Source organism: Bradyrhizobium brasilense (assembly GCF_029714345.1).
In the GTDB taxonomy this organism is placed as follows: domain Bacteria; phylum Pseudomonadota; class Alphaproteobacteria; order Rhizobiales; family Xanthobacteraceae; genus Bradyrhizobium; species Bradyrhizobium australafricanum.
On record NZ_CP121669.1, the window covers coordinates 5,872,192 to 6,333,564 of the forward strand.

The following is a 461,373-nucleotide window of genomic DNA, read 5'->3' on the forward strand; positions in this document are numbered from 1 at the left end:
AAGAACGTTTCCGGGCGAAGGCGCGCGCGACCAAAATATCGAAAACAACCCCATGCAAAGGAGCCGGCGGTCGCCGTCCCCAAAATGACGACTTGACACGTCGGGCAAATCAGCGCCACACTTCCATTATTCCGAAATTGCGCAAATGCTGATCGTCCCGCTTTTCGGGCTCACCGGTTCGCTGTCGAACATGCTCACAAATGACAGTGACCGTGCTGTCACTGCAATTCCTCGGGCGTGTACTCATGATGCGGCTGGCCGACCGGTGTCCGGCTAACCCCCAACAGCGGCTCAAGAGCGGACATTCTCCGAGGCCGCAGATGGGCCAGAGCCGAACCTTTAGCCTTCTCAAAACAACACGCTTCCGCAATGAAAGAGGGCGGCGACTCCATCGCCACCCCCGTCGACAGATTACATCAAGGCGCCAGACCAGCCTTGATCTCAGCCGACATCTGACGGATCGCTGCCTGGGGCTCGGGGTCGGTCAGGATGCCGTTCAGCAGCACGAAGTCGTGGATCATCCCATTGTAGCGGGTAGCGATCACCGAAACCCCGGCTTCTTTGAGCTTACGGGCGTAAGCTTCACCTTCGTCGCGCAGCGGATCGTTCTCCGAAGTGATAACCAGGGCTGGGGGTAGCCCGCGCAGCTCTTGTAGGCTGGCGCGCAGCGGCGAGACATAGGAGTTATCGCGCAACACGGGGTCAGGTGCGTACAAATCCCAGCCATACTTCATGAAGGCGCGAGCCAAGAACCTACCTGTGCCGTATTCATGATAGGATGCGGTATCTACGCTGGCGTCCGTCGCCGGAATCATCAGCACCTGATAGCTGATCTTGGGGCCGCCGCGGTCTTTGGCCATCAGCGTCAGCGCTGCGGTCATGTTGCCGCCGACCGAATTGCCGGCCACCGCGATCCGGCTGCCATCCGCGCCAAACTCTTCGGCATGGCTCGCCACCCACTTCAACACAGCATAGGATTGATTGAGCTGGGTGGGAAACCGCGCCTCTGGCAGGGAGGTGTATTCAACGAACACGCCGATCTGGCCCGAGCCGACGACCAAGTCCCGCAAAAGGCGCTGGTGGTTCTGGAAATTTCCGACAATCCAGACGCCACCATGAATAAACAGCAGCACACCGGGTTTACCGGAGATCTGCTCGGGCTTCATGATGTAGATTTTCACGGTTTGACCATCCTGGGTGATGGTCTGCTCGGTCGTCCTCACCCCCGACATGTCGACCGGGGTCTCATTCTGCAGGCCGGTCAGGATGTCCTGCGGCTTCGGTTGAGGAAGCTCCCAGAAAGGACTTGAGTCCTTGTTGATTTCTTTCAGAAACGTACGAACCTGTGGGGCGATGCGAGGATCGGTTGCGGGATCTGGTGTTGCGGCTTGTGTCGTTTGCGTCATAACCGTCACTCCAAGAAGGATTGCTGAAGAAAGAAGTGTGCGTCGCATGTGTTACCTCTGCCGTTCCGACGGTCGAGCGCGTATCCAGAGCACTTCGAGCGAGCTCCGCGCTGTGTTGACGACTTGTTCGACCGTCCGATGCTCACCGCCACGCGCAACGTTTAAGCTCGTTTCGCGCGTGAATTCCCTGAGCGTGTGCTGAGAAATTCTGAGGATTACTCGATCTACCGGGGTCGCCGACTTGACAGAGCAAAGCCCAAAGGCCGTTCACGCGTCGAATGGATGGGAAGTCGATCTGGCCCGGCGCGAGTTGCGGTCCCGAGGCGCCTCCGTGCCGATTGGGAGCCGTGCATTCGAAATCCTCGAAATTCTGGCTCGATCGGGCGGCATGCTCGTCAGCAAGTACCACCTGATGGAGCGCGTATGGCCCGGCGCGGTCGTGGAGGAAAACACCCTCCAATTTCATATTTCGGCCATCCGAAAGGCGTTTGGCGCCGACCGCGGCCTGCTGAAGACGGTCGCCGGCCGTGGCTATCGCCTGCTGGGACGCTGGAACGTGCTGGAGGCGCCCGAGCCGGGACATCGGTTCGATAACGCCGAACGCGACCCGAAACCGCCATTTCGATCCAATGTGCCGATTGCAGCATCGGCTCTGATCGGCCGGAGCGAACCGCGCCAGCATCTGCTGGATGTCCTGTCGGCTTATCGTATCGTCACGCTGACCGGGCCAGGCGGGATCGGAAAAAGCGTACTGGCTCTCGAGGTTGCGCGCAGCATCTTTCCGACGCTTGGGGGCGATTGCTGGATCGTCGAGCTGGCCTCGCTGTCGGACCCGGCACTCGTGCCGGCCGCGGTTTCCGTCGCGCTGGGACTGAGGCTCGCGGGCAGCGTGATTTCCGCCGAATCCGTAGCCCGGGCTCTCGACAGAGAGAAGCTGCTGCTCGTGCTCGACAATTGCGAGCACCTCGTCGATGCCGCAGCCAAGCTTGCGGAAACGATCGTCCGTCTATGCCCGAATGTGTCCGTGCTTGCGACGAGCCGGGAAATCCTGAGAATCGAGGGCGAGTACGCCTATCGCGTTCCACCGCTCGACGTGCCACCTTCGCGCCAGGACGACGAGGATGTCATTCGCGGGTACAGCGCCGTTCAGCTGTTCAATGCCAGACTGATCGCCCTCGATGCCGGCTCGTCGGCAGGCCCTGGAAACCTGCCACTCATTGCCGCGGTCTGCCGGCACCTCGACGGCATTCCGCTCGCCATTGAGTTTGCGGCGGCGCGAGTCGCGACGCTGGGACTTCAGCAGACGACTGACCTTCTAGATGATCGCTTCAGTCTACTGACAGCAGGCCGCCGAACGGCTCTGCCGAGGCACCAGACCCTGCGTGCGGCGCTGGATTGGAGCTACGAATTGCTGCCGGAGGCCGAACGGTCCCTGTTGCGTCGGCTGGCAATTTGCGCCGGCGGGTTCACGCTCGAAGCGGCGTCCGCGGTCATGGGCGATCTCGGCGTGACGGCCACCATGGTTGCCGAGGGGATCGCAAGCCTGGCGGCCAAGTCGCTCGTATCGCTGGATGCATCGGCATCGTTCGGCCGCTGGCGACTGCTCGAGACAATTCGGGCCTATGCGCTCGACAAGCTGGCCGAGAGTGGTGAGGGCGAACTGGTTGCTCGTCGGCACGCGGAGTTCTATCGCGATCTGTTTGCGCTGGCCGCCGAGGGCCCATCCGTAGACTTCAATGATCTGCCCCGTTACGTTCGAGACATCGACAATATGCGAACGGCGCTGGAGTGGGCATTCTCTCGCGACTCGCAAGAAATCGACATCGGAATCGGACTTGCCGTCGCCGCCGGGCCCGTCCTGCTGGCAACGTCCATGCTGCCCGAATGCTATCGCTGGTCGGAGCAGGCGCTGCTGGTCCTCGACGACACCAGGCGCGGAACGTCTGATGAAATGCGTTTGCAGGCCGCCCTGGGCTATTCGCTGATGTTCACGCGCGGCGGCGGCAACGAGGCGCGCGCGGCTCTGGATAGAAGCCTTTCCATCGCCGAAGTTCGCGGCGAACTAACTTATCAAATGTGGTTGCTCAGCGCGCTGAACCTCTTCCACTTTCGAGGCGGCAATCGTGAGCTGACACTGCAATGCGCAAAGCGCAGTCTGGCAGTAGCCGAAGCCCTCGGCGACCCGGCCGCCTTCGCGTTGGCGCATTTCGTGCTGGGGAACTCACTTTATCTGACTGGCGATCTCAAGGGCGCCCAAGCGGAATTTGAGGCAGCGATAGAAAACCGGTCACGCGCACAGCGCGCCAGCAAGGTCTACTTCGGCTTTGACGTCGCCGCCCCGGCCGCCATGGGTTTGGCGAGCACACTATGCCTGCAGGGCTATCCGCGTCAGGCCACCAAACAAGCGGACCTCATCCTTGATGATGCCCGTCACATCAAGCACTCGATCACGTTGAGCTTGACTCTCATTCACGCCGTCTTGCTGTTCCTCTGGACGGGCGATCTGGAGACTGCCGAGAAGGTCACGGATTGGTATATCTCCAATGGCCGGGCCCATTCCCTGGCGCTACAGGTGTTGGTCGGGCGTGGTATCAAAGCGCTGCTGGCGATCAGCCGCGGCGATTCTCAAATCGGAGTCGATACCTTGCAGAATTGCGTGCAGGAGCTTCGCGCTGCACGGTACGGGATGATGGCTTCGCCATTCAATCTTTCGCTCACGGAAGGGCTCGCCGCGACCGGCCGATTTGACGAAGCCATGAGCGTGATCAATGACGGCATCCAATTGGTCGAGATGAACGGCGACCTCATCTATATGACCGAGTTGTTGCGGGTGAAAGGCGTTCTTCTTCTCTCAATGCCGCAGCCTGACGTCGAGGAAGCGGAAAGGCTCTTCGACCGTTCGCTCGAACTCAGTCGTCAACAAGGCGCGCGGGCGAGCGAACTGCGGACCACGGCCGACCTGGCAAAGCTCATGAGCGCTCAGGGACGACGCCAGGATGCCCGAGCTCTCCTGGAGCCAATGGTCGCAGGGTTCAAAGGTCAGGATACGGTAGATCTGGCCGCGGCGGAGCTCCTGCTGATGACTTTGCAGTAGGACGATCTCGGCCGTCGTGTTGTCCGCACTCTCGCTACCCCGCGCGCGACGACTTCCGCTCGCCGGTGACGGCGTTTTCGGCGGCCCGGTTCATCAGCGAGGCGTAGTCGTGGCCGAACAGCACCTCGCAGAAGCGGATCGCGGCCTTGACCTGCTGCTGGCGGAAGGCCCGGACCCGCGCGTCGCCGCCGCGCAGCGACTGCACCAGTCCTTCGGTCGACTGCTCGACATAATGTTGCAGGTCGGAGAAGGTCCGCAGCGTCACCTCGTTGATGGCGAGCTCGCTGGCGTAGGTCCGGCACACCGCGACGAAATCGATCAGGGCGGCGGCGTCCTCGACCTCGGACATATCGATCTTGGCGCCTGCCGTAATGTCCTTGTCGGCGCGCTGGCGCAGGATGCGGCGGACCCGGCCCGGCACGCTGTCGATCTCCGATTGCAGCGCATTGGAGGTATCGGCGCGCACCGAGGTGAGCTGGCGGCCCCAGGTGGAATCGTTGCGCAGATCAAGCTCGGTGCGCAGGCCGCGGACGCCGTCATGCAGGGTCTTGAGCTGCTCGCCGACATAATCGAAATGCCCGCGCCTGATGTCGGTGCGCAGGCAGGCCGCGACGAACGACAAATCATGCAGCGCGATGGTGACCGCGATGCCATACGGCGTTGCCGCGACGCGGAGCTCATCGTCCGAGGCCGCCATCTTGATGGCAAGACGGACGATCTGCCATGGCGCGGCGAGCCGCTGCGCGATCAGTGACAGCGCGAAGGGCAATAGCTGCGGCGTCTGCAGCGACGGCAGCTTGAGCGCCTCCGTCGCGGAGGCGATCTGGGAGTCGGCAAATACCCGGATCTGGCTCGGCAGCCGGCTTCCCAGGGTTTCCAGCGCTTCGCGGGCCTGCAGAACGAGGCCGATCGGCAGCAGGTCCTCGACAACGTTTGGCGGGCCGACGCGCGACAGCGCGCGCTGGCGGTCGTCCTGACTCGGCGCCGCGATCTTGAGGATGGCGTCCGCGGCCGCAAGCTGGAACTTGCGCGCGGCAGTCTCCATCGGACCGCTCTCCGTGGCCGCGGCCAACGCCGCCTCGAACGCGCGAGCCGCCTCGGGCGCGCCCTCGCGCGCCAGCCACTGCCAGATCGGCAGCAGCGAGGCGCGCCGGATCTGGCCCGCTCGCGTCGGGAAATTGGTCTCGGCGAGGAACGGCTCGAGCGGCCGGAACAGGAGCCGTGCCGGGTCGTCGCTGCGCGGCTGGATCTGCTCGTCCTCCTCGGCCCCGCGCACGACCTTGCGCAGCTGCTCCAGCACCAGATTGGCGACGGCGACGTCATCGCCGCGTTCGACGGCGCGCTCCAGCTCCCGCATCAGCAGCGCCTGCGATTGCGGCGGAAGCTGCGCGAGATAATCCCTCAGCCGCTCGGTCGATTTCTGGCTCATGCCCGGTCGTGAAAGCTTGGTGCCCGGCAAGCGCCGCAGCCCGTCCGCCCGCAATGATAGCGGCGGGCCCGTTAAGAAGGCGTTATCTGAATAATTTGACGGATCAATAGCTTAGAGTTCCTAACGCACACAAGGCACGATTGAAATGATTGAGGAAATCGCCAAGCGCCTAATTCCATCCCCTGTCCGATCTCAGCAGGGATCGCCGACCTTGTGCTGGGTGGCGAAAGCGGTTGCGCCGCTGATCCGCTCGCAACTTATGCGCACAGCTAAACGGACAGAGACGCCATGGGCCGATCGCCGATGGACAGGATGATCGATGGCGGGAGGTCGTGCAGCAGCCGTGGCTTCCCAGCGCTATCGCGACGCAGGCGTCAATCCGGACATGGTTGTCCGGCGGCGCCCCAGATAGCCACGTCCTTAACGTGATCCTCAAATGTCCCCGGCGGGGTCGTACGGCCCGCCCCGGGTGCCCACCCGCGCGGGATGAAGCCGTCGAGCGATGCATCGTGCCTGAGATGCTCGAGCAGACCAACGGCGTCGCGGCCACCGTTGCGTTTGGGGTCCCTAAGCTGCGCGCAGATCTCCGCGCCACTCTTGCCGAACCAAATGAATTCGACGGGGGCGAGTTGCCAGTCGATGCCGGCGCGAGGCGGCGACGGTGCCGGCTCGTTAGCCTGGGTCGAAGTCATGTGACAGGTCGCGCAGGCGATCTTCTCGGCGCCAATGCGACTGTCGCCGCCGTGGACGTTCATGCCGTGGACGCGAGGCCTGGATTCACCTGCCGGCGTCCAGATCGGAATGGCCTTGGCATCGACGTGACAATTCGCACATCGCGGATGTGTCACGACAGCCTCAATGCGTTTCCAGGCCTCCAACCCGTCGGTGCGGCTTACACTGCCGGCCGGCAAGGCATCCTTGTTGGCTTCGTCCTTGGCTGCAACAATTCCGGTCAGGACAGCCGTTGCCGAAGCGGCAAGAGCGAGCATCATCAGAGATCTCTTCATGGCCCGCCTCACACGAAATCGATGAACTTGTTGAACGGCATTTCGCGGATGCGCTGTCCGGTCGCCGCGAAGATCGCGTTTGCGAGCGCGGGTGCGGCCGGCGGGACCGGCGGCTCTCCGACGCCCCTCACTTTAGGATCGTTCTCAAGCCCGCGGACTTCGATCACGGGACACTGGTAGATTCGCATCGCTTCGTGATGATTGTAATTGGTCTGCTGCACCGCGCCCTTTGCGTAAGTGAGTTCGCAGTTGATGGCATGGCCAAGCCCCCAGATGACGCCGCCCTGCACCTGGTTCTCGAAATTGACGGGATCGACGACCTTGCCGACATCGACGGCGACCCACACCTTATCGATCCTGATGCCTCTGTCCGTCTTCGTCACTTCGACTACTTCCGCAGTCGGCGTGCCGAAAGCCTCGACAAAGGCGACGCCGCGGCCTCGGCCGTTTCCGAGCGGTCCTTTCCAATCCGACATCTCCGCGACCGTCTCCAGCACCTTCCGGTACGTCGGCACATTGCACATCGCGATGCGCGCCTTCATGGGATCGAGGCCCGCGGCGTGGATCAGCTCGTCGATGAAGCTCTCGGTGAAGAAGCCCGCGGTTGAAGCGCCGACCGATCGCCATGTGGTGCTCGGCGACAATCCTTGCGCCTCGTAGCTCGTGCCCCGGAAATTGGGGATGTCGTAATAAACGTTCCACAGACCCGCGGCCAACTGCCCGTCGGGATCCTTCGACGGGATGCCCGAGCGCTCGAGCAGTCCCTTGAGCGGAGTCGTCGAGGCCAGTTGCAGATCGACGGCAACGATCTTGCCGTTGTCAACGCTGCCTTTGTGCCTGGCGATTGCAATCTGCCGCGGAATGTCCTGGAGAAAATCCTCTTCGCGCGAGAAGACGAGCTTGATCGGCGTGCCGCGCATCTGGTTTGCGATCTCTGCCAAGACGCGAACGTTCTCATACTCGAGACGGTGCCCGAAGCTTCCGCCCGTCCATTGATTGTGGAAGGTGACCTGTTCCGGCTTCAGGCCGATCGCACCCGCCGCGATATTCTGCACGAATTGCGGGCTCTGATGACCGACCCAGATTTCCATCCCCTTGTCGGAGACAAGCCCGATTCCGTTGAGAGGCTCGAGCGGCTGATGCGCCAGATAGGGTGCGCGATATTCGGCCTCGACGCGCGTGCCGGTCTTCAGCCCGGCCTCGATATCGCCGATCTTGCGCCACTCCTTGCCGAGGAATTCGGGCTTGAACGAAGTTTCCAGTACCTTCCAATGGTCGGCCTGCTCGGCAGGATACACTGAGGGCGCCCACTCGCAATCGATCGCGGCGACTGCCTTCATCGCATACCAGCTATTCGTGGCAATCACCGCAACGCCATTTTTGATTTCGAGGATCTTCTTGACCCCCGGCATCGCGCGCGCCTTGCTAGCGTCATACGATTTCAGCGGCTGCCCCTTGTTGGGGTTCAGCTTGACGGAGGCATAGAGCATGCCGTCCATCCTCATATCGATGCCGAATTTCAGCTCGCCCATAACCTTCGAGCGAACATCGAGACGTGTCATGGGCTTGCCCAGGAACCGCCATTGTGACGGATCGCGCGGCTTTGCATCGATCACGGGCGCTATCTTCGCGGCATCTGCCGCGAGTTCGAGATAGGCAATCTTCTTCCCGTCCGGCAAGATCACATGGCCGGACTGTGTGCGGAGGTCGGCGACGGCAACACCCGCACGTTTGGCTGCGGCGGCCTTCAGCGTCTCGCGCGCGACCGCGCCGGCGACCCGTAGCTTTTGATAGGTGTCCGGAATCGTACTTGAGCCGCCAGTCATTTGCAGACCGGCTTTTCTAAGATATTCGAGCGTGGCAGCGCGCGCTTCTTCGGCGGCCGGGCTTTGGTCGGCGGCCACGAACGGCGCGAACTCGTCTGCAAAACCGGTGTTGAAGTATGCAGGACTGGGGCCGGCGAACCGGATCTCGAACTGGCCAGGATCCAGATCCATCTCTTCGGCGATCATGATCGGTTGCACCGAGCCGACGCCCTGGCCGATGTCGGCATGTTGCGCAATGAGTGTGATTTTCGTTGGGCTGATTTCGACCCAAGGGTTGAAGGTGACGGAATTCGGTTCGAGGCCGGCGGTCAACGGATTGTCACTCGCCGTCGCGGCTTGCACAGCATCGCTGTACAGGCCGAAGGCGATGCCGCCGGCTACCGCGGCGGAGCCAAAAACGAATGCGCGGCGCGAATAATGCTGAGGTGCCATCTCACTTCTCCGCCATCTTCTTCGCGGCCGCCGCGTGGATTGCAGCCCGAATACGCGGATAGGTCCCGCAACGGCAGAGATTGCCGGACATCACCTCGTTGATATCTTCGTCGGTCGGCTGCGCGATCAGATCAAGCAGCGAGATAGCCTGCATGATTTGGCCGGTCTGACAGTAACCGCACTGCGGAACTTGATGTTCGATCCAGGCCTGCAGAACGGGATGTTGGTCCCGCTTTTCCAACCCTTCGAGTGTGACGACCGACTTGCCTGCAATCTCGCCGATATGCGCCTGGCAAGATCGGACCGCCATGCCATCGATCTGGACGGTGCAGGCGCCACATTGCGCAACTCCGCAGCCGTATTTGGGGCTTGTGATCCCGAGTTCGTCGCGCAGCACCCACAGCAAAGGCATCTCGGGGACAACGTCGACCTGGTGCTTGGTCCCATTGACCGTGAGCTCAATCATGGTGTCCTCGCAGGCTTCAGCCCTGACAAAGATGAAACGGTAACCGACGCTCGTTACACTGCCAAGCACACTGATTGGGCAGCCATGTGCCATCACGTCGCGCCCGACAATGTGTGAGGCAGCACAAGGCGTACGCTTAGACGAGACCGGTCACGGACCGTTCAGCGGGCGAGCAACTTCCTCGCCATGAGCTCACGGTGACTAGCAATTGCACACCCATCCATCGGCTCGCTGCTGCGCGGCGGTCCGTATGACTACACCGCCGGCAGCGTGAGCTCGGCGCGCAGGCCGCCGATCGGCGCGTTGTTCAGGGCGAGATTGCCGCCGTAGAGGCCGGCGAGATCGGTTACGATCGACAGGCCGAGACCGGAGCCGGGTTTTGACTCGTCGAGCCGCTGGCCGCGCCGCGACACCTGGGCACGCTCGGCTTCCGACAGGCCGCGCCCGTCGTCGTCGACCACAATGCGCAGCCTCGGCCCGGCGCCCGAGGCCTCGGGCGGGACCACGGTCACCTCGACGAACACCTGCGAAGCCGCCCATTTGCAGGCGTTGTCGACGAGATTGCCGACCATCTCCTCCAGATCCTGCCGCTCGCCGCGAAACCGTGCCGCCGGATCGGCCTTTGCCTCGATCGAAAGATCGCGATCGCGATGGATCTTCTCCATGGTCCGGCGCAGCGCCTCGATCACGGGTGCGACGTCGGTGATGGTGCTGACGATGGTGGCACGGGCGGCGATCCGCGCGCGCTCAAGATGGTGCGCGACCTGGTCCCGCATCAGATCGGCCTGCTCCAGCACCTTGCTGGCGAAAGGATCGGCGGTATGCGCGGCCGCCTCGTTCACGATCACCGACAGCGGCGTCTTGATCGCATGGGCGAGATTGCCGACATGGGTGCGCGAGCGCTCGACGATCTCCCGGTTGGCATCGATCAGCGCATTGGTCTCGCGCGCCAGCGGTGCGATCTCGACTGGAAACCGGCCCTCCAGCCGCTCGGCGCGGCCGGAGCGGATGTCGGCAATCGCATCCGAAATGCGCTTGAGCGGCGCAAGGCCGTAGCGCACCTGGAAGATCGTGGTCAGCAGCAGCACAATGCCGAGCGCGGCGAAGGTGCCGCCGAGATAATAGTCGAAGCTGCGCGTCTCATCGAAGATCTCGGTGGCATCGCCGGCGACGCTGACCAGGAACTTGCCGTCGGCGCCGAGATCGACCGGCCGCTCCACCACACGCAGGCTCTGGCCTTCGGGCCCGTCGACATAGCCGAGCCGGACCCCGGCGGCGGTCAGCTCGGCGCCGTGCTCCTCGAGCTTGGGCAATTTCTTGTCCCACAGCGAGCGCGAGGCGCGGGTCTCGCCCTTCTCGGTATCAGTCCGGGTGATCTGCCAGTACCAGCCCGACAATGGCAGGTCGAACAGCGGCTCGCCGAGCGACTGAAACTGGCGGTCCGCCGGCTCGTCCGGCGTCGCCACCTCGGCGATCAGGGTGCGCAGATAGAGATTGAGCCGCCGGTCGAAGGCGCGCTCGGTCGCGTCGCGATAGACCGACGACAGGATGACGCCCGTGATCGCCAGGATCACCACCACCCAGGCGGTCGCCGAGACGAACAGGCGTGTCGCGAGTGAGGTGCCGCCCATCAGGGCACGAGCTCGAACATCACGTCAGCGGGCCGCGACAAGGCGAGTTCAGACATGGCGAATCCAGTCCTCCTGGCGCGGATCATGCCAATGCCCGCATCGCGATCAAGCACCTTAAGAGCATGATCCGATTGAATAGGACATGCTCTTATCCCGTTGTTTGGTCCGCGCTTTCTTCACGCGAACGAACCGGCATCCATTTCGCTCGAAAATGGTTTAGGTCGGCGGCGACAGCATGTAGCCGAGGCCGCGAACGGTCTGGATGATATCGACTTCCAGCTTCTTGCGAATGCGCCCGACGAACACCTCGATCGTGTTGGAGTCGCGGTCGAAGTCCTGGTCGTAGAGATGCTCGACCAGTTCGGTGCGCGAGACCACCCGCCCGGTGTGGTGCATCAGATAGTCGAGCAGATTGTACTCGTGCGAGGTCAGCTTGATCGGATTGCCGTTGACGGTGACCCGCTTGGTGCGGGTGTTCAACGCCACCGGCCCGCAGTTCAGTTCGACCTGGGCATGCCCGGTCGCGCGGCGCAGCAGCGCGCGGATCCGCGCCAGCACCTCCTCGAGGTGGAAGGGCTTGGCGACATAGTCGTCGGCGCCGGCGTCGAAGCCCTGAACCTTGTCGCTCCAGCGATCACGTGCGGTGAGGATCAGCACCGGCATCACCCGCTTGTTCCGCCGCCAGGCCTCGAGCACCGAGATACCGTCCATTTTCGGCAGGCCGATGTCCAGCACCACCGCGTCGTACGGCTCGCTATCACCAAGGAAATGCCCCTCCTCGCCGTCGAACGCGCGATCGACCACATAGCCGGCGTCCGTCAGCGCGGTGGTGAGCTGGCGGTTCAGATCCGGATCATCCTCAACGACGAGCAGACGCACTTTGGCCTCCGAGAGTGAGCATTACGACATTCCGGCACCAAATGAGGCTTCCGGCCGTGAACGGCTTATGAATGGACCCGCAAGGCGCCGCTAATTTTTTCGTCAGGTGCACCATCCCGGGAACCCGCGCAAGCACCCCTGGTTCCCTACATGAGATGCGCGCGAAGTGAGATTGGGTTTCAGTCTAAGGTATTTTAATACCTAAACTTGAAAGCGATTGTTGCTGGCAACCTTCCGGCGGACCGGAGCGCGGACAACATGTCGGGTCATTTGCAGTCGACCGGCAAGTTAACCTTCGACGACCATTTTCATGTCGCTGACACCGGCGATGCGCTAATTCAACCGCGGCGCGCCCAGCGCATATGGACCGGGAAGAACGCGTTGCTTGTTTCAAAGATACGGAGGTTCGGCGTGATTGCAGGCTGGCTTGCGCTTGCGTTCATCGCCTTCGTGACACTGTCCCCGATCCAGGACCGTCCCTCGCTATTCCATCCACAGATCGAGCATTTCGCTGCTTTCGCCGTGATGGCGCTGGCCTTCGTGCTGGGCTACCCGCGGCGCACCGCGCTGATCGTGCTCCTTGTCATCTTCAGCGCGTTCACGCTCGAAGCGATGCAATTCCTGACACCGGACCGTCACGGCCGCCTGATCGACGCGATCGTCAAGGTGGCGGGAGGTCTCGTCGGCATCGGCGTCGGTCGCTTCATGCTGCTCGTGCTGCGCAACCAGCTCGGCCGGCTGAGGTCGGGCGTGGAGCAGTCCGCGAACTGAGCGGCCGGCGCATTGCGCTCAATCGCGCTTCGTCGCTTCCGCCGATTTCGTGTCGTCTCGCGCCATGCATTGCTGAAAGAAATGCAGCCGATCGCCATTCATCGGCACGGCCCCCGGTCGCTTGTAGGGGTAGACCATGTAGGCCGCGCGCAGGCAGCGCTTTGCGGTCTCGGCAGCGGGTGCGGCGACGGCGGCACGCGATGCCAGCAGGAGCGCCAGCACGACGCTGAACCGGACGGATATCCCGCTCACGGTTTCTCGCATTCCGAGTAGAACACGCCATTCGCAGCCGCCAGCCGCTGCAGGCAATGCCGCTTGTCGGTCACCGCGCCCTCGACGGTGAAATCGTAGGCCTGCGCCTTCAGGATCAGCGCGTAGCGTCCCGGCGCCAGCGGCGCGTCGTCGCGCGGCAGGATCTCGAACATCTGCGGATCGTCCTTGAGCGGCGCCGCGCGGAACGGGATCGAGATGTTGCGGATCACCCAGCTGTCGTCGCCCGGCGAGACCACCGGCTTGCCGGTCGCGTCGAACGTGGTCTGCTGGCTCACATGCGCGATCAGACGTACATCGATCGGATCGGAGGCGCCGCCGGCACCCTCGCGCCGGAACACAATGAAGCGGAGATGTCCGTCCGGCAGCGTGGTCTCGCTCGGCCTGGTGATCGCCGCCGAGATCGCCACCCGCGGATCCGGCGCACGCCCCTGGATCAGCTGCAACTCGTAGAGCTTGCCGTCGCTCTCGGCGTAGACGCCGTAGGCGGTCGGCAATGGCCGTCTCGGCGCCGGCGGCTCGGCCGCAGCGGCCGGCGCCGGCACGGCCGCGACCACCGCCGGCCTTTGGGCTTCGGGCGGCGCCGATGCCAGCGTGCCGGCAATCATCGCGCGGGCCGCGGCCAATGACACGCCGCGTTGCTGCAGCAGGACAACGGCCGCGATCAGCCCGAAGAACGCCAGCATGACAACGTAACGCAGCGGCGCCGACGACGACCATCGCGGTCCGCGCGCCACCGCGGCAGGCTCGACGCGATCGAGCGTCGTGACAAAGGCCGCCTCGGCATCGATCCGGGGCGATGCCTCGATCCGCCGTGCCGCACCCGCCGCTTCCAGGAATGCGGGCAGCGCCCTGGCCGGCGGCACCTCGAATTTCTCGATCACGTTGCTCTTGGTGTGCGCTTCGACGCCTTCGATCGCCACTTCCAGCGCCTGCATCAGACGCTGCTTTTCCGCCGGATCCTCGTGCGCGAGCTGCTGCAGCTTCTGCCGTGCGAGCTCGTAGACCGCGCTGCGCAGCTGCTGCGGGTCGGCGCTCACGGAATCGATGGTTCGCGCCAGCACCAGCGCGAACTCCACCTCGGGGTGCGCAGGACCGATGTCCCTGACCGTTCTCTGGGCCGGCGTCGGCGTCATAAATGTTAGTCTGGTTTGCCCATAATGTTACAACATTCTATGTGGATTTTACTGTTAACACAAACCACCGTGCCGGCCGATGACGCCACGGTTTGACCGTCCCGATCCGAGCAGCAGCAGGATTCATTGACCCGTTCTCTGCCCATCCCGGACCAGTGGTTGTTCGCGCCCAAGCGGGACCGCCGATCCTGGCCGGACATCCTGCTCCTCGCGGGATGGATCGCGCTGGTCGGCTTCCAGATCGGCCGTCACGTGATGTGGCGCGACGAAGTCCGGGCGCTCACCATTGCCCTGAACGGCGACGATCCGGTCGCCATGCTGAGAGGGTTGCATGGCGAGGGCCACCCTGCCCTCTGGTACCTTCTGCTGCGCGGCGCGCATGCCGTATTCGATCGGGTCGAGGTGCTGCCCGCCGTCGCCTTCGTGGTCGGGCTCATCACGGTCGCACTGCTGATCTTCCGGTCGCCATTCCCGCGGCCGTTGGTCCTGCTGCTGATCACGGGCCATGCGCTGTTGTTTGAATATGTCGTGATGGCCAGGAACTACGGCATCTCGGCCCTGTTCCTGTTCGCGATCGCGGCCTGCTATCGGGCCCACCGCGATCGCGGTCTGCTGCTCGGCGCGCTGCTGTTCCTGCTCGCCAACACCAACGTCGTCGGCGCGATCATGGCCGGCGCATTCCTGCTGTTCTGGCTGCTCGACCTGCTCGAGACCGATGGCTGGCGCTGGTCGCCGCAACTCACCAATTTCGCGATCAATGCAACGATCGCGACGATTGGCGTCGTGATCTGCGCGGTGACGATGCTGCCGACCTATAATGACGCCGCGGCCCGGGACTGGTCGCACGAGTCACCGCTGGCGGCCGCGATCCTTGCGCTGGTGAACCCCGGCGCGACGTCGCTGGGCGCGCTGTTTGCCAATCTGCTGCCGGGGATCGCGGGATCGGCGCTGCTGTTCGGCGCGACGCTCGGGCTTTTGCCGCGGCGACCGGCCTTTCTCGCCGCCATCGCCGCCCTGCTGCTGACGTCGTTGTTCTTCGCCGTCGCCGCCAACGGCGCCTACCGACATGCCGCGGTCTGGCTGAGCTTCCTGATCGCGCTTTACTGGATCGGCTGGAGCCGGGTCACCGCGCCATCCGGCTCTCGCGCATGGCTCGACCGGCGCTTGCCGGCGATCGGACGCGGGGCGCTGCTGCTGGTGCTGGCGATCCAGACCGCCGCCGGCATCAACGATTTGCGCAACGCGGTGACCGGCGTGGTCGCGAGCCGCAGCGCCGATCTCGGCCGCCTGATCGCCTCGCGCGCCGATCTCACCAATGCAGTGATCCTCGGCGAGCCGGAATGGCTGGTCGAGGCGCTGCCCTACTACGTCAAGAACCGAACCTATCTGGCGCGCGACCACAAATTCGGCAGCGTCGTGATCTTCTCGCGCAAGGGCAAGATGGACAGCGATCTCGGCGAGACCCTGCGCCTCGCCCGCGAGCTTCGCGACACGAGCCGCACGCCCATCATCATCCTGCTGGCCTACCGGCTCGACGAGATCACGCCCGACCGGAACTACGACGAAGGCAAGGACTGGCGGACGTTCCGTGCCTCAGCGGCGCAGATCCGCGATTTCCGCGAAGCGACCACGATGCTCCGCCGCTTCGGCCCCGCCAAGACCGACGAGAGTTTCGACGTCTACCTTCTCAACTAGGCGATCGATCAACGACGACAGAAAAAGGACCGCGCGATGGCGCTGATGGACAGCAAGGTCGAAGCCGGCAAGCCACCGGCCGCAAGCATCCGGCAGTATCTCGCTATCCTGCGGCTCGATCACAGCACCAAGCACATCTTCATCGTTCCCGGGATTGTCCTTGCCTGGCTGTTGCGCGGCCCGAGAGGCGAGCATATTGCAAGCGCGATCGTCCTCGGCCTCGTGGCCGCGATCTGCATCGCGTCGGCCAATTATGTCATCAATGAATGGTTCGACCGCGACTTCGATCGGCATCATCCGACCAAATCGCAGCGCTCCGCGGTCCAGAGCGCGATGGACGGCAAGATCATCGGAATCGAGTGGCTGCTGCTGGTCGCGCTCGGCCTCGTCTGCGCATCCGCGAGCAGCCGCCTGATGCTGTTCGCGACCGGCATCTTCGCCTTGCAGGGCATCGTCTACAATGTCCCGCCGCTCCGCAGCAAGGACAAGGCCTATTTCGACGTCATCTCGGAGTCCGTCAACAATCCGCTGCGGCTGTTGATCGGCTGGGCGATGATCGACCCGACCTCGCTGCCGCCGGGCTCGGTGATCCTGTGCTACTGGTTTGGCGGCGCGTTCCTGATGGCGGCCAAGCGGCTGTCCGAATATCGCGAGATTGCCGCGTCCCATGGCAGGGAGTTGCTGGCGCGCTACCGCGCGAGCTTCGCGCACTATACCGAGGTGTCGCTGACGGCCTCGTGCCTCAGCTATTCGCTGTTCTCGGTGTTCTTCCTCTCGGTGTTCCTGGTGAAGTACCGGATCGAGTATGTCCTGGCGATGCCGCTGGTGGTGATGCTGTTCACCACCTACTTCTCGATGTCGACGTCGCCGGGGTCGTCGGCGCAGAAGCCCGAGAAGCTCTATGGCGAGCGCGGCCTGATGCTGCTCGTGCTGGCGCTGGTCGCCGTCTTCCTGGTGGCAAGCCTTGTCGACATGCCGTTCCTCTCGCGGCTGGCCGAACAGCACTACATCACATTGAACTGAGGCCCCCGCGGCGGGGCTACCGCCGGCGCGGATGCGCCTTCTGATGCCAGGCCCAGGCCGAGCGAATGATGTAGCCGAGATCGGACCGGTTGGCCTTGAAGCCGAGGCCGCGCTCCGACCTGGAGGGATCGGCCACCAGGATCGGCGGATCGCCGGCCCGGCGCTCGCGCACCACGCTCGGCACCGCTTCACCGGTCTCGGCGCGGATCGCGTCGAGCACCTGGCGCACCGAATAGCCGGTGCCGGTGCCGAGATTGAACACGCCGCCGGCGTCGCCCTTCAGCAGCAGCTCGAGCGCCGCGATATGGGCGCTCGCGAGATCATCGACATGGATGTAGTCGCGCACCGCGGTGCCGTCAGGCGTGTCATAATCTTCGCCGAAGATCGCAAAGTCCGGCACGTGCCCCAGCAACGCCATCAGCGCGCGCGGAATCAAATGCGTCTCGGGATCGCGAAGTTCGCCGATGGTGACGGACGCGTCGGCGCCGCAGGCATTGAAATAGCGCAGGCAGACCGAGTTGAACCGATAGGCCGCGCGGTAGTCGGCCAGGATCTGCTCGATCATGAACTTGGAACGGCCGTAGGGATTGACGGTCGGACCTGCGGCACTCTCGGGAATTGGATCGCGTCCGGCGTTGCCGTAGACCGCGCCGGTGCTGGAAAACACCAGGCGGTCGCAGGCCGCCTCCCGCATGCCGCGCAGCAGGCCGAGCGTGCCGGCAACGTTATTGGTGAAATACTTCTGCGGATCCGCCACGGACTCGCCGACCGCACTGAACGCCGCGAAATGCATCACGGCGAGCGCATTGTGCTCGCGGATGGTAGCGGCGATCTTGTCGTGGTCGGCGACGTCGCCGATCACGAGCGGCCCCCATCGCACGAAATCACGGTGACCGGTGGACAAATTGTCGTAGACGACCGGCAGAAACCCGGCCTCGGCAACCGCCTTGGCGCAATGGGACCCGATGTATCCCGCGCCACCCGTGATGAGGATCGAACCCCTGCTCGCCATTTGAAAATGTCGCCCTGCGCGAACCAATCCCGCGCCTCAACCGGCGCAGTGATCGCATCGGTACGACATTCCATCCGAGGCGGCAAAATGACGATGGGAATAGCGTTAAGACCGAACGGATTTGCAGCCCAAGGGACGGTTAGCGCGACCCGAGCGGCACGTTGGTCCGTTGCCCGACCGGCGGCGCGTGCCGCGACGCTCTGCCATACGGGTAAGCCGGTGTTGCCGGCGGGACCGGCCGGGTCGCCTGCGGCCGCGATGTCGGAACACCGCCGCCCGGTCCATCGATCGAATAGCGCGTTGTGCCCTGCGTGGTCTGCCCGGTGCCCTGTGCAAGCACCGGCGTGGCTAGGGCGACGACCAGCGCCGCTGTTGTGACAAGGCCGGCCAGCTTCATGTCGATGCCTCGATGGGGTTGGATCAGGGTCAACCGTTGATGCCTCCAATCGTTCCGGCAATGTCGCCGCAGCGCGCTAGCGATCGTCGCCGATGCAAAAGATGGCGCGGCGAAATGTCTCGCCGCGCCATTTTCGATCGATGGGGCTCGTTCAGGAATTCAGGCGCCGGCCTGCGCGACGGCGGCCCAGTGATCGGGGTTCGCGGGGGTCTGCATCCTGACCCAACGATAACGCGCCTGCGACCAGCTGCGGATCTGCGCATTCAGATTGTCAAGCACGATGTCTCCACCCTTGGCGCGGACCACCAGCACGAGATGGTGCTCGCCGGAGGAAGTCACAACCTCGCTCAGCAGAAGGTCGCGCATCGGCCAGCCGCGAGCCAGGAACTCGTGGCGCTTGCTGACCGCATAATCGTTGCAATCGCCGCGCGCCGGATTGATCAACCATTCCTCGCCGGCAAGGCCGCGTTCGTTGCGCTGCGGCGCGATGCTGCGATTGACCGAAGCGTTGACCTCGATCAGGTCGGCGATGCGCTGCTTGGTCAGGCGCGTGGCGCCGCCGCGGAACACCATCCGGGCGCGGGCTTTCGGCTTGCACTCGTCGGCATAGCGCATGCAGAACATGGTGTAGGCCATCGGCGCCAGCGTCGGCTCGCTGAAGCGGATCTTCTCGATTACGCCGCGCAGCGGCAGCGGGAAGCCGACCATTCCAGCCTGGGTGTTCTGTGCGCTTGTCCCGAGCGCAAGGACGGCCAGAGCCAGGGCCATCACTCTCTTGACGTTGTACATTCTTCACTCCCCACAGTGACGGGAAGCATGTACGGGAAATGTCTTGAGCTTGGGCTCAAGCGCGCGGCGGCATTTGTTTCAAATGCGAGGGTGCGCGCGAGCAATCCGTTAACCAAGCCTGCGGGGCGCCGCCGTCAGGTCAAGGGCCGGTTGCGGCCCGAACTCTTTCGTTCCCATGCCGGCATGGTTGGCCTGTCGTGAAGCCGCCGGCGCGCTCTGTTAAATCGCCACCCGCTGCCTGGGCGCGATCCCGCACCAGCTCATCACGAGATCGGCGAGCATCTTGATCTCGAGATCCGCGGGTGTGCCGCCGGCGAAATCGGCGACCGATTGCCCCAAGGCGACGGCGCGCACATAGGCCGAGCGGCTGCCGATCATCGGCCCGATCTCCTCGTCGAGCGTATCCAGCTCCTCGATCAGCTGCTGGCCTTCGAGCGTGCGCTGGTCGACGCGGTTCGGCACGATCATGGCACGGAGCGCCGTTCGCCGCGTGGCACGCACTTCCCGCACGATGTCGAGCGTCCGCGCGGTGGCCTCGATGTCAAGGCCGGACGGCGTGCACGGCATCAGCACGATATTGGCGACCGCGAGCACGGCTCCCAGCACCCGATCGTTCGGCGCGGAGTCCACCACGATGATCTGATGCGGGATCTGGCGCATCAGCTTGGCCCATTCGGCGACCGGCCGGGTCTCCGGATCAAGCTGGTAGACGGGGAACGACAGATTGCCGGGCTCGGCCCAGTGACACGCGGACGCCTGCGAGTCGGCGTCGACCAGTCCGACCACGCCCGTGCGCCGATCCAGTTCTGCGGCGAGCAAGACCGCAAGGGTCGTCTTTCCGACCCCGCCCTTGCGCTGGGCAACCGAGATGACAAGCGGCATCGCAAACTCCTGGCGTTATCCCCCATACGTGCGCGGGAGGACACCTTCATCAACGAGCGTCAGCATCCGGGGCAGACAGACCCGCTTTGCGTCGTAATTGTCCCGCACGAAGCTGCGCGCCTTCATCCGCATCTTCTTGAAGGCCTTGGGCCGTGACAGCACCGAGAGTACCTGATCCGACAGCGCATCAATATCAAAAAACGGCACCAGCAGGCCGTTCCCGTCCGAGATGATATCGCGAAGCGGGGCGGTGTCGGATGCCACCACCGCACATCCCGCGCTCATCGCCTCCAGCAGCGACCAGGACAGCACGAAGGGATAGGTCAGATAGACGTGCACCGAGGAAATCTGCAGCAGCTCGAGATACGGTTCCCGAGGAATCCGGCCGAGGAAATGCACCCGGCGCAGGTCGATGTCCGACTTGATCTCGTCGAGGAACATCGACTTCCAGCTCGAGCCCTTGGGTGGGTTCGCGCCGTAGGATGTCCCGCTGCCGCCGACGATCACAACCTGCGCATTCGGCCGCGCGGCGAGGATCCTCGGCAGCGACCGCATGAAGATATGGAATCCGCGCACCGGCTCGAGGTTGCGCGAGACGTAGGTGATCACTTCGTCGTCCGCCGACAGTGTCGCGCCGTTCGGAAGCTGAAACCGCGCGACGGGATTGGGCTTCACCTCGTCGGTGTCGACGCCCTCGTGGATCACCTCGATCTTGCTCTGAAACTCGGCGGGAAAGGTCGACCTCTGCCATGGCGTCGGCGAGACGCCCGTATCGCATTCCGTTAGCGCCAGCAGCGTGGTTGCATTCTTCAGATGGAGTGCGACATTGCCATCGAGGCCCGTCATGGGAAACTCGGGATCGAAGCCGACGTCCCTGCCCTCGGCACCGTAGTAGAATTCGCAATAGAGGATGATCCGCGCGCGCGGAAACATCGTGCGCAGCGGCAGCGTCTCGCCCCAACCGGGATGCGCGAAGATCAGGTCGGGCACGAAGCCCTGCCCCGACAGCGATGACAGCGCGTACAGAACCTCTTCGGCACGCCGCGATTCGACATCGAAGCGCCGGGCAAACGGATGGACGACCGCGGAATCCGTCTTGGTCGTCGAATATTTGAGCAGCCGGATATCCGGCGTCGTGCTGGCGGTCGACGAACCGACGGCAACGACCCTGTTGCCGGGCTGCTCTGCGAGCGCGCGCGCAATGTGGCGGTACTGGGCCGGAAAGTTATTGTGGACGAACAGGACGTTCATTGGCGGGCGAGCGCGCCCCCCGGCCGCGCGGTCTTCGATTGGGGTCAGGGTCTGCATCATCACCGGCGGTATGTCATCGATTGGCGAGCGAAACTATCTTACCGGATTAACATTAAGACCCCTTCTATCACACAGATTTTTGGGGCACACTGCGGGAGACTTACCAATCCATTCCGTTAGGCTCGCAGGCGACAATGAACGAACAGATTCAGCAGAAAACCATTGATCTGGCACGGGGTCTCTTCCTTGTTCGATACAATGGCGCAGATGATAAGGTGTCACCTCCGGTGGTGCGCGTATACGCGGATCGCGCCAGTCTTAACAATTGTAATATCATTACCGGGCCGGACGTGGTCAATGGAACCCTGTTTGCGCCCGAGACCGCGCTGGTCGTGTCGGTCGCCCGGCCGAGCCGCTTGATCGTCGAGGTCACGGCGGGGCGCGCCGGCGGGTCGACCGCCGCCAATATCAAGATCGAGCCGCTGACCCAGGGACAGCCGGCCGAGCAGCCGGCCAGCCAGCCGTTCGACATGTTCGAGCCGGAGGATGGCCCCGGCGAGTTGAGCGACCTCAAGCTGCTCGCCCATGTCGCGGGTCTGGGCGACGTGACGGTCGGCTCGAATGTCTGGATTGCCGGACCGTCCGCTCCGGCGCGGATCGAGGGAATTTCGCTCGAATGGCCCAACAAGCCGCGCGATCTCCAGCTGCAATATGCCGTCAAATTCGCCAGGCCGCAGCGGGGCGACAACCAGTTCGTTCCTCTCGGAACCTTTGCCGGAACCCGGGGACGCGCATTGGCCATCACCGGGTTCTCGCTGGAGGCCACGGGTCCCGGCGCGGATCGTTACGCCATCGCGGCTGAAACCATCTTCCTGGGGGCTCCGGCCCTGCGGGTCACCGGGAACCGGATCGTGGTGTCGGGTCCTTCGGGACGGGAACCGCTGGTGGGCCTCAAGCTCAATCTTGAGGAGCGCCGGGTGCAGGCAGCCCCTCTCGCGCCCCAGCAGCCGAGGCGGGTCGAGCCCGCCACTCCGATGCCGCGCCACGAGGAACCACGCCTCGAGGGACGGGTGCGCGTGTTCCGGAGCCGGCAGGGCGCCGTCAAGACGGCAGGCTGACCATGCGGGCAGATAAGGGCGCCACTTGACCGCCGACGCGCGCAGGATCGCCTTTACGTCCAAAACGCTCCACCACGTCGATCTTGAGCGGGCCGCTGTCGGGGCGCTCGAGGCGCGTGATTTCCGCCTGGCGTTCGCGCTCGCCGACCGCCGCTGCCGGATCCTGCCGCATCCGGGCGCCCGCGCCCATCTGCTGCGCGCAGAAGCGCTGTTTCATCTCGATCTCAGGGATGCGGCCATCGCCAGCGTTGCGAGGGCGCTCGAGCTCGAGCCGGACGATCTGGTCGCAGCCCGGCGAATGATGGCTTGGGGCGACGACCTTCAGCAGATCGAGGCGGCGCGAAGCGTCACGCGGCGTGATGACGATCCGGATTCGGTCAGGAGCGCCCTCCTTCTGCTCGAACAGAGCGGCCAGGACAGCTGCGCCCGCATCGACTTTCTCGATGAAGAGGTGAAGGGATGGGTGACGTGGCGCGGGCCGGACGACCCGCACCTTTCGCTGGCGCAGGCGGATCAATCCAGCACGATCCAGCTTCCCCCCGATCCACGCCACAGATTCGCGCGTGACGGGCGACAGGCTGCGAGCTTCCGTCTGATCCGGCCCGCATCCGCGACCTCGCAGCGCCTGCAGATCACGCAGGCGGACCGGGTGATCGCAAGTGTTCAACTCCCGGCCAACCGCGTTCCGGATCATCGGACCGCACCACGCCGGCCGGCTCGCCTTCGAAACGGCGAACCTCCTCCGCTCACCATCATCATCCCGGTATACCGGGATCTGGCCGCAACGCGAGCCTGCATCGACAGCGCGTTGAATGCGCTCGCCTGCACGCCGGGCTCGACCATCGTCGTCGTGGATGATGCGTCGCCCGAGCCCGACATCAAGCGCCTGCTCAACGAGTTCGCCGCCGAATTCCGCATCAGGCTCCTGACCAACGAGCACAATCTCGGCTTTGTCGGCGCGGTCAACCGGGCGCTCGGCGAGACCGGCGCCGGCGACGTCGTGCTGCTGAACTCGGACACGATCGTGCCGAAATACGCGCTGCAACGCCTGCGCAGCGCCGTGCAAGCGACGCCGCGGGTAGGCACGGCGACCCCGCTGTCGAACAACGGCGAATACACCAGCTTTCCAATCCCGAACCGGTCAAATCCCCTGCCCCCGCCCGGGGAAATCGAATTGCTGGACGAACTTGCAGGCAGGGCAAATTCCGGGATTGCGATCGACATCCCCAACGGCATCGGGTTCTGCCTCTACATTACCCGCGAATGCCTCGACGCCGTGTGCGAGCTCTCCGACGACTTCTATCGCGGCTATCTCGAAGACGTCGACTTCTGCCTGCGCGCAGCGGAGGCCGGCTTCCGCAACGTGTGCATTCCTTCGGTTTTCGTCGGGCACGAGGGCTCGCGCTCGTTTCTGGGCGAGAAGCGTTCGCTCGTGATGCGAAATCTTCGCGTTCTCGAACACCGTTACCGGCGCTATGCGACGGACTGCGCCGCATTCCTGATTGCCGATCCACTCCGCGATTGCCGGGCCGCGCTTGAGCTCAAGCTGCTCACGAACCAGCAGGTCGCCGCCGGCCCATCCGTCGTCCTCTGCGGCTCGTTCGCCGGTCGCGCAATTGCCATCAGGCGCTGCCGGCAGTTGGCGGCAGAGGATCAGCACGGTGTGGTCGTGCAGATCCGCTCCGAGGGACAACGCCAGCTGGCTGCGATGTTCGATCCGGATGGCGGAGCGCCGCAGTCGATCGCACTCGACGTTGCGACGCCTGAGGGCCGCGAAGCTCTTCTGAAGTCTCTCGCCGATCTCGGAATCCGATCGCTCGAGATCGCAGAGCCAAACCGCATTCCCGGCGCATGTCTGGCGCAGCTCACGCAACACTTTGCCTACGACCTCCTGATCACCGACACCGCGCTTGCAACGCGCGCGGCGGTTGGATCAGGCGTTCATCCGGATTGGACAAGCCTTGTCGCCGGGGCGCGGCGCGTGACTGCGATCGGTGGCGACGGCGCAGCCTTTTCGGAAGCCGTTCTCGGCCTGCAAGCCGTGAGGCTGAGCGACCCGCCCGCGCCGCCGGCGCTGTATCCCGCCGTGAGCGGCCCCGCGCGTCTCGGCCTGCCGGTCCTGCACGCCAGCGCCACGGAATTTCGCTTCATACGAGCGTTGAGCGATCAACTGGCCGACGCCGACGAAGACGTCGAGATCATCGTGCTGGGGAGTACCCTCGACGATCTCAAGCTGATGCAGCGCACCAATGTCGTCGTCACCGGCGATATTGTCGTCGACGACGTCGCCACGCTCATCGAAGGTCACGGCATCACCAAATTGGTTCTCGACATCGGCGAACCATCGTTTGGCCATCCGCTGGTGGACGCGCTGCTGGCAACCGGCCTGCCGATCGCCGCGACGGAATGGAGCCCGACGCCTCCGGGGCGCGGCCGAAGCACGGACCTGCAGCTGCAGCCAGGCTTTGATGCCGATGCAACGATTGCTGCCGTACGCGACTGGGCGGTCGATGACGTCCTGCTACAACCCGATCGGAGGAGCGGTCGACACCGGCGGCAGGTTGGCGCGCGGCTTCCATGATCGCGGCGGCCATGCAAGCGAGGAGAACGGCGTCGAATCCAGCCCCAGCAGCGGGCTGTAATAAGGATCGTCGAGCAGCACCTCTCCCCATTTCGCGCGCAGGATCGACAGCTCGCGCCTGAAGCGTGCCCTGCGATCCGGCGCGGAATCGCGGCCGCGGCTTGCCGACTCCAGATGAACGAGTTTCGCATCCGGCGTGAACACGATCCGCTTTCCGAGCTGGCGCAGCTTCAGGCACAAATCGATATCGTTGAAGCTGATCGGAAAGCGGATCTCGTCCATGCCGCCGACGGCCACGAAATCGCGCTTGCGCATCAGGAGGCACGCCCCCGTCACCGCCGAACATTCGTGCGCCACCTGAAGCAAATCGCCATAGCCGGGATCACCATCCATCCGGTCGTTGAAGGCGTGCGCGGCCGAGAAATTGGCCCCCAGCACCACTCCGCCGTGCTGCACGACGCTGCTCGGCCAGAGCAGCTTTGCACCGACGGCTCCGACATCGGGAGCCGCGAGCCGCCACAGCATCTCCGCCAACCAACTGTCGTCGAGCGCCTCGACGTCATTGTTGAGAAAACAGATGTTCTCCGTATCGACGCAAGCGACGGCGGCGTTGTTGATGAATGCGAAGTTGAAGGGCCCCTCGACCGAGATGACGTCGATTTCCTGCGCGGACAGGCTGTCCAGATAGTCCAGCGTTTCCGGCTCGGCCGAGCTGTTGTCGACGACAAGGATCCGGGCGTTCGTCTCATTTGCCGCCGGCATGACCGTCTCGATGCATCGCTTGAGCAGCTCGGCGCGATTTCTGGTCGGGATGATGATGGTGGTGCGCTCGCTCCAATCGACGGCGCGCTTGACCTGAACGGCCGGAAGAAGACCCGCTTTCCGCGGCTCGACATTGGCCTCGATGCCGGCCCTGGCAAAATAGGCCTTGCTCGCGGCGACCAGTTCGGCGGTGGCGGCGGATGCATCGATCCGCGGCAACGCCGCAACCGATCCCGGAAGATGATAGGTTCGATCCGGCTCCGCGCAGCAAAGGAAGATGTCGTAGAGCGACGTCGCCGATCGCAGCGCTTCCACGGCACGCTCCCGGCGCACTGCAAAACAATACGCCCCATAGCCCTGCTCGAGCGCGCGTTCGAGATCGAATGCGGAGAACGCCAGCGGCCAGACTGCGCCGGCGCCTGCAGCGACCTCGACGTCGCCATAGACGAGATCGCAGCCGGGTTCGGACGCGAAGAGGTCGGCGAAGCGCTGCAAGGCGTCTTCCGCGAGGATCGTTCCGCTCAGACAAAACACAAAGAACGCACTGCCGGCGGCATCGCCGTCGACAAACTCGCGCGCTGCCTTCGGGTCGAATTGACTGAACGCTCGCGCCGGCAGGGACACCGCCGACCAGGCGGAGTGCCGTTGGGCTTCGAGGCTTTCGATGCTCTCGTCCACCCTGACATCGCCGATCAGGACGACTGCCGCCTCGGATGCGATGTCAGACTGTTCAGATTGTGTCGTCGGCGAGAAGCGCTCTTTCCAGCCGCGGTAGGCGTGAAACGGCATCGAGGCCGGCAGCACCCGGTCGAACAGCTCTCCACGAAGCCGCTCGCTATCCCAGCGCCCGAGATCCGCGAGCGTTTGCTCCAATCCGCGATCGAAAGCGACGAAGGAAATCGGCTCCGAGATCAGGCTCCGTCCCGAAATCGTCCGCGCGGATAGTCCACGCATGCGACCGTCCGCAAAATGCTCGGGCAGATGAAAATCGATCCGGCGGCCGACGCCGAACTCGCCGCCCCGCGCAACGTTGGTCCACCCGGTCGGCTTCACGGTCATCACCGGGCGTTGCGCGATCAGGATTTCGATGTCCTCGTCGATGTCCTGAGCAAGCCAGCCTTCGAAGCGCAGACCTCCGACCCACTCGATATCGCCGATCCGGTGCCATCGCGCTTCCGGCGCAGCGACATCGCAGCGAATCGGAGCACCGACGGGAGTGCCGATATTCGCCAGCCTTGCCTCAATGATCCCGGCGTTCGCGCTGACCTGATCCTGCACGTTGAAGGTAAAGCCAAATCGAGCGTCGCCGATCCCGGCGTCGGCAAGCTCCGTTACAAACTCGTCACACAATGATGACATGTATGGCTCGCCGTCGACGAGCAGGTCGACGGTGTAACGTCGGCCGAGATCGGCGCGATCATAGACGAACCCGGAAAACGCCGTGCGATCGGATCTGGAGAACCGCGTTTGCAACGACGCGTATTCGGCTCCTGAGGGCTTCTGCTTGCCAATCGTCTTCATGCTCATGTCCACCCTCAAACGGCAGCTCGAATGTCGGTCGATTTCAAGTTGAGAATGTGTCCATGGTGCGCCCGAGGTGACTAGCGGGCGCTCAGCTGCACTGGGGCGATCACCGTTTGCACAAAAAGCCGCCGACCTCCAACACAAACTATGCGTTATAAAACTTGGCGTTGTCGGCGCCAATTGTGCTAGTGCTAACTCCTCCTCTCCACACTGATCGACGAGCGGATTCATGAAGATTGCAATGGTTGGAACGGGATACGTAGGTCTCGTGTCCGGAGCGTGTTTTGCCGATTTCGGCCATCAGGTCGTTTGCGTCGACAAGGACGCCGGCAAGATCGAAGCCCTGAAGCGCGGCAAGATCCCGATCTACGAAACTGACCTCGATAAGCTCGTCGAGACCAACGCCGCGGCCGGACGGCTGACCTTCACGACGGAGCTCGCGGGCGCCGTCGCGGACGCCGATGCCGTGTTCATCGCGGTCGGAACGCCCTCGCGGCGCGGCGACGGCCATGCGGACCTGAGCTACGTCTATGCTGCTGCCAAGGAGATCGGCGCGGCGCTCAAGAAGTTCACCGTGGTGGTGACGAAATCGACCGTGCCCGTGGGCACCGGCGACGAGGTTGAACGCCTGATCCGCGAAACCAATCCCGACGCCGATTTCGCCGTTGCGTCGAACCCCGAATTCCTCCGCGAAGGCGCCGCAATCCAGGATTTCCGCCATCCCGACCGCATCGTCGTCGGCACCGAGGACGATCGCGCCAAGAGGGTGATGGGCGAAGTCTATCGTCCGCTCTATCTGAACCAGGCGCCGATCCTCTATACCGCGCGACGCACGGCGGAATTGATCAAATACGCCGCGAATGCCTTCCTTGCCACCAAGATCACCTTCATCAACGAGATCGCCGATCTCTCCGAGAGGGTCGGGGCGAACGTGCAGGAGGTCGCGCGCGGCATCGGGCTCGACAACCGGATTGGAACCAAGTTCCTGCATGCCGGCGCCGGCTATGGCGGCTCCTGCTTCCCGAAGGACACCCGTGCGCTGTTCAAGACCGCGCTCGACCACGACGTCCAGCTGAAAATCGTCGAGGCCACGCTGACCGCGAACGACAACCGCAAGCGCGCGATGGCGCGCAAGGTCGCCAACGTGCTCGGCGGCGAACTGCGCGGCAAGACCATCGGCGTGCTCGGCCTGACCTTCAAGCCCGATACGGACGACATGCGCGAGGCCCCTTCGATCCCGCTGATCAACGGCCTGATCGACTTCGGCGCCAAGGTTCGTGCCTACGATCCCATCGGCATGGAGCAGGCACGCAAGGAATTGCCGGAGATCGAGTACTGCAAGGATGCCTATGAATGCGCACGCCAGGCCGATGCGCTGGTGATCGTGACCGAGTGGCGCCAGTTCCGCGCGCTCGATCTCAAGCGCGTCAAGCAGGAGATGAAGCATCCGGTCGTCGTCGACCTGCGCAACATCTACCGTCCGGACGAGATGGCCGCGCACGGCTTCACCTACGACAGCATCGGTCGGCCGCGCTGAGCGCTCGCGCCTGGCGACGATAGCCGCCGGCCGGTTCAATCCTGGAGCCTTGGTCCTGATCAAATCAGAACCAAGGCTCTTTTCTTGTCTGACGCGTTTTCTTCACGCGCACCGGCATCCGCTTCCGAAGCCGTCCTAAGCGTGGGCGGGCGCGCCGAGCTGGACAAACGCATCCAGTTCGCGCGCCAGCGCTTCCTGCCAGGTCGGCATCGCCACGCCGAACTGCGCCTTCAGCCGCGACAGATCCAGCCGCGAATTGCCCGGACGCACCGCCTTGGTCGGAAAATCGGCCGCTGGGATCGGAGCGATGTTCTCGACCGCCAGCGTGACGCCGCGAGACCTCAGCCCGCCGACAATGGCGGTTGCGAAGCCGTGCCAGCTGGTTTCGCCGGCGCAGACGAGATTGACGACACCTCCCCGGCGCACGAGCTGATCGTGCAACGTGGTGAGGTTCGGCAGGACGATGCCGGCGACCGCACCGGCGATCGCTGATGCCGTGGTCGGCGCACCGATCTGATCGGCCACGATCCGCAGCTCCTTACGCTCACCGGCGAGCCGCGCAATGGTGCGCAGGAAATTCGTGCCCTTTGCGGCATAAACCCATGAGGTGCGCGCGATCAGATGCGCCCCGCCCGCCGCCTGGATCGCGACATCGCCGGCAAGCTTGCTGGCGCCGTAGACCGACAGCGGTTCGGTCGGGCTGTCCTCGCGCCACGGCCTGTCGCCCGAGCCGTTGAAGACGTAGTCCGTGGAGAAATGCACCAGCGGCACGCGGTTCGCCGCAGCCCATTTGGCGATCGCTTCAGGTGCCTTCGCGTTGACCAGGAACGCCAACTCACGCTCGTCCTCGGCGCGATCGACGGCGGTATAGGCCGCCGGATTGATAATGAGATCGGGCTTCAGACTCTCAAGCTGGCTCGTCAACATCTCCGGCTTCGACAGATCGAACTCCGCGGTGGGCGGCGCGATGATCGTGCCGTGGCTTTCCAGCAAGGGCTTGAGCGCACTGCCAACCTGGCCGCGTGTTCCCGTCAACAAGATCCGCATCAGATTTTTCCATAGGTCGGAAGGTTGCTGGCGTCGGCGAGGAGCGGCGCGTCCGCATCCTTGGCCGACAGCTGTGGCTTGTCGACGCCCCACTTGATCCCGATCGCGGGATCATTCCACCGGATCGAGAGCTCGTCCTTGGGGCTGTAGAAATCGTCGCATTTGTAGAAGAAGTCGGCGGTCTCCGAGAGCACCACGAAGCCGTGGGCGAAGCCGCGCGGCACCCATAATTGCCGGCGGTTCTCCTCGCTCAATTCGACCGCGACATGTTTGCCGAAATTCGGACTGCCGACGCGCACGTCGACGGCAACGTCCAGCACCTTGCCGCGCAGCACGGAGACGAGCTTGCCCTGGGTGACCGGGTTTTGCAGATGCAGCCCGCGCAGCACGCCATAGGCCGAGCGGGACATGTTGTCCTGCACGAACGGACGCGTGATGCCGTGCTCGACATAACGCGGAGCCTGGTAGGTCTCGAGGAAGAAGCCGCGCTGGTCGCCGAACAGCTTCGGCTCGACGATCAGGACTTCAGGAAGCTCGGTCTTGATGACGTTCATCTAACATTTGTTCCAGTTTGACGCGCTTGAAATGTTAATTTCCTTCTCATAACAAACTTGTGCAGCGCACGCTATATGTTATGTTCTGATAGTCAAATTGTGAGGGACCATGAAAGGCATTATCCTTGCCGGTGGCACCGGCTCGCGCCTCTACCCGGTGACGACAGTCGTCTCCAAGCAACTGCTGCCCGTGTTCGACAAGCCGATGATCTATTATCCGCTGTCGACGCTGATGTTGGGCGGAATCCGCGATATCCTGATCATTTCCACGCCGCAGGACAAGCCGCTGTTCCAGCGCTTGCTCGGCGATGGCAGCGAGATGGGTGTCCGGTTCGCCTACGCGACGCAGGAGACCCCGCGGGGTCTTGCCGACGCCTTCATCGTCGGACGCGACTTCATCGGCGATGACTCTGTTGCCCTTGTGTTAGGAGATAACATTTTCTACGGCCACGGCCTGCCGAGCATGCTGTCGTCCGCCTCGATCCGCAAGAAAGGCGCCACCGTGTTCGGCTACGTCGTGAACGCGCCCGAACAGTACGGCGTGATCGAGCTGGACGGCACCGGCCGGGCACTCTCGATCGAAGAGAAGCCGAAGCGGCCGAAGTCCAACGTCGCGGTCACCGGCCTCTACTTCTACGACAATGATGTGGTCGACATCGCGGCCGGCATCAGGCCATCCCCGCGCGGCGAGATCGAGATCACCGACGTCAACAAGGCCTATCTCGAACGCGGCGATCTCTACGTCGAGGTGCTCGGCCGCGGCTTTGCCTGGCTCGACACCGGCACCCATTCCTCGCTGGTCGAAGCCAGCCATTTCGTCCAGATCCTGGAGCAGCGCCAGGGCCTGCGCATCGCCTGCCCCGAGGAGATCGCGCTGCGCCAGGGCTATATCTCGCTCGAGGCCTTCGCGAGGGTCGCACAGAAGACCGCCAAGAGCAGCTACGGCGAGTACCTGCTGTCGGTCTACCGCTCATTCCACGGCGAGCCGCGCGCGGCGGAGGTATTCAAACATGCGGTTTAAGGGATCGACGATTTTCGTCACCGGCGGCGCCGGCTTCATCGGCTCCGCCGTGGTCCGTCACCTGCTGCGCGACACCCACGCCCGCGTCGTCAACATCGACAAGCTGACCTATGCGGCAAACCTGGCCTCGCTGCCCCGCGCCGCCGAAAGCCTGAACTACACCTTCGAGAAGGCCTGCATCTGCGAGGCGCAGAACCTGCGCCGGCTGTTCGAGAAATATCAGCCCGACGCGGTGATGAACCTTGCCGCGGAAAGCCACGTCGACCGCTCGATCGACGGCCCCGGCGAATTCATCCAGACCAACATCGTCGGCACCTTCACGATCCTGCAGGAGACGCTGCGTCACTGGCGTACGCTCTCGCCCGAGAAGCGCGACCGCTTCCGCTTCCTGCATATCTCGACCGACGAGGTGTTCGGTTCGCTCGGCGACGAAGGGCTGTTCACCGAGACCACGGCGTACGCGCCGAATTCGCCCTATTCGGCCAGCAAGGCGTCGTCCGATCATTTGGTGCGGGCCTGGCGCGAGACCTACGAGCTGCCGACCCTGGTGACCAACTGCTCCAACAATTACGGCCCCTATCACTTCCCCGAAAAGCTGATCCCGCACATGATCATCAAGGGGCTCGCCGGCGAGCCCCTGCCGGTCTATGGCGACGGCAAGAACATCCGCGACTGGCTGTTCGTCGAGGATCACGCCAAGGCGCTGACGCTGGTGCTGGAGCGCGGCGAGGTCGGCGAGACCTACAATGTCGGCGGCCGCAACGAGCGCACCAACCTGCACGTGGTCGAGAGCATCTGCGACCTGCTCGACGAGGTCGTGCCGGCCGCGGCAGGCCCGCGCCGCCAGCTGATCAATTTCGTCGCCGACCGGCCCGGCCACGACCGCCGCTATGCCATCGACGCCACCAAGCTCGAAACCGAGCTCGGCTGGCGCGCCGAGGAGAATTTCGAGACCGGCATCGCCAAGACCGTGCGCTGGTATGTCGACGAGCAACCCTGGTGGCGCGCCATCCTGGACGGCGGCTACAAGGTAGAGCGCGTCGGCCTGAGCCAGTAGTCGCCGATCTTTCCAATCACCGGCGTGGATGGCCAACAGGACGTCGAGAAGCGCGATGACGACTCAACCAGATCTCATCGCTGCTTGACGAGCCGCGACCGCCTTCCGACGGTGGATTGGCAGCCACCCGCCAGACAACAACTCGAGAAACACGGAATCCCGTCATGAACATCGCAATGGACGGTCAGGAACTGACACTGTTCAAAAGTTTCGTGGACCTCTCGACGCGGTATCTGGAATTTGGCTCGGGAGGAAGCACTTGGCTGGCCTGTCAAACCAAGAAGGAGTGGGTCATTTCCATTGATTCCTCCGCGGAATGGCTCGCCAACGTTGCCGACGCCACGGGCGACGCGAGCACCAAGCCTTTGCTGCTGCACGTCGATATCGGCAAGCTGCGCGAGTGGGGTTATCCCGTGGAAAAGGACAAGGAGCGCTCGTGGCCCGAGTATCACGAACGTGTCTGGGAGCGCCCGGAAAGCAAGACCGCCGACCTGTATTTCGTTGACGGCCGGTTTCGCGTGGCTTGCTTCGTACAGTGCGTGCTTCACGCCGCACCGGGAGCCTTCATCGCAATTCACGACTTCGAGAATCGTCCCCACTACCATTCGGTGCGGACGGTCGCTCGCGAAATCGCGCGCGCCAACAACATGTCGATCTTCCAAAGGCCGGCAGAGATTGATCTCGTCGCCGCACAGCAGTTGCTTGCGAAATACCGGCTGGAACCGCTGTAGCCGATCGCTGCGGCCAGAGTAGCCGATCGCGGCGATCAAGAATCACTTCAAGCACACGATCGGGCGCGCAGCCTGGCGCGCCCTCCTCCAGCGAGGACATCGCTGTTCCCTTGAATTCAGCCCTGAATCAGTTTCTTCAGCTCCGGAAGAAACCTCTGGATCGTGGCGTCTTCGACATCGTTGCGATCGCGCAACGTGAAGAATTCCATTGCGCGGATCTTTTCAGGATCTCCATCGCCGAGCGGCCTGCCCCGCTCACGCTTCTTCAGCAATTGCTGCCGCGACTTCGTGTAGTAGTGATTGATCACGAGCTTGTTCCGCTTCGGAGCAGTGCAGCGCCCGCCGATCGGGAAGACAGGCGTGCCGTCCTCGTGAACGTAGCAACCCAAGACAAGCGATTGATGGGGATGCAGATAGGACACGATGGTGTCAGGCCGCACGATTGACTTCATGATGAAATGATCCGGGAAATCGTCCGGAGCACGACGCGTGAAGGATTCGATGCACAGACCGGCCGGCCTCGCGTCGTGACCGTTCGACCCGAAGTTCAACCAATGCACCGCCACCGCCGGCGCCGGCCCGAGCTCGGTCAAGACGTCCTTGATGTTGCCGGCCTGCGTCGGAAACAGATACTCATCGGCATCGATGAAGGCGCACCATTCGGCACAATTGCGGTAGCTGTCGATCGCATGCGAGAACGCGCGCATCTGGCCGAATTCCCCTTCCACGAAATGATAGGTGATCATTTCGGGCCACGGGAAGGACTCGATCACGGCACGAGTATCATCAGTGCTGCCGTTGTCGTAGAGGTAGAAGTGATCAACGCCGACCAGTTTGTGGAAGTGTAGCCATTCCAGCAGATCGTCGCCTTCGTTCTTGATGGCGCACACCACCGCCAAGCCGTGCTTCTTGCGATCGACCCCGGCGTAGAGCTTCTTGGCCTCCATCACGCGCAGGAGGCCGGCAAACTCTCGCCGCAGATTTTCACTTTTCGGGGCCGCAATGAGCGCGGCAAGATAGACATCCTGCGCTTCATGGGCGGACCCCATATTGAGGGCCGCGATTGCCAGGCGATGCAACACCCGCGAGTCGGATGGCATCTGCTTGACGAGGTCGAGAAGGATTCCACGCGCTCCGGCGAAATCGCATGCCTGCACAAGCGCCGCCGCCTTTGCAAACTGGAATTCCTTGTAATCACCGAATTGCTGCTCCAACTGCTTGACCGATTGGATCAGCTCGTCGGGTTTCGGATTTGCGATCCGCCCGGAAAAGAAATCTCTAAGCCTTGCCTCGATCTCACTTGCTGGAAGCGTATCGAGATTCACGCCTGAGCTGAAACTAGACAATGCTGGAATTTCCATGTCCAACCTGAGCCGCTCCCACGAGATCAACAAGCTATTAACATTGGTTCGCACCACGAATTCCCTATTAGCGCACATATCCTACAAGAATAAGGCTATAACACGCAGTGCTCACAATTAACTCTTGTAAGGTTATTTCGAGGAAAATCAATACAATAGAGCAAGGGGGCTCGACGTCATTTGCACGAAAACCGCGTCACAGGACCGGAACGATCGGAGATCGCCGATGGACGACGGGAATGAAGCAGTCCGCTAGTCGTTCGGGCTTACAAGAACGATGCTTTTGACATCGTTATCCGCAAGCCTCCCGCCCGGCGCGTTCAGCTTTTTGAGTTCCAGCACCCTGCTGCGGCTGCGGCACGCTCCAGACCTCTCGTCGGCGCAATTCGATCGGACGCCAGGCTCCCAGCCGACGAAGCGACGAAGCAATCGCTCGGTCTCCATCCCAATCAAGGCCCCGTTCCGATTGTGTCGGAACGGACAAGGCTGGCCTTGCATTGCTCGATCAGCGCCAGCGAACCGGCCGGGTCCGATCGTTCGACTCCACCGTCCGGTGTTCTACATGATAGGGCGCGTAGATCTGCTTCACCCAATAGTTGAAGTTCGGGTGCAGCTTCACGAGGTCATAGAATGAATCGCCGAAATTCGACGGACTGAGGCAGGTCTTGTTCTGAGGCCGTGACGCGATTGCATTCAGGCAATACGACATCATGCAAGCCTTTGTCTCGCTCTCTGCCACCTTGCTCAGACTTCGGAAACTGTTGGTTGAATGAAGTCGGTACAGATAGCGGTCGGTCTCGAGATAGGTCGGCTCGACCTTGGTTACCGCGCGCAACGCAAAGTCCCAGTCATGGCAGTATTTGAGATCGGCAAGCCAACCCACCTGCCGCAGCAGTTCACGGCTGAAGACAAAGTTTCCAGTCGATGCCGCAATCTGAGAATCCAGAAATGTCCATGACAACGGCGCACCTGCGATCTGGGCCCGATCGATCGCATAGCGCAGGCGCGTTGGAAACTGGAAGTTGCTGATCGACTTTCCATGTTCGTCGATTGGCTCAACCGCCGAGAAGCCGAAGAACAGCCGATCATTGGCATGCTTATCCGCGAACAGCCGAACCCGATCCTTGGAAAAGGCATCGTCCGAATTCAAAAGGAAAATCATGTCGCCGTTCGTCAGCGATAATGCCCTGTTCCAGGTGTAGTGGGCGCCAAGATTTTGAGGGTTCTTGAGCAGCTTGCAGGAAACAAAGCGCTTTCCGAACGACCTCTTCTTGAGGACCCTCTGCGCGACTTCAAAACTCTTGTCCGGCGAATTGTCGTCTACGATGACGAGCTCGACGTCGGCAAACGTCTGTTGATAGACAGTCTCAAGGCATTCCTCAAGATACTGCTCATGCTTGTAGCACGCGATGACAACACTTGCGAGCATCGGTGGCGACCTCAACGTCTCACGATGATCGAGTGGCGAGACCGCACGAGTGCACTAGTCCCGTCGCCGACCTCCAGAACCGCGAGTTGATATTCACCATCCGGCAAATCTCGAATCGAGAAGGACAGCTGGAAACCGAAATAGCAGTCCTTGCTCTCGGCCTTCATATACTCCTTCACGTCCACGCGCTCGTGCCAATCTACGATCAGGCAATAGCCGCCGTTTGCTGCGCCATCCGGAGTAAGCCCCGACAGGACCAGGAATCCCGTTCTCTGTCGGCTGGCCTCGAAGGCGTTGCCCGCGCAAATCCATCCCCGCACCAATATCTCATAGCGCGGATCGACAATCACCCGTTCGCCGGTTTGAGAATTGATGTTCTCGATCACCAGCAACGAACCTGCCGGATTACCGGACGCGCCTTCTGCCTCCACTGGCGTGCCGCTTCTTACGCGCTGCACCCCCGAATGGGTGAGGCCCGACCGGTGCAGGCTTGCGAGCACTTCGACATGCGTCGAGGCTTCTTTTACCGCCCACTCAAGCTCCTGCCTACTCAGGCAATCCAGCAAATCCGGGCTATTTCGAATCTGGGCCGAAATGGGCTCAGCCGAAGCGACCCTTCGCACGACCTCGAGAAACGCCCGTCCATGGCGCGAATCCGGCTCGAGATGCGCACCTTCCGCCCACTCGTTCCAGGAATTGATAAACACCAATGATTCGGAAAAGCTGTTGCCCTTGGCACGCAGGGTTGCATCGCGAAGCCAAACCTCAAACGCTTCCGGACTGGACCTGGTAAAGACGTGACCGCGCGGCCCCTTGCGAGGCGTATTGTCCCAACGCGGCATCACCGCAGGAAAGAACGGGAAGTCGTAGATCTTGCCGATCGACGATCGCATGGCGTCGACATAGTCGTACACCTTTCCAGCGAAGGTCGGCGGTGCATCGACTTCGGTCGGCGGCACCTCCCTTGTCGAGACCGTGTGCGGAGGAAACTCGATTGCCGCGTCGCAATTGACGTCGCGCGGATCGAACTCTCCGAACGTCATCGCATTGCAAATGAGAAGCTCGCCGATTCCGAGTTCTCTGGCTCGCTCGCGCCAAATCTCGAACAAGCGCTGCTTGTCCGGCAACAATGACGGCCTGTAGATGACGATGACCTTTCGACCGTCGACAGTTATGTAGCGCTCATCGAGCAGCAGGTCGGCCATGTCGTCGATAAAGCGGACATCGTCGTCCAGGGAGTGGTTTTGTCCCAACAGAAGCTCAGCGTCCGAGCCGTCCCACCGACGAGACCAATTTTCGTTTGCCCAGCAAATGCAGAAAGGCAGGTTCGGCTCGCCGTCCTCGAGCAGCAGCTGAAGCGGCTTTTCCAATAACCTTCGGCCCTGGAACCAATAGACGTAGTAGCAAAATCCATCGATGCCGTACTGGCGCGCCAGCTCGCCCTGCTGACGACGCGTTTCCGGCAGCCGGACGTCATAGAATCCAAGATCGGCCGGCAACCATGGGGACTCGTGTGCCGGAAACTGGGCACGCATGCGCGCGACGTTGGTCCACTCGGTAAACCCTGGCCCCCACCACCTGTCATTTTCATCAAATGAATGGAATTGCGGGAGGTAGAAGCAAATGTAGCGCACCTCCTTGGGAGGCGCGTCCGCCAGTCCAGCAACGATCCTGTTGTTGCTCGGAAACAAGAGGTCGTCGTAGTCCGCGGTCGAGAACCCCAGCGCGACGATCAATTCGCCTGGCGTATAGTTCTCGAACAGGGGTATTTCGTAGTACTCGCCATCATTCAGGCTGATACGCAGATAGATCTGCGCACGCTTAGGCTCCACAAGCGCGTTTCTCAGGGCGCGCGCCAAGCGACGGCGCACTCCCGGCGCGGATAGATCGATACGAAATCCGGGACGTCCGATCACGCTCCGCGGACCTACGCGGGCCGGCATAGATCGGCCTGTCCGTCCCTCCTCGACACAGTGGGAACCGACAAAAAGCGCGATCGAAACGGTTGAAGCGGGCGACTGGGCATCGACAATCCAACCCGAAATCCCACGCCCCGAATACTCCAGTATCGCGCCGCGCAGACGCGATCCTGACTGGAGATCGCCTACGTCGGGATCCAGGAACAGGCTCTGCGGATGGTCGTCCTGCTGAACCGGACTGGCAACGGGCAACATATCCTTTGTATCCCTGACGCTCCGTTCGACCATCTTGTTCATTGCCACTCAATCTCCTGCCAACGCTCAGCGCCGGGTCCAGTTTCTCTTTCCCGGTCGCGCGGAAGTTCGATCCCGAGATCACGCCGCCTGACATGCCCGGATCGTGACCTCTTGATCCTTATCGATCATCTCCACACAACCAGAGGTACAATGAACATTTCTTCCGCGAACGCAACATTAGCGCAATCTCTCTGTCGTCGATGTGAAAACCATTGTTAGTTCTGCCTAGATTGTCACGCGGACTTGCCCGCTTCCGTGCCTTCGCGCTCAAAAACAAAGCTGTCCATCATCTCTGCCGTTGCCTGCGCGCGACGCGATGCCGTCTCCAACAAGTTCAGCCGACGCTCTCGCCCATTGCCTGCAGACGACGTCGCGCCCCTTCGTTGTTCTGCTGCGCCGCTTGTCGATACCAGTACAGCGCCTGATCGCGATCCTGTGCGACGCCGTTGCCGGCGCGCAGCGCATCGCCAATTGCGAGTTGGGCTTCGATCATGCCCTGCTTCGCAGCGGCCTCGAACCATTCGGCCGCCTTCGCCGGATCGGCATCGCGGCCCTGTCCCCGGCCCAGCATCACGGCAAGGTTGTATTGCGCCGTCGTATGGCCCTGGCGCGCCGCCGCCTCGTACCACGTGACGCCGTTGGCGAGGTCCTGCTCGACGCCTTGTCCGGTGCAATACATCACCGCAAGCTTGAACTGCGCCGCAGCGTTGCCGCCGTCCGCGGCCTTGACGATCCAGCTGGCGGCGGCCTGCGGATCCTTGAGGCCGCTCTTGGGATCGGAATACAGTAGCGCCAATGTGTGCTGGGCCTCGACGTGGCCGGCGCTCGCCGCGCGTTTGAACCATTGGGCTGCGGCCGGAACGTCGACGGCGCCGCCGGATCTTCCCATGTGAAGGCCGCCCAGCTGAAATGCCGCGGCCGGATGGCCGGCCTCGGCAGCGTCGGTCAGCAGCGCACGTGCCTGCGCAAGACGCTCCGCGGACGGTTCATCCTGGATAAGAAACATCGCATAGGCCGTCTTCGCATCGGCATCGCCGCCGTCGGCCGCCTTGCTGAGCCACTCCGCCGCGCGCACTTGATCGCGCGGCACGCCGTTGCCCGCCGAGTAGAGCCGGCCGAGCTGCACGCCTGCGGCGCTAATGCCTCCCTCGGACGCGCGCTCGAACCACTTGATCGCAGTGGCGACGTCGCGCGCCACGCCCCTGCCATTGAGATAGAACACCGCAATGTTGTGGGCCGCCGTGGCATGGCCGCCCTCCGCCGCACGCTCGAACCATTTCGCAGCCTGGCGGATGCTGGGCGGAACGCCGGTGCCGGTGGCATAGAAGCGTCCGGTCAGGAACTGCGCCTGCGTATCGCCGCGCTCGGCCGCCTTCTCGTACCAATATGCCGCCTCGCGCAGATCCGGCTCGGCGGCAGTTCCGAGCGCATAGAACTCAGCCAGCGCCTGGATCGCCGGCAGGTAGTCCTTCCGCGCCGCCTTGCGCAATGCGGTCTCGGCCCTGTCGAGATCCTTGACAGCCCCCTTGCCGCTCAACCGCAGCAGTGCAATGTTGTAGAGCGCGATCGTATCGTCATGGGCAGCGGCGCTCTGGAACAGTCGCGCGGCTTCCTCGACATTTTGGGGAAGCCCGGTGCCCTTGAGGCACATGAAAGCGAGCGCAACCTGTGCGCGCACATGTCCCTGTTCCGCGGCCTTGTGATACCAGATTGCGGCCTGCGCGAAATCGACGGGAACGCCCCGCCCCTGATAATACACATCGCCAAGCGCGAACTCACCGGCCGCCGCCTTCTGCTCGGCCGCGGCCTCGTACCAGCGCAGGGCGGCAGCGTGATCTTTCGTGCAGCCTTGCCCGTTGGCGTACATATCGCCAAGGATCGCTTGCGCCTCCGCTTTGCCGGCCTCCGCCGCCACCGATAACCAGAGGAACGCGGCGTCGATATCCCTGGGCACGCCGATTCCGTTCGGGAAAACCAGATCGTGGAGGTTGACCGCCTTGTCGCCCAGACGTGCCGCAGTGGATTGCCGCCACATCTCTGGCCGGTTCGGTCCAACCGTGGCGTTGACGCCGTTGAAGTAGATCAAGCCAAGCTGGAATTGGGCTTCGGTATGTCCCTTCAGGGCGGCGCGTTCGTACCACGCGACCGCATCCGGAAGGCTGCCGATAACGCCCTCGTTCCGCGCATAGAGCAGCCCGATCCGGTAATCCGCCTCCGGATCGCCGGCTTGCGAGGCGAGCCGCCAAAACCGCAACGCCTCGAGATATTGCTGGTTCTCGTACGCCTCCAGCCCCCGTTCAAACGGCTTCGAGTCTGAACGGGACGAGCCGGGGCGCAGCAAGTCGAGAAGGGAACGCGTCGATACCGTCATGGCTCGCGCATTGCTTCTTTTGCGCTGCGCAGCATGCCGCCGAGCAGATACATCGCCACCGAGCGGGTGCCGACATTGACATCACCCTGCAGCGTCATGCCGGGGATGAGGCGGAAGGTCTTCGGAACATCCTTGAAGTTGGTCTGGTCGACCGAACACCGCGCCTTATAGAAGGCGTCGACAGGCTTTCCATCATCGTCGTTCGTGAAGGCGCCTTCGCTGATCCAGCGAATCTTGCCTTCGGCCGTACCGTGCTCCGCCGCGTTGAAGGCATCGATCTTCATCGTGCAGGGGTCGTTGGGCCGGACGAAGCCGACGTCGCGCGACAGGATCTGGATCTCGGCCTCGAGCCGCGTCTTGAGCGGCATCAGCGTGATGAAGGGATCACCCGGCTTCAGCACGGACCCGACCGAGAGCTTGGCGAGGGTCAAGACGACCGATGGCTCGGCAGCCGTCCACCGCACAAGGTCCTGATGCTTGATCGCCTTGTCATACTGTGAGCGGGCCGTATCAAGGTTGTTGCGCGTCGTGACCAGATCCTGGCTCAGCTGCGCGTTCCACTGCTCGGTGAAGGCGTTGCGATCCGCCTTCAAGGAATCCAGCTGGTGCTGCGCTTCCAGCAAAGTGTTGTGCGTGTTGTCGATCTGACGCAACAGCTCCAGGCGCGTGTCCTGCGACAGATACAGGTTCAGCTTGGACCCGCTGCCGCTTTCGGCGAGCGTCGAGCGCATGTCCTCGATCTTGCCGGCGATCTCGGCACGCTGACTGTACCGCTCGTCGTCCTTCTTCGACTTCTGGATCGTCGCTTCGGTTTGGCTGATCTTGGAATCGTAGCTGTTCACCTGCGCGTGGTACTGCGCGACGCGCTGGTCGTAGAGCGCCTTTTGCAAGGAGTTGTACCTGGTGACATCAGGATCGTTGGATTGGCCGTACGACAACGGCTTTCCGGACAATTCGGCCTCGTCCCGGGCGACCTGCGCCTCAAGGCTCGCAACCTGCAGCTTGTACTGCGTGACATCGGCAGCCGTGAACGTCGAGTCCAGGGTCGCGAGCAATTGTCCCGTCTCAACCTGCTGACCTTCCCGAACATCGATCGTCTTGATGATGGACGCGTCCAAAGCCTGCAGGACGTTGATCTGATCGACGGGAACGATCTTGCCGCCCACGCTCGTGATCACGCGATCGACGCGCGTGAAGCACATGATCGCCACGACGGCGGCGAGGAACCCCACCAGGACGAACAGCGTTGCGCGGGCCAGCAACGGCTCGGCGGCCTCGCGGATCGCATCGGTCTCGGACTGGAACTGGCGAACGGTCGCGAGCGAAGCTTGATTAGGAGACAAGGGTCGGACTCCTGAAATTCTTTTCATTGCGGCCCGCCGGCGCAAGGTGAGTGTTCTGCTGGTACCAGAGCGAGCTGTAGATGTCGTTCCGTTCAAGAAGTTCCTCATGACGACCGATATCGTCGACGACGCCGCGGTTGAGAACGAGGATCGCGTCGGCCTTCGTCAGCGACGACAGACGGTGCGAGATGATGATCAGCGTGCGGCCATGGGCAATCCGCGAAATATTCGCGTTCACGATCGTCTCGCTCTCCGCATCGAGCGCGCTGGTCGCTTCGTCCAGGATCAGAATCGGCGGATTGACGATCAGCGCTCGCGCGATCGCGAGGCGCTGGCGCTGGCCGCCGGAAAGATTCGTGGATCCCTCGTAGATATAGGTCTCGTAGCCTCGCGGCAGCTTGTCGATGAATTCCTCGGCACCGGCCAATCGCGCCGCCCTGACGATGTCGTCGAAGGTCGCATCGGGCTTTGCGGCCGCAATATTCTCGCGGATCGTGCCACTGAACAGAAAGTTCTCCTGCAGCACGACGCCGACGTTGCGCCGGAGGTGGTCGACATCGTATTCGCGGACATCGATCCCGTCGACCTTGATCAGCCCACCATAGTCGGAGTGCAGGCGCTGCAATAGCCGCGTGATCGTGGTCTTGCCCGAGCCGCTCTTGCCCATCACGCCCAGCGTCGTGCCGAGCGGAATCTCGAAGGAGATATTGTTGAGCGCCGGCGACACCGCGCCCTTGTACTTGAACGTGACGCCGGAGAATTCGACCAGCCCCTTCAGCGGGACCCTCACACCATGGCCGGAACGTCCCTCCTCAGCCGGCTGATTCACCAGCCTGCCGACGATCGTGACCGCAGTGCGCGCCTCGTCATATTGGTTGATGAGCTGGGCCATCTGCATCAGCGGCCCGGCAACGCGCTGCGACAGCATCAGAAAGGCAAACAGCGCTCCAACGTAGACCGGATCGCCACTCGACACGGCCATGTAGACACCGAACGCATAGGGAGCGCTCACCGCCAACCGTTCCAGCGGGCGCACCAGCGTCTGGATGGCGGTTCCGGTCATGCCTTCCGCAAGCCGCGCCTTGGCGACGCGCGCCACCAGCACGTCCCACATGTGGCGCTGGCGCGCATCGAGCGCCAGCGATTTGATGGTCCGCATGCCGTTCAGGCTCTGGATCAGAAACGCTCCCTGTGCCCCTTCGGCCGCCAGGGTTGCCGAGGACTTCTTCCGATAGGCGGGCAGCATCACGATCAGCCAGGTCACGATCATCCCAGCAAAGGCAAGAACCATCAGCGTCATGAGCGGGCTGAAGAAGAACATGACGGGCAGGAAGAAGAACAGCGTCGTCGAATCGAGAATGGTCCCGAACAACTGCCCGGTCAAAAAGCCGCGAATTCGAAATACTTCGCGGATATCCCGGGAAATCAGGCCGACGGGATTCTGCTCGAAGTAGTCGATCGGCAGATTGAGCACCTTCTCGAACACGTAGGTCGACAGTTTGACGTCGAGGCGTGCCGTCAAACGCTGAACCAGATACTGCCGCAGGAACGAGAATGCCGCCTCGAACACGATGACCACGAGCATCGCAGTACACAGCACATAGAACGTGTTGTAGGCCTTGTAGAAGATGACCTTGTCCGAGAGCAGCCGCCAGAACATGATCGGTGCCAGGCCCATGAAGCCCAGGATCAGCGCCGCAATCGCGACGTCGCGCAGGATGCGCCGTTCGCGGAACAACAATGCGGTGACAAAGCCGAAGCTGAACGGCTGCGTCTCGTCGGAAATCTCATAGTCGCGCTTGGCCATGACGACGTCGCCCGACCAGATATCCTCAAAGCGCGGTTGATCGATGACGAGCAGCGCGTCCTCGCTCGCGTTCGGATCCTGCAGGACCACCCGGGAGCTGTTCTCGTCGCCTTCGAGGCGCAGCAGCACCATGTGGCTGCCGTCGCGCAGCCGAACGATGGCCGGGAGCGCCCTCTTGAGATGGCTCAGACCCTTCCAGTCCAGCGTGACGGCCTTTGCCGTCATGCCCGAGGAATTCGCACACTTCAAAAGCTCGGCAAGCGTGACTTCCTGATCGCCCAGGAGGTTGTCGTGGATCAGCTGGGACGGGGTCAGATGCAAGCCATGCTGCCTTGCCACGATGACGAGACAAGCGAGGCCCGAAGGTGGCAGCGCCTCCACCGAAGGTGCGCCGACGAGCGAGAGGTGTTTGGTCATGGATGCCTCGAAGTTTCGACTGCGCAAGGTCCGGTCCCCAGCGAGATTAACTTATCACTGTTAGTTCGCTAACGCAGCATTTTCAGCGCGTCACCCGAAAAAGATATGTTTCACGGCAGGCCGCGAAGCCAATTTCGAGCACGTTCTCGCGCGATTTAACCAGGGAACCTTATAACATTGTTTAACATCGACAAATCACGAGTCGGCAGTCACCGTCTCCTGGAAGTCGAATCCGCAGGCCTCCAGCTGCGGCCTGATCCGCTCATCCCTGGCCTCCGGCATCAGCGCCAATGCGCAGATCTCAAAATTCCCGCTGCGAACGGAAACCGTCGGGAAACCGGCGCTGAGCAGCAGGTTTCCCATCCGCTCGGTCGAAAAGCCGGTCTTGTGCGCCATGTGATAGCGCCCCTGCTCGATCGCGCCGGAATGCCCGTAGATCATGTCCAATGGCCGGATCGGACCAGCCGGCGAGACGTAAGCGATCGCGCCGAGGCCGCGCGTCAACATGTGCTGCGCGACCGCCTCGAGGTCGGGAGACATGATCAACGCGAATCCGTCCGGCTTGAGGACTTGGCGGAACTGGACGAATGTGGGGTGAACCTCATGGGCGTAGAGATGCTCCATGACATGAGAACACCAGATCGCGTCGAACGAGGCCGCCGGGAACAATCGGGCAAGATCGGTAATCGACCCGACGACGTCGGGGCTCACGCCGCCGTCGACGTCTAATCGAATCTCGTCCCATTCATGCGATGTCAGGAGCGGCTGGATGCGCTTGGTAACCGTCGATCCAGCGCCGGCATTCAGCATTTTTTTCTTGGCCAATTCGAAAGCTCCGCGGGTTCATTAAGCGGCTGAGTTCTGCAGTGATTGTTCGTCTCGACTTAAGGTGCCGGGTTCTCGGATAGCCGTCGGCCACAACTCCGTCGTGTCAAGCGAGCGGCACGGCTTTACAAAAGCTACGTGGTCCGAATGTGACGAACTAACTTCTAACGTCGATTGGCGAAAATGCCCGGGGCGGAACTTGTGATTGATTTGATACATCCGACTCGGATCGGTCGACAAGGTTCCAATCGGAATGCGCGCATGCACTTCCCCTGACGCGAGCCGTCGAACTCATCGCAGGCGCGTCATGATCATCAACCGCAGCCCATTCGATCATTCAATCACCCACTTTTGACGGCCATGCCGGCGATCAAAGAAAAAAGCGCCGCCTCAACCTCGGTTGGGGCGGCGCCTTCGCTTAGTGAAGACCTAGGATCTTACAGCTTGGTCGAGTGACCATCGTTGAAGATCAGGAATTCGATGTTGCTGGTCTGGGTCACCTGACCATTGCTGAAGGTGATGTCCATAGAACCGTTCGATCCAGCGCTGATGTCGCTCACGTCGGTCGAAGCGTGATCCAGGAAGGTCAGGGAGTCCTTGTTGCCGCCACCGCCATCGATGGTATCGCTGCTGGTGGCGTTGTTCAGGTAGAAGTAGTCCTGACCGGAGCCGCCAACCATCGAGGCCGTACCGGTGTCGGAGCCGACGAACGAGTCCTTGCCGTCGCCGCCGATCAGAGTCTGCGTGCCGGAGCCGGCGACCAGCGTATCGTTGCCGGAACCGCCATGCAGCGTGTCGTTGCCGGCACCGCCATAGAGCGAGTCATTGCCGGCACCGCCATCGAGCGAGGTCGCGTGCGACGCATCGCTGCCCGAGTAGAGCACGTCCTTGCCGTTTCCGCCGAACTCAGCAGCAGTCTGGGCACCGCCGACAAGGAGATCGTTGCCGTTGCCGCCATGCAGCGTGTCGACACCGGAACCGCCATACAGCGAGTCGTTGCCGGCGCCGCCGTCCAGGCTGTCGTTGCCCGCACCAGCGTACAGCGCATCGTTGCCCTTGCCGCCATCCAGCGTGCTGGAATTGCCGGCGGTGCTGCCGGACGCCAGCACGTCGTTGCCGTTGCCGCCGCTCAGCTGCGACGAGCTGCCGCCGTAGAGCGTGTCGTTGCCGGAGCCACCGTTCAGCGTGTCGGCACCGGAGCCGAACAGCAGATCGTTGCCCTTGCCGCCATCCAGCGTGCTGTGGCCGGAGACGTTGTCGACCAGTACGTCGTTGCCGGAGCCGGCATCGATCGAGTCGTGACCGGCACCGCCGAAGATGGTGTCGTTGCCGGAGCCGGTGAGAACCGTCGTGTCGCCGGTGTTGTTGATGAACACCTGATCGTTGCCGTGACCGGTCGCGGCCAGCACCGGGGTGCTGCCGTTCACCGTCAGCGTGACGTCCTGGTTGGTGTCCTCAATGATCGCCTTCAGGTTGGCGTCGGTGTTAACGGTGTTAACGGGGTTGGTTTCGATCAGAACGTTGGCGTTCGGATCCGGGTTGGTGATCCCAGACCCCTCTTGCACCGGAATCGTCGCACCGTTATCCGGGCTGGTGTATCCGATCCCCGCGTTGATCAGATAGTCAAGAATCTGTTGCTGGGTCGAATGATCGATCGTGGAGTTGATCGCTGCTTTGAGGTCCGTCTGGTCTAGATTGTAAGTCGCCATCGATGTAGCCCCTGCTTGGGATACGAGGATTCAAGCCGCTCGCCCACACTTAAGCTGTTGATTCACAACTGGTTTGTTGCGATGCAACCCAAATGTGGACCCAGGTTACGAACTTGTTAAGTCCATTGTTAAGTCCGCTAGGCCGGAGTGTCAATCAGCAATGCGCTGTTAACACCCGGTTCCCTGAGATTTATGTGAGACTTAGCACGACTTCGAATGCACTATAACATTCAGCGCATACCAATCGCCAATGTTAGCCGCGGCGCAAAAAAGGGTAGTGATTATACGGGGTTTCACGGGGCCCCCGGATACCGCGGGAGCGCAGAATTTCGCTGATGCCGTGAGCGCTTCGACGCGGTTTTCTGATCTAAAAAAAATATTTCTGCACCGCATGAGACGTTTTGCAAAAAAGCGTCAAACTTCGCAGCCGGCGCCCCACCGGCCAGTGTTATAGCGCCCCTTGGCAGCAGTTTGCGGGCTCGATCAAGCGAGATCCATGGAATCACCCGCAGAATCAGCGCCGTTCGACCGCAAGATCAAAACCTGGCGCGATACGGATCAGACACCCCGCTGTAACAAATTAACACCAGATTTGCCGCAATATGTTAGCGACGCCGGCATGGAACCGGCGGGGACGGTACCCGATCGCGGGTAAAGCTCCGACCTGCGGCGATCATCCCCCGGCGGCGCGCGCGTAGATGGCCTCGAGCAGCCGGCGGTTCTCGTCCGGCGCGTAGCGCTCGAGATAGGCGGCCCGTGCGGCCCGCCCCCATGCAGCGGTCAGTTCGGCGGCGCCGAAAACCTCACCGATCCGATTTCGAAGCGCCGCCGCGTCGCCCGGCGGCACCAGCGCGCCGGTCTTGCCGGCGCTCACCACCTCGGCAAGTCCGCCGATCTCGGAGGCGATGACCGGCGTGCCGCGCGCGAAGGCCTCGACCACAACCATCGGAAATCCTTCGTACCACAGCGACGGCACCACCAATGCCCTCGCGTTCGCCATTTCCCGCAGCACGTCATCGCGCGAGAGCACGCCAAGGAACGTGACATTGCCGGACGCCCGAGCCTCGAGCGCGACGCGCTCAGGCCCCTCGCCCACGATCCGCAAGGGCATGCCGGTCCCCGCAACGGCCTCGAGCAGCACGCCGACGCCCTTCTCGCGGCTCAGCCGTCCAACATAGAGTAGCCCGCTGCGCGGCGTGGCTGGATCGGGCGCCCCCGGATCGACCATGAAATTCGGTTTCACGTCGATCCGGTCGGCATCGAAGCCGGCCTGCGTGAACAGGGTTTTGGCGAACTGCGTCAGCGCGATCAGGCGCAGGCCGGGACGCGTCCAGGTGCCGCGGCGCTGATGCTGCGCGATCATGTAGGCCGAGGCGATCGAACCCGGAAGCGATCCGCGGTAGCAGCGGTGCACGACGCCCCAGAGGTGTCCGCGGTCCAGACACTTGTGGCAGATGCGGCCGTCGCGCAGCAGCATGCCGCCGGTGCAGATGCTGCGATAATTGTGCAGGGTCGCCACCGCGGCCACGCGCTTTTGCCGGCAGAGATCGAACACGGCGGGCGACAGCAGCGGGAAAAAATTGTGGACGTGCACGACGTCGGGGCGAAAGCGATCGATCGCCTCCGCCACGACCCGCTTTCCCTCCGCATTATCGGAGATCGACAGCGTGGTCGTAACGCGTGCGGCGAGCGAATTGATTGCCGCGTTGCTGACCGTGAGCGTTTCAACGCTGTGTCCACCGGCGCGCAGCAGGTCGACTTCCGCTTCGAACACGACGTCCTCGCCGCCGCGTCCCTGATACCTGTTGTGAGCGACAAGGATCTTCATGATCCGGCCAGGTCTGAAAACCAGCGCAGCTCGGTCACCAGGCTTTGGCCACCCGCGAGCGTACCGCAGCCGATCAAGGTCGTCGCCGGCAGTTTGAGATCGAAGGACGGCGAATACCAGCCGGCCAGCATGGCCTCGTCACCCCGATACGGCATCCAGCTGAGGGCCGCCGGCAGATCGAGCTCGCCGCGCCCGCCGGGCCATGCGAGCTGCGCCCTGTGCCCTTCGAGCCTGCATTCGACCTCGGGACCAAGATGCCAGCTGAGGCTCGCCGGCACCGCAAGCCCTTCATCAGCAAGCACGGTATCGGTGACGACGAGCCGCGCCATCTGACGCCGCAATTGCGCCGAGCGGCGATGCACGACACCTGCTTCGTCGCGATATCCCGAATGCTCCGCGACCCAGCTCGCATCCGCATCGCGATCGTCCAGACCGCTGGCGGCGACAAGCCGGCTCTGCGCATGCCGTGTCCAGAGAAACGGCCCGCCCGACACCGACTGGTCGCGCGCGAACAGGCACAGCGTGTTGTGCGCCAGCGTGGAGCGGAAGTAGGCCCGCCATCGCGGATCGCCATGGTAGCAATAGGTGCCGGGGTCGGCGAGGATCTCCACACCGCCGATCCTGCATTCGAGCGACAGCGCGTCCGCATGGGCGTGGGCGGCAATGCGGCCGAAGCCATGCGGGCCATGGTCGCAACGGCACCACACCGCGCGCTCGGAATCGATCAGAAAGGTCTGTCCCGCCCCTTCAAGCAGATGCGGGCGGAGCTTGGGCCGCCCGGCGATCGCACGGGCCTCGATGCCGTCGGTGAGCACAAAGCTGCGCAGATCGGGCTCCGGCGATGTGGGCCACCATGGCAGAGCGCCGAACAGGTGCGCGCCGCTGGCGAGCAAGCCGAGCCAGCGATTGCCGGCGTGATCGTCGAGCAGCAGGCCGATGCCGTCGTCGCCGTCGCCCTGCCGCGGTGGATGACCGCGATCGTCCAGCATTGCGGCAATGACGTCGCTCATGCGGCACATCGTGGTCCACACCGCATCGCCAAGCGGATGTCCCGATGCTTCACCCTGCACTGCCGCCGCCAGCAGCAGTTCGAGAACAAAGCCATGATAGTCGGTCGCGAGCTCGCTGTTGGTGCCGCAGGCAAGCGTCTGCGCAACGGCTTCGTGTGCCAGCGTGGCGGCCGATTGCTCGCGCCATCGCGCACTGTCCTGGAAGAACGGAAACACACACGCCGCCACGAATTGCCCGGCAGCCTCCGCGATGAGGTGGTTGTTGGCCGAGGAGCCACGGCTTGGGAACTGCGACAGCCAGTATTGATGCGCATAGAGCTGCGTCAGGAACAGATCGTTGTCCTCGAACAGCGCGGCAGCGCCGGGCCAGTTCTGCAGCAGCTGGCGCACCCAGGCCCACGAGATCAGCCGCACGCCAAGCTCGATGCCGCTGATCCAGTGCGGACCGCGCGGGAACGGATTTTCCCGCCACCAGCTCACCAGATGCTCGGCCGCGCGCCCGGCGTAGCGCTCGTCGGAGGTCAGGTAGTACGCGGTCGCGAGCACCGTGAGATGGTGGTGACGCGACGGCTCCCAGATGTATTTGATGTTTCCGACCGCGGTTTCGTCACGATAGGGAACCGCGAATGCGTGCACGCCGGCCGGCGCCCGCTTGCCGCTTCTGATATCGACGAACCAGTCCGGCCGTTCGCCCATGGCGCCATGGTCCCTGGCGAAAATCCGCCAGTGCCCGGCGAGAATCCGGTCGGCGCTCTGGATCAGCCGTTCGGCGGCCTGTCCCGGGGCGTGGGCGGGCAAAGGCAGCGGCTTCAGGCGCGGCTGCCGCCGGCCGGGAGCGAGCCTGGCGCCGGCACGCCGCGCGATATCCGGCGGAGTGATCCGCCAGAGCAGATGCAGCACCTGGTCGTTCACCCGTCCCGCAAGCTCGGACGGCTCCATGCGCCGCAGCCTGCGCAGATACCAGGCCGGATTCATCTCACGCCGTCGAGGCGCGCGCGACGCCCTGCTCTGCTGCGCCGGCCGTCAGATCGATCGGCATCCCGGCGGCCGCGCTTTCCTGCACGGCAAGCGTTGCGCGCGTGGTCGCCAGCAGCGAATCGAGCGCGATCGGCATCGCAGCCCCCGATGCGACCGCCGCGATGAAGGCATCCAGCATCGGCCGCTGGCCCTTGTCGAGCCGCGCCGTCTTCGCCGTGCGCTGTCCGGCGTGCCAGACCTCGAAGCCCGAGAAATTGTCGAAGGCGGCAAAACCCGTGCTTGCCGATATCTCGAGCGCTTCCTTCGGCACCCGCGGATCGCCGCCGGTGAGATAGCTGAGACTCGCGACCGAACCGTCGGCAAAATCGAAGGTGGCGACGAGATTGTCGACGTCCTTGCCCGCCGTGCTCGCGGAGACACGCACCGGTTCGGCGCCGAGCCACCAGCACAATACGTCGATGAAATGGCCGCCCTCGCCGACGAAGCGGCTGCCTTCGCTCTCGGCCTGCAGATACCAGGATGATTTCTCCAGCGGCCCGGCGATGACGCGATATTGCAGGGTCTGCGGTCCTGCCGGCGCGAACGCCGCGCGCATGCCCTGCAGCAGCGGCGAAAAGCGCCGGTTGAAGCCGACCATCAGCCGGCTGTTGCCGGTTTCCCGGATTACCTGCTCCAATCGATCGAGCGAGTTTGTATCGATCGCCAAGGGCTTTTCGACAAACACCGCCTTGCCGGCGCGCAGCGCCTGCGTCGCGAGGTCGGCATGGGAGGCATGGCGCGTTGCGATCAGCACGGCGTCGATGTCGTCGGCGCCGAGCACTGAGGCCGCATCCGTCGAGGCACGCGCGAAGCCGAATTTGCGGACCGCCGTGGCGCCGCTCAGGCCGGTATTGGTGGCAACCTCGACAAGGTCGACGCGCTGGTTGCTCGCAAGCTGCGGCAACAGCATGCTGGAGGCATAATTGCCGGCGCCGATGACGCCGAGCCGCACCCGGCCGCTGCGCAGGGCAACCGCCGGACGATAGGTCATCTGCATCGCGCGGGGAGCGGCGTCCGGATAGGCGAACACCATGCCGAGACCGACCTCGCCGCGGTTCATGCGCTCGAACGCCGACGTCGCCTGCTCCAGCGGCACCGCTTCGGAAATCAGCGAGGAAAAATCGAGCCGCCCGTCGACCAGCAGCGCGACGATCGCCTCCATATTGCGCTTCTCGGTCCAGCGCACATGACCGATCGGATAGTCGATGCCGCCCTCCTCATAGAGCGGATCGTAGCGGCCGGGCCCATACGAGCGCGAAAAGCGCACGTCGAGCTCCTTGTCGTAGAATTCGTTCCACGGCAGGTTCAGAGTGCATTTGCCGATATCGACAATGCGCCCGCGGTCGCGCAGCAGCGCCGCCGAACGCGAGGCGAGATCGGGATCGTCGCTGCCTGCGGTGATGAACACGCAATCGACGCCGTTGCCTGCGGTCAGCTGGTCGATCCGGGCGCGGAATTCGGCTGCGGCATCATCCGATGCGACGGCACAGACCGCGGCGCCCGCAGCCTCCGCCTGCCGGCACCGCGCCTCCAGCCGGTCGAGCCCGACGACCACGACACCGGCGCTGCGCAGCAGCCGCACCATGATCTGGCCGATCAGGCCAAGCCCGATCACGCAGGCGGTCTCGCCGAAACGGATTTCCGACTGGCGCATCGCCTGCAGCGCGATCGAGGCGATCGTGGTGAATGCGGCCTGGTCGAGCGCAGCGCTGTCCGGCAGCGGCACGCAGAGGTTCACCGGCACCCAATTATATTCGGCGTGGGTTGCATATTGATTGCCGCCGCAGCAGACACGCTGTCCGACCGAGAAGCCACCGACGCCCTCGCCCACTTCCACGACGGTGCCCGACAGCGAGTAGCCGAGCGGCGTGTAGGAATCGAGGCGGTTCATCACCTTCTGATAGGTCGCAAGCAACCCCTGCTGACGGACCGAGCTCACCACCTTGGCAACTTGGTCGGGTCGCGCGCGCGCCTTGCCGAGCAGCGACAGGCGGCCTTCGGTGAACTTCATCATCTCGGTGCCGGTCGACACCGCGGAAAACGCCGTGCGCACCAAAACCCCGCCGGGGCGGCAGCGCGGCGCCGGCACATCGATCAGCTTGAGCTCGCCGCTCTTATAGTTCTGCGCGATCTGCTTCACAGTCGGTCAATCGCCTCAAGTTAACAGTGCTCCTTGTATCGCGCCCAACGCCCGCAATGAAGCCAAGAACATCGTCATAATTATCTTATTGCCGGAGACGTAACATTGTTATCATTCCAGCAACAGGACCGGTTTTGGCGAGATCTCGACCTCGCCGTTGGCGACAGGCCCTTCGCCGCCGTCGAGGCCCTGGTAAAAGCTGAAACGCGAGTCGACCCGGTAAACGGACCGGCCCTTAGTGGTCCAGAGGATCAAGCCGTTACGGCCATCCGGCATGCGAAGCTCGACGCGCCAGGTCGTCGGCGACGTCCTGCCTGCGGCCACGACACTTGCACCGACCAGCCAGGACTGGATCGTGCGGTAGGCAATTCCGCTCGGAAGCAGCCCGCGCGCCGGGTCCCATAATTTTCCAAAGTCGCTGCCGCCTCCGGCAAACTCGTACCAATAGAACCGGTCGACGCCGCTGATCCATTTCAGGATGTAGGCGCGTGCCAGACACCCGTCTGGATTGTCCTCATAGGACGACCAGCCGGCCTCGGTGTCCCAGATCGGCCTCGCGGACAGTTCGTGCGCGGCAAGGATTTTCCTGAAGCGCGCAATGATTCCAATCACTGCCTCGGGTTCGCTCGTATAGCCGTGAAAGGCGAACACATCGGCATATTGTCCGCCGCCTTGCGCCATGAAGGCCTGTTGCCAGCGATATCCGTCCGGCGTGCCGTTGGACGGCGGCGTCAGCACGGTCAGCGTGGGATCGCTGGTCTTGATGATCTCGTAGGCCCGCTTCTGCAGCTGGACCATGGTCGCGATATCGCCCGAGTAATATTTGGGATCCTCGGGCTCGTTCCAGATTTCCCAGTATTTGATGCGGCCGGCGGCGCGCGCCACGGCCGCGCGCACCCAGTCGTCCCATGACGCGAGATCGGCAGGCGGCGAGCTGGCGCCGGGCGTGAACGCCGGCGGCGCATCCTTCACCGACGCGGCCCAGCGCGGCGTATAGGCGAGATTGAGAACGATCTCGACGTGTTCTCGCTCGGCCGCCGCCAGGATGGCGTCGAAGCGCGTCCAATTGTAGATGCCGGGCGCCGGATTGATCTGTGCCCAGTAGATCGCGCCCCATAGCCGAACGCCGTCGAATTTGAGCTCCGGCCAGGGCTGCGACTTTGGCTGCGACTGTCCGATCGCATTGATGGTCATGCCGAAAAGCGTCGGCGGGATCACCGCGTTCACGCGGCTCGCACTCAGCGCATCGCTTGACGTCGAACCATTCCACTGCAGCGGCCATTTGTAGGCCAGCGGCAGCACCGCGCTCAAAACCAGCGCAATCAATGCCCGTTGGCCCCAATCCCTCACTCTGCCTGCCATGTCCCTGTCTCGTCGCCGTCACATCGGTGCCGGGATTGCATAGTGGAAGCCGCGTATGTTAATGCCGATGTTAGTCGGATTGTGATGTTGTTAGGTCAATGGTATAGATCATCTCAGATGTCGAGAGCTGAACCATCACCGCGGCGGATCCTGTTCATCGTCGAGAACCTTCCGGTTCCTTTCGATCGCAGGGTGTGGTGCGAAGCAACGTCGCTGCGCAAGGCGGGCTATGAAGTTTCTGTGATCTGCCCGAAGGGCCGCGGCCATGACGAATCCTACGAATGCCTCGAAGGCATTCACATCTATCGCCATCCGATGCCGGTGGAAGCGCGCGGGATCGCCGCCTACCTGATCGAATATCCGGTCGCGCTGTTCTGGGAAACGCTGCTCGCGATCAAGGTGGCGTGGAAGCACGGCTTCGACGTGATCCAGGGCTGCAATCCGCCCGACCTCATCTTCCTGATCGGCCTGGTGTTCAAACTCGGCGGCAAGCGCTTCGTGTTCGATCATCACGACGTCAATCCCGAGCTCTACGAGGCGAAATTCGGCCGCAGGGACATGTTCTGGCAGCTGCTGCGGCTGGTCGAATATCTCACCTTCAAGACGGCAAGCATCTCGATCGCGACCAACGAATCCTATCGCGAGATCGCGATCGCGCGCGGCGGCATGCCCGCCAATCGCGTTTTCGTGGTGCGATCCGGCCCCAATCTCGACCGGGTGCGCTCGCGGCCGGCCGATCCGGCCTGGCGCCGTGGCCGGCGCCACAGCGTCGGCTATGTCGGCGTGATCGGCCAGTCGGAAGGCATCGATCTTCTGCTGCAGTCGATCGGCCACATCGTGCACGATCTCGGCCGCACCGACATCCAGTTCAACATCGCCGGCACCGGGCCGGAGTGGAATGCCGTGGTCAAGCTCTGCGAGGAGATGCAGCTTTCCGACTACGTGAACTTCACCGGCGCCATCGCGGATGACGCGCTGTTCACGATGCTCTCGACCGCCGACGTCTGCGTCAATCCGGACCGCGTCACGCCGATGAACGACATCTCCACCATGAACAAGATCATGGAGTACATGGCGCTCGGACGGCCGATCGTTCAGTTCGACGTTCGCGAAGGCCGCCGCTCGGCGCTCGATGCCTCGCTCTATGCCGCGAAGAACGATCCGAAGGATTTTGCCAGCAAGATCATTACGTTGATCGACGATCCGGAATTGCGGCAGACGATGGGGGCGTTTGGCCGCAACCGCGTCGAGCGCGCGCTGTCGTGGACGCATGAGGAGCCGAAGCTGCTCGCGGCCTATGAGGCGTTGTTCGCCGGGAAGGCCCCCGCGCAAAGCCGTGCACCGCGCGCGCATGCACCCGCCGAGCGGCCGACCTCGCAACCTTCCAGCGCAAACGCAGCTGCCGGGCGGGCATCGTCTTGAACGCGCAGCCGCCTCACTCACGTCAAACGCGACGCGGCTGCGGCCACGCGCACGTCCTGGATTGTTGAAGGTCGAAGCATGAACGTCAGCATTTTCGGCCTCGGCTATGTCGGAACGGTGTGCGCCGCCTGCTTCACCGAGCTCGGCCACCAGATCATCGGCGTCGACAAGAGCGTTGCGAAGGTCGACCTGATCCGCGGAGGCAGATCGCCGGTCGTCGAGCCGGGCATCTCGGACAAGGTGGCGCGCGCGGTGGCAACCGGTCAGCTGACCGCGACCACCGACGCCACCGAAGCGATCGTCAACAGCGACATATCGATGGTCTGCGTCGGCACGCCCTCGTCCGGCAACGGCAACCTCGACCTGACCGCGATCCGACAGGTCGCGATCGAGATCGGCCGCGGACTGCGCGCCAAGAACGCGCCGCACACCGTGACGATCCGCTCCACCGTGCTGCCTGGCACCACCCGCGGCACCGTCGGGCCGCTGATCGAGGAAGCCTCCGGCAACAGGATCGGACGCGATTTCGACCTTGCGTTCAATCCGGAGTTCCTGCGCGAGGGCAGCGCGATTGCGGATTTCAACGCGCCGTCCAAGACCGTGGTCGGCGCTTTCAATCAGGAAACCGCCGTCCGCGTCATGGCGCTCTACAAGGACCTGCCGGGCGCCAAGATCACGCCGCCGGTCGAGACCGCGGAGCTGGTCAAGTATGTCGACAACAGCTGGCATGCGCTCAAGGTCAGCTTTGCCAACGAGATCGGCACGATCGCGAAGACGCTCGGCATCGACGGGCGCGACGTCATGAACATCTTCATGCAGGACACAAGGCTCAACATCTCGCCGGCTTATTTACGGCCGGGCTTTGCCTTCGGCGGCTCCTGCCTGCCCAAGGACGTCAAGGCGCTGAAACACCTTGCGCACAGCCGCGGACTGTCGACGCCGGTGCTCGAGAGCATCCTGCCGAGCAATGACATGATCATGTCGCGCGGCGCCGACTGGATCCTGTCGCATGAGGGCCGCCGCATCGCGTTCCTCGGCATCAGCTTCAAGGCCGGCACCGACGACGTCCGCGACAGTCCCTTCGTGAGGCTGGTGAAGAGCCTGCGCGGCGAGCGGCGCGACATCCGGATCTACGACCCCAATGTGCAGCTCTCGCAACTGATCGGCGCCAACCGGGATTTCCTGATGCGCAATCCGGAGCTGGTCGGCTTGTTGAACGACGACGTGACGGCAACCATCGAGTGGGCCGACATTATTGTGCTGACGACGGCGGATCCGCGCTTCGTTGCGGCGCTGACGGCGACCCGCCCCGGCCAGGTCGTGCTCGAACTGTCGGAGATCGGATTGCCCGAGCAGGTGCGCGCCAAAGTGAGCGGCTTTCACTGGTAGGGAACATCATGGCCACCATGGGCCAGACCCGCGAACGACCCGAAATCCGCTTTCACGACGAGATTTCGTCGGGATGGGAGACGCTGCATCAGAGCCGCACCTTCAAGGCGCGGACGGCCGCGATGTTCGGCCTGCTCGGGAACGCGGACCTCAATGGGCAGCACTGGCTCGACGCCGGTTGCGGCACCGGAACGCTGTCCCGCCTGCTCGCCGCACGCGGTTGCGACGTCACCGGCGTCGACGCATCATCGGAGATGATTGCGGCGGCACACGGCCGCCGCGCCGGCGGCGCGCTCGCCGCGCGGCTGACATTTCAGCAGATCCCGACCATCGCAAGCCTGCCGTTTCCCGATCGATCCTTCGACGGCGCGCTGTGCGCGAGCGTGTTGGAATATGTTCCCGACGCGGCGCAGTGCCTCGCCGAGATGCATCGCCTGCTCAGGCCTCGCGGGCTTTTGCTGCTCTCCATCCCCAACCGCGGATCGCTGCTGCGCCGAAGCTACAAGCTCGCGCATGCGGCCTCTTCGCGCGTATCGGCGCGGCCGCTGTTCCGCTATCTCGCGTTCTCCAAATTCGACACCTCGCCGGCGGCCATGCAGGATCTGCTGCGACAACACGGCCTCACGATGCTGGGGAGCAGCTTTGCCGGCTCCCCGCTCCCGCCGGTGCTCGATCGCCAGGCGACGGTCGGCACGCTAATCAACGTCCTGGCTCGGCGCGACGACTGACGTGGCAGGCGGATAGCTACCTCAGGCCTTGATCGCCATCAGCGATTTTGTCATGCCGAGATAGCGTTCGCGATAGATCTTGGCGTCGGGAAAGGTTTCCGTCATCTCGCGCCAGTCGAACAGATGCCAATCGGGCGCGGTGCGCTTGAACCAGAAGCGATTGAATATACTGATCAGCGCGATCTGCAGCCGCCTCGGCAGCAGGACGATGATGCCCGGCAGCCAGGTATGGCTTTCGATCGGAAAGTGCCGGTACGGCGTCTGCACGTAGAAGGACTTCGCGACTCGCGAGATCTCGCCCGCAAAACGGTTCTGATGCTCGCGCGCGATGCTCTGAAACGCCGCTCCGTCCTCGATCGTGACGACATCCTGCTTCGGCCCGGTGACATGCTCGATTACCGACGAGCAGAAGCAGAAGTCGAAGGCCCGATCGTCGAACGGCAGGCGCTCGGTCTCCCGCAGCAGCACCGTCTTGAAGCCGAAGCGCTCGCGCGCGGCCTTGAGATCGTCGGCCGAGATGTCGCAGACCGTGATGTCGGTATGGCGCGGCAGGATTGCGCGAATGTGGCGGCCGGTGCCGCCGCCGAGATCGAGGATTTTCGCATCGAGCGGCAGGTTCACGGTGCGAACGAGGAATTCGCCGCGCCGCTGGCGCGCTGCATTGGAAAATCGGGCTTGAATCGCACCCAGCAAGGTCAGTCTCCTGCTACCGGTCGGTCCGGTCTAGCACGGCATGCGCGATCCTTCACGCAACGGTCCGCGGATTTGCCTATCGCGCTCACTTGATGGCCTCGAAGAAGATCGACTCGTCCGGCCGGTTGTCGAGCCGGTCGATATCGGGACAGACGCCCTCGCGATAGGCACGGATGTAGGTTTCCGAACAGCCGGCGTTGCGGAACAGCGCAGCGAGCGAGGCGCGGGTAAAGCCCCAGTGATGCGCGAAGGCGGCCTCCTTGCGGCCATCGATCTCGAACACGCCCTTGAGGAAAGCCTGCGGCGCCGCCGGATCATAGAGCGCGACGATCCGCTCCATGTCGGGGACGACGATCCGGCACACCCCGCCCGGCGCCAGCACCCGCGCGATCTCGCGCGCCAGCCGCTCGACCTCGTCGGGAAACAGGTGCTCGAAGACATGCGCGCTGAATACCGCCGAGAGGCTGCGATCCGCGAACGGCAGCGGCCTGGTCAGGTTCATGTGGCGGAGCCCGGCAAACCTGCCCTGGCGATGCTCGGCATAGCGGGCATCGCTCAGCATGCCGGCGAGATGCAGCGCTTTCGCCGCGAACGGCACCCGCGCGATCCACAGGTGCATCGTGATGTCGGTATTGATCCAGCCGTCGATGCCGCAATTGAAGGCGCCGATATGCAGCTTTTCGAGCGAGCCGCCGCGCGCGTTGTCGGTCATGTCCGCTCCCGCGCCGAATTGGTCAGCACAACCGTGATCACCGACGCCGCGCTGGAGGCCACCATCGCCGCAACCGCGCCCATCACCTGCCAGGCCTCGGCTGCGAACGGCAGGACGCAGCACAGCGCGACGAGGCCGGCAATCCGGCTCAGCATGAATCGCTGCGGCTTGCCGGTCGCAAACAGCGGCAGCGCGAGGCCGAGCCACACCGCGTCGAGCGCCATCGCAGCTCCCATCAAGGCGAGGCTGCCGGTGCCGATCTCGTAGCTTCGTCCGTGGATGACAAGCGCCAGAATGCGCTGGCCGAGCAGCACGACCGTCGCGCCATAGGCGGCGGCGATCGAACCGAGCAACAGGGCATTTTCGCGCGCGGCAGCGGCGACCGCGCTGCGCCGGCCGGCGCGCAGTTCGGCCGCGATTTCCGGCAGCCGAACCGAGAACATCGTCGCGCAGAACTGGCTGAGCGGTGCGAACACCAAGAGCAGGATCCGCAGCGACGCGCTCGCGTCCAGCCCGATCAGGAAGCCGCAGACCGGGATCAGCCCGATGCTGCCGATCCAGTAGGTGAGCGAGGTCGCGACGAACCAGCGACCGTTCCGAAACAACCGCCGCAGCGAGCCGCGAAAGATTCTGGCTTGCGGCCAGGCCAGCTCGCTGGTGTGAGCCAGCAGCAGGCTGCCGGCGAGCGCGGCCGAGATCGCGATGCACGCCATCGCCGCGGCAGCGCCGGTGAGCTTGAGGGCGATCATCAAGCCGGCCGAGACGACCAGCGCCACGCAATAGGTCAGCGAGGACGCCAGCGCGCGCGGCAGTCTACCGTCGAGATAGCAAATCCGGCGGAACATGCTCTGCAGGCGAACCGCCGGGATCGCGAGCCCCGTTGCGATCACGAGCCCGCCGGCGTCCCCGCCGACAGCTGCGATCACAAGGCCCGCACCCACCAGCAGCAGGCCGAGCGCACCCGAGACGAGCAACGACGACAGATAGAGGCCGAGCCGCAGCTGCGGCCATATCGATTTCGGGATGCGGTGCGCAGTCGCCGGCAGCCCGTCGTCGAACAGGCCGCGCAAAAACACCGCCTCGATCAGGATCGAGAGCGACCAGGCGACGCTGAACCTGCCGAACGAATTGATATCGAGCACATTGGCGAGCACGATCGTCAGCACGAAGGCCGAGCCGCTCAGCAGCGCCTGATCGATCAGGCCGAGCGCGACATTGCCCCCGGCACGCCGCAGCCGGCGGAGCAATCCGCTCACGGCGCCGGCGACCCCGGTCTGGGCCGCCACCCGGTCCAGCCTGTCGGTCAACGCACTCACGCCTCACTCACCCGCAATCTGTTGAATGTCCGCCGCGGCACCATTTGCAGCCTGGCCTCCGGGCCGAAATAGCACCAGAACACCAGCACGCAGCCGAAATAGTTGTGCAGCAGCTGGCTGGAGTCATTGGCCGACGCGATCACGACGAACAGCAGCATCGCGAACGGCGCCATACAGTACATCCCTTTCCGCTCGAACGCGAAGACGATGCTGTTCCACAACGCGCGCGCCAGCAGCAGCATATAGAGCGCACCGCCGAGCAGGCCGAACTGGAGAAAGGCGTCGAGATAGGAGTTCTCGAACGAGCCGAACTCTGTATTCCACGGCGCCATGCTCGTCAGCTCGTTCACCGGCGAATTCGGCAGTTCGTTGAAGAATCCCGAAAACCCGTAGCCGAGCCAGGGGTGCTGCCAGAAGAAGTGTGGCCAGACCGACCAGAGGAACGAGCGGCCGGTCAGGTTTCCGCTGCGGCCGACCAGCCCGTACAACTCGTCGCTCGGCAGCACGAACACGACAAGCGCAACAAGAGCGAGGCCAAGCCAGTAGATCGAGGCAGCCCCCCTGTGCCCGAGCACCACGAGCACAAGCCCGAAGGTCACGGCAAGCGCCGTCAACATGCTGATCAGCGGACCTGCGGCGCCGGCCGCGGCGAGCGCAAAAAGATGACATCCCATCAGCAGCAGCGTCCAGCCGAACTGGCGTCGCGGTCCTGCCAGCATGCGCACGAAGCAGATCAGCACCATGAGACCGAAGAAAGCGCCCGCGAGGTTCTTGTGACCGAACACGCCGGCATAGGCCTGGGTTCCGAGCACCGTCGGCCGGTGCAGCGGGTCGTAATCCCATTGCGAGCCGATCACCGGAAAGAGCAGGACGTGAACGATCAGCACCACGATCCCGATCCGGAACAGCGTATCGACGAGACGATCGACCGGGCAGCTGATCACGACCCATGCCGAGAACATCGTGGTCAACAGATACATCGCGAACTTGATCGACGAGCCGGCGGGGTCCGTGCTCAGCGCCAGTGATACCAGGGCGAAGGCGATGAACATCAGATAGAGATGCGACTGCAGCATCAGCAGGCCGAAGCGATTCCGATCGATCGCAATGTGCAGCATCAAGAGGATGTAGAGCAGCAGCCATGCGCCGCGGAACAGCGTGGATTCCCCGGCCCTTTCCGCGAACGAGATGCCCTCAATGAAATTGAACAGGAAATAGATGCAGCCGAGCACCATCACCAGATAGGCGTGCAGGAAGACATCGGTTCGCAGCCACCATCTGCCGATCATTGCACGGCCTCCTGCCGGGCCGGCGCCCTCAAGAGATGATCGACCGCGGCGATGAAACGCGCAGCGGCGTCGGCAAGCGCGTCGCGTCGCACGCTCTGCCGGGCCTGCCGCGACATCGCCTCCCAGCGCGCGGGATGTTCGAGCAAGCTGCGCGCCGCGTCGACCCAAACCTGTTCATCGAGCGCGCAAACATAGCCGTTACCCTGATCACGGACCAACTCGCCGCCTGCCCCGACATGGGGCGACACCAGGCAGGGAACCCCGCACTGCAGGGCCTCGTTGCACACCAGGCCCCATGGTTCCAGCAATGAGGGCAGCAGCAGCAACCGCGACTGCAGAAAGACGTCCGATATCGCCTGCCATGGCAGGTAGCGGTCGTGGCTGACATCGATGCCGGCACCGCCGAGCCGCGCCAGCATGCGCCGTTCGGCGGCGCCCGACCCGACCACGCGCACCTTCAGCCCGGGCACGATCCGGCCAAGCGCGATCGCGACGTTCTCGAAGAAGATCGCGTTCTTGGCGTCGTCATTGAGGCGCGCGCACCAGAGCAGATGAAATGGACGGTCGTGGAATGCCGGCACAACCGCCGGCGGATCCCATGCCGGCACCAACGGCACCACGAACAGGTCGTCGGCGCGAACACCCTCGCCGCGGAAATACGCCCTACCCTTGTCGCTGCAACACACCACTGCGCCGCACTGGCGCAGCAGCCAGGGTCGCGCCAGACGGTGATAGGCGGTGTCGGGCATCGTCTCGCGCCAGCCGTCGATCGTCAGCGCGAGCGCCTTGCCGTTGGCGCGCGCCCATGCCGCGCCCGCCAACATCGAGGGATAAAGACCGTTCACGAACAGCAGGTCGGGCGCGAGCGCATTCAAGGCGCGCCCGACCCCGATATTGACATGGGTGTGACGCGACCGCGACAGCGGGATCGATACACCCGGCACCGTGCGCGTGATGTAGCGCGGCGTAAACGAGCCGGCCCAGGAGCGATCGGCCTCCTGCGGTGTACAGGACAGCACGGCGAGATCCAACCCGCGGCTGGCCAGCTCGTTGTAGAGACGGTTGGTGTACGGTGTGATCATGTTGTTGAAGACGACCACGCGCGGCGCCATGGCTTACCGATCCCGCGGCAGCGCCAGCGCCTCGTCACGCCGGCAGAGCGCCCCGCAATGGTAGGTCGCAAGCCGGGTCGCGAACGCCGGACCGACCGACAACAGCGACTTCCGCACAATGCTTTTGGCAAGCCCCCTCACCCGCGACGAGTGGAAGGCGTGAACCGGCAGGCTGTGGTCATAGGTGCCGAAGCCAGTGACGTGGAGCCCTGCGGTCTCCAGCACCAGGCGGAACGTGTCGGGCGTGTAGAAATTGATATGGCCGATGTCGAGCGTCGATTGCAACGCCCGGCGATTGGTCCGCGCGTGCAGCTCGCACGGCACCTCGACATAGACGAAGGTCCGAGCGACCCGGGCGAGCTCGTGCAGGAATGCGCGCGGTTCGGGCACGTGCTCCAGGACGTGGCTGGCATAGACGAGGTCGAACGATCCATCGGCGAACGGGATCGTCGCGCCGTCATAGCTGGACCAGCGAAATGGGGCTGAAGCGGCGCCGTCGATCTCCAGATTGGTCGCGGGATCGATCACGTCGATGCCGGTGAAGTCGCGGCCGACGCCGATCGCCGACAACCGCGCCAGCACGGCGCCGGTCCCGCAGCCGACCTCGAGCACATTGCCGACCTTCGCGGCGGCTGCGCCGAGCAAGCCGGCGATATGATCGGCCTTGTCGACCGCGCAGACGCGGCGCCAGTCGCGCTCCTCCGCCGAATAGACGCCCTCATAATGCGCGTTGTGCTGTCCGATGCAAAATTCCATCGTCATGGCCTGGCGCTCGCCTCCGGCGGCATTCGGGCAGGCTCGTCGAGGCGGTCGTTCGATTTGCGCTCCCAATTGGGCCGCTCCGCCGGCGAGCGGCGGTCGAGATCGTATCCAATGTCAGCCATGGTGCGGGTCAGGATATCGACGTTCCGTTGCGGAACAGCTGCAAGGCCGGCCAGCAGCGTGTCGCGGTGCGCCCAGCCCGGTCCCTTCAGGAGATCGATTGCCTCGGTGTACAGTTCGGTCTTCACGAGACGCGCGAACTCGGCAACCACGTCGGACGAAAGGTCAGGCGGCAGCGCGTCGAACATTGCGAGCGCCATCGCGCTGCGCTTGACCACGATCCAGCCCTCATTGGGTCCGAGCCGGTACGACATCCGCAGCAGGTCAAAGTTGGCGTCGCTCAAGCCCTGCCGTATATTGCGAAGCCAGAACAGCACGAGCCAGAGATAGGGATCGGCCGGCGCGCAGCCGAGCGATTTGCGGACGGCTTCGTCAAGCTCGCCCATCCGTGCGTCGACCTGCGCGCCGGATGCGAGCGCGTTCTCGGCGCGCCGCAGCCGGATCACCGCCGCGCTGCGATCGATGGCCGGCATGCAATCCTTCTCCGCCACGGCGCGCGACAGCAGCGGACCGAGGTTGTCGAGCTCGGCGTCGCTGACCGGTACGTTGCGAAGGATCAGGTCCTTTGCGCCGTCGAGTCGGGTCTGGTCGATAAAGTCCGGCAAAGTGGTCGCGCCCCAGGCGACGGACGAGCACGCGACCGCGGCAAGGAAGCCGCGCGCAAGCCAGGCGGCTGCGCGCCCGGGCATCCCGCCGTGCGTCTCACTCGGTGTAGCCATATCGCCCGTAGTGCGAGTTGTAATAGTAGTTCTTGCCGCCATAGCCGCTATAGCGGCTCATCGCGGCAATATCGGCCTTATTGAGCACGACGCCGAGCAGGTTCTCGTTGACCGCTCGCGCACTGCGCAGCGCGCGCTCGACCACCTGCACCTGGGTCTTGCCCCATTCCACGATGAAGACGAAGGAATCGACGAAGTGGGCGGTGATGCGGACATCGACCACCGGCGTGAGCGGCGGGAAATCGACGATCACGTAGTCATAATGGCTGCGGGCCCCGTCGATGAAATCCCTCATCTGGTCGGAGGCCAGCACGTCGTGCGAATGGGCGATGCGCGATCGCGTGGCGCCAGGCAGGAAGGCGAGGCCGGTCTCGGGATCGCGCCATAGCGTGTCCTGCAATGTCGCATTGTTCGACAGCACGTCGAGGATGCCGCGCTCGGCAGTCGCGGCGACCTTGCGGCTGAGCGAGGGATTGCGCAGATCGCAATCGATCAGGAGCACGCGGGCCCCGCTCTGGGCAACAAGTTGCGCAAATACGAAGGCCAGCGTCGACTTGCCCTCGTTGGGCAGCGCCGAGGTCAGCCCGAGGATCTTCGACGGCTTGGTGACGTTGAGGTCGGCATTGACCTTGATCGAGCGGATCGCTTCCGAAAATCGCGAGAATGGCGAATCGATCGCCGCCCACAGCATCGGCTCGTCGCCGCGCCGGATCGTGCGCGGACCGATCGGCAGATTGGGACGACCGGCGACCGGCGCCTTGATCTGGCCCGGCGAGACGCGGGGAACGATGGCGACGCAGTCGGCTTCGAGGATCGTCTCGACCATTTCAGCGGTGCGGAACACCCGGTCATAGAGGTCGCGCAACACGCCGAGCCCGAGCCCGGCGATCAGGCCGCCGAGCGCCGAGAGCGCGAGCACAACCAAGGTCTGCGGATGGCTCTTGCTGAGCGGACGCGAGGCACGGGTGATCACCCGCGCCTCGCTGACCGGGAACGACTGCTGCTGCACGTTTTCCATGTAGCGCTGCAGGAAATTGTCGTAGAGCGAGCGATAGGTCTGCGCCGAGCTCTCGAGCTCGCGCAGCGTGACCTGCGCCTGGTTGGTCGACTGCGACTGCGACACCGAGTCGTTCACGGCGCGCTCGATCTCGTTCTGGCGCTGCAGGGCGATCGCATAGTCGCTCTTGTAGCTTTCGGCGAGCCGCTTCAGTTCATCGATGATCGACGACTGGATCTCGCGCATCTGGTTGCGCAGGTTGACGGCGGCCAAATGATTGTAGCCGTAGCGCGACGACCAGTCGGCCTCGCGGTTGGCAAGCTCGAGATATTGCGAGCGCAGCTTGGTGATGACCTGGTTGTTCAGGGTATCGGCCACCGTCGCATCGGGGACGCCTCCCTTCACCACCGCCTCGATGCGGTCGAGCTTGGCCTTGGCGTCGGTGACCTGCGACTTCACCTGGAGCAGCTGGGTGTTGAGCTCGCCGAGCTGCTGCTCGTTGAGCAGCTTGCCGCTGGAGGTGACGATGTTGTTGGTCTTCTTGTAGTCGAGCACCGCGCGCTCGGCGTTGGATGCCTGCGTGCGCAGCTCCTGGATGCGGTCCTGCAGCCAGACACTGGCGCGGCGCGTCGCCTGATATTTGGAATCGAGCTGATCGACGATATAGGCGTCGGCGACGGCGTTGGCGATCTGCGCCGCGCGCTCGGGATCGAGCGAGCGGAAGCTGACCTCGATCACATAGGTCATGCCGCGGCGGCGGACGTCGAGCTGCTTCTGGAACGTGCGGACCGCGCGCCGGGTCCGGTCGAATTCGGTGGGCGGCGCCCCGCCGGCGAGCAGGCCGGACACGAAATCGAGCACGGCTCCTACCGCGCCGGCCCTGGAGCCGACGAATTCCGGATCCTCGTTGAGCTTGAGGTCGCGGATCACCGCGAGCGCCACATTCTCCGATTTCAGGATTTCGACCTGGCTCTCGACCGCGGCGGAATCGACCGGGGCCTCGCTCACCGGCGATTGCTGCTGGAAGGCCTGGAATTTGCGCGTGTCGATGATCATCGTGGCAAGCGCCGTATAGCTCGGCGCCGCCGTCGCTAGGTAGCAGATGCCGCCGAACAGGCAGAGCGCGGCGGTCCCGAGGATGACCCAGTATTGCCGGAGCAGATAGGTGACGAAGGCGTCGAAGGTTTCCGCCAGCGACGGCAATTCAGCCGGACGATTTCTCAGATCGACAGACGGCGAAATCTGGTTGCGCTGAAGCATCTCGTCCTATCGCCGCGCCGGCAGGATAGATCCTGCCCTCGCGCCCTCCAATGATCCTGGGAAGCGTCCCGCCGCCGACACCGAAGCGCGTTGCTGCAGAAAGTTCTCCATTGGCGATCGGACGTCCGCTCAGGGGGTAACTGTTGAAATGAGTGTGGTGCCGGTGCCCGTGGCCGTACCGGTCGTCGTGCTGCCCGAACTGCTGACCGACGAGGTGAAGCTGAAGATGCCGGTGTTCACGCTGTTGCCGTCGATGGCTTCGAGCGTGCCGCCGCCGGCGCCGCTGGCGCCCAGCGCGCTGGTCTGGCCGCCGGATGCGCCGGCGCTGCCCGCGCCGCCGGCGCCGGTCGCCGCGGTGCCGCTGTCACCCGATGCAGCAGCAAACGCCATCACGGTGTCGAGATCCTTGGTGTCGGCAATCGCCTGCTGGATGCGCGTCGCGTAGGGCTGGTTGCTGCGCACCACGATGCGCGCGGCCTGGGCGAGGCCGGCGGCGATCGCCGTCTTCTGGTCCTTGCTTGCCTTGGCGAGCAACGCAATCAGCGGATCGAGCGATGTCGGATCGTTGAGGGCGAAATCGCGCGCCCGCGAGGTCAACTCCACGCCTGCATTCGGATACTGGGTCAGCAGCTGCTCGGGATTGGCCTTGAAATTGGTGACCGCCTGGGACAGCTGGATCAGCCCGCCAGGTGTCTCCGCCAGCGCCGCGCCACCGGGTGTCGCGAGCACCAACATCACCACCAACGTCGCCAGGCGCGGGGCGGAAAAGCCGCCGGATCTCTCAAATGTGAACACAGCTATCTCCCTAACGAATACTAACAGTTCGTTAGCATAGTCAGAGTTATCGCGCCAATTAAATAGCCTCGCCGGCCGCGGCCGGGCCGTGGCGCGCGAAATCAGCGTTAACCGGCAGCCCGACCGTAACACTGGCGTCACGGTCGGAGCCGCCACCGCCGGCGCCCCGGCCGGAGCGGAAGGATTGCGACAGGCCTGCCCCGAGCAAGGCCGCGATAACAACGGCATAGCCGGTGATCTGGAGCGAGAAATCGATCATCGAATGGAGTGCGCCGGCGACCGACGCGCAGAGCGCCGCGAGCGGCACGATCACGTCGCGGCGACGGGTCCGCACGCCATGCGCGAGCACGACGAACGCCGCGAGCAGCGCGATCATGGCGGCGCCGGCCATTAACATTCCGCCGTCGGACGCCAGTTCGAGCCAGCTGTTGTGCGCCCGGTTCCAGGTCCCGCGCAGCGAGATGTCGTCGGTGCGATAGGCCGGATAGACCCATTCGAAGGTCCCGAAACCATCGCCGAGCCACGGGTGATCCCAGATCATCCGCAACGTTGCGCGATAGGTCGAGAACCGTCCCTCATCGGACAGGCCCATCGTGCTGAAGCGTGCGCCGACGCCGCCGCCGAGAAGCTGCAGCAGTGCCAGCGCGACCAGGCAGCCGACGCCGAGCGCCACGATCATGCCGTAGCGGCGCGGCACCCGGTTGCGAAAAAAGATCGCGACAGCCGCGACCGCCGCGAGCAACGAGACCCCGACGCCGCCGCGCGAGCCGGTCAGAAACATCGCCAGCAGGCAAGTGAGCCAGCCGAACGCATGGCCGGCGAGCCGGCGCCGCGCCGGCATATCGAGGCGCACGAGCAGCTGTGACAGGCCGCCACGGCGCGGCGGCCAATGCCGCTCGATCAGCTCGCAGCCGAACAACAGCCAGATCAACGCACAGCAACCGTAGTAGATGCCGGCCGTGTTGCGATTGACGAAGGGAGATGTCAGCCACGCCAGTTGCGCCTGCTTCTCGTGCACCAGGTAAATCCGGGTGGGATCGATCGCGAAAGTGATGATGCCGCAGATCGCATAGACCAGGCCCGCCGCGGCCACCACCCGCAACAACCCGCGCGCCAGTCTGCGGTTGGCACCGAGCACGACGCCGATGGCGAAGCTGAGCAGGCAAACGATTCCGACGCCGATCGAATAGAACGGCTGACCGCGCGCGATCGACACCGCCGGCGGCAGCCCGGCAGGCAGCAATCTGCCGGCCTCCGCCCACAACGCGTTCGGCGCCACACCCGACCAGGGGTGGAGCGCCGACTGTTCGTGCAGCACCAGCATGGCAAGCGCCGTCAGCAGCACTGTCACGGCGAGGATCGCGAGCTGACTGCCGCGCAGGCGCATCGGCAATACTCCGAGCAGTGCAATCCCGAGCAGGATCGACCAGATCGCGGGAGCAACTGCACCGACCGAGCCGAGCGGCAGCGGCGCCAAAGCGACGACGGCGCAGAACAGCCACGATGACCAGCGCACCGGCCACGGCAACGCCGTCGCCTCGCTTGAGCCGGAAGGTAATCTTAAGCGTGCCATGAAGCCGGCCGTGCCGGCTCACGCCCCAGTATCAGGGCGCAAGCTTGATCGAATTACGAAGTAAGGTTGCGTTGTAGGCGGCCACGATCGGATCGTTCGCCGTTGCGGTCACGAGGCGGATCTGCTGCATCACCTTGGCGTCCTCGACGGAGGCCGCGTTCGACGCATAGAGCACGTCCTTGTTGCGCAACTGGAAACGCGTAGCCAGGAAATAGCCGGCCGGATCGCGGAAATTGATGTTGTAGACGACCGGGATGATCGGCCCTGAATATTTGCTGACGTCGACACCAAGCTTGGCGGCCACCTCCGGCAGTTCGCCGCGATAGACGAACACCGAGGCCGGATCGGCCAAGGAGTCGTTCAGGCCGCCCGCCTTGGCGACGGCTTCGGCGAGCGAGATGCGCCAGGCCTCGAAATTGAACTGGCCCTGCGCGCCCGAGGCGCCGAAGGCGACGAAGGTCTGCGGCTCGCGGTAGACATAAATGGTGTCGCCGGGATGGGCGTAGATATTGCTCTTGGGCTCGTAGACCAGCTGGCCGAACGGCACCGTGGTACGTTTGCCGTCGCGCTCGAGCATGACCCATGTGTCAAAGCCCTGCCCTTTCGGGCCGCCGGCGCGCGTGATGGCGTCGAGCACGTGCTCACCCGCGGCATTGGCGGGGAAGCGGTTCGGCGAATTGACCTCGCCGAGCACGGAGATCAGCGAGGTGCGCTGCTCGATCAGGGCGACCACGGCCTGCGGCTCGATCGCGCGGTTCTTCAGCGCATCGACGATCGAGCGCTGCACTTCGGTCGGTGTGCGGTTCTTGGCGCGGATCGCGCCGGCATAAGGCACCGAGATGTTGCCGTCGGTATCGACATTCTGGTTCGGCAGCGTGATGTAGTTGCCGGGACGCACGCCGGCCTCGACCGGAATGAACAGACCGCCGGCGGCGGCCTCGAAGATCGTGACGCTGACGACGTCGCCGATGCCGAAGCGGATGTCCTTCGGCGGCGGGCCCTGAATGCCGCCGGCGAGTTGCGGCGCGAATGACGCCAGCACGTTCTCGATCTGCGGTGTGATCTTGACCATCGCATAGGGCAGGCTTTCGGGATCGCGCTGCCCGGCCACGACATCGGAGCTCGTCGGGCCGTTGGTCGGCATGTAATGGCAACCGCTGACCCAACAGGCGGCCGCAAGCAATAACATCACCCGAATGAAATTCGCACGCGACATTCAAATACTCCGGCCGTGCCGTAACACGTCAACCATCACAATCACAAGTTTCCGCGATATATTGCGATGCAATTGATAAATAATGTTAGCGAGGTGAGGCAATTCGGCGACACCGGCGCACCGCCGTGAGACAAAGCCCCGCGTGCCGTCACTCGGGCTTTGCTTTCGTCCAATCTCCCCGTTATCTGTGAACGAGATGGTTTGAGTTAACCAATTGAGGGTTCGATGGCCCGCAGGAAGCTACCCGCGATCGCGTTGGGAATGGTCGCCTTGCCGCTGATAGGCGCCCTCGGCGGCTCCGGGGTTTTCGCCGCAGAACTAAGCGTTTCCCCTACCCCGCGCGCCGTGCAACGGGTCAGCGGCAATTGTCAGCGGCTGCAATATTGTCGTGGCGACGTCTGCCAGTGGAAACGGGTTTGCTGGCACGGCTGTCCCGATCGCTACTCCTGCGCGCCGCTCTATGGCGCCTATGGACCGTATGGCGGCCGCGATTATTGGGCGGCCTATAGTTACGGCGATCTGCGCCCGTTCTGAATATTAATCGACTAACAAAACCACAGGCCATCGAGGTCGGCCGGCACCGCGCCGGCGGCTTTTGCGACGTGCGGGTTAACTCCGGCTTAGGCCCGGCCCGATACCATGCGGGCGCAGGGTTTGGTTATGTTATTTGTTTTCCTTGGCAATTTGATCGGCGGCACCGTTCTCGGGCTGCGCCAGCACTGTCTGGTGCTGGCACCGGCGGCGCTCGTGGAACTCGCGCTGCTGGCCGCCATCGGAGTCGCGCGCTTGTCGTGGCCGGAAACCGCGCTGCTCATGATCGCTGCGATGGTAGCGCTGCAAGTCGGATATCTGGCGAGCACCTTCGCGCCGCTGTTCTGGTCTCGCACCTCGACGCCACGTCTCGCCCTGCGCCGTTCGCAATAGCAGGGCATAACACTGCCCCCTTTGGCGTAGCCGATTTCCGTTGACCTCGCGGCAAGCCCGGGGCATCCCGCTGCCTTGCGTCTCATCCTCTGCAGGACCTCCCCCTCTCGTGTGGAACGTCACGGCCTTTATCTGCATCTTGATCGGGGCGTCGATTCCGCTCGGTCTCATCGACGCATCGCTCGCGACGGGTCTCGTCGGCGCGGCGACGTCGCTCGGACTAGTCGCAAGCCTGCTGGCGATCCGTCCAGGTGAGCTGTCGTTCCTGAAGTCGGTCGCCGGTCCCGCTGTTGCGGCGGCGCTTCTGCCGATGCTCTGGATCGTCCTGCAGATGCTTCCACTGGCAGCCCTGGCGCATCCGGTGTGGAAGTTCGCCGGCGAAACGCTGGGAGCACAGCTCAGCGGCAGCATCACGATCGACACCGGTGCAAGCCTCGGCGCGCTGCTGATCTGGCTGTCACTCATGTCGGTCATCATCACCGCCGCCGCGATCGCGATCGACGCCCGCCGTGCCGATATGGTGGCCCGCACCATTGCAGCAACGGCGGCCGTCACAGCCCTGATCCTGCTGCTGTCAAGCGATCCGGTCAAAGTCTGGCCTGGCGCTGCGCGCGATGAGACGGCAAACGGATTCCTGGTCGTCGTTCTCGTTGGCGTTCCGCTCGGTGTTGCGCGCGCGCTCGACGTCGGTGGACACGCCGATGGCCGCACCGCAGCCCAATTGACACGGCTGCGCTGGCTGCTCGCCGCCGGCGCGCTGTTCTGCGCCGTCAGCGCCTGCTGGGTTGGGCGGCGCGGCGCCGCGATCGCGATCGCCGCGGGCATCGCCCTCGTCCTGATGACCTTCGCCGCGCGGAAGCTTCATCTGCACCGCTGGAGCAGCGCTGCCGCCGCGGCAGCGATCGCGCTGATCGCCCTGGCGACGGCGATCGGCAACCGTCATCCCGACGTGCCGCTCGCGGTCGCCTTTGTTCATGCACCGTCCGAGTTCGTGCAATCAACCCACAATCTGCTCGCCGACCTGCCCGCGCTCGGCAGCGGCGCCGGCACCACGGCAACGCTGGCGTCGACCTATATGGACTGGCAGGGCGCCACCACGCGGCCCGTGGTTGCGACCAGCGCGGCGGCCTTGATCGCCCAGTTCGGTTCCGCCATGTTCTGGACTCTAGTCGCGGCTATCATCGTCGGCATCGCAGCGTTCACGGCCGGTGCGCGCAATCGCGGCCGCGACTGGTCCTACCCTGCATCGGCGGCAGCCGTCCTGCTGACGCTGCTGCTTGCTGGCTTCACCTTGCCGGAATTGCCGGCGCTGCCCGGAGTGATCGTGTTGGGAGCCGTGATCGGAACAGGACTGGCACAGCGGATCAGCCGTTCACGGTTGCAGGCGGGCTAGACGCCAGATGCGCAGCTTCCTCCAGCGTCTTGTCGGCCAGACCGGCGATCTCGAACATGAGGGCGACGAGACCTGCATCTACGCCGTCGGTGATATCCACGGTCATGCCGACCTGCTGCACGAGATCTGCGCCCGCATCGATGCCGACATCCGTCGGTTCCGGCCGGCGCGACCGATCCAGGTGTTCCTCGGCGACTATATCGATCGCGGACCGGATTCGCGCGATGTCATCGCCATGCTCGAACAACGCCGCCGCACCCGCAGCATGGTCTGCCTGCTCGGCAATCACGAGGCCTGCCTGCTGGAATTTCTCGTCAATCCCGACATGCTCGCGCAATGGCGGCAGTTTGGCGGCTTGCAAACGCTGATGTCCTACGGCCTGACGCCCTCGCCCAATCCCGACGCTTCCGAACGCAGGGCGCTCGCCCGGCAATTGATCCGCCAGATGCCGCCGGCCCATCTCGCCTTCCTGCGCTCGCTGCCGCTCTGTTATGTGCACAAACGCTACTTCTTCGTCCATGCCGGCGTCAGGCCCGGCGTCGCGCTCAACCAGCAGCGCAAGGAAGATCTGCTCTGGATCCGCGACGACTTCCTGATCTCGGAAGATGATTTCGGCAAGGTCGTGGTCCACGGCCATACGCCGGTGCATGAGGCCGAGCTGCTGCGCAACCGCATCAATGTCGACACCGGCGCCTATGCGACCGGCCGCCTGACCTGCGTCAAGCTCGAGGGAGCAAGGCGAACCCTGCTGATGACCGGCAACCGGGCCGCGCGCCATGGCTAATACGATGGCTAACACGATGGCTGACTCGATCGGCCGGAATGCGAGGCGTCTCTCGCCGGCCTTCGTGCCGGCCGCCGCTGCGATCGGCGCGGCGACGCTGGCCTTGTCGACCTGGTGGCTTGCCGCCGATGCATTGCGCGCCAAACCGGCGATCGCCGCAGAGGTCGGCATGGTCAGAGGCGAGCTGTGGCTGCGCGACGGCTGGAGCCAATTGCAGACGTCACCGGAGGCGGCCGAAGCCGCGTTCACGCGCGCGCTTCGCCTCGCGCCGATGGACGCCGGCGCCTGGTTCGGCCTCGCCTCGGCAACCGGACGGTTCGACTGGCTGAACCCGACCGCGTCGAAGGCGCTCAAGATGTCCTACTATACCGGCTTCAACCGCAGCGATCTGATCGCGCCGCGCCTGATCCTCCTGGCGCAAGTCGACACCACGCGCGATGTCGAATTGGTCGACCTGTTGCAGCGGCAGATCCGCCTGATCCTCACGCGGGCGCCGGAACTGAAGGGCGCGATCGGGCAGGCCTATCGCGTGGCTGGCGACGCCAACCGGCGCATCATCGAGGCGGAGTTCAAGGACGCCAACCAGAGCATTCCGCAGTAACGCGCGCCTGGCGCCCAGATGCCCAGCCGTCAGATACCCTTGTGACGCAACACCGCGCCGACCGTGCGCAGCAGGATGCGCAGGTCGAGCACGAAGCTCCAGCTCTTGATGTAGATAAGGTCATGCGCCACCCGCAGCTGCATGTCCTCGATCGCCGGCGTCGCGCCGCGCAGCCCTTGCACCTGCGCGAGACCGGTGATGCCGGGCTTGACGTGCTGGCGCTCTGCATAGCTCGCGATCAGCTTCGAATATTTGTCGTCATGCGCCAGCGCGTGCGGCCGCGGCCCAACCAGCGACATGTCGCCGCGCAATACGTTCACCAGCTGCGGCAGTTCGTCGATGCTGCGGCGGCGCAGGGTCGCGCCGATCCCGGTCAGCCGCGGATCGTTCGGGCGGGCCTGCGTGATGATATCGCCATCCTCGAGCACGTGCATCGAGCGGAATTTGAGAATGGTGAATTGCTTGCCGTCGAAGCCGTTGCGGCGCTGCCGGAACAGGACCGGCCCCCTGGAGTCGAGCTTGATCGCAATCGCCGTTCCGATCAGCAGCGGCGCGAACAGCACCAGGAGGCCGCTGGACGCCACGATGTCGAACAGCCGCTTGCCGGCGCGCTCGAGCGAAGTAAGCGGCGAGCGCTGCATTTCCAGCGTCGGGATCGGACCGGTCGCCACCATCCGCAGCGCCAGGAACCGCTCCGCGGTCCGGTCCGGCAGCAGCCGCACCGGCAGCGGCGATGCCCGCAGCTGATCGCACACGAACTGGATGCGCGGCTCCTGCTGCCAGGGCATGGCCAGGATGATCTCGTCGGCGCCGCACTCGCGGGCTGCAAGAATGGCCGACGCGACGGCGGCCCGGTCGCCGGTGTCGTCGGACGATCCGGAGAGCTGGACCCGTCGCACCTCGCTGAGGCCGAAATCGCGCAGCAGGCTCGCTTGCCGCACCCGGGACAATTCGTCCGCCATCCCGACCACGACCGCGCGGCGCGTGGCCAGCATGCCGCGGTCGATCGCGCGTTGCAGCGGCGCCTGCAGCAGCATCCGTCCGCCGACCAGCCCGAGGCCGCCGATCAGGCCAAATGACAGCACCGACCCGCGCGAGACGCCGGAACCCACCTTCAAAAGGAAGATGATCAGGGTCATCAGCAGAACGACCAGCAGCCATCCGCCGAGCAGGCTGCTCCAGCGCCGGTCGAGACCGGCCAGCACCTGCGCATTGTAAAGGCCCTGCGACTTCGCCACGAACATGTGAAGGATGGCGGCGAGGACCCCGATCCCTAGAAAACCCTCGAAGCTGTTGCTATAAACCGTGTGGTAGTAAAAGAGGTGATACGCCGCGCCGCCGACGATGCTGGACAGCACGACGATTATCATCTCGAACGCGACGGCAAACGCCTCGAGGGAAGCGAACGAGAAGGCGCCGAAGTTAACCGGTACCTTCGCCAATCGAGCGTCCGAAAGGTCGGTCATCGGGAATTAACATTCGTGTTAACAATTCATATGTGTATTATCAGGCGGGTCGTGAGCTCGCAAGACCTGCTGCGGATATCGGATAGAGAGCGCGCATGAGTTCATCGGCTGGCGAAACCGAGGCCGCGCTGGTGGCCCTCCTCCATCTCATCCGCCTGATGGGCGCCGAGCTCGTCGCGGGCCAGCACCGCGACGACGTCGAGGTGCTGGTCAAGGCGATCGAGACAAAGCTGCGCGCGGCCCGCTTCCCGGCCGACATGCCGAATCAGGACATCGTCAGGGGTCTGGACCTTGCACAGGCCAGACTGCGTCCGATCTTCGAAGAGCTGCGCGCAAGGTCGGAGAAGGCACATCTGAGCGACCAGCTGCTGCTGGCTCCCAGGCCTTCACGCATCCACTAACGGATAGCTTACGTCAGCTTTGGGCTTCACCACGGCGGGGCAAGCCGCTCCCGCCACCGGACCTGAGCGCAAGCTTTTCCTCGATCTTCATTTTCTCGAGCAGCAAGTCGGTCACGATCCGGCGCAGCCGTTCATTTTCCAGCCGTAATTCATCAATACGGTTATGGACAGGGGGGATCCCATCTCTATCATCGGTGCGAGCGGCGAATTCGGTAACAGTACCATTCGCCTGGTGGCCACGTGCGGCCTCCTGCTTGCGCCAGCGATGAAATGTCATCACGCTAACGCCCAGCACCTTGCACGCTTGGGCCTGGGACTGCCCCCGCGCCATGAGTTCCTCGGCCTGTTTGACCTTGGAACTGATCTCCTCAGTAGAATGACGCCTCATTGGTCATCTCATTGCCCCCTAGATTAGCAATCATCGCATGGCCTATAAGCTATGTAAATGCAACAGGAAATTCAAATTGAGGGTTTCCCGGGGGCCTTTCGGGAGCCTCGAACTTGCCGGTCGGCAGCAACACATAGTGCGAAGAAACGCCGAAGCTGCAAGGTATTGAGCGGAATATACGGGGAATATTCCCCCGCTGAAAGGGCCCGATAAAAAAAGTTATACGACTTTCTGTGTATGAGAGTTTGATCGGGATAACTGGCGCACTGTTTGCATTCTCTAACGGGAAGCAAGTGAGAATATTCAATCGGTCTCTCGACAGATTGTGAGTGCGCCATGCCTCGCCGCGATAATCGCCCCACCGGTCAAGCGCAACTTTCACAAATTTCTAACAAATTAATCCCGCGACTTTCGCGTCCGGCCGCTTGCGGGCGTACACGCCCAGCAGTAGTTACTAGGACGTTAGGTGTCATGAGGATTTCAACATATTTGAGGATTATTTTCACGAAACCTAACGCTCATATCTCGATCCACGAATTATCAATTAAGCGCTTTCCCACCCGAGGCCATCAGGCGGAGCCACGTCCGCCCGATAATCCGCGAACCATTCCGTGCTGACGCTTGTCAGAGCCAGTCTCTGATCAACATTTTTGCGAGGATCGACACCATGGCGCGTCTCAAGGTCTTCGAGGGGAACCAACCCGCGTCAAGCGAGGCGGCCGACATCCTGGAACGCCTCGTCGCGGAGAATTGCGAGCTCCGGCATACCGCGGTCGAACTGGTCTTGCAGAATTGGATCCTGCGCGAGCGTCTGTCCGATGTCGGGGCGCACAAGTCCGTGCCGCTGGAGCACTGACCACCCCAACCCTCACGACCGCGATTGTCCGCAGCAACGTCCGCCAGCTCGCCTAAACGAGCATCGGGCCAGCGCATCATTCAATTTAGAATTGAAATGTCCGCAACTGCAGGCGCGCCAGCATGCTCGCCGGATTGGCGAGGATGTGGCCGCATATTCTGCCGATGAGAAAGAGGCTGACGGACTTCAGCTGTGAACCCGGCGCAGCGCGACGCGCGGGGTGTTCTGCTCTCGAGACATGCCGAACGAACGCGACGAGCCCGGGCGTTCCTGGATTTCACGTAACTCAGCGATATCAAGCATCAGCGCAACGACTTCGTTGCGCAGCGATTGATTGGTCGCGAGCAACGCCTCTTCGATCGGCTGATGCAAATGTTGAACTTTGTGCTGCTTCATGGCGCGCCCTCGCTCTGCGGTTAAGGGTATGAGCGATGTGATTGAAGTTTCGATGACAGGGTTATTCCGCCCACATGGAAGGCGGTTAATGGGGCAGGTTTGCGACCAACATGGCTCCGAGTTAAATTTTCTCAATCAGGTTCCACAACCTGATCGCGAAGCGCTCGATCGGCGGCCTTTGATGTGTCGTACAGATGAGTTGGCAGCGGCAGCTATGAGGCGCGCGGCTGGACAACGCGGCTCAATGTGGGTCGGAAGCTCTACCAAGCGCATGATATTGCTTGGTGATCATTGATGGCTGCCGTGTCGTTCAACCGAACGTGCATTGTCCGGCTATCACAATGTCGCCGTGTTACAGCGATCGCGCTTCAAGGGACGCGCTCAGCTGCACACAAGATATTCCACCAAAGCTGCTCCGCAGACGCAAAATCTGCTGCTGCCACGTCCATCAAGGATCGCAGAGTGTTTCGACCGGTTGCGAATATTGAAGCGGCTGACGGTGTCCTGAAGCGCTCGAGCAATCCAGCGAAATGAATTCAACGCTGAACATCGGACCAAACGCGATTTCGCCTCCGCCGGACCCAACCGCGCTAACGCTATTCTAATTAAAATGAGCGGGACCGAAGCGTCCGGCTTGAACAGCGGGAGTGAACGCCTTTCGCGCGCCTGTCGCTGCATTCGCACGCGCTTGCACAGTCCCCACGAACAGCAGCGACAGCGAAGATTCGCCATAAGCATCGCTAATTCGCCACGCGTCGCGATCGCGCGCTATTTCGATTTGGGGGGCGTATCGTCGTCCATCTTGCCGCCATTGGCGACGCACTTGTTGAAATAGTCCCGCTGGGCTTTGGCACCGCCCCGCGCGCTCCCGGAAGCGGGATTGCCGGGCTGTAGCGGCGGAAATGCCTTCGCGACCAAGGCATCGCAGGCGCGCGCCACCTGCACGTCGATCGCATGCGCCGGAACCATTGCGCTGGAGATCATGATCACGGCTGAGGCGATCGCAAAACCCGAGATAACTCGCATTGCCACACTCCGTTCCAAACTGAATCAGTTTTTTTCTCGAGCCCGGACTCGCAATGAGCGCACTAAAGCATGATCCGGAAACGTGCGAAGCGGTTTTCCGTCGCGACAAACGCCGATCGCGTTTGCGCGAAGATCAAGCTCTGACTGCGAGCTGGAACGCGACGACGATTCTCGCGGCGCCTAGGTCCGATCGACGTCGTGATAGGCCCGATACCAAGCGACAAACCTGGCAATGCCATCCTCGATCCGCGTCTGCGGGCGGAAGCCGATTTCACGCTCCAGGCCGGAGACGTCGGCCGACGTCTCCAGTACATCTCCCGGTTGCATCGGCAGCAACTGCTTTTCGGCCTGTCGCCCCAAGCCCTGCTCGAGCAGCGCCACCACATGCATCAGTTCTTCCGGCCTGCTGTTGCCGATATTGTAGACCCGCCACGGCGCCCGGCTCGAACCCGGATCGGGATGCGCTCCCGACCAGTTGACGTCGCCTTCCGGCGCGCGGCCGATCAACCGCACCATCGCCTCGACCACGTCGTCGACATAGGTGAAGTCGCGCCGCATGTTGCCATTGTTGAACAGCTGGATCGGCTTGCCCTTGGTGATCGCGTCGGCGAACGCATAGAGCGCCATGTCCGGCCGATACCACGTCCCATACACGGTGAAAAACCGCAGCCCGGTCGCCGGTACGCGATAGAGATGGCTATAGGAATGCGCGATCAGCTCGTTGGCCTTCTTGGTCGCGGCGTACAGGCTGACGGGATGGTCGACATTGTCGTGGACCGAAAACGGCAACTTGGTGTTGGCGCCATAGACCGACGATGAGGACGCAAACAACAGGTGCTTGCACGCGGTGTGCCGGCAGCCCTCGAGGACGTTGAGGAAGCCCTCCAGATTGGAATCCGCATAGGCGTGCGGGTTCTGCAGGGAATAGCGCACGCCGGCCTGCGCGGCGAGATGCACCACGACCTCGAAGCGATAACGCTCGAACAGCGCCTTCATGCCGGCGCGGTCGGCGAGGTCGAGCTCCACGAAGGTGAAGCCACGGTGCTGCTTGAGCAGATCGAGGCGCGCGCGCTTGAGCACCGGGTCGTAATAGTCGTTCAGATTGTCGAGGCCGATGACCGGCTGCCCTGCCCGCAGCAGATGCTCCGCCAGATGGAAGCCGATGAAGCCGGCGCAGCCCGTGACGAGTAGATTGCCTGCGATCACCACGTCTTGCCTGTGCCTTTCGCCTTGCGCCGGACCATTCGAATACCGCCGTTACACGCGGCAGCCGCAGCTAGCTTCGCGTTGCGCGCCGCCAGGCGTCAGTTGCTGGCGGCCGGAGGCTTGTAGTCCGGAAAGCGGCTCAGGACGGCGGCTTTCATGAACTTGAAGTGCGCAATCTCGGTCGCCAATTCCTTCAGCCGGCGCTGGCCGTTGGAGATCTCGGCGTCAAACAGGTCTTGATGATAGTTGTCAAGCGCCTCGCGTTCCAGATATTCGTCGGTGCCGTTGCCGAGAGTCACCGCGGCGCGGGCCAGAACATCATCGACGCGGCGGCCAAGACCGGATTGCTCGCTTTCGGCCGCTTGCAACGCGGCCTCGATCGCGGCCATGATCGATCCGATCCGGGCGCGATCGGTCTCGGCATCGCGCTCGGCCGAGCGTGCCTTGAACCCTTCCTCGCCGCGCCGCGATTTGATCAGGTCCTGCGCGCGAGACCGCAAAAACAGCTGAAACATCTGTCAGTATCCGGTTCGGGCCCATTGAGGCAGCACAGGTCAAAATCGCCCGGTCTTAGTTAAAAAAGGGTGAATTGCCCTCGTGCCCGGCCCTCAGGTCGGCTTTCCACTTTATCCAGGCCTTGTCGTGCTTGTCATAGAGTTCGAGCCACCGTCCCTCACCGGCTGACGGCACCAAGCCCGTCCCGTTATCGTGCCCGTCCGCCAGTCCCGGGAGCGAGGAGTCCAGGTCCTCGAACTCCGACGTCTCCTCAAGCGTCAGCCCGACCAGCACGCGCTTGCCACTGACATCGACGACATACCGCCTTGGCGAATGCCCCCTGAGATCACTCATGACGTGAAAGTTCCCTTGCGATCCGCGGGGCTGGCGACGAGATCAGGCGCACGCTGGCATGCAACCAACCCGCCTGCCGCTACGGATGCAGACATGATGACCGATTGCATGTTGCCAGCCAACCCCAACTCACCGCACACCGTCGCGCTACCTCGATCGAACTACTCCCTAGAACGCACGACGCATGTGGCCGAACGCACTGACCGGCTGTTCCCGCCTCGACGATTTCGCGGCTGATGGCGCCACATACGGTGCATAGATCCGATACTGCGCGCGGCGCTTGTGCGACCGCCACGAGCGCGCAGCGAAACCGGAGAAGAAGCCTGCGACGAACACCGCCGCGAGAATGAGAGCAGGAGAAACCATCACAACCGTCCACGTTCGCCCCGATGTTATTAACATTCGAAGTTGTGACGACATCATGATTGGACGCGCCGAAAGATTGTTCAGCCGCTGGAATTTTTGTGCAATCGAACGACGCAACAATGATCAGGCGTCGACAATAATTGTTCTCGCGAGAGAACGTCTCAGGAGAACCACCAGAGCATGAATTTCAGGAACATCGAGCTGAGAAGATAAATCCACCCCGCCATCGCCAGCACCGTCAGTCCGACGAAGACACCTGAAACGCTTTTCTCCTTGAAGCGCTCCAGCAACGAGTTTTTTTCTTCTTGCGAGTAGAACATCTCAGGCTCAAGGCGTAACTGATTCAAATCAGCTAGCAGTCAATTTCGATGATCTCGTGACGCGTCGCAGCAGCCATTCGCATCGCGCATCACAGATCACCGCTGCAAACCGCCGCCAGGCCGCACGCCATCGCGCAGTAGAAATTCCGTTCGACACGATCAGGAATTTTACGTCGGCGATCGCGGCGGCCCGCGCGCCGGAGGCCGGCGCGACCGAACGGATTCTTCCCGGGAGCAATCTGCCCGCTTCGTCCTGCCTCTCAGTTTAACAATCAAGTCCTCGCACGCGGTCAACCAATGATAATCGCCTCACACGCGGAAAAAGGCGAACCAGACAATGCCGAGGATCAGGACGGCCAGCCCTGTCGAGGCCGTGAGCAGCGCGAGAACCGAAGGTCCAGGCTCGGCCTGCCGTGCCTCGGTCGGGGTTTCGACGATTTGACCGTGTCGTTCCGTTGCCATGGCAACCTCTTTGCTTAAGTGCCTGTAATTCCGGCGTTTGCCGCGCCCCTTCGACAGCCAACGCGTGATCGGGAGCGATGTTCCGAGGGCTTTGACGGCTGGGCCGAAGGCAGTCCCGCCCGCCGCGTCAAACGGGCGCAGTTCGAGGACACGGTTAACGCCGTTGCGAGATTCACCGGGCCGTGTTGTTTCAAACTGGGGTTCCCGGTGTTATCCTTGACCGTTCCGTCGGTTGCGTAATCGGAGTTTCCCTGGAGTTTCCCCCATGGCCCCTCGCGCCAATTGGAAGGGCTTTTTGCGCCTTTCGCTCGTGACTTGCCCGGTTGCCCTGTACCCGGCGACATCGGATACCGAAAAGGTCTCCTTCAACCAGATCAACCGCAAGACCGGCCACCGGATCAAATACGCCAAGGTCGACGCCGAGACCGGCGAGGAAGTCTCCACCGAAGACATCATGAAGGGCTACAAGGTCGACACCGACACCTATATCGAGGTCACCAAGGAAGAACTCGACGACATCGCTCTGGATTCGACCCGCACCATCGAGATCGACGAATTCGTGCCGCGCAGCGAGATCGACAGCCGCTATCTGATCCGTCCCTACTACCTCGTTCCCGACGGCAAGGTCGGCCACGACGCCTTTGCGGTGATCCGCGAGACCATCCGCAGCCTGAACAAGGTCGCGATCGGCCGCGTGGTGTTGACCAATCGCGAGCACATCATCGCGCTCGAGCCGCTCGACAACGGGCTGATGGGCACGCTGTTGCGCTACCCGTATGAGGTGCGCAGCGAGAAGGAGTATTTCGACGACATCCAGGATGTGAAGATCACCAAGGACATGCTCGATCTCGCCAAGCACATCGTCGAGCAGAAGTCCGCCGACTTTGATCCGGAGGAGTTCGAGGACCGCTACGAGCAGGCGCTGATCGACCTGATCGACCAGAAGCGCAACGGCATCAAGGTCGCCAAGCCCGCGGCGAAGACCAGCGGCAACGTCATCAACCTGATGGACGCGCTGAAGAAGAGCCTCGCAAACGAGAAGCAGGCCGCGCCCGCCAAGACTGAAGCAAAGGCCGCGAAGGGCAAGAAGCCGAAGAAGCGCATCGAGGGTCAGCGCGAAATGCTGCTGCCGATCTCGGGCAGCGGCAAGCGCGAGCCCAAGGAGGCCGCCAAGCCCGAGCCGAAGAAGGCCGAGAAGACAACGCGCGCCCAGGGCACCGCGGCGCGCAAGAAGGCAGGCTAGCGCAGCGACCGCAAGATGAGCCCGGTCCACAGCGCCTGAGATGTCCCGGTCGAGATGCCCTGGTCGACGCCGTTTGACGAACCGATCGCGCTGCATCGCGGCGGCACGCTGGTGACGCTGCAGCACGCTGCCGACTACATCATGAAGCTATCGGAAGACACCCAGCAGGAGACACGCTGGCAGATCGCGGTCGAGCATCTGATCAATGCGGCGGAACAAGGCGCCGGCTGGTTGATGTTCGCGCGCATCGCGATGCTGCGCGCGTTGAATGGGGACGACTGAATCCGGAAAATGGCGAACTGCCGGCAGCGCTTACTTGAATGCCGAACTGACGGCATTGAATTGGCCGCTTACACTGGTGCCGATACCCCTGACGCCCGCGACGATCACGATGCTGATGCCACCGGCGATGATGGCGTATTCAATGGCCGTCGCCCCGACCTCATCACGCAGAAACCTTGCCATCAACGCGCGCATGAAAAGCTCCTGTCCGACGCTCGCGGCTTTTTCTCCCGCGCCGTAGTAATATGCTTGCGAAACTAGGCCACATTGGTTGACGGCCCATTGAGGGAAAGGATGAACGATCGCTTAAAGGTTGCAGGGAATTTCCCTGCTAGTTCTGCCTGCATCAGGTTGCCGCCGGGCGAGGCACCGGGCCGCGGCCGGAGCGCTTTCCAGCGAAGTGGACACCGGCTCGCGCAAAGAAAACGCGTCAAAACAAGTATCTAGAGCTCCGTTCTGATCCTGTCTGACCGGAAACAGCTCCAGTCGTAAACGCATATCAGAACTACCTGATCCGGCCCCGGCCGCGCTTTACCGGTGCCGCGGAATCCTGTTCCTTTATCGGACAGGCGACAACGAGGCCGGAACGAACCGGCCGCATGCAAAGGGAGTGACCGTCATGAAGCTCGGCACCGCGATCGCGGAAATCATGAAGCGCGAGGGGATCGAGATCCTCACGGGCTACCCGGTCAACCACCTGATCGAATACGCCGCCAATGCCGATATCCGCCCCGTGATGGTGCGCCAGGAGCGCATCGGCGTGCACATGGCAGACGCGATCTCCCGCGTCACCTCGGGCGAGAAGATCGGCGCCTTCTGCATGCAGCACGGCCCCGGCGCGGAGAACGCGATGGGCGGCGTCGCGCAATGCTACGGCGAATCCGTGCCCGTCCTTGTGCTGCCGATGGGCTATGCGCGTCGACTGGCGAATATCGACCCAAACTTCAATTCCAGCCAGGCGATGAAGGCGTTCTCAAAATCGTCGGAGCCGATCAACATCGCAGCCGAGGTCTGCAACATCTTTCGGCGGGCATTTACAAAATTGAAGAACGGCCGCGGCGGGCCGGTCATCGTCGAAATCCCCGCCGACATGTGGAACGAGGAGGTGCCGGAGCCCTTGAACTACACGCCGGTGCTGCGCACCCGCTACGGCGCCGACCCCGTCCATGTGAAGGAAGCGGCCGCCCTGCTCGTTGGCGCCAAGCGTCCGGTGATCTATGCCGGCCAGGGCGTGCACTATGCAAAGGCCTGGCCGCAGCTGAAGCGCCTCGCCGAACGGCTCGCGATCCCGGTCACCACCAGCCTCGGCGGCAAGTCGTCCTTCCCCGAGACGCACCCGCTCTCGCTCGGCTCCGGCGGCCTCGCGGTGCCGCGCGCGGTGCCGAAATTTCTTTCCGAAGCCGACGTGATCTTCGGCATCGGCTGCTCCTTCACCGAGACGTCATTCGGCATCGCGATGCCGAAGGGCAAGACCATCATCCATTCGACGCTCGATCCGAACCACATCAACAAGGATGTCGAGGCCAAGGTCGGCCTGGTCGGCGACGCCGGCCTGGTGCTCGACGCGCTGCTGGAGGAGATCGGCAAGACCGTGACCTCGGACCGCAACGCAAGCGCCGTCGCCGAGGAGATCGCCGCCTCCCACAAGGAGTGGCTCGCCAAGTGGATGCCGAAGCTGACGCACAACGACGCGCCGCTCAATCCCTACCGCGTGCTGTGGGACCTGCAGCACACCGTCGACATCCACAACACCGTCATCACCCACGACGCCGGCAGCCCGCGCGACCAGCTCTCGCCGTTCTGGAAGTCCGTCGAGCCGCTGTCCTATATCGGCTGGGGCAAGACCACGCAGCTCGGCTACGGCCTCGGCCTTGCGATGGGCGCCAAGCTCGCCAAGCCGGACAAGCTCTGCATCAATGTCTGGGGCGACGCCGCGATAGGCTTCACGGGGATGGACTTCGAGACCGCGGTGCGCGAGCGGATTCCGATCATGTCGATCCTGCTCAACAATTTCTCGATGGCGATCGAATTGAAGGTAATGCCGATCTCGACCGAGAAATACCGCTCGACCGACATCTCCGGCGATTACGCCGCGATGGCCCGGGCCTTCGGCGGCTACGGCGAACGGGTGACCAAGCCCGAGGACATCATCCCCGCGATCAAGCGCGGCATCCAGAAGACCAAGGAAGGCGTGCCTGTGCTGCTGGAATTCATCACCAGCAAGGAGACCGAGGTGTCGCGGCCCGGGACGTGAGGGCACCTCACACGCCGCTCTGCCACTTGATTTGACCGCGCCAGCGCAGGCAAGCTCCCTCCGGTGCAACTTCGGAGGGAGAGATGGCGCGCATCCTGGTGCTGGGGGCCGGCTTTGCCGGGCTATGGGCCGCGCTCGGCGCAGCCCGCAAGCGCGACGAGATCGGTGCACGGGCAGCGGACACCGAGATCCTGGTCGTCGATCGCAACGCCTATCACAACATCCGGGTGCGCAATTACGAGGTCGATCTCGGCGATGTCGCGCTGCCCCTCAAGGACCTGCTCGATCCGGTTGGCGTCGGCCATAGGGTGGCCGAGGTCGCGGCGATCGATCCGGCGACGCGCGCCGTCACGGTCAGGACGAGCGCAGGCGCGGAGGTTGTGAGCTACGACCGGCTGGTGCTGACCACCGGCAGCGAGCTGGTCCGCCCCACCATCTCGGGCCTTGCCGCCCACGGCTTCGATGTCGACACGTATGAAGCAGCGATGCGGCTCGACGCCCATCTGGCGGCGCTCGGCAACGAGCCGCCGTCAGAGGCACGCGCGAGCATCGCGGTCGTCGGTGCAGGGTTCACCGGGATCGAGGTCGCGGCCGAGATGCCGGCCAAGCTGGCGCACGCCGGCATCACCGGCGATCATCGGGTCATCCTGATCGATCCCAATCCCGTCGTCGGCGCGACCTTCGGCGCGCATGGCCGGCCGGTCATCAACGAGGCGCTGGCCGCGCTCGGCGTCGAGACGCGGCTGAATGTCCGGGTCAGCGCCGTCGGCGCCGACAGCATCACGCTCAACTCCGGCGAGATCATTCCGACCAAGACCGTGGTGTGGTGCGCCGGCATGCGCGCCAGCCCCCTCGCCGCCTCGCTGCCGGCCAGGCGCGACGCGCTCGGCCGGATCAAAGTCGACCACACCATGCGCGTCGAAGGCCTTGCGGACGTCTTCGCCGCCGGCGACGTCGCCGCCTGCCTGATCGACGGCGAGCACCCGACCGTGATGTCGTGTCAGTTCGCGCGGCCGATGGGCCGCTTCGCCGGCCACAATGTGGTCGCGGACCTGTTTGGCGAGAAGCTGCTGCAGCTCAATATCGACTGGTATGTGACGGTGCTCGATCTCGGCGCCTGGGGCGCGCTCTACACCACCGGCTGGGACCGCGAGGTGCACACCACAGGCGCCGCCGCCAAGCTCACCAAGCAGACCATCAACCAGCAGCGCATCTATCCGCCACGCAACGGCGACCGCGCCGCGCTGCTCGCGGCGGCCGCGCCGACGATCCAGACGGCGCCGCCGACGCGCAAGTAGTTTGGGACTCACATTCGCCGATCGTCATTGCGAGCCACCCGGTCGGCGCGAAGCGCCGCCGGATGACAGGCTCCGCGAAGCAATCCACCCCTCCACGCCGGGATAGATGGATTGCTTCGTCGCTACGCTCCTCGCAATGACGGCGAGTACGTCTGCTACTGCGACAGCTTCACGAAGTTCGGAAACTTCATCTGCCCCTCGGCGATCGCCTTCGGCCAGACCGTGATCTGCTTGCCGCCCTGCCACTGGAACACGAGGCCGGTCACGGCGCCCGGGCCGGACTTGATGCCGTGGGTGAACTCGTCGTTCTTGCCGTAGAACTGGATCTTGCCGATCGTGCCCTCGAAGTCGGTCTTCTCGAGCTCGGTCACCATCTTGTCCGGATCGGTCGAGCCGGCGCGCTGGATCGCCTCGGCGATGATGTAGACCTCGTCATAGGCGGTGTAGCCGGTATAGGCCGGCGGCGTGCCGAACTTGGCCTTGAACGCCGCCGCAAACGGCTTGGTCTTCGGCGTTACCGCAACATCGGGCGTTGCCACCGCGAGCGAGGGCACGCCTTCGGCGGCGCCGTTGGTGTCGCCCCAGAAGGTCGGGCTCAGCGCCTGCGCGCTGATGCCGAACATCGGGATCGGTACCTGCTGGTTCTTCCACTGCACGGTCGGCTGCACCCCGACATGGGAGATGCCGGTGACGATCACGTCGGGCTTGGCGGCTTCCATCTTGTTGAAGATCGGCGTGAAGTCGGTGGTGTCGGGCGAGAAGCGGATGTGCTCGACCACCTTCAGGCCTGCTTTCGGCAGGCAGGCCTCGTAGCCGACGTCGAGCGGCTTGGTCCAGGCCGCGTCCTCGCTCATGATCGCGACCGACTTGAACTTGAGCTGGTCGACCAACAGCTCCTTGGCCGCGTCGCAGACCAACTGCGCCTGCGCGGCCGAGGTCAGGTAGCCGTGGAAGGTGTACTTGTTCTTCTCATAGTCGTTGTGGATCGCCTTGGTGATCTCGTTCGAGGCGGCGCCGGGCGTGATCAGCGGCATCTTCAGCCGCGCAGCCCACGGCTCGAGCGCCAGCACGACCTCGCTGATGTAGCTCGCGATCACGGCCGAAACCTTGTCCTCGCTCACCGCGCGCTGGAAGGCACGCACTGAATCGGCCGACGAACTCTTGTTGTCGTAGGTGACGATCTCGATCTTGCGGCCCATCACGCCGCCCTTGGCGTTGATCTCGTCGGCTGCGATCTGCGCGCCGCCCGGCGTCGCCGCACCCGCGATCGACTGCACTTCGGCAATGATGCCGATCTTGATCGGGTCCTTGGACTGCGCATAGGCCGGCGCCGCGAGGCAGAGCGCGAGCGCCGAGGCCAACAGGCTCATGCGGGTCGCGGTTGAATATGCTGTCATCATGATCTCCCTTGTTTTGCTTTCTTCTTTTCAAACTGCGAACGTCAGAGAAAGTCCTTGCCGGCCTCCGCGGCGAACCGGCCCGGATCGCCCTCCCAGACGATCCGCGCGTGCTCCAGCACATAGACGCGGTCGGCATGCGGAAGCGCGAACGTCACGTTCTGCTCGCCCAGCAGAACCGTGATCTTGGTGGTCTGGCGCAGCTTCTCCAGCGCCTTCGACAGCAGCTCCAGGATAACAGGCGCAAGCCCTAGCGTCGGCTCGTCCAGGATCAGGATCTGCGGCTGCATCATCAGCGCGCGGCCGATCGCCAGCATCTGCTGCTCGCCGCCGGACAACGTCTGCGCCATCTGGCCCTGGCGTTCCTTCAGGATCGGGAACAGTTCGAACAGCCAGGCGAGTTGCTTGGCCCGCGCCGCGTCGTCGAGATGCTGGCCGCCGAGGTCGAGATTTTCCCGCACCGTCATCTCGCCGAACAATTCGCGCGATTCCGGACATTGCACGAGGCCGGAGCGGGCGATCTTCGCAGGTCCCGTGCCGCGCAGTGACTGTCCGCCGCGCAGGATCTCGCCGGTATAGGGCAGGAAACCCGAGATGGTGTTGAACAGCGTGGTCTTGCCGGCGCCGTTGAGGCCGACGACGGAGACGAACTCGCCCTCATGGACGTGGATCGAGACGTTTTCCAGTGCCTGCGCCTTGCCGTAATGCACGCTGACATTCTCGACCTGCAGCAGCGGCACCTTGTCCTTGAACGAGGTCTCGGGCCGCGCATGGGTCTGGATCGCGCCACCGAGATAGACCCGCCGCACGGTCTCGTTCTTCATCACGTCCTCGGCGCGACCGGTCGTGATCTCCTCGCCGAGATACATCGCGAGCACGCGGTCGACCAGCGCCGCGACGCTCTTGACGTTGTGATCGACCAGCATCACCGCGCGGCCCTCATCGCGGAAGCTGCGGATCAATGCGGAGAAGGTGCCGACCTCGGCGCTGGTGAGACCGGCGAAGGGCTCGTCGACCAGCACAACCTTGGGATCGCGCGCGATCGCCTTGGCCAATTCCAGCCGGCGCAGGTCGGCGAACGGCAGCGTCGGCGGGCGGCGGTCCATCACCGCCCCCAGTCCGACGCGCTCGGCGATCCACTTGGCGCGCTCGGTCAGCGCCTTGTCGGGAAACAGCATGAACAGGCTGTCGGGCAACAGCGCGACCATGATGTTCTCCAGCACGGTCTGCCGGTTCAGCGGCCGCGAGTGCTGGAACACCATGCCAAAACCCTTGCGCGCGATCTTGTGCGCGGGCAGCCCGGCGACATTCTCGCCTTCGAACAGCACCTCGCCCGCGGTCGGGCGCTCGATGCCCATCACGCTCTTCATCGCGGTCGACTTGCCCGAGCCGTTCGGCCCGATCAGGCCGAGGATCTCGCCGGGATGCAGATCGAACGAGAGGTTCTTCACGGCGGTCAGGCCGCCGAATCGCTTGGTCAATCCGCGGACGGTGAGCGTTGCTGTGGTCACAGTCTGATCCATTACGAGCGCGCCTCGCGTGACAGGGCCGCTCCGAGGAAACCGCCGGGGAAGAACAGGACGACGAGCAGCGCCACCGCCGAGACGATGAAGGTCGCTAGCTCGCCGGTCGGACGCAGGAACTCGCCGGCCACGATCAGAAAGATCGCGCCCAGCGCGGCTCCCAGCACGGTGCGCCGGCCGCCGAGCACGGCGGAAACGATCACGTTCACGCCGACCGCGACGTCGACCACGGTGCCGACCGAGGCGGTGCCGAAGTAGAACACGAGCAGCGCGCCCGACAGTCCCGAGAAGAAGGCGCTGACGATGAAGGCCGCGAGCTTGTGCTTGACGATGTTGAAGCCGAGCGCGCCGGCCTGCACCGGATCCTGCCCGCTCGCCTGCAGCACGAGGCCGACCGGCGATTGCGACAGGCCGTACAGGATGGCCGCGCTCACGGTCATGAAGCCGAGCGCGATCCAGTAATTGGCGCCGGCATTGATGGTGATGACGTCAGGGATGGTGAGCCCGATCTCGCCGCCGGTGAGATCGGCGAACACCACGACGAAGTTCTGCAGCATCAAGACCGCCACCAGCGTGGTCAGGCCGAAATACGGTCCTCTCACCCGCAGCGCCGGCAGCGCCAGCACGAAGCCCGCGACGACCGACGCCAGCGCGCCGAGCAGGATGCAGACATAGACCGACCAGCCGAACTGGTTGTTGAGAATTCCTGCGGTGTAGGCGCCGGTGCCGATCAGGAAGGTCGGCCCGAAATTCACCTCGCCGGCGAAGCCGAACAAGAGGTCCCAGGCCATCGCGAACACGCCGAAATAGAACGCGACGGTCAGCAGCCCGAGGATGTAGCCCGAGACGTAGAACGGCAGCGTCGCGGCGATCACCACGCATACCAGCGAAATGAAGAACAGGCGCGAGGAAAAGAAGCTGGCCATCTCAGCGCCTCCCGAGCAGGCCTTGAGGCCGGATATACATCACGAACACCAGAAGCAGCAGCGCCGGAATGGTGCGATAGGCCGGCGAGATCATGTAGGCCGTGATGGTCTCGAGATAGCCGACGACGAAGGCTGCGATCAGCGAGCCCGACACGCTGCCGAGGCCGCCGAGCACGACGATCGAGAACGCGCTCGCGGTCAGCGGCCCGACGCTGTAGGAGCTGACGCCGAGGAACATGCCGAGCAGCACGCCGGCGATGCCGGCGAGAATCCCGTAGATGCCCCACACCACGATGTAGATCTGGGTGAGCTCGAGGCCGAGCAGCGTGACGCCGCGCGGGTTCATCGAGGCCGCCAGCACCGCCTTGCCGGTCCTGGTGCGGTTCACCAGCAGCCACAGCAGGCCGATCACGAGGCAGCAGACCAGCGCGGTGAAGATATTGTTGCGCGGCGTGCGGTTGCCGAAGATATCGACCACGCCCTCGACGATCGGCAGCACCGTCTTGGCGTTGTTGGTGAAGAAATAGGCGATCAGTTCCTGGATCATGATGCCCCACAGCAACGTGCCGGTGAGGACGAAGATTTCCTTCTCCTCGTTGGGGATCCGCCTCGAATTCTGGATCGGCTTGACGACCGCGAAATAGGTTGCGAACGACACGATCAGCGCGACGCCGACACCGAACAGCGCGCCGGTGTAGATGTCGAGGTGCAGCACGCTGGCCGCGGCCCAGGCCGCGACCGCCGCGGCCACCATGATGGCACCGTGGGAGAGGTTGAGGACGCCGGAGACACCGAAGATCAGGGTGAAACCGGTGGCGCCGAGCGCATAGAGCGCGCTGATGGCAAAGCCATCGATCAGGATTTGTAAGGCAAGCATCTCAGATTGGCCGCGGCAGCAGGGCTGCCTGTTGTGGAGGACACAGAACCGAACAGGGATGCTCCCGGGTGGGGCCCGGGAGCATGATCATCAGTCAGTTCGTGGTGACCTTGATGAAGCTCGGGAACTTGAGATCGCTCTTGGCGACCTCCTTCGGCCAGACCGCGACCTGCTTGCCGCCCTGCCACTGCAGCATCAGTCCGGTGATCAGGCCCTTGCCGTACTTGATCGAATGGGTGAACGGATCGTCCTTGCCGTAGAACTGGACGCGTCCGATGGTGCCTTCCCAGTCGGTCTTCTCCAGCGCATCGACCATCTTGTCGGCCTCGACCGAGCCGGCGCGCTTCACCGCATCGGCGATGTAGTAGACCTCGTCATAGGCGGTATAGCCCGCGTAGGACGGATAGTTGCCGTAGCGCTTCTTGAAGCCTTCCGCGAACGGCACCGACTTCGGCGTCACCGCGACGTTCGGGCCGGACACGCCCTGATACAGCACGCCTTCCGCCGCGTCGTTGGTGTCCTTGCCGAAGGTCTCGTTGGTCGCCTGCGAGGAAATGCCGAACATCGGGATCGGCACCTGCTGGTTCTTCCACTGCACCGTCGGCTGCACGCCGACATGCGAGATGCCGGTGATGATCACGTCGGGCTTGGAGCCTTCGACCTTGTTGAAGATCGGCGTGAAGTCGGTGGTGTCGGGCGAGAAACGGATATGGTCGACGACCTTGAGCCCGATCTTCGGCAGGCATTCCTCGTAGCCGACATCGAGCGGCTTGGTCCACGCGGCGTCCTCGCTCATGATGACCGCGGTCTTCATGTGCTTCTGATCGACCAGCAGCTCCTTGGCGGCGTCGCAGACCGACAGCGCCAGCGCGGCCGAGGTCAGGTAGCCGTGGAAGGTGTACTTGTTCTTCTCGTAATCGGCGTGGACGCTCTTGCTGATCTCGTTGGAGGCGGCGCCGGGCGTGACGAACGGCGTCTTCAGGCGCGAAGCCCAAGGCTCGAGCGCCAGCACCACTTCGCTGATATAGCTCGAAATGACGACGTTGACCTTGTCCTCGTTGACCGCGCGCTGGAACGCGCGCACCGAATCCGCCGAGGACGAGTGGTTGTCGTAGCTGACGATCTCGATCTTGCGGCCGTCGATGCCGCCCTTGGCGTTGATCTCGTCGGCGGCCAGCTGCGCCGCCTGCGGGATCGATGCACCGGCAATCGCCTGCGCTTCGGCGATCACGCCGATCTTGAGGGTGTCGGCAGCCAGCGCTCCGCTGGGCGCCGCAGCCAACAGGCCCAACACGGCCGCTCCTGCAAGTTTCTGCATCGCATGCACGGGGAGTCGCGATGTTCTTGTCACCCTGTTTCTCTCCTCTTTTTCTTCGGCTGCTTCGAGCTCTTGGGGCGCGACTATAGCCGCGACAAAATGCGCAGCAAGTGAAACTGCGCGCAGATCGCCATGCATGGACGGCGACTAAAGTAGTGGGTCGGCGCTCACCAAATGAACAAACATGAGGCAGCGGGGGAATAAAGTGGTGGGGCACCGATCTCTCAGATCGTCATTCCCCGCTGCGCAAATTACGCAGAGCAAGCGAAGCGGAGAGAGCTGAACGAAAAGCAAGGCTCGGGCAATTCATGTCGCGAGAACGCGGATTGTTGCCCGCTGGCCGTGCGACAAGCTCAGTGTCGTCCCTGCGAAAGCAGGGACCCATAACCACGGATGCTGATTGTTACGCGATTTGGAACGACGAGTCCCATTCACAACATCCGCCGCGGCGTATGGGTCCCGGCTTTCGCCGGGACGACATTGGTGTATGGGGCGACCGCCCCTACTCCGCCATCTCCGCCGGCGGGTGGGCGGCGGGACCGGCGAGCGGGCGCTCTTCCATCGTGATCATGCAGATCGAGGCGGTGGTCAGCAGCACGGCGGCGGCACCGAACACGTAGCGGAACGCATGGATCATGTCGGCCATCGGGATCGCGCTGACGGTGCTGGCCGCGGCATGATGCTCGCCTGCGAGCGAGATGTCGGTCCCGAGCGTCATCAGCAGGATGGTGGTGAAGGCGGCGACCGTGAAGGAGGCCATCATCGCGCGGAAGAAGTTCATCGCACCGGTGACGGTGCCGACCTGCGGCCGCGCCACCGCGTTCTGCAGCGACACCACGCTGATCGGGAATGTGGTGCCGAGGCCGAGCGCGAACACGCTCATCAACAGCAACAATCCCCACAGCGGCAGCGTCGTCACCGCCATGCCGACGGCACAGATCGCGGCCACCGAGGTGCCGACGATGGCGACGCGCTTGTAGTGCTTGGCCTTTGCCATGGTCCGGCCAGCGATCGCCGCACCGAAGGTCGAGATCGCCGCGAGCGGGATCAGCGCGAGGCCGGCCTCGCTGGCGGTGAGGTGATAGACCACCTCGTAATAGAGCGGCAGGTGCACGGTGAGGCCGACCATGGCGCCGAGCGCACAGCCGCCCGCCCCCATCGCGAACGGCACCACCGAGCCGCCGAGCAGCGACAGCGGCAGGAACGGCTCGTCGGCGCGGCGCGCGTGCCAGACGAAGGCACCGGCAAGCGCGATCGAGGCGCCGATCATCGCCATAATTGTCGGCGACAGCCAGGACAGACGGGTGCCGCCCCAGGTCAGCACCAGCATCAACACCACGGCCGAGGCCATCAGCAGGATGCCGCCGAGCCAGTCGACCTTGCGCTTGCGGTGGAACACCGGGATCTTGCTCATCTTCGGCAGCAGCAGCGCCAGCGCCGCTGCCGCGAGCGGCAGGTTGATCCAGAAGATCATCGACCAGTGCAGATGCTCGGCGAACACGCCGCCGACCACCGGGCCGAGGATGCCACCGGCCATCCAGACGCTGGAGAAATAGGCCTGATAGCGGCCACGCTCGCGCGGGCTCACCACGTCGGAGATCACGGTCTGGACCACCGGCATGATGCCGCCGCCGCCGAGCCCCTGCAGGCCGCGGGCAACGATCAGCATGGTCATGCTGGGCGCGATCGCGCACAGCACGGAGCCGACCACGAACAGGCTGAGCGAGGTGATGATCATGACGCGGCGGCCATAGATGTCGCTCAGCGTGCCGAACACCGGCGCCACCGCGGTCGAGGCCAAGAGATAGGCCGTGATCACCCAGGACAGATTGGTGACGTCGTGAAACTGGCGCCCGATCGTCGGCAGCGCAGTCGCGACGATGGTCTGGTCGAGCGCGGCCAGGAACATCGTCAGCATCAGGCTGATGACGATGGTGCGGACTTCGTCCGGATTGAGCGGTGCCGGCGGCGCCAGGGGCGGCGCTTCGCTGAGTTCGATCACCTCGCTCGGAAGGCGGGACAGCTCTTCGGCAATGTCGTCGGGCAATGTCGCTTGGTCGGCAGGAATCCGGCTCTGCCGTTCATACTTGTTCATTTGAGGCGTAATGCTGCTGCGCGGGCGCATCCCGCGATGGAATCATTCTCTGCTTTGCTATTTATGCAGCAATTGAATGCTGAGGCAGGCACCCCAGCGCATGGGTGCATCCCGCCGCGATGTTCTCGCGGTGACGTGATCGCGGACGCGGCGACGACGTCACGCTTTGGTCGTCTTGCCCAGCGTTTTCGGCCGCTTCTTCAATTGTGCCCGTTTCGGCAGCAGCGCCGGCCATCGCACGATATGATCCTCGAGATCGGCGTCGTTGACGTCGAGCTCGGTGCCCTCCACCCGCCCGCGCACCGAGACCCCGGCTTCATGGACGGTGTCGGGATCGCCCGAGATCAGCGGATGCCACCAATAGAGGTCCCGCCCCTCGGCCACCAGCCGGTAGCCGCAGCTCGGCGGCAGCCAGTTCAGCGTCCGGACGTTTTCGGGCGTCAGGCGGACGCAATCCAGAACCTGGTCGGAACGGTTCGGGTAGTCCTTGCAGGTGCAGAGGCCGGAATCGAGCAGCTTGCAGGAGATATGGGTGAAATAGATCTTGCCGGTGTCCTCGTCCTCGAGCTTCTCCAGGCAGCACCGTGCGCAGCCGTCACACAGGCTCTCCCATTCGGCGTTGGACATCTCTTCCAACGTCTTGGTTTTCCAGAAGAATCCCTCCTGGTCCGACGGGCGCTTGGGCGATGCGGTCATGATATCCCTGAAATGGCGGTGCCACTCTTCTTGGGATGCCGGCAACGCTTGCGCAAGGGGGTGGTATTGCGGGGTCGAAAAAGCCGGTGGGCAGCGTTAGCGCTCCCATTAAATTCACAAGCCGCGCCATTGGTTTATGGCAGCCGCTCGGATAGAACAACGAACGAGTCCCCATCGACGCAAAAGCGCCTTGGGATTGCCGCAACATCGAAGCAAGACGCTGCCCTGTGCCCGGTTTGGGCGCCCGCAGCGCAGTCGAACTGATCAAGGGTCCGGTCCTTTCAGATCATGCCGTCCCATTGGAAACAGAAGGTCCGGAACTTCTTCCTGGACCTCGATGCGCGTATCGACTCGACGCTGTTCTCGTCGGGCAAGGGCCTGCGCGAGCTCTACGAGCGCTATTCCACCTTCATGGACCGCTTCTATGTCGGCCGCTGGAAGCGCTGGGTGTTCATCGAGCCGCTGTCGGAAGCCGCAACGCTCGGGCTCGGCGGCATGATCTTGATGCTGACGCTCGCGATTCCTGCCTTCCGCGAGACCGCCGACGAGGACTGGCTGAAGAAGTCCGACCTCGCGGTGACCTTCCTCGACCGTTACGGCAACCCGATCGGCAGCCGCGGCATCAAGCATAATGACTCGATCCCGCTGGAAGATTTTCCGGACAATCTGATCAAGGCGACGCTCGCGACCGAGGACCGCCGCTTCTACGACCATTTCGGCATCGACGTGCCGGGCCTTGCCCGCGCGCTGGTCACCAACGCGCAGGCCGGCGGCGTCCGCCAGGGCGGTTCGTCGATCACCCAGCAGCTCGCCAAGAACCTGTTCCTGAACAACGAGCGCACCATCGAGCGCAAGGTGAAGGAAGCCTTCCTCGCGATCTGGCTGGAGACGCGGCTCACCAAGAACGAGATCCTGAAGCTCTATCTCGACCGCGCCTATATGGGCGGCGGCACCTTCGGCGTCGACGGCGCGGCGCATTTCTATTTCAACAAGTCGGTACGCGACGTGAACCTCGCGGAGGCCGCGATGCTCGCCGGCCTGTTCAAGGCGCCGACCAAATACGCCCCGCACATCAACCTGCCCGCGGCCCGCGCCCGCGCCAATGTCGTGCTCGACAACCTCGTCGATGCCGGCTTCATGACCGAGGGCCAGGTGTTCGGCGCCCGCCGCAATCCGGCGGTCGCGGTCGACCGGCGCGACGAGAACTCGCCGAACTACTATCTCGACTACGCCTTCGACGAGATGCGCAAGCTGGTCGACACCTTCCCGAAATCCTACACCGAGCGCGTCTTCGTGGTCCGCACCGCGATCGACATGAACGTGCAGAAGGCGGCCGAGGAAGCGATCGAGAACCAGCTGCGACAGTTCGGGCGCGACTATCACGCGACGCAGGCCGCGACCGTGGTGTCCGATCTCGACGGCGGCATCCGCGCCATGGTCGGCGGTCGCGACTACGGTGCGAGCCAGTTCAACCGCGCCACCGACGCCTATCGGCAGCCGGGCTCGTCGTTCAAGCCGTACGTCTACACCACGGCATTGCTGAACGGCTTCACGCCGAACTCGAAGATCGTCGACGGCCCGGTCTGCATCGGCAACTGGTGCCCGCAGAACTACGGCCATTCCTATTCGGGTCAGGTCACGCTGACGCAGGCGATCACCCGCTCGATCAACGTGGTGCCGGTCAAGCTCTCGATCATGATGGGCGGCAAGGAAGGGCCGAAGGCGGGCCGCGCCAAGATCGTCGAGGTCGCGCGCCGCTTCGGCCTCAAGGCGCCGCTGCCCGATACGCCGTCGCTGCCGATCGGCTCCGACGAAGTCACGGTGCTGGAGCACGCGGTCGCCTATGCGACCTTCCCGAACCGCGGCAAGGCGGTGACGCCGCATTCCGTGCTCGAGGTGCGCACCGGCGCCGGCGACCTGGTCTGGCGCTGGGATCGCGACGGCCCGAAACCGCGGCAGGCGATTCCGCCGAACATCGCCGCCGACATGGCCGGCATGATGAGTCACGTGGTCAGCGAAGGCACCGCGCGCCGCGCCGCGCTCGACGGGATTCCGACCGCCGGCAAGACCGGCACCACCAACGCCTATCGCGACGCCTGGTTCGTCGGCTACACCGGCAACTTCACCTGCGCGGTCTGGTACGGCAATGACGACTATTCGCCGACCAACCGCATGACCGGCGGCTCGCTGCCGGCGCAGACCTGGCACGACATCATGGTCGCGGCGCATCAGGGCGTGGAGGTCAAGGAGCTCGTCGGCGTCGGCATGGGCCAGAAGCTGCCGCCGCAGCCGGCGCAGGCCAATGCCCAGGCCAACGCGGCTCCGCGCGTATTGGAAACCAAGCCGGGCCCGCCGCCGGTCTTGACCAAGCGCGGCGCGGATATCCTGGTGCGGGTCGAGAAGCTGCTCGATGACGCCGCCAGGACCGCCGGCAAGACCACGCTGAACGAGTCCTCGAAGACCGGCAAGGCCGAGTCCTCGAGCGCGCTGGCGTTCCCCGAAAACTACGTTGCCGCGGCCGGGCCGGATGGCGCGACACCGGCACCGCCACGCAAGAACTAACGTGCGGCTCCTCCTCACCACTTTGCTGGCACTCGTCATCGCCACCGCCGTCGGCCTCGGCCTGACCTACGCGACGGCGACCCGCGGCACCGATCTCGGCACGCTGAAGATCGGCGCCTGGACCGCACGGCCGAAGAGCGGCACCTCCGACGTCGATCCCTATTCGCGCGCCACCATCGCGCGCAGCGGCGAGCTGCCGATCGGCACCGGCGATGGCATCGCGTTCTCGGCGATATCAGACGACAAGAACAAGCCACTCGACGGCCGCTGCGACATCGTGGTCAGCGGCGTGACACCGGCGGCGCGGTTCTGGACGCTGACACTGTTCGACCGCAAGGGGCACCTGGTCGCCAACTCGCTGCAGCGCTACGGCTTCACCAGCCAGGAGATCATGCGCGCCTCCGACGGCACGTTCGAGATCCACATCGCCTCGCGCTCGCGCGCCGGCAACTGGCTGCCGACCGGCGGCATCGAGCGCTACGCGCTGATGCTGCGGCTCTACGACACGCCGGTCGGGGTCGCGACCCGTACCCAGCGCGACGCGCCGATGCCGTCGATCGCAACGACGGGCTGCCCATGATCCGCGTGCTGCTCACCATCCTCGCAGGCGTGCTACTCGGCGGCGTGGTGCATCTCGTCAGCGTGCTGGCGCTGCCGCGCATCGCCTCGCAGGATGCCTATTCGCGGCTGACGCCGATGACCAAGCTCAACGAGGTGACGCAGCTGCCGCTGGCCGACCCGAGCCACTCGCCGATGCCGCTGATGGATCCGGCCTTCGCGGTGGCGATCTGCCGCTACGATCTCTCCACCGGGCCGCTCAAGCTCACCGTGCCGGTCAGCCAAGCCTATACGTCGGTGTCGTTCTACACCCGCAACGAGGTCGCCTATTACGCGATCAACGACCGCTCCGCCGGCAAGAAGGTGATCGAGCTCGACCTGATGACGGAAGCGCAGCACAACGAGCTGCCGGAAGACGAGGAAATCACCGCCGCCGACCGGCTGATCATCGACTCGCCGACGTCAACCGGCCTGATCCTGCTGAAGGCGCTGGCGCCGGAGCCCGGCCTGATGCCGCAGGCGCAGGCCTCGCTCGCCGCCTCCTCCTGCAAGGTGCAGACCGAGCCGGTCGCGGCCAAGCAGGAGGCGCCGCCGCCTTTGCCCGCACCGGCTCCGCCGCCTGCCGCTCGCAAGCGTTAGCTCACATCCAGTGCATGCCGGCCACAGCGGCAGGTCTCGTAGTCGACGGGATCGTGGCTGTTGACGATCGTCACATCGGCGCCATGCGCCGCCTTCAATTGCCGCAGCCGCTCCTGGTTCTGGATGCGCGTCGCGCGATCCATGTCCGCCCGGCGCTGGAACATGCCGAGCACCAGCGGGATCCGCGGCCTGGCATCGAGCTGCGCGTGGTGGAAATAGGCGTCGCCGGCGTGCAGCAGCCAGCTGTCCTTGTCGCGCACCGCGATCCCGCAATGGCCGAGCGTGTGGCCCGGCAACGGGATCATCAGAATGTCCGGCTCGCGGTCGCCGAGCGCGCGCACGCCCTTGAAGCCGAACCAGTCCTCGCCGCCGGCACCATAGAACGTCCAGTCCGGCCCGTGCTGCCACTGCGCCGTGATGTAGCGCCCCTGCGGCGGCGCGACCTGATGCGTCACCGCCATGTCGTACTCCTTGCGATGGACGTGCACCCTGGCCTTCGGAAAGTCCGGCACGCCGCCGGCGTGATCGCGATCGAGATGCGTCAGCAGCACATGGCGCACATCGCCCGGCGAGAAGCCGAGCGCCTTGACCTGCCGCACCGCCGTCTCGGCCGGATCGAGCCGCGGCGTCGTCTGCCGCACCCATTTGCGTCCGAGCCGCGGCGGGTCGCCGATGTCGTCGAGCCCGATGCCGGTGTCGACCAGCACGAGGCCATCATTGCTCTCGACCAGCAGGCAGTGACAGACCATCCGCGCCCGCTGGAAGATGCTGCCGCTGCCGTTCACGAGCCGCTTTCCGATCGGGCACATCGTGCCGGTGTTGAGATGGTGGATGCGCATGACAGGTCCTCCGCTGTAACGGGCGCAGACTTGCCACTCGCGTTTCCATAGGTAAAATATTGTCTTTCTATCCATGTGATAGGTTGGGCCTATGGATATCCGCGAACTCCGCTACTTCGCCGCGGTCTACCGCGAGCGCAATCTGACCGCCGCGGCGAAGCGCTGCTTCATCTCGCAGCCGTCGATCTCGGCGGCGATCACCAATCTCGAGGCCGAGCTAGGCACCACGCTGTTCATCCGGCACAAGAAGGGCATGGCCCCGACCGCCTCTGCTGCGCAGTTTCACGGTATCGCCCGCAGGATCATCGACGAGGCGGACGCGGCGCGAAATCTCTTCCGCAAGCCCGCGACGCGGCAGGCGCTGACGCTCGGCCTGCTACGGACGCTCGATCAGGCCCGGACCATCGCGCTGCTGAAGCCGCTGACCGGCAATACCGATCTTGCGCTCCGGCTGGTCGGCGCCAGCGAGAAGGCCGACGCGCGGATCGTCGCCAAGACCATGGTCGGCACCGGCGAGCACTTCATCCCGCTGTGGAGCGAGCGCTATGTCGCGGCACTGCCGCCCTCGCATCCCCTGACGCTGAAGGAGACGCTCCGGACCACCGACTTCGCCGGCGTTCCGATGATCGATCGTTGCCATTGCGAACAGCAGGAATTCTTCAAGCGCGCCTCGCCGCCGCGCAAGCCGGTGGCGATCGCGGAATCCGAGGAATGGGCGATGGCGCTGGTGGCGGCCGGGGTCGGCGTCGCCATCGTCCCCGAGGGCGTGGCGCGCGGCAATCCGGACATCGCGATGCGCGCGATCGATATCGACGTGACGCGCCAGGTCGGCCTCGCCTACCCCTCGGCCCACCCGCCCTCCGATGCGCTGAAGGAATTCATTGCGAGCTTGCCACGGCAAGCCAACAGTCGCCGGGTCAAATCGACGGCGAAGAAGAACACGAAGCGTGCCTAGACTAGCCCTTCGTCACCACGGCCTGGCCCGTCACCGGCGCGGAGATGAGCGGCGCATTGGCGGTGAGCCGGGCGAGTTCGTTGATCTGGCGTTCGGCGTCGGCGGCCATGCCGTCGGGCGCCTGGATCACCAGTCGCTCCAGCGCCCAGCGATAGGACGAGATCCGCCGCTCAAGGGCCTGCTGGACCCATTGCACGATCAGCGTGTTCTCTTCCATCCGCGCCACCGCATCAGCCCGCTCGCGCGGCGACACGTCGGCGATCATGTGGAGGCTGGCATTGCGCTTGCGATCGAGCTCGATCACCTGGATCGCGGTGGCGAAGAACGGCTCGAAGCGGGTGATGTCGTCGCGCACCTCGTCGATCAGCAGCGAATAGCGCGAGGCGAACGAGCGATGCGGCTCGTCGATCAAATTGCGGCCATAAGCGGTGCGATCGAACACGACCCTCTGCCGCCACGGCGAAGGCAGCGGCTGGTAGTCGCCGAACACGCTCTTCCACGCCGGACGCGACAGCGGCGGCTCGATGAACTGATAGGCAAGGTCGCGCAGCTGTCGTTCGTGTTCGGTGAGCTGGAATTGCGAGGCGTTCTTGCCGATGCTGCCGGTCGCCTCGGCACCGATCCAGCGATGCATGTCGTCGTTGCGGAAATCGGCGCGGGTGCGGCCGAAATCCCCGCCGCTGCAGCCGGCGAGCGCCGAGCCCGCCAGCAGCAGGATCAGCGCCGGGAGTGACCGCCGCGCGACGGTCCGCTGCACAAGCTCCGGCATTGCCCGATGTCCGCGATCAGGAGCGGCGTCGGCGACGGCGGCCCTGCGCAGTGCCCCGCTCCGGTCCGCGACCACCGCCGGTCTCCTCCGTCGTTCGCTCGATCCGGACGACGGGAAGGATCAGTACGGTCCCCATGCCTTCGCCGGCAGCACCGGCCATGCTCGGCCGCCGTGCAGCCGCATCCGCCGGAAACTCAACGATGGTGCCCATGTTCCGTTCTCTCTGGCCCCGCACGGACATGATTTGCCCCGCGCACGCCGAGTTAAGAACGCGCATGGTTAATGACATCTTAAGCCGCCGGTACGGACGGTTACGGATATGGCGCTGTGCCTTAATAGACACGCGCAAATTCGAGCGTTCACCTTCACGGCTTGTTTTCCTTAACTGCCTCTTAAAACAGCCTGCGTAGGCTCGCTGCCACAAGGTTTTCAAACCGAAGTTCACTGGCAAGTCGCGTACGCCCGAGATGAGCGCAGCTCCGCTATTTCCTGGTTTCGATGGGCTGATGACGCTCTCCCGTCGCGAGGGCGTCGACATCCGCCCGACGCTGCTGCGCGTCCTGACCGACCTCTATGTGCAGGCGAGCGCCCACTCCGCCGATGAAGAACGCCAGTTCGTCGAGTTGACGACGCGCCTGATCGACGAGGTCGACGACGCGACCCGTGCCGCGGTCCGCGCGCGGCTTGCGATCTATCCGGCGACGCCCGCACGGATCGTGGACAAGCTCGGGCTGCGCCGCGTCGGTCCCGATCAGCCGATGCCGGCGGCCGCGCCAATTCCTGCGCCCGCCCCCTCCGCGATGCCGGCCAAGATCCCGACCGAAGCCGAGCTGCGGATGGCCGCGAGCCTTGCCATGCGGCCGAACGATGCCGCCGAAATCTCCGACATGTTCTTTGCCGCCAGCACGAAGGAGCGCGCGCAGATCCTGCACAACCTGCAGGAGACGCCGCTGAAGGCCGCGGCGCGGATCCCGGCCGCGCGCGCAGCGCGCGCGATCCATATCCTGGAGATGGCAGCGTTTGCCGAGGACCTCGATAACTTCACGCTCGAACTCGGCGAGGCGCTGATCCTGCCGTCGCGGATCGCCGCGGACGTCGTCAACGATCCCGGCGGCGAGCCACTCGCCTGCGCGATGCGAGCGCTCGACGTGTCGAGCGCCGCGTTCCAGCGGATCCTGATGTTCCTCAATCCGGAAGCCGGCTCCTCGGTCAACTACGTCTATCGGCTGTCGCGGCTCTACGATCGCTTGAGCGAGCGCTCGGCGCTGGTGATGCTGGCGGCGTGGCGCGGCTCGACCATGGCAGTCGCGCGCGCCAGGTATCGCTCGTCGCTCTATGACGATGAGCGCCATCGCGTGCGCGCGACGGCGTCGCAGACGCGCCCGGCGTTGCAGCCCGGCAGCGCGCCCGCCATTCGCAACCAGAAGTCCGGAAGCTAGTTTTTCGCCAGATCAAGAAAGTGCCGCCCGGCACGGTCCTCGGTCTCGACGATCCAGGCGTCGGGATCGAAGCGGAGCTCCTTGGTCAAGCGCTCCTCGACAGATGGCTCGGATACCGGCTGTGGTGCCGTCGGCACGAACAGCCGCTCGACCGGACGGCTGTCATCATAGACCGTCTGCGGCGCGGGCGCATACAACATCGCGTTGCCGTCCATCAGCGCCACCTTGACGAACACGGCGCCGGCTTCCTCGGCGCCCTTCTTGCGGACTGCGCCAAACACGCCTTCGGTCTGGCAGCGGCGCAGGTACGCCGCGACCCATATGCTGGTTTTCAATCGCATGCGCCGAGCTATAGGCCAGCGGCGCGGCCACGTCCAATTGTCACAGATGTCGTCACGCAGCGGCGGGTTGACCGAACCAATCGTCACCCATATCCTTGCATCCGCGGTGCAAGCCGCGCCCGGGTCCACGGGAAGGGTTGAACCCACTTGCAGCAATTGAGCGGCCAACCAAGCCTTTGTGCAGCCGGTTTTGTGGACCATCGGCGATGATGCACGGAGGTTTCCATGGACCGATCGCCCGCGCGATTGAATCTCGAACATCTGAAGAAGCAGGCCAAGGAGCTCATTCGCCTTTATCGGCGGCAGGCGCCAAAGGCCTACGCGCGTTTCCGGCATGCGCTTCCGGCTGCGGCCGGGCGCAGCGACGCTCAAATCGCCGCGCTCGATCTGCGGCTGCACGACGCGCAGTCCTGCGTGGCGCGCGATCTCGGCTTCGCCTCCTGGCCGGACCTGCGGCGCTATGTCGACGCACAATTGCCGCCCGGTAAAAGCAAGGCCGATCGCGTGCGGCGATGGCTGCAGCTGGTCTATGCCGCAGACGTCGCCGGCACCACCGACCGCGCCAACCCGCGCGTTGCGGCGCGGATGCTCACCGAGGATCCCGGCCTTGTCGCCGACGATCCCTATCTCGCCTGCGCCGTCGGCGACGCGGAAATCGTTCGGAGTACCGCAATGAGTGATCCCACATGGGTCAACCGTCCCGGCGGTCCGTTCAAACTGCCGCCGCTGGTCGCGATCACGCATTCCGGCCTGTTGCAGATTCCGGAATTTCAGACGCGGCTGCATCGCTGCGCACGCCTGCTGCTGCAGGCCGGCGCCGATCCCGACCAGCACATCAGCAGCCGCTGGCCGCCGGGATCGCTGGAGGCGCCCGATGACAGCAATCCGCTGTCAGCACTCTATGGCGCCGCCGGCCGCAACCACGATCTCGAACTGACCAGACTGTTGCTCGAAGCGGGCGCCAATCCGAACGACAATGAATCGCTCTACCACTCGCTCGAAGGCTCGGTGACGACAGGCCTGCTGCTCGAGCATGGTGCGCGGATCACCGGCACCAACGCGATGTACAAGGTGCTCGATGACGAGAACGTGGCGGCGCTCGACTTGCTGCTGCGGCACGGCGGCAATCCAAACGAACCCGCCGGCAACGCGCCGCTGACCGAATGCGGCTCGCCGCTGCTGTGGGCGATCCGCCGGCGGCGGTCGCGGACCTGCGTCGCGACACTGCTCGACGCCGGCGCGGACCCGCGCATCACGACACCAGGCGGGCTCAGCGCCTACAGGTACGCGCTGCAATTCGGACTGACCGAGGTCGCCGAGTTGCTCCGCGAGCGTACCGGCGACGAGACGCTTGCCGATGATGAGCGGTTCGTCGCGGCGTGCAGCAGCGGTGACGAGAACGAGGCGCGGCGAATCCAGGCCGGTCGGCCCGATCTTCCAGGTTCACTTTCACGGCAGCAATTGCGGTTGCTTCCGGAGCTCGCCGCGGCTGGCGGCGACGATGCGGTGCGGCTGATGGTCGAGCTCGGCTGGCCGATCACGGTGCGCGGCGGCGACTGGGATGCGTCGGCACTCAATCACGCGGTGTTCCGCGGCAATGCCGGCCTGACGCGATTCCTGCTCGAGCACGGCGCGGAGTGGACCGAGCAGCACGGCTTCGGCGACAACGCTTCCGGCTCCTTGTCGTGGGCCTCCTGCAACGAGCCGGTCAGCGGCGGCGACTGGGTGGGCTGCGCGCAGGCCCTGCTCGATCACGGCATGCCGCGCGCCATTCCGGATCGCGACGATCCGGAATGGGTGCTGTTGGCCGGACGCAGGAAGCTGTTCTCCGACGAGGTCAGGGACGTTCTGCTGGGCGATGCGCCTTAACTCGTCATGGCCGGGCTTGTCCCGGCCATCCACGTCTTAGCTGCAACCAGTCTCAAAGACGTCAATGCCTTCGCAGAGAGACGACTACTCGATCGAATGGCCGATCATCGCGCCGAGCTCGCGCACCAGGCGATCGGACATCTGTCCGGTCACCGGCAGCTTGCGGGCACGCTCGAACTTCGCGATCGCGTGCTGGGTGTCGGCGCCGATCGTGCCGGTCGGCTTGAGTTGGCCGTAGCCATACTCGGTCAGTGTACGCTGGACCGCGGCGATGCGTTTTCCGGCCGGGCTCAGATGCGCGGTCGGGATCGGTGCCGGCGGACGAACGACGTTTGACGGTGCAGCGGCCGGGGACTGTGCGGCGGCCGACGGCGCGGTGGTCGATTTCAGCACCAGATTGGCCATCGGATCGACCGGCTTGGCCTCGACCTTGGGTTCTGCTGGCTTGGCTTCGACGGACCTGGTCTCGGCCGGCTTGGTCTCCACCGGCTTCACGTCGACGGGCTCGGCCGATCGGGCAGCCGCCTCGGCCGGACGCGGGCGCGGTATCGGGCTGGTGGCCGCGGCAACCGGGGCCGGCGGCGGCAGCGTGACCACCGAACCGCCGAACATCGGCGACGGATGACGGCCGGCCTGCAGGAACAGCGCATTGATCAGGATCGCAACGATGGCAGACGTCGCCAGCACGCCGGCAACCAGATCCTTCGGACTGTGCAGCAGCAGGCGCAGGACGAGGCCACGTTCCTCCTCGGCCGCGATGGCTACTGCCTTGGCGCCGCGGCGACGGCGCGGCGTTTCATCGTCATCCAAAGTCTGTCTAGGCACTCTTCTTCACCTGATGGGTTTGCTCTTGTAGTCCGGAACGCAGCGCGGGCTTCAGGGTCGAGACGTTGCTGGACGGCTCGACGGCGGCGGGCGGGGTGAACGCCAGTGGCAGCGCGACCGACACAATGGTGCCCTCGCCCACCTTGCTCTCCACATTGATTTCGCCGTGGTGCAGGCCGACCAGCCCCTTCACGATGGAAAGACCAAGACCGGTGCCCTCGTGGCGGCGCTGATAAGTCTTGCCGGCCTGGAAGAACGGATCGCCGATCCGCTTGAGATCATCGGCGGCGATGCCGACGCCAGTGTCCGAGACACGCAGCACCAGCCGCGATCCCTCGACGCCGGCCGACACGGTGACCTTGCCGCCACGCTCGGTGAACTTGATGGCGTTGGAAACCAGATTGAGCACGATCTGCTTGAACGCGCGCGGATCGCCGTTCACGATCGGCAGATCGTCGGGCACGCGGGTGACGAGGTCGACGCCGCTCTCGCGCGCCTTCAACGCCACCAGATTGCAGCAATTGAGCAGCGCCGGCCGCGGCGCAAACGGCTCCGGCGAAATCTCGAAATTCCCCGACTCCATCTTCGACATGTCGAGGATGCCGTTGACGACCGACAGCAGATGCTGGCCGGAATCGTTGATCAGCTGTGCGTATTCCTTACGGCGGGCCACGTCGAGGCCGAGCACGTCTTCCTGCGCGATCATCTCGGAGAAGCCGATGATGGCGTTAAGCGGGGTGCGCAGTTCGTGGCTCATGGTGGCCAGGAAGCGCGTCTTCGACGCATCGGCCTGCTCGGCCACATTGCGCGCCTGTTCGAGCGCCTGCTCCTGCACCTTGCGATCGGTCACGTCGCGGATCACCGCGACGACCTCGGCATCGGCGGCGGCCTGATCGAGCGGGCGGCAGCGCATCTCGGCCCAGATAAATTCGGCGACGGCTTCGCCCCGCGCACCGTCACGGCGCACGCGGAACTCGACGCTGCGGGAGTCACCGCGGGCGGCGTCCGACAGCGCCGTGAGATAGGCCGGGCGATCAGCGACATGAACGCGGTCGAACAGGCCGTGGCCTAGCAGCCGCGATGCCGGCACGCCGAGCATATTCTCGGCCGCGGGCGAAATGAAGCGCACCGCGCCGTTGCGGCTGTGCCGCGACAGCACGTCGCTCATGTTATGCGCGAGCAGGCGGTAGCGCTCTTCCTCGACATAGAGCAGCGCCACGCTGGTGCGCGCCAGCGACTCCGCACCGAACGCGAGCCCGGCGGCGTAGAAGATCGCCGACACGACGCCGAAACCGACCAGCGTGCTGTTCGAAGCAACCGCGGGATCGACGACCGGCAGCACATGATAATGGCCGAGCACGCTCAACAGCGCCGCGCAGATCATCGCCAGCGCGAACGCAAACGCCACCACGCGCCGCGAGGCCGACAGCGCCGCCTCGATCGGAATGACGACGAGCCACACGGCGGCGAACGAGGCGATGCCGCCGGTCGTCGCCGCGATCATCATCACGAGACCGGCGAGCGCCAGCGACGACAGCACATGCGCGCCTTCATAGCGGCCGGTGCGCGACAGGAACCACGACAGCAGAATCGGCGCGATCAGCCAGGCGAATGCCGCGACCTCGATCGCCGTCGGCGCACCGCGCATCGCAAGAAAGGCAGGGAACGAGGCAAGCGCCGCCAGGCTGCCGAGCAGCCGCGGCGCCATGAAGGCACGATGGCGCGCACGCGTCAGCGCATCATATTGCGCCGACGGATGCAGCAGCGCATCTAGGCAATCGCGGATCAGACTCAAACTACTCACAGCACTCGCGCTTCGGCTCAATCGTCAACTCAGACGCGCCGGAACGCCTCCTTCGTGATTGCAGGTCAACGTGTCAGAGCGAACTTAAGCGAACGCTAAGGCTGGGCGGCCTGCCGCCAAACACCGTGCATTGGAGAGGGTTTGACCCGCTATTCACCGGCCATTTGTCGGGGATGGTGAACGGCTGGTTTCCGGATGCGACATTCTATGGTTTCGAAATGGTGGACGCGGCGAATCCTGCGCATCCGGCACGCGTCGGCCGCCATCAATCGAAAATTTACGGCGAATCAATTCAGGCGAATTTTCCGCGATTTTTCGGCGGATTTACTTCAAGGCAGATACTTCCGATTTATCGACCGATGCTAACCCTCAAGGCCAATAGCGGCATCGACCGCGCAAGAAGCAAGACAAGACAGACGACCGGGATCGCGCCATGTTCTTCCTGCTGCGTTTGGCATTCTGGCTCGGGCTTGTGCTCGTGCTGCTGCCGAGAGACAAAACACCCGAAGCGGACAAGTCGCCGCAGATCAGCGCGTCGGATGCGGTGTCGGCCGCGACCGCGACGATCAACGACATGGGTCAGTTCTGCAAGCGCCAGCCGTCCGCCTGCGAGGTCGGCGGCCAGGCCGCGACCGCAATCGGCCAGCGCGCAACCGACGGCGCGCGCAAGCTCTACCAGATCATCACCGACAAGAAGCCACCCGATCACACCGGCTCGATCGGCCAGGACGATACCGATTCAGCCACCGCGTTCCGCGACACGCTGACCGCAGAGGATCAGTCGATCGAATTCCGCCTGCCGCCGACGCCGTGAGCGGAAACCAAGGCGCTGTCGAGCGAGGCAGGCACCGGTTCGCGCGAAGAAAACGCGTCAAAACAGCCGGGAACCGGTTCCATTTTCATCGCTTTCGCGGCCCGCCTTCCTATATAAGCCGTCAAGGACAGGACGCGGGCCACGATGACGACGATCGACGAAATCAGGGACAATTTTGCGCTGCTGGACGAGTGGGACGACCGTTACCGCTATGTCATCGAGCTCGGCCGCACGCTCGAACCGTTGTCGGAGGCGGAGCATTCGGCCGAGAACAAGGTGCAGGGCTGCGTCAGCCAGGTCTGGCTGTCGAAGCGGATCGAGCGCGATGCCAACGGCGAACCGCGCCTGATCTATATCGGCGACAGCGACGCCCACATCGTGCGCGGCCTGGTCGCGATCGTGCTGACGCTGTTTTCCGGGCAAACGCCCAAGGAAATCCTCGGCACCGACGCGCTCGCGCTGTTCGACGAATTCGGCTTCCGCGACCATCTGACGCCGCAACGCTCCAACGGCCTGCGCTCGATGGTCGACCGCATCCGGAACGATGCGCGCGAGGCGCTGGCGTCCGCCGCGTAATCTCCTATTTCCGCTTCCGCGCCTGCTGGCCGAGGCCCATCTTCTTGGCGAGTTGCGAGCGCGCCACCGCATAGTTCGGCGCCACCATCGGATAGTCGGCCGGCAGGCCCCATTTGTCGCGATACTGTTCCGGGGTCATGTTGTACTGGGTGCGCAGATGGCGCTTCAGCGACTTGAAGCGCTTGCCATCCTCGAGGCACACCAGATATTCGGGCGTGATCGACTTCTTCATCGACACCGCAGGCTTGGCCGGCTCGCTCGGCGTGTCGTTGCGTCCGCTCGACACCCGCAGCAAGGCGGAGTGGACCTGGCTGATCAGGTTCGGAATGTCCGAGGCCGGCGTCGGATTGTTGCTGAGATAGGCCGAAACGATGTTGGCGGTCAGCTCGACCGGCGTTTTGCCTGACGTATCGGACATGGCTCAATCTTCCCCGTGCTATCGACAGCCCGGCGCCCACCGGACAGTATCCATGCGCAGCAATACATTAATGGAATCGCGTACTACTTTGCGAATATGCACGAATTGCAGCAAATCTGACAACAACGGCCGCGTTTCCGGCTTCGGGCCGGCTGCGCGCAAGTATTGGCGCGGATCTAAGGCCGCTGCTCCAGATGCGACCTGAGCTCGTCGATCGAGGCAAATCGCATCATGCCCTCGGGCATCTGCGCCTCGATCGATCCGTCCGAATAGAGCGAATAGGCCATGCCGTCGACGACGCCGGATTTGAGCACGGTCACCGGCGGCTGCTCCTGGGGCGGCGGCGGATGGCCCGATGACGGCGAGGCGGCGGCGGCCGACTGGGCCTCGCCGAAGGTCGATGGCGTCCGGGGGCCGCGCCGCGTGGCGACGTCGACCGACCGCGGCCGGTCGGCCCTCGGCCAGGCATCGTCGAAGGTTGCCGGCGCCGGTTCGGCCGAACCGCCCGGATTCGGACGCAGTTCCGGCGACAACATGTCCGGCGTGAGCGGCTCGGCGGCACGCCCCTGGCTCCGCTCGCGCTCCTTGCGCGAGGAGGAGAACAGCAGATTGCGCCGCTTGGGCGGCGCAGCGCCATCCGCGGGCGCGGCGGCCGGTGCGGGCGGCGGCACCTCGCCTGATGCGCCGCGCGAGGCGATTTCGTCGTGCCAGGGCGGCGGTGCCGCGGGAGCGGATGGCGGGAACGCTGGAGCCAGCGGCGGAGGCGCTGAGACTTTCGGCTCAGGCGGTGGGAACACCGGATCGTCGGGAGTGCCGCGCGGGGAAGTTGCAGACGGCGACCCGGACCGCAGACCCACGGCAACGACGGCATCGAGCCGGTCGCCCATGGCCTGGAGTTCGCGAAGGATGGCGGCAAGGGCCACAACAATCACGCCCGTACATGCGCCGGTCACGCCTGTTGCGATCAACGTGCCGCCGACGCTGAATTCCTTGTTTGGAATTCCGAGGCCGACCGCCGCCAAGCCCGCCACGACCAGGCCCGCGCCGACGACCAACAGACCAACCTTCATCGAACTAACCCCCGGGAGACCCGACCGAAAATCGGCGCGGGCCACCAACGCCACGATACCGTCATATTGCCCACACCGCCAACCGCCAATTGTAGACAGAGTTCCCTAAAATCCCGCTTAACCAAGCCGCGATGCGCTGCTTCACCGCGGCCGCAGTGGCTGTCGGGCAGCCAGCTCCCGTAGATTTACTGGCTACGAATTGCTGCCAATTTATTGCAACGCATCTGGGAAATTACGCCACAATTACCAATTACTCGGAAACGGAACTGCGCTATGGATGCCGGGGAATGAGGCCCTAAAGCGCCAATCTGGGCCACAGGCACGCCGGTATCACTAGCTATGTCATCGATTACGACGTCTGCCCTCGAGGCGCCTGCGCGGCGCTCGGTGGAGAAGACCTGCGACGATCTCGCTGTCCTCGTCCTCGGCGTGGTCGCCGTGGTCGCCGGCTTGACGTTCCGCGATTACGGTCTGGGCTGGGACGATTACACCCACGCTGAATATGCCGACCTCCTGCTGCGCATGTACGAGTCCGGGTTCAAGGACACCGGCGCGCTGTCGTTTGCCAATCTGTATATGTACGGCGGCGGCTTCGACATGGCCGCGGCCCTGCTGCACAAGATCATTCCGCTCGAACTGTTCGAGACGCGCCGCCTGCTCGGCGCGATCGTCGGCGTCATCGGCCTTGCCGTAACCTGGCGCCTGGCACGCCGCGTCGGCGGCCCGCTGGCGGGACTGGCGGCGCTGCTGCTGCTGGCGCTGTGCCCGACCTTCTACGGCCACATGTTCATGAATCCGAAGGATGCGCCGTTCGCCGTGGCGATGGTGGTCCTGATCATGGGCCTGGTCCGCCTGATCGAGGAATATCCGGCGCCCTCGCCGCGCACCATCCTGATCGTCGGCCTGGGGGCAGGCCTGTCGATCGGCTGCCGCGTGCTTGGCGGGCTCGCATTGATCTACGCCGTGGTCGGCTTCGTCCCGCTCCTGATCGAGGAATTCCGCAAGCAGGGCCCGCGCGAGGCGACCCACCGCTTTGCCCATGTCGTCTATGTGCTGCTGCCGGGACTTGTGCTGGGCTATCTCGTGATGGGCCTGATCTGGCCGTGGTCGATCATGGAGCCCGGACACCCGCTCGAAGCGGTGACCTATTTCTCGCACTTCTTCGAGAAACCGTGGAAGGAGATGTTCGACGGCGCGCTGGTGTCGGTGCCGGACATGCCGTGGTCCTATCTGCCTACCTTGTTCGCGCTGCAGCTTCCCGAAGTGCTACTGGTGCTGCTGGCCGCCGCCGTCGTCATCACCTTGATGTCGCTGTCGCGCTACGACGTCACCGCAAAGCGCAAGTCGATCATGCTGATGCTGACGCTGGCGGCGACGCTGCCGCTGGTGATCGCGATGGTGAAGCGGCCGGCGCTCTATAACGGCATCCGTCACTTCATCTTCGTGATTCCGCCGATGACAGTGCTGGCCGGCGTCGCATTCGCGCGCGGCATGGACTGGCTCGGCGAGAACCGCCGGGCCTGGCAGCCCGCGGCGCTCGCCATGTTCGCGTTCGGCCTCTTGCTGCCGCTCAGCGAAATGATCCGCCTGCATCCGTATCAGTACACGCACTTCAACCACATCGCCGGCACGGTGCGCACCGCGGACAACTTCTTCATGCTGGACTATTGGGGCCTGGCGCTGAAGCAGGCATCCGATGGGCTGCGCGAGCAGCTGGCGGAGCGGCAGGAAGTGCCGCCGCAGAACCGCAAGTGGAAGGTCGCGGTGTGCGGACCGCAGCGCCCCGCGCAGGTCGCGCTCGGCCCTGATTTCACGATCGGATGGGACAGCAATGCCGCCGACTTCGCGATGACGCTCGGCGAATTCTACTGCAAGGGCCTGGCCGCGCCGGTCATGGTTGAGATCAAGCGCGACGACGTCGTGTTTGCCCGCGTCTATGACATCCGCGGCCGCAGCATCTCGAGCCTGCTGGCGATCCCGGCGCCGTAACGCATCAGACTGGCCCACTGACGATCGCCGTTCGGATCGTGGGCCGCATGCCGACATAACTGTCACGCCGTTACCCTGCCTTGCTGCGGTCCGGCGGCGGCGCTACGCTTGGACCAAGCAATAACGCCATCAATGGAGCAATCGGCCATGTCGCCAGCGGAAGCGCGCCTGAAGGAAGTGCCGTCGGATATGAGTGCGGCGGAATGGGAGCAGCGGATCAATCTTGCTGCCTGCTACCGGCTGGTCGCGCTCTATGGCTGGGACGATCTGGTCGATACCCACATCTCCGCCCGCGTGCCGGGGCCCGAGCATCACTTCCTGATCAACCCCTACGGGCTGATGTTCGACGAGATCACCGCGTCGAGCCTCGTCAAGGTCGACCTCGACGGCAACCAGCTTTCGAAGAGCGACTACAGCATCAACCCGGCCGGCTTCACCATCCATTCGGCGATCCACGAGGTGCGCGAGGACGCCGGCTGCGTGCTCCATCTGCACACCGTCGACGGCACCGCGGTGTCGAGCGGCCCCGACGGGCTGCTGCCGCTGAACCAGACCGCGCAGCTCGTCACCCACGACCTCGCCTATCACGACTATGAAGGCATCGCGCTCGATCATGACGAGCGCCCGCGCCTGCAGCGCGATCTCGGCAGCAAGAACCACATGCTGCTGCGCAATCACGGCACCCTGACGGTCGGCCGCTCCGTCGCCTCCGCGTTCGAGCGGATGTACCATCTGGAGCGCGCCTGCTCGATGCAGGTGGCGACCCGCGCGCTCGGACCGATCGCCTATCCGGTCGACCAGCATGCGATCGACAAGAACACCGAGCTGCTTTCCAACCCGGACCGCGCCGAGCTGCGCTCGACCCAGCTGGTCTGGCCGCCGCTGCTGCGCAAGCTCGACCGGGTCAATCCCGGCTACCGTGATTGAAATTTCACAATCTCCGGGTAGGCTATCGGCCAACATCCTCTGCACTACCGAATCAAAACGCCGCCCAATTCCGGGCGGCGTTTTTACGTTCGGGGGCCTGGCCGAGACCCGTAGGATGGGTAGAGCGCAGCGAAACCCATCACGCCTCAGCATCAAGACCGCTCACCGAACGTTCCATCCGTTCTCTCCCCGTCGCCAGCCCAGTCCTCTGGGTAGACTCCGAGCCTGACCATGCGATGAAACGACGAATACGGCCAGTCCCTCACCCGCTTCACGAGGCCGTGCTTGAGTGGATTGATGTGCACGTAGTCGATGTGACGAGTGAGGTCACTTTCATCCCGGATCGTGTGCTCCCAGTAGCGTCGCTGCCAGATGCCGCGTTCCGACCTGGCCGCTCGGCTACCCGAAATGAGTTCGCCGACCGGAAGGCTTCGTGAAAATGTCGATTTGATCTGCCTCCAGCGCGTCGCAAAGTCAGCATCACCTTCCGGCAAGCTCCAAACTGCATGGAGGTGATCGGGCAGAATGACAATCGCCTCGGTCGTGAAAGGATGCCGTTCGCGCGTTTCACGGAAGGCGGCGCGCAGTTGATCGATGTGGTCCGTCAGCAATCGCAGACGCCGGTCCTCTAGATTGACCGTGAAGAAGAAACTGCCTCCAGCAATGAAATTACGACGATAGGTGACCATGACTGATCGCAATGAAGAAGCGATGGGTTTCGCTTCGCTCTACCCATCCTACATCCGAATCAAAACGCCGCCCAATTCCGGGCGGCGTTTTTACGTGCAGTGCGCATGCGCGCTATTTGGCGTCGCCGAACGCCGCCAGGATCCGCGCCCAGGAGCGGATGCCCTTGTGGTAGCTCTTGAGGTCGTACTTCTCGTTCGGCGAATGGATGTTGTCGTCGTCGAGTCCGAAGCCGATCAGCACGCTGTCGAGACCGAGCGTGTGCTTGAAATCGGCAACGATCGGGATCGAGGCGCCGGAGCCGATCAAGAGCGCCTCCTTGCCCCATTCGTCGGTCAGCGCGCGGCGCGCGGCTGCCAGCGGCTTCATGTTCCAGTCGAGCGCGATCGCCGGCGCGCTGGAATGGTCGGTGAACTCGGCCTTGCAGTCGGCCGGCAGGCGCGCCTTCACATAATCGCGGAACGCCTTGCGGACCTTCTCGGGATCCTGTCCCTCGACCAGGCGGAACGAGACCTTCGCTGACGCCTCGGCCGCGATCACCGTCTTGGAGCCCTCGCCGGTATAACCGCCGACGATGCCGTTGATGTCGCAGGTCGGGCGCGAGGAGACCTGCTCGATCAGGAGCCGGTCCTTTTCACCGGCGGGCACCGAGAGGCCGATCGGCTTGAGGAAGCTCTCCGGCGTCAGATTGAGCTGCTTCCACTGGGCCAGAATATCCGGCGGCAAATCCCTCACGCCGTCATAGAAACCCGGGATGGTGATGTGGCCATTCTCGTCATGCAGGCCGCCGAGGATCCGCGTCAGCACGCGGATCGGGTTCTGCGCGCCGCCGCCGAACACGCCGGAATGCAGGTCGCGATTGGCGGCCTTGATCTTGACCTCGTCATAGACCAGGCCGCGCAAGGAGGTGGTGATCGCCGGCGTATTCGGGTCCCACATGCCGGTGTCGCAGACCAGCGCGAAGTCGGCCTTGAGGTCGTCCTTGTTCGCCTCGAGGAACGGCACGAAATTCTTCGAACCGATCTCCTCTTCACCCTCGATGACGATCGTGATGTCGACCGGCAGCGATCCCGTCACCGTCTTCCAGGCACGGCACGCCTCGACGAAGGTCATCAACTGTCCCTTGTCGTCCTCTGCGCCGCGCGCGACGATAATCTTGCGCCCGTCGGCATGGTCGGTCACGACAGGCTCGAACGGCGGACGGTGCCAGAGATTCAACGGATCGACCGGCTGCACGTCGTAGTGGCCGTAGAACAGCACATGCGGGCGTCCGTCGCTCGAGCCGTTCAGCTTGCCGACCACGGCCGGATGGCCGGCGGTTGGCCGCACTTCGGTCTTGAAGCCGAGGGTTGCGATATCCTTGGCGAGATGATCGGCAGCCGCCTTGCAGTCATCAGCGAAGGCCGGATCGGCCGAGATCGATTTGATCCGCAGCAGCGTGAACAGCCGCTCGAGACTGTTGTCGAAATCGGCGTCGATGCGGTCGAGGACGGGCTGCAGCTTGGCGTTGGACATCGCGGATATCCTTTTTGTTGGACGTTGCGCCAGGTTGTAGCGCGCCGGCCGCGGGAGGCAAAGCCGGTCTCCCGCTTCGGCCGACCGGCGCGATGCTATCTGCGCAGCAATCCACCGAGAGCGCCGCGCACCAGCGCCCGGCCGATCGAGCCGCCAACCGAACCGCCGAGCGATTTGCCGAGATCGGCGGCCACGCCGCCGATCACCTTGTCGGTCACCGAGCGCGTGACGCTGCGCGCGATCACCTGTCCGGTCGACATGCGGCCGCGCTTGACGTTGGTGCCGAAGATCGTGGACGCGATCGAACCGAGCTGGCCGAGGATGCCGCCCCCCTCGCCGCCACCGCTGCCGTCCGCCGGCGCCGCCGTCCCGGCGAGCCGCTTCTGGATGATCTCGTAGGCGGATTCGGCGTCAACCGCGGTGTCGTATTTGCCCTTGACCGGGCTCGCATCCATGATCGCCTTGCGCTCCTCCGGCGTGATCGGCCCGATCCGCGCCGACGGCGGGCGCACCATGACGCGCTCGACCATCGACGGCGTGCCGCCGCCCTCGAGGAACGACACCAGCGCCTCGCCCTTGCCGAGCTCCATGATCACCCTCGCGGTGTCGAGCTTCGGATTGGGCCGGAAGGTCTGTGCGGCCGCGGCAACCGCCTTCTGGTCGCGCGGCGTGAAGGCGCGCAGCGCGTGCTGCACGCGGTTGCCGAGCTGCGCCAGCACCTTGTCCGGCACGTCGATCGGATTCTGCGTGACGAAATAGACGCCGACGCCCTTGGAGCGGATCAGCCGCACCACCTGCTCGATCTTGTCCATCAGCGCCTTCGGCGCGTCGGTGAACAAGAGATGCGCCTCGTCGAAGAAGAACACCAGCTTCGGCTTCGGCAGGTCGCCGGCCTCCGGCAATTCCTCGAACAATTCCGAAAGCATCCAGAGCAGGAAGGTGGCGTAAAGCCGCGGGCTCTGCATCAGCTTGTCGGCGACCAGGATATTGACCATGCCGCGGCCGTCGCGGTCGGTCCGCATGAAATCCTTCAGCGTCAGCGCCGGCTCGCCGAAGAACTTGGCGCCACCCTGGTTCTCGAGCACCAGGAGCTGACGCTGGATCGTTCCGACGGTCGCCTTGGACACATTGCCGTAGCTCTGTGCCGCTTTGCGGATCGGCGCCAGCGGATCCTCCTCGTCGTCGGCAGCCTTCCTGCTGCCGTCCGGGGCGATCGCATCCAGCAGCGCCCGCAGGTCCTTCATGTCGATCAGTGTGAGGCCGTTCTCGTCGGCGACACGGAAGGCAACATTGAGCACGCCCTCCTGCACGTCGTTCAGATCGAGCATCCGCGAGAGCAACAGCGGTCCCATCTCGGTGACGGTGGCGCGCACCGGATGGCCCTGCTCGCCGAACACGTCCCAGAATACGGTCGAGAACTGATCCGGCTGGAAGGTCAGGCCCATCTCCTTGGCGCGCTTCAGGATAAAGTCCTTGGCCTCGCCGACTTCGGAGATACCGGAAAGATCGCCCTTGATGTCGGCTGCGAAAACCGGAACGCCGGCGCGCGCAAATCCTTCAGCCATGACCTGTAGCGTGACGGTCTTGCCGGTTCCGGTAGCACCGGTCACAAGGCCGTGGCGGTTGGCCAGCGCAAGCGTCAGCCAGGCTGTTTCCTCGCCCTTTCCGATAAAGATCTTCTCATCGGTGTCGGCCAACTTGGTGTCGGACGTCGCCATCGCTTCGCCTCTTAACGCGATTTTAAATCGGCTCGATCCATTCGAACCGATGACATCATATTGCATCTTGCAGGTCGATTGAAACCATCGGCGCGCACTGATGTATATTGTCGCTCCACCAGTTCCTCATACTTTATTCCCGGCCAAGTGACGAAAGGCATTGCGCATTGCGACAAGATGGTGTGAATCCGCCGCTCAATCTTGCAGAGGTGCAACACTCCCGACGCGATCGAAAAAGAAAACGAACTGAAATGCGCGGATCGCTTGTATTTCGTGACACAGGCGCTCAAGATAAATCTTCAAGAATGATCCGGCAAAAACCGGTTGAGGCGGGGCAATATGGACGAATTGGTTGGGCAGCTGGCCGCGAAGGCCGGCATCGACGGTGCTGTCGCTGAAAAAACCATCGGCATCGTTCTGGGTTTCCTCCGTAACGAGGGACCTTCCGACAAAGTTCAGGCTCTGATCGACCAAATCCCCGGCGCCGAAGCGGCAATCGCCGCCTCCAACAACAGCGGTGGTCTATCGCGGTTGATGGGTGGCGGTCTGATGGCTGTCGGCACCCGGCTGATGGCGCTTGGATTGAGCATGAGTGAGATTCAGAACGTCGCGCGTGAACTTTTCAGGTTCGGCCGCGACAAAATCGGAGCGGATCAAATGGGCGAGATCATCTCGGGGACACCGGGCCTCAGCCAGTTTGCCTGAAGCATTTTCCCAAACGCCATTGCACGTGCGCTCCCTTCTACCTGCATACGAGTATCATGACATACCCCCTCTCCGAGATCGAAGGCCTGTCCGCCTATTGCGCCACCAAACTGAAATCGCAGGGTATCCGCACGACCGACGCACTGCTTGAAGCCGCCCGCACCGTCAAGGGACGCAAGGCGCTCGCCGCCAAGACCGGGATCAGCGAACAACAATTGCTCGAATGGGCCAACATCTCCGACTACATGCGGATTCCCGGCATGGGCAAGGCGAAGGTCGGCCTGGTCCGCGCCGCCGGCGTCACCACCGTGCGCGAGCTCGCGCACCGCAACCCGTCGCGGCTCGCGCAGAGCATGAAGGACGCCAATGTGCGGCGTAAGCTCGTCCGCGTGATGCCGTCGGAGAAGTCGGTCGAGCTGCTGATCGAAGAGGCACGCAAGCTGCCTCCCAAGATCACCTATTAGCCTGTCTTAACGGCATTCAGCCGCGGGCCGCGTCACCCGTCAGCGCCACACCTTGACTTGCCGCTGCGGTCAGCGCAAAGCCACCGCATGATGGCGAGCAAGCCCATGGCATCGACGGTGACCGGCCCGGCCGTATCGGCGGTTCTGCCGGCGCTGTTGTCGCGGCCCTATCCGGCCGTGATGGGCATCCTGAACGTGACGCCGGACTCGTTCTCCGACGGCGGCCAGTTCGCCGCACCCGAAGAGGCGCTGGCACAGGCCCGCAAGCTGGTCACCGAGGGCGCCGATATCATCGACATCGGCGCGGAATCCACCCGTCCCTACGGCTCGCAGCCGGTCACCGCCGAGGCCGAGATGGCGCGGCTGAAGCCCGTGCTTGCCGACGTGATCGCCCTTGGAGTGCCGGTCTCGATCGACAGTATGAAATCGGAGGTCGTGGCCTGGGCGCTCGACCAGGGCGCTGTCATCGCCAATGACGTCTGGGGCCTGCAGCGCGATGCCGGCATGGCGCCGCTCGTCGCCGCGCGCGGCGTGCCCGTGATCATCATGCACAATCGCGAGCAGGCCGATCCGGCGATCGACATCATGCAAGACATCGCCGCCTTCTTCGAGCGCTCGCTCGCGATCGCCGCGAGCGCCGGCATTTCGCCCGACCGGATCGTGCTCGATCCCGGCATCGGCTTCGGCAAGACCCCTGAGCAGAGCATGATCGCGTTGGCGCGGCTCTCCGAGTTCGACGCGTTCCGACTGCCGCTGCTGGTCGGCGCCTCGCGCAAGCGCTTCATCAGCACGGTCGTGCCGTCGGAGCCGCAACAGCGGATCGGCGGCTCGATCGCGGCGCATCTGATCGCCGCGCAGAATGGCGCCCGCATCATCCGCGCGCATGACGTCGTCGAAACCGTTCAGGCGCTGCGCGTGGCCGCAGCAATCGAGGGACAGCAATGACCGATACGATCTTCATCACCGGGATCGTCATCCATGCCCGTCATGGCGTGATGGAACATGAGACCGAAGTCGGGCAGCGCTTCGTCATCGATCTCGAGCTCTATACCGACCTCTCGGAATCCTCGCGCACCGATCGCCTCTCCGACACCGTCTCCTATTCCAACGTGGTGGCGACCGCGACGTCGGCATTCAAGAACACCAACTACAAGCTGCTGGAGCGCGCCGCCGGCGCGGTGGCCGAGGACATCCTGGCGAGTTTTCCGCGCATCCGGGCGGTCAAGGTCACGGTGCACAAGCCGCACGCGCCGATCGCCGCGATCTTCGACGATGTCGGCGTGGTGCTGACCCGCTCGCGCCATCAACCGCCCCAGGGGTGAACGCCGATGGCTGACGTCCTGATCGCCCTCGGCGGCAATGTCGGCGACGTCCGCACCACGTTTCGCAAGGCGATCGCCAATATCTGCGGCATGACCCAGGCCGCGCTTATCGCACGCTCGTCGGATTATTCGACGCCGCCCTGGGGCGAGCAGCAGCAGGACAGCTTCATCAATGCCTGCATCGAGATCGAGACCAGTCTCGATCCGCACGCGCTGCTGTTCACGCTGCACAAGATCGAAGCCAAATTCGGCCGCGACCGCAAGAACGAGCAGCGCTGGGGGCCGCGCCCCCTCGACCTCGACCTGATCGCCTATGACGACGTCACACTGAACAAGCCGGAACTGACGCTGCCGCACCCGCGTTTGTTCGAACGCGCCTTCGTCTTGGTGCCGCTCGCCGAGATCGTTCCCGACCGCGTCATCGCCGGGCGCCGCGTCGCCGATGCGCTGGCGAAGGTCTCCGCCGACGGTATTTTCCGTCTAGCGGACCTCGATTAAAGCCAAACCACGGCAAACAACCGTTTGGCTTGGCCGCCCGCCCGTGGCAATTTCCGGCCAAATCAAGGGGCCCCTCGCGGGGCCGGTGAAGGACGATTTGGGCGGATGACGACCTCGACTGACGATTTGGCTCTGGCTTCGGATTTTCGACCTGCGACCTATGACGACTGGCGCAAGCTGGTCGACGGCGTGCTGAAGGGCGCCCCGTTCGAGAAGCTGGTCGGCAAGACCTATGACGGCCTGAAGATCGATCCGATCTACCGCCGCGCCACCAATTCAAGCCCGCTTGCCGGCCGCGCCGCCGCTGCACCCTGGCAGATCCTGCAGCGGGTCGATCATCCCGATGCCGCACAGGCCAATGCGCAGGCGCTGCAGGATCTCGAGAACGGCGCGACCGGCCTCGAATTCGAGTTCGCCGGCGGTCCTGGCGCACGCGGCTTCGGTCTTGCCGATGCCAGCAAGAAGACGCTGGCGCGCGCCTGCGGCGGCGTCCATCTCGATGCCGGCATCATGATCGCGCTCAACCCGGTGATCGGCCGCGAGAACGCCGGCGAGACCTTTGCCGACATGGTCGAGGCCCGCAAGCTCGACCCGGCCAAGCTCGACCTGCATTTCAATTACCAGGCGCTCAGCACCATGGCCGTGCGCGGTGCTGCGGCCATCGCCTGGCCCAACTACGAAAAGTCGTTCGGCCAGGTCGTCAATGGCCTGATCAAGCGCGGCTTCAAGGGACCGTTCGTGCTGGCCGACGGCCGGCCAGTCCATGATGCCGGCGGCTCCGAGGTGCAGGAACTCGCGTTCACGCTCGCGCTGGGCCTCGCCTATCTGCGCATGCTGGAAGGCGCCGGCATCGATCTCGATGCGGCGCGCGCGGGCATCTCGTTCCGCCTCAGCGCCGATGCCGACCAGTTCCTGACCATGGCGAAATTCCGCGCGCTGCGGCTGCTCTGGGCACGGGTCGAGCAGGCCTGCGGGCTTGCGCCGAGGCCGATCTTCGTGAACGCGCAAACCGCCTGGCGGATGCTGACCCAGCGCGATCCCAATGTGAACATGCTGCGCGCGACGATCGCGACCTTTGCGGCCGGGCTCGGCGGCGCCAATGCGATCACGGTGCTGCCGCACACGCTGGCGCTCGGCCTGCCCGACGACTTCGCCCGGCGCGTGGCGCGTAACACGCAACTCGTGCTGCTCGATGAATCCAACCTGGCAAAGGTCTCCGATCCCGCGGCCGGCGCCGGCGGCATCGAGACGCTGACCGCGCAACTCTGCGAGGCGGCGTGGACGCTGGTCCGGGAGATCGAGAAGGCCGGCGGCATCTTCGCCGCGCTCGAGCAGGGGCTGCTGCAAAACAAGGTCGCCGCGACGCGATTGCTGCGCGAGACCAATGTGGCGAAGCGCCGCGACGTGCTGACCGGCGCCAGCGAATTTCCGGATCTGCGCGAGGCCGCCCCCGCGGTGCTGGATGTGAAACCATCAGCGCCGGCGTCCCTCGCCGGCGCCAAGGTGAAGTTCGACGCCCTCGCGCCGATGCGGCTCGCCGAGCCGTTCGAGGCGCTGCGCGACAAGTCGGATGCCGCGCTCAGGGCGCATGGCGCACGGCCGACGATATTCCTGGCCAATCTCGGCACCGCCGCGGACTTCACAGCCCGCGCGACCTTTGCCAAGAGTTTCTTCGAAACCGGCGGAATCGAAGCCATCGACAGCGAGGGCTTTGCCGACGCGGCGGCGCTGGCCGCGGCCTACAAGGCCTCGGGCGCGGCGATGGCGTGCATTTGTTCCTCGGATAAGGTCTATGCCGCCAGCGCCAGTGAGGCCGCCAGGGCCCTTCAAGGCGCCGGTGCGAGGCATATCTATCTGGCAGGGCGGCCCGCCGACCAGGAAGCGGCGCTGCGGGCGGCCGGCATCGGCGAGTTCGTCTTCGCCGGCGGTGATGCGCTGGCGACATTGCGCGACGCCTATCGGCAGATGGAGCAGACATGAGCGCAGAGGCACCATCGACACCCGTTCTGACCGGCGGCTGCCAGTGCGGCGCCGTCCGATTTGCCGTCTCGGCGGCACCGACCCGGATCAGCATCTGCCACTGCCGAATGTGCCAGAAGGCGTCCGGCGCGCCATTTGCCTCTTTCGCCGACATCGATCGCAACGACTTCAGATGGACCCGCGGCAAGCCCGCCGCGTTCAGGTCCTCCTCGATCGCCGAGCGCGACTTCTGCGCGGCCTGCGGAACGCCCCTGAGCTTCCGCCGCATCGACGGGCCCCGCATCGAGATCATGACCGGCGCCTTCGATCGGCCCGACCGGGTGATACCGACGCAACAATTCGGAACCGAGTCCCGCCACGGCTGGGTGGTCGGCATCGCCAACCTGCCGAGCCAGACCACGATGCAGAATTACGGACCGGACAAGATGGCGACGATCGTCAGCCATCAGCATCCGGACCATGATTGAGTTAGAAGCTACAGCGATTGATCGAACGCAATCGCCAGTTTGAGGAAGCCCAGGAATGACCCGCATTCCCAATTTCGCCGATGTCGCCTTCCAGCCCGTGGCCACCACGGCCCCGGCTGCGAGCGCGGAGCCGTGGCTGACGCCCGAGGGCATCCCGGTGAAGTCCGTCTACGGCGAGGCCGATCTCGAAGGCATCGACTTCCTCGAGACCTGGCCCGGCATCGCGCCCTATCTGCGCGGCCCCTACCCGACCATGTATGTCAACCAGCCCTGGACCATCCGGCAATATGCCGGCTTCTCCACGGCCGAGGATTCCAACGCGTTCTATCGCCGTAACCTCGCCGCCGGACAGAAGGGCCTGTCGGTCGCCTTCGACCTCGCCACCCACCGCGGCTATGACAGCGATCATCCCCGCGTCTCCGGCGACGTCGGCATGGCCGGCGTCGCGATCGATTCCATCTACGACATGCGCACGCTGTTCGCCGGCATCCCGCTCGACCAGATGAGCGTGTCGATGACCATGAACGGCGCGGTGCTGCCGATCCTCGCGCTGTTCGTCGCGGCCGCCGAGGAACAGGGCGTGCCGCCGGAGAAACTGTCGGGCACCATTCAGAACGACATTCTGAAAGAGTTCATGGTGCGCAACACCTACATCTATCCGCCGGCGCCCTCGATGCGGATCATCTCGGACATCTTCGCCTACACCTCGCAGCGGATGCCGAAATACAATTCCATTTCCATTTCCGGCTACCACATGCAGGAGGCCGGCGCGACGCAGGACCTCGAGCTCGCCTATACGCTGGCCGACGGCGTCGAATATCTGCGCGCCGGGCTTGCCGCGGGCCTCGACGTCGATCGTTTTGCCCCTCGCCTCTCGTTCTTCTGGGCGATCGGCATGAACTTCTTCATGGAAGTCGCCAAGATGCGCGCCGCGCGGCTGTTATGGGCCAAGCTGCTCAAGCAGTTCAATCCGAAGGATCCGCGCTCGCTGTCGCTGCGCACCCATTGCCAGACCTCGGGCTGGTCGCTGACCGCGCAGGACGTGTTCAACAACGTGATGCGCACCACGATCGAGGCGATGGCGGCAACCCAAGGCCACACCCAGTCGCTGCACACCAACGCGCTCGACGAGGCCCTGGCGCTGCCGACCGATTTCTCGGCGCGCATCGCCCGCAACACCCAATTGTTCCTGCAGCAGGAGAGCGGCACCAACCGCATCATCGATCCCTGGGGCGGCTCCTACTATGTCGAGCGGCTGACCCGCGATCTCGCGCAGAAGGCCTGGGGGCACATCCAGGAGGTCGAGGCGCTCGGCGGCATGGCCAAGGCGATCGAGGCCGGCGTGCCGAAGCTCAGGATCGAGGAAGCCTCCGCCAAGACGCAGGCGCGGATCGATGCCGGCCGGCAGGCGGTGATCGGCGTCAACAAGTTCAAGCCCGAGAACGAGAAGCCGATCGACGTCTTGAAGGTGGAGAACTCCACCGTGCGTCGGCTGCAGATCGACAAGCTGGCGCGGCTCAAGAAGGAGCGCAACCAGAAGGACGTCGATGCGGCGCTCGCCGCCCTCACGCGCTCGGCGGGCGAAGGCAACGGCAATTTGCTGGCGCTGGCGATCGACGCCGCTCGCGCCAAGGCCACCGTCGGCGAAATTTCGGACGCCATGGAAAAGGTGTTCGGCCGCCACCGCGCCGAGATCAAGTCCATCACCGGCGTCTACAAGCGAGAGGCAGCGGCGATGTCCAACAAGGTCGAAAAAGTGCAGGCCCTGATCGATGCGTTCGAGGAGGCCGAGGGCCGCCGCCCGCGCATCTTGGTCGCCAAGATCGGCCAGGACGGCCATGACCGCGGCCAGAAGGTGATCGCATCCGCCTTTGCCGACGTCGGCTTCGACGTCGATATCGGACCGCTGTTCGCAACCGCCGACGAAGCTGCGCGGCAAGCGGTCGAGAACGACGTCCACATCCTCGGCGTCTCCTCGCTCGCCGCGGCGCATCTCACCGCGGTGCCTGAATTGAAGGCCGCGCTGAAGAAACATGGCCGCGACGACATCATGATCATCATCGGCGGCGTGGTGCCGCCGCAGGATTACGACGCGCTGTATGCCGCCGGCGCCGAGGCGATCTTCCCGCCGGGCACGGTGATCTCGGATGCCGCCGAGGAGCTGATCCACAAGCTCAACGCCCGGCTCGGCCATAGCGCGGCGGCGGAGTAGCGCTGCCGTATACGCTCTCCTTTCAGGAGCTTTCCATGCGCGCCGCTCGCTCGATGACGCCTGTCCGCATCATGGGTCTTGCCAGCGTGCTCGCGTGCCTTTGCCTTCCCGCGCGCGCCGCCGACCCCAAACCCGACGCCACGACCAAGAACGCGAACATCGAGGCGAGCGTCTATCTCGACGACAAGATCAAGGCAGACAGCGCGCTGGCGGCCGATTGCCTCGGCGAGGGCAGGAAATGGATCGACAAGAACGCGGCCGAGGCGGCGTCCGCCCGGAAGGATGAGCCTGAGCTCTTCAGAGACCGCGGCGGCTACTCGTTCGAACGCAAATACTCGGAGCGGTCTGTCGTCGACGGCCGCTATGTGAGCGTGCTGCGCGACGACTACATGGACACCCACGGCGCGCATCCGAACTCCGACGTCAACACCATCCTGTGGGACACCACGGCGAAGAAGCGCATCAGCATCCGTCCCTTCTTCACCGAGACGACGGACAACGGCCCGACTCTGACGGCGATGCGCAAGGCCATCGTCAGCGCGCTCAACGCCGAGAAGAAGCGGCGCGGCGCCGGCGAGACCGCAACTGCCGAATGGTACAAGGAGTTGAAGCCAACCCTGCTCAAGATCGGCGCCGTGACGCTGGCGCCGTCGACCGTGTCAGGCAAGAGTTCTGGCCTCACCTTCCACTACCCGCCCTACGCCGTCGGCCCCTACGCCGAAGGCCAGTATGTCATCTTCGTTCCGTGGGAGACGCTGAAGCCGTATCTGACGGCGGAAGGTGCGAAAGTCTTCGCCGGCGCGCGGCCGAAGGGCGATACGGACGATCGAGACTAGAGCATGATGAAGTCAGGTTGAACCGGTCTCCAGGCAAGGCGCTGCACCTCTCCCGCTTGCGGGGGAGGTCAGATCGCATCGAAGATGCGATCTGGGTGGGGGCTCTCTCCGCGCTGTGGCTCGTGGAGAGAGCCCCCACCCCAGCCCTCCCCGCAAGCGGGAGAGGGAGTGCACCGCCGCCTTCGCAGCCATTCAACCTCATCACCTCATGTCCGAGGCGTCATCAACAGGCCGCGCCGGTGCCGATCCGCGTTCCCCTCGCCTGCCATGGCCAGCCGTTGTAAACCAACCCCATGATCGCATCGAAGCCTGCCGCTCCCGACATCAGCGCCCTCGCCAAGGGCCTCCGTGCCGGCCACCGCGCCGCGCTGGCGCGGGCGATCACGCTGGTCGAGAGCCGGCGCGGCGATCATCAGGCGGCGGCGCGCGAGCTGGTGCAGGCGCTATTGCCCGACACCGGCAAGGCGGTGCGGGTCGGCATCACCGGCTCGCCCGGCGTCGGCAAGTCGACCACCATCGATGCGCTCGGCATGTTCCTGATCGAGCGCGGCCACAAGGTCGCGGTGCTGGCGGTCGATCCCTCCTCGGCGCGCACCGGCGGCTCGATCCTCGGCGATAAGACCCGGATGGCGCGGCTCGCCGTCTCCGACCAGGCCTTCATCCGTCCCTCGCCCTCCTCGGGTACGCTCGGCGGCGTCGCGGCGAAGACCCGCGAGGCGATGCTGCTGTGCGAGGCGGCCGGCTTCGACGTGGTGCTGGTCGAGACCGTCGGCATCGGCCAGTCCGAGACCGCGGTCTGCGACATGACCGACTTCTTCCTGGCGCTGATGCTGCCGGGCGCCGGCGACGAGCTGCAGGGCATCAAGAAGGGCCTTGTCGAGCTCGCCGACATGATCGCGATCAACAAGGCCGACGGCGACAACCTCAAGCGCGCCAACCTCGCCGCCGCCGACTATCGCAGCGCGTTGCACATCCTGGCGCCGCGCTCCGAGCATTGGCATCCGCCGGTGGAGACCTATTCCGCGCTGACCGGCGCCGGGCTCGACCGGCTCTGGCAGAAGATCCTCGATCACCGTACCGCGATGAACGCCTCGGGCGAGTTCGCCGGCCGCCGCCGGGAGCAGCAGGTGAAGTGGATGTGGTCGATGCTGGAGAGCCGGATGATGGCGCGGCTGCGCTCGGATGCCGCGATCCGCGCCAAGGTGAAGAAGATGGAGGCCGAGGTCGCCGGCGGCCGCATCTCGCCCGCGGTCGCCGCCGAACAGATCGCGGAGATGCTGCATTGAGCGGCAGGCTGCGCATCCTCGTCACCGGCTTCGGGCCGTTTCCGGGTGCGCCGTTCAACCCGACCATGCCGTTGGTGAAGCGGCTGACCGCCCTGCGCCGCCCGGCCTTCGACGACGTCGCGCTGTCGAGCCACATCTTCGACGTCACCTACGCGGCCGTCGATCGCGAATTGCCGGAGCTGTTCGCAGAACACCGCCCGCAGGCGCTCTTGATGTTCGGCCTCGCCGGCCGCACCGGCTATCTGCGGATCGAAAGCCGTGCCCGCAACGCGGTGACCACGCGCTTCCCCGATGCCGGCCGCCAGCATGCGCGCAAGGGATCGATCGAGGGCGGCGCCGATGCGCGCATGTTCGGGCCTCATACTGAAAAATTACTGCGCGCCGCGCTTGCGACCGGGATCGACGCGCGAGCCTCGCGCGACGCCGGCAGCTATCTCTGCAACTATCTGAGCTGGCGCGCGATCGAGGCCGTCAACCGCGACAATGACTTGCGCCTCGCGCAATTCGTCCACGTCCCGCCGCTCGCCCATGACGGCACGGCTGCATCCGGCCAATCATCGATCACGCTGGAAGCGCTGGTCGATGCCGGCGAGGCCATGCTGATGGAGCTGGTGAAACTGACCCGGCAGGCCTCGCGCGCGTGAGCGTTGCAAATGCCCGTTTCAGAGCGGCGAAGCGAAGAGCAAGTGCTCGGGCAAATCATGTCGCGAGAACGTGGATGTGTGAATCGCAAGTGGCGCAAACACAATCACTGTCGTCCCGGCGAAGGCCGGGACCCATAACCACCGATGCTGCTTGTTGCGCAACGCTGGTGCGACGAGTTCCGTTCACAACACCCGCCGCGGCGTATGGGTCCCGGCCTTCGCCGGGACGACGCCTGGGAAGGAGCCACGGCCCTCATCCCCCGACGTGAATCGGTTGCACCCGCGATTAACCCTACCGCCAACAATCGCCCCGCTGCGTCGGCGTGTTCACCATGCCGCGCCGCGTTTCGCGCTACCACTCGACCCGCGAACGTCACCGCTCGCGAATGTTGCGAGGGCCATGCCCATGGACGTCAACCGCCGCCATCTGATCGGAGCAACCGCCGCCGGCGCAGCCGGCGCGCTCACAATGTCGCCTGACGCTGTGCGTGCAGCAGCGCCGTCGACCGGCTCGCTCGGCCGCGACGTCACGCAATATGGCGTGCATCCCGGCAGCCCCGACGACCAGACCCGCAATCTGCAGCGCGCGATCGATGACGCCGCGCGGGCGCAGGTGCCGCTCGCGTTCCCGCCCGGCGTCTACCGGACCGGCCCGTTGCGGCTTGCCCCCGGCAGCCAGCTGATCGGCGTGCGCGGCGCCAGCCGGCTGGTGTTCAACGGCGGCGCCTCGCTGCTGGAAGGCGAAGGCGCCTGCGGCGTCGTTCTGATGGGCCTCACCTTCGACGGCGGCAACGTCCCGCTGCCGAACCGGCGCGGCCTCGTGCACTGCCTATCCGGCCGCGACATCCGCATCACCGATTGCCGGTTCACCGGCAGCGGCGGCAACGGCATCTGGTTCGAGCAGATGTCGGGTGATGTCAGCAACAACATCTTCACCGACATTGCGACCACGGCGCTGGTATCGTTCGACGCGATGGGCCTGATGGTGTCGCGCAACACCATCAAGGGCACCAACGACAACGGCATCGAGATCCTGCGCACCGCGATCGGCGACGACGGCTCGATCGTCGCAGACAACCGCATCGAGGACATCAAGGCCGGCCCCGGCGGCTCCGGGCAGTACGGCAACGCCATCAACGCCTTCCGCGCCGGCAACGTGATCGTGCGCGGCAACCGCATCAAGAACTGCGACTTCTCGGCGGTGCGCGGCAATTCGGCCTCCAACATCCACATCACCGACAACAGCGTCAGCAATGTTCGCGAGGTCGCGCTCTATTCGGAGTTTTCGTTCGAGGCCGCGGTCATCGCCAACAACACCGTCGACGGCGCCGCGATCGGCGTCTCCGTGTGCAATTTCAACGAGGGCGGCCGCATCGCTGTGGTCCAGGGCAACATCATCCGCAACCTGCTGCCGAAGCGCCCTGCAGGCACCGACCCGAACGACGGCGCTGGCATCGGCATCTATGTCGAGGCCGACAGCACCGTGACCGGCAATGTGATCGAGAACGCGCCGACCTTCGGCATCGTCGCCGGCTGGGGCAAGTACCTGCGTGACGTCGCGATATCAGGCAACGTGGTCCGCAACGCCTTCGTCGGCATCGGCGTCTCGGTAGTGCCGGGCGCCGGCACCGCGCTGATCAACAACAACATGATCTCGGAAACCCCGCGCGGCGCGGTGGTCGGGCTCGACCATGCCCGCCCGATCACGCCGGATCTGTCGGCAGGCGGCGCCCAGCAATATGCGCAGCTCGTGGTCGGCGCGAACGCGGTGCGGCGCTAGAGCGTTTTCGAGCGAAGTGGATACCGGTTCGCGTGAAGAAAACGCGTCAAAACAAGAATCTAGAGCCCCGTTCCGATTCAATCGGAACGGAAAAAGCGCTAGATCCGGAAAAGGGCGAAGCGGCTTTTCCTCGCGACAAACGCGGAACGCGCTTGCGCGGAGATCATGCTCAAAAAATAAGCGAGAGCGGTCGCCTACAGCGCGTTGCGCAGCAGCGGATAGCGCCGCTGGATGGTGTCGAGATCGAGCACCGGCGGCGGCGCAGCCGGAGCGGGCATTTCCAGCGGCGGCGCGTCGGCCACCGTGGGCGGCTGCTCCAGCACCTCGGCCGCCGTTTCCAGCGCGGCCGCGACCGCTTTCATCGCCGCCTCGGCCAGGACCGCAGCCTCCGGCCGGCGCGCGGGCGGCGGCGAGATGGCGGCCGGCGGCAGTTTCGACCTGCCGCGACCGAGCCAGGACAGATCGATCGGCGAATTGTCGAGCGAGGCTTCGCGGGACAGCAATTCGCGCCAGATGTCGACCGCGGCACGGGCTTCCCTGATGTTCTCGAGAAAGGCCTGCTCGCTGTGATAGCGCCGCCAGCGCCCGGTATCGAACAGTTCGGTAAGGTGCTCCAGCCTTTGCTCGGCGAGGTTGCACCAGCGTGCAACGATCTCCTGGCCTCTGGCCACGTCGGTCCGATGTGTCATTCAACTTGCCCGCAGGAAAAGAAACGGACGCAGACGCAACCGAACGAACCGAATCAACTGGACGTGACGCCGATATTCTGTGGAAAAGGTAAATAAAGTCTAACTAAATTCTTAATCGCGAACGGGCGATCGAAGAAGTCCGCTCTACTACGGAGTTTCTCGCTCGAACTGCCTCAAGTCATCGACTTGCCGTGGTGGCGATGCGCACCGCTCCTGGGGCGGAATGATCCACAGCAACCGCCGCAGCCGTCGCGCGTTTGCCCATCCCGCTCCGATCGGTCGGCGCCATCGTGCCGCGCATCGTCGAGTCCGTCATGCAAGGGTGCCCCCAAAATGAAAGACCCGTCCGGGGGGACAACCGGACGGGTCAAAGCCATATGGGCGCTTGGGGTGGATGGGCGCTCGCGCCTGATATAGCCGGGGAGGGTAAACCGCTCCCACACACATAAGTCGTGAGAGGAAGGCGGACGTTCAAATCGCCGGCGATTTTTTTAACCTTCTCGCGCCGCGGTTCCATCGCACCGTTGCCGGCGTTCGGCGTCGAAAATCACTGCGCAGCACGGCGATTTGCAGCGGAATCCTCCGATGCGATCGACGGCGCGGGTTCATTCGGCGTGCGGCTCACGGAAGTGTTATTGCCGTCGGCCTGCTGTGCAGGCTGCGACGGTTTGTCCGCGGCAGAGGCAACGGGTGCACTGGTCGCCGCCATCACCGCGGCAAGCGCATCCGCTTCCCCCGCACCGAACAGATCGTCACGTCCAGGTGTCCCGAGATCGCGCGCCGTGCTGGTCAGGACCTGTCGCACCTCGGCAGGCTTCAATGCCGGATTGCGTTCCAACACCAAGGCCGCGATGCCGCTGACGAACGCGGCCGAAAACGATGTGCCCGACATCAGCTGGTATTTGCCGTCAGGCACCGGCACGAGGAGGTCGGCGCCCGGAGCCGCCAGCGCGATATGGCTGCCGCGGTTCGAGGCGGCCATCAGCCGGTCGCCGGCATCGGTGCCACTCACTGCGATCACGTCGGGATGAGCGGCCGGATACAGCGGCGGCGATGTCGGACCGGCATTGCCGGCCGCGGCGACCAGCACGACGTCCCGTGCCGCGGCGGCTGCCACCGCACGCTCGACCAGGGCGTCCTTCGGTCCGGCAAAGCTCATGTTCACGATCTGCGCGCCATGCGCCACCGCGTAGTCGAGGCTCCTGAGGATCACATAGGAGGTGCTCCCGGCGCCGCCCGCGACCGCACCGAAGGCGCGGATCGCCAGGATTCGCACTTCCGGCGCGCTCCCCGTCAGCCTGACGCGCGCCGCAATCGCGCCGGCAATGGCGGTGCCGTGGGCTTGCGGGCCATCCTTGCTGCCGAGCGCATCGAACGTATCCGCGACCGTATTCGCCAGCTCCGGATGGGCGGCATCGACACCGGAGTCGATGACGGCAATGGTGACATTCATTCCGCGCGCCAGCTTGTGGGCGGCGGGCAGATGCAACTGTGTCTGGGCATATTGCGCCGGATCGCTGCCGCCCGACGCCTTCTGGTCCTGCAGCGCGTAACGGTAGTTGGGCTGTACGGAGCGGACGCCGGCATCGCTTGCGAGCTCGCGGCTCGCCGTTTCGGCCGAACGATTGCCCTGGATGCGGAACAGGCCGATCGTCGCACCCAGCAGCGCGACATTCTGCGAGGCGATCCGCCTCAACCCATGACGGCGCGCGAGTGCATCTGCTTCCGCCTCCGTCAATGCACCGTCGATTTCGGCCACGAGCTCATTCGGCACGGTTCGCACGCTCGACGCATCCTGCGCACGCAAACTGCCGCCACCGCCGGCCCTGCCCTTCCGCGTTGCGCCCTTGCCGCCGCCGTTGCCGGCAACCGGCCGGTCGGAACATTGGCCGCGATCGCCGTCATCGCAGCTGGCAGAGAGACGGGGCGCGGGGCGCACGGGGGACGGCACGCGCAATCGCGGCCCATCGTAGGTCCACGACGTGGCCGGGCCGCGGTCCACCGTCGGCGGCATGCGGCCAACCGGGCCGCCGAACCCGCCGGCGGGATTGCCACCAACCCTTCCCATACCGGGATTGGCCCGCAACCCGGGCGAGACCTGTGGCGCGCCACCGGTCGGCGATCGCATGAAATTCTGGGCGGAGGCGGAGCCGGCAACACAGACCAGCAACAATGCTGCGGCTGCGGCGATCGCGTGGTTCGTCAATCTGGTCCGGCCGTTGGCGGCCATGGTGACCTCAACTCGGCGCAGAACCGTCAGCCGCCGATTATGGCGTTTCGACCGCGAGGCTGACGATCTTCTCCTTCTGCAAACGCGCAATCAGCGCAGCGACGCTACTCTTGTCCATTGCGCGGAACTGCAGCCGGAACATCCCGCCCTTCCCGTCGAGGATCGAGGCCTGGTAATTGTCGAGTAGCGACGTGATGTCGGCGACCCTGGCATCGGGTGTGAAGCGCACCAGCAGTCGGGTCGGCGTCGCCGCCACGCTGGCGCCGAGGTCGCGGGTGATCGGCGCACTGGGCGCGACCGGCGCACTGCGCTCGGCGACATCGAGCGACGCCGTCTGGAACAAAGCCGGCTGGCTGCGCATCAGCACCGCGCCGATCACGCCCGCCTGCAACAACACCACGACCGCACCGAGGCCGGACGACCACGCCAGCGTCCGCGGCGACAATTTCGAAAAGAACTCCGAGACAGAGGCCGACATGCGCGCGCCCATCGACGGCTTGTGCTCCGGCTCGGCATCGATCGCGGCGAACAGCTTCTGCATCGCGCGCGCCGAGGGCGCACCGAGGCTCTCGTTGAGGCCGATGGTCTCGGCATATTCCTCGCGAATGACGGCATATTGCCGGGCGAGCTCCGGATCGCTCGCAAGCGCGTCCTCGACGCGGCGCGTGTCACGCGCGTTCAGCGTGCCGGCCGCGTGCCAGGGCAGCAGCATCTCGATATCGTCAGGCTCTTGCACCTTTGTTCTCGCAGCCATCATGGCCAACCTCGCTCGACACCGGCTGCCTTCAGCAACTCGGCAAGTTTCTTGCGCGCATAGAACAGGCGCGTCTTCACGGTATTCTCCGGAATCCCCACGATCTCAGCGACATCTTCCACGGATTTCTCGTGATAGTAGACAAGATCGACAATTTCCCGATGTTCCGCCGATAGTCCCGTCAGGCACCTACGCAGCGTGTCACCGGTGTCCTTCTTCTGCACTACCGTTTCCGGATCGTCGGACGTGTCCTCGATCGCGTTCGCGGCCTCATCGTCCAGTTCGGCGTCCTTCCTTCGCCGCAGCGAAGACAACGCCTTGAACCGGGTAATCGCCAGAAGCCAGGTCGAAACGGCGGATCGTCCCTCAAACTTGCCCGCCTGACGCCACACGTCCAGAAAGACCTCGCTGATGAGATCTTCCGCCACCTGTTCGTCCCGCACGAGCCGAAGCCCGAAGCGGTACACCCTGACATGGTGCCGCCCGTACAGCACCTGCATGGCAAGCCGGTCGCCTTGAGCGATCCGAGCGATCAGAACGTCGTCTGAAGCCGCCTGTGTCGCGCTCAATGCCCGTCTCGCAAAGTTGGTCTGAAGGGGGCGGTGCGTGGTTCGACGCGAGAGCCAAGATTCTTCACATTACGGCAATGTCCGCACTGCATGTGTGATCTATGCCACAGTCGGCGCTTCCAATGAGGAAAAATCAGCCGAGACTCGATAAACGGTATCATAATAGTGAAAACTCTCGCGGACAGGCACCATCCGGCGCGATGATACCAAGGCTTTATCGGCACGCCAGCACCGTCACGAAGTCCGCCACAGCGCAGGCTTGCCGCACATCGCTCCCGCCTCGCCTCTGCGAACGGATTCCCCTTACGAAACAAGGGCGATGACCGGGTTACACCGGGGTAGATTCGGTTCCAAAAGATACCAAACCTAAAGGCTTTCCCACGTAGATTTTCGCCGGATTTCACCAATGGCGAGACCATGGGCAGCGCTGCGTCGTCACTTCCCAGCCCGATCGCGGGCGCATCGGAAAGCGGCCGTCCCAGGCTGACGGCCGAGCGCCTGGCGCGCCGGGCCAAGCAGCGCCGCCAGATCCAGTCGATGATCGCGGCCTGCTTCGTGCTCGACGCCGTCGTGCTGCTGATCTACGCCCATGGCGGCACCACGTCGGTTTGGGTGGCGGCCGCCTACGCGCTGACCGGCCTGTCTTTGGTCGCCGTCTACGTGGTGCTCTCCGAGCGCGGCCTTCACGAGCGCTTCCGCGACCACTATCTGGTCGCGCCGCAATCGGCGATCAACATGGTGAACCTGCTGGTGTTCACCTACATCGCGCCGGAAGTCGGCGTGCTGTTTCTCTGCAACCTGTTCGTGGTGTTCGGCTTCGGTGCGCTGCGCACCTCGGCGCGGCAGACTGCGATCGTCTGGACCGTCATGGTGCTGGGCCTCGCCGCGCTGTTCCTCGGCACCGACAAGGCGATCGGGATGCCGACCGCGACCCGGATCGATCGCCTCGCCACCATGCTGGTGTTCGCGCTGACGATCGGGCGCTGCATGTGCCTCGGCATCTTCTCCAGCTCGATGCAGCAATCGCTGTATCAGAGCGGACTGAAGCTGAAGGAGGCCTATCGGCGCATCGAGGAGCTCGCGGAGCTCGATGAACTGACCGGCGCCTCCAATCGCCGCAGCATCATGCGCACGCTCGAGGAGGAGATCGCGCGCTGCGCGCGCAACGGCAGCTCCTGCGCGGTTGCGCTGATCGACCTCGACCATTTCAAGCGCATCAACGATGTCTACGGCCATCCGATCGGCGACGAGGCGCTGCGCACCTTCGCCATCGGCATGTTCGCCAACCTCCGCAGCGTCGATCGCTTCGGCCGTTACGGCGGCGAGGAATTCTTGCTGGTGCTGCCCGACCTGTCGCAGGATCAGGCGATGCGCGCGCTCGAACGGCTGCGCGCGATCATCGCCGATCTCGACTGGAGCGCATTCTCGCCCGGCATGCGGGTGACGATCTCCGCAGGCGTCACGACGCTCAAGCCGCGCGAAAACTCCGATACGTTGCTCGCCCGCGCCGATGGCGCGCTATACGCAGCCAAGGCCAGGGGACGCAACCGCATCGCCAGCGCCTGAAATCCATTTCCCTCTTCGGCGCCGGAGAAGCCGTCGCCACCGCTCCAGGACAGAGTCATGAGTTTGAAGCCCGAGACCGCCCCCGAAAGTCTGCTCGACGAGCTGCAGACGACCCTCGCGCACGGCACCGTCGCACGCCGCGTCGAGACGCTGCGCCGCGTGACCGACCTCTTCATCAACGGCTCGGTGAACTATTCCAACGAGCAGATCGTGCTGTTCGACGATGTTTTCCAATGCCTGCTCGAGCACATCGAAAACTCGGCCAAGGCGCTGCTCGCCGACCGCCTCGCCCCGATCGACACCGCGCCGCCGCAGACCATCCGCACCCTTGCCTTCGACGACCTGATCGAGGTCGCGGGCCCCGTGCTGACGCTGTCGCCGCGGCTCGACGACGACACCCTGATCGAAACGGCGCGCAGCAAGAGCCAGGCGCATCTGCTCGCGATCTCGAACCGCAAGACGCTGAGTGGCGCCGTCACCGACGTGCTGGTGCTGCGCGGCAATGACGAGGTGATCCAGAGCGCGGTCAACAATCCCGGCGCGGAATTCACCGAGCGCGGCTTCACCCGCCTGGTCAGCCGCGCCGAGGGCGACGACAACCTGTCGACCTGCGTCGGCCTGCGCCCGAACATCCCGCGGCATCTCTATCTCAAGCTGGTCGCCAAGGCCTCGGACGCGGTCAGGCAGCGGCTTGAGGCTGCCAATCCGCAGCAGGCCAAGGAGATTCCGATCGCGGTGAAGGAAGCGACGCGACGCGCGCGCTCGGCGCCGGCCGCCGTGACGCCGGACACCACGATCGCGCATGCCTTGGTCAAGTCGCTCTACCAGGATGGCCGGCTCGACGAATTCCAGCTCGCAGCCTTCGCCGAGGCCGGCAAGTTCGACGAGACCAACGCCTCGCTCGCCGCACTCGCCAACGTCTCGGTCAGCGTCGCCGAGAACATGATGATCGAAACCCGCGCCGAGGGCGTCATGATCCTGGCCAAGGTCTCGGGCCTGTCATGGTCGACGGTGCGGGCGATCATCAACCTGCGCGACGACATCTCGGGCGGCGAGCCGACCGATCTGCAGGCTTGCAAGGACACCTATGAGCGGCTGCGGCCGTCGACCGCACAGCAGGTGTTGCGCTTCCATCGCATGCAGCAGTCCGCGCCCGCAGCCTGAACTCTCAGCTTGATCTCCGTAGCCCGGATGGAGCGGAGCGCAATCCGGGACGTCCATCCGCGGCGAGAATCCCGGATTTCGCTTCGCTCCATCCGGGCTACGATTGCTTAATATCGCAACGCCCGGTTTCCCATCAGCGCGCCGACGCTCGCGACGATCGCGGTCGCCAGCGTGTACCAGGTGGCGACGAACAGCGGCGAGTCATCCGTGCAGTGCGACGCGTAGACGGTTGCCGCGAGCCCTGCCGAGAGCAGGCCGGCTATCGCACCGGCAACCGCCGGCCGCGCCGGCGCGCCCTGCCGCAGCCCGTACAGCGCGCCGACCAGCAGCGGCAGCGACATCGCGGGGATCGCGGTCATGCAGGCCATCGAATTCTTGCCGATCAGCCGCGTCATCATCGGCGTCCGCTGCGGCATCATCATCTCGCCGCTGATGGCGGCGACGAGGATGCCAGCGGGAATCAGCAGCCACCAGCCGAAGCCGCGCAGCGAAGCCTCCGGGCGCGACAGATGCAGGCTGACCGCGATCGCCGAGGCGGCAAGCGCCAGCGTCACGGCGAATTTCAGGTCGAAGAACGGATTGTGCATCGCGCTCATCACGTCGGGCCGCACGCCGAGTTCGGCAAAAAAGATCAAGAGCGAGACCGGCGCCGCCGCCAGCAGTGCCAGCATCAGCGCAAGACCGATCGGACGCGCGCGATAGGCATTGTCGGCGGCCAGGGTTCGAATGAGTTGATCGGTGTCCATGCTCATCGATCCCGTAATTTCGCAGTGAGGCTCGCAAGCCCACGATGCAGCGCGACCCGCACCGCGCCCTCGGTCATCGAGAATTTCGCCGCGGTGTCCTTGATCGAGGCGCTGTCGACCGCGATCGATTGCAGCACCTCGCGCTGCCGCGCGGGCAAAGCCTGCAGCTGGGCGCTCACCTCGCCCGGCGAGGCCGTCGGTTCCGGCGTTTCCCCGGGCAGCGTCTCGGCGAAATCATCGATATTGACGAAGATCCGCTTGCCGCGGCGGCGCAGCGCGTCGATCAGCTTGTTGCGCGCGATCGCGAACAGCCACGGCGCGAACGCCGCGCTCGTGTCCCAGGTCTGCCGCTTCAAATGTACCGCCAACAAGATGTCCTGCACGATGTCCTCGGACTGATCGACCGGTTGTCCCGCGCGCGCCAGGCCGCGGCGCGCCGCAGCACGGAGTACCGGCGTGATGGCCTTGAGCAGGCGATGGTACGCCGCATCATCGCCTGAAATGGCCGACCGCATCAGGCCGGTCCATTCATCCTCACGTTCGCGCACGCAGGCTCCTGAATTGCAATTCGGCCGATCTTTCAGTTCGTTACGCGGCATGCCAGACGATCACGAATTCGTGATCTTTATCCTCCGGCAAGACCGCGCCGAGGGTCGGCCTCAAAGAATCGCTCCGGCGGGTTTCCAGACGTCACGGCTCATAACACCGATCGGTCCGACAAGCATCGGTGCTGCTGCCGTCGATGGGCCACTGGGAAGAAATTGCCCAGCTTTTGCCCCCGGATGCCCGAAGATTCCCTTTTTCTGCCCCGGTGTGGACACGCAGCGGGGTCTCTTTTCGCCCTTGGGCGGGCGACATGGGGAGATCATCAAAATGAAGATCAAAGCCAGCGGGCGCTTGGCATTGATGGTTGCGACAGGACTGACAGGGCTTCTCGTGTGTCTTGCGGCTCCGTTGCCGGCGCATGCGGCCGGTTCGGACGCATCGGCATCGAAATCCGACAGCGCAACGACCGACAAGTCTGCCGAGCAGAGTTCGCGGCATGGCCGGCGCTCGGCACGCCACCGGTCCTCCAGGACCGCTGACAAGACCGCCGACAAATCCGAGAGCAAGAAGGCCGCCAATAACGACGCCGGCAGGGTCACCTCGGCAGGCATTCCCGCCACCGTCGCCAACGCCAATGCGGAGCTGACCTCCGGCGACGACAATGCAGCGGCGACGCCGGTGAAAGCCAATGTGTTGATTGCCGCGGCCGAAAAGCCCGCAGACCAGTCCGACGGTAATGTGGTCGCATCCGACCAGCTCAACGAGGTCGACCGCGCCCTGCAGCAGGAGCAGCCGGCGGAACAGCCGCAGCCGGCCCAGCCGCAGACCGCTCAACAGGAGGCACCGCCCGCGCCGCCGACGACGGTTGCCGTGGCTGCACCCAAGCCGGCCCCGGTTCTGGCGAGCAGCGACAGCGCGAGCTGGGACCAGACCTCGCTGATCGGGAAGATCTTCATCGGGTTCGGCGCTTTGCTCACGGTGGCCTCCGCCGCGCGCATGTTCATGGCCTAGCGGAGGCACCTGCGGTGCGGCGCGGGGGCGCCGCACCGCAGCCCAAAGCCTCGTTTCAGCCACTTGAAGCGCATCCCGTCAGCGGGCACATTGCCCGGCAAATCAGGCACGGGGTTTGCGTCCATGGCTACGTTCGAATTCATCATTGTCGAAAGCAAGGGACCGGTCGGCGTCATCACGCTGAACCGGCCGAAAATGCTGAATGCGCTCTCGTTCGGCGTGTTCCGCGAGATCGCCGCGGCGGTCGACGATCTCGAGGCCGACGACAAGATCGGCTGTATCCTGATCACCGGCAGCGAGAAGGCCTTCGCGGCCGGCGCCGACATCAAGGAGATGCAGCCGAAAGGCTTCATCGACATGTTCAACAGCGATTTCACCGCCATCGGCGGCGACCGCGTCGCCCGTTGCCGCAAGCCGACTATTGCCGCGGTCGCGGGCTATGCGCTCGGCGGCGGCTGCGAGCTCGCGATGATGTGCGACATCATCATCGCCGCCGACACCGCCAAGTTCGGCCAGCCGGAAATCACCCTCGGCACCATTCCCGGCATCGGCGGCACGCAGCGCCTGACCCGTGCGATCGGCAAGTCGAAGGCGATGGACCTCTGCCTGACCGGGCGGATGATGGACGCGGCGGAAGCCGAACGCTCGGGCCTCGTGTCGCGGATCGTGCCCGCCGACAAGCTGCTCGAGGAGGCGCTCGCGGCGGCCGAGAAGATCGCCTCGATGTCGCGCCCGGCGGTCGCGATGGCCAAGGAAGCCGTCAACCGCGCGTTCGAGACGCCACTCGCAGAGGGCATGAATGTCGAGCGCAATCTGTTCCACTCGACCTTCGCGCTCGAGGATCGCTCCGAGGGCATGGCGGCGTTCATCGAGAAGCGCAAGCCGGTCAACAAGAACCGCTAAAGCATGATCCGGAAAAGTGCGAAGCGGTTTTCCGGACAAGATCATGCTGAGACAACAGGCTAAAGCGCGATGGTCTCTTCGCGCTTTAGCCCATCCGGCTCCGTTGCAAGGCCGCTGTGACGAGCGCGCGATAGGCGCGCTCAGCGAAATGCGTCGGCTTGTCGAGACCGAGCCGCGCCAGGCATTCGCGGTCGGCGGCATCGGGCGGATGCCGCATGCCCTGCCACAGCAGGCCGGCGAGTTGCAGCGGCGTGTGCTGCGCCTGCTGCAATAGCTGCAACGCCGGAATCAGCCGCTGCTCGACATCGGTGAAATCGCTGCCGAACGGGAATGACGGCAGCAGCCCGGCATTGCGCGCGGGCTTCAGCGCATCGCCGATGCGCTCGGGATAATTCTCGCGATGCGCCGCAGGAATCTCGTAGCTGCGCGGCAGCTTGCCGGCGTCCTTGGCCTGCCGCATCAATTCGCCCTGGAAGCGGGAGTCCGAGACCTGCAGCATCGCGGCGATCACGTCGGCATCGGATTTCCCCCTGACGTCGGCGACGCCATATTCCGTGACAAAGACATCGCGCAGATGCCGCGGGATGGTCTCATGTCCATAGGACCAGCGGATGTTCGACTGCGCTTGCTTGCCGGACTGACGGGTCGCCTCCAGCGCCAGCACAGAACGTGCGCCCTCGAGCGCGAATGCCTGCGCCACAAAATTATACTGGCCGCCGACCCCGCTTACGACCTGGCCGTCCTCGAGGCCGTCCGAGATCGCAGCGCCGAGCAGCGTCGCCATCATCGCATTGTTGACGAAGCGCGCATCGACCCGGGCGCGACGCTTGCCGTCCTCGTCGCCGAAGATCTCGTTGGTGAAGGAAACCGGCATCATCTGGATTCGCGCCAGCCGCTCCGGTGCCATCTCGCGCAGCGCCCGGTAGAATGATGGCGGGCCCAGGAAGAATGCGCCGTGCAGGATCACGCCGCCGACGTCGCGCTTGAGGATGCCGGCGTCGATCAGCCCGAGGAACGCCTCGAACAGCATCTCGCTGACGCCGTAGAGCCCCTTTTCGAACGACCCGGTCTCGGCCGCGGCGAGTTGCCCGGTACCGGGCGCAAGGCGCTGCATGATGCCGTGGAATTCGGCGTTGTCGCGATGGCGGACCACGAGCCCCTGCGCCAGCGCGTCGCCGACCTGCCCGATGCCGATCTGCAACGTGCCGCCGTCGCGGACCAGACCGGCGGCATGCAAGCCGATCGCATATTTGGTGTCGCTGATCGGCTCGGACGGCGGCGCGAACAGCGGGAAATCGGTCTCTGGACTGTCGAGCACCGCGGCGAATTCATCCGCCGGCAGGTCGCCGGCGCCGGGCATGAACGGCAGCTCGGAATTGACCTGGCCGATCAGCTTGAACGACGCCCGCCCTTGCGCACGGGCGCGCAGCACGTCGAGCGTGGTGTCGGTGTTGCAGCTCAGGCTGTAGCGCGGCGCGCCGTCGACCACGCGCTTGGCAACAAGCTGAGGCACGACATTCAGTCCGCGCGACAACAAATATGACGTCGCATGGGTGTAGTTGGCGGAAATGTAGTGCTGTTGCGCGAATGGCTGGTGCAGCCACTGCCCAGCGAGGAAGAAGAACTCGATCACCTTGATGTTGGGCGGAAGTGCGCCATGATGCAGCGCATCCGCGTAGGCAAGATCCGGATAGCCGCCGAACAGGCGGTCGATCACCGGTCCGATGAAGCGCCGTTCGAGCAGGCTCTTCGGCTTCGGCTTTTCCAGCGTCAGCGCGGAGAACAGCGTCAGGTTGATGGAGCGGTCGGCCACTGCTCGCGCATACAGCGCGTTGACGATGTGGTTGGCCTTGCCGAGGCCGAGCGGCAGCCCGACCACCAGTTCGGTTCCGACGTCACGAATGATGTGCTCCGCGATCGCCTCGGGGTCGGAGAAGAATATCGGCATCAGCAACGGACCCGGACGAGACGGTGGATAACCGGCATCGTTGAATCGACGGCCGGCGGTTCAAACTTATACTTCATATGACCGATACGTGCGCCTGTGACGAACCGGCAACAGACAAGAACTGAAATGATGTGCAGATGTCGCGCGGCGGTTTGTCTGTGGCGGCACCGCCCCGTAAACAGGTAGATGTGTCGGCGGCGTCGGCGGGGGCGCACTGCCGGAGTTTTGGTTTGCGGGATCACATGGTTGAGCGTGCCGCGAGGGTCGGCGACGTAGCGAGGCGCGTGCTTTTGTCGGGCATCGGCCTTGGCGTGCTGGCATGTGCGCTTCTGACGGAGACCGCGGCCCGCGCCGAGAGCCTGCCGGAAGCCTTGGTCAAGGCGTATCAGACCAATCCGCAACTCAACGCCGAGCGGGCGCGCCAGCGTGCGACCGACGAGAACGTGCCGCAGGCGCTGGCCGGCTACCGTCCCCAGATCATTGCCGGCCTGTCGGTCGGCCTGCAGGCGGTGCGCGATCAGCTGCCCGGCAATGTGATCCAGACCGCAACGCTGAAGCCGTGGCAGATCGGCGTCACGGTGACGCAGACCCTGTTCAACGGCTTCAAGACCGCCAACAGCGTCCGCGTCGCCGAGTTGCAGGTGCAGTCCGGCCGCGAGGCGTTGCGCAATGTCGGCCAGGGTGTGCTGCTCGACGCAGTCACCGCCTACACCAATGTGCTCGCCAACCAAACCCTGGTCGAGGCGCAGCGCGCCAACGTCGCCTTCCTGAAGGAGACCCGGGCAATCACCGAACGGCGCCTCAATGCCGGCGACGTGACGCCGACCGATACCGCCCAGGCCGAGGCGCGGCTCAACCGCGGCCTCGCCGACCTCAACGCCGCCGAGGTCAATTACGCGATCAGCCAGGCTACCTATGCGCAGGTGGTTGGCAGCGCGCCATCCCAGTTGCGTCCGGCCGAGACCATCGACCGGCTGCTGCCGCGCAGCCGCGAGGATGCGATCGCGCTCTCGCTCCGCGAGCATCCCGCCGTCACCGCGGCGGGCTTCGACGTCGACGTCGCCTCGACCTCGATCCGCGTCGCCGAGAGCAGTCTGATGCCGAATGTCTCCGTGCAGGGCAGCGTCAGCCGCAGCCGCGACACCGACACCACGCTCGGCAGCTTCGGCACCGATCAAGCCTCGGTGATCGGTCAGGTGACGCAGCCGATCTATGACGGCGGCACCGCCGCATCGCAGACCCGGCAGACCAAGGAAGTCGCGGCGCAGAGCCGGCTGGTGCTGGATCAGGTCCGCAATCAGGCCAAGACCGCCGTGGTCAGCGCGTGGGTCGCCAATGAGGGCGCCAAGATCGCGGTGTCGGCCTCGGAGTCCGAGATGAAGGCCGCGGAAGTTGCGCTCGCCGGCGTGCAGAAGGAAGCCGCGGGCGGCCAGCGCACCACGGTCGACGTGCTCAACGCGCAGCAGGATCTGATCACCGCGCGGGCACGGCTGATCGGTGCGCAGCGCGACCGCGTGATCGCCTCCTACACGCTGCTCAGCGCGACCGGGCGCCTCGACGTCAAGACGCTGAACCTGAAGACGCCGGACTACCTGCCCGAGGTGCACTACCATCAGGTGCGCGACGCCTGGCACGGCCTGCGCACGCCGTCGGGACAATAGGCATTACGGAACCGTTCGCACCGCGAACTTGCCCTTCCCGCCTGCTCTCTCCGCCGATAACCTCCGCCCCCGCCGGCAACCCATAATGCCGGCGCGCGTATGACGCGCATAACAGCCGAGCACGCAGGGAGACGTCCAATGCTGACGCGACGCGATATGATGCTGGCTTCCATCGCAGCCGGAGTGACCATGACCAGCAGCAACGCATTTTCCAAGGCAGCGCAACCATCGACCGCTGTGAATTTCGACGTGCCTGCCGGGGCATGCGACTGCCACACCCACATCCATGGCGACCCCGAGAGATTCCCGTTCTTCGCCGGCCGCGTCTACACGCCGGAACCGGCCTCGCCGGAGGAGATGAGCGCGCTGCACAAGGCGCTCCATGTCGAGCGCGTGGTGATCGTGACGCCGAGCGTCTATGGCCCCGACAATTCGTCGACCCTGTTCGGCATCACGGCCCGCGGGCCGACCGCGCGCGGCGTCGCCGTGATCGACGACAAGACCAGCGAGAGCGATCTCGATGCCATGAACAAGGCCGGCTTCCGCGGCATCCGCCTCAACCTCGCGACCGGCGGCGTCAACGATCCGAATGTCGGCCGGCAGCGCTTCTCGGCCGCGATCGAGCGGATGAAGGCGTGCGGCTGGCATGTGCAGCTGTTCACCAGCCTCGCCATGATCTCCGCGATCAAGGACCTCGTCGCTACAGCGCCGGTGCCGGTCGTGTTCGACCATTTCGGCGGCGCCGAGGCCGCGCTCGGCACAGGCCAGCCGGGATTTGCCGACCTGCTCGCGCTGGTCAAGTCCGGCAAGGCCTATGTCAAGATTTCCGGCGCCTACCGCGCCTCCAAGCTTGCGCCCGATTATGCCGACGCCACGCCGCTGGCGCAGGCACTGATCGCAGCCAATGCCGAGCGCATCGTCTGGGGCACCGACTGGCCGCACCCGGATTCGGTGACGCCGCAAGGCAAGAAGGTCACCGATGTGACGCCGCTGTTTCAGATCGACGACGGCCGCCTCCTCAACCAGCTTCCGGTCTGGGCGCCGGACGCCGCGGTCCGCAAGGCGATCCTGGTCGACAATCCGGCGCGGCTCTACGGCTTCACCTGAGGCTGTCTTTCGGCCGGCGCGAGAAGTAGGAGATCAGCACCGGTAGCGTGATCAGGATCACCAGCGGCGCCAGCATCATGCCGGTGACGACGACGATGGCGAGCGGCTTCTGCACCTGCGAGCCGATGCCCTCCGACACCGCCGCCGGCAACAGGCCGACGCCCGCCACCACGCAGGTCATCAGCACCGGACGCAGCTGCAGCTCGCCGGTGCGGATCACCGCGCGCATCCGGTCGTAGCCTTCGTCGATCAGCTGGTTGAACTGCGACAGGATGATGATGCCGTCCATCACCGCGATGCCGAACAGCGCGATGAAGCCGATCGCCGCCGATACGCTGAACGGAATCCCCGAGATCAGAAGCCCGAGCACGCCGCCGAAGATCGCCATCGGGATCACGCTCATCGCGAGCATGGTGTCGACCATCGAGCCGAAATTGAAGAACAGCAGCACGGCGATCAGCGCGAGGCTGATCGGCACCACGATCGACAGCCGCCTGATCGCATCCTGCAGATTGCCGAACTCGCCGACCCACTCGACACGCGATCCTGGCGGCAGCTGCACCTGCTCGTCGATCTTCTGCTGCGCCTCCCGGATCGCGCTGCCGAGGTCGCGCTCGCGCACCGAGAACTTGATCGGCAAATAGCGCTCCTGCTGCTCGCGGTAGATATAGGCCGCGCCGGAGATCAGGTTGATCGAGGCCACTTCGGAGAGCGGGATCTGCGTGATGCCGCCGTTGGCGTTGGCCACCCCGATCCGCAGGTTCTGGATCGCCTCCGCGCTCTTGCGATATTCCGGCGCGAGGCGGACGATGATCGGGAAGTGCCGGTCGCTGCCGGGCTCATAGAGGTCGCCGGCGCTGTCGCCGCCGACCGCAACCCGGATGGTGGCGTTGATGTCGCCCGGCGACAGACCATAGCGCGCGGCACGCGCGCGATCGACGTCGATCTGGATGGTCGGCTGGCCGAGCGAGGTGAACACCGCAAGGTCGGTGACACCCTGCACCGTCGACAGCACCGACTTGATCTTGTTGGCGGTGTCGGTCAGCGCCTGCAGATCATTGCCGTAGAGCTTGATCGAGTTCTCGCCCTTCACGCCGGACACCGCTTCCGACACGTTGTCCTGCAGATACTGCGAGAAATTGAATTCGACGCCCGGGAATTTCTCCTGCAACTGCGCCAGCAATTGCGCGGTCAGCACGTCCTTGTCGTGAGTATTTGGCCATTCGCTGGCCGGCTTCAGCGGCGCGAAGAATTCGGCGTTGAAAAGGCCGGCCGCATCGGTGCCGTCGTCGGGACGGCCGTGCTGCGACACCACCGACACCACCTCGGGGCGGCTGCGGATCAGCTTCCGCATCTCGTTGACATAGGCATTGCCCTCCTGCAGCGAGATCGTCGGCGGGAGCGTGGCGCGGATCCACAGATTGCCCTCTTCCAGCTTGGGCAGGAATTCGAGGCCGAGGAAGCGCGCGAAGATAATGGTCATGACCACGAGGCCGGCCGCGCCGGCCATCACCAGCTTGCGGTTGGCGATCGCCCAGTTCAGCACCGGCAGGTAGATCGCGTCGAGCTTCTTGACGATCCAGGTCTCGGTCTCGTGGATATGCGCCGGAAGGATGATCGCGCTGAACGCCGGAGTGACCGTGAACGTCGCCAGCAGCCCGCCGGCCAGCGCATAGGCATAGGTGCGCGCCATCGGGCCGAAGATATTGCCCTCGACGCCGGACAGCGTGAATAGCGGCAGGAACGCCGCGATGATGATCGCCGCGGCAAAGAAGATCGAGCGCGACACGTCGGCGGCCGCCGACAGGATCGCGTGGCTCTTCATCCCCATCACCGTGTCCTCGGAGATGTGGCTTCGCTCGTCTTCCGACAGCGCGGTGGTCTGCGACAGCCGGCGGAAGATCGCCTCCACCATGATCACGGTGGCATCGACGATCAGGCCGAAATCGATCGCGCCGACCGACAGCAGATTGGCGGATTCGCCGCGCAGCACCAGGATGATCACCGCGAAGAACAGCGCGAACGGGATCGTCGCGCCGACGATCAGCGCGCTGCGGAGGTCGCCCAGGAATATCCACTGCAACAGTACGATCAGGAGGATGCCGACCACCATGTTGTGCAGCACGGTGTGGGTGGTGAGCTCGATCAGGTCCTTGCGGTCGTAGATCCGCTCGATCTTCACGCCGGGCGGCAGGATCGAGGAATGATTGATGTCGTGGACCAGCTGCTCGACGCGGGAAATCGTCGGCGAGCTCTGCTCGCCGCGGCGCATCAGGACGATGCCCTGCACGATGTCGTCGTCATTGTCGAGGCCGGCGATGCCGAGCCGCGGCTTCTCGCCGATCGTGACATGGGCGATGTCGCGCACCAGCACCGGATTGCCGCCGGACTGCGAGACCATGGTGTTGGCGAGGTCGTCGATCGAGCGGATCAGGCCGACGCCGCGCACCACGGCCGATTGCGAGCCGATGTTCACGGTGTTGCCGCCGACATTGATGTTGGCGTTGGAAACCGCCTGCAGCACCTGCGGCAGCGTCAGGCCGTTGGCGACCAGCTTGTTGAAGTCGACCTGGATCTCGTAGGTCTTGGTCTTGCCGCCCCAGCCGGTGACGTCGATCACGCCGGGCACGGCGCGGAAGCGCCGCTGCAGCACCCAGTCCTGCAGCGTCTTGAGGTCGAGCACGCTGTAGTTAGGCGGTCCCTTCAGGCGGTAGCGGAAGATTTCGCCGATCGGGCTGAGCGGCGAGATGCCGGGCAGCACGTTGCCCGGCAGCGGCGCGAGCTGCGACAGGCGGTTGAGCACCTGTTGCAGCGCCTCATCATAGGTGTAGTCGAAGGAGAACTGCAGCTTGACGTCGGAAAGGCCGTACAGCGAGATGGTACGGATGGTCTTGAGGTTCTTGATGCCGGCGACCTGGGTCTCGATCGGGATCGTGATGTAGCGCTCGATCTCCTCGGCAGAGAGGCCCGGGCTCTGCGTCACGATATCGACCATCGGCGGGGTCGGATCGGGATAGGCCTCGATGTTGAGCTGCTTGAACGCGAGCAGGCCGCCGATGAGGACGGCCACGAACATGGCCACCATCAAGTAGCGGCGATTGACGGCAAGGGCGACGAGGCGATCCATTCAGATCGGCGCTTTCAACTGGAAGGGAATTTTCTTATTGAGCGTGATCTCCGCGCAAACGCGTTGCGCGTTTGTCGCGAGGGAAAACCGCTTCCCACTTTTCCGGATCATGCGCTTAGGTGCCTGATGCGGCGCGGTCGATGAAGAGGCTTCCCTTCGTCACGATCTGCTCGCCCGGCTTGAGGTTGCCGGCCACCTCGACGAGGTCGCCATTGATGAGGCCGGGCTTGATCTGGCGCAGCTCGATGGTCTTGTCGTCGGCCCTCGCGACCCAGAGCCGAACCTGGTCGCCCTCGTAGATCAGCGCCTGCTTCGGCACGCCGACTGCCGGGTGATCGCCCTTCGAATACAGCGTCACATTGGCGAACATCTCGGGCTTCAGCCGCTTGTCCGCGTTGTCGATGGTGGCGCGAACCAGGAGCCGGCGCGAGGTCGCGTCGATCGCCGCGGCGACATAGTTGACCCGGGCGTTCAGCGTTTTGCCCGGCAGCGCCATCACGCTGAAGGTGAGGTCCTGGCCGACCGCGACATTGTCTGCGTCGGATTCGCGGACAAAGGCGATCAGCCAGACCGTCGACAGATCGCCGATCACGTAGACCGGGTCGCTGGCGCCGGTCGAGACATACTGGCCGGGACCGGCCTTGCGCTGGACCACGGTGCCGCCGATCGGCGCGAACACCGTCGTCTCCGGATTGAGGCGGCCCTTCTGCCGCAGCGTCGTGATGTCGTCGTCGCCGAAGCCGAGAATGTGCAGCTTGTTCTGCGCCGCTTCCAAAAGCGTCTGCGCCGAGCGCGCATCGTTCTGCGCTTGCACGAGCGCGGTCTGGGCCTGCTGATAATCCTTCAGCGGGATCGCCTTGCCCTCGGACAGATCCTTGGCGCGCTTCTCCTGGATTTGCGCCAGGTCGAGCGCCGACTGCGCCTTGTTGAGGCCGGTCATCGCCGCGATGTAGTCGTTCTGTGCCTGCACGGTGTCGGCCGCCTCGATCACGAACAGCGGCTGGCCCTTCACCACGGCATCGCCCGGCCGCACCATGAGGCGGGTGACGCGCCCGGTATAGGGCGAGTAGACCGGGGTGGAGCGGTCCTCATCGATGCCGATCTTGCCCTCGGTCACCAGCTCGGAGCGGAAGGTGTGCTCGCTCACGGTCTGGAAGGTCAGGCTGGCCCACTCGGCCGCCGACGGCGTATAGCGCGCGCCGCCCTTGCGGGACTGGCTGGAGACTTCCGAAGATGTCTGCTTTTCCGAGCCGAAACGCGTGTAGCCATAGGCACCCGCGCAGGCAACCGCCAGCAGCGCCGCGGCCACGACCAGGCGCGGGCGGCTAAAGCTCTGCATTCTCTTGGTAAACTCTTTCACCATGCGGTCCGCGGGGTCAATCGTTGCAGCATCCGGCGGGACGGCCCCAGCGGTGCGCTAATAGTGCTGAATTGGCGTCTCAAACAACCTAAAAATCGCCCTTCGGCGATGCCTGTCGTTAAAGTTTGCATAGCCTGAACGGCAGCTGAATGTCTCATCCGGGAAACTCCGGGGCAGGAAACTCCGGAGGGTGGCTGCCGAGCGGCATGGCCGGACGGGACCAATGGGCCGGGGTCCTGGACAGCACGGCGGCATGCCGGACCGAGCTCAGCGTGCCAAAGCCGGACGGCAGCCGTTCGATGAAGGGCTGCACCGCATCCGCCTTCAGGTCCTCGGTCGCAAGGCCTCCTTCGAGGCGGCCGAGATTCCACAGCCAGCGCCCGGTTTGCGCCAGCGATACCCGGACGTGCCAGCTGCCGCCTTCGCGGGCCTGGCGGGCCTTCGCCATCATGGCACCGAACGCCATGAAATATCCGGTGGCGTGGTCGAGCATCTGGGCCGGCAATTCCTTCGGCCCATCCGTGCCGGCCGCCTGTCCTTCGGCGTGATTGAAGCCGGTCGTGGTCTGCACCAGCGAGTCGAAGCCGCGGCGCCCGGCCCATGGTCCGGCATGGCCGTAGGCCGACAGCGTCACATAGACGATCCCGGGATTGATCCGCGCCGCTTCCTCCGGCGAGAATCCGAGTCGCGCAATCGCCTGCGGACGATAGCCCTGCGAGAGAATATCGGCCTGCGCCACGAGACCCTGCATCACGCCCCGCCCCTCTTCGCTCCGCAGCTCGAGGAAGCTCGTGAGCTTGCCGCGGCCGGTGTCGATGGTGAGCCAGGGGATCGCCGGCAGATCGGGACCGGAGATCAGGAGTACGTCGGCGCCATGCGCCGCGAGCGTGCGGCCGGCGACGGGACCGGCGATCACGCGCGACAGGTCGAGCACACGGATGCCGGCCAGCGGCCGGTTGCCCGCGGGCCACGGCTTCGGCGCGGCCTCGCCGATCTTCTCGATCGAGATCAGCGGCAGCTTTGCCAGTTCTTTGGCATGCGGCGTCGCCGACCACTCGTCGTGCGAGCGCATCAAGGCGACGACGCCGCCGGCGGCGTAGGCAGCGGTCTCGAACGCCTCGCCGTCCCATTGCAGCAGTGCGGCCTGGACCTCGTCACGCTCGGCGCTGCAGCCGAGCACCTTGCAGACGGCGTCGCGATGATGCGGGAAATTGGTGTGCAGGCGGACGAAGCGGTTGTCTTTGACACGATAGACGCCGGCGATCTTGTCCCAGGCCGGCGGCGGCGGCTTGTCGTCGACGCGCAAATAGCGCTCGCTGCGGCATTCGACGACGGCATGGCGGATGTCGACCGCGACGTCCTGCTGCTCGCCGCTGCGGGCCTTCCAGATCTCGGCCGCGGCGAGGCCGGCTGCTGCGATCGGCGCCTGCGCTGCGGCTGCGACCCGAAACGACGACGGCAGCTGCGGCTCGCTGCCGGTCAATGTGACCGCATCGAGCGCGGCCGGCGCGCCGCCGGCGCCGGTCCAGACATCGGAAAGGATTTCACGAATGTCCTGCATGCGCATACCCGTTTGCGATTATCCTATGCCCGAGCATGATGACAAAAAGGCGGTGCCCGATCCCAACAATCATTTCCGGCCCTGCTTATATCCAGCTCTGCCCGACCCACACAGGAGTTGCAATGGCTGCCATCGATCCTCTCACCGCCGGCGCTGTCTTCCTCGCGACCGCAGCGACCGACGCGGTCTATGTCATGTTCACCTCGGCGGTCGTGGCGCGCAAGCGCGTGCCGGCGGCGACCTGGAGCAGCGTCTGGTATGTGCTCTCCTCCTATGCGGTGATCAGCTACACCGAAAACTGGCTCTACGTCGCCTTCGCTGCCCTCGGCTCGTGGGTCGGCGCCTATGCATCGATCACCTTCCTGCACCGCCCGCCGGGTGGACCGCCGGTCGGCGCCGCGGTGGAGTAGCATGCGGCGGCTGAGGAAGTCATCCGTCGTCGATGCGACGGTGAGACCCGCCCGACAGGGACCAGCTGTAAGCTACGTGTCAGCATTGGCGTGTAGGCTACACGTTCGCATTCGCGCGACATCAGTCGATGAACCGATTGGATGGACAATGGCGCGTTCGCGCCGCTGGACTCAGAGAACCCATACGCCGCGGCGAATGTTGTAGGCGGGACCGCCGTTGCAAGAGTGCATAGCAATGGTTATGGGTCCCGGCCCTCGCCGGGACGACGATGCGTGTGTGGCGCGGTATGTGAGTCATACATCCACATTCTCGCGACATGAACTGTCCGAGCTTTGCATCTCGTTCCGCCCTCTCTTGAACAGAGGGCGCAGGGAAAGCCGGGTGCCGATCGCACCCATGGGCCCCGAGCAATGGGTAGAAAGCTCGGGGGTAGGACCACAGGTGTAACCGGAGCAATCCGGCTTTCCCTGCGCGATGGCTTACGGCTTATACGTGCTCTCCCCGGCGAGACTGGGCTTTGTTGTCACCGTCACAGCGCGCATCGCGCAATGTGAAAAGACACCTGCCGCTAGGGCGTCAGGCCTGCACGATTTCGCCGTCCGCCGCATGCGCACTCGTCAGTTGCGCACTCGGCGTCCACCGCATCTCAACCCACGTTCGTGACGACCGCGAAGCGCCCCTCTTGTCGGGTGAGACGGGCATATTGAACATCTGAGTTGGGTCTGCCGTCAAGTTAAATTCCGAAAAGCCGAAGAAGATATTCGAGGGATCGACGGCATGGGATGGGATTGTTTCGTTTCGCTCGCGATAACGTGGATAGAGGATACCGTCATCCTTGTAAGTCAGGAGGCACTGGATCGGATAGAGTGTCCGGTGCGGTAACGGACGGGAGACCGCTTCATCCCAGGGCTTTGAAGCCCGGACCTCAGCGCGGCGCCCCGTCCGTTGTTCCATTGAACCCGAACAGTCGCGAGGGCCGCCTGGCGAGCCCGGTTGCGCAAGGATGGGTGCAGATGGACGCGATCTACGTTGGCATTGATGTGTCGAAGGACCGACTGGACGTGCATGTCCGTCCGAGCGGAGAAGCCTTTGCCGTGGCGCGTGACGGCAAAGGCCTGGAAGAGCTCGTTGCGCGCTTGCAGGCGATCTCGCCGGCGCTGATTGCGGTGGAGGCAACCGGCGGCTTCGAGACGATCGTTGCTGCGGCGCTGGCCGGCGCCCGGCTGCCGCTGGTGGTGGTCAACCCGGCCCAGATCCGGCACTTCGCGCAGGCGGTTGGCCAGCGCGCCAAGACGGACCCGATCGATGCGGCGGTCATCGCGCGGTTTGTCGAGGCGGTGCAGCCGGAGCCGCGTGCGATGCCGGATCAGGAAGCCCGGCTGCTGGCCGAACTGGTCAGCCGCCGACGGCAGATCATCGAGATGATCGTTGCCGAGCGTCAGCGCGAGAAGCGGGCCGAGAACGTCCGCGTCCGCAAGAGCCTTGCCCGCCATATCAAGGTCCTCGAGAAGGAGTTGCCGGAGATCGACAACGACATCGACACGCTGGTGCGCGGCTCGCCAGTCTGGCGCGCCAAGGAGGAGTTGCTGGTCAGCTTTCCTGGCGTGAGCAACACCCTCGCACGGACCTTCCTCGCCGAGGTGCCCGAGCTCGGCACGCTCAATCGGCGTCAGATTGCGAGCCTCGCCGGTCTTGCCCCGTTCACCCGCCAGTCGGGCCGCTGGAAGGGCAAGAGCATGATCGGCGGTGGAAGGGCCAAGCTGCGCGCCGGGCTCTACATGGCCGCCCTGTCGGCCAGCCGATACCATCCGCAGCTCAAGGTCTTCTACCGACGCCTGGTGACCGCTGGAAAGCCCAAGATGGTCGCCCTCATCGCCGTTGCACGCAAAGTCCTCACAACCCTCAACGCCATGCTCAGGGACCAAAAACCATGGCAACCCGCTTGACGAAGAACACAGTCGCTGAGGTGCGAACTCTTGCGAGCCTCGAAGGATGCACGGCCCCGCTGGCAGTCGCGCGGAAAAAGCCGGGCCGTCGCCCTTCGAGACGGCCGCTCCGCGGCCTCCTCAGGGTGACGGTGAGAGAGCCGTCGCACGCGGTTCAATGGAAATCGCGGGACGGCGGCAGGATGCGGACGTTGCGCGGGTGGCGGATCTTTTGCGGCGAGTTGTCGCCGTGATCGCGGCGGTCGTCGTTGAGCGGCTCGATCAGCGCGGGGCCCGCCGGCACCGGATGCTTGCGGCTCAAGGCTTCATTGGCGAGGCCGATCAGATCGTGGGAGCGATCGGTCATGCGCTGCGCCACCAGATGCGTCACGCCCTCCGGGCTGCTCTGGATATAGCCCTCGACCAGGATCAGGCGCGCGCCCATCACCTCCTTGCGGTACTGCTCCATCACCTTCGGCCACACCACGATGTTGGCGATGCCGGTCTCGTCCTCCAGCGTCATGAACACGACGCCCTTGGCGCTGCCCGGCCGCTGCCGCACCAGCACGACGCCGGCACAGCGGACGCGGCGGCGGTCGTTGCTCTGGTTGATGGTGTGACAGGCGACGACGCGCTCCTTCGTGAAGGTGTCGCGCAAAAACTCCATCGGATGGCCCTTCAGCGACAGGCGAATGGTCTGATAGTCGGCGACCACCTGCTCCGGACGCGGCATCTCCGGCAGCGGCTTGGCGCCCTCATCCGGCTGCTCGCGTGCGGTGGCGGCCTCGAACAGCGGCAGCGGCACGTCGTCGGGCAGCCGCCGCACCGCCCACAGCGCCTCGCGGCGGTCGAGCCCGAGCGAGCGGAACGCATCGGCGTCAGCGAGCAGGATCAGCGCGCGCTTGGGCAGGCCGGTGTCGCGGGCGAAATCTTCCAGCGAGGTGAACGGCCGGCGGTTGCGCGCGGCGACGATGCGGTCGGCCCAGTCTGTCTCAACACCGTCATTCCGAGGATCGCGAAGCGAGAACCCGGAATCTCGAGATTCCGGGTCTGGTGCTAGCGCACCATCCCGGAATGACAGTTGAAGCTGTTTCAACTGCTCCTCGTCCTCATCCAGCCAGTGAAATCCGTCGATCTGGCGAAAGCCGAGCCGCACCGCGCAATGATCGCCGACCTTCTCCTCCAGCGTGTTCTGCGCAAAGCTGAAGGAGACATCGACCTCGCGCACCGTGACGCCGTTCTTGCGGGCGTCGCCGACGATCTGGGCCGGTGCATAGAAGCCCATCGGCTGCGAGTTGAGCAGGCCGCAGCAGAACGCATCGGGATGATGGTGCTTCAGCCATGAGGAGATGTAGACGAGTTGAGCGAAACTCGCGGCGTGGCTTTCCGGGAAGCCGTAACTGCCGAAGCCCTTGATCTGGTCGAAGCAGCTGCGGGCGAAGTCCGGATCGTAGCCGCGCGCCACCATGTTGCCGACCAGCTTCTCCTCGTAGCTGCCGATGGTACCGAGGTTGCGGAAGGTCGCCATCGAGCGGCGCAGGCCGTTGGCTTCCTCGGAGGTGAACTTTGCCGCCTCGATCGCGATCCGCATCGCCTGCTCCTGAAACAGCGGCACGCCGAGCGTCTTATGCAGCACGTTGTAGAGTTCGTCCTTGTCGCCCTGGTCGGGCGCCGGCGATGGATAAGTCACCCGCTCCTGCTTGTTACGCCGGCGCAGATAAGGATGCACCATGTCGCCCTGGATCGGACCGGGACGCACGATCGCGACCTCGATGACGAGATCGTAGAAGGTGCGCGGCCTCAGCCGCGGCAGCATATTCATTTGCGCCCGGCTCTCGACCTGGAACACGCCGAGCGACTCGCCGCGGCACAGCATGTCGTAGACTTCTTTTTCGTCCTGCGGGACGGTGGCGAGCTCCCAGTGCTCGCCCTTGTGGTCGGCGATCAGGTCGAAACATTTGCGGATGCAGGTCAGCATGCCGAGCGCCAGCACGTCGACCTTCATCATATGAAGCGCATCGACGTCGTCCTTGTCCCATTCGATGAAGGTGCGGTCGTCCATCGCGGCGTTGCCGATCGGCACATAGGTGTCGAGCCGGTCCTGGGTCAGCACATAGCCGCCGACATGCTGCGAGAGATGGCGCGGAAACTCGATCAGCTCAGTGGCGAGCTCGACTGCGAGGTTGATCATCGCATTTTTGGGATCGAGCCCGGCCTGGCGCACCTGCATGTCGTTGAGGCCCTTGCCCCAGCTGCCCCACACGGTGTCGGCGAGCGCCGCGGTGACATCCTCGGTCAACCCGAGCGCCTTGCCGACATCGCGGATCGCGCTGCGCGGGCGATAATGGATCACGGTGGCGATGATCGCGGCACGGTGGCGGCCGTAGCGGCGGTAGACATATTGCATCACCTCCTCGCGCCGCGAATGCTCGAAATCGACGTCGATGTCGGGCGGCTCCAGCCGCTCCTTGGAGATGAAACGTTCGAACAACAGATCGACCTTGGTCGGATCGACCGAGGTGACGCCGAGCACGAAGCAGACCGCGGAATTGGCCGCCGAGCCGCGCCCCTGGCACAGAATGTTCTGGCTGCGCGCATAGTGCACGATGTCGTGCACGGTGAGGAAGTAATGCGCGTATTTCAGCTCGGCGATCAGCGCGAGCTCCTTGTTCAGAGTGGTGCGAAGCTTTTCGTCGATCTCGCCGCCGAAATATTTGTCGACACCGGCCCAGGTCAGGTCTTCCAGATGCTGCTGCGCGGTCTTGCCCGGCGGCACCGGCTCGTCGGGATACTGATATTTGAGCTGGTCGAGCGAGAAAGAGATGCGCGTAGCAAAGCGCATGGTTTCCGCGATCGCGTCAGGCAGATCGCGAAACAACCTGACCATTTCATGCGCCGGCTTGAGATGCCGCTCGGCATTGGCCTCGAGCCTGCGGCCGACCGCCTCGATCGTGGTCTTTTCGCGGATGCAGGTCAGCACATCCTGCAGCGGACGGCGCGCCGGATGGTGATAGAGCACCTCGTTGGTGGCGATGAGCGGCACGCCGGCGTCAGTGGCGAGGCCATGCAGCCGCGCGAGGCGGCGCCTGTCGTCGCCGCGATAGAGCAGGCTTGCGGCGAGCCAGACGCCGTCGGCGGCGCTTGCCTTCAGTTGCGCAAGGATATCGAGCGCATCGGTAGCCTCGAACCGATGCGGCAGCGCCAGCACCAAAAGCTGGCCTTCGGCGAAGTCGAGGAGGTCGGCGAGCTTCAGATGGCACTCGCCTTTCTCGATCCGCACGATGTCGTCGCCGCGCTTGCCGCGGGTCAGGAGCTGGCACAGCCGGCCATAGGCGGCGCGATCGCGCGGATAGACCAGGATGTCGGGCGTAGAGTCGATGAAGACGATGCGGGCGCCGATCAAGAGCTTTGGCGGATGGGCGACCTTCTCGCTGTCGAGCTCCTTCCAGGCGCGCACCACGCCGGCCAGCGTGTTGTGATCGGCGAGCCCGATCACGGGAATCCCGAGTTCGCTCGCCTGATGCACATAGGCGCGCGGATCGGAACCGCCGCGCAGGAAGGAGAAATTGCTGGTGATGCCGATCTCGGCATAGTCGGGTGGAGGTGTGCTCATGCGAACAGCCCATGCACATACCAGTTGGCCGGAACGGGCTTGCCCTCCTCGTCCCGCAGCTCGCTCTCGTAGAGGCCGTCGCGAAAGATCCAGAAGCGCTGGCCCTCGGCGTCCTCGACGCGGAAATAATCGCGCGTCAGCGACGCGCCGTCCTGCTTCCACCATTCCATCGCGATGCGCTCGGGACCCTCGACCCGCACCACCTCGTGCTGCGCGCGCCGCCAGGTGAATTGATGCGGCGGACCGTCGGGCACGGTCGCGAACGGCACCTTGATCGGTTCGGGCCGCTCGAACAGCCTGAGCGGACGCAGCGGCGGTTCGCCGGCGACGCGCTCCGGCCAGGCGGCGGCGCTGGCCGCGGCCAGATGATGCTGCGCCGGCAGCGCGAGCGCCGATCGTTCGGGGATGTGGCTTTCCAGTGGCAGATGCACGACGACGCGTTTTCCGCCGATGCGCGCGGCGATGCGATCGATCAGCGCCGAGAGCTCGTCATTGTCGTGTATGGTGGCGTCGAGATCGCGCTGCTGCTGCACCACGATCTCGGTGCGGCCGGCAGCGAGGCGAATAAGATCGAAGCCGAAGCCGGGATCGAGCGGATCGTTCAGCGCATCGAGCCGCTCGCGGAACAGGCGGTCGATCATCTCGGGCCGCGTCACCGGACGCCCGGTCTCGACCATGATCGCGCGCACCGCGCCGTCAGTGCGGAAGAAGCTCGCCTCCAGCTGCCGGGCGCCCTTGCCCTGCTTGTCCATCGCCGCAACCAGCATCTTGGCGAGGCTTGAGAGCGTTAGCGCGATCACGGTGTCGGTCGCGATCGGCTCGGGGAAACGCTTCTCGACGATGTAATCGGGCAGCGGCTTGCGCGGGCTGATCGGGGCATCGCCCTGCCCGAGCGCGTGGCTGAGCAAGGTGGTGAAGGCCGCACCGAACCGCGCCGAGATTTCATGCGGCGCGCGCGAGGCGACATCGCCGATGGTCTTCAAGCCGGCGCGGCGCAGGCCGGTGGTGACAGCGGCATCGGCACCGAGCGCCGACACCGGCAGCGGGCCGACCGCCGCCGCTTCCTCGCCATCGGCGACAATCTTGCCCGAGGCGGTGCGCGTCAGCGTACGCGCCGCGATCGAGGTGCTGGCAATCGCCGCGCTGACGGCAAAGCCGCGCCGGCTCAGCGCCCCCGTCACGGTCTGCAGCAGCGCGCGCTCGCCGCCGAACAGATGCGCGCAGCCGGTGATGTCGAGAAACAGCCCGTAAGGCAGATCGAGCGCGACCAGCGGCGTGAAGCGATCGCACCAGTCGGCGATGTCGTTCAGCGTCTTCAGATCGGAAGCGGGATCGGCATCATAGACCGTGAGCTCCGGACAGATCGCCCGCGCATTGGCGAGCGGCAGCCCGATCGACAGCCCGGCGCGCACCGCGGCCTCGTCGATCGCGTGCAGCAGGATGGCGTTGTGGTCTTTTGCGACGACGACGCTGGGGAGTTCTGCTTTCTTCGCCTCTCCCGCTTGCGGGAGAGGGAGCCCTGCCACCTCCCGTGCATCAACTTGCGAGGCGATGTCCTGCGCGAGCTTGCGTTTGATGCGGTCGATGGGCAGGCGTGGCAGCCACAGGCTGAGGATACGCCGACGGTTCACTGAATTGGCACTCATCACATTTCCATTCCATGATCCATCGCCCGACCGGGCCATGACGATTGCGCACGAGTTCGGCCTCGAAGCGCGGCGTGCCCCACACCCTCGCGGCATTGCCCGGCGGCGAATGCGCCGCGCGCACGATCCAGCGCGTCTCCGCGGTCGAGGGGATCGGAGTTGCCGCGATCCGCAGCACCAGCGCGGTGACGCCGGAGGCTTGCGCGGCCAGGGTCAGTTTGCGGCTGGCGACGAGATCAAGCTGGCGCGCCTGGCCCCAGACCTCGAGCACGACCGCGCCGAGCGCATCGCAGGCGAGCGCGTCGGCCGCGGTGCGCAAACCGCTGTCGACATCGGCGGCGCGCACCGTGACCAAGAGGCGCGGATCGAGGCCGAGCTCGGCAAGCCCGCGCATCGACAGCGCGCCGTTTTCGCGATCGGAAAAATCCTGCCGCACCCAGACCAGCGGCTTGCGCGCCGACAGCCGTCCGGCGAGCCCCGCAATGAAGCCGGTCGCCGCGCCGCCCTGATGGCCGGCTGCGAACACCTCGTGCAATGTTGCCGGCGCAAGCCCGCCGCGCAGCATCGCATCCGCGCCGGCGTGGCCGAGCGCGACGCGGTTCGGCATCGCCGCATCCGATGGCGCCTCGATGCGCGCGATGCTGCCGCGCAGAGACGCAAGCGTCCCCATGCGTGCGGCGGCGCATGATCCGCCAAAGTGTGAGCGGTTTGGCGACAAGATCATGCGCCTTTCTTAAAAAAGAGGAGCGCGATCGGACGCAAAACCGGCGACCACTTTTGCTGATCGCGCTCCGGCATATGCGCCGCTCCTTCCAACCAAAATTTGAGGCCGTCACTGGTCTGAACAGAGAACCAGGGACTGGCTCATTTGTTCATGATATGTTCTAATATAAAGCTAACAGGGCCCGCGGAGTCAATCGGATTGGTGAGCTCATTGATTCATGAGTGGAATCAATGGGATTCAGCAGCCGCCGACCGGACGGGCCCTGATCTTCCGCAGTGTTAGCCACGCAGGCCCCGAAAATGGCGGCGTGACGGAAACGGAGCAATCGCATGCGCATCATCGTGCTCGACAACGACACCGATTTCGAGGGCTGGCGCAAGGCCGCGCGGCGATTGGCGCTGAACGATGTGAAGCCCGCGGAGATCATGTGGACCGTACGCAGCGACGACGAATTGTCGTCGGCATCCTGCGTGAATGAATTGCCGGATACGCCGCAGGCGCGGTTCAATGTGTCGGCCAAATTCGTCGAGCTCGCAAAGGCCGCGATCCTGCATCGCAGTGACGAACGCTTTGCCCTGCTCTATCGCCTGCTGTGGCGGCTGCGCAGCCGTCACGATCTGCTCGGTGCGACCGATGATCCCGATGTCACCGAGGTCCACGCGATGGCGCGCGCGGTCTATGTCGATATCGACAGGATGCATGCGCATCTGCGCTTCCGCGAGATCGGCCGCGAGCGGACGGCGCATTACGTCGCATGGTTCGAGCCGGAGCATCGCATCGTCGAGCTTGCCGCGCCGTTCTTCGCCGGCCGCTTCGCCGACATGCCGTGGTCGATCCTGACCCCCGACGTCTGCGCACATTGGGACGGGCACGCGATCTCGATCACGCCGGGCGTCGCCAAATCCGAAGTGCCGACCGAGGACCGGCTCGAGGAGGCCTGGCGGCGTCACGACAACGGCCGCTTCAATCCCGCACGGCTGAAAGTGATGGAGATGCCGCAAGCCTATTGGAGGAACCTGCCCGAGGACTCGATCATTAAGCCTCTGATCGAAGACGCAATGCGCATGACCAGCGGCCCCTTCATCGCACGCAAGGCGGCCGAGCCGCAGAAGCGGCAGGATACGCCGATGCCCCGCAAGCAAGTTCAAGGCAAGCAAGTTCAAGACAGGCAAGCTCACGACACGATCGCGGCCTTGCGCGAGGAGGCCGCCGATTGCCGCGCCTGCCCGCTATGGAAAGACGCAACCCAGACCGTGTTCGGCGAGGGACCGCAGAGCGCAACGCTGATGCTGGTCGGCGAGCAGCCCGGCGACAAGGAAGATCTCGCAGGCCACCCCTTCGTCGGACCGGCCGGCCAGATGCTCGATCGCGCGCTGCAGGAAGCCGGCATCGATCGTCGCAAGGTCTATGTCACCAACGCAGTGAAGCACTTCAAATTCGTGCCGCGCGGCAAGATCCGGCTGCACCAGAAGCCGAGCACACCGGAGATCCGCGCCTGCCGCCAGTGGTATGAGCGCGAGCTCGCCACCATCAAGCCGGACCTCGTGATGGCGCTCGGCGCCACCGCGGCGCAGAGCGTGCTCGGCAAGATCACGCCGATCAACAAGAACCGCGGCCATCTGATCGACCACGACGGAACCAAGGTGCTCGTCACTGTGCACCCGTCCTATCTGTTGCGGCTGCCGGATGAAAAAGCCAAGGCGCTGGAATATCAGCGCTTTATCGACGACCTGAAAATCGCCGCACATCAGTTGCGCAGATCAGCCGATGCAGCGTGAGTTCCGCAAAACCGACGGAACCTGAGGAACCACATCGCAACGAGAAATTGTTCTAAGCTGCGGACAAATACCTACAACCTTGAATTGATCCGTGGTAAGGTAGCGTGTTCCGCAGGTATCGGGCGTCATGTTCACGCCATGACGTACCCTGAGGCGGGCGCGCTGCGCGGTTTGCTAGCCCCGATCGTGCGGCGCGCCACCTCATCTCTCAATCCCCCTCCGTCATTTCGCAACCTTTCACTCGCAGGCGTCCGCCGAATTCTCCGGCTGCCCGGCCGGCCGGATGCCAGTGTGATGTCCTCCGCACATTGTCTCGTCCTGCGAAACGCAGGCCACAGCTTTCCGTCGCGATCCGCGATCCTTGTTGCTGAAGATTGCCACGAGGCCGCGAAGCCACGTGCGCGCTCAATGCGTTGCACAAAACTTCGGCTCGATGTCCACCGCCACGGGAGACCGGCGCGGCTCGCGGGCCGGATTTCAATTGCTTGTCATATGCATCGATCAAAATCGGGAGCATTGGGACAGGAGTTTACCATGAGCGATATGGCGTTACCCGGCTCGATCGAGCCCGCCCTGAAAAAGGGTCCGGACCTCGACAAGGGCTTTCATCCTCTCACCGGGGTTATCTATTTGGGCGTGGTTGCGGCCGCGCTGCTGTTCGTTGCCTACAGCATCTATGCCGATGTCGACGCCACCGGCACGCGCATCACCTCGTTCCTGCCGTATATCCTGCTGTTCGTCGCGCTGCTGATCGCGCTCGGCTTCGAATTCGTCAACGGCTTCCATGACACCGCGAACGCGGTCGCCACCGTGATCTACACCCGCTCGCTGCCGGCGCATGTCGCCGTGGTGTGGTCGGGCATGTTCAACCTGATCGGCGTGCTGCTCTCCAGCGGCGCCGTCGCGTTCGGCATCGTCTCGCTGCTTCCGGTCGAACTGATCCTGCAGGTCGGCAGCAGTGCCGGCTTTGCCATGGTGTTCGCGCTCTTGATCGCCGCCATCATCTGGAATCTCGGCACCTGGTGGCTCGGCCTGCCGGCCTCGAGCTCGCACACCCTGATCGGTTCGATCATGGGCGTCGGCATCACCAACGCGCTGCTGCGCGGCCGTGACGGCACCTCGGGCGTCGACTGGTCGCAGGCGACCAACATCGCGAAGGCGCTGCTGCTGTCGCCGCTGTTCGGCTTCGCGCTCGCCGCCGGCCTGCTCTACCTCCTCAAGATCGCGCTGCAGCGCGCGACGCCGGCGCTATTCGGCGAACCGGTCGGCGACCAGCCGCCGCCGTGGTGGATCCGCGGCATCCTGATCCTGACCTGCACGCTGGTCAGCTTCTTCCACGGCTCCAACGACGGTCAGAAGGGCATGGGCCTGATCATGCTCATCCTGATCGGCACCGTGCCGACCGCCTATGCGCTGAACCGCGCAATGCCCTCGAGCCAGATCGAGCTGTTCACGGCGCACTCGACCGCGGCCAGCAAGGTCATCGAAGGCAAGGCCGCCGGTTACAACGTGATCGGCAATCCGCGCCCGGCTGTGACCAACTATGTCGCGCAGCACCAGATCAACGAAGGCACCTTTCCGTCGCTTGCGGTGCTGGTGCGCGACATCGGCCAGCAGGTTGCCCAGTATGGATCGCTGGCCAAGTTTCCGGCTGACGCGGTCGGCAACACCCGTAACGACATGTACCTGGCGTCCGAGGCGATCCGTTTCCTGATGAAGGACAAGGAAGCCGAGCTGACCGCTGCCGACATCGCCACGCTGAACGCGTACAAGGGCTCGCTCGATGCCGCGACGAAGTTCATCCCGAGCTGGGTGAAGTTCGCCGTCGCCATCGCGCTCGGCCTCGGCACCATGGTCGGCTGGAAGCGTATCGTCGTCACCGTCGGCGAGAAGATCGGCAAGACCCACCTGACCTACGCGCAGGGCGCCTGCGCCGAGATCACGGCGGCCGCGACGATCGCGGCGGCCGACGGCTACGGCCTGCCGGTCTCGACCACGCACGTGCTGTCGTCAGGCATCGCCGGCACCATGGCCGCCAACGGCTCCGGCCTGCAATGGGCCACGATCCGCAACATCGCGATGGCCTGGGCGCTGACGCTGCCGGCCGCGATGATCATCTCGGGCGTTCTCTACTACGTGTTCTACCACCTGTTCTGACGCCCCACGCTTTCGGCGCAGCAACGCGCCGGACAAAGGCCCGCACTCCGGTGCGGGCCTTTTGCTTTGGACCTGCAGCACGGCTCCTCGCTCAGGCGGCGCAGGCCTTCGCAACCTCGGCCAGCAGGCCCCGCGCCCATTTGTGCAGGCCGGATTTGGCGGTCCTGGCGCTCCAGTACATGTCGATCGAGATCGGCACGCGGAACGGCAGCGCAGCGACATGGAGGCCGCCGCGCATCGCCCGCGCCAGATGATGCGGGATGGTCGCAACGAGCCTGGTGCCTGTGATGATGCGCTCCAGACTGTCGTGGTTGGGCAGGCTGACCACTGGCTCGATCTCGATCTTCCTCGCCCTCAGCGCCGCGAGATAAAGCGGCTGCCACTCACCGCTATGGGTGATGAAGACATGCTCGGCCCTGGCATAGGCCGACAGCGCGATTCGGCCGCGCGCCAGCGGATTGGCCCGATCCATCACGCAGACATAGTGGTCGGTGAGGATATGGCGCCGGAAGAAGCTCTCGCCGACGACCCCGACCGGACCGAGCACGATGTCGCACTGGTTCTGCTTGAGATGGACGTCGCCGTGGCCCGCGGCATCGAGCAGGACGAGACGGACCCGCGGCGCACCGGCGCGCAGCCGCGTGCTGAACTGCGGGATCAGGGTCTGGCGTTCGTGATAGTTGCAGGAGATCGTCACGCTGCCCTGCGCCGTCGCCGGATCGAACTCCGCCGGTGAGGCAAGCCCGTCAATTTCGCCGATCATCTCTCGCGCCCAGGCGACCAGCGCCGCACAGCGCTCGGTCGCCGTCACGCCATTGCCGCTGCGGACGAACAGCGGGTCATGCAGCGCGCCGCGCAGCCGCTCGATCGCATAGCTGATGGTGGACTGATTGACGTCGAGCCGCTTGGCCGCGGCCGAGAACGACTGCAGGTCATAGACCAGCACAAGGGTCCGCAGAGTCCCGATGTCGACCGGATCGATCGAGGAATTGGCCGCCACGCTGCGCCTCCCGCATTGCTGGCGGCCTAGCCTAGCACAAGATCATGGAATATTTCGATGGGCTGGATCGATCCCATCGAATTGAGCGATCACGCACCCGAAGCTAGCCTTGGCGAAAAAGCGCTCCCGGGAGGACCAATGACCAGCGCCGTGCCTGTCGTCACCGATATCGCGTATCAGGATCTGCTCGACGACCCCTATCCGATCTTCCGCCGCCTGCGCGAGATCGCGCCGGCGGTCTTCGTCGCGCCCGCGAAGCTGACACTGGTGACGCGCTTCGACGACATCATGCGGATCGAGCGCGATCCCGCGACCTACTCGGCCGACAATCCGGCCTCGCTGGTCAACAAGGTGATGGGGCCGACCTTCATGCGCAAGGACGGCGCTGAACACGCGATCGGCCGCAAGGCGATCGAACCCTCGTTCCGACCGGCCACGATCAAGGAGCATTGGGCACCGAAATTCACCGCGATCGCAGAAAAGCTGATCGACGAGCTGGCCGCGAGCGACGGGGCCGATCTGTTCTCCGCCCTGGCCGCGCCGATGGCCTCACTCAGCCTGATGGCGATGATCGGCTTTCGCGCGATGCCGTGGCAGACCCTCGCCGAGTGGTCGCAGGCGCTGATCGACGGCGCCGGCAATTACGCCGCCGACGCCGAGATCGAGCGCAAGGCGATGCAGGCGAGCGCCGAGGTCGATGCCGCGATCGACGCGGTGCTCGACGATCACCGCCGCCAGCCGAATCCTTCGATCCTGTCCTCGATGATCAATGCCGATCCGCCGATGCCGATCGAGGGCATCCGCGCCAACATCAAGGTGATCATCGGCGGCGGCCTGAACGAGCCGCGCGACGCGATCCTGACGCTTGTGCTCGGCCTCCTGGAAAACCCGGCGCAGAAGGACGGCGTGCTGGCGAAGCCCGAGCTGTGGCCGGCCGCGCTCGAGGAAGCGGTGCGCTGGATCTCGCCGATCGGCATGTATCCGCGCCGCGTCACCCGCGATGTCGAGCTCTCCGGCACCACGCTGCCGCAAGACCTTCAGATCGGCCTCTGCGTCGGCGCCGCGAACCGCGACGGCAGCCGCTTCGCCGATCCCGATCGCTTCGACGTGACGCGGCCCAAGCAATCGCATCTGGGATTCGGCGCCGGACCGCATTTCTGCGCCGGCACCTGGGTGTCGCGGCTCACCGTCGGCAAGATCGTGGCGCCGATGCTGTTCGCGCGCCTGCGCAATCTGCGCCTCCGCACGGAGGCGCCGCCGGTCGTGCGCGGCTGGGTGTTCCGCGGTCCGGTAACGCTGCCGGTCAGATGGGATGCGTGAGCCTCACGCCGCCAGTGCATTCTCGACGATCTTCACGAAATACGACGTGCCGAAGACGATCGCCTCGTCGTTGAAATTGTAGGCAGGGTGATGCAAGCCGGCGCTGTCGCCATTGCCGCAGAAGATGAAGGCGCCGGGTCGCGCTTCCAGCATGTAGGAAAAATCCTCGGCGCCCATCAGCGGCGGCATTTCGTGCACGTTGGACGCGCCCGCGACCTCGCGCGCGATGCGGCTCGCGAATTCGGTCTGCGCCTCATGGTTGACGGTGACCGGGTAGCCGCGCTCATAGGTGAGATCGATCTTCGCGCCGGTCATCTTCGCAACGCCGTCGACCACCTCGCGCACGCGCTTCTCGATGAGGTCGCGCACCTCGCGGGTCAGGGTGCGCACGGTGCCGCGCAACTCCGCGGTCTGCGGGATCACGTTGCGGGCGTTGCCGGCGTGGAATTCGCACATCGAGATCACGGCGGAGTCGAGCGGATCGACGGTGCGCGCGACGATCTGCTGCAAGGCGGTGACGAGCTGCGCGCCGACCAGCACGGAATCGATGCATTTGTGCGGACGCGCGGCGTGGCCGCCGAGCCCTTCGATCTTGACGTCGATCGCATCGGTCGCGGCCATGATCGGTCCGGTGCGGATCGCGAACGAGCCGATCGGAATCCCCGGACCGTTGTGCATGCCGTAGACCTGCTCGATGCCGAAGCGGTCCATCAGGCCGTCCTTGATCATCGCGGCGGCACCCGCTCCGCCCTCCTCGGCCGGCTGGAAGATCACGACCGCGTCGCCGGCGAAATTGCGCGTCTCGGCCAGATAGCGCGCGGCGCCGAGCAGCATCGCGGTGTGGCCGTCATGGCCGCAGGCGTGCATCTTGCCCGGCGTCTTCGAGGCGTAGGGCAAATTGGTCTGTTCGTGAATCGGCAGCGCATCCATGTCGGCGCGCAGGCCGATCACCTTGACGTCGCCCTTGGCCGGCCCTTTCTTGCCCTTGATGACCCCGACCACGCCGGTCTTGCCGAGCCCGGTCGCGACCTCGTCGCAACCGAACTCGCGCAACCGGTCGGCGACGAATGATGCCGTGCGGTGCACATCATAGAGCAGCTCGGGGTTTTCATGGATGTCGCGGCGCCAGGCCTGGATATCGGGTTGCAGATCGGCGACGCGGTTCACGATGGGCATGAGAATTCTGGCCTCAGAGGTTGGACGTAGGTCATCTCTAGCATGCAAGAGCCGGTCCACCCAAACAGATGTGGCATGCTCGCGGCTGGGGCCTGCATTCGCAAACGGGATGCGGGCCGTCCCTCGCTGGACTTTGCGCGGACCTCGGGCCTGATATCATCGCATCCGACCAAAGCATAATAGTGCGGGACATATCCCGCACGGATACTACCCCAGGTTCTCCGCACCGAAATCCTCTCGCCTTCCAACACGGAGCGGCTGCATGACGCCGGATCAAGCGGTCCTGTTTTCCACCATCATCCTGCTGGTGCCGATGGGATACTTCCTGCTGGCCGCGCCGGCGTTCTTGCTTGTGAAGCTCGACGTCCCGCCGGTCACCCGGCTGCTGCGCGGCATGTTCAATGCCTACTTCCTCGTGCTCACTGTCTCGGGCGTGATCGGCATGCTCGCCTTTGCCGCGGCCGGCCGGTTCGCCGTTGCGCTTGGCATCGCCTCGATCGCAGGGTTCGCGGTGCTGGCGCGGCAGTGGTTTCTGCGGCGGCTCGATGCCGAGGCGGACGCGAGAGACGCCGGCGATCCGACCGCGGTGCGGCGGCTGCGCCAGCTGCATTGGGGCGGCATGCTGTGCAACGCGGTGCAGGTGTTCGCTCTGGTCGGCAGCATTCCCTACATGGCGCCGCTGCCCTGATCGCGGCTTGCTCGCTCGTCCGGATGCGGTTCCCGGCTGTCCGCTATGCGTCACGTTTCCGATGCGGATCGTATTTCGAGAGGACGTCCCTGAGGTAATCCCGGCTTTTCCATTCCGGAGCGGGCGGCTCGTACCCGGGCCGAGGCACGTACAGATTCGCCGGTACGTCCGCTGAGGCGCCCATCAGGTCCGGAACGTAGCGCGGGCAATTTGGAAAGATCTCGCATTTGACGCGCACGACGACCTTCGCGCCATGATGCCCGGCAAGCACTTCGGCGCTGTCGTGGATCGTTGCCTTTCCTCGGATGCGCGTGCGAAACGTCTTGCCGTCGAGCCGTACAAACAACAATCCGACGTTCGGGTTGCGGTGAATATTGCCGAGCGTGCGGTACATGTTGTTGCCGTCGTACTCGGGGAATTCAAGCGTATCAGGCCCGGTGATCCTCACGAAGCCGGGATCGCCGGAACGCATCGAGCAATCGACGTTGTCCTGATAGCTGGTCGCGATGAAAAAGAAGCGCGTCTCCTCGATGAGCTTGCGGTCCTGTTCCCAGAACTCGAAGTGGAGGCGATGCTTCTCGAGGCCGTCGGCGACACGCCGACCGTCGAAGCGGTCCTGCAACTCACGCATTCCGTCGTGATAGAAAGGGGCGCGGACTGGGTCGGCCACGGCAATCCTCCGGCAAGTTGAGCAATCGATCTGCACTTTGACGTGGCCGCGATTTTCCTTGGCAGTTCACCCGGCCAGCAAGGCGAAAGACTATTCATTCGGCATGGGCGTGGAAAGCCATCCAAGTCCGGAGCGGGTGAAAAGGCGTCGATAACGGCCGTCCCCTACCCTGATGTCAGCATCTGGCTGCGGATCTCCTGCGCGGTGCGGCGCAGCGGCAGCAGGAACTTCTTGCGCGCGCCGGCTTCGCTCACCGTTCCCGAGATCGTGTTGACGCTGAGCGCGGCGACCACCGCGCCCGCGGGATCGCGCAACGGCACCGCGATGCCGCAGATCGCCGGATCGAGCTCGCCATCGACCCAGGCATAGCCGTCGCTCTCGACGCGCGCGAGCAACTCGCCGAGACGCTCCGGATCGGTGACCGTGCGCGGCGTGACCTGCTTGAAGCCCCCGGTCGCGAGATAGGCTTCGCGGGTGCCGGGCGGCAGCGCCGCGAGCATGACGCGGCCGAGCGAGACCAGATGCGCGGGCAGCCGGCTGCCGACGCCGAGATTGGCGGAAAGAATCCGTCGCGCCGGCAGCCTTAGCGCATAGACGATCTCATCCTCGTCGAGCACCGCCATCGCGCAGGACTCGCCGATTTCGTTGCGCAGGTTTTCCAGCGCACGCTGCGCATGACCCCAGTATGGCAGCGCGTTGAGATAGGACAGGCCGAGCCCGAGCGCGCGCGGCCGCAGGCTGAAATAGCGTCCGTCGGAGGCGCAATATTTCAGCGCGACCAGGGTCGCAAGGATACGCCGCGCGGTGGCGCGGTTGAGGCCGGCAGTATCGGCGGCCTCCGCCAGCGTGTGCCGCCCCGGCGGCTTGCCGAGTGCCTCGATGATCGAGAAGCCGCGCGCAATCGCGCGCACGAAGCCGTCACTCTCTTTGCTCATGGCGGGCGCCCAGCTGGTTCCGTCATCGCGCTCACGACATCGCAGCCCGCATGGCTGCCTGCACATGACGCGGCCCTGCGCGCTTGTCAGGGGCTCCTGACCGCGCTAGCGTCAATTCATAGAGCGAATGAATTGTTCGCCTGGCGAACTCACTAGCAGGAGGATGCACGATGGCGCAAGCAGAAAGTTCTGCGGCCACCCCGTTCGAAACCGATTTCTGGAAAGACGCGAAGCTGCGCAAGGTGTGGGACGACATCGTCCCCGGCGAGCCGCGCAAGACGCTGCCCTACAAGCTCACGCAGGAAGCGATCGCGCTGTACTGCCGCGCAGTCGGCGAGACCAATCCGCTCTATCTTGACGAAGCAGCTGCGAAGGCCGGGCCCTATGGCGGGCTGATCGCGCCGCCCGCGATCCATATCCTGCTGATGTTCGCCTGCACGCCGGCCGACGACTGGATGCGCTCACCGGGCACCGTCAATGCCGGACAGTCGTGGAGCTACAACATCCCGGCCCGCCCCGGCGACACCATCACCCTGCAGGCTCGAGCGCTCGACAAGTTCATCAAGCGCGAGCGGCTGTTCGTGGTGCACGACAACGTCTTCTTCAACCAGCATGGCGACGTGATCTGCTCGGGTCGCGGCCAGACCATCCGTCCGATGTAAGGAGGATCACCATGACCACGGCGAATTTCGAATCTCTCAAGGCCGGCGACACCATCGACGGCCCGGCATTCGCGGTTTCGCGCGAATCGATCCGCCTGTTCTGCGATGCATCGCTCGACTACAACCCGCTGCATCTCGACGACAACTACATGAAGGGCGATTTCGGCAAGACCAATTTCGGCGGCATCATCATGCACGGCATGAACAATTTCGGCCTGATCTCGCGCATGCTGACCGACTGGGCAACGCCTGCCGGCGCGATCCATCGCAGGCTCGAGACGCGCTGGCTGAAGCCGGTGAAGCCCGGCGACACCATCCGCCCGGCCGGCACCATCAAAGCCAAGCAAACGACCGCGAACTCGCGCTGGGTGCTGGTTGACGTCGCCGTACAGAACCAGCGCGGCGAGACGGTCGCGGCCGGCGAAGCGATGCTGGAGTTTCCGCCGAACGCGAAAGCGGGGTAGCCGCCTGCACTCGATCGGAGCAACGGGCTCCACTTACCTCGCCCCGCCTGCGGGGAGAGGTCGGAATGCATCGCTAGATGCATTCCGAGTGAGGGGTCGCCTCCGCGAGGGTTGCTGTCACCGTCTATGGGGAGACGCCCCTCACGCCAACCCTCTCCCCGTAAGAACGGGGCGAGGGAGCCTACCGCCGTCGCGGCACCAACAAACAATCAATAACCATTCGAGGAGACTTTCATGCAGGATGCGGCCCATTCGCGGCTCTATGGACGGATCGCCTGGCGCCTGATCCCGTTCCTGCTGGCGTGCTACACGGTTGCGATCATCGACCGCTTCAACATCGGCTTTGCCAAGCTGCAGTTCCTGCACGACCTGCAGATCGACGACGCGGTGTTCGGGCTTGCCGCCGGCATCTTCTCGGTCGGCTATGTCGCGCTCGAAGTGCCGAGCAATCTCCTGCTGGTCAAGGTCGGTGTCCGCAAGACGCTGCTGCGGATCATGGTACTGTGGGGCGCAGTCACCGTGCTGCTCGCGCTGGTGCAGAACCAGTATCACCTCTATCTGCTACGCTTCCTGCTAGGCGCCGCCGAGGGCGGCTTCTTCCCCGGCATCCTGTATTATCTGACGCTGTGGTTCCCGGATCGCGTGCGCGGCCGCATGACGAGCCTCTTCGTGATGGCGGTGCCGCTCGGCGGCGTCATCGCGGGTCCCTTGTCGGGCCTGATCATGGATCACATGCAGGGCGTCCATGGCCTGCATGGCTGGCAGTGGCTGTTCATCCTCGAAGGCGGCCCGGCCGTGCTGCTCGGCATCGCCGCCTATTTCTACCTCGCCGACGGACCGCAGGTCGCGAGCTGGCTGAGCGCCGACGAGCGGCGGCAGGTCGCAAGCGACCTCGCCCGCGACCGCGCCGCTGTTCCCGGCACCACGCGGAGCTTCGCGGCGGCGCTGCGCGAGCCGCGCGTCTCTGCTCTCCTTCATCTACTTCGCGTTCTTCTGCTCGCTCAACACCATCCTGTTGTGGACGCCGACGCTGCTGAAACGCGTCGGCGTGGCGACCACCACCGAGATCGGCTGGCTGAGCGGCGCGATCTCGGTTGCGTCCGCGATCGGCATGGTGGCGATCGGCTACAGTTCCGACCGCACACGGGAGCGGCGCTGGCACGTGGTCTGCTGCGGCCTCGTCGCGGCGGCCTGCTTCATCGCCTTGCAAGCCGCGCAAGACAGCGTGCTCCTGACCGTGACGCTGCTCGCCGTCGCCTCGATCGGTATCTTCGCGATCCTGTCGCTGTTCTGGACGATTCCGAACGCGATGCTGGAGGGCAGCGCCGCGGCCGGCGGCATCGCGCTGATCTCAGCGATCGGCTCGTTCGGCGGCGCGGTCTGCCCTGCCCTGATCGGCTGGATGACTGCCGCAACCGGGAGCATCTACGCACCGCTCGCCCTCGTCGGCGCCGTGCTCGGCATCGGCATGCTGACGCTGATCGTCTGTGTTCCCCGCGCGAGACATGAGGTCACACTGGCCGAACCGAGCCGCCCCTGATCATCCAGCGCACGCCCGGCATCCACTGCCGGGCTTGTCTCCACCGGCCGCGTCTGGATAGAACTCGGTCCTGACTCTGTCAGTACCGAGTTCTATTTTCTTGTATTGACGCGTTTTCTTCACGCGAACCGGGCTCCACTTCGCTCGAAAACGCTATAGAAGGAACCCAACAAAAGACGCTTGCCGGGAAAGAGGACATGCCGCGAAGGCTCGAGGGTGATTTCGACTACATTATCGTCGGCGCAGGCACGGCGGGCTGCATCATGGCCAACCGCCTGTCGGCCGATCCGAAGAAGCGCGTGCTGCTGCTGGAAGCCGGCGGCAAGGACAACTGGATCTGGTTTCACATCCCGGTCGGCTATCTCTTCGCGATCGGCAACCCGCGCTCGGACTGGATGTTCAAGACCGAGGCCGAGCCCGGCCTCAACGGCCGCGCGCTCGCCTATCCGCGCGGCAAGGTGATCGGCGGCTCCTCCGCCATCAACGCCATGATCTCGATGCGCGGCCAGGCCGCGGATTACGACCACTGGCGGCAGCTCGGCCTCACCGGCTGGAGCTACAGCGACGTGCTGCCGGCGTTCAGGCGGCTGGAGGATCATTTCCTCGGTGAAAGCGAGCATCACGGTGTCGGCGGCGGCTGGCGCATCGAGGCGCCGCGGCTGTCGTGGCAGATCCTCGACGCGGTCGGCGATGCCGCCGAAGAGATGGGCATCAAGCGCATCGCGGATTTCAACACCGGCGACAATGAAGGCACCAGCTACTTCCACGTCAACCAGAAGCGCGGCCGGCGCTGGTCGTCGGCGCGCGGCTTCCTCAAGCCGGTGCTGAACCGCAGCAATCTCAGGCTCGAGACCGACGTGCTGGTCGACCGCCTGGTGATCGAGAGCGGCCGCGCCGCCGGCGTGCTGTTCCGCCAGGGCAATGAGACGGTGGAGGCGCGCGCCCGGGGTGAAGTGATCCTCTGCGCCGGCTCGATCGGAACCACGCAGGTGCTGCAGCGCTCCGGCATCGGTCCGTCCGAATGGCTGTCGCCGCTCGGCATCGACATCGTGCTCGACGTGCAGGGCATCGGCCATAATCTGCAGGACCATCTGCAGCAGCGCGCGATCTACAAGGTCTCCGGCGTGCGTACGCTGAACGAAACCTACTACAATCTCTTGCGCCGCGGCCTGATGGGCCTCGACTACGCGTTCCGCCGCCGCGGGCCGCTAACCATGGCGCCGTCGCAGCTCGGCATCTTCACGCGCTCGGACGCGACGCGCTCGCGCGCTAACATCCAGTTCCACGTGCAGCCGCTGTCGCTCGACAAGTTCGGCGACCCCTTGCATCGCTTCCCCGCGATCACGGTGAGCGCCTGTAATCTGCAGCCGAGCTCGCGCGGCACCGTGCGCATCAAATCGTCCGTTCCCGACGACAAGCCGTCGATCGCGCCGAATTATCTGTCGACCGACGACGACCGCCAGGTCGCGGCCGACGCAATCCGCACCACGCGCAAGCTGATGAAGCAGAAGGCGCTGGAGAAATATCATCCCGAGGAATTCCTGCCTGGCCCCTCGGTCGGCGACGACGATGCCTCGCTCGCCAAGGCCGCCGGCGACATCGGTACCACGATCTTCCACCCCGTCGGCACCGCGAAGATGGGAACGGCCAATGATCCGATGGCCGTGGTCGACGAGCGGCTGCGCTTCTACGGCCTGCACGGCCTGCGCATCGCGGATGCCTCGGTGATGCCGACCATCACCTCGGGCAACACCAATACGCCGACGGCGATGATCGCCGAAAAGGCCGCGGCGATGATCCTGCAGGATGCACGATAGTACAACGATGAACGCCCCGAAGCGCTTTCTGGTCGGCGATACCGGTGCACAGGTTGCGGTGGCGCAATGGGGCGAGCCGGCCTCGGACAAGCCGCCGGCGCTGCTGCTGCACGGCACAGGCTTTGTCGCGGAGGTATGGACCGAGGTCGCGGAGGCGCTTGCTGCCGATCACGCCGTCTATGCGCTCGACCGCCGCGGCCATGGCTTGAGCCACAAGCCGCCGGCCGATCGTTATCACTTCCAGGATTTTGCCGAAGACGTCCGCATGGTGGTGGAGCGCCTCGACCTCCATGACATCTACGCCATCGGTCACAGTGCCGGCGCAACCGACCTGCTGCTCGCAGCCAGACTGATGCCCGGTCGCTTCGCGCGCCTGCATGTCACGGAGCCGACCGCGATGGATCCGCGCGCGCCGCGCGCCGGAGGCCTCAGCGACATCGCGAACGGCTCGGTGCAGGGCGTGCTGCGCCGCCGGGCCGAGTTCGACAGCGCCGACGACCTGTTCCAGCGGCTGCGCGCCGCGCCGGCCTTCGCACCATGGACCGAACGGTCGCTGTGGGCCTATGTCCATCACGGCTTTGCGCGGCTCGACGACGGCCGCATGCGGCTGCTTTGTACGCCGGAAATCGAGTCGGCCCTGCTCGGGCCGATCTTCCAGGCTATGGAGCAAATCTACACCGGCGACGCCCGCGGTAATCCGTTCCCCTGGTTCTCCGACATTGTCTGCCCGGTCTGCATCGCGACCACCGAGCAGTCATGGCCGATCTACAAGGAGATGGCCGACCGCGCCGCGGCGCTGATCCCGCATGCGAGCCGCTGGACGTTCGACGGTGTCGGACATTGCGTCGCGCAGGAAGCGCCGGAGCTGATGGTGGCAGCGCTCACGACATTTGCCGCGCGTGCGCGTTAAGGCGTGCACGTATCAATGCGTTGCGTCTAGCCGTAGTGATCGAACTCGCTCAGGGCAATTCGGACCTCTCGCGCGAAATCGACCAACGACACGATGAAAGCCACAACGGCAACAATGAAGAGAATGGCAACACCCCGCTCGTGCTGGATGTGAAGGAACGCACTCACAAAGCCGACGACGATGACAACGCTGATGGAGATGCTTCCCATGATGGACCAGAAGATCGCGCGATTGATCATGGTGGCGCGCCGAGCAAGACGCGGCAGGTCTGCCTTGAGCCGGCATCGCGCCTGATCCTGATCCGAAATTTGGTTCAGGTAAATCGATCTGTCGATGATCCGGTTCAGGCGGGAAATCAGCACCGCGATAAAGGCCGCCAATGCGCCAAGCAGAAATGCGGGCGCAGCCGCTTGAGAAATCACTTGAGAGAGCTGACTGACCGACGGCGTATCCGGTAACATCGACTCCACTTTCGGGTTAACGCGGCCGAAATCAAGCGGCCGAGCATTGGCAGCCTGGGCCCTGCGGCCTGACAATCACGACGCCCGCGTATCGAACCGGCGTCGGCGAAGATTGCCGGGCGGCGTCCGAACGGCCGACATTGGCGGCCACCGGCACGGTTGCGGCGCATAGTGGCGTGATCTCGGCACAATCGAAGGCGCCAGCAGCGCTGCTATTTTGTCACGACCCGTCGGGTCGGCGTCACGGTGCTGGTCGGCGCCATCGGAGAGATCGAGAACGTCAACCAGGTATTCCAGCCGGCCGGGCGATTCTCTGCTGCAAATTCTCCATACCCTTTGAGATTCAGATAACCCTGCATGTCGCCTACGGGAAACAGGAAGCCGATCTGCGGACCAACGCCAAGCACGCGGGACCGGAAGCCTCCCAGGACAGGGTGCTGGCCGAAATCGTCGGTGACCTGCTGATAGGCATATCCAACCAGGCCAACGAAAACCTGCTTTGACAGGAATTGGGAGGCGCCCCAATCCAGATGGAAGTCGACCCCGCTCTGGTACTGGGTATCCGGATTCTTGAAATTGTAGGTGAAGCCCGCGACCGCGGAAAATTCGTGGCCCGCCTGCTGGTTGAAGTAGGTGTAGCCGCCGCCGGCATCGATGGCCGCGTGACCGATGCCGAGATTGGCAAGGCTGCTCGGGCTGTATGCTCCGACCGGGATGTCTCCTGTTACATAGCTCATGAAATTGTGCACCCCGGCGTTCCACTTCAGCGTCGCCTGCGGGTAGAGGTCGCCGACCGATGTGATCGAATCGCCGAAGCTGCCGGTGCGGGTTGTCGCCAGCGGACCGACGGCCGCCGTCAGCGTCCCCGCAAGATCCGCGCTCGACCGTCCGAACAGCCCGGTCACGCCGATGGCAAGTTGGCCACCCAGCACCGGCGTTGCGAACGTATAAGTGGGATTGAGAAGGATGAGATTCGCCTGCGCGTTGAGATGCAGGTTTAGGTTGACGTTAGCCGCGGCGGGGATTCTGCCGACCTGGATCTCCCTGGCGGCCGCGGCATTGCCGAATGCACTTACGCTGGTGTGATAGTAGACCTCCGCCATCGACCAGCCAGGGACCTGCGGGGTCGCAGCGAGGCTGCCGAAGCGGCCGGGAAGCCAATATGAGACGCCGGCCTCGTCGGCACGCGCGGCCTCAGACGAAACTGACGCCATGACCAGTATCATGGCGATGCCGACATCCCTGAGTGTCTTGCCTCGCCCGTTCGGTCGCCGCCTCATCGAAAGACCGCGAAGCCGCATGTCACGCCCCCTTGGTGCGGTGCGGAACGACCTGTACGGCTCGCTCAAGCGCACGATTCGCCCGCGCAAATTGTAGCACATTGATTCATGCCGGCCCGGTTGGAGCCGGCATGAATCCAGTTTCTCAGGCCCCGATCTTCTTGGCGGCCGGAATCGTCCAAGTGCCGTTGATGATCGAGGGGTCGGTTTCCTGCGGCCAATACATCCGCAGCATGAGTATGAAATCTCCCTCGGGCGCAGGAAGCCAGTTCGATTCCTTGTCTTTGCCGGGCGAGTCCTTCTGAATATAGAGATCGGTCGAGCCGTCCGGATTTTCCTTCAGATTTTCCCGCGCACTGATCGAATATCGGTTGAGCGGATTGTTCACGAAGAAGTAGCTGCTGTCGTACATCGTGAGCGACCAGAATCCCTCGACCGGAGGCAAGTGGCCTTTGGGAAACCGCATAACGTACTTGTTCGCACCATTGTACTTGCGGTCATCCGCATCCTTTTGCGAGGTCGGATAGACCGCATCCTGCGGGCGGTTGGCGCCGAGTCCGATCGCGGTTACCAGGGCCCGCATCAGGTAGTCCGTCCCGTAGATGCCGGTTTTCGTCGTGAACGCAAAGCCATTCTCATCCTTGATGGCCTTGTTGACCTTGAACTGAAGCATGATCCTGTCGAATGACACCTCGGGAACACGCTTCAGGAAGTCCGCCTTCAGCTTGGTCTCGTCAAAGTCCCGCCCGGGTACGATGCCGATGCGAGCAAATTTGGCGAGCTGGGCCGCGTCTGCCGCGTTCGGCGGGTTGGCTTTCATGAGCTCGCATAGCAGCTTGAAATACGATACCGCGTCCATGCGATTGACCTGTTCGCGGACGGCCGTCTTCATGTCGATCGAAGGATCGACCTTTCCCGGAGGCGGCGTGTACGGCTTGCCGTAAGCACTGAGCGGAACGAGCTTGCACTCATCCTGCAGCTTGTGGACGGCGGCGTAGTCCTCCGGCGTCCCGGTGCAATAGATGCGGCCGAGCAGCCACACGATATTGGTGGGCGATTTGTACTCCTTTACGCCGTCCGGCAGCGTGCCCTTCCAGCCGGGCCCGGTGATGGCATAGGTTTGGGCACCGGTGCCGGTGCTGCGCTTCCCCGGCACCTGGAACACCGTCGTCCAGCCATCAAGCATGGGCATCAGGAAATAGCGCCCCTTCATGTCCGGGATGCTGAGGACCCACGGTTCTTTCCCGACGTCGAAGAAGGACGTGGTGTAGAGCGTGTCCGCATTGGGCGCAGTGACATCACGGAACGACGCGTCCGGATATTGGCGCAGCTTGATGATATGGCCCATCGGCCCTCGCGTGCCCACGGGCTCCGCGACGTTGGTGATGATCCTCCGCGTCATCTCCATCGTCACCAACGGATAGCCGAATATGTAGGCGTCGCTCGCGAGCCAGAAGTCCTCCAAGCCCTGACCGACACCCGCGAAAGCTCCCTCCTCGGCGACGGCTGGTCGACCTATCGCCGCTCCGGTAAGCAGACCCATTCCGCCGAGCGCAAGATTGCGACGCGTGATCTCCATTGTTCTCTCCTTTACAAATCGAATGGTCTTCAAACAATCGTCAGGCTGCTCCGACTGTCGGCCTGCCGTAAAAGGTGTCCTATCCCGCGGGTCAGGGCTGCATCCTGATCCCGAGCGCCGCTCTCATATCCTTGAAGACCGCCGCGATCGCCTCGATGATGAGTTGATCAGGATGCGCCTTGCAATGTTGGATTACTTCGTGCTCGGCCTCGCGGGACTTCTTGATGTCGAGGTAGTGCTTGCGCGCAAGCCCGTTGTACCAACCGCTGTACCAGGCAGTGAGAAGATCGGCGTCTCCCTGCCATGTTCCGGCGAGCTGCGCGCAGGTCAGCTTCTGAACGTCCAGATAGCCTTCGGCGTTGGCGTAGGCGCTGAGGTCTGTCTGCGCGTGCGCCGACTGAATGCCGGCGACGATCAGCGATGCTGCGATCATAGCGGTTCGTCTCATGATGCTCTCCTGTGAGCTCGCGTGCCCGGCTTAGATCGCGGCCGATCTTCCACCTGTCGGCCCAGCGGCTTCGACGCGACGGTCGCGTTGCTCAGTAACAAGGCGGATAAGGATAGTATCCGCATCGGGGGGCGTAGTACGGATAGGCCGCCGCAGCTCCAAGTGCGGCCGCACCCGCGACTGCAGCGCCGCGGTAGTAAGCACCTCGCCAGGCGGTGCGGCGGGCAACGCCGGCAAAGGACAGCGGCGTGAATGGACGACCGATGATGTCGATAAAGATCGACGCCGGTCCATCAGCCCCCGCGAGGTCGCCTTCGAGCATATCGACATCGAAAGTCAGCCTGTCGCCTTCGAGCTTGGGCGATTTCAAGACGACGACGGCGTCCGCTACCGATGATCCGTCTTTCCTGAACCCGGACACAGTGGCGTTTGGAGGGTCTTTCGCGAAATTGTCACTGCCATTGCCCCAATCCTCGACAATGCGCGATGTGAGATCATGACCGGCTGCCCTCACGGGCCGATCGGCGAACACGATCGCATTCGGTGAAACCCCCGTCAGCACAAGCTTCCCGTCCTTCAAGCTCGCACCGCGCGAGTTGAGGACGAAGAGCGATGGCACGACTTCCGGCTTTGCCTGACCTATCGACTTCTCGAGCGGTACGTGTGGTTTGTTCTCGGGTGCAGTTTGGGAAAGCACTTTATGGGGAGCGGCAATCAATCCGGCGACGCAAAATACCAACAGAGCTGAGCGAAGGGTCATGTTTGTTATTCCTTTGGGGAGCGCAATCTCGGCAATCAGCTTCGCTAAGCATTTCGCGCCAATTCAAATCGCGCGTCTTGCCATTTCGCGCCAATGATCGGAATTGTCATGGCCCAGCGGTGTGGGATCTCTTGCGATGGCCCGCTTGGCCCTGCCGATCGGCAAGTTGCCGCTGCCTGTAAACGATAGGTTGGATTTTCATCAAACGCACGAACCTGCGGCTGAAGCTGCTGGCGTTGCTGTAGCCGACGAATTCCGCGATTTCCGACAGCCGCTTGCTTGAGTCTGCGAGCAAGCGGCAAGCGATGTTCAAGCGAACTTCCGCGAGCATTTCGCTGTGGCTGGTGCCCAGGCGACCAAGGTGTCGCTGCAACGTGCGCGAGCTGATCTTGAGGGCGTGAGCGGTGCTATCAAGAGTTGCGTCACCGTGTCGCAGCGACGCGACAATGACTGCGCGGACCGCCTGGGCTGAAGGCAATCGGACAGCTCTCATCGGTTGGTTTGAGGCGTGAAGCCCGTGCTCCTGCAAGAGAAACGACGCTTCAAGATAAAGCAGCTTCGTCCACCGATCTGGCCATCGGCCGCCAAAACTTTCGCCATCCGGAATTCGTCGAACGCGTCGTCGCAGCTGGTTGCGCGATAAAGACAACACAAGACGAGTTCCGGCCTGCTAAGCTGCGATCGCGGCAAAACTTCTTGGGCAGGTAGTAATGACCGTCATTCCATTGACTCGTTGTCAATTTCTGATCCCGTTCGCTGAACTCCATTCTGAGATAGGCGGCCCGACGGCAGCACTTCTCGCCAGATTTCAACTCCCGACGTCCTTTGAAGAAAAAGCGGATCATTACGTGCCTTTGCTGCCGGCGGTTCGGTTCGCGACGGCCGCTCAGCAAAAGCAGGGCCTATCGGAAATTGCCTTTCGCGCAGCCCAGCGACTCTCGTTCGAACATTTGAGCGAAACCATGCGGGCGCGGGTGCGCCATGCGCCAACGCTTTTGGTTGCCCTGCAGCAAATATGCCGGTGGGCGCCGTGCGAAGATACGATCCTCCAACTATGGCTCGAGCCAAGCGGCGAGAATTTGAAGATATGCAGCAAGCTTATTGGAACGGAGGGCATTTCCCATCTCGAGATATCCCAGTGGCTTCAGAACATATTCGTCCTGCACATCGTCCGTCAGTTCGCCGGGATGAGTTGGTCTCCGAGAGTGATTGCGTTTGAAGCACTCTACACGCCGAGCCCGGAGGTCCAGTCGCATCGGCCGAACACGCGCTTCATGTCGGGTCAAAAGGCGTCATGGATCGAAGTGCCGGTAGAACTCCTCAGTCTTGCAAATCCCGCAAACGACTTTCGGCCGACGCCGGCCGATCACGAGCCGCAATCATTCGGAAAGGACGTCGTCAGCGCACTGAAGCTAAGCTTACCCTCCTACCTAGATCAAGGAGGCCTCACGATCATGCAGGCCGCCGAGATGATGGGCGTGAGCACCAGGAGTCTGCAGCGGAGGCTTTCGCTCGCTGGTCTGACATATTCGGGTCTGCTTGAGCAGGCTCGCTTCAACAATGCGGCAAAGCTTCTGGGCAGCACAGAAATCAAGATCATCGACGTTGCATTCTCGTCGGGCTATGCCGACCCTGCCCACTTCACGCGGGCTTTCCGCCGGATTTCCGGCTGCACCCCGCGGGAGTTTCGGCAGAGGTCGAGGAACGGACAAGCCACGATCGATCGGCCTGCCTCCCGATCCAATGGCAATCGCCGCGCCTAGGGAAGGTTCTCGCCTTGAACGCGCCGCCACGTAACAACGCGGGGCTCCTGGCTCCCGGATCGATCTTGAGCGCGGCATTGTGCGCGCTGCTTATCGCCGTCCCGGTTGCGCAGGCTTTTGCCGCAAACGATGATGGCCTTGCCAATGCTTCGGTGCCGACGATCTATCTCGACCTCAGGACGATCTACGCACAGGTTCCGGCAGGATCGCTCGCGTTCGGCTTTGGCCATCCGACGCTGTTCAATACGCAGACGCTTGCGACATCAGGCGGCGCGGCATCTCCGGTCGGCCTGCCAGCGGCGAAATCCCTCAATATGGATTTTCCGCTAACGGTCGATGTCACCGAGAGCGCCTCGCTCTATGCCGGCGTCTCCGGCAGTTCGACGAGCTTTGGAAGCGCCGGCTTTTCGTCCCTTCAAATCACAAGCTGGAACATCGGCTTCCAGGCCGACCTTTACGAGCAGAACGGTGGAACCTTTCCTACCGTGACGCTGCAGTCGACTATCACAAAGTCGATTCCCGATGGTCCACTGAGCACAACCTCCTTCAACAACATTCTCGAAATTGACTATGCGCTCGATTCCGATGAGACCAGAGGCTTCCTCAGCGGTTTCCAATACACGCGAACCGACGTCGACGGTGCGCTGGGAAGGATCAACCCGAACACGATTGCCTATGTCGGCGGCTACTATCAATGTCCGAACAATTGGAAATTTACCGGCCGCGTGGGCGTGCAATCCTTCGAGGGCGCGCAGCTTCTGAACCTCGCATCGATTCAACCCTTTGCGCAACCGATCGTGCGGATCGATCTCGACCGCGTGGACGATAATGACAACCGACTGTTTGGCATCACAGCCGAAATTATGTGGGTGCCGAAACCGGCCTATCAACTGACGTTCAGAACGCCTCTGTATGCCGTCAAGAACTAGCCGGCGCCCCCGACACACCATCACCGGGTCGGCCATCGGCCCGCCGATGCGGCGCCAATCGGTGCAGTGACACGGCCAAGCAGTCATGGCGTCAGCCGTCACCTCGAAAACCGAAGCGCGCTCGTGGCGACCAATCGTCCGGCTATCGTTGATCGTCGATCGGTTTGACCGAGTAGGCCGGCGCGCGCACCGGCTGGATCGTCAGCCGATAGGCGATCAGGTTGGTGCCATCGAAGGCCTCGAGCAAGTAGTCGCAAACGGGACAGCGATACTCACCTTTGGCGCCAGGTTCGGACCATAGCTCCAACCGCCGGAAACCTGCGCCACAGCACGCGCACGTCACATCCGCTTTCCGCACGTTGATCCTCTTGGCTGCGTTCTGCAGGACGTAAAAACACCAGGTGAACTCGGCAAAGAAACGATGGCTGTCGCCTGACTGAGGCGAAAGCAAATGCCATGGAACTGACGTTCGCATTCCAGGCAAGATGCTTCGGCAGCAAAGTACAGATTGTGCCTGGGGTTGATGACAGCTGCCTGACCCTTTTCGAACGCGCGCCCTGCTGCATTCTATTGATCTACGTCAATCTCGCGATGCGAAATTGTCGCAGTGTCGCCGTTCGCAAATTGTCCCATAGGGAGGACACGCCATGCTTCGTTGCATCCTCGCCGCTCTGGCGGCTCTGGTTCTCGTCGCTGTCTGCCTGATTCCTGATGACGCCTATGCCCGTCGCGGAGGAGGCGGCGGCTTCCGCGGCGGCGGAGGCGGCTTTCACGGCGGCGGGATGCGTGGCGGTGGCATGCATGTAGGCGGCGGAAGAGTTCACGGTGGAGGATATCGCGTTGCCGGCCGTCCAGGTGCCCGGCCGATTGCAGGGCGTCCGGGCTATCCCGGTCGACCGATTGCAGGGCGCCCTGGCCGCCCGGTCGCCGGCTATCCCGGCTACGGCAGAGGCTACTATCGGCCGGGCTGGGGTTATGGTGCTGCCGCCGTCGGCGCTGCAGCCGCAGCCGGCGCGTATGGCGCCTATGGCTACTACGGCAACCAAGGCTGCTACTACAATGAATACGGGCAAATGGTCTGCCCGCAGTATTGATCCGGCTGAGCTGCAATGGATGGACATGCGGTTGCACCGCACCGGCTCGCTGTCGAGCTTCGGTCAGGCATCGGCATGTCCATTTTGAATGGATCGACCGCAAGGAGACGCCATGATCGCCATCGTGGCGGTCCCTTGAATTTTGCTTTTCCAAGGAGACGGCTCGATGGAGTACGACGCCTTCACCGACGCGAGCCTTAAGATGATGTACGAGGCTGTTCGCGGCGCGCTCGAAGCCGACGATGAGTTCGAGGCAAACGGTGAAGATCCAAAATTCCGGGTCCGGTCGACGGCCGAATGGAAGCGGCATGCCAGCAATCTTGAGGCCGAGATTCTGAAACGGGGGCTCCAGATCGACATCATCGACTGGACGCGCGGTCAGAGCGAGCTACCGCTCTAAAGCCATCAGGGGTCCGCGTGAACGCGACGAGGAACACGCGCCCTCGTCCGGATTGGTGCCGGCAACGCTCGCCGCTGGTCAAACCGGGCCGTGCGATCCAGGTGGCACCATGTACAGGGTCATGGCGAAAATCACATAGATGAGCACGAGCAAGGCGCCGATAAACCATGCCGACCGTCCGCTGTTGGTGATGAAGCAGGACGTCACGGAGGCGATCATGACCATCGTCACGGCGCCCGGCCAGAACTGCAAATCCATCGGCTTCGGACCGACGACGTAGCTCAGAAGCACCAGTGCCGGCGCGACAAACAAGGCGATTTGAGACGCGCTGCCGAGCGCGATGCTGACGCTCATATCGAGACGGTTCTTGCGCGCCGCAGAAAACGCGACCGCCATTTCTGCCGCGGCGCCGACCAGCGCGACGATGATGAAACCGACGAACGCCGGGCTCAATCCCAGCGTCTCGCCCGCTTTCTGCACCGAGCTGACGAATATTTCGCTGACCAGCGCAACCAGCACCGTGACGACGAGAAGGGTGCCTAACGCAAGTCCGATCGGCCAGCCGGCGCCGCCGGTTTCGCCATGCTCCTCGCTTGCGAACAGCTCCTTGTGTGTCTTGAGCGAGAACAGCAAGCCGAGCCCATAGGCGCATATCAGCAGCACAGCGAGGCCCGTACTGAGAGCCAGCGCCATGGCCTCGCCGCGCGCCGGATCGAGGTCGGCAACAGCCGAGGGCGCAAGCAACCCAATCGTGGCCATCAGCAGCAGCGCTGCGTACATCCTCCCGCCGGCCCGATTATACTCCTGAACGTGATGGCGGAGCCCACCGAGCAGGAACGATGCGCCGAGCATGAAGAGTGAATTGGTGACGATCGCACCAGCGATCGATGCCTTGACCAGCATGTACTCTCCGGCATGCAGCGCAGCGATCGCGATGATCAGCTCGGTCAGATTGCCCAAGGTTGCGTTGAGCAGGCCTCCGACTGCGTCGCCGGTTTTCTCTGCGACGCTCTCCGTCGCGTGGCTGAGAAGGGCGGCCAACGGCACGATGGCCAGGACGGCGAGCACAAACAGGGCGGTGTGGGCGGACGGAGCTGCCGTCTCGACCGCCAGCACGATCGGTACGAAGACCAGCATCCAGAGCAGTGGATTATGTCGAATTTCCTTGAGCAGAAGGTGCATGGTGCCGCTCGGTCGAAATGAGTTCGACGGCAGTTTCTGAACACCGCAGGCAGCGTAACCTTGATCTAGCTCAACAATCCGGCGCCGCCGTCGCGCCGGTCATGGCTTGAGCCGGACCAACCGATCCGGAGCCTCACGGAACTTCCCGAACGGTCAGAAGCGCGTCCATATTTTCCGGCTCCCTCTCCCGCTTGACCTAGATCAACCCGTGGCTGACGTGATTGTGGTTGCTCTCGCGGACATCCTTGATGACCAGCTCAGGAGCTTACAATGACGAGGAACGCAGCTGTCGCAGCGATTGCATTTTTGGTGACGACCTCGTCTCTCGCTTTTGCAGCAGAGACATCCACGACGGTCGGAGCCGCGCAACCCAGTGCAGCCGATCTGAAGAGCCTGACGGACATGCGTGTCGGCATCGTCAGGGCCGCCTTGCAGCTGACACCCGATCAGGAGAAATATTGGCCGGCCATCGAGGATGCCATCCGTGCGCGAGCGAAAAACCGGCAGGCTCGGTTGGAGCGAATTGCCGAACTCCAGGAGAACGGACCGATGGAGGCCCTTGGTGGAAGCAATCCGGTCGAGATGATGCAACGCAGGGCCGACCGGCTAATTCAGCGCGGGACCGATCTCAAGAAGCTCTCCGATGCCTGGGAGCCGCTCTACAAGACATTGAGCGATGATCAGAAGCGAAGGATGGCATTCGTGTCGTTCGCCGTCATGCGCGGCGTGCGAAACGCGATCGAGCAGCGTGGCGGTCCGGACGACGAAGACGAATAAGGCCAACCAGACGCAAGCGAACGGCCCCGCGCTGGTTTGTGCGTGAAATGGACGCTCGACCAACGCGAGCGTCACGCGCAGCCGCCAAAAGAAAACGCCGTATTGCAACCGTCCATCTATGTTGCGGACGGTTGCATGTCGTGGTGCGCATAGTCGCTTCGCCTGAAAGCACCGCGTTCATCAATCCGATCATTCCGGCGGCGGAAACCGGTCGAAGGTCGGCAGTTCATGCGCTTCCTCCATCCAGCGCAGCCGCTCCGCGACCTGGATATGCATCGTGGCCGGCACCGCGTCGGGATCGTCATAGGTGCCGCTCTGGATGTCGATGAACCCGGGCAGCATGTTGCTATTGGTATAGAAAAGTCCGCTGCCGCAGTTCGCGCAGAAGTGCCGCCGGCCATGCTCCGAGGATCGGTAGATCCTGGGCTGCCCCTTGGTCACCTTGACCATGCCCTCGGCAACCATCACCCAGCCGACCATCGGCGCGCCGGCGTGGCGCCGGCAATCGGTGCAGTGACACAAAGCATGGACGACCGGTTCGCCGGTCACCTCGTAACGGATCTCGCCGCAGTGACAGCCGCCGGTGACGTCAGCCATGTTTTCCTCCGCTCGATCAGTGGTTTGCCGGGTCGATAACGCTGCAAGCGGCAATGCTTCAATTGCGCATCTTGCCCGTGCGTCGAGCTGTCGCGCGGTCCCCTGCGCCTGCCGATCATGCGGGCCGGCGTCGCACCTCACGAAATCGTCATCCCTGCCCTCGGCCCCGCCCAGGCCTCGGGAATAAAGCCCCAGCCCCGCCGATCATCTCCCCGGAAACCCAATCCCTGGGCCCACGGGAGACTTGCCATGAGCGGACACGATCACGACCATCGCGATGAGGAAAAAGGCGTCAGCCGACGCAAGGTGCTGGAATGCATGACCTGGGCCGGCACCGGCGTGCTGTGGACCGTCACCGGCGGCGTGCCGCATTCGCTCGGCATCGTCGGCTCGGCCGCGGCTGCGGAAGCTGCGCCTGGCATGACCTTCATGCAGATCAGCGACAGTCATGTCGGCTTCGACAAGCCGGCCAACCCGAACGCCATCGGCACGCTGGAAGAGGCCATCAACAAGGTCCGGGCGATGCAGGTCAAGCCATCCTTCATGATCCACACCGGCGACATCACGCATCTGTCGAAGGCATCCGAATTCGATGACGCCGATCGCATCATCTCGCAGGCCAAGCTCGACGTGCACTACGTGCCGGGCGAGCACGATTTCATCGACGAGGAGGTGAAGCTCTACAAGGAGCGCTACGGCCGCGGCACCAAGGGTCCGGGCTACTATTCGTTCGATGCCGGCGGCGTGCATTTCATCGGCCTCGTCAACGTCGTCGACCTCAAGGGCGGCGGCCTCGGCAATCTCGGCAACGAGCAGCTCGAATGGCTGGAGAACGACCTCAAGGGCCGCTCGAAGTCGACGCCGATCGTGCTGTTCGCCCACATCCCGCTGTGGACGGTCTATCCGCAATGGGGCTGGGGCACCGAGGACGGCGCCCGTGCGCTGGAATACGTCAAGGGCTTCGGCTCGGTCACCGTGCTCAACGGCCACATCCACCAGGTGATGCAGAAGGTCGAGGGCAACGTCACCTTCCACACCGCGCGTTCGACCGCCTTCCCGCAGCCGGCGCCGGGCTCCGCCCCCTCGCCCGGCCCGATGAAGGTGGAGGATGCCAAACTGCGCAGCATGCTCGGCGTCGCCAGCATCAACTTCAAGCAGAACAGCCAGCCGCTGGCGATCATCGACACGCCGCTGCAAGGCTGAGGGACAAGACCGATGAGTTCGATCAATCGACGCGACTTCGGGATCGCCGTGGTCGCGACCATGCTGCTGCCGGTCACGGCGGCCCGCGCCGAAGATACCGCGGTTCACATCGACAACTTCTCGTTCACCCCGCCCCAGCTTGAGGTGAAGGTCGGCACGACAGTGACCTGGACCAACCGCGACGACATCCCGCACACCGTGGTGTGCGCGGGCAAATTCCGCTCCAAGACCATGGATACCGACGGCACCTTCTCGTTCACCTTCACGGAGCCCGGCGAGTACAAGTATTTCTGCTCGCTGCATCCGCACATGACAGGCAGTGTCAAGGTTGGGTAACGTGACAACCCATACAATCACAACCATGCCCGGCCGGTGGCCCTCCGCCCCCGGCCGGGCACGAGCCGTCTCTCGACATGCCGGGCAGGACACGATGGTTGTCAACGCGTCGCAAGACGATCCCGAAAAGGCGCGACGCTTCCGCGAGGCCGCGCTGCCGTACCTTGACGACGCCTATACGCTGGCCCGCTATCTGCTGCGCGATGCCACCGACGCCGAGGATGCGGTGCAGGAATGCTATCTGCGCGCCTACAAGCATTTCGACAGCTACCGCGGACCTGCGATGAAGCCGTGGCTGTTCGCGATCCTGCGCAATGTCTGCCGCGCCGAATATGCAAGGCGCAAGACCGCCCCGACCGCGGTCGAGGAGTTGCCCGAAGGCGGCGAGCAGACCCCGCTGTGGAATGAAGCCCCGGAGACCCCGGAAAAGCAGCTGCTGCGCCGCTTCGACGGCGAAACCGTGCGCAAGCTGGTCGCGGCGCTTGCCGAGCCGTTCCGCGAGACCTTCGTTCTCAGGGAAATCCAGAATCTTTCATACCGCGAGATCGCCGATGTCGCCGCCGTGCCGGTCGGCACCGTGATGTCCCGCCTCGCGCGCGCCCGCGCCATGCTGCGATCGGCCTGGCTTGCGGAACAGGAGCAAGCGAAATGACCTGCGAGGAAACCGAAGTGCTGATCCACGCGCTGATCGACGGCGAACTCGACGCCGGCCATGCACGCGAAGTGGAAGCCCATGTCGAGGGGTGCGCGCATTGTGCCGCGCTCATGAAGGAGTATCAGGAGATCCGCCAGGCGATCGCCGAGAGCGATTTGCGCTACAAGGCGCCGCTCGAGCTGCGCCGCAAGATCGAGAAGTCACTGCCGCAACCGCAAGCGCAGGCGGCGCCGACCCGGCGCTCGGTGCTGCGCGGCTTCGCGCTGGGCTCCGCGGTGTCGGCGATGGCAGCGACCGGCCTTGTCGCGATCGTGCTGCGCAACGATGACGAGCAGCGCATCGAGAACGAGGTGGTGTCGGCGCATCTGCGTTCGCTGCAGGCCGGCCACCTCACCGACGTGATCTCGACGGATCAGCACACGGTCAAGCCCTGGTTCAACGGCAAGCTCGACGTCTCGCCGCCGGTGATCGATCTCACCGCGCAGGGCTTCACCCTGATCGGCGGCCGGCTCGACTACGTCAACGCCCGCGAGATCGGCGCCGTGGTGTACAAGCGGCGCCAGCATGTCATCAACCTGTTCGTGGCACAGACCGCGAACACCGAACGCAAGGCGGCGAAGATTTCGACGCTGCAGGGCTTCAACATCCGCCGCTGGAGCGACCGCGGCTTGAATTATTGGGCGGTCAGCGATCTCGGCGCCGACGAGCTTACGGAGTTCGGCGACAAGTTCGAGGGCGCGATGCGCGCCAACAAGGAGGGGTGAAATCTTGTAGCCCGGATGCAGCGCAGCGTAATCCGGGGACGGTCTTACCCGCTGTGAGAACCCCGGATTTCGCTTCGCTGCATCCGGGCTACAGGTTCGAAACTACGCCGACTTGCGCACCGCGTTGTCGACCAGAGTCTTGCCGAGCGACCAGATCGCGCCGGGAACCTTGTGGCTGCCGGCGATCACGTCGTCGAACGACTTCTCGATCCAGGTGCAGTCCTCTTCGGTGATCATGAGCGGCGGCAGCAGCTTGATGGTGTGGAGGCCGTGGCCGGCAACCTGGGTCAGGATCTTGTGATCCTTGAACAGCGGTACCGTGATCAGCTGGCAGAACAGGCCCTTGTTGGCGGTCTCCAGCAGATTCCACGACGCCTTGAGCCGCAGCGATTTCGGCGGACCGAACTCGACGCCGATCATCAGGCCCTTGCCGCGCACTTCCTTCATCAGTTCATAGCCGGGCACCATGCGCGTCAGCGCAAGACGGAGCTCGGCGCCGCGTTTGGCGGCGTTCTCGACGAGCTTCTCGGCCTTGATGACGTCGAGCGTGGCGATGCCGGCGGCCATCGCCAGATCGTTCTTGGCAAAGGTCGAGCCATGCACGACCGCGCGATCCATCTGGTTGAAGATCTTGTCGAAGATGTTCTTGCGCGTCAGCAGCGCGCCGATCGGCACATGACCGCCGGATAGCGCCTTCGCCAGCAGCACCATGTCGGGCTCGATGCCCCAATGCTCGATCGCGAGGAATTTTCCGGTGCGGCCGATGCCGGTCTGGATCTCGTCGGCGATGAACAGGGTGCCGTATTTGCGGCACAGCGCCAGCGCGCCGGGCAGGAACTCGTCGGTGGGCATGTTGACGCCCTTGCCCTGGATCGGCTCGACGATGAAGGCGCCGACCTGGCGCGACGACAGCGCCTTCTCCAACGCTTCGAGATCGTTGAAGGGAATCGGGGTGCAGCCCGGCAGCAGCGGCTCGAATCCGCCGCGGAAATTCGAATCGTCCGTCAGCGACAGCGCGCCGTAGGACAGGCCGTGGAACGAATGCCCGCAATAGACGATACCGGGGCGGCCGGTCGCGCCACGCGCGAACTTGATCGCGGCTTCGACGGTTTCGGCGCCGGAATTTGCGAAAAACACCTTGTCCAGATATGGAACATGTTCCAGAAGGCGTTCCGCGAGCACGCCGGCGAGCGTCGAGACATCGAGCTGCACGAGATTGGGCAGATCGGCGTCGAGCACGCTCTTCAGCGCCTGGCGCAGGGCCGGATGATTGCGGCCAATCGCAAAAACGCCAAATCCGCTCAATAGATCAAGGTAACGAGCCCCCTGACGATCGAAGAGGTATTGGCCTTGCCCCTTCTGGAAGCCGACGTCGTAGCCGATGGTCTTGAGAACGCGAACGAGCTGCTCGTTGAGGTGACGCGTGTGCATGGCACCGCGCTGCCCCTCGCGCTCCACAAAAATCTCGGAAACGTCTAAATTGGAACTTACCATTCGTTACATACGTCGGTTGATGGCCATCTCGTCAACTTAAAACGCTCGCTAGCGGCGTTTTGACCCCCGCTCGGATCGTCCAGTTAAGCACAGGTTTGGACCATGTTGCACTGCCCAAGAACTTTCGCGCGTACAATAGCCTTTTCAGGTTTATTTTTGGCCACCGTATTATCACCGGCACTTGCAGCGGACCCGACCGGCGACTGGAAGGTCGCTGACGGTGTCGCCACCATCCGCGTCGCCCAGTGTAATGGCAACATGTGGGGTGCGGTGTCTTGGGAAAAAACCCCGGGCGGCAAGGATAAGAACAATCCTGATCCTGCGAAGCAGAGCAGGCCGACGCTCGGCATGCCGATCCTGATCGACATGAAGAAGAAGGCTGGCGCGGATGCGTGGGAAGGTCAGGTCTACAACGCCAAGGACGGCCAGTTCTACAGCTCGACCATCAAGCCCGTCGGCACCGATCAGCTCGAGATCCAGGGCTGCGTGCTCGGCTTCCTGTGCGGCGGCGAGACCTGGACCCGCGTCGGTCCGCCGATTCCGGTGAGCGCCGCCGGCAGCCCGGCGGCGAAGGGCACCCAGCCCAAGTCAACAGCACCGCAGAAAACCACCGGTGCCGTGGCGCCGGCCACCAAGCCGGGGCAAAAGCAGGCCCCGGGCAACGCCAATGCGCAGGCTGACGCCGTGGGCGATATCTGCCTGCTCCCCGACATCGCGCGACCGACGCATTAGCGGAAACCTGCGGGAACACCGCCCGCTGACATCGCGGCTCGGCGGCGCCTGCCGCCAAGCCGGTTCGACAGCGAATCGCCAGCGCGTCAGGTGACGTCGTTGGCGATATCCTCCTCCTTGACCTCGCGCGGCTTGCCCATCAGTGCCGGCTGGAACAGCAACACCGCCGCGAGCGTGGTGACGAGCGAGAGCGCCAGCAGCTTGCCCATGCTCGCGGTGCCGGGATGGCTCGACAGCCACAGACTGCCGAACGCGGTCGCCGTGGTCAGCGCGCTGAAAAAGATCGCGCGTGTCAGGCTCGACTGCAGCAGATTCGTCCTGCCCTGCCGCCACGCCGTGACATAGTAGATCTTGAACGCCACGCCGACGCCGAGCAGCAGCGGCAGCGCGACGATGTTGGCGAAGTTGAGCGGCAGCCCGATCAAGACGCAGATCTCCAGCGTGACGATGCCGGCGACGAGGAGCGGCACCAGCGTCATCAGCACGTCGACGACGCGGCGCAGCGTGAGCCACAGCAGTAGGCTGATCGTGACCAGCGCCAGAATGCCGGCGTGGATGAACGCCTTCACGATGACGTCGCCCGACTTCAGGATCGAGACCGGTCCGCCGATCGCGGTCGGCTCGGCGGCGAGCACGGCGTCGGCAAAGCGGCGCAGATTGTCGTTGTCGTTCGGATCGCCCTTCGGCTCCACCTCGACACGCATCAGGCCGTCCTTGGTCTTCCAGCTGGCGACGAGTTCCGGCGGCAGGTTCTGCAGCGTGACGGTCTGGGCCTGCAGCGTATTGCGGAGCTGATCGAACACGATCTTCATCGGCGCGACGAATACGTCCTGCGCCTTGTCGCGGGTCGCCTCATTCGCATCGGCGAGCTTCTGCAGCGCGTCGGCGAGCCGGCGCGCGGCCAGCGCACCCGGCCCCTTGCCGTCGCCCGCGGTCTTGCGCAGGCCGTCGACCGAGCTCTTCAGCGACTCGACATTCTCCTGATCCGACGGCGCCGGATCGACCGAATCCGGGTTGAGCGCGGGGCCGAGCGTCTTGGCCGCCTGCGCGATCAGCTTCAGCTTGGCCGGCTGGTCGTCGGGCACGAAGCTGTCGAGCGACATCACGCGCGACACTTCCGGCAGCTTCTCGAGCTTGGCCTCGATCTTCTTGGCGTCGGCTTCCGAGCGCGTCATCACATTGATGGCATTGGCGCCGGTGTTCGGATCCTTCCTCAGGTCGAGGAAGGTCGCGATCGATTCCACCTTGGAATTGCGCAGATTGATCGGGTTGAAGTCGAACTTCATGTAATGGAGCAGCGGCAGGCCCGCGACCGTGACCAGCAGCGTGCCGACGATGATCGGAACGCGATGCTTCTCCAGGAAGTTATCGAGCGGCGCCAGGAAGGCGTAGCCGACCGGCTCCTTCTCGCCGGGCGGATTGAGCAGATCGAGCAGCGCCGGCAGCACCGTGATGCTGGTGACGAACGCCACCAGCATGCCGGCGCCGGCGATCTTGCCGAGCTCCGAGATGCCCTTGTAGTCGGTCGGCAGGAAGCAGAGGAAACCGGCAGCGGTCGCCATCGCGGCGAGCGACAACGGCACCGCGGAGCGGCGCGCCGCGTTTTCCAGCGCCAGCGTCAGATTGTCGTTCTTGAAGCGCTCGGAGCGGTAGCGGACGCTGAACTGGATGCCGAAGTCGACCCCGAGACCGATGAACAGCACGGCGAAGGCGATCGAGAGCAGGTTCAGCGAGCCGACCATCATCAGGCCGACCGCCGTGGTGATGGCAAGCCCGATGAACAGGTTCACGAACACGGCGAAGATGATCTTGCCGGAATGCAGCGCCATCCAGAGGATGACCAGCACGATCACCACGGTGCCGATGCCGTTGGTGATCGCGCCGTCCTGCACGGTGGCGTATTCCTCGTTGGCGATCGGCACCGGTCCGGTCAGGCGAACGCGCGCGTGATATTCAGTCGGGAATTTCAGATCGGCCGCCGCCTGGCGGATCGCATCGGTCGCGCCCTTGCCCGGCTCCAGCGCCGAATAGTCGATGATCGGCTTGATCTCGATGAAGGCGCGCTTGTCCGAATCGGTCAGCGGCTTGTCGCTGGTGAGCTCGCGCCACGAGAAGGTCGCGTTGCCCTTGGCGAGGACGGTCTCGACCGTCTCGGAGATCAGGTTGAAGGGCGGCGCGGCATTGTCGAGCTTGACCTGCCCGCGCTTGACGCCGGCAAGGCCGGTCTCGAGCGCGCCGGTCAATCCGCGTATCGAGGGATCGCCGGCCATGATCTCGATCAACGGTGCAGCCGATTCGAGCTGGCCCGCGACCTTGCCGACCTCTTCGGTCGGCAGGAACAAGAGGCCATTCTTCTCGAAGAATTCGCCGGAGCCGAGCGCGGTGATCGCTTCGAAGTTCTTCTTGTCGGCCTGCAGCTTCGCGGTGAGCGCCTTCGCGGCCGAACTGGTCAGCTCCGGCGTCGCTGCCTCGACCACCGCCAGGATCAGCCGCTCGCGATCAAATGCTTCCTCGAACTGGTTGTCGCGCTTGCGCCAATCGAGATCCGGCGAGATCAGCTTGTTGATGTCGGTGTTGATCGAGAAGTTGCGGGCCGTGTAGAAGCCGGCGCCGATCGACAACAGGACAGAGATAATCACAACCGGAAGGGCAAAACGCGTACAGGTTCTAACAACGGAGACGACAATATTTGTCAGCACTTCGTTTCTTTCTATCTCGGGGAAGCATGGCCGAAAACGCCCGCTCTGTAGCGGAGTTCCCGGGACCGATCTAATGTTGTTTTGGTTTTCTTCCTCGACGGGACGGCGAGGAGGTTCCAAACCACAGGAACGGCCACGAATGGCCGGTATAAACCGCATCAGTGGGCGATAAAGTGACGAACAAGTGAGGGAGACGGACGGTCGCAGGGACCGAAACCCACACCATATTACCTCTAAAGCCCCTCGTCCGTGACCATGCTCCCATCGAACCGCTACCTTTTTGCCACAAATCGCTGTATTTCCATGCGCTTGGGGCGCAGATCCCGTCCAGGAACTGTGATGGCTCGGACATTGCAACTGACGTTGCGACGTCCGACCTGTGGAGTGCGTTGCCGAAAAGGCCGCAGGGCATTGAACGAGATTGGTGCAATTTGCGTAACGGACGTCAGATGGAAGTGTTTCTTGCTCAGCCGCGCGGCTTTTGCGCGGGCGTTGTGCGCGCGATCGAGATCGTCGAACGCGCGCTCGAGAAGTATGGGCCGCCGGTCTATGTCCGCCACGAGATCGTGCATAACAAACACGTCGTCGAGAGCCTGAAGAAGAAGGGCGCGATCTTCGTCGAGGACCTCTCGGAAGTGCCGGCCAAGGCGGTGACCGTCTTCAGTGCCCATGGCGTTGCTAGGAGCGTCGAGGAGGAGGCGGAAGCCCGCGATCTGCCGGTGCTCAATGCCACCTGCCCGCTCGTCACCAAGGTCCACAACCAGGGCAAGCGCTATATCTCCAAGGGCCGCGCGCTGATCCTGATCGGGCACGCCGGCCATCCCGAGGTCGAGGGAACCATGGGCCAAGTTCCGGGGCCGGTCCTGCTGGTCCAGAGCGTCCAGGACGTGGCGGAACTGAGGCTGCCGAGCGATGCGCCGGTCGCCTACATCACCCAGACCACCCTGTCCGTGGACGACACCAGGGACATTATCGCGGCCCTTCAGGCAAAATTTACAGATATTCAAGGCCCGGATATCAGGGATATCTGCTATGCGACACAGAACCGCCAATCTGCGGTAAGGGACCTCAGCAAACTGGTTGACGTCATTTTGGTGGTGGGGGCCGCCAACAGTTCCAACTCGAACAGGCTTCGTGAAATCGGCACCGAGGTCGGCGTCGCGAGTTATCTCATTGCCGATGGGAGCGAACTCAATCCGGATTGGCTCAAGGATGCGAAGGCCGTCGGCATAACCGCGGGCGCTTCTGCGCCCGAAGTTTTGGTCGACGATGTGATCGAGGCTCTGCGGCGGATCGGACCGGTGTCGGTCTCGGTCGTTCCGGGCCGAGAAGAGAATATCGAATTCCGGCTGCCAGCCGAACTGACTGCGGGCTGATCTGAACCCACATCCCTTTGATAAGTGCAGAAAGAAATCGTCTAATGGCTATACCGTTCTTCAAGGAAATGCGTATCGGCGGTTATCTGATCAAGCAGAAGCTGCTTGGCCGCAAACGCTATCCGCTCGTGCTGATGCTGGAACCTTTGTTCCGTTGCAACCTCGCCTGCGTCGGCTGCGGCAAGATCGACTATCCCGATGCGATCCTCAATCGCCGCATGACGGCGCAGGAATGCTGGGATGCGGCCGATGAGTGCGGCGCGCCGATGGTGGCGATCCCCGGCGGCGAGCCGCTGATCCACAAGGAGATCGGCGAGATCGTGCGCGGCCTCGTGGCCCGCAAGAAGTTCGTCTCGCTGTGCACCAATGCGCTGCTGCTCGAGAAGAAGCTCGATCTGTTCGAGCCGTCGCCCTATTTGTTCTTCTCGGTGCATCTCGACGGCCTGAAGGATCATCACGACAAGGCGGTGTCGCAGAAGGGCGTGTTCGATCGCGCCGTCTCGGCGATCAAGGCGGCGAAGGCGCGCGGCTTCACGGTCAACGTCAATGCCACCATCTTCGACGGTCACCCGGCCGAGGAGATCGCCAAGTTCCTCGATTTCACCACCGAGCTCGGCGTCGGCGTCTCGATGTCGCCGGGCTACGCCTATGAGCGTGCGCCCGACCAGGAGCACTTCCTCAACCGCACCAAGACCAAGAAGCTGTTCCGCGACGTCTTTGCGCTCGGCAAGGGCAAGAAGTGGAATTTCATGCATTCCGGCCTGTTCCTCGACTTCCTCGCCGGCAACCAGGAATACGAGTGCACGCCCTGGGGCATGCCGGCGCGCAACATCTTCGGCTGGCAGAAGCCCTGCTATCTGCTCGGTGAAGGCTACGCCAAGACCTTCAAGGAGCTGATGGACACCACCGACTGGGACACCTACGGCACCGGCAAGTACGAGAAGTGCGCCGACTGTATGGCCCATTGCGGCTACGAGCCGACCGCGGCGACCGCTGCGATCAACAATCCGCTGAAGGCGATGTGGGTTGCGCTGCGCGGCATCAGGACATCAGGCCCGATGGCGCCCGAGATCGACATGTCGAAGCAGCGTCCGGCGCAGTACATCTTCGCCGAGCAGGTGCAGAAGAAGCTCTCGGAGATCCGCCGCGACGAGGCTGCGGCCGCCGCCGCCAAGCAGCAAGCGAAGGCCTCGACCGCCGCCTGAAGCGCGATGTGAACGAAAGCAGAAACATGAAAGCCCCGGTTCAGCGGACCGGGGCTTTTTTCTTTGGATCAGGATGCCGCCTGCTCTTCCGGTCTCGTGCGCAGAAGCAATCTCTCGATCTCCGCCGCGCGCGGCGCGCTGAGCGTGCCGCGTTCGATCCCGAGCGGGACATTGCGCAAAGCGAGCTCGCGATACAGCGCGCCGGAGGGAGGAAAGCGCTCATCCAGTGCCCGGAGATGCTTGAGGATCGTTCCGACGTCGCCGCGCGCCACGCAGCCGCCCATGCCATTCGCCAATCCGCCGTCGAGAACAGCCGCGACCGTCCCCCGCAGCAGTGGCATCATCGCGCGCAACGCGTCGGCCTCGCTGGCGCCAAAGCTCTTCCAGAGCTCGACGCCTTCCTTGAGCAGCGCGATCAGGAACGGGCCGACGTAATAGGCCGACGCATGATAGAGCGCCCGCGCACCGGCCGGCAGCGCCAGCGGTTCACACCCGATGCGGGTCGCAAGCCATTCCAGGTCACGCCTGAAGTCGCCCTCTGCCTCGATGCCGACGGTGCATCCGCGCAACCCCTCGAGCGCGACGTCGGGATTGGCGAACATCTGCATCGGATGAAATCCGCCGGTCGCGGCGCCTGTGGATTTCGCGTGATCGAGCGCGGCCAGTTCGGTCGCGCCGCTGCAATGAACCACGCGGTGACGCGACTCCCAGCGCAAGTCGCGGCAGACCGGCAGGATCGCGTCGTCGCTCACGGTCAGGAACACCATGTCGCAGCTGTCGACGACCTGCTGCGCGTCCGTCATCGGCCGCGCCGACGGGATGCGGGATCCGAGCCGCTGCGCGGCATCGGCACCGCGGTTGTAGAACGTCGCGACGTTCAGCCCCGCGCAGGCGAACGCCGGCGCGAGCGTTTGCGCCACGCGGCCGGCGCCGATGAAGCCGATCCGCAACGCCGCCAGCGCCGTACTCATTGCGCGTAGCTCCCGTCGATGCGGTCGAGCCTGCGCCGTAGCGCCGGCCATTCCAGCAGGCCGTAGCCGGCCTGCAGATTTTGCGCCGCTTCATTCAGCACCGGATTGGTGTCGCGCTCATTGTCCAGCGTGATCTCGGTGCCGGCAAAGCAGGTCACCGTGTTGCCGATCGCCATCTCGGTCGGCGCATGCAGCGGCCGGCCGCAGCCGAGCGCGTCGACCTGGATCCGGCAGGCCTGCTCCAACCAGTAGATCGCATTGAACGCCTGCGGAATCGTGTTGCCGCAAACCAGCAGGCCATGATTGCGCAACACCAGCACATTGTTGCGGCCGAGATCGGCGACGACGCGATCGCATTCCTCCCGATCGATCGCCGGCCCCTCGAAATCGTGATAACCGATCCGACCGTGAAACCGCATCGCCGTCTGCGACAGCGGAAGCAGCCCCTCGGCAAGCGCGCTGACCGCGGTGCCAGCCCTGGTGTGGGTATGGAGAACGCAGTTCACGTCGGGCCGCGCGCGATGGATCGGGGCATGCAGATAGAAGCCGGCCACGTTGACGTTGTAGCCGTGGTCGGGCTGCAGCAGGGTGCGGCCCTCGATGTCGATCTTGACGAGGCTCGAGGCGGTGATTTCCTCATACAGCATGCCATAGGGATTGATCAGGTACTGATCGTGATGCCCCGGGACCTGTGCACTGATATGGTTGTAGATGAGGTCGGTCATTCCGTAGAGCGCGACCAGGCGGTAGCACGCCGCAAGATCGACGCGGGTTGCCCACTCCTGTTCTCCCACGACGGCCCTGATATCGTTGACGGCACAAACTTCGATCTGACGCATGTTACTGGGGCCCTTGGTGTCGGATGACGGATGCGCGCTCGACGATACGGCTGAGGCTTTCCGTCGATGGAAGCCCGCCGAATACCTGCATCCCGTCCGCGCCAAGCCTGGATTTCACGAACAGATCAGCGGCAGCGGCGTCGCCACGCCTCAGCATCTCGGCAGCCTGCAGCGCATGTGCCATGCGGGTGACGAGCGCTCTCGCGTGCCCGTCGTCCGGGTATCGAGCACGCAAGCGATCGGCGAGATCGTCCGTGCTTCGGTCATAGATCGGATTGAGGCCCCTGCTCGCACGCAACTCGTCGATGAATGCGTCCCGGCAATTCGCATCGCGTTGCATGGCGCGCAAAACGTCCATGCACATCATGTTCGAGGTGCCTTCCCAGATCGAATTCAGCGGCGCCTCGCGATAGAGCCGGGCCATCGGATTCTCCATAATGAAGCCGTTGCCGCCATGCACCTGCAGGCATTCATAGGTGAAGGCCGGCGCGCGCTGGCAATTCCAAAACTTCATCACCGGTGTCGCGACCCGTGCCAGCAATCGCTCGTGTTCGCTTGTCTGCAGGCCGTCGGTCGCACGCGCGATCCGAAACGCGCCGAGCATCGCCGCCTCGCTCTCGAGCGCGAGGTCGGCGAGCACGTTGCGCTGCATCGGAAGCTCGGACATTGGCTTGCCGAACGCCGTTCGCGTTTGCGCGTGGTTGAGGGCGAGGCTCAGCGCCTGGCGCATCAGCCCGGCGGAGCCGACCGCGAAATCCAGCCGCGTCAGATGGGCATGCGAGAGGATTTCCGCGATGCCGCGGCCCTCTTCGCCAACCAGGATCGACCACGTATCGTGGTACTCGATCTCGCTCGACGCGTTCGATCGGTTGCCGCACTTGTCCTTCAGACGCTGAATGTGGATGCGGTTGGCACTGCCGTCCGGCAGCAGGCGCGGCACGAACAGGCAACTGACGCCGGACTGGGTGCGCGCCAGCGTGTAGAATCCGTCGGCCACCGGCACCGAGAAGAACCATTTGTGGCCGGTGATCGCATAGATCTCGCCATGCGCGCCGCGCTCGACGAAGCGCGCGGTGGTCTGGGTCTCGCGCAGATCGGAGCCGCCCTGCTTTTCGGTCATGGCGTAACCGATGACCGCGGCGCGCTTGGCCTCGATCGGAAGCCGCCGCGGATCGTAGTCCGCCGCCAGCGTTCGCTCCCGCCACAAATTGAATTGCGGCTTGCCGGAGAACCCGGCGATCGCGGCGTACGCCATCCCGGTGGGGCAACCGACGCCGTTCTCGATCTGGTTCCAGAGATAGCTCAGCGCCGCACGCGCCAGATGGCCGTGTGGTTCGCGCGTCGACCAGGCGAGGCTATGCACCTCGCTCCGGAACGCCAGCGCCATCAATTGATGCCAGGCCGGATGATATTCGACCCAATCATTGCGGTTGCCATACCGGTCATGGGTCAAGAGCTTCGGTTCATGCTCGTTGGCCAACCGTGCCGCCTCCTGCACGGATTCGCTGCCGGCATGGGCGCCGAGCGCGGACAGCTTGTCTTTCGCCCACGGCGCGATCGTTGTGATCAAGCCACTCAGCGCGCGGTCGTCGTCGAATGCATTGAAGCCGAGCGCCGGCAGCGCCTGATTGCGCACTTCATGGGTTTCAAACGGAGCGGCTTTCGCTTCAGCGACAGCAACCGGCTGGACGCGCGCGTTCATGCGGAGACTCGCGATACAGGGGTGAGTTCAGGCGTGGCGTGGCGAAACAGCATGCGCGCGGAAAGCCCTGCGATCGACTGTGCGATCGCCTTCGCCGCGTCGGAATCAGGGGCCGCTTCGGGCGCGAGGGGACCTACCAGCGCTTCCATGAAGGCGCCGGTCACGCAGGATGCCGCGACGTTCGCGTCGATCTCGACGAACTCACCGCCGGCGATGCCGCGCCGGACGAGCCTTGCGATCTGATCGGCCAGGGCCGCCCGGTATTTCAGGCGCGCCGCGTCGATCTCGGGTTCACAGGGTTCGGCGATCAACGCGTAGGCCAGGCGGCGGCCGCGCATCGCCCGGACCGAGAAGGTGTAGATCGCATCCACCAGACATTGGGACGCCGAGCCTTCCGCCTCGACGATCGCGGCGACGACGGCCACCTCGCGCTCGGACACCAGGGCGAGCACCTGCGCGTACAGGTCCGCCTTGGAGTCGAAGTAGCGATACACGCTGCCCGTCGCCACGCCGGCCCGTGAGGCGATCAGGGCGATCTGGGCGTCCTTCCAGCCACTCAGCGCCACGGCCTCCCTGGCGGCATTCAGGATGCGTGCCTTGGTCTCGACCAGTTGGTTGAGGCGAACCGCCGCGATTGCCATCGTGAACCTTAATTCATGAATAAAGGATCATAGTTCATTCTCGGATGGATAGCCGTCGCTGTCAAGTATCGACCCTACGGCCGCAGGCCGTTCCTGGGTGCCGGCCCGCTGCCAGCGGTCGTCAGAGGCTGGCGACGCATAGGCGCGAGAAACAGGGATACGGGGGGTCTCACCGCACAGCCGACGCGCAAGTCCCCGCTGACCGCGCGGAACCGGAACAGCGTGGCATCGAGCGAAACCTTTGGGCATCAAAGCAAAAGGCCCGATCGCGATGCGACCGGGCCTGTGAGTTGAGCTTGATGCGGTGAGAAACCCGGTCCCTGCCCGGCGCAGCGGATCAGGCCGCTTTCGCCGTGATCAGAACGTCTTCCACCGGCATCAACACCTCGTTGCCGAGCAGGAAGCCGCGGCAGCTGCGCAGCGAGCGCAGCGCGCGGTTGAAGTCAATTCCAGTCGACACCAGCGCGCGCAGCGTCCGTGGATTGCGGGCGATGCCGCGCAGCACCTTGCGCAGGTCGATGTCGCCGTTCGGCTTCACCGCGGATTTCGCAAGTTCCGGTAGCGCCCGGTGCGCGGGATCGCTGATTACGCGCAATGCGGCAAACGGAATGCGGGCCTTGGCGGCATAGGCCGCCGCGATATGGCTCTCCATATCGACTGCGGCTGCGCCCGTCATCGAGCGCAGAGCGGCCTTGCAGGCCTTTGCCGCGATCACCTCTTCCACGCCGGCGAGACTGCCGCGGACGATCCTGCGGCGCTTCAGCGCGGCGCTGGCGATCATCTCTTCGTTCAGCGCGGATGCGGCCAGGAAACGGGTATCGCCCGACATCACCTCGGTCGCGACCACGACGTCGCCCGATTTGAGCGACGGATCGAGCCCGCCGGCCACGCCGAACGAAATCACGCCACGGAAGGTGCTCGGATCCAGCGTCGCCAGCAACTCACGCAGCTGCTGCGGATCGCTCGAACTGCAGATTACGATCATGCCGGGGCCTGCCGCGATGCGAGCCTCCTGCACCAATCCAGTCACAATCAATACCGGCCGAGGATCAATTCTACTGCCCACGGTCTCGGCGGCCCCCGCCTCAACAATCACATCCCGACCCCTACCACCCTGCTATTGGTGCTTCTCAAATTTCGATACCGCGCCAGCGCCCAGAGCGGAAAGAACTTCGAGTAGCCATGATATCGCAAGTAAAATACCCGCGGAAACCCCGTAGCTGTGTATCGCTGCTCGTCCCACAGCCCTTTTTCCGTCTGTGTTGCCTTTAGGTACTCCACCCCGCGCGCAACAGCGGGATTTTCGACCTCTCCGGCCGCCATCAATCCAAGCAAAGCCCATGCCGTTTGCGAGGAGGTCGAAGGCGCAACTTCATAACCCTTGTAATCCAGCCGGTAACTGACGGCGTCCTCGCCCCAGCCGCCGTCCTGATTCTGGACTGACGCCAGCCAGTCGACCGCCTTCCGAATCATCGGGTCGTTGCGATCGACCCCTGCGACATTTAGCGCCGAGAGCACCGACCAGGTGCCGTAGATGTAATTCAGGCCCCAGCGGCCGTACCAGGAGCCCTCGGCAAGCTGGGTGCGGCGCAAATAAGCGACGCCGTCGGCCATCGCCTTGTTGCTCTCGACGGTCTCGCCGAGCTGGCCCAGCATCGAGATGCAGCGCGCGGTGACATCCTCGGTCGGTGGATCGAGCAATGCGCCGTGATCGGAGAACGGGATGTTGTTGAGGTAATATTCGAGGTTGTTGACGTCGAACGCGGCCCAGCCGCCGTCGCGGCTCTGCAGCCCCTCGATCCACTCGCGGCCGCGCGCGATGGACTCATCATATTCCCTGGTTCCGGTATGACGCCGCACGCGATCCATCGCCATCACGACCACCGCGGTGTCGTCGAGATCGGGATAATGATCGTTGTTGTACTGGAACGCCCAGCCGCCCGGGCGGACGTCCGGCGCCTTGACCGCCCAATCGCCCTTCAGCTCCAGCACCTGGCGCGGCTTCAGCCAGTCGAGGCCCTGCCTGGCCTTGGCCAGGGTGTCGTCGCCGCCCGCTTCCTGCAGCGCATGACAGGCCAGCGCGGTGTCCCACACCGGCGAGACGCAGGGCTGGCAATAGGCCTCGTGCTCGCCGATCACAAGCAGCTTGTCGATGCCGCGGCGGGTGATGGCGCGCGGCGGGAAATTCTCGTCCTTGCCGAGCGCCTCGTACATCATGACGATGTTGGCCATCGGCGGATAAATCGCGCCCATGCCGTCTTCGCCGTTCAGCCGCTCTTCGGTGAAGGCGAGCGCGGCATCGATCGCGCGCTGGCGCAGGCCCTTCGGAAACATCGGCTCGATTACCCGCAGCACGGCGTCGAGCGAGCGGAACAGATAGAACCAGCTCGCGCTCTGATGCGGTGCCTTCGGCGCCATGCGGACCGATTTCGGATCCTCCAGGAACAGTTCGTCGATGCCGACGCCCTTCGGATTCTTCGCACGCGGCTTCAGCGCGGCAAGCACCATCAGCGGCACCATGGTGGTGCGCGCCCAGTAGGAGATCTTGTTGATGTGGAACGGCGACCACATCGGCAGCAGCATGATCTCGATCGGCAGCACCGGCGTCGCGCGCCAGCTCACGACGCCATAGAGCGCGAGCAGGAATCGCGTGAACACGTTGCTGCCGGAAGCGCCGCCGCGCGAACGGATCGCCTCGCGCGCCCGCACCATGTGCGGCGCGTCGACGGAATCACCGATCATCTTCAGCGCGAAGTACGACTTCACGCTGGCGCTCATGTCGAACGGGCCGTCATGCACCAGCGGCCAGCCGCCATGGGCGCCCTGGACGCGGCGCAGATAGTTGCCGATCTTGGCCTCGAGCCCGGCATCGATCGGCTCGGCCAGGTAGTGACGCAGCAGGACATATTCGGCCGGAATGGTGCTGTCGGCCTCGAGCTCGAACACCCAATGTCCGTCGGACTGGCGATAGCCGAGCAGCGCTTCGGCTGCCTTGGAGATGCTCTTCTCCAGCGCGACCGGGTCGACTGCAACGCTGTGATCTCTCGCAAGCATTTCGCTCGATATCCTCTTCATCGCGGCCCGGCTGATCGAAAGCCGCGGCCGCTCCAGAGCATGATCCGATTGCATCGGATCACGCTCTTGTCCTTTTGTTCAGTCGCGTTTGCTTAACGCGAACCGGTAGCCACTTCGCTCGAAAACGCGCCAACAGGTCGAATCTAACGTCTGGCCAGAACCAGATCTGCGGCGCGATCACCGGATCGCACCGATCCCTCGATGGTTGCCGGCAACCCGGTAGCAGTCCAGTCGCCGGCAAGGAACAGGTTTTTTTGCGCCGTCGCGGGCCCCGGACGCAGGGCATTCTGTTCCGGCGTCGCCTCAAATGTGGCACGGCGCTCACGCACGATCTGCCAGGGCGGCAGGTCGCCGGAAACCCCCGAGGCCTCGCAGATGTCCTGCCAGATCGCCAGCGCGAGCTCCTCGCGCGGCATGTCGACCAGGCGGTCGCCGTTGCTGATCGTCACCGACAGCCGTTGCGGGAACGCGAACAGCCACTCCACAAGGCCGCCGACCACGCCGAGAATGGGCGCGGCGTCGCGCGGCGGATCGACGCGGAAATGCGCATTCACGATGGCGCGGAATTTGGTCGGGGTTTTCACGCCGGGCAGCAGCGCGGCCGCGGCGCGCGGCGGCACCGCGAGCACGACGGCGTCGTCGGCTCCCAGCGCGACCTTGTCGCCATTGCCAAAATCGAGCTCACTGATGCGATCACCCGACATGCCGAGCGCACGCAATTCGTGACTGAACTGAACGCTGTGGCCCCTCTCCTGCAGCAGCTTCACGGCCGGCTCGATCAGGACCGAGCTCAGGCCGTCGCGCGCGATCAGCGGACGGCAGGCCTGCCCGCCAGCGAGCAGCGTCTCGCGCACAATGGCGCCGGCGAGCCCGGCCGAGCCCTCCGGCGGATCGACGTTCAATGCGGCTAACAGCAGCGGCTGCACTAGGCGGTCATACAGCGTGCCCTTGCAGGGAATGGTGTTGCCGACCAGCGCGCCGGTGCCGGCCCAGGCCAGCGGTGCCAAGGCGAGATAGTCGCGCAGGGTCGTATCCGGGACGCGGCGCGCCTCGTCGAACACCCACAGCGGCAGGCGGGAATCGCCGAGGTCGAGTTGCCAGCGCCGGCCGCTGGCAAGATCGACGAACGGAAACTGCGCGCGCGCGGGTCCGACGAGGCCGGCCTCGGTGCCGATCGAGCGCGCGTAGCTCAGCGCATGGCGATTGCCCGACAGCAACAGATGGTTGCCATTGTCGATGGTGAGATTGGTGGCGGCGTCGAAATAGGAGCGGCAGCGGCCGCCGGCCTGCTGCGTCGCCTCATGGACAAACACCTTGTAGCCGCCATTGGCGAGGCGCACGGCCGCGGAGAGGCCGGAAATGCCGGCGCCGATGATATGAACGGTCTTTTGCATCAGATGATCGCGTAACGAAGAAGGATGCCGATCTTGGCGGCCTTGGACACACGTACCGGCGCGCGCGGCGCGGTGAAGCCGCGCGCGATCAGAAGATCGAGGATCGCGCGGTAGTATTTCGACATGATCCGCGGCGCGCGCACGGCGCGGCGCGAATTGCGCTTCATGATCTCGTCGGATTTCTGGAAATGCATCTTGGCCCGCTCGGCCAGCGGCGCGCACACCTTCGGCAGCGCGCGGTCGGCGGTGACGCGGGCCGGATCGTTATTGGTGATGCCGGCGTGCCAGAGCCATTCGCGCGGCAGATAGAGCCGGCCGAGGCCGGCATCCTCGTCGATGTCGCGCAGGATGTTGGTGAGCTGCAGCGCGCGGCCGAGGTGATAGGCGAGCTGGATGCCGTCGTCCTCGGGCAGGCCGAACACGCGCACCGACAGCCGTCCGACCGCGCTCGCGACGCGATCGCAATACAAATCGAGCGTCGCGAGATCCGGCGCGCGGATGTCCTGCGGCACGTCCATCTCCATGCCGTCGACGATCGCGACAAAATCCTCGCGCTTCAGGCCGAAGGTCTTCACCGAGGCGACATAGTCCTTCAGCCGCTCCGGCGGATGCCCCGCATAGAGCGCGTCGATATCGTCGCGCCACTGTTGCAGCGCGGCCAGCCGCTGCGGCCGCGGGCCATCGGAATCGGCAATGTCGTCGACCTGCCGGCAGAAGCTGTAGATCTGGAACATCGCCTCGCGCTGCGCGCGCGGCAGAATGCGCATCGCGGCGTAGAACGAGCTGCCCGACGCGGTGCTTCCGTAATTTGCGTTGGCCGCCGCCTCCACGCTCATGCGCCAGCCGCCGATTTGGAGACCGCACGCCGTCCGGTCGCACGCCGCGCCGTCTCGCCGGCGACGCCGCCAAGGCTCTGCAGCAGCAGTTCGAGCGGGCTCAGATGCACGCGCTCGCTGAGCGGATCGCGCACCTTCAGCATGTTGACGATCTTGTCGGCGAACGCCTGGATCACGGAGATCTCGAGCCCCAGCCTGAAATCCTTCACCTCGGCGGCGAGCGACTTGCTCTGGTCGAGCAGCGCCTCGGTGCGCACCGCGAGCGCCTGCAGGCATTTGAGCAGGGCCGGCTGCGATTTGGCCTCGCCGAGCATCTCGACGGTCGCGCCCGCGGCGGCCAGGGCATCGCGCGGCAGGTAGACACGGTTCAGGTTGCGGTAGTCCTTGCCGCAGTCCTGCAGATGATTGTTGATCTGCAGCCCGGCGCAGAGCGCGTCCGACGCCGCCCACGTCGAGGTATCCTCGCCGTGCACGTCGAGCATGAACCGCCCGACCGGCATCGCCGAGTACCGGCAATAATCGATCACGTCGTCCCAGTTCTCGTAACGCAGCTTGGTGACGTCGAGGCGGAACGCCACCAGCACGTCGAGCGCGTGCCGCGGCGGCATGCCGCGCTCGGCGAAGGCGCGGCGCAGATTGACCGCTTCCTTCTGGGTGTCGCCATTGCCAAGCAGCTCGGCCTCCATGAGGTCGAGGTAGCGCAGCTTCTCCTCGGCGGGCAGCGTGGCGTGATCGGCGATATCGTCGGCGGTGCGGACGAAATTATAGAAGGCCAGGATCAGGGCACGATGCCGCGGATGAATGATCCACGACGCGACCGGGAAATTCTCGTCGCGGTGGGTCTTTCCGGATCGCAGGTCGCTCGCGGTGGTCATGGGAAATTTGGGCTACACTGGTCATGGCACGACGCAGGCGCGAAAGGTCAGCGCATGCGGGGGATTTGCGAGCCCCATATAGGGGAATACGCCACCAAAACCAATGCTGTCCGTGATCGCCAGCATACGAAGCCCGTGGCCGGCACACATGCCGAGCACGGGCCTTGCGGCGATCCATGGGGCCCGAACCGGCCTTACTGGCCGTGGGTCTTCAGCACCTGGTCGCAGGCGGTGCTGATCTTGCTACGGTTCTGCTGCAGGCAGGCGAGAATGGTGAAATCGCCCTGATCGATCACGGCGCGGCAGTGACGCTGCACGTCGCGCGTGCAGGCCTTCTGCTCATCGGGTGTCCCGCGCGTCTGCTGCTGGGCGAAGGCGCTGGACGAGAGCGGGATCGACAACAGGGCAAGAGCCAAGAGAAATTTACGCATCGTATTCCTTCATTTCCGACAGCAGAAAATCTGTTCCCGAAAAGCGCTTCGGCATGGCCGGGACGGATTTTGGGGATTTGCAGACGCCACGTAACGCGGCAACGGATTGACGACAAGCACCGCTAAATGCGGCTAAATTTGCGGCGCTGTAAACCCCCACATAAGTTATTGATTCGCAATGACGATTCGTGCCATCACTTTGTCGCGTTCGGCTATTGCGGATAGCAGTTGCGCAAAGCTACATGCCATCACGAAGCCGACGGTTTCTGATTCTGTTCGATGACAATATGGGCGCCGCGCGCTGTTCTGTCGTTTGAACCTAACATTCTTCGGTGACACTAAACCTTCGATGCGGCGAGACGCTTTCTTGCGTAGGAAGCGTTGATTTTGATGGGAAAATTCACAATGAAACGGTTTGGTTCCAGCCTTTATGGTCAGGCTCTCAGGGCTGTGGGCGTCGGCGCCGCACTGATGCTCTCTGCCTCCGCCGTCCACGCCCAGGCCAGCGGGCCGTTTGCCGGTTTTGCCGGCTCGTGGACCGGAACGGGCACGGTGGCGCTGTCGAACGGCACGACCGAACGGATTCGTTGCAAGGCGGATTACAAGGTCGCGCCCTCGGGCATGAGCCTGAAACAGTCCCTGCATTGCGCCAGCGACAGCTACAAGTTCGACCTCTCCAGCGACGTCACCAGCCAGGGCGACCGGATCTCCGGTAACTGGAGCGAGGCGAGCCGCAACATCTTCGGCAATCTGCAGGGCACCGCGGGCGGCGGGCGGATCGACGTGTTCGTCGAGGCGTCCGGCTTTGCCGCCAACCTGAACCTGCAGACCAACGGCTCCAAGCAGGTCGTGCAGATCGACTCCAAGGGTGAGATCCGCGGCGTCTCGATCACGATGACGAAGAGCTGACGCTCCCGGCCGATTGCGCCCGCAAGACACAAAGGCCCGGTTCCGAACGCTTCGGAACCGGGCCTTTTTGCTGCAGTTTTTTGCTTGCTCGTCGATCAGGCCTTTTCGATCGGCGCGGGCTGGCCGCCCCTGCCGCGGAGCTTTTGCGACAGGTTGATCAGGAACATCGAGGTCGGCCGCAGGATGAAGAGGTCCGCGACCAGGGCTGCGACCATCGAGAACGCACTGAGCCAGCCGAACAGGCGCAGCGACGGCAGGTCGGAGAACACGGTGACGACGAGACCGCAGGCCAGCACCACCGTGGTTAGGATCAGCGCAGGGCCGACCAGGACGGTGGCGCGCTCCACCGCAAGTTCCGGCGTGACACCCGGCTTGGTCTCGAGCCGCAGGCGATTGAGGAAGTGGATGGTGGCGCTGAGGCCGAGGCCGAACGACACCGTCAAAGCCACCACGCTGGCGAATTGCAGCCCCTCCCCGAGCAGCCACAGCACCGTGCCCGACAGCACCACCGGGAAGATGCCCGGCAGGATGCAGGAGAACATCACCACGATCGAGCGGAATGCGAGCCCGATGAAGATCGCGACTAGCAGGAATTCGATGGTGAGGCCGTGGTTGAGCTTCTCGATCATGCTGGCGCTGTTGCGTGCGGCAATCACCGACAGACCCGTGACCGCGATCTCGTAGCCGGGATGCTCGGCGCGCACCTTGTCCAGCGAATGATCGAGTTTGTTCACCACCGGAAGCAACTGGCTCGAGTCCACATCCGGGACGCGGCCCGACACCACGACAGCATCCTGATTCTTGTCGATGAACCGGCGCACCAGGTGTTCGGGGATCAGGTCGACATATTCCTTCAGCGTCGCGACATCATTGCTGCCGGCCTTTTCGGCGAGCCAGCGCCGCAAGGTCTCCAGCGACCAGACGTTGCCGACGCCGGCAGAGTCCTCGACCATTGCATGGACATCGGCAATCGTCTTCAAGGTCTCCGGCGAGTACAGCGATTGCCCCTTGGGGAATTCGATCAGCACATCGACCGGATTGGCGCCGGTCAGCTTGGCGTCGAGCCGGCTCGAGGCCGCCACCGCCTGCCGCTTGTCCGGCACCTGATCGGCGAGCCGGTAGCGCGGCTCGAGATTGGCGTAGATGATGCCGAGGCCGCCGACCACGATCAGCGCAAGCAGGCTGAACAGCCCGGGACGGCCGACCATGCGCACCGCGATCCAGTAGCAGAAATTGCGCAGCGCCTGTACGCCGGCATCCGCGCTCTGGAACTTGACCGCAAAGATCTTCTCGTTGCGCACGAACAGGACGCCGAACACCGGCACCAGCGACAGCACCGCGATCAGCGCGATGATGGTCGCCGCAAGCCCGGCCTCGCCGAACTTGCGGATCAGATCGGAATCCGAAAACTGCAGCGCGATGAAGGAAATTCCGGCCGTGCCGTGCGTCAGCACGCAGGCCGGTCCGACCACCAGCACCGCATTCTTGAACGCGGTGAACTTGTCCTGCCCGGCGATCAGCCGGTCCCGCGCCGCGAATGTCAGCTGCATCGAGTCGGAGAAGCTGATCACCATGATGAGCGGCGTCATCACGTTGAGGAACATGTTGAGATTGAAATTGGCCCAGCCGAGGCCGCCGAGCGCGAGCAGGATCGCGATCATCGGCGGGAACGCCGCCGCCACCATGAAGGATATCTTCCGGAAGAAGATGATGGCGATGATGCAGCCGGCGAGGATGCCGAGGATGTTGTAGGTCAGGCCGTCGCGCTCGACCGCGTTGCGGATCTCGAGCTGCATGACCGGCACGCCGGACAGCTGGGCATTGAGCCCGCTGCCGCCGAGATCGTCGGCCATGATCTTCCTGATGTCGCCGACCACCTTGCTGAGCTTGTTGCTGCCGACCACTTCGGGCTCGAGCGACAGCACGATCAGCGCGAGCGTGCCGTCCTCCGACAAGAGCTTGCCGCGGATGATCTCGTTGCTTTTGACGGTCTCGACGAACTTGTCGTAGGCCGCGCCCTCGGGCAGCTCGTTCGGGAACAACGCCGCCGGCAGCTTGCCTCGCTCCGGCGCCTGGCGCGCGGAGAACAGCGACACCAGGCCGCGCACGCCCTCGACGAGTTGCAGATCGGTGACCATGTCGCGCAGCTTGCCGAGATTGTCGCGCTCGAGCAGCGTCTTGCCTTCGACCACGACGAGCACGTCGAACTCGGTCGCCGGGAAGCGCTTGGTCACCGCCTCATACTGCTTGTAGTCCTTGGAGTCGGAGCGGAACAGCTGCGACAGCGAGTCGTCGATCTTGATCCGTTGCACGCCGAACACCGCGCCGATCAGCAACAGAACGAGGACGATGCAGGACAGGATCGGCGCCCGCATCGGGATCAGGCCGAGACGCTCGATCCCGAACGCGATGCTGAGGCCCGACCGCGGCTCTTCGATCTTCTCGACGTGGACCTGACTTTCGGAATTCTTTTCGAGCATGCCCTGTCCAGTTCTGAAAACGGCTCAATCTGTCTAGCTTGGGTCTAGGGGCGCGAATGAGGCGGGTGAGCGCAACTGATCGGCGCTAGTCCTTGAAAACACGCGAATATTGACCGGCGCCGGTTTTACCTGTCTGCCCCTTTGCTCGCAAGCGCGAGGGGCTGACCAAATCGACAGGGAACCGCCGATCCCCGCCATTAAGTATCTGATTTGTCACACCCTGGTAGCGCATTCCTCGACGATCCACCGCCGCTTTCATCTTTCAAGGCGACCCCTGTGATCTGGCGTGCCAAGCCCTCGCGCACAAGCCACGAAATCCTGAATGCGGCCTCCGCATAGCTCAGCCCGGCATGGTGGATGTTGGAGATGCAGTTGCGGTCGGCGTCGGTGAGACCGATTCGCGGCGCGAAGGTGAGATAGGCGCCAAGGCTGTCGGGTGCGGACAGGCCCGGCCGTTCGCCGATCAACATCACCAGCATGCGCGCGCCGATGATGGCGCCGATCTCGTCACCGAGCGCGACCCGCGCGCCGGACGCTGCGATCACCGCGCCGGCGTCGATGTTGTCGGCCGCAAGGCGGGGCACGAGATGCCGGATCAATTCGACGGCATGCACATTGACCGCCGTCGGCGACAGGCCGTCACCGATCACGATGGCGCAGGGGCAGGCGGTGATGCCGTAGGTCTCGAGCGACCGCCGCGACGCAGAATCCAGCATGCGCCCGAGATCGGGCCGCCGCAGATAGTCGCGCCGGCTGTGCGCCTGGCTCGACACCTCAAGCGGCGTGATGCCGAGGCCGGCAAGACCGGCCGCGATCCCGCTGACATCGAAGGCGGCGTGGACAGCGTCGCGGGCGCGGGCATGGTCGAGCGTGAACGACAGCAGCGCATCGGTCGGCAGGCTGGCCCCGGACCGGCCAAGGCCTACGCGCGCCGGCGTAAGCTCGCGCAGATCGGCAAGCGAAGGGGACAAGGGCGCCGGCGGTGTCGTCATGCTGTTATTCGGCGGGGACGGAAGCCTCGCGCAGCCGGATCGAGTAGTTCGAGGCGTTCTGCCGGCCGCTGGAGGCTGCACGCGCAAAGGTGATCAAATGATGGGCAACCAGTGTCGCCGAGATCAACCCCTCGATGTCGCCGCGCTTGAGCCGGCCGAGCGCAAACTTCCAGAACACGCGCTTGTAGTCGCCGAGCACGCCGACCTTCCAGAAGATGTTGCGGAGCATGATCAGGCCGCGCCGGATGTTGGCCCAGCTCTTCATCTCCGGGCTAACCGGCACCTTGATGCGATTGGCATAGGTGTAGTTGCATTGATGCAAATAGCGCGCGAACAGCCTCTTCGGCTCGTAGGCAACTTCCATGCATTTGCGCCAGGAACTGACCACGTCCTCATAGGGCAGCAGGAACTCGACATTGGAGTCGCGGCCCTCGTCATCGATCAGCCGCCCGGCTTTTTCGAGCCGATCCCACAATGGCGTCTTCGGCAGCGCCTGCAGCAGGTTGATGGTGAGCAGCGGAATCCGCGACTCCTCGACGAAGGAGAGCAACGCGTCGCCGGTCTGGGGCTTGTCGGTATCGAGCCCCATGATGATGCCGGAGACGACCTCCATGCCGAACGAATTGATGGTGCGCACACCCTCGAGGATCGGAACCATCATGTTCTGATCCTTGTGCATGGCCTTCAGCGCGTCGGGATCGGGCGTCTCGATGCCGACGAAGATCGTCACGAAGTAGGCTTCGCGCATCTTCTCCAGGATCTCTGGGCGCTTGGCGATGTTGAGCGTCGCCTCGCAGGCGAGGCGCGTGACATATCCGGTGCGCTTCTGCCACTCGATCAGGTGCGGCAACAGCTCGCTCGCCGCCTTGCGGTTGCCGATGAAATTGTCGTCGACGAAATACACGGTATCGGTGGCACCGCATGCGCGCAGCTTGTCGAGCTCGGCGATGATCTGCTGCGGCGACTTCAGGCGCGGATTGCGGCCATAGAGCCCGGGGATGTCGCAGAACTCGCACTGATAGGGGCAGCCCGAGGAGAACTGGATGCTGCCGAGGAAATACTTCTTGGTTTCGGCGAGCTCATAGGCCGGCAGCGGGAAATCCGTCATTGGCAGACGGTCGATGGTCTTAAGCACCACCTGCTCGTCGGGACGGCTGGTATCATCAGCCAGACGCTTGATCAGCTCATTGGTCGCATCGCCGAGCTCGCCGACGTGGAGGTAGTCGAATGAGGGATAGTAGTCCGGGCAAGCACTGACCGACGGGCCGCCGATCGCGACCACCAGGTCATGGTCGTGCGCGCGATGGCAGATGTCGTTCATCTGCTGGCGCTGGATGTGCATACCGCTGACGAACACGGCATCCGCCCACGCGAAATCCTCCGCCGTCGCCGGACGCAGATTCTCGTCGACGAAACGGACCGGCCAGTTCTCGGGAAGGTATGCGGCGATCAGCAGCAGGCCCTGCGGCGGCATGAACGCCTTGACGCCGTCAGTGAGGGGGTAGGCGTGCTCGAAGGTCCCAAACGACGACGTATAGCGCGGAAAAACGCAGAGGATACGTCGTACTGTCTCTATGCCCTCAGCTCTCATCAAACGACCCCGAAGCACCGGCAAATCTAACCACGGCGCGGAACGCTGGGCCAGAAATTCTTCAACATTGTGGCACTACTTAACGTCATAACGACGAGATAGTTGCTCTGCAGAATTTCGCTATCCCCCTCAGGTCAACAGCCTGGCAGCGAGGTCGGGCAGCCGCTCCGCATCGGCCATGAGGCGGAAGTCCTGCCCGGCCAGGCCGACGCGCGCGAGCCAGTCGTCGAATTCGGGAGCCCTCTTCAGGCCGAACAGGTCGCGGACATAGAGCGCATCGTGAAACGATGTCGACTGATAGTTCAGCATGACGTCATCCGCGCCCGGCACGCCCATGATGAAGTTCACGCCGGCGGCCGCGAGCAGCGTCAGGAGATTGTCCATGTCGTCCTGATCCGCCTCGGCGTGGTTGGTGTAGCAGACGTCGATCCCGAGCGGCAGGCCGAGCAGCTTGCCGCAGAAGTGGTCCTCGAGCCCGGCGCGGATGATTTCCTTGCCGTCATAGAGGTACTCAGGACCGATGAAGCCGACCACGCTGTTGACGAGCAGTGGATCGAACGCGCGCGCCACCGCATAGGCCCGCGCCTCGCACGTCTGCTGGTCGACCTGGTGATGGGCATTGGCGGACAGCGCCGAGCCCTGCCCGGTCTCGAAATACATCACATTGTCACCGACCGTGCCGCGGCGCAGCGACAGCCCCGCTTCCCGGGCTTCCCGCAGCAGCGAGAGGTCGACGCCGAAACTGCGATTGGCCGCCTCGGTGCCGGCGATCGACTGGAACACGAGATCGACCGGCAGCCCCTGCCCGATCAGTCCGAGCGTGGTCGTGACATGGGTCAGCACGCAGCCCTGCGTCGGAATCTCGAATCGCGTGATGATGTCGTCCAGGAGCCGCAGCAGCGTGCCGATGACGTTCGGGTCGTCGCTCGCCGGATTGATGCCGATGCAGGCATCGCCCGCTCCCAGCAGCAACCCGTCGAGAATCGAGGCGGTGATGCCCTTGGGATCGTCGAAAGGATGGTTCGGCTGCAGCCGCGTGCTCATTCGCCCGCGCAAACCGATGGTGTTGCGGAAGCGGGTCGTGACCTCGCATTTCTTCGCGACCAGGATCAGATCCTGGTTGCGCATCAGCTTCGACACCGCCGCAACCATCTCTGGCGTGATGCCGCGCGAGATCTTCTTGATCGCTTCCCCGCTGGCGGCATCCGACAGCAGCCAATCGCGGAATCCGCCGACGGTGAGCGACGACACCGGCAGAAAGCCGGCAACGTCGTGGCTGTCGAGGATCAGGCGGGTGACTTCGTCATCCTCATACGGGATGACAGGCTCATCGAGGAATTGCTTGAGCGGAACGTTGGCCAGCGCAAGCCGCGCGGCGATCATCTCCTCCGCGCTGTCGGCCGCGATGCCGGCCAGGCGGTCGCCTGAACGCGGCGGCGAGGCCTTGGCAAGCAGGATGCGCAGATCGTCGAATGCGTAATTGGTGGCGTCGATGGTGTGACGATAGAGCATGGGAGGTTCGTCGCGGGCTGGGGCAGCACAACCTAGCACCTCTTTGCGAAAGGCGTGCCAGCGGTTTCGCCCCGCGTGCCGGCGCCGTTGGCGGTGACGGCGGCGCATCATCGGCGCGGCGGCAGGCCGCGGCCACCCGGCAGACTCAAAGCTGCCGATAAGGCATTGGGATTATTTACAGATTTTAACGGTTGCGGCTGCACAAAACTCGCGCGTTAAGAAATTGTCCATGAAAATTTTGCATAAGCTTTAATCGGCCGAAGGTACTCCCCGGCCTCTTGGAGTGCCCCGCAATGCCCGCCCCCGTCACATTCCCCATCTCCATGTCCCGGCCTCCAATGGCGTCCCGATTCTCGCTTGCTGCCAGGCTGTACTCGACGTTTGCGCTGATTGCGGCGCTGACCGCGGCCATCACCTTCCTGTCCGAATACAATGCGCGGCGTAATGCCGAGCTGACCGAGGCCGTCGACCTCGCAAGCCGTGCCGCACTCAATGTCGAGCGGGTCAATTCACTGGTCTATGCCGTGGTGATGGAATCCCGCGGCATCTACATGTCGACCGATCCGGCAGCGGTGAAGAAATACGGCGACGGGCTACTGGCGTTCAACGAACGCATTCTCGGCGTGGTCAAGAACTGGGAAACGCTGGTGCAGGCCGACGACGCCGCCCAGTTCGCGGTGTTCAAGAAGCGCATCGAGCAATTCATCGATTTCCGCAAAGAGCTGGTACGCCGCGGCATCGAGATCGGCGCCGCAGCCGGGCGGGAATGGGGCGACAACGACGCCAACCGCGACGTGCGCACCGCGCTGAACAAGGATCTCGAGGCGCTCTCCAAGGTCTATGCCGAGCGCAGCAAGAAGCTGGCGCGGGAGACCGACACCAACCGCACGATGGCACTGGTGCTGACCGGCCTCGGCGCCGCGGCCTTGATTGTCGTGGTACTCGGCGTGCTGATCATCGCCCGCTCGGTGGCCCGGCCGCTGTCGCAGATCACCACGACGATCAAGCGCGTCGCCGAGGGCACCGACCATGTCGAAGTACCGCATGTCGGGCGCAGCGACGAGATCGGCGCACTGGCACGCGCCATCAAGGTCTTCCAGGACGCGATGGACCGCAATCGCAGCCTGAACGCGCAGGTCGTACAGGAGTCCGAGGCGCGCGACGCGCGCGGCCGGCATATCGAGACCTTCGTCGAAGCGTTCCGTGGCACGATCGGCGAGGTGCTCCGCGCGGTGCACGACAACGCTGCGACGATGCGTCAGACCGCGCAGACCATCGCAACCGTCGCGTCGGACGCCAGCGGCCGCGCCGTGGCGGCGGCGGGCGCCACCGAACAGGCCTCGAGCAACGTCTCCGCGGTGGCGGGCGCAGCCGAAGAACTCTCCGCCTCGGTCGAGGAGATCGGCCGCCAGGTCAAGCAGTCGTCCGGCGCCGTCGATCAGGCCGGTGCGCGCACCGACCGCTCGATCACCGAGATCGAGGGCCTTGCCGCCACCACCCAGCGCATCGACGGGGTGCTGAGCCTGATCCAGGCGATCGCCGAGCAGACCAACCTGCTCGCCCTCAACGCCACCATCGAAGCCGCCCGCGCCGGCGATGCCGGCCGTGGCTTCGCCGTCGTCGCGCACGAGGTCAAGGCGCTGGCCGGCCAGACAGCGAAGGCAACCGCCGAGATCAGTGAGAATGTGGGCCTGATCCAGGCCTCGACCCGCAACTCGGTGGCCGCCGTGCGCGAGATCGGTCAGGCGGTGCGCGAGATCAGCAACGTCACCGCGAACATCGCGAGCGCGATCGGCCAGCAGGACGCGGCGACGCGCGAAATCTCCGCCAATGCCCAGATGGCCGCCCAGGGCAACGAAACCCTGGTTACCAATGTCGGCTCGCTCCGCGATGACATGGACCAGACCAGCAAGGCGGCGGAATCGGTGCTCGCGGCCTCGAACGATCTGACCACCACCGCCGAGACGCTATCGCGCGAGGTCGAGCAGTTCTTCCGCAACCTGCGCAGCGACGCGGCCGACCGCCTGCAGCGGACCGGAACCTGAGCGGCGATGTGGCGGGGCCCTGCGACAGGGCGCCGGCAATCCGGATGGTTAAGACTCTCCCAACGCACGGACGCAAATTGCCTCCGCTTCGGGTCGCATTTCTCAATTTGATGCCTCCATAGAAAAGCGTCACTGCGCGTGGGCGCGGGGAAGTGGAAGCGAGCAATGAACGGGCTTTTGCCAAAGCCGAAGGCAGTGCCGACCAAACGGCTCCTTGCGCTCGGGATCGGCCTCGTTCTCTGCTTTTCGGCGATCTGCGCATCCATCCTCTGGGAGATGGCGGGCAAGGACTATCAGCATGCGAAGCAAGGTGCGACCAACCTCGTCGCCTCCATCGCCAGCGAGATCGACCGCAACATCGACCTTTATGACCTCTCGCTCCAGGCCGTCGCCGACGGCGTCAAGCTTCCGGAGCTCGGTAAGATCAGCCCGGAGCTTCGCCAGGTCGTGCTGTTTGACCGCGCCGCCACGGCCAAGGATCTCGGCTCGATCCTCGTGCTGAATGCGGCGGGGGACGTCACGCTCGATTCCAGGACGTTGACGCCGCAGGCCGCAAATTTCGCCGATCGAGACTTCTTCCGGGCACATCGGACGCGAGCGGACAGCGGGCTGTTCATCAGCGCTCCGTGGATTACCTCTGATGGCGAATATCTGATCAGCCTCAGCCGCCGCATCAACAATGACGACGGTTCCTTTGCCGGCGTGGTCGCGGGCAGCATGCGGCTCAGCTATTTTCACAATCTGTTTCGCAAGCTGAACTTCGGCTTTGGCGACAGCATGGCGCTGTTCAACAGCGATGGCGTCATACTGATGCGCGCACCGTTCGACATCAGCAAGATCGGGCAAAGCATCAAGGACTCTCTGGTCTTCAAGCAATTTCCGGCACGGCAGTCCGGCTCCTACATCACGAAATCGATCGTCGATCACGTCAACCGGCTCTATGTTTTCCAGGCGGTCGGACACAATCGCCTGCTCATCGCCGAGGGTCTCGCGCTCGACGGCATCTATGCCGACTGGTGGCAACAGCTCTGGCTGATCGGCAGCGTGGTTGCAGCGCTCTGCGGCTTCTCGATCGTGCTGATGTTCTACCTGGTGGCCGCTCTCAAACGGCGGGCCGCCGCGGAAGACCGGCTCGCGCACCTCGCGAACACGGATGCACTGACAGGCCTAGCCAACCGCCGCCGCCTTGACGATACCCTTGACGTAGAATGGCGCCGTGGCATGCGCGCAAAGGCGCCGGTCTCGCTTCTGATGATCGACGTCGATCATTTCAAGATCTACAACGACACCTACGGGCATCAGGCCGGCGACGCCGTGCTCACCACCGTGGGACGGTGCATCGCAAGCAGCGCCAAGCGTGCAACTGATCTCGGTGCCCGCTATGGCGGCGAGGAGTTTTCGGTGTTGCTGCCGGGCATCGGCAAGACGGGCGCCCTGGAAATTGCCGAACGGATTCGCACCAAGCTGGCGGCTGCGCGGGAATCCGAGCCTGAATTGCCGACCGTCAGCATCGGATTGTCCTGCCTCGTCCCGGACCACGAGCGCACGTCGCGCGATCTGCTCAAGGCCGCGGACCTTGCGCTCTATCAAGCCAAGCGTGAAGGCCGCGACCGCATCATCGTGAGCCCGATCGGGTGGGACAAATCGGGTAAGCGGCACGTCGCCTGATCGCGACCGCATTGGCACGATCGAACGCGCCGCCCGCCCGCCTCGCTCACTCCACCGGCAGCACGTCGACGGCAACGGCGAGCTTCTGCTTGCGCGCGCCGACGATGACGCCATCGACCGGCGAGACGTCGGCAAAGTCGCGGCCGATGGCGAGAATGATGTAGTCGCTTCCGACCATCAGATCGTTGGTCGGGTCGAACCCGACCCAGCCGAGCGCGCTGCCGCACCAGACCGAGACCCAGGCATGGGTGGCGTCCGCGCCCTGCAGCCGCGGCTGGCCCGGCGGCGGAATGGTGCGCAAATAGCCGCTGACATAGGCCGCGGGCAGGCCGAGGCCGCGCAGCCCCGCGATCATCACATGGGCAAAGTCCTGGCACACGCCGTGGCGCTTTTCGAACACGTCGCGAAGCGGCGTCGAGATCACGGTCGCCTTGGGATCGTATTTGAAGTCGTTGCGGATACGGCGCATCAGGTCGGCAGCCCCGGTGAGGATGCCGCCACCGGGCGAGAAGCTCGCGGAAGCGTAGGCCGTCACGGGCCGTAGCACCGGCACCAGCGCGCTGGCAAAGACGTAGCCGACCGGCGAGGCCGCATCGAGGCTCAACGCCTCGAACGCGTTGTCACGCACGTCCTCCCAGGGCGGACTGGCGGCGTCGCGCGCCGGCGGCTGCCGCGCCACCGAGACCCGCGAGCGGGCATCGATGCGCAGACTGCGATGCGCGGTCTCGATCAGGACGCTTTCAGTGAGCGTGCCGAAGAAGTCGCGCCTTGCGGTGCGTTCCGCGGGCCTCGGACGGATCTCGACCGAATGCGAGATCAGCTGCTGCCCGTCGCCAGTGACCGGCTCCAGCCGCAGCGAGCAGCGCGCGAAGCTGACCTGGGTCTCGTAGCTGTAGGTCGTGACGTGACGGATGTCGTAGATCACGCCAGCCCCGTGAGCTTCTCCGGCCGGCTGGCATTCGGTCCGTGCGGGAAATAATGCAGCCCGATCGCGTCGGCGAGGTTGAGCAGATCCTGCTCCAGCGCGAACAGCGTCTTGACGTCGAGGCTCGAGGCTTCAGCCGTTGTGAGCATTGCCTCGACCGCGACGGCAAGACGCTGCGGCCGCTCGATCAGGCCGTGCTCCTTCAGGCTCGGCAGCGCGGCAACATGCTCGTTCAGCGCCGCGACCTGGAATGCGACCGAGCGCGGATTATAGGGGTCGAGCACCGCCAGATCGCGCACCGGTGCGAGCAGCGGCTGCACCAGATAGCGCGAGCGATAAGTGATCTGGCAGTCGACCAGCGTGAGCAGAACGTCGAGATCCTCATCACCGGCTTCGTCATAGGCGAACTGACGGGCAAAGCGCGTGGTGTTGACGGCGCGCTCGGCGCGACGGCCCATTTCGAGGAAACGCCAGCCGGCGGCGCGGTTCATGTTTTCCTGCGCGAGGCCGGCGAAGCTTGCGAGCTCCTGCAGGGTCAGTTCGGCGGCGCTGACGACGCCGTCATCGTCATGAACCTCGATGGCCAGCCGATCAGCCATCTCGGTGATGACCTGCCAGGCGTCCGGCGACAGCCGCTCGCGGAGCGAGGTCGCCGTGCGCTGCGCGGATCGCACCAGCGACAGCGCCGAACCGAATTTCTCCTCGCTCTGCAGCGCTTCGAGCGCGACCTTGGCGAGATTGGCGCGCGCGGTCTGCGAGGCCGCGCCCCAGGCGACCAGCATGCGCTGGATGCGCTCGGCCGAATGCATCGCCGGCGCCGAGCCGTTCGAATTCGCGCGCGCAGGATCGCGCAGCGGCGTGCACAGCGCGCGGATCAGCCGGATGGTGGCCTCGGCGCGCTCCAGATAGCGGCCGAGCCAGAACAGATTGTCGGCGGCACGGCTCGGCAGCACGCCGGCGATGCGGCGGATGCGGACGGTGTCGACCGCCGGCAGCAGGGTCGAGGTCTCAACCGCCTTGTCGGAAACCACCCAGACATCGGCGGACACCGCGCCATCGCCCATCGACACCGCGCGCGCATCGGCCCGATCGGCAATCCGGCAGAAGCCGCCGGGCAGCACAGTCCAGCCGCTCGGCGTCGCCGCCGCGAACACCCGCAACACGAACGGACGCGGCGCGATGCGGCCGTTCTCCCATACCGGCGTGGTCGACAGCCGCACGAGCTCCTGACCGACATAATCGATGCCGCGATGGCTGATGGCATCCTTCAGGCGGTCGCGGTCGGCTGCCGACAATTCGCCCGGGAGCACCGGTCCGTTGCCGGGAAAATCCGCAACGCCGCGGCCATAGGCGCCTTCGATCGCGAACTCGTCGAGCCGCGACAGCACCTCTTCGCGGGCGGATTTCTGACCGCACCACCAGGTCGCGATGTGCGGCATCATCAGGTCTTCAGAGAGCAGGCGCCGGCACAGATTGGGCAGGAAGCCGAGCAGCGCCCTCGCCTCCATCACGCCGGAGCCCGGCATGTTGGCGACCACGACGCCGCCCTTGCGCAGAACCTCGACAAGCCCGGGCACGCCGAGATAGGAGGACGCGTCGAGCTCGAGCGGATCGAGCATGTTGGAATCGACCCGGCGCAGCAGCACGTCGAGCCGCTTCAGCCCGGCGACGGTGCGGATGTGGACGCGGTCGCCGGAGACCGCGAGATCGTCGCCCTCGACCAGCAGGAAACCCAGATAGCGCGCCAGCGTGGCGTGCTCGAAGTAGGTCTCGCTGAACGCGCCGGGCGTCAGCAGGCCGATCCGCGGCTCGTCGCGATCGGCGCTGGCGCGCAGCGAATCGCGGAACGCCTCGAAGAACGGCGCGACGCGCTCGACATTCATCGACTTGTAGAGATTGGAAAAGGCGCGCGACAGCACCAGGCGGTTTTCCAGCGCATAGCCCGCGCCCGACGGTGCCTGCGTGCGATCGCCGAGCACCCACCAGCGGCCGTCGGGCCCGCGGCCGATGTCGGCGGCATAGAGATGCAGATAGCGCCCCCCCGGCGGCTTGATGCCGCTGACCGCGCGCAGATACTCGCTGCTGCCGGCGATCGCCGCCGCGGGGATGGCACCGTCGGCAACGAGGCGGCCTTCGCCGTAGAGATCGGCCAGCACCATCTCCAGAAGCTGCGCGCGTTGCGCGACACCAGCGGCGAGCTGGCGCCAGTCCGCCGCGTCGATGATCAGCGGCAGATGGCTGAGCGGCCAGATCCGGTCGGAAGTGTCGCCCGGCGCGCGATAGGTGACGCCGGCCTCATGCAGATGGCGATCGGCGGAGGCGAAGCGGCGCTCGATATCGGCCGGCGACAGCGCGGCAAAGGCGTCGAAAAAGCGCGCCCAAGCCGGCCGCGGCGCGCCGTTGTCGGCAATATACTCGTCGGGAATGCCGGGCAGCCGGACATAGTCGCGGGTCCACTGCGCCATCCGGCGCTGACCGGGACGAGCCCTGCTCTCCTGACTGCTGCCTTGACTATTGCCTTGGCCACCCGATGCGGACATTCCACTTCCCCTTGACACAATTAGTGCAGGAGCGGCGTCCGCAAGTCGAGGGTCAAGGGAAACTCAATTGTGCGTTCCTCGGGCGGCGTCTCGATCTTGCCGGGGGTATGGCCGTGCTCCTGGAAGCGCGCCAGCCGCCGCGCCTCGGCCTCGTAGGAATTGACCGGCTTGGTCTCGTAGTTGCGGCCGCCGGGATGGGCGACATGATAGACGCAGCCGCCGAGCGAGCGGCCATTCCAGGTATCGATCAGGTCAAACGTCAGCGGCGCATGCACGGGAATGGTCGGATGCAGGCCGGAGGCCGGCTGCCAGGCCTTGAAACGAACACCGGCGACCGCCTCGCCGGCACGGCCGGTCTCGGTCATCGGCATCCGTCTGCCGTTGCAGGTGATGACATGGCGCCCCTCGACGAATCCGGTCGCCTTCACCTGCAGACGCTCGACCGACGAATCGACGTAGCGCACGGTGCCGCCCGAGGTGCCCTCCTCGCCCAGCACATGCCATGGTTCGAGCGCCTGCCGCAGCTCGATACCCACGCCACCATGATGAACGCGGCCGAAGGCGGGGAAACGGAATTCAAGTTGCGCCTGGTACCATTCCGGCTCGACGTCGTAACCCGATTGCTTCAGCTCGGCGAGCACGCCGAGGAAATCCTCCCAGAGGAAATGCGGCAGCATGAAGCGGTCATGCAGCGCGGTGCCCCAGCGCACGAACCTGCCCTGCTGCGGCTCGCGCCACAGCTTTGCGATCAGCGCGCGGATCAACAGTTGCTGCGCCAGCGACATCCGCGGGTCGGGCGGCATCTCGAGCGCGCGGAATTCGACGAGGCCGAGCCGGCCGGTCGGGCCGTCGGGCGAATAGAGCTTGTCGATGCAGATCTCGGCGCGGTGGGTGTTGCCGGTGATGTCGACCAGGATATGCCGGAACAAGCGGTCGACCAGCCACAGCGGCGCGTCCATGCCCGGCGGCGGCACGTGCGACAGCGCGATCTCGAGCTCATAGAGCCCGTCATGCCGCGCCTCGTCGATGCGCGGCGCCTGGCTGGTCGGGCCGATGAACATCCCGGAAAACAGGTAGGACAGCGACGGATGCCGCTGCCAGTACAGCACGAGGCTCTTCAACAGATCGGGCCGGCGCAGGAACGGTGAATCCTCCGGCCTGCTGCCGCCGACCACGATGTGGTTGCCGCCGCCGGTGCCGGTGTGGCGGCCGTCGATCAGGAAACGGTTGGCCCCTAACCGCGTCTTGGCGGAGTCCTCATAGAGGCCGAGCGTGATGTCGACGGCCTCGCGCCAGCTTTGCGCCGGCTGCACGTTGATCTCGATCACGCCGGGATCCGGCGTCACCTTGATCACCTCGATGCGCGGATCGAAAGGCGGCGGGTAACCTTCGACATGGACTTGCAGCTGCAGCTCCTCGGCGGCGGCTTCGATCGCTGCGATCAGGTCGAGATAATCCTCGACCTTCTCGACCGGCGGCATGAAAGCGCACAGCACGCCGTCGCGAACCTCGATCGACATCGCGGTGCGCACCGGCAGCGGCTCGGGAATCTCCTTCAAGGCTTGCTGCAGCTCGTCGGAAAGCACGTCGCGCGGCGCCATCGGATCGCGTTCGACGACGTAGGGATAATCGTCCGGCGGCACATATTCGAGCGAGGCGATCGGAAGCCGCAAGCCCAGCGGCGAGTCGCCGGGTGACAGGAACAGATGGCTGCGCCGGATCTTCCAGCGCTCGCTGCGCCAGCGTGCCGGCACGCGATCGCCGAGCGGGCTCCAGCGCTGGATCGGCAGCACGTAACCTTTCGGCGTGGTCAGCCCCTCGTCGAACACCCGCGCCATCCGGGCGCGCTCTTCCGGATCGGTCAGCTTGGAATTCGCCGGGCTGACATTGGCCGGCAGGCCGGCCTCACGCTGCAGCCAGAAGGCGGGATCTTCATAAGCCGGCATGGCATAGTCGGCGCTGAGACCAAGCTTGGTTGCTGTTACTTCGACGAAACGCTGGGCCTCCGCGATCTCGGCCCTGCTCGAATTCTCAATGCCGGCGATCAACGCGGCATTGTTCCAGATCGGCTTGCCGTCCTTGCGCCAGTAAAGACCGAACGCCCAGCGCGGCAGGCTCTCGCCGGGATACCATTTGCCCTGGCCGTAATGCAGCAGGCCGCCCGGCGCGAACCGCATGCGCAGCTTGCGGATCAATTCGTCGGCGAGCGCGCGCTTGGTCGGACCGACCGCGGCGACATTCCACTCCGGCGATTCCAGATCGTCGACCGAAACGAAGGTCGGCTCGCCGCCCATGGTCAGGCGCACATCGTCTTTCCCCAGGTCGGCATCGACCTGCTCGCCGAGCCGGTCGAGCCGCGCCCAGGATTCATCGGAGAATGGTTTGGTGATGCGCGGCGCCTCGCCGATGCGCTTGACACTCATCTCGAAGCCGAATTCGACATTGGCAACGCCCGCGGTGCCGGTCACCGGCGCGGCCGAGCGATAGTGTGGCGTGGCACAGACCGGGATGTGGCCCTCGCCCGTCAGCATGCCGGAGGTGACGTCGAAACCGATCCAGCCCGCCCCCGGCAGATAGACCTCGGCCCAGGCGTGCAGGTCGGTGAAATCGCTCTCGACCTCGCGCGGCCCCTCGAGCGGATCGATGTCCGGCCGCAGCTGAATGAGATATCCGGAGACGAAACGCGCGGCGAGCCCGAGGTGGCGCAGCGTCTGGATCAAGAGCCACGCCGAGTCGCGGCAGGAGCCGGAGCCCGCGGCCAAGGTCTCCTCCGGCGTCTGGATGCCGGCCTCCATGCGGATGACGTAGCTGATCTTCTTTTGCAGCTGCGCGTTCAGCTCGACCAGGAAGTTGACGGTGCTGTCAGCCTGGCGCGGAATCTCCTTCAGGTAAGCCGCGAGCAGCGGCTCGGCCTCATCGGTTTCGAGATAGGGCGCGAGCTCGGTCTTGAGATCACCGGGATATTCGAACGGAAAGCTGTTGGCATAGGGCTCGACGAAGAAGTCGAACGGATTGACCACCGTCATGTCAGCGGTGAAATCGACCTCGACCTTGAGCTCGGTCGCCTTCTCGGGGAAGACGTAGCGCGCCAGCCAGTTGCCCTGCGGGTCCTGTTGCCAGTTCACGAAGTGATTGGCGGGCGAGACCTTGAGCGAATAGCTCGTAATCGGCGTGCGCGTATGCGGCGCCGGCCGAAGCCGAATGGTCTGGGGCCCGAGATCGATCGGCCGGTCGTATTTGTAGTGCGTGACGTGATGCAGTGCGACTGATATCGACACGGACCGAGGGCTCCAGCAGCTTTTTTGAGCAGAACACTGCTGCCGGTCGACATCAAGCACTAACAACGGGCACGGGGTGCCCAAGGTAAGGGCGCGATCCGTAGCCCGCATGGAGCGAAGCGAAATCCGGGGTCTTCATCCGCAGGAAGAGTCCCGGATTGCGCGGAGCCTGTCATCGGGCGCGCAATCGCGCGACCCGTTGGCTTCATCCGGACTACGCGATTGCTAGCGGCCGATCGCGCCGGATACCTGCGACGCGAGTTGCTCGGCGAGCATGTGATAGCCCTCGGGGGTCAAATGCACACCATCGGGCTGATGGGGGAGTCCACCCAGCATCCCGTTAGGGAGCATGATCACCGCGATGCCGCGGGTGCTGAGGCGACTTTGAATATCCGCTGTCCTGTCAGGGCTGCCCTTGCGTCGATCATTGCCGCCCGGCTGCAAAATAACCGCACGCGTCCCGTTCGGGACGGCGCGGTCCAGGCGTTGCAGCATCCCTTCCGTGGTGTCGCCGTTGATGCCGGCGTTCACGACACGGACGTTCAATCCCTTCGCCCGCAAGATCGCTTCGAGCTGCGCGGGATAGGCCTGGTTGCGCGCCACGCCCTTGCCGTAGGTATTGCTCGCGCCAAGCGCGACTATGGTTGCGGCGTCAGCCGAACCGACGCCGAGGCTCAAAGCGGCGAGAAATGCAATGCATCCAACAATTCCCAACCGACGCGCGCGCATGCTTCCTCCGCCCCATCCGTAGCCCGGATGGAGCGCAGCGTAGACCGGGAAGCCTCATTCGCCAACGTGCTTCCTTGTCGTCCCTGCGAACTTGTCGTCCCTGCTTTCGCACTAGCGTCTCTACACGGTTTTGGGGCGCGACAGATTGACTCGGTGCAGCAAGAAGTGGCGTCTCTGCAGCATGTTGTATGATTCTCTCACGGGCGCTTTGATTCGAAGGAGCGCCAGCGATGCAGCCGGATTTGTCTTTGGGTGAGTTCGGGGACGTTCGTCTCGACAAAAGGGGGCGACGCTTCTCCGGGCTATGCTTTGCACGCGCAGCGTCTGCTTGCGCCAGATGGCCCGGGGCGATTGGGCTGCCAATATGGCGTTCTGGCGGTTTGTGAACAACCCCCAAGTCACGATCGATAAATTGATTGAGGGCTGGAGCGCGCAGACGCGGACTGCGGTCAGCGGGCGTCATGTGCTGGCGATCCAGGATACGAGCGAGGTCAAGTTCCAGACCCAGGCGGGACGGCGGCGCGGGCTGGGCAAAGTCGGCAAGGGCAATGCTCGCGGCGTGCTGTTGCATGCGATGATGGCGGTGGATGCCGACAGCGGGGTCTGTCTTGGCCTTACTGGCGGCAACGTTTGGACGCGCAAAGGCAAGGTAAAAATCCCGCATGAGCGGCGCGCCTTGGCCGACAAGGAGTCGGCGCGCTGGGTGACGGCCGCCGAGCAAGGCCGCGACGTCCTGGCAGATGCCCGCATGATCACCGTCGTCAACGACCGCGAGGGGGATTTCTTTGCTCACTGGGCGCTGACGCCAGCTGAGAATGTCCATCTTCTGTCGCGTGCCATGCACGACCATGCGCTGGTCGATGGCGACACACTTTATCAGGCGGTCGAGCGGAGCCGCTTCTGCGACAACGCGGTGATCGATCTGCCGCAGCGAATGGATCGGCGCGGCCGGCAGGCCCATCTCTCGATGCGCTTCGGAACCGTCGTGCTCAAGCGGCCGCAGAGGCCCGGCGTCACCGACTTGGCGGAGGGCATCAAACTCAGCTTCGTAGAAGTGGTCGAGTTGCATCCGCCGAGAGGTGCGGAGCCCATTCGCTGGCTGCTCCTGACCACTCATACGGTCGCCACCGTTAAAGACGCCTGGCAGATCGTCTCCTGGTACCGCCAGCGCTGGATCATTGAGCAACTCTTTCGCTCGCTGAAGAGCCAGGGTTTGCGCATCGAGGATAGTCAGATCGAGAGCGCCGAAGGCCTGATCAAGCTCGTGGCGGTCGCCACCAGAGCGGCATGTATCGTCATTCAACTCGTTCAGGCCCGCAACAGTGGCGAAGAATTGCCGGCTGAATTTGTCTTCACCGCAGAAGAGATCGAGACGCTCAGGGCCATCAACAAAACCATGAAAGGTCGCACCGAGCTTCAGAAAAACCACCATCGCCCCAACACTCTTGCTTGGGCGGCATGGATCATCGCAAAACTCGGCGGATGGACCGGCTACGCCTCCCACCGTCCACCTGGACCAATCACCTTCCACACCGGAATGGCCCGCTTCCAAATCCTCGCAAATGGCCCGACAAACGTGTAGATGCACTAGTGCGAAAGCAGGGACCCATACCGCGTGGTCCGATTGATGAAAGACGGTGGCAGACACCTTTCGCATAACCACAGCCGGTGGTTATGGGTCCCTGCTCCGTGCGCAATAGCGCACTCGGCAGGGACGACACTGAAGTGTGGGCTATATCGCAGCCTCTCTCACATCGTCGCGCCGAGCACCCACGGCGCGAATTCGGCGCCGCCGAAGTCAAAGCTCTCGCTCTTGGTCGGCTGGCCCGAGGCGGTCTTGAGGATGAGGTCGAAGATGCGCTGGCCGCATTCCTGCACGCTCTCCTCGCCGTCGAGGATGGTGCCGCAGTTGACGTCCATGTCGTCTTCCATCCGCTTGTACATCGGCGTGTTGGTGGCGAGCTTGATCGACGGCGCGGGCTTGCAGCCGAACACGCTGCCGCGGCCGGTGGTGAAGCAGACGAGGTTGGCGCCGCCGGCGACCTGCCCGGTCGCGGCGACCGGGTCGTAGCCCGGCGTGTCCATGAACACAAAGCCCTTCTTGGTGACGGGCTCGGCGTAGTTGAGGACGTCGACGAGGTTGGTGCTGCCGGCCTTGGCCATCGCGCCCAGCGACTTCTCAAGGATGGTGGTGAGACCGCCGGCCTTGTTGCCCGGGCTCGGATTGGCGTTCATTTCGGCGCCCTCACGCTGGGTGTACTCCTCCCACCAGCGCATCAGGCCGACCAGCTTCTCGCCGACCTCGCGGCTGACGGCGCGGCGAGTCAGCAGATGCTCCGCGCCATAGGTCTCGGGCGTCTCCGAGAGGATCACGGTGCCTCCGTGACGGACCAAGAGGTCGCTCGCCGCGCCGAGCGCCGGGTTGGCGGATACGCCGGAGTAACCATCCGAGCCGCCGCATTGCAGCGCCACGGTGAGTTCGCTCGCCGGCACCGCCTCGCGCTTGACCTTGTTGGCGTCGGCGAGCGCCTCCTTCACGAAGGCAACGCCGGCTTCCACCGTCTTGCGGGTGCCGCCGACCTCCTGGATGTCCATCGCGCGCAGCCGGCCCGCAAGCTTCTGCTCCTGCATCAGACCGCCGATCTGGTTCACCTCGCAGCCGAGGCCGAGCACGATGACGTTGGAGAAATTCACATGCCGCGCATAGCCGCCGAGCGTGCGGCGGAGCAGCGCCAAGGGCTCGTCCTGGGTCATGCCGCAGCCGGTCTTGTGGGTCAGCGCGACGACGCCGTCGACATTCGGGAAATCGGCGAGCGGATTGTCGCCGGTGAACGGGTTCTTCTTGAACATGTCGGCCACGATGCCGGCGACATGGGCGCTGCAATTCACCGAGGTAAGGATGCCGATATAGTTGCGGGTCGCGACGCGGCCGTCAGCGCGGCGGATACCTTCGAACGTCGCCGGCAGATCGAAGTTCGGCACTGGCTTGACGTCGACGCCATAGGCATAATCCTTGGCGAAATCGCCCATGCCGCAGTTCTGGGTATGCACGTGCTGGCCGGGCGCAATCGCCTGGGTCGCAAAGCCGATGATCTGGCCGTAGCGCCGGATCGGCTCGCCTTGCGCGATCGGCTTGATCGCGACCTTGTGGCCCGCTGGAATGCGATCGACCGTGGTGACGCCCTCGGTCACCTCAAGCCCCGGCGGCAGGCTCGCGCGCGCGATCAGGACGCTGTCGTCGGCGTGCAGGCGGATCACTTGTGCCGAGCCCATGGGAGTTCTCCTTTGGAGTTAGTCACCCCTCCCCGTCCTTTACGGGGAGAGGTCGAATTCTCGCACAGCGAGAATTCGGGTGAGGGGCGAGGCACATTGCCAATTACAAAGACGGTGCTCGCCGGATAGAGGGCCCTCACCCCAACCCTCTCCCCGCATCCGCCTTCGCCCGAAGGCGGGCTTCGGCGGACAAGAAAGCGGGGCGAGGGAGCAGAGCTAACATCGCGGACAGAACTTACGCCTTGCCGCCGGACTTCTCGCGGGTCGCGTTGACCTGCATCTTGGCGTAGACCTGCATCAGGCCGACCTCGTTCGACAGCGTCACGAGCTTGAAGCCCATGTTGATCGCGCGCACCGCGCCTTCGGCGCCCGAGCAGTGGATGCCCGGATTGAGGCCGCGCTTGCCGCATTCCTTGATGATCTTCTCGTAGATCTTGAGGATCTCCGGCTCGTCACGATCGAGCTTCGGCACCAGGCCGTAGGAGAAGCCGAGATCGGACGGGCCGATATAGACGCCATCGATGCCTTCGACATCGAGGATCGCTTCCATGTTCTCGACCGCGGTCTTGGTCTCCATCATCGGCAGCAGCACGATCTCGTCGTTGGCGGTCTGCTGATAGGTGCCGGCCGAGCCGTACATGCCGGCGCGGATCGGGCCGTTGGAGCGCACGCCCTTCGGCGGATATTTGGCGTAGGAGACGAGGTTTCTGGCTTCCTGCGGTGTGTTGACCATCGGGCAGATCACGCCATAGGCGCCGCCGTCCAGCACCTTGCCGATAATGCCGGGCTCATTCCAGGGCACGCGGACCATCGGCGTCACCGGATGGGCATGCATCGACTGGAAGCACTGCACCATCGACTGATAATCTTGCACACCGTGCTGCATGTCGACGGTGACGCTGTCGAAGCCGCATTGCGCGATCACTTCGGCGGAGAATCCCGAGGGGATCGCGAGCCACGCGTTCACCACCGCCTTGCCGGATGCCCAGACTTGCTTGACCTTGTTTGCCATTGATCGCGTTTCCCTTTGCGGTTTATTGGGGGACGAGCCTTCAGCTGGTCGCCCGCTGGATAGAAACTTCGCTGACGCCGACTTCGCGCGCGGTATTCACTATCGCCGCCCAGGTGTCGTCAGGCAAGGGGATGCCATTCCTGGTGCGATCGGCGCGGGTTTTCCGCTCGGGATCGCCCGGAACCAGCACGGAATCTGTCCCCGCGATCGGCTTGGTAGCGCGGATGAAATCAGTGTAGCGGGTGATTTCGTCGTCGAAGAAATTGCTGGTGTCGATCACCTTGGGGTCGATGTAGAACGCCATCATGCCGTTGGCGAAGCGCCGGTCCGACGACGTCGCGCCGGTGCCGGTCAGCGCGCCGCCGAGCAGTTCGCAGATGAAGGCGAGACCCGAGCCCTTGTGATCGCCGAAGGCGCGGATCGCGCCAGTTCCCTTGGTGTGGTCGCGCGGTCCGTCCGGCGTGTACGGACCATACAGCACGTGCGGATCCTCGCTCAGTGTGCCGTCGGCATCGACGAGCGCGCCGGGCGGCAGCTTCTTGCCGCCGCGGCTTGCGACCAGGCACTTGCCCTCAGCGACAACCGAGGTCGCAAAATCGAGCACGATCGGATCCTGGCCCTGACGCGGAATGCCGACGCAATACGGCGCCGTGGACAGGCGCTTCTCGACGCCACCGTAAGGTGCAACCAGCAGCGAGCCGGCCGCGGTCACGAAATGAATTGAAACAAGACCTTCGGCGGCGGCCATCTCGGCCCAGTCGCCGACGCGGCCGAGATGACCGGAGTTGCGCAGCGCGACCGCGGCGAGCCCCGCCTTCTTGCACTTCTCGATGCCGAGTCTGACCGCAACCGGCGTGACGGTCTGGCCATAGCCGAACTTGCCGTCGACAACCGCGAGCGACGGCGTGTCGACCACCACCTCGGGAGTCTGGTTCGGCACGATCGAGCCCATCTTCTTCCACCTGACATAGACGGGCACACGGATCACGCCGTGGCTGTCATGCCCGGTGAGGTTCGCGGTCGTCAGATAGGTCGCGATGCGCTTCGCCTCTTCCGGAGAGGACTCCGAATGGGAAAACACCTCGGAGACGAAGTTGATGAGGTTATCGACCTTGATGGTGACCATGAAAAACCAGCTCGCTCAGTGAAGCACGGGACGTTGTCAGGCGTGGGTCTTGGCGTGGCCGCCGAGGTAGGCCGCGGCGATGGCCTCATTGCCCCACAATTCGTCGGGCTTGCCGCCCAGCACGATCCGTCCGGTTTCCAGGACGAAGCCGTGATCGGCGACCGAGAGTCCCATGCGCGCATTTTGCTCGACGAGCAAGACCGTGGTGTCCTTCCTGATCTGCGAAATGATGCGGAACACCGCCTGCACGATGACAGGCGCCAGCCCGAGCGACGGTTCGTCGAGCAGCAGCAGCCGCGGCTTGGCCATCAGGCCGCGCGCCACCGCGACCATCTGCAGCTGGCCGCCAGACAGCGTCCAGCCGAGCGCATTGGCGAAGGCGCGGATGTCCGGGAACAGATCGAACATCGCGTCGGCCTCGCGCGAGATCTGCGACGCCGGCACCTTCCGGTTCGATGCGCCGAGCATGATGTTCTCTTTCACGGTGAGGCCCGGAAACACGCGGCGGCCTTCCGGCACATGCGAGATGCCGAGCCGGACGATCGCTTCCGGCCCGAGGCCCGCGATCGAGTGGCCGTCGAACATAATATCGCCGGAGGCGGGCTTGGCGAGGCCTGAGATCGCGCGCAACGTGGTCGACTTGCCGGCGCCGTTGGCGCCGAGCAGCGTGACCACCTGGCCCTGCTCCACGGCGATAGTGACGCCGCGCAGCGCCTCGATCTCGCCGTAGCGGACCACGAGATTACGGATTTCGAGCAGCGGCATCATTCGCTCCCGAGATAGGCGGAGACGACGTCGGGATGGCGCAGCACCGCCATGGACTCGCCGTCCGCGATGCGGCGTCCGAAGTTCAGCACGGTGATGTGCTGGGCGGCTTCCGACACCAGCGTCATGTCGTGATCGATGATCAGGATGGTAAGGCCCTGGGCTGCGATGCGCTTGAGCAGCTCATGCAGCTCCAGCTTCTCGGTCGAGTTGAGGCCGGCGGCCGGCTCGTCGAGCAGCAGCAGCGTCGGGTTCGACGCCAGCGCCCGCGCGATCTCGATCAGGCGCTGGTGGCCGTAGGAGAAGCTCGAGATCAATTCGTTGGCGCGGTTGCCGAGCCCGACGAAGGTCAGCGCCTCCATCGCGCGCTCGGTCAGCGCGTCCTCGCCCTTCCCGATCATAGTGTTGCCGGGCCGCTCGGCGCCGATCTCGACATTCTCCAGCGCGGTCATCGAACGAAACAGGCGGATGTTCTGGAAGGTGCGTCCGAGACCCGCCGCCGTGCGCTGATGCGGCGCCATGTTGGTGATGTCGGTGCCGTCGAGCACGATCCTGCCCGCGGTCGCCTTGTAGAGCCCGGACAGCACGTTCAGCGTCGTGGTCTTGCCGGAGCCGTTGGGCCCGATCAGCGCATGCACGCTGCCGCGCTTCACTGCGATATCGACGCCGTCGACCGCCTTGAGGCCCCCGAAATGCTTCGAGAGTCCGGTCACCTCGAGCACGATGTCGCCGCCTGACGTCGCGGGCTTGAGCTGCAAGGCCGCCGCAGCCGGCGGCGCCTTGGTGTGCGCGCGCCACCGCGTGAACGCGTCCGACACAAAACCCCAGATACCGTCGGGCATGAAGCGGATGATCAGGATCACGAACAGGCCGTAGATCGCCAGATAAAGTCCCGGCACGCTCTTCAGGAAGCGCAGCCATTCCGGGATCAGGATCAAGAGGCCCGTGCCGATCACCGAGCCGATCGGCGAGGCCACGCCGCCGAGCAGCGACATGGTCAGGAACACGATCGATTCCGCGAACGAGAACTGGTCCGGGCTGACATAGGCGAAGCCGCCGGCGAACAGGCCACCGGCCAGACCGCCGAGCAACGCGCAGAGGCCGAACGCGTAGATCTTGGTGCGGAACACGTCGATGCCGTTGACGCCGGCCGCAAGCTCGTTGTCGCGCACCGCGCGCATGGCGCGGCCAAGCTTGGTGTCCGGTAGATGCCAGACCAGGTAACCGACGATCGCGAGCATCGCGACGCAGAAGGCCAGATAGCTCTGCGAGGACTGGAACAACTCCGGCCGGCGAATGTTGGCGACGCCGTCCGGCCCGTGGGTCACGCCGATGGCATTGATCATCACCAGCGTCACGATCTGCTGGAACGAGATCGTCACCATCGCAAGGTAGTGCCCGCCCAATCTGAGCGTCGACATGCCGAGGAACGCGCCGGCGATCAGCGTGATCGCGCAGGCGCCAACCAGGCAGAGCCAGAAGTTCATATGCAGATCCGCGGTCCCGAGCCCGACCGCATAGGCGCCGAAGCCGAAGAACGCGGCCTGCGCCAGGTTGATCTGGCCGCACAGGCCGAGCACCACCGACAGCCCGAACACCGCGATCGAGAAGGTCGTGGCCTGCAGCAGGATGTTGAGGATGTAACCGTCGAACCGCATGCCGGCGGCGAGCGCCACCAGCACCGCGGCGCCGATGAAATACGGCAGATGACGGATGATCAGCGGCTTCGACCGCACGGCCGGCGCGGGGATCATGTTGTCAGTGGCGCTCATGCTTTCTCCGCGACACGTTCGCCGAAGATGCCCTGCGGCCGGAACACCAGGAAAGCGATCAGCACCAGGAAGGCAAAGCCGTCCTTGTACGGCACTGAAATATAGGCGGCGCCGAACGTCTCGATGACGCCGAGCGCGAGGCCACCGACGATAGCGCCGGCAACGTCACCGAAGCCACCGATGATGGTCGCGGCAAACGCCTTCAGCGCAATCGTCGAGCCCATCTGGATCGAGACGAACAGCACCGGCGCCACAAGGATGCCGGCGAGACCGCCGAGCACGGCCGAATAGATGAAGGTGATCATGATCATGGTGGAAACGGAAATGCCGAGCAGCGAGGCCATTTCCTTATCCTGCGAAGTCGCCTGCAGCTTCTTGCCGAGCAGCGTCTTCTCGAAGAACCAAAAATTGAACAGCACCAGGAGGATCGTGACGCCGATGATCAGAAGATACTGGCTGTCGAGATAGACCGGGCCGAGCTGAATGCCGGGCGTATCGAACCAGCCCTGCAGCACCTGCGGCTGCGGACCATAGATCGCAAGCACCGAGTTCGACAGCAGGATCGAGGCGCCAATGGTGGCGATGATCACGGGCAGATAGGTACGATTGCGCAGCGGATAATAGACGCCGAGATTGAAGATGACGCCGAACAACGCCATGCCGGCGAGCGCGATCAGGAACGACAGCCAGTAAGGCCAGCCGAGATCGACCGAGAACACCACCATCAGATAGGCGGCGACCATCGAGAACTCGCCTTGCGCGAAGTTCACCACGTTGGTGGCACGGAAGATCAGCACGAAACCGAGCGCGACCAGCGCGTAGACCGCGCCGATGCCGATTCCGGTAAAAAGCAGTTGGAGGACGAGATCCATGACGAGCGCTCGATCTGAGAATTGTGTCGCGAACGAACGGCCTCTCCGAGGTGGCCCGGAGAGGCCGAACCGCTATCAATCGTTGAAGTCGATATGCTTGTCGTAGACGATCTTGCCCTTGTCGTTCTTCACGACGTTGTAGCCGTGCAGACCGTCGCCGTTCTTGTCGAAATTGTATTCACCCTCGGCCCCGGCGAATTTCTGCGTCGCGAGGATAGCGTCGCGGATCTTGTTCGGATCGGTCGAGCCGGCCTTGTTGATCGCCGCCGACAGGATGGTGATCGCATCGTACGGCCAGGCGCTCTGGTTGTCGGGCGCGGTCTTGTAGGCATCGCGATAGGCCTTGCCGAACGCCTTCGCCGCATCGCTCGAATCCTCGGCGAAGTCGGCGACGCCGTAGGTGTTGAACAGCGCGGGGCCGGCGAGCTTGGTCGAGGAGACCGCCACCACCGAGGGCGAGCCGACCCAGGGGATATTGACGCCGAGCTGGCGCAGCTGCCGGGCAAAGATGCCGAGATCGTTCTCGAAGGTGAAGTAGGTGCCGAGCACGTCAGCGCCGGACTGCTTCACGGCCAGCACGACCGGCGTGAAGTCCTGGCTCTGGTTGGCGTAACCCTGGTCGAGCACCGGCGGCGCGCCGAGCTTGGTCAGCGCTTCCGAGAGTGCCTTGCCGCCCGCGGTGCCGAAGGCGTCGGTCGAATGCACGATCGCCCATTTCTTCTTGCCGAGCGTGTTGACGCCGAAGTCGGCGATCACCCGGCCGGAATAATTGTCGTTCGGACGGAAGCGGAACAGCCAGGGATTGCCGGAATGGGTGAGGTCGGGATTGGTGCCGCCGATCATCACCGGCTTGCCGACCTTGATCACGTCGGGCGCCATCGCCTGCACCTGGGTCGAGCGGATCGAGCCGAGGAAGGCGACGATGTCGGATTGCGCGGCGAGCTTGGAGAATGCCAGCACGATGCCCGGATTGGTGGTCTGATCGTCCTCGATGACGAGCTCGACCTGCTTGCCGAGCACACCGCCGGCCTTGTTGACCGCGGCCAACGCCAGCTTGGCGCCATTCTGGGCCCACAGCCCCTGCTCCGCAGCGGGTCCGGTCACGGGCACGCACATGCCGATCTTGATCGTCGCACCCTGCGCCCAAGCGCTGCGCATCAGCGCGGGTGCAGCGAGACCTGCCGCCAAGCCAGCGGAAAACTCACGTCTCGTCAGTTTCATTCCATCCTCCCTGTGATGCGCCGAACTTGCTGTCGGCTGCGTTGAGACGAGCTGACGCGTCGATCTGTTGGCCCGTCCGCAGCCATCAAACGGCGCGACGAGCAAACGTGAGCACCGCTGCAGCGCACAAGCCGTGCAACGGCGACCATCAATCTGGCGTTTGACCCAGCTAAACATGATTGCACATTGCACGCAATAGTCAAAAGTTCGCTGGCAGAGGTGCGTAAATGCCTGCTACGAGCGACCATGACGCGATCACGTGATAGTGTGGCCAGCGGGCAGCCATTGCATGTCGATTCCACGAGCGAAATCGCAGACCAGACGAAAACAGCCGGCTTACGCGCTGATCAAGAGCGCATTGGCAAAGCACATCCGCGCTGGTGACGTGCCACCTGGCACAGTTCTTTCCGAATCGGCGATCGCGACCTTGTTCGGCTCCAGCCGCTCTCCGGTGCGGCAGGCTTTCGAACAGCTCGAGCATATCGGCCTGGTGCGGCGGTTCGACGGTCGCGGCGTCATCGCCGGCAAGCGCAAGGTCGACCCTCGGCGCGTCCCGATCACACCGGAAATGTTCGGGCTGACCGACGGCCCCGTCGATGCCGTGCGCAGCGACGCCTGGGATACGCTCTACTACAAGCTCGAACGTGAGATCATTTACCGGTCGCTGTTCGGACGCTTCCGCGTCAGCGAGCTCGCATTGGCGCGGCATTTCCGGGTGGGGCGCACGGTGGCGCGCAACCTGCTGCTGCGCGCGCAGGCGATCGGCATCCTCGAGAAGGGCGCCAAGGCGCACTGGTACGTGGTGCCGTTGGACGAGGACCGCCTCCGCGACATCTTCGAGGTGCGCGCAACGCTCGAGCCGCTGCTCCTCAAATCCGCGACGGCGACGATTCCTGCCGCCCTGCTCGACCGCATGGCGGAGCGGCTGCGCGAGGGAATCCAGCACCGCGACCGCGTCGGCGTCGGCGAACTCGATGAGATCGAAGGCGACCTCCATATCCGCTGCCTGGGTTACGGCGCCAATCGCGAGATGATCGAAGCGCTCAAGCGCACTCACTGCGCGTTCGTGATCGGCAAGCACATCCAGGTCGCCCTGACCGCGCCGCAGATCGATTCCTTCATGGACGAGCATCTGGTGATCATCGAGGCCTTGCGCGCGCGGGACGGCGACGCGGCGGCAGCCATCTTGCGCCGCCATATCGAATGGTCCCACTCGAAGGTTGCGGGCTGGATTGCCGAATTCCGCGTCATCAACGTGATTTCGCGCGTGCCCTACATGGCCTGAGCGCGAATGCCGCGCATGATCGCAGCTATTCGTCAGCCTCGATTTCGGCGTCATCGGCCGAGCCCATTCCGGCCAGGCTCGCTTCCAGCGCGCCCAGCATCTCCTGCAATTCGGCAAGCTTGCGCGCCCCGAAGCGCCGGGTGATCTCGGCATAGATCGTCTCCGACGTCGGCGCCACCGCCTCGATCAGCTTCAACCCCTTCGCGGAGATCGAGACCACCGCGCGCCGCGCGTCGTTCTCAGCCGCCTTGCGCTCGATCAACGCGCGGCCCTCGAGATCGCGCAGGATTCGCGACAGGCTCGGGCCGAGCAGAAACGCCATGCGGGCGAGCTCGGTGACCTCGATCTCGTCGACCGCGGTGAGCGCGCGCAGGATCCGCCATTGCTGCTCGGTCAGCCCGTGATTGCGCAGCGACGGACGGAATTGCCGCATCACTGCCTCGCGGGCGCGAAGCAGCGACATCGGCAGCGAGCGCGAGAACTCGCGCATCGGGGTTCGTCGCGCCGCCGCATCGTCGCCCTGCCCCGGCCGAATGTCGTTCGAATTTTTGCGCGCCATTACTTAATCCTGCGCAACGAAATTTTGCGTCGCAACATGCCTTGATTCAGCTTGCGGGAATTCACTTAACATGTTAATCATCTCCCGACATCCACTTTTGTGTAGCACGCATGGCCCTCTCCAAGGACGATATCCGCGCTGCCGCCGAACGGCTCGACGGCGCGGAAAAGACCCGCAAGCAAATCCGCCAGCTCTCGCTGGAATACCCCCGCATCACCCTCGAAGACGCCTACGCGATTCAGAAGGCCTGGGTCGAGATGAAGGTGGCGCAGGGCCGCGTCGTCAAGGGCCACAAGATCGGCCTGACCTCGAAGGCGATGCAGAGCGCGCTCAATATCGACGAGCCCGATTCCGGAATCCTACTCGACGACATGTTCTTCGCCGATGGCGGCCTGGTCCCGACCGACCGCTTCATCGCCACCCGCGTCGAGGCCGAGCTTGCCTTCGTGATGAAGCATCGCCTGGCCGGGCCGAACTGCACACTGTTCGATGTGCTCAACGCCACCGATTTCGTGGTACCGGCGCTGGAGATCCTGGATACCCGGGTCGAGCGCGTCGATCCCGAGACCAAGGCGACCCGCAAGATCTTCGACACCATCGCCGACAACGCCGCCAATGCCGGCATCGTGCTCGGCGGGCGGCCGATCCGCCCGCTGGACGCCGACCTGCGCTGGATCGGCGCGCTGTGCTTCCGAAATGGCCAGCTCGAGGAAACCGGTCTGGCTGCCGGCGTGTTGAATCATCCGGCGACCGCGGTGGCGTGGCTCGCCAACAAGATCGCGCCGAACGGGCTGGCGCTGGAAGCCGGCCAGGTCGTACTGGCGGGCTCCTTCATCCGTCCGATCGAGACCCGCAAGGGCGACACCATCCAGGCCGACTACGGACCGTACGGTTCCGTAAGCTGCTACTTCGCCTGACGCCTTCAGCAGGAGCGCTGCATGCCGCATTTCACGCTTGAATACTCCGCCAATCTCGACGATCTCGTCGACATGAGCGCGACGGTCGAACTGGTCCGCAAGGCCGCGGTCGAGACCGGCATCTTCCCGCTCGGCGGCATCCGCGTCCGTGCCGTCAGATGCGAGCACTATGCGATCGCCGACGGCCGCAAGAATTACGGCTTCCTCGACATGGTGCTGCGGCTCGGCGAAGGCCGCGATCTCGCCACCCGCAAGAAGGCCGGCGAGCACATCTTCAAGGCGCTATCGGCTCATCTCGATCCGGTCTTCGCCAACAGCAAATTCGCGTTGTCGTTCGACATGCAGATCAACGACAAGGAAACCAGCTGGAAACGCAACAACATCCACGACGCACTGAAGGTGGAGACGGTCAATGGATAAAGCGACAGCGAAATCGCCAGCCGACGTGTTCCAGGCCAACCGCGATCGCGCCGGCCCGCTGCTTGCAAGCTTGAAAGCCGAAGGCATCGGTCATGTGATCGACGGCAAGATCGTGCCGGCGGCCTCCGGCCAGACCTTCGAGACGAGATCGCCGATCGACGGCACGGTGCTGGCGACGGTCGCACGCGGCAATGCCGAGGATATCGACCGTGCCGCGACCGCGGCGTCCAAGGCCTTCAAGACCTGGCGCGACATGCCGGCGGCGCAGCGGCGCAAACTGCTGCATCGCGTCGCCGATGCGATCGAGGCACGCGCCGACGACATCGCCGTGCTCGAATGCATCGACACCGGCCAGGCGCACCGCTTCATGGCCAAGGCGGCGATCCGCGCCGCGGAGAATTTCCGCTTCTTCGCCGACAAATGCGCGGAGGCCCGCGACGGCCTCAACACGCCCTCGGACGAGCACTGGAACATCTCGACCCGCGTGCCGATCGGCCCGGTCGGCGTGATCACGCCGTGGAACACGCCGTTCATGCTCTCGACATGGAAGATCGCGCCGGCGCTCGCGGCCGGCTGCACCGTGGTGCACAAGCCGGCGGAATGGTCGCCGGTCACCGCCGATCTGCTGGTCAAACTCGCAAAACAGGCCGGCATCCCCGACGGCGTGCTCAACACCGTGCATGGGTTCGGCGAGGAGGCCGGCAAGGCGTTGACCGAGCACCCCGCCATCAAGGCGATCGGCTTCGTCGGCGAGAGCGCGACGGGCTCGGCGATCATGGCGCAGGGCGCGCCGACCTTGAAGCGGGTGCATTTCGAGCTCGGCGGCAAGAATCCGGTGATCGTATTCGATGATGCCGATCTCGACCGCGCGCTCGATGCCGTCGTGTTCATGATCTACTCGCTCAACGGCGAGCGCTGCACGTCGTCGAGCCGGCTGCTGGTTCAGGAGAGCGTCGCCAGCAAGTTCATCGAGAAGCTGACCGCGCGCGTAAAGGCGCTCAAGGTCGGCCACCCCCTCGATCCCTCCACCGAGATCGGGCCGCTGATCCATGAGCGGCATCTCGCCAAGGTGTGCAGCTATTTCGACGTCGCCAAGAACGACGGCGCCACGATCGCGGTCGGCGGCAAGCCGCATGACGGTCCCGGCGGCGGCCACTATGTGCAGCCGACGCTGGTGACCGGCGCGAACGCCAAGATGCGGGTCGCGCAGGAGGAGGTGTTCGGCCCGTTCCTGACCGTGATCCCGTTCAAGGACGAGCGAGAGGCGATCGAGATCGCCAACGGCGTGCAGTACGGCCTGACCGGCTATGTCTGGACCGGCGACATGGGCCGCGCGCTGCGCGTGGCGGATGCGCTGGAAGCCGGCATGATCTGGCTCAATTCGGAGAACGTCCGCCATCTGCCGACCCCGTTCGGCGGCATGAAGTCGTCCGGCATCGGCCGCGACGGCGGCGACTACTCGTTCGACTTCTACATGGAAACCAAGCACGTCTCGCTCGCCCGCGGGACGCACAAGATTCAGAAACTGGGAATTTAGCCAGCCGTCGTTCCGGGGCGATGCGCAGCATCGAACCCGGAACCTCGAGATTCCGGGTTCTCGCTTCGCGAGCCCCGGAATGACGATAGAATTGAGGGGAAACACCGATGCCCGTTCCAACGCACGTTTTCGATCCGCCGTTCAACATCATCCGCTGCAGTCACGCCGTGCTCGACGTCACGGATCTCGACAAGAGCGCCACCTTCTACGAGAAGACGGTCGGCCTCCACATCGAGGACCGCGACGACAAGTCGGTGTATCTGCGCGCCAGCGAGGAGCACCAGCATCACTCGGTGGTGCTGCGCAAGGCAGCGAAGGCGGCCTGCAACCGGCTCGGCTTCAAGGTCGGCAATGACGGCGACCTCGACAAGGCCGCTGCCTTCTTCTCCGAAAACGGCATCGCCTACGCCTTCATCGACCAGCCGTTCCAGGGCCGCACGCTGCAATTCACCGATCCGTACGGCTTCCAGATCGAGCTGTACGCCACGATGGAGAAGCGCCCGCATTTGCTGCGCCGCTACGATCTCTACAAGGGCTGCCATCCGCAGCGGCTCGACCATTTCAACGTATTCGCCGCCGAGGTGCAGGACACAGTCGATTTCTACGCCCGGCTCGGCTTCCGCCTCACCGAATATGCCGAGGAGGACGGCGACAACGGCCGCATCGCAGCCGCCTGGATGCACCGCAAGGGCAACGTCCACGACTTCGCGATCACCAATGGCCGTGGCCCGCGCCTGCACCACATCGCCTACTGGGTGCCGACCGCGATGAACATCGTGCATCTCTGCGACGTGATGGCCTCCTCCGGCTATCTCAAGAACATCGAGCGCGGCCCTGGCCGGCACGGCATCTCCAACGCCTTCTTCCTCTACATTCGCGATCCCGACGGCCACCGCATCGAGCTCTACACCAGCGACTATTTCACCGGCGATCACGACCATGAGCCGCTGCGCTGGTCGCTGCGCGATCCGCGCCGCCAGACGCTGTGGGGCGCGCCAGCGCCGCGCTCCTGGTTCGAGGAAGGCTCGACTTTCGCCGGCCAGGCGGTGCGCGAGCCGCGTTTCGTCGCCGACGTGCTGGTCGCGGACTAGTGAACAGGACTCCATCCCCTCGTCGTCCCGGCCGAGTGCGCGATTGCGCATGGAGCCGGGACCCATAACCACCGAATAGGGTTGCCGAAAGAATGTCTGGCCGCGTACCCATTCCGATGGCCGCGGCGTATGGGTCCCGGCCCCCGTGCGCAACTGCGCACTAGGCCGGGACGACACCAATGAATGGATTTCCGATGTCAGCCCCTCGCCTCGCCACCTATTCCTTCAACGGCGCCACCAGCTATGGCGTCGTCACCGACACCGGCATCGTCGACCTCTCGTCGCGCTTCGCCAAGAACTATCCGACGCTGCGCGAGGCGATCGCCGCCGGCGCGCTGACCAGGCTCGTGGAGGACGCCGCCAGGCGCGCCCCCGACCACGCGCTCGACGCAGTCGCGTGGCAGCCGCCGATCCCGGCGCCGGAAAAAATCATCTGCATCGGCGTCAACTACCCGGACCGCAACGCCGAATACAAGGACGGCTCGGACGCACCGAAATACCCGAGCATGTTCCTGCGGGTGCCACGTTCCTTTGTCGGCCACAACGCGCCGGTGGTGCGGCCGCGCATCTCGCCGCAGCTCGACTATGAGGGCGAGCTGGTGCTGGTGATCGGCAAGGCCGGCCGGCACATTGCGGAGAGCGCCGCGCTCGATCACATCGCCGCGATCACGCTTTGCAATGAAGGCACCATCCGCGACTGGGTGCGCCACGCCAAGTTCAACGTCACCCAGGGCAAGAACTTCGATTCCACCGGCAGCCTCGGCCCGTGGATCGTGCCCTACACCGGTGAAGCGCAGATCGCCGATATCCGTCTGACCACGCGGGTGAACGGCGAGACCCGCCAGGACGACCGCACCTCGCGCTTGATCTTCGGCTTCCGCTACCTCATCAACTACATCTCGACCTTCACGACGCTGGTTCCCGGCGACATCATCGTCACGGGCACCCCGACCGGCGCAGGCGCGCGGTTCGATCCGCCGCGCTATCTGAAGCCCGGCGATGTCGTCGAGGTCGAGGCCGAAGGCGTCGGCATCCTGCGCAACAACGTCGTCGACGAAGCCACCTAACCTCACCAGCAAGTGGACAGTGCCATGACCTCAACATCCGGCGGCGAAGCGATCGTCAACGGCCTCGTCGCCCACGGCGTCGACACTGTGTTCGGCTTGCCCGGCGCGCAGATCTATGGCCTGTTCGATGCCTTCCACCAGGCCCAGCTCAAGGTGATCGGCGCCCGGCACGAGCAGGCCTGCGGCTACATGGCGTTTGGCTATGCGCGCTCCAGCGGCAAGCCCGGCGTGTTCAGCGTGGTGCCCGGCCCCGGCGTGCTCAACGCCTCGGCGGCGCTACTCACCGCATTCGGCTGCAACGAGCCGGTGCTGTGTCTGACTGGTCAGGTGCCGACGCAATTTCTCGGCAAGGGCCGCGGCCATCTGCACGAGATGCCGGACCAGCTCGCGACGCTGCGCACCTTCGTGAAATGGGCCGACCGGATCGAATACCCTGATAACGCGCCCGCGCTGGTGTCGCGCGCGTTCCAGGAGATGCTGTCGGGCCGGCGCGGCCCGGCTTCGCTGGAGATGCCGTGGGATGTGTTCACCCAGCGCACCCAGGTCGCGCCCGTCAAGCCGTTCGATCCGTTGCCGGCGCCGCAGCCCGATTCGGACCGTATCAAGGCAGCTGCCGACCTGATCGCCGGCAGCAAGGCGCCGATGATCTTCGTCGGCAGCGGCGCCATCGAGGCGCGCGAGGAGATCCTCGAATTGGCCGAGATGATCGACGCACCGGTCGTCGCATTCCGCAGCGGCCGCGGCATCGTCTCCAACGCGCATGAACTCGGGCTCACCATGGCTTCGGCCTACAAGCTCTGGCCGAAGACCGATCTGATGATCGGCATCGGCACGCGCCTCGAGCTGCCGACGATGTCGCGCTGGCCCTACCAGCCGGCCGGACTGAAATGCGTGCGCATCGACATCGATCCGGTCGAGCTGCGGCGCTGGCCGGCCGATGCTGGCGTGATCGCGGACGCCAAGGCCGGCACCGCCGATCTCGTCGCGGCCGTGCGCAAGGTGGGTTACCGCAAGACCTCCGGCCGCCGCGCCGCGATCCGCGAGGCGACGGCCGCGACCGAGCAGGAGATCCAGCGCATCCAGCCGCAGATGGCCTATCTGAAGATCCTGCGCGAGGTGCTGCCGGCGAGCGCCATCGTCACCGACGAGCTGTCGCAGGTCGGTTTCGCCTCCTGGTACGGCTTTCCGATCTACGAGCCGCGGACCTTCGTCACCTCGGGCTATCAGGGCACGCTCGGCTCGGGTTTCCCGACCGCGCTCGGCGCCAAGGTCGCCAACCCGGACAAGCCGGTGGTCGCGATCACCGGCGACGGCGGCTTCATGTTCGGCGTGCAGGAGCTTGCCACCGCCGTGCAGTTCAAGATCGGCGTGGTGACGCTGGTGTTCAACAACAACGCCTATGGCAATGTCCGTCGCGACCAGCGCGAACGCTTCGACGGCCGCGTCGTCGCCTCCGACCTGGTGAATCCGGATTTCGTGAAGCTTGCAGAATCCTTCGGTGTCGGCGCCGCGCGGGTCACCTCGCCGGATCACTTCCGCCCCGTGCTGGAGAAGGCGCTGGCCGACGGCGGGCCTTACGTGATCTCGGTGGAAGTGCCGACGGATTCGGAAGTCTCGCCCTGGGCGTTCATCCATCCGGCGCGCAACAGTTAGCCGTCATTCCGGGGCGATGCGCAGCATCGAACCCGGAATCTCGAGATTCCGGGTTCGTTTCGCCCCCGGAATGACAACGCTAAGCGCTCTTCACCCCGCGTTGCAGCCGTGACGCGGCAATCACGAGCAGGCCGGCGCCGGCGACCGACCAGCAGGCGACCGGCGCCCAGTGCACCAGCGGCGCATAGTCCGGCATCTTCTGCAGGCCGCCGGCGACGGCCGCCATCCGCGCAAAGGTCGCAAGCGCCAGCGCCGAGAACACGAGGCCGGTGACCTTGCCTTCCGCGCCGGTCTTCCCGATCGCGAGCGCCGCGGACACCGCGCTCATCAGCATGCAACCCCAAGCGGCCCCCGCCATGAATTGCGCCACGATCAGGACGTTGAGACTGCCGGCGATCTCGGCGGCGATGATCGCAAAGGCGCCGAGCAGTCCCGCCGCGCCCATCACGATCAGGCCGCCGCGATGCTTGACGACGATGCTTGCCGGAAACATCGCGATGTTGAAGCCGATCCAGAATACCGGCATCAGCCATTGCAGCTCGTCCGCCTTGGCAAAGCGCAAATAGAACGGCGCGCTGTTGATGTTGAAGTGCAGCTGGTAGCCGAGCGACAGCAGCACCATCGATCCGATCAGGAACATCGGCACCGCCCCGAGCCGCTTCGACGGGGGCGCCAGCCGCGCCGGCTGCGCCTCCGCCGCGATGCGGCGCTCGACGCCTGAGAAGGCCAGCGCGGTCAGCAGCAGCACGACGCCCGACAGCACGAACGGCAGCCGAGCATCGTGGTTACGCAGTATGACGCCAAGATAGGGCGAGACCGCACCCGCAATGCCGTAACCCAGCATCGCCAGCGCCGCGAGGAACGGGACCGAGGGTTGCGCGCGATATTTGCCGAGCAGCGTCAGCGGCGGCGCGCGGAGCGCCGACGACGTCACGGCCCAGATCACGATCAGCACGATCAGCCAGACCTTTGCACCCGGCCCCGTGCCGGCCACGTAAGGCAGCGCGACGAAGGCGGCGCAGGAGATCGCGGCAAGGATACCGACAAACAAGCCAAGGCGGCCGACCAGGCTCGAAATCCTGTCGGCGGCCATGCCCATCGCCGTGTCGGTGATGGTGAAGATGCCCTGATCCATCATCAGGATCAGGATCACGGTCGACGGCGCGATGCCGACATCGGCGCACAGCTTCGGCAGATAGATCAGATAGGTGGTCCAGCCCAGCGTGAAGACGAGCTGCAGCACGGCGAGATAGACGCCGGTGCGGTTGACGGCGCGGTCGGCCTTGGTGGTCATCCGCCAAGTCTAGACCACCCGGCGCTTCAGCGCACCTTGCGGAAGGTCAAATTGATGCGCTGGCGGCCGAGCACGCCGTGTTCGCCATCGGCGAGCGGTGCCACGCCGTGATAAAATAGCCGTGACGGGCCGCCCCACACCGCAACGTCGCCATGTTCGAGTCGATAGCGGCGCGGCGTGTCGCTGCGCTGCAGGCCGCCGAACAGGAAGATCGCCGGCAGCCCGAGCGAGATCGACACGATCGGTGCGCGGTAGTCGAGCTCGTCCTTGTCCTGATGCAGCGACAGTTTTGCGCCGGGGACGTAGCGATTGATCAGGCAGGCCTCAGGCGCGAAGCCGTTGAAGCCGGCCTCATCAGCGGCGTCGGCGGCGAGCCTGCGCAACACCTCCGGCATTTCAGGCCAGGGCTGCCCCGAGTCGGGATCGATCGCATCATAGCGATAGCCGCCGGGATCGGAGACCCAGCCGACGCTGCCGCAATTCGTCATCGCCACCGACATGCGGTGGCCGCCCGGCGTGATCAGATGCCGGAACGGCGCCTGCTTGACGATGGCGCGCAAGGCCGGGATCAGCTCGGCCTCGAACGGCCGGACAAAGCCGCGCAGCAGCACCGCGCCATCCGCGATCGTCTCGCGCGACGGCCGTGCATCGCCAATTGTCTCGAACAGATCAGCGCCCACGCCTCTCTCACACTCACTTCGCGTCGTGGAAGATCACACCAACGGTGTGGCGATGGCCGGAGCGAATCCTGCTGACGCCGTGGCGCAGATTGACACGATACGGTCCGCGCGTCCCCTGTACCGGACGGTGATGCACGGCAAAGGCCACCGCATCGCCCTTGGTGAGCGGCACCACCTCGGGCCGCGACTGCATCCGCGGCCGCTGCTCGGTCAGCACGAATTCGCCACCCGTAAAATCGCGCCCGGGCTGCGACAGCAGGATCGCGACCTGGATCGGAAACACGTGCTCGCCATAGAGATCCTGGTGCAGGCAGTTGTAGTCGCCCTCGCCATATTGCAGCAGCAGCGGCGTCGGTCGCGTCTGTCCGGCGTCATGGCAGCGCTTCAGGAACGCCGCATGCGACGGAGGATATCGGATATCGATCCCCATCGTCTCGTTCCAGCGATTGGCGGTCGCGGTCAGCCGCGCATAGAGCGCCGGCCGCAGCTCCGCGATCAAATCCGGCAGCGGATAGGAGAAATACTTGTACTCACCGCGGCCGAAGCCGTGACGGCCCATCACGATCCGGCTACGGAACTGGCTGTCGTCGGGATACAGCGCCGCGATGGCATCGCATTCCTCAGGCGTCAGCAGATTATTGAGGACGGCGCATCCTTGCTCGTCGAGGTCGGTCTTGATCTGGTCCCAGTCGAGCCCGTCGACGCGGGCCGGGATGCCGGTGGATGGGCGGGTGATGGTTTTGGCTGTTGCTGTCATGGGACGGAATCTGGCCCCTGATTGCGGCCAGCGCCACACGATTTCCGATCGAAAAGATGCAGAGAACGTCACCACAATTACGGTGTCGTCCCGGCGAAAGCCGGGACCCATAGCCACCGTCGTCAGTTGTTGAGATCGCTGGGGCCACAGCGTGCCAACCACAACACTCTGTGGTTATGGGTCCCGGCTTTCGCCGGGACGACGCACGTGGAGAAAGCGTCGGTCATCTCCTCACAACAACGCGCGGCGAGCGATCAGCCCCTTACCGGCAGCGTGATCACGTCGTACCCGTGGCTAATCTTCCGCTTCAGCACCGGGTCTTCCAGCTCGAACTCGAACCGGCTGGCCGGGCGGATGCCGCCCTTGGCGGCGAAGGTGCCGCCGAACATGGCGCAGCCGTCCGGCAGCGCGCCCTGGTCGAAGCCGCGCGCGATCAGCTCCTTCACCGGCAGCATGTGATCGAGCGTGCCTTCCTGGTAGAGCACGCGCTGGCCGCCGATCACGGCCCAGGAGCGCAGCACCAGCTGGTCCCAGTGACCGATGACGTCCTCGAGTTCCCACAGCTCCGACGCCATCGGCTTGTCGCACATCTGCTTCGACACCGTGACGCTGTAGCTCTCGACCTTGCGGTCGGTGTGGTCGGAGCCGCAGCCGACGAAGATGCGGCCCTGCCAGCCGATCAGCACGAACTCGACCTCGCCGCTCGAATCCTCGCCGCAGACCTCGATGGCATCGGCGAAGGTGAGCCGGCGCGCCGAGCAGCGGTAGTAGATCGGCGTGGTCGCGGGCCGTGCGATGCCGAGTGCCTCGAGCTCGGCGATATGCTTGTCGCGCGCCACCGGATCGCGGCCGGTCCAGCCGGCGATCACGGCCTGCCTGATTTCCAGCGTCAGCGGAGTGGCGACGCCCTTGTCGTCGACATTGAAGGTGAGATCAAACACGGATCACGGTCTCCATTCCGGCAGCGAGCTCGAAAATGCGCCGATCCGAACCGCCCGCGGCGGCGAGCATCAGGCCGACCGGTGCCTCGCCCTCGCGATGCGCGGGCAGCGAGATCGCGCAGCCGTCGAGCACATTGATCAGCGTGCAATTGCGCAGCGCGCGCAAATTCTCGGTGGCGAACGCCTTGTCGTCGGTGAGGCTGGCGATCGTAGGCGGCAGGTTCGCCGTGGTCGGCAGCACCATCGCATCATAGGGCACGATCCGCTTCTCGGTACGGGCGATGAAGGAGCGGCGTGCGTTGAGCAGATCGATATAGTCGGCGGCCGGAAAGCCCTCGCCGCGCTGGATGCGCACGGCGACGCGCGGATCGTAGATGTCGCCCTTGCTGGCCAGCAGGAAGCGATGCCAGGCATAGCTTTCGGCGGCGGCAAAGCCGCCCTTGGCGTTCATGACGCCGACATCGAGCAATTCGGGCACCTCGATCCGCTCGATCAAGGCGCCTGCGCGCGACAACGCCGCGAGCGCGCGCTCGAAGGTTTTCGCGACGGCCTCGTCGAGGTCGTCGAGAGCGACCGTGGTCGGCACCGCGAACCGCATGCCTTTCACCGGGCGCGGTGAGACCGGCGTCACTGGCTGATCCGCCAGCACCGCGTCGAGCGCGGCGCAGCAGGCCACCGAATTGGCCAGCGGGCCGTAGCTGTCGAGCGTGAACGACAGCGGCACGCCGCCATCGAGCGGAATCCGACGTTGCGTCGGCTTGTAGCCGACGATGCCGTTGAAGGCGGCGGGGATTCGGCAGGAGCCGCCGGTGTCGGTGCCGAGCGCGCCGAACGCCATGCCGTCGGCGATCGAGACCGCCGCCCCCGAGGACGAGCCACCCGGCACGTGGCCGGCGCTCCGGTTCCAGGCGCTCTTCGGCGTGCCGTAATGCGGATTGATGCCGATGCCGGAATAGGCGAACTCCGTCATATTGGTGCGGCCGATCACGATGAAGCCGGCGCGCTTGAGCCGCGCCACGACAGGTGCATCGGCATCCGCCGGCGCCGAATCCTCCAGCGCGCGCGAGCCCGCCCGCGTCACCTGCCCCTTGATGTCGAACAGGTCCTTGATCGAGACTGGAATGCCGGCAAAGGGCGACGGCGCGGCGTTGGCCTTGCGCAGCCGGTCCATGGCGTCGGCGGCCTCGAGCGCGGCGTCGCGGTCGACATGGATGAAAGTGCGTTGGCCCTCGCCTGAGGGATCAGCGATTTTGGCGATGCACTGCTCGACGAGCTTGCGGGCAGAGGTCGTGCCGCTGGCGAGATCGGCGGCAAGGGAGGCGAGTGTCGGATTCTTGGGCATGGCTTTCACTTCACGGCTTGCACTTCATGGCTTGCAGCTGATTGTCGCCCGAACCGGGGCCGATTTCCAGCCCGCCGGCCCCTCACCTCGCATCACTTCAGCCCGAAATAGGCGCGGTGCAGCTCTTCATTGCCGCTCATCTCGGCAACCGTGCCGGAGAAGCGGATCCGCCCACCTTCCAGCACGAATACGCGGGTGGCAATCTCGAGAAAACCGATATTTTGCTCGGCGATCAAGAGTGCCAATCCGCGGCCCTGCAGGCTCGACAAGGCGCGCAGCACCTCCTTGACGAACAGCGGCGACAGCCCGGCCGAGGGCTCGTCCATCACCAGCAGCTTCGGCTCGGCCGACAGCGCCTTGGCGATGCCGAGCATCTTGCGCTGACCGCCGGACAGGCTGGATGCGGGGTCGCGGCGCTTGTCGCGCAATACCGGGAACAGGCCGTACAGTTCGTCGACCCGCGCCCCCGGATTGGCATGGCCCAGCGCCTGCGCGCCGACGCGGATATTTTCCTCGATCGACAGGTCGGGAAACACCGCAAGCTCCGACATGTAGGTCATGCCGCGCTTCATGCGGTCCGACGAGCGCATCTGGGTGATGTCCTCGCCGCCGAGCTTGATGTGGCCGCTGCGGGCCTCGATCAGGCCGACCAGCGACTTCAGGAACGTGGTCTTGCCCGCGCCGTTGGCGCCGAGCAGCAGCACGGTCTCGCCGGGGCGGACGTCGAGATCGACGCCCCACAGCACCTGCATGGTGCCGTAGCCGGCATCGACGCCCCTCGTGTCCAGAAGCGGCACCGCATCAGTGGACATGCTCGCCTCCCAAAAACACCTCGATCACCTGCGGCTCGCGCACCGCGGTCGCCAGCGTGCCCTCGAAGATCTCCTTGCCCGCATTGAGCACGATGACGCGGTCAGTGATCTGCTCGATGAAGCCCATCAGATGCTCGACCACGATGATCGCCATGCCGGTCGCGGCCAAGGCCTTGATGCGGCCGGCGATCCAGTCGAGCTCCGCCGGGTTTAGGCCGGCCGCGAGTTCGTCGAGCAGCAGCAGCCGCGGCCGCGTGGCGAGCGCACGGGTCAGATCGAGCATCTTCTGCTGCGCGCTGTTGAGATCGGCGGCCGGACGGTCGGCGACCTCCTTCAGCCTGAAATCCTCAAGCAGTTCGGCAATCGACGGCGCACCGGTCGCGCCGCCATAGGCCAGCGCCACCTGGATGTTCTCGCGTACCGTGAGCGACAGGAACGGCTTCGGCACCTGGAAGGTGCGGTTGATGCCGCGGTGAACGAGCTTGTGCGAGGCGACGCCGCCGGCGGACGCGCCGTCGAACACGACCTCGCCGCCATCAGGCGCATAGAGACCGGAGATCACGTTGATCGCCGTGGTCTTGCCGGAGCCGTTCGGACCGACCAAACCGAGGATCTCGCCCGGCACGACGTGAAAGCTGAGGCCGTCGAGCGCATGGAAACCGCCGAAGCGCTTGACCAGCTTGGAGACCTTGAGGATCGAGGTTTTCTCAGGGGACATGCCACCCCCTGCGGGTTGCCAGCGACACCAGTCCTGCGGGCAGGAACAGCACTAGGCCCATGATCAAAAGACCATAGATCAGCTGGAAATATTGCGGTGTGGTGAAGCCGATCAGATTGTAGATGCCGTAGAGAATCAGCACGCCGACGATCGGTCCGGTGATGGTGGCGACGCCGCCGAACAGCGCGAACACGATCGCGAAGATCGAGAACTCGCCGGAGAACACGTTGTCCGGATAGAACACCGAGACGTACCAGGCGTAGATGCCGCCGGCGAGGCCTGCGACCAGCGCCGAGGCGAGCCAGGCAATCACCCGCATCTTCACGATGTCGACGCCGGCCATCGAGGCCGACACCGCATCCTCGCGCACGGCCTGCAGCGCCAGCCCGAACGGCGAGTTCTTGAGATAGACCACCGCACCGACGGTCAGCGCCATCACGACGACCGCGGCATAATAGGCGTGGGTCGGGTTGAACGTGCCGGTGAGCGACACGCCGTAGGGTCCCTTGGTGATGCCCTCCAGCGCCGGGTTGGCGACGAAGTGCAGCACCGCGAGCGAGGCCGCGAGATTGGCGATCGCAAAATATGCACCCGACAGCCGCAGCAGCGGTGTCAATAGCAGGCCGAGCGCAACCGCGACGACGCCGCCGACCAGCACGGCGAGCGGCGCCGGTGTATGCAGATGCATCACCATGATGGCGAAGCCATAGGCCCCGGCGCCGAAGAAGCCGACATAGCCGAACGGCAGATAGCCGGTGAAGCCATAGATGATGTTCACGCCTTGCGCGAGGATCAGGAAGATCACGAAGTTGAACAGCAGCAGATGGTTTTGATAGACGCCGGGCAGCAGTGCGAACACCACCACCAGCGGCGCCAGGATGAACAGCAGGTGTTTCGAGGCGTTATGCAACGCGCACCCGCCTTCCGAGCAGACCGCTCGGACGCAACAACAGGATCACGATCAACAACACATAGGGCAGCAAGTCGGCCCAGGAACTGAGATAGGTCTGCACCAGCATGTAGCACAGGCCGTAGACGACACCGCCGAGCGCGGTGCCGAGCGGATTGCCGAGCGAACCCAGCACGACGATCGCAAACGACGTCACGGTCGCGTCGGCGCCGAACGCCGGCGTCACCGAGCCGAACATGAAGGGCGCGAACACGCCGGCGACCGCCGCGATGCCGAGCCCGATACCGAACGCCGCCGCCGAGACGCGATCGACGTCGATGCCGGTCGCCAATGCCTCGTCGCGCCGTGACATCACCGCGCGGGTCAGGGTGCCGAGCCTTGTGTGGTAGAGATAGAGGTAGACCAGCGCGATCGCGATCAGGCTGGTGATGGCCGCGATCACCCAAGGCGCGGGAAAACCCTGGCCGAAGATCTGGATCGGCCCTGCCCCGCCCGCCTTGCCGCCGAACCACTTCACCTTGATGGTCGTGAACACGGTGCCGAGCAGCCGGCTCTGGATCGAGCGCTCGCTGGTGCCGGCGAAGATCGTGGTGACGGCCTCGATCACCTGCGACAGGCCGAAGAACAGGATGATCGACAGCATTTCCGGATTGGCCGAGCCCTGCAGCCGCGGCACCAGCACCCAGTACAGCAGCACGCCCACCAGCACGAACACCACGAAGGCCAGCGGCACCGCGAACAGCGGGTCGATGCCGGCGAGGCCGACCACGCCGAGCGCGATGAAGGCGCCGAGCATCAGGATGTCGCCATGCGCAAGGTTGACGATGCGCATGACGCCGAACACGAGATTGAGACCGATGCCGACCAGGCTGAAGTACAGCCCGAACAGCACGCCGGCAACGAGCGCATAGGTCATGCTACCGCTCGCCGCCGAAGGTTACGCCTGCCGCACTCACCTGCATCACGGCGCCGGATAGATCGGCTTGCCGTTGGCGGTGTCGTGCGGATAGATCGAGACGAACTTGATGTGATCGTGCTCATCGACCGTGAGCTGGCCGAGCGGCGTCAGTTCGCCGATCTGGCCGCCGGTCTCATCCAGCGCGAAGGTGCCGTCCAGCGTCTTGAGCTGGCCGCTGAGCGAGAACACCGCGCGGCGCAGCTCCATCTGGTCGAGGCTGGTCGCAACCGACAGCGTCTTCTCGATCACCAGCGCCGTGGTGTAGCCGGCCACCGCGTTGAAGCCGAACTCCATCTTGCCGTCGTTGTACTTCTTGGTCCAGGCGGCGCGGAAGTCCTTCATGTTCATCCCGAAATTGACGGGATAGTCCAATTCGGACGGCGGCACGTAGGTCCAGATGTGCTCGAGGCCCTTGGCGCCGACATTCTTCTCGAGCAACTCGGTCTCGAGACCGGCATAGATCGCGAACAGCATCTTGAACTTGGTGCCGACGTCCTGGACGTTGCGCAGGAAGGCGATGTCGTTCGGCGCATAGCCGAAATGGATCACCGCGTCCGGATTGGCGTTGCTGATGTTGTTGATGATGACGTTGTAGTTGGTGGTCTCGGTCGGAACGCCCTGGTCATAGACGATCTCGATCGGCGCGCCGGACTCCTTAACGAACTTGCGGAACGCGTTGGCCTGGGTGCCGGTGAACTCGTTGGTCGAATAGAGGATCGCGACCTTCTTGATGCCGAGGCCAGGGCCGTCATGGCTGATGAAGTCGGCGACCGGCTTCGGCCACACCGTCGACACCGGATCGGCCATCAGCGCGATGTAGGGATTGTCCTTGGAGAAGAAGCTCGCGCCGGTGCCGGTCTGGTCGAACAGGAACATCTTGTGATCGCGCGCGATCGCAACCGCGGGCGCCGTCAGCACCGATCCGGAATCGGCGACCAGGAGATCGACCTTATCCTGGGTGACGAGCTGATTATAAAGCGTCGAGGCGGTCGCGGTGTTGCTCTGGTCGTCATAGGAGACGAGCTTGATCGGGATCTTCTTGTCGAACGCCTTCACGAACACGCCGCCCCCGGCGTTCTTCTGCTCGACCCACAATTTCAGCGAGCTGTAGACCGGCATCGAGATCGAGGCGTAGCGCCCCGAGGATGCGTAGAGCGTGCCGATCTTGATCTCCGACGGTGCGTCGGCGGCCATCGCCTGCGTGGCGAATGCGAGGCTGGCAGCGAGTGCCGCGCCGATGATCCTCAGCATGATATTGTTCCTCCCGGCTATCTTGGACGTGTCTTGAACCGCGGCCCTTCTACGCGCCGGATAGGAGCGACACAAGCATCGCGGCCTTAGCAATTGTGCGAGGGGCGGAATATGCGGCATGCGCGGGACACAGGCCGCTGCGCGGAGCATGGATGGACCGTTGACGGGCCTTGGTTCAATGTCGCATCAAGACTGTAACGATTTCGGGAGGAGACATCAGACATGGCCGAGCCCGCGCGCGCGAAACCAAAACCGACACCGGAGACCCAGCATTTCTGGGATGGCACCAAGGCTGGCGAGCTGCGCCTGCAGCGCTGCGATGCCTGCGCCAATGTCTACTTTCCGCCGCGGCCGTTCTGCCCCTCCTGCGCCTCGCGCAAGGTCTCGATCTTCAAGGCCAGTGGCAAGGGCAAGCTCTACAGCTACGTCATCAACCACCGTCCCGCAGCGCCCGGCTTCACGCCGCCTTATGCGATCGCGGTCGTCGAGCTCGACGAGGGCCCGCGCATGATGAGCAACGTCATCGATTGTCCGCAGACGCCGGAAGCGCTCGAGCTCGACATGCGGCTCGAGGTCGCCTTCGAGGCGCTCGACGACAAGATCACGCTTCCCTTGTTCCGTCCGGCAAAGGGGTAATGTGATGCGCAGGAACCAGGTTGCCGTCGTCGGCGCGGCTGAAACCACCGAACTCGGCGTCATCCCGAACATGTCGCAGATCCAGCTGCACGCGGACGCGGCGCTGAATGCGATCGCGGACGCCGGCCTGAAGCTGTCCGACATCGACGGCTTCGCTACCGCGGTGGAGACCCCGCAGCAGATGGCGCACTATCTCGGCATCACGCCGACCTGGGTCGACGGCACCTCGGTCGGCGGCTGCTCCTTCATGCTGCACGTCCGCCACGCCGCCGCCGCGATCGAGGCCGGCCTGTGCAAGACCGTTCTGATCACGCATGCCGAAAGCGGCAAGTCGATGATCGGCAAGCAGCCGCGCTTCACGCCCGCCGACAGCCTCAACGGCCAGTTCGAGGCACCGTTCGGTGTCTACGGGCCGCCGAGCATGTTTCCGATTCCCGTGCTGCGGTTCATGAAGACCCACGGCATCACGCATGAGCAGCTCGCGATGGTCGCGGTGGTGCAGCGCGAATGGGCGGCGAAGAACCCGCGCGCGACCATGAAGGATCCGATCACCGTCGCCGACGTCCTGAACTCGCGGATGATCGCCTATCCGTTCCGGCTGCTGCAATGCTGCCTCGTCACCGACGGCGGCGGCGCGCTGATCCTCACCTCGGCCGACCGCGCCAAGGATTTTCCGAACAAGCCGGTCTACATCCTCGGCACGGGCGAGAGCGTGGAGACGCCGATGGTCAGCCAGATGAAGACGTTCGACTCGTCACGCGCCTTCAAGGTGGCGGGTCCCCTGGCCTTCAAGGAGGCCGGCATCACCCACAAGGACGTCGATCATCTGATGATCTACGACGCCTTCGCGCATCTGCCGCTCTACGGCCTCGGCGACCTCGGCTTCATGCCGTACGAGGAGACCGGCAAGTTCATCGCCGACGGCAACACCCGCCCCGGCGGCAAGCTGCCGCTCAACACCAATGGCGGCGGCCTCAGCTACATGCACTCCGGCATGTACGGCATGTACGCGCTGCAGGAGAGCGTGCGGCAGATGCGCGGCATCGCGCCGGCGCAGGTGCCGAACGCAAAGATCTCGGTCTGCCACGGCGTCGGCGGCATGTTCGCCGCAAGTGGCACGATCATCTTTACGAACGAGAAGTAACAGCTCCGTCGTTCCGGGGCGCGCGAAGCGCGAACCCGGAACCTCGAGATTCCGGGTCTGGTGCTTCGCACCATCCCGGAATGACGGAGAGCAAACCAGGAGAAGCGACATGGCAAAATCACTGCAGGATAAAGTCATCATCGTCACCGGCGCGGGCCGCGGCATCGGCCGCGAGATCGCGCTGCTCTGCGCGGCGGAAGGCGCCAAGGTCGTGGTCAACGATCCCGGCGGCGCCGCCGACGGCGGCGGCTCGAGCGCCGCACCCGCCGAGGAGGTGGTCGAGGAGATCAAGAAGCGCGGCGGCACCGCGGTCGCCAATTTCGAGTCGGTGGCGGAAGCCATCCCCGCCAGCAAGATCGTGAAGACCGCGACCGATCATTTCGGCCGGCTCGACGGCGTCGTCAACAATGCCGGCATCCTGCGCGACATGATCTTCCACAAGATGAGCGTGGAAGCGTTCGAGGCCGTCATCAAGGTGCACCTGATGGGCTCGTTCTATGTGAGCCACGCCGCCGCGCGGATCTATCGCGAGCAGGAGTCGGGCTCCTTCGTGCACTTCACCTCGACCTCCGGCCTGATCGGCAATTACGGCCAGGCCAACTACGCCGCCGCCAAGCTCGGCATCGTCGGCCTGTCGAAATCGATCGCGCTCGACATGGGCCGCTTCAACGTGCGCTCGAACTGCGTGTCGCCGTTCGCCTGGACCCGCATGATCGGCACCATCCCGACCGAGACCGACGCCGAGAAGGCGCGCGTCGAGAAGATCAAGCAGATGGGGCCGGAGAAGATCGCGCCGGTCTGCGCCTATCTGCTCTCGGACGCGGCCAAGGACGTCACCGGACAGATCTTCGGCGTGCGCATGAACGAGATCTTCCTGTTCGGCCAGCATCGTCCGGTGCGCTCGGTGCATCGCGGCGAAGGCTGGACGCCCGAGACCATTGCCGAACAAGGCATGCCGGCGCTGAAGGGATCGTTCGCCAAGCTCGACCGCTCGGCCGACGTCTTCACCTGGGATCCGATCTGAACTTGATCTGATCCTCCAATCCGATCTGACAGTTTTGTGAATTCGTCGCCTCCGCGAAACAGCGGGGGCGACACACTCTTTGGTTGTTTCATCATGGCGTGCCCGCATTGTGCCAGAATTGCGGGGGTATGATCGTCCTCCCGATAACAAAAAAGCCTGGGAGGACTTTCGTGACAAATCCAAGCAACATTCAGAAACACGAGGGCGACGGTGCGAAGGCGTTCGACCGTCGGACAATCTTGCGCGGCGCAACCGCGCTTGCTGCAACCGCGATGGCGGCATCCGATGCCGCAGCGCGCGACTTCGGCCCCAACGCGGAGCCGCAGCGCTATCCCGATCCAGACATCGTCGTGATCGACGACAAGCGCTTCAAGGCCAAGGTCGGCAACACCGCGATCAAGCGGCTCTACACCGGCTGCCTGTGGGCGGAAGGCCCGGCCTGGAACGCGCAGGGACAGTATCTGGTCTGGAGCGATATCCCGGCCAACCGGCAGTTGCGCTATCTCGACGATGACGGCCACATCTCCGAGCAATTCCACAAGCCGTCAAACGAGGCCAACGGCTCGACCTTCGATTTCGAGGGCCGCCAGATCACCGCCGAGCGCACGCGGCTGGTGCGCTACGAGCACGACGGAACCGTCACGCCCTTGGCGGAGCAGGCCAATGGCAAGCAGCTCAACGGGCCGAACGACATGGTCGTGCATCCCAACGACAAGTCGATCTGGTTCACCGATCCCGGCTATGGCGCGATCTCGATCTATGAGGGCCAACTGGCCAACACGGGATCGAAGCAGCCCTACCAGAAGGAAGCCGTCTATCGCATCGATGCTGCGACCGGTCAGATCACCAAGGTCGCCGACGATCCGTTCAAGCCGAACGGCATCGCCTTCAGCCACGACTACAAGAAGGTCTACGTCTGCGACACCGGCATCACGCACTATCCGAACGCCAAGAACATCGTCTGGCAGTACGACCTCAACGGCGACAAGCTCTCCAACCCGCGCACGCTGATCGACATGACGCTGGACGGCAAGTCAGGCTTCCCGGACGGAATGCGTGTCGACATCGACGGCAATATCTGGGTCGGCGCCGGCTGGGTCGGACCCGGCTATGACGGCGTGCAGGTGTTTGCGCCCGACGGCCAGCGGATCGGCCAGATCCTGCTGCCGGAGACCTGCGCCAACCTCACCTTCGGCGGCAAGAAGCGCAACCGCCTGTTCATGACAGCAAGCCAGTCGCTCTACGCGGTCTATGTGGAGACGAAGGGCGCGCACAACTGCTGATCTAACCGTCGTCCCGGCGAAGGCCGGGACCCATTACCACTGCAGTTGGTTGTTGAAGAAAGCTGGGGCCCACATCGTTCACGACACTCCCGGTCGTGGTTATGGGTCCCGGCGTTCGCCGGGACGACGCTGTGGTTACCCGCTATTCCGCAGTCCCGCCGAAATCCCGTTGATCGTGATCTGGATCCCGCGCAGCACCTGCTCGTCCGGGTTCTGCGCGCGATACTCCTTCAACAGCTCGACCTGCACGTGATTGAGCGGATCCATGTAAGGGAAGCGGTTGCGGATGCCGCGCTCCAGCAGCGGGTTGCCCTGCAGCAGCCGGTCATGCCCCATGATGTCGAGCAGCGTCTCGATCGACAGGTGCCATTCGCGGCGGATCTGGCCAAAAATCTTCTCGCGCAACGCGACGTCGGGCACCAGCTCGGCATAGCGCGAGGCGATCGCGATCGAGCTCTTCGCCAGCACCATGTCCATGTTGGACAATAGTGTGCGGAAGAACGGCCATTCCCGATAGAGCTCCTGCAGGAACGGCATACCCTGCTCCGGATGCTCGGATATCCAGCTCTCGACCGCGCTGCCGAAGCCATACCAGCCCGGCAGCATCAGCCGGCACTGCGCCCAGGAGAACACCCACGGGATGGCGCGCAGGTCCTCGATCTCGCGGGTCTTCTTGCGCGAGGCCGGGCGGCTGCCGATGTTCAGCGTCGCGATCTCATTGATGACGGTCGAACCCCAGAAATAATCGGCGAAGCCTTCGGTCTCATAGACGAGGCCGCGATAGGCCTTGAAGGCGAGCCCGGAAATTTCCTCCATCGCCTTGAGATATTCGGGGCGCGGCGCGCTCTGCCGCGGCTGCAGCAGGCTGGTTTCCAGCATCGCCGCGGCGAGGATCTCCAGATTGCTGCGGCCGACCTCGGCATTGGAATATTTCGACGAGATGATCTCGCCCTGCTCCGTGATGCGGATCTGGCCGTTCACGGCGCCGCCGGGCTGCGCGATGATCGCATCATAGCTCGGGCCGCCGCCGCGGCCGACCGAACCGCCGCGGCCGTGGAACAGGCGCAGCCGCACGCCGTGGCGCTCGAACACCTCGACGAGGCCGATCTCGGCCTTGTAGAGCTCCCAACCCGAGGTGACGAAGCCGCCATCCTTGTTGCTGTCGGAATAGCCGAGCATCACCTCCTGCACGCTGCCGAGACTGTCGACCAGCTTGCGATAGTCGTGCAGCACCAGCATGCGGTCCATGATACCGCTGGAGGCCTGCAGATCCTCGATCGTCTCGAACAGCGGCACAATGTTGACGGCGCTGCGGCCGGACGGGTTGACGAGCCCGACCTCCTTCAGCAACACCGCGACCTCAAGCATGTCGGACATGCCCTGGCACATCGAGATGATGCATTGAGAGATGACCTCCGGCCCGAACCTGGCGTGCGCCTCGGCCGCGGCTCGGAACACGGCGAGCTCGCTCTGGGTCTCCTCGGAATATTTCACGAAGGGCGAGGCCAGCGGCCGCGCATTGCGCAGCTCGCCGAGCAGCAGGCCGACGCGGGCGTCCTCGCCGAGCGCCAGATAGGACATCCCCGGATTGGCGGTATCGAACAACTCGGCGATGGTGCGCTCGTGCACCGCCGAGTTCTGGCGGATGTCGAGCCGCGCCAGATGGAAGCCGAAGCAATCGATCGCCCGCCGCAACAGCCGCAGCCGGCCGCGCGCGATCACGCTGGAATTGTTCGCGATCAGCGAGCGGTTGAGCACGTCGAGATCGGCCTGGAATTCCCTGGCGCGCGCATAGGGCTCGGCCTTGCCAACCGGCGGCCGCGTGGTCTCGACCTCGAGCCGAGAGGCCGTCGCCGCAAGCCTCGCATAGATGCCCGATACGGCCAGCCGATACGGCTCGCCGCTGCGATGCGGCGAGGTGTCGGGCGAACGCTCGGCGAGGCTCCGCAGCTCGTCCGAGACGTCGGCGAGATGCGCCGCCAGCGACAATTCGGCGCCAAGCGCATGCAGCTCCTCGAGGTAGAAGTTGAGCGCCTGGCTCGACTGCAGGCGCAGCGTGCCGCGCATCACCTCCGCGGTGACAAAGGGATTGCCGTCGCGATCGCCGCCGATCCAGCTTCCCATCCTGAGGAAGGAAGCGAGTTCGCCGGCCTCGCCACCCTCCTTGTTCAGGCGATCCTCCAGCGCGCAATGCAGCCGCGGCACCTCCTGCAGGAAGGTGTAGTCGTAGAATGACAGGCCGTTGGCGACCTCGTCGAGGACGGTCAATTTGGTCCGGCGCAGCAGATTGGTCTGCCACAGCGTCACCACGGCGCGGCGAAGCTGCTCGTCGCTGGCCTCGCATTCGTCCGGCGTCATCTGCAGCCGCTCGCGGCGGTCGAGCAGATCCGCGATCTCCATCTCGCGATCCATCGTGCTCTTGCGGCGGACCTCGGTCGGATGCGCGGTCAATACCGGGCTGACGAGCGCGCTCTTGAAGAAGCTACGCAGATCGGCCGGGCTGATGCCGGCCTGACGGGCATGCACCAGCGTCTGTTCCAACGTGCTCGGCCGCGGCGCGCCGCTCGGGCCGCGGCTGCGCATCTGGCGGATGTTGTTCTGGTCCTCAGCGATGTTGGCGAGGTGGGAGAAATAGCTGAAGGCGCGGACGATCTGCAGCGTCTCGGCAATCGACATGCCGTCGAGGATGCTCTCCAACTCCCGCCGCGCCAGCTTGTCCTCGTCGCGATGGAAGCGAACCGAGGTCTGGCGGATGCGCTCGACCAGGTCGAATACGTCGGCCCCTTCCTGGTCGCGCACGGTGTCGCCGAGAACGCGCCCCAAAAGGCGGATGTCATTCCGGAGCCGCGCATCCTCCTCCTGCGCAGCCGCTTCCAGAAGGCTGGCCTCTGCGGCACGTTTGGCGCGGATTTCCGTCTCGGACGGCATGGTCTGGGGAGGCATTACCTGGGGAGACATGGCTCGGCTACTCCGGAGGCTGCCCGGCTCCTCCCGAGTGTGCGCTTTTTTTGCCGCAGCGCAAGATGAACTTGGTGGCGGTGCACACACACCAATGTCGTCCCGGCGAACGCCGGGACCCATAATCACCGGCGGCTGCGGTCGAAGCAAGTTGGGGCTACCGCAGCGCGCAACACGGAGATTGGTGGTTATGGTCCCGGGTCGCGCGGAGCCTGTCATCGGGCGGCGCTTCACGCCGACCCGTTGACTTGCCCGGGACGACGGGCTAGATCCTCCGCCCCGCCCGCTCCCAATAGGGATCGCGCAGCCGGCGCTTGAAGATCTTTCCGGAATCCTCGCGCGGCAGGTTGGTCTGGATCTCGATGTGCTTGGGCACCTTGTAATCGGCGAGCGCGGTCTTCAGCTGGGCGCGGACGGAGGCGATGTCGAGCACGACGCCTGGCTGCGGCTCGACCACCGCCATCAGCGCCTCGCCGAACTCGGCATCGGGAATGCCGAACACCGCGCAGTCGTGCACGCCGGGGACGGCATGCAGCACCGCCTCGATCTCGGCCGGATAGATGTTGACGCCGCCCGAGATCACCATGTCGCGCTTGCGATCGCAGATGAAGACGTAGCCGTCGGCATCGATATAGCCGACGTCGCCCGAGGTGATGAATCCCTGCCGGTCGATCTCGGCGCGCTTCTCGGCCTTGTTGTGATAGGTGAAATCGGGATTGCCCTTGATCCGCGAATAGATCTCGCCGATCTGGCCCTGCGGCACCTCCTTGCCGTCGTCGCCAATGAAGCGAAGCTCGGCACCGGGCGAGATCTTTCCGACCGTGCCGGGCTTCTTCAGCGCGTCCTCGGAATTGGCGAAGGTCACCGCGCCTGACTCGGTCGAGCCGTAGAACTCGTAGATCACCGGCCCCCACCATTCGATCATGGCGCGCTTGACATCGGGCGGACAGGGCGCGGCGGCATGGATGATATGGCGCAGCGACGACATGTCGTACTTCCGGCGCACCTCCTCTGGCAGCTTCATCAGGCGGATGAACATCGTCGGCACCATGAAGATGGTGTCGATCCGCTCGCGCGCGATCAGCTGCAGAAACTCCTCCGCGTCGAAGCGCGGCATCAGCACCAGCGCGCCGCCGAGCTTGCCCGAGCGCAAGCCGAAGGAATTCGGCGCGGAATGGTAGAGCGGTCCCGGCAGGATCGCACGTGCACCGGGCTTCAGGCCGTAGATCATCGCGCGCATTGCTTCCGCATTGGCGGTCTGCTCCGGCGTCGGCGCAAAGCGGCGCACGCCCTTCGGATGGCCTGTGGTACCCGAGGTGTAGATCATGTTCTGCGGCTGCGGCACCACCGGGCCGTTATAGCGCGGGAATTGCGCGAGCCAGGCTTCGAAATTGATCGCGAAATCCGGTGTCGCCAGATGATCGGGATTGATCTTGTAGTTGGCGAGGATTTCCGGTGGCGTCGGCACGCTGAGCACGATGACGCCGGGCGGGATCGCGCCGCGCAGCGGATGCAGCATGTCGGCATGACCGATCAGGACGCGCGTGCCGGAATCCGTCAGTACATAGTTGATCTCCTCCGGCTTGAAGTGCCAGTTGATCGGCACGCCATAGGCGCCGAGCCGCATCGCGGCATAGGCAGCCTCGATGAAGGCGATGTCGTTGCGCATCAGCATGCAGACGCTGTCGCCCGGCTTGACGCCGAGCTCGTTGAGGCCGCTGGCAATACGGTCGGCGCGCTCGGCCACTGCAGCGTGATCGCGCCGGCGACCGCCGCTGACGATGCCGAGGAAGGGCTGGGACGTTTCCATTGTCGTTGTCCGATCTTTCGTCGGGTTAAATGTCATTCCGGGGCGCGCAGAGCGCGAACCCGGAATCTCGAGATTCTCCGGTGCGCAATTGCGCACCATGGTTCGATGCTTGCGCATCCCCCGGAATGACTGCGGTCGTTACCCCGCATCCGCAAACCTTGGCGCGCGCTTCTCCAGATTGGCGCGCACGGATTCGGTCTGGTTCGGGCTGCCGAGCAATTTCTGCTGCTCGACCGATTCCGCGAGCAGCGCGGCCGCCGGGTCGACCGACAGATTGTTGAGCATGCGCTTGGCGGCACGGATCGCATCCGGGCTCTTGCCGGCGATCTCGCGCGCGACTTCGAGCGCCGCGGCGCGCGGGTCGTCGCAGACGCGGGTGGCAAGGCCGTAACTTTGGGCCTCCTGCGCCGAGAAGATGCGGCCGGTATAGGTGAGCTCGCGCAGGATGTCGTCGCGCACGAGGCTCGCCAGAATCGGCGTGCCCGCCATGTCGGGCACAAGACCCCATTTGATTTCCATGATCGACATCCGTGCATCCTGCGAGAGGAAGCGCATGTCGGCGCCGAGCGCGAGCTGGAAGCCGCCGCCGAACGCGACACCGTGAACCGCTGCGATCACGGGCACCGGAAGCTGGCGCCAGCCCCAGACCGCCTGCTGCGGGAAATTGGCCTTGCCGTGGGTGCGGACGGTGAGATCGCGCTTCTCGCCGCCCGGCACTCCGTTACCGCCGTCCTTCATGGCGGCGAAGCGGCCCATGTCGAGCCCGGCGCAGAACGCCCGGCCCTCTCCGGACAGCACCACCACCCGAACCGCTTTTTCCCTGGAAAGCCGGTCGGTTGCGGCCACCAATGCCTCGAACATCGCGGCGTCGAGCGCGTTCATCTTGTCCGCCCGCACCAGGCGGACATCGGCGATACCGTCCGAAATCGATATCGAAACGCGATCTTCCATTGAAATCTCCTCCGCTGTTCCTTGTTGGCGCTTTACAGAAAGGCCGTTGTCCGCTTTTAGTCAATCGACCAATTAACTGACAACCCCCGTGGAGGAAACGATGTTCTCTGATCAGCTTCTTGCCGGGCGGCGCATACTGGTAACCGGTGGTGGCACCGGCCTCGGCAAGTCCATGGCCTCGCGGTTCCTGCAACTCGGGGCCGAGGTGCATATCTGCGGCCGCCGCAAGAGCGTCTGCGACGAAACCGCGACCGAGCTGATGGCCGAGCATGGCGGGCGCGTGGTCAGCCACGGCGTCGATATCCGCAATGCCATGGCGGTCGACGAGATGATCGAGGCGATCTGGACCACCAGCGGCCCCCTCACCGATCTCATCAACAACGCCGCCGGCAATTTCATCTCGCGCTCGGAAGAATTGTCGCCGCGCGGCTTCGATGCGGTCGCCAACATCGTGATGCACGGCACCTTCTACGTGACGCACGCGGTGGGCCGGCGCTGGATCGCCGGAGGGCATCGCGGCAACGTGGTGTCGATCACCGTGACCTGGGTGCGCAACGGCTCGCCTTACGTGGTGCCATCGGCGATGAGCAAGTCGGCGATCCACGCCATGACCATGTCGCTCGCCATCGAGTGGGGCCGTCACGGCATCCGCCTCAACACCATCGCGCCCGGCGAGATCCCGACCGAAGGCATGAGCAAGCGCATCAAGCCCGGCGACGAGGCCGGCGCGCGCACCAAGGCGATGAACCCGATGGGCCGCGTCGGCACCATGGAGGAATTGCAGAACCTCGCGGTGTTCCTGATTTCCGGCGGCTGCGACTGGATCAACGGCGAGACCATTGCCATGGACGGCGCGCAGGCGCTCGCGATGGGCGGCAATTTCTACCAGCTCCGCGACTGGAGCGACGACGACTGGACCAAGGCGCGCGAGTCGATCAAGGCCCAGAACGAGAAGGACCGCGCGGCGCGGGGCTGAAGCCCGCGCTTGCTCCTCAATCACTCCTGTCGTCCCTGCGAAAGCAGGGACCCATAACCACCGCTCAAAGCTACCGAGTACGCTGGGGCCACAGCGCGCTCGACAACTCGATCCTGTGGTTATGGGTCCCGGGTCGCGCTTCGCTTGCCCGGGACGACGATGTGGATGGATCGTGGACACCCCTCCCGTATTGTCTTTGCTGCCGGATGCCGCCACACTCCGCGCAACCAAAAGACGTCACGGGGGAAACATGTCCGACGCGCCGAAACTGACCAACCTTGCCGACATGGTGCGCGAGCGCGCCAAAAGCCGCGGCGCTGCGCTGGCCTATGAATTCGAGGGACGGCAAACCAGCTTCGCCGGGTTCGACATCAAGACCAACCGCGTCGCCAACGCGCTGATCGCGATAGGCGTCGAGAAGGGCGAGCGCATCGCCTATCTCGGCAAGAACAGCGATTTCTATTTCGAGCTGTTGATGGGCGCGATGAAGGCCGGTGTGGTGATGGCGCCGGTGAACTGGCGCCTTGCAGGCCCCGAGGTCGCCTTCATCGTCGACGACTGCAAGGCCCCCGTCCTGTTCGTCGGCCCCGAATTCATCACGCAGGCGCGCAACATCAGCGACAAGCTGCCCAGCGTCCGCACCATCATCACGACCGAGGGCGGCGCGCCGGAATGGCCCGACTTCGTCGCCTGGCGCGATGCGCAGGGCGGCGACGACCCGCGCGTTGCGATCGAGCCGAAGGACATCGCGATCCAGCTCTACACCTCGGGCACGACGGGCAAGCCGAAAGGCGCGATGCTGTCACACGCCAATTTCCTCAACCTCGTGCAAAGCGGCAACGAGGCCGAGAAGCCAGAGTGGAACCGCTGGACCACCGACGACGTCTCGCTGGTCGCGATGCCGATCTTCCACATCGGCGGCTCCGGCTGGGGCGTGATGGGCCTCTATCACGGCGCCCGCGGTGTAATCGCGCGCGAGTTCGACCCGACCAAGGTGCTCGACTTCTTCGAGCAGTCCGGCATCACAAAGCTGTTCATGGTGCCGGCCGCGATGCAGTTCGTGGTGCGGCAGCCGCGGGCGCGGCAGGTCGACTTCTCACGCCTGAAATACATGCTCTATGGCGCCTCACCGATTCCGGCGGCGCTGCTGAAGGAGTGCATCGAGGTCTTCAAATGCGGCTTCGTGCAGATGTACGGCATGACCGAGACCACCGGCACCATCGTCGCGCTGCCGCCGGAGGATCACATCGAGGGGCTGGACCGGATGCGCTCGGCCGGCAAGGCGTTGCCCGGTATCGAGCTTGCGATCCTCAATCCGGACGGCAAGCCGCTGCCGCCGGGTGAAGTCGGCGAGATCGCCACCCGCTCCGGCTCCAACATGGCCGGCTACTGGAATCTGCCCGAGGCCACCGCGCGCACGATCGACGGTGACGGCTGGCTGCGCACCGGCGATGCCGGCTACATGGATAAGGACGGCTACCTCTACATCCACGACCGCATCAAGGACATGATCATCTCCGGCGGCGAGAACATCTATCCAGCCGAGGTCGAGAGCGCGCTGTGCGACCACCCCGACGTGGCGGAGGCCGCTGTGATCGGCATTCCCGACGACAAATGGGGTGAAGCGGTGAAGGCGGTGGTGGTGATGAAGCCGGGAAAAGCCGCGACCGCGGCCGACATCATCAACTTCACGCGCGAGCGGATCGCCGGCTACAAGACGCCGAAATCGGTCGACTTCATCCCGGCGCTGCCGCGCAACCCGTCGGGCAAGATTTTGCGGCGGAGCCTGCGTGAACCGTATTGGGCGGGCAAGGACCGGCAGGTGAATTAGCGGTCTCTGTCGTCCCGGCGAAGGCCGGGACCCATAACCATCGTTGTTCATTGTCTGTCGACGCTGGGGCCACATCTCGTTCAACCAATAGCCGACTGTGGTTATGGGTCCCTGCTTTCGCACTAGTGCATCTACACGTTTGTCGGGCCATTTGCGAGGATTTGGAAGCGGGCCATTCCGGTGTGGAAGGTGATTGGTCCAGGTGGACGGTGGGAGGCGTAGCCGGTCCATCCGCCGAGTTTTGCGATGATCCATGCCGCCCAAGCAAGAGTGTTGGGGCGATGGTGGTTTTTCTGAAGCTCGGTGCGACCTTTCATGGTTTTGTTGATGGCCCTGAGCGTCTCGATCTCTTCTGCGGTGAAGACAAATTCAGCCGGCAATTCTTCGCCACTGTTGCGGGCCTGAACGAGTTGAATGACGATACATGCCGCTCTGGTGGCGACCGCCACGAGCTTGATCAGGCCTTCGGCGCTCTCGATCTGACTATCCTCGATGCGCAAACCCTGGCTCTTCAGCGAGCGAAAGAGTTGCTCAATGATCCAGCGCTGGCGGTACCAGGAGACGATCTGCCAGGCGTCTTTAACGGTGGCGACCGTATGAGTGGTCAGGAGCAGCCAGCGAATGGGCTCCGCACCTCTCGGCGGATGCAACTCGACCACTTCTACGAAGCTGAGTTTGATGCCCTCCGCCAAGTCGGTGACGCCGGGCCTCTGCGGCCGCTTGAGCACGACGGTTCCGAAGCGCATCGAGAGATGGGCCTGCCGGCCGCGCCGATCCATTCGCTGCGGCAGATCGATCACCGCGTTGTCGCAGAAGCGGCTCCGCTCGACCGCCTGATAAAGTGTGTCGCCATCGACCAGCGCATGGTCGTGCATGGCACGCGACAGAAGATGGACATTCTCAGCTGGCGTCAGCGCCCAGTGAGCAAAGAAATCCCCCTCGCGGTCGTTGACGACGGTGATCATGCGGGCATCTGCCAGGACGTCGCGGCCTTGCTCGGCGGCCGTCACCCAGCGCGCCGACCCTTGTCGGCCAAGGCGCGCCGCTCATGCGGGATTTTTACCTTGCCTTTGCGCGTCCAAACGTTGCCGCCAGTAAGGCCAAGACAGACCCCGCTGTCGGCATCCACCGCCATCATCGCATGCAACAGCACGCCGCGAGCATTGCCCTTGCCGACTTTGCCCAGCCCGCGCCGCCGTCCCGCCTGGGTCTGGAACTTGACCTCGCTCGTATCCTGGATCGCCAGCACATGACGCCCGCTGACCGCAGTCCGCGTCTGCGCGCTCCAGCCCTCAATCAATTTATCGATCGTGACTTGGGGGTTGTTCACAAACCGCCAGAACGCCATATTGGCAGCCCAATCGCCCCGGGCCATCTGGCGCAAGCAGACGCTGCGCGTGCAAAGCATAGCCCGGAGAAGCGTCGCCCCCTTTTGTCGAGACGAACGTCCCCGAACTCACCCAAAGACAAATCCGGCTGCATCGCTGGCGCTCCTTCGAATCAAAGCGCCCGTGAGAGAATCATACAACATGCTGCAGAGACGCCACTTCTTGCTGCACCGAGTCAATCTGTCGCGCCCCAAAACCGTGTAGAGACGCTAGTGCGAAAGCAGGGACGACGGTGGAGGGAGTGTCGCACTTCACTTCTTCCCCGTCCTCTCCCGCAAGACGCGCCACCGCTCCTGCGCCTCTTTCGGCCAGACCTCTTTCCGATCGTAATACTCGGCGAATACTTTTGCGCCCGGCGGGAACGTCACCCAGGGCTGCTTCGACGACGTGAAGATGTGGACGTCCGGCGCGCACTGGCTCGGATCATCCAGCGTGCCGACGCGGACGAAGCGCACCGCCGGTCCTGCGCCCGGATAATTGCTCCACACCGCGACCTTGCAGATGGGGCAGCGCGCGATCTTCTGCCCCTTGCCGCTCGCCGACGGCGTGTCGACGATCTCGGGCTCGGCCGCGATATGCTCGACCCGCTCGGCCTCATACATCGCGTTGAGCGCGTGCACCGTGCCGGTCTCGCGCTGGCACCAGGTGCAGTGGCAGGCGTGCACGATCAGCGGCCTGCCGGCCAGGCGGTAGCGGACGTTTCTGCAGGTGCATCCACCTTCCATGCTCATGCCGCCACCTCTGCGTTAGTGCTTGCCGGCTCCCATGTAGCCGAACAGGAAGCCCGCCACCTTGCGCTTCTGGATTTCCTCGCTGCCTTCCGTGATGCGATAGCGGCGGTGATGGCGGTAGATGTGCTCGAACGGCTTGTGGCGCGAATAGCCCATGCCGCCATGCACCTGCATCGCGCGGTCGGCCGCCTCGCAGCACAGACGGTTTGCCCAGAAATTGCACATCGAGACCCGGTCGGACAGCGTGTGCTCGACCTGGGCCTGGGTCAGTTGATCCATCTCCCAGGCGGTCTTGCGGATCAACAGCCGCAGCATCTCGGCCTGGGTCGCAAGCTCGACCAGCGGCCACTGGATCGCCTGGTTCTCGGCCAGCGCCTTGCCGAACGGCTTGCGCTCGCGGGCATATTTCACGCTCTCATTGATGCAGTACACCGCAGCGCCGAGCGAGCTCGCCGCCTGGCGGATGCGGTTCTCGTGCACGAAGCATTGCGCCAGCGACAGCCCGCGGCCGACCTCGCCGAACTGCGCATCCTCAGGCACGAACACATCGGTGAAGCTGACCCGCGGATGGTCGGTCGGCATGTTGAAGGTCCACATATACTCCTCGACCTTCACCCCCGCCGATTTCGCCGGCACCAGGAAGCAGCTGATGCCGCGCGCGTCGCCGTCATTGCCCGAGGTGCGGGCAAACAGCGCGCAGTGCGTGGCGACATGCATGCCTGTCGTCCACATCTTCTCGCCGTTGATGATCCAGCCCTTGACGTTGTCGCGCGTGGCCTGAACCGCTTTGGTTTCCATATGGGTGGCGTCCGAGCCGTGCTCGGGCTCGGTCAGACCGAACGTGATGCGGTACTTGCCGGTGATCGAGCCGTCGATCATCGCCTTCTGCTCGTCGGTTCCGTACCGGTCGAGCATGGTCACGATCGGCAGATTGCCGACGATCGAGTGCTCGTTCTGCAGGTCGTTGTGCAAACCGAGACCCTTTGAGGCAAAATGTTCACGGATCACGGCCATCCACAGGTTGGAGCCGTCCTTGCCGCCATAGCGCTTCGGGATCGCGAAGCGCAGATGGCCGGCGGCATCGGCCAGGTTCTTGGCCTTGCGCAGCAGGAGCTCCCATTCATGGCGCGGCAGGCCGCCCTTGTCGAAATCGGTGCGCGCCCATTCACGGCGATGGTCGAAGAAGCGGATGTTGTCGTCAGCCTCTTCCAGCGGCTTGATCTCGCGTTCGATGAAGCGATCGAGCTCGGCGAGATAGGCTGTCAGGTCAGCCGGCAGATTGAAATCCAAGGCGGTCTCTCCCGGAAATATTGTTGATTCTGATTTTGCGTCTAGACGCTGTCGCGCATCCGCGTTCGGATTGATTAAGGTGAGAAGCCTGTCGCCAAGTCAAGCAGGCGAGCGAGGCTTGCACGCGCGGTCGCCTTGCGTAATTGGATGGCACGGAACGACGCGCAGGCGCTAGGATATCAGCAATATTCTTCGCCGCAGAAAATCGACGGGAGCAAACATGGATCTGAAATTCTCCAAGGTGACGCGCAAGGGTCCCATCACCATCGTGACGCTGTCGCGGCCCGAGGTCTACAACGCGCTGCATATCGACGCGCATTTCGAGCTCAACAAGGTGTTCGACGAGTTCTCCGCCGATCCCGAGCAGTGGGTGGCGATCGTCACCGGCGCCGGCGACAAGGCGTTCTGCGCCGGCAACGATCTGAAATGGCAGGCCGCCGGCGGCAAACGCGGCTGGGACAAGGGCGGCTTCGCCGGCCTCACCACCCGCTTCGACTGCGACAAGCCGATCATCGCCGCCGTCAACGGCGTCGCGATGGGCGGCGGCTTCGAGATCGCATTGGCATGCGACCTGATCATCGCTTCCGAGAATGCGACCTTCGCCCTGCCCGAGCCGCGCGTCGGCCTCGCGGCGCTGGCCGGCGGCCTGCACCGGCTGCCGCGCCAGATCGGGCTGAAGCGCGCCATGGGCATGATCCTGACCGCGCGCCATGTCAGCGCCAAGGAAGGCCTCGAGCTCGGCTTCGTCAACGAGGTGGTGCCGCAGGGCGAGGCGCTGGCAGCCGCCGAGCGCTGGGCCGAGACCATCACCAAGAACTCGCCGATGTCGATCCGCGCCTCCAAGCAGGCGATCCAGAAGGGCCTCGAAGTCTCGCTCGAGCAGGCACTGGCCGAGCAGCGCGACTATCCGGCGGTGAAAGCGATGGCCGCCTCGCAGGATTACATCGAGGGACCGAAGGCGTTTTCGGAGAAGCGCCCGCCGAAGTGGCTCGGGCGGTAAAGCCATCTTCGTCATTGCGAGCGAAGCGAAGCAATCCATCTCACAGCCTGCGGAGATATGGATTGCTTCGTCGCTTCGCTCCTCGCAATGACGGCCCTCTTGTAGGATGGGTAGAGCGCAGCGAAACCCATCGACGCTTACCGCGCTTCTGATGGGTTTCGCTTCGCTCTACCCATCCTACTTTTCGAGTTCCCGCTTGTATGACGCGTAGTTCGGCTGGTCGACGGCGAGCTTGTCCAGCGTGGTCTGCCAGAGATGCTCCGATAGCCCCGGCGTTTTCAGATCGACCTCGCCGCCTGCGATCTTGTCCGACAGCACGCGGTTCAGCTCCATCAGCGTCCCGTCGGTGCCCAGCAATTGCTTCAGCCGCGCGGCCTCGGTCACATCGCCGGCCTCGGCGAGCGCGAGCTGCCGCGTCACCAGGTCGAGCGCGTTGATGCCGACACGCAGCTTGAAGCCGTTGTGCCCCTTGATCGCGGGCGCGATCTCGCTGCGCAGGAAATCGGCGACGGCCTTGATCAGTTCGGTGGGTGTCGGTTCGTCCTGCATCTCACTTGCTCTCTTTCTTGCGCATGATCGATTCCGAAAACCGGTCTCCACTTTTCGGGATCATGCGCGTGGCGCCAGCAACCGCAGCAGATCGATCTCGGTTTCCGACGCGCGCCGCCCGATCATCGCGCGCTCCATCGAGTGATCCGGGCCAGAGCGGAAGCGCTGCATCATGCCGCAACACATCACGCCCCAGCGCAGCGTACCCACCACTTCCCAGAACATCACGCGGTCGGGGTCGGCCTTACGGCCGGCTTCCTCATAGCCCGCGAACAGATCTTCGCGCGTGCCGAAACCGCCGACCGGCTTGTCGATCTCGCCGAAGCGCCATGAGTTGACGCAGATCCATCCGAGATCCTCCATCGGATCGCCGGTATGCGCGAGCTCCCAGTCGAGCACCGCGCGTACCCCGTCGGGACCGATGATCAGATTGCCGTGGCGGAAATCGCCATGCACCAGCGTGGTCTCCGACGACGGACCGGGATCGTGATCGCGCAGCCAGCGCAGTGCCAGTTCGAACACCGGCCGCGGCCAGTTGAAGCTGTGATACTCGCGGGAGAGATCCTCGATCTCCTTGGTCGCCGTCAGACTGCGCAGCTTCGGCAGTTTGGCCTGCGGCAGGCCATGGATGCCGGCGATGACGCGGCCGAGCTGGCGGGCGAGGATCGGCCGCGCGTTCGCAAATTCCTCGTCGCGCAAAATTTTCCGCGCGATGGTCTCGCCTTCGACCCGCGCCATGATGAAGCCGCGGCCAAGGCCGTCCTCCGGCCTCAAGACATGCATCACCTTCGGCGACGGCAGGCCCGCGTCATGCGCGAGCTGCATCAGCGTCGCCTCGGCATCGAGGCCGGCGGCGCGGCCCGGAGCGGCACCGTAGCCCGGCGGCGCGCGGCGCAGGATCGCGCCGACAGTGCCGTTCGGGTGCACGATGTCGAACGACCAGGTCTCCTGGCTGGCGCCGCCGGAGAGTTTTGCCGCGCCGGTGACGCCGGTTGCGCCTGGATGAAACGAGGCGACGCAGCGGGTGAGTTCGGTCTCGATCATTTGCCCTTGAACTTCGCCGGCCGCTTCTCGAGGAATGCGGTGACACCTTCCTTGAAATCCTCGGCGCTACCGGCAAGGCGCTGCGACTCGAATTCCAGATTGAGCTGATCCTCGAGGGTATTTTCCGGGCTGTCCCAATAGAGCTTGCGGATCAGCGACAACGCCACCGTCGGGCCGTTGGCGAGATCGTGCGCGAGCTTCATGGTTTCTTCCATCAGCGCGGCGTCGTCATAGACGCGGTTGACGAGACCCCACTCCAGCGCCTTCTCGGCCGGCAGCCGCTCGCCGAGCAGCGACAGCTCGACCGAGCGCGCCTTGCCGATCAGCCGCGGCAACAGCCAGGTCGAGCCGCAATCCGGCACCAGGCCGATGCGGCGGAACGCCTGCAGGAAATAGGACGAGCGCGCGCACAGGATGAGATCGCCCATCAGGGCGAAGCTCATGCCGGCGCCGGCGGCCGGGCCGTTCACCGCCGTCACGATCGGACAGTGCAGCTTACGCAATCGGCGCAGGAACGGATGGAACGCGGTCTCCAGCGCCGCGCCGGCATTGCTCTTGCCGGGCTTCTGCTGGTTGCGGCCCTGCAGATTGGCGCCGGTGCAGAAGGCGCGGCCCGCGCCCGTGATCACCAGGCAGCGCACCTCGTCGCGCCTGTCGTCGATCGCATCGAGCGCTTCGGCAAGCCCGCCCAGCATGTCAATCGAGACCGCGTTCATGACTTCCTGGTGGTCGAGCCTCAGGATCGCGACCGATCCGTCGAAGTCGAGCGTGACGTGCTTGAACTGCATGGTTTCCTCTTCACGTTGTTTCGGCGGTGGGTACCGCGGTAGGTCGATGCTTCGACCCATATTTGATTTTTGTGCCGGGCTTGTCCATGGTCGGCGGCAAGCCCATCGGTGAACGCGTGATTAGCGCGCACCAAACCAAATGGAAACCCCAATGAGTGGCATCTTCGATCTCACCGGCCGCGTCGCTGTCATCACCGGCGGCAATGGCGGCATCGGCCTCGGCATCGCGCAGGCGCTGAACGCCGCCGGCTGCAACGTCTCGATCTGGGGCCGCAACGCGGAAAAAAATGCCAACGCCGCGGCCTCGATGAAAGCCGGCCCCGGCAAGGTCGCGACGCAATTCTGCGACGTCAGCGATCCCGGCTCGGTCAAGACCGCGATGAAGGCGACGCTCGACACCTTCGGCCGCGTCGACGGCTGCTTCGCCAACGCCGGCATCGGCGGCGGCGGACGTAGAGCCTTCATCGACCGCACCGAGGAGGAATGGCGCAAGATGTTCGCGACCAATCTCGACGGCGTGTTTCACGTATTCCAGGCTGCGGCACGCCACATGACCGACCGCGCCGAGGCCGGCGACAAGTTCGGCCGCCTGGTCGCGACCTCGAGCCTCGCCTCGCTGTTCGGCACCGCGCGCAACGAGCACTATGCCGGCACCAAGGCGGCGCTGAATGCGCTGTGCCGCGCGCTCGGCGTCGAGCTCGCGCGCCACGGCGTCACCGCGAACGCGATCCTGCCCGGCTGGATCAAGAGCGACATGACCGCCGGCATCATGGCCAACGACAAGTTCGTCGCCAATGTGATGCCGCGCATCCCCCTGCGCCGCTTCGGCGAGCCGAGCGATTTCGGCGGCATCGCCGTCTACATCATGAGCAAGGCGTCGTCCTATCATACGGCGGATTGTTTTGTGATCGACGGCGGGTACACGGCGTTCTGAGTAGGCTCCTGCCGCAACACTGATGTCGTCCCTGCGAAAGCAGGGACCCATAACCACAGGGTTGTGTTGTAGGAGTGGAGCTGCGGCCCCAGCGTCGCACCACAATGATCGTTGGTGGTTATGGGTCCCGGGTCGCGCTGCGCTTACCCGGGACGACATCGAACTTGTGGCACGAACTTGAAACATACATCCGCATCCTCGCGGCGCCGCCGCGTCCGAGTCTTGCGTTTACTTGTCTCCTCCAAAGCAGAGGGCGCAGCGAAAGCCCGGTGCCGATCGCAGCATCGCGCGGGGGTGCAGTTGCGTGGCGCGGAATGACGACCGGAGAGTGACCGGTAGAACAACGCGCGACGCAGCGTCGCTTCCGTCCCGGCAAAACTGCTGCTAGCGTTTGAGCCGCAAGGGACGCAATGAGGCGGCTTTTAACAAGCAGGGAGGATATTTCAGATGTTTTCACACGTGATGGTTGGCACCAACGATCTGGACAAGGCCAAGGCGTTCTATGATGCGCTGCTCGGCACGCTCGATGTCCGGCCGGCCCGGGTTGACGGTCACCGCATCATGTACCTCACCAAGGCCGGCATTTTCATGGTGTCCAAGCCGATCAACCGCGAACCGGCGACGCATGCCAATGGCGGCACGATCGGCTTTGCCTGCTCTTCGCCGGAACAGGTCCATGCCTGGCACGCGGCCGGCGTCGCCAATGGCGGCAAGCCTTGCGAGGACCCGCCGGGCGTACGGGAAGGTTCTGGCGTGAAGCTCTATCTCGCCTATCTGCGCGACCTCGACGGCAACAAGATCTGCGCGATGCACCGGATGAGCTAACCGGCGTCTGCCGGAATCTTTTCACGCTGTACGCGGCGGCGTTCAAACAACGTTTGAAACGCCGTCGCGAAATTCCGCGATGCGGTAGAGGTGATCGGAAAATCGGTACTCGCGCTTCGCGTCGCACGCGTCTATTGTCCGCCGCGAAACGCGCCTTCGCGAGGGAGAAAAGACAGTGAAACATGCCTATGTGCCGCGCACCACGAACTACACGCTCAGTCCGGGCGACGAGCTCAATGACCTGCGGATGTCGGACAAGGTCCGCCCGCTCTACGATCATGTGAAGCAGTTCATCCGCGACACGGTCGACCCGATGTCGGTCGAGTTCTATCGCGCCGGCGAGAAGAAGACCAACCGCTGGAGCTTCACGGACGAGCAGCTCGCGATCCTGCAAAAGGCCAAGGACAAGGCCAAGGAAGTCGGTCTCTGGAACTTCTTCCTGCCCGATGCCGAAACCGGCGAAGGCCTCAACAACCTCGACTACGCCTATATCGCCGCCGAACTCGGCAAGAGCCCGCTGGCCTCCGAGACGATGAACTGCTCGGCGCCCGACACCGGCAACATGGAGGTGCTGGAGCGCGTCGGCACCAAGGCCCAGAAGGAGAGGTGGCTGAAGCCGCTGCTCAATGGCGAGATCCGCTCGGCCTATGCGATGACCGAGCCGAACGTCGCCTCCTCCGACGCCAAGAACATCTCGACCACCGCAAAGCTCGTCGGCGACGAGTGGGTGATCAACGGCGAGAAGTATTACATCTCCGGCGCCGGCGATCCGCGCTGCAAGATCATGATCGTGATGGTGAAGACCAATCCCGACGCCGCGCCGAGCAAGCAACAGTCGCAGATCCTGGTGCCGATCGACACCCCCGGCGTCGAGATCCTTGGGCCCATGCACGTGTTCGGCCACGACCACGCGCCGCGCGGCCACATGCATCTGCGCTTCAACAATTGCAAGGTGCCGAAGGAAAACATGCTGCTCGGCGAAGGCCGCGGCTTCGAGATCTCGCAGGTCCGCCTCGGACCGGGCCGCATCCATCACTGCATGCGCACCATCGGCAAGGCCGAGAAGGCGCTCGACATGATGGTGCAGCGTGGCCTGACCCGCGAGGCCTTCGGCAAGAAGATCGCCCATCTCGGCGGCAACATGCAGATCATCGCCCAGGCGCGTTGCGAGATCGAAGCGATGCGGCTGATGGTGCTGAAGGCGGCCAAGGCGATGGACGTACTCGGCAACAAGGAAGCCCGGGTCTGGGTTTCGATGGTCAAGGCCATGGTGCCCGAACGCGCCTGCAAGGTGATCGACCAGGCGATCCAGATGCACGGCGCCACCGGCATCTCGCAGTGGTCGCCGCTCGGCGAAATGTACCAGGACGTCCGCCATCTCCGCTTCGCCGACGGTCCGGACGAGGTGCACTGGATGGTGGTCGGCCGCCACGAACTGAGCATGCCGTAGTTTCTCCTCCTCCCTCTCCCCGCGGGGAGAGGGTTGGGGTGAGGGGCCACCTCCGCAGGCACGGTGAGAGATAGTCTCGCGGGGAATCCCCCTCACCCGGATCGCATCTGACGATGCGATCCGACCTCTCCCCGCAGGCGGGGCGAGGTAAGGGAAGAGCGCTCCAAGGAACAAACAAGCAAGTCTGCAAGGCGGGTTCGCGCGAGCGTAACCCGCCTTTTGCTTTGCGGTCCGCTCGCGGCGGGTTACCCTTCGCTAACCCGCCCTACGAACTTCCGGACTTCCCATGGAATATTCCCCAAGCGACCTCACCCAGCGCGAACGCTACAAGGTGCTGACCTCCTTCGTGCTGCCGCGGCCGATCGCGTGGGTGACGAGCACGAGCGCGGACGGCGTGGTCAATGCGGCGCCGTTCTCGTTCTTCAACGTGTTCTGCGAGGATCCGCCGCTCTGCATGTTCGCGGTCAACCGCAGGCCCGACGGCCGCGAGAAGGACACCCTGGTCAATATCCAGCGTCTCGGCGAATTCGTGGTCAACCTGACCGACGAGCCGCTGGCGCAAGCGATGCATGAGACCTCCGGCGACTTCCCGCCCGAGATCGGCGAGCCCAACTATCTCGGCCTGAAGCTCGCGCCATCGACCAAGATTGCGGTGCCGCGGCTCGCCGACGCACCGTTCGCGATGGAGTGCAAGACCTGGAAGCTGATCGACGTCAATGGCGACCGCCAGCTCATCATGGGCGAAGGCATCCATTTCCACATCCGCGACGAATTGTGGGACCGAGACGCGATGCGCGTCCACATGGAGCGCTACCACCCGATCGGCCGCATGTTCGCCGACCGCTACTGCCGCACCGACGACCGCGTGGTGTTTCCCGCGGCCGAGGGCGCAAAGACGAAATGACGAGGATAAGGCAATGAGCGAAACATTCCGCGACAACGAAGCGCAGAGCCGGTTCGAGCTCGCCGTCGACGGCTCAACCGCTTTCGTGGTCTACCGCAAGACGCCAGACACGATCACGCTGGTTCACACCGAGGTGCCGGCGGAGCTCGGCGGCCGCGGCATCGGCTCCAAGCTCGCACGCGCCACGCTCGACGCCGTTCGAGCGCAGGGCATCAAGCTCGTCGTGAAATGCGAATTCATCCAGGGCTTCATGAAGAAGCACCCGGAGTATGATGATCTGTTGGGGTGATCGCAGGGCGGGTTGGCAAAGCTGTCATTTCGTCATGGCCGGGCTTGTCCCGGCCATGACGCGTTTCGTCACGACGCCACTGGCTCGCCGATCTTGTCCTGCGTCTTCGTTTCGAAATCGCTGGCGTCGTGGCGCTCATGGAGCTGGCTCGACGGCTCGCCCCAGGTGCGGTTGACCATGCGGCCGCGCTTCACCGCGGGCCGTGCCGCGATCGCATCGGTCCAGCGCTGCACGTTCTTGTAGTCCTGCACCGAGAGGAATTCGCCGCCGCCGTAAAGCAGACCCTTGGCAAGGCTGCCGTACCACGGCCACACCGCCATGTCGGCGATGGTGTAGACATCGCCCGCGAGATACTCGTTGTCGGCGAGCCGGCGGTCGAGCACGTCGAGCTGGCGCTTCACTTCCATCGCGAAGCGGTCGATGGCGTATTCGATCTTGGTCGGCGCATAGGCGTAGAAATGCCCGAAGCCGCCGCCGAGATAGGGCGCGGCGCCCATCTGCCAGAACAGCCAGGAGAAGGTTTCGGCGCGGGTCTTGACGTCGGTCGGCAGGAAGGCGCCGAATTTTTCCGCCAGGTAAACCAGGATCGAGCCCGACTCGAAAACCCTGATCGGCTCCTTCCCGCTGCGGTCCATCAGCGCCGGGATCTTCGAGTTCGGATTGACCGCGACGAAGCCGCTGCCGAACTGGTTGCCGTCGATCTTGATCAGCCAGGCGTCGTATTCCGCGCCCTTGTGACCCGCCGCCAGCAGCTCTTCCAGCATCACGGTGACCTTGACGCCGTTCGGCGTCGCCAGCGAGTAGAGTTGCAGCGGATGGCGGCCGACCGGCAGTTCCTTGTCGTGGGTGGGACCGGCGATCGGCCGGTTGATGCTGGCGAAGCGCCCGCCGCTCTCCTTGTTCCAGGTCCAGACTTTCGGCGGCTCGTAGGCAGGAATGTCATTCACGTCGTTGGCTCCCGATTCATGTTCTTGCCGGGTGGCGCGGCGGCGCCGTGCCCATCCCATGTCCGCACTAGATGGTGCGCAGGCTGCGCTTTGCCCACCCCGCGGATCGCATTTTCTATCCAGCGGAATGCGCTGCGAGGGATGCAGCCGGAGCAGCGCCTGCACGCAAGATCGCCGTGGCCGAAACCCGCTTGGCTTCGCGGACCGTGATGCGCTAGCGTTGCAGCGGCTGACGCCAACAAGCACAAGAAGCAGCCGCCGGGAGAGAACCAGTCCATGAAATCACCGATCTGCGACATGCTGGGGATAGACTTCCCCCTGCTCGCCTTCAGCCATTGCCGCGACGTGGTGGCGGCGGTCAGCCGCGCCGGCGGCTTCGGCGTGCTCGGCGCGACCGCGCATTCGCCGGAGACGCTGGAGCAGGAGTTGACGTGGATCGACGCGCATGTCGACGGCAAGCCCTATGGCATCGACGTGCTGATCCCGGAAAACATCTCGACCGCCGGCGAGAAGAACGTCACCTGGAAAAGCCTCGAGGCGCGGGTCTCGCAGGAGCATCGCGACTTCACCCGCAATCTCTTGAAGAAATACGACATCGAGCTGACCAGCCGGAACGTCGCCGACAACCAGCCGCAGCCGTTCGACGCCGAGACCGCGCTGCAACTGCTCGAGGTCTCGTTCCGGCATCCGATCAGGCTGATCGCGAATGCACTCGGCGTGCCGCCGAAGGCGATGATCGAGATGGGCCGCAAGCATGGTGTGCCGGTGGCGGCATTGGTCGGCTCCAAGGAGCACGCGCTGCGCCAGGTCGCGGCCGGCGTCGATATCCTGGTCGCGCAGGGCACCGAGGCCGGCGGCCATTGCGGCGAGGTCTCGACCATGGTGCTGGTGCCCGAGGTGATCAAGGCGGTCAAAAGAATCCGCGACGTGCCGGTGCTCGCCGCCGGCGGCATCATGACCGGCAGCCAGATGGCGGCATGCATGGCGATGGGCGCGGCCGGCGCCTGGACCGGCTCGGTGTGGCTGGCCACGGTGGAATCGGAGACCTCGGAGATCTTCCGCGAGAAGATGATCGCGGCCTCCTCGCGCGACGCGGTGCGCTCCAAGGGCCGCACCGGCAAGCCGGCGCGGCAGCTCCGCTCGGTCTGGACCGATGCCTGGGACCGCTCGCCGGAAAGCCCCGGCGCGCTGCCGATGCCGCTGCAAAGCATCATCAGCCGCGACGCCTTCAACGCGATCGACCGCGCCGCGGCTGGTGGTAACGAGAAGGCCCGCGATCTCGTCAGCTATTTCGTCGGCCAAGGCGTCGGCCTGATCGACAGCGTCAAATCCGCCGGCGCCGTGGTGCAGGAGTTCAAGGAAGAGTTCGTCGAAGCTGTCGAGCACATGAACGCGCTGGTGGCGGAGTGACGATCCCTCCCCGCCGTCATTGCGAGGAGCGAAGCGACGAAGCAATCCACCTTTCCCCGTGTCGGAACATGGATTGCTTCGCTTCGCTCGCAATGACGCCCATAACAACCATCGAGTCCAAGACCGCAGAGTGAACCAACAAGAATGTCGAACAGCATCCCCGAAGACCGCATTCCCGTCATCGTCGGCGTCGGCGAAATTGTCGATCGTCCGAAGAACATCGCCGTCGGCCTCGAGCCGCTCACGCTGCTTGAGGAGGCGCTGAAGCGCGCCGAGGCGGACAGCGGCGCCAGGCTGCTGTCCGACGTGCAGTCGCTCGACGTCGTCAACTTCCTGAGCTGGCGCTACCGCGATCCCGAGAAGCAGCTGGCGCAGCGGCTCGGCATTGCGCCCGCGCATCTCTATTACGGCCCGGTCGGCGGCGAGAGCCCGATCCGCTATCTGCATGAGGCTGCGCAACGCATCGCGCGCGGCGAATGCAGCGTTGCCGCGGTCTGCGGCGCGGAGGCACAGTCGACCGCGACCAAGGCGCAGCGCGCCGGCGTGGAGCTGCCGTGGACGCCGTTCGCGCACGACGTGGAGGAGCCGAAGCGCGGCGCCGCGTTCCAGAAGCCTATGGCCGTGAGCCTCGGCGTGTTCAGGCCGATCACGGTCTATCCGCTCTATGAGTCCGCAACATCAGCGCATTGGGGCCAGACGCCGCGCGATGCGCTGAAGGAATCGGGCGAGCTATGGTCGACCTATGCGCGCGTCGCGGCCGACAATCCGAACTCGTGGCTGAAGAAGACGTTCACCGGCGACGAGATCACCACGGCCACGCCCGACAACCGGATGATCGCCTGGCCATATACAAAGCTGATGGTGGCGAACCCGACGGTGAACATGGGCGGCGCGCTGATCCTGACCAGCCTCGCGAAGGCGCGCGCGGCCGGCGTGCCGGCGGACAAGCTGATCTATCCGCTCGGCGGCGCCTCGGCGGAAGAGCCGCGCGACTATCTGATCCGCGATCAGTTCGTCGAAAGCCACGCGCAGACCGCGGTGCTGAAGGCGGTGATGGATCTCGTCGGCGGCGACGGCAAGAAGTTCGACGCGATCGAGCTCTATAGCTGCTTCCCCTGCGTGCCCAAGATGGCGCGCCGGACGCTCGGCCTCGGTGCCGACGTGCAGCCGACCGTGACGGGTGGTCTGACGTTCTTCGGCGCGCCGCTCAACACCTACATGACGCACTCGGCCTGCGCGATGGTGCGCAAGCTGCGAAGCGGCGGCACGCTCGGCCTGCTCTATGGCCAGGGCGGCTTCGTCACCAAGCATCATGGCCTCGTGCTGTCGCGCGCGGCGCCGAACGGCGCGCTCAAGCAGGACACCAGCGTGCAGGCCGAGGCCGACCGCAACAGACGCAACGTGCCCGACTTCACCGCGGAGGCAGCGGGCAAAGGCAAGGTCGAGGCCTTCACCGTGATCTATCGCGCCAATGGCGAGGTCGAGCACGGCGTCACCATGCTGCGCACCGAGGACGGCCGGCGCACGCTCGGCCGCATCCCGGCAAGCGACACGGCAACGCTGGCCTATCTGCAGGACATGGACCGCACGCCGGTCGGCACCACGGGCAGTATCGTCACCGCCGGCGATGGCATGCTGGAATGGCAGGTGGGCTGACCTACCGACGCTGTCATGGCCGGGCTTGTCCCGGCCATCCACGTCTTTGCCTCGTGAAAGAAAGTAATACGTGGATGCCCGGGCCAAGCCCGGGCATGACGAAGTAAAGGGGCGGCTTCTGCCCTACCCCTTCACGTCCTGCTTTTCGGATGCCGTGGTCGGCTTGCCCTTGGCGCCGGCACCGGTGACGCGGACATGATCGCCGTCGGCGAGGCCGTCCGGCGGGGCGGTGATGATGCGATCGTCGGGCGCGAGGCCGGTGGCGATCTCGATCTCCTTGCCGAGGTCGCGGCCGATCTTCACGGTCTTGAACAGCACCTTGTCGTCAGGACCGACGGTTGCGACCCGCAGGCCGTTGCTGTTGAAGATCAGCGCGCTGGCCGGAATGCTGAGCGGCGTGGATTCGCGCTGCAGATTGAGCTTCACGCTGGCATAGCTGCCCGGCATCAATTCGCCGGAGGAGTTGTCGAGCCCGAGTTGCATCCGCGTCGTGCCGGAGGCGACATCGACCGCCTGCGAGGAGGCTTCGACCGTCGCCTGGAAGGTGCGGTTCGGGTAATCCGGCAGTGCCAGCGTGGCCTTGGCACCGATCTTGATCGCCGGGACGTAATTCTGCGGCACGTTGACATAGACGCGCAGCTTGGTGATGTCCGAGATCGTGAACATCGCCGGGCCCGAGTTGCCGCCGGCGTTGATCAGCGCGCCGACGTCGGTGTCGCGCGAGGTCACCACGCCGTCGAACGGCGCCGTGATCTTCTTGTATCCGGCGAGCGCTTCCAGCCGCTCGACATTGGCCTGGCCGGCCTTGACCGCGCCGTTCTTGTTGGAGAGGTCGGCGGTACGCTCGTCGATCTCCTGGGCGGAGACGAAGTTCGAGGCCACCAGCGTCTTGCGCCGGTTCAGCGTGGCCTCGGAGAGCTTGGCCGAGGCCTGGGCGCTGGCGAGATCCGCGCGCGCCTGCAGCAATTGCTGGTCGAGGTCGGGCGCCTCGATCTCGGCGATCACCTGGCCGGCCTTGACGCGGGCGCCGATGTCGGCGTCCCAGTTCTTGAGATAGCCGGATACCCGGGCATAGATCGGCGCTCGGGAATAGGCCTCGAGCCGGCCCGGCAGGTCGATCGTGGGGCTCAGCGCCTTGGCATTGGGCAGCGCCACCGCGACGGTCGGAATGGCCTGGTCGTCGGTCCATTCCTTCAGCCGTGTGTCCTGTTCTTCACGGGCGCGGATCCCGGTGCCGACGATCAGGCCCGCCCCGACCAGGGCCACCACGCCGAAGATGCCCAGCTTCCGGCGTGAGACCGGGGGGCGCTGTTCAGTGGGCGGCATGCGGAATCTCCGATGAGGCGGCGGCTTTGGCGCCTTGCTTCTTGTGTACCATACTGAATACCACGGGAACAAACATCAGCGTCGCGAAGGTGGCGAAGATCAGGCCGCCGATCACGGCCCGGCCCAACGGCGCGTTCTGCTCGCCGCCCTCGCCCAGCCCCAGCGCCATCGGCGCCATGCCGATGATCATGGCGAGCGCGGTCATCAGCACCGGGCGGAACCGGACGAAGCCGGCCTCCAGGGCCGCCGCGACGGGATCGCCGAGTTCCTCATAGCGCTCGCGGGCGAAGCTGATCACGAGCACGCTGTTGGCGGTCGCCACGCCCATGCACATGATGGCGCCGGTGAGCGCCGGAACCGACAGCGTGGTCTCCGTCGTGAACAGCATCCAGACGATGCCGGCGAGCGCGGCGGGCAGCGCCGTGATGATCACGAACGGGTCCGACCAGGACTGGAAGTTCACGACGATCAGGAAGTAGATCAAGACGACCGCGCCGAGCAGGCCGAACAAGAGGCCGGTGAAGGCCGAGTTCATGGTCTGCACCTGGCCGAGGAGCACCACGGACGAGCCTTTCGGCACCTCCTTGGCGGTGTCGGCGATCAGCTTGCGCACATCGGTCGCGACGCCGCCGAGATCGCGGCCTTGCGTCGTGGCGTAGATCTGCACCAGCGACTGGATGTCATATTGCGACACCACCGCGCTCGAGGTCGCGCGCTTGATGTCGGCGATGCCGCCGAGGATCGGTGCCTGGGTGTTGCCGGTCGCGGTGATCGGCAGGGTCTGCAGCGCGCTCAGCGAGTCGATCTGGTATTGCGGCGTCTGCATCACGATCGAATACGACACGCCGTTATCGGGATTGAGATAATAGGTCGGCGCCACCTGCGAGGAGCCGGCGAGATTGACCACCAGCGAGTTGGTGACGTCACGCTCGGTCAGGCCGACATATTGCGCGCGGGTGCGGTCGACATCGATGTTGAAGGTCGGGTTGTTCGGCGACTGCTGGATCCGCGCATCGGCGATGCCGGGGATGCGCTTGATCCCGGCCAGCAGCTTGTTGGCATAGGCGAAGTTGGCATCGAGATTGGCGCCGCGGATCTGCAAATCGATCGGCGCCGGCGCGCCGAAGTTCAGGATCTGGCTGACGATGTCGGCCGGCAGGAACGCGAAGCTGGTGCCAGGGAACAGCCGTGGCAATTGCTCACGCAACGTGCGGACATGCTGCTCGGTCGGCTTGTGGCCTTCCTTCAGGCGGATCTGGATGTCGCCGTCCTGCGGACCGATCACGCCGGTGTTGTTGTAGGTCATGTTGATGCCGGAGATCGGCATGCCGATGTTGTCGGTCATGGTCTCGATCTCGCCGGGCACCAGCTTGCGGATCGCCTTCTGGATGTCGGCGAGCTGGTTGGCGGTCTCCTCGACGCGGGTGCCGACCTGGGTGCGGACATGCATCAGGATGTTGCCGGCATCGACCGACGGGAAGAAGTTGCGCCCGAGGAACGGCACCAAGAGGAACGACGCGGCGACGACCGCGAGGAAGCAGCTCACGAACACCGTGCGATGACCGAGCGCCATCGCGAGCAGGCCGCGATAGCCGGCGCGGACGCGCTCGAACCGCGCCTCGAAGCCGCGCTGGAACCAGACCAGGGGATTGCGCGACTTCGGCGGCGCGCCCTCATGATGCACATGCGCCTGCAGCAGATAGTTCGCCATGGTCGGCACCAGGGTGCGCGACAGGATGAACGACCAGATCATCGCGAACATCACCGCTTCGGCCATCGGCACGAACAGGAAGCGCGCCACGCCGGTCAGGAAGAACATCGGCACGAACACGATGCAGATACAGAGCAAGGAGACGAAGGCCGGCGTCACGATCTGGTTGGCGCCGTCGAGGATCGACTGCTCGACCGGCTTGCCCTGCTCGAGGTGATAATTGATGTTCTCGATCGTCACCGTGGCGTCGTCGACCAGGATGCCGACCGCGAGCGCGAGGCCGCCGAGCGTCATGATGTTCAGCGTCTCGCCGATCAGGGACAGCATGATGATGGCGCCGAGCACCGACAGCGGGATCGACACCGCGATGATGACGGTCGAGCGCCAGCTGCCGAGGAACAAGAGGATCATGATGCTGGTGAGCAGCGCGGCGATCACGCCCTCGAAGGCGACGCCGGTGATCGCGCCGCGGACGAACACCGACTGGTCGCCGATGAAGCCGATCTTCAGCGCGTCCGGCATCTGGTCCTTGACCTCGATCACCTTCTGCTTGATGCCGGAGATGATATCGAGCGTCGAGGTGGCGCCGGCCTTCAGCACCATCATCAAGACCGAGCGGTTGCCGTCGACATGGACGATGTTGGTTTGCGGCGGATTGCCGTCGCGGACCGAGGCCACGTCACGCACATAGACCATCGCGCCGTTGACCTGCTTGATCGGCAGGTCGCCGAGCTCCTCGAGCCGCAGCGGCGAGTTGTTGAGGTTGATGGTGTATTCGAAATTGCCGATCTTCTGCGTGCCGACCGGCGTGATCAGGTTCTGCGCGGCGAGCGCATTGGCAACGTCCTGTCCCGACAGGCCGCGCGCCTGCAGCGCGGTCGAATTGAGATCGATCTGAACCTGGCGCTGCTTGCCGCCGAACGGATACGGGATCGCCGCGCCAGGCACCGTGACCAGCGGCGTGCGCAGCTGGTTGATGCCGATGTCGGCGAGGTTCTGCTCGGTCAGCCCCTCGCCCGACAGTGCGACCTGGATGATCGGAACCGTCGAGGCGCTGTAGTTCAGGATCAGCGGCGGCGTCGCGCCCGGCGGCATCTGCTTGAGCAGGGTCTGCGAGATCGCGGTGACCTGCGCATTGGCGGTGCGGATGTCGACGTTGGGCTGGAAGAAGATCTTGATGATGCCGACGCCATTATAGGAATTGGCGACGATGTGCTCGATGTCGTTGACGGTCGTGGTCAGCGCGCGCTGGAACGGCGTGGTAATGCGGCCGGACATCTGGTCCGGCGGCAGGCCGGTGTACTGCCAGACCACGCCGATCACCGGGATGCGGATGTCCGGGAAGATGTCGGTCGGCGTGCGCAACGCCGCCAGCGGTCCGATAATCAACAGCAGGATCGCGAGCACGACGAAAGTATATGGCCGGCTCAGCGCGATACGGACCAGTGCGATCATAAAAGAAGCGTTCCCGAAATGAAGCCCGCCCAGGCAGAGGAATCGACATTGCAAAAGCCGTTCCGCAGCGGCCGATTTACCCGATGGCGGGCAAAACGCCAACCCGCGGAGCCGCGGCGGCTTTCACTTCCTCGGCATAGTGCGTGAGACTGCGCGCTCCGAGCGACCGTGCCGGGCGCAGTGCCGCCGGGCGCGTGCGGATCATCGTCAAAAAGAGACGGCTCTGCTGCGAATGCGAGCCGGCCGAGGATGCTATTTCGGCCGACGCGAGGTTAACGCATCGCTGCCCTGCGAAAATGTAAAACGTGGTGGGCCGGGTCAGCCCACCACGTCGGCATCGGTTAGGCGAAGGATGGCGGCCGCCCGAGCAGCGGCGCCGGATCAGGCGGCGCGGACGGCGTCGAGGAACTTGCTGACCTCGACCTTGAGGCGGCTGCTGTCGCCCGAGAGCGATTGGGCCGCGGACAGCACCTGGCTCGACGCCGAGCCGGTTTCGTTGGCGCCATGCTGGACATCGGTGATGTTGGCCGAGACCTGCTGGGTGCCCTGCGCCGCCTGCTGCACGTTGCGGGAGATTTCCTGCGTCGCCGCGCCCTGCTCTTCGACCGCGGCCGCAATCGTGGACGAGATTTCCGACAGTCGTTCGATGGTCGAGGAGATTTCCTTGATCGCGCCGACCGACTCCTGGGTCGCGGTCTGGATGCCGGCGATCTGCTGGCCGATCTCGCCGGTCGCCTTGGCAGTCTGCTCGGCCAGCGCCTTCACCTCGGACGCCACCACGGCGAAGCCGCGGCCGGCCTCGCCGGCGCGTGCCGCCTCGATGGTGGCGTTCAGCGCCAGCAGATTGGTCTGGCCGGCAATGGTGTTGATCAGCTCGACGACGTCGCCGATCCGCGCGGCGGCCTTCGACAGCTCGCTGACGCGATCGTTGGTGGTGCGCGCCTGGCCGACGGCATCGCCGGCCATCCGTGCCGACTCCTGCACCTGGCGGCTGATCTCGGTCACCGAAGACGACAGCTCCTCGGTCGCCGACGCCACCGACTGGACATTGGTCGAGGCCTCCTCGGACGCGGCGGCAACCGAGGTGGTCAGCTCCTGCGAACGCCGGGCAGTCGACGACAGCGTGCCGGCGGAGGCTTCGAGCTGGGTCGAGGCCGACGACACGGTCTGCACGATCTCGCCGATCATCTGTTCGAAATTGCGGGTGATGGTATCGACCCGGCGGCCGCGCTCGATCTTGGCTTCGGCGTCGGCAGCCGCGGCTTCATCGGCCGCATTCTTGGCGACCAGGGCTTCCTTGAACACCTGCAGCGTATCGGCCATCGCGCCGATCTCGGTCTTCTCGCCCTGATGCGGGACGTTTGCGGTCAGGTCGCCGCGGCCCAGCGCCTGCATCGGGCTCACGATCGAGGCGATGCCGGCCGAGACGTCGCGGATCATCAGGAAGCTGACGCCAACGCCGACGATGATGGCGGCGCCAAGGATCATCGCAAGCAGCATGACGGCCGACGCGTAGCTGTTTGCCGCGTCCTGCGCCGCCTTGTCGGCGCCGGCATTGTTGAGCTCGATGTCCTTGCGCAGGATCTCGTCGGCCTCGAGGCCGATCTTGTTGACGGTCTTGGCGTTCAGCTCATGCGCTTCGTGCTGGGTCTTGCCGACATCCCGGCGCGACAGCGCCATCACCTCCTCGGTGCCCTTCTTGTAGCGGGTCCAGGCATCGACCCATTGATCGTAGAGCGCGCGCTCCGCGGGGGTCGCGATCAGCGGCTCGTAGATCGCGCGGACCTTGAGGTTGGCATCGACCACCGAGGTCAGGGTCTTTTCCTGCGCGAGCTTCTCCTCCAGCGTCTCCGCCAGCATGTGCTCGCGGATCACGTTGCGATAGGTGATGACGCCGGCGCGCAGATCGCCGAGCGCACGCACGCTCGGCAACCAGCTCGTCGTGATGTCGACAGTGTTGGCGTTGATCGACCGTAAATTCACGACCGCGAGCAGGCCCATGCCGGTCATCGCGACAAGCAGGAACGCAACCACGGCAATAATCTTGGCGCGGATCGAGAATTTGGCGAACATCGTGGGGGTCTCTTGATATCGGGCTCGCGAAGCCCGATCGAATGGCTGGGGGCGTGGCGGGACGCCGCAGACATCAAAGCCAGCCCCCCTCCTTAAGTAGGGTTAATTTGGTTCCCCGTTGAACTACTGAGGCGCTCTTCGACGCCGTGGCATGATGCGCGCCAGCCGCATCAAGGCATCAATGCCAGCGCATCCGAGAAAAACTCCGGCCCGCCGAAATTGCCTGATTTCAGGGCAAGCACCATCTCGCCTCTCCCGGCGCCGACCGCTCGCAGAACCGGCACGCCGGCGGCGATTTCCGCACCGACCAGGAATCCAGGGATGCGCAGGCGATCGACCACGGCGCCCGAAGTTTCACCACCAGCGACCACCAGCCTGTGCACGCCCGACTGCACCAGACCGTCCGCGATGTCGGCCATCGCCTGCTCGATGGCATGCCCGGCTGCATCACGACCATGACGGGATTGCACAGCTGCCACCTGATCCGGGGTCGAGCTGCTCGCAATCAGGATTGGCCCCGTCCCAAGTCGGTCGCTGGCCCAGGCGAGCGCGCGCTGCGCCTCGTCCTTGCCGGCGACCACCCGCTCGGGATCGAGGTGCAGGACCGGCATCACCTTCTCGGCGTTGGCGATCTGGCGCAAAGTCGCCTGCGAGCAACTGCCGGCAAGGCACGCCGCCGGGCCGCCGACCGGCGTCGCCAGCATCGCATCCGTGGTGTCCGGTCTGGCTTTGCTCGCGGCGACCAGCGCCCGCGCCAGGCCAAGCCCGATCCCGGAAGCGCCGACTGAAAGACGGTGATCCAGCGCGACCTGCCCGATGGTCTCGAGGTCGCGGTCGAACACCGCATCGACGATGGCGGCGCCGATGCCGCCTTGCGTGAGCTCGGCGAGCTTTGCCCGGACGGCGTCCGCGCCACGGCTCAGCGTCGCCAGATCGACCAGGCCGACCTTGGTCGTGCTTTGCCGCGCCAGCACGCGAACCAGATTGGAATCATGCATCGGGTTGAGCGGGTGGTCCTTCAGCGGACTCTCGTTCAGCGGCACCGAGCCGACGAACAGATTGCCCTGGTAGACGGTGCGGCCGGTCTCCGGGAAAGCCGGCGTCACCAGCACGATGGCATCCCTGGAATCGGCGCGCAGCGCGTCCATCACGGGGCCGATATTGCCGGCATCGGTTGAATCGAAGGTCGAGCAGATCTTGAACAGGATATGTTTGGCGCCGCGGCCGCGCAGCCAGGTCTCCGCTGCGCGCGAACGCGTCACGGCGAGGCCGGCCTCGATCGAACGGCTCTTCAGCGACACCACGACGGCGTCGACCTCGGGCAGCGCGAGATCGTCCGCGGGCACGCCGATGGTCTGCACCGTGCGCAGGCCGGCGCGGGTCAGCGTGTTGGCGAGATCGGAGGCGCCGGTATAATCGTCGGCGATGCAACCGAGAGACAGCTTTCCGGCTCGCGTCACGGCTTCACTCCGGCATAGGGCTTGAACCAGGCAAGACCGTCGGTGGTCTTGCCGCGCGGATTGTATTCGCAGCCGACGAAGCCGCCATAGCCGAGCCGGTCGAGCTCGCCGAACAGGAACGGATAGCTCAGTTCCTCGCCGTCGGGCTCGTTGCGCGAGGGGATCGACGCGATCTGGATGTGCCCGATGATCGGCATCATTTCACGCAGCCGCATGGTGACGTCGCCATGGATGATCTGGCAGTGGTAGATGTCGAACTGCAGCTTCAGGTTCGCGATACCAAGCTCGTTGATCAGATCGCGCGCGAAGATGAAGTCGTTGAGGAAGTAGCCGGGCACGTTGCGCGGATTGATCGGCTCGATCACGACGTCGAGGCCATGCGGCGCGAAGAACTCCGCGGCATGGGCGACCGATTTGCGAAACGCGGCGACCGCCCTGGCATCGCTGCGCTCGGCTATTCCCGCCATCAGATGCACCCGCTTGACGCCGGTCGCCTGCACATAGGGCAGCGCGGTCTTCAGGCTTTGCTGGAGGTCGGCGAAGCGATCGGGCAGCGCGGCAAACCCCTTCTCGCCGGCGCCCCAGTCGCCCGGCGGCAGGTTGAACAGCGCCTGCGTCAGCCCGTTGCCTTTCAGCCGCTTGCCGACCTCCTCGGCCGGATGGTCGTAAGGAAACAGGAACTCGACCGCGGTGAAGCCCGCCTTCGCGGCCGCCTCGAAGCGGTCGAGGAACGGGACATCGTTGAACATCATGGTGAGGTTGGCGGCAAAACGGGGCATTGCAGTATCCTCTTATTTCTCGCCGGGAAGCTTGGTGCCGGTAACCTGCGCATACATCCGCGCCACCGACGCATCATCGTCGCGGCCCATGCCGGCGGCCGCGGTCATCAGGAACATCTGCAAGGCCGCGGCCGAGACCGGCACCGGGAAGCGTGCATTGCGCGCCATGTCCTGGATGATGCCGAGGTCCTTCACAAAAATTTCCACGGCGCTGCGCGGCGCATAGTCGCCGTCGAGCACATGCGGCATGCGGTTCTCGAACATCCAGGAATTGCCGGCGGAGGCGGTGATCACCTCATAGACCTTGCGGATGTCGAGGCCCTGCTTGGCGGCAAAGGCGATCGCCTCGGAGGCGGCCGCGATATGCACGCCGGCCAGCAGTTGGTTGATCATCTTGAACGCGGCGCCCTGCCCCGCGGCATCGCCGAGCTCGTAGAGTTTTGCCGCCATCGCATCCAGCGCCGGCCGCGCCTTCGCAAATGCCGCGGCGCTGCCGGAGGCGAGAATCGTCAATTCGCCCTGCGCCGCGCGCTGCGCGCCGCCGGAGATCGGGGCATCGAGATAATGCCGGCCGGTCGCCTCGAGCTGTTTTGCGAGGCGCCGCGCGATATCCGGGTCCATGGTCGCCGACGAGATGAAGACGGCGTCCTTCGCCAAGGTCTCGGCGACGCCGTCCTTGCCGAACAGGATCCCTTCAGTCTGCGCGGCGTTGACGACGACGCTGACGACGATGTCGGCATCCCGGGCCGCCTCGGCCGGCGACTTGGCGCCCTTGCCGCCGTCGGCGACGAAGCGCGCCACCGCATCGGCCGTCACGTCGCAGCCGGTCACCTCGAAACCGGCCCGCCTGAGCGAGGTCGCCATGCCGTATCCCATCGAGCCCAGCCCGATGACGGCGACACGTGATGTTGCGGAACTGGACATGTGGCGATCCCTGAATATTTTTAGTTGTTTGAGCATGACCTTTTCGGAAAACCGGCTGCCACTTTGCGCCAGCGCCGCCTTCCGGGCCCGGTTCATGCTCGTTGCTGCTTGCCTATCACGGCTTGGCCGCGCTGCCAAAGCATGAGACAAAGCGGAAAACGGATAGCGCCAAAGATGGCGCCGCGAGCGAAACCGGATGAACGAAACAAAGCTTCGTGAGGACATCTGCCGCTTCGGCCGCTCGCTGTTCGAGCGCGGCCTGACGCCGGGCTCTTCGGGCAATATCAGCGTCCGGCTCGCGGACGGCGGCTGGCTGGTGACGCCGACCAACGCCTCGCTCGGCTTCCTCGATCCGGCGAAAATGTCACGGCTCGACGGCAACGGCCGGCTCGTCTCCGGCGACGCCCCGACCAAGGAAGTGCCGCTGCACACTGCGCTCTACCAGACGCGCACGAGCGCCGGCGCCGTGGTGCACCTGCACTCGACCCATTCGGTCGCGCTCTCGATGCTGCCGGAGATCGACCCGCGCGCCGCGCTGCCGCCGATGACGGCCTATTACGTCATGAAGTGCGGCCAGACCGCGCTGGTGCCCTATTATCGCCCCGGCGATCCCGCCGTTGCCGACGCGATCCGGGGGCTGGCCGGGAAATATTCATCGGTGCTGCTCGCCAATCATGGGCCCGTCGTGTCGGGCGATACGCTGGAAGCGGCGGTGTTCGCGACCGAGGAGCTGGAGGAAACCGCAAAGCTCTATCTGCTGCTGCGCGGGCTGAACCCGCGCTATTTGTCGCCCGACCAGGTGGCGGATTTGACCAGGACGTTCGGGCTCGTGCTGCCGGATCACCCTCACTAGATCAAGCGGAGGATCGATATGCGGAAGACAGTCGTGATGAGATTCACAGGCTTGGCGTTAGCGGTTCCGTTCGCCGTCGGCCTTGCGGCGTCGGACGGACGGACCGAAGAGACTTTGCAAGGCATGCTGGCAACCCAGTTGCGCGCGCAGGGCTATCCTTGCGACAAGCCGCTCAAGGCCGAGCGGGACGACAAGCTCTCCAAGCCCGACAACGAGGCCTGGACGCTGACATGCAGCAACGCGACCTATCGCGTCAGCCGCGTGCCGGACCTCGCCGCCAAGGTCGAGAAGATCGACGAGAGCAAGTAGGCTGCGTGGGCTGGATCAGTAGCCCGCATGAGCGCAGCGATATGCGGGAAGCCCCGGATGTCGCTGCGCTCATCCGGGCTACGGGCTGGATTGCGCGCACCACATACACTGGCGTCATCCCCGCGCAAAGGCAAAGCCTTTGTCGCTGGAGGTGCGAGCGTGGAGATATTCCGTCGCTAAAGCCCGAGATACGCCTTGCGCACGTCCGGATTGCCGCTGATCTCGGCCGCGGTGCCCTGCATCAGCACGCGGCCGGTCTGCAGGATGTAGGCGCGGTCGGCGATCTCGAGGCATTCGGCCATGCGCTGCTCGACGATCAGGACCGTCATGCCGGCGTCGCGGATGCGCTTCACGGCCTGGAAGATCTCGTCGACCAGTTTCGGCATGATGCCCTGCGACGGTTCGTCGAGCATCAGAAGCCGCGGCCGCGTCATCAGCGCGCGGCCGATCGCAAGCATCTGCTGCTCGCCGCCGGACAAGGTCTCGGCACGCTGGTCGAGCCGTTCGCCAAGCCGCGGGAACAGCTTGAAGACCAGATCGAGCGGCGCATCGCGGTCGGATTGGCTGCGATAGAGATAGCTGCCGAGCCGCAGATTGTCGCGCACCGACAGCCGCGGAAACAGCCGGCGGTTCTCCGGCACGTAAGCAATGCCGCTTGACGTGATGACATGCTGCGGCTGGCCGTCGATGCGCTTGCCGTCGAAGGTGACGGTGCCAGCGCGCGGCCGCTCGGCACCGGCGATCGATTTCAACAGCGTCGACTTGCCCGCGCCGTTGGCGCCGGCGACGCAGACGATCTCGCCCTTGGTGACGTCGATCGACACCGAGGAGATCGCGACCAGGCCCTGATAGGCGGTGGTGACTTCACGCACCGACAGCATGACGATCCCCGAGATAGGCAGAAATGACTTCCGGATTGCGGACGACCTCAGTCGGCTTGCCCTCGACCAGCACCTTGCCGAGATTGAGCACGATGGCGCGGTCGACCAGCGGCATCACGATTTCCATCACATGCTCGACCATCAGCACGGTGATGCCGGCAGCGCGAACCTTGCGCACCAGCTCGACGCCGGTCTGTGCCTCGACCGGCGTCAGCCCGGTGAGGACTTCGTCGAGCAGCAGCAGCTTCGGCTCGGTCGCGAGCGCGCGGGCGACTTCGAGCCGGCGCTTCTCCGACGGGACGAGGTCGGCGGCAAGCTTGTCGGCGCGCGCGGCAAGGCCGCAGAACTCCAGCACCTCGTAGGCCTTCTGCCGCGCGATGCGCATCTTGGTGTTGCGGATCAGCGCGCCGACGATGACGTTGTCGATCACGGTCATGGTCTCAAAACTCTTGACCACCTGGAAGGTGCGCCCGACGCCGCGCTGGCAGCGTTCCGCCGCCGGCAGCTTGGTCACGTCCTCGCCGTCGAAGATGATCGAGCCTTGGGTGGGCGGCAGCACGCCCGCGATCAGGTTGAACAGCGTCGACTTGCCGGCGCCGTTGGGGCCGATCAGGCCGACGATCTCGCCGCGCCCGACCGAGATCGAGACATCGCTGTTGGCGACCAGGCCGCCGAAGCGCTGCCATACTCCGCGCGTTTCCAGCAGCGCCGTCATCGTGCAGCTCCCTTGCGCAGGGAGAACACGCTGACCAGTCCGCGCGGCAGCGCAAGCGAGATCACGACGATCAGCGTGCCGTAGACGATGAGGTCGACGCCGCGCCCGGAACCGCCGATGAACGAGCGCGTCAGCTCGGTGAGCGGGATCAGGATGACCGCGCCCAGCACCGGGCCCCACAAGGTGCCGATGCCGCCAAGCACCGCAGGCAGCGCCATCAGCAGCGAGAACTGGAAGCCCATCACGCTCTCAGGATCGATGTAGGAGACGAACTGGGCGTAGAAGCTGCCGCCGACCGCAACGAGGAAGGCCGAGACCGCCGCCGCGCCCATCTTGGAATTGAACACGACCACGCCGAGGCTTTCGGCCGCATCGGGATTGTCCTTCACCGCGCGCCACCAATAGCCCCATTTGGAATCCTCCAGCCACCAGGTGACGAACCAGGCGACGCAGGCCAGCGCCAGCGCGAAATAGAAGTAAGGCAGCTTCGAGCGGGTGAACTGGAATTTCAGCCAGCTGTCGCCGCGCACCGGGATGTCGATGCCGAGCGCCGCGCCGGCCCAATCCCAGTTCTGGATCAACAGCAGCGCGATCTCGGCGATCACGATGGTCGCGATCACGAAGTAATGCCCGCGCAGGCGGAAGCAGGGATAGCCGAGCGCCATCGCGATCAGTGCGGAGATCGCCCCGCCTGCCAGCATGCCGAACCACGGCAGCACGCCGAACTTGGTGAACAAGAGCGCGGTGGTGTAGGCGCCGAGCCCGAAATACAGCGCGTGGCCGAGCGAGATCTGCCCGCAATAGCCGGACAGGATGTTCCAGCTCTGCGACAGCGCCGCATACATCAGCGTCAGCACCATGATGTTCTGGACGTAGACGTCCTTGACGAACAGCGGGACCAGCGCCGCGATCACCGCGAGGCAGGCCGCCACGATCAGGTCACGCCTGCGGCGTTGGGCGAACTGGGTGTCCATCACATCGATCCGAACAGGCCACGCGGGCGGATGAAGACGACCAGCAGGTAAACGGCATAGATGCCGACCGATTTCAGCGACGGCGGCAGGATCAGCGCGGTGGTCGCCTCCACCAGGCCGACGATGATGCCGCCGGCAAAGGCGCCGAACACGCTGCCGAAGCCGCCGAGCGCCACGGTGACGTAGGCGATCAGGGCGAACGACGCGCCGACATCGGGATAGACGTAGAAGAAGATCGCCATGATGGCGCCGGCGAGGCCGACCAGCGCCGCACCGAGGCCCCAGCCGAGCGCGAACACCCGGTTCTTGTCAATGCCGACCAGCGCCACCGCGCCGGCGTCCTCGCGCGTCGCTTCGAGCGCGCGGCCGAAATCGGTGCGATTGATGAAGAAGTAGAGCGCGACGAAGGCCGCGATCGACAGCATCGCGCCAATCAGCTGCGGCTCCGGCAGATAGATGCCCGCGATCGACACCGTCTTGCCGCCGACCCAGGAGTTGGTGACGCTGCGGTAGTCGGGCGTGAAGAAGAACTGGGCGAGGCCCCGCATCACGATCGCCAGCCCGAAGGTCGAGAAGATCTGCACCATGCCGGCATTGGCCTTGGCGCGCATCGCGAAGCGGACGATCAACAGATAGACCACCGCGCCGAACACGAACAACGCCGCGGCGACCAGCGGCGCCGAGAGCAAGGGATCGATCGCGAAGAACGCGAACAGGAAGAAGGTCGCGTACATCGCGATCATCAGGAACTCGCCGTGCGCGAAATTCACGACGTCCATCAATCCGAAGATCAATGCGAGGCCTGCGGCGATTAGTCCGTAGAGCAGCCCCATCAACAGGCCGCTCGCCAAACTCTGGATAATGGTCTCGGCTGTCACCGCTGCGCCCCGGTCAACATGTGTCTCAAGCGTCGTCCTGGCGAAGGCCAGGACCCATAACCACAAATGCATCGGGAGGAGAGATAACAACCAATCATCGCAAAACGCCTGCCTGTGGTAATGGGTCCCGGGTCGCGCTTCGCTTGCCCGGGACGACGTAGTGAAACTGAGAGACCGATCAGCTGTTCATCGGCCAGATCGCCTCGGAGACGGCGGCCTGTTCCGGGAAGATCGTCACGAAGTTCTTCGCGGAGTACTGCAACAGCACCGGATCGGCGAAGTTGTTCTGCCCCATCTCGTCGAACTTGACGCGCCGCCACGGCATGATGGTCTGATCGCCCGGCATGTCGGTGGCGACCAGCGCCTCGCGGATCTTCTCGCCGTCGGTCGACTTGGCGCGGTTGATGGCGTCCGCCATCACGATCAGGCCCATGAACTGGCGCGACGAATAGTCGTTGAAGTCCTTGCCGGACTTGGCGCGGTACATCTCGTTGATCAGACCAACCATCGGACGCTTCTGCGCCAGGTCGAGCGAGAAGCTGCCGCGCGAGATCACGCCCTCGAGCTTGTCGCCGACCGCGTCATAGGTCGCCTTCTCGGAGAAGCCGGCGTCCTGCGCCATGATGTTCTTCGGCTTGTAGCCGAGCTCGGCCATGGTCTTGACCAGGAGGATCGCGTCGGTGGTGTAGCTCGACGGCATCAGCACGTCGGCATTCGCCGCCTTGAGCTGCTGCACCTCGGCGGTCAGCGACGGCGAGTTGGCGCGGTACTTGATGTCGGCCACGATCTTGTAGCCGCGCTCGCCGGCGAGCTTGGTCTGCGCATTCGCCGAATCGGTGCCGAAGATGGTGTCCTCGTGGAACAGCGCCAGCGTTTCGATCTTCTGGCCCTTCTTCTTCATCGCATCGAAGAAGTCGAACATCGCGGTCGAGAACATCTCGTCATGCGGCGAGGCGCGGAAATAGTATTTCAGGCCACGGCGATGCAGGCTCGGCGAGGAATTGTCGGCCGAGAGGAACGGAACGCCGTAGCGCTCGCAGATCTGGCTGACGGTGACGGCGACCGCGCTCTGATAGGTGCCGATCACGGCGCAGACCTTCTCCTGCGTGATCAGGCGCTCGGCTTCGGCGCGGCCCTTCTGCGGATCGGCCTGGTGGTCGGCGAACACGAGCTTGACCTTGGCGCCGCCGAGGCCGGACAGGCCCTCGCCCTTGGCGAGCGGCAATGCGAAGTCATAGTTCTTGTTGATGATGTCTGCCGCGGTCTCGAACGCGCGCTGCGCGTCGACGCCGATCTGGGCGCTGGCGCCCGACAGCGGATAGATCACGCCGATTGCCACTTCACTGGTCTGTGCGCGCGCGGCCATCGGACCGAGCGCCGCGGCAGCAGTGGCACCCAGCAACACGTTACGGCGAGAGATCGTCATCGAAATTTCCCCTTGGTCAGCTTGATATCATCGATGTGACGCTTGTAGCGCGCAGTAAAGCCTCAATGAATTGCACGAATTGCCTATTCAGAGCACAGCGAGCTGCTTGTTCCTGAGATCGGTCACCAGCATCAGGCCCGGCGAATGCGTGATCGCGAACGGCAGCTTCGCACTTGCGATCACCGATTGCGGCGTCACGCCACAGGCCCAGAACACCGGGATCTCGTCATCGGCGACCGGTACCGCATCGCCGTAATCGGGCTTGGCGATATCCTTGATGCCGATCGCATGCGGATGGCCGAGATGGACCGGCGCGCCATGCACGGACGGGAAGCGCGAGGTGATCTGCACCGCGCGGATCGCATCCGCCGGCTTGAACGGGCGCATCGACACCACCATGGGTCCCGCGAACGGCCCCGACGGACTGCAGGCGATATTGGTGCGGTACATTGGCACACGCAGATTGCGTTCAATGTGACGGATCGGCAGGCCTTCATCCAGCAGCGCCTCCTCGAACGAGTAGGAGCAGCCGAGCACGAAGGTGACGAGATCGTCGCGCCAGTATTTGGTGATGTCGGTCGGCTCGTCCGCCACCTCGCCGTCGCGCCAGACCCGATAGCGCGGCACGTCGGTGCGGATGTCGAGGTCGAGGCCAAGCGAGGGAATGCGGGGATCGCCGACGTCGGACATGCCGATGATCGGGCACGGCTTCGGATTGAGCTGGCAGAAGCGGTGGAAGGCGCCGGCGAGTTTTTCCGGCAGGATCGCGAGGTTGCCCTGGACGAAACCGTTGGCGAGACCGGCTGTGGTGGCCGAGGCCACGCCGTCACGGCAGGCGCGGCGCGCTTCGACGCTCGCCGGCACTGGCTCCCCCTGAGATCGCTGCACTGCCGCAAAAACAGTCATGGGATTCTCCTGCCCATAATCTCGACAAGGACAAACCAACACCAAGCGTGATATAATGTCTAATCGTCCTTTCTAATCAAAATCGATAAAGCAGATTTATCGATCGGGAAAATGCTTCCAATGACGGACTTCCGCTCGATCGAGACATTTCTCTGGGTCGTCAAGCTCGGCAGCTTCCGCGGCGCCGCCCAGCGGCTCAACACCACCCAGCCGGCGATCTCCCAGCGCATTGCCCAGCTCGAGCGCGAAATGGGCGTCAAGCTGCTCAACCGCGACCACCGGGTGGCCTCGCCGACCCCGAGTGGACGGCTGATGATGATCTATGCCGAGAAGCTGATCGGCCTGCGTTCGGAGATGATGGCCGAGGTCGGCGACCGTTCGGCGATGCGCGGCGCGCTGCGGCTCGGTGTCGCGGAGACCATCGTGCACACCTGGCTGCCGCGCCTCGTCAAAAGCGTCAACGAGGTCTACCCGAACCTGTCGCTCGAGATCGAGGTCGACATCACGCCCAATCTGACGCAGCGGCTGCTGGCGCAGGAGATCGAGCTCGCCTTCGTGCTCGGACCAGTCTCGGCGTCCGGCGCGCACAACCATGTGCTGTGCGATTACCCGATCGGTTTCCTGGCGAGCCCGGCGCTCGGCCTCGGCGACGGCCCGGTGGCGCGGCAGGACCTGGCGCGATTTCCGATCATCACCTTTCCGCGCAAGACCCAGCCCTACGAGACTGTACGCGCGCTGTTCAATGCCCCCGATCTGCCGCCGATCCGGCTGCACGCCTCGACCTCGCTCGCGACCGTGATCCACATGGCCAATGAAGGGCTTGGCATCGCGGTGATCCCGGCGGCCATCGTCGAGAACGAGCTTGCCGACGGGCGCTTGCTGCTGCTCGACACCGACCTCAAGCTGCCGCCCCTCACCTTCACCGCGAGCTGGCTCGCCTCGCCCGATGCGGTCGCCATCGAGCGCGTCGCCAATCTCGCCAGGCAGATCGCGCAGACGAGCGTGGCGGTTGACGGCGCGAGAGTGGCGCGTCATTGAACGATTGCCGGAGATGAACTGTCATTCCGGGGCGATGCGCGAGCATCGAACCCGGAATCTCGAGATTCCGGGTCTGGTCCTTCGGACCATCCCGGAATGACCGAATACAAATGGAATGTCAGCATGAGCCGAGCCGCCACCAACCTGCAGATCGATTCCGCCCGCCTCTGGGGCACCATCCACGAAACCGCGCAGTTCGGTGCAACGCCCAAGGGCGGTGTGCGGCGGCTGACCTTAAGCGCCGAAGACAAGCAGGTGCGCGACTGGTTCCGCAAGGCATGCGCGGACGCCGGCCTCGAGGTGCAGGTCGACGCGCTCGGCTCGATGTTCGGCTTGAGGAAAGGACGGGATATGTCGAAGCCGCCGATCGGCGTCGGCTCGCATCTCGACACCCAGCCGACCGGCGGCAAATATGACGGCGTGCTCGGCACGCTGGCGGCGCTCGAAATGGTGCGCACGCTGAACGATGCCGGGATCGAGACCGAGCTGCCGATCTGCATCTGCAACTGGACCAATGAGGAAGGCTCGCGCTTTGCGCCGGCGATGATGGCCTCGGCCGCCTATGTCGGCGACTTCACCACCGACGACATCCTGTCGCGCAAGGACGCCGAGGGCGTCACGGTGGCGCAGGCTCTGGACACGATTGGTTATCGCGGCGACGCCCCGGTCGGCCGCCAGAAGTTCACCAGCTTCGTCGAGCTGCATATCGAGCAGGGCCCGATCCTGGAGGCCGAGAACAAGACCATCGGCGTGGTCGATTCCGGCCAGGGCGTGTTGTGGTACGACGGCAAAATCACCGGCTTCGAGAGCCATGCCGGCTCGACCCCGATGCCGCTGCGCCGCGATGCGCTGGCGACGCTGTCCGAGATCGTGCTGGCGATGGAAAGCATTGCGAAGCAGCACGGCCCGAAGGCGGTCGGCACCATCGGCGAGGCCGTGATCGCCGCGCCCTCGCGCAACGTCATCCCCGGCGAGATCGCCTTCACGGTGGATTGCCGCAGCGCCGACGCCGCGATCATGGATGCGCTGGACCGCGACCTGCGTGCCGCTGTGAGCGAGATCGCAGCAAAGCGCAAGGTCGAGGTGCAGCTTGATCTCGTCTGGCGCAAGGCGCCGACGCATTTCGATCCGAAGCTAGTCGACGCGGTCGAGAATGCCGCGAAGCAGCTCGGCTATTCGCACCGCCGCATCACCTCCGGCGCCGGCCACGACGCCTGCAACCTCAACACGGTGATGCCGGCAGCAATGGTGTTCGTGCCTTGCAAGGACGGCATCAGCCATAACGAGCTGGAAGACGCGACGCAGACCGATTGCGCCGCCGGCGCCAACGTCCTGATGCATACGGTGCTGGCGCTCGCCGGCGTCGCATCCTGATCTTCCTTTCTCCTCATCGATGGAGGCTTTCGTGCGCGCAGTGTTTGTCGACGCCAATGAATCGCTCGCTGTCATCACGGAGCGGTTGGAAAAGCCCGGCGATCCCAGGATGCGGATCAACCGCGACCCGGACATCAAGTCCGAGGACTATCCGGCGGTGCTCGACGGCGCCGAGATTGCGGTGGTCGACCACACCGCGCTGCCGACCGATGTTGCGAAGAAGTGCGCCGGCCTGAAGCACGTCGTGTTCCTCGGCACCGGCGCGCGCAGCTACATGAACCCGGAAGAGCTCGCCGAGCTCGGCATCTCCGTGCACCTGATCAAGGGCTATGGCGACACCGCGGTCGCGGAGTCAGCGATCGCGCTGATGTGGTCGTCGGCGCGCGTGATCGCGCAGATGGACCGCGAGATGCGCGCCGGCAACTGGCTGCGAGAGGACGGCATGCAGCTCACCGGCAAGACACTCGGCTTGGTCGGCTTCGGCGGCATCGCTGCCGAGGTCGCCCGCATCGCACTCGGCAGCGGCATGAAGGTGATTGCCTGGAACCGGTCGGCCAAGAGCCATCCGGGCGTCGAATTCGTCGATCTCGACACCGTGCTGGCGAGCAGCGACGTGGTCTCGATCCATCTGCTGCTGAACGACGAGACCCGCGGCCTGATCACGCGCGACAAGATCGCGAAGATGAAAAAGGGCGTGGTGCTGATCAACACCGCGCGCGGCGCGATCGTCGACGAGCAGGCGATGATCGATGCGCTCAATTCGGGCCACATCCGCCACGCCGGCCTCGACGTCTACAACATCGAGCCGCTGCCGAAGGATCACCCGCTGACGAAGATCCCGAACGTGACGCTGTCGGCGCACTCCGCCTTCCGCACGCCCGAGGCGAGCGAGAATCTGATCCACGCGGCGTGGGAGCACTGCCGCAGGATCGTGAAGGGGTGATTTCACCGTCGTCCGGCCAAGCCAACGGGTCGGCGCTAAGCGCCGCCCGATGACAGGCTCCGCGCGAGCCGGGACCCATAACCACCGCGCCACATTGTCACGAAGGCTGGGGCCACAGCGAGCACCAACAACAAGACCCTGTGGTTATGGGTCCTGCTTTCGCAGGGACGACAGTGGCCGTAGGGTGGCTAACCCGCCCTACGCAGATTGCGAAACAATCAATAACGACGTCGTCCTGGACAAGCGAGCGTAGCGAGCGCGATCCAGGACCCATTACCACCGGCCTGCGTCATCGCGCAGGGCGGTGGTCAGACCCAGCAACACGACAAGCACTCGGGGTAATGGGTCCTGGCTTTCGCCAGGACGACCCCGTGATTGACTGCGCAGCCTAATCCACCATCTCCGCGACGGCCTTGCCGCACGCCGTGGTGTCGGCATTGCCGCCGAGATCGCGCGTCCGCAGCGTGCGTTCGCCGAGCGTGCGCTCGATCGCGCCGACGATGGCGCTAGCTGCCTGCTTCTCGCCGAGATGCTCCAGCATCATCGCGCCCGACCAGATCATTCCGATCGGGTTGGCAATGCCCTGCCCGGCAATGTCGGGCGCCGAGCCGTGCACCGGCTCGAACACCGAGGGGAAGTCGCCTTCCGGATTGATGTTGCCCGACGGCGCGATGCCGATCGTGCCGGTGCAGGCCGGGCCGAGATCGGAGAGGATGTCCCCGAACAAATTGGAGCCGACCACGACGTCGAACCAGTCCGGATGCAGCACGAAGTTCGCGGTCAGGATATCGATGTGGTACTTGTCCCACTTCACGCCGGGATATTTCTTGGCCATCGCCTCCACGCGCTCGTCCCAGTAGGGCATGGTGATGGAGATGCCGTTCGACTTGGTCGCCGAGGTCAGATGCTTCTTCGGCCGCGACTGCGCCAGATCGAACGCGAATTTCAGGATACGGTCGACGCCGGTGCGAGTCATCACGGTCTGCTGGGTGACGAATTCGCGCTCGGTGTCCGGGAACATGCGGCCGCCGACGGAAGAGTACTCGCCCTCGGTGTTCTCGCGCACCACCCAGAAATCGATGTCGCCGGGCTTGCGGTTTGCCAGCGGCGACGGCACGCCGGGCATCAGCCGCACCGGGCGCAAATTGACGTACTGGTCGAACTCGCGGCGGAATTTTATGAGCGATCCCCACAACGAGATATGGTCGGGTATTTTCGCCGGCCAGCCGACCGCGCCGAAATAGATCGCGTCATGCTTGCCGATCTGGTTCTTCCAGTCGGCCGGCATCATCTCGCCGTGCTTCTCGTAATAGTCGTAGGAGGCGAAGTCGAAATGGTCGAACTTCACGTCGACGCCGTGCTTCTTCGCCGCCGCCTCGATGACGCGCAGGCCCTCCGGCATCACTTCCTTGCCGATGCCGTCGCCGGGAATGACCGCAATCCGATACTGCTTCTTTGCGCTGCTCATCGAGAACACCCTTGTGATTTGCCCGGCCGGCAATGCCGCCTATTCTGATGGCCCTGCAATGGACCAAACTTCGCACGAGCGCAACGCTGCAGTGCAGTGTTGACCGCGGCGCGACCCTGCCCCACCAAATTCGCCGACATCCACTCCTCATACCAAGCGAGACATCCCATGGATCTGCATCTGCGCGGCAAGCGTGTCCTGATCACCGGCGCCTCCAAGGGCATTGGCGCGGCCGCCGCCGAAGCCTTTGCCGAGGAAGGCGCCAACCTCCTGCTCGCCGCCCGCAACGGCGACCAGCTCAAGGCGCTCGCCGAGCGGCTGCGCTCCGCGCACCAGATCGATGCCGCGATTAGCGTGGTCGATTTACGCAAGCCTGAGGATCTCGCTCGGTTGGCCAAGGAGGCCGCCGACATCGATATCCTCGTCAACAATGCCGGCGATATCCCCGGCGGCTCGATCGACAAGATCGACGAGGCGACCTGGCGGCACGCCTGGGAACTCAAGGTGTTCGGCTATGTCAACCTGACGCGCGCGATCTATGCCCAGATGAAGGCGCGCGGCGGCGGCGTGATCGTCAACGACATCGGCGCGGCCGGTGAGAAGTTCGACGCCAATTACATCTGCGGCAGCGCCGGCAATGCCGCGCTGATGTCGTTCACCCGCGCGCTCGGCGGCAAGAGCCTCGCCGACAATATCCGCGTCGTCGGCATCAATCCGGGCCCCGTCGGGACCGACCGCCACGTCACGCTGCTCAAGACCCGCGCCAAGAACCAGTTCGGCGACGAGAACCGCTACAAGGAATTCCAGAAGGGCCTGCCGCTCGGCCGGCCCGCACATGCGCGCGAGATCGGCGACCTGATGGCGTTCCTCGCCTCCGACCGCGCGGGCTATACGTCGGGCGTGATCTACACGGTGGATGGCGGGCTGACGTCGGGGTGGGGTTAGAAATCGCCCCGTCCGCTTGTACCGCCGTCATCCTGAGGAGCCGCGCCTTGCGCGGCGTCTCGAAGGATGGGCCACGGGCTGCGCCATCCTTCGAGGCTCGCCGAAAAGGCTCGCACCTCAGGATGACGCCGTCCGCTCGAACAGCTGCCGGATCAGCGTCGTGATGCGGCCCTGCGGCGCCAGCATCTGGTTCATGATGGAGAAATGATCGGCGCCGGCGATCTCCTCATAGGTCACCGGCAAGCCGTAACGGGCGCGATGGCCGGCGAAATCGGCGGTCTGCTTGCGCAGCAGCGGCAATTCGGCGCTGCCGACCACCAGCGACAGCGGCTTTGCCGTGCCGCCTTCCGCCATCATCGGCGAGTTGCGCCGCGATGCGGCTTCGTCGAGCCTCAGCTTTTCGTTGAGGTAAGAGTGCCTGATCGGCTCGAGGTCGTAGATGCCCGAGATCGCCATGCCGGCCCGGACATGGCCGTTCGACAGCGCCATCGATGTCAGATGTCCGCCGGCCGACCAGCCCGACACCACGATGCCCTCTGCAGCGGCCCCGAGCGCGGGCAACTGCCCGGCCAGAAAGTCGATGCCGGCATGGATCTCGGCGACGATGTCATCGAGCGTCGCATCCGGCGCCAGCGTATAGCCGATCAGCGCGACATTGATGCCATGAGCCATCGGCCCCTCGGCGAAGATCGTGAACACTTCCTTGGCACGGGTCTGCCAATAGCCGCCGTGGATGAACAGCAGCGTCGGCGCGTCGTCGCGGACTTTCAGGAAGTCGATCCGGTTGCGCTCGCGCGGGCCGTATCTGAGGTCGAGATGGCCGGCGTGCTTTTGCCGCAGCGCCGCCGAGCGCTGCTCCCAGCCCGCAGCGATCTCGGCGCTGCCCTTGACGGCAACGCCGTTGTTCAGACCGAAATCGCGCTCCTGCTGGCTCATCGCGCGCCAGTCCAGCGCGGAAAACAACGCTGCCATCCCTGCCCCTTCGGTTCACGTCGCATTGCCACGACGGCAGGAAATGTTCTACAGCACAAGCAAACAGAAGGCATAGGAGCAACGGCGCATGGCTGATCAGGGCTTGGTGAAGGAAACGGCGTGTGCCGTCGTCGAGAAGCTGAAGGCCGGTGACGTCACGCCGCTCGATTTGCTCGACGTGCTGGAGACGCGCATCGCCGAGGTGGACGGCAAGGTCAACGCGCTGCCGACGCTCTGCTTCGACCGCGCCCGCACCCACGCCAAGGCCCTGATGCAGAAACCGGTCAGTGAGCGCGGCCTGCTCGCAGGCCTTCCGGTTCCGATCAAGGACCTCACCGCCGTCTCCGGCGTGCTGACCACGCTGGGCTCGCCGATCTTCAAGGACAACGTCCCGGCGAAGTCGGACATCCTGGTCGAGCGCCTCGAACAGAATGGCGGCGTGATCTACGCCAAGTCGAACACGCCGGAATTCGGCGCCGGCGCCAACACCTTCAACGAGGTGTTCGGTCCGACCCGCAATCCCTGGGACACATCGCGCTCGGCCGCCGGCTCCTCCGGCGGCGCCGCGGCGGCACTGGCGAGCGGCACCGCGTGGCTCGCGCACGGCTCCGACATGGGCGGCAGCCTGCGCAACCCGGCGAGCTTCTGCGGCATCGTCGGCCTCCGGCCGTCGATCGGCCGCGTCGCGCAGACGCCGAAATTCGGCGTCGACCGCACGCTCGGCCAGCAGGGACCGATGGCGCGCAATGTCGAGGACCTCGCGCTGCTGCTCGACGCGATGAGCGGCGAGCATGCCGCCGATCCGCTGTCGCTGCCCACGCTGCCGACGTCGTTCCTGTCGGCCGCGCGTTCGAACCAGAAGCCGAAGCGCATCGCCTACTCGCCCGATCTCGGTATCACGCCGGTCGATCCCGAGGTCAGGGCCGTGACGCGCAAGGCGGCGGAGCGGTTCGCGGCAGCCGGTGCGATCGTCGAGGAAGCGCATCCCGATTTCAGCGAAGCCCATGAATGCTTCCACGTGCTGCGCGCGTTCGATTTCGCAATCAGCAAGGCCGAACTGCTGCGCACCAAACGCGATCTGCTGAAGCCCGAGGTGATCTGGAACATCGAGGAAGGGTTGAAGCTCACGGTCGAGAAGCTCGAACGCGCCGAGGCGCAGCGCGTCGCGATGACGGCGCGTGCGCTCGAATTCTTCGACAAGTACGACCTGCTGCTGGCGCCCGCGACCATCGTGGCGCCGTTTCCGGTCGAGAACCGCTATGTCGCCGAGTGCGACGGCAAGAAGTTCGACAACTACGTCGAATGGCTCGGCATCGTCTACGCGATCACGCTGGCCTGCTGCCCGGCGCTGTCGCTGCCGTGCGGCTTCACCGCGTCGGGCCTGCCGGTCGGCCTGCAAATGGTCGCAAAGCCGCGTGCCGAGGCGCAGCTGCTGGCCGGCGCGAAAGTGCTGGAGGACATTCTGGGCGTGCGCGGCACCACGCCGATCGATCCGCGGCCGCCGAAGTAAGGCTTTTTCCTCATGGTGAGGAGGCGCGCAGCGCCGTCTCGAACCATGAGGCCCGGTCTGTGGCCTCATCCTTCGAGACGCTTGCTCCGCAAGCTCCTCAGGATGAGGTGATGAATCAGTTGATGCGGTCCTAAGACGCGAAGCCTACGCCTTATCTTCGGTCGCCTGCAGCGCCACGGTGAGTGCCGCCTTGGTCTGCTCGACGATTTCGTCCAGCAACTCCTCGCGGCTGATCTGCGCGGACTCGCCGGTCAGCAGTCCCTGCTCGGCGAGCATCACGATGCCGTGCAGCCCGGCCCAGATCTTCAGCGCCTGCCGCTCGCGCAGCAGCCCGACCGCGGGCGCCTCGAACGACTCGATCAGCAGTGCCAGCGTTTCCATCGCCGCGGTGTGCAGCTCGCTGCCCTTCGGCGCGCAGGCCATGGTGCGCGACGCGAACATCAGCCGGTAGATGCCGTGGCGCTCGAGCCCGAAGGCGAGCGCGGCCTGGGCAAAGCGCGACAGCTTCGAGCCCTTGCTCGACTGCTCGATCGCCTCGCGCATGATCACGTTGAACTGCCGGAATGCTTCCGCGGTCACCGCCTCCAGCAGCGCCTCGCGGTCGGCGAAATGCCGGTACGGCGCCGGCTGCGAGACGCCGAGCTGCTTGGCCAGCGCCTTGATGCTGATCGCCTCGGGACCACCGAGTTCGACCTCGCGTAACGCGGCCTGGATCAGGGCTTCGCGGAGGTCGCCATGGTGGTAGGTTTTGAACGGCTTACGAACGATTTGTCCCATTGCGGCAATGATCGCTGAATTTTCGCTTGACGCGCAAGCGCGACGATAATGTAATATACTATAACTTGGTGATCCGGTTAAGAGGCCGGCCGCCCAAGCAAGCCAAGAGTTTGCCTAAACAAGAACTTGCCTAAACAAGGCTTGCATAAACCGGAATGAGGAACCCGGCGCAACCCACAATGCGCCAGAGCCGAGGGAGGTGCTTGCATGTCCAAGCTCAGAATCCGCGTCGACCAGGACAAGTGCCAGGGTCACGCCCGCTGCAAATCACTCGCTCCCGAACTGTTCGAGCTCGACGAATACGGCAACGCCCATGAGGTCGGCGACGGGACCGTCCCGGCCGGGCTCGAGGACAAGGCCTGGCTCGCGCAGACCAATTGCCCGGAAATCGCGATCGAAGTCACCGAGGAGTAGCTCCGGCCAAGGGATGGCTGCGCGCCGCCTGTTGAGCCGACCAGCGTTTGATCGAACGAGAAGGAAACGAGCTGATGTCCGATTCCCCGTCCGCAAGCTATCTGCCCGAACATCCCCCGGTCTCCGACTGGGTGCATGATTTCGACCATACCGATCCGGTCTGGACCGACGATCCGTTCCCGATCTGGGAGACGCTGCGCGCGGCTTCGCCCGTCGTGCATACCGAGCGCTTCCTCGGCTGCTACATGCCGACCACCTATCAGGCGGTGAAGGAGATCGCCTACGACACCGAGCACTTCTCCTCGCGCCGCGTCATCGTGCGCGACATCCGCCCCGAGATCACGGCCCGCGCGCCACCGATCACCTCCGATCCGCCGGAGCACAAGCCCGCCAAGCAGGTGCTGCTGCCGCCGTTCACGCCGGACGCGATGAAGCGGCTGGAGCCGCGGGTGCGCGCGATCTGCAACGAGCTGATCGACGACTTCATCGCCGATGGCCATTGCGACGCCGCCGCGCGCTACACCAAGCACATCCCGGTGCGCGCCATCGCCCATATGCTGGGAATTCCCGAGAAGGACGGCGACCTCTTCATCAAATGGATCCACCAGATCCTCGAGCTCGGCATCAAGAACGAAGACGAGCTGATGAACGGCGTGCGCGAGATGACCGGCTACTTCGTGGCCCATCTCGAGCAGCGCAAGCTTGAGCCGGGCGACGATCTGATCTCGCAGCTGCTGCGGGCCAAGGGCCCCGGCGGCCAGCCGCTCACCGACGAGCATGTGCTCGGCTCGCTGCGGCTGCTGCTGATCGCCGGCATCGACACCACCTGGAGCGCGATCGGCTCCTCGCTCTGGCACCTCGCCAAGACGCCGGCCGATCGCGAGCGCCTGATCGCGGAGCCGGCGCTGATCCCGACCGCGATCGAGGAATTCCTGCGCGCCTATTCGCCGGTGACGATGGCGCGCGAGGTGATGAAGGAGACCACGATCTCCGGCTGCCCGGTGAAAGCGGGCAACATGGTGCTGCTGTCCTTCCCCGCCGCCAACCGCGATCCCGCCATGTTCCCCGATGCGAACAAGGTGGTGATCGACCGCAAGGAGAACCGCCATGCCGCCTTCGGCCTCGGCATCCACCGCTGCGTCGGTTCCAACCTCGCGCGGATGGAGATGCAGGTCGCGATCGAGGAATGGCTGAAGCGGATCCCTGATTTCCGGCTCGATCCGGCCGGCAAGGTCACCTGGTCGGAAGGCACGGTGCGCGGCCCGCGTCAACTGCCCGTTCTGTTCGGCAACAACGCCTGAGGAACCGGACAGCGGTTACATCGCGTCACCCAATGAGGTAGCTTGCCCCGGAATCGAACCGACGAGTCCGGGAGCAATGCAATGTCCGAACAAACCGCTCAGCCCGCGAGCGATCATCTCGACATCCACGACGTCGAGCGGCGGGTGAAGGCGATCTTCATCGGCTCGGTCGGCAATCTCGTCGAGTGGTACGATTTTTACGCCTACACGGCGTTTGCGCTGTATTTCGCGCCGGCATTCTTCCCGCACAGCGACCCGGTGGTGCAGCAGCTCAATGCCGCCGTGCTGTTTGCCGCGACCTTCCTGATGCGTCCGCTCGGCGGCTGGCTGTTCGGCTTCATCGCCGATCGCTATGGCCGGCGGCTGTCATTGACGCTCTCGGTGGTCTGCATGTGCTTCGGCTCGCTGATCATCGCGGTGACGCCGACCTATGCCTCGATCGGCATCGCGGCCCCGGCGATCCTGGCGCTGGCCCGCGTGATCGAGGGCCTGAGCCTCGGCGGCGAATATGGCGCCAGCGCCACCTATCTCAGCGAGGTCGCCGATCCCAAGCACCGCGGCTTCTACTCCAGCTTCCAGTACGTCACGCTGATCGGCGGCCAGCTCACCGCGATCATCGTGCTGCTGTTGCTGCAAAAGGTGTTTTTGACGCCGGACGAGCTGAAGGCCTGGGGCTGGCGGATTCCGTTCGTGATCGGCGCCATGCTCGCGATCGTCGCCGCGGTGATGCGGCGCAGCCTGCATGAGACCGAGGCCTTCGAGGAGGCCAAGAAGGTTTCCAAGCCGACCGGCTCGATCGTCGGCCTGTTGAACTATCCGCGCGAATTGCTGCTAGTGGTCGGCCTCACCGCCGGCGGCACCGCGGCGTTCTATACCTTCACCACCTACATGCAGACCTTCGTGAAGCTGTCGGTCGGCCTCACCGAGGACCAGACCACGTTCGTGATCTTCGGCTCGCTGATCTTCGCGACCATCCTGCAACCGATCTATGGCGGGCTCTCCGACAAGATCGGCCGCAAGCCGCTGCTGATCTTCTTCGGCATCGCCGGCACGCTGGGCACGGTCCCGATCCTGACCGCGCTGAAGGACACCAAGTCGCCTTTCATGGCCTTCCTTCTGATCTGCGGCGCCTGGATCTTTGTCGCCGGCTACACCTCGATCAACGCGATCGTGAAGGCCGAACTGTTTCCGACCAATGTCCGCGCGCTCGGCGTCGGCCTGCCCTACGCCATCACGGTGTCGATCTTCGGCGGCACCGCGCCGGCGGTCGCGCTCTACTTCAAGAGCATCGGGCATGAGGACTGGTTCTACTACTATCTCAGCGGCATGATCTTCCTGTCGCTGCTGATCTATTCGACGATGCGCGATACCAAGCGCGACTCCGCGATGCATCGCCACGAATGATGGCCTGACGCGATGACCGACGATCAGGAACCGCCCGAGAGCAAGCTGACGCGCAGCAAGCAGCGTTGGGCGCGCGAAGGCAAATTCCTCACCGGCAAGGTCACCCGCCCGGAGGAGCAGCGCCTGCCGCCGGGCCAGCATCTGACGGCGGACTGGCCGGTGCTCGATCTTGGGCTGATGCCGAACATCTCCCAAAAGCGCTGGCGGCTCGACGTCTACGGTGCGGTCGAGCAGACCATCTACTGGACCTGGCAGCAGTTCATGGCGCAGCCGCAAACGCAATTCGTCTCCGACATTCACTGCGTCACGACCTGGTCGCGCTACGACAACCAGTGGGAAGGGCTCGCCACAAGCGACCTGCTCGCCGCCTGCCAGCCGCGCGAGGATGCGCGCTTCGTGGCACTGCATTCGTATGACGGCTATACGACAAACCTGCCGATCGAGGACTTCGCCGCCGAGGACGCGCTGCTCGCCCATAGCTGGTCGGGCAAGCCGCTGGAGCAGGAGCATGGCGGCCCGGTGCGGCTCGTGGTGCCGCACCTCTATTTCTGGAAGAGCGCGAAGTGGCTGCAGCGCATCGAATTCCTCACCGAGGACGCGCCCGGCTTCTGGGAGGTCCGCGGTTATCACAATCGCGGTGATCCCTGGGCCGAACAGCGCTATTCTGGCGACTGACACACCAACAGAATGATGGAGCCTGCCCGTGCCGCACGAACGCCTTCAATTCACCGGTGTTGGCGGCCATCAGCTTGCTGCCGCACTTGATACCCCCGACGGGCCGATCAAGGCCTATGCGCTGTTCGCGCACTGCTTCACCTGCGGCAAGGACGTGCTGGCCGCAAAGCGCATCGCGGTCGCACTCGCGGCCAAGGGCATCGCCACGCTGCGGTTCGACTTCACCGGCCTCGGCTCCAGCGAGGGCGAGTTCGCCAACTCGACCTTCTCGTCGAACGTCGCCGATCTGGTCCGCGCCGCCGACCATTTGCGCGAGACGCGCAAGGCACCCGCGATCCTGATCGGCCACAGCCTCGGCGGCGCCGCGATCCTCGCCGCCGCGGGTCAAATCCCCGAGGCCAAGGCGGTCGCGACCATCGCCGCACCCTCCGATCCCGTCCATGTCACGCATTTCTTCAGGGACCGGATCGAGGACATTCGCACGCAGGGCGAAGGCGAAGTCTCGCTCGCGGGCCGCCCGTTCCGCATCAAGCGCGAATTCCTCGACGACGTCGCCGAGCAGAACTTGATGGCGCAGGTGAAGCAGCTGCACAAGGCGCTGCTGATCATGCATTCGCCGACCGACGACACCGTCGGCATCGACAACGCCACGCATATCTTCAGCGCCGCCAGGCACCCCAAGAGCTTCGTCTCGCTGGCCGGCGCCGATCATCTCCTGAGCGGCAAGCAGGATGCCGCCTATGTCGCCGACGTGATCGGCGCCTGGGCCGAACGCTACATCGATATCGCGCCGCAGCCGGCGGCAGATACCGGCAGTGCGCCGCGCAACGTCGTGGTGCAGGAGACTCGCGCCGGCAAGTTTCAGCAGATCGTCACGGCAGGCCCGCATCGCATGCTGGCCGACGAGCCGGTCGCGGTCGGCGGCCAGGATTCCGGCCCCGGGCCGTACGACTTCGTGCTGGCCGGGTTAGGCGCCTGCACCTCGATGACGATGCGCATGTATGCCGACCGCAAGTCGCTGCCGCTCGATCGCGTCACGGTGACGCTGACGCACAGCAAGATCTATGCGAAGGATTGCGAGGAGTGCGAGACGCGCGAGGGCATGCTCGACCAGATCGACCGCGTCATCAGGATCGAGGGCGACCTCGACGCCGACCAGCGCAAGCGGCTGATGGAGATCGCCGACAAGTGCCCGGTGCACAAGACGCTGACGTCGGAGGTACGGATCGTCACCAAGGCCGCGGAGTAAGCCTGCGACACAGCGAGACGGGCCGTGCCGTAGCAGCATCCGGGCGGCGTCCCTCTCCCGCACGGGGGCCGTCGAAGGGGCGTGCTGAAAAATATCGAAAACAACCCCATGCAAAGGCGCCGGCGGCCGCCGGGGTTCGACAATGCAACTTGACACGTCGGGCAACTCAGGGATATTCTTCCATTATTCCGAAATCATGCGAACGCCCCTCTATCCGCGCGCTTGCCGGTCAGGCAGTTCGCCATGATCCGCACCGCGGCGCCGATCTCGTTCTCGCGCCAGGCGGCGAAGCCGAGCAACAGGCCATGGTCGCGCGGCCGCTCCAGCGCAAGGCTCGACAGTGCGCGCACCTCGACGCCGGCGGCGACCAGGCGCGTCACGGCATCCCGGTCCGCACGGCCGTCCTTGAAACGGGCAATCAGCTGCATGCCGCCCGGCGGGATCTCGGCCGCGAGCATCGCATCGAGATGCCGCGTCAGCGCTGTCGCGAGATGGTCCCGGCGTGATCGGTAGATGCGCCGCATCCGCCTGACATGCGCCGGGAAATGCCCGTCGGCCATGAAACCGGCCAGCGCCTCCTGGACATGCACGGAGGCGATCAGCCCGAGATGGCGCTGCGCGATCTCCATCGTCCGCGCCAGTGATGGCGGCACCACCAGATAGCCGATGCGGATATCGGCCGTCATCGCCTTGGCGAAGGTGCCGAGATAGAGCACGCGTCCCTCGCGATCGAGCCCCTGCAGCGCCGGCATCGGCCGGCTGTCATAGTGAAACTCGCCGTCGTAATCGTCCTCGACGATCCAGGTCTTGCCGGGCTCGGCGGAAGCCAACAGCTCGGTGCGGCGTGCGACCGGCATCACGCGCCCTGTAGGGTGCTGATGTGACGGGGTCGCGAAGATGAGCTTCGGCGCGCGCGTCGCGCGCATCCGCATCATGCCCCATTGATCGAGCCTGACACCGACGACGTCGGCACCGGCGGCACGAAACGCCGCCGCCGCACCGGGATAGCCGGGATCCTCGCTCCACACCGCATCGCCGGCGACGATGGTGGTCGCGGCGATCAGCGTTAGCGCCGCCTGCGCCGTCGGCAGGATCAGGATCTGATCGACCTCGGCGCGCACGCCGCGGCTGACTTCGAGATAATCGCGCAAGGCTTCGCGCAGGCTCGACCGGTTGACCACGGTCTGGTCATTGAAGCGGCGGCGCAATGCGCTGCGACGCAGGCAGCGCGCCCAGATCTCGTGCGGAAACTCCCGTGCATCCGCAAGCCCGGGACGCAGCGGCCGGAAATCGGCCTGGTAGGACAGCGGCCAATCTGTATCGGAGAGCTGCAAGGCCCAGGGCGACAGCAACGGTTTGCGGGCGGCATCACGGCGTGGCGCAGGCAGAGCCTTGGCGAAGCGCGCTTCGATGTCGTCGGTCACAACCGGCCGTCGCCGCGCCGCGACCCGCAGATACCCTTCGGCGACGAGTTGCTCATAGGCATGCGTTACGGTGTTGCGCGCCACGTCGAGCTCGGCCGCAAGGCTGCGGCTCGACGGCAGCATGGCGCCGCTCCTGATCCGGCCGCTCGCCATCAGCGCGCGCAGTTGCTGGGTCAACTGCGCCGCCAGCCCGGCATCGTCCGATCGCTTCAGCGCGAGCAATTCGGCGATGATCAATCTGGCTCCACTCTTCTACCAAATCTGGCTCTTTCGAGAGAGCCAGCATGATCCTATTCACAAGCGGTATCGCCTGCAAGGATTCTGACGTGAACCAGTCACTCTCCCCCGCCAGGGCCGCCGCCCTGTTCATCGTCGTGGTGCTGGCCTGGGGCATCAACTGGTCGGTCACGAAATCGCTGGTCGAGGCGGTGCCGCCGCTGTGGACCGCCTCGATCCGCAGCTGGGTCGCCCTGATCGCCCTGCTGGTCATCCTGCGCGCCAGTGGCAATTTGATCATTCCGCGGATCGCCGATGTCCCGGTCGTGCTCAGCGTGGCGCTGCTGCACATGACGTTCTTCTCGACGCTGGTCGCCGCCGGCCTGCGCTATCTGCCGGCCAGCAAGGGCGTCGTGCTCGGCTACACCACGCCGCTCTGGGTCGCCCTTGCCGCGGCCGCCGCGCGCACCGAACGGCTCGGGATACTCAAGCTTGTCGGCGTCGCGCTCGGACTCGCCGGGCTCTGCGTAATCCTCAACCCGGCATCGCTGGACTGGAGCAATCTGCATGTCCTCGCCGGCGCCGGCATGATCATCATCGCCGCGATCTGTTGGGCCGCCAACATCATCTATATCCGCTCGCACCGCTGGATCGCGACGCCGCTGCAGCTCCTGCTGTGGCAGGTGCTGGTCGCGACGCTGGTGCTGACGACGTCGGCGCTGGTCACCGAAGGCGTGCCCGAGGTGACATGGTCGCCGCACCTCCTGCTGCTGTTCCTCTATTCCGGCTTCATCGGCACGGCGCTGGCCTATTGGGCAATGTCCATGGTCAACAAGAGCCTGCCGGCACTGACCACCTCGCTCGGCACCACGGCAACGCCGATCGTCGGCATCGTGACCGCGGCACTCTTGCTCGGCGAGCCGATCGATCTCTCGCTGGCGATTGCCGCGGCCTTGATCGTCGGCGGCATCGCGCTGAGCTCGCTCGCGGACGCGCCGTCGCGTGCGTAATTAGGGCCCGTACTCATAGATTCGTCACGTCCGCGTCGGTCTCAGACGCTGACGTCGAAACCGACGTCGCTGCATGCCGGCCTTGGGCCAAATGCGGACATGGCCAGCTCAATCGATCGCCTCGTCGGCGCGCGGGCAACGACATCGCGAAACGGCAACGGGCGCGATTGAGCAATTAGTATTGATCCAGATCAAGACCGCTGCCACCGGCCGGCCACTACGCTGTCGGCTAGGAAGTGCCGCCCAACACGTACCGAAGGATGTTGGACTCAGGGATGAGCATTTTTGTTTTAGTTCATGAGCGCAATCTTCGGTACCAAGGCGGAGGCGACCTCGCCGGGCGTTACCGAAACGTGGGAGCGATCATGAGCGCACCGTCTCCCCGGTAATGAAGCCGCACATCACGAGTACAGTCGGCTACCTCCCACAGGAGCCTTTCAAGAAGGACACAACTCATGTCGAACTATGATCGAAATGCAGCTGCGCCGGGCTTCCCCGCAAACGGCGCCATAGCGATAGACATCGGCCTTCGCGCTTTTATGCTGCGCGTATATAATTACATGGCCGCCGGCGTTGGCTTGACCGGCGCTGCAGCGTTTTTGACCTATCAGTTCACCGGCCCTGAATTGCTTCAAAGTCCGCTGATGTGGGTGCTAATGCTGGCGCCACTGGGACTAGTGTTCTTTATCAGTGCACGAATCAACACGCTGTCGGTGGAAGCTGCGCGAGGATTGTTTTTCCTCTATGCGGCCCTGGTCGGGATTTCATTGTCGACCATCTTCCACATTTACACACAGTCCTCGATCACCAGAGTGTTCTTCATCTCAGCGGCGGCCTTCGGCGCGCTCAGTATCTGGGGCTACAGTACCCAGCGAAGCTTGTCTGGATTTGGAACGTTCCTGCTTATGGGCTTGATCGGCATCATTATCGCTAGCCTTGTCAATCTGTTTCTGAGATCGAGCGGGCTCGATTGGATGATTTCCATTATCGGCGTCGGCGTCTTTGCGGGGCTCACGGCCTACGATACCCAGCGGATCAAGGGGATGTACGACGGCGGCGATGACACCACTTCGGCCGGCCGCAAGGCAGTGTTGGGTGCGCTGTCGCTCTACCTCAACTTCATCAACCTGTTCATGATGATGCTGCGCCTGATGGGCGGCCGACGCTAGACTACGACGTCATTCTCGAGTGCGATCCGCTCGCGCCACTGCGCGATGAGGCGCGACGATTGAATAACAAGGACGCTTTGGCGTGGGAATGTCTGCTGAGGGTCAACTCGGAAGTCGGAACGCGCAACCGTAACGTCCGCTTCACTTCCGACACCTGACTTTCGATAGCCTGCGCGGCACTTCCGAAAAGGGCAGTGACCCGGGCGCCTACATTGATCCAGATCAACGGGCGGGGGCCGGCTACTATAGAGTTGCTGCGCTGAGATCGTTAGATACCCCCAACCCTGCCCGACATCGAGTGCTCGACGTATCATTGCTGCGCAAGCTGAAGGGATATTGAAATGATCACAGTTCCGGAACTGGTATCGCAAGCCTTGGGGTCGTTTCTAACGGCGGAAACGAAGGACCGGTTTGGCGCTTCACATGCCGGTTTGACTGAGCTGCTTCCGTTTGCGGCGAAGCTCACGTTGGAGTGCATCGGTAACAGCGACGCCCTGTACCACAACGTTGAGCATACATTGCTCGTTACCCTTGCCGGACACGACATCTTAACCGGACGTGCGCTGTTGCGGCCGACGACGGCAAACGATTATGCGAATTTCATTCTGGCGTGCCTCACCCATGACATCGGGTACGTTCGCGGCATTGTTCAAGGAGATGAAGACGAGTCCTTTATCGCGGATGTAAATGGCGGCACCATTCGTCTGCCTCGAGGATCGTCCGATGCCGCGCTTGCTCCGTATCATGTGGACCGCTCGAAATTGTTCGTCCTCGAGCGCCTGGACTCGGAAGAGCTGGATGCGAACCGCGTGGCCCGGGCAATCGAATATACACGCTTTCCTTATACGCTATCCTCGAACGACAGTCTGATAGAAGAAGAGGGGTTGCTGCTGCGGGCCGCCGATCTTATCGGGCAGCTCGGCGATCCCCACTATCTGAGGAAGTCGAACGCGCTGTTCTACGAATTTGAAGAGGTCGGGCTCAACAAAACGCTGGGCTACGCGACGCCGGCAGACATCGTTTATAAGTATCCCCAATTTTACTGGAAGACCGTTGCTCCCCAAATTCAAACGGCGATACGCTATCTCAATGTCACTTCTCGCGGCCGTCGATGGATAGCAACTCTCTATGGTAACGTGTTTCGGGCGGAGCGTGAGATGAATCTGTCGGGACCGCAGCCGTAATTGGCGCCGTCTCGTGGCTGAACATGGTGACAGTGCCGACCACGAGCGCAGGTGGTTTGCCAGAATCCACCAATGGGTCAGGTTCGGGTCATAAGCCGCCGACAACTACCGAACTGGGCAACTTCCGCTTCATGACTGGAAGCCGACGGTTATGAGTACACGCCCTAGGCGGCCGCGAGCGGCCTGACCCGCAAGCTCCCGCGCAGCCCCGCCCCGGTCCCGAGCATGATGCCGGCGATTGCGATGAAGGACGACAGCGACAGCGTCGACAAGCCAGTGAGCCCCTGCCCGACCGAGCAGCCGAACGCCATCACGCCGCCCGCACCCATCAGCGCGGCGCCGCTCGCCGAGCGCAGCATGTGCTGCGGCGACCGGTAGCCTTCGAGCTGGAAGCGCCCGGTGGCGATGGCCGTGATCAGGCTGCCGGCGAACACGCCGAACACGGTGACGATGCCGAAATTCAGCGTCGAGCCGGTCGACAGCATGACGTATTGCAGGGCGTCGGCGATCGGCGCGATGAAGGTCAGCGACGTCACCGGCACCGGATTGAAATCATCGGCGCCGAGATAGCCGGTCGCGTACCAGCCTCCCGCCACCAGCAGGCCGACGATCAGGCCGGCCGCGATCTGGCCCGGCGACTTGCGGAATGGCGCATGGGCAAAGGCGAAAATAATCAAGACGGCTGCGAGAACCGAGGCCGCCACCATCCGCGCCGGCACCGCGCCGAGGCCGATGTCCGCCAATAGCGCCGGCACCGAATTGGCTGACACTGTGGCCTGTGACGCCTGCACCATCGCGATCCGCGCCGGCGCGATCAGGCCCTTCAGTGTCATCTCGGCGACAATGCCGAGCACGATCACGACCACGAAGGAGCGCAGATTGCCGCGCCCGAGCAGCACCAGCGCCCGCGAGCCGCAGCCGTTCGACAGCACCATGCCGTAACCGAACATCAGCCCGCCGAGGAACATCACCGGCGCCGAGAAGGACGGTTGCAGATAGATCGACTTGCCGAGATCGACGAGGCCTGCCGCCGCCAACAGCTGCGAGGCCGCGATCGCGACGCCCATCGCCAGCGCATAGGTGCGCGCCAGGCGGCCGTCGCCCTCCGCCCACCAGCCGCGCAGGCCGCTCATCATGCAGAAGCCGCTGAGCAGCCCGACCGAGCCATAGATCAGGCCGATGATCAGGGCGGCGATGATGACGATCGTGGCGGGGTCCATGCGAGGTCCTCAAGAGTTTTCGTCATTGCGAGGAGCCAACGGGTCCGCGCGAAGCGCGGCCCGATGACAGGCTCCGTGACGAAGCAATCCATTGCGACCGCGCGCGCGGAAGGATGGATTGCTTCGCTTCGCTCGCAATGACTGTGTCATCACGGTCGCAAAATCACGCGGTCGCGCGACGATCCTGCCACGGCAACAAACGCCGCCTTGGCCTGTTCCAGCGGATAGATCGCGCTCGGCTTGATCGGGAATGGCTTCAGATGTCCGCCGGCAAAGCCCGGCGCAAGCTCGCGCAACACCTCGCCGGTCGCAACCGACGACAGCGCAAGCGTGTCGATGCCGACATAGGTGTGCTGGCCGCGGTAGAATTCGAGGATGTTGAACTGCACGATGCGGTCGACCGCCGCGATCAGGATCTGGCGGCCGCGCAGCGCCAGCGACTTGTGCGCGGCCTGGAAATAGGGATCGCCGACCGTGTTGTAGACGATGTCGGCGCCCTTGCCGCCGGTCAGCTCGCGCACGCGGGTTGCGACGTCGGTGGCCGAGGCGTCGATCACCTCGACCGGCGAATTGCTGTGGCCCTCATAGGGCTCGCTCTTGCGCACCACGCCGATCACGCGCGCACCGTGCCAGCTCGCGATCTGCACCGCGGCCTGACCGACCTTGCCGTTGACGCCCATCACCAGCACGGTCTCGCCCGCCTTCGGCAGGCCGGCGCGGCGCAGGCCCTCCATCGCGGTGACGAAGGGCACGCCGATCCCGGCGGCTTCGTCCCAGGAGATGCCCGCGGGTTTTTCCACCACGGCATCGCGCTCGACCACCAGATGCGTGGCATGGGTGCCGTCGCGGCGGATGCCGAGGTCGCCGGACGAGCCGAACACGTCGCGCCCGATGAATTCAGCGGGACCATCGATTACGACACCGGCGTAGTCGCGGCCCGAGGTACGCGGGAATATGGCATAGGGCATCAGCCCGGTCGCGGCCTTGACGTCGGACGGATTGACCGCGGCGGCCTTCACCTCGACGAGCAGATCGTCCGCCCCGCGCGACAACGCAAGGGTCTCGACCGCTGGCGCCACCGCCGCCGCGTTCTCCGCCTTCGTCAGCAGGCGGACGCAGCGCGCGTCGACAGGATGACGATTTGCTTGCGGGGCCGGCGGCATCAGCGTTCCAGTCTCGGTCATAGAGCGCGCCGCAAGGCACGCGGATCGTGGCGGCCAGGCGGCCTCGGGCCATGACTAATCGACTGACCGATCAATTCAAGGGGCTTGTTGCGACAGGCCGTGTCAGAGCTTCGGCGGCGGGGCCGTGCCCAGGATCGCCTCGATCGACAGGCCGAGCCCGAGCAGCCTTGCATCGCTTCCGACCGGACCGTCGAGCTCGAGCCCAAGCGGCAGGCCATCGGACGTCATGCCGGCGTAGAGCGACAGCCCGGGAAGGCCGGCATTGCTGCCGGGATCGGTGTTGCGGATCATGGTGCCGAAGGTCGGCACCTGCGCGCCGCCATTGACCGACATCTCGCCGGATCCATTCTTCTCGTCGATGACCGGTGCAGGCGCGACCGTGGTCGGAAACAGGATGGCGTCCAGCCTGTTGTTCCTGATGTAGGTGGCATAGATCGCCTGCAGCGCCGGCCGCTGCACGTTGATTGCATCATCATAGGCGGCGCCGAACGCATCCGCCGTGATGGCACCGAAAGCGCCGACGACGTCGGGACTGGCGACGCCGGCCGCGATGTCGGACAGCGTGATCCCTTCAATCCCGGAGGCGGCGAGCCAGGCCGGGATATCGGCGATCGGTTCGTGCAACGCGACCACGAAGGACACCTTGCCGTTCTGCTCAAACAGATCGGGCATATCGACATCGACCAACACCGCGCCGGCCGCCGAGAGCCGGGCACAGGCTGCGCGGGCGACGGCTTCGACATCGCGATCGAGGCCGCTCCAGAAGCAGGCGGGAATGCCGAGACGCACGCTGCGTAGCGGGATGCTCGTTGCCAGCGGCGTGCCTGATATCACGGCATCGAGCAGCGCGACATCGGCGACCGTGCGTCCCATCGGGCCGACGGTGTCGCGGGTACGGCTGATCGGAACCACCTGGTTGTCGTCGTGATAACGCCGCTCGGCACCGCCATTGCCGACCGAAGGCCGAAGGCCCACGGTCCCGGTCAACGCGGCGGGCACGCGGGTCGAGCCGCCGGTGTCCGATCCGAGGCCACAGGTGGCGATGCGCGCGGCGATCGCCGCCGACGTTCCGCCGGACGACCCGCCCGGGATCCGGCTCGTGTCGTACGGATTCCGCACCGGTCCCGCGAACGGTGCGAGATTGGTACTGGTGATGCCGAAGGCAAGCTCGTGCAGATTGGTCTTGCCGATGACGACGGCACCCGCGTCGAGCAGCTTTTGCAGCGACGGCGCATTGCGCGCAGGCCGCGCATGTTGCAGCGCCGGCGTGCCGCCCGATGTCGGCAGATCCGATGTGTTGATATTGTCCTTCACGACGATCGGAAGCCCGGCCAGCACGCCGGTCCGCGTGCCGGCATCGACCTCGCGCGCCGCGGCCAGCGCACCGTCGCGGTTCAGCACGATAAAGGCGTTGAGGTGCTTGAGCCGCTCCGCACGATCGACCGCCGCCTCGACGACGCTGACGGCCGTTACCTTGCCGTCGCGGATATCGGCCAAGATCTCCGCAGCGGTCGTTTCATTGGTGTCGGCCATACCCTGCGCCCTGTGCGCCCTGTTGGATTGCAGGGATTAGGCTATTCTTTCGGCCGCTTGTCGTAAACACGTTTCGCCTTGCCGAGCGAACGCTCCAGCGTCTCGGGCGCAACGACGCGGACGCGGGTCGAGATGCCGATCGTGTTCTTGATGAAGGCGGAGACCTTCTCGGCGTGAACAACCAGCCCCTCGCCATCCCAGCTCTCGGGCCGGGCTTCGGCGAGCACCGTCATCTCGTCCATGCGGCCTTCGCGGGTCAGCTCGATGACAAAGTGACCGCCACACCAGTCGGTCGCCAGCAGCGCTTCCTCGATCTGGGTCGGGAACACATTGACACCGCGCAGGATGATCATGTCGTCGGAGCGGCCGGTCACCTTCTCCATCCGCCGCATGCCGGGCCGCGCCGTGCCGGGCAACAGCCGCGTCAGATCGCGGGTGCGGTAGCGGATGATCGGGAAGGCCTCCTTGGTCAGCGAGGTGAACACCAGTTCGCCCTTCTCGCCGTCGGGCAGCACCTTGCCGGTCAGGGGATCGATCACCTCCGGATAGAAGTGGTCCTCCCAGATGTGCAGGCCGTCCTTGGTCTCCACGCATTCCTGCGCGACGCCGGGACCGATCACCTCCGACAAGCCATAGATGTCGGTGGCGTCCATGTCGAAGGCCTGCTCGATCTCGACGCGCATCGCGTTGGTCCAGGGCTCGGCGCCGAAGATGCCGAACTTCAGCGACGATTTGCGCGGATCAAGGCCCTGCCGCTTGAACTCGTCGAGGATCGCCAGCATGTAGCTCGGCGTCACCGTGATGATGTCGGGCCGGAAGTCGTTGATGAGCTGCACCTGCCGCTCGGTCATGCCGCCGGAGATCGGGATCACCGTGCAGCCGAGCCGCTCGGCGCCGTAATGCGCGCCGAGGCCCCCGGTGAACAGGCCGTAGCCATAGGCGTTGTGCATCAGCATGCCGGTGCGGCCGCCGGCGGCGCGGATCGATCGCGCCATCACGTCCGCCCAGGTGTCGATGTCGGCTTTGGTGTAGCCGACCACGATCGGCTTGCCGGTCGTGCCGGAGGAGGCATGGACCCGCACCAGCTGTTCGCGCGGCACCGCGAACATGTTGAAGGGATAATTGTCGCGCAGATCCGTCTTCACCGTGAACGGGAATTTGGCAAGATCGGGAAGCTGCCTGAAATCGGACGGGTGCACGCCGGCGGCGTCGAAGCTCATTTTGTAATGCGCGACATTGTCATAGGCATGCTTGAGCGACCAGGCCAGCCGCCTGGTCTGCAGCGCCATGATCTCGTCGCGCGAGGCGCGCTCGGCCGCATCGAGCTCGGCGTGATAACCGCTGTCCTTGACCTTGAGCTTTGCCGTTGCCATCGACGTTTCCCCTGAAGCCTTATGCCTTGATGTCCGTGTCGGGCAGCCAGGTGCCCGGTATCACGCGCGAATGTCCGCGGAATTCGGCGATCACGCTGTCGCCGGAGGTCACGCTCACGTCGTAGATTCCCGAGCGGCCACTGCGCGAGATCTCGCGCGCGGTCGCCACCAGACGATCGCCGAGCTTGCCGGGCCGGATGAACGTGACGTTGCCCTGCGCCGCCACCGCGCGATCGTTGCGGCTGTTGCAGGCAAAGGCGAAGGCTGAATCGGCCAGCGTGAAGATGTAGCCGCCATGGCAGATGCGCTGGCCGTTGACCATGTGCGCTTGCACCGTCATCGCCATCACCGCCTGTCCCGGCCTGATCTCGACGAGCTCCATGCCGAGGCCCTTGCTGGCGTCGTCTTCCTTCCACATCGCATCCGCGCAGGCGCGGGCGACATCCTCGGGCGATAGCGTGGCCTTCACGTTCACATCGAACTCCCTGTGCACGGGCCCGTTGCGGAGGGCCTCTTGGCGTCAAATCAGTGTTGGGCGCGACGCACGAGGCGTCAACGCTACTTCCGTCATTCCGGGGCGATGCGCAGCAGCGAACCCGGAATAACAATCAACAATTAGACGTGGTCGTAGTCGACCACGACCTTCTCAGAGCACGGCTTGGCCTGACAGGTGAGGATGAACCCCGCCTTCAGCTCCCAAGGCTCCAGCGAATAATTCAGATCCATCGGCGCCTCGCCTTCGACCAGCTTGGCGCGGCAGGTCGAGCACATGCCGCCCTTGCAGGCGAACGGCAGGTCCATGCCGGCGCGCAGCGCGGCGTCGAGGATCGATTCGCCGTCGGCCACCGGGACCTCGCGGCGCTTGCCGTCGATGATCAGCCCGGCAATCGCCTTCGGCGGCGCGCCGGCCGGAACGACGACCTTCGCCCGCGGCTTGCCGCCGAATTCCGACACGAAACGTTCGACATGGATACGCTCGTCGGCGATGCCGATCTCGCGGCAGGTCGCTTCGATGGTCTCGCTCATCGCGGCCGGACCGCAGACGAAGACGTGATCGACGGTCGCAGCCGGCACCAGCGAGCGCAGCAGCACCCGCACCTTCTCGCCGTCGAGCCGGCCGTGCAGGATCGGAATGTCCTGCTCCTCGCCCGAGATGACGTGGAATACCGAGAGCCGCTGCATGAAGCGGTCCTTCAGCTCCTCCAGCGCCTCGCGGAACATGACGCCTTCGGTCGAGCGGTTGCCGTAGAACAGGAAGAAGCGACTGTCCGGCTCGCGCGCCAGCACGCCCTTGATGATCGAGAGGATCGGCGTGATGCCGCTGCCGGCGGCGAAGCCGACATAGGTCCGCGCCTCACCTGGCGCGTGGGCGACGCCGAAGCGGCCGGTCGGCGTCATCACGTCGAGCTCGTCACCGGCCTTCAGCTCGTCGGCGGCCCAGTTCGAGAATGCGCCGCCGTCGACCTTCTTCACCGCGATGCGCAATTCGCCGTCGTCAGGACCGGAGCAGATCGAATAGGAACGGCGAACTTCCTCGCCGTCCATCGTGGTGCGCAGCGTCAGATACTGGCCGGGCGTGAAGCGGTAGTCGCCTTGCAGATCGTCGGGGATCGTAAAAGTCATCGAGATCGCGTCCGACGCCTCGCGGCGCAGGTCGCTGACGGACAGGCGGTGGAATCGTGGTGTCGACATAGTCAATGACACTTGAAGTAATCGAAGGGTTCTCGGCAGCTCCTGCAACGCCACAGCGCCTTGCAGGAGGTCGAGCCGAATTCGGAGAGCAGCTCGGTATCGACGGAGCTGCATTGCGGGCACATCACATGCTGCTCGCCGAACAGCGCGCGGCGCGAGGAGCCCGGCAGCGGCGGCGCGATGCCGTACTCCCTGAGCTTGCGGCGGCCGTCCTCGCTCATCCAGTCGGTGGTCCAGGCCGGCGACAGCACGGTGCGGACCTTCGGTTTATGAATGCCTTCACGCGCCAGCGCGAGCTCGATCTCGAGTGCGATCATGTTCATGGCGGGACAGCCGGAATAGGTCGGCGTGATTGCGACCTCGACATGACCGTCGTGGACCGCGACGTCGCGCAGTACGCCGAGATCGGCGATGGTCAGCACCGGGATTTCGGGATCGACCACCTGCGCGGCCGCGCTCCAGGCGCGCCGGCGCAGATCGGCATCGCTGAGCGCAACGGTCACCATGTTGCCCCCGGAAAGGTCCGCTGCATCGATTGCAGCTCGCTGAGGAGATGGCCGAGATGTTCGCTGTGGCTGCCACTGCGGCCGCCCTGCTGCATCCAATCGCCCATCGGCAGAGCCAGCGTCGCCTCGTTGACGATGCCGGTGACCGTCTTCCGCCAGCGCGGCTGCAGCGCCGCGGGATCGATCGCGATGCCGGCGTCGATCAGGCCGCGCTCGCCGTCATCGACCGCGAACATCTCGCCGGTATAGGCCCAGAGGTCGTCGATCGCATCCTGGGCGCGGCGATGGCTCTCCTCGGTGCCGTCGCCGAGGCGGACGATCCATTCCGACGAATGCCTGACATGATAGGCGCTTTCCTTCTCCGACTTCGCCGCGATCGCGGCAAAGGTCGGATCGGACGAGGCGATCATGGCGCGCCAGTAGAGATCGGCGAATGCCGCATAGAAGAACTGCCGCACCATGGTGCGGGCAAAGTCGCCGTTCGGCTGCTCGACCAGCAGCAGATTGCGATACTGCCTGACGTCGCGCAGATAGGCGAACTTGTCTTCGTCGTTGCCTCGGCCCTCGACCTTGGCCGCGTAGCTGTAGAGCTCACGGGCCTGGCCGAGCAGGTCGAGCCCCATATTGGCGAGCGCCATGTCCTCTTCCATCGCGGGCGCATGGCCGCACCATTCGGACAGCCGATGGCCGAGGATCAGCGCATCGTCGGCGCGGCGCAGCGCGTAGAGCACCAGCGGCGTTTCGGAGACTTCGATGTTGGCGGTCGCCATGTTCTCTATTCCACCTGCATCCACTTGCTCGACGTCATCCTGAGGAGCCTGCGCAGCAGGCGTCTCGAAGGATGGCCGCGGTTACGATCGGGCGTCATGGTTCGAGACGGCGCTGCGCGCCTCCTCACCATGACGGGTGAAATTCACATGTGCCCGACTTCGTCGGGGACGTCGTAAAAGGTCGGGTGGCGGTAGATCTTGGATTCCGCCGGCTCGAACATCATGCCCTTCTCGGACGGATCGGACGCGGTGATTGCGTTCGAGGGCACCACCCAGATCGACAGCCCCTCGCCGCGGCGGGTGTAGATGTCGCGCGCGGCCTGCAGCGCCAGCGTCGCGTCGGCCGCATGCAGCGAGCCGACATGCTTGTGCGCCAGGCCATTGCGGCTGCGGATGAAGACTTCCCAGAGCGGAACGTTCGGCGTGGCCATCTCTAGCGCTCCCTTATTCTGCGGCTTGCGCGAGCTGGCGGCGCTTGCGCTTCTCGGCATAGGCCATCGCGGCCTCGCGCACCCAGGCGCCCTCCTCATGCGCCTTGCGGCGCGCGGCGAGGCGATCGCGGTTGCAGGGGCCGTTGCCTGATAGCACCTGCTTGAATTCGTCCCAGTCGATCGGGCTGTGTTCCCAATTGCCGTTTGCGTTCTGCTTCATGCCGGGATCGGGGATCGTCAGGCCGAGGAATTCGGCCTGCGGCACGGTGGCGTCGATGAATTTCTGGCGCAGCTCGTCGTTGGAGAAGCGCTTGATCTTCCACTTTGTCGAGGTGTCGCTGTGCTGGCTGACCTGGTCCGGCGGACCGAACATCATCAGCACCGGCCACCACCAGCGATCGAGCGCGTTCTGCGCCATCGCCTTCTGCTCCGCGGTGCCGCGGCACAGCGTCACCATGATCTCAAAGCCCTGGCGCTGGTGGAACGATTCCTCCTTGCAAACGCGGATCATCGCCCGCGCATAGGGGCCGTAGGAACAGCGGCACAGCGGGATCTGGTTCATGATCGCCGCGCCGTCGACCAGCCAGCCGATGGTGCCGATGTCGGCCCAGGTCAGCGTCGGGTAGTTGAAGATCGAGGAATATTTCGCCTTGCCCGAGAGCATCGCATCGACCAGCTCCTCGCGCGAGGTGCCGAGCGTCTCGGCGGCGGCGTAGAGATAGAGGCCGTGGCCGCATTCGTCCTGCACCTTGGCGAGCAGCGCAGCCTTGCGGCGCAGCGACGGCGCGCGGGTGATCCAGTTGCCCTCGGGGAGCATGCCGACGATTTCGGAATGGGCGTGCTGGGAAATCTGCCGCGTCAGCGTCTTGCGGTAGGCGGCGGGCATCCAGTCGTTCGGCTCGATGCGCTCGTCGGCATCGATGCGGGCCTGGAACTGACTGGCACGGGCCACGTCCTCGACGCCGCGATCGTCGCCGTCGGATGAGTTGAGCGCCTGTGTGTACATGGCCGACCTCCCAATGTGTTGTTAGGCAGCAATGTATAACACAAATTTTCGAATGCAAGAAGTTTTTGTAATATGTTCAGACACCCTCGAAACGGCGCGCCACCGCCCCGTTGGGCTTCGGCAGCGGCCCGTCCTCGTTGGTTGCGTGGTCGTCAAGCCATTGTTCCGACGGCGGAAGCAGCCCGCGATAGATCTCGCCGCAGAGTTTCCGCGCCGCCCTGCCCGGCCAGTCCTTCGGCAGCAGCTGATACGGCAGCAGCGGATCGCGCAGCACGACCCGGCGGTAATGGTGGATCAAGAGAATGCGCGCGGTGAAGGCGTCGGCGTCGCTCAGCGCCTCGCCGCGGATGATTGAGCCGTGCAGCGGCTCGAACGTCTTCATGAACTTCAGATAGGCGTCCGCGGTGCGGTCGAGCGGCCAGCTTTCGCTGAGCAGCCGGCGTCCGCTGTCGTCTTCCGCGGAGACTTCGAGCCGGATCGCGCGCGACGCTTCATCGGGGATAGGCACGCCCGACGGCGCGACCCACACGCCGGGCAGCGGGGTGCCGAAGCCGGCATTCTTCAACGCCTCGCGCGCGGCGTCGCGGTCCTCGGCATTGCCGATCAGCAGCAGCTCGAAGCGGCCGGTCCAGTCCGACGGCGGCGGATCGTAGATGTGCCGGGTTGCGGTGTCGAAGGTCTGCCGGCCCTTGGCATTCAAGCGATAAAAACTGTTGCGGCCGACCTTGTTGCGCTCGAGCCAGCCGTCGGCGGCGAGCCGCGACATCGCGGTGCGCACCACATTGCCGTCGATGTCGAGCGACTTGAAGAATTCGAGCAGCGTGCCGAGCCACACCGAACCGCCGCGCGGCACGATGGAATCTCCGAACACGGTGATGATGATCGAGCCGGTGCGTGACGGCTCGCGCTTCAGCTGATCGACGATGCGGGCAAGCGGCTGTGGCATGCCCAACGCATAGCGCGTTTTGTCGATTCACGACAATGCGGGGTCTTTTCCTTCTCCCCGCATGCGGGAGAAGGTCGGGATGAGGGGGCTCTCCGCAATCACGGTGCGAGTTGCGCCCGTGGAGACTCCCCCTCACCCGGATCGCATTGCGCTGCGCTTCATGCGATCCGGCCTCTCCCCGCAAGCGGGGCGAGGCAAGCAAGTCAGCGATTTGGATCGGGATAAACGATGCTGCGCCAGCCGCTGCGATCGAACGGCGCCCACTCGCCTTCCTTCTGCGCGAGGCGATCGGCGACCGCGTAGACCACGGCCGGGTGATGACCCATGCCGCAATGGCTGCTCTCGACCTCGATGCTGTCGGTCATCGACGAGGACTGCTCGCGGCAGCCCTGCCAGGCACAGACGCCGTCGGTGCGGCTGAAGATCGCGGTGGTCGGCACCGGCGGAGCGCTGGCGAGCGAGCCGCCAAAACGCGAATCCTCTTCATCGGCGCGCCGGCCGCTGGCCATCTCATAGACGCGCCAGGCGTTGGTCGACTTCGGGCCGGCGGCAAACGGGCTGCCGAGCGTGATCACCTGGCGCACGCGCTCCGGCATCATCTTGGCGAGCTGGCGCGCATAGAGGCCGCCGAGGCTCCAGCCGACCACCGAGACCTTGCGGCCGGTCGTTTCATTCATCTCCTGCAGCAGCTCGACCATCCCGTCCTGCACGCCGGCGCGAAGCCCGAGATTGCGGCCCTGACGCCAGCCACTGACGGCATAGCCCTTGCTCCTGAGAAAGTCGCGCAACGGCCGGGTCGACATGTCGGAAGCAATCAGCCCCGGCAGCACCAGCACCGGATGCCCATCGCCGCGCGGCGCGAGGCTGAGCAGCGGCAATGCACCAAGAAAGGCGCCGAGCTCATGAATGGCGCGGCCTTCCAGAAACATCAGCGTCCTGGACGGCGGGCGTAGCGTCTGCGCAGCAACGGACATTTCAGCTCCTCTTCCGGCAGGGCCGCCGGCAATGGGACCAACGAGAATGGGTCAACGGGATTGACTCAAACCCGGCGGAATCGTTCCGCAACGCAACAATCTGTCCTGAAAAGCTAGGGAACCGGACACTTTCGTGCAAGCGGTCCAGGTCACACTTGCCACAACTAAAGTGACATTCGTGCCCAATCGGTCACAGCAGCCGCAGCGTGTATTCCAGGGTGTAAAGCGCAAGGCCGGCAAGCCCGCCGATCAGCGCGCCGTTGAAGCGGATGTATTGCAGATCCTTGCCGACATTGACCTCGATCAGGGAGATCAGCTGCTCCATGTCCCAGCTCTTCATCTGGTCGGCGATGAAGCCCGAGACGCCGCTCTTCTGCTCGGCGACGACGGTGCGCAGGATCGCCACCAGGCCCTGATTGATCTCGCCGCGCAGGTCGGCGTCGCCGTCGAGCGCGTCGCCGGCCTCGACCAGCATTCGCGCCAGCTGATGCTGCAGCACCTGCGACTCGCCCGAGGCGCTGCGTTCGATGAAGTCCTTGACGTTGGCCCAGATGGTGCGCCCGAGATTGGCCAGCTCCGGCCGCGCCATCAAATCGCGCTTGAGACCATCGATGCGATCGGCGAACGCCTTGTCGCTGCCGAGCCGGTCGACAAAGGACAGCAGCATGCGGTCGAACTCGCCGCGGAACGGATGCTGCGGATCGTTGCGCACTTCCTCGAAGAACTTCGTGGCGGACGCGATGATCCGGTTCACCACGAACTTGTCGGCACGATAGAGCCTGAGCAGCGTCGGCATCTCGGCGCGGACCTTGTCGCGGATCACGGCCATGGTCTCCTGCTGCGTCAGCGTCTGGTGCAGCACGCGCAGGATGTCGTCGAGCAGGCCGCCATGCTTGCCCTCCTGCACGAAGCCGCGCAGCGCGCCGGCCGCAAGCGGCGCCAGATCGATCGAGAGCACCTGCGTCGTGACGCGGCGGCTGATGAACTGCATCAACCCCGAGCTCTCGGTCGCCGCGAATGCCTCGGGCAGCATCCGCAGCACGAAGCGGGCGAGATCCTCCGAACGTTTGCGGTCGCGCAGCCAGTCGGCGATGAACGAACCGAAATCGATCTCGCGCAGCTTGGCCTCGACCGGCCCGGATTCCAGGAAATTGTTCTCGATGAATTCGCCGAGCTTCTCGGCGATGCGCGCCTGATTGCTCTGGATGATCGCGGTGTGCGGGATCGGCAGGCCGAGCGGCCGCTTGAACAAGGCGACGACGGCGTACCAGTCGGCGAGCCCGCCGATGGTTGCGGCCTCGGCAAATGCCGCGATGAAACCGAACACCGGATGCACCGGCAGCAGTGCTTTCGCTGCGATGAAGATGACGAAGGTTGCCGCCAGCACGCCGGTCGCCAGCCACTTGACGCGCCGCAGCTCGGCCGCGCGTTCGACGTCGACTGGCGTTGCGATGAGGGCGGCGGGAAGGGTCATAGGGTTTCGAATGAACGGTAGTTTACATAGGCGCCGCAGGCGCAGGCGTCATCCTGAGGTGCGCGCACTTTGCGCGCCTCGAAGGATGGCCACAAGCACCGTCGCTCGCGGCCATCCTTCGAGGCTCGCCGAAGACGGCTCGCACCTCAGGATGACGACCGCGTGAAGCAAAAAAGAAGGCCCGCAAATGGCGGGCCTCCGAAAGGGCAGTCGGTCAGTGCAAGCGCGATCAGGCGGTCTTGCCGTAGACCTTGGCGAAGTTGTCCTGCGCGGTCTTCGCACCGTCGGTGACGAGCTTGCCGAGATACTCGGTGGTGGCCTTCGCCCGCGAGACGAACAGTTCGCCACGCGCACGGGCCAGCTCCGACTGGATCTGGGCGGCTTCGCTCAGCGACTTGGCGGACGCGAGCTTGTCGATACCGGCGAAGAACGCCTCGGCGTCCTGGTAGATCGCCTGCTGGATGTTGCGGCTGATCTTGGCGGCTTCGGTCACCGAACCGGCAACAGCGGACTCGATCACGTTGGTCACCTTCTCCGAGCCGGCATAGGCATCGGCAGCGCGGGTCTTGGCGGCCTCGGCCTGCTTCTTCACGAACTCACGGGCGGCTTCCGGAACTTCCAGGTTCTGAAGCTTGGTGAACGCCTCGGTGACGGGCGCGAAGGCTTCCTTGACGCTGTTCAGCACGGAATTGGTTTCGGTGGTCATTGGGGTCTCTCCATCCTCAGGTTTGAGCTATGGGCTCACCCCGTCCGGTTTGGCCCGGGGCAACGGTGTTATGACACACCTCATGGTGCGTCGCAACATAGATGTTGCGGCGCGATATCACGAACCTGTGAACAGCACGAATGTCCGGCAGATTGCCTAGAGAACCAGCAGAAAACGGTTCCTAATTACCACTGACCGCGTCGGACACCCCGTACGCCTCCATTTGGGCCCGGACCTGCGCCACGTTGTGCCCCAGCACGACGATGTCGTGGGTCTTGCCCTCGACGTCGCGGACATGGTCGCGCAGCAGGGCCTCCGCCTTGAAGCCGAGGCTCTCGAACAGCGCAATCGCCGCCCGCTGGTCGACTGTCATCTGCACCGAGAACTTCTCCAGCCCGGCACCGAGCGCGATGGCGAAGGTCTCCTGCGACAATGCCCGGCCGACGCCCTGCCCGCGTACGTCGAGCGACACCACCATCCGGATCTCGCCGACATGCGGCGACCAGGAGTGCGGATCGCGCACCAGGGTGCCGCAACCGACCACCTTGCCGTCCTTGATCGCGAGCAGGCTCGTGATGTCGCCGCGCTCGATCTCGTTGATCCAGGCCGACAGCACCTTCGGCTGGCTGATGTTGCGCGGCAGGAACAAGAGATCATGCGTCGGCAGCTTCTGCGCGAAGGCCAGCACCGCGGCCTCGTGGTCCCGAATCATCAGGCGAAACTCGATGTCGCCCGCTTCGGTCTTGACGCGGCGCGGATAGGAACGTTGTTCGGTCATGTCGATCTCTCTCAAGTCGACCCTTCTTAGGTCGATCTCTTGCTCAGCCAGGAGTCCAGTTTCGGCCATAGCCGCTTGATTGCGTTGGCGCCGGCGACCAGCGAGACGTGACCGCCTTTCAGCATCACCTCCTCCTTGTCCTCGGAGCCGATCTTGGTGATGAGGTGCTTTGCCGCATCATACGGCACGATGTGGTCGTGCTCGGCGACCGCGTGCAGGATCGGCACCTTTATGTCGGCAAGCTTCGCCTCGCGGCCGCCGACCGTCATGGTGTCGTTGTAGAGCTTGTTGTCCCACATCAGGTCCTTGGTGATGGCGCGGAAATATTCGCCCGCGAGCGGCAGCGTGTCGGTCGCCCAGCGATCGAACATCCGGTACGACTTGACGAACTCGTCGTTCCAGATGTTGTCCCAGAGCTGGATCTGGCCGACGACACGCGCGGCCGGCCGCAACATGTCGAACGATTGCAGGATCAGTTCGGGCGGCATGTTGCCGGTGCTGTCGATCAGCCGGTCGACGTCGAAATAGCGGCGGTCGGCGAAATTCGAGAACAGCTTCATCTCGCGGAAATCGATCGGCGTGGTGAAGCAGATCAGGTTCTTCATCGGCCCGTCACTGAAGATCGAGCCATAGAGCAGCGACAGCACGCCGCCGAAGCAATAGCCGATCACCGAGACGTCCTTTTCGCCGGAATCCTGCTGCACCCGGCGGACCGATTCCGGAATGAAGTCGAGGACGTAATCCTCCATGCGCAGCGATTTTTCCTCCGGCTTCGGCGCACTCCAGTCCAGCATGTAGACGTCGAAGCCGCGCTTGAGCAGGAACTCGATGAAGCTCTGCCCCGGCACCAGGTCGAGGATGTAGCCGCGGTTGGTCGTCGCCATCACGATCAGGACGGGCACGCGATAGACTTCGCTGGCCAGCGGCCGGTAGTGATAGAGGTTCATGGTGCCGCGCGAATACAGCACGTCCTTCGGCGTCGAACCGAGCGAGGGCCCGGAGCTGGAGAAATACTCGACGCCCTTGATACTGCGCTGGATCGCGCGCTGCACCTCGGACTGTACCCGTTCGGAGATCGAGGCGAAATCAAAGGGGGTGGGAGCATTCATTTGCTGCCTCCCTCCGCTGGCGGCTGCTTGGTGCGCGGTGGCCGCGGCGTTGCGCCGTGGCCGTCGTCCGGCGCCAGCGAATTGTGGTGCACCTGCTGCAGCAGCGTCTTGATCTCGTTGAGCTGGTTCTCCATCGATTGCAGGCGCTCCGCCATGCCGACGAGCTGGGCGCGGCTCGGCAGGTTCATCGCCAGCAGATATTTCTCCATCAGCTCGCCGAGCTGCTTCTGCGCGCCGGCCGCGACGCCGCCGGCCTGGTTCATCGCCTTGGAAAATTCCGGCGAGGTCATGAGCTGGTTGCCGAAAGAGTTGAACCCCTTCTCCATCTCGCCAATCATCGTCTGCCAGATCACGGCAGGGTCGTTGCCCTTGTCGGCCATGCGGCGCTCCTCCACACCAATTTCGAGCGCTTGCCGCGCTTCCATTTGTTTCTGCCATACGACACTGTTGCTGCTGATCGGTCAACAGCGCGGCGCGACCAGCGACGCCGAGGCTCTTCTGCGCTGCGTCAATCCGTGGCATAGAGGTTCCTGACCGCGACACCAGCAGGGGACGCCCGTGACCACGCTCGCCCATCAGCCGCCGCAGATCATCCGCGCCAATGGCATCGACATCTGCTACGAGATTTTTGGCGATGCGAATGCCGAGCCGCTGCTCCTGATCATGGGCCTCGGCGCCCAGATGATCCACTGGGACGACGAGTTCTGCCGCCAGCTCGCCGCGCGCGGTTTTCGCGTCATCCGATTCGACAACAGGGATATCGGCAAATCCTCCCGCCTGAGCGGCGGCAAGCGGCTGACCGCGCTCGAACTGCTCAAGCTCCGCTTCCTGAAGATCCCGGTCGCAGCGCCCTACAAGCTGGCCGACATGGCGAGGGACACGATCGGGCTGATGGATGCGCTCGGCATCCGCACCGCGCATCTGGTCGGCGCCTCGATGGGCGGCATGATCGCGCAGGAGGTTGCCATCACCTTCCCCGAGCGCGTGCGCTCGCTGACTTCGATTATGTCGACCACGGGCAATCCAAAGATCCCGGGCCCGACCCGCGAGGCGACCGCAGTGCTGATGGCGCCGCCACCGAAGAGCAAGGAAGAGTATTTCGTCCGCTTCGGGCAGACCTGGAAAGTCCTGCGTAACGGCTCGTTCCCTGAAGATGAGGCGCTCGATCCCGAACGCGCGCGGCGCACCTATGAGCGCGGCCTCAATCCGGAAGGCGTCGGCCGCCAGCTCCGCGCCATCCTCGCCTCGGGCAGCCGCAAGGAGCGCCTGCGCGGCGTCAAGGCGCCGACGCTGGTGATCCACGGCACCATCGATCCGCTGGTGCATCCCGAAGGCGGCAAGGACACCGCGGTCTCGATCCCGGGCGCGAAGCTGGTGATGATCGAGGGCATGGGCCACGCCCTGCCGATTCCGATGTGGCCGCAGATCATCAACGCCATCGACAAGCACGCGCATGGCGCGGCGGCGAAGGCGGCGTGAGGCCGGAGCGTTTTCGAGCGAAGTGGATCCCGGTTCGCGTGAAGAAAACGCCCCAAAGCCAGAATCGAGAGCCCCGTCCCGATTCAATCGGAACGCGGCTCCGGTATCTTCCGGTAACCATGTGAGCCAGGAGTGCGTTCTTCCGGGCGTGGCATGGACGCTGTAGAGAGCGCTATCCACCGCTCAGCCACCGGGAGCAACCAGATGAAGACCCTCCTCCGGCCACGGACAGCCGTCGCCGCTCTCCTCCTCGCGCTCGCGTCTTCATCGGCAATGGCGGCTGCCAGCGAAGCGCAGCAGGAAGCCAACCGCAAGGCCGTGCTGGCGTTCTACGAGAAGGGGCTGAACCAGAAGGACGCCGACGCGGCGCTCGCCTATGTCGGCAACCGCTATGTGCAGCACAATCCCGGCGCGGCCGACGGCCCGGAAGGCTTCCGCAAGTTCATCGGCTTCCTGCGCGAGAAGTTTCCGAACTCGCACAGCGAGATCAAGCGCTCATTCGTCGACGGCGACTACGTGATCCTGCACGTCCACGCCGTGCGCGAGCCCGGCACCCGCGGCAATGCGATTGTCGACATCTTCAAGCTCGAGGACGGCAAGATCGTCGAGCACTGGGACGTGGCGCAGCCCGTTCCGGAGAATCCCGCCAACAACAACACGATGTTCTGAGGCATCGTGATGGCTTGTGCTCGGCCGCTGGCATGATCAGGCTGGCGAGCGCGCCGGGACGCCGGCTATTGCTTGACCGCGATCCAGATCACGTGGCGGACACCGCGGCCCCGGCCGGTGGCGCGGACGGCAATTTCGTTGACCGCGAACCCGGCCCGGGTCAGCGATTTCGGGAACCTGGCATTCGGACCGGACGACCAGACGGCGAGCACGCCGCCGCGCCGCAGGGCAGTGTGTGCGATCTTGAGCCCGGAGACATCATACAGCGCGTCATTGGCCTTGCGGGTGAGACCTTCAGGCCCGTTATCGACGTCGAGCAGGATGGCATCGAAGCTGAGCGGTTGGCGTTCGATCACGCTGGCAACATCCTCCTCCCGGATGCTCACGCGCGGATCGTTCAGGCTGTCGCCGAAGATCTCCGCCATCGGGCCTCGCGCCCAGGCAACGACCGCCGGCACCAGTTCGGCCACCACGATTCTCGCCTCGGGCCCGAGTACGGCGAGTGCGGCCCGCAGCGTAAAGCCCATGCCAAGGCCGCCGATCAGAAAATGCGGCCGTGCGACGGTCTCGATCTTCTTCGCGGCAAGCGTCGCCAACGCCTCTTCCGAGCCCGACAGGCGGCTGTTCATCAGCTCGTTGGTGCCGAGCATGATCGAGAATTCGCGGCCTCGCCGCATCAGACGCAATTCACCCACGGTTCCGGGAATGCGCGCGGTATCGATCTTTTCCCATGGAATCATGCGGCGGTTTCTAGCATGGGCGTCAGGGCAGGCGAAGCTAGCGCCCAGAGAATGCGAAATAGTGACTCACGAATGGCGCAACAAACTCAGTGTCGTCCCTGCGAAAGCAGGGACCCATAATCACCGAAGGAGATAGTTGCGCAACGCTGGGGCCACAGCCCTCTTCAACGACTCAACCCTGTGGTTATGGGTCCCGGCTTTCGCCGGGACGACGGCGGGGAAAGAAACTTGCACTCAACCACATCAACGTCGTCCCCAGCGCCGAGCCTAGCCACCTGTCCAGACGTCGAGCACGTAGCGGTTCCTGGTGCCCATTTCCTCGATCCAGCGCGCGGCGGCGTCAGTGTCGACACCGGTGCGCTCGCGATAGATCGACATCAGGGTCGCCTTGACGTCGGGCTCCATCCTGCCGCCGTCGCCGCAGACATAGACGATCGCACCCTTCTGGATCAGCTCCCAGACCTGGTCCTTGTGCGCGGCGACGAGGTGCTGCACATAGGTCTTCGGGCCATCGGCACGTGAGAAGGCGGTGTGGAGTTCACTGACGCCGTCCGCTGCGAACGCCTTCAGCTCATCCGCATAGATGAAGTCCTGCGCGGGGTGCCGGCAGCCGAAGAACAGCATCGCCGGCCCCAGCGTCGCGCCCTGCGCCCTGCGCGCGGCACGCTCCTGCAGGAAGCCGCGGAACGGTGCGAGCCCGGTGCCCGGCCCGATCATGATGATCGGCACGGCGTTGTCGTCCGGCAGGCGGAAGCCGGCCTTGGTCTCCTTGATGGTGGCGTGGACGGTGTCGCCGGCGCGGCGGCGCGCCAGGTAGTTCGAGCAGACGCCCTTGTAGATGCCGCGGCCGGAACTTGCCGGCGCCTCCACCACGCCCACGGTGACGCTGCAGCGCTGCGCCTCGCCGGCCGGAGACGACGAGATCGAATAATAGCGCGGCGCCAGCAGTGACAGCATTTCGAGATAGAGGTGGAACGGCAGCTCGCAGGCCGGATATTCCTCGAGCAGGTCAAACACCGATTTGCGCTTGGCCAGCACCTCGGCGCGATAGCGCGCGGCCGAGGCATCGTCGTCGCCGACATAGGCCATCAGCTTCGGTTTGGTCACCGGGCAGCGGGTGTGCTCGGCCATGATCTGGATCTGCTTGCGGGTCGCCACCTGCTGCAGCTCGACGAACTCGGTGAGCAGCCGCCCGACCGACACGGCATTGCCGACCGGCAATTGCGCGCGGCGGCCTTCCGAGACCTGCAGACGGATCTGGTCGGCCGGCAGGAAGCCGAAGCGGCGCGCAACGGAATCGACCAATGTCGGATCGTTGCGCGGCACCACGCTGAGATGATCGCCGACGCGGTATTTCAGGCTGGCCGGCAGCTCGACCTCGATATGCCGGGTCGAGCGCTCCGACGGTTGGGCGCCTACCTTGGTCTGCAGCTCGCTGTTGGCGAGCACCTTCATCGGCACCGCGCCGCCTTGCGTCACAATGGTATTGACCGCACCCTGCGCCACCGGCTCGATCGCGTAGAGCGGTTCGTCCTCGGCAGTGCGGGTGAAATTCCAGTCGATGCCGAATTCCTTGGTCGCGACCTTGGCCGCCTCCGGGAACCATTTCTGGAACTGGCCGTCGAGATCGCTGCGCGCATCGCCCTCGCCGCGCGGATAGACGGCGCGCGCGCCATGCTTGGTGAGCTGCTCGTCGATGAAGCGCGGCACCGACTGGTAGGTCGCCGCCCAATCGCTGTTGCCGCAACCGAACACCGCGTAGCGGACCTTGGCGAAGGCGTCCTTCGGCAGGTCGCTCTCAAGCCATTTGACGAACTGCGTGGCGTTGTCGGGCGCCGCGCCATTATAGGAGGCGCAGATGATCAGCACGCCGCCCTCCTCCGGCAGCTTGCCGACATAATCGTCCAGCGGACCCAGCCGCGTGGCGAAGCCGTTGATCTCGGACAGATCCGCCATGCGGGTCGCCAGCTCCTCGGCGGAGCCGAGATTGGAGCCGTAGAGCACCAGCATCGGCGTGTTGTGGCCGGGACGCGTGGTCGGCGCGCGCGGTGCCTTCGGCGCGGCCGCAACCGCGCCCGTGCTGCCGGCGAACGCGCCGCGGTCCTTGTCGTCGCGCGGCCGCACCTTGATCCTGAAGCCATCCGGCTTGACGGTCAGCGTCTCCTTCAGATGCATCTGATAGCGATGCACGTCGATCAGCTTGAAGCGTTGCAGGATCATCCCGATCGCCAGCGCCGCCTCGTGCATGGCAAAGCCGCGGCCGATGCAGGCGCGCTGGCCGTTGCCGAACGGCTTCCAGGCATTGATCGGCCGCTTGGCCTCCGCCTCGCGGCTGAAATTCTCGGGATCGAACACGTCGGGGTTCGGACCCCAGACGCTGGGATCGCGATGCAGCGCCATCACCAGGATGGTGATGAAGGTGTTCTTCTTCAGCTTGTACTTGCCGCCGATCGTCTCATCGGCCAAAGGCGCGATGCCGTAGGCCGGCGCCGGCGGCCACAGCCGCAGCGCCTCCTTCAGGCATTGCGTGATGTAGGTGAGCTGCGTCACCTGCTGATAGGTCGGCCGCGCGTTGACGTCGGGACCGAGGACGCGATCGACCTCCTCATAGGCCTTCTTCAACACCTCCGGGTGCTTCAGCAGCGCGTAGATCGTGCACGACAACAGGCCGCTGGTGGTCTCGTGGCCGGCGATCAGGAAGGTGTTGATCTGGTAGCGGATGTTGACGTCGTCGAGCTGTTCGCCGGTGGCGCGGTCGACGCCGGTCATCATCGCCGCCAGCATGTCCTTCTTGTCGTCGGTCGCGGCCGTGTTGCCGCGCCGCTCGGCGATGATCTCGTCGACCATCTTGTTCATAAAGGCGACGTCGTCGGCCAGCGTCTTGCGCCGCTTCTGCATCCACAGACCCTCGAGCGGCAGGCCGCGGGTCATCATGATGGTTTCGAGCGAGCGCACCAGCGATTCCACGAACGGGTGGTAGTCGCGGCGGTAGAACGAATTGAAGCGGTAGTCGAAGCCGCAGAGGCCGATGGTGTCGAGGGTGAGCGCCGTCATGTCGTGGACGACCTCGATCTCCTCGTCGGCGTTGAGGCGCTCCCATTTCTTGACCAACTGCTCGGCGATGTCGACCATGCTCGGGTGGTACGACTGCATGGCGCGGTTGCCGAACGGCTGCATCAGGATGTTGTGCGCCTTGCTCCAGTTCGGCTCCCTGGTGTCGGCGGTGAACAGGCCGTCGCCGCCGACCGCGCGCACCCGGCGCAGCGAGCCGCGCACCGCCTTGTCGAAACGCTTCTCGTCGGAGAGCTCGTCGACCAGATCGTGACCGGACACGATCACGAGCGGCGCGCCCATCATGTCGAGCCAGAAGATCGGTCCGAGCTCCTTGGAGAGCTTCACGAGATGCTGCACCGGCGCGGTCGAGTCCAGCGACAGCATATTGCCGACCACCGGCTTCGTCGGCGGATGTGGAATCGGACTCAGTCTGTTGCCGGACGCCATTTTCGAAGTGCCCCCTCGCTACGCGTCGTCATCCTGAGGAGCGCGCAACGCGCGCGTCTCGAAGGATGGCCGCTTGCTCCAGTCCCTCTCATCCTTCGAGGCGCGCCGAAGCTGGCGCGCACCTCAGGATGACGGCTACCCAAACCGCTTTCTGCGCCATTCGATCAGCTTCGCGCTGACTTCGTCAGGCTTTTCCTGCTGCGTCCAATGGCCGCTGTCCTTGACCAGATACTTCTCGAGGTCCGGCACCAGCCGCTCCATGCCGTCGGCGGCCGAGGGCGGCAGCACCGCGTCGTTCTCGGCCATGATCATCAGCGACGGCACCCGGACGTGATGGTCCAGCCCGGCCGAGCGCTCCCAGTTGCGGGTGAAATTGCGATACCAGTTGATGCCGCCGGTGAAGCCGGTCCTGGTGAAAGTGTCGACGAACACCTTTTTCTCGTCCACGGACAGGATCGGCGTGCGCGGATCGTGCTTGGCGTCGTAATTCGCGATCATCTGCGGAAACGCCAGATTGAGCCGCGCCGAGGCGCCGACGCCGGCGATCGGCTGTTCGGGTGGCGCGTCCGCCGGACGCGGCGCCGGCTTGCGCATGAAGGCGTCGAAGGTCTGCTCGACGCGGCTGCCGAAGATGCGGTCGGGCTCGCGCCCCGGATCCTGGAACTGGACGATGTACATGTGATCGCCGAAGCGTTGGCGGAACAGCGCGATCGGGTCCATCGGCGCACGGTCCCAATGCGGCGTGTTGACGCCGACGACGCCGGCGACCCGCGCAGGATGCCTGAGCGGCATCTGCCAGACGACAAAGCCGCCCCAGTCGTGACCGACGAAGATCGCCTTGTCGATCTTGAGATGGTCGAGCAGGCCGACGAGGTCGCCGGTCAGGTGCTCCATGTCGTAGGCCTCGACCGGCTCCGGCCGGTCGGTCGCGCCATAGCCGCGCTGATCCGGCGCAATCACCCGGATGCCGGCCTCGCCCAGCGCCTTGATCTGGTGGCGCCAGGAGAATGCCAGTTCAGGCCAGCCGTGGCACAGCACCACCGGCGGCGTGTCGGTCTTGGGGCCTGCTTCATAAAACCCCATGCGGATGCCGTTCGTCTCGGCGAACTGCAGCGGTGGCATTTCAATCATCGACAGGGATCCTTATTCGGCTGCGCCCTTGATGTCCGCAGGCGGGGGAGCGAACGCCGCCTCGAGTACATCGAACTCGAGCGGCAGCATGTCGCACATCACCTGCACGTGGGGAATGATGTTGGCGCCCACGATGAAGCCGAAATCGAGCTGATCGCGGTAGCTCTGCACGGTGATGTTGAGCGCCACGCCGTGGGTCGAGATCGAAACCGGGAAGATGTGCAGCAGCTCGGCACCCGCCGCATACAGCGTCTGCCGCGGCCCCGGCACATTCGAGACCGTGATGTTGGTGGCCGGCGGCAGCACGTTGGAAAGGTCGGAGCGGCTGTAGAGCAGCGCCAGGATCTGCACCAGGATCGGCGCGCCGAGCAGCGAGATGTTGGTGACCTGCGGCACCAGAGCGCGCAGCGGATGCGACATCTCCTTGGACTTGGTGGACTGCGCGATGATGGTTTCGAGCCGCTTCCTTGGATCCTCGATGTCGGTCGCGATCGAGCAGATCATGCCGAACACCTGGTTGTTGGATTCGGCATTGCCCTCCTCGCGCAGCGAGATCGGAACGCCTGCCGTCAGCGACTTGTTCGGCAGCGCGCCCTGGCTGATCAGATAGCGCCGCACCACGCCGGAGGCGAGCGCCAGCACGACGTCGTTGAGCTTGCCGCCGGACGCCTTCGCCAGTGCCTTGGCACGCGACAGCGAGATCGAGGTGCCGGCAAAGCTGCGTTCGGACGAGATCGCCTTGTTGAGGATGGTCGGCGGCGAGGACATCGCCTGCAGGCTCTCGCGCGATCTCGGATCGGCGACCTTGGCGACGACGTCGGACAGGCTCTTCATGACCGTCGGCATGGAGCCGGCGAACTTCACCGCGCTCTCGATCTGGAACATGGCGTTGTCGAACAGGATCGAGCCGAGGTCGCTCTTGCCGGAACGCGGCAGCTCCAGGCTCTTCTGCGCGGCGGCGGCCGCCTCGAACGGCTGGGTCCAGAGTTGCTGATAGGCATCGATCAGATTGGCCGCGATGTCGCGCGGTTCCTGCGCGACCTTCTTCGCGCTCGGCGGCTCGATCTCGCGCGGCACCGGCGTCAGGTCGTAGATCATGCTGGTCAGCGCCGCACCGGCGCCGCCGTCGATGCAGGCATGGTGCATCTTGGAATAGAGCCCGATCTCGTTGTCCCTCATGCCCTCGAAGACATAGAACTCCCAGAGCGGGCGGGCGCGGTTCAACAGCTTGGCGTGCATCCAGCCGACGATACGCTCCAGCGTGGCGCGATCGTGCGGCGCCGGCAGGCTGGCGCGGAAGATGTGACGGTCGATGTCGAACTGATCGTCCTCGACCCAGGACGGGTGATCGATGTCGAGCGGCGCCTTCTGCAGGCGTGCCTTGAGGATCGGCGCGATGTGCAGCCGCGAGGCGATCATCGCCTTGAACTCCTCGAAGAAGTCGCCCTTGTAGCCGTCGGGCAGGCGGAAGATCGCCATGCTGCCGACATGCATCGGCATTTCCGGCGTTTCCAGATAGAGAAACGATGCGTCCAGCGAGGACAGCTTCTTGGCGTCGCTCATGGTCTCCTCCCGAGAGCCTACTTACGCGGGCGCCTTGGGCGGCGCTTCTCGTCGTTTGGTCAGGATAGTGCCTGTTCTGCCGGCCCGTAGGCAATGGCAAAGGGGCCCGAGCGGTCAAAATGCCGGAATTCCCCTTCCGGCTGGGCCAGCCGGTCCGCAATCGCCCACAGCGCCGCGGGATTGACGCCGAGGCCGATATGGCTGGCGAAATGCACCTCGATGTTCTCGGCGGTGGCCGACGGCCGCACGCGACAGGTCCGCCAGTTCACGATGCCATCGGTGCGGGAATAGATCGAGGTCGTCGGCACCGGCATGTCGCCGGCGATCGCGGTGCGGATCTCCGGGATGTCGTCCACACCTTCGCCGGACAACAGCTCATAGAGCCGCGTCGCATTGGTGGCGCGGATGTCGTCGGCGAACGGGCTGCCCAGCGTGATGATGGAGCGCACCAGCTCCGGCATCTGCGACGCCAGGTCGCGCGCATAGACGCCGCCGAGGCTCCAGCCGATGATCGAGACCTTGCGCCCGGTCGCCTCATGGACCCGCTTCAGCAGGTCGCGCAGCGCAGCCCGCCTGCTGGAAATCCCGCCGAAATTGCGGCCCATGTTCCAGGCATAGGCATCGTAGCCGAGCTCCTTCAGATAGCGCCGCATCGGCGCCATCGAAAGGTCGCTGGCGAGGAAGCCCGGCAGCGCCAGCACCGGATGACCATCGCCCCTCGGCGCCCGCATCAGGACGGGCGACAGCAGCAGGCTCGAATTGAGTTCGAGCACGCCGCGCGCCTCCGCCAGCATCAGGAACAGGCTTGGCGGGCGCAACCGGCGTTCGGTCCCATCAACGCTCCTGTCCATGTCGGTCACTATTTCTTCTTGCTCGTGCCGCCGAAGCCGGCCATCGCCACGAACATGTCCTGGAAGCGCTCGGCGAGCTTGGGATCGAAGGTGAACCAGCTCTGCATCAGCGATTCCGGCGAAATCTTCTCGATGTTCGACAGCATCTGCTGCTGCAGCTTGTCCATGACGGCGGTTTGCATCGGCGCCACATCCGGCAGGCCGAAGAACTGCCGCGCTTCGAGGGGCGTACAATCTATCTCGACGTTGACCTTCATATCCGCCTCCTCAAATGCGCCTTGGCCCGCCATAGTATCGCCGGGACGGGGCGAGTTGCGCAAGCGAGCCGTACCTGTCCCGGGGGGCAGTCGGCCTCAATCATCCGTTATGGTCAACCAAACCGTTTGGAGCCCTTGCTCCAAACTGGTTGGAGCGGCCGGCACAAGCGAGGCGCGCCGGTGATCATTCCCGTGACCGACAAGCGGCACTCCGAAAGTCGAATGTCACGCCTTCGCGCCAACAGCCTACTCTCCAATCCGGTTCATTGCGCTGCACCCGCGCGGACGGGTTAACCCTTTGGCAAATCGCGCTTGCGCGGCCGGTAAACTCTGGCAACATGGATCAATAATACCAGCCGGACACAGCAGCCGGCGGACAAGAACGGGGACGCGGGATTACATGTCGGTACGTTGGAGTTTGTTTGCGGCCACTGTCGCCGCACTCGTCGCCTTTGCTTTTCCGGCATCGGCCCAGACGCTGAAGTATGCGAACCAGGGCGAGCTGAAGTCGCTGGATCCCTACACGCTGAAGGAAACCACGACGATCGCGCACCACGCCCACGTCTACGAAGGCCTCACCGCGCGCGACAAGGACCTCAAGATCATTCCGGCCCTGGCGGAAAGCTGGGAGACGCTGAGCCCGACCAAATGGCGCTTCCATCTGCGCAAGGGCGTGAAATTCCACAATGGCGATCCCTTCACCGCCGACGACGTGCTGTTCTCGGCCGAGCGCGTCCGCGCCAAGGGCTCCAACTTCCTCAGCAACGTCCCGGCCGACGCCAAGTTCAGCAAGGTCGACGACTACACCGTCGACGTGACGCTGGACTCGCCCAATCCCATCCTGATCTCGCAATGGGATAGCTGGTACATCATGGACAAGAAGTGGTGCGAGGAGAACAACTCGGTTGCACCGACGCCGGCCTCCGCAACCACGCCGAGCTACGCGGCGCTGCACGAGAACGGCACCGGCCCCTTCACGATCGAGAGCCACCAGCCCGGCGTGAAGACCGTGTTCAAGGCGTTTCCAGGCTATTGGCGGAAGCCCGAGCATAATCTCAAGGAGATCATCTTCACCCCGATCGGCTCCGACGCCACCCGCGTTGCCGCACTGCTCTCGGGCGAAGTCGACGTGATCGAACCGGTTCCGCTCCAGGACATCCAGCGCGTCAATTCCAGTGGCGTCGCCACCGTCATGACCGCGCCGGAGATTCGTACCATCTTTATCGGCATGGATACGGCGCGCGACGAACTGTTGTATTCCAACATCAAGGGCAAGAATCCGTTCAAGGACATCCGCGTCCGCGAAGCTTTCTACAAGACGATCGACGTCGATCTGATCAAGACCCGCGTCATGCGCGGCATGTCGACCCCCTCGACGTTGATGATCGCCCCCGAGCTCTATCCGCTGTCGAAGGAATTCACCCGGCCGAAGCTCGATCCTGATGGTGCCAAGAAGCTGCTGGCCGACGCCGGCTATCCGAACGGCTTCGAAGTCACGATGGACTGCCCGAACGACCGCTATGTCAACGACGCCGCGATCTGCCAGGCGGTGGTCGGCATGCTGGCCCGCATCGGCGTCAAGGTGAACCTGCTGGCGCAGCCGAAGGCGCAGTATTTCGCCAAGGTGCTGAAGCCCGGCGGCTACCAGACCTCGTTCTTCATGCTGGGCTGGACGCCCGCGACCTCCGACTCGCACAACGTGCTGCACGACATCCTCGGCTGCCGCGACGATCCGAAGGATGCCACAAGGGGCGAGGCCAATCTCGGCGGCTATTGCAACAAGGAAGTCGACGCGCTCACCGACAAGGTCCTGATCGAGGGCGACACTGCCAAGCGCGACCAGTTGATCAAGCAAGCCTACGACATCGTCATCAAGGATTACGGCTACATTCCGCTGCATCAGCAACCGCTGGTGTGGGGCGTGTCGAAAAAGGTCAAATTGACCCAGCGTGCGGACAACCAGGTGCTGCTCTACTGGGCGACCAAGCAGGGTGAATAGTGGCTTTGGCGAATTGGGTCCCGGAAGCGCAGGCTTCCGGGACCTCGCGTTTTCCGGCCGCGCAAGGCCGCGCGCCGAATGTCAAAGGCAGTGAAAGGTAGAGATGCTGGCTTTCACTCTTCGCCGCTTCCTGCAGGCGATCGGCGTGATGCTCGCCGTGGGCGTGATCGCGTTCGCGATGTTCCGCTTCGCCGGCGACCCGGTGAACCAGATCGTCTCGATCGACACCTCGGCCGCGCAGCGCGCTGAAATCCGGCACTCGCTCGGCCTTGACGATCCCGTGCTGGTGCAGTTCGGCCGCTACTTCATCAATGCGCTGCAGTTCAAGTTCGGCGTCTCCTACCAGTTCCGCCTGCCGGTCTCCTCGCTGCTGGCGGAGCGGCTGCCGGCGACGCTGGAGCTTTCGATCTGCGCCACGCTGTTCGCGATGGTGGCCGGAATCCTGATGGGGGTCTATTCGGCGCTGCGCCGCGACACCGTGCTTGCCAAATTATTCCAGGCGGTATCGCTGATCGGCATTTCGCTGCCGACCTTCCTGATCGGCATCCTCCTGATCTATCTGTTCGCGGTGACCTTGGGCTGGCTGCCCTCCTTCGGCCGCGGCGAGGTGGTGAAGCTCGGCTGGTGGACCACCGGACTGCTGACCGTCTCGGGCCTGAAGGCGCTGATCATGCCGGCGATCACGCTCGGGCTGTTCCAGATGACCCTGATCATGCGGCTGGTGCGTGCCGAAATGCTGGAAGTGCTGCGGACCGACTATATCCGCTTCGCCCGCGCCCGCGGACTGACCACGCGCGCGATCCATTTCGGCCATGCGCTGAAGAACACCCTGGTTCCGGTCATCACGGTGGCCGGCCTGCAATTTGGCTCGGTTATTGCTTTCTCGATCATCACCGAAACCGTGTTCCAATGGCCGGGTATGGGACTTCTCTTCGTGCAGGCCGTGCAAAATGTCGATATCCCGATCATGGCCGCGTATCTGTTGATGGACTCGCTGATCTTCGTCACCATCAATCTCGTGGTCGACATCCTCTACACCGTGGTCGATCCGCGCTTGCGCTCGACCGTCGGCCGCGCGGCGTGAGGGGCTGACCGATGTCCGATGCCGTCGTCCCCCACCGTTCCCAGGACCACCAGGCCCCTGCCGGCTGGTTCAGGCGCGCGCTCGACAGCGACATCTTCTATTCGTTCCGTCGCTCCAGGCTGACGATGGTCGCCGCCGTGATCACCTTGCTGTTCTTTCTGCTCGCAATCTTCGCGTCGTGGCTCGCGGTGCAGAACCCGTTCGATCCGGCGCAACTGCAGCTGATCAACTCGCGGATCGCGCCGCTGTGGACCACCGACGGCCAAAGCCCGTTCCTGCTCGGCACCGACGAGCAGGGCCGTGACGTGCTCTCGGCGATCCTCTACGGCCTGCGCATCTCGCTTGCGGTCGGCCTGGCCGGCGTGGTCTTCGCCGGCGCGCTCGGCATCGCCCTCGGGCTGATCGCAGGCTATTTCGGCGGCGTGGTCGACACCGTGATCATGCGGATCGCCGACGTGCAGCTCACCTTCCCCGCGATCCTGATCGCACTGCTGGTCAACGGCGTCGCCAAATCGCTGCTCGGCAACCGGCTCGACGAGATGAGCACGCTCGGCGTCCTCATCATCGCGATCGGTCTCAGTTTCTGGGTGCAATATGCCCGCACCGTGCGCGGTTCGGTGATGGTCGAGAAGAACAAGGATTACGTGGCCGCGGCGCAGCTGATCGGCCTGCCGGCGCCGAAGATCATGCTGCGGCACGTGCTGCCCAACACGATGGGCCCGATCCTCGTCATCGCCACCATCAACCTCGCGCTCGCGATCATCACCGAGGCGACGCTGTCGTTCCTTGGCGCCGGCATGCCCGACACCATGCCCTCGCTCGGCACCCTGATCCGGATCGGCAACAACTATCTGTTCGCCGGCGAATGGTGGATCGTCGCCTTCCCCGGCATTGCGCTGGCCGGCCTGATTCTCTCCATCAACCTGCTCGGCGACTGGCTGCGCGACGCCCTCAATCCGAAGCTCCGATGACCAAGCCTGTTCTTTCCGTGCGCAATCTCGAGGTGGAATTCGTCACCCGCCGTGCGACATTGCGCGCCATCAACGGCGTGTCGTTCGACATCGCCAAGGGCGAGGTGCTCGGCGTGGTCGGCGAGTCCGGCGCCGGCAAATCGGTCACCGGCCTTGCCGTGATCGGACTGATCGATCCGCCCGGCCGCATTTCCGGCGGCGAGATCGAACTCTCGGGCTCGCGGATCGACCATCTTCCGCCGGAAGAGATCCGCCGCATCAGGGGCAAGCGGATCGGCATGATCTTCCAGGATCCGCTGACCAGCCTCAATCCGCTCTACCGGATTGGCGACCAGATCATCGAGACCATTCGCACCCACAGCAATCTGAGCGAGAGCGCCGCGCGCAGGCGCGCCATCGATCTGTTGGCCGAGGTCGGCATTCCCGCGCCGGAAAAGCGCATCGACGGCTACCCGCACGAATTCTCCGGCGGCATGCGCCAGCGCGTCGTGATCGCGCTTGCGATCTGCGCCGAGCCCGAACTGATCATCGCCGACGAGCCGACCACCGCGCTCGACGTCTCCGTGCAGGCGCAGATCATCGCGCTGATCAAGCGGCTCGGCCGCGACCACGGCACCGCCGTGATGCTGGTGACCCACGACATGGGCGTGATCGCCGAGACCTGCGACCGCGTGGCGGTGATGTACTCCGGCCGCATCGCCGAGATCGGCCCGGTACAGGAGGTGGTGCGCAACCCGCTGCATCCCTACGCCAAGGGCCTGATGGGCGCGATCCCGACGCTTGCCGGCGAGGACAAGCGCCTGGTGCAAATTCCCGGCTCGATGCCGCGGCTGTCGGCGATTCCGCCGGGCTGCCCGTTCAATCCGCGCTGCGCGTTTGCCTTCGATCGTTGCCACGTCGAACGCCCCGAGCCGATCCGGCAGGGCACGCAGTTCGTTGCCTGTCATCTGTTTGAGCCGGCGAAGGAGACGGCGGCATGAGCGGAACATTGATCGAGGTCAGGAACCTGCGCCGCGTCTTCGACGTCTCCAAGCCGTGGCTCAACCGCGTGATCGAGGGCGGCCATCTCGAATTCCTGAAAGCTGTCGACGGCGTCTCCTTCGACATCAAGCGCGGCGAGACCTTCGCGCTGGTCGGCGAATCCGGCTCCGGCAAGACCACCGTCGCCCGCATGGTGGTCGGCCTGCTGCCGCCGAGTTCGGGCGAGGTCGTCATCGACGGGGTCTCGATGACCGATCCGCGGCAGGGCCAGGCGCGCCGCCGCTTGCGCCGCCGCATCCAGATGGTTTTCCAGGATCCCTATGCCAGCCTCAATCCGCGCTACCGGGTCGCCGCCATCGTCGCCGAACCGATCCGCGCCTTCGACCTGATCCAGGGCGAGCGCGACATCAAGGCCCGGGTCGGCGAATTGCTCTCGCTGGTCGGCCTGCACCCCGACGACGGCCAGAAATTCCCGCACGAATTTTCCGGCGGCCAGCGCCAGCGCATCGCGATCGCCCGGGCGCTGGCGTCCGAGGCCGAGTTCATCGTCTGCGACGAGCCGACCTCGGCGCTCGACGTTTCCGTGCAGGCGCAGATCCTCAATCTGATGCGCGACCTGCAGGACAAGTTCGGCCTCACCTATCTCTTCATCAGCCACAATCTCGCAGTGGTCCGCCACATGGCGAGCCGGATCGGCGTGATGTATCTCGGCCGCATCGTCGAGATCGCCGAGGGTCGGGAATTGTTCGAGAACCCGCGGATGCCCTACACGAAGATGCTGCTCGGCGCGGTTCCGGACCTTGCGATGTCCGGTCGCCAGCGCATCCCGGTAAAGGGCGAGATTCCGAATCCGATCGATCCGCCGCGGGGCTGCTCCTTCAACCCACGCTGTCCCCTCGCCTTCGATCTCTGCCGCCAGAAGACGCCGGAACTGATCGACGGCGTCGCCTGCCATGCCGTCAACAGTCCCGCCGCCGTTCCGGCATGATCACGCGGATGGGAGCGGCCATGTGCACCAAGCGGTTGGCATACCAGCTGGCCTGTGATCAAGTGCGCCCGCCGAGAAGGCCCAACAACAAACCGACGAACGGTCAATCGCCATGAGCAACATCAACCCCGATCCGTTCACAACCCGGCCCGAGATCGAAGGCACCTTCGGCGTCGTCACCTCGACGCACTGGATCGCCACCGCTGTCGGCATGGCAACGCTGGAGAAAGGCGGCAACGCCTTCGACGCTGGAGTGGCCACCGCCTTCACGCTGCAGGTGGTCGAGCCGCATCTGAACGGCCCCGGCGGCGACGTGCCGATCATCGTGCACGACGTCGAGCGCGGCAAAAGCGAGGTGATCTGCGGCCAGGGCCCGGCGCCGGCGAAGGCAACCATCGCGCATTATCGCAGCGAGGGTCTCGAGATGGTGCCCGGCACCGGCCTGCTTGCGGCCTGCGTGCCCGGCACATTCGAATCCTGGATGCTGCTGCTGCGCGACTACGGCACCATGAAGCTGCGCGACGTGCTGGAGCCCGCGATCGCCTACGCACGCGACGGCTATCCGCTGGTCGAGCGTGCATCGGCCACCATCAAGACCGTCGAGCAGCTGTTCCGGAAATACTGGACCACATCGGCCGACGTCTATTTGCCTAGTGGCGAGGTGCCGAAGCCCGGCACCATCTTCACCAACAGGAAGCTCGCGGAGACCTACGCACGCATCCTGACCGAGGCGGAGAGCGCCGGCGGCGATCGCGTCGCGCAGATCGAGCGCGCGCGGCAGGCCTGGTCGAAGGGTTTCGTCGCCGAGGCGATCGACAAGTTCTGCCGCACCCAGGAGGTGATGGACGTCTCCGGCTCGCCACACCGCGGCGTGCTGTCGGCCGACGACATGGCGCGCTGGCAACCGACCATCGAGGCGCCGCTCACCTACGACTACGGCCGTTACACCGTGCAGAAGCCCGGGGTCTGGAGCCAGGGTCCGGTGATGCTGCAGCAGCTTGCGCTGCTGAAGGGTTTCGAGCTCGACGGGCTCGATCCCGCAGGCCCCGACTTCATCCATTTGCAGATCGAAGCCGCCAAGCTCGCCTATGCCGATCGCGAGACGTTCTACGGCGATCCGAAATTCACCGAGATCCCGATCGAAACGCTGCTGTCCGATGCCTATAACAACGAACGGCGCAAGCTGATCTCGAAAGACAAGGCTTCGCTCGACTTCCGCCCCGGCTCGGTCGAGGGCTTCGGCGGCGTTGTGAAGTTGCGACACGCCGAAGGGCATCGTGAAGCGGTCGGCGCCATGGGCGCGGGCGAGCCGACTGTCGGCCGGTTCGGCGAAGTGCGCGGCGACACCGTGCATTTCGACATCATCGACAAGGCCGGCAACATGATCTCGGCGACGCCGTCCGGCGGCTGGCTGCAGTCCTCGCCGGTGATTCCCGAGATCGGTTTCTGCCTCGGCAGCCGCGCCCAGATGTTCTGGCTCGAAGAGAACCACCCTGCCTCGCTCGCGCCGGGCAAGCGGCCGCGCACCACACTCTCGCCGACCATGGCGCTGCGCGACGGCGAGCCGTATCTCTCGTGGGGCTCGCCGGGCGGCGATCAGCAGGACCAGTGGATCACGCAGTTCTTCCTGCGTCATGTGCACGCCAGGCTCAATCTGCAGGAGGCGATCGACGCGCCGGCCTGGCACTCCGAGCATTTCCCGATCTCGTTCTGGCCGCGCACCTCGCGGCCCGGCGTCCTGGTGCTGGAAAACCGCGTGCCAAAATCGACCATCGACGAATTGAAACGCCGCGGCCATGTGGTTGAGATTGGTCCCGATTGGTCGGAAGGTCGCCTCACCGCGGCCTCGAAGGTCGGCCCCCGCCGTCGCGCCGCCGCCAATCCGCGCGGCATGCAGGGTTACGCCGCAGGCCGCTAAACACGAAGGTTTGAGATGACCTGGTCGATCATCGCCCGCGACAGCGCCACCGGCCAGCTCGGCATCGCCGTCGCGACGCGGTTCTTCGCGGTCGGCGCGCTGGTGCCGCACATCGCACCCGGGATCGGCGCGGTGGCGACGCAGGCGCTGGTCAATCCCTATTACGGCATCGACGGCCTCGCGCTGCTGCGCGGCGGCAACAGCCCGCATGAGGTGATCGCGGCGCTGATTGCGCCCGACAGCGGCCGCGAGAGCCGGCAGCTCCACGTCATGGACGCCAGGGGCCGCATCGCTGCGCATTCCGGCAAGGACTGCGTTGACTGGTTTGGCCATATCGCGGGCGACGGGTTCTCGATCGCCGGCAACATGCTGGCCGGCCCCGCGGTGCTCGACGAGACCGCGCGCGTCTATGCCGCGAACGAGAAGCTGCCGTTCGCGGAGCGGCTGATCAAGGCGATGTTCGCCGGCGAAGCTGCCGGCGGCGACAAGCGCGGCAAGCAGTCGGCGGCTCTCTTGATTCACGGCGCGGAGGAATGGCCATTGCTCGATCTGCGCGTCGACGACCACGCCGATCCCCTGCGCGAGCTTGAGCGGCTGGAGGCCGTCAGCCGCGAGCACTGGGTGCCGTTCCGGAGCTTCATGCCGACTCGCGAAAACCCGGCCGGAACTAGCGATCGCGCCACCATCGACGCCGGCATCGCAGCGGCAACCACGAGCGGCGAATGACGGCAGGCCCGCTGATCGAGATCGAGGGCCTGCGCGTCACCTTCCAGGGCGATGACGGCCGCACCACGCATGCCGTCGACAGCGTCGATCTTTCCGTCGCCAAGGGCGCCACGCTTGGCCTCGTCGGCGAGTCCGGCTGCGGCAAGAGCGTGACCTCGCTCGCGATCATGGGGCTGTTGCCGAAGCAATCCGCCGCGGTGTCCGGCACGATCCGCTTCGACGGCTTCGACCTGCTCGAGGTGCCGGACGAGACGTTGCGCGACCTGCGCGGCGATCGCCTCGCGATGATCTTCCAGGAGCCGATGACCTCGCTCAATCCGAGCTTTACCATCGGCGACCAGATTACGGAGACGATTCTGCGCCATCGCGGCGGCTCCCGCCGCGCGGCGCGCGAGCGCACCATCGAGCTGCTGCGCCGCGTGCATATTCCCTCGCCCGAGAAACGCGTCGACGAATTTCCGCACAAGCTGTCCGGCGGCATGCGCCAGCGCGTGATGATCGCGATGGCGCTGGCCTGCGATCCGCAGCTTCTGATTGCCGACGAGCCGACCACCGCGCTCGACGTCACCTTGCAGGCCCAGATCCTCGATCTGATGCGGGAGCTGAAGGCCGCAAGCGGCGCCGCGATCATCCTGATCACCCACGATCTCGGCGTCGTCGCCGAAGTCTGCGACGAGGTCGCGGTGATGTATGCCGGCGAAATCGTCGAGCGCGCGCCGGTCGACGAGCTGTTCGCCAATCCGCAGCATCCCTACACGGTCGGCCTGCTCGGCTCGATCCCGCGGCTCGACCGCCGCACCAGCCATCTCGCCACCATCGAGGGCATGGTGCCGAACATGGCGAACCCGCCCGCCGGCTGCCGCTTCGCCGCGCGCTGCCCGTTCGTGGAACTTGCCTGCACCCAATCGGCGCCGCCGCTCGCGATGCTGAGCCCGACCCACGCCTCGCGCTGCCTCCGCGCGCCGCTGGAGCGGCTGGTGTCATGACCGCGCTGCTCGAGGTCGAAGGGCTGGTCAAGCATTTCGTCGCCGAACGCTCGCTGTTCGGCCGGCCGACCGCCCATGTGAAGGCGGTCGACGGCGTCAGCTTCACGGTCGAGGCCGGCAAGACGCTGGCGCTGGTCGGCGAATCCGGCTGCGGCAAATCCACCGTCAGCCGGCTGGTGCTGCGGCTGATCGAGCCGGATGCCGGCCGGATCCGCTTCGAAGGCCGCGACCTCGGCACGCTCAATGCCGAGCAGTTGCGCGCATTCCGCCGCGACGCGCAGCTGATCTTCCAGGACCCCTACGCCTCGCTCAACCCGCGTATGACGGTGAGCCAGATCCTGACCGAGCCGCTGGCACTGCACAATCTCGTGCCGCCGCCAGCCCGCCGCGAGCGGGTCGAGCAGCTGCTGCGTCTGGTCGGGCTCGAGCCGCGCTTCGCGCGCCGCTATCCACACGAATTCTCCGGCGGCCAGCGCCAGCGCATCGCAATTGCCCGCGCGCTCGCGGTCGAGCCGAAGCTGATCATCTGCGACGAGCCGGTGTCGGCGCTCGACGTCTCGATCCGTTCCCAGATCCTGAATTTGCTGCGCGACCTGCAAGATCGCCTGAAGCTCGCCTACATCTTCGTCTCGCACGATCTCGCCGTCGTGAAGCACATCGCCGATCGCGTCGCCGTGATGAATCTCGGCACCATCGTCGAGACCGCGGATGCACAAGCGCTGTTCGCCGCGCCACGCCATCCCTACAGCCGCGCGCTGTTGTCGGCGATCCCGGTGCCGAAGCCGCGTGCGAAGCGCAGCCGCATCGTGCTGGAGGGCGAGCTGCCGAGCGCGCTCGATCCGCCCTCCGGCTGCCGCTTCCATACCCGCTGCCCCTATGTGATCGCGCGCTGCCGCAGCGAAGTGCCGCAGTTGCGCGAAGATGGCACCGGATATGCAACGGCCTGTCACCGGACGGGCGAGCTGCCCAGCGCGGAGGCGATCGTGCCTTCCGATGGCGGGTTCTCGCCGACACTGGAAAAGCTGGTGGCGGCGTTCAATGCGGCGGAAGCCTCGGGGCAGCCCGGGGTTATTTCACAGGGAACAAAGGCGTAGGGAATAAGGGGTTGGCGATGAGATTTTGGCGCTTGGCGGTCCTGATGGCGGCCCTCGTGACATGGTGCGGAACGAGCGCGCGTGCCGAGACGACACTTCGCATCGGGCTCGCCGAGGACCCCGACATCCTCGATCCTTCAATCGGACGCACCTATGTCGGCCGCATCGTGTTTTCGGCCTTCTGCGACAAGCTGTTCGACATTGACGAGAAGCTGAACATCGTTCCGCAACTCGCGCTGTCTTACGAGAACTCGGCCGACGGCAAGGAGATGACGATCAAGCTCCGGCCGGGCGTCAAGTTCCACGACGGTGAGCCGTTCGACGCCGAAGCCGCCAAATTCTCGCTGGAGCGCCATCTGACGCTGCCGACCTCGTTTCGCAAACCGGAATTGGCTGCGCTCGACCACGTCGACGTCGTTGATCCCCTGACCATCAAGCTGGTGCTCAAGACGCCCTACTCGCCGCTGATCGCCCAGTTGACCGACCGCGCCGGCATGATGGTTTCGCCGAAGGCGGTGAAGGAAGCGGGTGACAAATTCGGGCTGCATCCAGTCTGCGCCGGACCCTACAAGTTCGTCGAACGCGTGCAGCAGGACCGCATGGTGTTCGAGAAATTCGGGGATTACTGGAACAAGGACAACGTCTTCATCGATCGCATCGTGTTCCTTCCTATCGTCGATGCCACGGTGCGGCTCGCCAATCTGAAATCCGGCGGGCTCGATCTGATCGAGCGCGTGCTCGCCACCGATATCAAGGACGTCCGAGGTGACAAGCGGCTCGTGCTGTCGACCGCACCTGAACTCGGCTATCTCGGCCTCACCATCAACGTCGGCAACGACAAGAGCAAGGGGCCGCTCAGCCAGTCGGAAAAGGTGCGCCAGGCGCTCGATCTGTCGATTGACCGCGAGGCGCTCAACCAGGTCGTCTTCAACGGCGAGTTCACGCCGGGCAATCAGTGGGTCAGCCCGACACACCCTTACTATCAGAAGGCGTTTCCGGTTCGGGGACGCGACATTGCCAAGGCCAAGGCGCTGCTGAAGGAGGCCGGTGTCACGCTGCCCGTCGCCATCGACTACATGGTCCCCAAAGGCGCCGAGAACGAAGCCGTGGCCCAGGTCGTGCAGTCGATGGCGGCCGAAGCCGGCTTTGACATCAAGATCCGCGTGGTCGAATTTGCGACGACTTTCAAGCAGGCCCAGGCCGGCGAATTTCAGGTGTTTCAGATCAACTGGAGCGGCCGGATTGATCCTGACGGCAATTCCTATGTCTTCCTGCACACCAAGGCGCCGCAGAACGACGGCGGCTATTCCAACGCGGAAGCCGACAAGCTGATGGAAGATGCGCGGCTGATCAACGATCCCGCCCAGCGCAAGGCGATCTACGAGAAGATGACCAAGACCGTGCTCAATGACGAGCCGATCATCTATCTCTATCACCGCACACTCCTGATCGCGCACTCCACCAAGGTCGAGGGTTACCGGCAGATGCCGGACGGATTGGTGCGCGTGGTCGGGCTGAAATTGAGATGATCGCCACAGCGCAGGACACGCGGGGCCGACAATGCTGAACTTCCTCGCCAAGCGGCTGGTTCAGCTGGTCCCGACGCTGTTCTTCGTCTCGCTCCTGATCTTCTCGCTGCAACATTTGCTGCCCGGCGATCCGGCACTCGTCATGGCCGGCGAGGAGCGCGATCCGGCCGTCATCGAACAGATCCGCCAGCAATACCATTTGGATCAACCGATTCCGGTGCAATATGCCTATTGGGTCAAGGGCGTGCTCACGGGCGACCTCGGCGAGTCCCTGCGCAACAAGATGCCGGTGTCGAGCCTGATCGCGCAGAAGCTGCCGGTTACGATGCAGATCGCCGGCATGGCGATCGTGGTCGCCTTCCTGATCGGCATTCCCGCCGGCATCATCTCGGCGGTGAAAATCGGCACGGCGTGGGACTATGGCGCCAATTTGTTCGCGCTGTGGGGTATCTCGACGCCAAATTTCTGGCTCGGCATCATGCTGATCTTCCTGTTCTCCGTCGAACTTGGCTGGCTGCCGGCCTCCGGCTACGTGCCGCTCAGCGAAAACTGGCGCGCGAGCCTCGCCGCATCCGTCATGCCGGCCTTCGTGCTCGGCAATGCGATCGCGGCGATCCTGATGCGGCATACGCGAAGCGCGATGTTGCAGGTGCTGGAGAGCGACTATGTCCGCACCGCGCGGGCGAAGGGCCTGTCCGAACGCACGGTGATCCTCAAGCATGCGATGCGCAACGCGCTGACACCGATCATCACGCTCGGCGCGCTCGAGCTCGGCACGCTGCTGTCGGGTGCGGTGCTCACCGAGCAGATCTTCTCGATCCCGGGCTTCGGCAAGTTGATCGTCGACGCCGTGTTCAACCGCGACTATGCGGTCGTGCAGGGCGTGGTGCTGACCACGGCGACGATCTACATCACGCTCAACCTGATCGCCGACATCGCCTACATCCTCGTCAACCCGCGGCTCAGGGGCTGATCGGATGACCGACGCTGCACTCAGCCCCCTCGCTCCGCTTGCCGCCGCCGAAACGCTCGAGAGCCCGGCGCGGCGCGCCTGGCGGCGGCTGATCCGGCGCAAGGGTGCCGTGCTCGGGCTCACCGTGATCGCGCTCTTCATCCTGCTCGCCGTGTTCGCGCCGCTGATCGTGCCCTATGATCCGGTCGCGGCGAGCTGGTCGCTGGTACGCAAGGCGCCGTCGGCGCAGCACTGGTTCGGCACCGACGAACTCGGCCGCGACGTGTTCGCCCGCGTCGTGTTCGGCGCCCGCGCCTCGCTGCTTGCCGGCGTCATCTCGGTCGGCATCGCGCTTGCGATCGGCGTGCCGCTCGGCCTCGTCGCCGGCTATCGCGGCGGTTTCATCGACGCGTTGATCAGCCGCATCACCGATGCGATGCTGGCCTGCCCGTTCCTGATCCTGGCGATCGCGCTCGCAGCGTTCCTCGGCCCGAGTCTTAGCAATGCCATGATCGCGATCGGCGTCTCGGCGACCCCGATCTTCATCCGCCTGACCCGCGGCCAGGTGATGAGCGTCAAGGCCGAGGATTATGTCGAGGCGGCGCGCGCCATGGGCAACCCGCGCTGGCGCATCGCGCTGGTCCACATCCTGCCCAACATCCTGCCGGCGCTGCTGGTGCAGGCGACGCTGTCGATCGCGGCCGCGATCATCGCCGAGGCCGCGCTGTCGTTCCTCGGCCTCGGCCAGCAGCCGCCGGCGCCGTCCTGGGGCAGCATGCTCAACGCCGCGCAACGCTTCCTGACCAGCGCGCCCTGGATGGCGGTCTGGCCGGGGCTTGCGATCTTCCTGGTCGTGTTGTCGTTCAATCTGGTCGGCGACGGCCTGCGCGACGCGCTCGACCCGAAGGCGCGGTGACTGCAAACTGAGCGCGCCCATCCCTCCCCGTCATGCTGAGGTGCGAGCGGAGCGAGCCTCGAAGGATGCACGGCCACCGACCGGGCCCTTCATCCTTCGAGACGCGCTGCGCGCTCCTCAGGATGACGGGACTAGCTGTGTACGCGCCTTGGGCTGTTCAACCTAAAGCACCACCTCGCGCAGCACGCGCCGGCAATCCATCTCGTATTCGAGATCGACCACCGGCGGGCGGCAGAAGTGCCAGGTCAGGCCGGAGCGGGTGGCGCCGCGGCGGACCAGCTCGTCGACGAGCACGGGATGGATGTCGTGCACGGTGTAGGCCTGCACCGCCGTCGTCTCCTGCCAGCCGAAGCTGAACTCCGCCAGACGGCGTTCCATCTCGCTCGCGGTGAAGCGGACCTTCTCCCGCCACGCGCCGGGACTGAGATCGCGATAGCAGACGATGCGGTCGGGATAGCTGGCGGTGCCGCCGCGGGCCTCGGCGCCGCCGGCGATCACGAAGGACGGCGACGTCGTCGTGCTCGGCCGCGTGAACGAGAACGCATGGAACGACGGCTCGGCCGGCGGATCGATCTCGGGACAGACGTTGCTGCGCGCCACCGGATTGATGGTGCCGTCGAACAGGCCCCATTCGGCGAGCGTCTTGACGTAGTGCTGGTTGAAGGCGCGGAAGCCGTCCTCGGTGAAGGCGGCCGGCGAACGCAATTCGCAGGCGCAGAACGCGGTCAGCGGCCGGCCGGCATCGCGGATATAGGCCGCGATCCGCGCAAAACCTTCCGCGAGCGGCAGCAGGCGATCGAAGCGCACCCGCTCGATCTCATAGCCCGCGTTCGCCTGCGCGCCGCTTGAATATTGGAACACGGCCGGAATGAACCGGTAATTGCCCGCCGCAAACTCGCTCGCCATGCCTGTTTCCTCCGGATTTCCTTAAGGCGAGTGCTTTCTGCCCGCCGTTGGCAAAGGCTATCACGAGACAAAGAAAAGGCGGCAGTGGCTTTCGCCAGTGCCGCCTTCCCTGCGAGCATGAGCTTGGAGGGCTCAGGTCGGTTTCAGCGCGCCGCCGCGACGGTCGAGCTCGTAGTCGGCGATCTGCTTGGCGCGATCGGAATGGGCCGCGGCCTGGTGGTCTGTCGCGATCACCGTGTAGACCATCGGCAGCACGAACAGCGTGAACAGCGTGCCGATCGTCATACCGGCCACGACCACAAGCCCGATCGAGAAGCGGCTGGCGGCGCCGGCGCCCGAGGCCGTGAGCAGCGGCAGCAGGCCGGTGACCATCGCCGCCGTCGTCATCAGGATCGGACGCAAGCGGATCCGGGCGGCCATCTCGATCGCCGCGCGGCGGTCCAGTCCCTCGTTGAGCTGCAACTCGTTGGCGAACTCCACCATCAGGATGCCGTGCTTGGTGATCAGTCCGACCAGCGTCAGCAGGCCCACCTGGGTGTAGATGTTCATGGTGGCGACGCCGAAGAACAGCGGGATCAAGGCGCCGACGATCGCCATCGGCACCGAGATCATGATCACGAACGGATCGCGCAGGCTCTCGAACTGCGCCGCCAGCACCAGGAAGATGATGATGATGGCGAACGCGAAGGTGACCAGCAGCTGGTTGCCTTCGTGGACGTATTGCCGGGAGTCGGCCAGGAAGTCGTAGCTGAAGCCGGACGGCAGCTTCTTGGCTTCACCCTGCAGGAACTCCACCGCCTGTCCCATCGAGACGCCGGGCATCGGCACCGCCTGGAAGGTCGACGAGTTGAGCTGGTTGTAGTGGGTCAGCGCGTTGGGATCGACGCCGGTCTCGACCGAAACCACGGTCGACAGCCGCACCAGCTGCCCGGTCGCGGTCGGGACGTAGTAATCGTTGAATGCCTCAGGCGCGAGCCGGCTGGCGCGCGGCACCTGCGGGATCACCTGGTAGGAGCGTCCTTCCAGATTGAAGCGGTTGACATAGTTGCCGCCGAGCAGCGTCGCCAGGGCGCCACCGATCGACTGCATGGTGATGCCGAGGTCGCTCGCCTTCGAGCGATCGACCTTCACCCGGACCACCGGCTGATTGAAGTCGAGATCGCTGTCGGTGACGATGAACAGGCCGCTCTTGCGCGCCGCATCCTTCAGCTTGCTCATCTGGTCGAACACCTGCTGGAATCCGGCCGTCGAAGAGATCACCATCTGCACCGGCAGACCGCCGGGGCCGCCGGGCAGCGGCGGCAGGCTGAACGCGAACGCGCTGATGCCCTCGATTTTGGACAGCTCGGCCTGAACCAGCGGCTGCAGCGCCTGCGCGCTGCGCTTGCGCTCATCCCACGGCTTGAGCAGCATGCCCGCGAAGCCGCCCTGCGGACCGGTGATGCCGTTCAGGATGAACCGCAGGTCGGTCTCGGGAAACTTCTGGAACTCCTTGTCCATCTTGTCGCCGTAGAAATCGATGTAGTCGATGTTGGCGTATTTCGGCGCCTTGGTCACCGCGAACACGATGCCCTGGTCCTCCTGCGGCGCCAGTTCCTTCTGGATGTGCATATAGAGGAAGCCGACCAGACCGAGGATGGTCACGGCGAACAGCGCCGTGATCGGGCGGTAGTCGAGCGAACGGTCGAGCTGACGGCCATAGGCCCGCGTCAACGCGCCGAACACGCGGTTGACCACCCTGGCGAAACGCCCCTCCTCCGCGCTCTTGAGGAACACCGAGCACATCATCGGCGACAGCGTCAGCGCGATCACGCCCGACACGATCACCGAGCCCGCCAGCGTGAAGGCGAATTCGCGGAACAGCGTGCCGGTCACGCCGCCGAGGAAGCCGATCGGCGCGTACACCGCCGCCAGCGTGATCGTCATGGAGATGACGGGACCGACGATCTCGCGGGCACCCTTTAGCGATGCCTGCACCGGTGGCAGGCCCTCCTCGAGATGTCGATGGATGTTCTCCACGACAACGATCGCGTCGTCGACCACGAGGCCGATCGCCAGCACCATCGCCAGCAGCGTCAGCAGGTTGAAGCTGAAGCCGGCGGCCAGCATCAGGATGCAGACGCCGATCAGCGACAGCGGGATGGTGACGACGGGAATGATCACCGACCGCAGCGAGGCCAGGAACAGGAAGATGACGACGACGACGATCAGGACCGCTTCGGTGAGCGTCTTCTCGACCTCATCGATCGACGATTGAATGAACTTGGTGGAATCGTAGGCCACCTTCATCTTCATCGACGGCGGCAGGTTGCGCTCGAGGTCGGGGAACAGCGCGCGCACGCCCTTCACCAGGGTCAGCGGGTTGCCCTGCGGCGTCGCCTTGATGCCGATGAAGATCGCATGCTCGCCGTTGAACGCGACGCTGGCGTCCGTGCTCTGCGCCGCGAGCTCCACCGTCGCGATGTCCTCGATGCGCACAAAGCCGCCGTCCTTCGCCTTCACGATCATCCGCTTGAACTGATCGATGTTCTGAAGGTCGGTATTGGCCGAGACGTTGGAGACGATGAAGAAGCCCTTGGTCTGGCCGGCGGCGGCCTGGAAGTTGTTGGCGGCGATCGCGGCGGCGACGTCGTTTGGCGACACGCCGCGTCCGGCCATGCGGGTCGGATCGAGCCAGACGCGCATCGCGAAGGTCTGGCCGCCGAGGATGTCGGCCGAGGCGACACCATCGACCGTCGAGAGCACCGGCTGCACGACGCGGGTCAGATAGTCGGAGATCGACGATCCGGTCAGCTCCTCGCTGGAGAAGCCGAGATACATCACGGCGATGGTGTCACCGGTCGCCTTGGTCACGACGGGATCGAAGGCTTCCTTCGGGATCAGGTATTTGACCGAGTTGACCTTGGCGAGCACCTCGGTGAGCGCCTGGTTCGGATCGTGATTGAGTTTGACGTAGACCTGAATCGTCGAGGTGCCGAGCACCGAGTTCGACGTCATGTAGTCGACGCCTTCGGCCGACGCGACGGCCTGTTCGATCGGCGTGGTGATGAAGCCGTTGATCAGCTCGGGCGATGCACCGGGATATGACGTGGTGATCGTCACGACGGTGTTCGAAAGATTCGGATACTGCCGGATTGGCAAAACCATCGCCGCGCGCAGGCCGATCAGCAGGATCAGCAGGCTGACGACGACCGACAGCACCGGGCGCTTGATGAAAATATCAGTGAAGGCCATCGCCAACTCGATTCGTGTTCTGCCGGCTTGCGGCAAGATGTGGCGGAGGGCCGATGGCCCTCCGAGTTCGATGAATGAAGATCAGTAGCGCGGCGGTTCGGCCGGAACCGGCGGCGGCGGATCGGTCGAGATCGCAACCGGCATGCCCGACTGCAGCTTGATCTGGCCGACGGCGACGACCTTGTCCCCCGCCTTCAGACCCTTGAGGATCTCGACACGGCCCTCGACGCGGTTGCCGGTCTTCACGAAGGTGCGGTCCGCGGTCAGGGTGGTCTTGCCGTCGTCGCCCTTCTTCTCGGTGATCAGGAACACCGAGTCGCCGTACAGCGTGTAGTCGACCGCGGTTTCCGGAATGGTCACGACCGGCGGCTTCCCGGGCAGCACGATCGTGGTGGTCGCGAACATGCCGGGCTTGAGGATGCTGTCCGGATTCTGGATCGTGGCCTGAACCCGGATGTTGCGGGTGTCGGTCGCGATCTGCGGCTCGATGGTCGTGATTTGGCCCTCGAAGGTGCGGCCCGGATAGGCGTCGACCGAGACGCGTACGGCCTGGCCGACCTTGATCTGCGAGCTCTGCTTCTCGGTGACGGTCAGGTTGGCGTACAGCACCGACAGATCGGTCAGCGACACGATCTGCGTGCCGGCCGTCAGATACTGGCCGACTTCGACCTGGCGCACGCCGAGATCGCCTTCGAACGGTGCGCGCACCAGCTTCTGCGAGATCAGCGCTTCGGTCTTGGCGATGCCCGCCTTGGCCTGGTCGTAAGCCGCCTGCGCGGTGTCGACGGTCGATTGCGGACCGAACTGGCGCGACGCGAGCTGCTTGGCGCGGTCGAGCTGCAGCTCGCCGACGGTCGCCTGCGCCTTGTAGTTGGCGAGGTCGCCCTGCTCCGGTGCGTCGAACAACTGCACCAGCGGCGTGCCGGCCTTTACATGGCTGCCGGCGGTGAACTGGATCTCGGTGATGCGGCCCGGCACGTCGGTCGTGACGTTGACCTGGTGCACGGCGACGAGATCGCCGACGGCGGTCAGCAGGTTCGGAATCACCTCCGTCTTCGCCTCGACGGCCGACACGTTCGCCGGCGGCGGCTTATTGTTGGCAAAGAACTGCGCGATCATGTGGCTGCGGAAGGCGTTGAAGCCGACCAGCGCACCGACGAGCAGGGCCAGCAACAAGCCTACGATGATGAACCAGCGCACCATGCGGACGGGACGCTTGGCTTGCTTCTCCTTGATCGGTTGCCCCGAGATGTGGCTTTCGGTCTGAATATTCATGTCATGCACTTTCTGCAGTTACCGACGGTCCTGCGATCGGCGACGGCTGGCGGCCCAAATGAGTTGAAATTGCGGCTTCGGTAAGTCCGATGCCGCGAAGGATGAATTGGCAAAGCTGCCGCTCGGCCGCGGCGGCATCGCCGTAGGGGAGGCATGGTGTCGCAGGCAGCTGGGTCAGCGCACCCATCAGCACGGTATGGTGCGCAAACCAGAACAGGTTGAGCGGCTCGTCGCCGATCTTAGTGGCCTCGCCGGCGGCAATCGCCCGCTCGAGCGAGGCGGCGAAGGTCGGGCCGATCAGCTTGCCGACCTTGTCATAGAGCAGGCGCGCGAACTCGCCGTCGTCGAGATGGCTCGTCACCATCAGCCGCATCCGTTGCGTCTCTTCCTGGTCCGGCGCATCACGCAACTGCATGAAGTGATCGACCATGCCTTGCACCAGCTCGACCAGGGTCGCGGTCGAGGGCTCCTGGCCGAGCAAATGCGCGAGATCGGGATCCGCCTCGCACTCCTCGGCAAGGATCTCGGCATAGAGCGCCGCCTTGGACGGGAAGTGCTTGAACAGCAGCCCTTCCGAAATGGCAGCCGCGGCCGCCACGCTCTTTGTCGTGGTGCCGGCAAAGCCGCTGCGGGCGAAACACCGCTTTGCGGCGCTCAGGATCAACTGACGCCGCAAGTCACTCGTCATGCGTAAGGTAGACATCTGGGTCGTGAGTAATCACTCACTTTACCAAAAGTCAAGGTTCTATTGCACCGCGAAAGCCACTTTAAATAGGAGTGTGGCCGATCGACCCTCTGATGCGGTTCACGAGGTAGGTGCCGTCGCGGCTGGACAGCACGCGCTCCAGATTGGCCCCGTCGATCTTCGCGCTGGCGAACCGCGGCCCGGCCGTAACGTCTTGCAAAGACGAGGCAAAAGCCTCGACCTCCGCCATGGTGCTGATCGCCCGGCTATCCCCGATTCCGCAAGCTTTGGCAACACCCACGAGGTCGGCGGTTCCGCCGGTGTGGCTAGCCTGGCCGCCGGTCTCGCCGTAAGCCTCATTGTCCAGCACGATGATCGAGAGATTTTTCGGCTGCTGCAGGCCGACGGTGGCGAGGCTTCCCATCCCCATCAGCATCTCGCCGTCGCCGGTGATCACGACGACCGGCAGCGTCGGCTGGGCCAGCGCAAGGCCGAGCCCGATCATCACGGCGCCGCCCATGCCGCCCCAGAGATAGAAGTTGCGGTCGTGGTCGCCGGCGGCGGCGATGTCATAGGTCGAGGCACCGAGGCCGCCGACGGCGAAGGCGCTCTTGCGATCTTTCAGCAGCTCGGAAACGACGGCACGGCGGTCGAGGAGATTGGCTTTGCTCATTTGGTGAAGACCTTTGCCCCGATCAGGCGCTGCGACAGCAGGACGGCGGTTGGCGTGCAGGCGTTATAGGCCTGCGCCGCGCCGGCCTCGACGACTTCGCGGACCTCTTCAGGGTGCGAGGCGCGCAGCACCTTGATCCCGGACAATTCGAGAATCCCCTGCGTGTTCGAGCCCATCGGCACCTGCCAGGGATTGAACTCGCCCCATTCGCCGCGCATCGTCACCAGCGTGAGGAACGGCAGGCGGAAGATCTGCACCAGCGACAGCATGTTGATGCAATTGCCGACCCCGCTCGACTGCATCAGCAGCACGCCGCGCTGGCCGCCGGCCCAGGCGCCCGCGAGCAGCGCCACGCCCTCCTCCTCGGTGGTCAGCGCGATGCCGCGCATCGAGGACGACCCCAGCACCCGCTCGATCAGCTCTGAATGGCCGGCGTCCGGCACGTAGGGCACCTGACGCACCTCGAAGCGCTGCAATATCGAGAAGATCTCCTCGGGCCAGGAGGCCGCAGTGTCGGCACGGGCATGCATTGGCGTTTCCGGTCTTGTTGTTTGGTCGCGACTGTAGAGGGGCGCGCGCGCTTCATCAAAGCGCAAAACCGCATATGGCTCTGCGATTTGCTCGCACCACGCGGCGCCCGGCGCGCTGTTCCCGGCGCCTGGCAAATTGTGTTGCGCGGCCGCCGCCCGCGGCTTACGATAGTTGCAAATGAAACTAATTGGGTTGGATGCGCCATGAACGGACACGCGCGCGAGCTGGCTGACGGCTTCGACCTCGAGAAGCTGACGCCGGAGTTCTACGCTGACCCCTATCCGACCTATCGCGCATTGCGCGAGAACGCGCCGGTCAAGCGGCTGCCGAACGGCTGCTATTTTCTCACCCGCTACGACGACCTCATCGCCGCCTACAAGAACACCAAGGCATTCTCCTCCGACAAGAAGAAGGAGTTCTTGCCGAAATACGGCAACTCGCTGCTCTACGAGCATCACACGACAAGCCTCGTCTTCAACGATCCACCGGCGCATACCCGCGTGCGGCGGCTGATCATGGGCGCATTGTCGCCGCGGGCGATCGCCGGCATGGAGCTTGACCTGATCGCGCTGGTCGACAGCCTGCTCGACCGGATCGAGACCCGCGACCGCTTCGAGTTGATCGGCGACTTCGCCTCGGCAATTCCGGTCGAGGTGATCGGCAATCTGCTCGACGTGCCGCACGACGAACGCGAGCCGCTGCGCGACTGGTCGCTGGCGATCCTGGGCGCGCTGGAGCCAGTGATCGGCAAGGACGCGTTCGACCGCGGCAACAATGCGGTGAAGGATTTTCTCGCCTATCTCGAAACGCTGGTTGAACGCCGCCGCGCCAGACCGGGCAATCCCGAACGCGACGTGCTGACAAGGCTGATCCAGGGTGAGGACAATGGCGAGCGGCTGACCGCGAAGGAATTGCTGCACAACTGCATCTTCCTGCTCAACGCCGGCCACGAAACCACGACCAATCTGATCGGCAACGGGCTGGTGACGCTCAGCCAAAATCCGGATCAGAAGCAACGGCTAATCGCGCAACCCGAGCTGATCAAGACCGCGGTCGAGGAGATGCTGCGCTACGAAAGCTCGAACCAGCTCGGCAACCGCATGATCGTGGAAGAGACCGAGCTCGGCGGCATCAAGCTGCCGCCGGGCACGCTGGTCACGCTGTGCATCGGCGCGGCCAACCGCGACCCCGCGCAATTCCCCAACCCCGAAGCTTTCGACGTCGCGCGCACGCCGAACCGCCACCTCGCCTTCGGCACCGGCGCGCATCAATGCGCCGGCATGGCGCTGGCGCGCCTCGAAGGCGCCATCGCGATCTCGCGGTTCCTCAAACGCTTCCCGAGCTACGCGCTCGACGGCGAGCCGGTGCGCGGCGGGCGGGTGCGCTTCCGCGGCTTTCTCAGCGTGCCCTGCAGCATCAGCGCATAAGACGACACATTTGGCCGGCGACACACTTCCCTGTGGAGGAACTGATGCCCAAATCAACTGCAGGCACGATTTGATGTAATCTCTCGTGCGCTGCAGCGGGAGTGACGCATGATGAATGCATCGGTCACTGATTTCCTCGCAACCGAAGCGCAGTTCGGCACCTACAACTATGAGCCGATCGGGGTCGTGCTGTCCCGCGGCGAAGGCGTCTGGGTCTGGGATACCGATGGCAACCGGTACCTCGACTGCCTCTCCGCCTATTCGGCGGTGAGCCAGGGCCACTGCCATCCTAAGATCCTCGCAGCCATGATCGAGCAGGCGCATCGGCTGACGCTGACCTCGCGCGCTTTCCACAACGACCAGCTCGCTCCCTTCTACCGCGAGCTCGCGGAGCTGACCGGCTCGCACAAGGTGCTGCCGATGAACAGCGGCGCCGAGGCGGTGGAGAGCGCGATCAAGTCGGTGCGCAAATGGGCCTATGAGGTCAAGGGCGTGCCGGACGGACAGGCCGAGATCATCGTCTGCGCCAATAATTTCCACGGACGCACGCTCGGCATCGTCGGCTTCTCGACCGACCCCGGCTCGCGCGATCATTTCGGCCCGTTCGCGCCGGGCTTCAAGATCATCCCGTTCGGCGATGCCGCCGCGCTCGAGCAGGCGATCACGCCGAACACCGCGGCCTTCCTGGTCGAGCCGATCCAGGGCGAAGCCGGCGTCGTGATTCCTCCGCCAGGCTATTTCGCCCGCGTGCGCGAGCTGTGCACCGCGCATAATGTGATGCTTGTGCTCGACGAGATTCAGACCGGGCTCGGCCGCACCGGCAAGCTGCTCGCCGAGCAGCACGAAGGGATCGAAGCCGACGTGACGCTGCTCGGCAAGGCGCTGTCGGGCGGCTTCTATCCGGTGTCGGCGGTGCTTTCCAACAACGCCGTGCTCGGCACGTTGCGGCCCGGCCAGCACGGCTCGACCTTCGGCGGCAATCCACTGGCCTGCGCGGTGGCGCGGGCGGCGCTGCGCGTGCTGATCGACGAGGGAATGATCGAGAACGCGGCGCAACAGGGCGCGCGCTTTCTCGCCGGATTGCAGGACATCCGCGCCAACGTGATCCGCGAGGTGCGCGGGCGCGGGCTGATGCTGGCGATCGAGCTGCACCCGGAAGCCGGCGGCGCCCGCCGCTACTGTCTGGAGCTGCAGGCGCGCGGCATCCTCGCCAAGGACACCCACGAGCACACCATCCGGATCGCTCCGCCGCTGGTGATCACGGCCGATCAGGTCGACTGGGCGACGGAGCGGATCGCGGCGACCCTCACGCAGGACGTCTCCTGACGGTTCCCTGCGTCGGAAGACGGTAACGCCGGCTATAGCCATAACGAACGAATCCAAGATCTGCGCGTTAAAGCCCTGCGGGCGACTGTTGAACGGAGAGCTACGCCCATGCTTTCCCGCAGCGCTTTGTTTGTTGGCTTTTTGATTGGCAGCTCGATGCTCGTGGCGAACGGCGGCGCGTCCGCCCAGCCACACGGAAGGGGTGCACCGGCGGCAAGGCCGGCTGCACCTGCCGCAATGGCACGTCCCGCCCCGATGGTACACGCCGCCCCTCCCGCAATGGCCAGGCCGCCCGCAATGGCGAGACCGCCTGCAATGGCGCGGCCACCCGCGATGGCACGGCCGGCAGCACCCGCGTTCCACGCCCCGCAGCGACCGGCGATGGCGCCGCGCCCGGCCCCGCATTTCGCCGCCCCGTCGGTACGCCAGGCCCCCGATATCGCCGCGCCGCGTGTCGCAACGCCACGCCCCGAATTCCGTCGCGGAGCACCGCAGCGCCAGGCTCCGCATATCGCGGCGCCATCACGCCCGAGCCCACCTTCGCGCTTGAGCGAGCGGCCGTCGCCGACGGAGCGCGTTCAACAGCGCGCGCAGCAGCATCAGCAAATGATCCAGCAACGCCAGCAGGCGGCGCAGCAGCGGCAGCGCGACGCGCTCTCGCGCCAGACCACCGAGCGGCAGACCCGTATCGATCGCCTGCAGCAACGCGTGCAGCAATTGCAGTCGCAAAAGGTCCAAGGCGCACGCGCGCAGCGCGTCCATGACCGCGCCCTGCAGGCGCAGAACCGCCTGTTGCAGCGCGAGCAGCGTGCGCAGCAGGCCGACGTTGCCCGCCAGCAGAGATTCGCGCCGGCAGCGACGGTTGGCGCTGCTGTCGCGACCACGGCCGCGACACAGGCGGCTCAGCGTGAGCGATTTGCCGCGCGCTTCCGCGAGCAGGCAGGTGCGCAAGGCCAAGTAGGGCTTGCGGCGCGCCAAGGCGGCTGGGCGCCCCGACATGCCTGGCGACGCGGCAGCCACGCGGCCTTCGTGGCGTGGCTTGGGCCGGTGTTCTGGCCCTACGCCTATTCGGACATCTTTGACTACACGTTCTGGTCCTATGCCTACGAGCCCGGCTATTGGGCCTACGCCTATGACGACTTCGTCGACACCGTGTTCTGGGACACCAACAGTCCCTACTCCGCCTATGCCAGTATCAACCCTGGCGACTATCCGGCGGCCGCAGGCGGCTATCGGTCCCGTCGGCGCACCGACACGAGCCCGCAGGCAGTCAAGCAGCTCTGCGGAGAGCCGGACAAGGGCGTCACGGCCTGGCCGCTTGCCGACATCGCGCGGGCGGTACGGCCGGACCAGCAGCAGCGCGCGCTCCTAGATGAATTGAAGACATCAGCGGCAACAGCCGCCGATATCTTCAAGGACTCCTGCACGGACAGCTATGCCATGACGCCCACCGGCCGCTTGCGGTCGATGGAGAACCGCATCAGCGCGACGCTCGAGGCGATCAAGATCGTGCGGCCTGCACTGGAGAATTTCTACAGCTCACTCAGCGACGAGCAGCAGGCCCGCTTCAACGCGCTCGGTCCACATGTCGGCGAGCGTTCGCCGCAGCAGCAGGAGGCGACCGCGCAAGCCGGCAATTGCGGCGATTCGAAATCCGACCTGGCCCACCTGCCGATCAACCGGATCGCGGCCTCGCTTCATCCGGCGGGCAAGCAGAAGGAGGCACTCGACCGCCTGAGCGATGCGACCACAAAAGCCATCGCGGACCTGCAGGCGGCCTGCCCGAACGACGTGCCGCTGACACCGGTCGGCCGGCTGGAGGCGATGCAGCACCGGCTCGAGGCCATGCAGAAGGCCGCGAAGCTGATCGAGCCTGCACTGGACGAGTTCTATGCGATGCTGAGCAGCGAGCAGAAAGCCCGCTTCAACACGCTGCAGCGGGTCGCGAGCCCCTGAGACGGCCGGCCGGCGCTCCGGATCGCCGGGCGCGCCACAGAATGCCAGTCCCCCATCTTGCCTTTGCGGCCGGCGCGCAGCAATGTCTGTCACCGGCATCCCGATGCAATGCCGAATGACGGGGCGGGAATGAAGCGCGGCTGGATGAGCACTGGCGAGCTACGCGAGCGCTGGGGCGATTCCTTGTTGACGGTGCTCACTGTCCTGCTCCTGGTCATGATTTTCGTGGTGGCGCCGTTGCAGGCGTTGGGCCTGTTCGAATTCCAGATTTTTGAGCTTCTGCTCGCGCTGGTCCTGGTCGGCGGCGTCTTCCTGATGTCAGGCAGCGCGCTGGCGGTCGTCACGATGCTGGTCGCGCTCGTCATGATCGTCACGGGCGGGATCCTGAGACTACACTCACCTTCAATTTTCGATCTCAACCTGTTCGCCGCATCCTGGCTGCTCGTCGGCCTCACCATGGCGGTGACGGTGGCGCGTGCGACGTTCGCGCCAGGCCGCGTCACCTATCACCGTGTGATCGGCGCGGTCCTGCTCTATCTCACGGTCGCCGTGATCTTCGCGGCGCTCTACACCTTTGTCGGCACGCTGAGGCCCGACGCATTTCCCGGCATGAAGGTGGAAGACAGCCCGACATTGGCGAGCCGCGTCCTCTATTTCAGCTTCGCCACGCTCACGACGACAGGTTATGGCGACGTCGCTCCGTTGCATCCGATCGCGCGAAGCCTGTGCAATCTCGAGGCGATCTTCGGCCAACTCTACCCGGCAACGCTGCTGGCGCGCCTCGTCACGCTGGAGATCGAGCACCGCAACGAGGAGTCCTGATGAGGCACGAGGCGCGCATGCAGCGCCGTGCCCACCTGCCGGCGTTCTAGACCGCCGTCCGGTGCCGCTCGATGCAGGTTCGCAGCACCTCGTCCAGCGGACGGCCCCACCAGTCATTCGAGAAGATCTCGATCTCCGAATAGCCGTCAAAGCCCTGCGCCTCGACGGCGGCGCGCACCGATCTGATGTCGATGACGCCGTCGCCCATCATGCCGCGGTCGTTGAGGATGTCCTTGGTCGGCACCAGCCAGTCGCAGACATGGAACGCGAGCAGGCGATCCTGGCCGGCGCGCGCGATCTGGCTCATCAGCTCAGGATCCCACCAGACGTGATAGACGTCGAGCGCGACGCCGATCGCGCCGGTTCTGCCGGGATCGAGCGCGTCGCAGATATCGAGCGCATGCCTTGTGGTGTTCACGCAGGCGCGGTCGGCGGCATAGGCCGGATGCAGCGGCTCGATCGCGAGCGGCAGCTTTGCCTGCTTCGCATAATCCAGCATCTCCGCGATGCCGTCATGCACCTGCGATCGCGCCAACGCGATATCCTTGGACGCGGCGCTGCCCGGCCGTGAATATTGCGGCAGGCCGCCGACCACCAGCACGATGCAGGAGGCGCCGAGCGCCGCCGCCTCGTCAACAGCACGGCGATTGTCGTCGCGCGCTTCGCTGCGATGCGCGCCATCTGCCGTGAACATGCCGCCGCGGCAATAGCCCGACAGATCGAGCCCGGCATCCCTGACCGCACGGACGGCGCGATCGAGGCCGACGGCTGCGACCTGGTCGCGCCAGGGATCGATGGCGCGGATGCCATGGCGCGCGCAGGCCTCGACGATGGCGAGGAGATCGCCCTGCTTGCGGACGGTCGCTGTGTTCAGCGACAGCCAGCGGTGATCGTTGGAGAAGTCGCGCATCAGGCGTCGATGCCGCGCGTGGCCAGGATCGTCGCCATCCGGCGCGTTGCGAGCTCCGGATTGGCGAGCAGACCGGCCTTGTCGGCGAGCCGGAACAGCTCGGCAAGATGCAAAGTCGAGCGCGCGCTCTCCTGGCCGCCGACCATGGTGAAGTGATCCTGGTGCCCGTTGAGATAAGCCATGAACACGATGCCGGTCTTGTAGAAGCGCGTCGGCGCCTTGAAGATGTGGCGCGACAGCGGCACCGTCGGTCCCAGCACGTCGTGGAAGCCGGCCTCATCGCCGGCGGCGAGCCGCGACAGCGCGTAGGACGCCGCCGGTGCGATCGCATCGAAAATGCCGAGCAGCGCGTGGGAAAATCCTTTGTCGTCGCCGGCGATCAGTTCGGCATAGTTGAAGTCGTCGCCGGTGTACATTTTGACCCGCGGATCGAGCCGGCGCCGCATGTCGATCTCACGCTGCTTGTCGAGCAGCGACACCTTGACGCCATCGACCTTGGCCGCACTGGCGTTGATGATCGCAACCGCCGTATCCATCGCCTTGTCGAGATCGGCCGTGCCCCAGTAGCCTGATAGAGCCGGATCGAACATGTCGCCGAGCCAGTGGATGATCACGGGCTCACGAACCTGCGACAGCACGCGGTCGTAGACCCTGGCGTAGTCGTCAGCGCTCTTGCCGAGCTTTGCCAGCGCGCGCGAGGCCATCAGGATGATGCGGCCACCGGCCTTCTCCACTGCCGCGATCTGCTCCTCATAGGCACGGATCACATCGTCGATCGACCTGGCATCTTCCACCGCGAGATGGTCGGTGCCGGCGCCGGAGAACACCAGCGCATTGCCCCTGGCCTTTGCCGCCTTCACCGAGCGCTGGATCAGTTCGAGCGAGGTCGCCCAGTCCAGCCCCATGCCACGCTGCGCGGTGTCCATGGCGTCGGCGACGCCGAGGCCGAGGTCCCAGACGTGCTCGCGAAACGCGATCGTCTTGTCCCAGTCGATCGCCGCGGCCAGCCAGGGATCGACGTCGGCGCGCGGATCGGCCACCACATGCGCCGCCGAGAATGCCACGCGGTTCAGCGTACCCTCGAGCTTCGCCGGAAAGGTCCGCGACGCCGCCAGGCGATAGGTCTCGAGGCCGCCGCCAGCGGTCGGCAGCTTCAGCGACAGCGATGACATCGGTCGGACAGGCTTGTTCATGACAAAGCCCCTTCTCAGACTGATATCGGGGCGACGTCGATCCAGCGCCGCTCCTTCCAGCTCTTCAGCGCGCATTCGGCGAGCTGCACGCCCTTGGCGCCTTCGAGCAGGGTGTATTTGTAGGGCGCGTCCTCGCAGACATGGCGGATGAACATCTCCCACTGTTCCTTGAAGCCGTTGTCGTAAACGACATTCTCGGGCAGCTTCTGCCAGTCGGCATAGAAATCGTGCATCCGCTTCTCGTCCGGATTCCACACCGGCCGCGGCGTCGCCTCGCGCGCCTGGATCATGCAGTCGGTCAGGCCCGCCACCGCCGAGCCATGGGTGCCGTCGACCTGGAAGGTGACGAGGTCGTCGCGGTAGACGCGCGTCACCCAGCTCATGTTGATGTGCGCAATGACGCCGCCCTTCAGGCGGAAGGTGGCGTAGGCGGAATCGTCGGCGGTCGCCTGGTATTTCTTGCCCTTCTCGTCATAGCGCTCGGGGATGTCAGTCGTGCCGAGGCAGGTTACGCTCTCGACCTCGCCGAACAGATTGTCGAGCACGTAGCGCCAGTGGCAGACCATGTCGAGGATGATGCCGCCGCCGTCCTCGGCGCGGTAGTTCCACGACGGCCGCTGCGCTTCCTGCCAGCCGCCCTCGAACACCCAATAGCCGAACTCGCCGCGCACCGAGAGCATGCGGCCGAAGAAACCGGAGTCGCGCAGGAAGGCGAGCTTCTTCAGGCCCGGCAGGAACAACTTGTCCTGCACCGTGCCGTGCTTGAGGCCCTTGGCATTGGCGAGCTTCACGACCGCAACGGCCTCCTCGAGATTGGTCGCGATCGGCTTCTCGCAATAGACATGCTTGCCGGCATTGATCGCCTTGGTCAGCAGCGAGGGCCGCGCCTGCGTGGTCGCGGCGTCGAAGAACACGGTGTCGCCCTTGTCCGCGAGCGCGCGATGGAGATCGGTGGTGTGTCGTTCGATGCTGTATCGTTTTGCCAACGCGCCGACCTTCTCGGCGTCGCGGCCGACCAGGATCGGATCGGGCATGACGCGGTCGCCGTTCGCAAGCTGCACGCCGCCCTGCTCGCGGATCGCGACGATCGAGCGGATCAGATGCTGGTTGAGCCCCATCCGGCCGGTGACGCCGTTCATGATCAGGCCGAGGCGTTTGGTCGTCATACTGCTTGCTCCTGCGAAACGCGTGGTGTCGGCCGCTTGAGCGGCTGCATGATGGACCAGTCCGGATGGATCGAACTGGCAAAGCCCGGCGCGACGGCGATCGATCCGGTCAGCAGATCGCCGTCATGGATCGCGAGGCGGACCTTGCCGCGCTCGCGCGTGTAGAGATCGGGGTGCGCGGTGAGGAAGGCGTCGGCCTCGTCAGCCGGGGTGTCGGCAAAGCCATCGACATAATGATGCCCGTTGCGCTCGGCATGGGTGACGCCGATCAGCGCCCCGAGCGCGAGGTCCTGCTGCACGCCGAGCCCGGCCTGGCAGGTCAGGTCCTCGCCGCTGACGAAATAGCGCTCGCCATCCGCGCTCCACGCCGCCGCGCGGATGGCATTGATGATCGACTTGTAGATGCCCTTGCAGGATTTTGAGGAGATGCCGCGATAGCCGAGCGCACGCGCCTGCGGGAATGCGTCATAGCAATCGTCGGCCTCGTCGATGATGAAGCCGTACGCCGCCAGTTTCCCGAGCGGCGAGGCTCTTGTGATATCGCGCGGCATCGGTTGCTCGATATAGAGCAGGTTTGCCCTGATCGGCTGCAGCGCCGCGTCATGGTCGAGCCGGTCGACCAGCGCGTTCAGCGCGGCAAGGTCCGCATATTGCTCGTTGGCGTCGAGCGTGATCCTGGTGGCGTAAGGCAGCTTTGCGAGCTCGCAGCCGATCCGTGCCAGCCGCGCCGCGTCATGCGCCGGATCGCCGTTCAGCTTGAGCTTGAAATAACGCGCACCGGCGATCTCGTTGCGGTCGGCGACGCCACCCTCGCCTTCAACCTTGTCGTCCATTCCGACCGTATGCCTGACGGCGACACGCTCGAGCCGCTTGCGCGTCGACATGAACCGCGCGATCGCGGCGTCGTCGAGATCCGGCGTCAGCCGCGCATCAATGCCGGCTATATTGCCGGCCATGCCGTCGAAGACGTTCGCGCCGGCCGCGCGCAGCAGCGCATCCAGGATCGCCTTGTCGATCTCGGCCGGGCCAAAGCCGGCGGCAAGCGGCGGAATGTCTTCCGCAGCGCACGCCGCGACCTGCGGACCGATACACGCGGCGTGCAAGCCGAACGCGGTCTCAAAACCCGTGTTCGCCAGATAGAGCTCACGTGCAATCGCAAGCGAGCGGCGGAGCCCGTCGAGCGACTGCGCTTCGGTCAGATGCGGCCGCTTGTCGAACCATTTCGGCGCCAGCATCTCGGCGCTGGCGCCGGTGGCGCGGCCCTTGCCCTCCACCTCGATCTCAACCCGCACGAACAACTGCGTCGACGCGGTGATTGTCACCGCGCCGAAGCGGAACGGCCGGGCGAATACCAGCGGCCGTTCGAAGAACGCGATATCGTTGACCTTGAGGCGAAGCGGCATTGAAGGCTCGGGTGTTAGTCCAGCGACCCCTGGGTGAAGAAATGCTTCCGGATCCGCTGCACCAGTTCGTTGAAGACGGGATCGGACATCGTCTCGAGCGAGCGCGGCCGCGGCATCGGCACGTCGTAGATCGCGGCGATCGCGCCGGGCCGCTCGGTCATCACGAGCACACGGTCGGCGAGGAACACGGCCTCCGGGATCGAATGCGTGATCAACAGGACCGTCTTGCCGGTCTCGCGCTGGATCCGCATCAATTCGACGTTCATGCGCTCGCGCGTCATGGCGTCGAGCGCGCCGAACGGCTCGTCCATCAGCATGATCTTGGGGTCGTGCACCAGCGCGCGGCAGATCGAGGCGCGCTGCTGCATGCCGCCGGAAAGCTGCCAGGGCAGCTTCTTCTCGAAACCTTCGAGGCCGACAAGCTTCAGCAGGTCCTTGGCGCGCGCGAGGTATTTGTTCCGCGGCAGCTGCTTCATGTCGATCGGCAGCATCACGTTGGAGAGGATGTTGCGCCACGGCAGCAACAGCGCGTTCTGGAACACGATGCCGACATTGCCGTGCGGCCTGGTCACCGGCTCGCCGTCGACCAGCACCTCGCCCGTCGTCGGTGGCAGCAGGCCTGAGATCATCTTGAGCAGCGTGGACTTGCCGCAGCCGGACGGCCCGACCACGACAAAGAACTCGCCGTCATTGATGGTAAAGTCGAGCGGCCGCAGCGACGGCACATCGCCGTCGCGCGACCGGTAGGTCTTCGACACGCCGGACAGTTTGATACCCGGCGTGGCTCCCGCCGCGCGGTCCGACACCAGGCGAAGATGCGCTGCGGGCAGAACATTGGCTGGATTCATCACAGCCCTCTCCACCCGTCGTCCCTGCGAAAGCAGGGACCCATACGCCGTGTCCTCTCATTTGGGCACGCGAGCAGAGACCTTCCGTACCAATCAACGCCGGTGGTTATGGGTCCCTGCTTTCGCAGGGACGACAGTCGGTGGTGATGATTCACGAGTCGCCCTTCGGCAGATAGTCGTTGGTGTAGAACGCCTTCGGATTGGCCTTGGCCTTGGCGTCGAGGCCGCCATACTCGACCATCAAATTGACCGACTCGGTCATGTTCTGGTCGGTGACCTGGAACGGCCGCTTAGTCCTGGTCTCCGGCGTGCGATAGAGCGGGATCGTCAGCTCGAAGCCTTGCGTCAACGTGTCGATCTTGCCGCCCTTCGGGTTGGCGTCGAGGATCGACTGCGCAGCCGCCCTGGGGTCCTTCTCGGCGGCTTCCACCGCCTTGGTCGTCGCCGACATGAAGCGGCGGACCAGGTCGGCATTGGCCTTCACATAGTCGGAGTTCGCGATGATGCCCGACGACACCATGTTGATGCCGTAGTCGGCGAACTTGATCGGATAGACGTCCTTGCCGGTGGCGTCCTTGATCTTCATCGACTGGTCCATGACGTAGCCGAGCAGCAGGTCGGCCTGACCGTTGATCACGGCGTTGAGCTTGGTCTGGCCGTCGCCGGCGACGGTGTTGAAATCGCTTTCCTTCAGGCCGGTCTTCTTCAGGAACAGCGGCCAGATCTGCGTCATCGAATCCGCCGGCGTGATCGCGACCGTCTTGCCCTTGATGTCCTCCGGCTTTCTGATGTTCTTGTCGGCAAGGCTCATCGCCGACATCGGGCTGGTCTGCAGCAGCACGCCGGTGGCGATCACGGGCGCGCCCTTCACGGCCGCGCGCATCATGGTGGGCACGTCGACATAGCCGAAATCGGCGGTCTTGGCGGCCACCGCCTGCGTGGTCGCGGCCGAGCCGCGGCCTTCCTGGATCTCGAGGTCGATGCCCTCAGTGGCATAGATGCCCTTGGCCTTGCCATAATAGAACGGCGCGTGCTCGCCATAGACGTACCAGTTCAGCATCAGCACGACCTTGTCGGCCGCGGATGCGGGGGCCACCGCAAGCGCGGTCCAAGCCAGCGCGGCAATGACAGCAGTGATCAATCGCATCACGTTCTCTCCCTGTTTCTCGTCATTGCGAGGAGCGAGAGCGACGAAGCAATCCATTCCTCAGCTTGTGGCGCGATGGATTGCTTCGCTTCGCTCGCAATGACGGTTTTCCCTCTTCGTTAGGTGGCTCTGCGATATCCCTAGGAAGCAAGAATGATGTCGTCGCGCTGGCTGACGTGCCAGGGGATCACCAGCCGCTCGATGCGGTCGACGATCCAGAACAGGATGACGCCGAGCAGCGCGAGGATCACCAGCGCGGCGAACATCGTCGGCAGGTCGAAGGTGCCGATCGAGCGCTGCATCACATAGCCGATGCCGGAATTGGAGCCGACGAACTCTCCGACGACGGCGCCGACCACGGCGAGCGTCACCGAGACCTTCAGGCCGGAGAAGATCGCGGGCATCGCGTGCGGCAGGTTGACCGCGCGGAACACCTGGAAGCGGCTGCCTTGCATCGCGCGCGCCAGATCGACCATATCAGGGTCGACCGACTTGAAGCCCTGCACCGCCGAGACCACCACCGGGAAGAAGCCGAGCAGGAACGCGGAGATCACCTTGGGGATGATGCCGAAGCCGAACCACACCACGAACAGCGGCGCGATCGCGATCTTCGGCACGGACTGGGAGAACACCAAGAGCGGATAGACGTAGCTCTCGACCGTCTTCGAACCCGCGATCAGCATCGCAACGGGAATGCCGAACAGCGCCGAGAGCAGGAAGCCGCAGATCGTTGCATAGGTGGTCGGCCAGGACTGCCGCAGCAGCTCCGGCCAGTCGCTCCAGAGCACCGCCACGACGTCACCGGGCGAGGGAATTTGGTAGGCCGGAATATGGAACAAGCGGATCGCGAGGTCCCAGGCCGCCACGATGACGACCAAAAACAGGAACGGACGTACCCACGCCGCATTCAGCACCTTCGACAGGCCCGAAAGGCTCTTTGCCTCCGCCACGTCACGCTCCCTTTGCAGTCTCTCTGTTCGTTCAGAAATTAACCCGTTGGATAAATACTGTCCAGCCCCAAGCGCGCGGCAAAATCGCGCCGAGATACGCGACTTTCGTCAGGCGAGATTTTTTGTCGGATGAGACTTCGTAGCTGTGTAGCCCGGATGAAGCGCAGCGAAATCCGGGACCGGACTATCCGGGACTGAGCTGTCCCGGATTGCGCTTCGCTCAATCCGGGCTACGGTCATCAGTAATAAGCGCGAGCGCGCGCCTCACACCACCCGGTGCTCGGCCGCGCGCAGCACCGGCATCGCGCCACCGAACGCCGCCGTGGATTTGCCGGTCAGCGCCGCCAGCACCAGCGCGGTCATGTGCTCGAGGCGTTCGTCGCGCGCGTCCTTCTTCAAGAGGTCGCGGCCGAAGATCACGCTCAGCGTGGCGCTGTTGGAGAGATAGAAGAACGCCAGCCCGGCGATCGAGATGTAGAGTTGCACCGGATCGACCGCGACGCGGAAATCGCCACTCTCGACCCCGCGCGTCACCACGGTGCGGATCATCTCGACAAAGGGCGAGTGCATCGACTTGACCTTGGTCGAACGCTTCAGGTGTTTTGCCTTGGCGAGGTTTTCGGTGTTCAGGAGCGCCAGGAACTCGGGATTGCGCAGAAAATAGTTCCACGTGAAGTCGATCAGACGCCCGATCGCCTCGGGCGGATCGAGATGCTCGAGATCGAGGGTGCGCTCCTCGGCGCGGATCTTCTCATAGGCGCCTTCCAGCACCTCGAGATAAAGATCCTCCTTGTTGCCGACGTGGTAGTACAGCATGCGCTTGTTGGCGTCGGCGTTGGCCGCGATGCGGTCGACCCGCGCGCCGGCGAGGCCATGGGCGGCGAATTCCTGCTTGGCCGCCTCGAGAATCCGCAGCCGCATCCCCTGGGGGTCGCGCTGCCATCTCTGAATTCGCTTTGCCTTGGCCAAATCGATCGCCCGTGATGCTGAATTGATGAATGTAGCATGACGAACGACGTTTGAGAACGAATGTTGTCGTGACGGCCATGCGGGAATATTTCTCGCAGACGCGACATGCAGCGTCCTCCCTGCCGTTCCCGGATGCACGCTGTCGTGACGACGCACGCATGAAACGCGGCCTAGTCCGGCTTTCCTTGCGAAGGCTGCACCAGAAGCGTCGGCACACCGCATGTGCTGTTGCGCACCGTCATCACGCGCGTGCCGGGCTTGCGGCCGGTGCGGACCTCGGAGACGTCGACGCCAGCGGCGATCAGCCGCGCACGTGTGGCGTCGATATCGGCGACGCGCCAGCAGATGCCGCGCAGCCGGTCCGGCGCGTCCGTCTCCGATTTGCCCGGCCGGTGCGTGACCTCGACCACGAGGTCGCCGCAGCGGAAGAACATCAGCCGGCCCCACTCCGGATGCGACCGGTCGAGCGCCATGTCGAGCCCGAGCCGAGCACCATAAAGCGCGGCGGCGCGTTCCGGATCGGCGGTCGAAACCACCACATGATCCATCGCGGTGATCGAGGCCGGCGTGGTGCGCACCGACAACGGCCGCTCCTGATCCCGCTCCAGGAAGAACATGCGCACGCCGCGCGTCGCCTCGGTCGCGGCCCGCGTCCGCTTCCACGACAGCGTGGCGCCACTGGTCTCGTCGCGGCTTTCGACTTCAGTGACGGGTTCGGGCTTCAGCGTCAGCCGGTCGAGCCGGCGGTGTGTCCTCGCAATGTCGCTGGTGCGGAAGCAGAGGCTCGCAAGCCCCTCGCCTTGCGTTACGAGCGCGCTGCGGACGCGCTGGGCTGCATCATCGTCGCCGTGCGGCGCCACCAATTCCAGCGTGGTGTTGTCGAGCGTGAACAGCGTGTGATCCGCGCCGCCGCCGCTGTAGCGCCAGGAAGGCGTCCGCGCGAAGAGCGTCTCGTAGGCGACGCTGGCAGCAGCGATGTCGCTGGTCAGGACGACGACGTGATCGAGACCGGTAATCATGGCTGCAACCTCCCCGAATCTGCCGTCATTGTGTTTCTCCCTTAACCCAACCCGGAACCACGGGCTGCCGCCGGCCGTTATGCCGCATGCCAGAACGGCCCGGCGCAGCCATCATCTCTACCTGTAAACCAGGCAGGGTTGCGAATATTTTCAGCGATATCGGCCGATCAGCAATGCTAGTCTGGAACCGCCGGCCGGGACCACACCAAGCCACGACGGAAAGCGAATGCAGGCCCTCTTCATCGGACAGACCTATATCGACGTCACCTTCATCACAGATCACATGCCTGTCGGCGACGAAAAGCACGTCGCCGACGCCTATGCGGTGTCGTTCGGCGGCAACGCGGTGACCGCAGCATTCTGCTGCGCCAAGCTCGGCGTCCCGCCGGACCTGATCGCCACCATGGCCAATGACTGGCTGGGACGGATGTTCTGGGACATGGCCGACCGGTACGGCATCTCGTTCCACCCCCGCAAGGTCAACTCCTCCTCGCTGTCCTTCATCATGCCGAACGACGGCAAGCGCGCCATCGTCCGCTGCCGCGACGACCAGCACATCCATCCCTTTCCGCTGCTGAACATCAAGGGCTGCCGTGCGCTGCACATCGACGGCCACCAGCCGGACGCCGCGATCCATTATGCGAAGCTGTGCCGCGAGGATGGCATCCTGACCTCGCTCGACGGCGGCGGCCTGCGCACCAACACCCACGAGTTGCTCGCATTCATCGACATTGCGATCGTCGCCGAACGCCTCTGCGAGCAGATGGACAAGACGCCGGAGCAGATGCTCGACTATCTCAAGAGCCGCGGCTGCAAGGTCGGCGGCGTCACCATGGGCGAGCGCGGCCTGCTCTGGTATGACGAGGCCGGCACAGTGCGCACGCTGCCGGCCTTCCCGATCCCGCGCGCGCGTGTGATCGATACCAACGGCGCCGGCGACGTCTTCCACGGCGCCTACATCTACTCTTACCTTTCAAACCCGAGCAAAGGCTGGCATGAGCATTTCAAGTTCGCGCGCGCAGCCTCGACCTTCAAGATCCAGAAGCTCGGCAACGAGGCCGGCCTGCCGACGCTGGCGGATATCGCGGCGGTCAAGCAGGAGTTTCGCGCCGAGGCTTGATAGGTGTGAATGGGGCTAGGCCATGGGGCGCGTCTTCGTCGCCGGCAGCATCAATATGGACGTGGTGGCGACCGCCGAGCGCCATCCGCGGATCGGCGAAACCGTGGCAGGCGAGGCCGTGCTCTATTTTCCCGGCGGCAAGGGCGCCAACCAGGCGGTGGCTTCGGCCAAGCTCGGCATACCGACCACGCTGATCAGCCGGCTCGGCACCGATGCATTCGGCAAGGAGCTGCGAACGTTCCTTGCCGCGCAAGGCGTCGATCTCACCTTCGTCAAGGACACCGACGGCACGCATTCAGGCACGGCGATCATCACGTTAGCCAACGCCGACAACACGATCGTCGTCGTGCCGGGCGCCAACGGGCTGGTCGAGGCCCATGATGTCGCGGCCCCCGTCCTCGCGAGGGGTGACGTCGCGGTCAGCCAGTTCGAGATCCCGCTGCCGGCGATCGCTGCCTTCTTCCGACGCGCCCGCGCCGTCGGCGCCACCACGATCCTCAATCCGGCACCGGCAAAACAGGCCGACAAGGCTCTGCTCGATCTCGTCGACATCCTCGTTCTGAACGAGACCGAACTCGGCTACCTGACTGGCACGGGGCTGCGCGACAGCGACACGCCGGAGCGCTTCTCCGAGGCGGCCCGGGCGTTGGGGCAAGGCAGGATCGTCTGCGTCACGCTCGGAAAGCGCGGCGTGCTGGCGCTGGTCGACAATCAGCCGCTGCTCGTGCCGGGACGCGAGGTCAAGGCCGTCGACACCACAGGCGCCGGCGATTGCTTCGTCGGCGCCCTCGCCTCACAGCTCGCCATCGGCAAGCCGCTCGGCGACGCACTGGCCTACGCCAACGCCGCCGCCTCGATTTGCGTGCAACGGATGGGAGCCGCGCCGTCGATGCCGACGGCGGATGAGGTGGCTGCTATCCTCTCCCCGAGTCGTCCCGGCGAAAGCCGGGACCCATAACCACCGGCCGTGGAAATAGGCACGCGCGTAGTAACTGCGTTCGTCTCCGCCAACGACTGCCGCGGAGTATGGGTCCCGGCTTTCGCCGGGACGACGCTTGCTTATATTTGCGCCAGCGCACTCTTCAGGTCGAAGCTCGCATCCGCCGCCTGCTCCGGCGTGATCGAGCCGCCGGCGCCGAGCAGCCTGCGGCCGAACATGTGATCGCCGGCGCGGTTGACCGACTCGATGCCGAGCAGTTTGTCGCCGCGATAGCAGAACGCCGAGAACGCGCCCTGCGCGCGGTCGCCGCGCACCACGACGCGGTCGTAGCCGGTGGTGAGACCCGCCATCTGCAGCTTGTCGGGGCCCTGGTCGCTCCAGAACCACGGCAGACCGTCATAGACCTCGGTCTTGCCGGTCAGCCGCGACGCCACGCAGCGCGCATGGTCGGTCGCATTCTGCACCGACTCCAGCCGCAGCGACCCGCCGAAGCGTTTGCTGGTGTAGAGCGCGCAATCGCCGATCGCGGAGACATTCGGATCGGCAGTCAACAGATGCTCGTCGACGATGATGCCGGATGCCACCGGCAGCCCGGCCTCCGCCGCAAGCTCGACATTCGGCAGCACGCCGACACCGACCACGACGAGATCGGCCGGGATATGCGTGCCGTTGCTCAGGCTGACGCCGGTAACCTTGCCGCCATCGGCCTCGATCGCCGTGACCTGTACCCCGAGGTGAAGCCGGATGCCGGCCGCGTTGTGGCGGGATTGCGAGAACTCGGAAATCTCCGCGGTCACCGCCCGCGCCATCACACGGGAGGCGAGTTCGACCACGTCGACCTCGAGGCCCTTGGCCCGCGCGGTGGCGGCGAATTCGAGCCCGATGAAGCCCGCGCCGATCACGACGACGCGCATGCCGGGCGCGATCAAGTCGCGCAGCGCCTGGCTCTCATCCAGAATGCGCAGGTAGCGGACTGCGTCGAGCTTGGCGTTGGGGATATCCAGCAGCCGGTTCCGCGCGCCGGTGGCGAACACCAAGTGTCCGTAATCGAGCGACGCGCCGGAGGCGAGCGCCACCTTCCGCGCATTGCGGTCGATCGCATGGGCGCGATCGGTGATCAGCTCGATCTTGTTGTCCTGGTAGAACTTGTCGGGCCGGAACATCAGGCTCTCGGGCCCGCCGGTCCCTTTCAGATAGGCCTTCGACAGCGGCGGCCGCTGATACGGCAAATGGCCTTCGTCATTGATCAGGACGATGCGCTCGGCGAAGCCGGCCTGGCGCAGCGACGCCGCGAGCTGGAAGCCGGCGTGTCCGGCGCCGACGATGATGACCGAGCCTGTCATCGGAACAACCCAAATACGCGCGAGCAGGAGTGACCCATGCCGTTTCCTCTTATCGATGTTAGCTTGCTTGCCCCGTCCCCACAGCGCTCGTGTCTGCGTACCGAAGGCGCATGCCATTTGGCCTCATGGCTCGTACCGATGCAAGGGGGTCCCAGGCGATTCTGGGCGCACCCGCGGCCCCCGGGCGCCGGGCCGGATTGCCACGGCTCCCGACAAGGCCTTAAATGTCCGGAACCAACAAGCCCAAGGTCTTCAATATGCCAGCACCCGCCCCCTCCACCACCGACCCCGCTTTGCTCCGCATCGACGGCGCCATCGCGACCATCACGCTGAACCGGCCGGCCGCGTTCAACGCGATCGACATGACGATCGCCAAGAAGCTCGAGCAGCTCAGCGCCGAGGTCGAAGCCAACAAGGACGTTCGCGTGCTGGTCATCGAGGGCGAAGGCCGCGCCTTCTGCGCCGGCGGCGATCTGCAGACCATCGGCGCCGCGACCGAAGCCAACAATATCGCTCCCGTGGTCGGCGAGATGCTTCACCACTACCATGCCTTCATCGAGACCGTCCGGCGGATGCCGAAGATCGTTCTATCCAGCGTGCATGGTTCGGCGGCCGGCGCCGGCATGGGCCTCGCGTTCGTGACCGACCTGTGTATCGCCGCGGACGATGCCCGCTTCACGCCCGCCTATGCCAAGATCGGCGTGTCGCCGGATGGCGGCAGCACGGTCGGCATCGTCGGCACGGTCGGGACCCGCCGCGCGCTGCAGATTTTCCTCGCCGAGGATGGCTTCACCGCGCAGCAAGCCTATGAATGGGGTCTCGTCGTCAAGACCGTCCCCGCGGCCGAGCTGAAGGCAGCGACGCGGCAGCTCGCCGAGCGCCTGGCGCAGAATCCGCCCGCCGCGATCGCAGGGACCAAATCACTGGTCTATCAGGCCGCCACCACGCCGACCAAGCAGCAGCTCGACGCCGAGGAACACAAGATCATCACGGCGATGCATACCGACGATTTCCGCGTCGCCGTGAAGAAGTTCACCAGCAAGTCGAAGTAGAGGTTTGGCTAGTTCGGGCAAATGTACCCCGTGCCGCCGGGTGCCTTGAAGCAGCCGACCGATTCCGGGATCACCTGCTTGGGCAGCCACAGCACGACCTTCGGAAAATAGATCGTGAAGCAGATCGTGACCAGGAACACGACATAGATCGGCAATGCCGCCCGCAACGCTTTTGCAAAACTGATGCCGACGAATTTCGAGGCCATCAGCAGCACGAGCCCGTAGGGCGGCGTGATCAGGCCGAACGCCAGCGTTGCGATCAGCACCACGCCCATGTGCACGCCGTTGATGTCTCCGGCCTGGGTCAAGGCGTTGACCAGCGGCATGAAGATGATGATGGTCGGCACCGGCTCGATGAAGTCGCCGACCACGGTGAACAGCAGCACCATCAAGAGCATGATGAGGTGCGGATCGTTGCCGGCGATCGAGGTGATCCAGTCGGCGATGTAAATCGCGCCGCGCAGATAGGCCAGCATCCAGCCGAACGCGTTAGCCGCGCCGATCGTGATCAGCGGCAGCGAGAAGATCAGGCCGGCCAGGCAGAAGTCGTACGGGATCTTCTTCAGGTGCCCGCGGTTCAGCGCCGGGATCACCACGATGATGATGTAGGCGACCGCGACGACCCCGGCCTCGGTCGGCGTGAACCAGCCGGTCAGGATGCCGCCAAGCAAGATCACTGGGATCATCATCGGCAGCGCCGCGTCACCGGCGGCGAACGCAACCTGGCGCAGCGGCGCGCGCGGCTTGCGCAGTCCCGATGGCCCAAAGAAGTAGCAGTAGATCATCAGCCCGAAGCCGATCATCAGCCCGGGGACCACGCCGGCCATGAACAGCCCGGCGATCGAGACGTTGCCGACCGCGCCATAGACCACCGCCGTGATGCTCGGCGGCACCAGCGCCGCGATCGTCGACGCCGAGGCGATGATCGCGGCGATGAAGGCCGGCTCATACCCTTCCCGCCGCATCGGCCCGCCGAGCGCCCGGCTCATGACCGCGACGTCGGCGGTGGTCGAGCCCGACATCTCCGAGAAGAACATGCTGAAGACGACGACGACCTGCGACAGCCCGCCCCTGATGTGGCCGACCAGCGAGACCGACAGGTTGGCGATGCGGACCACGACATTGGCCGAGCTCATGAGCTCGCCGACCAAGAGGAAGAACGGGATCGCAAGCAGCGCCTCGGAATCGACGCCGTCGAAGATCTTCTGGATGATCGCCGCCAGCGAGACGTCTGATAGCATTGCGCCGACGAACACGCCGGCCATCAGCGAGAACGGCACGGGCACGCCGAGATAGCCGAAGAACAGGAAGCAGAACGACATCAGCGCCAGCACGACCGGTGCGCTCACGGCTGCACTCCTGTCGTCGCGCGGGTGTCGATCGCAAGAATCGGAAGGTCGTCATCCGGCGGCTCCGGATGGTCGAAGCCATTCCGGATCCCGTTGACGAGCTGCTCGATCGTGAACAGGCCGATCAGGATGCCGGACAGCGGGATCACCGCATAGAGCGAGGCGATCGGCGTACCCGACGGCAGGCGGAAGCTGCCGAAGCCTCGCAGGTAATTTTGATAGCCGTACCAGACCAGGCAGAAGGCGACGCCCAGCACCACCAGACGGATGACGATCTCGACGAACAGCCGCGACCTGCCATGCAGCGCTTCGGAGATCGCGGTGAGATAGAGATGGTCGTTGCGCCGTGTCGCGACCGCGGCCCCGACGAAGATCGCGTAGATGAACAGCGTCGAGGTCACCTCCTGCAGCCACAGCCAGGGATGACCGATGGTGCGGGTGACGATATCGGCGGTCACCGACAGCGAGAAACCGAAGCACAGCAAGCCGCACAGCATCATCAGGATCAGCTCGAGCCGGTCGAGCGCCCGCCATTTCAGATGCCGCTGCCGTTGCTGCACCAGTGTGTCGGCGATGGCCATGCTCGCGCTCCCCGTCGACCCGGGCTAGTTGATCGCGCGGATCAAATTCTTGATCTTCTCCGCATGGGGCCCAAGATCCTTGGCGAGCTTGTCGAGATAGGGATCGGCGATCGCGGTAAAGCTCTTCTTGTCCACATCCTCGACCACCTTGACGCCGAACGATTTCAGCTTGGTCAGCGCGTTCCGCTCGAGCTCGAAGGCCTTCTGCGGCTCCTTGGCGCTCACCTCGTTGGCTGCGGCCTGCACCCATTGCTTCTGCTCGGCGGAGAGGCTCTGCCAGAGCTTGTCGGAGACGAACAGCAGCGCATTGTTCGCCTCGTGCTCGGTGATCGAGAGCACCGGCGCGACCTCATAGTGCTTGTTGACGAGATAGACGTTGATGCTGTTCTCGGCGGCATCGACCACGCCGGTTTGCAGCGAGGTGTAGACGCTGCCGAACGGCATGTGCACCGTCTGCGCGCCATAGGCCGGGAACATGGTGTCCTCGGTCGCGGTTGCCTGCACCCGGACCTTCACGCCCTTGAGGTCGCCGACGTTGCGGATTTCCCTCTTGCTGTAGATGTGGCGCACGCCTTGCGAACCGGTGCCGATCACATGCAGGCCCTGGGCGGTCTCGTCGATCATCGTCCTGATGGCGTCGAACACCTTCGGGTCGGCCAGCGCCTTGATCACATGGGCGTCGTTGCGGAACAGGAAGTGCAGCGACATCACGCCGGCCTGCGGCGAGATCGTCGCGGTGTTGGCGGAGGAGATGATCGCGAACTCGATATCGCCTGATTTCACGAGCTGCAGCAGCTGCGGCTCCTGGCCGAGCTGCGCGCCGGGATACTGGTCGACGATCATTGTGCCCTTGCTCAATTCCTTGAGCTTGTCGGCGAACAGATCGCCGGCAACCGAATAGCCGGTGTTGCGCGGCTGGTCATAGGCGAAGCGGAAGTGCTTGACCTCCTGCGCGCCGGCGCCCGCGGACAGCAGCAGCGCTGACGCGGCCATGGCAATCCCGACGATCCTGGCTGAATAGCCCATCGCGACGTTCCCCCTGTTTTTAGTTGAGGGGATCATCCCACCAGTCGCGCGGGATTGTCAATAAAACAGGCGAAAACGAGCCGCCTGCGGGTAGCATGGAGCGCCGCATCGCAGAAATTATCGACAATTCGACCCGCCGGCCGAGCGACGCCGGCTACTTGCGACTCGCTACTTCCCCTTGGCGCGCATGAAGTCGAAATCGCAGCCCTCGTCGGCCTGCAGGATGGTCTCGTTGAAGAGATGCGCGTAGCCGCGCTTGGCCCAATCCGGCGAACCGGCCGGCGCGAGCGCGTCGCGGCGCTTCTGCAATTCGGCCTCGTCGACCAACAGATCGATGCTGCGCTTGGCGACATCGAGCCGGATCATGTCGCCGTTCCGCACCAGCCCGAGCGGACCGCCGACCGCGGATTCCGGCGTGATGTGCAGCACGATGGTGCCGAACGCGGTGCCGCTCATCCGCGCATCGGAGATACGGACCATGTCCTTCACGCCGGCGCGCGCGAGTTTCTTCGGGATCGGCAGGTAACCCGCCTCCGGCATGCCCGGCGCGCCCTTCGGGCCGGCATTGCGCAACACCAGCACGTCGTCGGCGGTGACATCGAGCGCGGGATCGTCGACCCGCAGCGTCATGTCCTCGACCGATTCGAACACCACGGCGCGGCCGGTGTGCTGCAATAGTTTCGGGCTCGCCGCCGACTGCTTGATGACGGCACCGCGCGGCGCGAGATTGCCGTGCAGGATCGCCATCGCGCCTTCGGATTTGATCGGGTTCGCCTTGGAGCGGATCGCGTCCTGCCCCGGCACATCCTCGGCATTGGCGACGACCTCGCGCAAGGTCTGGCCGGTGATGGTCTTGGCATCGAGATCGATCAGGTCGCCGAGCTGCGCCATCAGCTTCGGCACGCCGCCGGCATGATGGAAATGCTCCATGTAGTGTTCGCCCGACGGCTTGAGGTCGACCAGCACGGGGACCTCGCGGCCGAGCTTGTCGAACGCCTCGAGGTCGATCTTGTGCGGCGAGCGGTTGGCGATCGCCGTGAGATGGATCAGCCCGTTGGTCGAGCCGCCGATCGCCTGCATGACGACCTGGGCGTTGCGGAACGAGGACGGCGTCAGGATCTCGCTCGGCTTCGGTCCCTTGGTCTTCGCCATCTCGGCGGCGACGCGGCCGCTGGCCTCGGCGGAACGGAAGCGTTCGGCATGGGGCGCCGGGATCGTCGCGCTCATCGGCAGCGACAGGCCGAGCGCCTCGGTGATACAGGCCATGGTGGAGGCAGTGCCCATCACCATGCAGGTGCCGACCGACGGCGCGAGGCGGCCGTTCACCGCCTCGATCTCGTTGTCGTCGATCTCGCCGGCGCGATACTTGCCCCACAGCCGGCGGCAATCGGTGCAGGCGCCGAGCACCTCGCCCTTGTGATGACCGACCACCATTGGGCCGACCGGAATCACCACGGTCGGCAGATCGGCGCTGATCGCGGCCATGATCTGCGCCGGCAAGGTCTTGTCGCAGCCGCCGATCACGACCACCGCATCCATCGGCTGGGCGCGGATCATCTCCTCGGTATCCATCGCCATCAGGTTGCGCAGATACATCGAGGTCGGGTGCGCAAAGCTCTCGGCGATCGAAATGGTCGGGAACACGAACGGCATCGCGCCCGACAGCATCACGCCGCGCTTCACCGCCTCGATGATCTGCGGCACGTTGCCGTGGCAGGGATTGTAGTCGCTGTAGGTGTTGGTGATACCGACGATCGGGCGATTGAGCGCATCGTCCGAATAGCCCATCGCCTTGATGAAGGCCTTGCGCAGGAACAGCGAGAAGCCGGCGTCACCATAGCTTGTCAGTCCCTTGCGAAGTCCGTCGGCCATTTTCTTCTCGTCCCGTGGTTGTTCGTCCGCACTTAAGGAGCGGCAGGAATTATTGTCAATATGAGATAATCCGGTCGCGACGGGTGGCTGGTCTGCGGCAAAATCGCCCCCATTATTGACAATAGCCGTAGCGCCATGCTGACCTCAGGCATTGATCCAAAGCCGAGAGCGCATGACAGCCGAGCCCACATTGCCCGAACTCCAGGCCCCCTCGCGCGAGGAGGAACAGGCGGAGGTGATCCGCCGGCTGGAGGAGGACATCATCTTCGGCCGCTTCGCGCCCGGTTTGCGGCTGGTCGAGGATACCCTGATGCAGCGCTATGGCGCGAGCCGGCATTTCGTCCGCCAGGCGCTGTTCCAACTCGAGCGCCAGGGCATCGTGCTGCGCGAGAAGAATGTCGGCGCTACGGTACGGTTCTATTCGGCCGAGGAAGTGCGGCAGATCTATGAGGTGCGCGAGATGTTGACGCGCCAGGCCGCGCTGATGATCGCCCTGCCCGCGCCGCAAAGCCTGATCGACCAGTTGAGCGAGCTGCAACGGCATTACTGCATCAAGGCCGAGGCGCAGGACATGCGCGGCATTCACGAGACCAACGATGCGTTCCACCTCGCGCTGTTCTCCGCCTGCGGCAATCCCTATCTGGTCCGCTCGCTGCAGGACTACATGAACCTGACGCTGCCGATGCGCGCCAAGAATCTCGCCGACAGCGAGGGCCTCGCATTGTCGCGCCGCCAGCACGAATTGATGATCGAGCTCCTGAAGGGCCGCGACAGTTGGGCGCTGGCGCAGCTTTGCGTCGATCACATGCAATACAGCAAGGCGGATTATCTCGTCCGCATCTCCAACGACAAAAAGCCGCAATAGCGCGATACGCGGCCTCCTCGTGAAGGAGACCGCGATGCGCTATGTGGCTATATTCCTTGGATCGCTGGCCGTGCAGCTTGCGCTCGGCGGCGTCGGCGAAGCGGCCGATCCGCGCGCGACGCAGCTCACCTACGAGCCCTGGACCAAGACCTGCCTGACAGAGGCGAGCTGCTTCGTCGCTGCGGCTGCGCGCGGCCAATGCGTGCCGTCGGGCGGCACGCTCAGCGTCTCGCCGCAGAGCAGCAAGCGCGCGATCGTGAGCGCCAATGTCGGAACGCGGACCATGCTGGAAGGCACGATCAGCCTCCGCATCGATCAGGACGAGCCGATCCAGATCGCCAGGCCGCATTGCTACACGCTCGGCTGCGGCGGCACGCTCGAGGCCGATGGCGAAATGATCGAGCGGCTGAAGCACGCGCAGACCATCGCCGTCGAAGCCAAGAATCTCACCGGGCAGACCATCGGCCTCGCCTTTCCCCTCACGCACTTCGCCGAGACCTTTGACGGACCCGGCAGCCCGCCCAAGACATCCGGGCAAGGTTCGAAGGAGGCGCAGCAGCACACCGAATCGGTGAAGCAACTGCCGCAATGCGAGGATTGATCACTTCTTCCAGTCGATCACCCTCTCCTTGTCGCCGTCGAACTCCATGCTGCAGAACGCGCCGCCCTGGTAATAGTCGCCGACCGGATCCGGCGGCAGCTTGGCCTGCTCGGCCATCGCGTGCTCGCGGAAATCTTCAGCCCTTCCGGTCGGACGATAGCCGAGATCGTAGGCGCGGTGATTGTCCCACCACGAGCGCTCATTGTAGGACGCGCCGTACAGCACCTCGAAATGGATGTCGGGATGCTCGAGCCCGATGCGGCAGAGCTGGACGAGGTCTTCCGGCTTGAGCCAGATCGAGAGCCTGCGGTGGTCGAGCGGCGCCTCGCCGAAATTGCCGATCCGGAGGCACGTGACCTTGATGCCGTGCTTGTCGGCATAGAGCGCGCCGACGCCTTCGCCGAACACCTTGCTCACACCGTAGCGACTGTCCGGCCGCGCGGTGACGTCGGTGCCGATGCGGTGATGACGCGGATAGAACCCGACCGCGTGGTTGGACGAGGCAAAGATCACGCGCTTGACGCCCTTTTTGCGCGCCGCCTCGAACAGATTGTAGCAGCCGATGATGTTGGACTGCAGGATCGCGTCCCAAGGTCCTTCGACCGAATAGCCGCCGAAATGCAGGATGCCGTCGACGCCCTCGCAGATCGCCTCGACCTGTGCGAGGTCGGCGAGATCGGCCGCCTTGAACTTTTCGTTGCTGCCGAGATCGGAGGGCTGCTTGATATCGCTCAGCAGGAGATCCGGATAGATCGGCGGCAGCAGCTTGCGCAGGCTCGTTCCGATTCCTCCCGATGCGCCGGTCATCAATATGCGTGGCATGCCGTCCCTCTTCTTTCCTGATTGCTGCGATCGAATTGCGGTCACAGGCCGACAATGATAGCAAACCAGGCGCTCAAGGAAACACCATCGAAACACAACAACGAGAACAGCAAATGTCCGATGTTCATTCCGCCGGCTGGCGTCCCGCGACCTGCTATCCCGATCCCGCGATCCACGCGCTCGACCCGCGCTTCGAGAAATACTGGCTGAAACTCTCCGCCGTCGAGCGCATCGCGACCGGCCTGCGCTGGGCCGAAGGTCCGGTGTGGTTCGGCGACGGCCGCTATCTGTTGTGCAGCGACATCCCGAACCAGCGCATCCTCAAATGGGAGGAAGAGACCGGCGCGGTCAGCATCTTCCGCAAGCCGTCGAACTTCGCCAACGGCAACACCCGCGACCGCCAGGGCCGGCTGATCAGCTGCGAGCATGGCGGCCGCCGCGTGGTGCGCACCGAATATGACGGGTCGATTACGGTGCTGATCGATGCCTACGGCGGCAAGCGGCTGAACTCGCCGAACGACGTCGTGGTGAAATCCGACGGCTCGATCTGGTTCACCGATCCGATCTTCGGCCTGCTCGGCAACTACGAAGGCTACAAGGCCGATCCCGAGATCGAGCCCAACGTCTACCGGCTCGATCCCGCCACCCGCGAGGCCACCGTCGTCGCCGAGGGCGTACTGGGACCGAACGGGCTGTGCTTCTCGCCGGACGAGAAGATCCTCTACGTCGTGGAATCCCGCGGCGAGCCGAACCGCAAGATCCTCGCCTATGACGTCGCAGCCGACGGCAAGACGATCTCCAACAAGCGCGTCTTCATCGACGCCGGCCCGGGCACGCCCGACGGCATGCGCTGCGACATCGACGGCAATCTGTGGTGCGGCTGGGGCATGGGTGATCCCGAACTCGACGGCGTCGTCGTGTTCGCGCCCGACGGCGTCATGATCGGCCGCATCGCGCTGCCGGAGCGCTGCGCCAACCTCTGCTTCGGCGGCGTCAAGCGCAACCGCCTGTTCATGGCGGCGAGCCAGTCGATCTATGCGCTCTACGTCAACACCCAAGGCGCGCTCGGCGGCTAGCCCGGCCGTCATTGCGAGGAGCGAAGCGGCGAAGCAATCCATCTGTCCGCCCGTGAGGAGGATTGCTTCGCTTCGCTCGCAATGACAGCGAGACTGCAACCTTCATCTTCGCAAGATTCGCACTCTTCAAGACCTTGCGCCCCCACAATGGCTGACGCCGGAGCAGTTGCCTGCCCCGGCGCCAAAAGTCGCGTCTCTCGTGGCTCGGCTTACGCGGCGTTGTAGCCGGCGACCGCCTTGGCCTCGAGATATTCTTCCAGACCGTAGCGGCCCCACTCGCGGCCGTTGCCGGACTGCTTGTAGCCGCCGAACGGCGCGGTGCGCTCGTTCGGCACGCCCTGCAGGTTGACGTTGCCGGCGCGGATCTGGCGGCCGACGCGGCGCGCGGTTTCCACGGTGTCGGCGGAGACGTAACCGGCGAGACCATACGGCGTGTCGTTGGCGATCTTCACCGCGTCGGCTTCGTCCTTGGCGCCGAGGATGGTCAGCACCGGTCCGAAGATCTCTTCGCGGGCGATCGTCATGTCGTTGGTGACGTCGGCGAAGATGGTCGGTCGGACATAGAAGCCCTTGTTGACGCCCTCGGGCAGGCCCGGGCCGCCGGCGACGAGCGTTGCGCCCTCGTCGATGCCCTTCTGGATCAGCGCCTGGATCTTGTCCCACTGGCCGCGGTTGACCACCGGACCGATCGTGGTGCCGTCGGCACGCGGATCGCCGGCCTTGGTCTTGTCGGCGACGCCCTTCGCAATGGCGGCCACTTCCTTCATCTTGGAGAGCGGCACGATCATGCGCGACGGCGCGTTGCAGGACTGGCCCGAGTTGTTGAACATGTGCATCACGCCGCCGGTCACCGCCTTGGTCAGGTCGGCACCGTCGAGGATCACGTTCGGCGACTTGCCGCCGAGCTCCTGGCTGACGCGCTTCACGGTCGGGGCCGCACGCTTGGCGACGTCGACGCCGGCGCGGGTCGAACCGGTGAACGAGATCATGTCGATGTCCGGGTGCTCGCTCATCGCCGCACCTACCTCCGGGCCGAGGCCGTTGAGCAGGTTGAACACGCCCTTCGGCACGCCGGCTTCATGGAGGATTTCCGCGAAGATCAGCGCCGAGGTCGGGGTGAACTCCGACGGCTTCAGGATCATGGTGCAACCGGCGGCGAGCGCGGGCGCGACCTTGCAGGCGATCTGGTTCAGCGGCCAGTTCCAGGGGGTGATCATGCCGACGACGCCGACCGGCTCGCGCACGATCACGGCGGTGCCCATGGTCTCCTCGAACTCGTACTTCTTCAGCACTTCGAGGGTGTTCATGAGGTGGCCAAGGCCGGCGCCGGCCTGCAGCTTCTCGGCCATCGGCAGCGGCGCGCCCATTTCGTCGGAGACGGCGGCGCCGATCTCCTTCATGCGGCCCTTGTAGACCTCGACGATCTTGGTGAGCAGCGCAACGCGCTCCTCGCGGCTGGTCCGGGAAAAGGTCTCGAAGGCGCGCTTGGCGGCGGCGACTGCCTTGTCGACATCGGCCTTGGAGCCGAGCGCAATCTCATACATCGCTTCTTCGGTCGCCGGATTGACGACCGGGGTGGACTTGCCTTTGACGACGGGATCGACCCAGGCGCCGTCGATGTAGAATTGCATGCGATTGACCATCGGAAACCTCTTGTACGGGGCGTATGGAATGGGGAACGAAAGCGTTCGGCAGGCATCCTTGCACGAAAGCCCGGCGAATTGAACCCGCCATATGCGGGACGCGTCTCGTGCGCGCGAACAGCATATAATGTCGCTATCGCGCAGGTGGCAAGGTTGGTCTCGTCGCCCCGGCGAAGGCCGGGGCCCATAACCACCGCCGGCAATTGGTAAAGGGTGCTGTTAGAACGAGTCGCGTTTACTTGCTGCCAGTTGTGGTAATGGGTCCCGGCCCCCGTGCGCAATTGCGCACTAGGCCGGGACGACGATGTGGCTACACCGCCATCTTGCGATGCCGCACCGGGGCGCCGACCGAGACGCTTTCCGCCGCGTCGATGATGGCATTGGCGTCGATTCCGTAGTGGCGGTAGAGGTCGCCGATCGTGCCGGTCTGGCCGAAATGCTCGACACCGAGCGCCTCGACGCGGTGGCCACGCACGCTGCCGAGCCAGCCGAGCGTTGCCGGATGGCCGTCGATCACGGTCACAATGCCGCAGTCGCGGCCGAGCGGCGCCAGCATGCGCTCGATATGACTCAAATGCTGCGCGCCGCGGCGGTCGCGGCGCAAATTCCGCGCGGCGGACCAACCCGCATAGAGCCGGTCGGCGGAGGTGACCGCCAGCAGACCGACGTCGCGGTGGCTCTCGCCGATCAGGCCGACCGCCTCGATCGCCTCCGGCGCGACGGTGCCGGTATACGCAATGACGATGTCGCAGTTCGGACCCGGCTTGCGCATCCAGTAGGCGCCGTCGGTGATGTCGCGCTGCAGGTCCGGGGTCATGATCCGTTGCGGCTGCTCCAGCGTCCGGGTCGAGAGTCGCAAGTAAACCGAACCACCCTCGGCGCCCTCGCGCTGCATGTGGCCAAAGCCCCAACCCATGATCACGGCAAGTTCATCGACGAAGGCCGGATCGAACGAGGCGAGCCCGTCCTGCCCGATGCCGATCAAGGGCGTCTTGATCGACTGATGCGCGCCGCCTTCCGGCGCCAGCGAGATGCCCGACGGCGTCGCCGCCACCATGAAGCGGGCATCCTGGTAGCAGGCGTAGTTCAGCGCATCGAGGCCGCGTTCGATGAAGGGATCGTACAGCGTGCCGACCGGCAACAGCCTCGCGCCGTTGATCTGGTGCGACAGGCCGAGCGCCGACAGCATGATGAACAGATTCATCTCGGCGATACCGAGCTCGAGGTGCTGTCCCTTCGGCGAATATTCCCAGGTATAGGCCGACGGGATCTTCTCCTGCCGGAACAGGTCGTGGTTCTCCGCCTTCGCGAACAGGCCGCGGCGGTTGACCCAAGCGCCGAGATTGGTCGACACGGTGACGTCGGGCGATGCGGTGACGATGCGCGAGGCGAGTTCGCTGTCGCCGCGCGCCAGCTCGTGCAGCACGAGACCAAAACCCTGTTGCGTCGACATCTGCGCCGAGGCCTTGAAGGCCAACCGTTCCGGCACATCGATTTCAGGCGCCGACAGGCGGCGGCGCCCCTCGCGGTTGAACGGCGCCTCGGCGAGGAACGCCTCGAGCTTCGCAGACTCCTGCGACAGGCCCTCGAACTTGTCCCACTCGTGGCCGGGGCGGATATTCTGCGCGGCGCGCCACTTCTCCATCTGGGCCACCGTCATCAGGCCGGCGTGGTTGTCCTTGTGGCCCTGCATCGGCAGGCCGACACCCTTGATGGTGTAGGCGATGAAGCAGACCGGCCGATCATGGTCGATCGCCTCGAAGGCCTCGATCATGCTCGCCATATCGTGGCCGCCGAGGTTCGACATCAGCGCCAGCAACTCGTCATCGCTGCGGCGCTCGATCAGCGCCGACACCTCGCCCTGGTCGCCAATGTCGTCGCGCAGATGCTTGCGGAACGCGGCGCCGCCCTGAAAGCAGAGCGCGGCGTACATCTGGTTCGGGCAGTTGTCGATCCAGCGCCGCAGCGCCTCGCCGCCGGGCTCGGCGAACGCCTCGAGCATCAGCTTGCCGTACTTCACGATCACCACGTCCCAGCCGAAGTTGCGGAACATGGTCTCGAACTTGGCCCACAGCCCCTCGCGCACCACGGCGTCGAGCGACTGCCTGTTGTAGTCGACCACCCACCAGGTGTTGCGCAGGCCGTGCTTCCAGCCTTCGAGCAACGCCTCGAAGATGTTGCCCTCGTCCATCTCGGCGTCGCCGACCAGCGCGATCATGCGGCCCTCAGGCCGGTCCTGCAGCCAGCCATGCGCCTTGACGTAATCCTGCACCAGCGAGGCGAACAGCGTCTGCGCGACGCCGAGGCCGACCGAGCCGGTCGAGAAGTCGACGTCGTCGCTGTCCTTGGTGCGCGAGGGGTAGGACTGCGCGCCCTTGTAGCCGCGAAAATTCTCCAGCTTGTCGCGGGTCTGGTGGCCGAACAGATACTGGATGGCGTGGAACACCGGGCTCGCATGCGGCTTCACCGCGACGCGGTCCTGCGGACGCAACACCGAGAAATAAAGCGCCGACATGATGTTGGCGAGCGAGGCCGACGAGGCCTGGTGGCCGCCGACCTTCAACCCGTCGGTAGAGGGCCGCACGTGATTGGCGTGATGGATGGTCCACGACGACAGCCACAGCACCTTGCGGGCCAGGGCGGACAGCATGTCGAGGCGTTCAGGCGCGATTCCCATGGCAATGCTCCGGGCGATATGCCGGAATGTTACTGCCGCAGGCGGCGGCGAAAATCTCAATTCCACGCGACAGCACAGGAAAAATTGGGATAAATTCCCACGATCCGACTTCAACTGACGAGTTCATCCCAATGCCTGCCCTCGATGCCATCGACCGCAAGATCCTGAGTCTGCTCCAGACCGACAGCCGCATGACCATGCAGGAACTCGCCGACAAGGTCGGGCTGTCGGTGTCGCCTTGCCACCGCCGGGTCAAGCTGCTCGAGGAGCGCGGCGTGATCTCTCGCTACATCGCAACCGTCGACCAGAAGTCGATCGGGCTGCACGTCTCCGTCTTCATCTCGATCAAGCTGGCACGCCAGAAGGAGGAGGACCTCAACCGCTTCGCGCGCGCGATCTCGAAATGGGACGAGGTGCTCGAATGCTACCTGATGACCGGCAACCGCGACTATCTGCTGCGCGTCGTCGCCGCCGACCTTTCCTCCTATGAGGCATTCCTGAAGAACAAGCTGACCCGGCTCGACGGCATCGCCTCCATCGAGTCGAGCTTTGCGCTGAGCCAGGTGAAGTATTCGACAGCGTTGCCGGTGTGAGGGCGTTGGTTGGTCACTCGAATGACACCAACCCCACAGTGTCGTCCCGGCGAAGGCCGGGACCCATACGCCGCAGCAGTTGTTGTGAGAGGGACTCGTCGTTGCAGCATCGCTTAACAATTTGCATTTGGGGTTATGGGTCCCTGTTCGCAGGGACGACACTGAGTGTGTTGCGCTGTCAGTGAGCATACCTTCGCATTCTCGGGACATGAATCGTCCGAGTTTTGCATCTCGTTCCGTTTTGCAAAAGGGGCTTGCGCCGTCGGGCAACTCAGTGATTGGCGCTGGCGCTCTGGCCGGCTGGACGGCCTCGCCGCGACAACCAGGCTACGGCGCGATCCATATCCCAATCACGATGATGGCCAGTGAGACGGCAATGACCAGCATATCGGTGGTGAGCCAATCCGGCATTCCGTTTGATGGCTGCTCGCTCATGTCCGCGACTCCTTCTGTTCGCGTCGAGCCAACATGCTGGAGCGGACCGGCGCGAACGAGGATGAACTGGTTCACATAAAGCTAGGAAAAAGCGGCAAATTCCGCGTGTTTTAGCGCGCTGAAGTTGCGCCACACGGTCGATCTGCCGCGCAGGTTTCTGAACATGTTCGACAATGCCGCCGCTTCGGCACAGTCACCATCGTCGTCGTTCAACGCGCTGCGAGAGGCAGCTGAACGTCTCCGGATTGTCGGCGCAACCCGGCGCCGACCTGCCGCCACGCGACAGGCCGCACACGGCCGACGAAGCGGCCGAGGTAGTGGACTCGCCGTCCCGTCCCGATCCTCACAGCACCTTGCGCTGTGCGAGGTTCTTCATCAGCGCACCGACGCCGAAGGTCCAGGGCTCGCATTCGTCGCTATTGCGCATCCGGTTGACCAGCTTGCCGAGCTGCGGCGCGGCGATGGTCACGATGTCGTCGCGCTTGTGGGTAAAACCCTCGCCCTTGGCATCGCGGTCCTTGACCGGCGCGAACATCGTGCCGAGGAACAGCGCAAATCCATCAGGATATTGATGCACGGGGCCGATGGTCTGGGCGACCAGGTCGGTCGGATCGCGGCTGATCTTGCTGATCGAGGAATGGCCCTCGAGCACGAAGCCGTCTACGCCAGTCACGGTCAGGCCGACATCCATCTTCCTGACGTCGTCGAGCGAGAATGTCTGGTCGAATAGCCGGAGCAGCGGACCGATCGCGCAGGAAGCGTTGTTGTCCTTGGCCTTCGACAGCAAGAGCGCCGAGCGCCCCTCGAAGTCGCGCAGATTGACGTCGTTGCCGAGCGCGGCGCCGACGATCTTGCCGGCGGCGGAGACAACAAGCACGACCTCCGGCTCCGGATTATTCCAGGTCGACTTCGGATGCAGCCCGGCATCCATGCCTGATCCGACCGAGGACAGCGTCGGCGCCTTGGTGAACACTTCGGCGTCGGGACCGATGCCGACCTCGAGATACTGGCTCCAGGCATTCTGATCGATCAGCACCTGCTTCAGTTTCATCGCCTGCTCGGAGCCGGGCTTCAGCTTGGAGAGATCGTCGCCGACCAGGCGCACCACCTCCTTGCGGATCGCGTCCGCCGAGGACGGATTGCCGCGCGCCCGCTCCTCGATCACGCGCTCCAGCATCGAGATCGCGAAGGTGACGCCCGCGGCCTTCAGCACCTGGAGATCGACCGGCGCCAGCAGATGTGGCCTGGCCTTGTCGCGGCCGTCGGGCGGGGTGTTGGCAAGGATCGCCTCGAAATCGCCGATCCGCTCGCCGCGCGTGGCGCGCAGTGCGGCCGCGGGATCGCTTTCCTCGCAGAGCGCGCTCACCGTCGGGAACCGCGCCGTGACGTCGAACACACCGTCTGCCCGCACCGCGACGACGGCCGGCCCGCCGGCCTGCGGCAGCCAGACCCGCCCGACCAGCGTGCCGGCGGTGCCGTCCTCCGGCAGGACGTCTTTTGGCGTGAGCGAAATCATCGGCACATCTCCCTTTTTGGTTTTGTCGGCTTGTTAGCACAGTCCGCCCGGCGGCGTGAAACAGCGGTCACGGCATTGTCATAGAGGGGTAACATCGCCCGTCAATGCTGCCGTCCGATCCATCTAACACACTGAAAGACGGACCTTCATGACGACCTCCGCCCTCACCGACGAAGCCTCCCGGGATGAAGCCTTGCGCGACGAAGCCTTGCGGGATGAAGCCTTGCGCGCCCGCATCCATCAGGAGATGGCCGACAGCCTCGACGAGGAACTCGAGCTCGAGCTCGACGACATGAGGCTCGACGAGCTCGACCATGATGGCGCCGCCGGCAGGCCGTCGATCGACCGCAAGTTCTATTTCCGCGAATTGCTGCGGCTGCAGGGCGAGCTGGTCAAGCTGCAGGACTGGGTGCAGCACGAGAAGAAAAAGGTCGTCGTGCTGTTCGAGGGCCGCGATTCCGCCGGCAAGGGCGGCGTGATCAAGCGCATCACCCAGCGGCTCAACCCGCGGGTCTGCCGGATCGCGGCGCTGCCGGCGCCGAACGAGCGCGAGCGCACGCAATGGTACTTCCAGCGCTATGTCTCGCATTTGCCGGCCGGCGGCGAGATCGTGCTGTTCGACCGCAGCTGGTACAACCGCGCCGGCGTCGAGAAGGTGATGGGGTTCTGCAGCGACGAGCAGTACGAGGAGTTCTTCAACTCGGTGCCGGAATTCGAGCGCATGCTGATCCGCTCCGGCACCGTCCTCCTGAAATACTGGTTCTCGATCACCGACGAGGAACAGGCGTTCCGCTTCTCGATGCGGATCCAGGATCCGCTGAAGCAGTGGAAGCTGAGCCCGATGGACGTCGAGGCGCGGACCCGCTGGGAGCTCTACACCAAGGCGAAGGAAACGATGCTTGAACGCACGCACCTGCAGGACTCGCCGTGGTGGATCGTCGACGCCGTCGACAAGAAGCGCGCACGGCTCAACTGCATCTCGCATCTATTGAGCCAGATCCCCTATCAGGCGGTCACCCACCAGCCGGTGGTGCTGCCGCCGCGCGTGCGCAACCCGGACTATCACCGCGGCCCGATCCCGCAGGAGATGTACGTGCCGGGACGATATTGATTCTGGGCGCGCGCACGCTCGGTCCTCCCCCGCCCAGGGGGGAGGATCACTAAATCGCGATTGGAGATTGTGAGGCAGCTCACTGGTCCTTTTGCGCCCTCCCTCTAAACCAGAGGTTGCTCGCAATTCGCGGGCTAGAAGGAGGCGTACGCTATGTTGAAAGAACATCTTGAAAGCAAAAGCTCGGCGACCGACCAGCCAGAAAGCTATAAGGGTGTTGCGACACATGCTATCCAAACCCTTGACCTCAGTTGGAGCGCGCCCATTCGTTACGGCGATTGCAAGCTGTCCGGCTTCTTGAACGGCACCCTGAACAACGGCCCCACTCTCAGGCTTCGTTCTGACGGAACAGCAGAATTGCTGGCAAAATTTTTCTCGACCGACGACGGTGATGTTTGGGTTATCGATCGTCTCGTTCTTTTGGACATTCACGGGACGGTGCTTTTTCAATTTCCACACCTTTCAAGTCCAGAAACCCAGACAGACAACCAAGTGCTCGATTGGGTAGCCGAACTGAGCTTCCCCGCCGTTTTCTTTTCTTCGGTCACGGGGGCGAACATGACCTATCGTTGCTAACCCCTAAGGGCGCGGTTCGCGGCTTATTCGACCTCCCCCACAAGCGGGAGGGGTGAAGTCCGGCACGTAGGCGACCGCGCCCTCGCCTTGCCTACCAATGGTGCAGGCGCGCGCACTTGCTGGCACCGGATACCGACGCTAGGCTTCCCCCGATCTGGTGCAGGGAGGCCCGCTTGACTCAATCCGACGACATCAAAATCTCCGAAGATCGCCGCGACGCGCTGCGCTACGCGCTCGGGATCGGTAGCGGCGCGGCGCTCGCGGCCGCGATGGCAACGCCGGCCTCGGCGCAGACGCCAGCCGACAACACGCTGGATCGCATCCGGGCCAACAAGGTGCTGCGGATCGCGGTGCTGCCGGGCGAGCTGCCCTATTTCAACAAGGACCTCGCCTCGGGCACCTGGTCCGGCTTCTCGATCGAGATGGCCAACGACCTGGCCAAACTGCTCGACGTCAAGCTGGAATATGTCGAGTCCACCTACGGCAATTCAATCCTTGATCTGCAGGCCAACAAGATCGATCTCGGCTTCGCGCTCAACCCGACGCCGCAGCGCGCGCTGGTGGTCGATTTCACCAATCTGGTGTTCCCGCATCCGTTCGGCGCGATGCTGAAGAAGGGGCTGGAAGCCAAGACCTGGGCCGACATCAACAAGCCCGAGGTCAAGATCGCGGTCGACGTCGGCTCGGCCAACGAGGCGGTGGCGCGCCGCTTTGCGCCGAACGCCACCATCAAGTCGCTGAAGTCGCGCGATGAGGTGATGCTGGAAATGTCGTCGGGCCGCGTCGATTGCGTGGTCAACGCGCTGGTGCTCGGGCTGACCGCGATCGCCAAGAACCCGAACCTTGGCACCTACAAGATCCTGGCCTCGCCGTCGGTGACGATCGCGAGCGGCACGGCGGTACGGCGCGAAGCCGACAAGCGCTGGCGCGATTTTCTCTCGGTGTGGATCGACTACAACCGCGGCATCGGCCAGATGCGCGAATGGTTCGTGAAGGGCCTCGGCCTCGCCGGTGTCAAGCCCGAGGATGTGCCGGTGGAGTTGAGTATTTGAGGCGATTGCCGAGACGGCAGTGATCTCCCTCTCCCGCTTGCGGGGGACGGCCGGGGTGGGGGTGTCGCCACAAGCGACGCCCTATGTATGGAGAGAGCTCCCACCGGGATCGCATCTAACGATGCGATCCGACCCTCCCCTGCAAGCGGGAGAGGTCAAGCAACTCACACCTTGTCGTAGGTTAGCCCGCGCTCCAACCGCCTGGCCACCAGCGTCGACGGGAACAGGATCGCGAAATAGATCAGCGCAACGATGGTGTAGACCTCGAGCGGCCGGTAGGTGTCGGCGTTGATCAAGGTCGCGTTGTAGACGAGATCGGGTACCGCGATGATCGAGACCAGCGAGGTGTTCTTGAGCTGCGTGACCGACTGGTTGACATAGGGCGCCATCATCGGCTTCAGCGCCTGCGGCAGGATCACGAGCCGCATCAGGCGCCAGCCGCGGAAGCCGAGCGCCTTCGCCGCGTCCCACTGCCCGACCGGCACGCTCTCGATCGAGCCGCGCACGATCTCGGCATAGAACGCGCCGCCATAGAGCGAGAGCACGCTGACGGCGGCGACATGCGCCGGGATGTTGACGCCGATCACGACCGGAAACGCGTAGTAGAACCAGATGATCTGCACCAGCAGCGGCGTGCAGCGGAACAATTCGATATAGGCGATCAGGAGCCAGTCGATCACGGGAATGCGCCGCAGCCGCAGCATGCCGACGATCAAGCCGATCAGGGTCCCGAGGATGATGGTGCCGATGGTGTAGGCGATGGTCCAGCCGAGCCCGAGCCAGAACAGATGGCTGTATTTGGCAAGGATGCCGAAATCCCAGACGTAGTTCATCCTGCCCCTCGGTTGCCGCGCGCTTGATCGCCAAACATTGCAGGCGGCCTCGCACGTGTCACGCGATATACCGGTTCGGCGAGAATGCCTGCGCCTCGAACGGCGGCGCATCGCCCGCGATCATCGCCGCAATTGCGGCGCCCGTTCCGGGGCCGGTGGTAAAGCCGATATGCTGGTTGCCGAAGGCGAGCCAGAGCCCGCGATGCCGCGGCGCCTTACCGATCATCGGCAGGCTGTCGGGCAGCGTCGGCCGCGCGCCGCGCCAGCGCTCGCCGACCGCATCGCCAAATTCGACCACGCTGCGCGCCATCGGCACCACCGCCTCGAGCTGCGAAAAATTCGACGGCGCGTCGCGCGCGGTGAGCTCGACGCCGCTGGTGACGCGAACGCCCTGCTCCATCGGCGTCATCAGAAAGCCGCCCTCCGCATCATGGATCGGCCGCAGCAATTTGCGTGCCGGATTCGACACGAACTGCTGGTGATAGCCGCGCTCGAACGCCAGCGGCACGCGATAGCCGAGCGGCTGCAGCAGCTCGGCCGACCACGGCCCGAGCGCGACCACGACATGGCGCGCGGCGATCTCGCCGTCGGCGAGCTGCACGCGCCAGCCGTCGCCGTGCGGCTCGATCCGCCGGACCCCGGATTGCCTGATCGTGCCGCCTCCAGCGGCGAGCATCTGCGCGTAGGCCTTGACCACTGCGCCGGGTGAATCGACCGATGCCGTCTGCGTGTGCAGCAGGCCGACGCTATAGGCAGGGACGATGTTGGGCTCGAGCGCGGAGATCGCCTGGCGATCGAGCACCTCGCTCCTGATGCCGAACTCGGCGAGCGCTGCCTGCTCGGCCTGGGCGGCGGCGAGCCCGTCGCTGCGCCAGGCCTTGAGCCAGCCGGTCTCGCGGATGCGATGGCTGGCGCCGGCCTGCACGATCCAGTCGCGATGCAGCTTCAGCGAGGTCCCGATCAGGCCGTGCAGCGCGGCGGCGCGCGGTTTGGTCTGCGACGGCGTTGCCGCCGCGAGGAAGCGCATCACCCAGCCGGCATTGGCGAGCGCCCACGCAATGTTCCAGCGCAGCGCCGGATGCGCGTTGGTCAGATATTTCGGCAGGTTCTTCAGCAGCGACGGCGTATTGAGCGGCAAGATCGAGCCTGACGAGATGATGCCGGCATTGCCGTAGGAGGTTTCGCTGCCGGGCTCGCGGCGATCGACGACGATGACGGAGAGCCCGCGCTGCCGCGCGGCAAAGCCCGCCGAGACGCCGACCATGCCGGCGCCGAGCACCGCAACATCGACCTGCTCTGTTGGTTCGCCCTCGCTCATGGCGTCACATCAAGGTCAGGCCGCCATCGACCGGCAGCGTCGCGCCAGTGACGTGGCTTGCTTCCGGCGACAGCAGGAAGGCGACGACGGCCGCGACCTCGTCGGCCTCGGCCAGCCGCTGCATCGGATTGGCCTTTGCGACGCTCTCCCAGGTCGCGGTATCAAGCGCGCCGAACAGGCCGGGATCCTTGCGGGTGTAGCCCGGCATCACGGCGTTGGCGGTGGCGCCTGACGCGGCGAGCTCGATCGCGAGCGACTTCACCAGCACCTCAAGCGCGGCCTTCGCGGCGGCCGATGCCGGATAGGTGGCGCCGGGCACAAAGCGATGCGGCCCGAAGCTCGACACCGCGACGACGCGGCCTTGCGCGCTGCGCGTGAGGTCGGACAGTGCCGCCGCCGCGATTTCATGGAAGGCCGCCGCCATCACCGCGAAGGCCCGCTCCAGCGCCTCGCGCGGCAGGCCGGCGAACTCGCGCCGGTCGGCAAAGCCCGCGGCGTGCACGATGCTGTCGATCGGCCCGAACGCGGCCCGCGTTGCCGCGACCAGCGCGGTGCCGGCGCCGGCTTTGGCGAGATCGCCCGTGCTCACCTCGACCTTCGCGCCCTTGCCGCGGCATTCCTCCGCAACCGAATTCAGCCGCGCGAGGCCGGCGGCGGTGGTGCCCTGTCCGTGCAGCATCAGGGATTGATCGGGGCCGGCGAGCCGGCGCGCGACTGCGGCGCCGATGCCAGAGCCGCCTCCCGTGATGATCGAAATTCGCATGAGGTGCGTGCTGTCAGTGCGATAAGAGACAGCGAACTATAGGTTCGGCGTTACGAAATGCAAACCGCGCCCATCGTCGTTAGTTTAGCGCCGCGTTCAACGCCAAATCAGCGCCACGGCTCGACCAGGATCTTGGTGTGCGCCTCGGGATTGGCGAGATCCGCAAACGCCTGCGCGACGCCGTCGATGCCGACGCGGCCGGTGACCAGCGAGGCGGCGTCGACCTGGCCTTCCGCGATCAGGCGCAGCGAATACGCAAACTCCTCCGGCGTGTAGCCGAGCACATATTGGACGTTGAGCTCCTTGATGATGCCGAGCATCGGCTCGGACTTGTCGGTCTCCATGCAGACGCCGACCACGACGACACGGGCGCTGCGCGGGGCGCCCTCGAACACCTGCTGCAGCACGCCGGGCACGCCGACGCATTCGAAGATCAGCGCGGGCTTCAACGGCGGCAATAGCGCCTGCATCGGCGGACGCGCCGCCTTCTCCGCATCGGTCATCTGGGCGTGCTCGGCCCAGCTCGCATAGGGCTGCGTCCTGGCGGGATCGACCACCACATCGGCGCCCATCTTCTCGGCGAGCAGGCGCCGCGCCGGCGAATAATCGGCAGCAACGATCGGTCCAAGCCCCCTGATCTTCAGCGCCGCGATCACCGCCAGCCCGACCGGTCCGCAGCCGATCACCAGCGGCACCTCGCCGCCCTGGATGTTGGCCATCGCCACCGCATGCACGCCGACCGCAAGCGGTTCGGTGAGCGCGGCGTGCTCGGCCGCAAGCCCGTTGGGCACTTCGAGCAGCAGCGGCTCGCTGAGCAGCATCTGCTCGGCATAGCCGCCGAGATAATCGTTGGAATAGCCGATGCCCTTCGGGCCCTCCGGCGTCAGCAGCGCCGGCAGCGAGCACACTTTCGTCCCGGGCTTCAGCTTGCGCGTGGTGCCCGGGCCGTAATCGAGAATTTCGCAGCAGAACTCATGGCCGAACACGACGTCGCGCGACAGATCCATCGGCGTGCGACCGGGCAGGAACTTGCTCAGCTCCACCATGCGGTGGGCATGCTTGCGTGCGTGCAGATCGGAACCGCAGATGCCGCAGGCGAGCGATTTGACCAGCACCTGGCCGGCGCCGGGCTTCGGCTCGGGCACCCGGTCGACGACAATCTCGCCGTTCCTGAAGATCGCTGCGCGCATATTCCCTCCCGCGTGGGTTTTGTCCCACTCATTTTGATGCGTATTTCGTCTCGCGAAATGCTGTCGCGGATCAAGTCCGCGACAGGCTTTCGCCGCAGGAGGCTATAGCACGGAGGGTCACCACGTATAGCGCATAACGCCCTTGCCGGCGTAAGACTGTGTCACGTTGGAGAATTCGCCCTCGAAGGTCGCGGCCGCCGACCAGCCGTTGCGCCACTTCAGCTCGGCGGAGGCCGTGGTCAGCGCCGAGTCGCTGGCCTGCGCCGCGCCGTTGACCACGAAGGCCGCGCCGGGCAGCGTCTGGAACACCGCACCAACGGTGCGGTCCGGATTGAAGTCATGCGCCCAGGCGACGCGGCCGCGCAGCGTCACGATGCCGCCGTCGACCGCGAACGACTTGTCGGCGCGCAGGCCGAGTTCGCTCCTGACGTCGGTGACGCTCTTCGCGGCATAATTCAGCGCGAAGGTGCCGCCGCCGGAAACGACGCTCTCCGCATAGGCCGGCAGCTCGAAGCTCGTGAACTGTGCCGCCGCGTAAGGCGTCAGCCCGACCCACGGCGTGGCAGTGCGATAGCCGCCCTCGAGCCGGCCCGACCAGGCATTGGCATTGAAGTTGGCGCGCAGGTGATCGGCGCCGGCCGCGGTGACGATGCGGTCGGTGGTGACATCCTGCCAGCCATAGGCGAGCGCCGCGCTCAGGTACGCGGCGCCGACGCTGTGGCGAACGAACGCTCCGGCCTGGAACAGATCGGAACGGCCCCAGCCGAGGCCGTTGACGCTGAAGCTGGTGGCGCCGCCGGCGAGCGCAAAGCCGGCGATGGTGTTCGGCGAGAAGCGGTAGTCGGTGCCAACCGCGGTGCCATAGAGGCTGCTGCTGGTGTTATTCGAGCCCAGCACCACATTGCCGCTGGTGGTCTGCGAGCCGCCATAGCCCGCCGCCCACACGCTCCAGCGCTGCTCGAAATCGACCAGCCGCGGCGGCGCCTTGGTGTAGATCGCGGCCAGCGCATCGCGCGGTTCGGTCTGGCGCGCCGCATAGGCGAGCGGGGTGCTCTCCTCGGCGAACGGCGTCGCCCCCGCGCCGCCGCCAAACCCACCATCGCGCCCGGCAACAAATGGATCGGTCAGCAGACCGAGGAACAGACCCATCGCGTTGAACGTCGCCTGCTGCGATCCGGTCGCGCCCTCGCCCGAGGCCTGCGTCAGGCCGTTCGGCGACAGTCCGGCGAACACCGCGTTGATACCGCCATTGGCGTTGAAGAAGTTCTGCAGCGTAGTGGCGACGTTCTGCTGATTGACGTTCAGCTTCGACTTCGCGCTGTAATCGAGCGTGAAGTTCAGATAGGCGTTGTTCGCGTCATAGCCGAGCGTCGCGACGAGGTTCGACGGCAGCCCGGTTGAATCGATACCGGCGAACGTGCCGTTGCGGCCGCCGGCCGCCGACAGGATGGTGTATTGCTTGGCGATCGTACTGCCGGCGGCGACGCTGACGCCGACCGATCCGGCCAGCGTCGCACTGCCGCCCACCTTGGCCAAGGTGGACGCCGTCGAATTGAGCCCGACGAGGTACAGTGCCCCCGACTGGAAGGCGAGATTGCCCGCCACGTTCAGGAATGTGCCTGGTGTCGCGTTGCCGGGCATCAGGATGCCGCCGCTTGCAATCGTCGTGTTGCCGACGGTGCCGATGCCGGACAGCGCGCCACCGGCATTCACCGTGGTGAGGCTCGACGAGGCGATCGAGCCGTCGACCTGAAGAATGCCGCCGTTGACCGTCGTGGTGCCGGTGTAGGTATTGGTGCCCGACAGGGTCAGCGTGCCGCTGCCGATCTTCTCGAAATTGGCGGGACCGGTGCGGCCGCCGCCAAAGCAGCCACAGATATGGAATGGGTTCAACGGATCGAAGTCGGCAAGCACGCCGCTGAGCGTCGTCGAGAGATTATTGCTGCCAACGGCGAGGGTGTTGCCTGAGCCGATATAATAGAAGCCGGAGCCTGCGATCGAACCCGCGGTGATGCGCCCGTCGCCGTTCAGCCCCGTGCTGAGCGAGAAATCGACCAGTCCGGTGCCGTTGGTGATGAACTGTGCGTTGCCGCCGGTCGCGTTGTTGAAGAACTTAATGGTACTGCCGGCTTCAGTGGTAATGGTGGCGTCGCCCGCGGTAGCGAACGCCGTGAAGATGTGTTGGCTGCCGGCCTGGTTGTCGATGGTCGCATTGCCCGCGGTGGCATAGGCATCGAACTGGAGAACGCCGCCAGCCCGATTGACGATCGTCGCGTTGGCCGCGGTCGGCGCCTCCACCGGGTTGAAGCCGACAGATCCGAAATAGAGCACGCCGCTGTTGTCGAAGCTGGCGTTTGCCGCCGTGCTGTTCTGGAAAAAGGCGACCTGACCGCCCGCGAGCGTAACGATGGTTGCCGAAGCAGCAGATGAGGACTCGAAAAACTGCGTCGAGCCGCCATTGGTGCCGTTGGTGATGGTGGCCTGCCCTGCATTGGTGTGGCCCAGAAACACCGCGGCGCCGCCGTTGGAGTTGTCGATCACGGCCTTGGCGGCCGTGCTGGTGTCGGAGCCGCCGGGAGGACCAAACGCGTCGCCGAACACCACAGTGCCGCCGTTGGTGTTGGTGAACCTGGCGCTCCCGGCAGAACTGGTGTCGCGGAACACTGTGAGCGCACCATTGGTGTTGCTCACGGTGGCATTGCCAGCGGTGCTGCTGTCGCGAAACTCCGTGATGCCGAAATTCTGGTTGACGATCGTCGCCGTCGACGCCGTGGTGGAATTGTAGAACGTCGTGGTGGCGATCCCGTTGAAGCCGTCGTTGACGATCTTGGTGATGCCCGCGGTGTTGGCATTCACGATGTCGAACTTGCCGTCGACGGCGACCTCGCCGACGATCGAAGCGGTGTGGCTGGCGTCGCCGAGTTGCAACGTCGCGCAATCGCAGATCGTGGTGCCGCCGGTGTAGGTGTTGTTGCCGAGCAGCACGACGCGGCCGAGGCCGCCTGAATTGTCCAGCACCGTCAGCTTGCCGGGGCCGTTGCCGTCGGCGATGTTGCCAGCGATCGTGAGCGTCACGCCATTGGCTTCGATCGCGCTGCCGATGGCCGACGTGTTGATCTTGAAGTTGTTGCTGAAAGTCAGGTTGCTGAGGCCGTCAGCCTGAAACGAGGCATTGTCGAGCGTGACGGTGCCTGACCCGACCGAGCTGTTGTTGCTGACGACAACGGTCGTATCGACCACCAGCGTGCCGCCGGAATAGGTGTTGGCGCCGGCGAGCTGCACGTTGGAGAACGCGGACGCCGACGAGTCGATCAGGCGCAGAACCCCGGCGCCGACGCCGTCGGCGATCACGCCCTGCAGATTGACCTGGGCGCCGTTCGCATCGACCGTGCCGCCGGCCGCATTGACCGCGATGTTGTTGGCGAAGGCGACGCTCGAAACCGTGGGCGACTGCATCTGGAACGTGCCGCCATTGAGCGTGATGGTGCCGGTGCCGACCGAATCCGCATTCGTCACCTGCACGGTACCGGCGGAGATCAGCGTGCCGCCGGAGTAGGCATTGGTGCCCGCGAGCGCCAGCGTGCTGTTGCCGAGCTGCTGCACCATCGCCGGACCGCCAATGCCGTCGGTGAGGCTGGCGTTGATCGTGATGGTCTGGCCGTTGTTGGCCTGGTTGATCAGGCCGCCGGTCGGCCCGGACAGGCTGAAGCCAACCGGGTTGCCATTGATCGTGTAGGATTGCGAATTGGCGGTGAAGGTCCAGGACCCCGGCAGCATCAAGCCGGGCCCGATGGTGACCGTCGCCGATCCCGATGAATCGAAAATGGCTGACTGGTTCGGGAGGATCGGCGGCGCGCCGGCCGACGTGGTCGACCAGTTGGTCGGGAGTTCGTAGACATCGGTGCTCGTCGAGCTGCCCGTGCCGCCCCAGGTGTAGCTCTGCGCTCGTGCCGAACCGGTCGGCAACGCGATTGCGCTGGTCAGGGCGCAGAGTGCCAAGGCCATCGCAGCGCGAGACGACCGACCAGCTGACAGGAAAAAGAACGAACCAAAATGCACGTACCCGACCCCCAAGCGCTCTGCGGCGCTCTTGGGGCTAGGGTTAGCACGCGGCGAAGTGTGAGGTTGCCGATCGTTTCCGAAATCCGGTGATTCAGCGATCCGAGATCAAAGATTTCGGCCCGACTGTTGTACCCGCGCAACGCTAGTTGAAGCCCGCTTCGCAACCGACGCACGATTTCGTCCGGACGCTCAGGCGTTCGGCGACGGCTCGCTGGCCACGGTCAGCAGCTGCGACCGTCGGACGCGCTCGCGATGCGCGGTGTAGAGGCCTGAGGCGACGATGAAGCCGGCGCCGAGAATGGTCAAACGGTCGGGCACTTCGCCGAAGATCATGAAGCCGAGGATGCTGACCCACAGCAGCTGCGTGTAGGAGAACGGCGCGAGCACCGAGGCATCGCCATAGCGGAACGCCAGCACCACGATCCACTGTCCGACGGTGGACGCAACGCCGATCAGGATGCCGAACATGATGTCGTGCCAGCTCGGCGTGACCCAGACGAACGGCACCAGCGCGCTGACGATGGCGACGCCGACGATCGACGAATAGGTCATCACGGTGATCGGGCGCTCGCTGCCGCTCATCATGCGCGTCAGGATCAACGTGGCCGCCCACGCCAGCGCCGAGACGATCGGAAAGATCGCGGCGGGATGGAAGGCACTGGTGCCCGGCCGTAGGATGATGAACACGCCGGCGAGGCCGACCGCGGTCGCGATCCAGCGTCGCATGCCGACCCTCTCACCGAGGAAAGCGATCGACAGCGCGGTGACGAACAGCGGCGAGACGAAGCTGGTGGCGGAGGCTTCGGCGATCGGCAGGAAGCCGAGCCCCGTGATGAAGATCAGCGAGGAGCCGAGCAGCGCGGCGCCGCGCAGCACGTGCAGGCCGGGACGGCTGCTGCGCAGCGCGAACAGCGGCGAGCCTGGCAGCATCGCCGGCGTCATGATCATCGCAAACACCAGGAAGCGGATCCAGGCGATCTCGATCGAGGGCAGCGTGGAGGAGAGATATTTTGCCGTGACGTCGGAGGTGCCCAGGAACACGGTCGACAGCAGGATCAGCGCGATGCCCTTGAACGGCCGGTCGGTGCGGGCGGGCGCCTTGCTTGTCGCTGCGGGCGCGGTCTTTGCGGGCAATGAAAGGGGAACGCTGTCCAGCCTGGCGGCCACGGCTGCGGGGGGCGGTGTCACGGCAATCTCGAAGGCAAAATAAAGGGAGTCTGCTCCTCGTACAAAACGCCAATTCCGCCGCGAGAACAATGCCCGAAAACGGGACTCCGATATGCGCCAGCGCGCGCGACCGCCCGCCCGCCGCAGGCCGTGTGCCGCCGCAACTGCAACAGTTTGTTAAGAACTGTGTGGAGCGGAACGCCCTCAGAGCATCGGCAGCGAGCGTGGCTTCGGCCCGCGCGGGAACGCGGCATCGAGCGCGGCGAGTTCATCGCCGCTGAGCTTCAGAGTTCCCGCCGCCGCATTCTCGGCCGCGTGTTCCGCGTTCGACGCCTTCGGAATCGCGAGCACCGACGTCAGCCGCGTGAGGAAGCTGAGCGCGACCTGGCGCGGCGTCGCCTTGTGCGCCTGCGCGATCGATTGCAGCACCGTGCCGGCCTTGCTCGACGGCGAGGGAAAATCATTGTGGCCGAACGGCGAATAGGCAACGACGGCGACGCCGTGCTGCTCGCACCAGGGAATCACAGCGTGCTCGATGGCGCGCTCCTGCAGATGGTAGAGCACCTGGTTGCAGGCGATCTTGCCTTCACCCGCGACATCGAGCAGTTCGTCGAGATCCTCGGTGTCGAAATTGCTGACGCCCCAGGACCGGATCTTGCCCGCGGCGATCAATTCGTCGAACGCCGCGACCGTCTCGGCAAGCGGAGTGGTTCCGCGCCAGTGCAGCAGATAGCAATCGAGGCGATCGGTCTTCAGCCGCTTCAGCGAGCGCTCGCAGGCGGTGATGGTGCCGCGCCGCGAGGCGTTGCTCGGCAAGACCTTCGAGACAAGGAACAGCTCGTCGCGCCGGCCTGACATCGCATCCGCGATCACAAGCTCGGCGTCGCCATACATCTCGGCGGTGTCGATATGCGTCATGCCGGCATCGATGCCGCGCTTCAGCGCAGCGACGGCCGCCTTGCGATCACCGCGATCGAGATACCAGGTGCCCTGGCCGATCACCGAGACCTGCGGGCCGTTGTCGCCGAATTTTTTTGTCTGCACGATCGCCTCGTTCTGCGTAGTTCCCTTGTGGCTCCGCGCAGGACGATAAAGCATACCGACGACCATGTCTCCACATCGTCATCCCGGCGATATCTCCACATCGTCGTCCCGGCGAAGGCCGGGACCCATACTCCGCAGCAGTCGTCGTTGGCGGGACTCGTCATTCCACCCGTTGTGCAACAACAGATGTTCGTGGTTATGGGTCCCGGCCTTCGCCGGGACGACAGCTGTATTGTGACGCGCGCTCTCGCGTCTCTCGACGCGCATCAAACGTTGAGGTTCATCCACACCGCCTTCGGCTCGGTAAAGTTATCGAGCGCGGCGGTGCCGTGCTCGCGGCCGAGGCCGGAGTCACGCTCACCGCCCCACGGCAACCGCACATCGGTGTAGCCATAGGTATTGATCCACACCGTGCCGGCGCGGGCCTTCTTGGCGAAGCGCTGCACGCGGCCCATATCCGCGCTCCAGACGCCGGCGGCGAGGCTGTACGCGGTGCCGTTGGCGATGCGCAGCGCATCGGCCTCGTCCTTGAACTTGATCACGCTGACGACGGGGCCAAAGATCTCCTCCTGCGAGATGCGCATCTCGTGCGCGACGTTGGCGAACACCGCGGGGCTGATGAAATAGCCGAGGTCACCGACCCGCGCGCCGCCGGTGGCCAGCAGCGCACCCTCATGTTTGCCGATCTCGACATAATCGAGGATCGAGCGCATCTGCTTCTCGGAGATGACCGGCCCGAGCGCGGTGGCGCGATCGGCGGGATCGCCGATCCGCAACGCTTCCGCACGGGCGACCAGACGCTCGACCACCTCGTCATAGGCGTTCTCCTGCACCAGCACGCGCGAGCCGGCCGAGCAGACCTGCCCGGCATTGAAGAAGATGCCGGCAGCCGCGGCCTTGGCAGCGGCTTCGAGATTGGCATCGTCGAAGATCACATTGGCGGACTTGCCGCCGAGCTCGAGCGAGACCCGTTTGAAGTTGCCGGCGGCGCCCTTCACGATGCCGCGGCCGACGCCGGGCGAGCCGGTGAACGTCACCTTGTCGACATCGGGATGATTGACCAGCGCGTCGCCGACGACGCGACCGGGCCCGGTCACGATGTTCAGCACACCCTTCGGCAAACCGGCCTCGAGCGCGAGCTCGCCGATGCGCAGCGCCGACAACGAGGTCAGCTCGGCCGGCTTCATCACCACCGTGCAGCCGCAGGCGAGAGCCGGCGCGAGCTTCCACATGCCGATCATCAGCGGGAAATTCCACGGCACGATCGCGGCGACCACGCCGACCGGATCGCGCACCGTATAGGTCAGCGCGTCGTCGCGCGCCGAGACCACGTCACCGCTGATCTTGTCGGCCCAGCCGGCGTAATAGGTCAGCGTGTCGATGGCGGCGGGAAAATCCTGACGCAGCACACCCGCAATCGGCTTGCCGGCATCGAGGCTTTCGAGCGCGACAATCTCGTCGGCATGCTGCTTCAGCAGCTCGGCCCATCGGAGCAGGATGTGGCCACGTTCGGCCGCGCGCATGGTGCGCCACGGCCCCTCGAAGGCGCGGCGGGCAGCCGCCACGGCACGATTGACATCGGCCTCATTGCCTTCGGCAATCGTAGCGATCACCTGCTCGGTGGCGGGATTGAGCGACTTGAAGGTATTTCCGGACAACGAACGGACGCGGGCGCCATCGATCAGCAGCAATTCGTCCCTGATGGTCGGGGCGCGGCGGGCGTCACGCTCATAGTCATATGCAACGGACATCATATTTCCTCCTGGTGTTGTCACTCAACCTAGGAGGCTCTGATCAGCAGTAAATATGATATCTTGTGCCTATTGGCATGCCAAGATATGAAGTCAACTTCATAAATGGTGACCACCATGCTGCAGATCGAGATCGAGACCGTCTGGCGCTTTCGGAAAGAGGACAGCCCGCAGACCGCGGTCGTGATGCTCGGCATCCTCAACGAGATCCGGAAGACCGGAAAGATCACCAGCGCCGCCAGCGATGCGCAGCTGTCCTATCGCCATGTCTGGAACCTGATCGAGCAATGGACCGAGTTCTTCGGCGTGCCGCTGGTTGAAACCCACCGCGGCAAGGGCTCGAAGCTGACGCCATTCGGCGAGAAGCTGGTGTGGGCCGGCGAGCGCATGCAGGCGCGGCTCGGGCTGCAGCTCGAGAACCTCGCGCAGGAACTGGTCACCGAGATCAAGCCGTTTCTCGAGCAGCGACCGTCGGTGATCCGGGTCCATGCCAGCCACGGCTTTGCGGTGTCCAAGTTGCGCGAATTCCTCGACCGCGCGGGCGGCGTCGGCGTCGATCTGCGCTATGTCAGCAACCAGAACTCGTTGGTCTCGCTGGCGCAGGGCGCCTGCGATCTCTCCGGCGTGCACCTGCCGCGCGGCGAATTGCGGGCGCAGGGCATCAAGGCCTGCCGCGAATGGCTCGATCCGCGCGAGGACCGCGTCATCAATTTCGTGACCCGCGAGATGGGCCTGATGGTCAAGCGCGGCAACCCGCTGAAGATCACGACGCTGAAGGACCTCGTCGAGCGCAAGGCCCGTTTCGTCAACCGCGACCACGATTCCGGCACGCGGCTGCTATTCGATCAATTGCTGAGGCTGCATAAGATCCCGGAAGGGCGGATCAACGGCGCGCAGCACATGGAATTCACCCATGCGGCGGTCGCCGCCTATGTCGCGAGCGGCATGGCGGATGCGAGCTTCGGCGTCGAGGCCGCGGCGCGGCAATTCGGGCTCGATTTCATCCGCCTGCTTACGGAAGATTATTTCTTCGTCTGCAAGCGCACCTTCCTCGAGGCCGAACCGATGCAGCGCGTGCTCGACATCATGAAAAGCAGCGAGTTCCACAAGGCGGTGGGCGCCCTTCCCGGCTATGTCGCCTCCCATACCGGCGCCGTCAGCGGGGTGAAGGAGTTTCTAGAGAAGCTGCATTCCGACCGCTGATCAGCCGGACCCGGCAACGGCCGACCTGATGGCCGTCGATCCTTCGGGACTTGCGCCAGGTGCGATGACGATGGTCGACAGTCAGGAAGATATCTTGCCGAGCCCGCTGAGGTCGGCGACCAGCACCGAGCCAGTCACCGATTCCGTGATGTAGAGGCGGTCGCGGTTGGCGCCGCCGATGGCGACATTGGTGCAGCTCGACCCGGCGCAGGACTTGATCCGCGCGATGCACTCGCCGTTCGGCGCAAACACGAAGACATGGCCGAGCGAGGCATGCGCGACGAACAGCCGACCGGCGGCATCCATCGTCACGCCGTCGGGTCCGCTCGGGCCGAACAGCGAGCAGAAGCGGCCGACCTTGGAGACGCTGCCGTCCTTCATGAACGGCGCGCGCCAGACCGCATTGTCGCGCGTCATCGCGACGAACAGCACCGCCTCGTGCGGATCGAGCACCAGGCCGTTCGGGCTGATGCCGGTGTCGATCAGGCAGTCGAGCGCTCCGTTCACCCGCAACCGATAGACGCGACCGGTCGGATCGTGCAGTCCGGTCTGGCCCTGATCGGTGAAATAGATGTCGCCGTTCGATGCGATGTGCAGGTCGTTGCAGCCGCGGAACGATTCCGAATTGCGCGAGCGCAGCAGGGGCGTGACCTCGCCCGACCTCGCATCGAGCTCCATCAGGCCGTGCCGATAGTCGGCGATCAGGATGCGGCCCATCGCATCGATCTTCAGCCCGTTCGGCCAGCCGTCATACTCGGCAACCTGCGACCATGACTTGTCCGGCGCGATCCTGAAGATGCGGCCGAACGGAATGTCGACGATGTAGAGATTGCCGTCGGCATCGAACGACGGTCCCTCGATGAAACAGTCGGTCACCGCGCCCGGGCGGTTGGCGTCGGCCCATTCGCTCGCCACCCTGCGGCGGAATTCGGCCGGCACGGCGGAGAAGATTTCAGTCGCGATCAGTTTCGGCGGCGTTTCCAGGAACATCATTGTTGGTTCACCCGTTGGCGGACGGGGCGAACCATAGATGCTTGCGTACGTCATTGCGAGCGCAGCGAAGCAATCCACCTATCCGCCTGAGCGATGGCCCGACGGAAGGGCTCTTGCAGCGACGTGGAAGGCTTCAGTCTGTCGCCGCCTGCTATTCGGCCGGCTGCGCCGAGCCATAGGCTTCCGAGATCATGTAGCCGGACAGCGTGCCGTAGGCCGCGGTCCATGCGGCGGCGACGTCAGGCGTCCAGGCTTCGCCGAGCCCCTTCTCCAGCGTCCACAACAACGCGCCGCCGACCACCGGATAATGCTCGGGCTTGGCGCCGTAGCCGACATGCCGCCTGGCCAGCGCACTCGCGGCCGGCAGGATCGTGTCGAGATTGCTCAGCCCATTCACGACGACGGCAAGCGTCGTCATCAATTTCTTGCGCTGCTCCTTCATGTCGACCGGAAACATCGCCTTCACGGCGGGCGCGACTTCGAACAAGCGGTCGTAGAAAATGACCGCGGCCTGCTCCGAGATCGGCGCGACCTTGCCAAAGCTGTCCTGAACCAGCTTGATTTGGGCCGGATTCATCTCAATTCTCCTCGGTCATGAAATGAGTTCTGAAACGATTTTTCAAAACGCGAGCATTGGTAACCGAAGCCGGCGCTTCGGTTCAAAGCGGAAACGCTTGCCGTCGACGTGATCATCACGCCGCCTCGACGAAGCTGTGGCGCTCATAGAGGAATTCGAGCACGCGCTGCCGGCACTTCAGGTAGCCCTGGTTGGTCGCGAGCTCGAGCCGCTTGCGCGGCCGCGCCAACGGCACCTCGAGTACCTCGCCGATCCGCGCGCTCGGGCCGTTGGTCATCATCACGATGCGGTCCGACAGCAGCACGGCCTCGTCGACGTCGTGGGTGATCATCAGGATGGTGTTGCCGAGCTTCTGGTGCAACGCCATCACCGAATCCTGCAGATGCGCCCGGGTCAGCGCGTCAAGCGCGCCGAACGGTTCGTCCAGCAGCAGCACCTTCGGCTCCATCGCGAGCGCACGCGCGATGCCGACGCGCTGCTTCATGCCGCCCGAGATCTCGCTCGGCCGTTTGTCCTTGGCATGCGCCATTTGCACGAGGCTGAGATTGTGCATCACCCAGGCGTCGCGCTCGGCCTTGCTCTTGGTCCTTGCAAACACCTTGTCGACGCCGAGCTTGACGTTCTCGTAGACGGTGAGCCACGGCAGCAGGCTGTGGTTCTGGAACACCACGGCCCGATCCGGTCCCGGCGAATTGACCTCGCGGTTCTCCAGCAGCACGCCGCCATTGGTGGCGCCGGTGAGGCCGGCGACGATGTTGAGCAGGGTCGACTTGCCGCAACCGGAGTGACCGATGATCGAGACATATTCGCCCTTCGCGATCGTCAGGTTGATGTCCTTCAGAACCTCCGTGGTGGCGTTGCCGCGGGTGAAGGTCTTGTCGATGTGATCGAGCTTCAGATAGGCCTGCATGACTGGTCCTCCTCAGTTCGCCGCCGTGCCGCGGGTCACCACTTTGCCGAGGCCAGCAATGAGCCGGTCGAGCACGAAGCCGATGATGCCGACATAGAACAGCGCCAGGATGATTTCGCTGATATGCGAGGAATTCCACGCATCCCAGATGAAGAAGCCGATGCCGACGCCGCCGATCAGCATTTCCGCGGCGACGATCGCGAGCCAGGACAGGCCGATGCCGATGCGCAGGCCGGTGAACATGTAGGGCGCGGCCGCCGGGATCATGATCTTGGTGAAGAACTCCAGCGGATTGAGCTGCACGACGGCGGCGACGTTGCGGTAGTCCTGCGGGATGTTGCGGATGCCGACCGCGGTGTTGATGATGATCGGCCACACCGAGGTGATGAAGATCACGAAGATCGCCGAGGGCTGGCCGTCGCGGAATGCGGCCAGCGACAGCGGCAGCCACGCCAGCGGCGGGATGGTACGCAGCACCTGGAACAGCGGATCGAGGCCGCGCATCGCCCAGACCGACTGTCCGACCAGCGTGCCGAGCGCGATGCCTACGATCGCCGCCAGCGAATAGCCGTAGGCGACGCGCTGCAGGCTGGCGGAGAGATGCCAGAAGAGGCCCTTGTCGATGCCGCCATTGTCGAAGAATGGATCGAGGATCAGCTCCTTGGTGTCCTTGAACACTTTCGACGGCGGCGGCAGGCTGGAGCCGGCGCGCCGGCAGATCAACTCCCACACCACCAGCAGCAGCGCGACCACGATCAGCGGCGGCACCACGCGCGCCGCGGTCTCCTTCGCCATCCTGGCGTAGGCATCGGCGCGCGGCGCGCGCTTCGGCATCATGGTCACGACCGGCGCCGCGGCGGTGGCCGGCGGGATCGCTACCGCCGACACTTCGGTCTTCATGGCAGGCATCGACATTGAACGAAAATCTCCGTGGTCAAAAAAGGAGAGCCGCGCTGCTCGCGCGGCTCGCTCAAATCAGACGTCAACACGCTTGATGGACAACGACTTCAGATAGGCGGCGGGATCGGCGGGATCGAACACCTTGCCGTCGAAGAAGGTCTCCTTGCCGCGCGAGGTCGAGGCCGGAATGTCCGACACGCCAAGCTCCTTGGCGGCCTCCTTCCAGAGATCCTCGCGGTTCACCTTGGCGATCAGCGCCTTGGTGTCGAAGCCTGCCTCGTACTTGCCCCAGCGGATGTCCTCGGTGAGGAACCAGAGGTCGTGGCTCTGATACGGATAGGAGGCGTTGTCGCTCCAGAACCGCATCTGCTGCGGCGAATTCTCGACCACGCGGCCGGTGCCGTAATCGAACTTGCCCTTCATGCGGTCGGTGATGTCCTCGACCGGGCAGTTGATCCACTGCCGCTTGGCGCAGATCGTCGCGGTCTCCGCGCGGTTCTCCGCCTTCTCGCACCACTGCTGGGCTTCCATGACAGCCATCAGCAGCGCCTTCGCGGCCTTCGGATTCTTGTCGACCCAGGCGGCGCGCAGGCCGAACGATTTCTCCGGATGCTTGTCCCAGAGCTCGCCGGTCGTGATCGCGGTATAGCCGATCTCCTGATGGATCAGTTGCAGATTCCACGGCTCGCAGACGCAGAAGCAGTCCATCGTGCCGACCTTCATGTTGGCCACCATCTGCGGCGGCGGCACCACGATGGTCTCGATGTCCTTGTCGGGATCGATGCCGCCGGCGGCGAGCCAGTAGCGAATCCAGAGGTCGTGCGTGCCGCCCGGGAAAGTCATCGCGGCCTTCACCGCCTTGCCGGAGGCCTTCTTCTTCTCCAGCGCCGCCTTGAACGGCGCGGTGTCGATGCCGACCTTGAGATCGGCATATTCCTTGGCGACCGAGATGCACTGGCCGTTCAAATTGAGCCGCGCCATGATGTACATCGGCGTCGGCTGATTATTCTGCGTCACCTTGCCGGCCGAGATCAGATACGGCATCGGGGTCAGGATATGCGCGCCGTCGATGCCGTTGCCCTCGGAGCCGAGCACGAGATTGTCGCGCGTGGTGCCCCACGAGGCCTGTTTCTGCACCTCGACATCGGGCATGCCGTATTTGGCGAAGATGCCCTTCTCCTTGGCGACGAACAGCGGCGAGGCATCGGTCAGCGCAATGAAGCCGAGCTTGGCACCCTTCACCTCGGGACCGGCGCCCTGCGCGAACGCGCCTGCGGGAAAGTTGAGCTTGGCCGCGGCGAGCAGCGCGGCGGCGCCGCTGGTTGCCTTCAGAAGCTGACGGCGGCTGAGGCCGCGGCTTGGCGGCTTGTCGGTGGGCTTGGTCATCGGTCGTCCTTTGCGTCGTTGCGTTGCGGTGTTGCGTCAGTGCGTCGAGCGCCGCCCTTCGGATGGCGACGCGCGCAGGGCGCAAAAAGGCGTGCACCGGGAAGGCCCCGGTCTGGCGGCGTCAGAAATCCGATGGGGTAGCCTCGAGGGACGGCTTCAATGGCGTCGGCTAATGATTATTCAAGCCTTGTGCCAACCTACCGCAGCGCAAAAATGGATTTCGCTGCAAAGCCTTGCGCAACATGTCGCAGCGCGCGCGAGTTTTCCGCGCGCTGCCAAAATTTGCGATTCGCCCAATCTTTGCGCGGCGCACAAAAATTGAGCAGAAACGTTCAGAAACCGATCAGGCGTCCTCGGTGACGTTGGTGCCGAGCGGCGCCGGCGCCATACCGACGCCGGGCTTCACATGGAATTCGTAGGTCATCAGGCTCCACGGCCCATCCGATCGCTGGCCATCGGGCATGACAGGATCGGTGCGGCGCTCGACCTTGGCGATCAATTCATCCTTCACGCCGAACACGACGTCGGAATCGATGTACTTGTCGCCCTCGACGAAGACATGCGTGATCAGCGGCTCGTAGCCCTTGGCGTTGACCAGGAAGTGCACATGCGCGGGCCGCATCGGATGACGGTTGGTCTGCGTGATCATCTGCCCGACCGGGCCGTCGGTCGGGATCGGATAGCTGCACGGCACGATGGTGCGGAAGAAGAAGCGGCCGTCGGCATCGGTGATGAAGCGCGCCCGCGACGACGGACCTTCGGTGGCATAGCTCGGCTTCTGCGAGTCATAGAATCCGTCATCGTCCGCGTGCCAGATATCGACCGGCACATTGGCCAGCGGCTTGCCGTCAAGGTCGGTGACGCGGCTCTGCACGAACATGCGCTCGCCCGGCAGGCTTGCCGAGATGTCGGTGCCGTGCGGCGTCACCTTGTGCTCGCCAACATAGAACGGGCCGAGCACGGTGGTCTCGGTCGCGCCGTCGCGATCGCGATGGTTGACCGCATCGACCAGCATCGACACGCCGAGCACGTCGGACAGCAGGATGAACTCCTGGCGGATGTCGGTGCACTTCTGCCCGGTGCGGGTCAGGAAGCCGATCGCCTGGTCCCATTCCTCGAAGGTGAGATCGGTCCTGCGCACATAATCGTGCAGCGACTTCACCAATTCCTGCAGCAGGAACTTGGCCCGCGGATCGGGTGTCTGGTCGAAGCTGCGGATGACGGCGGCGGTGAGCTCGGTTTCGTTGAACTGGGTCATCTCGGCGTTTCCCTTGACGGATACCTTGGCAGATACTTTGAGCCCCTTCGGGGGCGCGATTGCAGGGGCGACGGTACACCACCAGCTCAATGCCGGTAAGCGGCAGCGGATTGGTGCAGCAGACACTTTTCGGCTATCAAGACTGCCTTGCAAGCCGGAGAAACGCCTGATGCTAGCCCCCACGCCTGCCTCGCCCGAATCCGCGGGAATGTCGACCACTGCCCTCAACCGCCTCGAAGCGCATCTGAAGAGCCGCTACATCGATGCCGGCCGTTTTCCTGGCACGCAGGTCCTGATCTATCGCCGCGGCAAGATCGTGCATTCCACGGTCCAGGGCTTTGCCGATCTCGAGCGCAAGGTGCCGGTCAAGGACGACACCATCTTCCGCATCTATTCGATGACCAAGCCGATCACGTCGGTCGCCTTCATGATGCTGGTCGAGGAAGGCAAGGTCGCGCTCGACGAGCCGGTCGCGAAATATATTCCGGAATGGAAGAACCTCGGCGTGTTCGTCGCCGGCACCGCGCCCGCCTTCCTGACCCGCCCACCGATCCGGCCGATGCAGATCGTCGACCTCTTGCGCCACACCTCGGGCCTCACTTACGGCTTCCAGCAGCGCTCCAATGTCGACGCGGCCTATCGCGAGAAGAAGATCGGCGAGGTCATCAAGGCCGGCACGCTCGACGGCATGATCGAGGACCTGGCGAAGATCCCGCTGGAGTTCTCCCCGGGCGAAGCCTGGAACTACTCGGTCTCGACCGACGTGCTCGGCTATCTCGTCGGCAAGATCTCAGGTGTGCCGTTCGAGCAATTCCTGAAGGAGCGCATCTTCAAGCCGCTCGGCATGAACGACACCGATTTCTTCGTACCGGCCGACAAGGCGCATCGGTTTGCCGCCTGCTATTCCGCCGATCCGCAGGGCGGCTTCAACCCGCTCGCCGCCGAGCGCAAGGGCACACTGACGCTGCAGGACGATCCGACCACCAGCTCCTTCCTGGCGCCGCCTTCGCTGATCTCGGGCGGCGGCGGACTGTGCTCGACCGCGGCCGACTATCTGACCTTCTGCCGGGCGCTGCTCAATGGCGGCGAGCTCGGCGGCGTCAGGCTGCTCGGCCCGAAGACGCTGAAGCTGATGACCTCGAACCATCTGCCCGGCGGCGTCGACCTGCCGGCGATGTCGCGCTCGATGTTCGCCGAAGCCGCCTATAACGGCATCGGCTTCGGCCTCGGCTTCGCCGTCACCATGCACCCGGCGCAGACGCTGATCGCCGGCAGCCCGGGCGAATTCAACTGGGGCGGCGCTGCGACGACGTCGTTCTTCATCGACCCGGCCGAGGAGCTGATCACGATCTTCATGACCCAGGTGCTGCCGTCGAGCGCCTATCCGCTGCGGCGCGAGCTGCGCACCATGGTCTACGCCGCGATCACCGAGAGCAATCTCTGACACGACGTCATTCCGCGGCGCATACTCCTCGTTCGAGCATGATCCCTTCGGAAAACCGCTTCACACTTTTCCGGATCATGCTTTGGGCGCCGCGGAACTTTTCCGATAACCAACTGTTTCCTTTGGCGGACTTTTCCCGCTTCCCCTAAGCTCAATGGGCACCGACCTGGGGACATCGTGCCGAAACTGACATTGCCAGTCCGTCTCGCGCTTCTGGTCGCGGGAACGATGTTGCCGCTGATCATTTTCGCGGTCGGGATCGTCTTCCACAATTATCAGCGGGATCGCCAGGCGGCCACGCAGCGCGTGCTGGAGACGGCGCGCAGCATCCGCCTGCTGCTCGATGCGGAAATGCAGCGCATGACCGGCGGGCTGCAGGTGCTGGCCCTGACCAACTCGCTGCGCAACAGCGACTTCGACAACTTCCGCCGCGTTGCGGTCGGCTTCATCGACCAGTACGGCAAGGACGGCGTGGTGCTGGTGGCGGACCGCGCCGGACGCCAGGTGTTCTCCTCGCTGACGCCGGACACCGCGAGCCTGCCGCCACGCAACAATCTCGAGATCCTCGAGAAGGTGTTCACGACGCGGCAGCCGCAATACTCCAACCTGTTCTTCGGCGCGGTGAAGCAGCGGCTGATCATCACTGTCGAGGTACCGGTGAAGCGCGACGGCGAGGTGCTCTACGACATCTCCTTCAGCCCGCCGATCGAGGTGTTCCAGGCCATCATCGAGAAGCAGCGCCTCAACCAGGACTGGACCATCTCGATCTTCGACAGCGACGGCGTCAACCTGGCGCGGGTGCCAAACCCGCAGGCGACCATCGGCCAGCGCGCCTCGCCGTCGCTGTTTGCCGAGATGTTCCGCCAGAGCGAGGCGACGCTGCCAACCGTCTCGCTGGAAGGCGTGGCGCTGATCACGGGTTTCACCCGGTCGCGCGTCACCGGCTGGACCGTCGCCGCGGGGATCGCCGAGAACTCGCTGGTGGCGCCGCTGTGGCGCTCGCTGGCGATCACCAGCGTGATCGGTGGCGTCCTGCTGCTGGTCGGGCTCGGCTTTGCGGTGCGGATGGCGACCACGATCGCGCGCGGCGAGATGCTGCACGATCTCCTGATCGAAGAGCTCAACCACCGCGTCAAGAACACGCTGGCGATCCTGCAATCGATCGCCACGCAGACCTTCCGCAGCGCAAGCCGCACCGAGCGCGACAAGTTCGAGGGGCGGCTCGGCGCGCTGGCCGAGGCGCATAATCTGCTCTCGACCGACAAATGGCAGAGCTCCGACTTCCAGGACGTGCTCAGCCGCGTGCTGCGGCCGTATCTGCTGAACAACGCCGCCGATCGGGTCAAGATGTTCGGACCCCGCGTGCCGCTGTCGCCCCGGCTTGCTTTGGTGCTGTCGATGATCCTGCATGAGATGGCGACCAACGCCGCCAAATATGGCGCGCTGTCCAACGACACCGGCACGGTGACGCTGGACTGGGAGATCCTCAACGAGAGCCCCGGACCGAGGCTGCGGATGATCTGGACCGAGGCCGGCGGCCCGCCGGTCACCGCGCCGGTTCAGCGCGGCTTCGGCTCTCGCCTGATCGAGCGCAGCGCCCGCGACCAGCTCGGCGGCGAGGCCACCGTGGATTTCCTGCCCCACGGCGTCGTCTACACCGTGACCAGCACCCTCGAAATCGACGGCTGACCGGCAGGAGTGGCCGATCCTGCGACATCTTGGCACGCAAGTTGCTATGATTGGCGGGTTCGGCCGGCCAGAACCAGGGGGAAGTCATGTCGACCATCACAGCGGAAGCGACAGTTGCGCGCAAGCCGCTTTACACATCACTGTTCTTGCAGGTGCTTGTCGCGCTGCTGCTCGGCATCGTCATCGGCATGGCCGCGCCCGATTTCGCGATCGGGTTGAAGATCTTCAGCGATGCCTTCCTGAAGCTGATCTCGATGATCGTGGCGCCGATCGTGTTCTGCGTCGTCGTGCACGGCATCGCCGGTGCCGGCGACCTCAAGAAGGTCGGCCGGGTCGGCGTCAAGGCGCTGGTCTATTTCGAGGCGATGACTACGGTCGCGCTCGTGGTCGGCCTGCTGCTCGCCTATCTGTTCGGCCCCGGCCACGGCATGAACATCGACACCTCGACGCTGGATGCCAAGGCGCTCGGCAACTATGCCAGCAACGCGCAGAAGCTGAAGGGCGAAGGCATCGGCAGCTTCCTGCTCAACATCATCCCGACCACCTCGTTCGACGCGCTGTCGCGCAACGACGTGCTGCAGGTGTTGTTCTTCGCCATCATCTTCGGCGTCAGCCTGGCGCTGGTCGGCGGCGAGAAGGGCGAGAAGATCTCCTCCTTCATCGACGCGGTCTCGACCGTGCTGTTCCGCGCCATGGGCCTGATCGTGCGCTTCGCTCCGATCGGCGTGCTCGGCGCCGTCGCCTATACGGTCGGCAAATACGGCGTCGGTTCGCTGAAGCAGCTGCTATCGCTGGTCGCGCTGTTCTACGTGTCGGTCGCGATCTTCGTGCTCGGCGTGCTCGGCGCCGTGATGGCGCTCGCCGGCATCAACATCCTCAAATTCCTCGGCTACCTGCGCGAGGAGCTGATGATCGTGGTCGCCACCGCATCGTCCGACGCGGTGCTGCCGCAGGTGATGCGCAAGCTGGAGCGTTTCGGCGTCAAGGATTCGGTGGTCGGCCTCGTGATTCCGACCGGCTATTCCTTCAATCTCGACGCCTTCTCGATCTACCTGACGCTTGCGGTCGTGTTCATCGCGCAGGCGACCAACACGCCGCTGTCGTTCGGCGACCTGATGCTGGTGCTCGGCGTGTCGCTGATCACCTCGAAGGGTGCGCACGGCGTGCCCGGCTCGGCGATCGTCATCCTGGCGGCGACGCTCAACGCCGTGCCGAGCATCCCGGCGATTGGCCTCGTGCTGGTGCTCTCGGTCGACTGGTTCATCGGCATGGCGCGCGCAGTCGGCAATTTGATCGGCAACTGCGTCGCCACCGTCGTGGTCGCGGCATGGGAAGGCGACCTCGACCGCGACAAGGCCCGTCGCGTGCTCGAAGGCGCCGAGGCGGTTGACGTGACCGCGGGCTGAGCCGCGCGTCCCAAGCCGAGCAGCGTCCCGCGCGTGGCGCGGGGCGCTGACTTACTTGATCAGCCTCAAATACGGCGGCAGTTGCCGGGCCGTCGATTGTTCCAGCACGGGCTCATCCGAAGCGATCATGTCACAGAGGGCCTTCAGCTCGGAATCCGTGACCTTGTGGAGCTCCATCCGAAGCTCGAGGATGGCAAGGGACAACAGCCGTGCCGTCTCCGTGTTCGCCCGGTCAGTCAGGAACGCCTGACATTCCTCCAGCGTTGCGAGCAGCGCCAGCAACCGTTCTTCCGTGTTTGCGACCGGCATATCTTCAACTCCCGAAGCCGCGAGGTAGAGTCGAGGCGTTCCCCTCTTTCGCTTCATTGGCCCCTCCCGCCAGAGTTCGCCGGCTTGTCGTAGGCACACATTTGTTCCAGATGATTGAGAACTTTTGGGCAATTGTCCAGCAACATTCCGAAAGCCTGACTTGGACTTACGTCAAACTCTTGCAAATCGGATGATTCAGTCAAGCACTCGCCGGCCACTTCTCGACCTCAGGCTGCACTAGCTGGGGTTGCATCCACGCAACGACGCCCGTACAATACAGCGGCCCGTAGAACTACGGGCGCTGTGCGTTGACGCCTATTATGCATGTGCGCAAAATCTGTGTCGATCAAACTCGCGCTAGTTGTGGTTTGGTCAATATTTTGCCAAATGTAGAGGGCGGGGTGTCGACAGACACCTTGGCGCGGTCGACTTCAGGTAGTCGACCGAGTTGGTACTAGGGTGTTTCCAATGCGCTTTTGCGGTTGGATACCATCCCGCGATCTTCCTGGATTTCGTGGTTCCGACGAACTGGCGATCCACTCGAGCTTAACGCGGTACATCATGAACGTGTCCCTGACCCAGCCGGGCCAGGGATTCTCGATTTGAAGGACGGGTCACAAGAATGAACAGATCAGCAGCAAAGAAGATGAAGCAGCGCAGTGCCGGCAAGCCGGACATTGAGTTGGGCAAGCGGATTCGCCTGCGCCGTGTCGAGCAAAAGATCTCGCAGGCCGAACTCGGCGACAAGCTTGGCGTCAGCTTCCAGCAGGTTCAAAAGTACGAGAAGGGCGTCAACCGTGTCGGCGCTGCCCGCCTTCAGCAGATCGCGACGGCGCTGGATGTGCCGGTCACCTTCTTCTACGACGGCGACAACAAGGCTCGCGAAGTCGAGAGCCTGCTGTTCCTCGACAGCGCGTTCAGCCTCCGGTTGCTGCGCGCCTACAGCAAGATCAAGGATCAGACGGTGCAGCGTCAGCTGGTGTCGCTGATGGAATCGATCGCCGCCAACGAAGACTGAGCGCGGATCGGGTCGCGGCGCCGCGAACGCGATCCCACCACACCGCAACGGCCGGTCGCCGGCCGCTGTGGCCGCACACGCCGGTCGGACCGAGAAGATGTCGAAGCGCTGCCATCGCCGATGGCAGCGCTTTTTCTTGAGGCGCTTCTGTCTTTCAAGATTTTGTGATCCAGGCGGATAGCTTCAGTCCCCGCCGGATGCGCGGTCATGAAGCGGCGACGAGCATCGCGTCATGATCTCATCGCTCCACGTGAGCATGCGCGCAGATCGCCGCGCATGCTCGCCGCGCTTTTCCAGCTCGCGCTCCGACTGCCCATCTCGCGCAGCGCATGCGCGCGCAATGCGTCGCTATTCTGTCGCGCGGCCAATTGTCGCCCGCACATCAGGCGACCTCATAACTCCCGCATTTCCTCAGTTGAACCGGCGCCGCCAGAACCAAGTGCACGAGCCTGTCTTTTTTGTCGCAGCAACGAAGTGGCCCGCATGGACGTTCTCAGGCTTCAACCAAGGAGATCTCGATGAATATCAAGCTTGCCGTTATTGGACTCGCCGCGCTTGGAAGCGCAGCGTTGATGTCCGGCGCGGCATCCGCGATGCCCAACGGGCTTCCGCAAGCCGGTCACATCGCGGGCGAAACGTCCAATGTCGACAAGGTGCGTCAGGTCTGCGATCGCTGGGGCCGCTGCTATTGGCGACCGGGCGCATACGGCTACTACGGACCGCGCCATCACGGATGGCATTATCGTCCGCAATTCCACCATCGCCCGCATCATTACGGGCACCGCCCTCATCACGGCGGACATCATGGTGGCCATCACGGCGGCGGACATCACGGCGGACACCATCGCTAATCATCAGCGAGGGGGCTTCGGCCCCCTCACCCTTCCGCGCTAGAGCGCTGCCAGCACCGCCTTCGCGACATCGGTCGTGCCGTTGCTGCCGCCGAACTCAAACGGCTTGATGCCGTCGGCGTAGACCTTGTCGACCGCGCGCTCGATCCGTTCGCCGGCTTCGACGGCGCTTTCGAGTCCATGCTTGTCGGCGAGCCAGTCCAGCATCATCGCGGTCGACAGGATCATCGCGGTCGGATTGGCCATGCCCTGCCCCATGATGTCGGGCGCCGTGCCATGACACGGCTGAAACACCGCGTAGCGGTCGCCGATGTCGGCTGACGGCGCCATGCCCATGCCGCCGATCAGACCGGCGGTGAGATCGGACAGGATGTCGCCGAACATGTTCTCGGTCACCATGACGTCGAAGTCCCACGGACGCTTCACCAGCGCAGCCGCGGCCGCATCGATGTAGAGGTGGTCGGCCTTGACGTCGGGATGATGCCTCGCAGTCTCGTCGAAGATGTTCCGGAAGAATGCGAACGCCTTGAACACGTTCGCCTTGTCGACGCAGGTCAGCCCGCCATTGACCTTGCCGCGCGCCTTGCGGCGTTCGGCGAGCCGGAACGAGAACTCGAACAGCCGCTCGGAGGTGTGGCGCGTGATCACCATCGTCTCGCGCGCCTCGCTGTCGGTGACGACGCCCTTGCCCATCGAGGCGAACAGGCCCTCGGTCGATTCCCTGATCACGACGAGGTCGATACCCCGCTGGTCGGCGCCGACGATCGTGCTCGATACGCCGGGGATCAACCGCGCGGGCCGCACGCCGGCATAGAGATCGAAGATCATGCGCAACTCGATCTGCGGCGCGATCTCGGTGTTGTCGGGATAGCGCACCGACGGCAGGCCGCAGGCTCCGAGCAGGATCGCGTCGGCCTCCTCGCACAGCCGGATTGTGCTTTCCGGCATCGACTTGCCGGTTTCCTTGTAATGGCCCGCGCCGGCCGGCGCCTCGGTGAAGCGAAATTTGAGGCCGGCCGACGCCTCGATCTTGCGCAGCACGTCGAGCGCCGGCGCCATCACCTCGGGGCCGATGCCGTCGCCACCGAGGACGGCGATGTGGAGTGCGTTGTTGGCCGACATGAGATTCTCCGGAACACAACAGTCATTCCGGGGCGATGCGAAGCATCGAACCCGGAATCTCGAGATTCCGGGTTCACGCTTCGCGTGCCCCGGAATGACGGAAGAGAGACTACGGCGTCAGCACCGCGCGGCCGACCAGCTGGCCCTTCTGCAGATTGGTCAGCGCCTCGTTCGCCTTTGCCAGCGGCATCGGCGTGACCGGGATCGCCGGAATCTTCTTGGTCCGCACCAGGTCGAGCAGCTCCTGGGTCTCGCGCAGATTGCCGACATAGCTGCCCTGGATGGTGACCGCCTTGATCGGGATCAGCGGCAGCGCCCAGGGTGCGCCGCCGCCGAACAGGCCGACGATCACGAGCTTGCCGCCCTTGGTCAGGCAGTCGAAGCCGAGCTGCGAGGTCTGGGCATTGCCGACCAGATCGATCGCGGCACGGATCGGCTGGCCGGCCTTCTTGACGAGCTGTTCCAGCGCGTCGGGCGCCTTGCCGTCGACGGTCGCGAGCGCGCCGGCGGCTTCGGCCGCCTCGCGCTTCCTGGCGTCGATATCGACCACGATCGCACCCTTGCCGCCCATCGCCTTCAACAGCGAGAGCGCCATCAGGCCGAGACCGCCGGCGCCGAAGATCACGATCGGCGTGTCGAGATCCTTCTCGACCTTCTTCAGCGCGCTGTAGGTCGTGACACCGGAGCAGGCATAGGGCGCGGCCGTGACGGGATCGAGCCCCTTGAGGTTGAGCAGGTACTTCGGATGCGGCACCGTCATGTGGTCGGCGTAGCCGCCGTCGCAATAGACGCCGAGCGCATTCGGCTTGATCGCGCACATGTTCTCGTCGCCGCCGAGGCAGGTCGGGCATTTGCCGCAGCCGAGCCAGGGATAGGCCAGCGCGACATCGCCGACCTTGAGGCCGCCCTTGTCGGCGTCCCTGACGTCGGGCCCAAAGGCCACGATCTCGCCGACCGTCTCATGGCCCATCGTGCGCGGCAGCGAGACGCCGCGGTCCTTCAGCGACAGCGGCTTGCGGCCGTGGCCGAGATCATAGCCGCCCTCCCAGATATGCAGGTCGCTGTGGCAGACGCCGGCGGCCTTGACCTTGATCAGCACCTGCGTGCCCGACGGCTGCGGCGTCGGCTGATCGACCTCCTTCAAGGGGGCGTTGAAATCGACGACCTGGAAACTCTTCATCGCTGTTCTCCCGTAGCTTGTTCTTGCGGCGGACCTTGCCACGCCTGCCCGTCCGGGACAAACGCGGTGTCGGCCTCCGGATATTTAGATCAGGGGATGATGGCAAGCCGCGAACTGGCCGGGCGCAACCACGCGCAGTTCCGGCACTTCGCTGGCGCAGCGCGCGTCGGCCCGCGGGCAACGGGTGCGGAAGCGGCAGCCGGAGGGCGGCGCGATCGGCGACGGCGGCTCGCCGACCGGAACGCTTTGGGTCGGACGTACATCCGGATCCGGCACCGGGATCGCCTCGATCAGCAGCGCGGTATAGGGATGCGCCGGCCGTGCAAACAACTGCTCCGATGGGCCGACCTCGCAGAGCCGGCCGAGATACATCACCGCGACGCGATCCGAGACCGCCTTCACCACGGCAAGGTCATGGGCGATGAACAGCAGGGTCAGGCCGTAGCGCGCCTTCATCTCCTCCAGCAGATTGAGGATCTGGGCGCGGATCGAGACATCGAGCGCGGACACCGGCTCGTCGCAGATCACGAATTCCGGATTGAGCACCAGCGAGCGGGCGATGCAGATGCGCTGGCATTGTCCGCCGGAGAATTCATGCGGCAGGCGTCCGCTCACCAGCGCCGGATCGAGGCCGACCGCCGACAGCACGTCGCTGACGCGCCGCCGGCGTTCCTCGGGATCCTTGACGCCCGCGATCACCAGCGGCTCGGCGACGATGTCGCCGATCCGCCGCCGCGGATTGAGCGAGGCAATCGGGTCCTGGAAGATCAGCTGCACGCGCCGGCGCATCTTGCGCAGTGGCTCGCCCTTCAGCGTGGTGAGATCGTGCCCATCGAACAGCACCTTGCCGGAGACAGCCTGGCGCAGTTGCAGCACCGCGCGGCCAAGGGTGGACTTGCCGCAGCCGGATTCGCCGACCAGCCCCAGCGTCTCGCCGCGCGCGATCTCGAGACTGACATCGGAGACGGCATGGATGGTCTTGCCTCCCACCGAATATTCGACGACGAGGTTTTCCACCTTCATCAGCGGATCGGGTGCTGCCTGCAGCATCATGCGCGGACCCCCGCGGTGATCGGATGGAAGCAGGCGTAGAGATGCTCCGGCGTTTCGGCCCGGCTGAGCTGCGGCTTCTCCGCGCCGCAGCGCTCCGCGGAATAGCGGCAGCGCGGCGAGAACGAGCAGCCCTTGAGCGGCCGGGTCGGATCGGGCGGCCGCCCCGAAATCGCCGGCAGCGGCGTATGCGGCGCGACGTCGAGCTTCGGCAGCGCGGCGAGCAGCGCCTCGGTGTAGGGCATCCGCATCTGCTTGAACAAGGCAGGCGTCGGCGCGCGTTCGACGACGCGTCCGGCATACATCACCGCGACCTCGTCGGTGCGGCCGGCGACCACGCCGAGGTCATGCGTGATGATGATCATCGCCATGTGACGGCGCTGCTGCTCGCGCGCCAGGAGATCGAGGATCTGCGCCTGGATCGTGACGTCGAGCGCGGTGGTCGGCTCGTCCGCGATCAGGAGCTGTGGCTCGCAGGACAGTGCCACCGCAATCGCGACGCGCTGGCGCATGCCACCGGAGAGCTGGTGCGGATATTGCGCGAGGCGCTGCTCGGGCGCGGGAATGCCGACCGCCGCCAACAGTTCGATGCTGCGTTGCCGGGCCTCGGCGAGATCGAGCTCGAGATGTTCCACAATGGTCTCGATCAGCTGGGTGCCGATGGTCAGCACCGGATTGAGCGAGGTCATCGGGTCCTGGAACACGACCGCGAGCGAGCGGCCGCGCAGCTTGCGCAATTTCTCGGCCGGGAGTTTCGTCAGGTCCTGCCCGTCGAACATCACGCGGCCGGACAGTTTCGCCTTCTTGGGCAGCAGCTGCAGGATCGCGCGCGACAGCATGGTCTTGCCGCAACCGGACTCGCCGACGATGCCGAGCGTCCTGCCGGCGCCGACGGCGAGATCGACATGGTCGACCGCCCGCAGATTGCCGCGCGGCGTCGGCAGGTCGACCACCGCATTCTCGACCGAGAGCAGCGTCCGGCTCATAGCGCCCCCTGCCTGGGATCGGTCAGCGCGCGCATCGTATCGCCGATCAGGTTGAACGAGAGCACGGTCAGGAACATCGCGATCGCCGGAATGAAGGCGAGCCGCGGCGCCACCTCGAGGCTCTCACGCCCCTCCCCGATCATGCTGCCCCAGCTCGAGATCGGCGGCGGCACGCCGAGGCCGAGGAAGGACAGCGAGCCCTCGACCACGATGGTGACGGCGACGCCGAGCAGGAAGAAGGCGAGCAGCGGCAGCATCACATTGGGCAGCAGCTCGCGCAGCAGGATGCGCGCATGCGTGGCGCCGAGCGCCTGCGCCGCGATGACGAATTCGCGCCGCGCCAGCGACAAGGTCGCCGCCCGCGCCACCCGCATGAAGGCTGGAATGCCGAGCACGCCGAGGATGCAGGTCAGATTGAAGATCGACTGGCCGAGATAGGCGGTGACCGCAAGCGCCAGGATCAGCGGCGGGAACGCCAGCAGCACGTCCATGCTGCCGACCACGAAGGATTCGAACCGGCCGCGGAAATAGCCCGCGAGCATGCCGAGCGCGCCGCCGATGGTGACACCGATCATCGGTGCGCAGAGGCCGACGATCAGCGAGATGCGCGCGCCATAGATCAACCGCGACAGCTCGTCACGGCCGAGACCGTCGGTGCCGAGCCAATGCTCGGCGGAGATCGGCGCCCGCCGCTCCAGCATGTCCATGTCGGTCGGGCTCGGCAGCGGCAGCAGGTCGGCAAAGATCGCGACCGCGAACACCAGCGCCATCCAGCCGATCGCGATCCAGAACAGCATGCCGAGCCCGCGGCGGCGCCGGGCGGGCGTCGCACCGGCCTCTTCCTCGAGGCTGAGCTCAAGCGTGGCCATGGCGAATCCTCGGATCGAGAAGGGCGTAGAGCATGTCGACGATGAAGTTCATGATCACGAAGCCCGCGGCAACCAGCAGCACCACGCCCTGCAGGATGATCAGATCGCGGGTATAGATCGCACCGACCAGGAGGCGGCCGATCCCCGGCAAGGCGAAGATCGACTCGACGATGACGGCACCACCGATCAAGCGGCCGATATTGATGCCGGTGATGGTGACGAGCGTCAGCGACGACGGCTTCAACGCGTGCACGAACAGGATGCGCGACGGCTTGAGGCCCTTCGCCTTGGCGAGCGCGATGTAGTCCTCCTGCAGCGCCGCGATCATGTCGGAGCGCAGCACGCGCATGATGCCCGGCCATTCCGCAAGCCCGAGCGTCAACGCCGGCAGCACCATGAAGCGCAGATTGGCGACCGGGTGCTCGGTGAACGGCACGTAGCCGGTCGCCGGCAGCAGACGCAGCTCGACCGCAAACAGATAGATCAGCAGGATCGCGGACAGGAAGGTCGGCACCGACAGCATGCCGAAGGCCGAGCCGGTCATGAAGCGGTCGAACGCGCTGCCGGCCTTGGCCGCGCAGGCGATCGCCAGCGGCACGCCGATCGCGAGCCCGATCAGCTCGGCCAGGATCATCAGCTCGAACGAGACCGGGACGCGGTCGCTGACAGCCTGCAGCACCGTCTGCCCGGTGCGGAAGGATCGTCCGAAATCACCCTGCAGGATGTGCCACAGCCAGCCGAGGTAGCGCAGCCAGATCGGCTGATCGAGCCCCATGTCGTGACGCAGGGCCGCGACGTTCTCCGGCGTCGCCTGGTCGCCGAGGATCACATAGGCCAGATCGCCGGGCAACAGCGAGGCGATCACGAAAGTCAGGACCGAGACCGCGATCAGCACCGGTACCAGGTACAGGAGCCTGCGCGCGACGAAGAACAGCATGAAAGGCTATTCCTTCCAGGCGTCGGAGACGTCGAGCACCCCGTTGAACATCTTCGGCACGCCCTTCACCTTCGCGCTCGAGATTGCGTAGTAGGTGTTCTGGAAGGTCCAGAACCAGATTGCTTCCTTGTTGATCAGGCGGCTGATCGCGCAATAGTCCTCAGTGCGCTGGGCGACGTCGGCCGTGGTCCGCGCATGCTCCAGCAAGCGGTCCAGTTCCGGGTTGGAGTAGTTCGCCAGCGCCACCGGGCTGCCGGTGTGGAAATTGGCGTACATCTGCGGATCGGGATCGGCGAGATCGACGATGCGCCACGGCGTGAGCTGGAACTGGCGCATGAAGGCGCGCGGCGGAATCGTTGCCTGATCGACCTGCTCGATCTCCATGTTGGCGCCGATACGCTTCCAGAATTGCTGCAGCACCTGGCCGCCGGTGCGGCCGCGCGGCGTCGCCGTGACCAGCATCTTGAATTCGACCGGCTTGCCGTAATCCTTGATCAACGCCTTGGCCTTTTCGACATCGTAGGGCAGCGCGCCATCATCCTTGCACTTCACCCAGGACCCGTCGCCGTAGGGATTGCTGGCCGGTCGCGCCAGGCCATTGGTAATCGCCTGCGACATCTTCGTTCGGTCGAGCGCCATCACCAGCGCCTGGCGCACGCGCACGTCGTCGAACGGCGCGACCTTGGTGTTGAAGGCAGCGACCGCAGCCCCCGAGCCTTCATAGGTATGCACGGTCAGGCTCGTGTCCTTGCGCGCCCTGATGATGTTGTCGGCATCGGCTTCGTCGTCCCAGATGATGTCGGCCTCGCCCGATTGCAGCGAGGCAAAGCGCGACTGTGCATCCGGCAAGGGCTTCAGGACGATGCGGTCGAGATAGGGCTTGCCCTTGTTCCAGTAGTCCGGGTTCTTCTCGAGCACCATGCGGTCGCCGGCGGTCCAGGACTTCAGGATGTAGGGACCGGTGCCGACCGGGTTGCGGTTGTAGTCGTCGCCCTTGGTCTTCCATGCGGTCGGCGACTGCATGACGTTGTTGGAGCTTTGAATGGTCTGCGTCGCCGGGAAGTTCACGGCCGGGTCGCTGAAATTATAGACCACCGTCAGGTCGTCGACCGTGTTCACGCTGATGATGTTCGTGATGTAGAACGCGCAACGGCATTTGTTGGCGGGATCCTTTTGGCGGTCGAAATTCTCCTTCACCGCCTTCGCGTTGAATGGCGTGCCGTCATGGAATTTGACGCCTGGACGCAGCTTGATGGTCCAGGTCTTGAAGTCTTCCGAATGCTCCCATGACAGCGCGAGCTTCGGCTTCACCTCGCCCTTGTCGTCGAGTGTGGTCAGCGTGTCGAAGATTGCGGCAGCCGCGGTATTGGCTGAGGTGTCGTAGACGCCGACCTTGAGCGGGTCGAAGCCGGGAATGTCGAGTTCCTGGCCAACGTTGAGCGTGCCGCCCTGCTTCTGCGCATTGGCCGGTGCAGCGAATGCCGCGGCACTGAATCCCGCCACAAGAAATATGCGCGCAACGGCGTGCGCGCGCCCGACCAGCTTCATCAATGCTCCCTCCCAGGTGGGCGACGTCCGGTGTTCCGGATCGTCGTCTGTTGGGCGGCAGATTGTCCGGAATCGCCGCGCGCGACAAGACCGTAATACGGATGAAAAGCCGCAGGCTTAACTACGCACCCCTCTTTGCCGATTGCGCCGCGAAGCCTGCGATCTGATCCTCGGAGAGCCCGATCTCCTTCAGATAGGACAGCGTGTGCTCGCCGAGCGTCGACATCCGCTTGCGCGCACCGACCGCAGCGCCGGACATGCGGAACGGCAGATTGAGCACCTTGAAGCTGCCGCCGCCGTCCACAACCTCGGCCAGCGCGCCGCGATGGGCGATCTGCGGATCGGCGAGCGCCTCGCGCACGGTGCGATAGGCCGATGACGGCACGCCATACTCGTTGAGCGCGGCAAGGCAGGCCTGCGTGCTGACCGAGCGCGACCACGCCTCCACGCCCTCCATCAGGCCTGCCCAGTTCTCCCGCCGATCGGCATATTTGGCGAAGCGCGGGTCGGATACCCAATCGGGACGGCCGATCACCTGCATCAGGTTCTGGAACGTCTTCTCGCTGGCGATCGCCACCATCACGTAGCCGTCGGTGGTTTCGATCGGGCCGAACATCGGGCGCTGGGTTTGCTTCACCTCGAATTGCGACCACTGCAACTCGTTCAGGGTCAGGCTGAGCATCGATTCCAGCATCGAGACGTCGATGTGCTGGCCCTTGCCGCTGGCGGCGCGCTGGTAGAGCGCCGCCGAGATCGCACCGAAGGCGTAAACGCCGGTCAGCACATCGGCGTGGTAGATGCCGCAATAGTCCGGCCGGCTGCGGCCCGGCTGATAGGCGAGATGCGCCATCTCGTATCCCGAGGCGGCATGGATCACCGGCGCATAGGCCGGCAATTCCGCTGATGGGCCAGTCTGGCCGTAGCCGGAGATCGAGCAAAAGATCAATTTTGGATTGATGTCGCGGATAGAGGCATAGTCGAGGTTCAGCCGCCGCATCACGCCGGGACGGAAATTCTCCACCAGCACGTCGGCGGTGGCGATCAGCCGGCGCACGGCTTCGACGCCGGCCGGCGACTTCAGGTCGAGCACCAGGCTGTTCTTGCCGATATTGAGCTGGCCGAACGCCGTCGAGCAATTGTTGCGCACCGGCGGCCGCGTCCGCATCGTCTCGCCCTCGGCGGGCTCGATCTTGATTACCTCCGCGCCCATGTCGGCGAGCATCCGCGTGCAATGAGGTCCGGCGATCGTGGTCGAAAAATCGAGCACGCGAAGGCCGTCGAAGCTCCGTGTCAAATTCCCCTCATCGTCAGCGGCTATGGTCGTCGGCAAGGCTTCCTCCACCTTCGTCATTGGTTGTTCGGCGTCGCGTGACCCTAAAGTGAGCCGCCCTGACAGGAAAGCGTCTCGTCCAGACCGGGAGCGCGGGCCGTCTTGCATTTTACTCAAAGGCAGATTGGACCCGATCTTGCATAGCCATGTCACGGGCTGGAACGAGGGCGCTTGTTGAAGGTCTTATTCGTCACGACGGAGATGGACGATTTCGTCCGCGTGGGCGGGCTCGCCGCCGTTTCCGCTGCCCTTCCGCGGGCGCTCCGCCCGTGGAGCGACGTCAGGATCATGCTTCCCGGCTACCGGGATGTGGTCGAACAGTTCACGCATATTGAAATCGTTGGGCAATGCCGAGCGCTCGCCGAGATGCCGGCCTGCACGCTCGGGCGTGCGTCGACCAGGGACGGACTTCCGGTCTACGTGCTGCTGTGCCCGCAACTCTACGAAAGGCCGGGCAATCCCTATGGCGATGAGTCCGGCCGCGACTGGCCCGACAACGACATCCGCTTCGGCCGCTTTGCCTCGGCCGCTGCCGAACTTGCAGCCGGAACGCTGGACAAGAATTGGGCAGCGGACCTCGTACACGCCAACGATTGGCAGGCCGCGCTCACACCGGCCTATCTCGCCTGGCGCGGCGCGCGGATTCCGTCGATCCTGACCATCCACAATCTCGCCTATCAGGGCCTGTTTCCGAAGGACTCGCTGCGGCGGATCGGCGCACCGGAAAGCTCGTTCCACATCGACGGGCTGGAGTTCTACGACAAGCTCTCCTTCCTCAAGGGCGGCCTCGTCTACGCCTCGCATCTGACCACGGTCAGCGCGACCTATGCCAGGGAGATCACGACCGCAGAGCTCGGCTGCGGCCTGGAAGGCCTGCTCCGGGTGCGCTCCGATGCCGACCAGCTGACCGGCATCCTGAACGGCATCGACGAGAGCTGGGATCCGCGCCACTGCGCGCAGCTCGCACAGCCGTTCGGCGCCGGCGACTGGAAGGGCAAGCAGGCCAACGCCGACTATGTCCGCCGCCAGTTCGGCCTTGCGGTCTCGCGCGGGCCGATCTTTGGCCTCGTCGCCCGCCTCGTGCATCAGAAAGGCGTCGACCTCGTGCTGTCGGCCGCCGACGAGATCGTCAGGGACGGCGGACAGATCGTCGTCACCGGCAGCGGCGAGCCGGCCATCGAGGATGCGCTGGTGGCCGCGCATCGCCGCCGGCCCGATGCGATCGGCGTGATCATCGGCTTCAACGACGCGCAGGCGCGCCGGATCTTCGCCGGCAGCGATTTCACCCTGATGCCGTCGCGCTTCGAGCCCTGCGGCCTCAGCCAGATGTATGCGCAGCGCTTCGGCTCGCTGCCGATCGGCCACCAGACCGGCGGGCTTGCGGAAACCATCGCCGACGGCGAGACCGGCTTCCTGTTCGCGCAGCCGTCGACGGAATCCTTTCTCGGCGGCGTCAGGCGCGCCTTCGACGCCTACCGCGCCAAGGACCGGCTCAACGCCATGCGCTCCAGCGCGATGGCCAAGTCCTACAGTTGGGACCTGTCGGCCGCCTGCTACGGAGCGCTGTACAAACGGGTGGTCATGCCGCGCGTGATGGCGTAGGCGGCCCGCGTCGCGGGCTTGTGAAGCCGGGCGGCTGTGGGATCCCACCGGCCCGGTAACAATCGGGTCATTGCACCGAACCTTTCAGGCGATCACGTCGCCACACGGCTGGACGACGACGCATGCGTGAAATTGCGAATGATGACTTTTGGCCAAACGCGATTGCGATGGAGGAACATCATGGACGTCAACGAAGAGCGCCTCAATTCATTCATGGGAAAGATGATCGGCGATGTCGGCGCGGCGATGAACGCCTCGTTGATGCTGCTGGGCGACAAGCTCGGGCTGTACAGGGCCCTCGCGCAGGGCGGGCCGATGAATGCCGCGGCCCTGGCCAAGGCAACGGGAACGGCCGAGCGCTACATCCAGGAGTGGCTGTCGGCGCAGGCGGCCTCCGGCTACATCGAGTACGACAAGGCATCCGGAAAATTCTCGATGCTGCCCGAGCAGGCGCTCGCGCTGGCCGACGAGGACAGCCCGGTCTTCCTCGGCGCCGTCGGAAGCCTGGTCGGCGCGACCTTTCTCGATGAGCCAAAAATTACCGACGCCTTCAGGACCGGCAAGGGCGTCGGCTGGAACAGGCGCAGCGAGTGCCTGTTCTGCGGCACCGCCCGCTTCTTCCGTACCAGCTACAAGCACTATCTGGTGCAGGAATGGCTGCCGGCGCTCGAGGGCGTCGTCGACAAGCTGAAGAAAGGCGCTGTCGTCGCCGACGTCGGCTGCGGGCACGGCGTCTCGACGCGATTGATGGCGGAGGCGTTTCCGAAATCAACCTTCTACGGCTTCGACTATCACGACGGCTCGATCGAGGCGGCGCGGAAGTCCGCGCGGGAGGCGGGACTGTCGGACCGCGTTCATTTCGAAACGCACTCCGCCAAGACATTCCCGGCCAAGGGCTATGACCTCGTGTGCTTCTTCGACTGCCTGCACGACATGGGCGATCCGGTCGGCGCCCTCAAGCACACCCGCTCCACCCTCGCCGACGACGGCACCTGCATGCTGATCGAGCCGTTCGCCAACGACCGGCTGGAGGACAACCTCAATCCGATCGGGCGCGTCTACTACGCCGCCTCGACGATGATCTGCACGCCGGCGTCGCTGGACCAGGAGGTCGGGCTCGCGCTCGGCGCGCAGGCCGGAGAGGCAAGACTGCGCGAGGTGGCGCGCCAGGGCGGCTTCTCGCGGTTCCGCCGCGCCGCGGAGACGCCGTTCAACCTGATCCTGGAAGCTCGCCCGTAAGACGGGCAACCGCACAATGCGATTGGGCGGCGGCATCACGCCGCCGCCCAACGCTGCAATGCCGATCTGACGCCGCGGCCGCTCGTTGCGGCCTGCGTCCTCGACGCTCCGTTACCAGTCCTGTTGCGATTGCCAGAAGTACTGGCCGCCGCGCCGGCGCGGATTGGCCGCTTGCGGATTGCCGTAAATCTGGGGATTGCCGTACTGGGGATTGCTGTATTGGGGACTGCCATACGGGGTGCCGTATTGGGTGCCCGATTGGGGATTCCAGCTGCGCTGAGAGAAGAAGCCGAAACCGTCGTCGTCCCTGCTCGCAACCATGTCGTCGGTCATCATGGGCCGGGTCGGCTTGCGCGTGATGAAACCACCCTGGGGCTGGTTGCTCAGCACGGCGACGAACTCGGTGCGATAGTTGGTCTCGGCGCTCAAAGGCTCGTCCGAGATGATGATCGAAGAGCGCGCAACGGCGGTCGGCGCGATGCGGTCCAGTACATCCTGCGGGATGGTGACACGGTCGAGCGCGTCCTTGGCGTTGTCTCCCTCGTCGATCGTCACCTGGGTCCAGCGCAGGCCGCCCGCGTCGTTGCGCGCCATCGCCGTATAGATGTGCGTACCTATCGGTTTGTCCGGATCGCGGATCGTGACGGGAACCTCGATGCTCGAGTCGAACACCTCGCCGCCATCAGCCCACGGCTTGTGGGTGTTGCGCCGAACGTAAAGCTTCTGCGTCGCGCGGCTGATGTAGACGGACACCGGCTCCAGCGCGAGCTTCGCCTCGGTCGCCGCCTTCTGGGTATCCGCCTTCTTGGTCTCGGCCGCCTTGGCGGCGTCCTTGGCGGCGGCTGCCGCATCAAGCTTCGGCTTGGCGTCGCCCTGGGCGGCCTCGAACTGCGTGGTCGCTTCCGCGGCCTTGGCCACTGCCTTCTGCTTCAGATCCTCGGCGCGCGCCTTGGCCTGGTCGGTCTTGGCCGCGGCGAGCGTCTTGTCGGCCAACGCAACCGCAGCGTCGGCACGGGTCTTGATCTGCTGCAATTTGCGCAGCGACGCAGGCGTGAACAGTGCGGCCTCCTTGGTCGCGGCTATCGAAACCTTCTTCGCCTCGTCGGCTGCCTTGGCGGCATCCGCGGCCTCGCGGCCGAGCTTCTCGGCGCGCGCCGGAGCCGCCGCAATGGCTTGCGCGTTCGGCACGAACAGCGCCGGATGGGTGAAATCGACCGGGGCCGGATCGTTCGGCGCGATGATCACCCGCATCCCGATTCGGGTCTTGTCGAACAGCTTCTCGGCAAAATCGTAGGGCATCCGGACGCAGCCGTGCGAGGCCGCATATCCCGGCAACGGCCCGCCATGCAGCGCGATGCCGTTCCAGGTGATGCGCTGCATGTTGGGCATCCAGGCATCGTCATACAGGGTCGAGTGGTGGTCCTTGTCCTTCTCGATCAGCGCAAAGACGCCGGCCGGCGTCTCGCGTCCCTTGACGCCGCTCGAGACCGGCGCACGGTAGATCCAGCCCTCGGCGTCGTAGAGCGTCACCTTCTGGGCCTTGATCGACACGATCGCCATGATCGGCTCGCCAGCGGTGCGCGGCGCGGTCGCCTCGACGGCTGCCGCGGGACGCTGCTCTTTCGCCGCGACGCCACCGGTCAGTGACGCAAGTGTGACCATCGCTGCGAAAGTCACAAAGGCGGGTTGGCCCCAACGCCGCATCGCTCCGGTGGTTTGCGCCGTCGTCGTTCGATGTACCATGCCGCTCCTCGGTCGAAATGCCTGCCCGCGCTCCGTCAATCCCGTACCAGACCGCGATTTTGGATTGATTAATCGCCGCCACGGTCCAACGCGCGAACTCGCTCCTGGGGACCATCGGACTCGTTCCAGCAGCAAATCACTTATGTATTCACTCATATATGACGGCACATGCAGGAGAAAGGGTGCCGCGCAGCAAAACCGACCGGTAGCCGTATCCCAGTCTGGTCGGTGGCGGCCAATGGTGCCGCGGTTGTGCCCTGCCATCATGACGTCCGCCGCGTCTCCGGCATCACCAGCCAGATCACGAACAGCCCGAATGCGGCGATCCCGGCCAGCCCCATGAAGGCGGTGCTGCTGCCGAGCTTGTCGCTGACATAGCCGGCCAGCACCGTGCTGAGCGACGCGCCAATGCCGACTGCGGTGCCGACAATGCCCTGCGCCAGGTTGAAATGGCCGCTGCCGAAGGCGATGTCGGCCACGATCAGCGGCACCATCACGCTGAAGATCGCCGCGGTGATGCCGTCGAAAATCTGCACCATCACCAGCACATAGGGGTCGCGCACCGTCGCGAACAACAGGCCGCGGATCGCCAGCGCGGCGAATGCGATCAACAGCAGCGGCCGCCGCCCCCAGGCCTGGGCCTTGCGGCCGACCGACGGCGAGGACAGCGCGACGATCGCCTGCGGCACAATGATGCAGGCAGCGATCAGGACCGGCGCCCATTGGCTCGACCGTGTCGTCACCACGCCCGCCATCAAGGGCAGCATCGCGGCATTGGCGAGCTGGAACAGCATCATCGCGCCGGCAAAGATCAGGAGCGGCCGCTGCCGCACCAGGCTGACGACGCTGGTGGCGCGCTTGTCGGGGACTTCCCGTTTCACCTCGCCATGGGCCTGCGCGATGTCGATCTCGCGCTCGCGGATCCGCGCCAGTGACAACAGCGTCGGGATCGCCAGGATGAAAGTGACGAGGAACACCGAGCGGCTCGACAGCAGATAGCCGCAGGCGCCCATCAGTGCCGCGGCCGAGCCGCTGCCGAGCGAGGCGAAGCGCGCATTGCGGCCGAGCCGCTCGCCGATCGCAAGCGGCCCGACCAGGCCGAGGCTGATCGCGGCGATCGCCGGGCCAAGCACGCAGCTCGCGAGCGCGTGCAGCGTCGCGGCGAGCGTCACCACGGGAAAGATCGGCCAGAGCGCATAGGCCAGCGCGCTGGCGCCGATCGCGGCCACCGCACAGCCCGCAACGACCCGCTCGGAGCGCGCCGCATCGACGATCGCCCCGCCAGGCATCTGGCCCAAGAGGCCGATAATGCCGCCGATCGAGAGCACGAAGCCGATCTCGACCTGGGTCCATTTCTGTGTCGTCAGATAGACCGCGACGAACGGGCCGAAGCCGGTCTGCACGTCGGCCAGGAAGAAGATGAACCAGTCGAGGCCGCGCTGGCTTTCCCGCGACGGCCCGCGCGGTTCCTCCGGAGTGGGCTGATCGGGGACAATTGACACAACGTTGGTGCTGCCGGCTGATCGCTCGCCACGATCGTCGCCAACCGTCTCTAAAGAAGAGTTCGGACGCGCGACCAGCTCTACCCCCCTAATGTTCGTAATCCCATGGATGCAGGCTTCCCGCCGCGCCCAGCACGATCAGCGGCGTATCTTCCTTGTACTCGGGCGCAGCGCTCACCTGCTGCTTGTTGAGGTCCAGCGTGATGCTGTCGCTCTTGCTGGAAACACCGGCGAAACGCAGCGCGTTCCAATCGACCACGATCTTGCGGCTGCCGACGCCGAGGAAGCCGCCGAAATCGATCACTGCGGCGCGGACCTTGCCGTCGCGGTCGACAATGACGTCGACGATACGGCCCATGTTCTCATTGGCGGAACTGCGAACGTCGCGCCCGAGAATGCCGTGCGCATCGCGAGCACCGATCACAGTCACCGACGGCGGCGGCGACGGTTCCTTGGACGGTTCCTTGGACGATTCCTTTGAGGGCTCCTTCGCCTGCTCCTTCGGCGTCGCAGAGGCTGCTGGCGGCGCCTGGGCTGCCGGCGGCGCAGGAGTTGCTGGCGTTGCTGGCGGCGCCTGCACGGCCGGCGGCGATGGTGCAGGCGCCGGCGCTTCGTCGTCGGCGGCCCGGACACCCGCGCATGCCAACAGCGCCGCTGCGACCAGCATCATCATCATCCTCGGACGCATGTTACTCTCCCCGCGATTTCCCGGCGCACGCATGCCGCGCGACGACGCTCAATGCGTCAGCACGATAGACACCTGGATCTGGCCGCGCGTGCGCAACACTTCGAGCGACACCTCGTCGTCATGGCGGCGCAGCCTCAGATCGACGCTGGAAGCGCCGAGTCTCAGGTCGCGCAGCACCACGTCGCTGAGGAACTCCGGCAGCCGCGGATCGCGCAACCTAATCTCGCCGCGCGCGGTGTCGAACTCGAGGCCGAGCGCCGCCTCCAGCAGCGTGAACGGCGTCGCGCTCGCCCAGGCCTGCGGTGCACAGGCCACGGGATAGAGCACCGGGCCGCGCCGGCGCTCGCGGCGGAAGCCGCAGAACAATTCCGGCAGCCGCCGCAGTTCCATATAGCTCGCGGCGTCGAACAGGCCCTTGAACAGATGCGCGACCGAATGCTTGAGGCCGTAGCGGGCAAATCCGAGCGCGATCAGCGCATTGTCATGCGGCCAGATCGAGCCGTCGTGATAGGACATCGGGTTGTAGCGCACTTCGCCCGCGGCGACGGTGCGGATGCCCCAGCCCGAAAAGAACTTCTGGCTCATCAGGTCGGCGGCGACCCGTCGCGCGCGGTCTTCCCGCACCATGCCGGAAAACAATGTCTGGCCGGCATTCGACGTGCGCACCTTGCACGGCTGCTTGGCGCCGTCGAGCGCGACCGCATAGGTGCCGAGCTCCTCGCACCAAAATGCTTCCTCGAACCGCTCGCGCAGCCGCTCGGCCTCGGCTTCCAGCTTCGCAGCCTTGTCGGCAAAGCCGAGCTTGCGCGCCGCGCGCGCGGCAAGCTGCTTGCCGGCAAACACGTAGCCCTGCACTTCCGCCAGCGCGATATTGCCCTCGGCAAGCGTTCCGTCGGCGTGGAAGATGGCGTCGAACGAATCCTTCCAGCCTTGATTGCGCAGCCCCTCCTCGGTGGCGCGCTGATATTCGACGAAGCCGTCACGATCGGGATCGCCCGGGCCGTCGATCCATTGCAAGCCGGCCTCGACCGCGGGCCACAGCTCGCGCAGCGTGTCCAAATCGCCGGTGCGCTCCAGATAGAGCCCGGCGAGCAGCACGAACAGCGGAGTCGAATCGACGCTGCCGTAATAATGCGCGAACGGCACCTCACGAAGCGCGGCCATCTCGCCACCGCGCATCTCGTGCAGGATCTTGCCAGGCGCGGCATCGGCCAGCGGATCGACCGCCTTGGCCTGGAACAGCGCGAGCCGCTTCAGCACGCCTTTGGCGATCCGCGGATCGACCCACAGCATCTGCAGCGCGGTGATCAGCCCGTCGCGGCCGAACGTCGTCGAATACCAGGGAATGCCGGCATAGGGGTAACGGCCCTGCGGCGTCTCCGTCATCAGCATGTTGAGGTCGGCCATCGCCTGGCACAGCACCTCGTTGAAGATGTTGTTCGAGGTCTCGATGCTGGCTGCGCCGGCCGACGAAGTCCGCATCTCGCGGCGATGCGCCAGCAGGCCGCGGAAGAACGGCACCGGCTTCTGCATGATCGGCTTGTTGCAGGAGACCGCGACGAACAGCGACGTGACCTGCCCCGGCTCGAGATCGAAATGATAGGTCGCCGCGTTGACCGACAGCCGCGTCGGCCGCGGATCGAAATGCAGCGCGGTGATCCGCGTCTGCTCGTCGAGGCCGCAATATTCCAGCACCACGTCGGTCGGTCCGAGCAGCTTGCTCGAGCCGATGCCACGCCGCGGCCGGCGCTCGCCGCGCACCTCGAACAGATCGGCAAAGTCGTTGTCGAACAGCAGCGTGAGATCGAAGCTCGCGGCATGATCGCCGTGATTCTGCAGGCCGATGCGCTGATAGGCCGTGCCGCGCCACAGAAAGATCGAGCGCACGATGTGCAGCGTGTCCTTCGGCAGCGTGAGACGGTCGTCGCGATAGACGTCGGAATTGGTGAGGTCGACCGTCAGCGCGGAATTGTCGTCGCGCATGTTGGAGCCGAGCAGGAGCGGCTGCACGTCCTCCAGCACCATTTCCAGCCGCGCCAGATAGCGCGTGTCGGCGTTGAACAGGCCGTCCGGCCCGCCGGCCGAGGCGCCGATGTCGCCATGGCTGTCGAGCACGATAAAGGTGTCGTCATGCTTGAGCGAGCGCCGCGGCCGCGCCGCGGGCCCGGTCATCGGAATGTAGAACGGCGATTCGGCGACGTGCTCCGTGATGCGAGCGGTGATGATCTGCGTAACGACGTCAGCTGCCATCTGAACCTCTGGCGACTTTGCTTGGCCCTATCCTGGTTCGAACGAACGCACCGGAACGCACAAACGCACTTGACGACGCGGGGTCAGGCCGCGCTGGTGGAAAGGCGGCCCATCTCACGCGCGACCAGGTCGCGGTAGGGGCCCCTTCCCTTCACGAGGATATCGGGCGGACCGTCCTCGACGATCCGGCCGCCCTGCAGCACAAGCACGCGATCGAAGCTGCGCAACGTCGCGAGGCGGTGCGCGATCGCGACCACGGTACGCCCGCGCATCAGCCGCGACAACGCCTCGCGGATCGCCTCCTCGGAGTCGGCATCGAGCGCCGCGGTGGCCTCATCGAGCAGCAGGATCGGCGCATCCTTCAGGAAGGCGCGCGCGATCGCGATGCGCTGGCGCTGGCCGCCGGAGACCTTGACGCCGCGGTCGCCGACGATGGTGTTCATGCCCTCGGGCAAGCTCTCGATGAAGTCGCAGCGCGCCGCGATCGCCGCCCGCAGCACCTCGTCGTCGGTCGCGTCCGGCCGGCCGTAGCGGATGTTCTCCAGGATCGAACGGTGGAACAGCGAGATATCCTGCGGCACTACCGAGATTGCGGCGCGCAGGCTCTGCTGGGTGACGCGCGAGATGTCCTGGCCGTCGACGGTGATGTTGCCCTGCTCGACGTCGTAGAAGCGCTGCAGAAGGGTAAACAGTGTTGACTTGCCGCCGCCGGAGTGGCCGACCAGGCCGACCCGCTGGCCGGGCTGGATGCGCAGGCTGAAGCGCTCGAACACCTGCAGGCCGCCGGGATAGCGGAACGAGACGTTGTTGAAGGCGATCGCCGCGCCGCTCTTCACCAGCGCCTCGGCCTCCGGATGGTCCTTCAGCTCGTGCGGCTGCAACAGCGTCGCCAGGGCCTCGGTCAACCGCGCGACATGCTGGGTGACGTCGACCAGCGCGACCGCGAGATCGCGGGTGGCGCTGAGGATCGAGATGCCGAGCGTGCAGACCAGCACGACGTCGCCGGTGGTCGCCGCGCCCTGCTGCCAGAGACTGAGCGCCCAGGCCAGCATCGCGATGGTCAGGATGACGGTCACGCCGGCGTGAATGAGACGAAGCTTCTCAAGGTAGCGCAGGGAACGGCCACGCGCAACGAGTTCCCGATTGACGGTCGCATCGAAGCGTTCGTGCTCATAGCCGAGGCCGCAGAACGCGCGTACCAGCGGCAGGTTGTTGATGACGTCGACCATTTCGCCGTCCACGGCGGCCGCCCTGTTGGCGAAATCGTCATGCAGCGGCCGGCCGGCGGCGGCGATGCGGAACATGGCCACCACCATGGTTCCCGCGATCAGGATCAGCACTGCTGACATTGTCACGCTGACTGTTCCAACTAGGGCGATCGCCGCGAAGGTCGCGATGCAGGGCGGCAACACATTCCATACGAACATGTTCTCGACCGTGAACACCGCGTTCGAGGTCGCCGTGATCCGGCTGGTCAGCATGCCCGGCAGCCGGTCCGTGAAATAGCTCGGCGCGTGGCCGGTGAGATGGCGGAACATGTCGCGGCGAAGATCGCCGGTGACGCTGACAAAGGTGTAGCTCGCGGTCCAGCTCGCGATCCGCCACAGGAAGTTGTCGGCTGCGATCAGTGACATGAGCAGAGCGAATGCCAGCCATACGCCGTTCGCGGCCGACGGCCCCGCCGACAACGCATCGACCAGATTCTTCACGCCGTATTGCGTGCCTACCGAGCAGGCAACCGCCGCAACAACGGCTGACAAAATCACAACATGCGACGGCAGACGCCGGCGCAGATAGCGCAACACAAAGGGAAACGGACGATGCGCGTATCCTGACAGATGGTCCATGACGTCCTGCAAAGCTGTTGAAGGTGAACGAGAAAATTCTAGTCGAAGCTCTCGCGCACGATGACGTGAAGGGCGGCGGTGGGATTCCTTGATGCAGCCATCAGTGCGCAACAATTTTGCAACGCTGGCATAGGCAAAACCGTGTTGGAGCGTGATGGCATCAGCAAGACCACAGTGTGATGGAAGAAAGAAGCGGCAGATCTCCCACATCTAAGGAACCTCGCACGTGCGAGAACGTTCCCGTCTTTGGCATGTCGGTGCCATCTGAGGGCTGAGGGTAGTTCATTCCACATTACAAACAGGAGACGGAGAGATGCGCATCGCGCAGGTTGCCCCGCTGACGGAGGCTGTTCCCCCCAAGCTCTACGGCGGCACCGAACGGGTCGTGCACTGGCTGACCGAAGAACTTGTAACACTTGGACATGACGTGACGTTGTTCGCCAGTGGCGATTCTCAAACCTCCGCGAAGCTCGATGCGACCTGGCCGAAGGCACTGCGGCTCGACGGCTCGGTCCGCGATCCCAATGCGCTCCACATGGTGATGCTGGAACGCGTGCGGCAGAAGGCCGACGACGAGGAGTTCGACTTCCTGCACTGCCATCTCGACTATTATCCGTGGTCGCTGTTCGCGCGGCAGCCGACGCCGTTCGTCACCACCTTGCACGGACGGCTCGACCTGCCGGAGCATCAGCCGGTCTTCAACACCTTCCCGAAGATTCCGGTGATCTCGATCTCCAACGCGCAGCGGCGGCCGGTGCCGCAGGCGCATTGGGTGCGCACCATCCATCACGGCCTGCCGGAGAATCTGCTGACGCCGCAACCAGCGAAGCCGTCTTATCTCGCGGTACTCGGGCGCATCGCGCCGGAGAAAGGCGTCGATCGCGCGATCAAGATCGCAACCCGCTGCGGCATTCCGCTGAAGATCGCGGCCAAGGTCGATCGTGCCGACCAGGAATATTACGATGAGTTGATCAAGCCGCTGATCACCAGCAACCCGTTGGTCGAGTTCATCGGCGAAATCAGCGACCGCGAGAAGCCGGATTTTCTCAGCGGCGCGATCGGGCTCCTGGTTCCGATCGACTGGCCGGAGCCGTTCGGCCTCGTGATGATCGAAGCGATGGCCTGCGGCACGCCCGTCATCGCCTATAACCGCGGCTCGGTGCCGGAGATCATCGAGGATGGCCTGACCGGCTTCATCGTCGAGGACGAGATCAGTGCGATCTCCTCCGTCGGCCGCCTGGGAACGCTCAATCGCGACGCGATCCGCAAGCAGTTCGAGACCCGCTTCACCGCGCGGCGCATGGCGCTCGACTATCTCGCCGCCTTCCGCGGCCTGATGGAAGCCGAGCCGCGCTTCAAACTGGTGGCCAGCGCGGAGTAGCAGTTGCAGCGGCCGATCGAATGATCCGGCGGGCCGGCCGGCACCATCCGTGCCGGTTCGTCGGGTCGTTCGATTGTCAATAATACCGTCGTGCGCGGCGGCAACTCTCACGCAGCAAAACACTCCGCATGCGCGGGTCGCGCGATTGCTGCGACGCACCAGCGATGACAGGTTTCCCCATCAGTTCGGCTGATATCGCCTTTGCGAATGCCGAATTACGTGCTCTTATGCGCCGCGCTTGAGCAAAAAATAATAAGCGAGCGGACGGAGCAACCGTGCCGTGATCGCGCAGGGGGGAACGCCATGACAGGGGACCGCAAGCCGTCGGCCATTAATAATGCCGCACCGACCAGAGCCTCACAAAACAAGCTGAACCGCCGCAAATTCCTCGCCAAGACCGGCGGCGTGCTGGCGGCAGGCGCGTTCGGCGCCGTTCCGCTGCGCGGCTGGGCGGCCGATCCGATCAACATCGGCGCGCTCTATCCGACCACCGGCAGCATGGCGCAGATTGGCGTCGGCTGCGTGGCTGCGGCCAAGCTCGCGGTCGACATGGTCAACGAGGCCGGCGGCATCAAGTCGCTCGGCGGCGCCAAGCTCAACCTCATCGTCTCGGACGTGCAGAGCGACACCACGGTGACGCGCACCGAGACCGACCGTCTGATCACGGGCAACAAGCTGTCGGCGATCCATGGCTGCTACGCCAGCGCGCTGACCTTGATCGCGAGCGAAGTCTGCGAACGGGCAAAGGTCCCGATCATCACCGGATCGAGCTCCGATCAGCTCAACAAGGGGCGCACCTACACCTTCACACCGTTCGCACGCGCCTCGCAGTTTGCCAAGGCGCAGCTGCAGATGGCCAAGCTGGTCAGCGAGCAGGCCAAGGTCGCCGTCATTTTCGAGAACACCGCGTTCGGCACCTCGACCTCGAACGGGCTGAAGGAGCTGGCGCCGGGCGAAGGCGTCGAGATCGTGATGTTCGAGCCCTACTCGGCCGGCTTCACCGACGCGAGCCCGCTGATCAACAAGGTCAAGGCCTCCGGCGCCAACACGCTGTTCTCACTGTCCTATCTCAACGACCTCATCCTGATCGTGCGCACCGTGAAGCAGGTCGGGCTCAACATCGCGATCAACGGCGGCTCCGGCGGCTTCGTGATGCCGGACTTCTACAAGAATGTCGGCAATGCCGCCGAGGGCCTGCAGGGCGTTGCGCACTGGAACCACGACGTCAGCGACGACGCGCAGAAGGTGAATGTCGAATTCAAGAAGCGCACTGGTGAGTTCGCGTTCGAATATGCCGGCGGCCTGGTCGCGCAGACCTTCATGCTGGCCGACGCGCTGGAGCGCGCCGCCTCCGCCGATCCCAAGAAGGTGCGCGAGGCGCTCTCGACGCTCGACGTCTCCTCGGGCTTTGCTGCGATGGCGCCGGGCGGCAAGGTGAAGTTCGGGCCGGACGGCAAGAACGTCTACGGCCGCCCGGTCGGCGTGCAGTGGCAAAATACCGATCTCGTCAGCGTCTTCCCGAAGGAAGACGCCCGCGCCCCGCTGATGAAGACCTGAGCCGCGGTCGCATCGCATGTGGGAGACACTGGCCCAGGCCGTGATCAACGGCCTGCTCATCGGCGGCATCTACGCGCTTGTCAGCATCGGCGTCACGCTGATCTTCGGCGTGGTCAAGATCGTCAACTTCGCCCAGGGCGAGTTCGTGATGATCGGGATGTATATCTCGTTCTTCCTCGCCACCCAGTTCGGCATCGATCCACTGGTCTCGCTCGTGGTCTCGATGCCGGTGCTGTTCCTCGCCGGCGTCCTGATCCAGCATTTCCTGATCCGCAGGGTGCTGGGGCCGAACGACATGCCGCAGATCTTCCTGACCTTCGCGCTGTCGCTGTTGCTGCTCAATCTCTCGCTGATGTTGTTCAGCGCCAACTACCGCACCGTCCACACGTCTTATTCGGATGCGGCGTGGCACATCGGCGGGCTGTACATACCGGTGGCGAAACTGATCGCCTTCGCGGTCGCGATGGCGCTGAGCGGGCTGCTGTGGGTGTTCCTGCACACCACCGATCTCGGCCGCGCCATGCGCGCGGCGTCGCAGAACCGCGACGTCGCGATGCTGATGGGGATCAATCCGAACCGCGTGTTCGCGGTCGCGTTCGGCACCGCGCTGGCGCTCGCGGGCGCCGCCGGCTCGCTGCTGATGCCGTTCTATTCGGCCTATCCATTCGTCGGCCAGGTGTTCGTGCTGATGGCGTTCGTCGCCGTCGTGATGGGCACGCTCGGCAATGTGATGGGCGCGCTGATCGCAAGCCTGATGATGGGCGTCGCGGAATCGCTCGGCATCCAGTTCGTCGGCGCCGATTCCGGCTTGATCGTGGTGTTCGCGCTGCTGCTGCTGACGCTTGCCTTCAGGCCGAGCGGGCTCGGCGCCAGGAGGGGCCGGTGATGCAGACGTCCAGCAACATGAAATGGCTGTGGCTCGCGATCGGGGCCGTCGTCATGCTCGCCTTGCCCCAGCTCGTCACCTCATCGTTCGCGATCGACATCTTCATCCGCATCCTGCTGTTCTCCTTCATCGGCGTCGCCTGGAACCTGATGGGCGGCTACGCCAAGCAGCTGTCGCTCGGCCACGCCGCCTATTTCGGGCTCGGCGCCTACACCTCCACCATCATGCAGGTGAACTACGGCATCTCGCCCTGGATCGGGATGATCGCAGGCGGCGTGGTCGCGATGCTCGCAAGCCTGCCGATCGGCTGGCTCTGCTTCCGCCTGCGCGGCCCCTATTTCACCATCGCCACCATTGCGACCGCCCAGGTGCTGATGCTGATCTTCCTCAAGTTCCGCGACTTCGCCTGGGGCGCCGAAGGCACCACGATCCCGAACCTCGGCAGCGCGCCGCTGATGATGCAGTTCGAGGAGAAGTCGTCGTACTATTACGTCGTGCTCGGCCTGCTCGTGGTCGGGCTATGGATCACCCACAGGATCGAGAAATCCTGGATCGGCTACTATCTCGTCGCGATCGGCGAGGATGAGGACGCGGCCGAGGCGATCGGCGTCAACGCGCCGAAGGTCAAGCGCGACATCTACATGATCAGCGCGTTCCTGACCGCACTCGCCGGGACTTTCTACACGCAGTACATCTACTTCATCGATCCTGCGACCGCGTTCAGCTTCAACGTCTCGATCGAGGCGGCGCTGGTGTCGATCGTCGGCGGCATCGGCACGCTGTGGGGACCGGTGATCGGCACCGTGCTGCTGGAGACCACGTCGGCGCTGCTGCAAAGCTGGCTCGGCAGCTCGGTCGGCGGTATCCAGCTCACGGTCTACAGCCTGATCCTGATGGCTGTCATCCTGTGGCGGCCGACCGGACTGATCGGGTTCGCGACTGACATCTATCACCGCACCGCCCGGCGCAAGCCGGCACGCGCCTGAGGTCGTCGCGATGGCAGAAGCACTCGTCATCAAGGGTCTCAGCAAGCGCTTTGGCGGCCTGCGCGCCGTGCAGGACGTCAGCTTCACGGTGCAGGAGAACGAGACGGTCGCGCTGATCGGGCCGAACGGCGCCGGCAAGACCACCAGCTTTCATTTGATCACGGGATTTCATCGGCCGGATTCCGGCTCGGTGCTCGCCTTCGGTCACGAGGTCGTGGGGCTCAAGCCGCATGATGTCTGCGCGCTGGGCCTTGCCCGCACCTTCCAGGTGGCAAAGCCGTTCGGCGCGATGACCGTGCTCGCCAATGTGATGACCGGCGCGTTCCTGCGCGACCGGCATATCGCGGCCGCGCGCAACAAGGCGCTCGAGGCGATCGAGTTCGTCGGCCTCTCCGCCAAGGAGCAGACGCCGGCCAAGGACCTCACCACCATCGACCAGCGCCGGCTGGAAATGGCGCGCGCGCTGGCGACGCAGCCCAGGATCCTGCTGCTCGACGAGGTGATGGCCGGACTCAACCCGGCCGAGATCGACCAGGCGGTGGCGCTGGTGAAGAAGCTCTCCGCCAGCGGCCTCACAATCGTGATCGTCGAGCATGTGATGCGCGCGATCATGGCGGTCGCGCGCCACATCGTGGTGCTCGACCATGGCCAGAAGATCGCCGAGGGCGCGCCGAAGGAGATCGTGGAGAATCCGGAAGTGATCCGCGCCTATCTCGGCTCCTATGTGCATCCGCCGGCGCAGGGAGACGCCCATGCTTGAGCTCTCCCGGGTCAGCGCCAGCTACGGCTCGGTCCCTGCCATCACCGATGTCAGCATCTCCATTGGCGAAGGCGAAGCCGTCGGCCTGTTAGGCGCCAACGGCGCCGGCAAGAGCACGACGCTGCGCGCCGTCTCCGGCCTCGTCAAGCTGTTCGGCGGCAAGGTCACGTTCGACGGCGTCGATCTCGCCACGCTGCCACCCTACCGGATTCCCGAGCTCGGCATCGCGCATGTCCCGGAAGGCCGCCAGGTGTTCCCGGAAATGACGGTGCAGGAGAATCTCGAGATCGGCGCCTACACGCCGAAGGCCAAGGCGGATCGCGCGCGCACGATGGAGCTCGTCTACAGCATCTTCCCGCGGCTCGCCGACCGCAGGAAACAGCTCGCCGGCACCATGAGCGGCGGCGAGCAGCAGATGGTCGCGGTCGGCCGCGGGCTGATGCTGAAGCCCCGCCTGCTGATGCTGGACGAGCCCTCGCTCGGCCTCGCGCCTGTGATGACCGACGTGACCTTCGAGAAGATCGGCGAGATCCACAAAATGGGCACCGCGATCCTCTTGGTCGAGCAGAATGTCAGCCGCGCGCTGTCGCTGGTGCAGCGCGCCTATGTGCTGGAAAGCGGCAACGTGATCATGCAGGGCACCAGCGCCGAGCTCGCGGGCAACAAGCAGGTGCAGGCGGCGTATCTCGGGATTTGAGATAGCGGGCGGCAATTCTCTGTCATTGCGAGCGAAGCGAAGCAATCCATACCTCCGCTTGTGGAGAGGTGGATTGCTTCGTCGCTCCGCTCCTCGCAATGACGCCTTGCCCGCTTGCAATCATCCCGTCATCCTGAGGTGCGAGCGCAGCGAGCCTCGAAGGATGCACGGCCACCAGCCGGGCTGTCGCCCTTCGAGACGCCGCTGCGCGGCTCCTCAGAGTAACGGTCGTTGTTCTGTATGTGCGGCTCTACGTCACCGCCGTCCGCTTCGGCTCGACGATCTCGAACATCCGCGGGAATTCGTCCATCAGCGCCATCAACTCGCCGAGCCGCTGCGGCTCGCCTGATGCCTTGATCCTGCCGGCATCGACGGCGTCCGGGAAAGTGGTCAGCTTGGCGATGACCTCGTCCAGCACGCTGCGCGCCAGCGTGAAGCTCGCATGCGCGTCGGCCGCTTGCGCATCCCTCACGTAGGTCAGGGCTGAATTCTCGAGATTGAGCACGAAGGTCTCGCCGGTGTCGGTAAAGCTCCAGTTCAGCACGATGCGCTTGCCTTCGGCCTTGGGGCCGTTGAGGCGGATGCCGAGCACGTCCCAAAGCTGCTCGGTGCGCAGCGCAGCCAGCGTCTCGCGCGGCATCGGCGAGCGCGGCGGCGTCTTCGGCATGCCCTGCCGCAGTTCCTGGGCGCCGAACAGATAGGCGTTGCGCCAGGTCGAGCTTTCCGCGGCATAGCCGAGCTGCTCGAACGTGTCGGCGAGGAGCGAACGCGCGGCCTGATTATCAGGCTCGGCGAACACGAGATGGCTGACGGCCTGCGCCACGAAGCGGAATTCGCCCTTGGCAAAATCCGCCGCGGCGCGTTTCAGGATCGCGTCGGCGCCGCCCATATACTCGACATATTTCCTGCCGGCCTCGACCGGCGGCAGCGGATCGAGGTTGACCGGATTGGCGTCGTACCAGCCGAGATATTTCTGGTAGATCGCCTTCACATTGTGCCTGATGTGGCCGTAGTAACCGCGGCCGTGCCAGGCGCCCTCCAGGCTCTGCGGCAGACGGATCGCCTCGGCGATCTCGGCAGCGTTGAGCCCGTGGTTCATCAGCCGGATGGTCTGGTCATGGGCGTATTTGTAGAGGTCGCGCTGCTCGCGGATCATGGTGTCGATCCGCGCCTGCCCCCACACCGGCCAGTGATGCTGGCCGCACATCGCTTCCGCCTTGCCGCCCCACATCTGCAGCGCCTCGCCGAGATATTTCGACCAGGCCAGCGCGTCGCGCACATCCGCGCCGCGGAACGGCAGCAGATTGTGGAAATTGTGCGTGCAGTTCTCCGCAAGATTCAGGAGCTTGTAGCGCGGGATGAAGAAATGCATCTCCGCCGGCGCCTCGCTGTTCGGCGCCATCTGGAATTCGAACTCGACGCCGTCGATCACCCGCTTGTCGCCGGTCGCGATGATCAAATCGGTCGGCCGCAGCAGCGCCACACCGCCCGCCGCCATGGTCTTGCCGAGGCCGCAGTCGACATGGCCGCGCACGCCCTTGGCGAGGAACGGCCCGAACTGGTATTGCGCACGGCGCAGCATCGCCGGCCCCGCGATGATGTTCTCGGAGACCGCGTGCTCCATGAAGAAATTCGGCGCAATGATCGGCACGCCCGCCGCCAGCATGGCATCGTCGAGCACACCGCGGGCGCCACCCCAATGGTCGGTGTGGGTGTGCGTGAAGATGACGGCGGCGACCGGCCGCTTGCCGCGGTGCCGGAAGTACAATTCCATCGCGGCGCGCGCGCCCTCGATCGAGGTCAGCGTGTCGACCACGATGACGCCCTTGTCGCCCTCGATCAGGGTCATGTTGGCGATGTCGAGGCCGCGCACTTGGTAGACACCCGGCACCACCTCGAACAGGCCGTGATGCATGTTGAGCCGCGACTGCCGCCACAAGCTCGGATCAACGGTCGCGGGCGCCTTCTCCTCGGACAGGAATCCGTAAGGCTCGAGACTCCAGACCACCCTGCCCTGGGCCGAGGTGACGCGTGCGTTCTCGATGGTGCCGAGGAAGCCGCGCGCGGCGTCGTCGAAGTCCCTGGTGTCGGCGAACGGCAGCGCCTTCAGCGTCGCCGCGTGCTGCGCGATGACCGGCGCGGATGCCGCCTTCGGACCTTCGTGCGACGTTTCGCTTGCGGTTGTCTGGGCCATACTCAAGCACTCCCTCGATTGGCGGAAATCGGTTCCGATCGCGCTTCCCTCAGCGGAATTGCACGCCCTCGAACTGGCCGCTACGGCGCCAGCCGTCGATATATTTGAAGTAGGCCAGCGCGCCCGAGGGATGGCCGACACTGAGCTTGGCCGCGGGACCGGGCTCACGGCCCTCATTGTTGTAGTAGCCGGGCGTGCAATCCGGCCCGCCGATCATCCGGCCGACGCCAGTCAGCAGCAGCTCGACCCAGCGATCCTCGGCTTCCTTGCTGACCTCGATTTCCATGAAGCCGTTGTCCCGCGCGTGGCCGACCATCAGCGCGATGGTCCGCGCCGCTTCGGTCAGATTGTGCGGCACGTTGGAGATCAGATTGGCGCCCTGGGTCGGCTGCACGAAGAACACGTTGGGGAAGCCGTGCACGTGGATGCCGTGCTTGGTGCGCATGCCCTCGGCCCAATGCTCCGACAGCTTGATGCCGTCGCGGCCGATCAGATCGAAGCCTGCGCGACGGCGATATTCCGTCCCGACCTCGAAACCCGATGCGTAGATGATGCAATCGAGCTGATATTCCTTGCCCGCAACGACGATCCCGTTGTCGGTGATCTCCTCGACGCCCTTGCCGTCGGTATCGACCAGATGGGTGCCCGGCGTATTGAACGCCTGCAGATAGGCGTCGTGGAAGCATGGCCGCTTGCAGAGCTGGCCGTACCAGGCCTTGAGATTCCTGGCAGTGTCGGCATCGCGGACGATGGAGTCGACCCGGTTGCGGATTTCCTCCATCTTCTCGAAGTCGGAATCCTCGAATGCGGCCCGCATGTTCTCCACGCTTCGCTGCTCGCGCGGCAGCAGCATGATCTTGGCGCGGATCCGCTTCGACAGGTCGGTCCAGCCGTCCTGCACCAGATCCTCCTCGGCCGATCCGCCGGCCTGGTTGGCGGTGAAATTCTCCAGCCAGCGCTGTTGCCAGCCCGGCGTCGCGATCTCGGCAAACCAGTCGGGATCGATCGGCTCGTTGCCGCGCACATCGACCGACGATGGCGTACGCTGGAATACGTAGAGCTCCTTGCAGGCGCGCGCGAGGTGCGGAATGCATTGCACCGAGGTCGCGCCGGTGCCGATGATGCCGACGCGCTTGTCGGCCAGCTTCTCCATCAGCGCGCCTTTGGGGTTACCGCCGGTGTAGTCGTAATCCCAGCGGCTGGTGTGGAACGAGTGGCCCTTGAAGCGCTCGATGCCGGGAATGCCGGGCAGCTTCGGCACGTGCAGCGGGCCGGTGCCGATGCCGACATATTGCGCGGTGAACGCGTCGCCCCGCGTGGTGCGGATGATCCAGCGCGATTGCGCCGCGTCCCAATCGAGGCTCGTCACCTCGGTGTGGAACAGCGCATTGTCGTAGAGATTGAATTGCCTCCCGATCCGCTGGCAGTGCGCGAGGATCTCCGGCGCATGCGCGTATTTCTCGGACGGCATGTGGCCGGTCTCTTCGAGCAGCGGCATGTAGACCATCGACGCCGTGTCGCATTGCGCGCCGGGATACCGGTTCCAGTACCAGGTGCCGCCGAAATCGCCGCCCTTCTCGACAATGCGGACGTCCGTGATCCCGGCCTCGGTCAGCCGCGCCGCGGTGGCGAGCCCGGCGAAGCCGCCGCCGATGAAGGCGAAGGTAACGTGATCGGTCTTCGGCGCGCGCTCAACGACCGGCGTGTAGGGATCGTCGAGATAATGCGCGAGCTGGCCCTTGATCTGGAGATACTGGTCATTGCCGTCGGGACGCAGCCGCTTGTTACGCTCCTCCTGATATTTCAGGCGCAGCCGCGCCTTGTCGATCGCGGCGGGCTTTGCGTCTCGGGCTTGCTCGGTCATCGTCATCGGAGGGCGCCTCGCTCCAGCGGTTCCTTGTCCTTATTCCCGGCAGATAAACCGATATCGATACGATTTGCAAATTCATTCCGATATATTGACAAATCTGGCCATCTGAGACCAATATTCCGTATGACAGCATCTTCCCCTGCCGAGGTTCAGGCGGATCCGTCCTTTGCGACCACCCTGGCGCACGGCCTCGACGTGCTGGCGGCGTTTCGCCGTCATCCGGGCTCGCTGTCGAACGCCGAACTCGCGTTGCATACCGGCCTGTCGCGGCCGACCGTGTCGCGGCTGACCTACACGCTCGAGCAACTCGGCTATCTCAGGCGCGACGCCAAGGGCCGCTTCGTGCTCGGACTGGGCGCGCTCGCCGCCGCCTACCCCGTGCTGTCGGCATTGAAGGTGCGCCAACTGGCGCGTCCGCTGATGCGCGACTTCGCGACCTATGCCGGCGGCACGGTGTCGATCGCGATGCCGTTCGGCATCGACTTCATCTATGTCGAGACGCTGCGCACGACGGATACGGCGCCGCACGTGCCCGACGTCGGCTTTGTCAGCACGCTGGCGCCGACCGCGGTGGGGCGCGCCCTGCTGTCGCTGTTCACCGAGCAAGAGCTCGGCGCCTATGTCGCGCGCGTCAAGGCCGAGCGCCCCGACGAGTTCGACTACGTGCAGAAGCGCACGTTGCCCGACATCGAATTGTGCCGCGAGCGCGGCTTTGCCGTCTCGCTCGGCGAATGGCGGCGCGAGATCTTCGGCGTCGCCGCCCCGCTCTATCGCACGCCGACCGGAGAATGCCTGTCGGTCAATTGCGGCGTCCCTTCCTTCCGCTTCAGCGCCGAGCAGATCGAGCGCGAATGCGGCCCGCGCATCCTCGGACTCGCCCGCAGCATCCGCGCGCTGGTGGAGGAAGCCTAAAGCGCGAACCGGCGGCACGGGTCGCCTCACCTCACATCATTGCGAACCGACGGCCGCGGTCGCTCTAATCATGCGATGCCGGCCCGCTGTCGCGATAGGCCCACAGGCATTCGCGCGGCAACGCGACCTGTGCCTCGACGCCGACCTGATGGCGCGCGGCGGTGCCGAGCTCGATCGCTTCCAGCCGTTTGCCGAACAGCTCGATGCCGTAGGCGGTCTGGGTGCCCTGATATCTGCGGTCGAGCACCTTTGCCGAGAACGTGTTGGCGCTGTCGGGCCAGCCGATCGCGATGTTCTCGGGCCGCAGCGCGATCCGCACTTTCTCATCGGGCTTGAGCGTCTGGCACAGCGCGACCTCGCCTTGCCGGCCGTCACCGAAATCGACCACGCCATAGCGGCCATTGCATGTGACGAGCGTGCCCGCGAGTTCGTTGGTGGCGCCGGTGAAATTGGCGACGAACAGATCGGCCGGACGGTTGTAGATCACGTCGGGCGTGTCCATCTGCAACAGCTTGCCGTCGCGCATCACCCCGATCCGGTCGCCGAGCACAACCGCCTCGGCCTGGTCATGGGTGACGTAGAGCGCGGTCATCCCGGTCTGCTTGAGGATGACGCGAAGGTCGTCGCGCAGCCGCAGGCGCAGTTTGGCATCGAGGTTCGACAGCGGCTCGTCGAGCAGCAACAGTTGCGGCCGGTACACCATGCTGCGCGCCAGCGCGACGCGCTGCATCTGGCCGCCCGACAGCGCCACCACCGGCCGGTCGGCATAGTCAGACAGTCCGACCAGCGCCAGCGCCTCCTCGACCATGCGGGCGGCATCGGTGCGCCCGATCTTGCGGTGCTTCAGCGGATAGATCACGTTCTGCCGCACCGTCATGTGCGGCCACACCGCATAGGACTGGAACACCATGCCGAGATCGCGCGAACGCGGCGGCACGAGGATGCCGCTTGCCGGCGAGGAGACCACCCGCCCGGAAATGCTGATCTCGCCGCCGGTCGGATGCTCGAGCCCGGCGACGCAGCGCAGCGTCGTGGTCTTGCCGCAGCCGGACGGCCCCAGCAGCACCACAATCTCGCCGGCCGGCACGCCAAAGCTGACGCCGTCGATGGCCGGGCGGCCGATCGAGAACTGCTTCCTGAGATCGGTGACTTCGAGCGTCGCCGTCATCGCTGCACCATCAGCCTATTGCCGGTAGCCAAACGTCTTGTCCCAGTCCGCGACCCACGCCGCATGCAGCTTCACATACTCGTCGAACTTCGGATACCAGAGCTTGACCACCTTTGGATCGAACCCCTCCGGATATGCCGGCGGCGCCTTCAGGGATGTGAGATTGCCGAGCTCCTTGATCATGAAGGTCTGCCCTTCCTTGGACAGACACCAGTTCAAGAACAGCTTTGCTGCATTGGGATGGGCTGCCGTCTTCGGAATGCCGGTCGCGTAGGGATTGACCGGGGCACCTTCAGGCGGAAAGAAGATCTCGATCGGCGCGCCGTCCTTCTTCTTCTGGTAGATCACGTTGTAGAGCAGCGGCGCGATCGCGATCTCGCCGCGCACCAGCGCATCCGCCGTCGGCGCGCCGGAGGGATACAGCACCGGATGGGTCGCGGCCTGCTTGGCCCAGTAGTCTTCGCCGAGCACCTGGCGCTCGAACATGATCCGCGTCCAGGTGGTGCCGCCGGACTGCGCGAACACCTGCCCGATCAGCTTGTCATATTGCGGCTTGGTCAGGTCCATCCAGGATTTCGGCGGATCCTTCACCAGCTCGGTGTTGTAGGCGATCGACCAGGCGATCGTCGCGCGCGGCCAGTATTTCGGCGAGATCAGCGCGTGCGGATCGTAATCGGCCGCGTTCGGCGGCGCGTAATCCTGGAACAGGTCCTCCAGCGGCTGCATCAGCGCGCGGTCGGAATGGTCGACGACATCGGCGATCAGCTTGCCGGCCGCGGCCTCCGTCTTGACGCGGGTGATCAGCTGGCC

397 protein-coding genes and 1 pseudogene (1 of these 398 only partly in view) are annotated in these 461,373 nt (G+C 64.6%); 159 read left to right on the top strand and 239 right to left on the bottom strand.

The genetic code is table 11. The features are described from left to right. Positions 1-416: 416 nt before the first annotated feature. Entirely contained in the window at positions 417-1,406 is a 990-nt protein-coding gene (locus tag QA635_RS27635) for an alpha/beta hydrolase (protein WP_283062578.1), read from the bottom strand. A gap of 388 nt (positions 1,407-1,794) precedes the next feature. Between QA635_RS27635 and QA635_RS27640 the strand changes: the two genes are divergently transcribed. Beyond that, a complete protein-coding gene (locus QA635_RS27640; protein WP_283062579.1) occupies positions 1,795-4,500 on the top strand; it encodes an ATP-binding protein in 2,706 nt (901 codons plus the stop codon). Between the two features lie 34 nt (positions 4,501-4,534). Here QA635_RS27640 and QA635_RS27645 read toward each other — a convergent pair whose 3' ends face one another. The 6 genes from QA635_RS27645 to QA635_RS27670 form a co-directional block, all read right to left on the bottom strand. Then, positions 4,535-5,929: a hypothetical protein gene (locus QA635_RS27645; RefSeq protein WP_283062580.1), complete on the bottom strand. Its 1,395-nt coding sequence runs from the start codon at positions 5,927-5,929 to the stop codon at positions 4,535-4,537. 374 nt (positions 5,930-6,303) lie between these two features. Beyond that, positions 6,304-6,921 (bottom strand): hypothetical protein, encoded by a 618-nt coding sequence (locus QA635_RS27650; protein WP_283062581.1) that lies wholly within the window; start codon positions 6,919-6,921, stop codon positions 6,304-6,306. A gap of 23 nt (positions 6,922-6,944) precedes the next feature. After that, positions 6,945-9,194, bottom strand: coding sequence for a xanthine dehydrogenase family protein molybdopterin-binding subunit (locus QA635_RS27655; RefSeq protein WP_283062583.1), 2,250 nt, complete (start codon positions 9,192-9,194; stop codon positions 6,945-6,947). A 1-nt stretch (position 9,195) separates the two neighbouring features. Continuing rightward, positions 9,196-9,660: a (2Fe-2S)-binding protein gene (locus QA635_RS27660; RefSeq protein WP_167350174.1), complete on the bottom strand. Its 465-nt coding sequence runs from the start codon at positions 9,658-9,660 to the stop codon at positions 9,196-9,198. Between the two features lie 254 nt (positions 9,661-9,914). Further along, a complete protein-coding gene (locus QA635_RS27665; protein ID WP_283062588.1) occupies positions 9,915-11,291 on the bottom strand; it encodes a sensor histidine kinase in 1,377 nt (458 codons plus the stop codon). Positions 11,292-11,507: 216 nt separating this feature from the next. Continuing rightward, entirely contained in the window at positions 11,508-12,170 is a 663-nt protein-coding gene (locus QA635_RS27670; RefSeq protein WP_016841655.1) for a response regulator transcription factor, read from the bottom strand. Between the two features lie 411 nt (positions 12,171-12,581). Here QA635_RS27670 and QA635_RS27675 point away from each other — a divergent pair, with 411 nt between their 5' ends. Next, positions 12,582-12,941: a VanZ family protein gene (locus tag QA635_RS27675; RefSeq protein ID WP_176936750.1), complete on the top strand. Its 360-nt coding sequence runs from the start codon at positions 12,582-12,584 to the stop codon at positions 12,939-12,941. Positions 12,942-12,959: 18 nt separating this feature from the next. Here QA635_RS27675 and QA635_RS27680 read toward each other — a convergent pair whose 3' ends face one another. Beyond that, a complete protein-coding gene (locus QA635_RS27680; protein WP_283062591.1) occupies positions 12,960-13,193 on the bottom strand; it encodes a hypothetical protein in 234 nt (77 codons plus the stop codon). Continuing rightward, a complete protein-coding gene (locus QA635_RS27685) occupies positions 13,190-14,347 on the bottom strand; it encodes a hypothetical protein (protein ID WP_283062593.1) in 1,158 nt (385 codons plus the stop codon). Before QA635_RS27685 ends, QA635_RS27680 begins: the two co-directional genes overlap by 4 nt. A 126-nt stretch (positions 14,348-14,473) precedes the next feature. Here QA635_RS27685 and QA635_RS27690 point away from each other — a divergent pair, with 126 nt between their 5' ends. After that, positions 14,474-16,042, top strand: coding sequence for a hypothetical protein (locus tag QA635_RS27690; RefSeq protein ID WP_283062595.1), 1,569 nt, complete (start codon positions 14,474-14,476; stop codon positions 16,040-16,042). Positions 16,043-16,078: 36 nt separating this feature from the next. Beyond that, positions 16,079-17,065, top strand: coding sequence for a UbiA family prenyltransferase (locus QA635_RS27695; protein WP_283062596.1), 987 nt, complete (start codon positions 16,079-16,081; stop codon positions 17,063-17,065). 16 nt (positions 17,066-17,081) lie between these two features. On the opposite strand, the gene galE is transcribed toward QA635_RS27695, so the two are convergent. The 5 genes from galE to QA635_RS27720 all read right to left on the bottom strand — a co-directional run bounded on the left by galE (position 17,082) and on the right by QA635_RS27720 (position 21,396). Then, positions 17,082-18,077 carry a UDP-glucose 4-epimerase GalE gene (galE, locus tag QA635_RS27700; protein WP_283062597.1) on the bottom strand — a complete coding sequence of 332 codons (996 nt, stop codon included), beginning with the start codon at positions 18,075-18,077 and terminating at the stop codon, positions 17,082-17,084. A 139-nt stretch (positions 18,078-18,216) separates the two neighbouring features. Continuing rightward, entirely contained in the window at positions 18,217-18,507 is a 291-nt protein-coding gene (locus QA635_RS27705; protein ID WP_283062598.1) for a hypothetical protein, read from the bottom strand. Between the two features lie 126 nt (positions 18,508-18,633). Beyond that, on the bottom strand, positions 18,634-19,263 hold the full coding sequence (locus QA635_RS27710) for a transglutaminase-like cysteine peptidase (RefSeq protein ID WP_283062600.1): 630 nt from the start codon (positions 19,261-19,263) through the stop codon (positions 18,634-18,636). 219 nt (positions 19,264-19,482) lie between these two features. After that, complete coding sequence (locus QA635_RS27715) at positions 19,483-20,145, bottom strand: ParA family protein (RefSeq protein ID WP_028345280.1); 663 nt, start codon at positions 20,143-20,145, stop codon at positions 19,483-19,485. A 15-nt stretch (positions 20,146-20,160) separates the two neighbouring features. Then, positions 20,161-21,396, bottom strand: coding sequence for a glycosyltransferase family 4 protein (locus QA635_RS27720; RefSeq protein WP_057020241.1), 1,236 nt, complete (start codon positions 21,394-21,396; stop codon positions 20,161-20,163). Between the two features lie 194 nt (positions 21,397-21,590). Here QA635_RS27720 and QA635_RS27725 point away from each other — a divergent pair, with 194 nt between their 5' ends. Together QA635_RS27725 and QA635_RS27730 are read left to right on the top strand one after the other, a co-directional pair. After that, positions 21,591-22,514, top strand: a complete 924-nt coding sequence (locus QA635_RS27725; protein WP_283062602.1) for a hypothetical protein — start codon at positions 21,591-21,593, stop codon at positions 22,512-22,514. A 25-nt stretch (positions 22,515-22,539) separates the two neighbouring features. Further along, positions 22,540-25,095, top strand: a complete 2,556-nt coding sequence (locus QA635_RS27730; RefSeq protein WP_283062604.1) for a glycosyltransferase — start codon at positions 22,540-22,542, stop codon at positions 25,093-25,095. Here the strand turns inward: QA635_RS27730 and QA635_RS27735 are convergent. Then, the gene (locus QA635_RS27735) at positions 25,036-27,378 is read right to left on the bottom strand and encodes a glycosyltransferase family 2 protein (protein ID WP_283062605.1); all 2,343 of its coding nucleotides are present in this window, start codon (positions 27,376-27,378) and stop codon (positions 25,036-25,038) included. The genes QA635_RS27730 and QA635_RS27735 overlap by 60 nt on opposite strands. Before the next feature lie 232 nt (positions 27,379-27,610). Between QA635_RS27735 and QA635_RS27740 the strand changes: the two genes are divergently transcribed. Beyond that, positions 27,611-28,918 (top strand): UDP-glucose dehydrogenase family protein, encoded by a 1,308-nt coding sequence (locus QA635_RS27740; RefSeq protein WP_283062606.1) that lies wholly within the window; start codon positions 27,611-27,613, stop codon positions 28,916-28,918. A gap of 135 nt (positions 28,919-29,053) precedes the next feature. On the opposite strand, the gene rfbD is transcribed toward QA635_RS27740, so the two are convergent. Both rfbD and rfbC read right to left on the bottom strand, forming a co-directional pair. Continuing rightward, complete coding sequence (gene rfbD / locus QA635_RS27745; RefSeq protein ID WP_283062608.1) at positions 29,054-29,965, bottom strand: dTDP-4-dehydrorhamnose reductase; 912 nt, start codon at positions 29,963-29,965, stop codon at positions 29,054-29,056. Beyond that, the gene (gene rfbC, locus QA635_RS27750; protein WP_283062609.1) at positions 29,965-30,519 is read right to left on the bottom strand and encodes a dTDP-4-dehydrorhamnose 3,5-epimerase; all 555 of its coding nucleotides are present in this window, start codon (positions 30,517-30,519) and stop codon (positions 29,965-29,967) included. The genes rfbD and rfbC overlap by 1 nt, the downstream gene beginning before the upstream one ends. A 109-nt stretch (positions 30,520-30,628) precedes the next feature. Between rfbC and rfbA the strand changes: the two genes are divergently transcribed. From rfbA to QA635_RS27765, 3 genes are all read left to right on the top strand, one after another. Continuing rightward, positions 30,629-31,540, top strand: coding sequence for a glucose-1-phosphate thymidylyltransferase RfbA (gene rfbA, locus QA635_RS27755; RefSeq protein ID WP_018270712.1), 912 nt, complete (start codon positions 30,629-30,631; stop codon positions 31,538-31,540). Beyond that, positions 31,530-32,597, top strand: a complete 1,068-nt coding sequence (rfbB, locus tag QA635_RS27760) for a dTDP-glucose 4,6-dehydratase (protein WP_283062612.1) — start codon at positions 31,530-31,532, stop codon at positions 32,595-32,597. Before rfbA ends, rfbB begins: the two co-directional genes overlap by 11 nt. Positions 32,598-32,761: 164 nt before the next feature. Beyond that, positions 32,762-33,328, top strand: coding sequence for a hypothetical protein (locus QA635_RS27765; RefSeq protein ID WP_225161215.1), 567 nt, complete (start codon positions 32,762-32,764; stop codon positions 33,326-33,328). A gap of 116 nt (positions 33,329-33,444) precedes the next feature. Here the strand turns inward: QA635_RS27765 and QA635_RS27770 are convergent, their stop codons facing one another. The 12 genes from QA635_RS27770 to QA635_RS27825 all read right to left on the bottom strand — a co-directional run bounded on the left by QA635_RS27770 (position 33,445) and on the right by QA635_RS27825 (position 54,163). Then, positions 33,445-34,689: a glycosyltransferase family 92 protein gene (locus QA635_RS27770; protein WP_225161247.1), complete on the bottom strand. Its 1,245-nt coding sequence runs from the start codon at positions 34,687-34,689 to the stop codon at positions 33,445-33,447. Positions 34,690-35,194: 505 nt separating this feature from the next. Beyond that, positions 35,195-36,118 carry a glycosyltransferase family 2 protein gene (locus tag QA635_RS27775; protein ID WP_283062615.1) on the bottom strand — a complete coding sequence of 308 codons (924 nt, stop codon included), beginning with the start codon at positions 36,116-36,118 and terminating at the stop codon, positions 35,195-35,197. A gap of 11 nt (positions 36,119-36,129) precedes the next feature. Then, entirely contained in the window at positions 36,130-38,334 is a 2,205-nt protein-coding gene (locus QA635_RS27780; protein WP_168856485.1) for a glycosyltransferase WbsX family protein, read from the bottom strand. Positions 38,335-38,668: 334 nt separating this feature from the next. Continuing rightward, positions 38,669-40,705 carry a tetratricopeptide repeat protein gene (locus tag QA635_RS27785; RefSeq protein ID WP_283062618.1) on the bottom strand — a complete coding sequence of 679 codons (2,037 nt, stop codon included), beginning with the start codon at positions 40,703-40,705 and terminating at the stop codon, positions 38,669-38,671. Then, positions 40,702-42,048, bottom strand: a complete 1,347-nt coding sequence (locus QA635_RS27790; protein WP_225161248.1) for an HlyD family type I secretion periplasmic adaptor subunit — start codon at positions 42,046-42,048, stop codon at positions 40,702-40,704. The genes QA635_RS27785 and QA635_RS27790 overlap by 4 nt, the downstream gene beginning before the upstream one ends. Continuing rightward, positions 42,038-44,272 carry a peptidase domain-containing ABC transporter gene (locus QA635_RS27795; protein ID WP_283062620.1) on the bottom strand — a complete coding sequence of 745 codons (2,235 nt, stop codon included), beginning with the start codon at positions 44,270-44,272 and terminating at the stop codon, positions 42,038-42,040. Before QA635_RS27795 ends, QA635_RS27790 begins: the two co-directional genes overlap by 11 nt. A 195-nt stretch (positions 44,273-44,467) precedes the next feature. Then, complete coding sequence (locus QA635_RS27800) at positions 44,468-45,082, bottom strand: class I SAM-dependent methyltransferase (RefSeq protein ID WP_057020229.1); 615 nt, start codon at positions 45,080-45,082, stop codon at positions 44,468-44,470. 452 nt (positions 45,083-45,534) lie between these two features. Further along, positions 45,535-46,806 carry a calcium-binding protein gene (locus QA635_RS27805; RefSeq protein ID WP_283062622.1) on the bottom strand — a complete coding sequence of 424 codons (1,272 nt, stop codon included), beginning with the start codon at positions 46,804-46,806 and terminating at the stop codon, positions 45,535-45,537. Positions 46,807-47,479: 673 nt separating this feature from the next. Further along, a complete protein-coding gene (locus QA635_RS27810) occupies positions 47,480-48,634 on the bottom strand; it encodes a glycosyltransferase (RefSeq protein ID WP_283062623.1) in 1,155 nt (384 codons plus the stop codon). Then, complete coding sequence (locus tag QA635_RS27815) at positions 48,631-50,619, bottom strand: heparinase II/III family protein (RefSeq protein ID WP_283062625.1); 1,989 nt, start codon at positions 50,617-50,619, stop codon at positions 48,631-48,633. The genes QA635_RS27810 and QA635_RS27815 overlap by 4 nt, the downstream gene beginning before the upstream one ends. A gap of 1 nt (position 50,620) precedes the next feature. Then, positions 50,621-52,801: a bi-domain-containing oxidoreductase gene (locus tag QA635_RS27820; protein ID WP_283062626.1), complete on the bottom strand. Its 2,181-nt coding sequence runs from the start codon at positions 52,799-52,801 to the stop codon at positions 50,621-50,623. A gap of 111 nt (positions 52,802-52,912) precedes the next feature. Beyond that, entirely contained in the window at positions 52,913-54,163 is a 1,251-nt protein-coding gene (locus QA635_RS27825; protein ID WP_283062628.1) for a glycosyl hydrolase, read from the bottom strand. A 117-nt stretch (positions 54,164-54,280) separates the two neighbouring features. Between QA635_RS27825 and QA635_RS27830 the strand changes: the two genes are divergently transcribed. The 3 genes from QA635_RS27830 (at position 54,281) to QA635_RS27840 (ending at position 57,702) form a co-directional block, all read left to right on the top strand. After that, entirely contained in the window at positions 54,281-55,585 is a 1,305-nt protein-coding gene (locus QA635_RS27830; RefSeq protein WP_283062629.1) for a glycosyltransferase family 4 protein, read from the top strand. A gap of 78 nt (positions 55,586-55,663) precedes the next feature. Beyond that, a complete protein-coding gene (locus tag QA635_RS27835; RefSeq protein ID WP_283062631.1) occupies positions 55,664-56,974 on the top strand; it encodes a nucleotide sugar dehydrogenase in 1,311 nt (436 codons plus the stop codon). Between the two features lie 8 nt (positions 56,975-56,982). Then, on the top strand, positions 56,983-57,702 hold the full coding sequence (locus QA635_RS27840) for a class I SAM-dependent methyltransferase (protein WP_283062633.1): 720 nt from the start codon (positions 56,983-56,985) through the stop codon (positions 57,700-57,702). Between the two features lie 21 nt (positions 57,703-57,723). On the opposite strand, the gene QA635_RS27845 is transcribed toward QA635_RS27840, so the two are convergent. The 11 genes from QA635_RS27845 to QA635_RS27895 all read right to left on the bottom strand — a co-directional run bounded on the left by QA635_RS27845 (position 57,724) and on the right by QA635_RS27895 (position 70,266). Continuing rightward, positions 57,724-58,395: a class I SAM-dependent methyltransferase gene (locus tag QA635_RS27845; RefSeq protein ID WP_283062635.1), complete on the bottom strand. Its 672-nt coding sequence runs from the start codon at positions 58,393-58,395 to the stop codon at positions 57,724-57,726. A gap of 85 nt (positions 58,396-58,480) precedes the next feature. Next, on the bottom strand, positions 58,481-59,107 hold the full coding sequence (locus QA635_RS27850; protein WP_283062636.1) for a class I SAM-dependent methyltransferase: 627 nt from the start codon (positions 59,105-59,107) through the stop codon (positions 58,481-58,483). Beyond that, on the bottom strand, positions 59,104-60,423 hold the full coding sequence (locus QA635_RS27855) for an MATE family efflux transporter (protein ID WP_283062638.1): 1,320 nt from the start codon (positions 60,421-60,423) through the stop codon (positions 59,104-59,106). Before QA635_RS27855 ends, QA635_RS27850 begins: the two co-directional genes overlap by 4 nt. After that, complete coding sequence (locus tag QA635_RS27860) at positions 60,420-61,712, bottom strand: O-antigen ligase family protein (RefSeq protein ID WP_283062640.1); 1,293 nt, start codon at positions 61,710-61,712, stop codon at positions 60,420-60,422. Before QA635_RS27860 ends, QA635_RS27855 begins: the two co-directional genes overlap by 4 nt. Beyond that, positions 61,709-62,824 (bottom strand): glycosyltransferase family 4 protein, encoded by a 1,116-nt coding sequence (locus tag QA635_RS27865; protein ID WP_283062642.1) that lies wholly within the window; start codon positions 62,822-62,824, stop codon positions 61,709-61,711. The genes QA635_RS27860 and QA635_RS27865 overlap by 4 nt, the downstream gene beginning before the upstream one ends. A gap of 3 nt (positions 62,825-62,827) precedes the next feature. Next, complete coding sequence (locus QA635_RS27870) at positions 62,828-63,586, bottom strand: class I SAM-dependent methyltransferase (protein WP_283062644.1); 759 nt, start codon at positions 63,584-63,586, stop codon at positions 62,828-62,830. Continuing rightward, the gene (locus QA635_RS27875) at positions 63,583-64,395 is read right to left on the bottom strand and encodes a hypothetical protein (RefSeq protein WP_283062646.1); all 813 of its coding nucleotides are present in this window, start codon (positions 64,393-64,395) and stop codon (positions 63,583-63,585) included. Before QA635_RS27875 ends, QA635_RS27870 begins: the two co-directional genes overlap by 4 nt. A 13-nt stretch (positions 64,396-64,408) precedes the next feature. Further along, complete coding sequence (locus QA635_RS27880) at positions 64,409-66,682, bottom strand: polysaccharide biosynthesis tyrosine autokinase (protein ID WP_283062647.1); 2,274 nt, start codon at positions 66,680-66,682, stop codon at positions 64,409-64,411. Between the two features lie 129 nt (positions 66,683-66,811). Further along, positions 66,812-67,477 carry a hypothetical protein gene (locus tag QA635_RS27885; protein WP_253609510.1) on the bottom strand — a complete coding sequence of 222 codons (666 nt, stop codon included), beginning with the start codon at positions 67,475-67,477 and terminating at the stop codon, positions 66,812-66,814. A gap of 58 nt (positions 67,478-67,535) precedes the next feature. Continuing rightward, entirely contained in the window at positions 67,536-69,005 is a 1,470-nt protein-coding gene (locus tag QA635_RS27890; protein WP_283062648.1) for an O-antigen ligase family protein, read from the bottom strand. A 76-nt stretch (positions 69,006-69,081) separates the two neighbouring features. Further along, positions 69,082-70,266 carry a polysaccharide biosynthesis/export family protein gene (locus QA635_RS27895; protein WP_283062649.1) on the bottom strand — a complete coding sequence of 395 codons (1,185 nt, stop codon included), beginning with the start codon at positions 70,264-70,266 and terminating at the stop codon, positions 69,082-69,084. Between the two features lie 225 nt (positions 70,267-70,491). Here QA635_RS27895 and QA635_RS27900 point away from each other — a divergent pair, with 225 nt between their 5' ends. The 5 genes from QA635_RS27900 (at position 70,492) to QA635_RS27920 (ending at position 73,968) form a co-directional block, all read left to right on the top strand. Next, a complete protein-coding gene (locus tag QA635_RS27900; protein ID WP_283062650.1) occupies positions 70,492-70,800 on the top strand; it encodes a hypothetical protein in 309 nt (102 codons plus the stop codon). Positions 70,801-70,905: 105 nt separating this feature from the next. Beyond that, positions 70,906-71,190, top strand: coding sequence for a hypothetical protein (locus QA635_RS27905; protein WP_283062651.1), 285 nt, complete (start codon positions 70,906-70,908; stop codon positions 71,188-71,190). 109 nt (positions 71,191-71,299) lie between these two features. Further along, positions 71,300-72,583 carry a hypothetical protein gene (locus tag QA635_RS27910; RefSeq protein WP_283062652.1) on the top strand — a complete coding sequence of 428 codons (1,284 nt, stop codon included), beginning with the start codon at positions 71,300-71,302 and terminating at the stop codon, positions 72,581-72,583. A gap of 7 nt (positions 72,584-72,590) precedes the next feature. Then, positions 72,591-73,367, top strand: a complete 777-nt coding sequence (locus QA635_RS27915) for a metallophosphoesterase family protein (RefSeq protein WP_082654012.1) — start codon at positions 72,591-72,593, stop codon at positions 73,365-73,367. 16 nt (positions 73,368-73,383) lie between these two features. Further along, positions 73,384-73,968: a hypothetical protein gene (locus QA635_RS27920; protein ID WP_283062653.1), complete on the top strand. Its 585-nt coding sequence runs from the start codon at positions 73,384-73,386 to the stop codon at positions 73,966-73,968. Between the two features lie 29 nt (positions 73,969-73,997). Here the strand turns inward: QA635_RS27920 and QA635_RS27925 are convergent, their stop codons facing one another. After that, complete coding sequence (locus tag QA635_RS27925) at positions 73,998-75,410, bottom strand: undecaprenyl-phosphate glucose phosphotransferase (protein ID WP_283062655.1); 1,413 nt, start codon at positions 75,408-75,410, stop codon at positions 73,998-74,000. Positions 75,411-75,529: 119 nt separating this feature from the next. Between QA635_RS27925 and QA635_RS27930 the strand changes: the two genes are divergently transcribed. Then, positions 75,530-75,835: a hypothetical protein gene (locus tag QA635_RS27930; protein ID WP_016841787.1), complete on the top strand. Its 306-nt coding sequence runs from the start codon at positions 75,530-75,532 to the stop codon at positions 75,833-75,835. 13 nt (positions 75,836-75,848) lie between these two features. On the opposite strand, the gene QA635_RS27935 is transcribed toward QA635_RS27930, so the two are convergent. Continuing rightward, positions 75,849-76,223: a helix-turn-helix domain-containing protein gene (locus QA635_RS27935; protein WP_018270679.1), complete on the bottom strand. Its 375-nt coding sequence runs from the start codon at positions 76,221-76,223 to the stop codon at positions 75,849-75,851. Positions 76,224-76,890: 667 nt separating this feature from the next. On the opposite strand from QA635_RS27935, the gene QA635_RS27940 reads away from it, so the two are divergent. Continuing rightward, positions 76,891-77,079, top strand: coding sequence for a hypothetical protein (locus tag QA635_RS27940; protein ID WP_283062656.1), 189 nt, complete (start codon positions 76,891-76,893; stop codon positions 77,077-77,079). Between the two features lie 186 nt (positions 77,080-77,265). Here QA635_RS27940 and QA635_RS27945 read toward each other — a convergent pair whose 3' ends face one another. From QA635_RS27945 to QA635_RS27975, 7 genes are all read right to left on the bottom strand, one after another. Next, complete coding sequence (locus tag QA635_RS27945; RefSeq protein ID WP_016841790.1) at positions 77,266-77,475, bottom strand: hypothetical protein; 210 nt, start codon at positions 77,473-77,475, stop codon at positions 77,266-77,268. Between the two features lie 768 nt (positions 77,476-78,243). Next, on the bottom strand, positions 78,244-78,501 hold the full coding sequence (locus tag QA635_RS27950) for a hypothetical protein (RefSeq protein WP_225641843.1): 258 nt from the start codon (positions 78,499-78,501) through the stop codon (positions 78,244-78,246). A gap of 180 nt (positions 78,502-78,681) precedes the next feature. Next, complete coding sequence (locus QA635_RS27955; RefSeq protein ID WP_425249056.1) at positions 78,682-79,710, bottom strand: NAD-dependent epimerase; 1,029 nt, start codon at positions 79,708-79,710, stop codon at positions 78,682-78,684. A 95-nt stretch (positions 79,711-79,805) separates the two neighbouring features. Beyond that, the gene (locus QA635_RS27960; RefSeq protein WP_057020208.1) at positions 79,806-80,222 is read right to left on the bottom strand and encodes a hypothetical protein; all 417 of its coding nucleotides are present in this window, start codon (positions 80,220-80,222) and stop codon (positions 79,806-79,808) included. 55 nt (positions 80,223-80,277) lie between these two features. Then, positions 80,278-80,556, bottom strand: coding sequence for a hypothetical protein (locus QA635_RS27965; RefSeq protein WP_057020207.1), 279 nt, complete (start codon positions 80,554-80,556; stop codon positions 80,278-80,280). Positions 80,557-81,083: 527 nt separating this feature from the next. Further along, the gene (locus tag QA635_RS27970; protein ID WP_283062658.1) at positions 81,084-81,242 is read right to left on the bottom strand and encodes a hypothetical protein; all 159 of its coding nucleotides are present in this window, start codon (positions 81,240-81,242) and stop codon (positions 81,084-81,086) included. A 309-nt stretch (positions 81,243-81,551) separates the two neighbouring features. Then, the gene (locus QA635_RS27975; RefSeq protein ID WP_016841798.1) at positions 81,552-81,704 is read right to left on the bottom strand and encodes a hypothetical protein; all 153 of its coding nucleotides are present in this window, start codon (positions 81,702-81,704) and stop codon (positions 81,552-81,554) included. Between the two features lie 265 nt (positions 81,705-81,969). On the opposite strand from QA635_RS27975, the gene ku reads away from it, so the two are divergent. Together ku and QA635_RS27985 are read left to right on the top strand one after the other, a co-directional pair. Beyond that, positions 81,970-82,947, top strand: coding sequence for a non-homologous end joining protein Ku (gene ku, locus QA635_RS27980; protein WP_283062660.1), 978 nt, complete (start codon positions 81,970-81,972; stop codon positions 82,945-82,947). Between the two features lie 54 nt (positions 82,948-83,001). Beyond that, positions 83,002-83,229 carry a hypothetical protein gene (locus QA635_RS27985; RefSeq protein ID WP_016841800.1) on the top strand — a complete coding sequence of 76 codons (228 nt, stop codon included), beginning with the start codon at positions 83,002-83,004 and terminating at the stop codon, positions 83,227-83,229. A 30-nt stretch (positions 83,230-83,259) separates the two neighbouring features. On the opposite strand, the gene QA635_RS27990 is transcribed toward QA635_RS27985, so the two are convergent. Further along, on the bottom strand, positions 83,260-83,424 hold the full coding sequence (locus QA635_RS27990) for a Flp family type IVb pilin (RefSeq protein ID WP_016841801.1): 165 nt from the start codon (positions 83,422-83,424) through the stop codon (positions 83,260-83,262). Positions 83,425-83,848: 424 nt separating this feature from the next. On the opposite strand from QA635_RS27990, the gene QA635_RS27995 reads away from it, so the two are divergent. Together QA635_RS27995 and QA635_RS28000 are read left to right on the top strand one after the other, a co-directional pair. Beyond that, on the top strand, positions 83,849-85,483 hold the full coding sequence (locus QA635_RS27995) for a thiamine pyrophosphate-requiring protein (protein ID WP_283062661.1): 1,635 nt from the start codon (positions 83,849-83,851) through the stop codon (positions 85,481-85,483). Positions 85,484-85,566: 83 nt separating this feature from the next. Then, the gene (locus QA635_RS28000; RefSeq protein ID WP_283062662.1) at positions 85,567-86,781 is read left to right on the top strand and encodes an NAD(P)/FAD-dependent oxidoreductase; all 1,215 of its coding nucleotides are present in this window, start codon (positions 85,567-85,569) and stop codon (positions 86,779-86,781) included. A 155-nt stretch (positions 86,782-86,936) separates the two neighbouring features. Here QA635_RS28000 and QA635_RS28005 read toward each other — a convergent pair whose 3' ends face one another. From QA635_RS28005 to QA635_RS28035, 7 genes are all read right to left on the bottom strand, one after another. Then, positions 86,937-88,181: an ABC transporter substrate-binding protein gene (locus QA635_RS28005; RefSeq protein ID WP_225641834.1), complete on the bottom strand. Its 1,245-nt coding sequence runs from the start codon at positions 88,179-88,181 to the stop codon at positions 86,937-86,939. 41 nt (positions 88,182-88,222) lie between these two features. Continuing rightward, positions 88,223-89,701 (bottom strand): ATP-binding cassette domain-containing protein, encoded by a 1,479-nt coding sequence (locus tag QA635_RS28010; protein ID WP_283062663.1) that lies wholly within the window; start codon positions 89,699-89,701, stop codon positions 88,223-88,225. After that, on the bottom strand, positions 89,701-90,627 hold the full coding sequence (locus tag QA635_RS28015) for a branched-chain amino acid ABC transporter permease (RefSeq protein WP_225641830.1): 927 nt from the start codon (positions 90,625-90,627) through the stop codon (positions 89,701-89,703). The genes QA635_RS28010 and QA635_RS28015 overlap by 1 nt, the downstream gene beginning before the upstream one ends. 1 nt (position 90,628) lies before the next feature. Then, positions 90,629-91,504: a branched-chain amino acid ABC transporter permease gene (locus tag QA635_RS28020; RefSeq protein ID WP_018270667.1), complete on the bottom strand. Its 876-nt coding sequence runs from the start codon at positions 91,502-91,504 to the stop codon at positions 90,629-90,631. A 94-nt stretch (positions 91,505-91,598) separates the two neighbouring features. Beyond that, entirely contained in the window at positions 91,599-92,822 is a 1,224-nt protein-coding gene (locus QA635_RS28025; RefSeq protein WP_076833190.1) for an ABC transporter substrate-binding protein, read from the bottom strand. Between the two features lie 502 nt (positions 92,823-93,324). Continuing rightward, the gene (locus QA635_RS28030; RefSeq protein WP_283062665.1) at positions 93,325-94,917 is read right to left on the bottom strand and encodes an MDR family MFS transporter; all 1,593 of its coding nucleotides are present in this window, start codon (positions 94,915-94,917) and stop codon (positions 93,325-93,327) included. A gap of 159 nt (positions 94,918-95,076) precedes the next feature. Then, on the bottom strand, positions 95,077-95,613 hold the full coding sequence (locus QA635_RS28035; protein WP_283062666.1) for a YcgN family cysteine cluster protein: 537 nt from the start codon (positions 95,611-95,613) through the stop codon (positions 95,077-95,079). A gap of 288 nt (positions 95,614-95,901) precedes the next feature. Here QA635_RS28035 and QA635_RS28040 point away from each other — a divergent pair, with 288 nt between their 5' ends. From QA635_RS28040 to QA635_RS28050, 3 genes are read left to right on the top strand one after another with little or no spacing between them, the layout of a single operon-like run. After that, positions 95,902-98,175, top strand: a complete 2,274-nt coding sequence (locus QA635_RS28040; RefSeq protein WP_225163240.1) for a transglycosylase domain-containing protein — start codon at positions 95,902-95,904, stop codon at positions 98,173-98,175. 1 nt (position 98,176) lies between these two features. Continuing rightward, the gene (locus QA635_RS28045) at positions 98,177-98,755 is read left to right on the top strand and encodes a DUF1214 domain-containing protein (RefSeq protein WP_092079521.1); all 579 of its coding nucleotides are present in this window, start codon (positions 98,177-98,179) and stop codon (positions 98,753-98,755) included. Next, complete coding sequence (locus QA635_RS28050) at positions 98,752-99,372, top strand: DUF1254 domain-containing protein (RefSeq protein ID WP_028345337.1); 621 nt, start codon at positions 98,752-98,754, stop codon at positions 99,370-99,372. The genes QA635_RS28045 and QA635_RS28050 overlap by 4 nt, the downstream gene beginning before the upstream one ends. Here QA635_RS28050 and QA635_RS28055 read toward each other — a convergent pair. Beyond that, positions 99,369-100,211 carry an MBL fold metallo-hydrolase gene (locus tag QA635_RS28055; protein WP_283062671.1) on the bottom strand — a complete coding sequence of 281 codons (843 nt, stop codon included), beginning with the start codon at positions 100,209-100,211 and terminating at the stop codon, positions 99,369-99,371. The genes QA635_RS28050 and QA635_RS28055 overlap by 4 nt on opposite strands. 91 nt (positions 100,212-100,302) lie before the next feature. On the opposite strand from QA635_RS28055, the gene QA635_RS28060 reads away from it, so the two are divergent. Further along, positions 100,303-101,166, top strand: a complete 864-nt coding sequence (locus tag QA635_RS28060; protein WP_283062673.1) for a LysR family transcriptional regulator — start codon at positions 100,303-100,305, stop codon at positions 101,164-101,166. Position 101,167: 1 nt separating this feature from the next. Here the strand turns inward: QA635_RS28060 and QA635_RS28065 are convergent, their stop codons facing one another. Next, positions 101,168-101,935, bottom strand: a complete 768-nt coding sequence (locus QA635_RS28065; protein WP_038379546.1) for a hypothetical protein — start codon at positions 101,933-101,935, stop codon at positions 101,168-101,170. Positions 101,936-101,951: 16 nt separating this feature from the next. Next, positions 101,952-102,146, bottom strand: a complete 195-nt coding sequence (locus tag QA635_RS28070) for a hypothetical protein (RefSeq protein WP_283062677.1) — start codon at positions 102,144-102,146, stop codon at positions 101,952-101,954. Between the two features lie 295 nt (positions 102,147-102,441). On the opposite strand from QA635_RS28070, the gene QA635_RS28075 reads away from it, so the two are divergent. After that, complete coding sequence (locus QA635_RS28075) at positions 102,442-103,374, top strand: DUF2336 domain-containing protein (protein WP_283062679.1); 933 nt, start codon at positions 102,442-102,444, stop codon at positions 103,372-103,374. Here QA635_RS28075 and QA635_RS28080 read toward each other — a convergent pair. Then, positions 103,371-103,715, bottom strand: coding sequence for a DUF1491 family protein (locus tag QA635_RS28080; RefSeq protein WP_092079509.1), 345 nt, complete (start codon positions 103,713-103,715; stop codon positions 103,371-103,373). The genes QA635_RS28075 and QA635_RS28080 overlap by 4 nt on opposite strands. 225 nt (positions 103,716-103,940) lie before the next feature. On the opposite strand from QA635_RS28080, the gene QA635_RS28085 reads away from it, so the two are divergent. After that, positions 103,941-105,584 (top strand): ankyrin repeat domain-containing protein, encoded by a 1,644-nt coding sequence (locus QA635_RS28085; protein WP_283062681.1) that lies wholly within the window; start codon positions 103,941-103,943, stop codon positions 105,582-105,584. An 84-nt stretch (positions 105,585-105,668) separates the two neighbouring features. Here QA635_RS28085 and QA635_RS28090 read toward each other — a convergent pair whose 3' ends face one another. After that, positions 105,669-106,409 (bottom strand): peptidoglycan-binding domain-containing protein, encoded by a 741-nt coding sequence (locus QA635_RS28090; protein ID WP_283062683.1) that lies wholly within the window; start codon positions 106,407-106,409, stop codon positions 105,669-105,671. Continuing rightward, complete coding sequence (locus tag QA635_RS28095) at positions 106,402-108,234, bottom strand: PAS domain-containing sensor histidine kinase (protein WP_283062685.1); 1,833 nt, start codon at positions 108,232-108,234, stop codon at positions 106,402-106,404. Before QA635_RS28095 ends, QA635_RS28090 begins: the two co-directional genes overlap by 8 nt. Before the next feature lie 412 nt (positions 108,235-108,646). Between QA635_RS28095 and QA635_RS28100 the strand changes: the two genes are divergently transcribed. Further along, entirely contained in the window at positions 108,647-109,027 is a 381-nt protein-coding gene (locus tag QA635_RS28100) for a DUF5330 domain-containing protein (RefSeq protein ID WP_092079496.1), read from the top strand. 144 nt (positions 109,028-109,171) lie between these two features. Next, positions 109,172-109,603 (top strand): SufE family protein, encoded by a 432-nt coding sequence (locus QA635_RS28105; protein WP_141343262.1) that lies wholly within the window; start codon positions 109,172-109,174, stop codon positions 109,601-109,603. Between the two features lie 4 nt (positions 109,604-109,607). Here QA635_RS28105 and QA635_RS28110 read toward each other — a convergent pair whose 3' ends face one another. Together QA635_RS28110 and QA635_RS28115 are read right to left on the bottom strand one after the other, a co-directional pair. Continuing rightward, the gene (locus QA635_RS28110) at positions 109,608-110,021 is read right to left on the bottom strand and encodes a Ros/MucR family transcriptional regulator (protein WP_057015640.1); all 414 of its coding nucleotides are present in this window, start codon (positions 110,019-110,021) and stop codon (positions 109,608-109,610) included. Positions 110,022-110,197: 176 nt separating this feature from the next. Next, positions 110,198-111,091, bottom strand: a complete 894-nt coding sequence (locus QA635_RS28115) for a DUF308 domain-containing protein (protein WP_283062689.1) — start codon at positions 111,089-111,091, stop codon at positions 110,198-110,200. A gap of 339 nt (positions 111,092-111,430) precedes the next feature. On the opposite strand from QA635_RS28115, the gene QA635_RS28120 reads away from it, so the two are divergent. Together QA635_RS28120 and QA635_RS28125 are read left to right on the top strand one after the other, a co-directional pair. Further along, positions 111,431-113,080: a glycosyltransferase family 39 protein gene (locus QA635_RS28120; RefSeq protein ID WP_028331641.1), complete on the top strand. Its 1,650-nt coding sequence runs from the start codon at positions 111,431-111,433 to the stop codon at positions 113,078-113,080. A 147-nt stretch (positions 113,081-113,227) separates the two neighbouring features. Continuing rightward, complete coding sequence (locus QA635_RS28125; RefSeq protein ID WP_028331642.1) at positions 113,228-114,007, top strand: class II aldolase/adducin family protein; 780 nt, start codon at positions 113,228-113,230, stop codon at positions 114,005-114,007. 152 nt (positions 114,008-114,159) lie between these two features. Here the strand turns inward: QA635_RS28125 and QA635_RS28130 are convergent, their stop codons facing one another. From QA635_RS28130 to QA635_RS28140, 3 genes are all read right to left on the bottom strand, one after another. Further along, positions 114,160-114,696 (bottom strand): REP-associated tyrosine transposase, encoded by a 537-nt coding sequence (locus QA635_RS28130; RefSeq protein ID WP_283062692.1) that lies wholly within the window; start codon positions 114,694-114,696, stop codon positions 114,160-114,162. Positions 114,697-114,808: 112 nt separating this feature from the next. Continuing rightward, a complete protein-coding gene (locus tag QA635_RS28135) occupies positions 114,809-116,209 on the bottom strand; it encodes a M20/M25/M40 family metallo-hydrolase (RefSeq protein ID WP_283062694.1) in 1,401 nt (466 codons plus the stop codon). A 95-nt stretch (positions 116,210-116,304) separates the two neighbouring features. Next, positions 116,305-117,927: a helicase HerA-like domain-containing protein gene (locus QA635_RS28140; protein WP_283062696.1), complete on the bottom strand. Its 1,623-nt coding sequence runs from the start codon at positions 117,925-117,927 to the stop codon at positions 116,305-116,307. 339 nt (positions 117,928-118,266) lie between these two features. On the opposite strand from QA635_RS28140, the gene QA635_RS28145 reads away from it, so the two are divergent. From QA635_RS28145 to QA635_RS28200, 12 genes are all read left to right on the top strand, one after another. Then, on the top strand, positions 118,267-118,632 hold the full coding sequence (locus QA635_RS28145; protein ID WP_016841849.1) for a hypothetical protein: 366 nt from the start codon (positions 118,267-118,269) through the stop codon (positions 118,630-118,632). A 56-nt stretch (positions 118,633-118,688) separates the two neighbouring features. Beyond that, positions 118,689-119,096, top strand: coding sequence for a DUF4332 domain-containing protein (locus QA635_RS28150; RefSeq protein WP_018270650.1), 408 nt, complete (start codon positions 118,689-118,691; stop codon positions 119,094-119,096). A 105-nt stretch (positions 119,097-119,201) separates the two neighbouring features. Continuing rightward, positions 119,202-120,041: a dihydropteroate synthase gene (gene folP, locus QA635_RS28155; RefSeq protein ID WP_425249057.1), complete on the top strand. Its 840-nt coding sequence runs from the start codon at positions 119,202-119,204 to the stop codon at positions 120,039-120,041. Continuing rightward, positions 120,038-120,418: a dihydroneopterin aldolase gene (gene folB, locus QA635_RS28160; protein WP_016842351.1), complete on the top strand. Its 381-nt coding sequence runs from the start codon at positions 120,038-120,040 to the stop codon at positions 120,416-120,418. The genes folP and folB overlap by 4 nt, the downstream gene beginning before the upstream one ends. Positions 120,419-120,424: 6 nt before the next feature. Beyond that, positions 120,425-120,916, top strand: a complete 492-nt coding sequence (gene folK, locus QA635_RS28165) for a 2-amino-4-hydroxy-6-hydroxymethyldihydropteridine diphosphokinase (protein WP_283062702.1) — start codon at positions 120,425-120,427, stop codon at positions 120,914-120,916. Positions 120,917-121,021: 105 nt separating this feature from the next. Beyond that, the gene (locus tag QA635_RS28170; RefSeq protein WP_283062703.1) at positions 121,022-122,896 is read left to right on the top strand and encodes a methylmalonyl-CoA mutase family protein; all 1,875 of its coding nucleotides are present in this window, start codon (positions 121,022-121,024) and stop codon (positions 122,894-122,896) included. Continuing rightward, positions 122,893-123,363 (top strand): GFA family protein, encoded by a 471-nt coding sequence (locus QA635_RS28175; RefSeq protein WP_057015646.1) that lies wholly within the window; start codon positions 122,893-122,895, stop codon positions 123,361-123,363. The genes QA635_RS28170 and QA635_RS28175 overlap by 4 nt, the downstream gene beginning before the upstream one ends. A 55-nt stretch (positions 123,364-123,418) precedes the next feature. After that, on the top strand, positions 123,419-125,575 hold the full coding sequence (gene scpA / locus QA635_RS28180; protein ID WP_283062705.1) for a methylmalonyl-CoA mutase: 2,157 nt from the start codon (positions 123,419-123,421) through the stop codon (positions 125,573-125,575). 35 nt (positions 125,576-125,610) lie between these two features. Further along, positions 125,611-126,411 (top strand): DUF3298 and DUF4163 domain-containing protein, encoded by an 801-nt coding sequence (locus tag QA635_RS28185; protein ID WP_425249058.1) that lies wholly within the window; start codon positions 125,611-125,613, stop codon positions 126,409-126,411. 293 nt (positions 126,412-126,704) lie between these two features. Next, on the top strand, positions 126,705-127,697 hold the full coding sequence (meaB, locus tag QA635_RS28190) for a methylmalonyl Co-A mutase-associated GTPase MeaB (RefSeq protein WP_283062707.1): 993 nt from the start codon (positions 126,705-126,707) through the stop codon (positions 127,695-127,697). After that, a complete protein-coding gene (locus tag QA635_RS28195; RefSeq protein WP_283062709.1) occupies positions 127,694-128,341 on the top strand; it encodes a pyroglutamyl-peptidase I in 648 nt (215 codons plus the stop codon). The genes meaB and QA635_RS28195 overlap by 4 nt, the downstream gene beginning before the upstream one ends. Positions 128,342-128,747: 406 nt before the next feature. Further along, positions 128,748-130,121: a TIGR03808 family TAT-translocated repetitive protein gene (locus QA635_RS28200; RefSeq protein WP_283062711.1), complete on the top strand. Its 1,374-nt coding sequence runs from the start codon at positions 128,748-128,750 to the stop codon at positions 130,119-130,121. Positions 130,122-130,315: 194 nt separating this feature from the next. Here the strand turns inward: QA635_RS28200 and QA635_RS28205 are convergent, their stop codons facing one another. The 4 genes from QA635_RS28205 to QA635_RS28220 form a co-directional block, all read right to left on the bottom strand. After that, a complete protein-coding gene (locus tag QA635_RS28205; protein WP_283062713.1) occupies positions 130,316-130,810 on the bottom strand; it encodes a TIGR03809 family protein in 495 nt (164 codons plus the stop codon). Between the two features lie 547 nt (positions 130,811-131,357). After that, a complete protein-coding gene (locus QA635_RS28210; RefSeq protein ID WP_283062714.1) occupies positions 131,358-133,040 on the bottom strand; it encodes a S8 family serine peptidase in 1,683 nt (560 codons plus the stop codon). Positions 133,041-133,077: 37 nt separating this feature from the next. Next, positions 133,078-133,797: a hypothetical protein gene (locus QA635_RS28215; protein ID WP_050387103.1), complete on the bottom strand. Its 720-nt coding sequence runs from the start codon at positions 133,795-133,797 to the stop codon at positions 133,078-133,080. After that, positions 133,794-134,363 (bottom strand): sigma-70 family RNA polymerase sigma factor, encoded by a 570-nt coding sequence (locus tag QA635_RS28220; RefSeq protein ID WP_016843228.1) that lies wholly within the window; start codon positions 134,361-134,363, stop codon positions 133,794-133,796. The genes QA635_RS28215 and QA635_RS28220 overlap by 4 nt, the downstream gene beginning before the upstream one ends. 417 nt (positions 134,364-134,780) lie before the next feature. Between QA635_RS28220 and QA635_RS28225 the strand changes: the two genes are divergently transcribed. Together QA635_RS28225 and QA635_RS28230 are read left to right on the top strand one after the other, a co-directional pair. After that, a complete protein-coding gene (locus QA635_RS28225; protein WP_283062718.1) occupies positions 134,781-135,929 on the top strand; it encodes a GGDEF domain-containing protein in 1,149 nt (382 codons plus the stop codon). A gap of 57 nt (positions 135,930-135,986) precedes the next feature. After that, positions 135,987-137,093, top strand: a complete 1,107-nt coding sequence (locus QA635_RS28230; RefSeq protein ID WP_028331661.1) for a DUF2336 domain-containing protein — start codon at positions 135,987-135,989, stop codon at positions 137,091-137,093. 107 nt (positions 137,094-137,200) lie between these two features. Here the strand turns inward: QA635_RS28230 and QA635_RS28235 are convergent, their stop codons facing one another. After that, on the bottom strand, positions 137,201-137,839 hold the full coding sequence (locus QA635_RS28235) for an NrsF family protein (RefSeq protein ID WP_028331662.1): 639 nt from the start codon (positions 137,837-137,839) through the stop codon (positions 137,201-137,203). A 2-nt stretch (positions 137,840-137,841) separates the two neighbouring features. Further along, entirely contained in the window at positions 137,842-138,387 is a 546-nt protein-coding gene (locus QA635_RS28240) for a sigma-70 family RNA polymerase sigma factor (protein WP_076833573.1), read from the bottom strand. A 49-nt stretch (positions 138,388-138,436) separates the two neighbouring features. On the opposite strand from QA635_RS28240, the gene QA635_RS28245 reads away from it, so the two are divergent. After that, positions 138,437-139,396 carry a hypothetical protein gene (locus QA635_RS28245; protein WP_341850391.1) on the top strand — a complete coding sequence of 320 codons (960 nt, stop codon included), beginning with the start codon at positions 138,437-138,439 and terminating at the stop codon, positions 139,394-139,396. 123 nt (positions 139,397-139,519) lie between these two features. Beyond that, the gene (locus QA635_RS28250; RefSeq protein ID WP_016843234.1) at positions 139,520-140,299 is read left to right on the top strand and encodes an enoyl-CoA hydratase; all 780 of its coding nucleotides are present in this window, start codon (positions 139,520-139,522) and stop codon (positions 140,297-140,299) included. An 85-nt stretch (positions 140,300-140,384) separates the two neighbouring features. On the opposite strand, the gene QA635_RS28255 is transcribed toward QA635_RS28250, so the two are convergent. After that, on the bottom strand, positions 140,385-142,247 hold the full coding sequence (locus QA635_RS28255) for an acetyl-CoA hydrolase/transferase C-terminal domain-containing protein (protein ID WP_283062723.1): 1,863 nt from the start codon (positions 142,245-142,247) through the stop codon (positions 140,385-140,387). 242 nt (positions 142,248-142,489) lie between these two features. Between QA635_RS28255 and QA635_RS28260 the strand changes: the two genes are divergently transcribed. Together QA635_RS28260 and QA635_RS28265 are read left to right on the top strand one after the other, a co-directional pair. Then, a complete protein-coding gene (locus QA635_RS28260) occupies positions 142,490-143,908 on the top strand; it encodes a TolC family outer membrane protein (RefSeq protein WP_225163263.1) in 1,419 nt (472 codons plus the stop codon). Between the two features lie 138 nt (positions 143,909-144,046). Further along, positions 144,047-145,015, top strand: a complete 969-nt coding sequence (locus QA635_RS28265; RefSeq protein ID WP_283062726.1) for an amidohydrolase family protein — start codon at positions 144,047-144,049, stop codon at positions 145,013-145,015. Here the strand turns inward: QA635_RS28265 and QA635_RS28270 are convergent. The 3 genes from QA635_RS28270 to QA635_RS28280 all read right to left on the bottom strand — a co-directional run bounded on the left by QA635_RS28270 (position 145,008) and on the right by QA635_RS28280 (position 151,063). Further along, a complete protein-coding gene (locus QA635_RS28270; protein ID WP_225641774.1) occupies positions 145,008-148,142 on the bottom strand; it encodes an efflux RND transporter permease subunit in 3,135 nt (1,044 codons plus the stop codon). The two genes, QA635_RS28265 and QA635_RS28270, sit on opposite strands and share 8 nt — an antisense overlap. A gap of 115 nt (positions 148,143-148,257) precedes the next feature. Further along, a complete protein-coding gene (locus tag QA635_RS28275; protein WP_283062729.1) occupies positions 148,258-149,505 on the bottom strand; it encodes an efflux RND transporter periplasmic adaptor subunit in 1,248 nt (415 codons plus the stop codon). Between the two features lie 151 nt (positions 149,506-149,656). Further along, on the bottom strand, positions 149,657-151,063 hold the full coding sequence (locus tag QA635_RS28280; protein ID WP_283062731.1) for a CoA transferase: 1,407 nt from the start codon (positions 151,061-151,063) through the stop codon (positions 149,657-149,659). 122 nt (positions 151,064-151,185) lie between these two features. On the opposite strand from QA635_RS28280, the gene QA635_RS28285 reads away from it, so the two are divergent. Further along, a complete protein-coding gene (locus QA635_RS28285) occupies positions 151,186-151,473 on the top strand; it encodes a hypothetical protein (protein ID WP_018270628.1) in 288 nt (95 codons plus the stop codon). Between the two features lie 1,014 nt (positions 151,474-152,487). Beyond that, positions 152,488-153,420, top strand: coding sequence for an IS110 family RNA-guided transposase (locus QA635_RS28290; protein WP_283062735.1), 933 nt, complete (start codon positions 152,488-152,490; stop codon positions 153,418-153,420). Positions 153,421-153,574: 154 nt separating this feature from the next. Here the strand turns inward: QA635_RS28290 and QA635_RS28295 are convergent, their stop codons facing one another. The 3 genes from QA635_RS28295 to QA635_RS28305 are packed head-to-tail and all read right to left on the bottom strand — an operon-like array spanning position 153,575 to position 159,328. Further along, entirely contained in the window at positions 153,575-157,012 is a 3,438-nt protein-coding gene (locus tag QA635_RS28295) for an error-prone DNA polymerase (RefSeq protein ID WP_283062737.1), read from the bottom strand. Then, complete coding sequence (locus QA635_RS28300) at positions 157,009-158,658, bottom strand: Y-family DNA polymerase (protein WP_283062739.1); 1,650 nt, start codon at positions 158,656-158,658, stop codon at positions 157,009-157,011. Before QA635_RS28300 ends, QA635_RS28295 begins: the two co-directional genes overlap by 4 nt. Further along, complete coding sequence (locus tag QA635_RS28305; protein WP_283062741.1) at positions 158,549-159,328, bottom strand: ImuA family protein; 780 nt, start codon at positions 159,326-159,328, stop codon at positions 158,549-158,551. Before QA635_RS28305 ends, QA635_RS28300 begins: the two co-directional genes overlap by 110 nt. A 383-nt stretch (positions 159,329-159,711) precedes the next feature. Between QA635_RS28305 and QA635_RS28310 the strand changes: the two genes are divergently transcribed. Both QA635_RS28310 and QA635_RS28315 read left to right on the top strand, forming a co-directional pair. Continuing rightward, entirely contained in the window at positions 159,712-161,160 is a 1,449-nt protein-coding gene (locus QA635_RS28310) for a UdgX family uracil-DNA binding protein (RefSeq protein ID WP_283062743.1), read from the top strand. A gap of 534 nt (positions 161,161-161,694) precedes the next feature. Next, positions 161,695-163,317, top strand: coding sequence for an inorganic phosphate transporter (locus QA635_RS28315; protein ID WP_283062745.1), 1,623 nt, complete (start codon positions 161,695-161,697; stop codon positions 163,315-163,317). A 91-nt stretch (positions 163,318-163,408) separates the two neighbouring features. Here QA635_RS28315 and QA635_RS28320 read toward each other — a convergent pair whose 3' ends face one another. Then, positions 163,409-164,317: a LysR family transcriptional regulator gene (locus QA635_RS28320; protein WP_283062746.1), complete on the bottom strand. Its 909-nt coding sequence runs from the start codon at positions 164,315-164,317 to the stop codon at positions 163,409-163,411. A gap of 138 nt (positions 164,318-164,455) precedes the next feature. Here QA635_RS28320 and QA635_RS28325 point away from each other — a divergent pair, with 138 nt between their 5' ends. After that, positions 164,456-165,637, top strand: coding sequence for a cytochrome P450 (locus tag QA635_RS28325; protein ID WP_283062748.1), 1,182 nt, complete (start codon positions 164,456-164,458; stop codon positions 165,635-165,637). Between the two features lie 3 nt (positions 165,638-165,640). Here the strand turns inward: QA635_RS28325 and QA635_RS28330 are convergent, their stop codons facing one another. Further along, entirely contained in the window at positions 165,641-166,813 is a 1,173-nt protein-coding gene (locus tag QA635_RS28330) for a M20 aminoacylase family protein (RefSeq protein ID WP_283062750.1), read from the bottom strand. 262 nt (positions 166,814-167,075) lie between these two features. Here QA635_RS28330 and QA635_RS28335 point away from each other — a divergent pair, with 262 nt between their 5' ends. Next, complete coding sequence (locus QA635_RS28335; protein WP_283062752.1) at positions 167,076-167,501, top strand: hypothetical protein; 426 nt, start codon at positions 167,076-167,078, stop codon at positions 167,499-167,501. Between the two features lie 43 nt (positions 167,502-167,544). Here the strand turns inward: QA635_RS28335 and QA635_RS28340 are convergent, their stop codons facing one another. Further along, a complete protein-coding gene (locus QA635_RS28340) occupies positions 167,545-168,171 on the bottom strand; it encodes a pyridoxamine 5'-phosphate oxidase family protein (RefSeq protein WP_283062753.1) in 627 nt (208 codons plus the stop codon). A gap of 164 nt (positions 168,172-168,335) precedes the next feature. After that, positions 168,336-169,106 carry an IclR family transcriptional regulator domain-containing protein gene (locus QA635_RS28345; protein ID WP_092079392.1) on the bottom strand — a complete coding sequence of 257 codons (771 nt, stop codon included), beginning with the start codon at positions 169,104-169,106 and terminating at the stop codon, positions 168,336-168,338. 170 nt (positions 169,107-169,276) lie between these two features. On the opposite strand from QA635_RS28345, the gene QA635_RS28350 reads away from it, so the two are divergent. The 6 genes and pseudogenes from QA635_RS28350 to QA635_RS28375 all read left to right on the top strand — a co-directional run bounded on the left by QA635_RS28350 (position 169,277) and on the right by QA635_RS28375 (position 174,499). Beyond that, a complete protein-coding gene (locus QA635_RS28350) occupies positions 169,277-169,768 on the top strand; it encodes a MaoC family dehydratase (protein WP_028331684.1) in 492 nt (163 codons plus the stop codon). Between the two features lie 11 nt (positions 169,769-169,779). Then, complete coding sequence (locus tag QA635_RS28355) at positions 169,780-170,232, top strand: MaoC family dehydratase (RefSeq protein ID WP_283062759.1); 453 nt, start codon at positions 169,780-169,782, stop codon at positions 170,230-170,232. A 234-nt stretch (positions 170,233-170,466) separates the two neighbouring features. Further along, positions 170,467-171,123: pseudogene (locus tag QA635_RS28360) on the top strand (MFS transporter); the annotation flags it as partial. Positions 171,124-171,208: 85 nt separating this feature from the next. After that, positions 171,209-171,772, top strand: a complete 564-nt coding sequence (locus tag QA635_RS28365; RefSeq protein ID WP_341850445.1) for an MFS transporter — start codon at positions 171,209-171,211, stop codon at positions 171,770-171,772. A gap of 197 nt (positions 171,773-171,969) precedes the next feature. Beyond that, positions 171,970-173,589 (top strand): GMC family oxidoreductase, encoded by a 1,620-nt coding sequence (locus QA635_RS28370; protein ID WP_283062763.1) that lies wholly within the window; start codon positions 171,970-171,972, stop codon positions 173,587-173,589. A 7-nt stretch (positions 173,590-173,596) separates the two neighbouring features. After that, positions 173,597-174,499: an alpha/beta fold hydrolase gene (locus QA635_RS28375; protein WP_283062764.1), complete on the top strand. Its 903-nt coding sequence runs from the start codon at positions 173,597-173,599 to the stop codon at positions 174,497-174,499. A gap of 26 nt (positions 174,500-174,525) precedes the next feature. On the opposite strand, the gene QA635_RS28380 is transcribed toward QA635_RS28375, so the two are convergent. From QA635_RS28380 to QA635_RS28405, 6 genes are all read right to left on the bottom strand, one after another. Continuing rightward, positions 174,526-175,035, bottom strand: a complete 510-nt coding sequence (locus QA635_RS28380) for a DUF2721 domain-containing protein (protein ID WP_283062765.1) — start codon at positions 175,033-175,035, stop codon at positions 174,526-174,528. A gap of 137 nt (positions 175,036-175,172) precedes the next feature. After that, positions 175,173-176,174, bottom strand: a complete 1,002-nt coding sequence (locus QA635_RS28385; protein WP_341850392.1) for a SphA family protein — start codon at positions 176,172-176,174, stop codon at positions 175,173-175,175. A gap of 211 nt (positions 176,175-176,385) precedes the next feature. After that, positions 176,386-177,819, bottom strand: a complete 1,434-nt coding sequence (locus QA635_RS28390) for a DUF1254 domain-containing protein (RefSeq protein ID WP_283062768.1) — start codon at positions 177,817-177,819, stop codon at positions 176,386-176,388. Between the two features lie 91 nt (positions 177,820-177,910). Continuing rightward, positions 177,911-178,252: an HdeA/HdeB family chaperone gene (locus tag QA635_RS28395; RefSeq protein ID WP_057015680.1), complete on the bottom strand. Its 342-nt coding sequence runs from the start codon at positions 178,250-178,252 to the stop codon at positions 177,911-177,913. Between the two features lie 106 nt (positions 178,253-178,358). Continuing rightward, positions 178,359-179,027 (bottom strand): hypothetical protein, encoded by a 669-nt coding sequence (locus QA635_RS28400; protein WP_225163358.1) that lies wholly within the window; start codon positions 179,025-179,027, stop codon positions 178,359-178,361. Between the two features lie 106 nt (positions 179,028-179,133). Continuing rightward, entirely contained in the window at positions 179,134-179,520 is a 387-nt protein-coding gene (locus QA635_RS28405) for a helix-turn-helix domain-containing protein (protein ID WP_283071863.1), read from the bottom strand. Between the two features lie 217 nt (positions 179,521-179,737). On the opposite strand from QA635_RS28405, the gene QA635_RS28410 reads away from it, so the two are divergent. Then, a complete protein-coding gene (locus QA635_RS28410; RefSeq protein ID WP_283062770.1) occupies positions 179,738-180,790 on the top strand; it encodes an AraC family transcriptional regulator in 1,053 nt (350 codons plus the stop codon). Between the two features lie 62 nt (positions 180,791-180,852). Continuing rightward, positions 180,853-181,719, top strand: coding sequence for a hypothetical protein (locus QA635_RS28415; RefSeq protein ID WP_283071865.1), 867 nt, complete (start codon positions 180,853-180,855; stop codon positions 181,717-181,719). A 142-nt stretch (positions 181,720-181,861) separates the two neighbouring features. Here the strand turns inward: QA635_RS28415 and QA635_RS28420 are convergent, their stop codons facing one another. After that, positions 181,862-182,194 (bottom strand): hypothetical protein, encoded by a 333-nt coding sequence (locus tag QA635_RS28420; RefSeq protein WP_283062771.1) that lies wholly within the window; start codon positions 182,192-182,194, stop codon positions 181,862-181,864. A 172-nt stretch (positions 182,195-182,366) separates the two neighbouring features. On the opposite strand from QA635_RS28420, the gene QA635_RS28425 reads away from it, so the two are divergent. Together QA635_RS28425 and QA635_RS28430 are read left to right on the top strand one after the other, a co-directional pair. Further along, positions 182,367-182,813, top strand: a complete 447-nt coding sequence (locus QA635_RS28425) for a hypothetical protein (RefSeq protein ID WP_283062773.1) — start codon at positions 182,367-182,369, stop codon at positions 182,811-182,813. 166 nt (positions 182,814-182,979) lie between these two features. Then, positions 182,980-183,213: a hypothetical protein gene (locus QA635_RS28430; protein ID WP_028331701.1), complete on the top strand. Its 234-nt coding sequence runs from the start codon at positions 182,980-182,982 to the stop codon at positions 183,211-183,213. A 78-nt stretch (positions 183,214-183,291) separates the two neighbouring features. On the opposite strand, the gene cax is transcribed toward QA635_RS28430, so the two are convergent. Next, entirely contained in the window at positions 183,292-184,395 is a 1,104-nt protein-coding gene (cax, locus tag QA635_RS28435; protein ID WP_283062775.1) for a calcium/proton exchanger, read from the bottom strand. A gap of 309 nt (positions 184,396-184,704) precedes the next feature. Here cax and QA635_RS28440 point away from each other — a divergent pair, with 309 nt between their 5' ends. Next, positions 184,705-185,172 (top strand): Spy/CpxP family protein refolding chaperone, encoded by a 468-nt coding sequence (locus QA635_RS28440; RefSeq protein ID WP_225163380.1) that lies wholly within the window; start codon positions 184,705-184,707, stop codon positions 185,170-185,172. Between the two features lie 189 nt (positions 185,173-185,361). On the opposite strand, the gene QA635_RS28445 is transcribed toward QA635_RS28440, so the two are convergent. Then, positions 185,362-185,769 (bottom strand): GFA family protein, encoded by a 408-nt coding sequence (locus QA635_RS28445; protein ID WP_283062777.1) that lies wholly within the window; start codon positions 185,767-185,769, stop codon positions 185,362-185,364. A gap of 249 nt (positions 185,770-186,018) precedes the next feature. Between QA635_RS28445 and QA635_RS28450 the strand changes: the two genes are divergently transcribed. The 4 genes from QA635_RS28450 to QA635_RS28465 all read left to right on the top strand — a co-directional run bounded on the left by QA635_RS28450 (position 186,019) and on the right by QA635_RS28465 (position 188,727). Further along, complete coding sequence (locus QA635_RS28450; protein ID WP_057015687.1) at positions 186,019-186,972, top strand: metallophosphoesterase family protein; 954 nt, start codon at positions 186,019-186,021, stop codon at positions 186,970-186,972. 12 nt (positions 186,973-186,984) lie between these two features. Next, entirely contained in the window at positions 186,985-187,308 is a 324-nt protein-coding gene (locus QA635_RS28455; RefSeq protein WP_028331706.1) for a cupredoxin domain-containing protein, read from the top strand. Between the two features lie 94 nt (positions 187,309-187,402). Further along, on the top strand, positions 187,403-187,960 hold the full coding sequence (locus tag QA635_RS28460; RefSeq protein ID WP_283062780.1) for a sigma-70 family RNA polymerase sigma factor: 558 nt from the start codon (positions 187,403-187,405) through the stop codon (positions 187,958-187,960). Next, a complete protein-coding gene (locus tag QA635_RS28465; protein WP_283062782.1) occupies positions 187,957-188,727 on the top strand; it encodes an anti-sigma factor family protein in 771 nt (256 codons plus the stop codon). Before QA635_RS28460 ends, QA635_RS28465 begins: the two co-directional genes overlap by 4 nt. Before the next feature lie 102 nt (positions 188,728-188,829). Here the strand turns inward: QA635_RS28465 and hpnO are convergent, their stop codons facing one another. After that, positions 188,830-190,221, bottom strand: a complete 1,392-nt coding sequence (gene hpnO, locus QA635_RS28470) for an aminobacteriohopanetriol synthase HpnO (protein WP_057015689.1) — start codon at positions 190,219-190,221, stop codon at positions 188,830-188,832. Between the two features lie 102 nt (positions 190,222-190,323). On the opposite strand from hpnO, the gene QA635_RS28475 reads away from it, so the two are divergent. After that, on the top strand, positions 190,324-190,953 hold the full coding sequence (locus QA635_RS28475; protein ID WP_283062785.1) for a DUF2147 domain-containing protein: 630 nt from the start codon (positions 190,324-190,326) through the stop codon (positions 190,951-190,953). 86 nt (positions 190,954-191,039) lie between these two features. Here the strand turns inward: QA635_RS28475 and hpnN are convergent, their stop codons facing one another. Beyond that, a complete protein-coding gene (gene hpnN / locus QA635_RS28480) occupies positions 191,040-193,652 on the bottom strand; it encodes a hopanoid transporter HpnN (protein ID WP_283062786.1) in 2,613 nt (870 codons plus the stop codon). 449 nt (positions 193,653-194,101) lie between these two features. Between hpnN and ispH the strand changes: the two genes are divergently transcribed. Beyond that, entirely contained in the window at positions 194,102-195,028 is a 927-nt protein-coding gene (gene ispH / locus QA635_RS28485; protein ID WP_028338687.1) for a 4-hydroxy-3-methylbut-2-enyl diphosphate reductase, read from the top strand. Between the two features lie 44 nt (positions 195,029-195,072). Next, positions 195,073-196,233 (top strand): adenosyl-hopene transferase HpnH, encoded by a 1,161-nt coding sequence (gene hpnH, locus QA635_RS28490; protein WP_028331712.1) that lies wholly within the window; start codon positions 195,073-195,075, stop codon positions 196,231-196,233. A gap of 68 nt (positions 196,234-196,301) precedes the next feature. Here the strand turns inward: hpnH and QA635_RS28495 are convergent, their stop codons facing one another. The 10 genes from QA635_RS28495 to QA635_RS28540 form a co-directional block, all read right to left on the bottom strand. Then, entirely contained in the window at positions 196,302-197,204 is a 903-nt protein-coding gene (locus QA635_RS28495) for a Rossmann-like and DUF2520 domain-containing protein (protein WP_283062790.1), read from the bottom strand. After that, positions 197,201-198,043 (bottom strand): class II aldolase/adducin family protein, encoded by an 843-nt coding sequence (locus tag QA635_RS28500; RefSeq protein ID WP_283062791.1) that lies wholly within the window; start codon positions 198,041-198,043, stop codon positions 197,201-197,203. The genes QA635_RS28495 and QA635_RS28500 overlap by 4 nt, the downstream gene beginning before the upstream one ends. Position 198,044: 1 nt before the next feature. Further along, complete coding sequence (locus tag QA635_RS28505) at positions 198,045-199,745, bottom strand: acyl-CoA dehydrogenase family protein (protein WP_283062792.1); 1,701 nt, start codon at positions 199,743-199,745, stop codon at positions 198,045-198,047. Then, positions 199,742-200,386 carry a TetR/AcrR family transcriptional regulator gene (locus tag QA635_RS28510; protein ID WP_283062793.1) on the bottom strand — a complete coding sequence of 215 codons (645 nt, stop codon included), beginning with the start codon at positions 200,384-200,386 and terminating at the stop codon, positions 199,742-199,744. Before QA635_RS28510 ends, QA635_RS28505 begins: the two co-directional genes overlap by 4 nt. Before the next feature lie 337 nt (positions 200,387-200,723). Beyond that, positions 200,724-201,482, bottom strand: coding sequence for a phosphorylase (locus QA635_RS28515; protein ID WP_076833044.1), 759 nt, complete (start codon positions 201,480-201,482; stop codon positions 200,724-200,726). Then, positions 201,479-203,440 carry a squalene--hopene cyclase gene (gene shc / locus QA635_RS28520; RefSeq protein WP_283062795.1) on the bottom strand — a complete coding sequence of 654 codons (1,962 nt, stop codon included), beginning with the start codon at positions 203,438-203,440 and terminating at the stop codon, positions 201,479-201,481. Before shc ends, QA635_RS28515 begins: the two co-directional genes overlap by 4 nt. Before the next feature lie 164 nt (positions 203,441-203,604). Continuing rightward, a complete protein-coding gene (gene hpnE, locus QA635_RS28525; RefSeq protein ID WP_283062797.1) occupies positions 203,605-204,855 on the bottom strand; it encodes a hydroxysqualene dehydroxylase HpnE in 1,251 nt (416 codons plus the stop codon). Next, positions 204,855-205,691, bottom strand: a complete 837-nt coding sequence (hpnD, locus tag QA635_RS28530) for a presqualene diphosphate synthase HpnD (RefSeq protein ID WP_050387137.1) — start codon at positions 205,689-205,691, stop codon at positions 204,855-204,857. Before hpnD ends, hpnE begins: the two co-directional genes overlap by 1 nt. Then, positions 205,688-206,566, bottom strand: coding sequence for a squalene synthase HpnC (gene hpnC / locus QA635_RS28535; RefSeq protein ID WP_283062800.1), 879 nt, complete (start codon positions 206,564-206,566; stop codon positions 205,688-205,690). Before hpnC ends, hpnD begins: the two co-directional genes overlap by 4 nt. Before the next feature lie 194 nt (positions 206,567-206,760). Next, entirely contained in the window at positions 206,761-206,997 is a 237-nt protein-coding gene (locus QA635_RS28540; protein ID WP_092083335.1) for a hypothetical protein, read from the bottom strand. A gap of 405 nt (positions 206,998-207,402) precedes the next feature. On the opposite strand from QA635_RS28540, the gene QA635_RS28545 reads away from it, so the two are divergent. Further along, on the top strand, positions 207,403-207,906 hold the full coding sequence (locus tag QA635_RS28545; protein WP_028331723.1) for a hypothetical protein: 504 nt from the start codon (positions 207,403-207,405) through the stop codon (positions 207,904-207,906). Between the two features lie 95 nt (positions 207,907-208,001). On the opposite strand, the gene QA635_RS28550 is transcribed toward QA635_RS28545, so the two are convergent. The 4 genes from QA635_RS28550 to QA635_RS28565 all read right to left on the bottom strand — a co-directional run bounded on the left by QA635_RS28550 (position 208,002) and on the right by QA635_RS28565 (position 214,481). Next, positions 208,002-210,386 (bottom strand): efflux RND transporter permease subunit, encoded by a 2,385-nt coding sequence (locus QA635_RS28550; RefSeq protein WP_225641687.1) that lies wholly within the window; start codon positions 210,384-210,386, stop codon positions 208,002-208,004. A 197-nt stretch (positions 210,387-210,583) separates the two neighbouring features. Beyond that, on the bottom strand, positions 210,584-211,378 hold the full coding sequence (gene eutC, locus QA635_RS28555) for an ethanolamine ammonia-lyase subunit EutC (RefSeq protein ID WP_283062803.1): 795 nt from the start codon (positions 211,376-211,378) through the stop codon (positions 210,584-210,586). A gap of 4 nt (positions 211,379-211,382) precedes the next feature. After that, positions 211,383-212,969 (bottom strand): B12-binding domain-containing radical SAM protein, encoded by a 1,587-nt coding sequence (locus tag QA635_RS28560; RefSeq protein WP_283062805.1) that lies wholly within the window; start codon positions 212,967-212,969, stop codon positions 211,383-211,385. Between the two features lie 129 nt (positions 212,970-213,098). Continuing rightward, a complete protein-coding gene (locus tag QA635_RS28565; RefSeq protein WP_283062807.1) occupies positions 213,099-214,481 on the bottom strand; it encodes an ethanolamine ammonia-lyase subunit EutB in 1,383 nt (460 codons plus the stop codon). Positions 214,482-214,819: 338 nt separating this feature from the next. Here QA635_RS28565 and QA635_RS28570 point away from each other — a divergent pair, with 338 nt between their 5' ends. Both QA635_RS28570 and QA635_RS28575 read left to right on the top strand, forming a co-directional pair. Beyond that, a complete protein-coding gene (locus tag QA635_RS28570; RefSeq protein WP_283062809.1) occupies positions 214,820-216,526 on the top strand; it encodes a methyl-accepting chemotaxis protein in 1,707 nt (568 codons plus the stop codon). Positions 216,527-216,691: 165 nt separating this feature from the next. After that, on the top strand, positions 216,692-218,194 hold the full coding sequence (locus tag QA635_RS28575) for a sensor domain-containing diguanylate cyclase (protein ID WP_283062810.1): 1,503 nt from the start codon (positions 216,692-216,694) through the stop codon (positions 218,192-218,194). Between the two features lie 46 nt (positions 218,195-218,240). Here the strand turns inward: QA635_RS28575 and QA635_RS28580 are convergent, their stop codons facing one another. The 4 genes from QA635_RS28580 to QA635_RS28595 all read right to left on the bottom strand — a co-directional run bounded on the left by QA635_RS28580 (position 218,241) and on the right by QA635_RS28595 (position 225,666). Then, positions 218,241-219,119, bottom strand: coding sequence for a transglutaminase family protein (locus QA635_RS28580; RefSeq protein WP_283062811.1), 879 nt, complete (start codon positions 219,117-219,119; stop codon positions 218,241-218,243). Continuing rightward, positions 219,116-221,659, bottom strand: a complete 2,544-nt coding sequence (locus tag QA635_RS28585; protein ID WP_283062813.1) for a circularly permuted type 2 ATP-grasp protein — start codon at positions 221,657-221,659, stop codon at positions 219,116-219,118. Before QA635_RS28585 ends, QA635_RS28580 begins: the two co-directional genes overlap by 4 nt. Positions 221,660-221,679: 20 nt before the next feature. Continuing rightward, the gene (locus QA635_RS28590) at positions 221,680-224,937 is read right to left on the bottom strand and encodes a transglutaminase family protein (protein ID WP_283062814.1); all 3,258 of its coding nucleotides are present in this window, start codon (positions 224,935-224,937) and stop codon (positions 221,680-221,682) included. A gap of 225 nt (positions 224,938-225,162) precedes the next feature. Further along, on the bottom strand, positions 225,163-225,666 hold the full coding sequence (locus QA635_RS28595; protein WP_283062816.1) for a GDSL-type esterase/lipase family protein: 504 nt from the start codon (positions 225,664-225,666) through the stop codon (positions 225,163-225,165). 337 nt (positions 225,667-226,003) lie between these two features. On the opposite strand from QA635_RS28595, the gene QA635_RS28600 reads away from it, so the two are divergent. After that, complete coding sequence (locus QA635_RS28600; RefSeq protein WP_283071706.1) at positions 226,004-227,248, top strand: IS4 family transposase; 1,245 nt, start codon at positions 226,004-226,006, stop codon at positions 227,246-227,248. 167 nt (positions 227,249-227,415) lie between these two features. On the opposite strand, the gene QA635_RS28605 is transcribed toward QA635_RS28600, so the two are convergent. The 7 genes from QA635_RS28605 to QA635_RS28635 all read right to left on the bottom strand — a co-directional run bounded on the left by QA635_RS28605 (position 227,416) and on the right by QA635_RS28635 (position 235,707). Further along, a complete protein-coding gene (locus QA635_RS28605; protein ID WP_283062818.1) occupies positions 227,416-228,939 on the bottom strand; it encodes a UxaA family hydrolase in 1,524 nt (507 codons plus the stop codon). A 235-nt stretch (positions 228,940-229,174) separates the two neighbouring features. Beyond that, a complete protein-coding gene (locus QA635_RS28610) occupies positions 229,175-229,951 on the bottom strand; it encodes an HpcH/HpaI aldolase family protein (protein ID WP_229189433.1) in 777 nt (258 codons plus the stop codon). 40 nt (positions 229,952-229,991) lie between these two features. After that, positions 229,992-231,077, bottom strand: a complete 1,086-nt coding sequence (locus QA635_RS28615; protein WP_283062820.1) for a malate/lactate/ureidoglycolate dehydrogenase — start codon at positions 231,075-231,077, stop codon at positions 229,992-229,994. 36 nt (positions 231,078-231,113) lie between these two features. After that, positions 231,114-231,842, bottom strand: coding sequence for an ABC transporter ATP-binding protein (locus QA635_RS28620; RefSeq protein ID WP_283071869.1), 729 nt, complete (start codon positions 231,840-231,842; stop codon positions 231,114-231,116). Next, positions 231,842-233,614 carry a branched-chain amino acid ABC transporter ATP-binding protein/permease gene (locus QA635_RS28625; protein ID WP_283062822.1) on the bottom strand — a complete coding sequence of 591 codons (1,773 nt, stop codon included), beginning with the start codon at positions 233,612-233,614 and terminating at the stop codon, positions 231,842-231,844. Before QA635_RS28625 ends, QA635_RS28620 begins: the two co-directional genes overlap by 1 nt. Then, positions 233,611-234,486: a branched-chain amino acid ABC transporter permease gene (locus QA635_RS28630; protein ID WP_016841141.1), complete on the bottom strand. Its 876-nt coding sequence runs from the start codon at positions 234,484-234,486 to the stop codon at positions 233,611-233,613. Before QA635_RS28630 ends, QA635_RS28625 begins: the two co-directional genes overlap by 4 nt. A gap of 75 nt (positions 234,487-234,561) precedes the next feature. Then, positions 234,562-235,707 carry an ABC transporter substrate-binding protein gene (locus QA635_RS28635; RefSeq protein ID WP_028331737.1) on the bottom strand — a complete coding sequence of 382 codons (1,146 nt, stop codon included), beginning with the start codon at positions 235,705-235,707 and terminating at the stop codon, positions 234,562-234,564. A gap of 289 nt (positions 235,708-235,996) precedes the next feature. On the opposite strand from QA635_RS28635, the gene QA635_RS28640 reads away from it, so the two are divergent. Then, positions 235,997-236,992 (top strand): GntR family transcriptional regulator, encoded by a 996-nt coding sequence (locus tag QA635_RS28640; RefSeq protein ID WP_283062824.1) that lies wholly within the window; start codon positions 235,997-235,999, stop codon positions 236,990-236,992. Between the two features lie 25 nt (positions 236,993-237,017). Here the strand turns inward: QA635_RS28640 and hpaR are convergent, their stop codons facing one another. Then, positions 237,018-237,551: a homoprotocatechuate degradation operon regulator HpaR gene (gene hpaR, locus QA635_RS28645; RefSeq protein WP_225163917.1), complete on the bottom strand. Its 534-nt coding sequence runs from the start codon at positions 237,549-237,551 to the stop codon at positions 237,018-237,020. A 110-nt stretch (positions 237,552-237,661) separates the two neighbouring features. On the opposite strand from hpaR, the gene hpaH reads away from it, so the two are divergent. From hpaH to QA635_RS28675, 6 genes are all read left to right on the top strand, one after another. Next, positions 237,662-238,468 (top strand): 2-oxo-hept-4-ene-1,7-dioate hydratase, encoded by an 807-nt coding sequence (gene hpaH / locus QA635_RS28650; RefSeq protein ID WP_283062827.1) that lies wholly within the window; start codon positions 237,662-237,664, stop codon positions 238,466-238,468. A 21-nt stretch (positions 238,469-238,489) separates the two neighbouring features. Continuing rightward, positions 238,490-238,888, top strand: a complete 399-nt coding sequence (locus QA635_RS28655) for a 5-carboxymethyl-2-hydroxymuconate Delta-isomerase (protein WP_283062829.1) — start codon at positions 238,490-238,492, stop codon at positions 238,886-238,888. Beyond that, positions 238,881-240,425: a 5-carboxymethyl-2-hydroxymuconate semialdehyde dehydrogenase gene (hpaE, locus tag QA635_RS28660; RefSeq protein WP_283062831.1), complete on the top strand. Its 1,545-nt coding sequence runs from the start codon at positions 238,881-238,883 to the stop codon at positions 240,423-240,425. The genes QA635_RS28655 and hpaE overlap by 8 nt, the downstream gene beginning before the upstream one ends. A gap of 107 nt (positions 240,426-240,532) precedes the next feature. Further along, the gene (gene hpaD / locus QA635_RS28665; protein WP_283062833.1) at positions 240,533-241,516 is read left to right on the top strand and encodes a 3,4-dihydroxyphenylacetate 2,3-dioxygenase; all 984 of its coding nucleotides are present in this window, start codon (positions 240,533-240,535) and stop codon (positions 241,514-241,516) included. A gap of 194 nt (positions 241,517-241,710) precedes the next feature. Continuing rightward, entirely contained in the window at positions 241,711-242,583 is an 873-nt protein-coding gene (locus QA635_RS28670) for a fumarylacetoacetate hydrolase family protein (RefSeq protein ID WP_283062835.1), read from the top strand. A gap of 24 nt (positions 242,584-242,607) precedes the next feature. Continuing rightward, the gene (locus tag QA635_RS28675; protein ID WP_283062837.1) at positions 242,608-244,236 is read left to right on the top strand and encodes a thiamine pyrophosphate-dependent enzyme; all 1,629 of its coding nucleotides are present in this window, start codon (positions 242,608-242,610) and stop codon (positions 244,234-244,236) included. Between the two features lie 79 nt (positions 244,237-244,315). On the opposite strand, the gene QA635_RS28680 is transcribed toward QA635_RS28675, so the two are convergent. From QA635_RS28680 to QA635_RS28725, 10 genes are all read right to left on the bottom strand, one after another. After that, positions 244,316-245,530 carry an MFS transporter gene (locus QA635_RS28680; protein WP_283062839.1) on the bottom strand — a complete coding sequence of 405 codons (1,215 nt, stop codon included), beginning with the start codon at positions 245,528-245,530 and terminating at the stop codon, positions 244,316-244,318. 26 nt (positions 245,531-245,556) lie between these two features. Further along, positions 245,557-246,210 carry a DNA oxidative demethylase AlkB gene (gene alkB, locus QA635_RS28685; protein ID WP_283062841.1) on the bottom strand — a complete coding sequence of 218 codons (654 nt, stop codon included), beginning with the start codon at positions 246,208-246,210 and terminating at the stop codon, positions 245,557-245,559. Positions 246,211-246,223: 13 nt separating this feature from the next. Further along, positions 246,224-246,967: a 2OG-Fe(II) oxygenase gene (locus tag QA635_RS28690; RefSeq protein ID WP_283062843.1), complete on the bottom strand. Its 744-nt coding sequence runs from the start codon at positions 246,965-246,967 to the stop codon at positions 246,224-246,226. Between the two features lie 254 nt (positions 246,968-247,221). Further along, entirely contained in the window at positions 247,222-247,908 is a 687-nt protein-coding gene (locus tag QA635_RS28695) for a DUF2848 domain-containing protein (protein WP_283062845.1), read from the bottom strand. Next, positions 247,901-249,250: an amidase gene (locus tag QA635_RS28700; RefSeq protein WP_283062847.1), complete on the bottom strand. Its 1,350-nt coding sequence runs from the start codon at positions 249,248-249,250 to the stop codon at positions 247,901-247,903. The genes QA635_RS28695 and QA635_RS28700 overlap by 8 nt, the downstream gene beginning before the upstream one ends. Positions 249,251-249,342: 92 nt before the next feature. Beyond that, on the bottom strand, positions 249,343-250,062 hold the full coding sequence (locus tag QA635_RS28705) for an ABC transporter ATP-binding protein (protein ID WP_283062848.1): 720 nt from the start codon (positions 250,060-250,062) through the stop codon (positions 249,343-249,345). Continuing rightward, positions 250,052-250,780 carry an ABC transporter ATP-binding protein gene (locus QA635_RS28710; protein WP_283062850.1) on the bottom strand — a complete coding sequence of 243 codons (729 nt, stop codon included), beginning with the start codon at positions 250,778-250,780 and terminating at the stop codon, positions 250,052-250,054. The genes QA635_RS28705 and QA635_RS28710 overlap by 11 nt, the downstream gene beginning before the upstream one ends. Beyond that, entirely contained in the window at positions 250,770-251,690 is a 921-nt protein-coding gene (locus tag QA635_RS28715) for a branched-chain amino acid ABC transporter permease (RefSeq protein WP_283062852.1), read from the bottom strand. Before QA635_RS28715 ends, QA635_RS28710 begins: the two co-directional genes overlap by 11 nt. Then, on the bottom strand, positions 251,683-252,606 hold the full coding sequence (locus QA635_RS28720) for a branched-chain amino acid ABC transporter permease (protein ID WP_050386056.1): 924 nt from the start codon (positions 252,604-252,606) through the stop codon (positions 251,683-251,685). The genes QA635_RS28715 and QA635_RS28720 overlap by 8 nt, the downstream gene beginning before the upstream one ends. A 45-nt stretch (positions 252,607-252,651) precedes the next feature. Then, positions 252,652-253,899 carry an amino acid ABC transporter substrate-binding protein gene (locus QA635_RS28725; protein WP_283062854.1) on the bottom strand — a complete coding sequence of 416 codons (1,248 nt, stop codon included), beginning with the start codon at positions 253,897-253,899 and terminating at the stop codon, positions 252,652-252,654. Between the two features lie 222 nt (positions 253,900-254,121). Between QA635_RS28725 and QA635_RS28730 the strand changes: the two genes are divergently transcribed. From QA635_RS28730 to QA635_RS28745, 4 genes are all read left to right on the top strand, one after another. After that, entirely contained in the window at positions 254,122-254,535 is a 414-nt protein-coding gene (locus QA635_RS28730; RefSeq protein ID WP_283062856.1) for a Zn-ribbon domain-containing OB-fold protein, read from the top strand. A 4-nt stretch (positions 254,536-254,539) separates the two neighbouring features. Beyond that, positions 254,540-255,679, top strand: a complete 1,140-nt coding sequence (locus tag QA635_RS28735) for a thiolase C-terminal domain-containing protein (protein ID WP_092083354.1) — start codon at positions 254,540-254,542, stop codon at positions 255,677-255,679. A 109-nt stretch (positions 255,680-255,788) separates the two neighbouring features. Beyond that, positions 255,789-256,703: an SDR family oxidoreductase gene (locus QA635_RS28740; RefSeq protein ID WP_283062858.1), complete on the top strand. Its 915-nt coding sequence runs from the start codon at positions 255,789-255,791 to the stop codon at positions 256,701-256,703. Positions 256,704-256,873: 170 nt separating this feature from the next. Beyond that, entirely contained in the window at positions 256,874-257,986 is a 1,113-nt protein-coding gene (locus tag QA635_RS28745; RefSeq protein ID WP_283062860.1) for an SMP-30/gluconolactonase/LRE family protein, read from the top strand. Positions 257,987-258,121: 135 nt separating this feature from the next. On the opposite strand, the gene ppc is transcribed toward QA635_RS28745, so the two are convergent. From ppc to QA635_RS28760, 3 genes are all read right to left on the bottom strand, one after another. Next, a complete protein-coding gene (gene ppc / locus QA635_RS28750) occupies positions 258,122-260,929 on the bottom strand; it encodes a phosphoenolpyruvate carboxylase (protein WP_283071872.1) in 2,808 nt (935 codons plus the stop codon). A gap of 280 nt (positions 260,930-261,209) precedes the next feature. Continuing rightward, entirely contained in the window at positions 261,210-262,754 is a 1,545-nt protein-coding gene (locus tag QA635_RS28755) for an acyl-CoA synthetase (protein WP_283062862.1), read from the bottom strand. A 138-nt stretch (positions 262,755-262,892) separates the two neighbouring features. After that, positions 262,893-263,705, bottom strand: coding sequence for a crotonase/enoyl-CoA hydratase family protein (locus QA635_RS28760; RefSeq protein WP_283062863.1), 813 nt, complete (start codon positions 263,703-263,705; stop codon positions 262,893-262,895). 100 nt (positions 263,706-263,805) lie between these two features. Between QA635_RS28760 and QA635_RS28765 the strand changes: the two genes are divergently transcribed. Together QA635_RS28765 and QA635_RS28770 are read left to right on the top strand one after the other, a co-directional pair. Then, positions 263,806-264,681, top strand: coding sequence for an SDR family oxidoreductase (locus QA635_RS28765; RefSeq protein WP_018270548.1), 876 nt, complete (start codon positions 263,806-263,808; stop codon positions 264,679-264,681). Positions 264,682-264,931: 250 nt separating this feature from the next. Continuing rightward, positions 264,932-266,512, top strand: a complete 1,581-nt coding sequence (locus QA635_RS28770) for a fatty acid--CoA ligase (protein ID WP_283062865.1) — start codon at positions 264,932-264,934, stop codon at positions 266,510-266,512. A gap of 131 nt (positions 266,513-266,643) precedes the next feature. On the opposite strand, the gene QA635_RS28775 is transcribed toward QA635_RS28770, so the two are convergent. From QA635_RS28775 to QA635_RS28790, 4 genes are all read right to left on the bottom strand, one after another. Then, positions 266,644-267,477, bottom strand: a complete 834-nt coding sequence (locus tag QA635_RS28775) for an IS4 family transposase (protein WP_283062867.1) — start codon at positions 267,475-267,477, stop codon at positions 266,644-266,646. 41 nt (positions 267,478-267,518) lie between these two features. Then, positions 267,519-267,896 (bottom strand): hypothetical protein, encoded by a 378-nt coding sequence (locus tag QA635_RS28780; protein ID WP_283062869.1) that lies wholly within the window; start codon positions 267,894-267,896, stop codon positions 267,519-267,521. Positions 267,897-268,151: 255 nt separating this feature from the next. Beyond that, positions 268,152-268,631, bottom strand: a complete 480-nt coding sequence (locus tag QA635_RS28785; protein ID WP_283062871.1) for a GFA family protein — start codon at positions 268,629-268,631, stop codon at positions 268,152-268,154. A gap of 15 nt (positions 268,632-268,646) precedes the next feature. Beyond that, on the bottom strand, positions 268,647-269,921 hold the full coding sequence (locus QA635_RS28790; RefSeq protein WP_038388013.1) for an acyl-CoA dehydrogenase family protein: 1,275 nt from the start codon (positions 269,919-269,921) through the stop codon (positions 268,647-268,649). A gap of 220 nt (positions 269,922-270,141) precedes the next feature. Here QA635_RS28790 and QA635_RS28795 point away from each other — a divergent pair, with 220 nt between their 5' ends. After that, the gene (locus QA635_RS28795; protein ID WP_283062874.1) at positions 270,142-270,921 is read left to right on the top strand and encodes an enoyl-CoA hydratase-related protein; all 780 of its coding nucleotides are present in this window, start codon (positions 270,142-270,144) and stop codon (positions 270,919-270,921) included. Between the two features lie 177 nt (positions 270,922-271,098). Here QA635_RS28795 and QA635_RS28800 read toward each other — a convergent pair whose 3' ends face one another. Genes QA635_RS28800 through QA635_RS28810 form a run of 3 tightly spaced genes read right to left on the bottom strand, consistent with a single transcriptional unit; the run spans position 271,099 to position 273,302 of the window. Next, on the bottom strand, positions 271,099-271,470 hold the full coding sequence (locus QA635_RS28800) for a DUF6285 domain-containing protein (RefSeq protein WP_283062875.1): 372 nt from the start codon (positions 271,468-271,470) through the stop codon (positions 271,099-271,101). Between the two features lie 60 nt (positions 271,471-271,530). Continuing rightward, entirely contained in the window at positions 271,531-272,514 is a 984-nt protein-coding gene (locus QA635_RS28805) for a phosphotransferase family protein (RefSeq protein ID WP_283062876.1), read from the bottom strand. Beyond that, positions 272,511-273,302 carry an enoyl-CoA hydratase/isomerase gene (locus QA635_RS28810; RefSeq protein WP_057015740.1) on the bottom strand — a complete coding sequence of 264 codons (792 nt, stop codon included), beginning with the start codon at positions 273,300-273,302 and terminating at the stop codon, positions 272,511-272,513. Before QA635_RS28810 ends, QA635_RS28805 begins: the two co-directional genes overlap by 4 nt. Positions 273,303-273,453: 151 nt before the next feature. Between QA635_RS28810 and QA635_RS28815 the strand changes: the two genes are divergently transcribed. From QA635_RS28815 to QA635_RS28835, 5 genes are all read left to right on the top strand, one after another. Further along, positions 273,454-274,236, top strand: coding sequence for an SDR family NAD(P)-dependent oxidoreductase (locus tag QA635_RS28815; protein WP_016845858.1), 783 nt, complete (start codon positions 273,454-273,456; stop codon positions 274,234-274,236). Positions 274,237-274,683: 447 nt separating this feature from the next. Then, a complete protein-coding gene (locus tag QA635_RS28820; protein WP_283062877.1) occupies positions 274,684-275,061 on the top strand; it encodes a VOC family protein in 378 nt (125 codons plus the stop codon). A 175-nt stretch (positions 275,062-275,236) separates the two neighbouring features. Next, a complete protein-coding gene (locus tag QA635_RS28825) occupies positions 275,237-276,511 on the top strand; it encodes an acyl-CoA dehydrogenase family protein (protein ID WP_283062878.1) in 1,275 nt (424 codons plus the stop codon). Between the two features lie 286 nt (positions 276,512-276,797). After that, entirely contained in the window at positions 276,798-277,415 is a 618-nt protein-coding gene (locus QA635_RS28830; RefSeq protein WP_283062879.1) for a flavin reductase family protein, read from the top strand. A gap of 13 nt (positions 277,416-277,428) precedes the next feature. Then, positions 277,429-277,704, top strand: a complete 276-nt coding sequence (locus QA635_RS28835) for a GNAT family N-acetyltransferase (RefSeq protein ID WP_069276199.1) — start codon at positions 277,429-277,431, stop codon at positions 277,702-277,704. A 68-nt stretch (positions 277,705-277,772) separates the two neighbouring features. Here the strand turns inward: QA635_RS28835 and yghU are convergent, their stop codons facing one another. Further along, positions 277,773-278,651: a glutathione-dependent disulfide-bond oxidoreductase gene (yghU, locus tag QA635_RS28840; RefSeq protein WP_076827192.1), complete on the bottom strand. Its 879-nt coding sequence runs from the start codon at positions 278,649-278,651 to the stop codon at positions 277,773-277,775. A 276-nt stretch (positions 278,652-278,927) separates the two neighbouring features. Between yghU and QA635_RS28845 the strand changes: the two genes are divergently transcribed. Then, positions 278,928-280,061, top strand: a complete 1,134-nt coding sequence (locus QA635_RS28845; protein WP_283062880.1) for a nitronate monooxygenase — start codon at positions 278,928-278,930, stop codon at positions 280,059-280,061. A gap of 144 nt (positions 280,062-280,205) precedes the next feature. Beyond that, positions 280,206-281,717 (top strand): acetyl-CoA acetyltransferase, encoded by a 1,512-nt coding sequence (locus QA635_RS28850; protein ID WP_283062882.1) that lies wholly within the window; start codon positions 280,206-280,208, stop codon positions 281,715-281,717. A gap of 123 nt (positions 281,718-281,840) precedes the next feature. Here the strand turns inward: QA635_RS28850 and QA635_RS28855 are convergent, their stop codons facing one another. The 6 genes from QA635_RS28855 to ltnD form a co-directional block, all read right to left on the bottom strand. Further along, entirely contained in the window at positions 281,841-283,043 is a 1,203-nt protein-coding gene (locus QA635_RS28855; protein WP_283062884.1) for an efflux RND transporter periplasmic adaptor subunit, read from the bottom strand. Further along, positions 283,030-286,209 carry an efflux RND transporter permease subunit gene (locus tag QA635_RS28860; protein ID WP_283062886.1) on the bottom strand — a complete coding sequence of 1,060 codons (3,180 nt, stop codon included), beginning with the start codon at positions 286,207-286,209 and terminating at the stop codon, positions 283,030-283,032. Before QA635_RS28860 ends, QA635_RS28855 begins: the two co-directional genes overlap by 14 nt. A gap of 381 nt (positions 286,210-286,590) precedes the next feature. Continuing rightward, positions 286,591-288,282: a methyl-accepting chemotaxis protein gene (locus QA635_RS28865; protein WP_283062888.1), complete on the bottom strand. Its 1,692-nt coding sequence runs from the start codon at positions 288,280-288,282 to the stop codon at positions 286,591-286,593. A 170-nt stretch (positions 288,283-288,452) separates the two neighbouring features. Further along, positions 288,453-289,742: a 3-oxo-tetronate kinase gene (otnK, locus tag QA635_RS28870; RefSeq protein ID WP_283062890.1), complete on the bottom strand. Its 1,290-nt coding sequence runs from the start codon at positions 289,740-289,742 to the stop codon at positions 288,453-288,455. Further along, the gene (gene otnI / locus QA635_RS28875; protein ID WP_283062892.1) at positions 289,739-290,521 is read right to left on the bottom strand and encodes a 2-oxo-tetronate isomerase; all 783 of its coding nucleotides are present in this window, start codon (positions 290,519-290,521) and stop codon (positions 289,739-289,741) included. The genes otnK and otnI overlap by 4 nt, the downstream gene beginning before the upstream one ends. 12 nt (positions 290,522-290,533) lie before the next feature. Continuing rightward, entirely contained in the window at positions 290,534-291,445 is a 912-nt protein-coding gene (ltnD, locus tag QA635_RS28880; protein ID WP_057017648.1) for an L-threonate dehydrogenase, read from the bottom strand. A 196-nt stretch (positions 291,446-291,641) separates the two neighbouring features. Here ltnD and otnC point away from each other — a divergent pair, with 196 nt between their 5' ends. Then, on the top strand, positions 291,642-292,298 hold the full coding sequence (gene otnC / locus QA635_RS28885; protein WP_283062895.1) for a 3-oxo-tetronate 4-phosphate decarboxylase: 657 nt from the start codon (positions 291,642-291,644) through the stop codon (positions 292,296-292,298). 36 nt (positions 292,299-292,334) lie between these two features. Continuing rightward, the gene (locus QA635_RS28890; protein ID WP_283062897.1) at positions 292,335-292,607 is read left to right on the top strand and encodes a hypothetical protein; all 273 of its coding nucleotides are present in this window, start codon (positions 292,335-292,337) and stop codon (positions 292,605-292,607) included. 176 nt (positions 292,608-292,783) lie between these two features. Here the strand turns inward: QA635_RS28890 and QA635_RS28895 are convergent, their stop codons facing one another. The 6 genes from QA635_RS28895 to QA635_RS28920 all read right to left on the bottom strand — a co-directional run bounded on the left by QA635_RS28895 (position 292,784) and on the right by QA635_RS28920 (position 298,387). Continuing rightward, a complete protein-coding gene (locus tag QA635_RS28895; protein ID WP_018270525.1) occupies positions 292,784-293,488 on the bottom strand; it encodes an ABC transporter ATP-binding protein in 705 nt (234 codons plus the stop codon). Beyond that, on the bottom strand, positions 293,472-294,203 hold the full coding sequence (locus QA635_RS28900) for an ABC transporter ATP-binding protein (protein WP_016842862.1): 732 nt from the start codon (positions 294,201-294,203) through the stop codon (positions 293,472-293,474). The genes QA635_RS28895 and QA635_RS28900 overlap by 17 nt, the downstream gene beginning before the upstream one ends. Continuing rightward, positions 294,200-295,177 carry a branched-chain amino acid ABC transporter permease gene (locus tag QA635_RS28905; protein ID WP_038387989.1) on the bottom strand — a complete coding sequence of 326 codons (978 nt, stop codon included), beginning with the start codon at positions 295,175-295,177 and terminating at the stop codon, positions 294,200-294,202. The genes QA635_RS28900 and QA635_RS28905 overlap by 4 nt, the downstream gene beginning before the upstream one ends. Continuing rightward, the gene (locus QA635_RS28910) at positions 295,177-296,010 is read right to left on the bottom strand and encodes a branched-chain amino acid ABC transporter permease (RefSeq protein WP_016842864.1); all 834 of its coding nucleotides are present in this window, start codon (positions 296,008-296,010) and stop codon (positions 295,177-295,179) included. Before QA635_RS28910 ends, QA635_RS28905 begins: the two co-directional genes overlap by 1 nt. A gap of 223 nt (positions 296,011-296,233) precedes the next feature. Continuing rightward, complete coding sequence (locus tag QA635_RS28915; RefSeq protein WP_141339423.1) at positions 296,234-297,481, bottom strand: ABC transporter substrate-binding protein; 1,248 nt, start codon at positions 297,479-297,481, stop codon at positions 296,234-296,236. A gap of 87 nt (positions 297,482-297,568) precedes the next feature. Continuing rightward, entirely contained in the window at positions 297,569-298,387 is an 819-nt protein-coding gene (locus QA635_RS28920; RefSeq protein WP_283062904.1) for a putative hydro-lyase, read from the bottom strand. Between the two features lie 120 nt (positions 298,388-298,507). Between QA635_RS28920 and QA635_RS28925 the strand changes: the two genes are divergently transcribed. From QA635_RS28925 to QA635_RS28935, 3 genes are all read left to right on the top strand, one after another. Continuing rightward, positions 298,508-299,425, top strand: coding sequence for a LysR family transcriptional regulator (locus tag QA635_RS28925; protein ID WP_057017643.1), 918 nt, complete (start codon positions 298,508-298,510; stop codon positions 299,423-299,425). Between the two features lie 123 nt (positions 299,426-299,548). Further along, on the top strand, positions 299,549-300,799 hold the full coding sequence (locus QA635_RS28930; protein ID WP_283062907.1) for a Zn-dependent hydrolase: 1,251 nt from the start codon (positions 299,549-299,551) through the stop codon (positions 300,797-300,799). A gap of 31 nt (positions 300,800-300,830) precedes the next feature. Then, entirely contained in the window at positions 300,831-301,742 is a 912-nt protein-coding gene (locus QA635_RS28935; RefSeq protein WP_283062909.1) for an NAD(P)-dependent oxidoreductase, read from the top strand. Positions 301,743-302,130: 388 nt separating this feature from the next. On the opposite strand, the gene QA635_RS28940 is transcribed toward QA635_RS28935, so the two are convergent. Continuing rightward, positions 302,131-303,210: a tartrate dehydrogenase gene (locus QA635_RS28940; RefSeq protein ID WP_283062910.1), complete on the bottom strand. Its 1,080-nt coding sequence runs from the start codon at positions 303,208-303,210 to the stop codon at positions 302,131-302,133. Positions 303,211-303,378: 168 nt separating this feature from the next. Here QA635_RS28940 and QA635_RS28945 point away from each other — a divergent pair, with 168 nt between their 5' ends. Next, entirely contained in the window at positions 303,379-304,155 is a 777-nt protein-coding gene (locus QA635_RS28945) for an SDR family oxidoreductase (protein WP_283062912.1), read from the top strand. Positions 304,156-304,272: 117 nt separating this feature from the next. Here QA635_RS28945 and QA635_RS28950 read toward each other — a convergent pair whose 3' ends face one another. Next, positions 304,273-305,127 carry an alpha/beta hydrolase gene (locus tag QA635_RS28950; protein ID WP_283062914.1) on the bottom strand — a complete coding sequence of 285 codons (855 nt, stop codon included), beginning with the start codon at positions 305,125-305,127 and terminating at the stop codon, positions 304,273-304,275. Between the two features lie 88 nt (positions 305,128-305,215). Here QA635_RS28950 and QA635_RS28955 point away from each other — a divergent pair, with 88 nt between their 5' ends. After that, positions 305,216-306,637 (top strand): amidase, encoded by a 1,422-nt coding sequence (locus QA635_RS28955; RefSeq protein WP_283062916.1) that lies wholly within the window; start codon positions 305,216-305,218, stop codon positions 306,635-306,637. A 144-nt stretch (positions 306,638-306,781) separates the two neighbouring features. On the opposite strand, the gene QA635_RS28960 is transcribed toward QA635_RS28955, so the two are convergent. After that, positions 306,782-307,414 (bottom strand): TetR/AcrR family transcriptional regulator, encoded by a 633-nt coding sequence (locus QA635_RS28960; protein ID WP_076827173.1) that lies wholly within the window; start codon positions 307,412-307,414, stop codon positions 306,782-306,784. A 207-nt stretch (positions 307,415-307,621) separates the two neighbouring features. Between QA635_RS28960 and QA635_RS28965 the strand changes: the two genes are divergently transcribed. From QA635_RS28965 to QA635_RS28985, 5 genes are all read left to right on the top strand, one after another. Continuing rightward, a complete protein-coding gene (locus QA635_RS28965; protein WP_016842874.1) occupies positions 307,622-307,828 on the top strand; it encodes a ferredoxin in 207 nt (68 codons plus the stop codon). 74 nt (positions 307,829-307,902) lie between these two features. Continuing rightward, on the top strand, positions 307,903-309,129 hold the full coding sequence (locus QA635_RS28970; RefSeq protein ID WP_283062924.1) for a cytochrome P450: 1,227 nt from the start codon (positions 307,903-307,905) through the stop codon (positions 309,127-309,129). An 81-nt stretch (positions 309,130-309,210) separates the two neighbouring features. Beyond that, positions 309,211-310,533 carry an MFS transporter gene (locus tag QA635_RS28975; protein WP_225160725.1) on the top strand — a complete coding sequence of 441 codons (1,323 nt, stop codon included), beginning with the start codon at positions 309,211-309,213 and terminating at the stop codon, positions 310,531-310,533. 12 nt (positions 310,534-310,545) lie between these two features. Next, the gene (locus tag QA635_RS28980; RefSeq protein WP_283062928.1) at positions 310,546-311,208 is read left to right on the top strand and encodes a sulfite oxidase-like oxidoreductase; all 663 of its coding nucleotides are present in this window, start codon (positions 310,546-310,548) and stop codon (positions 311,206-311,208) included. Between the two features lie 28 nt (positions 311,209-311,236). Next, on the top strand, positions 311,237-312,457 hold the full coding sequence (locus tag QA635_RS28985) for a bifunctional alpha/beta hydrolase/OsmC family protein (RefSeq protein WP_283062930.1): 1,221 nt from the start codon (positions 311,237-311,239) through the stop codon (positions 312,455-312,457). A 194-nt stretch (positions 312,458-312,651) separates the two neighbouring features. On the opposite strand, the gene pdxR is transcribed toward QA635_RS28985, so the two are convergent. Further along, on the bottom strand, positions 312,652-314,118 hold the full coding sequence (pdxR, locus tag QA635_RS28990; protein WP_283062932.1) for a MocR-like pyridoxine biosynthesis transcription factor PdxR: 1,467 nt from the start codon (positions 314,116-314,118) through the stop codon (positions 312,652-312,654). A gap of 47 nt (positions 314,119-314,165) precedes the next feature. On the opposite strand from pdxR, the gene QA635_RS28995 reads away from it, so the two are divergent. The 3 genes from QA635_RS28995 (at position 314,166) to QA635_RS29005 (ending at position 317,460) form a co-directional block, all read left to right on the top strand. Beyond that, positions 314,166-315,107, top strand: a complete 942-nt coding sequence (locus tag QA635_RS28995; protein ID WP_283062934.1) for a DMT family transporter — start codon at positions 314,166-314,168, stop codon at positions 315,105-315,107. Between the two features lie 455 nt (positions 315,108-315,562). Then, positions 315,563-316,276 (top strand): Bax inhibitor-1/YccA family protein, encoded by a 714-nt coding sequence (locus tag QA635_RS29000; RefSeq protein WP_283062936.1) that lies wholly within the window; start codon positions 315,563-315,565, stop codon positions 316,274-316,276. Positions 316,277-316,617: 341 nt separating this feature from the next. Continuing rightward, the gene (locus QA635_RS29005) at positions 316,618-317,460 is read left to right on the top strand and encodes a metal-dependent phosphohydrolase (protein WP_225160730.1); all 843 of its coding nucleotides are present in this window, start codon (positions 316,618-316,620) and stop codon (positions 317,458-317,460) included. Positions 317,461-317,624: 164 nt separating this feature from the next. Here the strand turns inward: QA635_RS29005 and QA635_RS29010 are convergent, their stop codons facing one another. The 17 genes from QA635_RS29010 to QA635_RS29090 all read right to left on the bottom strand — a co-directional run bounded on the left by QA635_RS29010 (position 317,625) and on the right by QA635_RS29090 (position 333,542). Next, a complete protein-coding gene (locus QA635_RS29010) occupies positions 317,625-318,680 on the bottom strand; it encodes a YeeE/YedE family protein (protein WP_283062939.1) in 1,056 nt (351 codons plus the stop codon). Positions 318,681-318,829: 149 nt separating this feature from the next. After that, positions 318,830-319,864, bottom strand: coding sequence for a quinone oxidoreductase family protein (locus tag QA635_RS29015; RefSeq protein ID WP_425249059.1), 1,035 nt, complete (start codon positions 319,862-319,864; stop codon positions 318,830-318,832). A gap of 102 nt (positions 319,865-319,966) precedes the next feature. Beyond that, positions 319,967-321,397 (bottom strand): indoleacetamide hydrolase, encoded by a 1,431-nt coding sequence (iaaH, locus tag QA635_RS29020; RefSeq protein ID WP_283062941.1) that lies wholly within the window; start codon positions 321,395-321,397, stop codon positions 319,967-319,969. A gap of 41 nt (positions 321,398-321,438) precedes the next feature. Continuing rightward, positions 321,439-322,770 carry a phenylacetate--CoA ligase PaaK gene (gene paaK / locus QA635_RS29025; RefSeq protein ID WP_283062942.1) on the bottom strand — a complete coding sequence of 444 codons (1,332 nt, stop codon included), beginning with the start codon at positions 322,768-322,770 and terminating at the stop codon, positions 321,439-321,441. A gap of 19 nt (positions 322,771-322,789) precedes the next feature. Beyond that, a complete protein-coding gene (paaI, locus tag QA635_RS29030) occupies positions 322,790-323,245 on the bottom strand; it encodes a hydroxyphenylacetyl-CoA thioesterase PaaI (protein WP_283062943.1) in 456 nt (151 codons plus the stop codon). A gap of 140 nt (positions 323,246-323,385) precedes the next feature. Further along, positions 323,386-324,462, bottom strand: a complete 1,077-nt coding sequence (gene paaE / locus QA635_RS29035) for a 1,2-phenylacetyl-CoA epoxidase subunit PaaE (RefSeq protein WP_283062944.1) — start codon at positions 324,460-324,462, stop codon at positions 323,386-323,388. Between the two features lie 2 nt (positions 324,463-324,464). Then, the gene (gene paaD / locus QA635_RS29040; protein WP_283062945.1) at positions 324,465-324,968 is read right to left on the bottom strand and encodes a 1,2-phenylacetyl-CoA epoxidase subunit PaaD; all 504 of its coding nucleotides are present in this window, start codon (positions 324,966-324,968) and stop codon (positions 324,465-324,467) included. After that, entirely contained in the window at positions 324,962-325,738 is a 777-nt protein-coding gene (gene paaC / locus QA635_RS29045; RefSeq protein ID WP_283062946.1) for a 1,2-phenylacetyl-CoA epoxidase subunit PaaC, read from the bottom strand. The genes paaD and paaC overlap by 7 nt, the downstream gene beginning before the upstream one ends. A gap of 143 nt (positions 325,739-325,881) precedes the next feature. Continuing rightward, positions 325,882-326,169 (bottom strand): 1,2-phenylacetyl-CoA epoxidase subunit PaaB, encoded by a 288-nt coding sequence (gene paaB / locus QA635_RS29050; protein WP_016842890.1) that lies wholly within the window; start codon positions 326,167-326,169, stop codon positions 325,882-325,884. Positions 326,170-326,182: 13 nt separating this feature from the next. Further along, entirely contained in the window at positions 326,183-327,175 is a 993-nt protein-coding gene (gene paaA / locus QA635_RS29055; protein ID WP_225160738.1) for a 1,2-phenylacetyl-CoA epoxidase subunit PaaA, read from the bottom strand. Between the two features lie 76 nt (positions 327,176-327,251). Continuing rightward, positions 327,252-328,121, bottom strand: coding sequence for a phenylacetic acid degradation operon negative regulatory protein PaaX (paaX, locus tag QA635_RS29060; protein WP_283062947.1), 870 nt, complete (start codon positions 328,119-328,121; stop codon positions 327,252-327,254). 203 nt (positions 328,122-328,324) lie between these two features. Further along, the gene (locus tag QA635_RS29065) at positions 328,325-329,095 is read right to left on the bottom strand and encodes an esterase/lipase family protein (protein ID WP_018270502.1); all 771 of its coding nucleotides are present in this window, start codon (positions 329,093-329,095) and stop codon (positions 328,325-328,327) included. A gap of 190 nt (positions 329,096-329,285) precedes the next feature. Beyond that, positions 329,286-330,569 carry a DUF445 domain-containing protein gene (locus QA635_RS29070; protein WP_253609654.1) on the bottom strand — a complete coding sequence of 428 codons (1,284 nt, stop codon included), beginning with the start codon at positions 330,567-330,569 and terminating at the stop codon, positions 329,286-329,288. A 229-nt stretch (positions 330,570-330,798) separates the two neighbouring features. Continuing rightward, on the bottom strand, positions 330,799-331,275 hold the full coding sequence (locus QA635_RS29075; RefSeq protein WP_028331816.1) for a phasin: 477 nt from the start codon (positions 331,273-331,275) through the stop codon (positions 330,799-330,801). 181 nt (positions 331,276-331,456) lie between these two features. Then, positions 331,457-332,053 carry a GNAT family N-acetyltransferase gene (locus QA635_RS29080; RefSeq protein ID WP_038383826.1) on the bottom strand — a complete coding sequence of 199 codons (597 nt, stop codon included), beginning with the start codon at positions 332,051-332,053 and terminating at the stop codon, positions 331,457-331,459. A 26-nt stretch (positions 332,054-332,079) separates the two neighbouring features. Continuing rightward, entirely contained in the window at positions 332,080-333,162 is a 1,083-nt protein-coding gene (locus QA635_RS29085; RefSeq protein WP_283062951.1) for a PHA/PHB synthase family protein, read from the bottom strand. Then, positions 333,159-333,542: a hypothetical protein gene (locus tag QA635_RS29090; RefSeq protein ID WP_028338794.1), complete on the bottom strand. Its 384-nt coding sequence runs from the start codon at positions 333,540-333,542 to the stop codon at positions 333,159-333,161. The genes QA635_RS29085 and QA635_RS29090 overlap by 4 nt, the downstream gene beginning before the upstream one ends. 178 nt (positions 333,543-333,720) lie before the next feature. Between QA635_RS29090 and QA635_RS29095 the strand changes: the two genes are divergently transcribed. Together QA635_RS29095 and QA635_RS29100 are read left to right on the top strand one after the other, a co-directional pair. Then, the gene (locus QA635_RS29095) at positions 333,721-334,641 is read left to right on the top strand and encodes an alpha/beta fold hydrolase (protein WP_283062953.1); all 921 of its coding nucleotides are present in this window, start codon (positions 333,721-333,723) and stop codon (positions 334,639-334,641) included. Positions 334,642-334,914: 273 nt separating this feature from the next. Then, complete coding sequence (locus QA635_RS29100) at positions 334,915-335,310, top strand: nuclear transport factor 2 family protein (protein WP_425249208.1); 396 nt, start codon at positions 334,915-334,917, stop codon at positions 335,308-335,310. Between the two features lie 65 nt (positions 335,311-335,375). On the opposite strand, the gene QA635_RS29105 is transcribed toward QA635_RS29100, so the two are convergent. From QA635_RS29105 to QA635_RS29130, 6 genes are all read right to left on the bottom strand, one after another. Continuing rightward, on the bottom strand, positions 335,376-336,050 hold the full coding sequence (locus tag QA635_RS29105) for a spermidine synthase (protein ID WP_283062955.1): 675 nt from the start codon (positions 336,048-336,050) through the stop codon (positions 335,376-335,378). Positions 336,051-336,317: 267 nt separating this feature from the next. Continuing rightward, positions 336,318-339,551 carry a bifunctional cytochrome P450/NADPH--P450 reductase gene (locus QA635_RS29110; protein WP_283062956.1) on the bottom strand — a complete coding sequence of 1,078 codons (3,234 nt, stop codon included), beginning with the start codon at positions 339,549-339,551 and terminating at the stop codon, positions 336,318-336,320. 135 nt (positions 339,552-339,686) lie between these two features. After that, positions 339,687-340,682 (bottom strand): alpha/beta fold hydrolase, encoded by a 996-nt coding sequence (locus QA635_RS29115; protein ID WP_283062957.1) that lies wholly within the window; start codon positions 340,680-340,682, stop codon positions 339,687-339,689. 12 nt (positions 340,683-340,694) lie between these two features. Continuing rightward, entirely contained in the window at positions 340,695-342,245 is a 1,551-nt protein-coding gene (locus QA635_RS29120; RefSeq protein WP_283062958.1) for a WS/DGAT/MGAT family O-acyltransferase, read from the bottom strand. A 59-nt stretch (positions 342,246-342,304) separates the two neighbouring features. Beyond that, positions 342,305-343,096, bottom strand: a complete 792-nt coding sequence (locus tag QA635_RS29125; protein WP_283062959.1) for an alpha/beta hydrolase — start codon at positions 343,094-343,096, stop codon at positions 342,305-342,307. An 8-nt stretch (positions 343,097-343,104) separates the two neighbouring features. Beyond that, complete coding sequence (locus tag QA635_RS29130; protein ID WP_146985076.1) at positions 343,105-343,353, bottom strand: DUF6489 family protein; 249 nt, start codon at positions 343,351-343,353, stop codon at positions 343,105-343,107. A gap of 400 nt (positions 343,354-343,753) precedes the next feature. Here QA635_RS29130 and QA635_RS29135 point away from each other — a divergent pair, with 400 nt between their 5' ends. The 12 genes from QA635_RS29135 (at position 343,754) to QA635_RS29190 (ending at position 357,497) form a co-directional block, all read left to right on the top strand. Continuing rightward, a complete protein-coding gene (locus tag QA635_RS29135; RefSeq protein ID WP_283062962.1) occupies positions 343,754-345,352 on the top strand; it encodes an ABC transporter substrate-binding protein in 1,599 nt (532 codons plus the stop codon). Between the two features lie 103 nt (positions 345,353-345,455). Next, a complete protein-coding gene (locus QA635_RS29140; RefSeq protein ID WP_283062963.1) occupies positions 345,456-346,436 on the top strand; it encodes an ABC transporter permease in 981 nt (326 codons plus the stop codon). A gap of 11 nt (positions 346,437-346,447) precedes the next feature. Beyond that, positions 346,448-347,407: an ABC transporter permease gene (locus QA635_RS29145; RefSeq protein ID WP_283062965.1), complete on the top strand. Its 960-nt coding sequence runs from the start codon at positions 346,448-346,450 to the stop codon at positions 347,405-347,407. Then, complete coding sequence (locus QA635_RS29150) at positions 347,404-348,387, top strand: ABC transporter ATP-binding protein (protein WP_283062967.1); 984 nt, start codon at positions 347,404-347,406, stop codon at positions 348,385-348,387. Before QA635_RS29145 ends, QA635_RS29150 begins: the two co-directional genes overlap by 4 nt. After that, positions 348,384-349,376: an ABC transporter ATP-binding protein gene (locus QA635_RS29155; RefSeq protein ID WP_283062968.1), complete on the top strand. Its 993-nt coding sequence runs from the start codon at positions 348,384-348,386 to the stop codon at positions 349,374-349,376. The genes QA635_RS29150 and QA635_RS29155 overlap by 4 nt, the downstream gene beginning before the upstream one ends. 112 nt (positions 349,377-349,488) lie before the next feature. Then, complete coding sequence (locus tag QA635_RS29160; RefSeq protein WP_283062969.1) at positions 349,489-351,294, top strand: gamma-glutamyltransferase family protein; 1,806 nt, start codon at positions 349,489-349,491, stop codon at positions 351,292-351,294. Between the two features lie 15 nt (positions 351,295-351,309). Next, complete coding sequence (locus QA635_RS29165) at positions 351,310-352,020, top strand: DUF1028 domain-containing protein (RefSeq protein ID WP_283062971.1); 711 nt, start codon at positions 351,310-351,312, stop codon at positions 352,018-352,020. Next, positions 352,017-353,006: an ABC transporter ATP-binding protein gene (locus QA635_RS29170; protein WP_283062973.1), complete on the top strand. Its 990-nt coding sequence runs from the start codon at positions 352,017-352,019 to the stop codon at positions 353,004-353,006. The genes QA635_RS29165 and QA635_RS29170 overlap by 4 nt, the downstream gene beginning before the upstream one ends. Beyond that, positions 353,003-354,100 carry an ABC transporter ATP-binding protein gene (locus QA635_RS29175; RefSeq protein ID WP_283062974.1) on the top strand — a complete coding sequence of 366 codons (1,098 nt, stop codon included), beginning with the start codon at positions 353,003-353,005 and terminating at the stop codon, positions 354,098-354,100. The genes QA635_RS29170 and QA635_RS29175 overlap by 4 nt, the downstream gene beginning before the upstream one ends. 17 nt (positions 354,101-354,117) lie before the next feature. Next, complete coding sequence (locus QA635_RS29180) at positions 354,118-355,629, top strand: ABC transporter substrate-binding protein (protein WP_283062975.1); 1,512 nt, start codon at positions 354,118-354,120, stop codon at positions 355,627-355,629. Between the two features lie 31 nt (positions 355,630-355,660). After that, positions 355,661-356,602 carry an ABC transporter permease gene (locus tag QA635_RS29185; RefSeq protein WP_016842919.1) on the top strand — a complete coding sequence of 314 codons (942 nt, stop codon included), beginning with the start codon at positions 355,661-355,663 and terminating at the stop codon, positions 356,600-356,602. A gap of 4 nt (positions 356,603-356,606) precedes the next feature. Then, a complete protein-coding gene (locus QA635_RS29190) occupies positions 356,607-357,497 on the top strand; it encodes an ABC transporter permease (RefSeq protein ID WP_283062977.1) in 891 nt (296 codons plus the stop codon). A gap of 162 nt (positions 357,498-357,659) precedes the next feature. Here the strand turns inward: QA635_RS29190 and cnbZ are convergent, their stop codons facing one another. The 6 genes from cnbZ to QA635_RS29220 form a co-directional block, all read right to left on the bottom strand. After that, positions 357,660-358,403: a 2-amino-5-chloromuconate deaminase CnbZ gene (gene cnbZ / locus QA635_RS29195; protein WP_283062978.1), complete on the bottom strand. Its 744-nt coding sequence runs from the start codon at positions 358,401-358,403 to the stop codon at positions 357,660-357,662. 132 nt (positions 358,404-358,535) lie between these two features. Beyond that, positions 358,536-361,637: a multidrug efflux RND transporter permease subunit gene (locus tag QA635_RS29200; protein WP_283062979.1), complete on the bottom strand. Its 3,102-nt coding sequence runs from the start codon at positions 361,635-361,637 to the stop codon at positions 358,536-358,538. Positions 361,638-361,718: 81 nt separating this feature from the next. Further along, positions 361,719-362,912, bottom strand: coding sequence for an efflux RND transporter periplasmic adaptor subunit (locus tag QA635_RS29205; protein ID WP_283062980.1), 1,194 nt, complete (start codon positions 362,910-362,912; stop codon positions 361,719-361,721). Position 362,913: 1 nt separating this feature from the next. Further along, a complete protein-coding gene (locus QA635_RS29210; RefSeq protein ID WP_076827113.1) occupies positions 362,914-363,615 on the bottom strand; it encodes a TetR/AcrR family transcriptional regulator in 702 nt (233 codons plus the stop codon). 64 nt (positions 363,616-363,679) lie between these two features. Further along, positions 363,680-364,270: a thiamine pyrophosphate-dependent enzyme gene (locus tag QA635_RS29215; RefSeq protein ID WP_283062982.1), complete on the bottom strand. Its 591-nt coding sequence runs from the start codon at positions 364,268-364,270 to the stop codon at positions 363,680-363,682. After that, a complete protein-coding gene (locus tag QA635_RS29220) occupies positions 364,267-364,800 on the bottom strand; it encodes a thiamine pyrophosphate-binding protein (protein WP_018270486.1) in 534 nt (177 codons plus the stop codon). The genes QA635_RS29215 and QA635_RS29220 overlap by 4 nt, the downstream gene beginning before the upstream one ends. 204 nt (positions 364,801-365,004) lie before the next feature. Here QA635_RS29220 and QA635_RS29225 point away from each other — a divergent pair, with 204 nt between their 5' ends. After that, positions 365,005-366,228, top strand: a complete 1,224-nt coding sequence (locus QA635_RS29225; protein WP_283062983.1) for a cytochrome P450 — start codon at positions 365,005-365,007, stop codon at positions 366,226-366,228. Between the two features lie 111 nt (positions 366,229-366,339). Beyond that, positions 366,340-367,554 carry an ornithine--oxo-acid transaminase gene (gene rocD / locus QA635_RS29230; protein ID WP_092083348.1) on the top strand — a complete coding sequence of 405 codons (1,215 nt, stop codon included), beginning with the start codon at positions 366,340-366,342 and terminating at the stop codon, positions 367,552-367,554. 522 nt (positions 367,555-368,076) lie between these two features. Here the strand turns inward: rocD and QA635_RS29235 are convergent. Then, the gene (locus tag QA635_RS29235; protein WP_283062984.1) at positions 368,077-368,532 is read right to left on the bottom strand and encodes a hypothetical protein; all 456 of its coding nucleotides are present in this window, start codon (positions 368,530-368,532) and stop codon (positions 368,077-368,079) included. Between the two features lie 51 nt (positions 368,533-368,583). Here QA635_RS29235 and QA635_RS29240 point away from each other — a divergent pair, with 51 nt between their 5' ends. Together QA635_RS29240 and QA635_RS29245 are read left to right on the top strand one after the other, a co-directional pair. Beyond that, a complete protein-coding gene (locus QA635_RS29240; protein WP_283062986.1) occupies positions 368,584-369,510 on the top strand; it encodes a Spy/CpxP family protein refolding chaperone in 927 nt (308 codons plus the stop codon). A gap of 129 nt (positions 369,511-369,639) precedes the next feature. Beyond that, a complete protein-coding gene (locus QA635_RS29245) occupies positions 369,640-370,332 on the top strand; it encodes a potassium channel family protein (RefSeq protein WP_283062987.1) in 693 nt (230 codons plus the stop codon). Between the two features lie 46 nt (positions 370,333-370,378). On the opposite strand, the gene QA635_RS29250 is transcribed toward QA635_RS29245, so the two are convergent. From QA635_RS29250 to QA635_RS29290, 9 genes are all read right to left on the bottom strand, one after another. After that, a complete protein-coding gene (locus QA635_RS29250) occupies positions 370,379-371,242 on the bottom strand; it encodes a sugar phosphate isomerase/epimerase family protein (protein WP_283062988.1) in 864 nt (287 codons plus the stop codon). Beyond that, positions 371,242-372,435 carry a dihydrodipicolinate synthase family protein gene (locus tag QA635_RS29255; RefSeq protein WP_283062989.1) on the bottom strand — a complete coding sequence of 398 codons (1,194 nt, stop codon included), beginning with the start codon at positions 372,433-372,435 and terminating at the stop codon, positions 371,242-371,244. Before QA635_RS29255 ends, QA635_RS29250 begins: the two co-directional genes overlap by 1 nt. Positions 372,436-372,449: 14 nt before the next feature. Next, on the bottom strand, positions 372,450-373,601 hold the full coding sequence (locus tag QA635_RS29260) for a Gfo/Idh/MocA family protein (RefSeq protein WP_283062990.1): 1,152 nt from the start codon (positions 373,599-373,601) through the stop codon (positions 372,450-372,452). Then, entirely contained in the window at positions 373,598-375,004 is a 1,407-nt protein-coding gene (locus QA635_RS29265; RefSeq protein WP_283062991.1) for an enolase-like domain-containing protein, read from the bottom strand. Before QA635_RS29265 ends, QA635_RS29260 begins: the two co-directional genes overlap by 4 nt. Before the next feature lie 14 nt (positions 375,005-375,018). Next, positions 375,019-375,852, bottom strand: coding sequence for an ABC transporter ATP-binding protein (locus QA635_RS29270; RefSeq protein WP_283062992.1), 834 nt, complete (start codon positions 375,850-375,852; stop codon positions 375,019-375,021). Between the two features lie 151 nt (positions 375,853-376,003). Further along, on the bottom strand, positions 376,004-377,002 hold the full coding sequence (locus QA635_RS29275) for an ABC transporter substrate-binding protein (protein WP_425249060.1): 999 nt from the start codon (positions 377,000-377,002) through the stop codon (positions 376,004-376,006). 137 nt (positions 377,003-377,139) lie between these two features. Further along, a complete protein-coding gene (locus tag QA635_RS29280) occupies positions 377,140-377,949 on the bottom strand; it encodes an ABC transporter permease (RefSeq protein ID WP_283062993.1) in 810 nt (269 codons plus the stop codon). Positions 377,950-378,213: 264 nt separating this feature from the next. Further along, a complete protein-coding gene (locus QA635_RS29285; RefSeq protein ID WP_057017592.1) occupies positions 378,214-378,870 on the bottom strand; it encodes a TetR/AcrR family transcriptional regulator in 657 nt (218 codons plus the stop codon). A gap of 218 nt (positions 378,871-379,088) precedes the next feature. Further along, entirely contained in the window at positions 379,089-379,937 is an 849-nt protein-coding gene (locus QA635_RS29290) for a VOC family protein (RefSeq protein ID WP_283062994.1), read from the bottom strand. 226 nt (positions 379,938-380,163) lie between these two features. On the opposite strand from QA635_RS29290, the gene QA635_RS29295 reads away from it, so the two are divergent. Together QA635_RS29295 and rbsK are read left to right on the top strand one after the other, a co-directional pair. After that, the gene (locus tag QA635_RS29295; protein ID WP_018270479.1) at positions 380,164-381,057 is read left to right on the top strand and encodes a sugar kinase; all 894 of its coding nucleotides are present in this window, start codon (positions 380,164-380,166) and stop codon (positions 381,055-381,057) included. A 22-nt stretch (positions 381,058-381,079) separates the two neighbouring features. Next, the gene (rbsK, locus tag QA635_RS29300) at positions 381,080-382,015 is read left to right on the top strand and encodes a ribokinase (protein ID WP_283062995.1); all 936 of its coding nucleotides are present in this window, start codon (positions 381,080-381,082) and stop codon (positions 382,013-382,015) included. A gap of 101 nt (positions 382,016-382,116) precedes the next feature. Here the strand turns inward: rbsK and QA635_RS29305 are convergent, their stop codons facing one another. Further along, complete coding sequence (locus QA635_RS29305) at positions 382,117-383,340, bottom strand: NAD(P)/FAD-dependent oxidoreductase (protein ID WP_225160773.1); 1,224 nt, start codon at positions 383,338-383,340, stop codon at positions 382,117-382,119. Between the two features lie 257 nt (positions 383,341-383,597). On the opposite strand from QA635_RS29305, the gene QA635_RS29310 reads away from it, so the two are divergent. Next, a complete protein-coding gene (locus QA635_RS29310) occupies positions 383,598-384,392 on the top strand; it encodes an enoyl-CoA hydratase/isomerase family protein (protein WP_283071878.1) in 795 nt (264 codons plus the stop codon). Positions 384,393-384,400: 8 nt separating this feature from the next. On the opposite strand, the gene QA635_RS29315 is transcribed toward QA635_RS29310, so the two are convergent. From QA635_RS29315 to QA635_RS29330, 4 genes are all read right to left on the bottom strand, one after another. Further along, the gene (locus QA635_RS29315; protein WP_283062996.1) at positions 384,401-385,741 is read right to left on the bottom strand and encodes a TRAP transporter large permease; all 1,341 of its coding nucleotides are present in this window, start codon (positions 385,739-385,741) and stop codon (positions 384,401-384,403) included. Further along, positions 385,738-386,322: a TRAP transporter small permease gene (locus QA635_RS29320; RefSeq protein WP_283062998.1), complete on the bottom strand. Its 585-nt coding sequence runs from the start codon at positions 386,320-386,322 to the stop codon at positions 385,738-385,740. Before QA635_RS29320 ends, QA635_RS29315 begins: the two co-directional genes overlap by 4 nt. A gap of 24 nt (positions 386,323-386,346) precedes the next feature. Next, the gene (locus QA635_RS29325; protein WP_425249061.1) at positions 386,347-387,348 is read right to left on the bottom strand and encodes a TRAP transporter substrate-binding protein; all 1,002 of its coding nucleotides are present in this window, start codon (positions 387,346-387,348) and stop codon (positions 386,347-386,349) included. Between the two features lie 168 nt (positions 387,349-387,516). Next, positions 387,517-389,220, bottom strand: coding sequence for an IlvD/Edd family dehydratase (locus QA635_RS29330; RefSeq protein ID WP_283062999.1), 1,704 nt, complete (start codon positions 389,218-389,220; stop codon positions 387,517-387,519). Between the two features lie 172 nt (positions 389,221-389,392). On the opposite strand from QA635_RS29330, the gene QA635_RS29335 reads away from it, so the two are divergent. Together QA635_RS29335 and QA635_RS29340 are read left to right on the top strand one after the other, a co-directional pair. Beyond that, the gene (locus QA635_RS29335; RefSeq protein ID WP_028331865.1) at positions 389,393-390,085 is read left to right on the top strand and encodes a GntR family transcriptional regulator; all 693 of its coding nucleotides are present in this window, start codon (positions 389,393-389,395) and stop codon (positions 390,083-390,085) included. Between the two features lie 34 nt (positions 390,086-390,119). Beyond that, a complete protein-coding gene (locus tag QA635_RS29340) occupies positions 390,120-390,686 on the top strand; it encodes an invasion associated locus B family protein (RefSeq protein ID WP_283063001.1) in 567 nt (188 codons plus the stop codon). Here the strand turns inward: QA635_RS29340 and QA635_RS29345 are convergent, their stop codons facing one another. Continuing rightward, positions 390,687-391,508: an NAD-dependent epimerase/dehydratase family protein gene (locus tag QA635_RS29345; RefSeq protein ID WP_050384739.1), complete on the bottom strand. Its 822-nt coding sequence runs from the start codon at positions 391,506-391,508 to the stop codon at positions 390,687-390,689. 113 nt (positions 391,509-391,621) lie between these two features. Between QA635_RS29345 and QA635_RS29350 the strand changes: the two genes are divergently transcribed. Then, a complete protein-coding gene (locus tag QA635_RS29350; RefSeq protein ID WP_283063004.1) occupies positions 391,622-392,584 on the top strand; it encodes an SMP-30/gluconolactonase/LRE family protein in 963 nt (320 codons plus the stop codon). A 209-nt stretch (positions 392,585-392,793) separates the two neighbouring features. Here the strand turns inward: QA635_RS29350 and QA635_RS29355 are convergent, their stop codons facing one another. Continuing rightward, positions 392,794-394,227: an aldehyde dehydrogenase family protein gene (locus QA635_RS29355; RefSeq protein ID WP_076827004.1), complete on the bottom strand. Its 1,434-nt coding sequence runs from the start codon at positions 394,225-394,227 to the stop codon at positions 392,794-392,796. Positions 394,228-394,537: 310 nt separating this feature from the next. Next, entirely contained in the window at positions 394,538-396,904 is a 2,367-nt protein-coding gene (locus tag QA635_RS29360) for a transketolase (protein WP_283063005.1), read from the bottom strand. A 131-nt stretch (positions 396,905-397,035) separates the two neighbouring features. Between QA635_RS29360 and QA635_RS29365 the strand changes: the two genes are divergently transcribed. Then, complete coding sequence (locus tag QA635_RS29365; RefSeq protein WP_016841346.1) at positions 397,036-397,497, top strand: Lrp/AsnC family transcriptional regulator; 462 nt, start codon at positions 397,036-397,038, stop codon at positions 397,495-397,497. Positions 397,498-398,275: 778 nt separating this feature from the next. Here QA635_RS29365 and QA635_RS29370 read toward each other — a convergent pair. Beyond that, positions 398,276-399,448 (bottom strand): fumarylacetoacetate hydrolase family protein, encoded by a 1,173-nt coding sequence (locus QA635_RS29370; RefSeq protein WP_283063007.1) that lies wholly within the window; start codon positions 399,446-399,448, stop codon positions 398,276-398,278. Positions 399,449-399,695: 247 nt separating this feature from the next. Here QA635_RS29370 and ppk2 point away from each other — a divergent pair, with 247 nt between their 5' ends. From ppk2 to QA635_RS29385, 3 genes are all read left to right on the top strand, one after another. Then, a complete protein-coding gene (gene ppk2, locus QA635_RS29375; RefSeq protein WP_253610070.1) occupies positions 399,696-400,559 on the top strand; it encodes a polyphosphate kinase 2 in 864 nt (287 codons plus the stop codon). Between the two features lie 153 nt (positions 400,560-400,712). Then, entirely contained in the window at positions 400,713-401,135 is a 423-nt protein-coding gene (locus tag QA635_RS29380; protein WP_028331873.1) for a DUF6294 family protein, read from the top strand. Positions 401,136-401,308: 173 nt separating this feature from the next. After that, entirely contained in the window at positions 401,309-402,187 is an 879-nt protein-coding gene (locus QA635_RS29385; RefSeq protein WP_028331874.1) for a transporter substrate-binding domain-containing protein, read from the top strand. Positions 402,188-402,351: 164 nt separating this feature from the next. Here QA635_RS29385 and QA635_RS29390 read toward each other — a convergent pair whose 3' ends face one another. The 8 genes from QA635_RS29390 to QA635_RS29425 form a co-directional block, all read right to left on the bottom strand. Further along, complete coding sequence (locus tag QA635_RS29390; RefSeq protein WP_016839817.1) at positions 402,352-403,020, bottom strand: amino acid ABC transporter permease; 669 nt, start codon at positions 403,018-403,020, stop codon at positions 402,352-402,354. Positions 403,021-403,078: 58 nt separating this feature from the next. Further along, positions 403,079-404,338, bottom strand: coding sequence for an NAD(P)/FAD-dependent oxidoreductase (locus QA635_RS29395; protein WP_283063008.1), 1,260 nt, complete (start codon positions 404,336-404,338; stop codon positions 403,079-403,081). 4 nt (positions 404,339-404,342) lie between these two features. Beyond that, a complete protein-coding gene (locus QA635_RS29400) occupies positions 404,343-405,101 on the bottom strand; it encodes an SDR family NAD(P)-dependent oxidoreductase (protein WP_283063009.1) in 759 nt (252 codons plus the stop codon). A gap of 107 nt (positions 405,102-405,208) precedes the next feature. Next, a complete protein-coding gene (locus QA635_RS29405; RefSeq protein WP_283063010.1) occupies positions 405,209-406,291 on the bottom strand; it encodes a zinc-binding dehydrogenase in 1,083 nt (360 codons plus the stop codon). A gap of 117 nt (positions 406,292-406,408) precedes the next feature. Continuing rightward, positions 406,409-410,296 (bottom strand): autotransporter domain-containing protein, encoded by a 3,888-nt coding sequence (locus QA635_RS29410; RefSeq protein WP_283063011.1) that lies wholly within the window; start codon positions 410,294-410,296, stop codon positions 406,409-406,411. Positions 410,297-410,542: 246 nt separating this feature from the next. Beyond that, complete coding sequence (locus QA635_RS29415) at positions 410,543-411,487, bottom strand: DMT family transporter (RefSeq protein ID WP_283071883.1); 945 nt, start codon at positions 411,485-411,487, stop codon at positions 410,543-410,545. Positions 411,488-411,724: 237 nt separating this feature from the next. Next, positions 411,725-412,564: an aldo/keto reductase gene (locus tag QA635_RS29420; RefSeq protein WP_283063012.1), complete on the bottom strand. Its 840-nt coding sequence runs from the start codon at positions 412,562-412,564 to the stop codon at positions 411,725-411,727. A gap of 266 nt (positions 412,565-412,830) precedes the next feature. After that, positions 412,831-414,315 carry an aldehyde dehydrogenase family protein gene (locus QA635_RS29425; protein ID WP_283071885.1) on the bottom strand — a complete coding sequence of 495 codons (1,485 nt, stop codon included), beginning with the start codon at positions 414,313-414,315 and terminating at the stop codon, positions 412,831-412,833. Between the two features lie 117 nt (positions 414,316-414,432). Here QA635_RS29425 and QA635_RS29430 point away from each other — a divergent pair, with 117 nt between their 5' ends. Continuing rightward, complete coding sequence (locus QA635_RS29430; RefSeq protein WP_283063013.1) at positions 414,433-415,518, top strand: substrate-binding domain-containing protein; 1,086 nt, start codon at positions 414,433-414,435, stop codon at positions 415,516-415,518. Positions 415,519-415,599: 81 nt separating this feature from the next. On the opposite strand, the gene QA635_RS29435 is transcribed toward QA635_RS29430, so the two are convergent. From QA635_RS29435 to QA635_RS29460, 6 genes are all read right to left on the bottom strand, one after another. Continuing rightward, a complete protein-coding gene (locus QA635_RS29435) occupies positions 415,600-416,511 on the bottom strand; it encodes an SMP-30/gluconolactonase/LRE family protein (RefSeq protein ID WP_283063014.1) in 912 nt (303 codons plus the stop codon). 151 nt (positions 416,512-416,662) lie between these two features. Continuing rightward, complete coding sequence (locus tag QA635_RS29440) at positions 416,663-417,088, bottom strand: globin family protein (protein ID WP_283063015.1); 426 nt, start codon at positions 417,086-417,088, stop codon at positions 416,663-416,665. Positions 417,089-417,203: 115 nt separating this feature from the next. After that, complete coding sequence (locus tag QA635_RS29445; protein WP_283063016.1) at positions 417,204-417,998, bottom strand: ABC transporter ATP-binding protein; 795 nt, start codon at positions 417,996-417,998, stop codon at positions 417,204-417,206. A gap of 12 nt (positions 417,999-418,010) precedes the next feature. Further along, complete coding sequence (gene ntrB / locus QA635_RS29450; RefSeq protein WP_283063017.1) at positions 418,011-418,913, bottom strand: nitrate ABC transporter permease; 903 nt, start codon at positions 418,911-418,913, stop codon at positions 418,011-418,013. Between the two features lie 60 nt (positions 418,914-418,973). Next, complete coding sequence (locus QA635_RS29455; protein ID WP_283063018.1) at positions 418,974-420,284, bottom strand: CmpA/NrtA family ABC transporter substrate-binding protein; 1,311 nt, start codon at positions 420,282-420,284, stop codon at positions 418,974-418,976. Between the two features lie 343 nt (positions 420,285-420,627). Next, complete coding sequence (locus tag QA635_RS29460; protein WP_283063019.1) at positions 420,628-421,542, bottom strand: intradiol ring-cleavage dioxygenase; 915 nt, start codon at positions 421,540-421,542, stop codon at positions 420,628-420,630. A gap of 169 nt (positions 421,543-421,711) precedes the next feature. On the opposite strand from QA635_RS29460, the gene QA635_RS29465 reads away from it, so the two are divergent. From QA635_RS29465 to QA635_RS29475, 3 genes are all read left to right on the top strand, one after another. Further along, the gene (locus tag QA635_RS29465; RefSeq protein WP_283063020.1) at positions 421,712-422,986 is read left to right on the top strand and encodes a serine hydrolase domain-containing protein; all 1,275 of its coding nucleotides are present in this window, start codon (positions 421,712-421,714) and stop codon (positions 422,984-422,986) included. A gap of 177 nt (positions 422,987-423,163) precedes the next feature. Beyond that, positions 423,164-424,675, top strand: coding sequence for a sensor histidine kinase (locus QA635_RS29470; RefSeq protein WP_283063021.1), 1,512 nt, complete (start codon positions 423,164-423,166; stop codon positions 424,673-424,675). Positions 424,676-424,761: 86 nt separating this feature from the next. Next, positions 424,762-426,081: a dicarboxylate/amino acid:cation symporter gene (locus tag QA635_RS29475; RefSeq protein ID WP_283063023.1), complete on the top strand. Its 1,320-nt coding sequence runs from the start codon at positions 424,762-424,764 to the stop codon at positions 426,079-426,081. Between the two features lie 51 nt (positions 426,082-426,132). On the opposite strand, the gene QA635_RS29480 is transcribed toward QA635_RS29475, so the two are convergent. Continuing rightward, on the bottom strand, positions 426,133-426,390 hold the full coding sequence (locus QA635_RS29480) for a hypothetical protein (protein WP_057017519.1): 258 nt from the start codon (positions 426,388-426,390) through the stop codon (positions 426,133-426,135). 622 nt (positions 426,391-427,012) lie between these two features. Here QA635_RS29480 and QA635_RS29485 point away from each other — a divergent pair. Next, the gene (locus QA635_RS29485) at positions 427,013-427,408 is read left to right on the top strand and encodes a helix-turn-helix domain-containing protein (protein ID WP_016844123.1); all 396 of its coding nucleotides are present in this window, start codon (positions 427,013-427,015) and stop codon (positions 427,406-427,408) included. A 518-nt stretch (positions 427,409-427,926) separates the two neighbouring features. Continuing rightward, positions 427,927-428,259, top strand: a complete 333-nt coding sequence (locus QA635_RS29490) for a hypothetical protein (RefSeq protein ID WP_283063024.1) — start codon at positions 427,927-427,929, stop codon at positions 428,257-428,259. Between the two features lie 39 nt (positions 428,260-428,298). Here QA635_RS29490 and QA635_RS29495 read toward each other — a convergent pair whose 3' ends face one another. The 8 genes from QA635_RS29495 to QA635_RS29530 form a co-directional block, all read right to left on the bottom strand. Then, positions 428,299-429,381: an isocitrate/isopropylmalate dehydrogenase family protein gene (locus QA635_RS29495; RefSeq protein ID WP_283063025.1), complete on the bottom strand. Its 1,083-nt coding sequence runs from the start codon at positions 429,379-429,381 to the stop codon at positions 428,299-428,301. A 109-nt stretch (positions 429,382-429,490) separates the two neighbouring features. Beyond that, positions 429,491-430,561, bottom strand: coding sequence for an alcohol dehydrogenase (locus QA635_RS29500; protein ID WP_283063027.1), 1,071 nt, complete (start codon positions 430,559-430,561; stop codon positions 429,491-429,493). A gap of 84 nt (positions 430,562-430,645) precedes the next feature. After that, entirely contained in the window at positions 430,646-431,614 is a 969-nt protein-coding gene (locus QA635_RS29505; protein ID WP_057017523.1) for an ABC transporter ATP-binding protein, read from the bottom strand. After that, on the bottom strand, positions 431,611-432,597 hold the full coding sequence (locus tag QA635_RS29510) for an ABC transporter ATP-binding protein (protein WP_057017524.1): 987 nt from the start codon (positions 432,595-432,597) through the stop codon (positions 431,611-431,613). Before QA635_RS29510 ends, QA635_RS29505 begins: the two co-directional genes overlap by 4 nt. Continuing rightward, complete coding sequence (locus QA635_RS29515; protein ID WP_283063028.1) at positions 432,594-433,466, bottom strand: ABC transporter permease; 873 nt, start codon at positions 433,464-433,466, stop codon at positions 432,594-432,596. The genes QA635_RS29510 and QA635_RS29515 overlap by 4 nt, the downstream gene beginning before the upstream one ends. Then, positions 433,453-434,403, bottom strand: coding sequence for an ABC transporter permease (locus tag QA635_RS29520; RefSeq protein ID WP_283063029.1), 951 nt, complete (start codon positions 434,401-434,403; stop codon positions 433,453-433,455). The genes QA635_RS29515 and QA635_RS29520 overlap by 14 nt, the downstream gene beginning before the upstream one ends. Positions 434,404-434,409: 6 nt before the next feature. Further along, positions 434,410-435,951, bottom strand: a complete 1,542-nt coding sequence (locus tag QA635_RS29525; protein ID WP_283063030.1) for an ABC transporter substrate-binding protein — start codon at positions 435,949-435,951, stop codon at positions 434,410-434,412. Between the two features lie 121 nt (positions 435,952-436,072). Then, positions 436,073-437,302, bottom strand: coding sequence for a CaiB/BaiF CoA transferase family protein (locus tag QA635_RS29530; protein ID WP_283063031.1), 1,230 nt, complete (start codon positions 437,300-437,302; stop codon positions 436,073-436,075). A 153-nt stretch (positions 437,303-437,455) separates the two neighbouring features. Between QA635_RS29530 and glgA the strand changes: the two genes are divergently transcribed. Together glgA and QA635_RS29540 are read left to right on the top strand one after the other, a co-directional pair. After that, the gene (gene glgA, locus QA635_RS29535; RefSeq protein WP_283063032.1) at positions 437,456-438,883 is read left to right on the top strand and encodes a glycogen synthase GlgA; all 1,428 of its coding nucleotides are present in this window, start codon (positions 437,456-437,458) and stop codon (positions 438,881-438,883) included. 180 nt (positions 438,884-439,063) lie between these two features. After that, positions 439,064-440,122 (top strand): class I SAM-dependent methyltransferase, encoded by a 1,059-nt coding sequence (locus tag QA635_RS29540; RefSeq protein ID WP_283063033.1) that lies wholly within the window; start codon positions 439,064-439,066, stop codon positions 440,120-440,122. 111 nt (positions 440,123-440,233) lie between these two features. On the opposite strand, the gene QA635_RS29545 is transcribed toward QA635_RS29540, so the two are convergent. From QA635_RS29545 to QA635_RS29565, 5 genes are all read right to left on the bottom strand, one after another. Continuing rightward, positions 440,234-441,865, bottom strand: a complete 1,632-nt coding sequence (locus tag QA635_RS29545) for a L,D-transpeptidase (RefSeq protein WP_283063034.1) — start codon at positions 441,863-441,865, stop codon at positions 440,234-440,236. Positions 441,866-442,128: 263 nt separating this feature from the next. Continuing rightward, a complete protein-coding gene (locus QA635_RS29550) occupies positions 442,129-443,367 on the bottom strand; it encodes an MFS transporter (protein WP_283063035.1) in 1,239 nt (412 codons plus the stop codon). Positions 443,368-443,455: 88 nt separating this feature from the next. Next, positions 443,456-444,043, bottom strand: coding sequence for a PRC-barrel domain-containing protein (locus QA635_RS29555; RefSeq protein ID WP_141340353.1), 588 nt, complete (start codon positions 444,041-444,043; stop codon positions 443,456-443,458). Between the two features lie 60 nt (positions 444,044-444,103). Then, positions 444,104-446,305 (bottom strand): amylo-alpha-1,6-glucosidase, encoded by a 2,202-nt coding sequence (locus QA635_RS29560; protein WP_283063036.1) that lies wholly within the window; start codon positions 446,303-446,305, stop codon positions 444,104-444,106. 83 nt (positions 446,306-446,388) lie between these two features. Beyond that, complete coding sequence (locus QA635_RS29565; RefSeq protein WP_092082665.1) at positions 446,389-448,152, bottom strand: ABC transporter ATP-binding protein; 1,764 nt, start codon at positions 448,150-448,152, stop codon at positions 446,389-446,391. A 313-nt stretch (positions 448,153-448,465) separates the two neighbouring features. Between QA635_RS29565 and QA635_RS29570 the strand changes: the two genes are divergently transcribed. The 6 genes from QA635_RS29570 (at position 448,466) to QA635_RS29595 (ending at position 454,419) form a co-directional block, all read left to right on the top strand. Beyond that, positions 448,466-449,533, top strand: coding sequence for a glycosyltransferase family 4 protein (locus QA635_RS29570; protein ID WP_092082663.1), 1,068 nt, complete (start codon positions 448,466-448,468; stop codon positions 449,531-449,533). 303 nt (positions 449,534-449,836) lie between these two features. Then, entirely contained in the window at positions 449,837-451,090 is a 1,254-nt protein-coding gene (locus QA635_RS29575) for an ABC transporter substrate-binding protein (RefSeq protein WP_168857900.1), read from the top strand. 16 nt (positions 451,091-451,106) lie between these two features. Beyond that, a complete protein-coding gene (locus tag QA635_RS29580; RefSeq protein ID WP_028334343.1) occupies positions 451,107-451,976 on the top strand; it encodes a branched-chain amino acid ABC transporter permease in 870 nt (289 codons plus the stop codon). Beyond that, the gene (locus tag QA635_RS29585; RefSeq protein WP_028334344.1) at positions 451,976-452,962 is read left to right on the top strand and encodes a branched-chain amino acid ABC transporter permease; all 987 of its coding nucleotides are present in this window, start codon (positions 451,976-451,978) and stop codon (positions 452,960-452,962) included. The genes QA635_RS29580 and QA635_RS29585 overlap by 1 nt, the downstream gene beginning before the upstream one ends. Positions 452,963-452,972: 10 nt before the next feature. After that, positions 452,973-453,722: an ABC transporter ATP-binding protein gene (locus QA635_RS29590; RefSeq protein WP_283063037.1), complete on the top strand. Its 750-nt coding sequence runs from the start codon at positions 452,973-452,975 to the stop codon at positions 453,720-453,722. After that, complete coding sequence (locus QA635_RS29595) at positions 453,715-454,419, top strand: ABC transporter ATP-binding protein (RefSeq protein ID WP_253609722.1); 705 nt, start codon at positions 453,715-453,717, stop codon at positions 454,417-454,419. Before QA635_RS29590 ends, QA635_RS29595 begins: the two co-directional genes overlap by 8 nt. Positions 454,420-454,669: 250 nt before the next feature. Here the strand turns inward: QA635_RS29595 and QA635_RS29600 are convergent, their stop codons facing one another. Beyond that, positions 454,670-456,613 (bottom strand): alkyl/aryl-sulfatase, encoded by a 1,944-nt coding sequence (locus QA635_RS29600; protein WP_283063038.1) that lies wholly within the window; start codon positions 456,611-456,613, stop codon positions 454,670-454,672. Between the two features lie 49 nt (positions 456,614-456,662). Beyond that, positions 456,663-458,483 carry a flavin-containing monooxygenase gene (locus QA635_RS29605; RefSeq protein WP_283063039.1) on the bottom strand — a complete coding sequence of 607 codons (1,821 nt, stop codon included), beginning with the start codon at positions 458,481-458,483 and terminating at the stop codon, positions 456,663-456,665. 123 nt (positions 458,484-458,606) lie between these two features. Between QA635_RS29605 and QA635_RS29610 the strand changes: the two genes are divergently transcribed. Next, positions 458,607-459,395 carry an IclR family transcriptional regulator gene (locus tag QA635_RS29610; RefSeq protein ID WP_283063040.1) on the top strand — a complete coding sequence of 263 codons (789 nt, stop codon included), beginning with the start codon at positions 458,607-458,609 and terminating at the stop codon, positions 459,393-459,395. Positions 459,396-459,459: 64 nt separating this feature from the next. Here the strand turns inward: QA635_RS29610 and QA635_RS29615 are convergent, their stop codons facing one another. Next, complete coding sequence (locus QA635_RS29615; protein ID WP_283063041.1) at positions 459,460-460,563, bottom strand: ABC transporter ATP-binding protein; 1,104 nt, start codon at positions 460,561-460,563, stop codon at positions 459,460-459,462. Between the two features lie 15 nt (positions 460,564-460,578). Continuing rightward, positions 460,579-461,373, bottom strand: the 3' portion of a protein-coding gene (locus tag QA635_RS29620) for an ABC transporter substrate-binding protein (RefSeq protein WP_229162364.1). Its footprint extends 231 nt past the window's final position; the window shows 795 of its 1,026 coding nt (coding positions 232-1,026); the start codon falls outside the window, past its right edge; it ends in the stop codon at positions 460,579-460,581.

Bases quoted from the DNA above. Each gene is read 5' to 3' on its own strand.
- QA635_RS27635 (WP_283062578.1), bottom strand. From the start codon at position 1,406: ATGACGCAAACGACACAAGCCGCAACACCAGATCCCGCAACCGATCCT.
- QA635_RS27640 (WP_283062579.1), top strand. From the start codon at position 1,795: ATGCTCGTCAGCAAGTACCACCTGATGGAGCGCGTATGGCCCGGCGCG.
- QA635_RS27645 (WP_283062580.1), bottom strand. From the start codon at position 5,929: ATGAGCCAGAAATCGACCGAGCGGCTGAGGGATTATCTCGCGCAGCTT.
- QA635_RS27650 (WP_283062581.1), bottom strand. From the start codon at position 6,921: ATGATGCTCGCTCTTGCCGCTTCGGCAACGGCTGTCCTGACCGGAATT.
- QA635_RS27655 (WP_283062583.1), bottom strand. From the start codon at position 9,194: ATGGCACCTCAGCATTATTCGCGCCGCGCATTCGTTTTTGGCTCCGCC.
- QA635_RS27660 (WP_167350174.1), bottom strand. From the start codon at position 9,660: ATGATTGAGCTCACGGTCAATGGGACCAAGCACCAGGTCGACGTTGTC.
- QA635_RS27665 (WP_283062588.1), bottom strand. From the start codon at position 11,291: ATGGGCGGCACCTCACTCGCGACACGCCTGTTCGTCTCGGCGACCGCC.
- QA635_RS27685 (WP_283062593.1), bottom strand. From the start codon at position 14,347: ATGACGCCGACGCCGGCCCAGAGAACGGTCAGGGACATCGGTCCTGCG.
- QA635_RS27695 (WP_283062596.1), top strand. From the start codon at position 16,079: ATGGCGCTGATGGACAGCAAGGTCGAAGCCGGCAAGCCACCGGCCGCA.
- galE (WP_283062597.1), bottom strand. From the start codon at position 18,077: ATGGCGAGCAGGGGTTCGATCCTCATCACGGGTGGCGCGGGATACATC.
- QA635_RS27710 (WP_283062600.1), bottom strand. From the start codon at position 19,263: ATGTACAACGTCAAGAGAGTGATGGCCCTGGCTCTGGCCGTCCTTGCG.
- QA635_RS27715 (WP_028345280.1), bottom strand. From the start codon at position 20,145: ATGCCGCTTGTCATCTCGGTTGCCCAGCGCAAGGGCGGGGTCGGAAAG.
- QA635_RS27720 (WP_057020241.1), bottom strand. From the start codon at position 21,396: ATGAACGTCCTGTTCGTCCACAATAACTTTCCGGCCCAGTACCGCCAC.
- QA635_RS27725 (WP_283062602.1), top strand. From the start codon at position 21,591: ATGAACGAACAGATTCAGCAGAAAACCATTGATCTGGCACGGGGTCTC.
- QA635_RS27735 (WP_283062605.1), bottom strand. From the start codon at position 27,378: ATGAAGACGATTGGCAAGCAGAAGCCCTCAGGAGCCGAATACGCGTCG.
- QA635_RS27740 (WP_283062606.1), top strand. From the start codon at position 27,611: ATGAAGATTGCAATGGTTGGAACGGGATACGTAGGTCTCGTGTCCGGA.
- rfbD (WP_283062608.1), bottom strand. From the start codon at position 29,965: ATGCGGATCTTGTTGACGGGAACACGCGGCCAGGTTGGCAGTGCGCTC.
- rfbC (WP_283062609.1), bottom strand. From the start codon at position 30,519: ATGAACGTCATCAAGACCGAGCTTCCTGAAGTCCTGATCGTCGAGCCG.
- rfbA (WP_018270712.1), top strand. From the start codon at position 30,629: ATGAAAGGCATTATCCTTGCCGGTGGCACCGGCTCGCGCCTCTACCCG.
- rfbB (WP_283062612.1), top strand. From the start codon at position 31,530: ATGCGGTTTAAGGGATCGACGATTTTCGTCACCGGCGGCGCCGGCTTC.
- QA635_RS27765 (WP_225161215.1), top strand. From the start codon at position 32,762: ATGAACATCGCAATGGACGGTCAGGAACTGACACTGTTCAAAAGTTTC.
- QA635_RS27770 (WP_225161247.1), bottom strand. From the start codon at position 34,689: ATGGAAATTCCAGCATTGTCTAGTTTCAGCTCAGGCGTGAATCTCGAT.
- QA635_RS27775 (WP_283062615.1), bottom strand. From the start codon at position 36,118: ATGCTCGCAAGTGTTGTCATCGCGTGCTACAAGCATGAGCAGTATCTT.
- QA635_RS27780 (WP_168856485.1), bottom strand. From the start codon at position 38,334: ATGAACAAGATGGTCGAACGGAGCGTCAGGGATACAAAGGATATGTTG.
- QA635_RS27785 (WP_283062618.1), bottom strand. From the start codon at position 40,705: ATGACGGTATCGACGCGTTCCCTTCTCGACTTGCTGCGCCCCGGCTCG.
- QA635_RS27795 (WP_283062620.1), bottom strand. From the start codon at position 44,272: ATGACCAAACACCTCTCGCTCGTCGGCGCACCTTCGGTGGAGGCGCTG.
- QA635_RS27800 (WP_057020229.1), bottom strand. From the start codon at position 45,082: ATGCTGAATGCCGGCGCTGGATCGACGGTTACCAAGCGCATCCAGCCG.
- QA635_RS27805 (WP_283062622.1), bottom strand. From the start codon at position 46,806: ATGGCGACTTACAATCTAGACCAGACGGACCTCAAAGCAGCGATCAAC.
- QA635_RS27810 (WP_283062623.1), bottom strand. From the start codon at position 48,634: ATGAAGATCCTTGTCGCTCACAACAGGTATCAGGGACGCGGCGGCGAG.
- QA635_RS27815 (WP_283062625.1), bottom strand. From the start codon at position 50,619: ATGAATCCGGCCTGGTATCTGCGCAGGCTGCGGCGCATGGAGCCGTCC.
- QA635_RS27825 (WP_283062628.1), bottom strand. From the start codon at position 54,163: ATGGCAGGCAGAGTGAGGGATTGGGGCCAACGGGCATTGATTGCGCTG.
- QA635_RS27830 (WP_283062629.1), top strand. From the start codon at position 54,281: ATGTCGAGAGCTGAACCATCACCGCGGCGGATCCTGTTCATCGTCGAG.
- QA635_RS27835 (WP_283062631.1), top strand. From the start codon at position 55,664: ATGAACGTCAGCATTTTCGGCCTCGGCTATGTCGGAACGGTGTGCGCC.
- QA635_RS27840 (WP_283062633.1), top strand. From the start codon at position 56,983: ATGGCCACCATGGGCCAGACCCGCGAACGACCCGAAATCCGCTTTCAC.
- QA635_RS27850 (WP_283062636.1), bottom strand. From the start codon at position 59,107: ATGACCGACAACGCGCGCGGCGGCTCGCTCGAAAAGCTGCATATCGGC.
- QA635_RS27860 (WP_283062640.1), bottom strand. From the start codon at position 61,712: ATGATCGGCAGATGGTGGCTGCGAACCGATGTCTTCCTGCACGCCTAT.
- QA635_RS27865 (WP_283062642.1), bottom strand. From the start codon at position 62,824: ATGGCGCCGCGCGTGGTCGTCTTCAACAACATGATCACACCGTACACC.
- QA635_RS27870 (WP_283062644.1), bottom strand. From the start codon at position 63,586: ATGACGATGGAATTTTGCATCGGACAGCACAACGCGCATTATGAGGGC.
- QA635_RS27875 (WP_283062646.1), bottom strand. From the start codon at position 64,395: ATGCCCGGGCGCGCAGCCGCCTGGCTTGCGCGCGGCTTCCTTGCCGCG.
- QA635_RS27880 (WP_283062647.1), bottom strand. From the start codon at position 66,682: ATGCTTCAGCGCAACCAGATTTCGCCGTCTGTCGATCTGAGAAATCGT.
- QA635_RS27895 (WP_283062649.1), bottom strand. From the start codon at position 70,266: ATGTCGCGTGCGAATTTCATTCGGGTGATGTTATTGCTTGCGGCCGCC.
- QA635_RS27900 (WP_283062650.1), top strand. From the start codon at position 70,492: ATGGCCCGCAGGAAGCTACCCGCGATCGCGTTGGGAATGGTCGCCTTG.
- QA635_RS27905 (WP_283062651.1), top strand. From the start codon at position 70,906: ATGCGGGCGCAGGGTTTGGTTATGTTATTTGTTTTCCTTGGCAATTTG.
- QA635_RS27915 (WP_082654012.1), top strand. From the start codon at position 72,591: ATGCGCAGCTTCCTCCAGCGTCTTGTCGGCCAGACCGGCGATCTCGAA.
- QA635_RS27920 (WP_283062653.1), top strand. From the start codon at position 73,384: ATGGCTGACTCGATCGGCCGGAATGCGAGGCGTCTCTCGCCGGCCTTC.
- QA635_RS27930 (WP_016841787.1), top strand. From the start codon at position 75,530: ATGAGTTCATCGGCTGGCGAAACCGAGGCCGCGCTGGTGGCCCTCCTC.
- QA635_RS27935 (WP_018270679.1), bottom strand. From the start codon at position 76,223: ATGAGGCGTCATTCTACTGAGGAGATCAGTTCCAAGGTCAAACAGGCC.
- QA635_RS27940 (WP_283062656.1), top strand. From the start codon at position 76,891: ATGGCGCGTCTCAAGGTCTTCGAGGGGAACCAACCCGCGTCAAGCGAG.
- QA635_RS27945 (WP_016841790.1), bottom strand. From the start codon at position 77,475: ATGAAGCAGCACAAAGTTCAACATTTGCATCAGCCGATCGAAGAGGCG.
- QA635_RS27950 (WP_225641843.1), bottom strand. From the start codon at position 78,501: ATGCGAGTTATCTCGGGTTTTGCGATCGCCTCAGCCGTGATCATGATC.
- QA635_RS27960 (WP_057020208.1), bottom strand. From the start codon at position 80,222: ATGTTTCAGCTGTTTTTGCGGTCTCGCGCGCAGGACCTGATCAAATCG.
- QA635_RS27965 (WP_057020207.1), bottom strand. From the start codon at position 80,556: ATGAGTGATCTCAGGGGGCATTCGCCAAGGCGGTATGTCGTCGATGTC.
- QA635_RS27970 (WP_283062658.1), bottom strand. From the start codon at position 81,242: ATGTTCTACTCGCAAGAAGAAAAAAACTCGTTGCTGGAGCGCTTCAAG.
- QA635_RS27975 (WP_016841798.1), bottom strand. From the start codon at position 81,704: ATGGCAACGGAACGACACGGTCAAATCGTCGAAACCCCGACCGAGGCA.
- ku (WP_283062660.1), top strand. From the start codon at position 81,970: ATGGCCCCTCGCGCCAATTGGAAGGGCTTTTTGCGCCTTTCGCTCGTG.
- QA635_RS27985 (WP_016841800.1), top strand. From the start codon at position 83,002: ATGCCCTGGTCGACGCCGTTTGACGAACCGATCGCGCTGCATCGCGGC.
- QA635_RS27990 (WP_016841801.1), bottom strand. From the start codon at position 83,424: ATGCGCGCGTTGATGGCAAGGTTTCTGCGTGATGAGGTCGGGGCGACG.
- QA635_RS27995 (WP_283062661.1), top strand. From the start codon at position 83,849: ATGAAGCTCGGCACCGCGATCGCGGAAATCATGAAGCGCGAGGGGATC.
- QA635_RS28000 (WP_283062662.1), top strand. From the start codon at position 85,567: ATGGCGCGCATCCTGGTGCTGGGGGCCGGCTTTGCCGGGCTATGGGCC.
- QA635_RS28005 (WP_225641834.1), bottom strand. From the start codon at position 88,181: ATGATGACAGCATATTCAACCGCGACCCGCATGAGCCTGTTGGCCTCG.
- QA635_RS28010 (WP_283062663.1), bottom strand. From the start codon at position 89,701: ATGGATCAGACTGTGACCACAGCAACGCTCACCGTCCGCGGATTGACC.
- QA635_RS28015 (WP_225641830.1), bottom strand. From the start codon at position 90,627: ATGGCCAGCTTCTTTTCCTCGCGCCTGTTCTTCATTTCGCTGGTATGC.
- QA635_RS28020 (WP_018270667.1), bottom strand. From the start codon at position 91,504: ATGCTTGCCTTACAAATCCTGATCGATGGCTTTGCCATCAGCGCGCTC.
- QA635_RS28025 (WP_076833190.1), bottom strand. From the start codon at position 92,822: ATGCAGAAACTTGCAGGAGCGGCCGTGTTGGGCCTGTTGGCTGCGGCG.
- QA635_RS28030 (WP_283062665.1), bottom strand. From the start codon at position 94,917: ATGAACAAGTATGAACGGCAGAGCCGGATTCCTGCCGACCAAGCGACA.
- QA635_RS28035 (WP_283062666.1), bottom strand. From the start codon at position 95,613: ATGACCGCATCGCCCAAGCGCCCGTCGGACCAGGAGGGATTCTTCTGG.
- QA635_RS28040 (WP_225163240.1), top strand. From the start codon at position 95,902: ATGCCGTCCCATTGGAAACAGAAGGTCCGGAACTTCTTCCTGGACCTC.
- QA635_RS28050 (WP_028345337.1), top strand. From the start codon at position 98,752: ATGATCCGCGTGCTGCTCACCATCCTCGCAGGCGTGCTACTCGGCGGC.
- QA635_RS28055 (WP_283062671.1), bottom strand. From the start codon at position 100,211: ATGCGCATCCACCATCTCAACACCGGCACGATGTGCCCGATCGGAAAG.
- QA635_RS28060 (WP_283062673.1), top strand. From the start codon at position 100,303: ATGGATATCCGCGAACTCCGCTACTTCGCCGCGGTCTACCGCGAGCGC.
- QA635_RS28065 (WP_038379546.1), bottom strand. From the start codon at position 101,935: ATGCCGGAGCTTGTGCAGCGGACCGTCGCGCGGCGGTCACTCCCGGCG.
- QA635_RS28070 (WP_283062677.1), bottom strand. From the start codon at position 102,146: ATGGGCACCATCGTTGAGTTTCCGGCGGATGCGGCTGCACGGCGGCCG.
- QA635_RS28075 (WP_283062679.1), top strand. From the start codon at position 102,442: ATGACGCTCTCCCGTCGCGAGGGCGTCGACATCCGCCCGACGCTGCTG.
- QA635_RS28080 (WP_092079509.1), bottom strand. From the start codon at position 103,715: ATGCGATTGAAAACCAGCATATGGGTCGCGGCGTACCTGCGCCGCTGC.
- QA635_RS28085 (WP_283062681.1), top strand. From the start codon at position 103,941: ATGGACCGATCGCCCGCGCGATTGAATCTCGAACATCTGAAGAAGCAG.
- QA635_RS28100 (WP_092079496.1), top strand. From the start codon at position 108,647: ATGTTCTTCCTGCTGCGTTTGGCATTCTGGCTCGGGCTTGTGCTCGTG.
- QA635_RS28105 (WP_141343262.1), top strand. From the start codon at position 109,172: ATGACGACGATCGACGAAATCAGGGACAATTTTGCGCTGCTGGACGAG.
- QA635_RS28110 (WP_057015640.1), bottom strand. From the start codon at position 110,021: ATGTCCGATACGTCAGGCAAAACGCCGGTCGAGCTGACCGCCAACATC.
- QA635_RS28115 (WP_283062689.1), bottom strand. From the start codon at position 111,091: ATGAAGGTTGGTCTGTTGGTCGTCGGCGCGGGCCTGGTCGTGGCGGGC.
- QA635_RS28120 (WP_028331641.1), top strand. From the start codon at position 111,431: ATGTCATCGATTACGACGTCTGCCCTCGAGGCGCCTGCGCGGCGCTCG.
- QA635_RS28125 (WP_028331642.1), top strand. From the start codon at position 113,228: ATGTCGCCAGCGGAAGCGCGCCTGAAGGAAGTGCCGTCGGATATGAGT.
- QA635_RS28130 (WP_283062692.1), bottom strand. From the start codon at position 114,696: ATGGTCACCTATCGTCGTAATTTCATTGCTGGAGGCAGTTTCTTCTTC.
- QA635_RS28135 (WP_283062694.1), bottom strand. From the start codon at position 116,209: ATGTCCAACGCCAAGCTGCAGCCCGTCCTCGACCGCATCGACGCCGAT.
- QA635_RS28140 (WP_283062696.1), bottom strand. From the start codon at position 117,927: ATGGCGACGTCCGACACCAAGTTGGCCGACACCGATGAGAAGATCTTT.
- QA635_RS28145 (WP_016841849.1), top strand. From the start codon at position 118,267: ATGGACGAATTGGTTGGGCAGCTGGCCGCGAAGGCCGGCATCGACGGT.
- QA635_RS28150 (WP_018270650.1), top strand. From the start codon at position 118,689: ATGACATACCCCCTCTCCGAGATCGAAGGCCTGTCCGCCTATTGCGCC.
- folP (WP_425249057.1), top strand. From the start codon at position 119,202: ATGGCATCGACGGTGACCGGCCCGGCCGTATCGGCGGTTCTGCCGGCG.
- folB (WP_016842351.1), top strand. From the start codon at position 120,038: ATGACCGATACGATCTTCATCACCGGGATCGTCATCCATGCCCGTCAT.
- folK (WP_283062702.1), top strand. From the start codon at position 120,425: ATGGCTGACGTCCTGATCGCCCTCGGCGGCAATGTCGGCGACGTCCGC.
- QA635_RS28170 (WP_283062703.1), top strand. From the start codon at position 121,022: ATGACGACCTCGACTGACGATTTGGCTCTGGCTTCGGATTTTCGACCT.
- QA635_RS28175 (WP_057015646.1), top strand. From the start codon at position 122,893: ATGAGCGCAGAGGCACCATCGACACCCGTTCTGACCGGCGGCTGCCAG.
- scpA (WP_283062705.1), top strand. From the start codon at position 123,419: ATGACCCGCATTCCCAATTTCGCCGATGTCGCCTTCCAGCCCGTGGCC.
- QA635_RS28185 (WP_425249058.1), top strand. From the start codon at position 125,611: ATGCGCGCCGCTCGCTCGATGACGCCTGTCCGCATCATGGGTCTTGCC.
- meaB (WP_283062707.1), top strand. From the start codon at position 126,705: ATGATCGCATCGAAGCCTGCCGCTCCCGACATCAGCGCCCTCGCCAAG.
- QA635_RS28200 (WP_283062711.1), top strand. From the start codon at position 128,748: ATGGACGTCAACCGCCGCCATCTGATCGGAGCAACCGCCGCCGGCGCA.
- QA635_RS28205 (WP_283062713.1), bottom strand. From the start codon at position 130,810: ATGACACATCGGACCGACGTGGCCAGAGGCCAGGAGATCGTTGCACGC.
- QA635_RS28210 (WP_283062714.1), bottom strand. From the start codon at position 133,040: ATGGCCGCCAACGGCCGGACCAGATTGACGAACCACGCGATCGCCGCA.
- QA635_RS28215 (WP_050387103.1), bottom strand. From the start codon at position 133,797: ATGATGGCTGCGAGAACAAAGGTGCAAGAGCCTGACGATATCGAGATG.
- QA635_RS28225 (WP_283062718.1), top strand. From the start codon at position 134,781: ATGGGCAGCGCTGCGTCGTCACTTCCCAGCCCGATCGCGGGCGCATCG.
- QA635_RS28230 (WP_028331661.1), top strand. From the start codon at position 135,987: ATGAGTTTGAAGCCCGAGACCGCCCCCGAAAGTCTGCTCGACGAGCTG.
- QA635_RS28235 (WP_028331662.1), bottom strand. From the start codon at position 137,839: ATGGACACCGATCAACTCATTCGAACCCTGGCCGCCGACAATGCCTAT.
- QA635_RS28245 (WP_341850391.1), top strand. From the start codon at position 138,437: ATGCCAGACGATCACGAATTCGTGATCTTTATCCTCCGGCAAGACCGC.
- QA635_RS28250 (WP_016843234.1), top strand. From the start codon at position 139,520: ATGGCTACGTTCGAATTCATCATTGTCGAAAGCAAGGGACCGGTCGGC.
- QA635_RS28255 (WP_283062723.1), bottom strand. From the start codon at position 142,247: ATGCCGATATTCTTCTCCGACCCCGAGGCGATCGCGGAGCACATCATT.
- QA635_RS28260 (WP_225163263.1), top strand. From the start codon at position 142,490: ATGGTTGAGCGTGCCGCGAGGGTCGGCGACGTAGCGAGGCGCGTGCTT.
- QA635_RS28265 (WP_283062726.1), top strand. From the start codon at position 144,047: ATGCTGACGCGACGCGATATGATGCTGGCTTCCATCGCAGCCGGAGTG.
- QA635_RS28270 (WP_225641774.1), bottom strand. From the start codon at position 148,142: ATGGATCGCCTCGTCGCCCTTGCCGTCAATCGCCGCTACTTGATGGTG.
- QA635_RS28275 (WP_283062729.1), bottom strand. From the start codon at position 149,505: ATGGTGAAAGAGTTTACCAAGAGAATGCAGAGCTTTAGCCGCCCGCGC.
- QA635_RS28280 (WP_283062731.1), bottom strand. From the start codon at position 151,063: ATGCAGGACATTCGTGAAATCCTTTCCGATGTCTGGACCGGCGCCGGC.
- QA635_RS28285 (WP_018270628.1), top strand. From the start codon at position 151,186: ATGGCTGCCATCGATCCTCTCACCGCCGGCGCTGTCTTCCTCGCGACC.
- QA635_RS28290 (WP_283062735.1), top strand. From the start codon at position 152,488: ATGGACGCGATCTACGTTGGCATTGATGTGTCGAAGGACCGACTGGAC.
- QA635_RS28295 (WP_283062737.1), bottom strand. From the start codon at position 157,012: ATGAGCACACCTCCACCCGACTATGCCGAGATCGGCATCACCAGCAAT.
- QA635_RS28300 (WP_283062739.1), bottom strand. From the start codon at position 158,658: ATGAGTGCCAATTCAGTGAACCGTCGGCGTATCCTCAGCCTGTGGCTG.
- QA635_RS28305 (WP_283062741.1), bottom strand. From the start codon at position 159,328: ATGGGGACGCTTGCGTCTCTGCGCGGCAGCATCGCGCGCATCGAGGCG.
- QA635_RS28310 (WP_283062743.1), top strand. From the start codon at position 159,712: ATGCGCATCATCGTGCTCGACAACGACACCGATTTCGAGGGCTGGCGC.
- QA635_RS28315 (WP_283062745.1), top strand. From the start codon at position 161,695: ATGAGCGATATGGCGTTACCCGGCTCGATCGAGCCCGCCCTGAAAAAG.
- QA635_RS28325 (WP_283062748.1), top strand. From the start codon at position 164,456: ATGACCAGCGCCGTGCCTGTCGTCACCGATATCGCGTATCAGGATCTG.
- QA635_RS28330 (WP_283062750.1), bottom strand. From the start codon at position 166,813: ATGCCCATCGTGAACCGCGTCGCCGATCTGCAACCCGATATCCAGGCC.
- QA635_RS28335 (WP_283062752.1), top strand. From the start codon at position 167,076: ATGACGCCGGATCAAGCGGTCCTGTTTTCCACCATCATCCTGCTGGTG.
- QA635_RS28345 (WP_092079392.1), bottom strand. From the start codon at position 169,106: ATGAGCAAAGAGAGTGACGGCTTCGTGCGCGCGATTGCGCGCGGCTTC.
- QA635_RS28350 (WP_028331684.1), top strand. From the start codon at position 169,277: ATGGCGCAAGCAGAAAGTTCTGCGGCCACCCCGTTCGAAACCGATTTC.
- QA635_RS28355 (WP_283062759.1), top strand. From the start codon at position 169,780: ATGACCACGGCGAATTTCGAATCTCTCAAGGCCGGCGACACCATCGAC.
- QA635_RS28370 (WP_283062763.1), top strand. From the start codon at position 171,970: ATGCCGCGAAGGCTCGAGGGTGATTTCGACTACATTATCGTCGGCGCA.
- QA635_RS28375 (WP_283062764.1), top strand. From the start codon at position 173,597: ATGAACGCCCCGAAGCGCTTTCTGGTCGGCGATACCGGTGCACAGGTT.
- QA635_RS28385 (WP_341850392.1), bottom strand. From the start codon at position 176,174: ATGGCGTCAGTTTCGTCTGAGGCCGCGCGTGCCGACGAGGCCGGCGTC.
- QA635_RS28390 (WP_283062768.1), bottom strand. From the start codon at position 177,819: ATGGAGATCACGCGTCGCAATCTTGCGCTCGGCGGAATGGGTCTGCTT.
- QA635_RS28395 (WP_057015680.1), bottom strand. From the start codon at position 178,252: ATGATCGCAGCATCGCTGATCGTCGCCGGCATTCAGTCGGCGCACGCG.
- QA635_RS28400 (WP_225163358.1), bottom strand. From the start codon at position 179,027: ATGACCCTTCGCTCAGCTCTGTTGGTATTTTGCGTCGCCGGATTGATT.
- QA635_RS28405 (WP_283071863.1), bottom strand. From the start codon at position 179,520: ATGAGAGCTGTCCGATTGCCTTCAGCCCAGGCGGTCCGCGCAGTCATT.
- QA635_RS28410 (WP_283062770.1), top strand. From the start codon at position 179,738: ATGACCGTCATTCCATTGACTCGTTGTCAATTTCTGATCCCGTTCGCT.
- QA635_RS28420 (WP_283062771.1), bottom strand. From the start codon at position 182,194: ATGCGAACGTCAGTTCCATGGCATTTGCTTTCGCCTCAGTCAGGCGAC.
- QA635_RS28425 (WP_283062773.1), top strand. From the start codon at position 182,367: ATGCTTCGTTGCATCCTCGCCGCTCTGGCGGCTCTGGTTCTCGTCGCT.
- QA635_RS28430 (WP_028331701.1), top strand. From the start codon at position 182,980: ATGGAGTACGACGCCTTCACCGACGCGAGCCTTAAGATGATGTACGAG.
- cax (WP_283062775.1), bottom strand. From the start codon at position 184,395: ATGCACCTTCTGCTCAAGGAAATTCGACATAATCCACTGCTCTGGATG.
- QA635_RS28445 (WP_283062777.1), bottom strand. From the start codon at position 185,769: ATGGCTGACGTCACCGGCGGCTGTCACTGCGGCGAGATCCGTTACGAG.
- QA635_RS28450 (WP_057015687.1), top strand. From the start codon at position 186,019: ATGAGCGGACACGATCACGACCATCGCGATGAGGAAAAAGGCGTCAGC.
- QA635_RS28455 (WP_028331706.1), top strand. From the start codon at position 186,985: ATGAGTTCGATCAATCGACGCGACTTCGGGATCGCCGTGGTCGCGACC.
- QA635_RS28460 (WP_283062780.1), top strand. From the start codon at position 187,403: ATGGTTGTCAACGCGTCGCAAGACGATCCCGAAAAGGCGCGACGCTTC.
- QA635_RS28465 (WP_283062782.1), top strand. From the start codon at position 187,957: ATGACCTGCGAGGAAACCGAAGTGCTGATCCACGCGCTGATCGACGGC.
- hpnO (WP_057015689.1), bottom strand. From the start codon at position 190,221: ATGGTAAGTTCCAATTTAGACGTTTCCGAGATTTTTGTGGAGCGCGAG.
- QA635_RS28475 (WP_283062785.1), top strand. From the start codon at position 190,324: ATGTTGCACTGCCCAAGAACTTTCGCGCGTACAATAGCCTTTTCAGGT.
- ispH (WP_028338687.1), top strand. From the start codon at position 194,102: ATGGAAGTGTTTCTTGCTCAGCCGCGCGGCTTTTGCGCGGGCGTTGTG.
- hpnH (WP_028331712.1), top strand. From the start codon at position 195,073: ATGGCTATACCGTTCTTCAAGGAAATGCGTATCGGCGGTTATCTGATC.
- QA635_RS28495 (WP_283062790.1), bottom strand. From the start codon at position 197,204: ATGAGTACGGCGCTGGCGGCGTTGCGGATCGGCTTCATCGGCGCCGGC.
- QA635_RS28500 (WP_283062791.1), bottom strand. From the start codon at position 198,043: ATGCGTCAGATCGAAGTTTGTGCCGTCAACGATATCAGGGCCGTCGTG.
- QA635_RS28505 (WP_283062792.1), bottom strand. From the start codon at position 199,745: ATGAACGCGCGCGTCCAGCCGGTTGCTGTCGCTGAAGCGAAAGCCGCT.
- QA635_RS28510 (WP_283062793.1), bottom strand. From the start codon at position 200,386: ATGGCAATCGCGGCGGTTCGCCTCAACCAACTGGTCGAGACCAAGGCA.
- shc (WP_283062795.1), bottom strand. From the start codon at position 203,440: ATGCTTGCGAGAGATCACAGCGTTGCAGTCGACCCGGTCGCGCTGGAG.
- hpnE (WP_283062797.1), bottom strand. From the start codon at position 204,855: ATGCAAAAGACCGTTCATATCATCGGCGCCGGCATTTCCGGCCTCTCC.
- hpnD (WP_050387137.1), bottom strand. From the start codon at position 205,691: ATGAGCGTGGAGGCGGCGGCCAACGCAAATTACGGAAGCACCGCGTCG.
- hpnC (WP_283062800.1), bottom strand. From the start codon at position 206,566: ATGACCACCGCGAGCGACCTGCGATCCGGAAAGACCCACCGCGACGAG.
- QA635_RS28540 (WP_092083335.1), bottom strand. From the start codon at position 206,997: ATGCGTAAATTTCTCTTGGCTCTTGCCCTGTTGTCGATCCCGCTCTCG.
- QA635_RS28545 (WP_028331723.1), top strand. From the start codon at position 207,403: ATGAAACGGTTTGGTTCCAGCCTTTATGGTCAGGCTCTCAGGGCTGTG.
- QA635_RS28550 (WP_225641687.1), bottom strand. From the start codon at position 210,386: ATGCTCGAAAAGAATTCCGAAAGTCAGGTCCACGTCGAGAAGATCGAA.
- eutC (WP_283062803.1), bottom strand. From the start codon at position 211,378: ATGACGACACCGCCGGCGCCCTTGTCCCCTTCGCTTGCCGATCTGCGC.
- QA635_RS28560 (WP_283062805.1), bottom strand. From the start codon at position 212,969: ATGAGAGCTGAGGGCATAGAGACAGTACGACGTATCCTCTGCGTTTTT.
- QA635_RS28565 (WP_283062807.1), bottom strand. From the start codon at position 214,481: ATGCTCTATCGTCACACCATCGACGCCACCAATTACGCATTCGACGAT.
- QA635_RS28570 (WP_283062809.1), top strand. From the start codon at position 214,820: ATGGCGTCCCGATTCTCGCTTGCTGCCAGGCTGTACTCGACGTTTGCG.
- QA635_RS28575 (WP_283062810.1), top strand. From the start codon at position 216,692: ATGAACGGGCTTTTGCCAAAGCCGAAGGCAGTGCCGACCAAACGGCTC.
- QA635_RS28585 (WP_283062813.1), bottom strand. From the start codon at position 221,659: ATGTCCGCATCGGGTGGCCAAGGCAATAGTCAAGGCAGCAGTCAGGAG.
- QA635_RS28595 (WP_283062816.1), bottom strand. From the start codon at position 225,666: ATGCGCGCGCGTCGGTTGGGAATTGTTGGATGCATTGCATTTCTCGCC.
- QA635_RS28600 (WP_283071706.1), top strand. From the start codon at position 226,004: ATGGCCCGGGGCGATTGGGCTGCCAATATGGCGTTCTGGCGGTTTGTG.
- QA635_RS28605 (WP_283062818.1), bottom strand. From the start codon at position 228,939: ATGGGCTCGGCACAAGTGATCCGCCTGCACGCCGACGACAGCGTCCTG.
- QA635_RS28610 (WP_229189433.1), bottom strand. From the start codon at position 229,951: ATGGCAAACAAGGTCAAGCAAGTCTGGGCATCCGGCAAGGCGGTGGTG.
- QA635_RS28615 (WP_283062820.1), bottom strand. From the start codon at position 231,077: ATGGTCACCATCAAGGTCGATAACCTCATCAACTTCGTCTCCGAGGTG.
- QA635_RS28620 (WP_283071869.1), bottom strand. From the start codon at position 231,842: ATGCCGCTGCTCGAAATCCGTAATCTCGTGGTCCGCTACGGCGAGATC.
- QA635_RS28625 (WP_283062822.1), bottom strand. From the start codon at position 233,614: ATGAGCGCCACTGACAACATGATCCCCGCGCCGGCCGTGCGGTCGAAG.
- QA635_RS28630 (WP_016841141.1), bottom strand. From the start codon at position 234,486: ATGGATCTCGTCCTCCAACTGCTTTTTACCGGAATCGGCATCGGCGCG.
- QA635_RS28635 (WP_028331737.1), bottom strand. From the start codon at position 235,707: ATGAAACTGACGAGACGTGAGTTTTCCGCTGGCTTGGCGGCAGGTCTC.
- QA635_RS28640 (WP_283062824.1), top strand. From the start codon at position 235,997: ATGTCGATTCCACGAGCGAAATCGCAGACCAGACGAAAACAGCCGGCT.
- hpaR (WP_225163917.1), bottom strand. From the start codon at position 237,551: ATGGCGCGCAAAAATTCGAACGACATTCGGCCGGGGCAGGGCGACGAT.
- hpaH (WP_283062827.1), top strand. From the start codon at position 237,662: ATGGCCCTCTCCAAGGACGATATCCGCGCTGCCGCCGAACGGCTCGAC.
- QA635_RS28655 (WP_283062829.1), top strand. From the start codon at position 238,490: ATGCCGCATTTCACGCTTGAATACTCCGCCAATCTCGACGATCTCGTC.
- hpaE (WP_283062831.1), top strand. From the start codon at position 238,881: ATGGATAAAGCGACAGCGAAATCGCCAGCCGACGTGTTCCAGGCCAAC.
- hpaD (WP_283062833.1), top strand. From the start codon at position 240,533: ATGCCCGTTCCAACGCACGTTTTCGATCCGCCGTTCAACATCATCCGC.
- QA635_RS28670 (WP_283062835.1), top strand. From the start codon at position 241,711: ATGTCAGCCCCTCGCCTCGCCACCTATTCCTTCAACGGCGCCACCAGC.
- QA635_RS28675 (WP_283062837.1), top strand. From the start codon at position 242,608: ATGACCTCAACATCCGGCGGCGAAGCGATCGTCAACGGCCTCGTCGCC.
- QA635_RS28680 (WP_283062839.1), bottom strand. From the start codon at position 245,530: ATGACCACCAAGGCCGACCGCGCCGTCAACCGCACCGGCGTCTATCTC.
- QA635_RS28690 (WP_283062843.1), bottom strand. From the start codon at position 246,967: ATGACAGCAACAGCCAAAACCATCACCCGCCCATCCACCGGCATCCCG.
- QA635_RS28700 (WP_283062847.1), bottom strand. From the start codon at position 249,250: ATGCCCAAGAATCCGACACTCGCCTCCCTTGCCGCCGATCTCGCCAGC.
- QA635_RS28705 (WP_283062848.1), bottom strand. From the start codon at position 250,062: ATGTCCACTGATGCGGTGCCGCTTCTGGACACGAGGGGCGTCGATGCC.
- QA635_RS28710 (WP_283062850.1), bottom strand. From the start codon at position 250,780: ATGTCCCCTGAGAAAACCTCGATCCTCAAGGTCTCCAAGCTGGTCAAG.
- QA635_RS28720 (WP_050386056.1), bottom strand. From the start codon at position 252,606: ATGACCTATGCGCTCGTTGCCGGCGTGCTGTTCGGGCTGTACTTCAGC.
- QA635_RS28725 (WP_283062854.1), bottom strand. From the start codon at position 253,899: ATGCTGAGGATCATCGGCGCGGCACTCGCTGCCAGCCTCGCATTCGCC.
- QA635_RS28730 (WP_283062856.1), top strand. From the start codon at position 254,122: ATGGCCGAGCCCGCGCGCGCGAAACCAAAACCGACACCGGAGACCCAG.
- QA635_RS28735 (WP_092083354.1), top strand. From the start codon at position 254,540: ATGCGCAGGAACCAGGTTGCCGTCGTCGGCGCGGCTGAAACCACCGAA.
- QA635_RS28740 (WP_283062858.1), top strand. From the start codon at position 255,789: ATGGCAAAATCACTGCAGGATAAAGTCATCATCGTCACCGGCGCGGGC.
- ppc (WP_283071872.1), bottom strand. From the start codon at position 260,929: ATGCCTCCCCAGACCATGCCGTCCGAGACGGAAATCCGCGCCAAACGT.
- QA635_RS28755 (WP_283062862.1), bottom strand. From the start codon at position 262,754: ATGGAAACGTCCCAGCCCTTCCTCGGCATCGTCAGCGGCGGTCGCCGG.
- QA635_RS28760 (WP_283062863.1), bottom strand. From the start codon at position 263,705: ATGGAAGATCGCGTTTCGATATCGATTTCGGACGGTATCGCCGATGTC.
- QA635_RS28765 (WP_018270548.1), top strand. From the start codon at position 263,806: ATGTTCTCTGATCAGCTTCTTGCCGGGCGGCGCATACTGGTAACCGGT.
- QA635_RS28770 (WP_283062865.1), top strand. From the start codon at position 264,932: ATGTCCGACGCGCCGAAACTGACCAACCTTGCCGACATGGTGCGCGAG.
- QA635_RS28775 (WP_283062867.1), bottom strand. From the start codon at position 267,477: ATGATCACCGTCGTCAACGACCGCGAGGGGGATTTCTTTGCTCACTGG.
- QA635_RS28785 (WP_283062871.1), bottom strand. From the start codon at position 268,631: ATGAGCATGGAAGGTGGATGCACCTGCAGAAACGTCCGCTACCGCCTG.
- QA635_RS28795 (WP_283062874.1), top strand. From the start codon at position 270,142: ATGGATCTGAAATTCTCCAAGGTGACGCGCAAGGGTCCCATCACCATC.
- QA635_RS28800 (WP_283062875.1), bottom strand. From the start codon at position 271,470: ATGCAGGACGAACCGACACCCACCGAACTGATCAAGGCCGTCGCCGAT.
- QA635_RS28805 (WP_283062876.1), bottom strand. From the start codon at position 272,514: ATGATCGAGACCGAACTCACCCGCTGCGTCGCCTCGTTTCATCCAGGC.
- QA635_RS28810 (WP_057015740.1), bottom strand. From the start codon at position 273,302: ATGCAGTTCAAGCACGTCACGCTCGACTTCGACGGATCGGTCGCGATC.
- QA635_RS28815 (WP_016845858.1), top strand. From the start codon at position 273,454: ATGAGTGGCATCTTCGATCTCACCGGCCGCGTCGCTGTCATCACCGGC.
- QA635_RS28820 (WP_283062877.1), top strand. From the start codon at position 274,684: ATGTTTTCACACGTGATGGTTGGCACCAACGATCTGGACAAGGCCAAG.
- QA635_RS28830 (WP_283062879.1), top strand. From the start codon at position 276,798: ATGGAATATTCCCCAAGCGACCTCACCCAGCGCGAACGCTACAAGGTG.
- QA635_RS28835 (WP_069276199.1), top strand. From the start codon at position 277,429: ATGAGCGAAACATTCCGCGACAACGAAGCGCAGAGCCGGTTCGAGCTC.
- QA635_RS28845 (WP_283062880.1), top strand. From the start codon at position 278,928: ATGAAATCACCGATCTGCGACATGCTGGGGATAGACTTCCCCCTGCTC.
- QA635_RS28850 (WP_283062882.1), top strand. From the start codon at position 280,206: ATGTCGAACAGCATCCCCGAAGACCGCATTCCCGTCATCGTCGGCGTC.
- QA635_RS28855 (WP_283062884.1), bottom strand. From the start codon at position 283,043: ATGCCGCCCACTGAACAGCGCCCCCCGGTCTCACGCCGGAAGCTGGGC.
- QA635_RS28860 (WP_283062886.1), bottom strand. From the start codon at position 286,209: ATGATCGCACTGGTCCGTATCGCGCTGAGCCGGCCATATACTTTCGTC.
- QA635_RS28865 (WP_283062888.1), bottom strand. From the start codon at position 288,282: ATGTTCGCCAAATTCTCGATCCGCGCCAAGATTATTGCCGTGGTTGCG.
- otnI (WP_283062892.1), bottom strand. From the start codon at position 290,521: ATGCCCCGTTTTGCCGCCAACCTCACCATGATGTTCAACGATGTCCCG.
- ltnD (WP_057017648.1), bottom strand. From the start codon at position 291,445: ATGTCCAGTTCCGCAACATCACGTGTCGCCGTCATCGGGCTGGGCTCG.
- otnC (WP_283062895.1), top strand. From the start codon at position 291,642: ATGAACGAAACAAAGCTTCGTGAGGACATCTGCCGCTTCGGCCGCTCG.
- QA635_RS28890 (WP_283062897.1), top strand. From the start codon at position 292,335: ATGAGATTCACAGGCTTGGCGTTAGCGGTTCCGTTCGCCGTCGGCCTT.
- QA635_RS28895 (WP_018270525.1), bottom strand. From the start codon at position 293,488: ATGCTGTCGGTGCGTGAAGTCACCACCGCCTATCAGGGCCTGGTCGCG.
- QA635_RS28900 (WP_016842862.1), bottom strand. From the start codon at position 294,203: ATGACGGCGCTGCTGGAAACGCGCGGAGTATGGCAGCGCTTCGGCGGC.
- QA635_RS28905 (WP_038387989.1), bottom strand. From the start codon at position 295,177: ATGGACACCCAGTTCGCCCAACGCCGCAGGCGTGACCTGATCGTGGCG.
- QA635_RS28910 (WP_016842864.1), bottom strand. From the start codon at position 296,010: ATGGGGCTGCTCTACGGACTAATCGCCGCAGGCCTCGCATTGATCTTC.
- QA635_RS28915 (WP_141339423.1), bottom strand. From the start codon at position 297,481: ATGACGATCTCTCGCCGTAACGTGTTGCTGGGTGCCACTGCTGCCGCG.
- QA635_RS28920 (WP_283062904.1), bottom strand. From the start codon at position 298,387: ATGACTGTTTTTGCGGCAGTGCAGCGATCTCAGGGGGAGCCAGTGCCG.
- QA635_RS28925 (WP_057017643.1), top strand. From the start codon at position 298,508: ATGACGGACTTCCGCTCGATCGAGACATTTCTCTGGGTCGTCAAGCTC.
- QA635_RS28930 (WP_283062907.1), top strand. From the start codon at position 299,549: ATGAGCCGAGCCGCCACCAACCTGCAGATCGATTCCGCCCGCCTCTGG.
- QA635_RS28940 (WP_283062910.1), bottom strand. From the start codon at position 303,210: ATGAGCAGCGCAAAGAAGCAGTATCGGATTGCGGTCATTCCCGGCGAC.
- QA635_RS28945 (WP_283062912.1), top strand. From the start codon at position 303,379: ATGGATCTGCATCTGCGCGGCAAGCGTGTCCTGATCACCGGCGCCTCC.
- QA635_RS28950 (WP_283062914.1), bottom strand. From the start codon at position 305,127: ATGGCAGCGTTGTTTTCCGCGCTGGACTGGCGCGCGATGAGCCAGCAG.
- QA635_RS28955 (WP_283062916.1), top strand. From the start codon at position 305,216: ATGGCTGATCAGGGCTTGGTGAAGGAAACGGCGTGTGCCGTCGTCGAG.
- QA635_RS28960 (WP_076827173.1), bottom strand. From the start codon at position 307,414: ATGGGACAAATCGTTCGTAAGCCGTTCAAAACCTACCACCATGGCGAC.
- QA635_RS28965 (WP_016842874.1), top strand. From the start codon at position 307,622: ATGTCCAAGCTCAGAATCCGCGTCGACCAGGACAAGTGCCAGGGTCAC.
- QA635_RS28970 (WP_283062924.1), top strand. From the start codon at position 307,903: ATGTCCGATTCCCCGTCCGCAAGCTATCTGCCCGAACATCCCCCGGTC.
- QA635_RS28975 (WP_225160725.1), top strand. From the start codon at position 309,211: ATGTCCGAACAAACCGCTCAGCCCGCGAGCGATCATCTCGACATCCAC.
- QA635_RS28980 (WP_283062928.1), top strand. From the start codon at position 310,546: ATGACCGACGATCAGGAACCGCCCGAGAGCAAGCTGACGCGCAGCAAG.
- QA635_RS28995 (WP_283062934.1), top strand. From the start codon at position 314,166: ATGATCCTATTCACAAGCGGTATCGCCTGCAAGGATTCTGACGTGAAC.
- QA635_RS29000 (WP_283062936.1), top strand. From the start codon at position 315,563: ATGTCGAACTATGATCGAAATGCAGCTGCGCCGGGCTTCCCCGCAAAC.
- QA635_RS29005 (WP_225160730.1), top strand. From the start codon at position 316,618: ATGATCACAGTTCCGGAACTGGTATCGCAAGCCTTGGGGTCGTTTCTA.
- QA635_RS29010 (WP_283062939.1), bottom strand. From the start codon at position 318,680: ATGGACCCCGCCACGATCGTCATCATCGCCGCCCTGATCATCGGCCTG.
- QA635_RS29015 (WP_425249059.1), bottom strand. From the start codon at position 319,864: ATGACCGAGACTGGAACGCTGATGCCGCCGGCCCCGCAAGCAAATCGT.
- iaaH (WP_283062941.1), bottom strand. From the start codon at position 321,397: ATGGCCGACACCAATGAAACGACCGCTGCGGAGATCTTGGCCGATATC.
- paaK (WP_283062942.1), bottom strand. From the start codon at position 322,770: ATGGCAACGGCAAAGCTCAAGGTCAAGGACAGCGGTTATCACGCCGAG.
- paaE (WP_283062944.1), bottom strand. From the start codon at position 324,462: ATGTCGACACCACGATTCCACCGCCTGTCCGTCAGCGACCTGCGCCGC.
- paaD (WP_283062945.1), bottom strand. From the start codon at position 324,968: ATGGTGACCGTTGCGCTCAGCGATGCCGATCTGCGCCGGCGCGCCTGG.
- paaC (WP_283062946.1), bottom strand. From the start codon at position 325,738: ATGGCGACCGCCAACATCGAAGTCTCCGAAACGCCGCTGGTGCTCTAC.
- paaB (WP_016842890.1), bottom strand. From the start codon at position 326,169: ATGGCCACGCCGAACGTTCCGCTCTGGGAAGTCTTCATCCGCAGCCGC.
- paaA (WP_225160738.1), bottom strand. From the start codon at position 327,175: ATGTACACACAGGCGCTCAACTCATCCGACGGCGACGATCGCGGCGTC.
- paaX (WP_283062947.1), bottom strand. From the start codon at position 328,121: ATGCCACAGCCGCTTGCCCGCATCGTCGATCAGCTGAAGCGCGAGCCG.
- QA635_RS29065 (WP_018270502.1), bottom strand. From the start codon at position 329,095: ATGTCCGTTGCTGCGCAGACGCTACGCCCGCCGTCCAGGACGCTGATG.
- QA635_RS29070 (WP_253609654.1), bottom strand. From the start codon at position 330,569: ATGACCCTTCCCGCCGCCCTCATCGCAACGCCAGTCGACGTCGAACGC.
- QA635_RS29075 (WP_028331816.1), bottom strand. From the start codon at position 331,275: ATGACCACCGAAACCAATTCCGTGCTGAACAGCGTCAAGGAAGCCTTC.
- QA635_RS29080 (WP_038383826.1), bottom strand. From the start codon at position 332,053: ATGACCGAACAACGTTCCTATCCGCGCCGCGTCAAGACCGAAGCGGGC.
- QA635_RS29085 (WP_283062951.1), bottom strand. From the start codon at position 333,162: ATGAATGCTCCCACCCCCTTTGATTTCGCCTCGATCTCCGAACGGGTA.
- QA635_RS29090 (WP_028338794.1), bottom strand. From the start codon at position 333,542: ATGGCCGACAAGGGCAACGACCCTGCCGTGATCTGGCAGACGATGATT.
- QA635_RS29100 (WP_425249208.1), top strand. From the start codon at position 334,915: ATGGCGGCTGCCAGCGAAGCGCAGCAGGAAGCCAACCGCAAGGCCGTG.
- QA635_RS29105 (WP_283062955.1), bottom strand. From the start codon at position 336,050: ATGATTCCATGGGAAAAGATCGATACCGCGCGCATTCCCGGAACCGTG.
- QA635_RS29110 (WP_283062956.1), bottom strand. From the start codon at position 339,551: ATGGCGTCCGGCAACAGACTGAGTCCGATTCCACATCCGCCGACGAAG.
- QA635_RS29115 (WP_283062957.1), bottom strand. From the start codon at position 340,682: ATGATTGAAATGCCACCGCTGCAGTTCGCCGAGACGAACGGCATCCGC.
- QA635_RS29120 (WP_283062958.1), bottom strand. From the start codon at position 342,245: ATGAGCGACGCCAAGAAGCTGTCCTCGCTGGACGCATCGTTTCTCTAT.
- QA635_RS29125 (WP_283062959.1), bottom strand. From the start codon at position 343,096: ATGGACAGGAGCGTTGATGGGACCGAACGCCGGTTGCGCCCGCCAAGC.
- QA635_RS29130 (WP_146985076.1), bottom strand. From the start codon at position 343,353: ATGAAGGTCAACGTCGAGATAGATTGTACGCCCCTCGAAGCGCGGCAG.
- QA635_RS29135 (WP_283062962.1), top strand. From the start codon at position 343,754: ATGTCGGTACGTTGGAGTTTGTTTGCGGCCACTGTCGCCGCACTCGTC.
- QA635_RS29140 (WP_283062963.1), top strand. From the start codon at position 345,456: ATGCTGGCTTTCACTCTTCGCCGCTTCCTGCAGGCGATCGGCGTGATG.
- QA635_RS29145 (WP_283062965.1), top strand. From the start codon at position 346,448: ATGTCCGATGCCGTCGTCCCCCACCGTTCCCAGGACCACCAGGCCCCT.
- QA635_RS29150 (WP_283062967.1), top strand. From the start codon at position 347,404: ATGACCAAGCCTGTTCTTTCCGTGCGCAATCTCGAGGTGGAATTCGTC.
- QA635_RS29155 (WP_283062968.1), top strand. From the start codon at position 348,384: ATGAGCGGAACATTGATCGAGGTCAGGAACCTGCGCCGCGTCTTCGAC.
- QA635_RS29160 (WP_283062969.1), top strand. From the start codon at position 349,489: ATGAGCAACATCAACCCCGATCCGTTCACAACCCGGCCCGAGATCGAA.
- QA635_RS29165 (WP_283062971.1), top strand. From the start codon at position 351,310: ATGACCTGGTCGATCATCGCCCGCGACAGCGCCACCGGCCAGCTCGGC.
- QA635_RS29170 (WP_283062973.1), top strand. From the start codon at position 352,017: ATGACGGCAGGCCCGCTGATCGAGATCGAGGGCCTGCGCGTCACCTTC.
- QA635_RS29175 (WP_283062974.1), top strand. From the start codon at position 353,003: ATGACCGCGCTGCTCGAGGTCGAAGGGCTGGTCAAGCATTTCGTCGCC.
- QA635_RS29180 (WP_283062975.1), top strand. From the start codon at position 354,118: ATGAGATTTTGGCGCTTGGCGGTCCTGATGGCGGCCCTCGTGACATGG.
- QA635_RS29185 (WP_016842919.1), top strand. From the start codon at position 355,661: ATGCTGAACTTCCTCGCCAAGCGGCTGGTTCAGCTGGTCCCGACGCTG.
- QA635_RS29190 (WP_283062977.1), top strand. From the start codon at position 356,607: ATGACCGACGCTGCACTCAGCCCCCTCGCTCCGCTTGCCGCCGCCGAA.
- cnbZ (WP_283062978.1), bottom strand. From the start codon at position 358,403: ATGGCGAGCGAGTTTGCGGCGGGCAATTACCGGTTCATTCCGGCCGTG.
- QA635_RS29200 (WP_283062979.1), bottom strand. From the start codon at position 361,637: ATGGCCTTCACTGATATTTTCATCAAGCGCCCGGTGCTGTCGGTCGTC.
- QA635_RS29205 (WP_283062980.1), bottom strand. From the start codon at position 362,912: ATGAATATTCAGACCGAAAGCCACATCTCGGGGCAACCGATCAAGGAG.
- QA635_RS29210 (WP_076827113.1), bottom strand. From the start codon at position 363,615: ATGTCTACCTTACGCATGACGAGTGACTTGCGGCGTCAGTTGATCCTG.
- QA635_RS29215 (WP_283062982.1), bottom strand. From the start codon at position 364,270: ATGAGCAAAGCCAATCTCCTCGACCGCCGTGCCGTCGTTTCCGAGCTG.
- QA635_RS29220 (WP_018270486.1), bottom strand. From the start codon at position 364,800: ATGCATGCCCGTGCCGACACTGCGGCCTCCTGGCCCGAGGAGATCTTC.
- QA635_RS29225 (WP_283062983.1), top strand. From the start codon at position 365,005: ATGAACGGACACGCGCGCGAGCTGGCTGACGGCTTCGACCTCGAGAAG.
- rocD (WP_092083348.1), top strand. From the start codon at position 366,340: ATGAATGCATCGGTCACTGATTTCCTCGCAACCGAAGCGCAGTTCGGC.
- QA635_RS29245 (WP_283062987.1), top strand. From the start codon at position 369,640: ATGAAGCGCGGCTGGATGAGCACTGGCGAGCTACGCGAGCGCTGGGGC.
- QA635_RS29250 (WP_283062988.1), bottom strand. From the start codon at position 371,242: ATGCGCGACTTCTCCAACGATCACCGCTGGCTGTCGCTGAACACAGCG.
- QA635_RS29255 (WP_283062989.1), bottom strand. From the start codon at position 372,435: ATGAACAAGCCTGTCCGACCGATGTCATCGCTGTCGCTGAAGCTGCCG.
- QA635_RS29260 (WP_283062990.1), bottom strand. From the start codon at position 373,601: ATGACGACCAAACGCCTCGGCCTGATCATGAACGGCGTCACCGGCCGG.
- QA635_RS29265 (WP_283062991.1), bottom strand. From the start codon at position 375,004: ATGCCGCTTCGCCTCAAGGTCAACGATATCGCGTTCTTCGAACGGCCG.
- QA635_RS29270 (WP_283062992.1), bottom strand. From the start codon at position 375,852: ATGAATCCAGCCAATGTTCTGCCCGCAGCGCATCTTCGCCTGGTGTCG.
- QA635_RS29285 (WP_057017592.1), bottom strand. From the start codon at position 378,870: ATGCGGCTGCGGATTCTCGAGGCGGCCAAGCAGGAATTCGCCGCCCAT.
- QA635_RS29290 (WP_283062994.1), bottom strand. From the start codon at position 379,937: ATGATTACCGGTCTCGATCACGTCGTCGTCCTGACCAGCGACATCGCT.
- QA635_RS29295 (WP_018270479.1), top strand. From the start codon at position 380,164: ATGCAGGCCCTCTTCATCGGACAGACCTATATCGACGTCACCTTCATC.
- rbsK (WP_283062995.1), top strand. From the start codon at position 381,080: ATGGGGCGCGTCTTCGTCGCCGGCAGCATCAATATGGACGTGGTGGCG.
- QA635_RS29305 (WP_225160773.1), bottom strand. From the start codon at position 383,340: ATGACAGGCTCGGTCATCATCGTCGGCGCCGGACACGCCGGCTTCCAG.
- QA635_RS29310 (WP_283071878.1), top strand. From the start codon at position 383,598: ATGCCAGCACCCGCCCCCTCCACCACCGACCCCGCTTTGCTCCGCATC.
- QA635_RS29320 (WP_283062998.1), bottom strand. From the start codon at position 386,322: ATGGCCATCGCCGACACACTGGTGCAGCAACGGCAGCGGCATCTGAAA.
- QA635_RS29325 (WP_425249061.1), bottom strand. From the start codon at position 387,348: ATGGGCTATTCAGCCAGGATCGTCGGGATTGCCATGGCCGCGTCAGCG.
- QA635_RS29330 (WP_283062999.1), bottom strand. From the start codon at position 389,220: ATGGCCGACGGACTTCGCAAGGGACTGACAAGCTATGGTGACGCCGGC.
- QA635_RS29335 (WP_028331865.1), top strand. From the start codon at position 389,393: ATGACAGCCGAGCCCACATTGCCCGAACTCCAGGCCCCCTCGCGCGAG.
- QA635_RS29340 (WP_283063001.1), top strand. From the start codon at position 390,120: ATGCGCTATGTGGCTATATTCCTTGGATCGCTGGCCGTGCAGCTTGCG.
- QA635_RS29345 (WP_050384739.1), bottom strand. From the start codon at position 391,508: ATGCCACGCATATTGATGACCGGCGCATCGGGAGGAATCGGAACGAGC.
- QA635_RS29350 (WP_283063004.1), top strand. From the start codon at position 391,622: ATGTCCGATGTTCATTCCGCCGGCTGGCGTCCCGCGACCTGCTATCCC.
- QA635_RS29355 (WP_076827004.1), bottom strand. From the start codon at position 394,227: ATGGTCAATCGCATGCAATTCTACATCGACGGCGCCTGGGTCGATCCC.
- QA635_RS29360 (WP_283063005.1), bottom strand. From the start codon at position 396,904: ATGGGAATCGCGCCTGAACGCCTCGACATGCTGTCCGCCCTGGCCCGC.
- QA635_RS29365 (WP_016841346.1), top strand. From the start codon at position 397,036: ATGCCTGCCCTCGATGCCATCGACCGCAAGATCCTGAGTCTGCTCCAG.
- QA635_RS29370 (WP_283063007.1), bottom strand. From the start codon at position 399,448: ATGATTTCGCTCACGCCAAAAGACGTCCTGCCGGAGGACGGCACCGCC.
- ppk2 (WP_253610070.1), top strand. From the start codon at position 399,696: ATGGCCGACAGCCTCGACGAGGAACTCGAGCTCGAGCTCGACGACATG.
- QA635_RS29380 (WP_028331873.1), top strand. From the start codon at position 400,713: ATGTTGAAAGAACATCTTGAAAGCAAAAGCTCGGCGACCGACCAGCCA.
- QA635_RS29390 (WP_016839817.1), bottom strand. From the start codon at position 403,020: ATGAACTACGTCTGGGATTTCGGCATCCTTGCCAAATACAGCCATCTG.
- QA635_RS29395 (WP_283063008.1), bottom strand. From the start codon at position 404,338: ATGAGCGAGGGCGAACCAACAGAGCAGGTCGATGTTGCGGTGCTCGGC.
- QA635_RS29400 (WP_283063009.1), bottom strand. From the start codon at position 405,101: ATGCGAATTTCGATCATCACGGGAGGCGGCTCTGGCATCGGCGCCGCA.
- QA635_RS29405 (WP_283063010.1), bottom strand. From the start codon at position 406,291: ATGCGCGCAGCGATCTTCAGGAACGGCGAGATTGTCGTCGACCGGGTG.
- QA635_RS29410 (WP_283063011.1), bottom strand. From the start codon at position 410,296: ATGGCCTTGGCACTCTGCGCCCTGACCAGCGCAATCGCGTTGCCGACC.
- QA635_RS29425 (WP_283071885.1), bottom strand. From the start codon at position 414,315: ATGTCCGTTGCATATGACTATGAGCGTGACGCCCGCCGCGCCCCGACC.
- QA635_RS29430 (WP_283063013.1), top strand. From the start codon at position 414,433: ATGCTGCAGATCGAGATCGAGACCGTCTGGCGCTTTCGGAAAGAGGAC.
- QA635_RS29435 (WP_283063014.1), bottom strand. From the start codon at position 416,511: ATGATGTTCCTGGAAACGCCGCCGAAACTGATCGCGACTGAAATCTTC.
- QA635_RS29440 (WP_283063015.1), bottom strand. From the start codon at position 417,088: ATGAATCCGGCCCAAATCAAGCTGGTTCAGGACAGCTTTGGCAAGGTC.
- QA635_RS29445 (WP_283063016.1), bottom strand. From the start codon at position 417,998: ATGCAGGCCTATCTGAAGCTCGATCACATCGACAAGACCTTCACCCGC.
- ntrB (WP_283063017.1), bottom strand. From the start codon at position 418,913: ATGTCGATGCCTGCCATGAAGACCGAAGTGTCGGCGGTAGCGATCCCG.
- QA635_RS29455 (WP_283063018.1), bottom strand. From the start codon at position 420,284: ATGACCAAGCCCACCGACAAGCCGCCAAGCCGCGGCCTCAGCCGCCGT.
- QA635_RS29460 (WP_283063019.1), bottom strand. From the start codon at position 421,542: ATGACCCAGTTCAACGAAACCGAGCTCACCGCCGCCGTCATCCGCAGC.
- QA635_RS29465 (WP_283063020.1), top strand. From the start codon at position 421,712: ATGCTAGCCCCCACGCCTGCCTCGCCCGAATCCGCGGGAATGTCGACC.
- QA635_RS29475 (WP_283063023.1), top strand. From the start codon at position 424,762: ATGTCGACCATCACAGCGGAAGCGACAGTTGCGCGCAAGCCGCTTTAC.
- QA635_RS29480 (WP_057017519.1), bottom strand. From the start codon at position 426,390: ATGCCGGTCGCAAACACGGAAGAACGGTTGCTGGCGCTGCTCGCAACG.
- QA635_RS29485 (WP_016844123.1), top strand. From the start codon at position 427,013: ATGAACAGATCAGCAGCAAAGAAGATGAAGCAGCGCAGTGCCGGCAAG.
- QA635_RS29490 (WP_283063024.1), top strand. From the start codon at position 427,927: ATGAATATCAAGCTTGCCGTTATTGGACTCGCCGCGCTTGGAAGCGCA.
- QA635_RS29495 (WP_283063025.1), bottom strand. From the start codon at position 429,381: ATGTCGGCCAACAACGCACTCCACATCGCCGTCCTCGGTGGCGACGGC.
- QA635_RS29500 (WP_283063027.1), bottom strand. From the start codon at position 430,561: ATGAAGAGTTTCCAGGTCGTCGATTTCAACGCCCCCTTGAAGGAGGTC.
- QA635_RS29505 (WP_057017523.1), bottom strand. From the start codon at position 431,614: ATGATGCTGCAGGCAGCACCCGATCCGCTGATGAAGGTGGAAAACCTC.
- QA635_RS29510 (WP_057017524.1), bottom strand. From the start codon at position 432,597: ATGAGCCGGACGCTGCTCTCGGTCGAGAATGCGGTGGTCGACCTGCCG.
- QA635_RS29515 (WP_283063028.1), bottom strand. From the start codon at position 433,466: ATGGCCACGCTTGAGCTCAGCCTCGAGGAAGAGGCCGGTGCGACGCCC.
- QA635_RS29520 (WP_283063029.1), bottom strand. From the start codon at position 434,403: ATGCTGTTCTTCGTCGCGCGCAGGCTCCTGTACCTGGTACCGGTGCTG.
- QA635_RS29525 (WP_283063030.1), bottom strand. From the start codon at position 435,951: ATGAAGCTGGTCGGGCGCGCGCACGCCGTTGCGCGCATATTTCTTGTG.
- QA635_RS29530 (WP_283063031.1), bottom strand. From the start codon at position 437,302: ATGACGAAGGTGGAGGAAGCCTTGCCGACGACCATAGCCGCTGACGAT.
- QA635_RS29540 (WP_283063033.1), top strand. From the start codon at position 439,064: ATGGACGTCAACGAAGAGCGCCTCAATTCATTCATGGGAAAGATGATC.
- QA635_RS29545 (WP_283063034.1), bottom strand. From the start codon at position 441,865: ATGGTACATCGAACGACGACGGCGCAAACCACCGGAGCGATGCGGCGT.
- QA635_RS29555 (WP_141340353.1), bottom strand. From the start codon at position 444,043: ATGATGATGATGCTGGTCGCAGCGGCGCTGTTGGCATGCGCGGGTGTC.
- QA635_RS29560 (WP_283063036.1), bottom strand. From the start codon at position 446,305: ATGGCAGCTGACGTCGTTACGCAGATCATCACCGCTCGCATCACGGAG.
- QA635_RS29565 (WP_092082665.1), bottom strand. From the start codon at position 448,152: ATGGACCATCTGTCAGGATACGCGCATCGTCCGTTTCCCTTTGTGTTG.
- QA635_RS29570 (WP_092082663.1), top strand. From the start codon at position 448,466: ATGCGCATCGCGCAGGTTGCCCCGCTGACGGAGGCTGTTCCCCCCAAG.
- QA635_RS29575 (WP_168857900.1), top strand. From the start codon at position 449,837: ATGACAGGGGACCGCAAGCCGTCGGCCATTAATAATGCCGCACCGACC.
- QA635_RS29580 (WP_028334343.1), top strand. From the start codon at position 451,107: ATGTGGGAGACACTGGCCCAGGCCGTGATCAACGGCCTGCTCATCGGC.
- QA635_RS29585 (WP_028334344.1), top strand. From the start codon at position 451,976: ATGCAGACGTCCAGCAACATGAAATGGCTGTGGCTCGCGATCGGGGCC.
- QA635_RS29590 (WP_283063037.1), top strand. From the start codon at position 452,973: ATGGCAGAAGCACTCGTCATCAAGGGTCTCAGCAAGCGCTTTGGCGGC.
- QA635_RS29595 (WP_253609722.1), top strand. From the start codon at position 453,715: ATGCTTGAGCTCTCCCGGGTCAGCGCCAGCTACGGCTCGGTCCCTGCC.
- QA635_RS29600 (WP_283063038.1), bottom strand. From the start codon at position 456,613: ATGGCCCAGACAACCGCAAGCGAAACGTCGCACGAAGGTCCGAAGGCG.
- QA635_RS29605 (WP_283063039.1), bottom strand. From the start codon at position 458,483: ATGACGATGACCGAGCAAGCCCGAGACGCAAAGCCCGCCGCGATCGAC.
- QA635_RS29610 (WP_283063040.1), top strand. From the start codon at position 458,607: ATGACAGCATCTTCCCCTGCCGAGGTTCAGGCGGATCCGTCCTTTGCG.
- QA635_RS29615 (WP_283063041.1), bottom strand. From the start codon at position 460,563: ATGACGGCGACGCTCGAAGTCACCGATCTCAGGAAGCAGTTCTCGATC.